Source organism: Fluviicola chungangensis (assembly GCF_007558725.1).
Classification (GTDB): domain Bacteria; phylum Bacteroidota; class Bacteroidia; order Flavobacteriales_D; family Crocinitomicaceae; genus Fluviicola; species Fluviicola chungangensis.
The window spans coordinates 1-446,546 of the sequence record NZ_VLPL01000004.1; the positions used below are offsets into that span (position 1 = coordinate 1).

Below are 446,546 nucleotides of genomic sequence, written 5' to 3' on the forward strand. Positions count from 1 at the left end.
CTTACCGGCTTCGTATTCCTTTAAAATACTTACAATCTGAGCCTCTGTAAATCTCGATTTTTTCATAATTCTGACAATTTAAATCTATATTTTTAAACTGTCTGATTTTTAGGGAAGTTTACAGGTCGATCATTTTTGAAATGATGAACTTGGGGGATCGGAAAGATGTAGATGAAATCTTTGAGAAATACGTGGAATTATCAAAGCCAATATTAAAGCTATCCGCAAGCCAATCGAACCGAAAAATTGACGTGCTTGCTTCTAAGATTTATGATTATTTGGAGGTATATAGTCGAAAATAAAAAATCAGCTTTGAATTTTTCAAACGAAATTTTCTCCTTATTCCCATACTATAACAATAGAATCATAATAAGAAGCACTATCGGTATTGATAAAAAGGGATAAATTAAATGGAACAAGAATATATTCCTTCCTTTTTTATAGTAACTTGTCTCTTTCCAATTATCTATACTTAACAGCTCTTCGACTTTACTTTTTACGTACTTCAAATTTGTTATATATCCAATTATTGGCACAATAGCAAGTGTTCCAATCAGAATAAAAACCCATCTATTTTCTCGAAGAAAATTGTTTTTTTCATCTGAAAAGATGATAACAATCGGTACAATAACGTAAAACATTAAATATAGAAGGATAGGGGCAATAACCAAATTGCCAGCTATCTCTTTTGCCCCATTAAACTTTTTTCTTTGAAAATATTTTAATGTCCATACGTAGTACAAACACCAATGATTTAATATTTTTTTCATACGCTAAAATTCACCACCAATCTAAGCCGGATACTAAGCCCCACACGATTGCTATAATAACCCCAACCACAACTCCAACAACTAGTCCAACTGGGCCTCCCCATGCTCCTGCTGCTGCACCTGTTGCTGCTGCTGATGCAATTGAAGATCCAATCGTAACGGCAACACCTACTGCAGCTTTTGTACCAGATTCCCAAGCCTCCTTAGTATTTCCTTCTTGAGCATAAATATAGGCATCAATTAGGTTTGTTCCAGCATCAAATACAGTTGTAAGAACTCCTCCAATCTTTGCTGCTTTTGCTACTTTCAATATACTGGCTGCACTATTAGGAACTTTTGCAGCATATTTTGGAACTGTAGCAGCAGCATCCTTAGCCACATACTCGACTACCTGCAGAGCCGGGTCAGCAGTATTGGTATAAACACTTGTTGCTGAATTGTAGATAGCCTTTGACTCTTTTGGTTGCTCCTTCTTTGCAGGACTATTATCTGTTTTCTGTGGATTTGTTGATGTAGGGTTTCCGTTACTCATCGTTACACCAGAGGATGCAGTTCCTCCACCAGTTGTATTTGATTGTCCACCAACTCCCCCCGAACCTTTAATGGGTGATGTTTTATTAGGAATCTTCATTAAAGCAAATATTCCTGCAGTACCTTTAGCTGCTGTTGGGTTACCTGCCAATTTATCTGTCACAACAGGGGTTTGCTCTCCTTTATGAAAAACGCTTTTTCTCCAATTCCCATTACCTAAATACGTATATGTGAATGCAGTGATTCCTGGATTTTTCCCACTTTTAGGATCAATCATAAAATGGAATGTATCCCCTTTAACTAAACCATCTACTGGAAGTACGTTTTGAAATTCAGTTTCACTCAAATAATCAGTATTGTAAGTATATTTGGTGGCACCGCCACCTCCCTGTTGACTACTGGGTGTATTATTGGTCTGCATTCCATCAATATCATAATCGTTGATCGGGTTATTATCGGAATAATTATACGGACTCAATTGCGCATATTTCGCAGAAAGTGGATCACAGCTAATAAATCTTGCTATCCAGGCAGAATAATAACGGGCACCATAATAATATAACCCGCTTTCTTCATCTCTTTCCTTACCAATATATTGATAACGTTTTTTTGCATAACTACCAAATGAAGTTTCTCCAAACGGATAGTATTCTTGGGCATTTACAAGAGTTCCCACATCATCTAATACAATCGTAGAAGAATAAATGTTATTCTCAATATTATACTTGACTGCCGGAGTGGTATCTCCCAAATCATCACCAATACGAATCGTTGCAATTCGGCTTTGACCATTCATTATATGAACTGTGTTTTGCTCATTCGTTTCATCCGTAAAGTACTCAAAAACATTACCTATGTAAGTTGTCACCTCATAGTCTCCCCCTTGTTTTCTAACAATTTTCTTTATCCGATTTCCAGCGTTATCATATAAATATTGAGCTATTACACTTGGCTCAATTGAACCTGCCTGGATTTTAAATAACAATAATCTATTTGCAGCATCCCATTCAAAATAGCGTTCGGTATTTTCTGTTAATTGATTACCTGCATTATCATATGAATAATTATAATCATTAGAACCTACTTCAATAGTCTGTAGTTTATTTTTATCCAAAACATAGCTGAAATCACGAGTAAAACCACTTGTTCCCAGTTGTTTTATTTGTTGAACATTTCCAACTTTATCATAAGCATACTTTCTGGTATATGCTTGTGTAGTATTCGAATCAGAACTTCGAACCAAATCACTCCACCCGGGAAATGGATAACCACCACCTTGAACATTTTCTCGTCCTGTAGCACTTAATAATCTATACATAGGATCATATTCGAATTCACGATCCAAGCTGCCTGTTCCACCAACACCACAACCTGTTGAACTCAATTGAATATTTAAAATATTCCCAATCAAGTCATAAATATATTTGTCATCCTGTTTATTCGTTCCACTTTGTGGTGTATAAGTAATAGTATTCCCAACTTGTGTCTTGGAATATTTTTCACTTCGTTGACGTAACAATCGAAAAGTAAGACTATCGTATGAATAACGAGTCATGACACCATTCCCTAAAGCAATAAACAAACGCTGTCCCTTGGAATTGTAAGCAATATTTTCAACGTATTCGATACTATCATAAAACACTTTTTCCAATGATCCGGATCGACTATAAATCGGAACTATAGATTTCCGATCATTGTTGACAGCTTCTGGAAGCATAATTTGTATAATACGATTCAAAGCATCATATTCATTAGTAATTTCAAAAACCTTGGCATCCAGTATACTTGGCAAACCCGTCCAGTCCACTAGATAGGATTGATAACTATCTAATGCTGTTTTTATCACGACATCACTAATTACCTGTTGTTTTTTAGTCAATAAATTCCCTTTAAAATCATAGCTCGAACTTTCAGTTCTTCCGCTCTCATCATATTGTTGCCACAAACGCCCTAGTAGATTATTCGTTGAAGGATTAATTACTCCTTCTCCATAAATCGTATAACTTTTTAATCGCACATTATCATCTCCATTGTTCTGGGCCCAGCCAAATACTGGACGTTGTAAGGTATCGTATGCAATTAATGAAAGTGCATCTTTAGAATCTTTTGCTTCAATTGTCTTACCCATTACATCCAGTAAGACTGTAGTTATACCGCAGTCAATATGTTTGGTACTAAGAGCTTGTAAGGAATTATCTTTTTCAACAACTCTAAGGTCATGGATGTATTCAAAAACTTTCCTGCCGTAAGAATCCTTAACTTCCAATAAATTGTTCCGAATGTCGTATCCATACCACATATCGACATTATCATAATCAGTTGTGATTTCATTATAATGTGCTTTATGCTCTATTGTCTGGATTATTCTTCCAAACGAATCAATCAATGAACTCTTTGGTGTAAACCAATGACTTTCCGGAACAGGATTATTAATCGGATTCGTTAAAGAAGCTAAGTCATTCGCATCGTACGTATAACTTTCCCATGGGGTAGGTGTAAAATTATCAGGTGTATCCAATTCAGCAGGAATCCCTATTACCGTTAATTGCTCACTATTATCAGGGTTTACTGTTAATATCACTCGCTCCAGGGTATCATAATACATTTTTATTTTCACTCCCAGTTGAGGAATCATGATTCCTCCTATACTACTTAATTGGGGGAGGGTATAATCGAACCCTCTGTCAAAAAAAGGTTCGTATAGCTCTACCACCAAGCCTTTATTGTTATAAACACTCCAGCCACTTACAACTACATTGAGAAGATCGTTCTCATCGCGCTCAACACCTATAAGAGGTGCATTTGCTGCATTTTGATCTGCTGATAATCCGGATGTTCCAAAAGTCTGGTTTCCAAAAATCACATCTTCCGCTTGAGCTCTCGTCTGTAACAATCTTCCAAATCCATCTGTATATTCTACTTTTACAATCGTTAGACTATCAGGGTTTTGCTGGTAATGCTCTTCTCGTGTAATTGTTTTTACCCAGGTTGGGTCCCCATCATTCTTAAAAGCAAAGAAATCGTATTCCATTTGTATTGAAGGTACATAACGGTCATAAAAATCTCCTGATCCGCTTTTATAATCTCCTTCCGTTCCTTTACCAATCAATGCAGTAGCTTTCAATAATCCAAGTGGTGAAAAATCAAAAACAGAAATATTATCATTCATATCCGTTATTTTGGTCACCTGTAAAAAACGGTAATCATATTCCCCTCTTATTCCAAGGTAATCTGTAGCATTGAACCATTGTTTGGTGTTAACAGGAAGGAATTGATACGCATCATAATCAATCGTCGAACGATTTTCAAAGACATCTTTGGTTTCCTGTACTAACCCAACAGGGTTTGTTATCAGGTCATCTTGCCAATCGTATTTAGCTCTTGCCCCCTCAGCATACCAACCTTCTTCGTGGTGTGGAAACCCCGATCTACGATCTTTATATCCCAAGCGTTCATCTCCATTTTGCAATAATCCTTCAAATGCGGCCGGATAACCATTTGAACTGCTCCAATCCGGAATGTCTTTAAAACATTCAGGAGTATTTACTCCGTATGCGGCATCTATAATTTCATCTGTTAATACCAAGGTTTCACTTCTCACCGGTAAGCCATAATTCCCAATTTGTCCGTAAGGCAAACCCTCAAAAGCTTCACCATCGTAAAAATTCAGGGAACAGCCTATTACAGGCAATGTGTCACTATTGAAAACAAGGTCTTTGTACCCAAAAATATTCAGGTTTGTTGCGGATTTAGTAGCATCGTATGAAGTCGATTTTTTTACCCGGTCCGCCATGTATTGTCCGTTCGGAATGTCTTTGTAAATAAATTCGCTGATGCCGTAAGTGCCCAGATAGTCTCCATTTCCACCTCCAAGTGGAGTTGCTCCGCGTGGAAGTCCCGCACTTAACTGCCCTCCCGGATTTCCATACTCATCATAACTTTGCGTGAATGAAAAATGATGCATCGGATCATTTCCTCGTTCATACTGACTAGTTCTTGCCGCAAGATTAAATGAAAAAAATACGTACGTCTCGCCTGATAATGAAGAAGCCGCAATTGGATCAAATTCCGTACGAATTCCCTTTAAACTTTCAGAAATAGTGTACGGAATATTTTCCAATACTGATCCATCACGACCATAGAGTTCCGAACGAAGTACAGTACCTCTCAGCGTTCGAATAGCATCTCGTCTGGCTCTTCTTGGTAAAGAACTCAATAGATTTTTAGTTTCAGGGGTGCGTTGAAATACATTAGTATCTCCCTGCCAGTATTGATCTGAAAAATCCAGTTCCTCCCAACGCTTATAATCCGGGCCTACCGGCCCCAAATGGAACCAGCTTTTGGTTTCTACTGGTGGAGAGTAATACTCTGCTGTCAGGTTTCCGGGACTATTTAAGTTATTCTCAGTTCCATCCGACGATGCTGCTGTGAAACGTTCGAATGATTCTGTATCCCTGGAATCGACCTGGGCAAATCCCCTGAATTCTCGTTCTGCTCCATCCCAATAACCGTTGTGATAGGAATATTCTGTTACCAGTTTTCCTCCTGAAAGAAAATCATGTACTTCCGTACGATTCACCACCTGGACCGGAAAAGGTAATTGTGTTTTCCAACGTGAAATTGGATTTTGGTCATCCCGCAAGAAATGTTCAATAGAAGAACCGTAAGTTACCCGCGTAACACTTCCCATATTATTGTTCATTTCTTCCAGTAAATAAGGCTTATTTCCACCCGTGAAATCCAGGAAGAACATGCGCCCTTTTGTTCCGCTTGTTACGATCTGACTCCACACAATTCCAGCCTGACCGGTTCCCATAATGTCTGCGATTCGTAGACTTTCCACCTGGTGCACAGCCGGAGTTCCCATAATCGTTACTCCATCCGAAAAAGAGTTTCCGCTTTGATTCACATAGAGTGTAACACGGTTATTTTCTACGAAAGCAATATCTGCCTGTCCGTCACCATCCAAATCTCCCAGCAGAATTTGTTTTGGATTAAATTGCTCCGGAAAGCGTGGCGCATTGATCATATTTACCAGTTGACCGAATCGTCCGTAGCCCAAGTTCGGCCAGTATTGTACTCTTCCGGAAGAAATCAGCACAATATCCTGCAATCCGTCGCCAGTCATGTCTGCAAAACGGATTCGCGGATCAGCAAAACTAAAATTGGCAAAGGTTTTGTCTGCAATCCGAATTTGATCAAATCCCTTTTCAGGATCATTCAAAAAGCACTCAAATTTGGCTCCGTTTCGCAATACGTCTGTAATACCATCTCCATCGAGATCCATGAATTGCACTTCCGGATCTACTAAACTGAAAGAAGGTTTTTTGGAATAAGATCGATAGTTCTTTTTGTCCCAAACATCATTAAAACTCCCTGAAAAATAACCGGCCTGAGTATCATTAACGACCAATAGATCACTGCGCCCATCCCCGTTGGCATCTATTAGCTGCACACCAATACTTCCCAATTGAATAGAAGGAGAGACGGGGATCGTTTTAGGAGAGGCAAAAACACCTTTTCCTTTGTTGGGCCAATAACGCGATCCTGTTCCGTCCATCTGTAACAGATCCGGAAGCCCGTTTCCGGTTACATCCACCAATTCATAGCCTGATTGGGCTAATGAAAGGGAAGCAATAGGACCTTTTATTTCATCTAATCCACGAATGGAAGGTTTGAAGGTAGAATAACCAAATTCCAATGGTGGCATCCATTCACTTTCTTCTCCTTTGTGACCTTCTACACTTACGTCCTTCAATAGAGAAGCTCCATTCAAAGGAAGCTCTTCAAGGTAATTGAAATGATAGGTCTTCACCTTTCGGGTTTCATCTGCATGTGTGTAGGTTGAAACGGATTTACAGCGCTTGGAAGTGCGTATTTCAAATCCCTGGCGGTACACGGAAAAAGCATCCGGGCGTTCTTCGTATTCAAAACGAACTTCACACAGGTGTTTTTTTACATCTTCGTCATAGTACTGATTGTATTTGATGGAAGAAAGGTAGAGCTGGTCTGAATTATGAGGTTGAGCTTTACTGTCCGAAAGAATCAATTCTCGCTCATATTCGTAAATGACTTCATTCCCAAATGGATCGACCGTTTTGCTTAAAGTCCATCCAAAAATGGCATTCCGGTTTTCAGGATTAGCAATTACAAAGGAAGCTTCGTTGAATGGAAGATCCGGGCTGCCATAATAGCTGACTAAGCCGTCTTTGCTTCTGACTTCCCAGTAATTCCTGCCATTACTTTTTTTGTGGTGAACAATACGGGCAAACAAGCCTTCAGTACGCGGACGATAGTATGTGCGCTCCCAATTGACTGAAGTTCCTTCTTCCTCAATGGTTTCTTTTTCATGTTTTACAGGAACCAGATCCTCAGATCCCGACAGGATAAAAACATCCTTGCTGTCATCATAAACAGGGATTCCCTTGCTAGTTTTACGAGTAATTCCGGGAATTCCCAATGCCCATCCCATTCCAAAGACACCATTCCCGTTTCCGGTACTGTATCCTAAAGATAAGTTGGGTTGCATTCCATTTCTGCCTGAAGGAACTGCAATTGGAACACTGAAATTTCCGGTTCCTGTGAATAGATCCGGAGAAAATTTTTCTCCCAAACCACTTTGAGCTCCCCCGCCCGAGGGAGCTACGATTGCGGATGTGCCTTTGGTGTTAGACATGGTGTAATATATTTAGTGGTTATTTTAATGTTCTTTTATTTTTCTTTAGTAAGAACAAAAATTGTTAGAAGTAGTCCTGCAGAAGTAGTATTTGAAACACCTTCCAAGTCAAATCCTTGATTTTTCCAGTGATTTATTTCCGACTGTAAAACAACATCATTGTTACCAACTCCAATAGAATAATTTTTATGATCGATATTTTTCAATTCTATAGTTTTAGTAGTTCCCTCAGGGGAGGTAACATACATTTGAGACACAACTCCTCCTCCCCCAAAAAACTCGAATGTTCTGATTATTACAGTTTGAGATGTCTTTTCCTGTGCAGACAACTTATTAATTCCCAAAAACAACATGGTCATAACCAATGTAATCATCTTTAAATTTTTCATATTATTTCTTTTTTGATCTTTAATTTAAACTTTTACAATGGATAAACAGGTAGATCCGCTTTACAACTCACCAATAACAAAATATCCGTAACATTTTCCTGGCTAAATAATTCCCTGTTTATCGGAGTATTGGCAAATGCCAAACGCAATTTCACAAATGGAGCAGCCGGACTTTGAGTATTCAACACATTGGATAACGCATTGGCACTAAATGTTCCGTTAACTGTTACACCGTCCATTGGTTGAGTATTACTTCCTGCTGTGATCAGGCTGAAGTCTGCAATGGAAACTTCATCAGTAAATCCGTCTTTACGTGCAAAATGAAGCAGGACATTTGAACCATCTAAGCGTATGTTTTCTACTCCTTGAGGGAACATTTCCCGTTTCAATTCAAAATCCACATAAAAAGAAGGACTTCCTTCCTGTGCCTGAGCAAGTTCGTACCATTGATCCGGGAAGTCATTCTTGAATGAGAATCCTTTGCTGAATCCAAGTGTATTATCGATATCCTGCAATACCTGGAAGCGGTATTGGAAGCTATCCAATGCGGTATACTCTACTTCAATCACCACATCTGCGATATTGGTAAAATCCATTCGGTTAGAGAATTTCGGCATTTTAAATTCCCAGTGTGATTCCACTCCCATTCCTTCAAATGGATTGAGAAACTCATTTTGCATAGGTTGCAATTCAAATAAGCCAGTTGCACGGGAAGCACCGGTTAGCGCTACCTGGTCCGTTTCCATTCGTCTGATTGGAATACGCTGGAAGGTGTTATTTGCTTCTATCACCGTATAGGAAGTTGTGCCAGCTGTTAAGGTTGCTTTGATATTGTCATAAACGGGTACCAAACCAATCACTGAAACTTTCATTCCGTTGATTAATCGCAGGTAATGCCCCGGGAAGTCATAATCAAACAATCGATTCGTCAGATCAAAATTCAAAACACCTGTTTCGCGGAATGTCTGGAACGCATCTGGGAAATTTTGTCCCAATGAAATGATCTTGGTCATTTGAAGCTTTCGTTTGGTCGTTTCAAATGCATATTGATCCAAACGTGTCAAATCTTGCAATAAACGAGCACTTCCTGTTAAACCTCTACGATCAACTCCGCCACCCGTCAGTGCTAAAGCTCCAGTTTGTGGTACTTCCCAATAGTCATTCAAAATGAATGGTCCCGCTTGTTCCTGCTGCTCGAAATAATATTGCTGCTCAGCGGTTCTGGCAACGGCAGTTGCAATACTTAACATATAGCTATATGTTCGTTCCAACACATTCCCCATCCAGCGATACAATTCCGCATTCGTAAACTTCGTTTTTAAAAATTCCAAAGTATCTGTTGCGTGATCCATATTCATCGAAGCAATTTCTCGTTCCTGGGAAACAATACGAGTGTTTTGTTCTGCGATTTTGATCTGTTGGTTCGCAATACTGATATCATAACCTGTCAAGTCACTTTGGAATTGCCATTCTTGTTGGCGACGTGCATAGGAAGCAAGTTGAGAATTTAGACCAGATAAAGAAGATAATGAACCGGAAAAGATATTTAATCCAGTGACTACATTTTGTAGTATAGCTGCAGCATTTGCACGAGGATCCGTTGAAGTTGCAATTGTAGCCGCAGCAGTCATTATCGCAAGTCCCTGTGAGACTGCTATTGATGTTGTCAATAGCGCAATACTGGCAGTTTCATACCCATTCAATCCTGCGTTAATCCAATTGTTATAATTATCCTGAATAAACTGCACTTTATCCAATTGCAAATCAGCCACTGTTTCTTCATTCAAAGCCTGTTTCACACGCATATCCTGCAGTTTCACGGTTGCTTTTGCTGTTTGCAGATCTTGTCTTGCTCGCAACTGGCTATAATTTTCTGCATCTTCTTTTTCCAGTGTGGATAAGAACTGGCTTTCCAATTGCTGTGCCTGTGACACCAATTGTTTTGCTCGTTCAATCAATACTCGGAAACGGTATTGAGAAGGTGCTAAGTTTGCTACTCCCGGAAGTACTAAATTTCCACCCGCTCCGATCACAGGAACACCGCTTACACTATCTGTCGGTGCTGCAAAAATGTCGAGTGATCGTTCCATGCCGGCAATGTTTCGGCAATTATGGATCTTGAATAATTCCAGGTTCGCTTTCAATTCCAAAGCCTGGTAAACAGGGTTTGTTGGCAAACAGAAAGCGTAATCTACAAAAGGAACATAATCTTCGGTGTAGAGGAATGGCTGATACAACACAGATGCATTTCCAAATACCAGGTTACCCTGTAAAGCAGCTGATGTAGGTTGGAACGGATTGTAAGCAAAATCCGGATTTTTCAAAAGCTGTGCACCGGTATCATCTGCAAAATGAAATACAAGTGACTGTGCGTTATCCGGAACCGGGTCCAGCAACCAGCTAATTTGCGTGCTATTTTCCGGAAGCCCAATCTGATCGGGAGTTGTAGCAGCAAGTGTTGCCAGCGTATTTGTAAAATGACTTCCCACCACATTGTTGAATGCTTGAGTATCTATATCTGCAAATAAATATCGATAGGCATCATTCATTCGGTTACTGATTCCATCCATTAACCCCGTTACCGAATCTGCTGCCGGAGCCGGGTGCGTATTCTTGAAGTCTTTGAGGTAATCGAAGGCATTTGTGAATTTTGCATCGGTCTCCAGTTCTCCGTTGAATATACCAACCAAATGTTCTGAAGCCTCTTCAATCAATGCAACGTCATTCAAACTCTCCAATTCCGATTGGACTTCTGCAAACATATTCGCCCAATAAAAATCAACAGGAGTTTCAACGGCCGTTTGGAAACAAGCATGAGAACTCGTGTAACATTGAGAAGGTTTGACATTCAATTCACTGACTTTCAATAAATCCAGTACTTCCGTATAAAGCTTTCGGGCATTCGGAACAGTTTCTATTGTATCAATGGTAAATTCCCTATCTCCGTAAGCGGTCATACATTGAATAATATTCATCAAGGTATACTTCGTATAAGCATTGGTGCGGGTCTGAGCAATTAAATGCGGATTTAACGGATCCAATAACCAATCTGCCGGGCGGTCAAATACATTTACAATAGATTCTTCCAATACCAGTCCGTAGAAAATTTTGCGCTTATGCGCCATGTTATTGGTGTAATCGTATACTGATTGGTACCAGGATAACGCTGTCGGATAATCACCCCGTTGCTGTTGGTCCAGTGCAATGAGCATAGGAACAAAATAGTAGGCTTCGTAGAGTACTTCTTTGATAGTACTTGTTCGGTACAGCGAACCGATCGGACTTCCCTGCGGTGCATTTAAATTAGCACGCATGTGTAGTTTGATGTTGGAAGTTCGCAAATCGAAATTATCAACGCAATCTCCTGATTCTATTTGAACGGTAACACTTTTTTCAGGAGCAAGGGCAAATATCATGGCATTTCCGAGTACACCGCTAATATCGTTTCTGAATGTAACTCCGGTCAGCAAATTGTTGTTATAGACTGTTATAGCATTAGCAGATTCCCAAATCGAACTGTTGAAACGCGGTGCAATTGAAAGTACATTCTGAGCAAATGGTACTGTAGAAAGTATCTGCTCATGCATATCTATGCTGTAAGGAAGAATTGAATAGGTGAAATAGACCTCCTGGTAGGTTGTGAGTCCGGAACTGTTCCGGTTCGCTATAATAAAGTGGTCCTCCGACAGATCTTTTTTATAAGCACCAACTATTCCCTGGATATACCTGCTTACAGGAAGCATAGGAGTGAAGCCAGTTAATCCACCATAAATACCTGTTTGAATTTCATTGTCAAAAACAAGGGTAATTCCCGTTTGAGGGTCCAGGTTTGCAATACTGCTCGCTACACTGTGTTTTACAGCTGTAATCGGATAGGAACTTTCTGTATCAAAAAAGATAATGCTACCTAAAGATTTATCAAAATAATCATCTTTGGACCAGTATCTTACTTGAACATGACGCAAACTGCCGTCTGCTCGTGTATAAGAGAAGACAAAATAAATAAAATCCCAGTCCGCAGAATTCTGACAAATGGTCACTTTATTCAACACGTCAGAAGCATTTGTAATACGAGAAGCATCTATAAACACAGATGATGAAGAAATGTCTGTTATGTAAGAAACATCCGTAAGATCAGGTAATTCGATCGTTTCTTCTTCTGCCCATTCGCTTCCAGCAGTCATCAAATCCTTTTTGAGATAGGCCAGCTTGAACTCTCCGTCTTCTTTGAAGGTATAGAATAACCACAAAGCAGCATCTGTTGCTTTTCCGTTGTCATCGAACTCTGAACTGATTGGTAAACAACCCAAAATTGTAGCTTTTTCCCTGATCGGTATTTCTATCCAGAAATCGTGTTCATTCGGATCAGTTGCATAGAATGCTTTGGTTGAATAATACACTTTATTTGTCAGCGTACTTTGCCCGAAATAGAAAGTCATGTATTCGCGCATGCTGTTGTTCGTATCCCCACAGCAATCGAGCGGATCTTTCCGGAAGATATATGCATCCGTATTTGCAGTGCAGACCAGTTTTAGGTTTTGAATATCTTCAAAATACGTCTGGTACTTTTTCGCGGCTTTGCAGGCATCGATCGGTGTGAAACGGTTTGCGTTCTGGATCGTATCTGCCAATTCGATGAATGCCGGACTTTGCTTACGCTTCAAGGTTGGATACAGCAGGTTTTCCGGATAAATATACGTGAATACAGCCGATCTCCAGGTTGCATAGGAACCCAGCCATTGCCACTCTTTGTCAAAATTTGGTGCGGTAAGCGAGAAACCAGTGAGGTAATTGTCATATACACCACTTTCTAATGCGAAGATTAACCCCTGAATCGTTTCAATAGCATGTGATACCCGGCTGTGTTTTACGCAACAATTGTCTTTCGTTTCAATGAACAATGTTTTAGCAATACGCTCGGCTGCATCGTCGAGTGACTCACAGTTATTTCGAAGTGCCTGGATCAATGCATCCCGCATTACCGGCAAGGTGATGTCTTCTGTTTCTTCAATCACCGTGTTCCATTCTTCCGCGACTTTCTCCTTGCGTTCTATGCGTGTATTCAAAGTATCTTTCCAGGCCTTTTTATCTGCATTCGGAGAACGCCACTGCTCAGTTTCCTGCACCAATTTTATCGGAAAGTCAATAATTGCAGGAGTGTAATTCTGGAAGTCATCTCCTGCTAATACGATGTTATTAATATACTCTTGCTCAACAAGCGTGAAATACTGTGAATTGGAAGTCTGAATCCGGATAAAGATATTGATTAAGCTGTCAAACTCTGAAGGAAGTAAATTGGATTGAGAAGTCGGACTGGTTTCCGCGCCGTTTTTAAGTACCGTGTAAATTTCTCTCAATACCCGGTATTCAGATATTCGGACATTGAGTTGATTTAAATACGGTCGAATATCTTCTCCGGCATCTTCTTTTTCAAACAGCGCTGTAAAGTAAGGATAATAAGTGGTTGAAGGTGTTCCATATTTACGTCTAACGATATCGCTCAGTAAAATATCCCGGTAATTATTGAACAGGTCACCGAAAGTATGCGTAGCAGAAAACAAAGTGGTCAGTTCTGTATATGTATAATCTAATACGTTTTTACGATCTATCCATAAATCATGAATAACTTCTCCGCTAACGAATTCTTTAATGTTTTCGGGCGGAACTATATCCGGAAAAACAGTCGGAACGCGGTTCCATCTGGCAAGTGTTTGCTGCCACGACGAACGATTCTGGGAGCTTCCTCTGATGGGGTCCATTTGAAGTTGAAGGACATTGTAGTATTTAATTGGTCCACCTGCCCAATCAACTTCTTCTTCAATCCATGCGCTTTCAAGATTATCCGTAAAATAAAATTGTTTCCGTTTACAAGCAGTAACCAGTAAGTCTGTAACGGATCGTAATTCGGCTATAGTCGGTTGATTGGAAGGGTCAGAATCTTCATACGCCTGCATCACTGGAATAATTAATGAAAATTCATCCGGGGTAAGTGCAAATGCTTCTGAAAGTACCTCTACCGCTTTCTGCTTTACAAAGGCATCATTACTTTGAAAAGCAGCGATTAACTGAGTCATGCCCGTATATGGTGGATCAATATCATAAGGAGTTGACTGGCTTCCGGTATTGATCTCATTGAAAATAAGCTTAAAACCATCTGCATCAAAAGAGCTCAATAAAGAGAAATATTCATTGCGTTTATCATCCAGCTGCCTTTTTCGGTCATCATATAAATCGACATAAGGCTTCGCATCCGGAGAAATAAGTAGCTGATTTCTTGAGACCAATTCGGGATCAATGATCGGAACATCCATGGAAGAAATCGGGACTACCGTAATCGGAATTGTTTGCAAAGAAGGGTCCCAGGAACCTGAAGATGGCTCGTTTAATGATTTCCAAAAAAAGCGGCCATCCAGCATCAATTTTTCAGGGTACGTGCCACCCGTTCGTATGTATTTGATTTCTTCTTTCACCCAAAGAGCATCTAATTTCGTTCTTGCACAATTTCGCAGAATAGAGGCTGTTTGATAAAGCTTCGACAACTCCGGTTTTTCAACAGAATACATGGAATTCAGGAACTGTTCGCATGCCAGCAAATTCTCCATTAACTGGTTAAATCCGAAGGTATTGGTATGAAGGTTCTCAGTTACCAGTTGCATATAGATCGGATCAGGATCTCCCGAACGGATAATTTCATACAATTTTTTCAGTTTCGTATAATAGGTCGGTTCAGAATCAATTGAAGCTGGCCAGGTTGTTGGAGCGTTCCAGACTCTATAATTAAACGGAGACGCTATAGCAGGATCCAAATAGGTATAGCTTGATTCTGTATCGAAAAGTGTATCACAGGTCTTTTCCGGATCCGGAATAGTAGTTGTATCCAGTGCAACTTCCACTTCATAAATGAAACTAATGTTTCCAGCTATAAATTCGGATGACAAATCAGCAGAAAGAACCAATTGCACCTCTGTTCTTTCAGAATTTACTGTAATTGAAGTAATATTGTAAGTTCCAAGCCCATCGTTACTATATGTATCCGCACTGCCACTACTGATTAACTTTACAATTCCACCGGATAAATAATTTTGAATAACAGGTTCGCTCCAGGTCAATGTTACTAACGATACTTCAGAAAGATTATTAATTACTGAAAGAACACTATCATACCTCATGACAGGTGTATTACCATGAGGTTGGAATAAAACTGACTGAGTAACATCCGGAGTAGATTTTTTCAATACTATATCTGTGCTAGCCTCATTTAATGATGTATTATAAATATTAAATTCTTTAAATAACAAATCAGCCGGGTCCTTGATTCGAATCTTATTATCCAAGAAAATGACTCCGGATAAATTAATACCCGGTACTCGCAATATTCTTCCTGAAATATCTGCTGAAGTTCTAATGAGGATACCTGCATCTGTAACAAAACGATTTAAGAAAGTATCGGTATCCTCTTTTCGATGTCTCCAAAGAGCAAGTGCAAAATCGGAAGATTCATAAGTCATATCACCTCTTCCGATCATGTCCGGATCAATAATCGGTTTCCAATTGGCTTTGAATGTAAGATCGTCTTCCGGTTTAACGCCTTCGCGGCTGTATTCAGAGAAGAAGTAATCTGCACTTTTCCAAAGTTCCCGGAGATATGCATTTTTCCAGGTTAACATCAAAGCTTCTGCAGGATTCGTCAATACGTTGCGTTCTGTATTTCTAAACCCGTAGATAATTTCCAGGTTTTCTGCAGTCAATTCTTGTTCAGGAATTCCATTATCAAATGTCAGCCACATGCGGTCAGCTGTATATTGCGTAGTACTCAGTGGTGTATACAACAGAATTCCCAGCTTATCAGCGAAACGTTGAGCCGCAGATTTCTTCTCATCAACATCCTGAATCGCTATTATACTTCGCAATTCTTCATAAGATGTTCCCGCTTGGGTAAGGATCGTTTTATAAGTTAATAACAAGAAGTTCTTGCGGTCATTCTCTAATCGCTCCAACACCTCTGTCGGAAGTGTTTTCGTGGCAACGTATTGCTCTAAAATCTCAGTTACCAGGCGTAAACGGCAATACTCTTTGTGCAAGGTATCACAATCCACCGAAAAAGAACCGAATGGCTGGAAGAAATAACCTTCCAATAAGGTCAGAAACGCGTCGTAATTCACAGGGGTGTACGATGGTGTTCCCGATTTGGAAATATGTTTCGCTCCGTATTTTAATAAATCAACCAGGTAAGAGAATGGACTAACTGCTGAAGTACAGTCTTCACATTCACAACGATTAATGAATTTGGAAAATGCCGTTGAAGCAAAATTGGAGTTCAGAAGATCCGGAATGGATGGTGTTTTCAATGCATAATCTCCCATTTTTGCAGAAAGCAGATTGGACAATAACTTTTGATTTTGCACCACCGTATTATGCAATTTTGCAGCACTGTATATTGTAAGGCCGGCACTTTCAGCATCTGGAATAAAAGTCTCCTTTGAAGTTTCAGCAATCTTAGACAAGTTATCATAACCTTTATCGATTAAGTCCTGATTTTGAGTAGCGTTTGTATTTACAGTATACAAATCAATATGTGCCTGAAGTAAAGTCAATTCTGATTCCGTAGCAGTTGGCAATCCATCAATATACCGGATTGGTCCTGCTTTCTTCAAGCTATCAAGAGTATCAAGCCCTTCATCCCCGAGGAAATCGACCAAATCGACAGAAAAAGTAACACCACTTATTGTTTCAATCTCTTCAATTGATGGAGAATAAGGTATCGCTTCTTTAAAAGGTAGCGTTGCTATCGGAACAAAATTCTTGCTGCCTGGTAATAAGCCTTCAATGATTTTAGAGAATAATACATTATCATTTGTTGGATCTGAAACAATAACATCCACATCAATTGGAAAGACTCCGGGATTCTCAACAGAAATGGAAAAGGGAGCGAATGTACCGTCTCCTCCTAAATGACCAGATGTGATTGTCCCTGCAGGATCCCCCGCTTCGTACATGCCGTCTTCAAACAAAGTCAGGTTCTCCGGGTATTGAAATTGGTAGAAAGTCAAAGCTGGGTATGTAGTCCACTGATCGAGAACTTCATCATACATAAAAAGCGTACCATCCGGATCAATCCCAATTCTGGTAACATTATCAATTCCGATAGGAGTAAGTGCCGTTGGATAATAATCTCCATTTCCGCAAACACATAATCTACCGTCACGAATAGTCAAATTGCTATTCATCGTATAAAGCACTTTACTCAAATCAGGAGTTGCGACTTTCCAATAAACATTTTCAGAGAGACTTGACGGAGCACCGTTTATCTTAGTTTTTACAATAAACTCGTCGCCTGTTTTGGTACTTACAGGAAATTCCGGAACAACTAATTCCACATAACCTTCTTTTATTGTCTGTTGAGTTGAAGTAAACAAGTTTTTAGCAGGAGACGATCCAATTGATCCGGTAAAGGAGCAGTCATATCCAACAGGTAGGAGACGTCTTTCCCCTTCGGCTTCTTTTATTTCAAATAAGATACTGTTTCGGGATGTTGTTTCTTTTTTTGCAACCTCGATAGCACTGGTATTTACCGGAAACTCAAAAGCAGTAATCGGAATGGAGTAAGAACCCACATGAGTGTATCCCTCTTTCAGTACAATATCTTTAATGGGGCGTAATGTGGTATCATCATCGATATAGGGATTCTCGCCCGAAACCAGAGTTCCCTGATAATAAACTTTCGCAAAAACGTTTTCGATCCGGCCTTCGATAAGGTATTTCGGTTCGTCATTTACCGTAAAGGTGATTTGAAAATCTCCTTCATCATTGGTAGATCCTCTCCCAAGAAAGAAAATATCCATCGGACTCTTTTGCCAGAGTTCTACTTCAAGGTTTGAGACTTTTTCAAGGGATTCTGTTGATTCAGGGGTAAAAGAGGCGTCTATTCGCCCGGCTACAGTAAACTTCCTGCTGTTTAGGATGGTGCTTGACATGTGATTAGAATTAAGTGTTACAATAAGTTGTGATTTGCAATCTAGTTACAAAAGAATAAAAACGCAATTCCAACCATAATTATTTCTTTTTGAAGTTGTTAAAATATGTTATAGAGGAAAAATGAATCTTCAGAAGCTTGTTAACTGATTTTTGGCAAAGATGCAGGGGGAAGACCGTAAACTATTTACGATGTGACTAAAATAGTTGTATGTTATGTATATCCTCAGCCAACTCTTTGTTCGATGGAGGTCAGTCATCCGCTACAGTTTTTCTTAGACTAAGTATAAACCCGTTGTAAAAAGCTCGAAAACCTTAGAATCAGATTAATTAGAATTGGCTGTAATTACGTGAAACTGATCCAAAAGAAAAAAAATATTTTTTGCGAAAGTTAATAAGTGATTATGTTAATAGAACACCTCACCTTATTTAAATTAAACGGAGAAGCTAAAAACTGGACCTACTTCCATTAACCAAACAGTAAGTTAAGACCAAAGTTGGCGCAGAGAGATTGATGTCAATCCCCAGGAAACTTTCGGTGGCAATGGCACTAAGCAGCTTAGTGAGGAGCAAAAATGCGTCTTAATGACGATAGGGACAAGAAAATGAAACTTAATGAAATGAAAAACTACATTTCAGAAAATTCTTACCGAAATTCTTACCGAATGCAAATAAAACAGCCGTAGAACATTGATTCTACGGCTGTTTACCTTTTGAAGTGTGATCCCATTTGGATTCGAACCAAAGACCTACTGCTTAGAAGGCAGTTGCTCTATCCAGCTGAGCTATGGGACCGTTGAAAGTATACTTTCAACTGACGATACAAACGTTAGTTTGTATGCACTGTAAAAGCAAACTTATTATTTTCAATTTCAAACCTAATTAAAACAAAAAAGGGGATGATTGCTCATCCCCTTTTCTTGTGTCGGGGCGGCAGGATTCGAACCTGCGACCTCCTGGTCCCAAACCAGGCGCGATGACCGGACTACGCTACGCCCCGAACTAGGCTTTTATTTCAAGTTACTTCAATCGTTTTTGAAGTAGTTATTTCTCTGTTTTGAGGGTGCAAAGATAGTTACTTATTTCACTTGTGCAAGCCCCTTGAGAAAATTTTTGCGGAGAGAGCGGGATTCGAACCCGCGGTACAGTTACCCGTACGTCAGTTTAGCAAACTGGTGGTTTCAGCCTCTCACCCATCCCTCCAATATTCTTACAAAGAACGTGTCTATGGTCTCCCTAAGACAGGCGCAAAATTAATAAATGCATTGTTCTATCAAAGGATTTTGACTAAAAAAAAGTAAAAAAAATCATTTCCGTATGCTTTACACTTCCTTAATCTGCGCTTAATCTCTAAAAATCAAGTCTTTCAACTGTTCACGCTGCGCCCTTAAATTCTGAAGAATAGCACTTCGTCTGCGTGCAAAACGACCGAATCGCTGCTTGGAATTCAAATGATGCATGTAGCGCATGTAATAATGTGCAAAGGTGCCGAATAAAGGCAATACCGCCCAATAAAGCAAGGTTTCCAGCCAGGTTAAATCCAACCAAAAATGGGCAAGCAAACCAAATCCCAGGTAATTCAACGGATACAAAACCAACCCCAGCAAAATCGATAAAGGTGCGTGATACTCCACTTCCTTCGTCATTTTCGGGACCAGCCAGCCAATTAGCCAATACGGAAGTACGTGATGAATAAATCCGATCAGGAAAACAGGAACCGTCAGGATGACAAACAACCAGCTTTGGATGAATTGCCTCAAAAATAACAGCGGTCTGTATGGCCGGTCCAGGAAATCGGGTTTGATTCCCAAAAATTGGAGCGATGCAAATACATTGCTTGTTTCCGTTTGGATCTCATTCAACTTCCAGGGACTAGTCAGGCTGTACCCTTCCAAACGGGCGTGAACAGATTTCATAAAATTCATTTCCCCCGAAACGTCGGTTTGATTGGTATATTTAGTGACAAACAGGTCCGCCAGCTGTTCTATCAGGTCTTCGCGTGCGGAATCCTCCATATTGACAAAGACACGCGATAACTCCACACGGAATCGTTCGGTAAGCAATTTTGCCGCATGGCCCTGGTTGGATTCGTATTCTTTCCACAAGTCCTCCAGGGTGATTGGCCTGCCGACCTGTACCAACACTTTTCCTCTGTAAGAATCAGCTGAGACGTAATTCAACCCGATAGGAACGACTTTTAATCCCAATTTTCCCTGGTTTCTTCGTTCTACTTCCAAAGCAATACGGGCTGTTCCGGTTTTAATCTCTCGGAGTTTCCGTTCCAAAAAACTGGTCCCTTCCGGGAAAACAACCAGGATCTCCCCTTTTTCCAGCAGTTGATAACAGGCCTCGAAAGAATCTTTGTTGTTGACACCTGAAACGGCTCCGTCGGATTTCCGGTTGATCGGGATCATTCCCAATGCACCTAATAATTTGCGTTTGAAAGGGGAATTGAAAAAAGTGGCCTTTGCCATGAAATGGACGCGTCTCCTGTTGACAAATCCCACCATCCAGGCATCCATTAACGTATTCGGGTGGTTCGCAATAAGGATCAATGGACCGTTCTCCCTATCCAGCAATTCCTTATTGACCACCTTGATTTCACGGTAGTAATGCCTGATCCCAAATGAAATGATCGCTTTTAAAATTCGGTATAACATGAGTGGGTTTTGAACGAAATTACATAATTCCTAATTATCAGTTGTGACACAACGGATTACAAATTTCAATAATCCATACATTTCTTCACTTATCGTGCCAACTTGATCACCTGGCCCCCTAAAACCAATCTGAACCTGCTCACTTATGTAACCCTGCTTTCGAACAAATTACTCCTGATAATTAGCTACGGCAAATTAAAGAATAGGTCAAGTACGGGTCAAGTATGGGTCAAGTATGGATAGAGTATTAAAATGTTATATATTTAACACCTGATTCTAGCTGCTTTTTAGCTTTTTCAATCCAAAATCCGGTTCTTCCGGCAAATCAAAAACACCTCTGAAAACTTCATCCCATTACTCACAATTGTGAAAAACAGGTTTTGTCCTCCGTCATAATCCTCCAATACACAATTCGTAATTAGGAATTAGGAATTACCTTTGTGAAATGGTCGAGCGCGCACTCTTCAGGTACAAAGAAAACTCCTTCCTGGTTGGAATCGGATGCGAGTCCGAGTTTCTGCTCCATTCCGATCTGAACTGGAACGCATTGGACACCTTCCTGGAAAAACACGAAGGCCGCACCTTATTCACGGTCATCAATTATCAATTGGGACTCGACATTCTCTCCGTTCCACATGCCCCGAACCAATTGCCCCTGCTAAGAGTTTGGGTTCCTGAAAGCACGTATCTGTATGAAAGCACTACCGCTTATTTACTGGAAGGAAAGCACGATGAGATGCATCAAAAGTTGGCAGAAGCAGTATTTGAAACCCGGGAAAACGCCCCCACCGTCCAATGGAAGGCAAAAATAGATCAAACGACCTATTTGGAACGCATTCAACAATTGAAAGAACACATCCAGCTGGGAGACATCTATGAATTGAATTTCTGTCAGCTGATTGAATCACAACCCATCACCTTGCATTCGATCCAACCGTTCTTCAATCGGATGTGGGAACTCAACCCAACCCCCTTTGCAGGAATGGTGGAAACGGAACGCTGGATGCTTGCGTCTGCAAGTCCGGAACGCTTTATTCAAAAGAAAGGATCCAAATTGATTTCACAGCCGATCAAAGGAACGGCACCAAGAGGAAAAACCGAACCGGAAGACATGCAATTCCGGAATAACCTGCAGGCGAGTCCGAAAGAGCGTGCCGAAAACGTAATGATTGTCGATCTGGTCCGGAATGATCTATCTCGGGTCGCCACAAAAGGAAGCGTACACGTAGAAGAGCTGTGCGGGATTTATTCTTTCCCCACGGTCCACCAAATGATCTCAACCATTTCCTGCGAATTGAAAGAAAAAATGTCCCTTTCAGAAATTCTGAAAGCAGCTTTTCCGATGGGTTCCATGACAGGAGCCCCAAAAAAATCAGCCGTTGAGCTGGCCGAGAAATACGAGGGTTTTTCCCGTGAATTCTATTCCGGATCCTTTGGCGTCATCTACCCGAATATGGATTTTGACCTGAATGTCCTGATCCGCACATTGGTTTACGACCACCAAACGAAAAAACTATCCTGCGGAGTTGGCGGAGCCATTACCATGCTTTCGGATCCCCAGGCCGAATACGAAGAATGCAGGTTCAAAGTCGACAAAATCCTCTCACTTTTCGGAACATGTCAGTGGTAAAAGAAGCTGTTTCGCAGTTAGGACTTCAATCGTTCAACTTGTGTGTTGCCTGTTCGGGCGGACTCGACTCAACCGTCCTGTTAACTGCTTTGGTCCAATTAGGATTAAAACCCTCCGTTCTGCACATCAATTATCAGCTGCGTGGGGAAGAAAGCGAAAAAGACGAAGCATTTGTTCGTGCATTGGCCTGGAAACACGGGTTAACAATAGAAGTTGTTCGTTGTCCCATAGAATACACGAAAGGAAAGGGCATTAACCTGCAGGCAGCCGCAAGGGAATTCCGGCATGATTTGTTCCGTCGCTTTCTTCGTGAATCACCGGTTAACCGCGTTTTACTGGCCCATCATTCAGACGACCAGGTAGAAACGTTCTTTTTACAGCTTTTGCGTGGTTCCGGAATTTTCGGACTTGGAGGAATGCACCCGGAACGAAACGGAATGATCCGGCCATTCCTCGAACTGTCCAAAGCAGAATTAAAAGCCTTTGCACTCGAAAACAAGATCCGGTGGCGTGAAGATGCCAGCAACGAAGAAAATAATTATAAGAGAAACCAATTCCGGAACCTGATCATTCCAAAACTGATGGAATCCAATCCGGAATTAAATCACTCCATCCTGTTGATGCAATCCGTTTTCCGTGATACCCAGGAGGAAATTCGGAAAAATATCAAACCACAGCTGCAACAATGGGAAAAGCAGTACCGGATTTCTTTTAGCGAGTGGACGCGGCTGACAATGGACAAGCAGATTCTGTGCTGCTTTTATTTCGGATGGCCTGTCCGCACCATCAAACGCATTCAAGCTTTAGAAGCTTCCGAACTGAGTGCGCGAATTGATAAAACCCCAATATTCAGAACGAAGGATGGGTTTTCCTGGAATGCCAATTTTGCAGAGATTATGCATTGGGAATTCAAGATTGAAGAAGTTGAATTCTTACCCGATACATTCAACAAATGGGAAGTGTACCTGGATTCGGAGAAATGTACCTCGCCCATTACCTGCGGATTCGCGACTGCTTTGGATAAAATGAGTCCCATCGGGGTAAACGGAACGAGCAGTATTTTCAAACTCCTGAAGGATTCCGGAATTCCCGAACAATGGAGAAGTTCCTATCCGGTATTCAGAATCGGAGAAGAAATTACCTGGATTCCGGGAATTTCCGTTTCAAAAAAATACCTCGCAACCTCATCTACATCTCTGATAATCAAGCTTTATAAAGCACCTTCAGAACTGTAATACTTTTTTTTCACGAAATGTGATTTTGAAATTATTTTTTTATTAAATTTCGGATTGTACACTCTTAAAACCCCGCAAAATGGAACCCGTTACAGTTGAAAAAGAGATGGTAAAAGATTTGACTTTTAAACATCAGGTTGAATTCGAACAACAATCAGATATTCGCTCCAAATTAGAAGAAGCAACCCGATTGGGTAACGGATACCATCACAAAGTCGGCATTATTTTTCACGACGACGAAGGACTAAAAAGAGTCAACACAACCATTTGGGCCACCGGGCAAAAATACATCTGCCTGAAAGGCGGCATGTGGATTCCTATAGATCACATCGTAGAATTGAAGTTTTAGCTTTTCAAGAAAAGTACTTAAACTCCTATTGTCAAGCAGTTTTCGTTTTGTAGCTTTGAAATTATAAACTTGAAGCCCCATGCGCAAACTGCTTTTTTTATGCTCCTTTTTATTGATCGGAACAGTCATTTTCGCCCAGGATAGGGTAAAATGGGATTTTTCCTACAATCCGGGCACAAAAGAAATTGAATTTAAAGCCGTTATTTCTGAAGGCTGGCACCTATACAGTCAGCACATAAATAACACCATCGGACCGGTTCCGACCAGCTTTACCTTTACAGAAAACCCAACGATCAAATTCGAAGGAGAGGTCATTGAACCCAAAGCCATTCACGAATACGATGAAAATTTTGAGGCAGCACTCGATTTCTTTAAATCGGAAGTTACATTCACACGTAAAGTTGCCAAAGCAAAATCCGGAGACGTAATCAAAGGATATGTCACCTTCATGGTTTGTAATGAAGTGATGTGCCTTCCTCCTGTTGATATCGATTTTTCCATAACAATTCCTTAACATCTCAAAATCTTTATGAAATACTTAGTTAAAAGTTTAATCCTTTTAGTTGGTTTAACTCTTTTCAATAAAGCAAATGCCCAAATAGAACTTGCGCAAGACATGGCCAAGTGGAAATTTTCCGTGGAATATGGAAAAGACTGCGAAGCAACCATTGTAGCAGAAGTAAATATTGCTTCTCATTGGCATATCAATGCATTGATACTTCCGAAAGGAGCTTTTGGTATCGCTACTGAATTTCGTTTGGATAAATCTCCGAATTATCAAATTGTAGGAGCAGTAAAAGAGCCCAAGCCAATTCAAAAACACGATGACATAGCCGATGAAGATTTGAGCTATCATGAGGGTAAAATCATCTTGAAACAAAAAATTAAAATTCTTTCGGGAAAAGACTTTACCCTGAATGGCGCATACCTCTTTCAGCCGTGTGATGCAGACCATTGTTTACCTCCTTATGATTCAAAATTCACCGTTAAAGTAAAAAGTTGTGCGGATGCTGCACAAATCGAGGAAACACCTGCTAATAGTGATATCGCGCAAACACCGGCGGTTGCACCAACTGACAACGTAAAAAAAGACGATAAGCCTGGAAGTACGGCAAAGCAAACGGCTACCGAAAAAGCACCTGCCGTCGGTAAAGAAAAAACAAAAAAATCCTTGTGGGGTGTGTTCTTTGCTGCATTTTTCAGCGGGTTCATCGCATTGATCATGCCGTGTGTATTCCCGATGATCCCGATGACCGTTAGTTTCTTTACCAAAAGAAGTAAAACGAGAGCGCTGGGAATTCGCAACGCATTTATCTATGGCGGATCGATTATATTGATCCACGTCTTATTGGCGGGAGTCGTTATTGCAACACGCTTATCCAGTCTTTTAAATGAATTATCGACAAACCTGTACTTCAACTTGTTCTTCTTTGGGATGCTAATCGTATTCGGGCTTTCCTTCTTGGGCGCATTCGAGATCCAATTGCCATCCAAATGGGTCAATAAAGCAGATGAGAAAGCAGATAAAGGTGGTGTTGTGGGAATCTTCTTCATGGCATTGGTACTTTCACTGGCTTCATTCTCCTGTACAGGACCTATTTTGGGAGACTTATTGGTAAGTATTTCCACTTCTGGCGGCGACCTGGCACTTCTGATCGGCATGTTTGCATTCGGATTGGCATTGGCATTGCCTTTTATGCTTTTCGCCATTTTCCCTTCCTGGTTAAATTCTATGCCGAATTCAGGAGGATGGCTGAATGTGGTAAAAGTATTCTTAGGCTTCCTGGAAATTGCGTTTGCATTCAAATTCCTGGGAGCAGCAGATACTACCATGCAATGGCATTTATTGCACCGCGAGGTCTTTGTCGCAATCTGGGTCGGGATTTTCGCCATGTTATCTTTATACCTGCTCGGAAAAGTACGCCTGCCACACGACAGTCCGGTAGAGAAACTATCCGTTGGACGGACTATGATGGCAACAGCGAGTATTGCATTTACCATGTACCTGATCCCGGGATTATGGGGAGCACCTTTGAATCTGGTAAATGCCTACCTTCCTCCTGATTTCTATGCAGAAGTTCCGGGCGGAATCAGCGGCGGCGGAAACACCATTTCTGTTTCAGAATCCGGTTCCGGTGAGCAAATTGAGATCGTGGAAGGAATGCACAAAGGACCGCAAGGACTAATGGCATTCAAGGATTACGACAAAGCTTTGGCTTATGCTAAAAAAGTAAACAAACCGCTTTTCATCGATTTCACAGGCTGGGGATGCGTGAATTGCCGTAAAATGGAAAATTCCGTTTGGGGTCAGCCCGGAGTGATCGAACACTTGCGTGATGACGTGGTAATCGTTTCCCTTTATGTAGATGAGCGCACGGAATTGCCGAAAAAAGAACAGAAAACGATCAAAGTAAACGGACAGGACTTCTCGGTAACTACTATCGGTAACAAATGGACGGCGAAACAAATCGAAGAATATCAAACTGCTTCACAGCCCTATTATGTACTTCAAACTCCGGATGGAAAAGATATTCCCGTAGGAGGAGCTACTTACCAGGATCACGGAAGCGCACCGGTATTTCAAAAATGGTTGGAAAAAGGGTTAAAAGCCAACAAAAAATAGCTCAACTTTACCGTTTATCAATAAAAACTCGGTATTAAGATAATTTTAACTAAAAAATGGTTACCTAATCACAAAATAGATTTAACTTTGTAATGATTTAGGTGGTTAGGTTAGGTTGATTAGTGAATGGAGTTCGGACGCCTGTCTGAACTCCATTTATCATTTATAGGGTCTGCATTCAGCACTTAAATTTAATACTCCATGAGATTTTTCACTTAATCCCGATAGTCGTCAGAAACCTGAAGTCTGTATATCTTAAATCTTGATGTCTTAAAATCCTGATGTCTTAGCATCTTAAAGTCCAAATAGCTAAATTCGCTTCATGAATCAATGGTTGCAAACTCACATCGAATTCCTCAAGGGAGTTGGTCCGCAAAGAGCCAAATTATTGAGGGACGAATTGGGAATAGCAACTTTCCACGACCTGCTCTATCATTTCCCCTTCCGTTACATTGATCGATCTCAATTTCATTTGATCAAGGACATTCCCCAAATTGACGGGTATGTGCAATTGAAGGGACAAATTATTTCTGTTTCCGAAACCGGAACCGGAAGACAAAAACGCTTAAATGTCAAGTTCCAGGACAATACCGGGATCATCGATCTGCTTTGGTTCCAGGGTTACAAGTATATATTGCCTAATCTGAAATTAAATACAACTTACATTGTTTTCGGTAAAGCAAAACCGTATGTAAACACGTGGAATATTTCTCATCCGGAAATCAACCCGGCAACAGGAAATGAAGCCAGTATGGGTTGGCAGCCTGTTTATTCGTCTACTGAAAAACTAACTGCTTCAGGCCTGCATTCCAAAGGGATCCAAAAATTGATTGAAGGATTGCTGGACCTTGCTTCCAAGGTATATTTTGAGGAAACAATTCCGCCCAAATTAATCCGGGAACTGAAACTCCCTGCTTTCGGTGCCGCCATCCGCGCAATCCATATGCCTGCAGATGTTGGGTTGGCACAAAAAGCACGCACACGTTTCAAGTTTGAAGAACTCCTGAACCTTCAAATCGAATTGTTGCTCCGGAAGTCCATCAACCTGCAAAAGAACAGCGGGCAAGTTGTGGCTGAAGTAGGACAGATCTTTCACGATTTTTATGAAAACAACTTGCCCTTTCCTTTGACGAATGCACAAAAGAAAGTCCTGCGGGAAATCCGGAGGGATATCGGTTCGGGTTTTCAAATGAACCGCCTACTGCAAGGCGACGTGGGAAGTGGGAAAACAGTTGTTGCCTTACTGACGATTTTAATGGGAATCGGTTCCGGCCTACAGGGTGCATTGATGGCTCCAACAGAAATCCTTGCGAACCAACATTTCGTTGGATTGAGCGAATTATTGGAAGGAACACCGGTGAACATCGCTTTGCTTACCGGTTCTACAAAGAAATCTGTACGAAAAGAAATTCACGCGAAATTACTCAGCGGAGAAATCCATATTTTAGTCGGAACACATGCTTTGCTGGAAGACATCGTCCAATTCAAAAACCTCGGATTGGTCGTCATTGACGAACAACATCGGTTCGGCGTCGAACAGCGCTCCCGGCTGTGGAAGAAAAACACCTCACCTCCACACATTTTAGTCATGACCGCAACACCCATCCCGCGAACTTTAGCCATGACATATTATGGCGATTTGGATGTCTCGGTGATCGACGAACTTCCTCCGGGAAGGAAACCCATTACGACCAAACATCATTTTGAAAAGGACCGCTCACTGGTTTTCGGGTTCATCCGCAGGGAAATTGCTCTTGGAAGACAGATCTACATCGTTTATCCACTCATCCAGGAATCCGAAACACTGGATTACAATAACCTCATGGATGGTTACGAAGCAATCAGCCGCGCTTTCCCATTACCGGATTACCGGGTAAGTATTGTACACGGAAAAATGAAACCGGAAGTAAAAGATTACGAAATGCAGCAGTTTGTGGAAGGAAAAACACAGATTATGATTGCAACAACCGTCATCGAAGTGGGTGTAAATGTACCGAATGCATCCGTAATGGTCATTGAAAGCTCGGAACGTTTCGGGTTGTCACAATTGCACCAGTTGCGCGGTCGTGTTGGTCGCGGTGCCGAACAATCTTACTGCTTGCTGATGACCGGGAACAAATTATCCGCCGATACAAAAAAACGCATCCATACCATGGTCCGGACCAATGACGGATTTGAAATTTCGGAGGTCGATTTGGAATTGAGAGGCCCCGGAGATATTATGGGAACCCAGCAAAGCGGCAACCTGGATTTGAAAATTGCCGATTTGGCAAAAGATGGCCCGCTTGTTGCATTGGCACGTGAAAAAGCAAGAGAGCTTTTAACAGATGACCCGCGTTTGGAAAAACCAGAACATGTTTTCTTGCGATTGGAAGCAATAAAAAGACTCCAGGACAAACCGAATTGGGCAGAAATTTCGTAAACTTGAACAATGAAAAAACTTATTCTACTTATCCTTGCGTTTTCAAGCTATTCTCAAGCTGACTCTCAAATACTTACAGGAACATTGGTCGATTCGGGCCGTAAATTACTGACAACACAAGAGACTTTTGCAATTGAAGGAACTGTTGACGGCACCGTCGTGGTAGAACTTGCTGTCAATCGGGAAGGAATTGTAACCGGAACAAAAATTATCGGCGAGCAATCCACAGTTAAATCTACTCCTTCGCGCATGAAAGCTGAGAATGCAGCCAAAAAGCTGAAATTTACTGCAGGAACCCGATATGCCCCATTTGAGCATGTGCGTGTAAAATATACTTATAAGAAAGGGGTAAATTAAGTCCCTCAAGTTGCAAATTTGCGATATAGCGAACAGCCCCTCATTTATAAGGATTCGTGGCAATCAAACAACCGGGTTGGAGAACATAAACACTTCCGAATTTTCTTCCAGGTATGAAAGTGTATCCAATATCTCCTGCAAATCAAAAGAAGTAACCAACTTGGTGCGATATTCCTTGAAATGAGCAATTCCTTTGAAGTAATTTGTGTAATGGCGCTTCATTTCAACCACTCCCAAACGTTCTCCTTTCCACTTCACACTCATCATCAAGTGATCGCGGGCGGCTTCCACCCTGTCCTTAATTCCCGGAACTGCCAAATGCTCGCCCGTTGCCATAAAATGCTTCACTTCGTTAAAGATCCACGGATAACCGATACTTGCGCGCCCGATCATGATTCCATCCACTCCGTAGCGGTTTTTATATTCCAATGCTTTTTCCGGTGTATCAATATCTCCATTCCCGAAAATCGGGATTTTGATGCGGGGATTATTTTTCACTTCGGCAATGTGGCTCCAGTCTGCTTCACCTTTATACATCTGCGCACGCGTACGCCCGTGAATGGATAAGGCCTCTACTCCAATATCCTGTAAACGTTCCGCTACTTCCATAATATTGATCATGGAATGGTCCCATCCCAAGCGGGTTTTAACCGTTACAGGTAACTTAGTCGAATTGATACAGGCTTTTGTTAAACGTACCATTAAGTCTACATCTTTTAAAACACCCGCTCCTGCTCCTTTGGAAACCACTTTCTTTACCGGACAACCAAAATTGATATCCAGGATATCCGGATTGGTTGCATCCACAATTTTTGCTGACATCGCCATAGCTTCCTCGTCACCACCAAAAATCTGGATCCCGATCGGTTTTTCATAATCGAAAATATCGAGTTTTTGACGACTCTTAATCGCATCACGAATCAACCCTTCGGAAGAAATAAATTCCGTGTACATCAAGTCAGCACCGTGCTTTTTGCATAACGCCCTGAACGGTGGATCACTCACATCTTCCATAGGAGCCAACAGAAGCGGAAATTCACCCAATTCAATATCCCGGATTTTTACCATGGTGCAAAGGTACGGAATTTAGATTTTAGAATATTAAGATCTCAGGACTTTAAGACTTAAACTCTTTCATGTGCTAATATCCCGATGTCTTAGCATCTTAATGTCCAAATAACTAAATTCGCGATTCAATATTACTTGATGAAAAGGTACTTATTTATTTGTTTAACTGGTTTATTCTCCGGGTTTGCTCACTCGCAGATCTTCAAAAAAGACACAACTGATTTAACATTTACAGGTACACGTATAAACCCGTATAACCAGGAGTACGATACAACCGGAAAAGTGAAGGTTTCCGGGTACATTGACACCTATTACAGTTATTATACAGATACACTCGGAGCCGGCGGATATGCCAAGTTCCCAACCTCATCTCCAAAAAACAACCAGTTCGGGATCAATATTTTACAAATTTCAGCCAAGTACGAAAGCAGTCGCATGCGCGGGATTGCCACTCTTTTTTACGGAGATATTCCCCTGAGTGCCTGGTCTCAAAACCTGAACCTCATCCAGGAAGCCAATGTCGGTTTCCGTATTTATAAGAAATTGTGGCTTGATGCAGGTTATTTCCGCACACATATCGGGTTGGAATCCATTCAGCCAAGAGAAAACGTCACGACGAGCATCGCTACCACCACATACTTCGAACCCTATTTCCTGAGCGGGGCCAAATTAACCTGGCAACAATCCGCCAAATGGACTTACCAGGTCAATGTTTTCAATGGATTCAGTACGTTTATCGAAACGAATAAAAATAAGGCAATCGGTTTTTCGATCGCTTATTCCGGGAACAAATGGACGCATACTCTAAGCTCGATTGTTTGCGATGAATATCCGAGTAACGTTTCTCAAAATCACTTTCGCCATTATACCAATTACATCGGGATTTTCAAAACCAAACACGTCATTCTCGGATTGGAAGGGAATTTCGGGTATCAGCAAAACAGCCGCCTGAATAATCCCAATCAAACGGCCTATATCTTTTCAGGAATCGCCGCATTTAAATACCGCTTCACACATTTCATTGCCGCTTATGCACGTGCCGAATTATTCAGTGATCCGGATGAAATCCTGACAGGTCCTATAGAAAATGAAAATCACAACCTCACCGGGCTTGATATCCTGGGGGGAACGATCGGATTTGAATACAAACCCATACCGAACGCTTTTTTCCGCATCGAATCACGTGTGCTGAAAACCAAAGCCAGTGAACGCATTTTCTATTATAACAATCATTCCAACAATATCCGCTGGGAAGGAATTGCAAGTATCGGTCTGTGGTTCTGATTATCCGCCCTGGTCCTCATTCTCATTTTGCACTGCTTCCTGTTTGGATAAAGTCTGGTAGAAATATGCACCTACCAACAGCAGACCTCCAATTGCAATAAAAACAACTGTTTTATAGATCGTACTCAATCTGCTCAGATCGTAAAAGAACATTTTCAGGATCGTGATGCCTAAAATGACCATGGCCGTAATTCGCATAATCGCTTGTTTTCGTTTGATCCCGATAACAATCATCACGACCGCAAACGAAACCCACAATACGGATAACCAGATTTTGTATCCCGCACCGAATCCGGAAACAAAAGACCATTGGACTAATTCCAACGAAAGGATCCACAAGATCAATATCAGGGAAAACGCTTTTGTCCAGCCTTCCTGTTTTTCATATGAACGAACAGTTAGAATGGTCCCGAGAACTCCTGCAAACAAGGCATAATGCGCCATATTGAAAGCACTCCAATAGGTTTGTCCTTCATACACTGAAGTAATGTTGGAAATGCTTCCGGTGAATCCCAGTAAAGACAATCCCAAAAGAATGGTCCCTACGATTGCCAATCCACCGGAATAGTTTTCCTTCCGGCCTAAAACCCATCTTCTGAAAACTCCAATGAAACCGATCGAAATGGAAATCCAGGCGTATTGCCAAAGGATAATCGCATCTTTGAACTGACTGAACTGCTCATCCTGCGCAAGACGCAGTTGGACATCTTTCACATCCAGCTGTCTGACGATTGCATAGCGATACCCGAGATGAGCGCTCAATCCGTAGACTCCTGTGAAAAGTAAAAAGAATAAACCAAAAATTCCCGCTGTTTTCCAGGCAGCCGATTGATGGTAGGTTGGCTGGAACCGGGATAAAAGCACAAAAGTGATTCCCATTGCAAGAACAGCCAATCCGACAGTAATCAACAATTCATTCTCGTAGTACGGAACTTCTTTATGAAAAGAACGGATGAATACTTCTATGAGGATACATAAGGTAGTCAATCCCAATAAAATAATTCCGATCACTTCCTCCAGGTTCCGTTTGATCTCTTTGGATAACCAGAACAACAATAAAACTCCTGTAACCATGACATAGATATAGGAATAATCTCCGCAAAAAGAAGTCAGTAAGTTGGACAATCCGAACAGTGACAATGCCAGGAAAATGCGTTTGAACTCCAACCTGTTTTCCCGTTCAAACAGCATTTTATTCAAATAATACACCCCAACACCGATCACGTTGTACACAATGGTTTCCCAAAAAGGTGCTTTATCCAGTACAAAACCGATCGCTCCGAAGTAACAAATCCCGACCAAAACCAGTTGAACCAGCTGATGCCCGACCAACTCGTCTTTTTTCCAATGGTTTCTTCCCACAATTCCGAATACGAACAATGCAAAAAACGCCAATAAATAAACTGCCGCAATGGTCGAATCGACGCGGAAATTGAAATCCGTATTAAACCAAAAAAGGAAAATAATACTTGTCCAGACAATCACCGGATATTGAATCGTCGGCCATTTCCGAATAATTGAAATAACCAGCATTCCGATATTGATGATCAACATGTAAAGCAGGTAATACGAAATGTGCTTCGACCCGTCTGATACCAACGGAGGAAGAATATAAGCCCCGATCAGGCCTAAATGCGCAATGATCGCCATATTGTAATACATCGCCAGGAAAACAGCGATCAGCACCAATACCAATAAACCACCGAAAGCAACCGAAGACGGGATCAACTGATAAAAACTGTAAGCAGCGTAGGTCATGAAATAAGCCACACCGATGGAACCGCTTGCCAAAACTGCACTGAACGACTGGTATTTTGTGCGGAATACAAAAGCAAATCCCCCCAGAACCAAAGCAACTGCAAACCCGGCCAGAACGCGTCCGCTTTCTCCTATCAGGTTGTGATCAATCGCATACTTCGCTCCGATTCCTACTCCGATCAGAACGATCACAATCCCGATCTTGCTCAGCAATTGCTCTCCAATAAATTGTTCCCAGGAAGTTTTTTCTTTTTTAGGGGTACCGCTTGGTTTACCCGGCCCCTGAACAGGAACAATTGGTTGCTGGTTTACCTCAGGCTGAATAACAGTCGCTTCCGAAACCGGTGCAATCGGGAATTTTTCAACTCCGAATTGCTCGCGCAATACCTTGAATTCAGCATAATTTTCCTTGATTCGAATCTTTAGTTCTTCCTGTTCTGCCCATAGTTTCCTGTAGGCTTCTTCCAGGCGAATAATCTTGTCCTTGTCAGACTCCATAGTTTTCAGTTTCGATTGGTTTTCAGGGTGAATGTATAAATAAGATTTATCGGCGATTGTTAAATAAAGAAAAAAGTAGGGATGGAAAATTTTTTACACCTGCTTTTTTAATCTCTCCTCTGAACAAAATGTCCTTTCTTCAGAACATACGTCATTTTCCCGATATGCATTGTCGAGCCGTCTTCGAACCGATGAAAATCGGTATAATCATTCCCATTGAAACTTAATGAGCCTTTTGTCTTATATGCCAAATCCAGATAGTCTTCATTCAGTATCGTTCCTCCGCAAACAACCACATGCACCGGTATACCGATATTACCAATCAATGACATATCCCGGGGAGAAGCAAAGTTATCTGCGATCAATACCAATTTTTCTGTTCCCGGATAACTTTTTAATGCGTGGATGAGTGCTTCCACATTATTCTCCGGTAAATCGCCTCCAGACCCCTTTGACATCACGTAGATCATAAATTCTGAAATGGAATCCAGGTTGTTGGAAGCATAATTATAAACTCCACCGGTCTGACCTGTTTTTTTTGTCTTGTCCTTCCGGTTGTCTCCATCGTTGAAAAACACAAACTGCTTAGGTCCCTGCGACTTGTTTTTCAACTGTCCGGCAATAAATTCCACTACTTGCGCATTATATGGAGCCATACTCCCGGTGACATCACATACCAAAGTGGTTTTGGGCCAATCTATCTTTGTAAGCGATTTACTGACCTGGTTGGATGAAGGCTGAGGTTTAATTGCGTTGTAATCGGTTGCCGGTAATTTTGCCTTTAATTTCGGAGGCACTTCCGTTGCAAACACTTCCAACGGTGAAGGCACCACGCTACCGCGACTCATGAAGTCTACCGAGAACTGTACCATGCATTCGGTTGGTTTTCCATTCAGCGTCCCCGGAGTCCAGTCGGGCATGCTTTTAATAAATTCACTGACCTCCTCTTTATAGGGAGACGGACCGGCCATATTTGGAAATACGATCTTTGTAATCTTTCCTTCTTTACTGATAATGAATTGAACATCTACCTTTTTTGGCCCGGACGCTTCAGGCGGAAAGTTCAGGTAGTTTGAAAAATAATTGATGCGCGCCTGCTCACTGTGCGGGAATTTGGGAAGTACGATTACCGGATCGACGTCCGCCAGTGAATCCTGTTCGAGTTTTGCGGTTTCCTTTTTCAGATACGTATCGTAAGCATACGATTTAATCTTTCCGGCTGCCACTTCGCGAATAAAATTACTTTCAACTTTGGTTGATACCGCATCAGGCAAATCCCGGTAAGTAATGGCAAAACCGTGGAAGAAATTCGCTCCGTCTTCAGCGGATTTACAACCTGTTTGAGCCACCAACACCCATTCTATGCCGGATTGGTTCAAACTATTCGGAGCTGCCAGGAATAAATTTTCCAGCCGTTTTCTGCTTAATCCATGCTGATCAAAGGTTTCCGATTTACGGTATGTGGTATAGATCAATTCAATTTTTAAAATGACTTTATTCTTCACCGACTGCAACACTTTCTGATCGGTAAAAACAGCATTATTGAAGGCTGTTTCGAGAAATAACACCTCTTTCTTTGCAGGTTTTATGTATTTTTCAACCGTTCGGGGAGTTGTTTTCAAAACAAAATCGATCTGTTCCCGGGCCGTTTGAGCCTTCAAAGACAAGGGTAATAAGCACAAAAAGAGTAAACGGTATTGCATATTCAGTTGGTTCTTCATTCCATAATGCGTTCGAAAAGAAATGTTACAGGTTTCCCAATATCGCTTCTTTTCCAAAATACAGTGCGGAACACCAGGAACTGACGATAACAAATCCTGCCAAACCGGCCATGGATTTGTGCATCGGGTTTTCGGCCTTACTCAGAAAGAGTGACATCAGCCACATCCAGGTGGGAACAATCAACCATTCGAACAAATTCATCATCAAACAAGCCATCATGGCCAGTGCGTTCGCAATTTGCAGCCAACGATACATGGTATCGTCTTCAAAAGCAAGCAACATTTGCCAGAAGAAAAAGAATAGAACAAATCCTAAGAAAAACCAGGAAGAAAAAGAAACCATGGTATTCATTTCACGCTCAAAATCGCGCTCTGCAAAGATCAGTTGCATGACAAATTTGGAGGAGACCGCCAAAAAGGCCGTCCAAAGTATCAGGGTCACTTCTTTTAACCCGATTCTTTTCCGGTTTGCAATCAATAAAACGATAGCAACCAGAAACAAGCCCGCTTTATACAATCCGAAAGGAAAAATAAATGCTCCATCCTTCATCAAGGTGGATAATCCATACATTCCGGCAGTCAGAACAGCAAGTAAAACGATCCGTTCACTAATCATTTTTCTTAGCCAGGGCTTCTTCGATATACTCGAAAGTGGAAAGAATGACCGGTTTTCCGTCAACTACGGCAATGTCGTGTTCGAAATGTGCACTCGGCTGACCATCAGCGGTTACAATGGTCCAGTTATCTTCCAATTGAATGACCTTTTCAGTTCCCATATTGATCATCGGTTCAATGGCAATTGTCAAACCATTCATGATCTTTTTACCACGCCCTCTTTTTCCGTAATTGGGAACTTGCGGATCTTCATGCAATGTTTTGCCTAATCCGTGTCCGACCAGTTCACGAACAACTCCGTAACCATGCTTTTCGGCATGCGTTTGAATCGCCCAACCGATATCTTCTATGCGATTAGAGGTAGTTGCCTGTTCGATTCCTAAATACAGACATTCTAACGTTACATCCAGCAATTTTTGCTTTGCTTCGGAAATTTTTCCAATCGCAAAGGTATAAGCGTGATCTCCATAATATCCTTTGTAAATAGCTCCGCAATCCACAGAGACAATATCTCCTTCCTGGATGGTTCGCTCGGTTGGCAAGCCATGAACAACCTGCTCATTCACCGAAATCAACAAAGTACTCGGACAACCGTATAATCCCAGGAATCCCGGAATCGCATCCTGTGAACGAATATAAGCCTCAGCCATTTTATCTAATTCAAGCAAGGTAATCCCCGGGCGAATGATTTCCGCCACCTTCCCCAACGTTCTGCTAACGACCAGGGCCGCCTGACGCATAATTTCGATTTCTTCGGCTGTCTTATATTTAATCATACTCTTATTCAAGAAATTCATTGGATGCAAAGATAAGAAAAAGCGAAGCTTTTGAAGACTAAATTATGACAAACGTTAGTGCGGAAATAATTTAGGAGAAGCGAAGCTTTTGAAGACTAAATTATGACAAACGTTAGTGCGGAAATAATTTAGGAGAAGCGAAGCTTTTGAAGACTAAATTATGACAAACGTTAGTGCGGAAATAATTTGGGAGATGCGAAGCTTTTGAAGACTAAATTATGACAAACGTTAGTGCGGAAATAATTTGGGGCGCAGTTGCAACGACCATTGGTGCGACAGCAACGAAGGAAAACTCAGGATTAAACTTCGTGAGTTCAACTTCTCTCTGTGGTTGACTTAGCAGAGTCGGCAACCGGTTTATTTCGCAAAGCGTTTTAGCTGGAACTTTTCAAACGTATATTCCGCCGTATAGATCTTCAGTTGCTCGTCCAGGTCGTACCACGGTGAAATTTTGCTGTTCATTGGGTTCATCAACACCTGAATTTCCTGGGCCGGCATATAGCTTTGTGCTAAAAGCACCCGTTTTTCCCCATCTACCTTTTCAACCATATCCACCACGATAACAGCATGTCCAGGTGACCCGCCACGAATCAATACATCCCCGATTTCCACGTCCTTCAATTCCACGGAACGCAATTCCTTTTCCAGGGAAAGTGTGCTTGCATAATTGAAAACCGTTTCCATGTATTTTAAAAACGACGAATAACTCTTATCGGGAGCAGCCGATTTTTGCCAAAAAACGGAATTCCCGTTCAGCACTACCCGGTTTCCTTCCTGCCATTTTGAATACGCGCAATTGAAGCCACTCACAAATCGAAAATGAATGTCTGAATATCGTTTGTTTTGGAATAAATATTCCCCCCGCAAACGCATCACCGCATCGGCACATTGCTGCAAATCCCTTTTACCTACAGACATGTCGATAACCGCCACATGTGCACCTTGGTTTCCTTTTAAATTACCGTTGTATAAATGAACAGCGGAACCATGCTTTTTAAGCGGGAGATTGCGCAAATAAAATCCGAAACTGCTGCTGTCCTGCGCTGTCCGCACATATCCTTCGGGAGGAAGAAAGCGTGTTGCGATTGTTGATCCGGAGGTATCGATTACCTGTTCCTCCGCATACACTCCATGGATGGTTTTTGACGGATCGAAGTTACAGGAAGTCATTCCTGTTAAGGCAATTAAAAATACGGCAAATGTTCGTTTATTCATGGATATGACGGCTTCAAGTTCGATGCAAGATAAGGAATCCCCTAAACACCAACCCACCTTTCAAAAAAAAACCGACTCACGGATGAATCGGTTCTTGTTATGTGTTATCACGCACTCACAAGGGATTTGTGTATCCTTACTTCCCTTTCGGAACGTGCGTATCTGTGAACTTTTCTGCTGTCGCATTCCAGCTGTCAATTAACGCAGAACGTTTCTTATTCAGGTTTTGAGTGGTTGCATTGAATGTATTCACTCCGGCATTCATCTCGTTTACAGCTTTATTGTATCCATCTACATCAGCCTGCGTTCTTTTCTTTTCCGGAATTTCATCAAATGCCTTCTTCACTTTATTGAAGTTTTCTGTTTTCATGAAATAATCTGCCATTTTGGGGGTTTCGTTTTTCCCTTCTTCAATGTAGAAATTCAATAGTTTTCTGGTGGCTTCAACCATGCTTTTATCATTCTTATAAGGTTTTACGGCATCCAATTTTTTCAATCCTTCTTCCGCTGCAGCAACCAACGCATTTCTGTTTTGCTCAATGGCATTGATGTCCTGACGGCCAATCGCATCCATCAGGTAAACTTCCTGTTTAAAGCTTTTAAAGAAAATCAAATAAATCTCATTATATGTATCGTACACTTCTCCGGCTACAGCCATTTTTTTATCCAATGGATCATCGGATGTAATCAGATTGATATTATTTGATCCTGCAAATGATTTTTGTTCCCTGCTGATCATTTCCGAAGCTTCTATCAATTTATCATTCGCACGTTCTCTCGCCAGCATGTAAGCTTCCATGGCATCATACGATTCTTCGGAAACAGCTTCCATATCCACGATTTTTGCATAATCTTCTTTCAACACAAGATTTGCAATCCGGAAATACTCAATCACCGAATCACGGAATTGTGTCGACCCGTTAAATCCTTTCGCAGATTTCGCCTTGCTTAACGCCGCATTGGAGGTTTGAATTAACTCCACTCTCCGCTTTTCTACTTTGCGGGCACTTTTACCGTGTGAAACAGAACTGGTATAATCCCACATATCCTGTTGGATCTTGCCGTATTCCGCTGTAAATACATTCATATACTCTACTGCGGTTTGTGCGTAGGTATTCGCCGTTCCGAAAAAGGCGATCATTAAGGTGATTTTTAGTAATCGATTCTTCATTTGTTGTTTATTTAATTGATTAATTGCAGCCATTCGTTCATTATTCCAAGTGCTTCAAACAGCTCAATGTCTCCTTTTAAGTGCGTTGTAAAATCTTCAAAGTATTTTTTCAGGATCGGGTTCTTATCGTAAACAGTCTGATCAAATGAATTCGAACGCACCTGGTAGTTCCAATTCGTCGTATTTCTCCAGGTTTTGAATCGTTCCATTACAGCAGCTGCTTTTAAAGACTCATTCCAGTATGCGGTCATGTCTAAAGAACGGATTTGATTTTCAGTGTAATCCTTCCCGATTGAATCCAGCATGTGATAGTAATTCAAATAAATTTCTTCGGTGCGCTGCCTGATAGAAAACGTTTTTAATTGATCCACCGGTAAATCAACTGATGATGGTGTATATACCATTTTTTTGTCAATCGCTCCCGGAACCAACGCATTCTTATAGACCCGTTCACGTTCTTCGATCGTATCAAAAGAAGTTTTTCCCAATTCAATGTCAGGTATTACACCAATTCCCTGGTTGGACTTTCCATTCACCCGGTACAAAAACCCGCCGGTAATATTGGCGTATCCATAATCCGGATTTTCCTGCAACGCTGAAAAATCACCTACCAGCGGATCCAGGGGATAAACTACCTGGCTGGTTGCTTTACCAAAACTGGGAACACCAACGATGATCGCTTTCTTATAATCCTGTAAAACCGCTGCAACGATTTCAGAAGCTGATGCGCTTCCAGCATCGATCAAAACCATCAATGGTCCGTCATAAATAAATCCACGGTTAATGTCTTTCAGAACTGTCACTTCTCCGGTGTTATCGCTGGTAGCCAAAATTGGTCCGTAATCAATAAAAATCCCTGAAAGCGCGATTGCTTCATACAACGAACCGCCGCCATTTCCGCGTAAATCCAAAATCAATCCTTCAATGCCGTCTTTCTTCAATTTCAGGATGCATTTTGCCATATCATTTGCACAACCTTGCTCGGTAAAACTGGCTGTATGATTGGTGTAAAAATCAGGAAGGCTGATGTAACCAATCTTATTCTGACCCGTCATCAATGCATTTTTGATGTTATCATTATCATTGTAGACAAGTGTTTTCTGAAGATCAACCTGTTCTTCTTTCCCGTCCTGATCTTTTATGCGCAAGGTAATCTCTCTTCCCTGGAAATTCTTGAATGCCTCCGACAGCTCCTTCAGTCCGCTGATTCCGGATTTCACTTCCAGCCAAGTAGTCGAGTTCCAGTTGAAACGGACTCCCAGAATCTGATCTCCGGTGACAAGCTCATTACTTAACCAGGCGGAACTCCCCGGAAGAATTTCGGTAAGTATAACCCGGTTTTGTTCGTCCAGTCCATAAGAGATCCCGAATTTTTCTTTTTGGGTCGACAATTCTTCTACAAACCCCGCCTTTTGACTTGGGCTGAAATACAAACTGTGCGGGTCGAAACTCATAGCAATGGCATTCAGGTACATTTCCTGCATTCCCTTTTTGCCCTGAACCATTTCAAAAAAATTGGAATAGCGGGTTTCAATCTTTATCCGTGCCTTTTTTTCAAATTGAGTCAGCGAATCTTTCAATAACACCTTTGCATCTTTCGGATGCATGGCAACAATCTCTGAAAAGACAGCCAGGCACAAATTGTTCTCCCAAAAAACCTTGTAATTTTCCGAAGTCAACTGATCCCGCATCTTCGGGTCATATTTTTTTGTGCTGTTCAACACAACCGGTTTACTTAAATACCCTTTCTGAATCGCCTGGATCTGTTTGGATCTTTCGGTAAAGATCCGGTAAAACTCTGAGAAATAATCTTGTTTTCCGTTATCAATATCCTCATTCAATTTCGAGCTCAACTTCTTCAGGTATGCCAAATCATCGGATAATAGGATTTCCTTTTTCGAATCCATAAAAGAATAAAAGTAATCGTGGACCTGGTTTCCGAATTCCGCATCGATTGGTCTCGGTTTTACATGTTTGTTTTGGATTTTTTTGACCAATAGCCGAACACTGACAGATAATGAGTCCGGTTCTCCAGCAACTGATTGAAATGCAAGAAGCAAGCTTAGTAAGGTGATTGTAAGTAAAGATCTTAAACGCAAAGTAAGGATTTTTCAGAGACAAAAGTACTACGAATTTTGATATGGAAAAAATCTCAAAGAAATTGATTAAAAAAACAATTACGGTTCTTTAAACAATCCGAAAATCTCTATATTATCAATTTGTAATTCAGATTTCACAAACGAATTCCATTTAATAAGCTGCCTTCTGTTTCTTCCGTGATCTACGTCTTCAAAGTACATCTTTTTTATCAAATCACACATTCTGATGAATTCATCATACCTTTCATTCAGCTCTTCCCGAGTGAGGACCTTGTTTTTCAAAGTCTTTTCAAGTTTTCTTCGCTCTATTTCAACCAAATCAAAGTAGATATTTATAAAACAATGAGTTACCGTATCAATTGGAAGCAAATAATAACTTTCATACGGATCAAAAATCGTACAGGTCAGTATATTCGTTGAATCCTGATAGGAATTCATATCCAAAAAAACCTTTACGGAAAGGTTGTAATTTCGATCGGTAAGGCCAACTTTAGAGTGGTCAAGTAATGAATCGGGAATGCTTTCTTTAAAGATAATCCGGTTGGTCGACCATCGAATATAAGGTTCCTGGAAAAAACCCTTTTTCAACGGAGAATCCGTTTTGACAGAATAGTTTGCATTTGTCATCGAAGCCGGGTCGGAAAAGAAAGCAAGGTTACTGTTCTGATGATCATTCATCCGGTATTCATCGTTGTATTTCCAAAAGAAATCATTTGAAGGGATAGAGAATATCTTTCTGTAATCAGATGCTTTTTTATCAAACTCAAACTTTGGAATGAAAAAAGTTTCGTCATAGTCATAAGCATATAATAGCGCACTCGTCTTGATTCGGTAATTTTTCTCACCTGATTGACCAAATCTACTTTTATAAGCAATTTCATAGTTAAAGTCTACATGATTAAACAATTGTTTTCCATTCTTGGGTCCAAATGTCTTTGTGATTTGAAGATTAACCTTCAAAATACTATCGGATTCAAAAAGTGGTAGAAAAGGATGGATTTTACAATCCTCACACTCCATTGTTTGCTTCACCAATCTGTTTTGAGTGGTATTTAACCAGATTTTTCCTTTGAAATAATTACCTGATCTTATTTTGGGCAAGTAGTTGATTACCGTAATCGAATCTTGATTGTCGTCCAGGTATTTACGATCCAGATTCAGGTAAAAACCACGTCGCATTTTTTTTAAGTTCATCGAAAGCGGACTCAAGGGAAAGTAATCCGTTTCATTCATTACTTTGGATAATATAATCGCTTTGGAACTTTCAGTCGAAACAAACATGCGCATTTGTTCATCGTAGGTTTGCATGGCAATTCGCCCGGCTTTCAACTCCTGACTTGAAAGTTCGTATCCCGAAAGCCCGACATTGAAAAAACCTTCTACCAATTCCACTTGTTTATCATCGATAAACGTTTTCAACTCATAGTAGGATTTCGCCTGCTGTTTGATTTTATTCGGATTGGTTCTACAGGCTTCCAGAAGATGAAACAATTGAATATTCTCATTAAGCGTCACCATCACTTCTCCCAATTCGGTAATGCTTTCCTGCATTTTCACCACATAAAACCCTGTTCTTTGATCCAGTGTAAGTCTTTGAGATTTGAATCCGACACTATGAATCCAGATGGTATCTGTCCATTTTTCAAATGAAATCTTGAAAAATCCATCTGCATTGCTAATGGTTCCTTTCCTTAGCGAGCGATTCTGAATATTTGCAAAAGGGATTGCTTCATTAGTTGATTCATCCATAATTTTCCCTTCGATTTCTCTTAGCTGACCAGTCAGTCGATTGGAGAGTATGAAAATCAGTATGAAGAGCAAGTATTTCATCAGTAGTATAAATTGTCGGGATTAAATTATCGAATTATTCTGTAAAACAATAAAACTATTGACTTAAGTGCCTCAACAAAAATGTCCCCGATAATCAGGGACATTTTAACGGTTCATCCGTTTTCTCATTTCAAAGCTATTTTCTTCTCGATCCGCTTTTTCATCTCTTCCAAATCGGACATAAACGAACCGGTTTGAGCCAAAAGCATGGCTTCTTTGATTACTTTTTGTGCTTTTTTAAACTTCAATTGTTTTTCCAGAAGCAGGGCTTCATAATAGAAGAGTAATCCCCTGTCTATCCCTTTTCGTTTTCGTGCAAAAGCCAACAGTTTCACCATCTCTTCAAATTCTTCCTGGATTAGTAAACAATCCAAAAAGTACGTGTAGGTTTCCAGGTAGTCGACACTGGCAGCAAGCGCTTCCCTGAAATAGCTGTTTGCGAGCGGATAATCCTTAAAAATCTCCAGGTTCACTCTTCCCATCAGGCAAAGTGCAATCGGATTATTCTCTTCGTATGCCATTGCATAATTCAACGATTCCAAAGCTTCTTCCAGGTTGTACGGATAGTAATCCAGGGCTTTTACCAGGTAAATATTTGCTGTCATAAATTTTCCATTTTTGTAACGATAGGGCAGGTATCAGTCGCGACTGATACCTACCCATTCAATTCTTTTTTTAATTCCTGTTTCAATTTATTGCGTTGTTTCTTAAAAGTCTTCTCCGCCTTTTTGGGTTTAAAATCCATCCCGGTAAAGGTTCTCACCGGGTTTCCGCGTTCCAGTTCCTGGTGCTGCGACCAGGTTTGATTAATAACCGAAACCAGCTTTTCACTTTGGACCTTTTCCAGCTTTTCACGGATGCGTTCACGAGCAATTTTCTTGTTCTGAAGCTGCGAACGGCTTTCCTGTACAAAAACCATGGTTCCGCTCGGCTTGTGAATTGCCCGAACCGCAGAACTGACTTTATTCACATGCTGTCCGCCTGCCCCGCTGCTTCGAACAGATTGATAACTAATCTCATTTTCGTCCCAGCCGGTAATTTCCACCGGGTTTACCTCAAAAATGCCCACAAACCAATTTTTTCGTCCATGATTGGGACGATACGGACTTTGCTGAATCCATTGTATCGTCCCTAACCAGGATTGAATTGCTGTCTGAATCGCAATTCCGTTGATTTGGATGGTGGCGGATAAAATCGTTCCGTTTTCTTGCCCGGCAGTGCGATCAATCACTTCTGCCTGTACCCCTTTCTGCCGTAACTCTGCAAGCAAAGCGGCCAAGATTTTCCCGGCGGCCAACTGGCACTCCAGAGGACCTTTTGCTGTTGTGATATGTACTAATTTTGTTTCCATTTTGTTGCTTCTTAATGTCTTCACTAATGCTTGACTTGAATCACTAAGCTGTGCTTTTCCTCGGCTTTTCCATCTTGTGAGATGAAGCCTCAGTCTTCACTAAGCTGTGCTTTCCCTCGGCTTTTCCATCTTGTGAGATGGAGCCTCAGTCTTCACTAAGCTGCGCTTTCCCTCGGCTTTTCCATCTTGTGAGATGGAGCCTCAGTCTTCACTAAGCTGCGCTTTCCCTCGGCTTTTCCATCTTGTGAGATGGAGCCTCAGTCTTCACTAAGCTGCGCTTAGTTCTTGTCCATTCTCACAATACGTGGAACAAATGTCCCGATCGTTTCTACCAATTCCTGCTGATTTCCCATGACCTGATGAATGTTCTTATAAGCCATCGGAGCTTCATCTACTGCGCCTCCGATCAAACTGACACCGGCATTATTCAAGGTTTTCATCATCTCGCTTTTCGTGAACCTGCTTTTACATTCCGAGCGTGAGAACACGCGTCCGGCACCATGAGATGCTGAATTCAAACTGGAAGCATTTCCCAATCCACGGACAATAAACCCGGGTGCTGTCATACTTCCGGGAATGATTCCCCATTCACCTAAACCGGCTGGTGTTGCACCTTTTCGATGCACAATACATGCTTTGTCATTAACGGTTTCTTTCCATGCAAAATTGTGGTGGTTCTCTATCGTCATCAACATGCGGAGCCCCAACTTTTTGGTCAATCGTGCGTGAATATCATCGTGACAAGCTTTTGCATATTCACCGGCAAGGTTCATGGCATTCCAGTACTCTTGTCCGTCGTGTGTGTCCAGGTTCAACCAGGCCAAATGCTGCACTTGTCTCGGCAACGGGCATTGTTTCACAGCCAATTGCGTGTATTGTTTAGCAATTGCTGCTCCCAAACCCCGTGAGCCGCTGTGACTCAACAAAGCAAAGTACTCTCCCGCAGGTATTCCTGCATCCGAAGCAGTAATCGTTACTGTTCCGAATTCCACAAAATGGTTTCCTCCGCCGGAAGTTCCCAACTGCTGGTATGCCTTGGTTTTCAACTTTCTCAAAAGTGGAATTTCGCGAAACAGCTTGCTTTCCATAATCGGATGATCGTGTTTGATCTTGTGTGTTTCATACATTCCGAACTTGGTATGTTCCGAAAGTAAATTCTCCAATTGATGTGTTTTTCCATTGAAAAACGACGCCGGTGCATCGAAAATGCTCAGTGACATCCGGCAACCGATATCTACTCCGACCCCATAAGGAATCACCGCATTATCCGTTGCCAAAACGCCTCCGATCGGTAAGCCGTAACCGTAATGTGCATCAGGCATTAAAGCTCCCTGAACTGAAACAGGTAATTTCAAAGCCTGGTAGAATTGATGTTTTGTTTTGTCATCAATTTCATTTTCGCCGTAGATCAAAAACGGTGATCGTTCGATCTTCAATTCGTTGAATTTCACCTCAACCGGTGCAATGAGTCCTTCTGCCACCTTGCCCCAAATTCCATCTCCGATGTATTCATCCGGAGCGTAAAGCAATTCGGACAATTCTTTCAGAACGCGGTCTTTTGTTTCTCTTTTTTTATACCTGCTGATCAGCCCTAAGGCGATGTTTACAGAGTTGTCGTTGGGGAAGCCTATTTTCAACAGATCTTTCCCCTTAATCTTATTTCCCATTTTTCTTTCTTTGGGATCGAATCCTTTTTTACCACTGATGCACAGATAAAACATGGCACTTACCAGTCGCCATTTGAACTCCAAAAGCGAGTCCGGTAAGCGAGTCCGGTAAGCGAGCATAAAATCTGCGCATTTGTGGAAAAGTAATCATCGACTTGTCGATGCATCCAACAAAGGATTAATCCTGTTTTTGATTGCAGTCATTTCTGACCTTGATTAAAAGAGATTCCGGGAAATTTTGGTGGTACCTAAAACAAAAAAATCCGAAACCTCTAGGAGCTTCGGATTTTCATATACAGATGATTTTATAAATCGCTATTGAAAAACCCAAAGCCCGAGCACACAAGCATCTTTGCCTGTAGGAGCTCCTAATGTCGTACTGAAATTGATCATTGCTTCGGTTTTTAAAATTGTTAATACTTGTTTTTGTCGACATCTTTTCGACAGCACAAATGTAACGCAAAAAAAATGATACGGTTGTGTGCGAATTGAAAAAAAAATTGGGGAGCGACTGGTTATTACGTAGTAATAAGATTTTTTTGAGAAGCTCTTTTCTGTCTGCTTCTCGATACTTTTGCTGTCGTTTTTTTGAAAATTTGGGTTTAACCAGAACCGCAAAAACTCGAAGTGACAGAACCTTTAAAATTTAATTTTCACCTGGTAGATCTTACTCAACCCGTTCGCTCCCTGGTTCACATATTCCTGGAATTCAGCTAGGTTTTTAAATGCTTTCGTCCCGATCTCGACACGTTTGCTGGTGAAGTACAAAGTCTCTGTTTTTTCATCATAAAAGGGGCAATATTCCATGTGTTTGCTGTTGATAATCGCTCCCAGATTTTCTGCTTTTTGCCACGTTCCTGTTGCATCTTTTTTGGCGATATATAAATCACCGCTTCCATTGCCATCCGGAGTATTGTATTTGGTGTAAAGCAAGAAGCGCTCATCACTGGAAATGAAGGCATTGAATTCATATCCGGAGCTATTGATATTATCGTTCAACAAAACTGGTGAAGCATACTTTTTTCCGTTCCAGGTACAGAAATAAATATCGTCTTTTCCCTTCCCGGTTGTGGCATCCATCGTGAAATACAGGTTGTTGTTTTTGCTCAGTGTCGGGTAGAATTCATTGTTCTCCGAGTTCACTGATTTTCCGAGGTTAATCGGTTCGGACCAGGGATCCGGATTGGATTTTCGTTCAACGTACCAGATATCAAAATTTTTCTCAGTGACCTTCGTTCCTTTTTCAGGTCGGTCAGAAGCAAAATAAAGACGCAATCCGTCATCTGAGAGAAATGCTTCCATGTAGCTGTTTTCGTCGCAAAACGGGAGCAATTCGGGTTCGGTCCATTCGTTTTTTGTTTTTCGGATTCGCGCAAGTTGTGAAATAGTGCCGTCCGGACTTTGAACGGTGAAAAATGCTTCTGTTCCGTCTTTGGAAATGCAAAAATCACGCACATTCAGGAATTGGTTGAGGCTTTTATCGAACAGAGAGACGGAAAGGGAATCCTGTGCAAAAGAAAAGCAGGAAATGAATAGGATACAACTTAGTTTGAATCGCAGCATGGCTATGAATGTTTAATCGGTGAAAGTACGTAATTTGTGGTCGCAAAAGTTGTCAGAAAATGCAGGATTTTTGATCATCCGGTTGCTAATTTGCGATATAGCGAACAGGGTAGTTACAGCACGGTTTCAGAAAGTTGCAAACCGGTTTATGGGAAACAAAAAGCCCCGACATTTACCGTCAGGGCTTCTATTTTATTCGTTGTTTTGACTTACGCCAATACTTCTTTCACTTTATCTGCTGCTTCCTGCAACAACACTGCCGAATGCACATTCAATCCGGATTCATCAATGATTTTCTTCGCTTCAACAGCATTGGTCCCCTGCAAACGAACAATGATCGGAACCGGAATGTTCCCGATACTCTTGTAAGCATCAACAACCCCTTGAGCCACACGGTCACAACGAACGATACCACCGAAGATATTGATCAAAATTGCTTTTACGTTCGGGTCCTTCAAAATAATGTGGAATGCTTTTTCAACACGTTCAGCATCTGCCGTTCCTCCTACATCCAGGAAGTTCGCAGGATTACCACCTGAATACTTGATGATATCCATTGTTGCCATTGCCAATCCGGCCCCGTTTACCATACAAGCCACGTTTCCGTCCAGTTTCACGAAATTCAATCCTGCTGCATCAGCTTCTACATCCAATGGATCTTCTTCTGAAGTATCACGCATAGCTGCATAGTCCGGGTGACGGTACAATCCGTTTCCATCCAATGTCACTTTCGCGTCTACTGCAATGATCTTGTTATCCGAAGTTTTCAATACCGGGTTGATCTCGAACATTGCCGCATCACACCCTTCGTAAGCATTGTACAAATTCACAACGAATTTCGTCATTTGCTTGAATGCTTCTCCTGACAATCCCAGGTTGAACGCGATCTTACGCGCCTGGAATGCCTGAATTCCCACACGTGGATCGATTTCTTCTTTGAAAATCAAGTGTGGTGTATCGTGAGCTACTGTTTCAATATCCATTCCTCCTTCAGTGGAGTACATGATCGTATTGCGGCCTTTTTCACGGTCCAGCAAAACCGACATGTAAAACTCTTCTACTTCAGCTTCTCCCGGATAATACACATCTTCAGCCAACAAAATTTTGTTAACCAATTTTCCTTTTCCGTTTGTTTGAGCTGTTTCAAGGTGTCCCCCAAGGATTCCTTTTACTTTTTCTTCTACCTGGTCAATACCTTTTGCCAAAACTACACCATGGGAACCTGTTTCCTGAACGATCCCTTTACCGCGACCTCCAGCGTGGATCTGTGCTTTTACCACATACCAGCCTGTTCCTGTTTCTTCTGTCAATTTTTTAGCTGCAGCGACTGCATCTTCTACTTTTTCTACAACAATTCCGCGCTGGATTGCCACGCCGTATTTTTGTAAAATTGATTTTCCTTGATATTCGTGTAAGTTCATGACAACTTTTTAAATTTTTGGTGCGCTAAAGGTAAACATTAAATTCTTTTGCGCGTCATAGAAATGAGTGAATTATCTATATCTTTTTCATGAATTAATTTCAGGAAATAATCTAGTTTGAATAACTCGATAATTTATTTCATTTTTTCGAATAAACCTTATTACTGTTATTTACAAAACATTTTACTTACATTTGCCTCATGAACAAACAAATGCACATCAGCACTTATTATTATCAGTTTCTGAATCCAGGAACCGAATAAGTCGTTGTGCAAACTTTATAGCTGTGAAGCCCGGTTCTTTTTGAGCCGGGCTTTTTTTATTCACTCATTTTTTCATTTGAAATGAAACAACAATTTGAAAAGTACACCCTGGAAGACCTTGCGGTTTGGTCGCTATTATTTGAGCGGCAGGTAGACAATCTGAAACAGAAAGCATGCTCCGATTACCTGCAATCATTGGAACAAATGCAAGAAGTATTGAATGCGGATGAATTGCCGGATTTTGAGCGGATCAATCACTGGTTCAAAAAAAATACCGGGTGGGAAATCTATTGTGTTCCGGGATTGATCGACGTGGAAGATTTCTTCGATCTGCTGGCTGAAAAGAAATTCCCCTCATCTACCTGGCTGCGCTCAAAAGATAAGCTGGATTACTTGGAAGAACCGGATATGTTTCACGATATATTCGGACATGTTCCCCTGCTCTCCAATCCGACTTATTCCGATTTTGTTCATGAATTCGGGAAACTGGGAAAACAACACAAAGGAAATACACAACTGGTTACGGAATTGCAGCGCTTATATTGGTTTACCATTGAGTTCGGACTTATTTCAGAACAGGAGCAACTGCGCATTTTCGGAGCCGGGATCATTTCTTCTTTTCATGAATCGGTTTCCAGTATTTCAGGTAACGGAACAATCCACCTGGACTTTGACCTGAAAACCATTCTTGGAACAGCTTTCTGCACCAGTGAGATCCAGCAGAAATACTTTGTCATCAACAATATGGAACAGTTAAAAAACGCAATTGAAATACTTACAAATACATATTCCCATGAATTGGAGCATCATAATTAATAGCTACCGAACCGTCATCCATTTCTCCAATCAGACAGAGCTTGCCTTCTTTCTTGTTGAAGTGGCTCGATTAGCGGACCAAATGGACCATCATCCGGATATGACCATCAGGCATTGCAATGAATTAAGTATTGCTGTGTATTCTCACGACCAGCAACGGATTACCCAACGGGATGAGCGACTGGTGCATGGAATCAATGCCATCTATGACAAATGGAACACAAAAAAAGCGGATGAATAATCCGCTTTTTTTGTGTTCCATATGCTTTATTCGCAATCAATGTGCATGTAATTTCCAGGTAGAACTAATGTTTCTCGAAGCCGCATTTTTATTTGCTTTTTCTGTCAGGTCCTTCCATATCTGCCAGATTCCTGCTTCCAATGCGTGTTTCTCATCGGTGAACATGTCCCACATCACAGTTGAATCCTGGAAATAATGTTTTACAAAATTCGTATCGAAATCTCCAGACCGGAATGCCGGGTGCATCATCACAAACTTTCCGAAATCCAGGGTTGTTTTCAATCCGGAAATTTCGTAATTATTAATTGCTGTGATCATTTTTTCCATGGCTTCCTCACGCGTGTCTCCCCGAACAACCAACTTTGCAATCATCGGATCATAATAGATCGGAACCTCCATTCCTTCCTCAAAGGCATCATCTACACGCGCCAAGTCTTTGCGCGGTCTGCGGTACCTGTTCAATGTCCCGATATCCGGAATAAATCCATTCAACGTATCTTCTGCGTAAACCCGAACTTCGATGGAATGTCCGTGAATCTGTAATTCATCCTGCAATTTCGGCAAACGCTCGCCGCGTGCTACGCGTACCTGCCATTCTACCAAATCTGTCCCGGTAATTTCTTCCGTAACCGGATGCTCTACCTGCAAACGCGTATTCATTTCCAGGAAATAGAAATTTAAGTCCGCGTCCAATAAGAACTCCACCGTTCCGGCGCCTTCATAATTACAAGCCTTGCAAACTGCAACCGCAGCTTCTCCCATTCGTTTGCGCAATTCAGGAGTTAAGACTGCAGAAGGAGCTTCCTCAATCACTTTTTGATGGCGACGCTGAATAGAACATTCGCGTTCAAACAAATAAACGGTATTTCCCAACTGATCAGCAAAAACCTGGATTTCGATGTGACGTGGTTTTGTAACGAATTTCTCAATAAAAACCGCATCGTCCCCAAAGGAAGAGCGTGCCTCGCTTTGGGCCATTTTCATCTGTTCTTCAAATTCAGCTACATTTTCAACCAGGCGCATTCCTTTTCCGCCACCTCCGGCAGATGCTTTGATCAAAATTGGAAAACCAACTTCCGCTGCGATTTTTTTAGCTGCTTCCACGTCGGTGATTGCTTCATCCACTCCGGGAACCAAGGGAACGTTGTAGTTCTTTACCGCTTGTTTCGCAGAAAGCTTATCGCCCATAATCTCCATTGCTTCCGGAGAAGGTCCGATAAATTTGATCCCCGCTTCTTTCACTTTTCGCGCAAAGCCGGCATTTTCAGACAAGAAACCATATCCCGGGTGAATTCCTTCAACGCCCAATTCCTTACAATATTTTAAGATCAGGTCCTGCTGCAAATAAGATTCCGAAGAAGGTGATTTTCCAACATACACTGCTTCGTCAGCTTCATGAACATGCGGGGCATTGGCATCTGCGTCCGAATAAATCGCAACGGTTGCAATGTTCATTTTCTTTAATGTGCGAATAACTCTTCGAGCTATTTCTCCTCTATTTGCAATTAAAACTTTTTTCATAGATCATTTCAATGGCGGTAAAAATACTGAAAGTGCAATTAATGACCTATACAAGACCGGAATACTTTCCCAACAAAATGCAAGATTAGATGTCGCCAAGCATTTTAGTAATGGCACAAACTACGGATTCGGAGATGGAATCGGCTTTGGCTCCGTAGCCGGAATGTTGTTTTCCTCCTCCTTTTTCTCTGTTTGGATGGCAGGAGACTGTCCCGGGATATAATCTACAGGCACCCGGTTTTTGCGTTTCGAGTTGCTGACCTTGTTCTTTTTTCTAAACAGATTGGCAAAAAATTCGATGATCCGGGATTCGGAAATATTGTTGAAGGATTCCTCGTAGTGCAAACCGACACCCTGGGTAAATTCACCTTTGTCTTTGTTACTCAGAATTCCCTTATCGTTCGATTCGTTGAAGATTGACACCCGGAAAGTACCGTCGTCATTAATCAGGTATTCCAGGTTAAAGGAACCGATCAGGGAATTTTGTGCCGTCCCGGTCGTGGTATTATTCGATACTCCCAAAGACGTTTTTAAGACAATATTTTGTTTGGCACCGTAAGCCCGCTGTAATCCCAACTGGAAGTTTTTATCCCCGGTCACCGAATTGTCATTATATCCGACATTGATCTTTGTCTCTTTGGATAATTGATCAAAAGCCTCATTCATTTTTTGGGTGATTAATTCAGCCACTCCTCCATAACTTCCGTTTGTGTTGTTCCCGGTTCCCTGGAAACGATTGAATGCCAACAACGAAAAGAATTGTTTTTGAAGCTCATCTTTATCTGATCTGATCTTACTCAAAACGGCTTTTCCGGATTCGCTGATATTCGGTACTTCCAGATCCAGGGTAATTGAAGGATTGGATAGTGTTTGCCGGATATACAGCACACAATGAACCTCGGATTTTGTTTCTGCAGACCCGCCGATCTGGTCGCGGTTCAATTCATCCAAACTTGCATTTACTTTGTAATATGCCTTGATATCCAGGTTCGCTTCTTCCGGGGTTCCCGTCCAGGTAATACTGCTTCCCTGATCGATCTGGAACAATTTTTTGAGTGGGTTCAAAACAAAAAGGTACTGACCGTTATTGATCACGTACTGCCCGGACATCGTAATGTGGTCCTGGTTATCTATTGCCAGCTGAATATGTCCCCTACCTGTTGCCTCAATTTTTTCGTCCGTTTGCTCATTCAGGATCAATTTGATTTTTGCATCCGGAGTAGCTTCGATATCCAGGTTCAAATCAACTCCCGTTAAATCGATCTTCTTTTCAGCAGCAATCGAATCGGTATTGAAATCAATGAAATCAAATTCGCTGATCTCTTTTGCTCCGTACATCGGCAGGTTTATCTCGGTATCTTTTTGTGTTTTTGCACTCACATTGATCTCGGTATTTCCTTTTTCGATCAAAATACTGGCAGTTCCTGTTGCATACGCTTTTCCATAATAAACCGTTCCTTCTTTGTACCCGGTATTCAAAACCATGAATCTTCTTGTCGGACTCAAAGGACGTCTACTGATCGGATCCCTGAAACCTCCTACGGATTCATCAAACGCAACATCAAAACTCATGGAGAAATCCTTAAAATTGTTGTGGAAGATCGTCGCAAGTGCATAAGCTGTATTTCCATCATCATCCTGAACAGGAAAAGCTCCGTAAATACCATCATTCTCGCCATCGAATTTAAGTGGTCCGCTCAAGCTGTAATGCGTTCCCAAAATCCCTACTTTTAACCCACCTTTTTTCAATTGCAAATCTCCGGTGATTTCCGGTTCTTCGATACTCCCGGTAGCGTGAATAACTCCCTTCAATGTTCCTGTAATGTCCGAAATAACTTCCGGGTCCATGAATGCATTTGCAAAAGACATATTCATATCCTTGAATTCAAGGTCAAAGTTGATATTGTCTTCTTTTTTCATCGGCAAAACATATCCGTTGAAATCAAATGTTTGAAGGTCCTTGTATTTTAAATCCCCGCTCAGAATGATTTTTTGTTCCAGGTCGATCCAAATCCCATTCAAATGAACATCTCCGATTTCCTGCCCTTCCAGGAACAAATCGTTCAGAACAAAATCCCCGTCCACTTTGATATCGGTAAACGGTGTTGCCAAACGGGCAGTACCGTCCAAACTTCCTTCCATTTTGATCTCTGCTCCTACTAGTGAGGAAAATTCTTCCACATGCAATTCATGAGCATTGACCGTCAAATAATCTTCCGGATTCTCCGATAAAATTCCATTGACAGCTAAGTATTGGTTGTCGCGTTCGAACATCAGGTGATTGATCTCCAAGTGCTTTTCCTTATAGATCATCTGACCGGTATTCATGATCTCCCACTTATTATTCTTCACGGAGAAATAAGAAGGTTTTACCTGGATATCAAACTCCCCTTCCTCACGCACGTCAACGATAAAATCAAAGTCGGATGTGTTCGGTACATCTTTATTCCAGATCAGGTCTGTTTTATAAACGTTTTTAGTTCCATCCATTGTAAGCTGGATATTCTCCACATCCAGTGAATCACGCAATTGGGTTTTCCCCGCATTTAAAGTCAGGGTTCCGTTGCCACGGGTAAATTCCTGGTGTAAGACGACATCAGTCAGATAGGCATCACTCTTATCGTTCATGAGCTTTTCATAGCTAATTTTCGACGAGTTAATATCCAGCATTTGGTGATGAACTCTCGAATCAAGCTCCAATTTGACAACAGTTCCGTAAGCAATTTCGAGTTTCGGCACGAAAATATTGAGGAAATCTTGTGAATTCTTAATCGTAGCATTCATATCAAAATGATCGCTCGACTCCAATCCTTTGGGGAAGGGCTGTGGAGAGAAATACGACGGAAATGCGTCGGAAAGCCCGTTATTGACAGCTATCGGGATGGTCTTGAAATTAATTTTCCCGTTAATATCCGCATCTACAATATCACTTCTCAATTCAAAGCGGTCGCTTGCCGGATTCCGTTCGATATAGAGACTCAGGTCCGACAAGGTCATTTCTTTACCCTGCTCAACGAACTCAACCCTGTTCGCATTGACCAATCCCTCATACGTTTCCAGGGAGTTTCCTTTCAAATCCACATCCAGGTTCCCAATGAAGGAAGATTCCGGATCTTTCACAAAATTCAGTAATCCCAGATTTGCTTTTTCAATCCTTACCTTGAAATCATAATGCTGTATTTTGGATACGTCGATCAAACCGTTAAAAGCCAATTGCAAATTAGGATCATCCACTTTTAAATCTGCATCCAGGATATTCTTGATAAATGAACCGTCCGTTACTGAAATATTCGAATAGATATAATCGTTGAATGTGAATTTTGAAACCTCTCCTTCCAGTGTTTCCAAACGAATAATATCTTCCTGACCGACAACTCCGCTCAAATATACCTGTCCCGTTACATTTCCGAACACGGGGTTATCGAGGAATTTCGCCAGGTTAAAACTGTCCACGATGATATCGTAACGTTCTCCCATGGTTCGTTCAAAAGCATATCCGCCCTCCTTCAGTTTTGTAAACGTAATTTCGTTATCCAGCTGCACTGTCCCTAATACGCATTGCAGTTTATCACTTTTCAGCAAAAACTGATCTACCGAACCTCTCATGGTCGTATTGCGAACTTCCGCATACTCAAGCCGGTCGATCTTTTCGTCAAAGTTCATGCGGTTTCTCCCCGCGCCCTTTGGCAATTTAATCTGTTCTACATCCGAAAAATCAATTAATGCGTAATCAATCCGTTCGCTAAAATTGGATCCCGAAAGCTTCCTGAAATCCGGGAGGGAATAATTTCCTCGGATAATACTTCTGGTACCGAACCGCAAATCCAGGTTATCAATTTTCAGGTCCTTTACTTTTTTGGTAACCGTGGCGCTTAAAGACACCAGTTCGTTCATCCCTTCCAATGCTGTCCCGAATTGAGAAATATCCCAAAAACTAACCCTGGAAGAATCAATTACTGCATCAAACGCTACGCTGTCCACAAAGTCATTCACTCCTTTCAGCGTGCTCATCAGCATGTTCAATTTCGATGCATAAATGGTTGAACGTGAGGTGTTGATTTCCACATGGTTTAATAAAATCCCTTTGTGTGGATCGATCACAGCGTTTGCGAATAAGCGTTTCAGCCAAAACCCGCATTTTTCCTGAGTTTGTAAATGTTTCACCTGAAAAGCCAGGATTCCTTTTTCTTCCTTGAAATCTACTATGTGAAGGATCACATCTTTAAACCTCAAATGGTCATAATCCATTCCGTAGGTATTCCTGCCTTTCCGGTTGTCATCGTAAGAAATAGTCACCCACTCCACATCCACGTTTTCAATGGTTACCTTCGGAGGGTCCGATTTCTTTTTTTTGGATTTTTTACCGGAAAAATAATCTGCAATGAATTCATAATTGTAATCCCCGGTGATCGAATCCCTTTCAATTCCCACTCTTCCTTTCGACAAACCAACGCTTTTCAGGTTGATGTAATCACCCCCCAAATCGAAATTTTTCACCCGCACCATGATCTGGTTCAGTGAAGCCAGTGTATCTCCATGCAGATCACGTACAAAAACATCTTTTAAGTAAACTTTGTCGAAGAAAACAATATCAATTTTTCCAATGCGTAACTCTGTATCCAATTCTTTGGATAAAAAGTTAGTTGCAAGTGATCCCAAATAGGTCTGAAATTGGCTCGTACGAATGGCAAACGCAAAAAGTATGAGTACCAAAAGCACCCATTCAAAAGAAATCCCTACTATTCTACCTAGTATTTTGAGTACTTTTGCCATGTATTATATACAAATTTAACAAAGTTGAGCCAACAATCGTTCGTAATTCTAGGAATTGAATCATCTTGTGATGATACTTCTGCTGCTATTCTCAAAGATGATACCATATTATCAAACGTTACGGCTAGTCAGGCTATTCATGAACAATACGGTGGTGTAGTTCCTGAATTAGCCTCGCGTGCACATCAACAAAATATCATCCCTGTAGTGGATGCAGCTTTAAAAAAGGCAGCCATTACTCTTAAAGATATTGATTTAATTGCATTTACACAAGGTCCCGGATTGATGGGCTCCCTGGTTGTAGGAACGGCTTTTGCCAAATCCTTAAGCCTGGCATTGAACAAACCGATGGTTGCCGTGCATCACATGCATGCACATATCCTGGCCCATTTTATCAATGAAGGAGTTCCGGTTCCGGGTTTTCCGTTTATTTGCATGACTGTTTCAGGCGGACATACCCAATTGGTCCGGGTAGATTCTCCCACTGAACTGATCGTCCTGGGAAGTACCATTGACGATGCCGCCGGGGAAGCTTTTGATAAAACTGCAAAAATTCTTGGTTTCCCATATCCGGGTGGACCTTTGATTGATAAATACGCGAAGGAAGGAAACCCGAACGCCTTTTCCTTTGCAAAACCTCAGGTTGACGGATACAATTTCAGCTTTAGCGGTTTAAAAACTTCCGTGCTTTACTTTATCCAGAAGGAAGTTGCCAAAAATCCTAACTTTATTGAAGAAAATAAGGCCGATCTCTGTGCATCCATTCAGGCAACTATCCTGGAAATCCTGTTCAAAAAATTGCGAAAAGTTGCTGCTGATACCGGTATTAAGGACATTGCCATTGCCGGCGGCGTTTCGGCTAATTCCGGATTACGGGCAAAACTGGCTGAAGAAGGAGAGAAATCAGGTTGGAATGTATTTATTCCCAAATTTGAGTATTGCACGGACAATGCGGCAATGATTGCAATAGCAGGAAAATTCCTGGCAGAAAAGAAGCAATTTGCACATCAGGATGTCAGTGCCAATGCACGATTACCATTTGTGAAACCATGAAAAAAGTCGATCTTCCGAAAGCATTCGTTGAACGTGTAAGCCGTGATTCCTTTTTAGGAACTTCCCTGCTCAAGGCTTTGAATGAAGAACAACCGATCGCCATTCGGATGAATTCATCCAAAGGAGCTTCTGTGTTTACTAATTTGGAAGAAATTCCCTGGTCCGAAAATGGTTTTTATCTTCCCGAACGACCAATTTTTACCCTGGATCCGCATTTTCATGGCGGAAGGTATTATCCGCAGGAAGCAGGCTCCCAGTTTATTGATACGATCTTAAGACAATTGGAACTTCCCGAGGAACCGGTCGTACTGGACCTGTGCGCTGCTCCGGGTGGGAAAAGTACCTTAATTGCAGATTTTCTGGGAGGAAAAGGGTTGCTCTTAGCCAATGAAGTGATCCAAAACAGATCGAAAATATTAAAAGAAAACCTCACCAAGTGGGGAGCAAAAAATACATTGGTCAGTAATAATGATCCATCGGATTTCGGAGAATTGAAAAGCCTCTTCGATTGTATTTTGATTGACGCACCTTGTTCCGGGGAAGGAATGTTTCGCAAAGATCCGGATGCCAGGAATGAATGGTCGCCGGAATCAGTAAACCTGTGTGCAGCCCGGCAAAAACGCATCGTGATGGATGTTTGGGATTCACTAAAACCGAATGGTTTTTTGATCTATTCAACCTGTACCTTTAATGCGCAGGAAAACGAAGAAAATGTGCGTTGGATCCTGGAACAGACTGATTCCCGCATTTATCCCTTGCATTTGCCATTTGCCAAAGAGGGACGCGACGGTCTGGGGTATTATGCGCTTCCTTCCGAATTGAAAACAGAGGGTTTTTATGTCGTGGCACTCCAAAAACAGGGAGAAGCGCGCTCCCCAAAAAACAAATCCCGGAAAAAAAGTACGCTTACCCGATTGAAGCCGGAGACCTGGTTCAAAGATTGGATCGGTGATTCGCCATCTGAATTGGTACAATGGAACAATTACCTGTTTGCCATTCCAGAAGGCATGTTTGAACTGGCAGAAACCCTGCATAGCTATCTACGGATCATCAAACTTGGAACGGAGTTGGGCGAAATTTCCCGGAAAGGATTAATTCCAAACGAAGCATTGGCATTGGACCAAGCCACTTTATCGGACCGCGTTCCGGATATTCCTTTAACACGTGAACAGGCATTGCATTACCTGAAAGGAGACACCTTTAACCTGGAAGGAAAACACGGATTCCATACCGTTTCATTTGAAGGAACAAAATTGGGTTGGATCAAGCATTTGGGAAACCGATTCAACAACCTTTTCCCCAAAGAGTGGCGCATCCGCATGCGTATCGATTAGCGTTTCGGACGGAAAAATTCTATCTTGCCCTTCTTCAGATCTCCGATGAAAATACTGGATTCACCTAGTTTTTTGCCAAACCGGCCAGTATTCTGATGCCACAATACCAATTCGCCGTTTGCTTTGACTTCCTTTACCACTGCAAAGTGCTTCTCCATCTCTTCGAAATACTTTTGTCCGTTTTGCACTCCCCCGAATTTCACTCCCTTAAACGCAATGATATCACCGGGAGAAATACATTCTTTTTTATAATCATATGTAGTCCCGAAAACATCATACCCGTTCCATTCCGCATGTGTTTCATTTAAAGCCAAACTTAAAACATCCCAACATTCACCTCGTAGAATTTTCTGTCCCATGTACGGTTTTAAAATGTTCAATATCTCTGAATTCAAGGCCGGAACAGAATCACAACGTTGAATTTTTTGTGTCTTTCCATGGAACGAAAACACGAAAGCAAATACCAGGATGCTTAAATAGTTCATGTTGTTTGTGTTATTGATCGTATAACGTATAAATATAAAAAAGTTAAAATGCAATTTGATACTGTACTACCAACATATTTTTCCTGGCTGTTTGAATGGCCTTTCCTGATGCATTGTAATCAAAAACAGGTCTGTTTTGTAAACCCAATGACAACTTCGCTCCATGAGTCCCATGAATGAACCAGTTGAGCCCCGCTTCACACATAACCGAAGGATCTTTTAAAGCCTGAAAATGTGCATATTGAATTTCTGTATAAGGCATCAGAGTACCATTATCTGTGGCAAACAAATCGTCCTTTAATTTATACCCGATTTGTGCAAACAGGATGTTCCCCGTTCCGATCATCGGGTAGTTTACTCCGGCACCATTCAATGTTCCCTCGGAATTGACACCATTTGCCGGATTCATTCCGTTTAACATCCGTACATAATTTTTACCGTAGTCAAAATGATTATAAGCAACATAGACATTCAAAGCTGCTCCTTTTGTGCCTGTAGGAAGATCCAGAAACACGTCTGCACCAAGTAAAAGCAAAGCTGTCCGGATTGTATCACCGGAATCAGTTGTATGCCACATGGCTTTATTTTGGTGGACCCAGCCGACTCCCAGGTTCAAGAGCTTCTTTTTTCCTAAATAAGTTCCGACCATATACGGATTCGGCGTGCTCTCCTTATCAAAAAACTGCCAGAATACATACCCCGAAGTTTGTGCACGAGGAGCTTCAGTATTAAAATTTGAATTCGAATTAATGGATGGAATGGCAACAGTACTGTTTTTCACAGACATTGGTCGCGACAACGCAACCCGGTAATTCAAACGCGCAATTTCACCTTTAAAGTAAACCGATAGTTTTCGGCCGAACTGCTCGTTGACTCCGTTTGTGGCTTGTTGGTAGATTGGTGCATCCACCCCCATTAAGTTTGCCACTGACGGTGAAGAAAACCTGGAAACACCTCCCCAGGCTGTCAATCCTGCACCAATTTGTAATTGTTTTAGGGCTCTGAACTCTGTTATTGCATCGTGCAAAAAAGCACCGGTGTGCCTTGGTTGCAGAAAACTGAAATTATTTTGTCCGAACTGGGTATAGAAATAGATCCGATTCGTTAGCTGACCAAAAAACTGGATGCGCCACCTTCTGATCCCAATATCACAATAAGTTGATTTAGGAGTTCCATCAACAGTTGTTCCCGGGTTAAACTCGGAATACCTCGCCCAGGTTTGAGCTAAAAAAGTTCCCTTGATATAATTAGATCCCGATTTGTTGAAGTTCAATTTCAATTCGGGAATGGTGATCCTGCTTGAATCTTTTGTCTGAGCAGTTGCTAATGTTGAAACTGTCCAGAAACAGCATACAGCCAGTAAACTTTTCATAATTATCTTCTTTGATTGCTCCATTGATCTTCCCGAAGAAAGATCGTTAACGGAAGCAAACAAAAATAAGCATGAGAACAATGTTTTCGGCCCGAAAGCATCGATTTTATTTAAACAGCAGAACCCCGGCAATACCTGTCGGGGTTCCTGTTATATAATTAAAGTAGTCGGTAATACTTATTTCAAAATATTGATTGCTCCACTGAACGTTTTCTTGGCATCTGAATAAATGTCTTTCACACGAGCGATCCAGGAATAAGCTCCGGCCTGGACAACCTTACCGTTGTAGGTCCCGTCCCAAGCTGCATTCGGATCGTGTGTTTCCCAAATAACTTCTCCCCAACGATCAAAGATCATCAACTCAAAATTATACTCATCAATTCCCGAAACATAGAATTTCCATGTCTGATTGAATTCATCCCCGTCAGGCGTAAATGCATTCGGAGCGTAGAAAATGATGTCACTGTTCACCGACAATACTCGTTCTATAGTATCAACACATCCTTCCGCTGTTTCAACAATAAGCTGGATGGTATACGTTGCTACAACACCTTCCGGATAATGGAATGTCGGACTTTCATAGGTGCTGCTATTTGGATTTGATCCCACGGCACTCCATGTCCAGCTCACCACTCCCGGACTTGATTTATCCTGCATTTTCACCACCGTTTCAAAGATCGTAGTCGGATTTGCCGACATGGTGAAGTCTGCTGTAGGATTCGCAATTACATTGGCAATTCCAGGGAACGTATTGGTTGTAACACATCCCTGAACAGAGGTTGTAATGACACTGATCGTATAAACTCCCGGTGCCATATAAGTATACGTTAAATCTGAATTACCATAAAATATCCGTGTATCCCCATTCCCGAAGTCTGCCACCACAGAATCAATTTCAGCACTGTTATTTGACTGGTTGATGAAAATAAACTCACCCGGTAAACAAGAGTATGGAAGATTTGAAACGTAATTCGGAATAATCTTCGTAGGGAAATTAATCGTCATACAAGAATCGGTGCTCGGCGAACCGCACGTTTCTGTCAGTTCGACACAGTATTGCGTATTCGTTGTTTCCGGATCAACCGTTATGGAAGCCCCGGTGCCAATAATTGTCCCGTTTTCCTTCCATGTAAATGTGTAATATTGACTTCCATTACCACCCGTTCCCTGAACATTTAAAACAATGGATGATTCAGGACAAATAATGGTATCCGGAGTGAGACTTGTAATCTTTAAGGCCGACGGTTCACCTATCGTGGCAGTAGTCGTAATGACACAGTTATTTGCATCTGTAATTGTTACGGTATGTGTTCCAGCATACAGGTCATTTGCCAGAGGTCCCGTAGAAGCTGAGTTATCCCAGGAATAGGTATACGGAGCCGTTCCGTCAACAACACTGATTTCTATAATTCCATCGTTGGCGCTGTTACAAGTTACATTCTGCTGATTGATAATCGTTGACACCATACCAGGTATTTCCGAAACAACAACTTCAACGGTATCGGTACAACCGGAAGATTGAGATGTGGTAACCACACAATGATATGTCCCTGCTGTCAGACCTGTTGCAGTCTGGGTTGTCTGTCCGCCTGCATCATACCAGTTATAAGAAACGACACCAAGCGGTGGAGTCATCGTTGCTGTTGCCGTGCCATCGCTTCCTCCGGGACAACTTACCAATGTTGAAGATCCGCTGAAGGTTGCATTGGTATTCGGAACATTCACGTTGACATTTGCTCCGCATCCCATTGCATCCGTGATGTGAACCGTATAAGGACCTGAAACCAGGTTAGTCGCTGTTTGAGTCGTTTGTCCTCCCGGAGACCATGTGTAAGTAAAAGGAGCTAGCCCCTGTGTCGGATTAACAGTTGCAGAACCAACTCCTCCGAAACAATAATCGGTTACAGCTGTTGCAGTTCCTGCAACAACCTGTCTGGTAATAAATGTCGTATCACTGACACCACCTACAGCAGCATTACAAGCTGTAGCTGTCAGATAATAACCCGTTGTTCCGGGCAGAACAGTTGTAATATTCAGCACTCCGTTATTATACGGATACAAGCCTCCGGCCGTACTTGCCCATTGGATACTATTATTGGATGTGGAAGTTACAGTATAATACTGAACGGTAGCTACAGAGTAATTCGAAGTATTATTTGGAGCAACCGGAGTGAATCGTTTTCCATCCTGGTTTGCAGTCCAAACGCTGTTATTTCTTCCGGGTGTGATCGTAGCCACAGTTCCCGCAGCATTTTCAAGACCCTGGATCGCCAAACCACCGTTCCAGCTTGAACAGTTCGGTTTTTGACCGATCATCATATCGATCATATTACTGGTCTCATAAAAGATAATTGCTCCGTAATAACAGGTATTCGGACACTGGAAGGCATTTACACTTTCATACAAAACAACGAATTTTCTGTTGGGCGCGGTTCCAATAGTTTGATACTTAATCGGTCCGATTGGCGGTTGGGAAGGATTAATATCAGAATAAAAGAGCATCGCAGAATTCCGTGCTGTTGTTAAGGTTGTATTAGGAAGTGTTCCCATACCAACGAGACTCCATGTACACCCGCTGTTTGCGTTACTTGCATTGAAGCTTATCAGACCGTTCGATCCGATCACGCAACTGGTATAGTTTGTTCCGTAAAAACTGAAACTGAATCCCATTGGAATAAGTGCCGAAAACATATCATCCGACAATTGAGGGAGCGTAGTTGCATTATCTAAAGTAATTCCTGAACCCAATACCGGTCCCCCACCTGAACAATTTGTGATCTGAACCGTTTGACCGGCACAAACGGTTGCATCCTGCCCCAAACACAAAGTCACCTGGGCATTTAACACACTGTTTGAGACAAACAACAACGTACATATTAAAAAAATCTTCTTCATGATTACCTTATTGTGTTGCTTTTAAAACGAAATTTTTAATCCTTGGTTGCTTGAAATTTGCATAAAAACAAAAAATCAACGAATAAATGCATTAGGAAACAAAAATACCACACAATTATTTCACATTCAAATCATTGAACCTTTATTCTTCCTTTATCGAAGAAAATTTCAGATACAAAAAAGAGTCCCGACTCACCTAAATGAATCGGGACTCCCTGATCTATATTAAAGCAGTTAGTATTTACTTGATAATATTGATTGTTCCGTTGAAGACTTTTTTATTATCCCAATAAAGGTCTTTCACGCTGGCAACCCATGTATATGCGCCTTCTTTAATCGGATTACCGTTATAAGTTCCGTCCCAGGATGAATTCACATCATGCGTTTCCCAAACGACTTCTCCCCAACGATTGAAGATCATCAATTCGAAATCGAATTCATCGATTCCTGCTACATAAAATTTCCATGTCTGGTTGAATTCATCTCCGTCAGGTGTAAATGCATTCGGAGCATAGAAAATAATATCGCTGTTCACTGTCAAAATCCGCTCGACCGTATCGATACATCCTTCCGGAGTTTCAACGATTAACTGGATCGGGTAAGTTGCAACAATTCCTTCCGGGAAATGGAATGTAGGATTTTGATACGTACTGTTATTCGGATCAGAACCAGGAGAAGACCAAGTCCACTTAATTACACTCGGGCTCGATTTGTCCTGCATTTTCACCACTGTTTCAAAGAAAGTCGTCGGATTTGCAGACATTGTAAAATCAGCTACCGGATTTGCAATTACGTTTGCAATTCCAGGGAACGAAGCAGTTGTCACACATCCGAGTTCCGAAGTAACAACCACATCAATGGTATAAATCCCAGCTGCAGTATAGACATAATGGATACTATCATTCCCATAAACCACTTTCTCGTCTCCATTTCCTAATGTAACGAATACGGAATCAATCGGGTCGTCGTTATCAAGGTTCGTTGTATCCAAATAGAATACGAGGTCACCAGGTAAACAAGAGTAAAGTTTGTTTGGATAATAAACCGGTACAATCGATGTAGGGAAATTGATCATCATACAAGAATCCGTACTCGGAGAACCGCATACTTCTGTTAACTCCACACAATATTGTGTATTTGTCGCAGCCGGATCAACCGTGATAGAAGTACCTGTTCCGATAACTGTTCCGTTCTCTTTCCAGGTGAACGTATAATTTGAATTTGCCGGCCCGTTACCACCTGTACCATTCACACTGATTGTAGTTGAAGCCTCCGGGCAAATAATCTGGTCCGGTGTAACATAGGTAATTTGCAAAGCCGGTGGTTGCGTTAAACTATCGGTAGCTGTAATAATACAACCATTCGCATCCGTAACTGTTACTGTAGAAGTTCCAACAAACAAGTCGTTCGCAATATACGATGAAGAAGCAGAGTGATCCCATGAATAAGAATAAGGAGGTGTTCCCTGGTTCACTGCAACAGCTAATACTCCATCATTTGCAGCATGACAGCTTACAGGAACGTTTTGTGAGAAGTAAGAAGTCATTCCCGGAATCTCAGTCACAGTTACGTTTACAGTTCCTGTACAACCGATATTCGAAGTAATGACGCATGAATAAGAACCTGCTGCTAAACCTGCAGCAGTTTGCGTTGTTTGAGCTGCAGGATCATCCCATGCATAAGACAAAGTTCCTACTACAGGTGCCATGTTTGCAGTTGCCGTACCATCGGAACCACCAGGACAAGAAACCACTGTAGACGTGGCGGAATAGGCAACCGGGTTTGCTGCTACCGTTTTAGTTACAGTTCCGGTACATCCATTTGACAAAGTAATCGTACACACATACGTTCCGGGTAAAAGCCCCGTAGCAGTTTGTGTTGTTTGGGCAGCCGGATCATTCCACTGGTAAGTAGCAGTTACACCGGCACTTGTAGGATTACCTGGAATGCTATAATTCGCAGTGGCCGTACCATTGTGTCCCATTGGACAAGAAGCATTGGTCGTTGTTCCGCTATAAGTTGCATTGATATTTGAAACTGTAACCGTTGCTGTTGTTGGAGGAACCGCCAATCCGTTTGCCGGGTTGGGTCCAGAAGTAACCGTTACCGTGTAAGTTCCGGGAGCCACATTGTTTACCGTTTGAGTGGTCGGGTTTCCGGGGATATTCCAGGAATAACCATAAGGAGGAAATCCTCCGTTCGGAGTTACCGTTACAGAACCTGTAGCCTGGTTACAGGTTGCAGGTGTTGATGTTGCGGTAGCATTGAAACTGATTGCATTGCAGTTAACAGTTCCGGTAGAAGGTGTTCCTGCATTCGGTTGTAAACTGATTGTTCCCGGAGAACCGTTGAAATTTGTTACCAATAAGATATAAACCTGTCCGGCAACCGCATTAGAAATATCAACATATTCCGTAGATGAAGCGGAATAAGAACAATCAACTGTAGGAGTTCCCGGACCAATAGGACAACCGGCAGCAACAGAAGTATAAGGTCCGTACAATGCGAAATCCACATCAATCCCCGACCCGCTGGAGGTTGTTTGCGTTAATGTCAAGTGAATGCTTCCGTTTGTTCCGATTGAAAATGCTAACCAGTTCGCGTTCGGAGTTGAACCAAGGCATTGGTAGCTTCCCATACTTGCAACACCTGTGTTGCTTGAATAAGAACCCGAGGTTGAGCAACCTGCCTGACTGCATGAAGCTCCGGGAGCAAGCTGCGCAAGGGCATTCAAATTCAGAAGAATCCCTAAAGAAAAAAGGGCTTTTTTAATTGTTTTCATATATTAAAATCTCTTTGGTAAATGGGTTAGATTGAATATTCTACGGCGTAGCCGGTAATGGTACCATTCAACGATTGAAGCAGGGTTTGGAATTCTTCTTTCGTTAATACTGCCTGTGATTCCAAAACCAAAGAGGTTCCATCTTCACTTAACACATAAGAAATAACTCTGGAATCATTGGTTAATAATGCTTCCAAAGCAGATTTTTGAGAAATACCTATACCTGTAAGTCCGATCACATGGTGTGCTCTTACGCCGGTCAGGATATCAACCCCAGAGATTTTGTTTTGATTCATGTGATTTTGAACTTCAGAGCTCGATAAGTCATAGATTTTCTCATAGACTTGACCAAAGGATTTGAAGGTCAAAAAAACGGTGCTGAATGCAATTAGTAGTAAATATTTCTTCATTTTGGATTATTGTAATACATACAAAAGACGGAAATTATTAAACTTAGGTTGTCTGAGATTTTCTAAAATATTATCAATTCGGTCATTTGAACAATCAAAACAGGGTTCACATCGATTAATTTCCGATTCAATTATAATGTTCTATAAAATTTCCACTTCGTTTTTAAAATTAATTACATTTGCCCCACGTAAAACAAAAGCATTAAATAATATGTCAAGTAAATACCAAGCACAGATTGACGCTTTTATGGAAAAAGTAAAAGCTACCAACGGTCATGAAGCAGAATTTTTGCAAGCTGTTCATGAAGTTGCTGAAGCAGTTATTCCGTTTATGGAAGAAAATCCAAAATATAAGGCTGCAAAAATTTTGGACCGCATTGTTGAACCGGAAAGAACCATCATTTTCCGCGTTCCGTGGTTGGATGACAAAGGTGAAATTCAAGTAAACAGAGGTTACCGCGTAGAATTCAACTCTGCGATCGGTCCATACAAAGGAGGTCTTCGCTTTCACCCTTCTGTGAACCTTTCTATTTTGAAATTCTTAGGATTTGAGCAAATCTTCAAAAACTCATTGACTACCCTTCCTATGGGAGGTGGTAAAGGTGGTTCTGACTTTGACCCGAAAGGAAAATCAGACAATGAAGTCATGAAATTCTGTCAATCATTCATGACTGAGCTTTCCCGTCATATCGGTGCTGATACGGATGTGCCTGCAGGTGATATCGGTGTTGGTGGTCGTGAGATCGGTTACATGTTCGGTCAATACAAGCGTATCCGCAACGAATTTACAGGGGTATTAACAGGAAAAGCGCGTAATTGGGGAGGATCTTTGATCCGTCCGGAAGCAACAGGTTATGGAACCGTATATTTCGCAAAGGAAATGCTGGCTACGAAAGACGATTCTTTCTTAGGAAAGACTGTTGTTATTTCGGGTTCAGGAAACGTAGCTCAATATGCTTGTGAAAAGGCAACTCAATTGGGAGGTAAAGTAGTTACTCTTTCTGATTCATCCGGATATATTTATGATGCCGAAGGTATCGACGCTGCAAAACTTGCTTTTGTTATGGAGTTGAAAAACGTGAAGCGTGGTCGTATCGAGGAGTACGCAAAAGAATATTCTTCCGCGAAATTCATTGCCGGAAAACGTCCTTGGGAAGTGAAAGCTGACATCGCGCTGCCATGTGCTACTCAAAACGAATTGAACGGTGATGAAGCAAATACTTTGATTGCAAACGGAGTAATCTGTGTTGCAGAAGGAGCAAACATGCCTACCACACCGGAAGGGATTGCTGCATTCCAGGCGGCTAATGTATTATTCTCTCCTGGGAAAGCGTCTAATGCAGGCGGTGTTGCAACTTCCGGATTGGAAATGTCACAAAACTCACTTCGTTTAAGCTGGACTGCTGATGAAGTTGACGCAAAATTACACGGTATCATGGTTTCTATCCACGAAGCTTGTGTGAAATACGGTAAAGATGCCAAAGGAAATGTTGACTATGTGAAAGGTGCAAATATTGCAGGTTTCGTAAAAGTTGCAGATTCTATGATTGACCAGGGATTGGTATAATCACAACCAATATTTCAAAACCGCTTTCGTTCAATCGGAAGCGGTTTTTTTTTATGTTAAAACAGTAGGGATGGAAAATTTTTCACCTCTACTGTTTTTTTTCAATTCGGCATTGGTAATTCAGCATTCGTAATTCGCAATTGAGTACATTTGTGTGCGAGATTCACTATGGAAAAAGAAAAAACAAAACGATTGATCGATTTCGATCGGACAGGTTTCGAAAATGAAGAACTTGTCACTATTTATAAAGCAATTGCAAAACCGCGGTTGATTGAGGAAAAAATGTTGATTCTCCTTCGCCAGGGGAAAATTTCCAAGTGGTTCTCAGGCTGGGGCCAGGAGGGAATTTCCGTTGGATCCGCCTACGCAATGAAGGAAGAAGAATTTATTCTTCCGATGCACCGGAATCTGGGTGTTTTTACAACGCGTGGAATTCCTTTAAACCGTCTTTTTGCTCAATTCCAGGGAAAAATGTCGGGTTTCACAAAAGGCCGCGACCGTTCTTTCCACTTTGGAGCCAAGGATTATAACATTGTCGGTATGATCTCGCATTTAGGTCCACAATTGGGAATTGCAGATGGAATTGCACTGGCAAATAAATTAAAGGGAACCAACAACGCTACGATTGTATTTACAGGAGATGGAGGTGCTTCGGAAGGTGATTTTCATGAATCACTAAACGTTGCAGCTGTTTGGGACCTTCCGGTAATTTTTGCGATTGAAAATAATTGCTGGGGATTATCCACTCCGAGTAACGAACAATTCCGCTGTAAACAATTTATCGATAAAGGGATCGGTTACGGAATGGATGCTTTCCAGGTTGACGGAAACAATGTACTGGATGTTATTCGAACCGTGCGAAAAATTGCTGATTCGATCCGTCAAAAACCAAGACCTTTCTTATTGGAGTGTATGACATTCAGAATGCGCGGTCACGAAGAAGCTTCCGGAACAAAATATTACCCGGAAGGAATCCAGGACGAATGGGCAAAAAAAGATCCGGTGACCAATTATGAACTTTACTTGCTGGAACAAGGCGTTTTGACTGAAGAAACAGTTGCTCAGATCCAGCAGGAAATTAAAGATGAAATCCAAAACGGACTTGAAATCGCATTTGCAGAAAGCCCGATAGAAGCAGATCTTCAACGAGAACTGGATGACATTTACGCTCCTTACACCCAAACGGTTATTGAACCTGCCAGTAATGCGAAATCGGAAAAACGCCTGATCGATGCGGTTTCCGATTCATTGAGACAAAGCATGGTCCGTTACCCGGAACTGGTGATCATGGGCCAGGATGTTGCCGAATATGGTGGTGTATTTAAAGTTACAGAAGGGTTTGTGGAACAATTCGGAAAGGGACGTGTTCGCAACACGCCGATCTGTGAATCCGCTATTGTCGGAGCAGGATTGGGTTTATCCATTGCAGGAATGAAAGCAGTTGTAGAAATGCAGTTTGCTGATTTCGTGACTTGCGGATTCAACCAGATTGTCAATAATTTAGCAAAAATTCATTGGAGATGGGGGCAAAATGCAGACGTTGTTGTGCGCATGCCTACCGGGGCAAACACAGCTGCCGGACCCTTCCACAGTCAAAGTAACGAAGCGTGGTTCTTCCACACTCCGGGATTGAAAGTCGTTTACCCTGCTTTTCCCGGCGATGCGAAAGGATTATTGAACGCTGCGATTGAAGATCCGAACCCGGTATTATTCTTTGAGCATAAATTCCTATACCGAAGTATTCGTGAAGACATCCACGACGATTATTACACGACTGAGATCGGTAAAGCGGGCTACGTGCGCAAGGGAGATGATTTAACAATCATTACTTACGGATTGGGAGTTCACTGGGCCATGGAAGCTTTGGATGCACATCCGGAAATTTCTGCAAACCTGGTCGACTTGAAAACATTGCTTCCTTTGGATACGGAAACGATCTATGATGCCGTGCGTCAAACAGGAAAGGTAATTGTACTGCATGAAGATTGCATGACCGGGGGAATCGGTGGAGAATTAGTTGCTTTGATCAATGAAAACTGTTTTGATGCCCTGGACGCTCCTGTGAAGCGTGTTGCATCTCTGGATACTCCTGTTCCGTTTGCTGTTGCATTGGAAAAACAATTCCTGCCGGCAGAACGGTTCAAGCAGGCACTGGTTGAATTGTATGAATTTTAATTGAATCAACTAATTAAGGCATGTGTGGTTAGGCGATTAATTGCGTAACCACAATTCCAAAAAGCAAAAACGGTCGTTCGATAAATCGAACGACCGTTTTTTATGATCCATTTTTTTATTAATCTTTTACCACCGTATATCCCGGGTATTTGGATTTATCGAATACAAACTTGCTGTCTTCGATAGCCGGATTGGAAGTGAATTTTGTCATGGTGAAGGTAGAAACCGTTCCATCGTTTGATTTCAAAATCGCTTTCTTCAATTCGTTGTCGTCTTTGGAAACATATACAATGATCGTATGATAATTTGCCTTTTTCGGAGTTTTGGGATACAAATAAATCACATGCACTTTTTCACCGCTTAATGTCTCTTCCTTTTCGTATTTGCTTTTGAATCCTGTTTCCCAAATAGTCATCAATTTTTTCGGGTTAATGGATTCTTCATCATCGCCTGAGGCATCTGTTTCATACACTGTTTTCTCTTCTTTTACGATGCTCCAGGTTTTAGTCCCGTTTGAGATTAACGTGGTTTCACCGTAAGTAGCACTAAATTTATCACCTTTCACCCATCCTTTCCCAGACATGTTTGTGTTTGTTCCGTTCGTGCTGTTCTTGATCGTTGCGCTAAATTCTACATAGAAGGTTTTCAGTCCTTTTATTTTAGCAGAAACTTTATCAAGGATTGCGTCTGCTTTTGCATCCTGACTATACGCCAATGTGCTCCCTAATAAAGTCAAGCAAATAAATAAGTATTTCATGTTTCATTAATTTTCTCTGCAAATATCAGAAATTGTGCCAAGAATCCTGTTATATAATTAATAATTTAAAATGGACAGTCGAGAAGTTTAAAGTAGTTGTATTTCGGAAGTCTTGAGTCTTGGCTTAATTAGTCCTTCATCCTTTTCGATTTTTCCAATATCAATTTTCAATTGATGCCTTTCGCACGCAGGAACTCTTCCAGGCTTTCGATATCACTAAAAAGTACTTCCCTTGCTTTACTTCCCTGGAAAGGGCCTATAATTCCGTATCCTTCCAGTTGGTCCACGATTCGTCCGGCTCTGTTGTAACCCAACTTCAATTTACGCTGCAGCAAGGAAGCCGATCCCTGGTTATTGATCACAACAATCCGTGCAGCATCGGCAAACATCGAATCGATTTCATCCAGATCGATATCACGGTCCTCACCTCCGTCTGCCCCAACGTATTCCGGAAGAATCAACGCTTCCGGGTAAGCTCTCTGCTCGCCGATAAATTTACAGATATCTTCTACTTCAGGTGTGTCCGCGAAACCGCATTGTACACGAATCAGGTCCTGACCAAGTGAAATCAGCATATCTCCGCGACCGATCAGCTGATCCGCACCGGAAGAATCCAAGATGGTGCGTGAATCGATCTTGGAAAGTACACGGAATGCAATCCGGGCCGGGAAGTTAGCCTTAATCATACCGGTAATTACATTGACGGAAGGCCGTTGAGTTGCCACAATCAGGTGAATTCCGATTGCGCGGGCGAGCTGTGCCAAACGTGCAATTGGGTGTTCCACTTCTTTTCCGGCAGTCATGATCAAATCTGCAAACTCATCAATCAATACTACGATATACGGCAAATAGCGATGTCCCTTTTCCGGGTTCAATTTGCGTGCAATGAACTTGGCATTGTATTCCTTAATGGTACGAACCTGTGCTTCTTTGAGTAACTCGTAACGGTTGTCCATTTCGATACACAAAGAATTCAGGGTATTGACCACCTTCGAAGTATCTGTGATGATCGCATCTTCTTCACCGGGAAGTTTCGCCAGGAAATGACGTTCAATGCGGTTATAAAGCGTTAATTCCACTTTTTTCGGATCGACCAGTACGAACTTCACCTGTGCCGGGTGTTTTTTGTAAAGGATCGAAACCAGGATCGCATTCAAACCAACCGATTTACCTTGTCCGGTAGCTCCCGCTACCAATAAGTGAGGGGCTTTTGTCAGATCGAAAGTATAGGTCTCATTCGTGATTGTTTTCCCCATTACGATCGGCAATTCGAAATCGGAATTCTGGAATCGCTCAGAAGCGATCAACGATTTCATGGAAACCATATCGGGCTTACTGTTTGGAACTTCAATACCAATGGTTCCTTTTCCGGGGATCGGAGCAATGATCCTGATTCCCAAAGCAGATAAACTCAAGGCAATATCGTCTTCGAGGTTCTTGATTTTTGAAATGCGGACTCCCGGAGCCGGTACAATTTCGTATAAGGTGACCGTCGGGCCAACAGTTGCCTTGATCTTCGCAATATCGATCTTATAATGAGAAAGTGTCTCAACGATTTTGTTTTTGTTGTCCTCTAATTCCTGCTTGTTGATGGAGACTTGTCCGTTCCCGTAATCTTTCAGCAAATCGATGGGAGGAAGTAAATACCCGGAAAGTTCCAGTGTCGGATCGTAATCTCCGTATTCCTGTCTGATGGAGTTGAATTCATCATCGGAAAGCATGGCATCCGTTTTGGCAATGCTCACTTTGAAATCGCCTTCTTCTTCATCGTCTTCTTCTATCAGTTCTTCGGGTTCCAATTCGGGTTCTGTTTTTTCAGCACCGGATTGAATGACGATAAAACTTTCTTCTTCTCCGTCGCCGTAAGATTCGTCTTCCTCCTCTTCTTCGTCAAAATTTACTTCTGCGGCTTCTTGTTCTGCACGGATCTGGTCTTCCCGGATGGTATTTACCACATGAATATCCGTCATATTTGTATGAAGAGGCTGATCGTCTTCAAAAAAAGATTCTTTGGCTCCTTTGGCCCGATTCCACCAAGACATGATGTCAGCATTAAAGAGCACTACCAGCACTATCCATAAAAGCGCTACAATGGCAACGAAACTTCCGAAACTTCCAATGGTCAGTTTCAGCCACTGATTGATTGCAAAACCGAAAGTTCCACCCAGGTAATCGATGTGTTCTACAAAATAGCCCAGGAAAATGGAACTCCAAACCATAAACAGCACAGCAACGGCAATGGAGCGTCTGATCGGAAGGAGCAGAATATTTAAGGTCCACTTGAAACCGATCAGGAAAATAATGAAGGAAATTGCAAAGGAAGACACTCCGAACCAACGGTACATGAATAAGTGAGCCATCCACGCTCCGAACTTACCCAGCCAGTTTTCGACCGGTTCGGGATTGCTGTCAAAAAGAAACCCGAAAAGCGAAACATCCAGTACACGGTCCTGATCGGAAGTCCATGTAAAAAAATAGGAAAAGCAGGATAGGAAAGTAAAAAAGGAGAATAAGATCATGGCAATTCCCAAGATCGTTTTGACTCTTTTTTTATCGAAGCGATTTGACAGACGGTCCAATAAGGCATTATTAGAAGGCTTGCGTTCTTTCGCAGGCTTTCCTTTCGGGTCTTTTTTAGTCTTTTCTTCCGCTGTTTGCTCGCTTTTTTGCCTGTATTCGTTTTCCAATGCCATTCTTCACGAAGTATCCTACGAAGATAACGACATCCACCGGCTTTGGTTAAAGAGATCCGATTTAACTATAAACAAACTACTGTTCATTATTCGAATAAAAGACATGCATGAACTCTTCGAAGCTGATCCGTTTATAATCAGAAGGTATCCCAAATAAATCGCGATTGACCTGCTCGTCCTTTTTCTCTACCAGCTCATAATGGATCAAACCGTCCTGGGAAGGAATGTAATAATCCAAAGCCAATCCTTTCACTTCCGGATACACCTGAAGGTATTTGTTACTGAGATTTTTGGCGAAATAACAATAAAAACCTTCCGTATTTTCATCTTGCACCAAGTATTTCTTCGCCTTTAGTCCGGCTATCTTTTTGGAGCCCGTTTTCCGGGTTACCGTGTATGTTTTTTGAATGGAGTCCTTTTTTTTCGACAAATCCGTCTGGATCGCATATTTATTTCCATCCAGCTCCAGCAGAAGGTAAGCTTTATTCAACTCCATATTCCGGATATACACCTGAACCCCAAACTGCTGTGTTTCAGTTTCTACCCGAACAACGGTATCATTCGTGTAAAGCGTTACATTCCAAGACTTCCAAATCACATTTGAGTCCGGAGCCATCACGGTTGCTTTGTACTTCAGGATACCTGAAAACGGTTTTTGGGTAAATCCTGAAACCGTGGTCAATAAAACCATACTGATAACACAAATAAATTTCATCTCTCAATTTTTTGGTGAAGGTACTTTTAAATTCCTAGTGACGCGAAAGGTTAATACTTGTTCGATTAAAGTCTCCAAAACCGGGCCAATCCGATCTGCGAATTTTTATCGAAAGCAAAGCTTTCTCTTATTCAAATGTCGCAAACAAACTATTCATTTTTTGATTATACTCGTCGTAACTGATCGAAGTACCTTTGGCGGGCAAAGTAAACAACTGTTTCCTGGATTCGTCTGCATTCGGAATAAATTTAACGGCTTTATAATCTATTCGTATGCCGAAACGATCCACAGAATAAGCCAACAAAACCCCAGGAACTTCGTTGAATGTATTATACCAGTTGGGATTTTTCAATTCAATTTCCTCTGTATACCACAGAATAATCACGTCCTTTTTGTCTTTTTTGTTTACAGCAATGGCCTTCTTCACATTCAATCCGGCAAGTGTATCCGTTTCATCCGTAAAGCGGATGTCGTATTTGGTCTGATCATTTGCCATTTTCTGAATCTCTTCCGGAGTTAGTTTTGTTTTGAATGCTTCTTCCCCATATTGAAAATAAATGTCCATCCGCTTTTTGTTACAGTCAAACAGTAAAATATTCTGAAAATTTCCCCGACTGATATCATTTCGTACCATTCCGTTCTTAAAACTGATTTGAATTTCTTTCGGCAGGATGTTATACAGGAACGCATTCTTTTTGTGCTTGGGATAGTCGGCCGAATAAATGATCGTCCCTTCACTGATAACTTCTTTTTTGGAAGTACATGAACACAACATAAAAATGCAAATTCCCAGGAAAAAGGATGATTGCTTTACCAACATATAAGATCTTTAATACGAACTTAATACGGCAAATTGTTGAAAAGGTTTCGGGGACTTGAATAAGAGAAAAACCCGCTTTCTATTTAAATCCGCCACAGCTGATTAATCTGGCTTTTTGAAAAACCAAGTAGTATTCCAAAGAGATCCAATTTTAGAATTGATAATAAGTTTCTGCTATAATTGTTAATACCCCTAAACCAAATATGTATTTTTGCGCTATTAACAATTTGTTATGCATCGGAAAATTGAAATCATTGTAAACAACTCAGAACTCGCAGCCGGTACCAGGGGTGCTTCGCTAGGACCAGGAGCTATCATGACTGCAGCCAGGAAAGTACATAATCCTTATTTCGGAATTTACCCGCTTCACCCTTTGCCTGATTACAATCGATTTTTAGACCAAGAAAACGAAACGGAGTTTGCCAAAAATCTGAAGGGTTTTAAATTGGTATTCGAATCTGTTGCTGAAACAACAAAAGCATTGTTAGAGAAAGGATCTTTCCCGCTTGTTCTCGCAGGTGACCACGGTTCTGCAGCAGGAACCATTGCAGGAATTAAGGCCGCTTTCCCTGAAAAACGGTTGGGAGTTGTCTGGATTGACGCACATGGGGATTTACATTCTCCCTATACCACGCCATCCGGAAATATTCATGGAATGCCTTTAAGTCTTTCGCTTGGAAATGACAACCTGAAGTACCAACGAAACAAGCCTTCGGAACAAACCGTAAGCATTTGGAATGAACTCAAATACAAATACACCGATTCAATCAAAGTGAGCCCTTCTGATTTGGTGTTTGTCGGTGTGAGAGATACGGAGCTTGAGGAAAATCAATTGATCGCGGAAAACAATATTACGAATTATACGGTCGAGCAGGTACGCAAAGAGGGAGCACAGACGATTGTTCAACAAGTTTTGGAACAGCTCGAGCCATGTGATATCATTTACGTTTCTTTTGATGTAGATTCAATGGATCCTGAAATCACTTCCTTCGGCACCGGAACACCGGTTGGAAACGGTATTTTCCCGGAAGAAGCAGAAGAAATATTAACTTTGTTGGCTCAAAATCCAAAAACGGTATGTATCGAATTTGTCGAAGTAAACCCGTGCCTGGACAATAAAGAAAATACGATGGCAGAAACTGCGTTCTCATTGCTGGAATCAGTGACTGCTGCGCTCAACAGTTCAAAGAGTTCCAAAAGTGTAACGGGTTCAATTTGAACATTTGAAATAAATAAAAACAAACAATCCTAATGGAAGATTTAATCAAGTCGGCAATTATTGAAAAATCAAATCAATTAGTTGGTTTCGAATGTTCCGACTCGCTGATTCAGTTTCAAAAAACAAAAAAAGAATTCGAAGGTGATACGACTTTGGTATTATTCCCTTTGATGAAACTTGCTGGAAAATCCCCGCAAGAAATTGGAAAAGTACTTGGTGATTTTTTAAGGGACGAAGTGCGCTGTGTGAGCGATTATTCAATTATCGGAGGGTTCTTAAACTTAAGTTTCCCGAATGATTATTGGACACAACAATTGAGTGAAATTGATTCAAATGCAACTTTCGGATTGGCTGAAAAGAATTCCAAACCGGAAATCATGGTAGAGTATTCCTCTCCGAACACTAACAAACCGTTGCACCTGGGTCATTTACGCAACAACTTTTTAGGATATTCCGTTGCGCAGATCCTGGATGCTTACGGTCATCGCGTAATCAAAACACAGATTATCAACGATCGTGGAATTCACATCTGTAAAAGCATGCTCGCCTGGCAGAAGTTTTCCCCTCTGAATGAAAAAGGAGAGCGTGAAAATCCTGATAATACGGGAATGAAGGGAGACAAACTGGTTGGAAAATACTACGTAGAATTTGACAAGCGATTCAATGCAGAGGCCAAAGAGATTATTGCACAATGGGATGCCGGAAATTTTGAAGGATATCCTGAAACGACCGTTGCAAAATACCGTGAATTTACCGAAGCCAAAACAGGTAAGGACGAGAAAGCCGTTGCAGGATTAGATGATAAAATCAAGGATCTGGCGAAAAACGAAACTGCTATTTTGCGCGAAGCCAAAGACCTGCTTGTTCGATGGGAAGGAAGAGATCCGGAAGTGTACTTACTATGGACCACGATGAACGGATGGGTGTATGACGGGTTCAATCAAACCTATGAAAAGATGGGAGTTGATTTTGATCGGTTGTACTACGAGTCTGACACCTTTATTCTTGGAAAAGACCTGGTAAATGAAGGGCTGAATAAAGGGGTTTTCTATCAAAAAGAAGACGGTTCGGTTTGGATCGATCTGACAGGAGACGGATTGGACCACAAATTACTGCTGCGTTCGGACGGAACTTCGGTATATATGACCCAGGATTTGGGAACTGCTGTTGACCGTTTCAACGATTACCCGAATTTAACCGGCATCATTTATACCGTAGGCAACGAACAGGATTACCATTTCAAAGTTTTGTTCCTGATCCTGGAGAAACTAGGGTATTCCTGGGCAAAATCCTGCTTTCATTTATCCTACGGAATGGTAGACTTGCCATCCGGAAAGATGAAATCCCGTGAGGGAACAGTTGTCGATGCAGATGATCTGATGGATGAAGTAATCGAAAGCGCTAAAGAAATGACAGCTGAACGCGGACATTTGGAAGGAATGAGTGACGCTGATCGCGAAACACTTTACAAAACCATCGGAATGGGCGGGTTGAAATATTATTTACTAAAAGTTGATCCGAAGAAACGCATGCTGTTTAATCCGGCGGAATCGATTGAATTGAACGGGCATACCGGTCCGTTTATTCAATATGCACACGCACGGATTCAGTCGCTTCTGGGAAAAGCAAGCAGTTTTAAACTGGATACCAATACAGAAATTGGTGCTTCCGAAAAGGAAATTATCAAACAATTGGTATTGTACCCTTCCATTATTGAGGAAGCTGCAACAACATACGCTCCGTCTGTTGTTGCGAACTATACTTACGAATTGGTGAAATTGTTTAATCAATTTTACCAAAACGTGATGATCTTGAGTGAGACCGATGAAAAACAAAAAGCCTTGCGTCTAACTGTCAGTCAGAACGTGGCTAAAGTGATTAGGAGTTCGATGCATTTGCTGGGAATTACAGTTCCCAACCGGATGTGATAGAAATTTCAACAGTATTCCGTACAGGAACTTAATACGAAACGGGAGGCAATACATTGTCTCCCGTTCTTATTAAACCCAAATCATCCGCTTTAACGGACAGATTTGCCCTTGGTAGACGAATCAACTCCGCCTCCACAGATCTTTATACTTTACCACCTGTAACCAGACGGGCTATTACAATAATGACAACTGCTCCTACGGTGGAAGTCAACAAAACTCCCCAAATGTTATCAGCAGGAAAGATATGCAGTAAACCGAACAGCCATACCCCTACGATTCCTCCCAAAATTCCCAAAACGATATTGAATAAAAGTCCTCCCCTGGAACTGTCCATGATTGCTCCGGCCAACCAACCGGCAACACCTCCAATAATCAATGCCCATAACCAACTCATAACCTCAATTTTAGATGTGAATTTGTAAGTAATATAACTAAAAGAGACGAGCTAAAAAAGGATTTAGCATCTGTTAACAGAGACTCCCTGCCTTTTCCTAAAACAAAAAAAGCAGGCAAAGTGCCTGCTGTCCTTATTACAAAATCAATAAACAGAGGATTGATTAGTTCGTACCTCCCAAAAATGCGTACATCAAGATATTTGCTCCCATTTGAAGTGCCTGTTTCCGTTTTTCCTCCGGATCGTTGTGAACCGCCTGATCCTCCCAACCATCGCTGAGATCTGTTTCGTAAGTATACAAACAAACCAGCCTTCCTTCAATGATGATCCCGAATGCCTGCGGTCTTTTCCCATCGTGTTCGTGAATCTTCGGCAAGCCATTGAAATCGTATTTTTGATGAAAGACCGGATGGGAAAAAGGAAGTTCGACCAGGGAATTATTCGGAAAAACCTTCTTTAATTCTTCGCGAATAAATTTATCCATTCCATAGTTGTCGTCAATATGAAGAAAACCTCCTCCCAACAAGTAATTCCGAAGGTTCTCAGCTTCTGTTAGCGAGAATACCACATTTCCATGACCTGTCATGTGGACAAAAGGATACAAACTCAATTCCGGGCTTCCGACATCTACATATGGCGCCTCTTTCGAGATGGTGGTCCCGAGATTCGCATTACAAAACTGCGCCAGGTTCGGCAGAGCAGTTGGGTTTGCATAATAATCTCCTCCTCCGCTGTATTTTAAAAATGCAATCTGATAACTTCCCTGAGCGAATCCAGGTGCACTCAAAAAAAGGAAGGTGATTATAAATATTCTTTTCATCCTGTTTAACTATTAAGGGCTAAAACACACGCCACTATTCCGGCGGTCTCCGTTCGCAAACGCGATTCTCCCAAATGTACGGCTTCATATCCATGTTTCAAAGCCCATTTTAACTCGGATTCGCTAAAATCTCCCTCCGGACCGATTAAAATCCGGAATGGATAGTTTAATTCATTAACCGATTTTTTCGCTCCTTCCATGCAATGTGCCAGGCCGCCATTCGGGTTATCAGCTACAAAATCTGAAAAGTTTTGAAGCTCTTCCATTTCCAATAAAAAATCGTGCTGTGCCTGTTTCATGGCAGAAATGGCAACGCGTTGCAGCCGATCCAATTTCAATTGAACACGTTCCGATCGTTCACAGTTCAGGAAAGTCAGTTTACTTGCTCCTATTTCCACAATTTTTTCGACCATCCATTCCATCCGGTCCAAATTCTTGGTAGGAGCAATTGCCAAATGAAACCCATTCCCCGATCTGTTTTTGACTTCTCTCGAAATCACTTTTACCTGGCATTTCTTCGGGTGCGCATCGACAATCTCCGCTGTTACGATTAACCCCAATCCATTCAACAGCAAAAAACGGTCTCCGTTCTCATGACGCAATACCCGTACGATGTGTTTGGATTCTTCTTCCGGCAGTTGAAACACTTCCGAATCAGGAATTTGTAAGAGAAAAAAGCGTCTCATCAATTGAGTATTTGAACCAACATTTCTTTTAATAGCTGTCCGTCCGAGGTGGAGCTGTTCCCTACTCCTTTTGCCTTCAGATCGTACTGATGTAAAATTTCGACATTCCGGGCCAGGATCTTAGGCGGATAATTCGGACAGTTCCGGATCAGTTCCTTCGCAACAAAGGGGTGTAATCCGACTGAAGAAGCAATAGCATCCGGAGATTTATTCGAAGCAAAATGAACACGCATCATATTGGTGAACAATTTAAAAACAGATGGGATCACCACAATAATCGAATGGTCTTTCGGATTTTTCTCAAAGTAATCCGCTATCTGGAAGGCTTTTAATGTATCCCGAATGGCAATCGCATTTACCAATTCAAACACATTATAATCCTTTGATATCCCAATATTTTCTTCAATATGCACATCGGAAATCTTCGTTCCTTTTTCCAGTACAATTGCCAATTTATCCAGTTCATTCACAATCCTGGAAAGGTCATTACCCAAAAATTCGCCCAATAACGAAGCTGCTTTCGAGGTAATTTCATATCCTTCGGAGCGAACGTAGCTTGCGATCCATTCCGTCAGGTTGTAATCTTTTACTTTTTCTGATTTGAAATTCACCCCCACATTCGCGATCTCTTTGGTGAGTTTGCGTTTTCCGTCGAGAGCTTTGTACTTATGGCACAACACCAAAATGTTGCTTTCCACCAGATTCGGAAGTAATTTTTCCAGTTCATAAATATCCTTCATGTCCTGTGCTTCGCGAACAATGACCACTTTGCGCGTTCCCATAAACGGAAAACTGCGGGCTTCGCTCATGAGTGTCAATGCATCTATATCGCGTCCGTAATAAACTGCCAGGTTAAAATCTTTTTCGGATTCATCTACAGCGTTTTCGCTGATCGCGTCGGATATCAGGTCTATGAAGTACGGTTCTTCACCATGCAACACATATAAAGGCTTAAAATCACCGTTTTTAATGTCTTTGAGAAGCGCTTTGTAATCCATCATTCAAAATTACGAATTACGAATTATGAATGCCTAATTGTTCATTATTTTCTTGGCAGAAATATCGACCACGCTGAAAATTTTCCGCCACCACGATTCAAATTCGCAATTCTGAACTCGGAATTCGTAATTTTGCGACATGTATCCCTCGTTGAATTTACCTTCTGCGCAATTAAAGCTTTCGAAAGAGCAAGGGGAATTTTTCGTTTGGTGTATTGTTCGCCGGAAGAAATTACTGCTCACACCGGAAGAGTGGGTCCGTCAGCATGTAATCCATTACCTCATCCACCACAAAAAAACTCCGATCGAACGGATCAACAGCGAACATTTGTTGAGAATCAATGGTCAAAACCGGCGCTGTGATATTGTGGTTGTTGATTCTTTCGGGAATCCGAAACTGATCGTGGAATGCAAAGCTTCGGAAATTAAGCTGGATGAGAAGGTTTTCCTTCAAACCAGTAATTATATTCAAAAAAGTAAAGCGGCCTATTTCTGGATGACAAACGGACTGAACCACGTGATCGTGGAATGTGCTAATCCGGAGGTATTTTTGGAGGATTTACCCGAATTATAATCACAAAAACGTAGGGACGGAAAATTTTCGTTCCCTACATTTTCAATTAATTCACGTATTTCGCTTCCAATTTGAATTCGCTGGTTGTATGGAATGTTAAATCCGGGTAGTCTTTTTCTGCCATTTGAAGCAGGAAAGCCGTTTCAGCCAAGAATACGAGGTTATCATCTTTGTCTTTTGCCAGATACTGTGATTTTGCACGCATGAAATCTTTTAACTGATCTTCATTATCTGTAGTAATCCAGCAGGCTTTGTGGTAATTTTTCGGAACAAAACGACATTTTGCACCGTATTCGTGTTCCAGGCGGTAAGCAATGACTTCAAATTGGAGTTGTCCTACCGTTCCGATAATTTTCCTGTTTCCGGGTTGTTGAATAAACAATTGAGCGACTCCTTCGTCCATTAATTGGGAGACCCCTTTTTCCAATTGCTTGGATTTCATCGGATCCAGGTTTTCCAATTCCTGGAACAATTCCGGAGAGAAGCTAGGGATTCCTTTAAACATAAAGCTTTCTCCTTCATTCAAGGTATCCCCGATTTTGAAATTCCCGGTATCGTACAAACCAATCACATCGCCCGGAAATGCTTCATCAATGACACTTTTGTCCTGGGCCATGAAAGAAGTCGGATTCGGGAATTTGAATTTCTTGTCCAATCGAACGTGATTATAAAATGTGTTTCGCTCGAACTTTCCGGAAACAATGCGCAGGAAAGCAATTCGATCACGGTGTTTCGGATCCAGATTCGCATGAATTTTGAACACGAAGCCTGAGAATTTTTTATCTGACGGTTCAACCCGTTTTGTATCGGTATCTCTTCCTCTGGGAGAAGGTGAAATGCGAACAAATGTATCCAGCAATTCCTTTACACCGAAGTTATTTACCGCAGATCCGAAGAAAACCGGTGCAACGTCACCTGAAAGATAAGTATCCCGGTCAAACGCATCATACACTCCTTCGATCATTTCCAGTTCTTCTCTTAATTCAGCGGCTGGTTTCTCTCCTACCAATTCATCCAATTCGCTTGAATTGATATCTGAAAGCGATACGATATCTGTAGCGATTTTGGTTTTATTGGCTGCAAAAAGATTGATGTTCTTATCGTAAATATTGTACACTCCTTTGAAACGGTCTCCCATTCCGATTGGCCAGGCCAAAGGACGCACTTTAATGTCCAGTGAAGATTCCAATTCATCGAGCAATTCGAACGGATCTTTTCCCTCGCGGTCCATTTTATTGATAAAGATAATCACCGGCGTTTTACGCATCCGGCAAACTTCCATCAAACGCTTTGTTTGTTCCTCTACCCCGTTGGCACAGTCAATTACCAGGATCACACTATCAACAGCAGTTAGTGTTCTGTAAGTATCTTCCGCGAAATCCTTGTGACCCGGAGTATCCAAAATATTGATTTGTTTCCCGGAGTATTGAAAGGCCATTACGGAAGTTGCAACGGAGATCCCACGTTGCTTCTCAATTTCCATGAAATCTGACGTAGCCGTTTTCTTGATCTTGTTGTTCTTCACGGCACCGGCAGATTGAATCGCACCACCAAAAAGCAATAACTTTTCAGTCAATGTTGTTTTACCCGCATCGGGATGCGAAATAATTCCAAAGGTTCTGCGCTTTTCAATTTCTACGTCGTTGCTCATGATTATTCTTTAACTGAGTGCAAAAGTAGTTCAAAAAGCGGGAATTGAAAATTGAAAATGGAGAATTGACAAGCCAAAAGTCCGGAAATCCTATTTCAACTGGTAAGAAAGGATGATTTCGTGGGTGGCATTATTTTGAATGGCGCTACTCAAGTTTGTATTGATTCCAAACTCATAGGTATAGCCAATGCGGAATTTTCCAACAATATCGTAACCGATCATTGGCCCCAATTCAAAACCTCTGCCAGTATGCAGATTTGCAGCCGTCGCTCCGAACCATAAATTTTTCCAGAAAGCGGTCAAAGCAACCATGGAATAGGTTGCCTTCAGATCAGTTCCTACTTGAGTCCGCGGTGTTAACTTCCAACTTCCTCCAAATTGAAAAGTATAATCTCCGAATAACCAATAATGGGCAGCTAAATCATACGGTCCGGAACTTCTTGTAAAATACCCATTCAATTTGGTACAGCTCAATCCGACGTTCCATTTTTCTCCATGAAGCGCAATCCCCAAATCTCCACGGAAAAAAGTTTGATTACTGCTAGGAATCACCGGATCATACGGATCATTGATGACAAAACCTTGCTGATTGAATGACACGTTTACAATTCCGGCTGAAATTCCTAATGACAGGAACATTTTTTTGATTGGAATGTGATAAGCATAGGAAGCCAATGCTGTGTGCTGTTTATTCAAGCCAATTATGTCATATTCGTAACTTACTCCAATTCCACTATTAATCGAATCCAGTTTCATGGCATAATTCAGCCACAAAGTTGTCGGTGCTCCATTGACCTTTGTCCATTGGTTCCGCCATTGTGCATTTGCATGATGCCTATAGATTGCTCCTGTCATCGCAGGATTGGTGTGCATATAGTTATTCCAGAAAAACGAACTCCTTGGATCTTGTTGTGCGTTAGAAAAAATGGAAACAACCAGGAAAATAACTAATTGGATGATTCGGCTTGGTAAGTTCATTCGTTTCAATTTGAACGCGAACATAGTAAAAACAGATTAATTATCTTCGCTGCATGAAAGTTTCGATACATCCGTCCTGGGAAAAAGTACTTCAACCCGCATTTGAAGCTCCTTATTTTGAGCACCTGGTTCATTTTGTGAAACAGGAATATGCCCGGTTTCCAAATCAGATTTTTCCTGAAGGGAAATACATTTTCAGAGCTTTCAACAGTTGTCATTTTGATCAGATCAAAGTAGTCATTTTGGGACAAGATCCTTACCCAACCAGAGGACATGCACATGGATTGTGTTTCAGTTGCGATTCACATGTACGTCCGCTTCCAAAAAGTCTACAGAATATTTTCAAGGAACTGGAAGACGATTTGGGTATTCCGGCACCGCCAAACGGAGATTTGAGTCATTGGGCGGGACAGGGAGTATTATTATTAAACTCAATCTTGACGGTTCGTGAGGGGCAGCCACTTTCTCACGCCAATCAAGGTTGGGAAAAATTCACAGATGATGTGATCCAGACAATTAACGATCAGTTGGAAGGTGTAATCTTTGTTTTGTGGGGATCTCCGGCTCAGGCAAAAGCTGCAAGGGTAGATCCTAATAAACATTTTATTCTGAAAGCACCACATCCATCACCTTTATCTGCTTACCGCGGATTCTTCGGGAGCAAGCCATTTTCAAAAATCAATGAGATTTTGAGAGTACGCGGGAAAGAAGAAATCAGGTGGGCTTAAAAGATGGAGTTTGGGTTGCCTCGCGCGCTTACATGAATATACTCCAAAAAAAATTAACCACCCTTCTAGGGTTGTAAACCCTAGAACAATTTTGATCAGTTAAAATGCGTGCTTTTTTGTTGTTTTTCCCAATCCTTCCTTTTAACTTCATTCTAAAACCACATGCATGGAAGCTACATTTACATACTACATTCACAATTCTTCTGTCCAACCGGAACTACTGTTCAGACAAACTGATGATTATAACTTGTTCCAAACTAAAATTGAAAAGTACCTGGAACCAATTGGTCAGTTACACGCATTGAAGCTGACACCTACCGAATTTCACCTGATAATCGAATTCAATGATGTCCGTACTTTAAAACCTCAGTCATCCCATACTTTTCAATCCAATAAGTTTTTAAGCCGTAAACTAGCGGATCTCTTCAATAGCTATGCTCAGTCGTACAATAAAAAACACCGGCGAAAAGGAGCTCTTTTTCAAAAAAACTTCAAGCGTTCCGAGATAACTGACCAGAAACAACTGGAGGAAATTTTGGAAGAGTTTGCCTGTGAATAAACTTTCCCTTCCGTAGCCCCGTCTTTTTCCATAAAACCTTATTTTTGCACCAATGAAATTGCAAAATGATTTGATCTTACGCGCTGCGAAGGGCGAAGATATTGAACGTTATCCGGTTTGGTTAATGCGTCAGGCAGGGAGAATCCTACCTGAATACCGTGCGGTGCGAGAAAGTGTCAACGGATTTAAGGAATTGGTGGAAAATCCGGCGTTGGCAGCCGAAGTGACGATTCAACCGGTGGACATACTGGATGTGGATGCGGCCATCATCTTTTCCGATATCCTGGTCATTCCGGAAGCGATGAATATTCCGTACCAGATGATCGAAAAACGCGGCCCCTGGTTCGAGCATACGATTCGTTCGGAAGAAGAAGCAAAGAGATTGGAATTCGATTTTGATATCGAAGACCGTTTGGGATATGTTCTGGAAGCAATTCGTCTGACGGTTAAACAACTCAACGGACGCGTTCCCTTAATTGGGTTTGCCGGTGCTCCATGGACCATTCTCTGTTATATGGTAGAAGGACATGGATCAAAAACTTTCAGCGAAGCAAAAAAATTATTATATACCAATCCAACTTTGGCACATCTATTGTTACAACACGTCACAGATGTTACAATCGCTTATTTGAAAGCACAAGTTAAAGCCGGAGCAAGTATGATACAAGTTTTCGATTCATGGGCAGGAATTTTAGGAACAGAGCAGTACGCGACTTTTTCTCTTCCCTATCTGTCTCAAATCGCATCCGCAATTGAGGATGTTCCTGTCACTTTATTTTCGAAAGGAGCTATCACATCCATTCCTGCATTGGCGAAATTAGATTGTAATACCATTGGGCTCGATTGGAACATGGACATTCCTGTGATGCGCTCTTTAGTTGGTGATTCCAAAACGCTTCAGGGAAATTTAGACCCTTGTGCATTATATGGTTCTCACCAAAGTATTGAGGCTGAAACAATAAAAATGTTAGATTCGTTCAACAATAATAAAAGACATATTGTTAACTTAGGCCACGGTGTTTATCCGGATGTCGACCCAGAAAAGGTTAAAACATTCATTAAAACTGTAAAATCTTATGAAACCAAATAGTATGAAACTAAGACAGCTTGTTGCATTAAGTGCTTTAATCGGACTTCCATTAATCGCTTCTGCACAAAAAGGAGATAACCTTGTAGACAACGGAGGATTCGAATCCAATGCAGGGAAACCAAAAAAATTAGGTCAAATCGATTTGGCAACCGGATGGAAATCACCAACCGGAGCAAGAGCAGATTATTTTTTAGGTGATTCAAAGATCCCCGATATAGGAGCTCCTGAAAATGCTTATGGAAAGGAAACTCCGAAGGAAGGTGAAAATTATGCCGGAATCTATGCTTTTTCATATGGAAATAAGCTTCCGAGAACATACATTATGACCAAATTAAAAACACCTTTGAAAAAAGATGTGACTTATTGTATCTCTTTCTATGTTTCCATGTCCGAAGCTTCTAAATATGCCTGTAACCAAATCGGTGCGAATATTTCAAAAAAGGAATTCGGAACTGACCAGAAAGTGCATTTGATCGATCAGACACAAATCCTGCACCCGGATAACAAAGTCTTCAATGCTTCCTATAACTGGGAAAAAGTATGCGGATCATATAAAGCTGAAGGTGGAGAAAAATTCCTGACAATCGGTAATTTCACTTCTGATCAGGATACGAAATACGAAACAAACAAAAAACCGAAAGATTCAAAAATCAACCAGGTGATCGCTGCATACTATTACATTGATGACGTAGTTGTAACGATGCTGGATAAAGACGAAGATTGCAAGTGTTATGACGCTGACAAAGACAAAAATGAATTGTCTCCGACTGTCTATATGAAGCAAGTTGCCGACAATGATAAAATGTCAACAAAAGATCGTATTGAAAAGCAGGAAATTTATTTCGGATTCGGTAAAACGTACCTGACTCCACAAGCTAAAGCGGCCCTTGACATCGTTGCAAAAGTATTGACTGAAAACCCCAACATGACAATCACCGTAATCGGACATAACAACGAAGAAGAAGATAAATTAGCAGAAAAGAAAGATTTCTATGCGGATATGGATACGAAACGCAACCAGGTAGTGAAAGAATACCTTCAATCGAAAGGAATTGCTGCCAGCAGATTGAAATCTGAGAGTAAAGGAAGTGATGTCCCAAGCCCCGAGATCAAGGAAGGTGATGATGATGACCTGAAACTGGCAAAAGGCAGACGCGTTGTTTTCAGAGTTAACTAGTCAAAATCGAATATATTTATGAGGGGTGGAAAATTTTCCACCCCTTTCTTTTTAGAATACCTTGAACATGGAAAACAATTATCCTATATACCGAAAACTGGACGGATTTGCCCGATTTTACAAAATTGAAAGCGCCGACCTATTCATTGAAGCCACTGTTGTGCAAAATACTGTTCACCATCAAACAATCCAAGCTGTTCAGTTCCCGGAGAAATTGCGTATCCAGGATATGATTTCGTGTTCATTTAATTATATTCCGATGAGTGAAGAAGAAATTTTTCGTTTTTTTCAATAAAAAAATTAATTTTAGTAACAGACAAAACAAAGATCCGTGCTAAAATTTTCAACTATTCTATTGGTCCTGCTTCTGGCATTTTCCTGTACCCTTTCTGCTGAACAGGAGAATAAATTAAACAAGCAACTGTCAAAATACATCAAATCATATAACGAAAACAACACACTTGAATATGCAGGTTTAAGTCATCCTGCTGTTGTCCGCTACTATTCCTCGCTTGGAGATTCAAAGTTTATTGCACATTTTAGCGGCAATACCGGAGAAAATACGAGTAATTTAGACAATCCATTATTCAGGGAAATGAAAAGTCAAGGCAATTGGATTGAACGCAAATACACGGTTCAAAAAGATTCCAGGAAAGAATCCGACAAAGCGTATGAACTCTATGCTATTTCATCCGATGCCGGAAACAATTGGTTTTTCCTCACAGAAGAAGATTATTTTCTTCAAAAGATCCCGCTCAAACACCGCTTGTTCTCAAAATAACACATGATAAGACTTTTACTACTACTATTATTCACACATGCTTTCCTTTTCTCTTTCGGACAAGGATGGAATCCTGTTGGTTCAAGGGCGGTCTCACTTGCAAATACCAGTGTATGTCTCGATGATGTTTGGGCTTATCACCACAATCCGGGAGCTACAGCTTCCATCAGGACCATTTCGATAGGGGCTTATTACGAAACGCGTTTTTTAACCAAAGAACTCCAAACACAAGCCTTGGCTGTTGCAATTCCTTTAAAAGTCGGGGTAATCTCTGCCGGGGGACAGTTTTTCGGATACCAGCAATACCGCAATACACGTGCAGGATTGGGTTACAGTATGAAGTTCACCGACTTCCTGCAGGTTGGGATACAAGGAAATATCCAGGCCCTGCGTCTGGGGGGAAATTACGGTTCCACAATCAGCGGAACAGTTGAAGCAGGTATCCTCGCTAAAATATCGGAAAAATGGAGCGTTGGTGTCTCCGTGATGAATATTGGAAGACAGCATGTTAACCCGACCACTGACCGATTTGCAACCGTTATGCGCGGAGGATTCCAATACCGGCCATCGAAGAAAGTATCCATTTTTGCAGAAGTGGAGAAACAAGTCATTACTAAAATTTCCTTTAAAGGAGCTGTGGAATACCAACCGGTACAGGCGCTTTACATTCGTTTCGGAGCCCAAAGCGCACCAATGGAATTTGCCCTGGGATTTGGCTACAGAGTCTCCGGCTTTTCGATCGACCTCGGATCAAAATACCATCAGACACTCGGATGGTCCCCCAATTTTGGTCTAAACTACCAATTCAAAGAACATGAGAAAAAGTAGTCTTTTCCTTCTTTTTTTCATCAGTACCTGTTCTTTCTTATTCGGACAGGAACGAAACGAAATTATCCAGCAGCGAGTTGAATTTATTGCAGAACAGTCCGAATCGGAAGAGCTCGATCTGACCAATATTTTCGACCAGCTGAATTATTTCTACGACAACCCCATCAATTTGAACAATACCAGTCCGGATGAGCTGCGTTCCTTAGGTTTACTGACAGAAGTTCAAATCACCGATGTACTTCTGCATGTCGAGCGATTCGGGAAATTCATCAGCATCTATGAATTGCAGTCATTGAAATATTGGGATTTAAGCACGATTTCTTTAGTCCTTCCCTTCGTGAAGGTAGATGATCGCCTGGAAAATATGCACATTACATTCAGGGATGCTGTTAAAAACGGAAAGATCGAATGGTATACACGTTACCAGCGAACTCCCGAACGAAAAAAGGGATATACACCGGTTTCCGATTCCATCTTAAACAATTCCAATGGATACTATCATGGAAATGCAGATAAGTACTACACACGCTTTAGGTATACTTACCGAACCAATATCAGCCTGGGATTTACCGCTGAAAAGGATCCGGGTGAAGAGTTTTTCAAGGGATCTCAGAAAAATGGTTTCGATTATTATTCCTTTCATGCCTTTTATAAAGGGGGAAAATACGTGCGCGCGGTTGCGGCAGGTGATTATCAAATTCAAATTGGGCAGGGATTGAATACCTGGAGTGGGTATGCTTTTGGTAAAAGTGCAGATATCTTTTCCTCCAAAAAAGCCGCAAATTTGCTCAGACCTTATACTTCTGTAGACGAAAACCGTTTCTTTCGCGGAGGAGCTGCAATCATCGGGTATAAAAAATGGAACCTGCTCACTTTTTACAGCAACAAGAAAATAGACGGTTCGGGGATCAATGATTCTTTAACGGACGATCTGGAATTTGTGACCACCATAGATCTTTCTGGCCTGCATCGCACCAACAGTGAAATCGCCAAAAAAAACAAGCTCAGCGAGCAGGTTATCGGGAATTACCTGAGTTACAATTCCACCCGTTTCAATGCCGGAATTGCGGTCGTAAACCAACAATACAACCAACCGCTTCAAAAAGATACCATTCCCTATAATCTCTATGCATTTAGAGGCAAAAACACCACAGCCATCAGCGGCGATTACAACTTCGTTCTTCGGAACTTCAACTTTTTCGGAGAAGTTTCTTACAGTACACATTCCAAATCATTTGCCCAGCTTCATGGTTTGATGGCTATTTTAGACCCGAGCGTTTCCGTTTCGGTCATTTACAGGAATTATTCCAAAGGATATTATTCGTTCTACAATAACGGATTTTCGGAAGGGAGCAACACACAGAATGAAAGCGGACTATTCTCCGGTATAAAGGTAAAATTGGCATCGGCCTGGTCCGTCAGTTCCTATATTGATTTCTTCAAATTTCCCTGGCTGAAATACGGGGTTGACGCGCCTTCCAAAGGATATGAGTTTTTAGTTCAACCGACCTATAAACCAAATAAAGTCTTTGAATTGTATGCCCGTTTCAGGCAACAGGTCAGACAAAAGAACTCAAGAGATACGGACGGAAGCATTACTGGGATTGAAGACGTCGTTCAGAACAATTACCGCTTAAACATGTCTTATAAGGTACTTGAAAGTTTCACTCTAAAAAGCAGAATTGAATACGTAACAATCCATCGAAAAAGCAATTCAGCCGAGGATGGCTGGATCTTTACCCAGGATTTGTTATTCAAACCGAAGAAATTACCAATTGATCTAACGCTGCGTTATGCCCTGTTCGACACAGACAGTTACGACACACGCATTTACACGTTTGAAAATAATGCATTGTATGTATTCTCTATTCCTGCTTATTACTACCAGGGATCACGCGCCTATGCCTTGATCCGGTTCTCCTTTTTACGGCATTGCGATTTGTGGCTCCGTTATGGAACATATTTATACTCAAATAAAAAAGTGATCAGCTCCGGAGCAGAAGAAATTAAGGGCTCGAAGAAATCAGATATTACGGTGCAGCTGAGAGTGAGTTTTTAAAAACAACAGATTTAACATCCTTTACCACACTTTAACAGCAAGCAATTTGTATGTTGACCGCATGCTCGTAACTTATAGGAACAATATTAAAAAAGAGCATTATGAACAAAAGAATTGCCATTTTGGCTACAGACGGATTTGAGGAAAGCGAGTTGCAATCGCCGAAAGAGGCCATTGAAAAGCAAGGCTGGCAGGCAGAAATTGTAAGTTTGAAAAGCGGTACGATCAAAGCCTGGTCTAAAAGTGACTGGGGAAAGGAATATCCGGTTGACAATATTATAGACGATGTGAAAGCTTCAGAATATGACGGATTAGTAATTCCCGGGGGCGTCATCAACCCGGATAAACTGAGAAGAGAAAACAAGGTCTTGAATTTTGTGAAAACTTTTTTTGATGAAAAAAAACCGGTCGCTGCCATTTGTCACGGTCCACAGGTATTAATTAGCGCGGGGGTGGTTTCAGGACGTGAAATGACTTCTTTCGAATCGGTAAAAATTGATCTGCAAAATGCCGGGGCAACCTGGTTGGATGAAGAAGTAGTAGTCGATAATGGATTGGTTACAAGCCGTTCACCGCAGGATTTACCGGCATTCAACCGAAAGATGGTTGAAGAATTCAGGGAAGGGATTCATGAATGAGAAGCAAGCTATGTAAATGGAATGAGTGTTGAATAAAAACAAAAAGAGTGTGTCCGCTCTCGCTTTTCACACTCTTTTCTGTTTTGAGGGAGGAAGACGGGGTTCGAACCCGCGACCTCCGGAACCACAATCCGGCGCTCTAACCAGCTGAGCTACAACCTCCATTAAGTGGGCGCAAAAATAAGCATTTCTATTAAAATTCCTATACGGAAATTGATTTTTTTTTCGCAATCCCAGTATTCGTCAGAGAATGAATCGATTCCGGAGTTATTTTCTCAACTAAACATGCGTTGTTGATAACACAAATCCATCCTCCCGGATTCGTTTTGGCGAATCCTTACATTTGTGACATGGGTGAGCAGAAACTTAAGATCGGTGTTTTTGGAGCAGGGCATTTAGGCAGAATTCATATCCGCTTGCTTCTTGAACTGTCCGATCTGTTCGAATTAATTGGTTTTTATGATCCATCGGATGAATCCGCCGAAAAAACAACGGCCGAATATCATATTAAGCGATGGGATGATATGCAGGCGCTGATTGATGCAGCCGATTGTGTTGACGTGGTTGCTCCCACCCTGCACCATTATGATATTGCTTACAAAGCATTGCGTTCAAGCAAACATGTTTTTATCGAAAAACCGGTTGCAGAAACCACTGAACAGGCCAAGATCTTACTGGATCTTTCCAGGGAAGCCGGTGTCATCGCACAAGTCGGACATGTGGAACGCTTCAATCCTGCTTTCCGGGCCGCAGAACCCCTAATTGTCAAACCGATGTTTTTTGAGATCCACCGGTTGGCACAGTACAATCCGCGCGGAACAGATGTTTCGGTTATTTTGGATTTAATGATCCACGATCTGGATATCGTTTTAAGTTGTGTAAACTCATCTATCCGGAGAATTTCCGCAAGCGGTGTAAGTGTAGTGAGCCGGACACCGGACATTACTTCCGTTCGCATTGAGTTTGATAACGGATGTGTCGCCAACCTGACGGCTTCCCGGATGTCCCTGAACAATATGCGAAAAACACGTATTTTTCAAAAAACCGGCTACCTCGTCATCGATTTCTTGAACCAATCCGTTGATCAGATCATGATCACTCCGAAAGATGAAGAAACTCCCGGCTTTTTCAGCTTCCAGCTCAATGATGACGTCAATTTTTCCGCATTGAAACCAGAGATTAAAAAGACCAATGCCATCCAGGAAGAATTACGCTCTTTTTACAATTCCATTGTTCATAATCAGCCGGTTGTCGTTTCAATCGATGATGCCTGCCGGGCACTGGATGTAGCTTATCAGATTATTGACAAATTGAAATCCGCACATCTCTCGGTTTTCGACAATAATTAACGTAAATTTGCGTTAGCTTCACATAGGCTTATCTATGAAATATTTATACTTTTTTGTTCTGCTTTCCTTTGGGTTGTCAAGTTGCGTTAAGAATAACCCTTTGCCGGTTTGGCTTGAAATCAATACCTGGACTCTTAATTCCAATCCGAATTCCAATCCTTCTCCTGGCGTGTTAACTCATAACTTCAGTGATGTGTGGGTATACATCGATGGAAAAGTTATCGGTGTATTCGAGGTTCCCTGCAAAATTCCGGTACTTACTTCGGGCACTTGCAAAATCACCTTGTATCCTGCAATGAAGAACAACGGACTTGCTTCCACAAAAAAGATTTATCCCTTTGCAGAACCCTTTGAAACAACACTTCAGCTTACAGAGGGTGAAACCTATAGTTTTGATCCGACTACCCGATACTTTTCAAACACCAAATTCACCATTGAAGACTTTGAAAGCAGTTCGATATCTATCGTCAAAGACCAAACGTATTCCAGTCCTAATTTAAACCTCGAAGTTGAAAGCAACAGTGCTGTCGGCCCGTGGGGAAACTATGGACACCTTTCATTAAACACAACAGATTCCCTGTGGATCGGTGTAATGGATCAGCTCACATTACCTAAAAGCGGTGCGGAAGTTTACCTGGAATTCGATTATAAAAACACCAATACGATCATGACGGGAATGATCGAAATGCAGGTTGGCGGTGGAACAGCTGATCATGGCGGATTTACTGTTTCAAGACAGACATCGGATGTCAAATGGAAAAAGATTTATATTGACCTGAAAGATGTCGTATCCAATACCCCAAATGGTTACGCATACAAACAATATCTGAAAGTACTTTTGAATACCGGGTTAAACTCCAGTGAAGTCTTTATTGATAATATTAAAGTGGTACACTTCTAGAATCATTAGTTGGAATGCAAAAATTGTTTAGAGGTTTATTTATTGCAAGTGATTTTTTAGCGGCTGCTTTATCGTGGGCTTTGTTTTATTACTACCGAAAAACAAACATCGAACACGAGGCTTTTTCCTTCAATGAAACGTTCTATTACGGGATCGTTATTATTCCTGCACTTTGGCTCTTATTCTACACCCTTCAGGGAACTTACCAGGATGTCAGACGATTGTATCGCTTAAAAATTCTTTCCTATACTGCATTTGCAACAATTTTCGGGTCAATTGTGCTCTTTTTCGCCTTGCTAATCGACGACGATGTAAACTCCTACTTCAATTACTACCGTTCGCTTTTAACCCTGGCCCTGCTTCATTTCGGGTTTACATTCTTTTCCAGGCTGGTCATTACCAGTATTCTCGTGAGAAGGATTCATCTGCGAAAAGACGGTTTTAAAACATTGCTGATCGGAGGTTCTGAAAAGGCAGTTGCGATCTACCAGGAAATCGAAGGAATCGAAAAAGGAGGTGGAAACCAATTCGTCGGATTTGTGAACCTGAATGGAATTGACAAACTGTTGGAAAATAAAATGCCCTACTTAGGTCACGTGGACCAACTGGAACAAATCATTGCGGACAATCACATCGAGGAAATCATCATTGCACTGGAAAGTACCGAACACGAGCGTTTGAAAAATATCATTTCGCGCATTAACGGGGAAAACATTGTGATCAAAGTACTCCCGGATATGTACGATATCTTATCGGGTTCGGTAAAATTAAACAATATTTTCGGTGCGCTTTTGATGGAGGTTAATGCCGAGGTCATGCCCTACTGGCAGCGTGTGGCAAAACGCCTGTTCGATATTTTCTTTTCCATTATTGCAATTGTCCTGCTGATCCCGGTTTATATTTTTCTTACCATTGCTGTAAAAATTTCCTCGCCGGGCCCCATTCTTTTTTTCCAGGAGCGAATCGGTTTAAACGGAAAACCTTTTAAGATCATCAAATTCCGCACTATGTACGTTGACGCCGAAAAAGCAGGACCGCAACTTTCCAGTACGGATGATCCGCGTATTACACCTATTGGGAAATTCATGCGCAAAGCGCGCCTGGATGAATTCCCTCAGTTCTTCAATGTCCTTAAAGGTGATATGTCTTTGGTTGGTCCACGCCCGGAAAGACAATTTTTTATTGATCAGATCAAAGTAAGAGAACCTCAATTTCTCGAATTAACAAAGGTAAGACCGGGAATCACTTCCTGGGGACAAGTCAAATACGGCTATGCGGAAAACGTAGACCAAATGATTCAGCGCATGAAGTTTGACCTGCTTTATCTCAGAAACAGGTCCATTGCTCTTGATCTGAAAATTTTGATGCATACCGTGCTGATCATTGTAAAAGCAAAAGGGAAATAATGAAGGTCGCAATTACCGGTGGAAACGGCCATATCGGAAATGCCATCATTGAAGAACTGATTCGCCGCAACTACTCAATCAAAGCATTGGCTCATTCTAAAAGCGATTTTCTGGAAAGCCGCAACATCGCTATTGTAAAAGGGTCAATTGAGGATGAAAATTCCTTAAGAGAATTGATGAAAGACTGTGATTACCTGATTCATTGTGCAGCGATTATTTCTATTACCGGAGATCCCCACGGACAAGTGCAGAATATCAATGTCAACGGAGTGGAAAATATATTGAAGACAGCAAAAGAAAGCAAGCTGAAACGCATTGTCCATCTCTCTTCCGTACACGCATACAATCATCTTCCGATAGATGAACCCATGAATGAGACACGCCCTTTCGTTCCCGATTCGGCCTATTCTTATGACAAAAGCAAGCGCGACGGACAATTAATCGCCCGAAAGTATTTTGAATCCGGTTTACCGGTCATTATCGTAAATCCAACATGCGTGTTTGGTCCTCCGAACTACGCCAGATGTAAACAAAACAGTGCCTTCATTTCCATGGCAAAAAGGCGTATCCCTTTTGTATTCAAAGGCGGTTACGACTGGGTCGATGTTCGCGATATTGCAAACTCCATCTGCAACGCATTAACACAAGGGCAACTGGGAGAATCGTATATCCTCGGCGGAAGGTATTACACCTTAAAAGATTTATCACGTGTCGTTGCTAAAGTTTCCGGTAAACGCATTCCGTGTTTTGAAATCCCAATCGGGCTGGTGAAATCATTTCTGCCTTTCATAAAAGTCTATTACAGGCTCATGAAACAAGACCCTTCGGTTACCAGGGAAAGTATTGAGATTCTGGAATTCGGTAATAAGCACATTGATTCCGAAAAGGCAAAAAAAGATTTGGGACATAATCCACGTCCGGTTGATGAAACGATGAAAGATTTATTATCTTGGCATCGCGAGAATCACTGATATGACACAAGAAACATTTTACTACTTCTGCTATGCCTGGATCGGTGTGGGAATTATTGCCTTTTTGGGACTCCAATTCAAAGACGCTCCGTACGGGAAATTTACCAATTCCAACTGGGGCCCGCTGATGTCGAACCGCTGGGGCTGGGTAATCATGGAAAGTTTTGTCCTGGTCGTATTGTATTTTTTCATTCTTTCGGGCCCAAAACAACTGTCCGCAGTCGACTGGACAATCGTCGGACTGTTTACCGCACACTATGTAAACAGAAGTTTTATTTATCCGTTCAGAACGCGAACCAAAGGCAAACAAATTCCGGTGAGCATTGTCGGAATGGCCATGCTTCACAACCTGGCAAACGGATTCCTGATCGGCTATTACCTGTCTCACTTCTCCTCTTATACGATGGATTGGTTTACTTCCTGGCAATTCATTGTCGGAGGAGCCCTGTTTGTATTCGGAATGTTTACCAATATCTATTCAGACACCATTTTGATCGGCTTGAGAAAACATCCGGGCGACGGATATAAAATTCCGCACGGCGGACCTTTTAAATACATTTCGGCTCCGAATTTAGGTGGTGAACTTGTTGAATGGATCGGTTTTGCAATCCTGTGCTGGAACCTTCCCGCATGTTGCTTTGCATTCTTTACCTTCTGCAATTTATTTCCCCGGGCACTTGCCAACCACAAGTGGTATAAACACACCTTTCCGGATTATCCGAAAGACCGGAAAGCGGTAATTCCGTTTATATGCTAACCTTTTCAGTGTAAACTTGCAATCCGCCACCTCATCGATCGCTTCACAGCAGGTTGTATCGACCGGAAGATTATTTTCAAAAGATGTAAACTAAACAGATTATCCACCTCTTTTTATCATTATCTTGACACTATTCAAATTCACCTATGGGAAACGGAATGTTCACTATTAAAGGATTAAGTACCGACGAAGTTATTCAGGCCAGAGCCCGATTCGGTTCCAATCAACTGAAGGCTCAAAAAGAAAATGATCTACTCGCCAACATCCTTCGAATAGCAAAAGAGCCGATGATTATTTTGCTCTTTGTTGCGGCTTCTATTTATTTCATTAGCGGGAAAATCGGAGATGGAATTTTCCTTTCCTCTGCCATTTTGTTCCAGGCATTTATTTCTATTTACCAGTATTCCCGGAGTAAAAATGCATTAGACAAACTCAAAGATTTTTCTCAGCCTACGTGCACCGTCATTCGAAACGGAAAAACACAAAAAATTAAAAGTGAAGAAGTTGTTGTTGGAGACAGTCTGATAGTAGAAGAAGGAAACTTGATTGTAGCAGATGGAAAGATTGTCCAATCAAATGATTTCTCTGTGAATGAATCAATTCTAACCGGAGAATCACTTGCTGTCTTCAAGGATGAAAAATCGCAGGATTCCTTCATTTACAGCGGTACCATTGTGACGACAGGATTAGCTATCGTCACCATCACTGCCATTGGCAATGAAACCAGGTTAGGTAAAATTGGAAAAAGCATCGAAGATATTAGCGAAGAAAAAACACCCTTAGAAATTCAGATTACCAATTTTGTAAAGAAAATGGCCATCGCCGGAGGGCTTGTCTTTCTGATCGTTTGGACAATCAATTTCATCGGTTCACATGATCTGTTAACGAGTTTATTGCAATCACTGACTTTGGCAATGAGTATTTTGCCCGAGGAAATCCCAGTTGCCTTCACAACGTTTATGGCACTTGGAGCATGGCGTTTGATGAAAATGGGGATCGTTGTAAAACAAATGAAAACAGTTGAAACACTGGGTAGCGCAACTGTTATTTGCACCGATAAAACCGGAACGATTACGGAGAATAAAATGAGCCTGGCCAAGTTATATGTATTCTCTACGAAGACTCTTTCTACGTTGGACGAGGTTTCAACATCAGAAGAAAAAGACCTGGTTGCAATTGGAATGTGGGCAAGTGAACCCATTCCGTTTGACCCGATGGAAATTGCCCTGCATCAAGCTTATGAAAATCAGGTAGTGAAAGATCAAAGACCTCATTTCAAACTGGTCCATGAATATCCCTTAGGAGGAAAACCTCCCATGATGACGCACGTTTTCGAAGACGATCAGGGAAACCGAATTGTGGCCGCCAAAGGAGCGGTAGAAACCCTGATGAAGGTCTCTTCACTTACCCAGGCGGAACAAAGGGAAGTCATTGAAGTAGCACAGACTATTGCAAAGGATGGCTACCGCATACTGGGAGTTGGTCTCTCCGATTTTTCAGGAACAGATTTTCCTTCAAACCAGGAAGAATTCGTTTTTAAGTTTAAGGGACTTGTTGCGTTTTATGATCCACCGAAGAAGAACATAGAACAAGTTCTGAAATCTTTCTACGACGCAGGAATCCAGGTAAAAATCATCACCGGAGACAATGCAGAAACGACTGCTGCCATTGCCAGGCAAATTCATTTCCTGGGATATGAGAAAACCATGAACGGTAATCAGCTCATGGAATTAAGCGACGAAGAATTGAATGATTGCGTTATGGAGACAGCCATTTTTACCCGGATGTTTCCCGACGCGAAATTAAAAATCATTCATGCATTAAAAACAAAACAACAAATAGTGGCAATGACAGGAGATGGTGTGAATGACGGACCTGCACTCAAAGCCGCGCATATCGGGATCGCAATGGGTAAAAAAGGAACTGAAATTGCCAAAGATGCTGCGTCCCTGGTTCTATTGGAAGATGATTTATCCAAAATGGTTGATGCCATTGCTATGGGACGAAAAATTTATGCCAATTTAAAAAAGGCCATTCAATACATTATTTCCATCCATATCCCAATTATTTTAATCGTATTCATTCCATTGGCCTTAGGCTGGATTTATCCGAATATTTTTTCACCGATCCATGTCATTTTTTTGGAACTAATTATGGGCCCCACGTGTTCCATCATTTATGAGAATGAACCCCTGGAAAAGAATTTAATGTTTCAAAAGCCAAAAGCGCTCTCTACTACTTTCTTTAACTGGAGTGAACTCCTGGTAAGCATTATCCAGGGACTGGTTATTACATCAGGCATTCTTTTTATCTATCAATATGCTGTTTATAATCACTATGATGAGGAATTAACCCGGACGATGGTATTTACGGATTTAGTGATTGCCAATATCTTCCTGACGCTGATTAATCGTTCCTTCTATTATTCGATTTGGACCACGCTGAAATACCGGAACCGGTTGGTGGGATATATCATCGGGGTAACGGTGCTGTTGATGGGCTTACTGCTTTTTGTCCAGCCATTAAACCACTTCTTCGAATTCGAAGTCCCGAATGTTGGCCAACTATTCATCTCTGCTGGCACCGGATTCGTTTCCGTGATTTGGTTTGAAGCTGTGAAATGGATCAAGAGAAGAAGGCCTGCGAAAGCATTCCATGCGTAATACATTCGGGCAGTTTCAATAACCGGTTACCGGTTCAACTTCTCATAAACAGCGATCGCCTCAATGTGACTGGTATGCGGGAATTGGTCCACTAAAGACAATTTTGTCAGTTTGTAGCCGCCTTGCTCCAAAGTTTCCGTATCACGTGCCTGAGTGGAAGGATTACAGGAAATGTATACCAGGTGAGAAGCTCCCAGAGCCATTACTTTTTGCAGGGTTTTAGGTGCGATTCCCGCTCTTGGCGGATCCAATACGATCGTATCGATGCGATTCAAATATTCCGGATGGAGCGAAAGGAATTTCCCCACATCAGCGGCGAAAAAATGTAAGTGTTCCAACTTGTTGCGTTTGGCATTGCGTTTGGCATCTTCAATGGCTTCTTCCACGATATCCACACCGATGATTTCTCCCGCATTTACACGTTGCGCCACCAACTGACCGATCGTTCCGGTTCCGCAAAATAAATCCATGATTACGCCTCCGTCTTTTGCATGGTCACAGACATAATCAATGGCTTTGGTATATAAACGCTCTGCGCTCTTCGGGTTGGTCTGGAAGAAACTTTCCATACTGATCTCAAAGGACAGTCCGAGCATCTTTTCAACGACTACAGATTCTCCGAACAACAAGGTACTCGTCCCATTTTCAATTTTTGCACGATCTGCTACATTGTCGTTGATCGTATGCCAGATCCCTGCTAATCGATTTCCCAGTTTCTCTTTCAGGAATTCCACTACTTTTTTCGTGTCAAACTTTTTAATCCCGACAGAGCTCGTAACGATATGCAACAGCAATTGGTCCTGATCGAAAGATTTACGGACTACAATGTGACGGAAAAAACCTTCCTTTCTCGGAGGATGCCATGCAGAAAGTCCGAATGACTTCAATAAATCCCTGAATTCGGGAAGAATGGTTTCCCACTGTTCATCAAATAATCCACTTGGTTTATTCAGATTTTCTACTTTCCACCAGGTTCCTCTTCTTTTAAAGCCCAGCGCAAACGCATCATCAATTTCTTCTCCCGTCTCCGGCACATGTTCAATGGAAGAGAAACTGTATTCCATTTTATTGCGGTAGAAGAACACTTCCGGGGAGGAGATAAATTGATCGAACAAAGCTCCCGGATCGGGAATCCGACCGATTTTACGGTACACATCCAGGGTAGATTTCTTTTTGTATTCCTGTTGAATTTCAATCGGTACAAACAAGTAAGGCGCACCTGAAATTTCCTGGTAAGGCAATGCTTTTTCCAAAGGTGAGCGTTCCAGGACTTCCAACAACTTACATTCAGCATGACGCTTTCTTTTCTTGTCAACCCGCGCTCTTACAAATTGCCCGGGAAAGGTATTTTCCACGAAGAGAATAAAATCACCCTCTTCCGATTTCATGCGCGCAAGACCCTGACCGCCAAATGCAAAATCATCGATCTTCACTTCAATAACTTGATTTCTATGTACCACTTTGATTGTTTGTTCTATCCAGTCGCAGTTGACCGGTGTTACAATTCCTGATTGACAATATCCTGAATTGATTTGTTTTCTAAAATACGCAGTGTTTCGTTTCTGACATCGATAAACACTTTATTCAATCCGCACGTTTTTTCATCCGTACATTCGTCACAGCGCTGGTAGTAATTCAAACTAACGCAAGGCAAGAGTGCAATCGGTCCATTGAAAAGACGAATGATCGTGGATATTTGAATCTCGGAAGGTGTTTGTCTTAAGAAGTAACCTCCTCCCTTTCCCATTTTCGAGTTTAAAATCCCCTGCTTTTTCAAGTCAAGCAAAATAGATTCTAAAAACTTTCGCGGAATACGGCTGTTTTCTGCAATTTCCAGGATCAAAGTTGGCTCATTGGCATTCTTCTTGGCCAAATAGGTCAAGGCGTGTAATGCGTATTTTGTCTTCTTTGATAACATCAAACACTGTATTGGGCTAATTTACAATTAAATTCGAAAAAAGTGCAAACCGTTTGTCAAGGTTATATCAACCCTTTAATCACCCCTTTGTCCGACGCTTCAATAAATGATAAAATCTCTCTTCTGATCGGAGAATCCGGAATGGATTCTTTCACAATATCCAATGATTTCGTCACATGATTGTTTTGAACAAAAATAATGCGGTAAATGTCTTCTATTTCACGCACCTGTTCGTCTGTATATCCGCGTCGTCTGAGTCCAACGGAATTGATTCCTGCATACGTCAGCGGTTCGCGAGCGCATTTGACATACGGCGGAACATTTTTACGAATCAACGATCCACCGGCAATAAACGAATGTGCACCTACATGAATGAATTGCTGAGATCCGCATCGTCCTTCCAAAATGGCATAATCACCTACCACGCAATGTCCTGACAAACCGGAATAGCTCGCCATAATCACATTATTTCCTATCTGACAATCGTGAGCAATATGCACATAAGTCATCAACAAACAATCCTTTCCAACGGTTGTTTTCCACATGTCTTTTGTGCCGCGATGAATCGTCACACATTCTCTGATTACGGTTCTGTCACCAATCTCTACAGTGGTGTATTCTCCGTCAAATTTTAAATCCTGAGGAATTACCGCAATGACAGCACCGGGATAAATTTCGCAATTCTCCCCGATTCTAGCGCCCGGATAAATGGTTACATTCGGATGGATTTTCGTTCCTGCCCCAATGACAACATCATCGTAAATCGTACTGAATGCTTCTATTGTTACCCCTTCTCCTAATGTTGCTTTCGGAGAAACCTGTGCTAGTGGACTAATCATACTTCTGCTTTATCTTTAATGACTTGTGCAAGCATTTCAGCTTCCATAACGTGCTTCCCGTTTACATAGGCATTTCCCTGCATATGAACCAATCCACGTCTGATAGGTGAAATTAAGGTTAATTCAAATACTAAGGTGTCCCCCGGGATAACTTTTTGTTTGAATTTCACATTATCTATCTTCATGAAGTAGGTGGAATACAAATGCGGATCTTCTACTTTACTTAATGCAAAAATACCTCCGCACTGTGCAGTTGCTTCAATTTGAAGCACTCCCGGGAAAATCGGATTTCCGGGGAAATGTCCCTGGAACATCGGTTCGTTCATCGTTACATTTTTCACACCAATAATTTTATCTTCCGTAATCTCCATGATCTTGTCGACCAATAAAAACGGATAGCGGTGAGGCAACATGCGTTCAATATCGTTGATGTTGTATAGCGGTTCACGCTCCAGGTCAAAGCTTTTACCTCCTTTTTCCTGTTTTTTAATCTCTTCTTTCAAGACTTTAGCAAAACGTGTGTTTCCGGAATGTCCCGGACGTGCCGCCAAAATATGTCCTTTAATAAAACGGCCGACTAGAGCCAAATCACCAACAATATCCAATAATTTATGACGTGCCGGTTCATTTTCGAACTGCAATTTCAAGCTGTTCAAAACACCGATCCCGTCGTAATTCACTTTCAACTTATCCTTTCCGAGTAATTTCGCCAGGCGGTCCAATTCCTCTTCTTTCACATCGTTTCTTTCAACCAAGACAATGGCATTGTCCAGGCTTCCACCTTTGATCAGGTTATTCTTAGCCAGGAATTCCAACTCTCCCAGGAAACAGAATGTTCTGCACGCTGCAATATCTTTTTCAAATTCACCCAAATGGTACATGTGGGCATGTTGCGTTCCCAGAGCAGGAGAATTATAATCGACCATCACCGTCAAGCGGTAATTTTTATCCGGAACAGCCAAAAACTCAATTCCTTTTTCAGCGTCTTCCCACTTGATATTTTCTGTCAGTTCGAAATACAAACGCTCGGCATTTTGCTCCGTTCTTCCAACCCGCTGAATTTCTCTCACAAAAGGAAGAGACGACCCGTCCATGATCGGAATTTCCGGCCCGGTCAGTGTAATCAGGGCATTATCCACTTCCATTCCATACAATGCTGCCAACACATGTTCCGTTGTGTAAACTTTGGCACCGTTTGACTCCAGCGTTGTTCCGCGCTCGGTAGAAACCACTAAATCTGCGTCTGCTTTAATAATCGGTTGACCATCTACATCCAACCGTTGAAATTTATATCCGTGATTTTCAGCAGCAGGGTGAATTTCCATCACAACTGCTTCTCCGGTATGTAAACCAACACCATTGAACGTGATTTTTTCTTTAAGGGTAAATTGTTTGTCCGACATAATTATTCTGCAGATTTTGAAAGGGTTTTAATTTTATCTTCTAATTCCGATAATTTCTTGATAATGATTGGAAGTCTTCTGAATCCGACAAATGATTTCTTGTAATCATCCATCGGAATGGCGGGCGAACCCATTAAAACTTCCGCTTTTTTGATTGTATTCGGGATTCCTGATTGTGCTACAATTTTGGTTCCGTCAGCCACATGAAGGTGTCCGCTGATTCCGGCCTGACCACCAATCATGACGTGTTTTCCGATTTTTGCAGAACCGGCAACACCAACCTGTGCGGCAAGCGCCGAATGGTGACCAATTTCCACATTGTGGGCCAGGTGAACCAGGTTATCAATTTTCACTCCCTGACGAAGAATGGTAGATCCCATCGTCGCACAGTCAATCGTAGTATTTGAACCAATTTCCACATCGTCTTCCAGGATGACATTCCCGATTTGAGGCACCTTGGAGAAAACTCCTTTTTCATCCGGGGCAAAACCGAAACCATCACTCCCTATAACAACACCGGCATGCAGTATGCAACGATTTCCAATTCGTGTATCTGCATATACTTTTACGCCGGCATGGATTGTACAATCATCACCGATCACAACGCCATCTCCGATATATGCCTGCGGGTAAATTTTTACGTTATTCCCGATCACGACATTTTCACCGATATAAGCGAAGGCTCCCAGGTACAATCCTTCTCCAACTTTCGCTGATTCTGAAATAAATGAAGGTGTTTCGATCTTCGGCTGTTTCTGGCGCATCTGGTTGTAAACTTCCAACAGTTTTGCGAAACATGCATATGCATCATCTACTTTTATCAGGGTCAATGTTTCCGGAAGTTCCTTTGAAGGAGTAAACGACTTATTTACAATGCAAATACTTGATTGCGTTGTATAGATATATTCTTCATACTTCGGGTTCGACAGGAATGAAAGTGTCCCTTCGGTCCCTTCTTCAATTTTAGCTAGGCCAGCAACTGTAACGTCCGAGTTACCAACAACTTCACCGTTCAGTATCGTAGCTATTTGCAGCGCTGAAAATTCCATTGGACAAAATTAGTAAAAACCTTTAGGTTACGTAAGTGTTAACCCATATTTATTAACATGTCATTGTGTTCAAATGACAGGAATCCGGCGCTAATTGCGCTCCAATTCATAAAACTCGATATGTTCCTTAAACCAGGTTGTTCTGGCACTCAGTGTATCACCCTTTTCACGCGGCAATACGACAAACTGTTCGGGAACCGGTTCCGCAGTCAATTTTGATTTTGAGAAATCGATCAACCCGGACTTCTTCATCAGGAACTGAATCGTTTCTTCACCCTTTATTCCAAACTCAGCCATTTGCTTTTTCAATTCATCGTTCTCTTTCAGATAAACAAAGCTTTTGACATTTGGAAAGTGAATCATCCGACCGAAACCTTCTGTGGTACTTTTAAATTTCTGAATCGATCCCTTCGGCCAGACTACTTCAGCAATGAATGCATCTTCCGGCATGGAAAACCACAGCTCGGTATTTTTTCCGTTTACTTCTTTTTCGATTTTGTATACTTTTAGTTTTCCCTGTTTTTTACTGGAACCGAACGCTATGGACCCATCGTCCAAGAAAGAGACAATCAGTGAATCACTCAGGTGGTGTTCGTCAAATATGCGCTGATTGGTTTCAGAGATTACGAGTACTTTCCCTAGGAACGTATTTTTAACCCGGTTTTCGGGCAGCCAGGCACAACCCCGGTTCCGGAAAAAGAAAAAAACCATTATCAGCCCGATCCCAAAGCCAAATCCATATAAGCGTAAGCGTCTCCAAAAATTTTTCATGTATTATGCTTGTTGAATTTCAAAAAAAAAGTCCGATCTCCCGACGTGAAATCAGGGACGGACTTTTTATAATTGAATTCTAAATTAAATCAATGCATCCAACTTAGCAGTCAACTGTCCTTTCGGAACAGCACCTACTGATTTGTCAGCAATTTCTCCTCCTTTTACGAAAATGATCGTAGGAATATTACGAATTCCAAACTGAGCAGAAACTCCCGGGTTCAAGTCAACGTTTACTTTACCTATGATTGCTTTACCATCGTATTCATTTGCCATTTCTTCAACGATTGGACCTATTAATCGACATGGACCACACCATTCTGCCCAAAAGTCTACCATTACCGGTTTGTCTGATTTCAATACAAGCTCTTCAAAGTTTGCATCTGTGATTTCTAATGCCATAATTGTTTCAATTTTATGCGACTTCTTTCGTCGGCCTAAAGTTACTATTTGTTTTTGTTTGTCAAAAGCTTTGCCAAGACAATTTACACTGCCAGATTGTCATGCTGAACAAGCATTTTCTTCATTGTTTTCTGATTGTTTGTTTCCAGGCAGTAGAAGTAAGTTCCACTGTTCAACTCCTTGGCATCAAAGCGCACAATATGCCCTCCGGAGGAAAATTCTTTATCCAGGACTACTTTGATTGTTTCCATTTTATCATTCAAAATTGAAAACACAACTTTTTTATTCTGTTCAATGGTAAAATAAAATTCTATTTCTCCGTTTTGAGCCTTATTTTCCAAATCAAACAACAAAGCATATTCTTCTTTCTTCAAAACGCCTTTGGAGAATCGCCTGATCACAGACTTATACGCAATATACAACATGGCAATCGCTGCCAGGCCGATCATTATTGCCAAAACCTTGCTTTCCCATGAACGGACTCCTTTTACGAAGTTCACACGGAATAGGATCAGCAGGGTGATCAGGAGGCTCAAACCGACAAGGGTCAACAGGGTTCTTTTTTTCATATCTTCTACAAGGAAATTATTCCCGGGATTACCTGAGCTTTTTCATAAACGGCAATGATGGAATCTACGTTGAGCATCATTTCTTTGACGCTTACACTAACAAATTTGCCATTACTTGACTCATGAAACTGGATATGTGCCGTTTCATCAAATAAAGCGGTTGTTTGAGCCAGCAAATGAGGTGTGTTGGGCACAATAAATTTAAAGAAGTAGACATTGGGCCACTCTTCCAAACTCAACTGTTCTCTTAATTTATCAAACGCTCCTTCACTCATTGTTTTAAGATTTAAGACTTCGAAACAAAAGATTCACTCATATATTCCTTTGTACGTTTTTTTGTCTTTCATTATTCATTTCTTGTAAGTTCTTCACTCACTATAAATATTTCGGCAACAAAGATAATCGCTTTAACGCAAGCAAGAAGTCTTTTTCCAGCTCACTTTTATTCTTTTCCAAATCAGCAAAAGTCAACCAAGCCTTTTGAGCTGCCTGCTTCAATCCGTTTTGGACCAGCATCGGATCGGGTTCCACCCCGAAAACAGGCTCTTCTTCTATCCAATCGGAAGGTATAAACTGTTCTGCAAATGCGCGTTCCATTTTTAACCCTTCTTCCAACAAAACCATTAAAGTTGCAGGGGATTGTGCTTGAGTAAAAGCCATTTTCCACCGGCTTTTGGCTTTCATATAACTTTCCCATAAAGGCAGTACCTCATCTGTCTGCTCCAGCTCATAACGGAAGCCGGTTGCTTCGGGAACAGAAAACAATTGCTGATCAATCGCAATCTTATTCAGCAAATCCAAACGGGACCATTTTGATTTCAGGGTCAGCCTTAACAAAGGTTTCCCCAAAACAGACTTCCTGATCCCGAAGAGTTCCAATTCCAAGGCTTCTTCCACCTCGTCCGGGCTTTCAATACGAAGAACGGTAAGAATTTCTTCCTCTGTCACAATTCAGGCTCCTTATTATTTTTGCGCATACGGATATTGAGAAACTCAACCAGCAACGCGTAAACCATGGCGAAATAAATGTATCCTTTCGGGATATGCTGCCCAAAAGCCTCTGCTATCAACAATACTCCGATCGTTACCAAAAAGCCCAATGCGATCATTTTAATCGTTGGACGCGCATTGATGAAATTGGCAATCGGCCTGGAGAAAATCAACATGATGATCATAGAGATAATTACCGCCAAAACAATAATGACAAACGGATTTCCATGTGTTTCATGACGGATATCATTGGTCATACCGATAGCTGAAATAACCGAATCGAAGCTAAAAATGAAGTCAATTGCAACAATTTGAAGGACTACTGCGCCCAAACGCACTTTCCTCTTCTTTTTTGTTTCTGTGTGTGCTCCTTTTATACTGGAATGCATTTCTCCCACTGATTTATATATCAGGAAAAGCCCTCCGATCAACAACACCAAGCTGTGACCGGTAATTTTCTCATCCGTATACGGGAAATAATGAAGCCATTCCACTCCTTTGAACAGAAAGTTTTGATCCAGCTGCATAATCCATGAGACCACACTAAGCAGCAACAAGCGAATAACCAGCGCTAAACTCAAACCCAAAATCCGTGCTTTACTTTGGTCTTGTTTTACCAACGAATTCGTAATGATCGAAATAAAGATGATGTTGTCAATTCCTAAAACAATTTCCAACAAAGTCAATACTACGAGGTAAAAAATTCCAATGCCTGTAGTCAATATATCAAAATCCACTTTTCTGTTTTTGGGACAAATTTAATCTCATTTAAACTATAAAAAATGGATTTGTGATTTTTTTCATTTTTAACAGAATTTTTAGATTTTAAATTTTGTTTTAAATAACTGATTTACTTACATTAGCATTATTGAACCTTGCCCTATTAAGAGGCATTCAAACCAATCAGGGAGTCCAGCTGTCTTTTTCGTAGTAGTTTTTAGCAGTTTGGATTCCCTTTGTTTTTCTTCAGTTGATCATTAAAACCGGACAATTGAACAGAAAAAATTCTTCAGAAAAATCAAAATCCAATCGGAAATTACAAATTGTCAACCCTTTTCAATTATTCTACTCTTTTCTTAAATGCTTTGAAATAATTTTCCAGGATGGTGCTGTTCGGTTCGTTCATGGTATTTATCTCCAGCAATTTTGGCTTTCCGTTTGTGCTTTCTGAAAAAAATTGTTCCAGTTGGCGATCCAGATCACTTTGAGAAGCGGCATTGAAATATTCCAGCTCATAAGTCCGTGCAACATCTTCTGCAGACAAGGTTTGTTCCGCTACAAAAATCTTTTTCCATTGATTCGTAGATTTTGGTCCGGGAATGATATTGAAAATATCTCCTCCGCCGTTATTCACCAGGATAATTCTCAAATTAGACGGCAGATACTTACTCCACCAGGCATTCGAATCGTAGAAGAAAGAAAGATCTCCCGTAACCAGTACGTGTGCCTCGTTAGGGGAAACAATGGCTGAACCAACTGCCGTTGAACTGCTTCCATCAATTCCGCTTGTTCCGCGATTGCACCAGTAATTCACCGTTTTAATCGGATCAAACAACAAAGCATAACGGATTAACGAGCTGTTTGAAATGTGCAGATTGACATAATCCGGAATCACATCCATAATGAATTCCATCGCTTTCAAATCACTCCACGGCTGGGTTGCGCAAATCTGTTTTTGATCATCCGAACCGAATTGATCTATTTTTTTCCAGGCAAAACCAAAACGGGATTTGTGCGGATTCTTTTGAACCAATTCCAGGATAAACTTCAGCCCCTCAAGTGCCGAAACAGGAACTGTAAAACGTAAATTCTGATACGTATCCATGAAGGGGAAATCTATGCCGAAACGAATAACCGGGGCTTTGGATTGCCGCAGGAATACTTTAATTTTCTTCGATACAATTGCGCCACCAACGGTTACAATACAATCCGGATGAAAAGATGTGAGCTCTGATTCGGGAATGATATTCAGTGTCCTGTCTATGTTCGAAACAAAATAAGGACTGCGCACATTGGAAGTATGCTCTACCAAAACAGCGGTCGATCCATCTAAGGCCAATTTCTCCAGTACTTCCTGCAAATCCGGATCTTGTGGATGTTGTCCGACAATGACCAGGCGTTTCATCGATTCATTCCATAATGTTTCCAGTCTGCTTTTGCTTTGCTTCGTCAGGATGGTTTCCGTTTCAGCGAGTTCCACCCAATTTTTCAGTATGTGAATATCGGAGGTCGTTTCATAAAGAGGTTCTGAGAACGGAATATTCACATGAACAGGTCCCCTCCTCTTTCCTACTGCCGATTGCAGTACTTCGGACAATTTGCGCTCGAAGTGCCAGCGCTGATTATCCGAATGAATTTCGTTCAGCTGAACACTTTTCAGTACCATCTGATCAAACACCCGTTCCTGGCGAATGGTTTGTCCATCACCTTGGTCGACCCACTCAACCGGCCTGTCGGCAGAAATAACAATTAAAGGAGTTTCCTGGTAAAATGCTTCAGCAATAGCCGGATAATAATTCAAAGGCGCGGAACCTGAAGTACAAGTAACAACGACCGGTTGCTTTAATTTTTGGGCCATTCCGTGCGCATAAAACGCAGCGACACGTTCATCCGGAACCACAAAAATCTGGAAGTGAGGATCTTCGTCAAAAGCGATACTTAAAGGAGCATTGCGGGAACCCGGGGAAATAACTACATGCGTTACGCCTACTTTCTTACAACCGTCAACAAGCAGCTGCACTTCCAATTTTGCACTTGAAATCATGGTGTAAATTTAGCTTCTTTGAAGGTTCAACACGTTCAAATGGTTCAAAAAAGTTCAAAGAGTCTCCATGATTTGAACTTTTGAACGTTATCCCATGAACCGGTTAAAGAATTTTTTTCATCACCCGCATCAGGGTTTCTGCCTTGTGCTCTGTTTCTTCCCATTCCAGGTCCGGAATCGAATCAATGGTAAATCCTCCGCCGACATATAAAAAGGCTTTGTCCCGGAACAGCTGTGCACAGCGCAAATTGACAAACAGGTTGGTGTTTCCTTCTTCAAACAGACCGATGAAGCCGGTATACAATTCACGATCGTGCATTTCCCTGCTTGCTATGGCTTCAATGGCATTTCTCCTGGGAGTTCCGCAAACAGCCGGGGTCGGGTGTAAATCCAAAGCAATCGACCAGGCATTGGGCTTTGTCAAGAGCGCTTTGAAATCCGTTTTCAAATGCTGAACCGGTCCTGCCTGTACCACATACGGTCCATCGGATTCAATCTCAACGCATTCATTTCGATCCAATGTTTCTTTAATCGCATCCACCACAAACGCATGTTCCTCTAATTCTTTCGGGGTCCATTCGTGTTCTTCATTTTCACCGTGAGTTCCGGCCAAAGCAACAGTTTTACATACCATTCCTTCCTGGTTCATCAGCAATTCCGGGGTTGCTCCGATCCAGGTACCGAATTCAGCCGAAGAAATCAAATAGCAAAATGCATGAGGATACGTATTTTCCAATAAATGGAACAGATCAAAGGCGCGGTCACCCCGAAAAGGAGTTTGTTTAATCCGGGAGAAAACACCTTTTTCAACCCCAAGCAGGGGAAATGAGTTCAAAAAAGCCTGAGCTTCTATCTGGTAATCCCTCCTGGAAATTACTGTCGGAATTTCCCTGCCGTAATGAAAGTCAAATCCCGGATCAAATTCAGCACTTTCCCTGAAATGAAACGCCCGCTCATGCAGAAAATCGGAAACCACAAACCCCGAAGGTTTCTCTCCTTCCTTCAATATTGAAAACGTACCGTGCTTGATGACTGGCGCAGTTTCTTTAGGCAATCTGTAAATCAGCAAGTCTTTCACGATCTGGGAACTATCATTACAGTTAAACGTCCGGTACAGATCAGACGACCATTGGCTTCGTCAAAAATATCCACCTGCCAGATATGTGTGCGTGATCCTGCATGAACAATCTTACCGATTGCTTTGACCGAACCGTCTGTTACCCCACCGATATGGTTGGCATTGATCTCTATTCCAACCGGAACTTCTTTGGATAGGTCAATCAGTAATGTTGATCCCATCGAACCGATTGATTCAATCAGGGCAGCACTTGCTCCACCGTGCAACAGCCCCATTGGCTGATGCGTGCGATGATCTACAGGCATGGTAGCTACCAGGTAATCTTCCCCTAATTCAACACATTTCATATCCAGATGCTCCATCATGGTATTTTTCCCCATGAGGTTAATCTGTTCCAGCGGTACTTGCTTCAACTTTTTCATCTGCTGATCACTCTAACTTTTTACGCTAAAATTACTACATAAATAGGTGGACAAAGTAATAGTCGGAGGATTTTCTTGTTTTGCGGGTATTGACGATTCAATGCATTTTATGGATTTACTTATCAGTTAGCAAGTTTACTAACTTGTTAACAATAAAAACATGAAAGGCCAATGATTTTTACGCCTGAAATTTTTAATAAGCATGTAAGTAAACTTACTTACAAAGCGGTTCAATTTCCCTACGGTGACTTCTATTTATACATCCGACAAAACCTCAAAATAAAACAAACATACACTTCACATTTTTTTGAAACGGACGAATCGATTAATTCCTACTTTCATTTCATCAAACTACAGTTATGAACAAACCGATCATGTCATTGCCTTGTAATCAGTCGCATACACAGATGGAAAAACGTGAGGACGGTTATTATTGTTCGAGCTGTGAGAAAACATTGACGGATTTTCGTCAGAAAACACCTGTTGAAATCAAACACATCATTACGTCAAACCCGGGAAAGGTTTGCGGAATTTTTCATAATCATCAAATCAGTTCTAAAGTTTCACATGTTGCATTGTCCAATGCTTCCTATCGGGTAGGATTATCGTTGCTGGGTATACTTGGTTTTTTGGGTCCGATAACTTCTTCCTGCGAGTCGGCACCGGATGATGCAGCACTTGTGAAACACAAAGCGTTCAACAAACTGAAGTTCCCGATGAAAATCAGCGGGCAACTGAAAGATGAGAAAACCGGGAAGCCTTTGGCCAAATCACCGGTAGAAATTCAACAGGATGGAAAAACGATCCTGAAAGGTTATACGGATGAGGCAGGAAAATTCGAATTGACAGTCAACAAAGAAGATCTAAAGAAAGAATCATTCGACCTGATCTATCGTTCCAAAAATCACCTTGCAGATACGCTTCACCAACAGAAGCCGGAATCCTTTGTAAAAGGAAAGAAACTGGTATTGACCTTAAAAGCTGAGGCGGTAAAATGTACCTTGAAAACAGGTGAAATTCCTGCTCCTATTAATGGAGACGTGATCGAAGGAGAAGTACCACCGGATTATTATGACGTACCAACACCCGGAATTCCGGAAATGGAAGAACCTGTAAAAACTGAACCCTGATAATTAACAAACAATTTTCTACCTACACCTAAATCAAATAAGGGGACTCGCGAAAGCAGTCTCCTTATTTTTTTCATAGTAAAGTTCGTACACCCGCTCGATGAAACCAAAGCCCAAACGCGGAAGGTTGGCATCTGTACAAATAATAAACACGACTTTATTTTCTTCGAGTTTTTTATTCAAATCCTGGTCTTTCGCCCAGGTTTCCTTTGTATAGGAATTCGGATAGATCTGTTCGTTATAATACCAAAACTCCCCGTCATTAAACAACCAATGAGATACATTGGAATTAAACAATCCCCAATAAAAACTGTCTGAAACAACCATTACTTTCGGATCACCCATCCTGGATTCTCTGTTCGGATGAAATTTCGGATAAGCCAATTTCAAATCGCGGATATCGAACATCAGGTTCATTCCATTTTTGATGTCTCCGTCATCCAGCAGCGCGACATCGGAAAGCTCCATTTTCTCCAAAACAAAATGAGGTATTTGACGGTTACAGCTTTTTGACACATAGTTTGCTAAAGAATCCGCCACCAGGAACTGGCCATAAGCTGTCCAGTGAATTCCGGTTTTGGAAAACAGCGGATACCTGGTCGTTTTTTTCATCGATTCAAACCACGTATGCATATCGATGTGAGAAACAGACTGTTTCTTAAATTCAGACAGGTAACTTTCAATGTTTGTTTTTCCTTTTTTGGAAGAGCGGTATTTATCCGGAATATACTCCGGTAAATAGCTTGCTTTCCCGGGAGCGAGAACAACTACTAAATCGATGCCTTTTTTTCTCAAAGTATCCTGTACCAATTTGAGTTTCCTGCTTATTTCAATAATTTTTTCATCACCCACAAAATCAGATCCATAATAAGCAAGGATGTAATTCTCTTCAAACAGGTAATGTTCTTTACCTGCAATGACTCCGTTGGCCTTCACGACATCAAACAAACTGTAATTCCACTGATTGTATAATCGCACCCAGGAAGGATAAAATCCGGTATGTTCTGCAAGGTACTTGTCCTGTTTCTCCTGATACTCGCCTTTAAACCAACTTGTTTTGGTCCATACCGGTTTTGCAGAAAGTTCAAACGAGCCGTTCAAGGGTTTTTCTTCCAAAAACCGGAACTTATGCTGAACCATAGGAAGAAACAGCATGGTGATTATTCCTGCGAAAACCACTTGTTTCAAACGCTTATATGTCGGTTGCTGACTCATCTTAAAAACGGAAATAGATGAATGGATTAAACCCGGATGAAATAACGGAACTTGCACTCATCATAAAAAGCAAAATCGTTGCCAACAGGAAAAACCCGTTTGTTGATAGCGAATAAGTGTTTCTAGTGTAGACGAAATCCTGTATTTTCTTTCCAACAGGTAATGCCGGAAGAAATGAAAAAAATAAGGCAACGCACAACAAAGGCCAAAAATTAGGAAATATACTACTGTTGGTCTCTCCATTAAAGTCGAACAAACGTTCAAAATAAAGTCCCACCTGACTCATATCGTTTTCAATCTTAAAAATGACCCATCCCATCATGACAATCAAGAAGGTGATCGCAATGGAAAGTACGGTACCCAGCCGGTTCAGGAATTTCACCAGGAAAATGCGGTCGAGGATCAAAAAAGTACCATGAAATGCTCCCCAAACCACGTAATTCCACGAAGCTCCATGCCAAAACCCGGAAAGGATAAAGACCAATGCCAAGTTGAAATACAAACGAGCTTTGGATGAAACCCGGTTTCCACCCAATGGGATATACAAATAATCGCGCATGAAATTTCCCAGGGTCATGTGCCACCTGCGCCAAAATTCTGTAATGCTTCTGGAACTGTAAGGACTGTTGAAGTTTTCCGGGAAATGAAATCCCATGATCTTACCCAAACCGATTGCCATATCGGAATACCCGGAGAAATCGAAATAAATCTGCATGGTATAAGCTAAAATCCCAATCCATGCCGATGAAGTGCTTAAATGATGGAAATCACTTTCGAAAATCACTTTCGCCTGTTCAGCCATGACGTTTGCAATCAGTACTTTCTTGGCTAATCCGATTGAGAAACGGTAAAAACCAATGAGTTTTTCGTCAATGCTTTCTTTGCGCTCGATTACCTCATCGGCAATTTCCTGGAAACGCACAATGGGACCGGCAATTAATTTAGGAAAAGCCAGAAGGTAGAGCAAATAATCCTTCAGACTTTTCAGCGGGGCGTGTTTTCCCCGGTAAACGTCTACGGTATATGTGATCGATTCGAAGGTAAAAAAGGAAATCCCTATCGGCATAATTACTTTCGTCCATGCAACTTCTTTTAACCCGAAACTTTCGAGCAAAGCATTCGCGTTTCCAATAAAAAAATTGGAGTACTTAAAATAGGCCAACAGACCTAAATTGATAGTCAACGAGATAACCAGGAGTATTTTCTTCTTTTTGGCTTCGGACGAACGGTGGATTTCTCGAACCAGTAAAAAGTCCGTAAAGGAAGTCCCCAAGAGGATGAAAACGAAGACCGGGGCTCCCCAGGTATAAAACAGAATACTGAAAAAGAAAATAACCCAATTTTTCAGCAGCTTGGGAACTACATGATAAACAAGCAGAAATAAAGGCAGAAAGTAAAAAAGAAAGAGTGTACTGCTAAAAACCACTTGTTTGAATTTCGGATTCCGAAGATAATAAAAGTAAGTTAGTTCTTCGTTTTTGTTCCCGCTGATTACGCAGATTTTGCAGATTTATTGTCCGAAAGCCTGACAAAAAGCAGTATAGAAAGGATACAAAAAAACAGTAGGCACGTTGGTGCGTGCCTACTGTTTATATTTTTTTATTTGTTTTTTTCTCCAATGCCAGGTCGATGACCTCCTTCATCTTTTTGACGTAATGGAATTTCAATCCTTTGACATAATCTGCGGTGATCTCTTCCACATCTTTGCGGTTGCGTTCACACAAAATGATCTCTTTGATGTTTGCACGTTTCGCCGCAAGGATCTTTTCTTTAATACCGCCAACAGGAAGCACTTCCCCACGCAAGGTAATCTCACCCGTCATCGCTAAATTCTTCTTCACCTTTCTTCCGGAGAATGAACTTGCAAGCGAAGTAAGCATCGTAATCCCGGCACTAGGACCATCTTTCGGTGTTGCTCCTTCCGGAACGTGAATGTGAACGTTCTTCTCATCGAATACGTCTTGTTCCAAATCCAGCCAGTCACTGTGTGCTTTTAGGAACTCCAATGCAATCACAGCCGATTCTTTCATCACCTCTCCTAAATTCCCGGTCAGGGTTAATTTCCCTTTTCCTTTGGTCAAAGAAGATTCGATAAATAAGATATCTCCACCAACACTTGTCCAGGCCAAACCTGTCACAACTCCCGGAACATCGTTGTTATCGTATTTCGTCTTTTCACGTCCAGCGCCTAATATATCGGTCAATTCATCCAATTCGATCTTTTCAGAGAATTTTTCTTCCAGGGCCACTTGTTTTGCCCGGTGACGAGCCAGTTTCGCCAGTTTTTTGTCCAACCCGCGCACTCCCGATTCATTGGTATAATTTTCGATGATGCGTTCCAGGGTTTTACGGTCCACAATCAGATCTTTCTTTGTGATTCCATGGGCTTCCAATTGTTTCGGCAGCAAATGTTTCTTCGCAATCTCAATTTTTTCTTCAATCGTATATCCGTTTACCTCGATGATTTCCATTCTGTCCAGCAAAGGTCCCTGAACGGTTGATAAGCTGTTTGCCGTTGCAATGAACATGACTTTTGAAAGGTCGAATTCTGTTTCTACATAGTTGTCATAGAATGCTGCATTTTGTTCCGGATCCAGTACTTCGAGCAAAGCCGAAGACGGATCTCCGTGATTGCTTCTTCCCAGTTTATCAATCTCATCCAATACAAAGACCGGGTTTGCAGAACCTGCCTTTTTCAAATGCTGCATCACACGTCCGGGCATTGCCCCGATGTAGGTTTTGCGGTGACCGCGAATTTCAGCCTCATCGTGCACACCACCAAGCGACATGCGCACATATTTGCGCCCCAATGCTTCTGCAACCGATTTTCCTAAAGATGTTTTACCAACTCCCGGAGGGCCGTAAAAACAAAGAATCGGTGATTTCATATCGCCTTTCAGTTTCAGAACTGCCAGGTATTCCAAAATGCGCTCTTTCACTTTTTCCAGTCCGAAATGATCACGTTCCAGGATTTTTGCAGCGTGCTTCAGGTCCAGGTTATCCGTTGAATATTCATTCCATGGCAAATCCAGCAAGGTATCCAGGTAATTCAGCTGAACCGTATATTCTGCTCCCTGGGGATTCATTCGCTGCAATTTTGCCAGTTCCTTGTAAAACAATTTGGAAACTTCCTTGGACCACAATTTTTTGGATGCGCGATCTTCCAGGTCTTTCACATCCTGTTCCTGCGGATTATCACCCAACTCATCCTGGATGGTCCGAATTTGCTGGTGCAGGAAATACTCTCGTTGCTGGCGATCCATATCCATGCGCACTTTCGACTGAATCTCATTACGCATTTCCAGTAATTGCGACTCGAGAGTTAAATGCTCCACAACCATGCGTGCGCGTTTGCGGAAGTCCAACTCCTCTAAAAGCTCTTGTTTTTTCTTCACATCCGCATTCATATTGGATGAGATGAAATTTACCATGAATGTCGGAGATTCGATGTTTCCAATTGCAAATGCTGCTTCGGAAGGGATATTCGGGCTGTCTTTAATAATTTGCAATGCCAGTTCCTTCACATTCCTGAATAACAATTCCATTTCCTGATCGTCTTTTTCGGGCAGGATCTCTTTCAGGAAATTCACCTTCGCGCGCATATATGGCTCCGTTTGATAAGGTTCCGTAATCTCGAAACGTCTTTTTCCCTGTATAATAACCGTAGAAGATCCATCCGGCATCTTCAGCAAACGAACGATTTGAGCGACCGTTCCGATATGGTGCAGGTCATTGAACTCAGGACTTTCTTCTTCCTGGTCAATTTGAGCAACCACCCCGATAATACGCTTCCCGCTATTGGCATCCTGAAGCAATTTCAGTGATTTATCCCGTCCGATCGTAATCGGGATCATGACTCCGGGGAAAAGCACATTATTTCGCAAAGGCAAAATAGGTAAATCTTCCGGAAAAATTTCTTTGTTCATATTGTCCTCGTCATCCTGTGACATCAAAGGCAAAAATTCTGCATCCTCTTCCGATGAGACTATGATTGTATGGTCGAATGTATCTTTCATGTATGTGAATATTAACGTCAAAATGTCATTGTTTTTGCTAATGATTGCAGTCAACTATACAAAAACTGTAGACGATAGGGATTGTCAAGCGCTGTGCCAATAAAATAAAACTGACGAATTGACATAGTGTTCGTATTTATTATCCACCAAATCTGCATTCAGAAAGGAAACCAGAAATTACACGTTACACTTGAAACCCTACTTTAAAATATGTTTATCAAAACAATTGTTTTTACTGAATTTCATTCATTTTAATCATATAATTTCAATCATTAAAACTAACGAACTAGTCTAAAGATTTCCGATAAATCACTCAAGGCAATTTTTTATACCTATCTTGTGCATCTAACATAATTGAATGAGCGAAATAGGTTCAGTGAAATGGAAGAAGAGAGACCTTGAACACTTCTTTCCAACACTCAAAAAACGCGTAGACGGGTACTTCAGCGGAAACAAGATCAAAAAACAAGGAAACTCGATTTTATACGTCAAAGCGTTCACCTTATTGACAATTTATGTCGCTCCATTTATTCTCCTCCTGACCCTTCAACTTCCTGTGATTGCACAATTATTACTTTGGTCCCTGATGGGATTTGCGCTGGCAGGAATCGGGATGAGCGTCATGCATGACGCAAACCACGGTGCTTTTTCGAAAAACAAGATCCTGAATTATTTCATGGGACATACACTCAATTTATTGGGCGGTTCCGTCTGCAACTGGAAAATGCAACACAATGTATTGCACCATACCTATACGAATGTTGCCAATATGGATGAGGATATCGACGACAAATTGCTGATGCGGTTTTGTCCGCATTCCGAACGCAAAGGATATCATCGTTTTCAATTCATTTATGTCGTCTTTTTTTATTCGATCTTGACGTTGTATTGGGTTACGCTAAAAGATTTTGTTCAGTTCATTCAATACCGCAAGCACCAACCATTTTGCGAGGAAAAGAAAAGTAACTGGAAGAAGATCATCCAAATTGTCTCTATGAAAGCGATCTATTTTTTCACGACGCTTTATCTGCCAATCGCAATAATCGGTTTGCCTTTTGGCATAACGATTATCGGTTTTTTACTGATGCATGCCATTGCCGGATTTATCCTTGCACTCGTTTTTCAGTTGGCTCATACCGTTGAAGGAACGAGTCATCCGCTTCCGAATGCAGCAGGAGTTATTGAGAATGATTGGGCGATCCATCAGATGGAGACGACTTCCAATTTTGCCCGCAAGTCTAAGTGGATTTCCTGGTATGTAGGCGGATTGAATTTCCAGGTAGAGCATCATTTGTTCCCTTACATTTCGCATATACATTATCCGGAAATTGCCAAAATTGTAAAAGAAACAGCGGAAGAATTCGGGGTTACCTATTTGGAGAATAAAACCCTTATGGGAGCTGTGAATTCACATTTTTCGTTTCTCTACCAATTGGGGAAACCGGAATATTAATTCCGAATTAAATTCCGATGATTGTGAGTTCTGTTCTGCGGTTTTTCTGATGCATCATTTCATACATTCTTTTGTCTGTATTTTTGTATTTGTTGATCTCTTCTTCGGAGATGATTAACCGGGTTTCACCATAACCTTTGGCTTTTATCCTGGATTCCGGAACTCCCCGTTGCACCATATACTTCCTTGCCTCCTCTGCACGCCATTCAGTAAGTTTTAAATTCATTGAATCTGACCCTCTGGAATCTGTATGAACCCCTACTTCAATTACGATATTCTCATGCTTTTCCATCCATTCAATGAGGCTGTCAAGTTGCGGAATATTCAGGCTATCGACCAAGATGGTATGAGATCCACAGATCGCATAATGAAAACTTTTGAATTGATGTATTTGTCCCACAGCAAAGGTCGAGTCAGAAAAACCGAAGAATTTCTGCGATTTACCTGCAAAAGAAACCAGGGAAACAAGAAGGATCAAAGTTAACTTCCTCATATCGGTACATGTTCCCTTTTCCGAAAAGTAAACACTATTTCCCGTTATTTTTCAAAAAAAGTGTTGTGAGTGTACGTGCCCAATAGCGCGGAACAGCATGCATTTCCTGTAAGAAAGCCACTACCTCGTTAGACTTCTTATCTGCTGCATGGAACTCCTTTAAGGTTTCCATCCAAAAAGCAATCGGCTTCCCGGTTTTCTCAATGACTTGTTCGTCGGTTACGTCCCAGTATTCTTTTTTCATCGGATTGAATTATTGCTTCAGCGAAAATAGCTCTTTTGAGATTAGGATGAAACAACTGCTACAAACCGAAATTCAGATCGATTATTCATACTACCGACTGATCGGGTGATCAGAGAGCTAAAAAACCATCCGTCGAATGACGGATGGTTTTTAAAATATAACGGTCGGTTCGAGTAAGTATCGGTAGCACCTTCTTAATACTTCACTACTCTTTTTTGCGCTGTTTTTGATTCATTGCTGATTTGAAGTATGAACAGGTTTCCTTTCAATTCACTCAAATCAAGCACCTGCATTGCCTGGTAGCCAGAAACTGTTTGAAGCAATTTCCCATTCATATCAAATACACGGATTATTCCTCCTGCTTCCGAGATCCCGTTGATACGAACAGATCCGGCAGTTGGGTTCGGATATACCGTAAACGAATCTCCTTCAACAGTACTTTCTTCCAACCCCAGATTTTCCGGAACCGGGTCAAAGTTGATTCCGCAAGGTCCGTCATTATCCAAAAATGCATTGCGAACAGCATCGGCTTTCACGAACAGGTCTGTTACAGGTTCAAATATGGATGTTGTTTGCACAGACTGGCGTTTAATTAAGTAAGCATAATCCAATTCAAACATTCCGCTATTGCTTAGGGATGTTTTTCCAAAAGAATAAATACCCCGTCTGTCACCTGCCGGATTGGAAGCTGATCCTAAACCGCATGGTCCAAATTCCGACCAGGAGAATCCAGGGTCAATACCTGCTGTCGCCCAATTCAAGGTGTCTGAATCTCCGGGGTACATGTAATTTGTTTCGATATTGGTAACACATGGAGCACCAGGAAATCCTGTTCCTCCGTAGGATAGCTGATCACCAAATTGCCACAATCCGTTCAGGTAATTATACCATTGCATTGCAGATACCGGATCTGTTTGTCCCATTGGAGCGTTTGTACCTGTAAATACAGGAGACGCAAACAAACCTGCATATTCATTGTCAATTATTCCATCATTGAAACCATAACCATTTACCGATTGTCCCGGAAGAATTCCAATTCCATTATCTAATCCGTCATTTACCTCCTTAAATCCTTTCAACACCATGATTCCCTGGGCTGCAAGTGTGTCCTGGTAACCGACTCTTCCTGAATTGTTTTCATCCATTAAATCTCCATTGTAGTTATAGATTAATCCCAGCCCAACATTGGTCCCAATGTAATCGTCATTGTAATTACCCAAATCACCGTCAAAAAGCCCCCCGAAGAACATGGAATCAATCGCTGCACCGCGCGAATAAACCTGAACCTTTCGCATTAGCACATCATTAAACGCTTCTGAAGTATCACAAGCCTGCGTATAAACGTAACTGTGTATTTCAAATGCTTTGCCGGTATCTCCATTCGAGCGGTAATGGGTGATGCTGAACACACAATCGTTTCCATAAATACTCGGATAATCTCCCTGAAGCGGTTCATACGTTCCATTTGAATTGACATCTACAAACGGAGCCAAATCGGCAACCTGTCCCAAAGCAGTATTTCCATGTGCCGGCCAATTTCTGATTGCCCAAACCGGAACATAAGCAGACGAACCAAACGCAACGGAGTCCACGTGATCTTCGATCATTTGAAAACTTACATGATAGGGACGGTTGTATTTTGATTCAAGGACCTCATCGTATAGACTACTCGTCGTATTTGGTCCGGGAAGTTCACTGAATTGATCATTAAAAGAAGATTGATCATTTGCAACCATATCCGTTGCCCCGATAAATCCAACGAAGAATTCACTTAAATTGTAACACCCTGAAAGACCGTCGTATGTGGCCCCCGGTAAACCATTGGGGCTGGTAATTACTTTTGTTCCCAAACCGATGGAAGCAGTTACGTGTTGCCCGGCTTTGATCAGAGTTGCATATTCATCGTGATTTAAAACGGGAACTGTCTTATAAAACTCGCAATACGCCACTCTTCCTACTTCCGGATTATTATCCAAATCCAGGGACAATCCTTTTGTTATATCAGATCCATCCAATAGAAAACCATTCGCATTTTTATGAATATGGTAAATCGTTTTATTGGTAGGTACCGAATCCACTACCTGGAAATTCTGATCAACTAAATAAAAAATTCCCTGATTTGTATTTGCATACTTATAATAAATATGATAGCGATTATTGGCATATTCCACCTGACTTGCTATTGAATTCGAAGGTCCGTTTAAAGTACCGCTGAGAAGCATTGTACCTGTTGCATCATACAATTCCAAACTGATTCCATTTGTGATTAAGACGGTCATCGGATTAACCAAAAAGGAACTGACGGAACGCTGTGTAGTAATTCCAGTATTGGCACTAGTATAGGTATTGGTAGCTGTTCGAGTAATGATCACCGAAGAAGAAATTCCTGCCCCGATGATTACTTTTTCCAATCCATTCACCACAAACAAATTGCCATTTTTAAACCCGGACATTACGGTATTTGAAAAAGAAGCCGTATTTGTGATGGAAGCATCGGCCGTTTCCTCTGTCGGCGCAGTAAATGTTCCCGTATTTAATGCAACACGCGTCAACCCACCGTTACTTTTAACCATGTAAGTCACCAGTTCACTTCCAATCAATTTCGGTTCAAAATAAACCAATTTGTAATCATTTGCACTGGTAACCGTACTGATTAATGCGCCGGTATTTTTATCCACTTTCAGCCAAATCAATTTGGCTGTGGAGGCAGAACCGATTTCCAACACGTAAAGCAATTCATTTCCCTGCTCTATAGCAGTAAGCAATAAATTATTCTGAGTCGACGAAGGCAGCGTCACATTATAAACGTGCTTATCAAATGATTCTACATCACCGATATCAGAAACTTGTTGCCTTACAAGTGTAACCTGACCGGATCCGCTTCCGGTCAAACTCACCAGGTTGACTTTGTTCTGGGCATCGGTGTAACTGTAATTCGTAAAAGTTGCCGTCGCGCTGGAAGCAACGGAATGCATAAAAGTTCTATTAAACTGGGAAAAAGCAAATCCACTCAGGAATAGAACGAGACAGGTAGAAATTATTTTCATGTGACATCATTTAGGTGTTAAACATCTTTTCACTTATTAAGCGAAACGGGCGTTTTCCGGAAAGGGTTGGAGTAGTACAACTAAACTTACACAGGGTTGCAGATTGCGGATTCATGTGTCAGTCTGATTGATTTAAATGTCTGAACTAATTTGCGGGCCACTAATTATCCACCGTGCTTCGACAGATAATCCAGCATGTAATGATCTCCTTCCGAAAGTTCTAAACCGCGTCTGCTCATCATGGCGTTGGCTGCTTCTTTTGCTTTTTTCAGATCAAACAATTCGGTACCGTTCACTGCGCCCCAGGAAAAAGAAGGAATGAATTTTTTAGGGAATTCCCCTCCGAAGATGTTACAGGAAACTCCTACAACGGTTGCCGTATTGAACATGGTATTGATCGCACATTTACTGTGGTCTCCCATACAAACGCCCATAAACTGCAAACCGGTTTCCACTTCTGTTCCCGTTTCATAAGACCAGGAACGGATCATGGAATAATTATTTTTCAAATTGGACGTATTGGTATCCGCTCCAAAATTACACCATTCGCCCACCAGTGAATTTCCAAGAAACCCATCGTGCCCTTTATTGGAATATGCCTGGAAAACACAATTGGTGATTTCCCCACCAACTTTACAGAATGGACCGATGGTCGTTGCCCCGTAAATTTTAGCACCCATTTTCACCACGGCATGTTCTCCAAGGGAAAACGGCCCGCGAATCATCGATCCTTCCATAATTTCGGCATTCTTCGCAATGTAAATCGGCCCGGAAGTGGTATTTAAAAACGATCCTTCGACGGATGCCCCAGTTTCCAGGAAGATCAGAGAAGGATCACCGATAATGGTATTCGAATTCGGAATATATTGGGATTCTCTTCCCCCGGTAAGCAAAAAATAATCGGCTACCAAAATTTCATCGTTTTTTTGGAACAAATCCCAACGCTGGGTGAGTTCCAACGGATGCTGCTCCTTCCATTGAATCTTTTGTGTTGCGTCTCCCCGCCTTGCAATCCAGGTATCTCCCGAAAGAAGGACCTGGTTGTCTTCCAAATGAACAACTGCTGCTGCAATCGCCTCCGTCGGAATAATTGCTGCATTTACTTCGATATCTGCCTTGCCGGAAATACGCGGAAACTTTTTGGAAATATACTTTTCAGTCTCAAACGATACGGTTGCCTCCGGAATCCACTTTTCCCAACGTTCTTTATTGGTCAAAATGCCCACTCTTAAATCTCCCACGGGCCGTGTAAGTGTTAAGGGAGCAAAGCGGAGATGTAATTCGTTATCGTGAAGAATGATGTTCATGAAATTGCTATTTGTTTAAGTGAAGATACAAAAATTGAGAATGGAAAAGGCAAAAGTAGATTCCATCATTCTCAATTTTTCAATTCATTAAAACAATTCGGCGAGACGCGGATCGGTGTAATCAGAAATGAAGAACAACACATTCGGATAGTTTGCGAACTCTTCTTCCATATGGGTTGTGGTAACAATAATCGCACTCATACCGGCATTCAAAGCCGCTTCCGCCCCTTTCGGTACATCTTCAAAAACCACGCAAGATTCGGGCTCAACTCCCAAAAGTCCGGCACCTTTTAAAAACACCTCCGGATCGGGTTTGCTTTCGATGACGTCTTCAGCACCCACAATGGCATTGAAGTAAGACCGGATATCCAGGTTATCCAATACGAAGTCGATGTTAAAATTCGTCGCCGCCGAACCGATTGCCATCAAAACACCGGATTGGTCTGCCTGTCGGAGAAATCCTCCAAGCCCTTGAATTAAAGCCAGATGCGGACGATACAATTCCCGATACAGCTCTTCCTTTCTTTGCGAAAGTAAGAATTTTAAATGAAACCCTTATAAACACTGGATTCAATCGAAATATTTTTACATTGGGTCAGAATATGGTTGTTAATTGAAATCTCAACGATTCTTTTGAGTTCAAATAAATCCATATTTTAACAAAGAAGTTCTTTTGTATTATCAATTATCGCAATCAAATGTAAGTATTCCATTGAATATCGAAATTGTAGATTATCATTAATAGATTGAGAAAAACCAAAAATAAGAGTACTATGTTATTTGTTCTCTATAATCCGTATAATTTTGTCATTCTTAATAACAAACGTTATCCTTCTGTATTCCAAAATCTTATTAAGATCATTTTCAGTTGAACTTGAATAGTATTTTAATCCAATTTCAATAATTGGAAGTTGAATGTTCCATGAAGACCTAATCTTGAAGTATTTTCCAAGTAATTCTTGGTTTTGGGATAAAAAATACTCCTTTACTTTTTCAAGACCTTCAATACTTTCTTTTGCTTCATAGTGAATCCTTTTTTCAAAAATTACATTTTCATCCAGATTTTTCCAAATTCCTTCAAAATCGGATTTGTTACAGGAATCTATGAAATTTCGAACGATCTTTCTTGGAATTTTATGCAATTTAGTTAGCTCTTTCTTCTGAAAACTAATAAACTTTTCGAAATCTTGGTTTACTATATCTTGCATTTTATAATAACCAAATTTGAAAGCATCTATGGGCGATCTGTAAAACCTATCCTTAATTGCGTTTTCAAAGGAATCATTTTCAGATTTAAAATCGCTTAAAAGTAAAAAGCCTAATTCCCCTGTTTGTTTTCTAATCCCACCAACTACATTGATATAATAATTTCGTTCTTCGGCATGAAACAAAACTTTTACTCTTGGACTAAATCTTTCAGGTTTCGAGGTCGATTTTTTAATTAAATATTTTGTTTCATTCAAAGGGTTTTCAATAGGTCTACCCCAACCATCCGTAGATAATTCTGATTGGTATCTCGATATTTGGAGCCTTATTTCTTTTCTCCCCTTTTCGAGATCAGTAATAAATTCATATTCCGAGAAGCTTTCAAGAATTATCGTGTCTAAATCCCATTCTTCACAATCACTTTCTAAACGGATTTGATAGTGAAATTCATATTCCATAAAGTAAACGGGGAATTGGATTTTTGAATCAACAATGTTTTTCTTAATTAAATCAATGTCATTTTTTCGATTTACTATTATTTCGATTTCAGTTCTAATCATGGAAGAATGCTTGTAGGGTATTTATCAGCGTTGAATATGTGAATTTTGGCGTTAATTTCTGTCTTTAGTCAGAGGTATCTTCTTGATTTCCTCATGTCTTAACATACATTCGGTATATTCAACCAATTCCCATATCAATGAAATTGTGTCTTTCGTAGAAACTGTAGTTTTTTCATTTTCCCTAAACTGAATTTCAGAGTGTGAATTTTTGTAATATACTTCTTTTGGTTGCTTGTATTGAGGTCGATAATAGCCGTTATTGTGAATAGTATTTCTTAAAGCATCAACACAGGTAATAAATCATTTGGAAAACAGCGCACTATTTCATTTACCCTGTCAAGTGGCTTTCCTTTACTTTCGGTTAAGTTTAACTTGTCAACGATAATACGAATAGACGTTTCAAGTTGATGATAAAAAGAATGAAAAATATAAAACCTAATCGATTGATCGATATCTTTAAAATGACCAAGATAATTAGATTCTTTTAGTAATTCAAATGTGTAATTTTGAATAAAGTCCTGATCCCAATCCATTTGATACACATAATCAATGGTTCGATCAAATTGAAATCTTACCGATAAAGAGGCAGATATAAACCTTCCCAAAGTTCCAGGTCTAAAATCTCTTTGTTCAATCAATTCTGGTTCGTTTTCTAAGTACCAATTTAAGCCTTTGTTAAGCCCTTTTTCCAAGTTCAAAAGTAGCTTAGAAAATAATGGATAGTTATGTAGGACTTCGGCTTCTATTTCTTCTTTATTCATATTTTTTCAACTATCAAAAAACACAATATAAAAAATTAAAACGCTGATTTCTTATTGGGAACTGCTAGGATACGAAATTTATTTAATCCGTTTAAGATTTCAGCAGAAAGTTCTAGAAGTGCCTTAGTGTTATTCACAGTATCAATTGTAAAAACTCTTTCAGCCTGTTTGAAATACCATTCTTCGATTTCATTTATTAAATCAGTCTTTTCAAATCCAATTAACTTAAAAATGTCTTGATTCAGTTGTAAGCTCAATAGTGAGGTGTCAACACCGCTAAGAGACAAAAAATGTAAATGCCTATGAATCTTTAAATCACGAGCAATTAAATTAATAGTCAATTCAAAATAATCCTTAATTCCAATATGCTGTATATTAGATTCGCTCATAGTGGTAATAAAATTTTTGACTTTTTAAATACGGGAAAATTCCCCTATTCAAAGAGATTGACAATTAAAAACAACACACCCTGAAATTTCCAAGGTGTGTTGTTAACTTTCAAAAAACTATTTGCGTTTAAATGTCCATTTACCGGTTAATACAGAATTGGTTAAAGGTTCGCCGTAGACATCACGCCAAATTAATTCAAAATGACCATCATTTACTGTGTAAGCTCTTCCTTTTTGGGTGTAAGCTCCATCCAAATAAAGATCTCCGTGTTTTCCGTCAGCTATTAGATCACCTGAACAAATAAATTTACCGTTTACTTTCAGAAAAAAATAATCGTTGAATACAGTTGTATAAATAGCGTTGCCATTATAATAGTTTTTCACTTTTGATTCTTTTTCTGTTACAGTTCCGATATCGGTTAAAATATCACCGTTATCAAATAGAAGTTGTATTTCGTATTCACGTTTCCCATTTTCTTTATGGCATCCTGAAATAAACAAACAGAATGCTATAAATGGGATAATTCCAAATTTGAACATAGGTTATTCTTTTCGTGTTAGGGTAAGACTACCCGATAATGTGTCACCGGCAGCAAATTGTACGAATAAATGATCCGCATCATGGTTCTCATAAGTAATAGTTGAACCCGTATTTACCTGTGCTTTAAAAGTGTTGTCGATAATCTTTTTATAAGTTCCGACTGAGAAAGCTTTCAACGATTTATCCATTGATAACTCCTGTCTAACTTCAAAAGTATAATATGAGGATTTTACATAGGGTCCTGATAATTCGCCACTAACAGTATCTTGATTTGAACTTGTGTTCAATACATAAACAAAATCAAATCTTCCTGGAGGAAAGTCATCAAGGACACCTTTTTGTTTTTTGCAGGACAGAACACTTAGTAGAATCAAACTACCACTTAACCACTTTAATATGTTGTGACTCATTATCATTGAATGTTAGAATAATGGTATATACTCCGGATGCCAGTTCACGAATATCGTACAAATTATTCGAAGGGACAAATTGTTTAACTGTTGCTCCATTCTGATCTAAAACAAGGATCTGTTTAAGAGGTCTTGTTGTTGAGATTTGTAAAAAATCAGTTGTAGGATTTGGGAATATAGATACTCCGTTTTCGTTTGTGGAATTCAAACTTGCTGTTTGATTTAAAATAGCCCGTTGTTCGAATTCGGATGCGGTAGGCATTTTCATCGGCAAACTTAAATCTTTTCCACTTGCAGAAGGGGCAACAAAACTTCCTATTTGATTTTCTAAACCGCATGTTTGACATGAATTATTAACTGCAATAGAGTAAGGGGTGTTTTGCGAAGTGAAATCATTCCCACAAGTGATTTTCCCCACCTCAATAGTAATACCTTCAGGCATGTTATTTGGATCGTAAATTCCTTCGTCTAATTGGACATAATCCAGCGCCTTTAGGGTAACAGGAGTATTTCCATAGATGTTTGCATTGACCGTTAAGTTTTCAAATGCACCAATCATTAAGCCTTGACCGGAATAAACCATCATGTCGGTATAATCATCCGTGTTGATATCATAATCCACCAGTCGATTAATCAAATCATGGTATAAAGGTTTATCCCCATCATTATTAGCATACATTACATTGTAAAGAAGCATATAGTCTACCCCGGAATACCACCCTTCATCTATTTTATGTCCAACAACTGTTGGAGGTCCATAGTCCGTGTTAACAATGTCAGTCATTCCATCATCCCAAACGTCGTGATTATTGTCAAAAACAAAAGGAACATTCCAGTAAATTGGTATTCCGTCTGGATCTTGGACAGCAGAAAAAGCTGTGTCAACATGACCGGTGGACGAATTTACATGACTTGTATAACCAAAGTTATGCGGGCCTACGCAGGGAGCTTGATCCAACATTAAATTGGCGTAGTTGTAGGCATGGTCTTTTCGTTCCTGGTCGTTTTCATTATCGTCCGTGTCCCATCCCCAGAAGTATTCATATAGAGGCACATACAAACCGTCAATGTCATTATCAGCACTTTTATTAGCTACAAATCGCGGAACTGGAAGGAAACCGGAACCACTATTTGAAATGACGTTCAGGATCAAAGCCATCTTTGCATTTACAAAATCATTATAACCATTGATTCCCGAGTTCCATAACGCTTGCGCAACTGGATTATAACTCATGATAGTTGCGTAACTTGAAGAGCCTAAACCAATATCATTACCTGTTGTAAATAAGGGTTCGGAAACCATTTGCATTGGAATCATATACTGAAAGGGTGACGAACCGATTTGAACTTCCCTTAAACGTGGATTTATTATTGTCCAATAGGGAGCACCGGGGATTCCCAATGAGGGATAAAGAACTGGCAAATTTTGATTTGGGGGTATGCCCATAGTCCCGCTAAATTGTCCAGCCATCCGCCCAATGATATTCGTACTGTGTCGTTTGGCTTCTTCGTGAAAATTCATGATCACATCATCGACTCCATCCTTGTTTTTATCAATTCCAACTGGCATATCCGGAATACTCTTTACAATAGTGAAGAATCCCAACAACAACCGGATGACCTGATCCTGGCTTTCTTCACCATAACCATAATTTCCGTCATCAAATCCTTTTTTGTAATTTACAATCGGGTGTTCTGGGAAATCAAAGTCTGGTGGAGCTGTCGATGATCCGTTACCGTTTGGCCCTAACCCCCATAATCCTGAATAATCACTTAGATTGTAGGTCAACAATCCGTAATCAATACCTGTCTTGTTATTTGTCAGTGAATGGAAATTAGGAGTAAATACATTATTGTTATCAATATCTGGATCCAAGTTTAAAAAATCCGGTGGTACATCATCACGGAAAAAGTAGCCGTTAACATCTTCGGGTAAAGTTGGGTCACCAACTCTGTATGCCTCACTAAAACCTGGATCAGAAGAATAAAATGTTTCTGCAACCCTATCTAAACGTTCAAAGGCTTTAATAGCATAATATAACTCACGTTCATTGTTTTTCAAATCTGCCCATCTTCCTTTGTCCTGCAAAATTTTGTGTTCAATGGCAAGCATTGTCAAGTAGTACCCGTGCATAATAGTTGCATCGCCCCATATCATGAATTGTCCACGCCACTTATTTCGTGTATCCGCAATCAAACTTTGTCCAGGTTCTTCACCCATTACCATGAAGTCATTTCGTAGGCGCCAACGATAATACCAATATTTAGCAAGTTGTCCAGGCATGTTTGGTGTTTGACCGAAACTAAATACGGGAGTAACAAGTGTAAGGACAATTACTCCAAATAAGGTAAATAGTAGTTTTCTCATGGTTTCTGCTGTTTTAATGTTTCCAATTCCGCTTTTACTTTTTCCAATTCCTTATTTTGCTCAATTAAATAAAGAGTCAATTCTTCAATTTTCTCCATCATCTTTACATTCATTTCGGCAATGTCAATCCCTTCTTCTTTCATCACTTTTTCAGAAGGAATTGAGGGAAGGTGCTTATGCTCTTTCAAGAAACTTTCTACCTCGCTTAAAGGCATCAATTTATAAGTCGGTTCAAATACATAATCTGCCCAAACATCTGCATCTACTTTGATCTTGCGTGCTCTGGTTAATCCGCTAGCTTCAACAACAAAAGTTTTTTGAGTATTGTTACTTACTGAAAACATCCCATTTGTTCCAAAATGGAATATATTAGCAACCCCATTATAAAGGTCCATTTGTCCGTCAGCTCTTAGTTCCATGGCTGTTTGATTAGTTGCAGTATTATGTACTTCCATAATTTTCGTGTCGGGATTGTCATATTCGAAATACATCAAGCGTTGGTAAGGTAATGTATTGCCAGATGTTTTTACCTGAATCGCTGCTGTCCTATTTGAGTTGACTATATTTAGTTTAGAGAAAGTCCCCATTTGTGCACCTACTGAAAGAGATTGGTTTACCCATAAGTGCCCTGTGGTTTTGGCATCTCCGCGAACATCGAGCGTAAATTCGGGATTCGCCGTTCCAATTCCAACACGTACACCCGGGCATTCGGTATATATTTTGCCCGGTCCATTGTTCCAAAATGGATTTACACCTGCCAGATCGCAACTTAATGAATAAATAGTTCCCGCCATTCCTTGAATCGAAATTGCCTGTGTTAAGCCGAAAGGATCTTTAACCAAAATGGATTCATCTGCAAGGTGAGTTAGTGTTGGGATATTTGGGATATACAAGTTTCCTTCAACTTTTAAATCTTCTCCGACCCGAGCACTTGATGCCATTACCACCGAATCGTTAACTGTTAATGTTGAATCAATCCGTGTAGTTCCAGCAACTGTTAAACGTGCCGTTGGAGCAGTAGATCCTGTTCCGATCCCAACATTTCCATTTTCGGAAATGGTGTTTTCCTGAGCAAATAGCTGACTTGAAATAAATAAAGCTGATATGGACAGCAAATAAGTGATTTTTTTCATAAGTTTTTGTTTTTTAGAATGCCGATATTAGTATAATGCAAAGACATTTTCGGCTTGAATGCCAATGCATGGATTAAGTTTTTAAAGAAATGGGTAAGAAGATTCTAAGTGCTGTTCAATGTTGAATTTTGAAGCATATCAGTGAATAATTTTGTTTTGTGGATATTAAATGATTTATTTCAGATTCGTTACAAAAATAGTCTGCACGGTAGTAATCTATTTACGTTCTGTTCGTAAGCGAAAAAATAATGTCAATTCATAGGTATTTTAAATAGTGTTAAGCATTCATTCTTTAAATTTTTTGCGAATTCGGAATTTTTTGTTTGATAACCGGACAATACTAAATAATCAATTCTCAAATTGCAAATTTTACGAGGTTGTATTTTACAATCTGCATTTTTCAAAAAAAATACTATGAACGATGAAATTGTTGTTTCTCATGCCAAGAAACTAAGATATTTAAGGAAAAAAAGTGATCGTACTCAGGTAGAAGTCGCTTCGCATTTAGGGCTTAGTCAACAGGCTTATAGTAAACTTGAACAGGGTGAAACCACCTTTTCGGATGAGACTATTGAAAAAATAGCTGAATTTTTCAAGATTACCCCTGCCGAATTTGAAAATACAGATGGCACTATTACTGTATCAAGTAATAATTCAAATAATACACATTCCAACAATTCTATTGATGATAAATTATTGGAGACATTTGTGAAAATATACGAGCAAAACTCAATTCTAATCGAACGTAACAAAGAAATCGTTAATGATCTGATGATTGAAAAAGACAAGCGCATTCAATTATTGGAGGAATTGCTTAAAACTAAAAAAGAATATTGATATATTTAAACAATCGGCGTTGTAGGTTCTACGACTAAAAAGGGTGTTGAAACTTCGGTTTTGACACCTTTTTGATTTATAATTAATTTGCTTAATCCTAGGAATAATAAGGGATTCGAAAGACTTAATTCAAAAAAAAATAACTGCCCGCCTCAAGTGGGCAGTTATTTTTTTTTGTTTTTGGAAAAGCTGTCGTAACTTACTTTTCCATCGCATAGAGTTAATAAATAGCAGAAAGGGGTTGTGAAATTTATTTCCGACCCCTTTTTGTTTTCAGGGGTCAGATAACCATTTTGGTTGCCTGTTTCAATGAATACTACCTTGCAGGCTACCTGACCACACCTGAATGGTCTATTTTACTAGATGTCAGAATACCTCGGAGGTATCCATTCAGGTTACCACATGGTATCCATTCAGGCTACCTGACACCTAAAACAGGTTACCAAAAAGGACACCTATAACCACCCTGATTTGAAACAGGTAAAAACCTAAAATCCGGTTTAACAATTTTTCTTCTTTGCAAAGTAACAATATGTTCCTTTTTCCGTTAAGGATTATATATGCTTTGTATTGGACGAAGCAAGCTAAGGCTGTAACCTTTTCCGATTAAATCCATGTGTTCGGAGAGGAACCACACTAAATAAATCAGTTTTTAATATTCTAATTTTTTAAGCCATGAACAACGGTAAATCAAGTTCATTGGAACAACTCCTGTTATTTGATAATTTTCAAATATTAGGTACTCCATTCAAGTTTGCGGAAGTCATTCATAAACGTGAAGGGGGTAAATGGAATGAGGCACAACGTAAAGCATCTGAACTCATTAAGGCAAACGCAGCATGGAACTATTTAGAAGACCTGCGTGAGCGAATGAGTACAGAAGAACAAAGCCAAACGACACTTGTTATTGAGCCAGCCCAAACGGAAGTTCCAAACATACCCGCAGAACAACCTGCACAATTCAATCAAGAAGACAAAGAACAAAAACAAAATGAAAATATGTTCGAAGAAAATTACATCCTCTTAACCCGGTTCGCGCCCGAACTCGAAGAGGAATTACAGACACTTACAGAAAAAAGCATTTTATCCGGAAAGTCAGTAACCAATCAACATGGTTCAACTTCGATAAAATCGGTCGAAAAAGACAAATACGGTTATTACCTGCTTTTGGAAATTCATGAATCAGCACAGCCACAACAACAGCTCTTACTTTTTGTTAGCACAGCAAAAAAATCTGTTCAGGTCTTATATTCCGAAAACAGCAGTGGGAAATTTGAAGTTTACAGCGACATCTATACCCGGGAAATGGTAAACCCGCATCAGTTGGAAATACAAAACAATCATTTAACAAAACAGCTTGAAAGGCTCATTGGTTATAAATTATCTATTCCGACTATCGACGTTGTTCCAGTACAGGAAGAGACACCGCAAAAAGAAACCACACCAGACGAAGCTTTTGAAAAGGCTCTTATTCCATACATCAAATACGATGATGAATTCAAAAGACACTCGAATGAGCGTTATCTGGATGAACTCATTGAAAAGAATGAGGAACTAGAGAAAGAAAATCAAGAGCTAAAAGATGAAGTAGAGGAAACAGACGAGTTTCTGAAAAAATCAGTTTTCCCAACTTTGTATTCTCATAACTTCAAACTGCTTAAAGTGCTGATTTCAAACTTCACAAATGAAATCTTGTTAAAATCCTTTACAGCGAATTTAGTACCTGAAAATGAACATTATCCAACGTTCAAAATAAATTTTGATAACGTAACAGATAACATTATCTGTGATATTTATGAGGTGAACGCTACCGAAAATGTAGAAACCCATCATTGTTCATTCGTTATTAAAGCTAGCAGTCAAGCTCTTTTTATTGGTTGTAGTGATCAATTTCTCACCTTGAAAGAAGATATGCACCTCTGGGATGATTTTGAGGTTTCCGAGAATGGGTTACGCGGGAATTCCGCTTTGCACAATTTTTTTCTTACTCTGCTTGCCAATGGATACCGCTCAAAGATTTCAAACCGGGTTTACCCGATTCAAATAGTTAAAAATGCTCCGAAAAAAACAGATGAAATTGAAACGGTAGAAGCAGTTGAAGAGGTTCGGGAATCTGAATCGGACGGAACGGGGGCGGTAGTAGCAGTGCTAGCAACGATAGGGTTAGGAATTTTGGGATTCAAATTCTTAAAGTGATTCAACCCTAGATAAAGTCGGTTAATAATAACACTTCGAAAATGGATGCAATGATAAAACTTGCTTTCGAGCGTATGACACAGCAATTAACTGAAATGGCTGATCGCATTCAAATGCTTGAATACAGATGCTTGCAACTGGAAAAACAAAAACAGCCATTAACGATTGATAAAGCTGTTTCGGTAAGTGATGAATTAGTAAGCGTTAAAATCGCTAAAACGATCCTCGATGTCAGCAGGAATACATTCCTGTCAATGGTAGCTAAAGGAATATTTACTCCCATTCGAATGAACCTTAGAACAATTCGTTATTCACGAACAGAAATACAAAAGTACATCGATCAAAAACTAGAACTAAAAAAAGCAGTATAAACAAAAAAGCCCCGTTTCGCGGGCTTTTTTGTTTTCTGTAATGTTATACCAATCTTAGGGTGAAATGATCTTTATCTGTTTCCTGTAACCGCATTAATTCCCGAATAAATAGAACTGCATTATCCAATAATGAAATCTTATTGTAGCTGAATATAATACTGTTATCCCTTAATTCGTGTGAGGTGATTTTTGTAAGAATGGTAACAGGAATCAAATTAATCAAATTCGTTACAAATGATCTTCGTCCAGTATGTGAGGAAACGAATTTAAAGAATTCCTTTGTTTCGAATTTAACTGCACCATAAGAATCAGTATATGAAAGCGTGTGTTCTTCCTTAATCCCGCTAAGTTCTATTATTTTCTTTACATCAATATTAAACTGTGTTTCGTGAACTCTATATGCTGTTTTCCCACTATTCGCTTTTATCGCATCTGCAAGCGGTTTTAAAATCGGGATAATAACTTCTTTATTGTTTTTCTGTGTTACAAAGCGCGCGTAACTGAATTCTATCCCATTTTTTGAATAGTGGTATTCGGGTTTAACTTTGAATACATCTGAATAACGTGTTCCGGTAAAGAACAGCGTCAAGAATATCAATTTTGCATTTCGGTAGCGTTCGTTTTCTGGTTCGTAATCTATGAGTTTTTGAATTTGTTCGTATGTAAGATAAACTTTATCCACTTTTCTAATTTCACTCACTTTCTTACTTTGTGGTAATTCGAGGGTTAGATCAAATACTTTCACTTTGTACTTTAAAGCAATTTTCCGAAGTACTGCACGTAGAGATTTGTAAGCGTTTCTTACACTGTGTAATCGATTGTTTTGCACTCGAATTTGTTCAATGAACGTATTGTAATACTGTTCATTAAATTCATGGGTATAAACAGATTTACCCATTTTTTCTTCCAACTTTATCAGTTGCTTTCGAAGCGTGTTATAGTTTTCGCGAGTTCCTTTTCTTACTTCTGTTTTATCGATTATTTCATTTTGGATAAAATCTATTATTCGGATGCGCTTTACGGATTCGCTTTCAATCCCCTTTATTTTTGAATCTAATGCACTTTTCAAGTTCGTTGGGGTAATCTCCCCGTTAATGTTCAAAGCGTTGAATACATCGTTTATTTGCTTTTCAATGTTGATTAACTCCGATTGTTGTGATTTTAGGGTTGGTTGCTTTAATTGTGCGTTCCAATTAGATTTTGTTACTTTTACCCCTGTGTAATATTTCAGGGGTTTGTAAATGTGTTTTTGTTTGGCTACATCGAATTCTTTGTAACCATAATTCAGGATAGCTAAAATGGGAATTTCACCAGTAACTCCGGTTTTAAGTGCGAAATTGATTTTTAATTTCATGATCTTTGATTTTGATGGTTCTAAAGTATGGGGTTGAAACCATACCAAGGGTGCTAAAAAGGGTTAGAAAATTGGGGTTTTACAATGAAATCCAAACTAATCCAACCGAGTTCATCTAATTTACAAAATCTCCTGAAATAAAGCAATAGCAAGGGAAATTTGGTTTTCTTTGGTTTTAAATAAATTAACTCTTACAACCTTTGTGAATAAATGCTGATCGTCTCTTCGTTCAACGTTCCTTTTCCAAAAACCCGGTCAAGCAACTCGTGGTTCTTACCATACATTTGCTGTTTTACTTCTTCCAAAGTCAATCCGGCTCCCAGATCTTCATTCAAAATTTTATTCCATACCTTCAAATGAAACCCCATGTCATTGATCATGGTCCCGTTCAGGTCAAATAACAATGCTTTTGGTTTTAATAACATACCTTCAATTGTTCAAATAGTTAAAAGGATTCAAAGACTAAACGGTCTGAACGTTTTGAACAGTTTCTCCTCCCGGTTTTGAGATGAACCAAAGCCCGATGAATGTCAGCAAACCATTCAATATCAACAGTTCATTCCCGAATATATAACCACCCAGGTATTTTCCATCAGGTTGTAAAACCCCACCCGTAAAGGCTTGTGAATTTTTGCTGATCACAAAACAAACAACCGGAACCAGGATACAAATTACCGGAACAAGCCATTCATTCAGCTTACGTTTCAGAACAATCCCGAAGGTAAATAATCCCAATAAAGGCCCATATGTATATCCGGCAATCGTTAAAATTAATCCAATAAGATCTGTTTTCGGGTGAGCATCCACATAATTTTTAGTAGCAAGAATAATGAGCAGGAATAGGATTGAAAACCCGATATGTACAACTAACTTGGTTTGTTGTTTTTGTGCCTCTGTTTTACGGTCGAAATGCAGGAAATCAATACAAAATCCGGTTGTTAAAGCTGCCAGGGCACTATCCGCAGAGGCATAAGACGAAGCTGTAATTCCCAGCAGGAAGAAGATCCCTGCAATTTTTCCGAAATTATTTAATGCCAATGTTGGAAAAGTATGGTCTGTTTTTATTGGCAGATCTATTTGGAAGTGGTTTGCATAAACGTAAAGTGCTCCTCCCAAAAGCAGGAACAAAAAGTTAGTGATTACCAAAACTGCGGTAAATGAATACATGTTTTTCTGTGCATCTTTAATATTTCTGCAGGATAAATTCTTTTGCATCAAATCTTGGTCCAAACCGGTCATCGCAATCGCTAAGAACATCCCTCCGAAAAACTGTTTGTAGAAATACAAGGGTGAATTCGGATCATCAAAGAAAAAGATGCGCGACATGGAATAATTACCGGCTGTTTTTGCAGTTGTGATCTTGTGGTACAAACCACTCCAGTTCACTCCTAAAGCATTTGAAATGATAACGGTACAAATAACAACTGCACTGACTAAAAAAACTGTTTGAAAAGTATCGGTATATACGATTGTTTTGATTCCCCCTTTAAAAGTATACACCCAAATTAATGCAACAGTTGTTAGCGCTGTAACCCAATATGCAACGTTCAAATCTTTAAACAAAAACAAATGGAGAACCTCTGTAGCCAGGTACAAACGCGTTGCGGATCCTAAGGTACGGGACAAAATAAAAAAACTTGCTCCCGTCTTATAACTAACTAGTCCGAAACGGGTTTGCAAATACTGGTAAATGGAAGTGACATTCAAGCGGTAATATAGCGGCATCAATACGCGGGCAATCACTATATAACCAATCACATAACCCAAAACAATCTGGAAATAAGCCATTCCTTCACTGGCAACCTTACCCGGTACAGAAATAAATGTAACTCCGGAAAGCGAAGCTCCGATCATCCCAAAAGCTACCAAATACCACGGACTTTGTTTATTTCCTGTGAAAAACGAATCCGAATCGGCCTTCCTGGAAGTGAGATAAGCAATGAGAATCAATAATGCAAAATATGCGATCAGTACTGTTGTGATTAATCCGGGAGTTAATGTGTTATTCATGGGATTTCAATTCGAGCAGACTAAGTTAATGAATTCCTATTACGACATTGATATTATCGCGAGACAATGGAGAATTCTCCAAAAGTTCAACTATACCCCGTTTTCTATTTGGGATTTATACAAAAAAGGGCAGAAAAATTTCCTGCCCTCTTTTGTGATTCAATCTGTTTATTTGGATGCCAATTCAACAAACTCGTCGTAAGAAATTTCTTTCGAGTTCAATTTCACGGTATCCTTGAAATATTGTGTCAATTTTGTTTCTGCCAGCATGTCGTAAATACGATTTGCTTCGTCGCGGTTTTGTAAGGCTCCGGCAGCTTGTTTTGTCAATTCCGCATCTTCCGGTGCAGGAATTCCGTACTGAGCAAACTGGTTCGCAATCAATCCTTTCGTGAATTCGATCACTTCCGCATTATCCAATTTGATATCATTCGCTTTGAAGATATGTCCCTGGATTAGCTGCCACTTCAAATCTTTTGCATAACTATCGTAATCTGCCTCGATTTGCTCAATCGTAATTGGCTTCTCATTGGACAACTGGATCCAACGTTTCAAAAACGTATCCGGAAGGTTTACCGGCGTGTTTTCAACCAAGTCACGGTAAACTTCACGTGTCAACAAACGGTCCGAATCATTTGCGAACATGTTTTTCAAGTCAGCTCCGATACGCTCACGCAGTTCCTTTTCCGAAGAAATTGCTCCTTCACCAAACAGTTTATCAAACAACTCCTGGTTCAATTCCGCCAACTCCATGCGTTTGATGTCGTTGATGGTCATTTGATAAGAATCCGAGTGATTTGCCAATTCTTCCGGCTTAATTCCAAGCATGGCTGCTTTGTCACTGTCACCACGCGTGATTGCAGAAGCGGAAACCGTTACCTTATCTCCAACTTTCTTACCAACCAGGGATTTTTTCACTTTTTTATCTTCGATAAACTCCATGGAAGTTGTTGACGAGTGCATGATGCCTCCTTCTTTGATCGATCCGTCTTCATTCAACTCAACGAACTGAGCCAAAATCATATCTGTCTCGTTTACCTCATCTGTAGAAGTCATTTTTCCGTAACGGCGACGCAAATCATCGATTTGCTGATCAATCAATTTATCATCGATCTTTACCTGAACGTAATCGTATTTGCTCTTGTTAGTCAATTTCAAATCGATCGTCGGAGCATATCCGATCTCGTAAACGAATTCAAAATCTCCCGGGTTATCGAAATCACCTTTGACTTCTGATCCTTCTTTCGGGATCGGGTTTCCGAGGATCTCCAATTTATTTTCCTGAACGTAGGCGTATAAAGCATCTGAAACCAATTTATTCATTTCTTCTGCTAAAACACCTTTTCCATATTGTTTCTGAATCAAGCCCATAGGAACTTTCCCCGGACGGAATCCTGGTATTTTCGCCTGCTTGCGATATTTATCTAAAGAAGCAGCTACTTTACTTTGGTAGTCTGCCGGTGAAACCTGCACCGTTAATAATGCCGTTTCTGCATTAACTTCTTGACGTGTTACGTTCATTCCGTTTTTTTTTAATTCTTAACCTGTATAAACAAAAAATGGTCTTCATTGCAAACAACGAGACCATCTGAAGTGCGGATGGAGGGACTCGAACCCGCACACCTCTCGGCACTAGATCCTAAGTCTAGCGTGTCTACCAATTTCACCACATCCGCATATTTAATTCCCCAAACAGGGAGTAAATTCTATTTCAATTTCGAAAGTTTCGTTCAACTCTCCTACCTTTTGAGGTGTACAAAATTAGTGATTATTTCAATTCCTGCAAGCAGATGATCAGATTTTTCATTAAAAAGTGTAAAAAAGGGTGCTTCTTTTAAATAGAAATGAATGATTGAATATCAAACCAAAAACAGCAACATGTTGTAAGCAAGTTTACTAACATGCCTATTGACGGGAATAAACCAACGAAAAATCAACCAGATAAATGTGTAAGCGATTTTACCTGATCCCTTATTTCTTTCGGAACAACTCCAACATGGGTTTACCTACTGCCGTATTGGGTCTTTGGACATCCAGAATATGCACCAAGGTAGCTGTTATATCCACAATTTCGTAGGGAGTAAATACCTCTTGCGGAAGAATGTCCTTTCCGTAAAATAAAACCGGAACATGGGTGTCGTAATTAAAGGCTGAGCCGTGGCTTGTACCCTGATGAGATCCCGGTGTGTCCGCAGTTTTAGGCAAATACCCCGGCTGGAGAATAAAGATCAGTTCACCGCTTCGCTCTTTATCATAACCGGAAGCTACCATTTGCTGCCAGTTTTCATCTGTTTTTGAGAGCAGTTCTTCTTTCGTGTAAACACGCTTCACTTCCGTCCACTTGGCAATTTCTGTTTTGAAGAACGCAATTACCTGCGATTCCATTTCTGTGCCCAAAACGTCTGGTGTCAGGTACACGTTATCGTTTTCAATAGTCTTTAAATAGTCTTTTCCGAATTTTTCAATACCCGTCCTTCTCAGGTTCTCCACCTTGCTTTGAAGAAATAAATATCCGCCGGGCAAGTGATGGTCTTTCAAAAATTGCGGAACCGGAACCACTGCATGATCTGCAGTTAAGAACACAACATATTCCCCCTTGCCTATTTCTTTGTCCAGTGATCGAAATAAACGCGCCAATTCCTGGTCCAGGCGGAAGTACATGTCTTCCATTTCCAGGGAATACGGGCCAAAACTATGTCCCGCAATATCCGGAGTGGAATAACTGATCGTTAAAAAGTCCGTTGTTACATGTTTCCCCAGCTGTTCTTTTGAAAGCGCCTCAATGGCAAAATCGGTCAGGAAGGTATTGGCAGCAGGCAGAATTGTAAACAGAGTGAATTGATCCGCTGCAGTTGCTTTACTGAAGTCGTAAGGAAAAACGGGACTGGCCTTCCCGCCAACCAAACCTTCATAAGGAGAATTGTCTTGGTTAATGTATGTATAACAAGCAGAATCTTTCAGCAAGTTCCAAGGTTGGTTCACATAGTTTGAAACCAGTTTTTGATCGTTGAACCGGCTCACCCAATCCGGCAGCTCTTTTTTATAAAAGGTCGATGTAATGAAATTTCCCGTCGCATAATCGTACCAGTAGGAGCCGTCTGATAAGTGGCCCGCAGGCAGAATTGCGCTTCGGTCCTTGATTGAAATTCCGATGACTTTCGAGCCCGGGTAAGTCAATTTTAATTGGTCCGTAATGGTATTGGAACGCAAAAAATAAGGCGAGCATTTTCCATAGGTACTGCCTGAACCTACCGTAGAAACTGTCGTATCTTCCACACAGTTTACTTCTCTGCCAAAAGGTCTGTAGTACCATTCGTTCGCAACGATGCCGTGATTACTTGGAGTACTTCCCGTGTAAATGGAAGCATGACCCGGACCGGTGAACGTCGGAACATAATTGTAAGTCACGTTTCTGAAATGGGCTCCTTTGTCCATTAACCTTTTGAAACCATCTTTTCCGAATTGGGGATAGAAACGGTACAAATAGTCGTAACACATTTGATCTACCACAATTCCAACCACTACTTTCGGTGTATTCTTTTGGGAAAAGGCCGGATTGGAAATAAACCCTAAACAAAGCAACAACAATACGGATAGGAATCTCATAATTCAAACTTATTCCAACAAAACTAGGATTTGAATTCAAGAAATCGCGAAATTTGCGGTAAAATTTCAATTATGTTAGGTTTAAAATTGCCAACCGACCCACGCTGGGTGAACATTGTAGAGAAAAATATTGCTGAAATCCTGACGGATCATGCTTTCTGCGAACAAAAAGCGGCAAGCAACGCTATTTCCATTATTGTTCAATATCCGCAATACCCGGATATGGTAAAAGCCATGATTGAAATTTGCCAGGAAGAAATGGAACATTTCGGAATGGTGCACGACAAAATCCTGGAAAGAGGATATGAACTTGGATTTGAGCGCAAAGATCCTTATGTGCACGATCTTCTCGACTTCTTAAAACATGCACATTCCGGGAATCCGAAAAAATCGCACCTGGTCAATCAATTGCTCTTCGCAGCGATGATTGAAGCCAGAAGTTGTGAGCGGTTCAAGATTTTATCCGAAGAAATCAACGACGAAGATTTGCGCGGATTCTACCGCAGTTTAATGGAAAGTGAAGCGCGTCATTACACTGTTTTTCTAAACTTTGCCCGCCAATACGGTGAAGGAATTGATGTGGATGCACGCTGGAAATCATTCCTGGAATTTGAAGCGTCTTTGATGGAAAAATACGGAAAAGCCGAGACCATGCACGGGTAATTTCAGTTAAACGGATCTATTGTGATTGAAGTATCCGGAGATTTTCACCATAAATATTTGCGCTCTCTTCGTCTCTTATGGATATACAAAAATCGTAAGCTTGCCGGATAAATAGCTCTGCACTCTTTTTATTGCCCATTCTAAAATGGCACATTCCAATTAATCCAAGAACACGGGGTTGATAAAAATCTACTCCGGGTCCTTTGAGTGTGGAAAGTGTTGCCAATATTTCATTCAATAGCGTAACAGCCTCATCATGATTCCCCTGATCACTTAAGTTATTTGCCTGTTCACACGATTTACCGATACGGTCCAGGGGATTCTCCGAATTATCTCCTTGCAAATGTTCCAGACAGTCTGAATCTCCCAATTCATTCATGCAGACAGCCAGATTGATCAAACCATTTGCATACCAATTCCTTTCCTCCGCATTATTTCGATACTCCACAGGGATGACACTCCAAATTCCGAATTGGGATTTTATTTCTTCCCAATGTTTTTATACAAAGCCGGAAGCTCCTTGTTACTGCTATTCAACAATTGTGTCAGTAAAACTTTAGGAAGTTTTTCCTGTTTTTTAAATCGATCAAAGAACCCCATGTATTTTTGTAATTGATTGAAAATGGATGTCATGCCAATTCATCAATTTTAGTCAATTTTTCGTTAAATCCAAACTACCTGCCGTGTTATTAGTTAGCTTTACTAACTATCTTAAACGGCATGGATACACAAGAATGGCCTTTAGGCCTGTTTTTCAGCTTTCTAACGAAACAATACATCGGTAAATTAGCTCTTTGTATGAAACACACTCCCGTGGAGCGCTATTACTTCCCCTTGTATCTGATTGGAAAAAAAAACGGATTGATCAGTCAGCAGGAATTGGCAGATCAACTTTTAATGGACAAGGTTTCAATGGTCCGGATTCTGGACGCATTGCAAAAAGACGGTTTTATTGAGCGAAAAACCAACCCGAATGACCGCAGAGAACGTCAGTTGCACATCACTCCGAAAGCAAAACCCTGGATTAGTGAAATTGAAAAAGGAATTAAAGAAACCAATGAATACTTTTTTAGTTTGCTTGACCCAAGTTTACATGCTAATTTTAAGGTAATCTTAACGGAACTGATTACGAAAACGCAAGATATTCCAGCAGACCAATTCGAATTTTTTTACCCGAAGAAATAAAACCCATCATGATTAGGACCGTATTCATCTTATCACTTTTATTTTTCGTAAGCGCTTGCGGAGAAAAAAAAGAAGATTTAAAGACTCAAAAGGCACCCATAGTTACAGTCGATGTTGTAGTGCTCAAACCTGGAGAGGTCGTTCGTTCCATTGCTATTCCCGGTTCCATCATACCCAATGAACAGGTGGACATTTATTCGGAAGTACCGGGAAGAATTCAGCATATTTCTTTCAAAGAAGGACAATCCGTTGCGAAAGGAACCATACTTGTCCAGGTCGACTCAGATATTTTGAAAGCACAAAAAGCACAATTAATAGTTGAAAAGGACCTTGCAGAAAAAGACGAAACCCGAAAAAAAAGCCTCTACCAGGCAAAAGGAATCAGTTTACAGGAATATGAGGTTTCTCAATCGGCACTGGCTGATGCGAAAGCAAGATTGGACCTGTTAAACGTTCAGATATCAAAAGCAACTATCCGTGCACCCTTTTCGGGAAAAATCGGTTTAAGGCATGTGAGTGAAGGCGCATTTATTTCTTCCAGTACCCTGATTACTTCCATCGTCCAGGAAAACCCGGTCAAGATCGAATTTTCCGTTCCTGAGAAATATGCACGGAATGTGCGGGTAGGACAAGTGATCGAATTCAAAACAGCTGATGATTCCAAGTCGTACTCCGGGAAAGTATATGCTTTTGAACCACGCATCGACGAAGGAACACGGATGATGACTGTTCGTGCTTCCCTTCCGAATCCGGGAGGATTAATTGCCGGTTCCTTTGTATCCATCAACTACGATATGGGCAAAGAAGAAAATGCATTTATGGTTCCGGCAGAAAGTGTTGTTCCGGTTTTAAAAGGTCAGAAAATATTGGTCGTCCGCAACGATTTAGTGGAAGAAATCCCTGTTGAGATCGGTATCAGAACGCCGGACAAGGTGCAGGTAATCGGAAACCTGAAGGAAGGTGACCAGGTATTGATCTCCGGATTATTGGCTGTTAAAGCCGGAATGCCTGTAAAAACTAAAATTGCAGGAAAATGAATATTGCATCCTTAAGTATTAACAGACCGGTACTTACGTCCGTTCTGTCCATTATCATAGTCCTTTTCGGGATTATCGGTTTTATGTACCTGGGAGTTCGCGAATTCCCTTCTGTCGATCCTCCGATTATTACAGTTACTACAAACTATACCGGAGCAAACCCGGATGTGATCGAATCCCAAATTACTGAGCCACTTGAAGAGTCTATCAACGGTATTTCCGGGATCCGTACCATTACTTCCACCAGTGCAGACGGCAGAAGTACGATTGTGGTGGAATTCGATTTGAGTGTGGACCTGGATAACGCAGCAAATGATGTGCGCGACAAAGTATCTGCTGCCATTCGAAACCTTCCGCCCGATGCCGATCCTCCAATTGTAGTAAAATCAGATGCAAACGCCGAAACTATCTTCTCATTAACCGTTCAATCGGATAAAAAGACCCTGCTTCAATTGACTGACCTTGGTAACAATGTCTTCAAAGAACGTTTGCAAACCATCAAAGGTGTTAGTGAAATCCGTATATGGGGAGAAAAGAAATTTTCCATGAAATTCAACCTGGACCCCGAAAAGATGGCTGGACTGGGTTTAACAGCCTTGGAAGTAAAAAATGCCCTCCTGGACCAAAACGTGGAATTACCATCAGGAAGAATTGAAGGAAACACGGTTGAATTGACTATCCGTACTTTCGGACGTTTAACAACGGAAGAAGAATTTAACAACCTGATAGTTGCAAAAAAAGGAACTCAGATCGTCCGGTTGAAAGACGTGGGAAATGCAACACTTGCACCGGAAAACGAACGCACGCTGCTTCGCGGAAATCATGGTACTCCAATGATCGGTATCGCTGTAAACCCGCAACCGGGAGCAAATTACATTGAGATTGTTGATGAGATTTACAAAAAAGTAGAGCAGATCAAAAAAGAACTTCCGAAAGATGTTCACCTGGGCGTTGCCCTGGATTCCACCCAAAATATCCGTAAATCCATCTCAGAAGTAGAAGAAACGATCCTGATCGCTTTCGGTTTGGTACTCATCATCATTTTCCTGTTCCTCAGAGACTGGAGAACAACCCTGATTCCGATTATTGCTATCCCGATCTCATTAATAGGCACGTTCTTCATCATGTACATTTCAGATTTCTCCATCAATCTCCTCACCTTGCTCGGAATTGTGCTTGCTACCGGACTGGTCGTTGATGATGCGATCGTTGTAATGGAAAACATTTACGCACGGGTCGAACGCGGTGAAAATCCGAAAGAAGCTGCTCACAAAGGTTCAAAGGAAATTCTGTTCGCTATTATTTCAACAACGATAACACTGACCACTGTTTTTCTTCCGGTAATTTTCTTGCAGGGACTCACCGGCCGCTTGTTTCGTGAATTCGGAATTGTCGTTGCAGGATCCGTTATCATTTCGGCTTTCATATCACTGACCTTAACTCCCATGATGAGTTCGCGCTTGCTGCGAAAAAAAGAGCGTCATTCCCGTTTTTACAAAATGACGGAAGTATGGCTCAATAAATTGATGTCAGGTTATCGGAATTCCCTCACGAGATTTATGAAAAGACCATGGATTGCGTTTATTCTTATGGTTATTTCACTGGCTATTATTTATTTCAACGGAAGAACACTACAGTCCGAATTAGCTCCCATGGAAGACAAAAGCCGCTTCATGATCATGTCAAATGCTCCAGAAGGAACGTCATTCGAACGGATGGACCTACATCAGCAGCAAATCATCGACCTGGTAGACACCTTGCCGGAGAAATCCAATATTATTGCCGTAACCTCCCCCAGTTTTAATGCATCCGGAGGAGTTAATAAAGGTTTTGTCCGATTGAACCTGCTTCCCACAAAAGACCGGACACGTTCACAGGAAGAAATCGTCCAGGTACTTAATCAAAAATTGGGTGAATTCAATTTTGCCCGCACATTCATTATCCAGGAGCAAACCATTGGCGGAGGACGGTCATCAGGATTGCCGGTACAATATGTACTTCAGGCCCCGACTTTTGAAGCCATGAAAGAAGTACTGCCGAAATTCCTGGAACAGGCAACGGCAGACCCGACATTTAAAATTGTGGATGTTGATCTGAAATTCAACAAACCGGAATTGCAGATCGATATTGACCGCGATAAAGCAGAGAGTGTTGGGGTAAGTGTGAACGATATTGCATCCACCCTGCAATTGTACTTTTCAGGCCAACGCTATGGATATTTTATTATGAACGGGAAACAATACCAGGTGATCGGTCAGGCAATGAAAGAAAAACGGGATGATCCTTCCGACTTAAAAGCAATCCAGGTAAAAAGTGAATCGGGAGAATTAATCCCGCTGGACAACCTCATCAAGGTCCGAAATGAATCAAGTCCACCCCAACTCTTTCGTTACAACAGGTATGTTTCTGCAACGGTTTCTGCACAGCCTAACGATGGTTTCACTATTGGCGATGGGATCGATGCAATGGATAACATTGCAGAAAAAGTGTTGCCAGAGAGTTTCTCCCACAGCCTGGCAGGAACATCCAAAGAATTCGCAGAAAGCGGAAGCAGTTTGATTTTTGCGTTCCTGTTAGCTCTTGTATTGGTTTACCTGGTACTTTCAGCACAATTTGAAAGCTTCAGTGATCCGATAATCGTGATGGTTACCGTACTTCTGGCTCTTGCCGGAGCCGTTCTTTCACTTTGGATTACAGACCAAACACTGAATATTTTCTCTGAGATCGGAATCATTGTATTGATTGGATTGGTTACAAAAAACGGAATCCTGATTGTGGAATTTGCCAATCAGCGCCGCGAGGAAGGTTTAAGTATTAAAGAAGCAATTATCGATGCCTCCTCTCAGCGTTTCAGACCCATTTTAATGACCACACTCGCAACCATTCTCGGAGCACTTCCAATTGCACTTGCTTTGGGAGATGCAGCTACCAGCCGCATTTCTATGGGAATCACCATTGTTGGCGGTTTGGCCTTTTCCCTCGTTCTTACCCTGTTTGTTCTTCCCGGATTATATATCTATCTGACGTCTAAAAAATCGAAAGCAAAAGCATGAAAAATTTAATTCTTCTCTTCCTACTCTTTTCAACCGGTTCTGCTTTTTCACAACAGATTCTAAGTCTCGAAGAAGTGATCAAACGCACTCTTGAAAAAAATTTCGATGTATTGATCCAACGGAATAATGTAACAATAGCCGATAATTCCAACGATACAGGTGCGGCCGGATATCTGCCCACAATCGGTGTGAATGCAGACCAAAACTGGACGATCACCAATACACGCCAGGAGTTCTATTCGGGGCAGGTGAATGAAAAAAACGGTGCAAATAATAATTCATTGACGGCTTCCGTGCGTTTGAACTGGACCTTCTTTGACGGTTTTGCCATGTTTGCCAGGGACAAGCGTCTTCAACTACAGGAAGACCTGGCAACCATCAACCTAACTGCACAGATGGAAATGTCGATCTACCAGGCTTCAATTTTGTATTACAGTTTGCAGTATTACAAACGCATGCAAGTGGTTTATGAAGAAGCCATTCAATTGTCGAAAGAACGCTACGACCTCATTTCCCTTCGATCAAAAAACGGAGCGGCAAGTGACCTGGAATTACTCCAGGCAAAATTAGACTTGAATACAGACAGTTCGAATTACCTGAAGCACCTGAATCTCATCAGCAAAATAAAAGTAGACCTGGCAATGATAATGGGGCAAGCCGGAGAGGTTTCGTTTGATGTAGATGATACTGTTCCAGTACTTCCGGTACTCAACCAGGCTGTTATCCTGGAAAACGCCCTTTCACAAAACACCAGTTTATTGGTACAGAAAAGCCAGATTGCCATTCTTGATATGCAGCGTAAAGAATTACAGAGCCGGTATTATCCGCAGGTGTCATTTTACGCGCAGTATGCCGCTACCGTTTCTAAAAGTGAAGTGGGATTGCTTTCCTCGAATCGCAGTTTGGGACCCGGCTTCGGTTTTACACTAAGCTGGACGATCCTGGACGGGTTATCCAATGTGACCGCTGTGAAAAACAACAAACTTCAAAAAAAGAATGCGGAACTCACGGTGGAAAAACAGGAACAAGCCATCCGCACAGAAGTCGATAAGGCCTGGCAGGATTACACCTTTTCGGAACGCATGTACCGTCTGGAAAACAGCTCTATCATCAATACGACGGAAATGTTTGAGATCGCACAAAAATCCTTTGAAAATGGTTCATTGACCCAATTCGAATTACGCGAAATCCAATTTTCGATCATCCAGGCGAAAAACCGTCAATTAAGCGCTGAATTCAATTTGAGAACGGCCGTATTGAATCTGTCCCTGTTCACTGGAGATTACAAGAAATTGATTCCGTAAACCAAGGTTTTATTATAAAAAGTGTATTTGAAGCTCACGGATAACATCTTCTTTCTTCTGACGTGAGATCGGGATTTTCAATCCGTTTTTCATTTTAATGTAACCACCTTCTTCTTTGAGGTATTCATCCACAAATTTCATATTGACAATGAAGGATTTGTGTGGGCGTATAAAGTTGACATTCGCTCTTAATTTATCATCGAAGAATTTCAGGGGTTTGGAAACCAGGATTTCCTTTCCATCGTCCAAAAATATTTTACAATACGAGCTGTCGGCTTCGAAAGAAACAATGGAGTCCAGGCGAACAAAACACATTCCATCCGCTGTTGGAATGGAAATTTTACGTTCTCCGTTCCCGTAGGAGATCAGTATCTGGTCTTCACTCATCGAACGTCTTTCACGAACCTTATCCAATGCCTGGTTTACAGCTTCAACAAACAATTCCGAATCGATCGGTTTCATCAGGTAATCCAGTGCCTGGTATCTGAATGCTTTTACAGCGTATTGGTCAAAAGCTGTAGTGAAAATGATTTGAGCCGCAAAAGCATCACTTTCATCCAGGACGTCAAAACCGGTTCCGTCCCCCAAATTGATATCAATGAATATCAAATCAGCTTCCGTTTCATTGATTAATTGCACAGCAGATTTGAACGAATCCGCCTCACCCAATACCTGGAAATTCGGAAAATAACGTTCCAGGTATTTAGATATTACACGCCTTGCATCAACTTCGTCATCAATTATCAATACTCTTTTAGTTTTCATAGTCGTCGAAATAAATAGTTGTAATCTTCTTCTGAAGCAAAATTTACAGTAGTAACGCAGCGTTTATTTGAAATGATCGTTTTGCACCGAACATGTTTTGATTCGTTGTATCTTAATAAAAAAACAGGTTCCTTTTCTCCTTTTGGATCCAGGAATCTTACGCGATGAATTAAAAATTTAATCCCGAAAAAGCTTATCATAAGCAGAAGTCTCTCAGTTTAGAATTCTAAAATTAAGAAACGTTACAAAATGGAGTTTATTTTAAATCATCAATCTTTGACAGTGGTTGTATTCCATTTAAAAAAGTAACTTTAAGACTTCAAAATGAAACATGGCTAAATTGTTACTTTCGGTGGTCATCACAGTTGGAGTACTACTTACTTCCTCTTTCGATTTCAATACACTGCCTGAAGATCAGACTGTAAAATACGCTACGGAATACATCGTTGTCCTGGTTATTGATGGGCCGCGCTATACGGAAACATTTGGGGACACAACTTATCAGTATATTCCTCACCTGGGAAATGAGTTAAAAAAAGAAGGGGTACTTCTGAGCAACTTTTGGAATAATGGTCCTACTTATACGATATCGGGCCATTCAGCGATTACTACCGGAAGGTATCAACGCCTTTCAAACGCCGGGAAACAATTGCCGAAATATCCGTCGATGTTTCAATATTACCTCAAGGAGAAAGGAGTCCCAAAGTCCGATGCCTGGATAATTTCCAGCAAAGGAAAACTGGAAGTCCTTGGAAACACACACTACAAAAAGTGGTGGAATGTATACAAACCTGCTACTTATTGCGGACTTCACGGAAATGGTGCGGACTATACTTCGGACCAGGAAACGTTTGACAAAGTAACGGAAGTGCTTTCCGGAAATCATCCACCTCACCTGATGCTGGTTAACTTGTTGGCTGCAGATTCCTATGCACATTCGAAACAATGGGATATGTACCTGAAATCTATCCAAAAATGTGATGATTATGCATTTCAATTGTGGAACATGATTCAATCCAATGAAAAAATGAAGGACAAGACCGCACTGATCATTACCAATGATCACGGTCGTCATTTGGACGGACACAAAGATGGGTACATCAGTCACGGAGACAATTGTGAAGGATGCAGGCACATCAGTTTACTGGCAATTGGTCCGGATTTCAAAAAGAATGTAGAGTCCACGAACTGTGCAGAACAATTGGATATCAGCAAAACCATTTCAGAAATGCTGCATTTCCCGATGCCAAGCGGAAAAGGCCGCGTTTTACAGGAATTGTTTAACTAGTTTTGCTTTCGTACCGGACTAAATACGCTTCACACCGATGTAACCCGAAATCGTTTCGATCCAGTAAATCCGCCAAACTAAAAAGAGAAGATGGAATCGGTCTGTTTCATTCTACATCGATTTGGAATGAATTGATATCGGAATGCTCAGAATGACACACGTTCCCGGAAAACGGGAATCGGAGTCATCTGCATTACTAATTGTAACTGAATACGAATTTTTACCTTTTCCTTGCAGGGATTTTAAACGTTCTTCAGTAATTTTTGTCCCATAGGATTTATGCCCGGTATCCCGTTTATTTTTTTTGGATTCTGCGTATCCGATTCCGTTGTCCTGGATTATAACTTTTAACATTCCCTCTTCCATATAGAATTTCACCAATAATTCAGCTCCCACCGTTCGTTTGGTCAATCCATGGATGATTGCGTTCTCTACATACGGTTGGATCAGCATAGGAGGAATACACGGATAATAGGGCAATTGACTGAAATTGCATTCGATTTGGAAGCTGAATTTATTTTTAAAACGCATGCATTCCAGTAGGATGTAATTCTTTAACGCATCGTATTCATCCTGGACAGTAATGTAGGTTACTCTTGAATTTGTCAGCGTTTGCCGGATCAGTTTAGCGAAACGCAGCAAATACTTTTCGGCATTCTCATTTTCTTCATACAATAAAAAACTATGAATTGAATTCAGTGAGTTAAAAATAAAATGAGGGTTCATCTGGGCTGAAAGGGCCATTTGTTCCAACTCCATCATCCGGTTCAGCATGTAATTCTTTTTGTTAACCGATTGAATCGAAAGCTTCAAAACAAGGTAAAACAACAAGAGCAAAAGAATGATATACAGCAAAATGAAATACCAACGCAAAAAAATGATTTTTTCTACGGAAAACCTACCAATAATTCTGGATTTAGACCATTGATCAAATGTATTCAGACAGGAGATTTCCAGGTTAAATTCTCCGTCTGAAGGATTATTCAGGATAATTTCTCCCTTGTTGGATCTGATCCAGGTTTCATCTTTTCCAAAACGATACCTGTATTCGACGTGTTTATCCAGGTCTTTACTGGAAAGGGTAATTTTGATCAGGTCCGTTTTAGCCGGATACACTTTATTCGCTGGAATTTCTTCATTCTTTGCAAATGCCCGGATAGAAAACAATTCAAGCGGAAAATGCTTTCTTTCTTTTTTCACTTTCGCAATCTCCACCTTCTGAACACCAAACTTGGTAGCTACATAAAGGACATCATTGTATGCATACAAATCCGTAATCTCTGCACTTGAAAGTAATTTTTTATTCAGAAAAAAATCGACGGTTATTTTCCCATTTTTCTTAACTAACAAAAATACCCCCTTATCTCCTGTTACCCAAAGCCGGTTCTTTTCATCGAAGAAAATGCTCGAAACTTGTTTACCCAAATGGAGATGCGGTGCAAACTTCGAAGGAGTTTCATCGTCCATATTAATTTGATAAAGCCCCGCTAAGCTGGAATATGCAAGTAATCCCCACGTCTCATTGTATTCCATCTGATTGATTCGCTTTCTTAAAACCGGTCTGTAATTTTCCTTCAATTCTGAATTTTCAATATCAAAGACAAATACTCCTTCATCAAATAAAATGAACATCTTTTTATTCTGAAACAGATAAAACCAGTAATAGGCCCCTATCAGTTTAGAGCGATCAATGTGGTTTATGTCATATCCCACATAAGAGGTCCCTTTCATTTCAACAATTTCGTATGTCAATCTGGAGAATCCCACAACAGAATTCCGGGTTTCATAAACCGGATTTCCAAAATAAGTTGCGTCTACATCTTTCCAGTCGCTCCAGTCAATAACTCCCCGTTCAAATGCGAATCCTTCTTTTACAGGTAATAAATTGTATTTGTGGACTATTTTCCCAACATCTTTACAACGAAACGGAGGATACAATTGCTGCCATTTACCCACATAATAATTGATGATTATTTTATTCTTATTCCCACTGATAAAGCGAATTTCCTCGGTTAATTTTTTCTCATTAACGGCAAGTTGTTTAAAGGCCTCGTCATAGACCGCAAAAAGACCTTTTTCCAATGTAGTAATCCATAAAGTCCCTTTCGAATCCGTATATGCAGAAGTAACCGAGTAATTCGGTAAATAGTGCTGAACAAGCACAAGCTCTTTGGTTTTCGGATCAAAGGTGTATTTTTTCAAGCCATTCTTGTACAATCCAACATATAAAAAACGTTCATCGGAATCCAATCCGATGACTTCATGCTGCGGATAATCAATCATTCGTTTGAATTTCTGATCGTCAAAGAAGTACAACTTGTAATTGGAAGTCACAAACCGTTGTCCTTTATACTTTTTTGCCCTGGTAGTGCCAGTTAATAGAATGTTTCCGGAAAAAATCCACTTATTATCCTTAATCAAAAACGCATTGACATTAGTAAGATTTTTTTTCTGGAGACACAATATGTCGTTTCCAAACTCAATAAAATAGGCATTATTCTTCCATTTAGCCGATAAGTCCCTGACTTTACCCTTTGAACTTACTTCAATCATTTTCTTTCTGAAAACACTGTAAACGATTGAATTATCCTTTTTAACATGAAGAGATATAATCGTGTTCCGGCCCACGGGAATAGTCTTTTCAAGCAAATGATTGTATTGGTAGGCTTGCATTTTCCCGTTTTTAAAAACGCTTAACAAGCCATTGAAACCTATGAACCAAACCCCTCCGTTTTCATCCTCCGTCACTCGAAAATTGACATTGTCAGACAACCCGTTTTCAACGGTATATTTATGAAATTCAAATCCATCGTACCGAACAACTCCACGATCTGTCAAAATCCACAGCAGGCCCGACTTGTCCTGATAAACCTGGTAAGTTTCGGAACTTGGCATTCCGTTCTCAATACCATAATGGGCATAATTATATTCCCATGAAATACGGTTTTTTTGAGTAAATGCAAATCCTGCAAATCCAATAAAAAAGAGTCCTGATAAAATGTACTTGATCAAATTGAATAAGCAATAGATATACGAAACAAATTTAAGAGAATCTATTTGTTTTCATTGAATTTTGATTGAATCAAAAAAATGAGCACAATCATTCAGCCTTTCAACTGATGGTCGTTTCAAATCAATCTACCGCTTGAAAGACCTAAAAGTTTGGCTCAATTAGTTCCCATCCATGAAGTACCAGCGACCGTCAACCTTCTCAAAACGTGAATCTTCAACATGTCTTGTCAACTGACCGTTTTCATCTAAATACGTTGCTACGAATTTGACCCTTCTTTCAGCTGAGGAAAGAATCTCGAGACTAATCCAGGTACTGTTTTCAGCCCATTCGAGGAGTGATTTCGGGTTGTAATACTTCCGGAATTTCGGGGATGTGGTTTCAATAATATAGGGAATGTTTATCGTTACATAGGCCGAATAACGAGAGCGCATCAATTCTTCCGCAGTTGCGGGAAAACAGGTTCCCGACAGGAATGGCCCGCAACACGTTTCAATTGATTTTTGACTGCCGCAATAACATAGCTGCATTGATCCGGAACTCATGGTTTGTTTTTTTTCCGAATCGCTTCATCCATCCGCTCAATCGCTACTTTCGGGCGGATGAAATTTTCCTTCGTGTCAATGAGTGGTTCATACGGGTAATTCCCGAATAGCGTAGACAGGCGATTGATTCCAAAGACCTTTTTGGTATAATGGTTCGAAATAATAACCATACAGATGGTGTCTTTTCTCAACGAAGCATAACACCCGGTATTTCCGTGCCACCATCCCGTATGGAAGAACAAGGTCGATTTTCCTCCATCCTCTCGCATGCGGTAACCCAATCCGTAATTGCTTTTTCCTTTATGTTCATAACTGTATCCGCGAAACATTTCCTTCTTGATCGAATCACTCAAAAAAACATTGGAGTAAGTGGCTTTATCCAATTTCAATAAATCCCTTGCTGTTGTATACAGATTCTTATCCCCATAAACTCCGTCCAGGTTGGTAAATGGTTCCAGTCTGTTGCGGGAATCATACGACCGGGCAATCGAATCCGAATTTTGCGATCCGTCATTGATGAACGAATCCGTCATTTTCAATGGTTCGAAAACCAGTTCTTTTGCAAGTGCCGGAAATTTCTTGCGGGTAATCCGTTCCGCAATTAAAGCCAAAAGCACGTAATTGGTATTGCAGTACGAAAATTGGGTATTCGGAGGAAAATACAAAGGCATCTTATACGTATTCAGGAGTTGCACGATCTTTTGGTTCGTCAAAGTCTTGGTAGCCGGCCAGATCGAATAGGGAAAATAACCGTAATAAGGAATTCCGCTCCGGTGATTCAGGAGCATTCTGACCGTAATTCCGCTATACATAATCTCCGGCAGATACGAGCGAATATCTTTATCCAGGATCACCAGGTTCGAATCTGCCAATTTGCAGATTACAATCGCAGTGACCACTTTGGAAATTGAAGCAACATGGAGCGGCGTGTGTTTATCGATGCGTTGTTTGAATTGATGATTCGCCAGTCCCTTGTAGCGTTCGTAAACGATTTCCCCATTTTTAGCTACCAGGAACATCCCATTAAAGTCCTGAGCAATCCGTTCGCGGTAGAAATTACTGATACTGTCGTAATAATGTGGAACAAACGATTTGGGTACCGGGTTGAATTTCGGGAAATGAAAGGCATCCGACACCGTTTCAGCTGTTATTTTTTTTGTGAGTTTGCCCTCCGTTTGACAGCCAAAAAGCAAAAAAAAGCATACAAAAAGAGTCGTAAATCGAGTAAATCCGGGAATCATGAAACAAAGTTAACAAAACTTCAACGAATCCTTTCTTTCCTTAAAATCAATTTAATAATCGAAATCCTAACGGTTCATATTCGTTTAACCGACTCAAAACACACACGTTCAACCAATTTTCAGTGATTAGCCGGAAGCCTGTTTTGAACCATTAACTTTGCTAATAAATAAACGCCGCCGTTCTTTTGCGGATCAATCCGTCTTTTCCTTTTGCCTGGACCACAACATTAAATGTTACGGGATTTCCTTTGTTTGCAGCCTTTGCTTTAGTCAATGCATCGATAACTTCCGGGGTAATTTTCGATCCGGCAATCGAAGGAAGCGGGTTTGCAATGGAAACGGAATTGACTTCATAACTGATCACATCAAAGCCTGCACTCTGAAGCACTGCATTTTCCTCGTACCCAACGCGTACAACAGCCTGATCCAGCGTAACAACCGTTGTTCCTTCCAAAGCGCTACCCACATAAACCGAAGGAGTTGGTAAAGTCAGTACACGGTATTCATATGTTTTCAGCACTTTATTTTCCTTCAGGTTTTTCACGGTCAGGGTAATGGTTTTTTCAGGACCTGTCGGTCTGACGTAAAAACAGGAATCTCCTCTAAAAACTTCGGCTTGTGCACTTTCCAACACCACAAAACGGGTATCGGCTCCGGCACCGATCTCAAACTTATTGTCATAACCACGATAAACTACATTGTATTCAGGCATTCCCAAAGCTACTTGTCCGAAACCAAAAGAACTGAACAAACAAGCGATTAAACCGATCATTATTTTCATACAGCAGATGTTAAATTTATTACTAAATATACGGATTTATAATTAACTTGTGGTATGAAACATTACAAAACCCCGGCAGCCATTCTTTTTACGACTCTTCTTTTTTCATGTGGTGATAACCAGGAAGAAAGGAAGATTCCTGAATCTCCAGTTGAATCCCACCCATCACACGAAGCCCCCAAACCTGAAGTCGGGACGAAAGAGCTGAAGAAACCCACGGAAGATACGCATGTTCAAAACACACGCACCGAGGACAAGCTGATCGTCAAAGTGTGGAACCTGTCCGAAGTAAAAGCACTATCGGATAAAGTAGAACGCGAATCGAAAGGGAAACGCCATTTGGTTGGCCGCATCTCCTCTTTCCCATCAGACGATCAGGAATACTACGGGATTTCTATTTCTGAGGACAACGGAGAAGCTTTGGCTACCTATTTCGAATTCCGGATTTACCCTGATAACTCAATCTATTATTACGACGTAGTAGAAGACCGGGAATTGACTTTAAAAGAATGGCGGACTCAGAAAAACTAGTTCCGGCCCGCCAATTATCTATTCTGGTGTGGTTTTCTATTTAAACAGCTGCACAAACCCCTGCCCTTCAAGCAATTCATCTTGTGCACCTTTGGCCGTATACTTATAAAAGTAAACTCCTTCGTCCATCATATTGCCAGCAGCATCTTTCCCGTCCCAGCTAAATGGAACCGCACTGGAAGTATACACCGGATTTCCCCAGCGATTAACTATTGTTACATCTAAAGACTTAATATTCAACAGTTCGAATGTAAAGAAATCGTTCACATGATCTCCATTCGGGGTGAAAATGTTCGGTGTTTTCAAATCCACGGGAACAATCGGAGGAATTACAGGCGGAACATACGGAGGAATCACTGTTACCGCAATTGTAGCCGTATCTGTACATGTTCCATTGATTGCAACCAAGGTTACCAGGTAAGTTCCTACGGAATCGTATACCTGATTTTGAGAAGATAAGTCGTTTGCAGTTGTACTGTTCCCATTTCCAAAGTACCAGTCAAAACTATTGGCATTGGTACTCCCATTGGTAAATGTCACCGATAGAGGCCCGTATCCCGAAGTCGGATTCGCAGATACATTCGCAACCGGTGGATTTAATGGGGTTACCAGTACGGAATCATTCCTGTGACAACCGTTGTTTTCCACATCAATGTAATACCATCCCGGAGACAGGTTTTGCCACACGGAAGCATTGATCTGATTCGGATTGTTTGCTCCGGGACCATTCCAGGTGTATAACGGCTGCCCGATAAAGTTTCCGGTCATTAAAACATAAACTGCCCCATTATTTGTTCCGCAATCGGAAGGAATTGCAGCTACTGTATCAAAATCCCACGGCATTGCTTTGATGGTTACAGCGACCGTGTCTTTCAAATTACAACCATTCGGAGAAAGTGCCTGAACGATATAATTCCCGGAAGCTGTCGGAGCAATGGTTGCTCCCGTTTGCCCCGAAACCCAAGTGAAATTAGGATTTGCAAAATTGGCTGTTGCAGTAATTGTTTCCGGTTCATTCTCACAAAAAGTCACATTCGGTCCCGCACTGATCTGAGCAGGATCATACGAAATCACAATAGTGTCTGACTGCGGACAAACCGTATTAAAGGTAATGTTGTCGATTGCAAAGTCGTTGTTACCACTTGAGACTTGTGCAATGATACTGATGGTTGCAGATGTATTGGCTCCCGAGTTCCAGAATTGGGAAAATTGTTGCCAATTACATGAAAGCAATGTTGGACTGAAAACCGGTCCGATCTGTACCCCATTGATAAAGAATTGCAATACTGCAACATTCGGTTGTGTAATGTTCTCCACACTGGTCACCCAAGCCGAAAAAGAATAATCAACATTCGGGTCGACAGTAATCACCTGGGACCAAACAGTAGTATTCGGTACATTTGATCCGTTTACAACCAACATATTCCCGGGTCCGGTGGTTCCAAGATCGCTACAAGCTCCAAAATTGTTATGGACTAAATTCGGACTGGTTGTAATTGCATAAGTCGATGGATTTGTCAATAAGCCAAACGCGCCACCGGTTCCAGGCCCGTATCCTGTGGTGAATCCGGTATTTCCCGATTCAAAGTCTCCATTCTGAACCAAATTAGCGGTATAATTAACCACATTCAGCACCACTGAAGCCGGAGCTGTGATGGTAACATCCGGTTGGTTTCCTGGTAAAATATTCCATGCATAACTATCGTAGCCAATTGGTGCCACCAAATTCAATGACTGCCCTTGACATAACAAGGTGTCATTCCCCAAATTCAGTTGAGGAAACTGGCTGCAAGGAGATGATGTACAACATTCAAAAATCATGGAGTCTATAATCAGTCCACAACCTGGGCCAGGACGATTGTAATTAAACGAGATACTGGTGATTGGTCCGTTCCATTCCACCCATCCACTTGCATTATCCACATTCGCATTCACCTGTGAGGAGTTTCCCGGGTTAGAAAAATCACCTATCACATCCGTCAAACTACTATAAGCAGGAGAAATCGCATTCAAATACTCATTCTGTCCACCATCCAAATCTGCAAATCGAATACGCACATTACATATTGACTGCGAGAAGGTAATTGTTATAGGAATAGTTAGTGAGGGGTCGAAAATAGCTGCCGGCGTTACCATTCCGGTAGTATAATTAGGATCTCCAGCTGCAGAAATATTCCGGAATCCGAGGCTGGAAGTAATGGTGTAGCTAACAGGGCCACTACAGGTATTAAAAGATGGACTCGTTGCAGAAGTAACTGAATTTGTGGAAACCCAACTTAGATTATCCGAAGCAATCTGAGCGATGGAAACGTGGGTAAAACTCACTAATGCGATAATTAAGGCGAAAGTTTTCATACAACCGAATCTAGATGTATCATTCATTGATCTAAAAATATAAGGAAAAGTCAGGCAATGTTTTGCCTCCTCAGTTTTTTTCTTCATAACGCAAATCTATGAAGACTAAACGGATATAGTAACTATTTAGTTGCTTGAAGACTCTTTTTTTTTAGTTTTTAACATTTTATTATGAAATGATCTAATCCGCAAAAGCGCAGTTGCTTCAATAAGATTCGTTAACTTTGCCTTTATGAAATTCAATGAATTAGGATTAAATGATTTGGTCCTTGAAGCCATCCACCATATGGGCTTCGAAAACGCAACTCCAATCCAACAATTTTCCATTCCAGAAATATTAGCCAATCACGATTTATTGGCTTGCGCACAAACAGGAACAGGTAAAACTGCTGCTTTTATACTTCCGATCTTACATAAATTGACCGGAAAAGAAGATGCTTCCATCAATACATTAATATTGGTTCCAACACGTGAACTTGCCATCCAGATAGAACAGGAAATACAAGGTTTATCCTATTTTGTTTCCGTAGGATCTACTGCTATTTACGGGGGTGGTGACGGAGCGCGTTGGGAAGAACAAAAAAGTGCCCTCGTTGAGGGAACCGATATCATCGTTGCGACTCCCGGAAAATTATTGTCTCACATCATGCAGGGTTATGTTGATTTTTCTCAACTGGAACACCTGATCCTGGATGAAGCGGACAAAATGTTGGACATGGGTTTTTCAGAGGATATTGAACGGATTATTTCTCATCTTCCCAAAAAGAGACAGACTTTGCTTTTCAGTGCTACCATGCCGTCGAAAATTAAGAACCTGGCATCCAAGATCCTGATCCATCCGAAGGAAATCGCGCTCTCTATTTCGAAACCGGCAGCGGGAGTTACCCAAAATGTGATTCTTTGTTTCGACGATCAAAAAAATGCCGCACTTGACTTTATTTTGAAGGAACGTACCAATTACGACAGCATCATCATATTTACCTCCGCAAAAAGTAAAGTTCACGAAATTGTTTATGCCCTTAGAAAAAAAGGGTATAAAAATACACAGGGTGTTTCTTCCAACCTGGAACAAGAAGAGCGTGAAGAAGTATTAAGGGGGTTCCGTTCCAAACGGACGCGCATTTTGGTTGCTACGGACGTTATGAGTCGTGGAATCGATATCAAAGAAATCAATCTGGTCATCAATTACGATGCTCCAAGAGATGCCGAAGATTATGTGCACCGGATTGGAAGAACAGCACGTGCAAATACCAAAGGAGAAGCATACACCCTGATTAATCAAAAGGATATGCCAAAGCTTTCGCGGATAGAACGTCTGATTGAAATGGAAATTCAACGGGTAGCACTTCCTGAAGAATTCGGTCCAACGCCGGAATGGAAAACTTCGGGTTCACCTTCTCCCAACGGAAAGAATAAGAATCGGAACAAGAAGAAGTTTTTCGAAAAAAAGAAACCGGTTAATTAAAGAATAATCCTGTTTCGTGCTTCTTCACCCGGAACGGGTGGATATTTTTCAGGTGGACTTCTATACCGACTTCCTGTGGGGTCTGAAATATTTTTTAACCGAATGTTACCACATTCCCTTTTTCTGCTTTTCGGACACATTCCGAAAATCCTTTAAAAAAGTAAGGAATGTTGTCTTCATCTCCATTGACAATTCGATTTTTGACCTTTTCAAAAGTCAGAATAGATATTTCAAAATCGGGAAGTCCTGTTTTCAGCATCGGCTGCTTCATTTTATCTTCCCAAAAATAAACTCCTCCATAATTCCTTCTGGCAACTTCCAGAATGTACGATCCGGCTTGTGCACAAAAATCGTCAATGATCTCTTCATCCGAAAAATCCGCAAAGTCTGAAAAGTCTTCAATTAAACTATCCAATACATTTAAACTTCGGATGGAATAATCAAAAGCTCCATCGTATTTGGTGTTAAAAGCACGAACGATTTTTTCAGCATTGCTGATTGCTTTACTGATAAACTCCTGCTGGATCTTATCAAAGATATCATTGTCTGAATTCAAGGATATCAAGGATTCCTCTTCTTTCATTTGAGCTTTTTTGTACTTGAAAAAATCAAACAATTTCATGTAACTTTTTGATTAGATGTGTAGCGTAGTTCTGATGTGACGAAAGTACAACTTTTTTAATTATTTATATTGTCAAAACTTATTTGTATTGGACTATTTTTTTAGCTTACAAATATAACACAATTGTATTAGAATCAAGTAATGTACCGAACATCTTCCCGGTAGGGAACTTTTTCCATCTCTTCCACTTCGATCGTAAAATGTCCGAACTCTTCGGTAACCTTTCCATAAACAGTATAGATTCCTCTTCCACGGAACGGATATTTTAAGGCGGCATCCTGAAAATGAACCGTATCCAATTGTTCACCTTCCCGGTCAAACAGCGTCCCAAAATGCACAATTTGATTTTTAGAACTTACTATTTTTTTTACAGCAATCAAATATCCGCAGACACCAATTTTCCGGTTTATATAGTTGGAAAGGCTTTTTGCAAGCACACAATCCGTTGGCTGTTCTTCCAGCAAATCAAAAGGATTACACAATGGAAAATCCAACAGTTCGAGGTGTTCAAAAGCTTCTTCAAAAGCTGTTTCACTCAACTCCGGAAATACAAACTGGCGTTGTTCCGTCAAGAATAACTGCGGCTGATCGTCTGATTTTACCAACACTTTATGAAAATTCAAATGTGCATTCCACATCAATTCCTTTTTGGGAACACCAAATGACCGCAACGCCCCCACACGAATCAATAACAAAAGCTGTTCCAGCGGAAGCACAATCCGTTGCAGCAAATCATTAAATCCGGTAAATTCACCGCTCAATTCCCGTTCCCGGACCAAGCGTTCCAAGTGTTTTAATTCAATGCCGGCAATGTGTTGAAATCCCAGATAAATAATCGTTCCCTGAATAATGGTTTCTGCCCGGCTGCGGTTGATACAGGGTGCTTCGATTGTGCCACCCAGTTTTTTTGCTTCCAACACATAGACTTCCGTCCGGTAAAACCCTCCAAAATTGTTGATTGTCGCCACCATGTATTCCAATGGATAATAAGCCTTCAAGTACAAACACTGGTAACTTTCTACCGCATACGAAGCCGAATGGCCTTTGGAAAAAGCATACCCGGCAAAACTTTCGATCTGACGCCAAATTTCCCGGATATCTTTTTCGGAGTGACCTCTTTTTCTTGAGTTCTCAAAGAATTTATCCCGAACGAGTAAAAACTCATCCCGGGACCGGAATTTTCCTGACATTCCCCTTCTCAGAACATCTGATTCCGCCAAATCCAAGCCCCCGAATTGATTCGCTACTTTGATTACATCTTCCTGGTAAACCATGACTCCATACGTATCGGGCATAATATCCAGCAAAACCGGGTGAGCTTCTTTGATCCGCTCCGGATCCCGGTGTCTTAAAATGTATTCCCGCATCATTCCTGAAGAAGCCACTCCAGGTCTGATAATCGAACTTGCAGCAACCAATTCCAGGTAAGTATTGGTTCGCAATTTGATCATCAACATGCGCATACCGGGAGATTCGACATAAAAACAGCCGATTGCCCTTGCTTCACGCAATAATTTATTGATCTTGTCATCTATAATGAACTTGCGCACATCATGAATATCATGAGGAGGACGAGCAGGTTGATTGTAAGCGATCACATCCAGTGTGTCGCGAATTTTTCCTAATCCTCTTTGAGAAAGGATATCGAATTTGTACAAACCCACATCTTCCGATTCAATCATGGAGAACTGGGTTGTCTTGTATCCTTTTGAAGTCAGAAAGGTAGCTGTAAAATAATTGATCGGTTTTTCACTGATGATCATTCCTCCTGCATGAACACTCAGGTGAGAAGGAAGTCCGGCAATCAATTTACTGTATTTCAGTACCAATTCCTGGATCGGATCTGCTTTGTGTCCCAAATTCTTATCACCAGAAAGCATATCAATATCTGTTTTGGGTAAACCAAATACTTTCCCCAATTCACGCACCGTAGCTTTATACTGAAAGGTATTATAAGTACAGATTAATGCCGTATGCTCGAAGCGATCAAACATGTATTGAATGACATCATCCCGGTCACGCCATGAAAAATCAATATCAAAATCAGGTGGGTTCTGCCGGTACAGATTGATGAACCGTTCGAAATACAGATCCAATTCCAGGGGATCAACGTCTGTAATTCCCAACAAATAAGCAACCAGGCTATTGGCTCCACTTCCTCTCCCGACGTAATAATATCCTTTGGATTTGGCATAAGTGATGATGTCCCAGGCGATCAAAAAATAGGTCACGTAGTTTTTCTCGTCAATCACGTTGATTTCCTTTTCTATCCGCTCTTGAATTTCAGGCGTACTGACATCGTACCGATGTTTCAACCCTTTTTCACAGAGCGAGCGGATCAATGTCAGATCATTTTCTCTCGAATCCGTGTAAAGCGCCAGGTTTTGGGAAACAGCCTGCGGAGCGAATTCAAATTCGATGGAACACGTTTTCAGGATTTCCTCCGATCGGAGAACCAACTCTCCGAACTCTTCATACCTGTTTATCAAGTTTTCTCTATCCAAAAAGACTGCATCTTCCCGGCTTTGTTCTTCGGGAGATAGTTTTGAGAGTAATACATTTTGATCTATGGCACGCAGCAGGCGATGAGTGTTAAAATCGCGCTTGGACCGAAAAGTCATACTTGAAAGTGCGAGGTATTTATCCGAACCTTTTTCCCTGTTCATTCGAAAGCGATTCAACTGATGTGCCGCTATACCTATAAATTCGTATGTTTCAAGCTTCTCAGGTTCCTTTCCCCAAGGATAGATCACCACACAATTTGTGAGTCGGGGAGCTTTCACAGGAAAAGAAGTTTCTTCATGTGTATGCTTGCTCAGAAAGCGGTTTATTTCGAGAAAACCTTCATTGTTCCTGGCCAAAATGATATAACAGCATGAAATTCCATTTCGAAAATCAACTCCAACGACAGGAGTTCGCCCGTTTTCACGACTATAACGCACAAAATTCAATACACCTGAGGTATTGTTGATATCGGTTAATGCAATGCGCTCATAGCCGGAATTTACTCCCCACAAAACGAGTTCTTCCGGATCTACCATTCCGTATTTTAAACTGTAACATGAATGAATATTTACCATACATTTTCCTCATAAAAAGACTCCAACTTGCTTTAAAACAAAGGGCTGATCGCAATATCGCAAGCATGCAATCAAACCAACCAAATTCCTGATGTCACGGTACTTATACCTTCTCTCTGCGCCTATGTTGAAGCTTCAGCGCAAGCATTGATCCGGCAGTAGCGTGACATCCAGGAACCCGGTTCCGATCGTTTCCTTCTGTTCGTTGTGGTTAGTTTAGATTGGGCGGTGGTTGGTCGTTATTAGTGAACAGAGGGCAGCGAGCGGTTTATTTGGTGGTTGGTTTTACATTAGTTCATTTTAATTTCTTTGATTCAATTTAAATGTTCGTTTAGCGTTGTAAGTAAGTTTACTAACTTGCTCACTTTCGATCTGTTTTCCATGTAGTTCAAACCCTGTTTGCTTCGGATATTCGATAATTCCTTTTCCATTTTTTATTCTTAAAATGTCAGACAATCCGGTTTGCAACTATCATAGGGGTTTCTCCCCGAAAAGGGTTAAAATGTCCGATGCGTTTTACCTGCATCCCTATTGCGCGCTGGATCGCCCGTTCTCCAAAACGTTCCCGGATATCATCCATCGAATGGTACAAAGTGGCGAGCCTTGATCCCTCATCGAACAAGCGCATTTGGTAATTTCCATGGACCAACTCGCTCATACGCACTCCAACCAAGCGCACCAGGAGCCTTCGGTTATGTAATTTCTCAAAGAGATTCATCACCATCGGAATAATTTCATGATCGGCCGCCGAATAAGGAATACGTTGCTGTAAGGTCTTTGTCTGAAAATCCGAATAGCGAATTTTTACCGTCACACAGGCACAAACCTTTTTTTCCTTACGCAGTTGAAAAACGAGGTTCTCAGCCAGTGCAAAGACAATTGCTTTTAACCTCACCACATCAATCGTATCTTTCTCAAACGTGCGTTCACTGGAGATTGATTTCCGTTCATTGTACTGGATCACCGGACTATTATCGATTCCCTGCGCTTTTTTCCAAATAGCAATTCCATTTTGCCCAAGTACACTTTCCATCATCTCCAACGGCATTTGCTGAATCGTTCCGATGCGTTTCACTCCCAAATTACAGAGTGTTTGATAAGTCTTAAGTCCAACCATGGGGATTTTCTGCACCGATAAGGGATTTAAAAACAACTTCTCAGCCCCGTCGATGATATTCATCTGATTATTGGGCTTGGCCTCCCCGGTTGCGATTTTGGAAACTGTTTTATTCACAGACATCCCGAAAGAAATAGGCAATCCGGTTTCTTTCATGATCTTCCGGCGCAGTTCACCTGCATATTTGTAACATCCAAAAAAACGATCCATTCCCGACAGGTCCATATAGAATTCGTCGATTGACGATTTTTCCACTACGGGAACTGCATCTTGTATGATGTCGGTCACCATCCGTGAGTACTTGGTGTAATTTGCCGAATTCCCACTGATTACAATTGCCTCCGGACAGCGTTCTTTTGCCATTTTCATGGGCATGGCGGAGTGGATACCAAATTTTCTGGCTTCGTAACTGCAACTGGCTACTACTCCACGGTCGGATGCTCCACCAATTAAGATCGGCAGGCCATTCAGGCGACTATCTTCCAAACGTTCACAGGAGACAAAAAACGTGTCTAAATCCATGTGAACGATGCTGCGTTGTTGTTCGTTCATGTCTCGTGTTTTTACAAATTACGGCTGCATACCATTTTCCGAACGGGAAATAATCCGTAGATTTATTCCTGTTCAAAAGTATTCAATTTGATTATTTTACAATCTAAAAATGATTAATAATTAATCAACAAAGCAAAAATAGTTATTAACTACGTAAAGGATTTACGAACATCTTTTGATTTCGAAAATTTGCCAGTTTGCCAGTTTGCCAAATAGCAAACAGAAACATTTTTTCACTATCTTACAAAGAAACTAAGGCATTATGAAACAGCTTCTTTTTTTGATTATTCTCCTGGCTGGAAAACTTTCCTACGCCGACGGACTGGACGAAATGCGGATTTATGTCAACCAAAAATTGGTAGCGACCAGCTACGAAGGCGCTTCAAAGGTAGTGGAACTCGAAGTTTCTGTCGGAGATACTTTAAAATTTGAGATCTGGACTGATTGGGGAGGAATGGAAAATTCTTCTATCAGTGTTTTCGATTATCAAAGCAGTGAAAAGGTAGCTGAATTAGCACGAGTTCCCAATCGGAAATACGAAGCCAATTTTTTCCAGGTTATACATCCGGGGATGATAAACAGTGAATTGCAATATGTCTATAATTTTAGTCCGGCAGTGAACCGTACCTGGAAGTTTGCACGGATTGTTTTGAAACCTAAAACGGAATAATAACTCAATGCTCATTATTTAAATATTCAATATTCATGCCCCGCCTACTTTTCTTTTGTATATCTTTACTTTTGACAGCTTCTTGCAAGAATAAGCAAACAGAAATAGAAGATCCAATCATTGAATTACGGGTCAAATTGGTTTCCGATCCGGATCCGGCATTTATTTTAAAGTACAAACTGAAGACTAATGAGTACCTGAAGAAATGCAAGATGCCGGTTATCATTTTCCACGGAGATAAAGACCACGGAATTTATCCGGGTTCTTCTCTTAAATTGAAAAAGGAATTTAAAGCCCAGGATACTCTGATCCTATTAAAAGACGTGAATCATAACGGAATTATTAAGAGTGATAAATACCAGCTGTTAATTCCCGAGTTACTGGATCGATGAATCCATTTTACCTCTTTCGGGGATAAGTGCAAGATTATCCACCATCTACCCTGGTAACTAAAAACTCGACTATTAAGTTATGGTAATAAACCCATTTTCTCCATGTCAACTAAAACTATTCTCTTCTCACCCATGCAGGAGAAAGCTCCAAACAAAAAAGGCGATCCTTCCGAACCGCCTTTCTTATTGATAAAGTGTATTTTCGATTTTTATTTTTTCACAGAGTCAACTACAGCTTTGAACGCCTCTGGGTGGTTCATTGCCAAGTCAGCTAAAACTTTACGGTTCAATTCGATACCGCTTTTGTTTACAGCTCCCATGAATTGAGAATAGCTCATTCCGTGTAAACGTGCACCAGCGTTGATACGCGTGATCCACAATGAGCGGAAGTTTCTTTTCTTTTGCTTACGACCTTCGTAAGCATAGTTCAATCCTTTTTCAATAGCATTTTTTGCTACTGTCCAAACATTTTTTCTACGGCCGTAGTATCCTTTGGCCAACTTCATAAAGTTCTTTCTGCGAGCTCTTGAAGCAACGTGATTTACCGATCTTGGCATAACTTTTTCGTTTTTAATAAGGAGTGCAGCATTATTTCAGCTAACTTTGGTACTCAATACTTGGTTAACAATACCGAAGTTTAAATCCTGGCGCGACGCCCGGATTACTTCATATTCAACATTAATTTAACGTTCGACAAATCAGCTTGGTGAACCAAACCTGCGTGAGTCAAATTACGTTTTTGCTTCTTGGTTTTTTTCGTAAGAATGTGGCTTTTGAAAGCGTGTTTTCTCTTGATTTTACCAGATCCAGTTACAGTGAATCTCTTCTTTGCACTGGATGTTGTTTTCATTTTTGGCATTTTTCTCTTTTTTAAAAAATGAACACTTTATCAATTATCTAATTCAGAATGTAGAATTCAATGATGAGAAGATCCTCTCTGCATTCTTCATTCAGCATTCTTCATTTATTTCTTTTTAGGGTTGATCATCACGATCATTCTTTTCCCCTCCAACTTAGGCATTTGTTCCAATGTCCCCAAATCAGCTAATTCCTGAACGAATTTCAATAACAGGATTTCACCCCTGTCTTTGAAGACAATTGTTCTACCGCGGAAAAACACGTATGCCTTTACTTTTGAACCTTCTTCCAAGAACTTACGCGCATGTGTCAATTTAAATTGAAAATCATGATCATCTGTATTCGGACCAAAACGAATCTCCTTCAAGACTACTTTACTTTGTTTCGCTTTCAGTTCTTTTTGTTTTCTCTTTTGGTTGTATAAGAATTTACGGTAATCCATGATCTTACAAACCGGAGGAACGGCATTCGGAGAGATCTCCACCAAGTCCAACTCCTGCTCTTCTGCTAATTGCAACGCAGCACTCAAACTCATCACTTGCGGCTCTTCTCCTTCTACAACTAAACGGATCTCACGTGCTGTGATCTTCCCGTTTATTTTGTGTTGGTCGTTGTCTTCTTTTCTTACTGGTTTTCTACTGTCTTTTCTCATTCAGTTAATTAAACATTTGTCGACAATTCTTTTTCTATCGCTTGGTTTACCAAAGTTGCGAAAGCATCTACAGCCATCGAACCCTTATCTCCTTCTCCACGCTGTCTTACAGATACTTGCTTTTCTTCCGCCTCTTTCTCTCCAACTACCAGCATAAACGGGATTTTTTTCAGTTCCGCCTCACGTATTTTCTTGCCTATCTTTTCGTTACGGTCATCAACGAATCCGCGAATATCGGAATTATTTAGCAATTCTAAAACATCTTTCGCATAATCGTTGTATTTATCGCTGATTGGAAGAACAGCAACCTGTTCGGTAGTCAACCAAAGCGGAAAGTCTCCCGCACAGTGTTCAAGCAATACAGCCACGAAACGCTCCATAGATCCGAACGGTGCACGGTGAATCATTACCGGACGGTGCTTTTGGTTATCGGCTCCCGTGTATTCCAATTCAAAACGCTCCGGCAAATTGTAATCTACCTGAATAGTTCCTAGCTGCCATTCCCTTCCCAAAGCATCCTGAACCATAAAATCCAGTTTCGGTCCATAAAATGCTGCTTCCCCTAATTCCACTACTGTCGGAAGATTTTTCTCTGCAGCAGCCTCAATAATTGCGTTTTCGGCCTTTGCCCAATTTTCATCCGTACCAATGTACTTCGTTGGATTTTCAGGATCACGTAACGAAATTTGTGCTTTGAAGTTCTGGAAATCCAGGGTCTTGAAAATATATAACACCAGGTCAATTACTTTCTTGAATTCTTCTTTCACCTGGTCCTGCGTACAGAAGATATGCGCATCATCCTGCGTAAATCCGCGAACACGGGTCAAACCATGCAACTCTCCGCTTTGCTCATAACGGTAAACCGTACCGAACTCTGCAAAACGAGCAGGTAAATCTTTGTACGAGCGCGGTTTGCTCTTAAAGATCTCACAGTGATGCGGACAGTTCATCGGCTTTAACAGGAATTCTTCATCCGGATCCGGAGTTTTGATTGCCTGGAAGGAATCCGCTCCGTATTTCTCGTAGTGACCGGAAGTCACATACAATTCTTTGTTCCCTATATGCGGTGTAATTACCTGTTCGTAACCTGCTTTTCGCTGTGCTTTTTTCAGGAAATTCTCCAAACGCTCACGCAATGCAGCTCCTTTCGGCAACCACAACGGCAATCCTTGCCCCACTTTCTGAGAGAAGGTAAACAATTCCAATTCTTTCCCCAGTTTCCGGTGATCGCGGCGTTTCGCCTCTTCCACTTTTTCCAGGTATTCAGCCAGCTCGGCTTGTTTCGGGAAAGTAATTCCGTAAACACGCGTCAATTGCTTGTTTTTTTCGTCTCCGCGCCAGTATGCTCCGGCAATAGATGTCAGTTTTACCGCTTTAATGAATCCTGTATCCGGAATATGTGGCCCACGGCACAAATCCGTAAAATTCCCCTGCGTGTAAAATGTGATGGAGCCATCCGGCAAATCCTGGATCAACTCCAGCTTATATGGATCAGATTTTTCCGTGAAATAGGCCAATGCATCTGCTTTCGAAACTTCTTTACGCACGTAAGGATTCTTTAGCTTCGCGAGCTCTTTCATCTTTTGTTCGATTTTATCCAAGTCTTCTTCTTTAAAAGAATAATTCATAAAATCTACATCGTAATAATACCCGTTCGCAATCGGAGGACCGATAGCCAATTTAATTCCCGGATAATAGAACTCCAATGCTTCCGCCATTAAGTGAGCTGAAGAGTGCCACATGGTCGATTTTCCTTCTGCATCGTTCCAGGTCAGCAACTGCAATGCACAGTCACCGGTCAACGGACGGGTTGCGTCGATCACCACATTATCCACTTTGGCTGCCAATACGTTACGAGCCAATCCTTCAGAAATGCTAAGAGCAACATCCAATGCTGTTGCTCCTGCTTCGTATTGTCTAACTGATCCGTCAGGAAGAGTTACATTAATCATCACTTATAAAATTTAGTACAAAAATAGGCTTTATCTATGAATTAAGCCTCATTTCAGCAATTTATGGTTCAATACCATAAACTAAAACGATCCCTTCTTTTGTTCCTTTTCCGGATCCAATGGAATATTCGATATGAATATTTCTCAAACGATCTGCATCCGGGATTTTAGCTACGTATGAATCATTTAATTCCGTTGTGCTGAATTTCAGGTTCTTACCCTGAGCTTTTTTAAACTCTTTGATTAAAACCCGGTTCTTATCATCAGCAGGAGCATCGTAAATTTTTATCGTCAAAGGAACGCTGCATTTTTTGGTACTGATCGCAAACTTATATTCGTCAAGCAGGAAAGTATACACTTCGATATTCTTAACCTGTTTGGAAGGTCCCGCAGTAAAATAGGTGATTTTAGACCCTTCATAGCGAGTTCCTTTGATCATTTCTTTGCATTCCTGTTTTAATGTGCTCATTTGAGCTTCAAGTGCATTATCATTTCCTCCGGACACCAATCCGATCCACAATAAACAAACAACAAGAGGAAGAGCGAATTTGAATAGCTTCATCATAAAAAATTATTTCCCTGGTTTAACAATATTTGAACGTACCATTTTCACTTCTTTTGCCAAAGCCTGGTATTCAGCTTCCGTCAATTCCGGTGTTTCACGGTTGATGTTTTTGGACACTTTCTTCACAGAAGCCATCCCCTCATAGGTATTCAAAATACCTTCATACATTTTGATCACTGCTTTCAACCGTGCATCTTCCTGAGCCGGGTGACTTTTGAATCCTTTGATGATATTTTTCAGCAGGCTCATTTGTTCAACTAACAACTTTCCGATCTCAGACTTGTCTTTTTTGTTGTCAATTCCCAAATACATCCCTTCAATCCATGAACCGGAAAACTGGATGGCTCCCAGGTACTTCAGGTCATTGTTCTCCATATATTCGTCCGATTTGTCCTGAATTTCATAAATGAGATCTTGCAGTGCTTCCACGTCCCCCAATCCTTTATCGAATTTTGCAATCAGTTCCTTATCGGAAAAAACACTTTCCAATCCTACTTTCGATCCCATCTTTTGGATAACAACCAAATACTCGCGTGCTTCCTGTGTTTTCGCGTTGATCGCACAATATGCCATATCGGTTGAGTAAACTCCGAGATTCATCAACTGATCAATTTTTACAGAATACTTATCCGCATCCGCAACCGGATTGGTAAGACCTGCAACATAAGGCAAACCTGCATCTTTAAACGCGTTCGCAATACTTATAGGTGGGGGCAATACATAATCATTGTCGGATGATTCTTCTGATCCATCGGTGGTTTCTATGGTAGCGACTTCTTTCTTTTCAGTCTCGCCTCCTCCACATGATGCCAGGCTTAGGGTTAGGGCAAAAGCAGGTACAAAATAATTCAGTTTCAACATAATTTGGTTTGTAAAGTTTTGATTGTAAAGAAACAAAGAAAAATTAATTTGGGATGTTATCTATCTAACAATTTATTAGATTAGTGCTGTTTTAATGCAAACCACTGGACACGTATGCCACTATTACCAATTTCACTGGGGCTCATTCTGGGTATTTTTTTGTCGTTCATTTCAGGCGGAAATGCAACGGCTGCGGGATTAACGATCACATCGTTATTGGCCTTCGTCATTCTTTTACTAATCTTTCATCAGTTATTTAAGATCAACTCATTCCCGAAAATCATTCCCGTCATTGCGTTCAGCTTAAGCTTCGTTCTGATCGGTTTTTGCAACCTGGAATTGCAGAAAGAATCCCTATCTGACCCAAATGAATTAACCGGTTGTGTGAATTTTGGAACGGTTTTTAAAACCAAAATTTCCGAATCAGGTTATCAAACCATTCACCTTTCATTGGAAAAATCCATAAACAGAAGCATCCAAGTTGCCGCCCGCGGAAATATGATCCTGACGCTTGATACACTGAATGGAATCTACCGGACAGGTGATTTTATTGCGTTTAAAACGCGGATTGATCCGTTTCAAAATGAAACCAACCCGGGAAGTTTTGATGCGGAATATTATTACGGCACACATCGATACATCGGAAGGGCTTTTATCACCTCAAATTGCATCATGAAGACCGGCTCCCGGGAAAATTTAACCATCTTTCTTTCCAAATGGCAGGATGAGATCGGACAAAAAATGAAATCCTGGCTGCCCGAATCGGTTGCAGGAATCGGCGTTGCACTATTGCTTGGAAACAAAGCAGATATCGACCCTGAAATAATGGATTCTTTCTCGAATACCGGTGCCATGCATGTACTGGCGGTTTCAGGCTTGCATGTCGGGATTATTTTACTCGTCTTCCAATACATCTTCGGTTTCTTCAGTCGTTGGATATCAAAGAAACAAGCTGTTGTTTTTTCTGTCATTCTCATTTGGGGATTCGGATTGCTGAGTGGTGCTTCTCCATCGGTGATCCGGGCAGTTGTGATGTTTAGCATTCTCGCCCTCGGACAAATCCTAAGCAGAAAAAATAACGGAATGAATAACCTGATCCTTTCTGCCATCCTGTTATTGATGTACGATCCGTACTATTTGTTTGATGTCGGTTTTCAGCTATCGTATGTCGCTTTGACAGGAATCCTGCTATTTCAACGTCCTATTTACAAGTTAATCCATATCAAATACAAGTGGCTGGATTGGCTGTGGAAAGGGAGTGCCGTGGGAATTGCCGCCACCATTGCGACCACTCCATTTATGCTGTATTGGTTCCATCAATTTCCGAATTATTTCCTCCTCTCAAATATTGTTGTGATGCTTTTTGGATTTATTGTTCTGCTTCTTTTAATTGTCCTCGTTTTCACCGCCTGGATCCCCTACTTCAATGCATTGATCATTTTCCTGACTGCCTTTTCATTAGAGGCTTTAATAACGGGAATTCAAGCAGTAGATAAAATCCCGGGTGGGGTTTCCGGTGGATTTGAGCTCAATTTCTTCCAGTTCCTGCTCATCGGAACATTGATCGGCTATTGCTTTCACAAGCTCCTAATCAAACAGACCTTGCCCAAAGTTGCACTCACTGCAATGGCCGTTTGCCTGATGTTCATTTCATGGAAGCGGGAAGCGAAATTTGAAAAGAATGAATTCCAGGTTTTTTCCGCCAAAACTTTTTGCGGAATGATCCAGTATAACGGGAAACTGATCACATTCACCGAAGACTCCTCCGGGAACAGGCAAGTACTTCAAATATTCAAAAATGCCGTTCGCAATGCGGGTTTGAACCCGGAGAAGTCCATCATTTTGAAATCCAGGAACAAGTTGCTATTGAATGGAAAACAGATCTGTTTTCTAAAAGAAAACAACGGCTGGAAATTCAAAATCGGTGAACAGGAATTCAATTACCTGTCAAAAGGAACTCCTGGAAAAGACCATCCCAAAGAACTCTTATCCCAAAGGCTTCAGTATTATTTGTACAGAGAAGAGAAAATCAAACCTTTCCGCATCGCTATTTAAAAAAATAGCTACAAATCTCCTTTGGAAAATAAGGTTTTTCAATTTTTGATTTTACATTCTCAATTAATCCAGCGGCATATAAAACATATCATACCTCCTGGTGATCAACACATTTTTGTCTGCATTTGAAACAGCTTCCACAACATATATGGTTTCTTTAGTAACCGGGTCTACATCCTTTTTAAAGGAAAATGCGTAATCGGTACTTTTGAAGTTGGGAATTTCCATTTTCATTTGACGTGCAGCCAGTTTCAGTACGATTCCCTGTGCAGCTGTACTTTGATTTTCACTGACAAAATGCATGACCAGGAATACATTGTTTAAAAACCGGTTCTTCTCTTCTCCCTGCAGGTTAAACTCTTTGTTTTTCATCAGGGAATAGAACGCCAGGTCATCGTTGGGCGTAAATCCCAAATCCCGGGTCAACCAATCTTCTTTCATGTATTTCTCCGCCCATAATTGGTTCGATTTCCCGGTTTGGAACTCATCGATAAAATCCATTTTGCGCAGTACATTCCGGTTGTTTAAAAAACATTGAGCAATGATAAACTCGCACGTTGTATCCTGAACCAACTCAAACCAATGCGTTTCCATATAAAGCACTTCCGTGGTATCCGAGAGTAATACCATCTTTTGATTTTCGATCAGCGGGTCAATTTCCTTGGTAGGCAACCCGTTCTTGCTCATTCGGTATTTGACCTCAAAAAGCGAATCCAATCGTTGATAAGACAGTGGTTTGATCACAACCGTTTCTCCATAAGTCAACCCGATATACTTCTTGTTTACTGCCGCAAAATCGTGTGCCAATTGTTGTTCCAGGATCTCTTTCCTGTTTCGTGCCAAGTCTTCCAGGCTGGGCCCCGGAACATATTTCAAACCACAGGATGCAATAAAAAGAGCAAGCGGTAAAAAAGAGGCGAAACGACTTAGAGAGTTTATTCCTGACATATGTATGACTTTATATTCTCAAAAATAACGAATTTTGTCGGGTGAAATTGAGCTATTATGTACTTCTAACGTTTATTCTGATTTCATCTTCTCTCCTCTCCCAAAAAACGGTTTCGGGGAAGCAGACAAATCACGCGATCACACTGGATGGCATGCTGTTGGAAGTTGCCTGGGATGAAGCTGAGACCGCTACAGATTTCGTCAACAACTATCCGAACCCGGGTGCAGAAAGCAGATTTAAAAGCGAGGTAAAATTCCTGTATGACGACCAATACATTTATATCGGAGCGGAATTAACAGACAGTCAGCCGGATTCCATCATTGCCTTTCTGTCGGAACGGGATGATTACGGGAATGCAGATTGGTTCGGTGTTTTGATTGATCCGTATGGGGCCGGACAAAATGCTTTTGGATTTTATGTAACAGCAGCCGGAACGGAACTGGATGCAATTATCAATCAAACAACCGAAGATTATTCCTGGAATGCCGTTTGGAGAAGCAAAGTCAAACGCATCGCGGAAGGATGGAGCCTGGAAATACGGATCCCGTTGACACAATTGCGGTTTCCTAAAGAAACAATCCAGAACTGGCGGATCAATTATATCCGGAACATACGCAGAAACCGGGAAACTTCGTATTGGTCTTTTGTAGATCCGCAGCAATACGGTGAGATTGCTCAAAGCGGGTACATCAAGGGGATTGAAAACCTGGGAACTCCGCTGAGACTTTCTTTTTCTCCTTATTCGACCATGTATCTTGAAGACAGTTTCGACGAAAACACGCAATCTCAAAACTGGGGATTCAGGCCGCGATTCGGAATGGACATGAAAGTCGGGCTAAGCGAATCGTTTACCTTGGATGCAACGCTGATCCCTGACTTCGGACAAACAGTTTCGGACCGGCTGGTTTTGAACCTTTCTCCTTTCGAAGTACGTTACCCCGAAAACAGGCCGTTCTTTCTCGAAGGAATGGATCTGTTCGGGATCGGGGATTTATTCTATTCACGAAGGATAGGTGCAGAAAGTTATCTGAAAGAACAAGCGCTTGATTCCGTGTCACAGGATCCGAACAACTCAGTCAGGACCATTCCCGACAGGGCACAACTCATCAACGCACTCAAAATTTCCGGACGTACAAAAGGCGGTTTGGGAATCGGCGTCTTTAACGCTATTGAAAACAGGTCTTTTCTCCATTACGAAGATTCGCTGGGAAACGATCACAAGGTCCTTGCACATCCCGTGTCGAATTACAACGTATTTGTACTTTCTCAAAATCTGAAGAATAACGCCAATATTTCCTTTTTGAATACCAATGTTATCCGGCCGGAAATCCAAGTTCTTTCCAACGTGAGTACCTTGCAGGGCTTGGTTTTTAATAAATCAAGAGTCTATGCTATTTCAACCAGCACGCAGGTTTCAGTTAATTCTTCCGGAAATAATGTACGTGTCGGGCGATCATCTTCGATCAGTTTTCAAAAAGTAAAAGGAACCAATCAGTTCAATATTGACTATTACGATTCTGACAACCATTACAATCCCACCGAACTCGGTTTCCTGGCCCGCAACAACTTTTTCGGGTTTTATAGCCGCTACCGCTGGACAGGATATGAAGCCACCCAACGTCTTTTGCGCAGAAATTTCACGGTAGAAAACACAGTTGAATATTTATACAAACCAACGAAGTTCGGATACTGGTCGGTCAATGCGGAATACATCGTTACCACCAAAAAATTCCTTACTACCGGAATTTCTTTGAATATTTATCCCTTGGGAGAACGTGACTTTTTTGAATCGCGCGTGTTCGGGATCCCGGTCAATTTTCCCGCTTCTTTCCAGTACGGAGGCTTCTATTCCAGCAATTATTCCAAGCGCTTTGCTTTGGATTTCTATGCCTATCACCGTGTCTTCGATCGAAAAGGGATGTCAAACCTGGACCTGAATATCAGTCCGCGCATTCGGATTGCACCCAAAATATTTACCGTTTTGAGCTCCACCGTAAACCGCTATTTCCACAATTTCGGGTATGTACACGTGACGGACACAACTTACACCGACCAAATTACCCTTGGAAATCGCGAACGCTGGATCGTTACCAACTCCATTGCCCTGGATTACACCTTTACAAAAACATTCCGTCTCAAACTGCGGTTCAATCATTACTGGCAGGAAGTTTCCTACCACTCGTTCATGGAATTACTGGACGACGGAAGCTACCGTTCCTCTTCCTATTCCGGACTGGACTCATTAGGTCAAAGTTACCACAATACGAGCTTCAATGCATTCACAGTGGATTTTGATTTGCGTTGGGTTATTTATCCGGGAAGTGAGATCCGTTTCGTCTGGAAGTACAACATTTACGCATCGAAAAAAGGGTTGGACTATGGCTACTTCAACACATTCCGCAACCTGTTTGACAATCCGTACCTGAATTCATTCTCCGTGAAAGGACTGTTCTACATCGATGCAGGGAAATGGTTCCGAAAGAAAACGGTGTGATTCAAACCAATTAAGAATTGACCATTAACTTTTAACTTCCTTCTGTTTCGAATTCACCAAATAAACCCCACCGACAATCACCACCATTCCCAAGAACTGGGAAACATGAAACCGTTCGTGATTCCAAAAAACTCCGAGAATTACCGCAACAATCGGGATCATATAAGTTACCGAACTGGCAAACATCGGCGATTTCAATGCAATGATCCGGTTGAAAAGTAACAAGGCCAAACACGTCCCAAAAACACTCAGGATACTGATATAACCCAGTGCTTCAAAAGCATGCTTGTTGGTTTGAAGCACATTCCCCGTATCCAAGCTCAACATCACAATCCAGGCAGGAACGGAAAGGAATGAAAAAGACAGAGAAGCAATTTCCAGGGATTTAAATCCGCTAAGTTTGTATTTGATGGTGTTCAAACTTGTAGCATACATAACCGTAGCCAATAAGATTGCACCGACATGCAGCAGGGAAATCTTAACCGGTTCGTTATTCAGGATTCCTACCAGGATGCAAATCCCGGTGAAAGCAACAAATAATCCGACCACCTGTTTCAACCGGATCTTCTGTTTAAAGAACAAAAATCCCAGGATCAGGGTGAAGAACGGAGTGAAGCTATTGAGCATTCCTGCTAATCCGGAAGAAAGGTTGGTTTCCGCGAAGGTGAATAAAAATGCGGGAAGAAAATTTCCACAGGTGCCCACAATGAGTAAAAAAAGGACCTGTTTTCCATTTTTGATCTTGCGCAGGTTCATCAATCCGAACGGCAGCATGACCAACCCGGCAATTGCCATGCGAAGTGCTCCTACCTGTGAATCGGAAAAAATGTGACCTCCGGTTTCGTCGTACATTCCACGCTTCATCAAAATAAACGAAGCTCCCCAAATAAGTGCCAGAACAAAAAGAATCAGCCAGCTTCGTAAATCTTTACTCATTTGGACGAGTTTTCGATTTCTTGTTTCTTTGCCGAAGCTTCTGCGTAAGCTTTTCGTGCGTTACTCATTTTGAAACGAATTGCGATCAAAGCAGGCAAACCGACATGAATTAAAACTAAAAGTACATAACCGATCGGTTTCAACTCAAATCGGGTCGGGAGAATTCCATTGGCCCTGGTTCGTTCCAGGCCTATACCAAAATAATAACTCAGCGCAATATTGGATTCCGTTTGAATGTGCACCAGTTCATGGTCGTAATGCAAAATTCCATCATACATCGGGATTGGAATAAAAGCACAAAGGATCAGAAACAATATTCCAATAACAATCCCGAGTAAAACAGGTTTTTTCAGCAATCCTCCCATCATTTCAATGCTTTAAATCCTTCGGAGAAAAACACCCGGTCGCGGTTCACACGTTCTTCCAAAGCCGTTCTGAACTCACCGTATTTCCCTTCCGGAATGCAATTCACGGGAAAGAACAACTGAAGGTCCTCAATATATTCGAAATAAAGGGTTTGCTGGTGAGTTTCTATTCGTCTCAAGCCGGAAAAGAACAACAAACGCACTTCCCGGTCGGCAACAACCACCGCTTTGTGTGTAATTCCCACCCGGAACCAACGTTGTGCAATTGCCAGGAAAATGAACTGATCCAGTACCATTATGCCATAAACAACCGCAATCGGCCAGGCTTCAATGGTTAAAAGCAACACCGTAATCATGGAAAAGAGCGCAATCATGGCTTCCATCACCAGGAACAGACTGACCTGCTTTTTTCGTTCTGCAGAGACAGGTGTGCTCCACAAAAAGCGTTCGGGTTTCCGGGTCATGGCAACCCCCACCCAGCGACTCACCGACCTGCGGATAATCAACAAAAGCAATAAGGTGGCAACTCCAATGAAAATATGGAATTTGAACGGAAGTTCAGCTATCGGGATGTTTAAAAAATGAATGTCAAACGCAACACAAATAATAAATGCAAATGCCGGGAAGGAAAAAAATACCAGTAAGATGTTTATAGAACGGTTCATCGATTATTGCATCATTTTAATCTTTGCCTTCAACTCTTCAATCTTCCGTTGAGCCGCTGCAATTTTACCTTCCACTTCTTTTTTCAAGATGTCCGCGCCTTTCGATTTCGCGAAGAAACCAAGGTTGTTCTCAAATTGTAAAATATCCGATTTCAGTTTGTTTATTTTATCGTGCAAGTCATACTTTTCTCTTGCCAGGGCACGGTCCGCGTTCGGATCAGCCTTCATCGTATCCAAGCGAGCCTGGAACAACATTTTTTCCTGTTCGGCACCCTCAAGTTTCAATTTCTTATAATGAGCATCCAAAGCTTCTTTGTACGCATTGAACACCCGGTCTTTCTCTTTCATCGGAACATGGCCGATACTGTTGAATTCGGTTGCAAAGTTCTTCAGCAAAGCCATAGCCTCCTTTTTATCTTCCGGAATAGCAGCCGTTTTGATTCGTTCGATCAACTCCATCTTCAGGGCCAAGTTTCCTTCAAACTCTTTGTCTTTCGAACTGAAATGTGCTTGTTTTGCTTCAAAGAAATGATCACACGCAGCACGGAATTCCTTCCACAATTTCTGTTCAAATCGCTGACCTGCACTTCCCAGCTCCTTCCAGTCTTTCTGAATTGCCAAAATCTGGTCAGTTGTCTTTTTCCATTCGGTCGAATGTTTCAGTTCTTCCAGTTTTTCGACCAGTTGCTGTTTTTTGGCAGCTACTTCATCAAATTTTCCCCGGATAGAATCAAAGAACGCTTTCTTTTTCGCGAAAAACTCATCACAGGATGCACGGAATTCTTTCCAGACCTCTTCGTTTTCTTTGCGCGGACCAAACCCGATTTTCTTCCATTCTTCCTGCAAAGCCAATAAGGAAGCCGTTGCTGTTTCCCACTCTTTTGTATTGGTGGAGGCAAAATCTTTTACCAATTCCGCAGCTTTTCGTGCGATATCCTTTTTCAATTCCAAATTGGCAGCCAACTCGGTGCGCTTTTCATCGTAGAATGCCTGGATACGGGCATAAACCGCACGAACCGCATCCCAATAAGAGTTTTTCAGGCTTTCCCACGCATCATTTCCAACAGGACCGGTTTCGTCCCATTCGTTTTGAAGTGTTTTAATCGCCTGTTCCACATCTTTCACGTGTTCCATTTGAGACAATTCCTGGATCCTGCGAATGACATCCAGTTTCAATTGATGGTTCCGGTGCAAATCGTGCTCACGCAGTTCCCGGTAAATCTTAATGTGGTAAAAGAAGGTTTCCAGTAAACGAGAATATTCGGATTGAATATCCTGACGCTTTTCACGCGGAATATCTCCAACTTCTTTCCATGCGTCATGAATTTCTTTGTATGCAGTCATGGCCGCACCAATGTTCTCTTCTTTCTCAACAACCTCTTTAAGTCGATCCAAAAGCGCTTTCTTACGACGTAAGTTAGATTCTTCGGCCTCTTTCTTTGCTTTTTGCAATCCTCCCTTACGTTCACGGAACTCATTATACAAGCCATAAAACTCTTCTCGTACGGGATCAGCGGTACGCTCTTCGACGGGCTCACCTTTTTCTTGGGCGTCCAATTGCTTTATTTGGAACTGGCGATCCTCTTCCAAAACCACATCCTCGAATTGATTCCGTAATTCACTCACTTCACGCGCTACAGCCAGCGCGTCTTCTTGCTGCACGAGATTTTTTAATGACTCTAATAAACTTGCCTTTTCCATGATAAAGCTCTTTAGCGGTTCCTCAATTTACAAAATATTTAACCAACTACAGTTGACATTTCAAAATTTGTCAGAGAGATAAAGCGTGCTATTCTGGCTTCGATCTCATCGTGTGTAATTTCCAATAAACGTTGTGTTCCGAATTTTTCAACACAGAAAGATGCCAATGCAGAACCTGCAATAATCGCACGTTTCATGTTTTCGAAAGAAGCATCATCCGTTGATGCAATGTAACCGATAAACCCACCGGCAAAAGTATCTCCTGCCCCAGTCGGATCAAATACATCTTCCAATGGTAAAGCCGGCGCGAAAAACACCTGCTCGTCCTGGAACAACAATGCTCCGTGCTCCCCTTTTTTAATGATCAGCGTCTTCGGTCCCATTGCACGGATCACACGACTCGCCTTTAATAAGGAATATTCTCCGGACAATTGGCGCGCTTCTTCGTCGTTAATGATCAACACATCAATTAACTTCAGTGTTTCTTTCAAATCTTCCAATGCGATATCCATCCAGAAATTCATCGTATCCATTGCAATCAGCTTCGGTCTCTTGGTCAACCGCTCAATCACCTGGCGTTGTACCTGCGGACTTAAATTTCCAAGCATCAAATATTCTGCTCCCTGGTATGAATCAGGAATGATGGGATCAAAATCACCCAATACGTTCAATTCGGTTACCAGGGTGTCTCTTGAATTCATATCGTTGTGGTAACGACCTGACCAAAAGAAGGTTTTTTCACCTTGTTTGATTTGAAGTCCTTCCAATGCAACACCTTTCGAACGAAGCATGTCCAATGTTTCCTGTGGGAAATCATCACCAACTACCGAAACGATACGTTGATCCTTTATAAAGTTTGAAGCAGACAATGCAATAAAGGTTCCGGCACCACCTACAATCTTATCTGTTTTTCCGAATGGTGTTTCAATTGCATCAAATGCCACACTACCAACTGTCAATAGACTCATTTTCTTAATTTATTTGGGCAAATGTACGCAATTATTTAGGTATAAACAGCTTGGAATTCATTAACTATTTACATGTATTCCATGCGTCAGGCAGTTACCTGTTTTAAATTTCATAACTATGAGATTTAATTTCGTTTTTATTTTAACACTTTTTTATCTCGACCCTTTTCGGTACGTTTATTGTTTAGTTGTTCTCGAATTAAACCAACTGTTATGAAAAAACATGTTACATTCTTTGGATTATTCGCTCTATTGACTCTTGGAACAGCAAGTGCTCAGGAAAAAGCAACCTTCGGAACAGATTTCCAACCAATCAGAAAGGATTTGGTTGCTTGGGATGCCGTTCGCGGTGAGTGGCTAGCTCAGTCGATGGAAGCCATGGCGAATAAAAGACCTACTCCGGATCGCAATTTTCCGGAAGAATACACCCCCGCAGAAATGTTTAGTGCGATGCCAAGCACAACTCAAGACAAAGTCCGGTCGCATATCCGGCGATCGAGTACCACAAGCGACAGCTTATCCCGTGCACAGTGGTCACGGCTGAACAGTTTCACCAACAGAACACCCGACTGTAAACCTGTAATGGGAAGAACCTATGGTGATCCGCATTTGAAATCATTTGACGGCGCCACCTATTCCTTCCAGACAGTGGGCGAATTTACCCTGGTAAAATCCGGCAGCGGAAATGTCAACGTCCAGGTTCGCCAGCGCAATCAATCCGATGATTTTTCATTGAATACAGCCGTAGCGATGAATGTGGGAGGAGACCGCGTTTGTTTTTATGCCAATGAAAAACCAGACGGAAACACCTCAACACCGCTTCGCATTGACGGAGAGCCTGTCTACATCGAAGGACAGAATTATTACCTGGAGCATGGCGGAACCATTTCTCCATCGGGAAGAAACAATTATACCATTACCTGGCCGACAGGAGAAAAAGTAAAATTGGACGGTTCACAGACCGGCGGAATGGGATTCTATAACATTGCCGTGGAAATTTATCCGTGTACCGATACTTATGACGGAATCCTTGGAAATGCAAATGGCAGAACTTCAGACGATTTCGATGTACGCAACAGCATGGGAGGAATCGCTTCTTCCAACTGGAACATGGGAGTTTTCGGTTCAACCAACCAGCGAGACCAACTATTGGAAAAGGAATATCTTGCATTCCTGGCAAAAGATTTCGCAAGACAGTACCGCATCACTCCTCAAGAATCCTTATTTGATTACGGATTTAACCAAAGTACCTTTGCGTTTACAGACGAATCGTTCCCGCGGGTACACAGAACACTGGGTGACCTAAATGATTCCGATTTCAGAAGAGCCCAAAGAGAATGCGAACGAAGAGGATTTACAGGAAGCGATTTGAGCGCTTGTATTTACGACAATGGTTTCCTGCGCATTGAGCCGACACCAAAACCAAACATTCCGGACCGAACGGTCGGAAGACAGTTGGATCCGGTAAGAACTCCTACCCCCAATGTAAATCCGGGACAAAAACCTTACCGAGAGCGTTATCCGGAACCAAGAGTAGAAGGAACTCCCGGAGGGAACAACGGAACAGCAGTTCCACGTACAGGAAACACATCCACAGGAACGCCTGTCAGTTCTTCAGACAAACCGGTGATCACGGAACGTGAAAAACCGGCTCCGCAAAACCCGGAAAATGTCGGCAACAGCAGTACAAGAACCGTATCCAAGGAAACACCGGCCAGCAAGCCTGTCGAAACAAGCACTCCACGTGTTTATTCGAGCTCCGGGACCTCAAGCGAACCGGTGAAACCTGTTAAAACTCCGGAACCGGAAGTAGTACGACCGGTTTACAACAAACCGGTTTACACAGAACCTGTAAGAACAGAGCCTGTGAGAACACAGCCAATCAAAACAGAACCTGTGAGAACGGAACCAAAATATACACCTCCACCAAGCAGCAACCCAGTGTCAACACCGGTACAGCGTCCGGCGAGTACCCCGGTTTCGACACCGAGTTCACGACCATCAACACCAATCACCTCCCCTGGAAGAAGAGGAGGATAATAAGAACGAGGAGTCCGGCGCAGCGGGCTCCTTTTTTTGTTCTAACAGTTAGCATGTTAGCTAACTTACTTACAAGTAAAAGTCAGATACCCAATCATGAGCAAGTTAGTAAACTTGCTAACACCCCTTTATTTCATCAACTGAATACTCGTTTAATAAACAAAACCGGCATCTCGCGATCATCTTATTACTCTATTTTCCCAAAAAACTGAAACAAATTAAAAATCAAACGTTAATTACTATTTGAACACCAACCGTTTTGACCGTTGGTTTCGACGTAAATTTGATTTATGAAGTGGAAGAAGTGGCTGGTGAAATCTGTGAAGTGGTTCTTTGGGATCCTTATCTCCCTTATTCTGCTCATTAGTTTGCTGCTTTATGTCTTCAAAGATGATATTATTGACTATGCCATTTCTGAAATCAACAAAACACTCAAAACTGAGGTGCATGTAGATGAGATTGATGTGACTTTCTGGGCAACTTTCCCCAACCTAAGCCTCGACTTCAATCATGTCTTCATCCAGGACGCCTTTTCTTACGCTACGAAAAAAGACACCTTGCTGTACACCGAACAAGTCCGGTTGAAATTCAGCCCGATGGATATCTGGAACGAAAAATACAACGTGAAGAAAATCGATATCAAACCCGGAACCCTGAAATTGAAAGTCGATAAAAAAGGTGCTGTAAATTACGATATTTTCAGAGAATCCGCTTCGGAGGAAAGAACAAATTTTCAGCTCACGTTAGAGTCTATACATGCAACCGGAATCCAATTCTCTTATTCGAACAGGATCAACGAGAATAGCTATAAAACGCGTGTTCAGGATATTCATCTGGTTGGGAATTTCACCCAGGACCAATTCGATATCGCAACAAAAGCTGATTTTTACATTCAGCGGATCCAAAACGGGTTAGTTCCTTTCATCATCAATCAGCAGGCTTCTACGGATGTTTTCATTCACATCGATCAAATTTCCGAAACCTTCGCAATCAACCGGGGGAAATTATTGCTTTCGGGAATTCCGTTTGATTTCGACGTAAAAGCAGATACTAACGAAGTCAAACTAAAAATCGATGCCGATAAAATCCCACTTGCGGAATTGGCAAATAAACTGGCTGTAAAAGAAGTGAAAACCGTAACGGAACTAAAAGGTTCCGGAACAGGGACTTTTCACCTTGAGTTCCAAAATAAATTGGCAAAAGACTCCTACCCGAAAGTCAATTGTACATTTTCCATAGACAACGGGAGACTGACCGAGCCAACGAAAGGCCTTACCCTTCGTAATATTGACTTGAAAGGATATTACTCCACATTAAAAGGAAAAGACAAAGAAGAACTTACAATCAAAAACGTCTCCTTCCAAACGATCAGCGGTCCGTTTTCAGGAAACCTGGCTATTCACAGATTCTCCAAACCCAATTACCGTGGCTCTGCCAAAGGTTCTTTAGACCTCGAGGTCATCCATGCCTTGTTCAAAATCCCGAAGATCGAAGAACTTTCGGGCAGGGTAAAAGTCAATACGAATTTCTACCTGGAAACCGTAATCGAAAATGAACAGCCATTTATTGAAATTGTAGATGGGAACGGAACTGCGCTCATGGATGATGTCGATTTCAGTCTTCAAAACGATTCGCGAAAATTCTACGACATGTTCGGAAACCTGATCCTGAACCGCAGTGATGCTATTTTGGAGGGACTGAAGGTGCGTCTGGGAGAATCCGATATGGAATTGAACGGAAGTTTTAATTACATAGACCTGTTCCTTCAGGATAAACACACCCTGGATGTTGCGGTAATTGCCGAGAGTAAAAAAATCAACCTGAAGGATTTCACCAATACCATTGCGGGAGATCCCAAAACAACTTCAACGAACCGCGAATGGATGCTACCGACCATGATCAATGGAAATGTACTATTGAATGTCGACGCGATTCACATGGATCATCATACTTTTTCCCAGGTTAACGGAGAAATGACTGTTGGAAACAGGAGCATTTCCATTCAAAAACTCCATGGAATCACGGCAAATGCAACTGTACGCGGGACGCTTGCCGTGGTGGAATCATCCCCCGAATACTTCCAGTTGGCGACCAGTTTAAGTTCAAAGGACATTTATTTTAAACCGATCTTCCGGGAATGGAACAATTTTGACCAGGAAGTCATTAAGGAAGACAATATCAGCGGTCGTGCAGAAGCTATCCTGGACCTGAAAGCACCGTTCGACTTAAGTTACGGCATCCTGAAGGATGAACTGGAAGCACAGATCCAACTAAAAATCATTGGTGGACAATTGAAAAACGTCAGTACATTTTCCGCACTCACGAAAGACCTGAAAACAACCAAAACGAAAATGATCCTGAAAGCCAGGGAAATCGATGCGCTTGGAGATAAGTTGAATAACATTCAGTTCGAAACACTCGAAAACACTCTTTTCATTAAGAAGAGTATGATCATTATTCCAAAAATGGAAATCAAATCCAATGCGCTGAATATCACTGTTGACGGGAAACACAAATTCAACAACGACATTGACTACAAATTCGCATTCCGTTTCCGCGAATTGAAGGAGAAAAAAGACGAATCCGAATTCGGAATTGTTGAAGACGACGGGACCGGGATCAAAATCTTCGTCCGTATGTATGGAAACCTGGGAAATCCGATTATCGAATGGGATAAATCCTCGCGGAAGGAAGAAGCTAAACAAAACCGGGAAGAGGCAAAACAGGAGGCCATTTCTATCCTGAAAACAGAACTGGGTTTATTCAAAAAGGACACCACCATCAAAAAATACCAACCTCCGAAAAAAGAATATGAAGTCTTGAAAATCGAATTCGGTAAGGAAGAAGAAGTGGATCCTTACGAGGAAAAGAAGAAGATTGAAAAAGAGAAAAAAGGGCTCAAAAAATTCGGTGAAAAGCTGAAAGAAAAAGGAAAACAGGAAGAAAAAGAAGAGTTTACGGTGGAATAATCCATTATTTATTCCTTTCTGTTTGCCCTGTCTCTGCCATTGTAAAGCCACTTCAGCACGCAATTCATAATTGTTTTTATGGATTTTTGAACCCAAACGCATCTTAGGTGTAACTAGTAATAATTCTAAACTGCATGTTATGAGATTCGTTACCATTCTTTGCATCCTTTTACTTGGAACCGGCGCTGCTTTTTCCCAATCCATTTCCGGGAATATGAATTCAGAAGCACACAGTGAAGCGCTCCGATACGGAAATGTAGATATCTATAAAGGTGATAAATTAGTCGCTTCCGTTTTGACCGACAAACTGGGAAATTTTGCTGTCGCACTCGACACCGGAACCTACGTTTGTGTGATGAACTATGCCGGCTACAGCCCAATCAGGAAAGAAATCAAAGTCACAGGAGACGAGGTGGCCAATTTCAAAATGAAAGAAGATCCAAGTGCACCAAAACGCATTGTGCGGGCTGAAGCGGGTGATGTCGATCTGCGTGATGAAATGCGCAGCATCGAAGAAGTTGCAATTGTAAGCTCCAAAAGCGAAAGGAAGTCTTTATCTTATAAAGCCGCAAAATGTGATGCCTACAGCAGTTCTCCCATAAGAACCCGGACAGAAGGCACTGTAATGGCTTTACCGCCCGGAGGAAAAACCGGGGAACTTTACAACGGAACAGCCGGTTCAAAACAATTAACAGCCGGAGAAATCAACGACTTCTCCAAATGGAAGCTGTGGCAAGACCTCTCCAAAGGAGAATTGGCAAGCTACCAAAAAACCTGGGAAATTGCTCCTTCAGGAAGATATACCGTCATGCTGCAATCTGAAAGCGGGATCCCGGTCGTAGATGCGATCGTACAGTTGCTCCTGAACCGCGATGTGGTCTTTACCACACGTACAGACAATACCGGGAAAGCGGAATGCTGGCTGACCATCAAAAATGAAACCCCTTCCATAAACGGAAAATTGTCTATTCAAATCTCTTATAACGGAAAGGTAACAACAATCCATAAAGTCAGTGCTTTTGAGAACGGATTAAATCACCAGAAACTAAATATTTCGTGCCAGGAAACAGAAAATGTAGACGTGGCCTTCGTGGTCGATGCAACAGGATCTATGGGCGATGAAATCAGCTTCCTTCAGGCAGAAATGAGTGATATCATTTTCCAATCAAAACAAATTAGTAACACATTGAATTTCCGGTTTGCGAATGTCTATTACCGGGATGCCGGAGATTCATATGTTACCAAAACCATGAATTTTAATCGCATTTTGTCCGAATCGGATGCGTTTATCAACGAGCAGTCAGCCGGAGGAGGAGGCGATTTTCCAGAAGCCATGGACATTGGATTGGATTCCGCCATCAATAACCTGAGCTGGAGTGAAAGCGCACGTGCACGCATCTTGTTCCTGATCCTCGACGCACCGCCTCACCAGGGTGCTGCGGTAAACCAGCGATTGCAGCGATTAATGCTTCAGGCAGCTGAAAAAGGAATCCGCATTGTTCCTATCGGGGCGAGCGGAATTGACAAAAGCACCGAATACCTGATGCGCGCTTTGGCTTTGGGAACCAACGGAACGTATACTTTCCTGACCGATCACAGCGGAATCGGGAACAGCCACATCAAACCTTCGACAGACAGTTATGAAGTAGAAACCCTGAATGCGATCCTGGTCCGCATCCTGAAAAGCTATACGTATATGCCCGATTGCCAGCAAAACATCCCAGACCTGTCTCTGAACATTCCGGATTCCATTGTTTCGACCATTCAGCCGGCTGACTCAACCGACACCAACGCCGTGAAACCCGATCCAAAAGCTCTGAATATTACCTGGAGTTATTATCCGAATCCCACCAACGGCATCGTTCATATCCTTCCGAATACCGATATCAAGGAATTATACGTGGCAGACTTAAGCGGAAAAGTACTCCAGGTGCTGCCGAAATTGAAAAAAGACGAACGCATCCAGGTAGATCTTTCCGGGTATGCAACCGGTATCTACCTCATCCGTTACCTGGATGAAAACAACCGGTGGCTGAGCGGGAAGGTGGTGTTGCAACGAACCAGTTAATACAATTGATAATGGAAACTGTTAAAATTGAATAGATTTTACGATTCTTTTAGGGAAGGTAAAATATTCTCTTTCAGAAGACAATTCAAATCTTTTCAATTATCCATTGTCAATTCAAGATATATCCGTTACCAAAAGGTTCAAAGAATTCCAGCCACCGGAATATCTTTGAACCTTTTGAGTTTTTGCACGAACTTTTCAATTTTACCTTTTCAATTTTCAATTCCAATGTAACTTTTTTCATTTTTGTCAAACATACCCTTGTACCCAATATGTGATCAACAGGAATGAAAGACAAACAAGACGCATTTCTTAAACTCTATGAACCGGTTCATGAACGGTTTGAACGCTTCTGCAGAGCGCGGGTTTACAATGAAATGGATTATAGGGATTTGATGAATGACAGCCTGTTGGTTGCCTATGAAAAATTCGATTCCCTGAGATCAAACGAAGCCTTTCTTTCCTTTTTGTTCAGTATCTGTGTACGTGTTTTAGGGAATTATCACCAAAAGAAGCGGGAAAACCGAATTCCGGAAGGAAGTATGCACCTCGAAATTCGCGACAGGAATGCCAATCCGCAAACCCGGGCAGATATTCATTATTTGTATAAAGCATTGGCTCAATTGTCGGAAGACCAGCGGGAAAGTATCATCCTTTTTGAAATTTCGGGATTCAGTATCCGGGAGATTACCGTCATTCAAAATGCCTCCGAATCAGCTGTGAAACAGCGCCTGAAACGGGGACGTGAAAAATTGATGGAAATACTCACTTATGAGGCTTCTTTAAAAACAGTATCAAGTCATGGATAAGCAACAACAATTGGATCAGCTCTTCGCATCGGCGAAACACGATCCCGTGATACAGTCATTTGAACAAACCAGGGACCGGTTTCTTTCTTCCGTGAATCATACTAAGGTGAATAAATCCAAAACACCTCAAGTAATCACCAAAAAATGGATTCTCATGTTAACAACCGTAAGTATTATCAGCCTTTCTCTTTTTTTGTTCTTGCATAAGGGAGAACTCAATAAAGCGCCCCAACCAACAAAAAAAACAAGGGTGGATCGTACGATCACTCAAAAAAAAACCATTCCTGATCAACCAACCTCCAAAACCAAAACTCAGCAGCCAACTCATCAAGTGCCCACAATTTTCCTGGCAACCATGCAGGAAACAGCTACGGAAATTCCATTTACTCCCGAAAAAAATACTATCCAGGGAAGAAACGGGGATCCGAATAACCTCCGGACAACTTCCGTCAGACCCATGGACGAAATTCCATATCAGTTCCCCAAGCTGACGGAAGAAGAGATTGCGATCACCAAAAAGAAGAAAAAAGCCATGCTGAAAGCTTTGGTGAAGCACGATAAAGATTCCTACGTCTACATTCCAAGCGGTACCTTTGATTACAATGGAAAACAGGTTTCCGTTCAGGCATTCTATATTGGGATTGGTGAAGTGACCAATTTCGAGTACCGCACCTTCCTGTTTGATTTATTGATTCAAGACCGGAAAGACGAATTCCTGAAAGCAAAGCCAGATCAATCAGCATGGAGCAAAGAATTCAAGAACGGCAGCAATACCTACATGGAATATTACTTCTCACACAAAGCTTACAACGACTTCCCGGTTGTGAACGTTTCTCGCGAAGGGGCTGAATTGTACTGCAAGTGGCTTTCTCAGGAAGTGAGAAAGTATGTTGGAGATGAAAAAGAAGCCCAATACAACGACATACGTCTGCCTTTGCGTGTGGAATGGGTCAAGGCGGCCAGCAATGAAGGAAAACAGCTTCCTTATCCTTGGAACGGCCAATACCGAAGAAATTCAGATGGAATGTATCAGGCAAACTTCACGCATGACATTGTGAAAGATCAAGTTGATACGACGGGATTCTCAAAAATCAATTACGACAACTCTGATTTAACAGCCCCTTCCAAATCATTCTGGCCGAATGCATTGGGCTTGTATAACATGGCGGGGAATGTTGCTGAAATGGTTTACGAAGATCAGAATAAAACTGAATCTGGTACAGCCGGAGGTTCCTGGAGAAGCGATGGTGATGAAATCAAGATCTATGCTCCCGATCCGTACAAAGGTGTTACCGAAGGAAAACCAACCATTGGTTTCCGGGTAGTGAGCACTTATTTGGCAGTTCCAAAATAATAGCTCAAACTAATTCCTCCCCAGCGATGATTTGCTGCACCTTCAAATAACTTCGATTGAAAATGCATGTAAGCCGCACAGGAAAAGTGCTTATACAGCACCTTCAACCCAAGCTCCTGTTCAGAAACCAGGCGAGTGATCTCTTTGCTTGCAATGCGTGCCTCGTCCGGTTTTGTAAAAAGCCCCCCTTGCAATGTTCCGTCGTAAGCAACTGCACGAGCCTCCTGATTGTAATACAGCAAAAATTGCTTTTGACCGGTAATGTAGCCCAGTTTTAAGCTTCCCGATACACGGGTTTCATTGGTTAAACTACCGAGCGTTATAACGCTTCCGATCTCTGCTCTCACCCATTTTGTCTTTGCAAACCACGTTTTCATTATCCCAAAACCGAGGTTGAAGATCAATCCGTTGTGGAGCTGATGCTGCCAGCCAAGCGGTTTCGTGTTGTGTGTCCAGCGATGGATGGCTGTTTGGGTTTCTTTTCCAAAAGCGGGTTTTCCAAGCCACCCGGTGTTCAGACTCCAGCTCAACGTATAATTCTTCGATCTGCTCTGCGAACTGAATCTAGCAGTATATCCATACGTCGCTGCATACGGCCGATCTCCCGGCAATAACGAATCAGAAGTAATGCTCGACGGAGTGTAGACTTTTTGTGCAACTCCGGTCTGCAGGCCTCGCTGAATATCCGGAACCCGGAAAAAGAAACGGTTCAGCCAGTTCAGATCGATATCCGAATGATCGTATTGCAGGAAAATTCCTTGTGAATAGTAGCGATCAGTTCCTGTAAAGAGATCATTTTCATAGCGGACTGTATAAGCCTCCTTGTACAGCAAACTGTCCTGGCCCAGCGTTCCAAAATGCAAAATCCCGATCAACCCAATCAACAGTATGCGCATGATACCAAATACGTCACTTTCCCGGTATTGGATTTATTTATTGAGATTATCCCACAGCATGTAACCTACCGTAATCCCTCCCCACATGTGGTTTAAAGCATATTTAAACAATCTGGACTGGTAATGGAAATGGGCAGTGGCGTAAAACGGTTTATATCTCAGGTAAATTCCGACCTGCTGTTCCCCAACCAGGCGTTCAATGGATTTTGCGGAAACAGCCGCCATACTAGGTTTAACAAATAAGGCTCCCTGCAGTGTCCCATCGTAGCCAACAACCCGTAATTCCGGGGTGTAATAGAGGTAAAACTGCCTGCGGTTGCCAATGTATCCCCATTTCAGTCTGCCGAAGACCTGCATGTCAATCGTTAAATTCCTGATTGTTACCAAGTCGCCAAGCTCTATCCGGAGCCACCTGCTTCGCGTGAAGAACAACTTTGTGTAACCTGCATTCAAATCTAATATGAATCCGGTATTTAACTGGTATTCCCAACCTTTTGGTTTCGGGCTGTTAATCCATTTGTGGACCGTCTTTTGCGTATATTCTCCGAAAGCAGGTTTCCCGATGAATCCCACAAAAACACCCCAGTTCAGTATGTAATTTTTGCTGAGGCTCCGGGAGAAAAACTGGTTACCGTAAGTAATCGTTGCTGCATACGGACGATCGCCTTTCAAAAAGGTGTCGGATTGGATCGTAGAAGGTGTATACCCTTTTTGCTCAATGCCCGATTTCAGTGTGCGTTCTATATCCGGAACACGCAGAAAAAAAGGATTAAGCCACTTCATATTTAAGTTGTGGTGTTCGTATTGTAAAAAAATTCCCTGCGAATAATACCTGTCCCTTGCTGTAAAAATATCATTCTCCCAGGTCAGATGAAAGGATTGATACGCATATAACGAATCCGCTTTTTGCGAGAAACAACAAAAAGGAAACAATAAGATCAAAACACCTATTCGTACTTCCATATAAATAGCAGTTAATACTATTTGAAGCAGTTTTTCCTTCTATGATGCAAATCCGAGTACGATTAAAGATACAGACTTAAGCTGTGCGGAGCAATCTGTTATGGATTTTTAAGAAATGACATTCTCTCGACTGGTTCGTGTTTATTATGGACTTTTAAACAAAGTAAAATTGAACGTTTAAACAAAATGTCCCTTCAGCTTTCTTCGGAACTTTGTGCTATCAAATGATACAAAATGATACATTCAGAAAACACAAACAAACTGGTATTGGTTACGGGCGGAAGCGGATTCGTTGGATCACATTGCATTTTACAATTATTGGAAAAAGGATATTCGGTTCGAACGACTGTTCGCTCATTGAGTAAAAAAAATCAGGTAATCAAACTCCTGGAAAATGGCGGAATTACCTCTTTCGAAAACCTGCAGTTTGTAGAAGCGGATCTAACTTCGGACACCAACTGGGATCACGCGGTCAAAGATTGTGAATACGTACTTCACGTCGCATCCCCTATATTCCTGGCACTCCCCAAAGATGAGAACGAGATGATCCGTCCGGCGATTGAGGGAACCCTGCGGGTATTGCGTGCTGCGCGAAATGCCGGTGTAAAGCGCGTAGTAATGACCTCCAATTTTGGAGCAGTCGGTTACAGTCACACAGATCCGCACATACCGATCACGGAAGAAAGCTGGACAAATCCGAATCAAAAGGGATTGTCTTCTTATAACAAGTCGAAAGTACTGGCTGAACGTGCAGCCTGGAATTTCATGAAAACCGAAGGCCGGGACATGGAGTTAAGTGTCATCAATCCAACAGCTATTTTCGGCCCTTCCCTGGGCCCCGATATTTCCAGCGGATTCGAATTGCTCAAAGCCTTACTTGATGGTTCCATGAAATCGGTACCCAACTTAACCTTCAATATCATTGACGTTCGTGACGTAGCCGATCTGCACCTCCGCGCAATGATCAATCCGAATGCAAAAGGACAACGTTTTTTAGCGCTGGCAGGTGGAAAAATGTCCATGCCTGAAATCGCTGCATTCCTTCGGAAAGAACTACCTGCCGTATCCCAAAAAGTTTCTGTGAAAACACTTCCCGACTGGAAACTGCGTTTGGCAGCCCTCTTCAGTCCCAGAGCAAAAGCCATTGCCTCCATGCTAAGTGCAAGCCGTAACGTCAGCAATGCAAAAGCAAAAGAAGTATTCGAATGGAAACCACGTTCAACCAATGAAGAAGCAATTTTGGCAGCCGTGGAAAGCATGATCCGATATAAATCTATTTAAGCAAATCACATGTGGACAACTAAAAACATCCCCGACCAAAGAGGAAAAACAATGATCGTAACCGGTGCCAATAGCGGGATTGGTTTTGAAACAGCACGCGAACTTTCCCTATCGGGAGCCTATGTCATTCTGGCCTGCAGAAACTTTAAAAATGCACAGGACGCATTGGAACGGATCCGGCAAATCAGTGAAAAAGCAACTGTAGAAGCAAGTGTCCTGGATTTATCGGACCTGTATTCGGTGAAACAATTTGCAAAAACCGTTCTTCAAACACATTCCCGTTTGGATGTTTTGATCAACAATGCCGGTGTGGCAACTCCGCCCGAAACAAAAACAGCTCAGGGCTACGAACTTCAATTCGGAGTCAATTTCCTCGGGCATTTCGCATTAACGGGATATTTGTACCCCTTACTAAGAAAAACCAAAGGCTCAAGGATCGTGACGCTTAGCAGTAACGGATATCAACATGCTTCCATTGACTTCCAGAATTTGAGATCTGAAATCAGTTATGACCCGATGAGAGAATACCGACAAAGCAAGCTGGCAAACCTGATCTTTTCCGTAGAGCTGAATCGCAGGATCGGAATCAAAGGCGACGAAGTGCTCTCCATTGCTACGCAACCCGGAGCCAACAAAACCGAATTAACCCGACATTTAAGCCCGGAAGAGATAGCTGCCGGAGTAGAACGTCTGGGTACATTTATGGAACCGTGGCAAGGTGCTTTATCAACACTATTCGCAGCAGTTTCGGAAGAAGCTGTAAGTGGAAAACTCATCCAGCCACACGAAGACGGATATCGTGGTTATCCTTCACTGGTAAGCATCAAAGAAAATGCACTGGACACTGCAACAGGAAAAAAATTATGGGAACTGGCAGAGGAAATCACCGGAATTCATTTTCCCTGAAAAAGATCGAAAATTAAACAAGTATGCATACATTAGGTAAATCAAACAAGTGAAGGCAACAGACATCAAATCGTGTTATATCGGGCCGGAGATCTCTCCCGAGCAGTTCGTTCCCGAACATTTCTTCCTCTATATCGGAAAAGGATTGATCCATGGTTATGACGGCCACAGGAACTATACCTTACAGTCTGGAGAATATTGCATTGTTCGTCGCAACAAACTGGCACGTTACAACAAAGAACGTGAAAACGGGGAATTTGAAAAGGTTGTTATTGTTTTTGACAAAATCTTTCTCCGGTCTTTCTTTGAAAAACATCCTGTTACTCTTCCGGAATTTACTTCACCCGAAGCATTTGTACTTTTACCCAAGGATCAGCTAATTGATCATTTTATCCAGTCATTGATGCCCTATTACAGCGGCTTCGGGAAAATTGATCCGCAATTTGCCGATCTGAAGCGCGAAGAACTCCTGCTCATCCTGCTGAAGCAAAATCCTCAACTGGCAGCTGCATTATTCAATGACCGGGATGTTCCTGATAAGATCAACCTTGAAGCTTTTATGAACCGGAATTTCAAATTCAACGTCAGCATTGAACGCTTTGCATTTCTCACAGGCCGCAGCATTTCAAGCTTCAAGCGAGATTTTGAAAAAACATTCCACAATACTCCCGGCAAATGGCTCACTCAAAAACGGCTCGAAGAGGCCCATTTCCTGCTCTCGAAGAAAAGTCAAAAGCCGATCGATATTTACCTCGATCTGGGTTTCGAAGATTTGTCACATTTCTCCTACGCCTTCAAAAGGCAATTTGGGATTAACCCTACGGAATTAGTCCAAAAATAATCGAATAGCGAGCCCGTTCGAGCAATCGATTCAAGGTAATTTTTCCTAAAAACCACTCAAAAACGCGATTATTCCGTACCTTCAAACCAGGTAATTTTACGTCCCGTCATTAGGGATTTATCCTCCCGCTGATTCAGCTGATCGCGCAGAAAAAATACAGTCAGAAAAGCAAAAAACTCTGCGACATTCGTGCCATCTGCGGGAAACAAACAACAATTTATTCAAATTCAAACACCATGGAATACCGCATTGAAAAAGATACGATGGGCGAAGTAAAAGTCCCGGCACAAGCTTACTGGGGAGCTCAAACCGAACGGAGCATCGAAAACTTCCGGATTGCCCGGGACATTGATAAAATGCCCAAAGAAATCATTCGTGCATTCGCATACCTCAAGAAAGCTGCTGCTTTAACCAACCTGGATGCAGGAGTTCTTTCCAAAGAAAAATCCGACCTGATCGGTCAGGTAGCAGACGAAATCCTGGACGGAAAACTGGCAGATCAGTTCCCGTTGGTCGTTTGGCAAACCGGAAGTGGTACGCAAAGCAATATGAACGTCAATGAAGTCATTGCTTATCGTGCACATGTTATCAACGGCGGAGCTTTGACAGACAAAGAAAAAGTACTCCATCCGAATGACGATGTAAACAAATCACAATCGTCCAATGACACCTTTCCCACAGCCATGCATATTGCCGCGTATCAAATCCTGGCGGAAACAACGATCCCGGGCATTGAAAAACTGCGTGACACACTCGCCCGGAAAAGCAAGGATTACATGCATGTGGTGAAGATCGGCCGGACACATTTCATGGATGCAACGCCATTAACTCTCGGACAAGAGATCAGCGGATATGTGAGCCAGCTCAACCACGGACTGAAAGCCATCAAAAACACCCTGGCGCACTTAAGTGAATTGGCTTTGGGCGGAACGGCAGTTGGTACCGGGATCAACACTCCACCCGGATATTCCGAAAACGTAGCCAAACACATTGCAAACCTGACCGGTTTACCATTTGTCACGGCAGAAAACAAATTTGAAGCACTGGCAGCACATGACGCAATCGTAGAGGCCCACGGCGCATTGAAAACCGTGGCCGTGAGCCTGATGAAAATCGCCAATGACATTCGCATGTTATCTTCGGGTCCGCGCAGCGGGATCGGCGAAATCCACATTCCGGATAACGAGCCGGGATCATCCATCATGCCGGGAAAAGTAAATCCGACGCAATGTGAAGCCCTGACTATGATCGCAGCACAAGTGATGGGAAACGATGTCACCATCGGCATCGGCGGGTCAAACGGACATTTTGAGCTCAATGTATTCAAACCCGTTATGATTGCCAACTTTCTGCATTCCGCACGACTGATCGGTGAGGGTTGTGTTTCCTTTAACGACAAATGCGCCGTGGGAATCGAACCGATTACGGCAAACATCAAAAAACATGTCGATAACAGCTTGATGCTCGTAACGGCCCTGAATACCAAAATCGGGTATTATAAAGCAGCCGAGATTGCTCAAAAAGCCCATGCCGAAGGAACAACTCTGAAAGAAATGGCGGTGAAACTGGGGTATTTGACGGCTGAAGAGTTTGATCAATGGGTAGTGCCGGAGAATATGGTATAATGAATTCTTAATTGCGAATGCCGAATTACAAATTAGGCAGATTGTCAGGCACGCGATTAATCGCGTGCCTGACAGGTAATATCAACTATTCATTCAAAAATACGGATAGACATCTGTCTATTTGCCCAACGAGGGAAAAGGATTTGTGGTCATTACCAAATCAAAACTCCAACCGATAGCTCAATATCGGGATCAAAGGTGTTTGGTACCAATATTTCACTTCCCCCGTCTTGGCCTCGAAATATTGACCCCCAACATTTTTCCGGTTCGTTGTATTCTGAATATCAAGCGCTACAGTACCGGTAACCCGTTTGTAGTTCCGTTTGAAACTGATGCGAACATCCAATCGGTAATAATCCGGCATTCTCTTGGTAAAGGTTTGAGACGTTGCGAATTTTGTATCACCCGCCGCTATGGATGCATTCAAATCGATAGGCGTATAACGAAACCCTCCCACGTAAATGGATTTAATATTGCATCCGATGGTCCTGCTTTTCGCTTTGTTTTTCAGGTTCCATTCTTTACCGATTGTCAGTGAAGTGGCGAAATTGGTATTGAACCGTGTATCATACCAGGCACCGTCTGCTGCTCTGTATTTGGATTCATATACAGACGCAGAAAGCAAATAATAGAGGTTTTTGAACAGGAAGCGCTCATATGTCAGTTCCACCCCATAGTTTTTTCCAAGTCCGGAATTAATCAAAGATTCGGAAGGGAAACCATCGGTCGCATTCAAGATCGAATATGTGCTGGTCGGATCTTTACTGATCGGAATACCAAACAAATGCTGGTAGTATATTTCCGTTTTGATGTGTTCGTGTTCGTTCAGAACGAAATCATATCCGAACACCAGGTGATGCGCCTTACTCAATTTTAAATTCCGGTTCGGAAGGGTGGTTTCTCCGTTCTCTTTTTTCTCCACAAAATAAACACCGATCGGCTGTAACTGGCTGTGCAAACCGTATCCCAGGGTCAGGTGATGTTTCGGATGAAAATCATACCGGACGGATGCCCGTGGTTCAACCGAGTTGCTGTTGTTCAGGAACAGTTGAAAGTAATGAAGCCCAACATTTGTGGTCAGCTTTTCGGTGATGTGGGCATTCCACTGGAAAAATACCTGTACGGTTTCCGTACCGCCCTTTTCATTGATCTGTTCCAGTAAAACAGTTGTGTCGCCCATATCGCTCTGTTTCAAACGATACCCCAGGTGATTTAAAATAAATCCGGTCCGAAGATTGTTCTTTGCGTTGATCTTTTGCGTATAGGTACTTGAGAGCGTCAGCTTGTTCTGCACAAACCGCTGCTCGTAATCGCGTGTGAGAGAAGAATAATCAAACCCAAGCCGGTCCTGTTTGTACCCGTTTTCAGTACCGGAAAACACCAGCGCTGTTTTTAAGTAGGATTTATTGCGGAACAATTTGGTGTGGGTCGTACCAACTGCTCCGGTATTGCTGTAGAAGTTGGTATTTAACCGGAGAAAGTCGTCCTCCTGCCACCGAAGAGAGTCTTTTTCAGCCGTGGTCGTTTGGTAACTCAATCCCCCGAACCCAAAGAGAGTAAACTTACCCAGCTTCCCTGCCGGAAGGTACACGTTGAATGACAGATCCTGGAAGTTGGTATTCGCATCCCCGATCGGAACTCCGATTTTCCCCAATACGTTCAATGTGGAATAGCGGTAATTGATCAGGTAAGATCCTTCGTATCCTTTTTTGAACGGACCTTCGGTAGCCACATCCATTCCCAGGACACCGAGCTGGAAGGTATACTCCCGTTTTTCATTGTTCCCCTTTCTCAGGCGCAAATCGAAAACACCGGAAAGTGCATTTCCATATTCTGCAGCAAAAGCCCCGGTCGAAAAATCGGAATTACTCAACAACTGCGCACTCAAAATAGAGATCCCGCCACCGGCTGTGCCGACATTCGAGAAATGGTTCGGGTTCGGGATTTCCACTCCTTCCATACGCCATAACAACCCGTTGGGTGAATTTCCGCGAATTGAAATGTGATTGTTCCCGTCTCCTGCAACGACCACTCCTGCAAAAGAAGTTGCCATACGGGCCGGATCGTTGACGGCAGCCGCGAACTTTTGTGTTTCTTCCACCGAAAAGGTTCTCGTGCTTACCGTGGATAGTTCATTCAAGGGTTTGTTCTTATCCGTTTTGGCAGTGATGACCACCTCGTTTATTTTTTTCAGGTCTTCTTCCATTTGAATGGTCAGTACCAATTCCTTCCCGGCGTTGACCGTGACATTCTGCATCACCACCGGTTTGTAGTCGGTTGCTGTGATTTCGATGGTCCGGCTACCTACGGGAACCTGTAACAAGGTAAACTTGCCCTCTTCGTCTGTTACTGCATGGATAACCGAATCCAGTCCGGTGATTTTGATGATCGCACCGGGGATTGATGATTGGGAAATATTGTCGACAACTGTGCCGCGAACCGTTTGTGTTTGGGAGAAACAGGTAGTGACAATAAAGCACAGCAATCCCGATACGAATATTTTCGTTAACGTTTTTTGAAACATCGTTTTGATTTATTGAATCCCGGAGGGCGCGATGCTTCGCGTCCTTCGGGATTGTTGGATGAGTTAAATGTGTATCAGAGATCCTGACCCGCTGATAGAGGTATTGATAACAGGATTTCCTTTATACCGGATATCTCCGCTGCCTGAAATGCTCGCTTTCAGTTGATTTACAGCCCAAAGAGAAATGTTCCCGGAACCACTGATCTTCGCGTCCGAATCAGTTGCTTTAAGATCGTCCATTGTAATATTGCCGGAGCCACTGATGGTTGCCTTTTGGCCGGTTACTGTTCCACCTGAAACAGCGATATTCCCTGAGCCGCTGATGTTAACTTCCAGTTCATCCGTATGAACGGCAGCCAAGGTGATATTTCCCGACCCGCTTACATTTAGTTCCAATCCTGTGGTTACAATATCGAAGAAAGATGCTATGTTCCCGCTTCCGCTCAGGTCCATCGCCCGAAGATCCGGTGAGTGGACGAGGATTGTTATTCCATTGTGTTTGCGGATCCATCTGCGAGAGTCGATTTTCAATTCCCCCGCACTGACTTGAGTTGTAATGACATCCAGCACATTTTGCTGTGCCGAGATCTCAACGAAATAAACCGTGTCCTGCACGTAGTTTACATCACCGTCAATAGACAGGGAAATTTTATTGAACCCGCTCAGGTTCCGGGTTTCAGTAACTGTCTCCCCTTTTCCTTTGATCGAATTAAAGAGATTCTTTTTGCACGATGTGAATGACATTGCCAAGAGCAAAATCGCAGGAAGCATACATTTTAAACTTTTCATACAGACTTTTGTTTTGTTAGTTGCATGTATGACAACTAAGGAGGGGTTTACCCCTATGTGAATGGTGTTTTTTTGAAAATAGTTTCGGTACGCTCTATTGCACTACCTACCGGACAGCGTTTGCGCAGGTGTCACGTCGGGTGGACCGCATGCATATGCGAATCCTTTTACACTAATGGATAAGCGGGACGTATCGAGACGGATACACAAGATTGCGGTTTTTGAATTGATCCTGTCCGGTCTAGCAGACCTTACGTGAAGAAGTTCAAGCAAAGGAATGAAGTGACTAAAAGGAGGAAATAAGAATAAATCCGGCGTGTTCCCTGTTCTTTTTAAGGACAAAAAGAACCAAAAGTCCTTTGTCTCATTCCAAGCCGATCGCTAAAAAGCCCTTTAACCTCGTTTTAGTTCAAAAAGAACGGATTGCGCTACGCTCCATCCAAATGACAAGCACTTTTTGCTAAAACTTACGGCACCTCCTTCACATTACGTCCATAATGGACTATGTTCAGTCTTCGAAAGCCATGCTTTCTCTTTTTCACGCGCTCTTCCGGGAATGAGACCCCTGGATTCTCCTTCGGTTGAAACGGTTTTTTCTTCGGAGCCGGAAATAATCCGGTTTAGTGAATGCTCAAAGTGGGCTCGCGTTCTGCGGATGATTCCTTTTACCCAAACTATTTCGCGTTAAAGTGCCATTCTGGAAGCGAGTAAAGAAAAACAGCATTTCCGTTTTGTTTTTTCAAAAGCCCGCAGGGGTTTCAGATCCTGATCTGGCACTTTTGATTAAAAACAAAGGAAAAACTGTTTTTCGCGAGCGGCTTTGAATGGCACTTGACAAAAGGATGTTTTGCATACTTTTTCAGCCTTGGTAAAAAGTATGAACGAGAGCTGGTATAGTTTTGTCAGGTTGTTCTGATAGTTATCGGAATTTCACTAGGAATGATTCCCTGTTCTTTTTAAGGACAAAAAGAACCAAAAGTCCTTTGTCTCATTCCAAGCCGATCGCTAAAAAGCCCTTTAACCTGGTTTTAGTTCAAAAAGAACGGATTGCGCTACGCTCCATCCAAATGACAAGCACTTTTTGCTAAAACTTACGGCACCTCCTTCACATTACGTCCATAATGGACTATGTTCAGTCTTCGAAAGCCATGCTTTCTCTTTTTTACGCGCTCTTCCGGGAATGAGACCCCTGGATTCTCCTTCGGTTGAAACGGTTTTTTCTTCGGAGCCGGAAATAATCCGGTTTAGCGAATGTTCAAAAGTGGGCTCGCGTTCTGCGGATGATTCCTTTTACCCAAACTATTTCAGCCTTGGTAAAAAGTATGAACGAGAGCTGGTATAGTTTTGTCAGGTCGTTCTGATAGTTATCGGAATTTCGCTAGGAATGATTCCCTGTTCTTTTTAAGGACAAAAAGAACCAAAAGTCCTTTGTCCGATAAATAGATAAGCGGGACGTATCGAGATGGATACACGGCTCCTAGAAAAACCGCAAGGCCAGTTTTGCTCCGATCCACAGCTGGTTGGAGTAATTACCATTCACTGAATGAGACAGGGTTCGCCGGCTGATCTTACTCCAGACCGGGTCCGTTTCCGGCTTGCTTTCACTGCTGTACCAGTTCAAAGTCGGGCCGGCAGCAATACTGAAATTCTTTCCAACACGGTATTCGATCCCCACAAATCCTTTCGTCAGCATGTTGTAGGTATAGTCACTGTTGTTTACATACAGGCTTTGCGTCGTAAGGTCCAGGTCCAAATAGAGTTTTCTTCCCAGGCGGATGGCCGACCCTACACCGTAACCAAGCGTCCACAAAGCCGGCCCCTTATCCAATTGCACACCACCAATGAGGATGTTGTGAAAGGCATCCACCCCCGTCCGGAAACTGAGGGTCGTCAGCAGGTTTTCATCTGCGGCCAACTCCACTTTGTGATAACCGCTTTTTACGATACTTAAAAATCCGACCGGTACTCCTGTAATGGAATCCGCTACATTGATGAATCCAAGTTGGGAACCGGTTACGTGTCCGGCTTTATTGAGCAGACCCGAAAGCTGGAACCCGTCGATCACGTTCCCCACATTCACCAAGCCCGAAAGCTGGATCCCCGAGAGGGTATCACAGGCATTCGCAATTCCGGCAAGCTGGATTCCGGACACCTTTTTCCCTTGGTTATAAATCCCCGCAAGCTGAACTCCGTTGGTGCAGGAACGGTTCAGGTTCGCAATTCCACCAACCTGGATTCCTGTCACTGTATCTCTCACCACATTCGCAATCCCGGCTACCTGGACGTAGTCTACCTTTCCACCGGCGAGGTTAACCAGTCCGGCAACCTGAACGCCATGCACATCTTTGGCAACAGAATTGACCAATCCGGCAAGCTGCACTCCGGATGAAGTTCCTGAAACCAGGTTCATCAGGCCACCGATCTGTGCATATTTTACATTCCCGTAATCTACATTGACCAGACCGCCCAGTTCAAAGACGTCTATTCCTTTGGATGAACCCACCAGCAGGTTGAACGAAAACTTGTTCACCGTATTGACTGACAGCAAGCGATTGGTACTCAGCGGCGGAAACAGGGAAAACGAAACATTTGTGAACAAGGTATCCGAAATGTTTCTCAGGTTTGCCCGGTGTTGCCTGAACCGTTTCCAAAACGGACTGACGAAGGGTGTAGTATCCTGCACCCGGGCTTCATCGGGTTTGACGGAATCGACGGAAAGAGTAAGAGTAACACGCACGGAATCGTCCGTGAGCAAGCTTACCGGTGCCGATTTCGGCTGCAGGTATATGACCAGTGTAGTGTGCTTCCGGGAGAAGATCACTACCGTGGTATCTCTGAAGTTTTCTTTTGCCACGGAAATGGAAAGCACATCGGCAGTTTTGGGGAAGGAGAGATTGAAATAGCCGTATTCGTTGGTCAGGGCGGATTGTTTGCTTTGCCGTAGATAAACACTCGATTCAACGACTTCGGAAGAGTCTTCCGCATTCAGGATGTAGCCGTTGACCACCGCATCGGGCTTGTTTACCTCAGCCTGCTCGGGCTGGGGTTTCGATGCCGGTTTACAATTCAAAATGACGTACTTCCCTTTCAGCTTCCAGCTGCAATTTCCCTGATCAAACAGCGTATTCAGCACTACCCGGAGCGGCTGTTTGTCAAACTTCACACTTATGTGCAGGTTGTCATCGAAACCGGTATACGAGAAAACGACTCCCGTTTGATTGGAAATCTGTTTGAAGAGTTCTTCGTATGTGTAGGTTCCCGAACGGATCGTCACGGTTTTTTCCATATAGGGCGTCTGTGCATTCAGCGAAGAAAACGCCATGCAGCAAAGAATACCAGTGAATAGAAAACGAATTATTGTATGCATGCCAGTCCCTTGATCAGATAACTATTCGCCTTTTCCCTGAGAATGGTCACTTCCAGTGTCTGGGAAATCACCATCAGCACCGTATCCAGGTCTTCGTTCAAAAACTCGGTGGTAATCCGGCAATTCTTCAGGGCAGGATTGTCAATCCGAATCGTCACTTTATAGGTTTTGTTGAGCAGTTCAACGACGTCTTCCAATCGCTGGTTGTCGAGGATGATTGTTTTATACTGTGTTTTCAGGTTTTCTGCCAGAACGTCCAGTTTCAGTTCCCCGGTTGAAATCACGTAGTGTGCACTTTCATTTGCCTGCAGGGTAAGCTTCATTCCTTTGTTGTCGTAGATCACCACCACTCCTTCATCCACGCGCACGTAAATGGTATCGTCTGTGGTGTTTACATCGAACTTTGTTCCCAGGTCCTTGATGTGAATTGGTCCTGCATCGATAATGAACGGCAGTTGTTTACTGTGCTTTACTGAAAAATAACCGGAACCTTTCAATGTCAGGGTGCGGTTCTTTTTTCCATAACCGGCAGACAGCTCCACACTCGAATGTGCTGCCAGGCGAATATCCGTTCCGTCGTTCAGTTCAAGGTTCTTTTCCGCTTTCCCGGCAGTGAAAACAGTTGGCTGTTCGTGGGTATTCAGCACATACAGGAGGGCACCGAAAGAAATAACCAGGACCGCCGCAATTGCCGAAATCCATCCAATGGAACGTATCCGTGCAGGAGCCTGTTTCAGTTTTCCGTGAACGTTCGTCCAGGCATCGTCGGTTGAAATGGCTTTCTCCACCACCCCGAATGCTTTGGCGCTTTGATCGAAATAGGTTCTGTTCCCCGGTGATTCATCCATCCAGTCTTCCAGGAACATTGCTTCTTCCGGGCTCGCTTCGCCAGTGAGGAATTTGCCGATCAGCGCATCCATGTCATGTCGTGTTTTCATAAAGTTTGACTAAAAAAAAGGATGAGTAATGGCAAATAGTCTTTCAACTCTTCGCGAACAATTTTGAGGGCCTTCCCCATTTGATTTTCTACCGTTTTCACCGATAAGCCTAATTGATCTGCTATTTCCTGGTAACGCAGCTGTTCGAAACGGCTCATTTTAAAAATGCGTCCGCACTGTTCGGGCATGCTTTCCAGGGCCTGTTGAATCCGCTCATTGAGTTCGTTCACCTGTACCGGGTCCGAAACTTCTCCGGGAATGGTTGCTGCTTTCAGATCTTCGGCATAGGCATGGCGCACTTTGAGGTGTTTGAGCTTATTGAGGCAGGCATTCTGAACTGCTTTATACAAAACCGCCCGGATGGAAGTATGCACTTCCCATTCTGTTCGTTTTTCCCAGAGGGAAACAAATACCTGCTGAACAACGTCTTCCGCTTCATCCGAATCTTTCAGAAAGGTGTTGCCATAGCGCACCAGCGGTTTATAATAATCGCGAAATACCATTTCAAATGTGCTTAAATCTCCTGTCACAACCTGTGTTATCACTTGTTTCTCTTCCACCTTCGTGTATTTCACTCCGGCAAAGTTACCATCTTTTGGTATTCAGACAACTGAACAGGAGTTTCCCCCTATCCGGGGTGCAATTTTTTTTGAACTTCGGTTTTTTAACACTTGGTCCCGATATGCTCCATTGCATTCCACTATCCGACCGGACAACGTTATTTGAGTCTTTGTGACTAAAAGGAGGAAATAAGAATAAATCCGGCGTGTTCCCTGTTCTTTTTAAGGACAAAAAGAACCAAAAGTCCTTTGTCTCATTCCAAGCCGATCGCTAAAAAGTCCTTTAACCTTGTTTTAGCACAAAAAGAACGGATTGCGCTGCGCTCCATCCAAATGACAAGCACTTTTTGCTAAAACTTACGGCACAGGCCTTTTTTACGCGCTCTTCCGGGAATGAGAGCCAGATCCTCCTTCGGTTGAAGCGGTTTTTTCTTCGGAGCCGGAAATAATCCGGTTTAGTGAATGCTCAAAGTGGGCTCGCGGTCTGCTGATGATTCCTTTTACCCAAACTTTTTCAGCCTTGGTAAAAAGTATGAACGGGAGCTGGTATAGTTTTGTCCGCTCGTTCTGATAGTTATCGGAATTTCGCTAGGAATGATTGATTCCCTGTTCTTTTTTAGGACAAAAAGAACCAAAAGTCCTTTGTCTCATTCCAAGCCGATCGCTAAAAAGTCCTTTAACCTTGTTTTAGCACAAAAAGAACGGATTGCGCTGCGCTCCATCCAAATGACAAGCACTTTTTGCTAAAACTTACGGCACCTCCTTCACATTACGTCCATAATGGACTATGTTCAGTCTTCGAAAGCCATGCTTTCTCTTTTCACGCGCTCTTCCGGGAATGAGACCCTTGGATTCTCCTTCGGTTGAAACGGTTTTTTCTTCGGAGCCGGAAATAATCCGGTTTAGTGAATGCTCAAAGTGGGCTCGCGTTCTGCGGATGATTCCTTTTACCCAAACTTTTTCAGCCTTGGTAAAAAGTATGAACGGGAGCTGGTATAGTTTTGTCCGCTCGTCCTGATAGTTATCGGAATTTCGCTAGGAATGATTGATTCCCTGTTCTTTTTAAGGACAAAAAGAACCAAAAGTCCTTTGTCTCATTCCAAGCCGATCGCTAAAAAGCCCTTTAACCTCGTTTTAGTTCAAAAAGAACGGATTGCGCTGCGCTCCATCCAAATGACAAGCACTTTTTGCTAAAACTACGGCACAGGCCTTTTTTACGCGCTCTTCCGGGAATGAGAGCCAGATCCTCCTTCGGTTGAAGCGGTTTTTTCTTCGGAGCCGGAAATAATCCGGTTTAGTGAATGCTCAAAGTGGACTCGCGGTCTGCTGATGATTCCTTTTACCCAAACTTTTTCAGCCTTGGTAAAAAGTATGAACGGGAGCTGGCCTAGTTTTGTCCGCTCGTCCTGATAGTTATCGGAATTTCGCTAGGAATGATTGATTCCCTGTTCTTTTTAAGGACAAAAAGAACCAAAAGTCCTTTGTCTCATTCCAAAGCCGATCGCTAAAAAGTCCTTTAACCTTGTTTTAGCACAAAAAGAACAGATTGCGCTGCGCTCCATCCAAATGACAAGCACTTTTTGCTAAAACTTCCGGCACCTCCTTCACATTACGTCCATAATGGACTATGTTCAGTCTTCGAAAGCCATGCTTTCTCTTTTCCACGCGCTCTTCCGGGAATGAGACCCAGATCCTCCTTCGTCCGATAAATTGATAAGCGGGACGTATCAAGGCGAACACACACGGATTGATCCCGATATGCTCCATTGCATTCCACTACCCGACCGGATTTTTAATGTGGTGGCGGGCCTCCATCTTCGTGCGAATGGGTTTCTTTCGGGTCCGGGGTTTTGGTTCCGAAGTTGCGCAGGGTATAGGTCGCGGTGAACATGTAATAGCGGTTCAACACATTCGACTTGACGTCTTCAATGTACGATTCCGTGACGTTGCGCGAAATGCTGTTGTTGTTGTTCAGGATGTCGAATACGGAAACGCGCAATTCCAGCTGTTTCTTCTTTAAGAGTTTGTATCCGATGCCGCCGTTCCACAACATGATGGTTTGGTTGTACCCGGAACCCAAACCGGCATAGGCGTTGACCGAATAAGTGCTGTTGATCACCAGACGTTCTTTGATAATCCAGTTGAACCGTGCATTGACGTTGTGTACGAAGTATTCGTTGGCCGACACGTTCTGACGGGTATTTATCACGTTGTTGTAGTTCAGCGTATAGCCTACTGTGAAATCCAGGTTCTCGCTGATATTGCTCGAAATGGTCAGCCCCCCGTTCGCGTTGGAGGTTTTCGCCTGGTTGATGACATTGTTGATCAATCCCGGTGCGACGGAATAGGCCCCGCCCAGGTAGAAATTCAGGTTCAGTTTCAGCTTTGTCACGGAAAAACCATAGGAAATCGAGGTGCGTGCATTGTAACTTCCCGGCAGGTTCACCGGCTGACGGAACTGCGCCCCACGCTGCAATAAAATATTCCCGTTCACCACCGTGTCACTCGTCGCAATGATTGTTCCGTTCGAAATGTAATTCCGGTTCACTTCGCCGCCGAAGAAGATATTGAAGTTTGTTGCTTTCCGAATGTTTGTGTTGTTGAAGCGAGCGAATACGCGGTGATTGTATTGCTGCTTCAATTCCGGGTTCCCCGAAGACAAAGACAGCGGATTCGAGTTATCGATCGCATTCTGCAACTGGTCTATCGTAGGATTTCGTGTTCCCGCCCGGTAAACCAACATCAAACCTGTCGACTTGGAAAATTCGTACTTGAAACGCATGAACGGCAGGATGGAATTAAATGACAGGTTTACATCGCGATCCGTTGGAAACTCTTGTGTGTTCATCAGCAAAGAATTCTGGTAACCGACCCCCAATTGCAATCCCACTTTGTTTTTCTGGAAGCGGAAATTCGTTCCTCCTTCGTTCACCAGCGTTTGGTTCTCAAACACATTTGACAAGGTCGTATCCATGTAATAGTAGGAGTTCGCGATCGAATCAAAATCGTAGGTGCGTTTATCCGCATTGTTGGCCGAATAGGCCGGTGCATAGTACAACTCGCCGGACCAGGACTTGCTGATCGGTTCCGTGAAGGAAAAACGCCCGTTTACTCCGTACCCGCTGGTATTGTTATCCGTATGCTGATTGATGTCTGCCAAAGAATCCTGGCCCGTTTCATCGTAGTAACGCGACGAAGAAAGCTGTCCGTTGTTTCCTTCTTTCACATTGTAGGTCCCGGTCAGGTTCGCCGAAAAAGTCCTTCTCGGTTTGGCAAAGCGGTGACGCCACAAGATGCTTGTACTGGCGTTCAGTCCCTTTGTCTCTGTATACGTCCGGTTATTGACCTGGTTGATCAGCGCATTCGTTCCATCCACCGTTGTTCCGTCTGTGGTTTGTTCCCTGGTATTCCCCTGGTAACTCACTTTGGGAGTGATCACCAGCGAGTTCATGGAATCCAGTGCCAGGTCGAATTTGAAATTCAACCGGTGGTTCGCGTTTTTGATTGTCGATAAAAAGTCTTCGCTGTAAATTTGTCCGGCCGTGGTAGAAAGCACGTAAGTCCGGTTGGTCTGCTGGGCGTTTTTCGTATCCGATTGGTTGAAGAAATAGCTTCCGGTCACTTTCGTGTTCTTTTTCTTTCCCCATTTATCCGAAAGATTCAGTCCCAGACCGTGCGTCATGCTCACCCCGTTTTGCTGGGAAACCAGGTAATTCTCATTGTCGTTTCCGCCATACCTTCCGCCTCTGCCCGTATTTCCGGTTGAGCCCGTAACCCCCAGGATGTCATCCGTTGAAAAGTTCTGCTGGTTCACGTTATTCGACATCCCGACAACGGAAAACCGGCGCGTTCCTTTGAAGAAGTTCACATTCGCACCCGCTACATACAAGTTGTTCGGAGTTCCGTAACCGCCATAGATCTTCCCAAACTGTCCGTTGTTCTTCCCGGCCTTGGTCACAATGTTCAGGGCCTTCGCTTCGTTCCCGTCCGAGATTCCCGTAAACTTTGCCTGATCGCTTGCCTGGTCGTAGACCTGGATTTTGGAAACGATCTCAGCCGGCAGGTTTTTCATGGCTGCCGCGGCATCGTCCCCAAAGAATTCCTGCCCATCAATCAGTACTTTGGTGATCTGTTCGCCCTGTGCTTTCACTACGCCGTTCTCCAGCGTAATGCCGGGCATCTTGGTGATGAGGTCCTGCACCGTCGCATCGGGATTCGTCTTATACGCATCCGCATTGTACTGCGTGGTATCGCCTTTCTGCTCCACGCGCACCGCATTTGCTTCGATGGTCACCTCATCCAGCTTCGTATCGGTTTTCATTGCAATGTCTGTAATGGCTTTCCCTTCCGGCAAGGAGATGTTCTTAAACTGGTCGACGTATTCGAACAGGGATACTTTCAGGATGTAGTTCCCGGGGGTGAGGCCGGCCAGCAGGTACATCCCGTTCTCATCGGTATTCGCAGCCTTTACGACGGAAGAATCCACGGGAGAAAGGAGTGCCACGCGGGCATCCATCAATTTTTCGGAAGTTTTGAGATCGGAGATCTTACCTGAAAGTTCGGTTTGTGAGTAGCTGATAAATGAGCAAAGGAGTGTGAGAAGTGTGCCGAGTATGAAGCGCATTTGCATAAAATGGGTTTGTTTACTTACTTGGATTGCTCCGGAGGCGAAAGGTTTAGTTAAGCCGGGGGAGAAAATCGTATGCCTTCGCTAAAGCTTCAGCACACACGGGATTAGCAAAAATCGTGCCTGGGAGGGAAGTTAAAAAGTTCAAAGGGTTCAAAAGTTTAAACATTCAAATTGCGGGAAACCACATTTTTCTTCTCCCAAAGTTAAAATCCAGAGCAAACGAACTGTAATTTTAGTAAAATAAGCATATTTGCAATTGACTGACCAAAAACTGGAATGGAAGAAGGAATGCATAACACATTAAAAACAATTGGAAACATCCAGTTTAATAGTTTAGCAATTCATAACTTATTCCTTAAACCTACACTACAAATATGAAATTCAACGAAAACTCACGCGTAAAAATTCCAGCCATTTTGCAGTTAATGCGATTGGGGTATGAATACATTCCGCAAACGGATCGACATTATCGTGAGAATACTAATATCTTTCCGGAGATTTTCGTTAACAGCCTATACCGTATTAATCCGGAAGCAAATAAAGAAGAAATTTTAAGGGTATTAGACGAAATCGCTCTAGAATTGGACTATGAAGATCTGGGACAAAAATTCTATGAACGGCTGACCTCTAAATCCGGAATCAAACTGATCGATTTTCAAAACTTCGAAAACAATAGTTTTCACGTTACTACAGAACTAACCTGTAAAAATGGGGATGAAGAATTTCGTCCGGATATAACTGTCTTGATCAATGGAATGCCATTGGCTTTTGTGGAAGTGAAAAAACCTCACAACAAAGAAGGAGTTCTTGCAGAGCGTAGCCGAATCAATTCAAGATTCAAAAATAAACGCTTCCGTCGTTTTGCAAACATCACACAACTTATGGTGTTTTCTAACAACATGGAATACGAAGATGGTATTGTAGAACCGGTATTCGGTGCATTCTATGCGACATCAGCTTACTCTGATTTACATTTTAATTATTTCAGAGAAGATGAAGATTATCCGGTTCAGCAAAAATTGTTGGTGCTAACAGAACAACAAGAAAATGCTATTCTGAAAGACAACAATCTGCTAGTCATCAAACAAAGTCCGGAATTTAATACTAACAAGAACCCAAATTCTCCTACCAATCGGATTCTGACATCTTTATTTTCGAGAGAACGATTCGCTTTCATTTTAAGATATGCTTTTGCCTATGTGGAAGAAGAAACCGGTTTACAAAAACACATCATGCGTTATCCTCAAATTTTTGCTACCAAGGCAATTGCGGCAAAATTGGATGAAGGGAAACGAAAAGGAATCATCTGGCATACACAGGGTTCTGGTAAAACAGCTCTCACTTATTACAATGTCAAACACCTGACAGATTATTATCAGAAACAAAACATCATTCCAAAATTCTACTTCATTGTAGATCGCTTGGATTTATTGATTCAATCTGCAACCGAGTTTACAAATCGTGGATTGAAAGTGAAAACTATTCAGTCCAGACAAGAATTTGTACAGGAACTACAAGTAGCCGGTGCCATTCATAATGATAGCGGACAAGCTGAAATAACAGTAGTTAATATTCAGAAGTTCAGCGAAGACTCTACGGTGGGTAAATTACCGGATTACGACATCCATACGCAACGTGTGTACATTATGGATGAGGCGCACAGGAGTTACAATCCAAAAGGAAACTACCTGGCAAACCTGATCAATTCAGATAAAAATGCGGTGATGATTGCCTTAACCGGAACGCCATTGCTCCGGGAAGTTGCCAAGGAATACGATTCCAAATTGCTGTTTGGGAATTACTTTCATAAGTACTATTACAACCGTTCCATTGCGGATGGTTATACCTTGCGTTTAATCCGTGAGGAAATCCAGGGAAGTTTCAAGCTGGAAATGAAAGAAATCATGGAACAGCTGAAAATCAAACAAGGTGACATCAAAGCTTCGGATGTATATGCAGATAGTCGATTTGCTGAAGGACTGTTCAATTATATTACAAAAGACCTCATTGAATTCAGAAATCGCTATCAGGACGAAACACTCGGAGGAATGGTAGTTTGTGATACTTCCAAACAGGCCAAAATGCTTTTCAAGTTATTTGAAGACCGTTACGGAATCCAGGAAGTGGATGCGGAGAAATTACCTATGGTTGCTGAGCCTGCTATTCCTTACGGAAAGCGCAAAAAAGAAAAATTAACAGCCGCACTTATCCTTCACGATGAAAACGATAAAAGCATTCGCAAAGAATTGATCAAAGCATACAAAGCAGGAAAAATTGATCTTCTTTTTGTGTACAACATGTTGCTTACCGGGTTCGATGCCAAGCGTTTAAAGAAATTGTATTTGGCACGTGTAATCCAGGACCACAACTTATTGCAAACATTGACCCGTGTAAACCGCCCGTATAAGCATTACCAGTACGGATACGTAGTAGACTTTGCAGACATTTCCCGTGCGTTCGACCGAACCAATCAGCTGTATTTCCAGGAATTGCAGAATGAATTGGGAGACGACCTGGAATTCTATAATTACCTTTTTAAATCGGAACAAGAAATCCGGGATGAATTGGCTGAAATTGCCGAAACGCTGTTCTACTACGATACGGAAAACAAAGAACGCTTCTCACAGCAAATTGCTGAACTCACTGATAAAAAGCAATTGATGCAATTGGTCAAGGCCCTTCGCAATGCGAAAGAACTCAAGAACATTATTGCTGTGAACGGTTATGAAGGTTTGGGAGAACTTGCCGACTTTGATAACTTAAACCGTTTGCTGATTGAAGCACAACACCGGTTAGACAACCTGAATTTACTGGAGAGTATCGGCAACGAAGAAAGCTCTCAGAACTTGCTGAATGCAGCTTTGGAAGACATTGTCTTCGAGTTTATCAAAGTGGGTGAAGAAGAATTGAAATTGGCCGATGAATACAAGGACATTCTTCGCAAAACACGGGAGGCACTCCAAAACAATATCGATCACCACGACCCGAAGTTCATTACATTACGCGAAGAACTGGAACGTATTTTCAAAAAGAAAAACCTATCGGAAATCACCCAGGAGGATTTGTTGGAAAGCATGCCTTTACTGAAAAAAATCTACGAACAGGCCAAAGAATTGAACCGCATGAACGGCCTGATCAATGAACGGTACCAAAACGATGACAAGTTTGCCCGCATTCACAAACGCATTGCCGAACGAAAAGAACTGAATATCAAAGAATCACAATTGCACCGGGCACTGATGCAGGTAAAGCTGGAAGTAGATGACAAACTGGAAAGTCAAATCGACATCCTGCAAAATGAAGCGTTCTTCAACCGGTTCCTGATGCAGCTGGTTATCCAGGAATTCCGGACCAAAGAACAAATCCCATTGGACTTTGCAACCACCGAAACCATTAACCAACTAATCGCACGGGAATATTTACAATTATTGAGCAGAGCATAAAGACATGACACAAGACATCAGTTTCATCACCAAGACCAAACAGCTCATCGACAACCTGAAAAGCGTGTGTGCGAATTACGGCTTGGGCAATGACGGAAACGAATTCAAAATTATTTCGCAGGTTTTCCTGTATAAATTCCTCAACGACAAGTTTCGTTACGAGGTAAAACAAGTACAACACGCTCTTGCAAAAGCAGAAAATTTCACCGAAGCGTTACAACAACTGAGCGACGACGATTACAAATTCCTGATCAATTCCCTCAACCCGAATGTACCGCATTTGAAAGTACATCAATTGATTGAATATTTATACAATCATCAAAACGCCGGTGATTTCGCCAAAACCTTTGACGATACCTTGCGCCAGATCGGTAGTGAAAATGCGGATGTATTTTCCGTAAAAGCTTTTTCCGGGGCCAAAGATTTGTTATTCGATGAATTGAGCCAGTTTATTTCCGATTCTTCGCAGCGGGATGCGTTTTGCAAAGCACTGGTGAACAAATTATTCGAATTCTCCTTCGAGGAAATGTTCGAACAGAAATACGATTTCTTTGCAACGATTTTCGAATACCTGATCAAAGACTACAACTCTGATTCCGGAGGGAAATACGCCGAATATTATACTCCACATGCCGTTGCACGCATCATGGCGAGTATCCTGGTCCCCGAACCGGTCAAGAAAGTGAAGTGTTACGATCCCAGTGCGGGGTCCGGAACGCTCTTGATGAGCATTGCACACCAGATCGGTGAAAACAACTGTACCATTTACTCGGAAGACATTTCTCAAAAGTCGAGCAATATGCTGCGTCTGAATTTGGTATTGAACAACCTCACGCACAGTATTCCGCACATCATCAAGACGAATACGATGGCGCAGCCCTACTACCTGGAAACAAAGTTTGATTACATTGTGTCGAATCCGCCGTTCAAGCTGGATTTCTCCGATTTCCGGAATGATTTGGAAGCCGACCGTTTCAAAGAACGCTTTTTTGCAGGTATCCCCAATGTACCGAAAGCCAAGAAAGATTCCATGGCGATCTACCTGCTGTTCATTCAGCACATCATGCACAGTTTGAGCGATACCGGAAAAGCTGCTATTGTCGTTCCAACAGGGTTTATCACCGCACAAAGCGGAATAGAGAAAAAGATCCGGGAACGTTTGATAGATAAAGGCTGGCTGCGTGGAGTGGTTAGTATGCCGAGTAACATTTTTGCATCTACGGGAACAAACGTTTCCGTGCTGTTCCTGGATAAACAAGCCGACAGCGAACACATCCTACTGATGGATGCTTCCAAGTTGGGACAAACCGTTAAAGAAGATAAGAATCAACGTACGGTGTTAACTGCGGAAGAAGAAAAACACATCATTGCTACCTTCAACAACAAAGAAGCCATTGAAGATTTATCGGTCGTAGTCAGCAAAGAACAGGTCAAAGAAAAGAATTACTCTTTTTCTGCCGGGCAATATTTTGAGGTGAAGATTGAGTATGTGGATATTACACCCGAAGAGTTTCAGGCTAAGATGAGTGGCTTTGAAAGCCGGTTGGGAGAATTGTTTGCGGAAGGAAACCGATTGGATCAAGAAATTCAAAAACAGTTGAAAGGGTTGAAGTATGAATAAGACAAAAACTTATAAATTCAATCAACTTTACGAAATGAATTCAGGTATTTCTTCAAAACCTGAACAAGCAGGACACGGAACACCGTTTTTATCATTTAGTACTGTATTCAAAAATCATTTTCTTCCTGAAGAACTTCCTGATTTGATGGATATTTCAGAAAATGAAAAGATTATCTATTCAATAAAAGAAGGTGATATTTTTCTCACAAGGACAAGTGAAACATTAGATGAGCTAGGAATGAGCAGTGTAGCGGTAAAAGATTATTCTGAAGCATCTTATAGCGGTTTTTTAAAACGACTTAGACCTTTGCAAAATGATGTGACGTATCACAAATTCATGGCATTTTATTTAAGAAGTAAACTCTTTAGGAAAACCATGAACAACAATGCAATCATGACCTTAAGAGCAAGTTTGAATGAGCAAATTTTTTCTTATTTGGATTTAGTCCTTCCTTCGTTTAACGAACAGAAAAAGATTGGTGACTTTCTGTTTTTATTGAATCAAAAAATCGAACTCAACAATAAGATCAACACTGAGTTAGAAGCTATGGCTAAACTCATTTATGACTATTGGTTTGTGCAGTTTGATTTCCCCATCTCCAAAGAACAGGCTTTAGCTATGGGCAAACCTGAATTGGAAGGTAAACCGTATAAAACTTCCGGAGGAAAGATGGTTTGGAATGAGGTGTTGAAGCGGGAGATTCCGGAGGGGTGGCAAGTGAAATCATTAGGAAATTATGCTTTCATTAAAAAGGGAACTTTAATCACCGAAAAAACTTCAAATACAAATGGAAATATTAAAGTCGTTTCAGCCGGATTAGATTTTTCATATTATCATGATACTTCTAATTACCCTGAGAATACTATTACCATTAGTGCGTCGGGTGCGAGTGCCGGATTTATTAATTTCTGGAGAGAACCAATATTTGCATGTGATTGCACAACCGTAAGAGGTAGAACTGATGCTGACACTATACATATTTTAGGATTTTTAAAATTACATCAAGAGTTTATCTTCAAACAAGCAAGAGGATCTGCTCAACCACATGTTTACCCTAAAGATATTGAAGAGCTGTGTTTTCCTGTTCCTCCAGAAACACTAATTGAAAAATTTGGTCATTTCGTAATTCCCGGAAATTCAAAAATTTCGAACAATCTAAAACAAAACCAAGAACTCGCTGCACTTCGTGATTGGCTATTACCGATGTTAATGAACGGACAGGTGACAATAGCGGATGCTGAATCTAAAGAAAAAGAACAAACAGCCAAACCAAAAAACAACAGTTATGCCAAAATCCAAATGCTGTACACCACCATTTGGGCCAATCAGGAAATTGAGGTGAAGCAAGGAGAAATGGCAACTGCCAAGGATGTTTATTTACTGGACCGGATTTACGGTGTTGAAACCGGTTTCCAGTTCAAGCAGCACAACTGGGGTTCCTTTGATCCGGAAGAGAAGAAACTGTTGAATACCAAACAGTACTTCCACAAAGTCAACTTTCCAAACAGCAAAGCTGTTTATGTGGATTTGAAAGATGAGGGGAAATTATTGGATAAAATTCCAACGCACTTAAAAGAAACTGTCTCCAACGCTATCAGCGAAATGAACGCCAAAGTTTTCAGCCGTTATTTCGGAACTCAGAAAGCGGAAAAGAAAGAGTTGTTCGCAACAGTACTGAAGTGCATAGAAGACCGGCAATTGCTTGAACCTGTCGTTATAAGGAATGAAATGGCAAACTGGAAGATCAAACAGGGCGGAAAAGAAAGTAGCAAGGCGGATAAGTTTACAGAAGCGGAGACACGGGAGGCGTTGGAGATGATAATAAAAGAAAATTGGCATCGGAATGTGATGAGATAAAAATAAATAACCACACAAAACACTATTCATGAAAAATAACCAAGACGAAATTGGACAAAAGGGGTTTAAACTAATTGCCATTAGGCCACTGGAAAATTGTGATGACCATTTTACAAAAGTCCTGACAAAAGGTATTGTATACAAATTAAATAATGACTATCATTTTAGTGATGTTAATCGAAACCCGGTTTCTGGAGTAGTAGAAGTAGACAGTATTGAATATTTACCGACTAATAAAACAGACATTTTTGATCTTGTAGATGCAAAAGGAATTACAAAATGTAACATTAATGTTTCTGCGATTGTAGGAAAAAACGGAAGTGGAAAAAGTAGCTTAATCGAATTATTATTACTTGCGAAATATCAATTAGGATGCACTTTTGAGCTACTGGTAAAGGAAGAATACAATACACCAAAAGAACAATGTATTACTTGTGGACAATCGCTTCCACGTTCTCGGGAAGATATCACAAATCGATTTTATGAATTTTCAGACCTGAAACATAACTTTTCGGCAGAATTCTATTTCACCAGAGATAATATACTTTATATCCTGAAATTTGATCAAGGGGAAACATATTTTGATCAGTATAATTTCATTAGAAACGGTATTTCAGAGCTGAATGGACGTCCTTTAACAGAATTAACTAAGGAAAACCGTTCTTTACTCTCAGAAATTTTTTATTCCATTGTTCTCAATTACTCTATTTACGGATTGAACGCTTCTCATATTGGAAAATGGATTAATCCGTTGTTCCATAAAAATGACGGGTACAGGACGCCAATTGTTTTAAATCCAATGCGAAATAATGGTAAGTTTGATGTTAACCGGGAAGAATACCTGAACAAACAAAGACTTTTATCCAATCTGATTTTTAAAAATGCAAAAGACGCTTCAGACTGCTCATTGACAGATGAATTGTATATACAAAAACTCGAATTCAGTTTTGATAAGACATCATTTGATGAACGGAGTGCTGACCGTGATGGTTTTCTGAATTATTATTCCATAAATGGCGATCAATATACTTTTATCTCCGAAACGTTTAAATCATTCTTAGGCTCTCATCATCCGGACATACCGAAACAATTTGAAGGTTATCTCATCACTTATCTTATTGATAAAGCGATCAAGATCGCTTACAAATACCCTGAATTCCAGTTATTTAATCTTTTACAATCAAAATCAGATCAATCATGGACTGATTTTTTTAATGTGCTCATTAGCAATAACAGTCACACTACTTTCAAATTTCGACAAGCATATAACTTTATCAAAAATGGAATTCTTAATAAACAAACCGATAAAAACAAGAATGTAATTAGAGATTGGAAACTTCAAGAAGATGAAACAAAACCGAATACAGAAGTATATATCTATGAAATTTCCCTTGAAGATCTAACACAATTGGTTTTAAATGCAGCCGGTAAAAACTATCAGGAAATTATTTATTTTTTGCCACCAGCTATATTTAACTCAGAGATATCGATTTACAAAAAAGGAGAGAACAAGAAGGCCTTCAAACTATCTTCTTTAAGTTCAGGTGAAAGCCAACTTATTTCAGCTTTGCAAACATGTTATTACCATTTATTGAACCTGGAATCCATTCAGTGGACCAACTCAAAAATTGTTTCAACAAAAAAAGGTTTTCAAAACGAACCCGTGCCGTACAAATCTGTAAACATTGTATTCGACGAAATAGAACTCTACTTTCATCCCGAATATCAACGGAAATTTATTTCGAATCTGATTAAAGGAATTGATTTACTTCCACTCAATAAAATCAATCAGTTAAACGTTGTTTTTTCAACACATTCCCCTTTCATATTATCTGATATCCCTGCTCAAAACATTCTTAGATTGGATTTGAATGAAGAGGGAAAATCAGAACCAAAACAAATGGCAAAGCAAACTTTTGGAGCCAATATCCATGATTTACTGGCAAATGATTTCTTTTTAAAGAAAGGATTCATGGGCGAATTTGCGAAAGAAATCATTTCAGATTTAGCCTTATTTCTTACTGATGATGAAAATCGCAGTGAACATTCAAAAAGAAAATGGCAGCAAAACGAAGTACTGGAAATTATACCACTGATTGGAGAACCAATACTGCGTGAGAGGTTGTATTCACTGTACAATCGAAAGTATAAGTCGGATGAAAGACAAAAACTGGAACTGGAATTAAAACGGATACAGAGTAAGTTAGATAAATTGAACGACCAAAATAATTCTGAAAATGCATACAATTAAAATCACTAAGGAACTCAAACAAAAGGCGCAAGAATTTAGCACTGATTTATTTAAAAACAGATCTGCACATTTTGTTACACCTCTGGAACGCTTGGAAAAATTGAAGTCCAGTATTCCTCCGCGAAAATATAAGGCCCATAAGAAATATGTAGAACAGATAATTGAGGATTACGATGATCTTCTAAAGGCGGACCCTTCAGAATTAGTTGGCTTTGTCAAAAAATTTGATGCTTTACCCGGATCTAAATTACTGAATACGAAAGTTCCCAACAAGAACTTCTTTTTCCATGAATCCATCGTCCATGCCATGAGATATGATGATCTGCGTTCAGATGAGATATTACAATTTATGGATATTTCGGCCATTAAATGTTGTGTGTATTGCCATGCCCAATTAACGATAGTTACTCAAATGAAGTACTATAATAAAAAGAAGAAAAAAGGCGAAATTCACGTTTCAGGAAAACTAGAATTAGATCATTACTATCCGAAATCCAAATATCCGTTTTTATCAACTTCATTTTTCAATCTCTATCCGGTATGCGGAAATTGTAATCGCTCCAAATTGGATAAATCATTAAAATTCCAGCTTTATTCTTATTCAGATGATCAACCTTATCAGTTCGCTCTTGATGATCAAACAATTTTGGATTTCCACCTACATAATGACACGTCAAATATAAAATATTGGTTCACTCATACTGATGGTAAATTTAATGAGAGAAACGAATTCGATCAGATGTTTGATATACAAGGCATTTATAACACTCAAAAGGATTTAGTTGAGGAACTTCTTCATAAATCTAAGTTGTATACTCAATCTTATAAGGATGGCTTAATTAGAAGTTTTACAAGCATCATTCCTGATGACGATTTCTTAGAACGTATTCTTATTGGAAATTATACGCGAGTTGAAGACGTACACAAACGTCCTCTGGCAAAATTCACTCAAGATATTGCAAGACAGCTAAAATTGATCTAAACATGCAAACCCAACTCTACTCCGTCAACCAACACCTCATCGAAACCCTATTAGTTTGGGTAAAAAGCGGTGAAATAGCCATTCCTGAAATCCAGCGCCCCTTTGTATGGGATGCCTCCAAAGTTCGTGATTTGATGGACAGCCTGTATCGGGGCTATCCCGTAGGATATGTCATCACCTGGCGCAACCCGAATGTGCGACTGAAAGACGGTTCTACCGCAGAAGGCAAAAAAGTATTGATTGACGGTCAACAACGTGTGACTGCTCTCACAGCAGCAATACTCGGAGATTATGTGGTCAACAAAGAATACAAGCGCATACGTATACGTATCGCTTTTAATCCTTTGGAAGAAAAATTTGAAGTGCAAACTCCAGTTATATTGAAAGATAAACTCTGGATTCCGGATATTTCCGAAGTTCTGAATGGGACACTCAATTCTTTTGCATTCATCACCCAATATTTACAACAGAATCCGGAAGTAGACCAAGAAAAAGTGATTCAATCCATCAATAGTTTATTTGGTTTAGCCAAAAAACAAATTGGGATGATTGAACTGGCAGGAGAACTGGATATTGAAACCGTTACAGAAATTTTTATTCGAATCAATTCCCAGGGTGTTGTACTCAGTCAGGCCGATTTCGCTATGAGTAAAATTGCAGCCAATGAAAGTTACGGCGGACAAACACTACGCAAAGCAATCGACTATTTCAGTCACTTAGCTATTGCCCCGGAATTTTATCAATTCATTAGTGATAATGATTCGGAATTTTCCAAAACCGATTATTTCCGGGCCATGACCTGGTTACGCTCTGAAAATGAGGATTTGTATGACCCAAGTTACACAGATGTGTTACGTGTAGCATTTACTACCCAATTTAATCGCGGAAAACTGTCCGATCTTGTCAGTCTTCTATCCGGAAGAAACTTTGAAACACGCTCGTTCGAGGAAAGTATTGCAGAAACATCTTTCAAAAAACTGGGAGATGGTGTAATGGCATTCATGAACGAAACGAACTTCAAACGTTTCCTGATGATTATCAAATCGGCAGGTTTCATTTCTCCGAAAATGATCCGTTCGCAAAACGCATTGAACTTTGCATACATCGTATACTTGAAGCTCAAAGAACAAAAAGTTCCGGCATCAGAAATTGAAACATACGTGCGCAAGTGGTACGTTTACTCGATCTTAACAGGACGTTATTCAGGATCACCTGAATCTACCTTTGATTATGACATCAAGCAAATCGACAACCGGTCATTGCAGGAATTCCTGGCTGAAAAAGAAGCTGCTGAACTGTCTGATGCCTTTTGGGACGTTGCTCTGGTTCAGCAATTAGATACTTCTGTCTCCAGCAGTCCGTATTTCAATGTGTTTCTTGCTTCCCAAGTCAAAGCCAATGACAAAGGATTTCTATCAAAAGATCTTACTGTGCGTAATCTCCTGGAACATCGTGGAGATATTCATCATGTTTTCCCCAGCCATTTCCTGAAGCATAATGGACTGCCAAGAGGGCGCTACAATCAAATTGCTAATTATGTCTATACCCAACAGGAAATTAATATTCAAATCGGAAACAAGGCCCCGGGCGTTTACATGACAGACGTTCAAAAACAATGTAACACGAGCAAATTGGTTTATGGTGGAATTCAGAATATTGATGAGTTGAATCAGAATTTAACTGCTCATTGTTTACCTCATAATCTTAACGAACTATCGATTGCTGATTACGACTCCTTCCTGGAATGGAGGAGAAAGGAAATGGCAAAGAAAATCAAAGCATACTATTTTAGTTTGTAAACTTATTTCAGCTATCTCCGATTTTTTCCATTGTCCAGATTTCTTGCTATTAAGTTTGAAGAAATTTAATGTGTTACAAGTATGAAAAAAGAAGACAAATGTTATCATTACACACAGGAAGATTTAGACAATCATTCCAACCAGCTCAATCCAAACAATGAGGAATATTACAGAAGTCGGGGAAATTGAAAATTGAGCTTTATGTCAAATTCAAAGAACAAAACCATTGAATCTTTGATCAGAAAACAAGGAAAGCTCTTAAAAAACAAGAGCTTTCCTGAAATTCTGCTATTTATTTGTGACATGATAAATGAAGTTAGTGATCCAAAAAGTCCTGAACGGCCCTACACAAAAGAGTATTTTGCCACCTATTACCAGGTTGATCTTGATACCCTTCACAAATGGATTCAGGTTTTCTGTCCAGAACTTTGGAATAATCGATATTCGAAAAGACGGAAATTTACCTTTGAAGAAGCTTCATACATTTACAGCAAACTCGGCATGTATACCTTCCGGGAAACACTACCAAGGAACCACAGGGAGTTAAGTGATTTCATTTATTCCGATCTAAACTGGAAAAGCAGTAGAAAATATCAGGAACTAAAGCTTGAACTGGAAAACAGGTTTCCAAACTACCAAATTCAACTCAATATACTTCCTCCAAAATTAGTTTCTGAAATATTGTCTGAATATATTGATAATTATACACGGAATATTGATCAAAATGATGCTTCCTTCTATGAACAACGAGTTAATAAAATGCACCACTTATTAACCAAACACGGAACAATGACAGAACGTCAGAAAGAAATTAAAATCCGGTGGCTGAAAATATGGTTTGCTAAAACTTAAAACACCCGCTCCGGCATTTCCCTCCGCATCTTTCGCTTTAAATGGCGCGGAAAATCCAGCGTTTCTTTCTTCCTTCCCGGGAAATACGCCCTTAACTCCTTTTTGAATGAACCCATGCCATCAAAGGACACGAAATAAGCAGCTGTGCGATCTTTCCGGAAATAAAAGGAATAGCCGCCTTTGTAGGAATGACTGTACACTTCACTCCAATCATCGGGAAGGATCGTCATGCGGCGCGTTCGTTTGCGGAATAAAAGTCCGTATTTCCCCAGGGGACGTTCGAAAATCAGGACACCGTCCTGGAAGGTGATACGGATATAGGCCAGCATAAACAACTCATACAACAGCCAAAACAATACAAGTCCCACCGGTAATGCATATATCAGGCGTGGATTATTGATAAATGCTACGATTAAACCAACAGGAATAATTGAAAAACACAAACAATAGTATATGGATATGAACAAGTTATTCCATACACGTTCATTGGTTCTCGTATCGTTCGAATGTTCCATCTGCTAAAAATAATTCTCCCCAACAGAAAAAACAAACTCCCCAACCCCATCTCTCTCCTTCCAATCTCAATCTCCCCGCATCCGATACGCGCGTCACACCTTCCTGAACGCGCAGTCAACCCCTTGGTAACGAATCTCCGTCTTTCCCGAACGAAAAAAAGAGTCTCCCGAACGAGCAATCAACCAGGTGGAAGTCCATCTCAGTGTCTCCCGAACGCATATTCGACCATCTTGCACTGCATCTTCGTGCTTCCCGAACGAAGAAAATAGCTACCGGAACCCGTAGACGAGGACACCGAACCCAAAAAACGGCATGCAGAATGACCAAAAATCGAAATCATTCCTTCATTCATGGATACAGTTTGAAAAAAGACTGCTGCACTTCACTCAGCAAAACCCCTGATTTAACGACCGTTAACAATTGGTCCTCAACACTTTGGCACAATATTCCCAAGTGGTACTACGATACTATAAAAAAATAGAAATCATGAAAAAGTCAACATTACACCACATGGCCATGTACCAGAATGTACTCGCGGTGGTAAAAGATCATCAAAGCAGCTGGAACACGAATCCGGCAATTACATCCGTAATAAGCCAATTTGAAAGCTTATTAAACAACCTGAACAACAGGCTCAATGCACAAAATACACTTACACTGGGAATCCGTCTATCCAAAGAAACATTCATCTCTCAGCTCATTGACCGGATGTGTATCCTGAAAAAAGGACTCTTCCTGCATGCGGTCCAAATAAACGACCTTACTTTGCGTGCACGCCACAAAGAGTCTAAAAGTAAGCTGGAGAGTTTCGCAGATGACCGCTTACAGGTGGTGTGCAGTTCTCTCCTGGAAGATGTGGACCAATACGAAACCGAGTTGGTAGCCCTTGGAGTTGACCCGGCACTTATCCAGGCATTCCGCGACCAGACAGCGGAGTATGAAGAACGCAAAAACAGCGTCCGCCAGGCCATCATTGAGCGCTCGCTGGAGACCAAATCCATCAAAGAACTCGAAAAGCAGCTCAACAAACTGCTCATTGAACAGCTCGACCGCTTCATCAGTTTGTTCCAGAGTTCCAACAATCCCTTCTTCGTAACCTACAAAGCCGCACGAAGGATCATTGGGAAAAGCGGCCCGGGCAGCAGCAAAAACGACCTGAAGAGCGCCTAATGAACCATGAAGCACACGAGGTGCACGAAGTTTATTTTTTATTCTGTTTAAAGGGATTATCCATAGAAGGGGTGATCCCTTTTTATTTTCACCACCAGGCGCACCAGGCACACGAAGAGAATAGTTTGATACGGTCTCCCCCTGCGGCAGAGCTTTTTTAAACAAACCGCAACGCTTACGCTGTAGCTACAGCGAAGGCGCGAAGACACAAAGAGCGCAAAGAATGAATAAACATTTAGACTGCGAAGCCAGAAGCAAGACAACTTAGGGGAATTCCACCACCCGTAACGGAATAATAAAATACACGCTGAACTGGTGCGAATTGATCCGGTTCCCGAAGTAGTTGTACCCACATCGGATCGCGTATTCATACGAAAAATTGACCCATGGAATTCCGGGGTTGATCCCGATGCGGGGTTTGAGGCAAACCAGGCCGTGCGTGAAATCAGTGTAATAGACTGCACTGAGTCCCAGATTGCCTAAGCGACCATTCATCTGGAAACCGATTTTGGGACCTAGGATGAAATCGTTCTTGCGCCAACCGAAATTAAATTCTGCACCGTAAACCGGCCCACGGATAAGACCGGGTTCGTAAGTGATGCGGCTTCTGAACAAACTTCCTCTTCTCACCGGGACATCGCTATAACGGGCATTACTGAAACTCACTTCTCCGTACGGGCGGTTTCCCTGGTAGAAATTCGCATAGATATACCAGGATTTCCAATCTGTCATGAAGGTGTGAAAACCATCCCGACGTTGCTCCTTTCGGTGAACCTTTTCCCTGTCGCGGATATGTGCATCAATTGCCGCTTCATCCGGTAACTCCGGAATGGGATAAAAAACGGAATCGGCAGTTATTTGAATGCGAATACTGTGGTGCAGGTATTCTCCGGGCCCCCATCGGTCCTTTACAATGAACTGTAGGTCCACCAAGGTGTCTTCTACTTCACAGATAATGAGTTGTCCCGGCTGATCAATAGCAGAAAACATACAGCCAACACGCGTACTGCTCTTATTCACATAGTTTGTGAGAAGCCGGTACTGGTACTTTTTCGTATTGATCCCGGATGGCATTTTGAGATACAGGTATGCCGGATTTTCAGCACCAAAGACCTGTGCAGACAGTAGCAAAAGACAGATGATAAAAAGCAGCCGGTTTTTCACTTTTCTAAAATACGATTTCCACGGTTTGAAACCGCAAGGAAGACTAAGAACATATGAATTAACCGCAAAGAGAATAAGAGCGCAAAGAGAATTAGTCTAAAACTTTGCGTACTCCTTTCTTTGCGGTGAATAAAAAACCTTTCCTCGTGTGCTTCGTGTTCCTCGTGGTTCCCCCTTACAAATTCGCGAAGAAATCATTCCCCTTATCGTCCGTGATGATAAACGCCGGGAAATCCTTGATGGTGATCTTGCGCACCGCTTCCATTCCCATGTCTTCGAAATCGACCAACTCCACGGAAAGGATGTTCTCTTTTGCCAGGATCGCAGCCGGACCACCCACCGATCCCAAATAGAATCCGCCGTGCTTTTTACACGCTTCCGTTACTTCTTTCGAACGGTTTCCTTTTGCCAGCATGATCATGCTTCCGCCCATGCTTTGGAACAAGTCCACGTAGGAATCCATCCGACCGGCTGTCGTTGGTCCGAAACTTCCCGAAGGCATTCCTTCCGGTGTTTTCGCCGGACCGGCATAATACACCGGGTGATTCTTAAAGTATTCCGGCATCGGCTGACCTGCATCCAGCAATTCCTTGATGCGTGCATGAGCAGCATCGCGTGCTACGATCAGTGTTCCGTTCAGTTTCAAACGGGTTTTGATCGGATATTTCGACAATTCAGCCAATACCTCCGGCATCGGTCTGTCGAGATCAATGGTTACCGGCGGCTCCAAATGCGGAGGGACTTCCGGTAACAAACGACGCGGATTTTTCTCCAATTGCTCTACGAACAAGCCGTCTTTGGTGATCTTTGCTTTGATATTGCGATCGGCAGAGCAGGAAACACCCAATCCGACCGGACAAGAAGCCGCGTGACGAGGCAAACGGATCACCCGTACGTCGTGCGTGAAGTATTTCCCGCCGAACTGTGCCCCGATCGTACTTTCCTGGCAAATTTTCTGGATGCGTTTTTCCCACTCCAAATCCCGGAAAGCCTGTCCGCCCATGTTTCCTTCCGTCGGTAAATGATCGTAATAACCGGCAGAAGCTTTTTTCACCGCTGCCAGGTTCGCTTCAGCGGAAGTCCCTCCTACTACGAACGCCAAATGGTATGGCGGACATGCAGAAGTTCCCAAATCCTTGATCTTTTCCTTGATGAACTCTTCCAACGAAGCATCGTTCAGCAAGGACTTCGTTTTTTGGTATAAGAACGTTTTGTTTGCAGAACCTCCACCCTTCGCTAAGAACAGGAATTCGTATTTCGGTCCCTGCGCTGCGTAAATATCAATTTGTGCCGGAAGATTGGAACCGGAGTTCTTCTCTTCGAACATGTCCAAAGCTACAATCTGCGAATAACGCAGGTTGCGCTCCTGGTAGGTATTGTAAATTCCTTTGGAAAGGTATTCGGCATCGTTAACGCCCGTGTACACATCTTCGCCTTTTTTACCGACCACAATCGCCGTTCCGGTATCCTGGCAGGAAGGCAGTTGTCCTTCCGCGGCAATCGTTGCATTCTGCAATAAATTGTAAGCCACAAACCGGTCGTTATCCGTTGCCTCCGGATCATCGAGGATTGCACGCAATTTCTCCAAATGGGAAGTTCGCAGGTAGAAGGAAACATCTGCCAATGCCTCCTGCGCCAAAAACTCCAATCCTTTCGGGTCGATGTTCAGCACTTCCCGGTTCCCGATTTTCTCTACGGTTACGAAATCAGAAGAAACTTTGCGGTATTCGGTCGGATCCTTTTGGATCGGGTACGGTTCCTGGTAAAAAAAGTCAGCCATTTTAATTCTAGTTGTTCACGCGCAAAATTAATGAAAATTTCTAGTCCTCCTCCCTTGAGGGAGGATCGAGGAAGGTGGCGTATTACCTTAAAGGACGTCCACTCTTAGCCACCTCCCTTAATCCCTCCTCAAGGAGGGAGACTAAATCAGCCTTAGGACTAAGTATTGGTAAAAACGAATTGAAAACAATTTACCTCACAAAACTCCGTTTTTAACTACATTCGTAACAGATGAATTTATACTCCAACAAACAGAAATGGAAAATCGTGCTGCTGGTACTCGCCCTGATTACGGTAGCCGCGTCTTTGTGGGTATCGAATTCAACGGTACAAAAAGTATCGGACCGGGAACGCCTGCGTGCCAAGCAGTGGGCCGATGCAATCAAGAAAAAAGCGGAGCTGGTCGAATTTACCAACCGGGCTTTCCGACAGCTGCGCGGATATGAACGCCGGAAAATCAAACTGTACCTGGATGCTACGAAAGAAATCTCCAAAGAACCCGCAGATATGAACTGCTTCCCGGATTACCGTTTTCCCATCAGCATCATCAATGAGAACAAAGACATCCCGGTCATCCTGGTGGACAACCAAAATCAAATCTCCAGCTATACGAATATCGACTTCGACACAGCTGATCTGCGCGAAATGTATCCCGCATTATCCCGGAAGCAACTGGTTGAAAAATACGAAGACAGTTTATTGGCGCTGACTCACATTTGGGAGAAAAAACATGCACCGTTCCGGATTGAAGTGGTGAAGGGGTTGACCATGACATCCTTTTACACCGATACCAAACGCACCATTCAGCTGGAAAAAGAACGCGATTCCCTGATCACAGCGTTCAACAACGAGCTGATCAATGACTCCAAACTGATCCCGGTAGTCCTGATGGATATGCACCGGGATTCTCTTATTTCAAGCAATCTCCCTAAAGCAAAAACGTCTCCGGAGAACCTCAAGAAAACGCTGCATTCCCTGGAATTGGTCAATGAACCGATTACGATCTCTTTCGGAGGTGATGAGGTAACGTTGCTGTATTTTGACAATTCGGATGAATTGAAACAGCTGCAATTTTTCCCTTACATCCAGTTCCTGATCATCGGGTTATTCATCTTCATCGGGTACCTGCTCTTCAGCACCTTCCGGAAAGCAGAACAAAACCAGGTTTGGGCAGGAATGGCCAAGGAAACGGCACACCAATTGGGAACGCCGCTTTCCTCATTAATGGCCTGGATCCAATTACTCGAAACACAGGATGTGGACCAGAACATCATTGCGGAAATGCAAAAAGACATCGAACGGCTGGATACGGTCTCACAACGTTTCTCCAAAATCGGGTCGGAAACACACCTGACTCAAAGCGATATCCGCATCACGATCCAGGGTGTGATGGATTATTTACGTCCGCGGATTTCCCAGAAAGTGGAAATGACAACCCATTTCCCGGACGAACCGGCACTGGTGAACCACAACAAATCACTCATGGAATGGGTGATGGAAAACATTATCCGGAATGCGGTGGATGCGATGGAGTCCAAAGGAAAACTGGATGTCACGATCAAAATCGTTCCCGAACGCGTGTATATTGAAATTACCGATACCGGAAAAGGATTGCTGCCCAAACAGTTCAAATCGATCTTCGAGCCGGGTTATACCACCAAGAAACGTGGCTGGGGATTGGGACTGTCCCTGGTAAAACGGATTGTGAAAGAATACCACAAAGGAAAGGTGTATGTGGTGCATTCGGAGATCGGGAAAGGAACCACTATCCGGGTGAGTTTGCCATTAAAGTAACCACGAAGAGCGCGAGGCACACGAGACTCTTTTTTTCAAACCAACTTTATGAATGAAGCCCGAGAAGCTGGTATATCATTTTGTTCGATTTGCTTTTTTTTAAGACCTCGTGGATTTTAATTATCACTACACACAAGTGTAAAGAGGAAAGCTATACGAACATCTTAAATTATATCCTTGTGCTCTTCGTGTGCTTAGTGGTTAAACACTCACGTCGATTCGTCCGCATTTGAAATGTCCTTCCGGGCAGATCTTTCCGCCATGCAATCCGCAGGGTCTGCAGATCAATGCTTCTTTTGTTTCGCGGATCTCGCTGTCATCGGAGAGCGGTCCGAAACCGAAACGCGGAACTGTTGCACAGAAAAATGCCGTAACCGGGGCATTCACCGCCGTAGCCATATGCAACGGCCCTGAATCGTTCACAAAACAGCGCGTTGCCTTTTCAAACAAAGCACAGGATTCCAGCAGGTTTAATTTCCCTGCCAGGTTATTTTCGGGAGGTAATCCCACCGCTTCCAGGATGCGCCGGCACAATTCAAAATCAGCCGGACCACCTACCAGGTAAACCGTCCCTTTCTTCTTCAGGTTAGTTGCCAGTTCGATCCACTTCTTCTCAGGAAGCTGTTTCGTGAACCAAACGGAAGCCGGAGCCAGTGTATAAAATGGTCCGTGAGTATAAGGGGCCACTTTCGCACGATCCTCATCCGAAGGAAAGACGGCCGGTCGGACCAGGGACTTTGCACCGTGATGTGCAATGCATTCCAGGTTGCGCTCCACTTCGTGCTTCCCCTTTCCTATCTCGTGTTTGATCTTAACATCGTAACAAAAAGAGAAAGGGTTTTTGTCGAAACCAACCTTCTTTTTTGCCCCCGAAAGAAAGGTGATGATCCCGGAACTTCCGAAGCGTTGCAGGTTAATCAGTTCGTCGTATTTTTTCGAACGAAACAAACGGATCAAGCGCATCATTTCTTTCCATTTCCCCTGTTTTTTATTGAAAGTGAATACTTCGTGAATGTCAGGATGGTTTGCCAGGATGGCTTCGTTTCCTTTCCGGACCAGCACATCGATTTCCACTTCCGGGTGCAGACGCTTCAGCTCACTGATTACCGGGGTAGCCAGGATGACATCTCCCAAAAAAGCTGTTTGAATGACTAAAAAGCGCTGCATGGAGTAAAGGTAACTATTAAAACAGTAGGGGCGAAAAATTTAAACAATTCATGTCCGGCCCGATACGTCCTGCGTGTGCGTTCCCGATACGCTGCGCACCCGAACTGGCACGCGGCATCTTTCGAGAACACTCGCGGGATGTGATCTGATTAAAAGCAATGTGCAGAAAGAAAGTTTCAAATACTCTATGTAAAACAACAAACTCTAATCGCTAACTTTATGTTCTTATTTCAACTAATGAAAATTCAAATACTCCTGCTAACCCTCTTTTCGGGATTCATGAATATGCAATCCTTTGCACAATCTTACTGGCAGCAAAAAGTAGATTATACGATCACCGTTAGGCTGGATGATGTCAGACACACCCTGAGCGGATACGAGCGTTTTGTCTATCACAACCAATCTCCCCAAACGCTGGATTTCATTTACATTCACTTATGGCCGAACGCATATAACAATGGAAAGACGGCATTGGGCAAACAGTTATACGAAAGTGGTGACGGAATTCTGCGGTTCGGAAAAGACTCCATCCGGGGCGGAATTGATTCCCTTCATTTCCAGGTCAACGGACAAGATGCTCCCCTGACTTTCGATCCGCTGAACCCGGATATTGCAAAACTGACTTTGTACCAACCTTTGAAACCCGAGGATTCCATTACAGTCACGACCCCTTTTCGCGTCACAATTCCATCCGGGGAAGTTTCCCGCCTGGGGCACATCGGGCAATCATACCAGATTACGCAGTGGTATCCAAAACCGGCAGTTTATGACAAAAATGGCTGGAACCAGATGCCTTATTTGACCCAGGGTGAATTTTATTCCGAATACGGAACATTTGACGTCTCGATCACCCTTCCGCAAAACTACGTCGTCGGGGCAACAGGAGATCTCCAAACCCCGTCGGAAATAGCATTCATGGATGAAAAAGCAGAGTATGCCAAAAACAACTTCTCTTCCTTCATCCGGAAGAAATACCCCAAAGACGATTTCCCTGCTTCCGATCCGGAATGGAAAACGATCCGCTTTACTCAAAAAGATGTGCACGATTTTGCCTGGTTTGCCGATAAGCGGTTTGCTGTGTTAAAAGGCGAAGTGGAATTGCCTTATTCCAAACGGAAAGTGACTACCTGGGCATTGTTTACTCCCCGAAACGCCGCTTTATGGCAACGTGCACCGGAATACATCCACGACGGCACCTACTATTATTCGCTCTGGAACGGAGATTATCCTTACAACCAGGTTACGGCTGTCGACGGAACCATCTCTGCCGGTGGCGGGATGGAATATCCGAACGTCACCGTGATCGGGAACGCCAAAAGCCCTGTAGAACTTGAAATCGTGATCGTCCATGAAGTAGGTCACAATTGGTTTTACGGGATACTCGGAAGTAATGAGCGCGTTCACGGATGGATGGACGAAGGAATGAATACCTTGAATGAAATGCGCTACATGTACACCAAATATCCGAAGAACACGTATTTGTCGGACCAGATTTTGGATGGTAAATTCCATTTCGATCATCTGAGCCAATACGATAGCAATGACCTGACGTTCCGGATCATTGCCGGAACAGGGGAAGATCAACCGATAGAAACCCATTCGGCAAAATTCACGGAGACCAACTACTCGGGGATTATGTACCAAAAGACCGGCCTGGTTTTCAGTTACCTGAAAGCATACCTGGGCGATACCTTGTTTGATCAGGCGATGCAGACATACTATAACGAATGGAAATTCAAACATCCGCAGCCAGAAGATATGCGCGCGGTACTGGAACGGGTTTCGGGTAAAGACCTTTCCTGGTTATTTGCAGACCTGATCCAAACGACCAATCACATCGACTACAAAATCGCCCGGGTGAAATCCTACGGAGGAAAAACGACCGTTACGGTAAAAAATGCCGGGCAAGTCGACGGGCCGATTGAAGTAAGCGGCTTCGTCGAAGGGCAAAAGGTCCAAACACTGTGGGTTGAAAACGGAGCAAAAAAACAAGAAGTAACCTTTGATTCCGAAATGGATGCCGTACAGATCAATGCCAGCGGAAAAGCTCCTGAAATCGTTCAATCCAATAACTACTGGTATCGGAAAAGTCCTTTCGGAAAGATTGAACCGCTGCGCCTGCAATTTCTCATCGGGAAGAATGAACCTACCCGGAGCAACCTGTTCTGGAGCCCGATCCTGGGTGGAAATGCCTACGATAAATTCATGCTTGGATTGGCCCTGCACAATTACAGCATTCCTTCCAATCGCTTTCAGTTTCTCTTGGCGCCCCTGTATTCTTTCGGAGGAAAACGAATTTCGGGAATTGCTGAAGCCAGCATCACCTGTTTACCGAAAAAGAACCTGAAACTCTCCCGGTTCGGCGTTTCGCTGCGCTCATTCAAGAACGATACTTTGGGAACCAACGACGGTTACTATGCAGCGGTCCTTCCCTACTGGACGGCAAAAATCGGGAATCGCACAGGCAGACCGATCAGCCAAAACATTCGCATACAGTCCATGTACCGCTTAGATGTATTCAGACCGAAACAGCGCGAACTGATCGGTGGCTACCTGCAATACGATTTCAACTATTCACGGGAAGACCACCAAGTGAATTTACAGGTACGGTCGGATTACGCTGCAAATCTGCTCAATAGTGACAATTTCTCGCGTTCGTCAGTTGCTACTTCTTACAAATACCGCTACCTAAAGAACAAACGGGACCGCTGGATCGAACTCCGTTTATTTGCGGGGAATTACTGGAATTTCCGCATGTACAACTCCGGCAATGCCGTGAACTATGCCTATGCACTCAGTGGTGCCAGCGGAAGCCAGGATGTATTTGTGGAAGACTACTTCTTCGGCCGTTCGGCACAAAGCGGGATTTGGTCGCAGCAACGACTGGACAATATGGGAGGTTTCCGCTCCACTGCCGGAAACGGACAATCGGGATATTTCGGAACGACAACTACCTGGATGACAGCTGCGAATTTCTACCTGGAAACACCGATCGGCCCGAAGATCTTCGGGATCTATGCCGATTTCGGGATCTTTGATGAAGCTTTCAAAAGCAAACCGACACAGGCTTATGACCTGGGATTGGCCATGCGCCTGGGAACTGTTTTCGGGATTTACTTCCCGGTGCTGCAATCTGAGAATATGGAAAAAGCATACCTCACACAGAATTATGCGGAGCGCATCCGGTTTACCCTGAAGTTCAATGTAACAAATAAGCCTTTAGACATTATGAAGTTACTCCCTTAAAAACCGGAAAAACAAAAAAGAAGTTGATTTTCACAACTTTTCTTGTTTTATTGAAGGACTGAAATCAATCGTTAATGCCAATACTATAACCCTTTAATGATTCAAATAATGATCAAGAGCATATCTCTAATTTTGGCAGTATAATGAACCCGTAATTATTGCCCGGATCACTGAAGTAAATTCCCGGTCCCTTTTGAAATTTGCTCCCGGATGCAATTTAGCAAAAATCACGTGTCGGGTATCTTGTCTTTACAAAGGATAAAATGCGTTTAAAAGCAATAGAACCAATGCAAATGCCAACCCGAGTGAACAAAAGAATACCATGAGCCAGGTGAATCCTTTGGCTTTGTATTTTTCCGGGTTTCGTTTGACGCGTATAGCTGAACCAATGGCGTTGATAAAGGCGATCAGTAACAACAATACAAAAACGACCAGGATCAATGTGAAACCCGAAAACCAGGCTGCAGGAAGTAAGGCAACGACTGTTGCTGCCAACAAGAATCCAAATGCCACCCAGGTTAAGGTTTCCACTTTTCTTGCGGGTTCCGGTTTTGTTATATCGACAGAATACACCTCTGCAGTTTCTTCCCGGATGATCTCTGCATCGGTAATTACTTCGTCTTGAGAGCTTGTATAGCTTTGGTGCGTTGATTCGGAATTTGCCGGTCCAGACACCGTTTCGGATTCGCTTCCGGATGTTGTCTCCGACACAGTCACTTTCTCCTTCTTTTTAGAATATCCGGGTCCTGCTTCATCCGATTTCGAAACCGGTGCAGCCAGTGCGTACACCGTATCTGATTCCATTGTTCCTTTTTTAGCAACAGACTCTTCTTCTGTGTTCCATTTCTTTTTCCATTCCACATGATACCCCCCTCCGAAATGGCGCTTGGTGATTGTACAGGAATTAAAAACAATAAGGATGGTGGTAAAACAAAATAAGTTAGCAATGATCTTCATTCGGAGGTCCCTTTAATTTCGGTCAAATATAATTAGGAATTAATCAAAAAATCTGACGGGTCATTGAAATTTTAACCTTGATTCTCCATTATTCTAAAATTTTGCAAATCGATCTATTCCACAATATTCTCCATGACTCGTTTCCGGTAAGCTTCCAGTAACCGGTGTTTGGAATAAAAGCCCAATACCTGGTCGTTATCAATTACAGGCAGGTAATTCAATTTGGACTGTTCGAAGAGTTCCATCACTTGTTCCATCGTATTGCGCGGATTCAACGAATAACGCATCGGTTCCATGACCAGTTCGAGCCGTGTATTCGGCTCGGAAGAATATACAGGTAAAATCGTCGGAAGGTCATCGAGGTAAATCATTCCCAGGAGAATTCCGGCATCCGAAACAATTGGAATCAAGGCTTGCTGGGAATGCTGAACAGTCTGAAACAAGGTCGAAACGGTATCGTTCGGTTTCAGAACAACCAGTGTTTCCTCCAGGATGTCCTCACTTTCAATGGACGACAAGATATGCAGATCCTTATCAGCCCGGACCACATGTCCTTCTTCCGCCAATTTTACAATATCCATTGAATGGGTGGAATAACGTTTGGAAATGGCAAAACTAATGGACGAAACGATCATCAGCGGAATCATCAGTCCGTAACCTCCTGTAATTTCAGCAATTAAGAAAATGGATGTCAATGGCGCATGGAACAATCCGCTGAGTAATCCGGCCATACCGACCATCGTAAAATTGGTAATCGGAAGCGCAAAACCGAGCCCGGTTAAATTCCACCCGTAAGCAAAGGCAAAACCGGTATAACTTCCTACAAACAGGGAAGGAGCGAAATTCCCCCCGTTCCCGCCCGAACCCAGTGTCAATCCGGTTGCAATGGCTTTCAGGAATACCACAGCACCGATGAACAACAAGGGAAACCAGGATTGTTCGAACGATTCGAACAAGGTCCCGTCCATGAGATTGAATACTTTTTCCGTAGAAAGTGAACGAATGCTTTCATACCCTTCACCGAATAACGAAGGAAAAATAAAAATGAGTGCAGAAAGTAACAAAGCTCCCAGGATTCCCTTTTGATACGGTCCCATTTTCCAGTGTTCTATCCAGGTTTCCACCCGGTTGAAAACACGGGAATGATAGACTGCAATGAAACCGGTCAACACACCCAAAATAATGTAGAAGGGTACGTTGTGTATTTCAAATGACTCCATATTTTTGAACGATAACAAGATGCTTTCATTCAAAATAGCCCCGGAAAGCAGGGCCCCGGAAGCGGAAGCAAGCATTAAGGGGATAAATGCGGTAATCCCGACATCCGCCAAAAGCACTTCCATGGTAAACAATACTCCGGCAATCGGTGCGTTGAAAGCTGCTGCGATTCCAGCTGCCACACCACATGCCAGCAATAAGGTCCGTTCTTTGGTCGAAAGTTTGTAGACCCGCGCGTAATTTGAACCGAAAGCAGCACCGGTAATGGTTACCGGGGATTCCAAACCGGCCGAACCACCGAAACCAACGGTCACGGAAGAAGTGATTACCTGTGCATACATCTGTCTGCGCGGAAGGATACTTGACTTTTTATTGATGGCATAAATGATCCGCCACGTTCCTTTTTCCAGTTTCCCGTTCAAGATCCTGCGCGTAATCCAAATAGTCAGAACAATCCCTAAAACAGGTAAAATAAAATCAACGTACTTGAAATGAAGCTGCTCATTGAGCTCTTTGGCAAAAACCAGTACGGCATGGGCGAAGGATTTCAGTGCTACTACGGCCAGACCGCAAGACACTCCAACGATTACACTTGAAATTAATATGAATTGCCGGGGAGTTAAACTATTTCTGAGAAAGAAAATTCCACCGTTTAGTTTCCGCAAAAATTGTGATAACATGGCTTAAAGATAATACTAATAATGCCGAATCACGAATACCTGCGCCGAATTATTGGATTCCTCTTTTCATTTGCCGGTCCGGGGCAGTCGCTTGCCATTCCGGATAATCTGCCGGTCCGGACCGATGAAACCCGACTGACACAGCGGAATGCATTGAATCGGGCAGAAGGGAAACCACCTTTCATTTCCCGGAATAACGGAGTATTAAAAAACTTTTCAATTAATGAATAACGGACACATTTCCCCGGAAGAAATACTCCTGGTTATTGCCATCGATGACCTTCAGCACATACCCATAGAGATTCGGAGCGACCAGTTTCCCGCTCTGCTGATGATGACCGTCCCAGCCAACTGTGGGATCATTCGTTTGGAAGACTACCTGTCCCCAGCGATCCACAATCGAAAATTCATACTTGGAAACGTCCTGGAACGAAACTACCGGGATAAAAATCGGGTTCAATCCTCCCGGTGTGAAAGCATTCGGTACATAAACCAAGGGTTCAATGACCGCACAAACATCATTGGAAAAACTCAATTCCTGGAATCCGTATTGATTTATGGCTTCTTCAGCAATCACAAAATAACACACTTTCCCGCTATGCTCGAATCCAAGCTCGTCCACGAGGTCTTCGAAATACCGTTGATCGGGTGGTACTATCGCCGTTGGACTGGGAGGAAAAATCCCGTCAATTCCACGGTAAATTTGATATTGTAACACCCCTCCATCGTAATCTCCGTAAGGAGACCAGTTCAAATAGGTTGATAAGCGGGTTTGATCGGCAGTAACTTTCAGTAAAATGGTCCGCGCCTTGTTGGAAACCGCCCCCGGATTTCCACAGCTGTCAATGACAACGGCCCGATAAGTGTAGCTGAAGTTATCCACATCTACATCCGTATCCGTCAGGGAAAGTGTTGATGCGGAAGCCGGCACTTCACCCAAAAGATCAAACTGACCTGTAGTCATATTGAATTTCTCGAATCGCACTGCCTGTACATTCGTTCCGGTGGAAATTTCATGGCGCAATACAATCGTGCTTTGGTCGACCGTTGCAACACGCAGGTAATTAACCGCCGGTGCCGAGGGGGCATAAATCACAAAGGATTCCATATTCGAAAAAGCTTCCGAGCCATTGGCATTGTTGGCCCGCACCATGACCGTGTAATTCTGCAACGGAGTACAATCCAGGTTATAGTAGGCATCTGTCGTTGTCGTAACCTGTATCCATGGACCTGTTCCCTGTTTTACAAAAACCGTATAACCTGTGAGATTTGCTCCCCAGCCGATGTAAGGAGTCCAGGTCAATGCTGCCTGGGATGTACAACTGTTCGTCGTGAAGGTCAAGTAGGTGCTGGTATTCGGTTCGGCTTTGGCCGAAGTCTGATAAGTTGGCGGTACCGCGGGGGTAAAGCACGAATCAAAGGCCGCTATGGAATAAGTTTGCGGACCGTTGACAGGTATCGGGTGATTGTATGTGGTATTCCCGATTCCCCAAACAGTATCAATTTCAACAATAAATCCATTCGCATCTTTGTGATAAATGATGTAACCGTAAGTATCCGGCTCATAATTCTGGTTCCAGGTTATCACCACATTTCCTGTCAGGGTATCAACCGAAACGCTTGAAATTACAGGAATTTGCGGAGTGATGTCGTCCTGCAGGTTATCTCCTACGATATTGGAAGACCACTGACAAGTTGGTGTGGAATAGACAACCTGGTAATTCAGGAAAGCAGAACAAATATCGATGGTATCAATAAAGTGAATCGTATTGTAAGGAAGTACGGCAATGGATGTCCAGGTGCCGGTCGGGTATTCTCTGTAGATTGTACAGAAATTGTCCATTCCCGGAAGCGGGTTCGGGGAAGGAAGGTTCCAATCCAAAACAGCAGTCCCGTTTGCCGGATTAAACAGGTCCAGGTGAACATTCTTTACAGTATCGCTGGACTTTGTGACATTGCATCCGGATTTGACCAACACATAATAATCGTTATCTACTCCCGGATCGGGAACACTGGCACTTGTCACACCGATCGGATAATTTCCGATCAAGCCATTTTGAATGGAATACAATTCAAAATCGACAAAGGTATTATTGGGATTCGAAACAGGATCCCAGCTAATTGTCAAATTCCCATTCGCCTGCGTTGAAATACAATTGATGCTTGTTGCCGGAATAATCCCCGGGTTCTTCACGTGAATGGTAATCGTTTTAAAAGTTGTTTTCGGAATCTGGCAGAAATTATCCTGCACCCGGAACACAAAGGTGTATGTTTTCTCATCGTCTGTGTTTCCATATGCATCAATCAAATGCGCGCAATCAGTCTGCCAGGAGAAATCGGCAGACACTCCCTGAACTCCGGTAATAACCGGTGTTTGGTTCAGCGTTGCGCAAGGCGCAACGTCACAGCCCGAGGTGCTCGTAAAATTGGTCCCGAATTGAGAACCGCTCGCACTCAGGTAATTGCTTTGGGGAGTTCCGTCCTGCAGGAATTCAACATCCGTTGCCGTCAGGGTAAAATTCACCGGCGTTCCTGCATTGACGGTTGTTTCAAATAAACCTGCAAAGGGGCCGTTGATCACCGGGGCATTGTTTGCAACCGGACAATTGGTCACGATCAATTGCATTTCGCGTTCTACTTCAGCAATCAATACACCGTTCCGGTAAGATTGAGCAATGACTTTTACCACAAAACCACCGATCGTAAATGACCGGAAGCTCAGGTGCCCGTTTTGGGAATCCAGGGTCAGTGGAACATTTCCTGCATTGAAACTGGCATCCGGTGTTGGATTGGTGGCGCTGAAACCCGGTTCATACTGGATAAAATCCGGATCAACCGGCGGATTGTAGCTCGTTCCTTCAATACGGTCCATCGGCGCGGCCAGCATCGTTACCACGGAATCCAGGTCCTCATCGACCGGATGCATATTGTATTCGTAGTTTTCTCCGGCACAAAGTACCAGGTAAGGATCCTGTAAAAAACGCGGCGAGTTATCGGTGCAAACCCCTGCAGATGCTCCGGGAATGGCATACATGGTCGCCCGGATTGTTACCCCGTAACTGGTTGGATTTGAAAGATTGGTGATATTTCCGTTCCTGGAAAAGTTACTGTAGGTGATGATCCATCCCTGTCCCGGGGGAACGCCCGACAGGACTACCGGATTGGATTCGTAAATAATTTTTTCGACTGCTCCTACTCCGTTTCCTCCATTTGCTCCCGATCCGCATGAGAGTGGGTTCGGTGAACCTGCAACCTGGGTGCAACCGGGTGAAATATCGGTTCTGCTGACAAACAATACCGGGATTGTAGACAAGGAAGGATGATTCCAGACTTTTAAATTCTCCGAAACCGGATTCACATCCACTCCGTTGCAATCACGGTAAAAAACCAATTGAAAGACGTAGCCGTTTCCGGAACATTTCCAGGTAATCTCACCACCCATTACATGGGTAGCAGTTGCTTTAAAACAAAAAGCAGTTACGATCGCCAGGAGAAATACTCGAATCATATTGTTTATAACGTAAAAAACGTTGTTTTAGTTTATTCTGTTCATTTGGAAGAAATCACTGTCTCCTGTTGATCACGCGGGTATTTTTTTAAATCACAATCGGCGCAACCTGGAAGAAGCAATCACTCTTCATTTATCCGGATGCATTTAAAACGCAGAAAGTTGGAATGCGTTGTCTTTTAACCCGCTGTAATGATTAAAAAATCTTCCACGTTCAAATACTGTTTTGCCAGCTCCCGGATCCGTTCCGGAGTAATGTGCTTTATTTTCTGAATGGCCTCGTCGTAAAACGCCAGGGTGAGGCCATACATATCCACACTGTTATACATATCGAGCATGGCGTAAGGTCCGTCTGCACTTTTCAGCAACTGTCCGAGCATGTAATTCTTCACCAGATCCAGTTCATCCCCGGCAACCAATTCATTTTGCAAACGTTCCATTTCGAGTTTAATCTCGTTCAGTGTCAGATCCAGCACTTCTTTTCCAACTTCCGTAACTATGACAAAATAGCCTGTTTGGTTCAGGTCCATTACACCGGAACCGATTCCGTAGGTATATCCTTTGTCTTCGCGAATATTGGACATTAACCGGGAGCCGAAGTAATCCCCAAAAATGGTGTTGAGCACCTGGAAATCGATGTAATCCGGATGGGATTTCGGGAAGAGGAAACGCCCCATTCTGATCGCACATTGAACGGCATCATTTTTTGGAAAGTTAATCCGTTCTGCCTGAAACTTAAATCCTCCGGCATGGTGTACTTTTCCGTCAACCGCCCATTTACCGAACAGATCGATCAATGCATCCACCTCATCCACTTCCAGATCGCCTACCAGGGTAATACGGGTTAATCCTTCCAGGTAATGCTGTCTCCAGTATTTTTTGTACGCCAGTACATTTCCTTCATCGTAGTCGGATTCTTCCGAAATGGTCGAATAATCCGGGTTGGATGCAAATAAATGCTTTCTGAATTGCTGCTGGGCAACGTATTTTACTTTTTGCTGGTTTACAGCGAATTGTTGTCTCATCGAACGCAATACATCTTCTACTTCCGTTTCCCTGAAGGCCAGGTTTTGAATAGCATTGGCTACGATATTGGAAATGGGACGAATGTGCTCGCGCAGGCAGTAGATACTTACAACAGCTGTTTCAAATGAAATATCGGTATCGAGAAAACCGCCCAGCGCATCGATTTGTTCGTGAATTTCTACCGAGGAAAGTTCGTTTGTACCGGAAAGCAACAAGCTGTGCACGATGGCCGGAATACTTTTGTTTCCGCGTGTAATTCCTGCGTCAAAGAATAAATCCAACCGCACCGTATCATTGGGAACTTCTTTCATCCAGAGGAGTTTCACATCCGGAGTCACGTCGAAAACCTGGGGTTTCACGAACGAAATATGATCTACCTGTTTCGTTTCAGGCTGCTTGGTTCTTACACTCATTCTTTGATCGATTTAACGCGTAACAGCGAGGTATTTTCTTTTGTAAACAATTGGTTTGCGACGGTTTTTATGTGATCCGCAGTAATGCTTTGATAGAGGTTGTTTTCTTCGTTCACCCCGTTCGCATCCCCCAATAATTCGTACAAACACAGATTCATCGCACGATTCAACAGGCCTTGTTCCTGGAATTCTTTCACGGTCCGGATCTTGTTCAGCAATTTGGAAGTCTCTGCTTCTGACATCCGTTCTTTTTTGATGTCTTCCAACAAAGGCCACAATGCCTCATCCAATTCTTCGAATGAAACACCGTTGCTCAATTTTCCATCGATTATCAGCAAGCCTTCATCCAGAGACCCGGTAATGTAGGCATTAATCGAAGTGACCAGCTTCAGTTCCTTCTTCAATTTGGAGTACAAACGGGAAGACTTTTCCCTTCCAAGAGCATCGGAAATAATATCGGTTACATAGTATTCAAAACTTTTCCTTTCAGGCATTTTGAAGCTGTAATAAAACGCATCGTTGGGTACTTTCCGTTCGATTGTCAACTCCCTGTATTCTGTCTGAGCAGGTTCTTTGGGCAGGATGCGTTCCGGTTTTAAAGACGCCGGAATATCTCCGTACCACTTCTCTACCAATCGTTTGGTTTCTTCCAGTGAAATATTCCCGGCGACGCATAAAATGGCATTTGCCGGGTGATAATGCGCCTTGAAAAATGCTTTGACATCGTCCATGGTTGCTTCTTCAATGTGCTGAATGTTCTTCCCGATGGTAGCCCATTTGTACGGATGTTTTTTGTATGCCAGCGGCCTCAGTTCCAGCCAAACATCTCCGTAAGGCTGATTCAGGTAACGCTGCTTGAATTCTTCGATCACCACATTGCGCTGCACTTCCAGGCTTTTAGGGGTAAAAGCCAATGAAAGCATGCGATCGCTTTCCAGCCACAAAGCCGTTTCAATGTTTTGTACCGGAAGCACATCGTAGTAATTCGTAATGTCGTTTGACGTGAAGGCATTGCTTTCTCCACCTGCACGCTGCAAGGGTGCATCGAAATCGGGAATATTTACGGAACCGCCAAACATCAAATGCTCGAACAAATGGGCAAAGCCTGTTTTTTCTTCCGATTCATCCCTTGCTCCCACATCGTAAAGCGTATTGACTACGGCCATGGGGGTAGTGGGATCAAAATGGTGCAGGACCGTTAGTCCGTTCTCTAATTTAAATCGATTAAATGCGATCATTCAAATGCATATTTGGCGTCACTCCGTTCATTCAAAGCAACCTTAAATTCGTTTATTATTTCGCTGACAATTTCTGCTGCGGGTTTCATTTCTTTAATCAGTCCTGAGATTTGTCCTACTTCCAATTCCCCTTCCACCAGATCGCCTTCGAACATGCCTCTTTTGGCTCTTCCTCTGCCCAGCAATTCCTGTAACTCTTCATCCGTAGCACAGCGTTCGTAGGCTTCTGTTACTTTTTCAAAGAATGGATTTTTCATCAGACGCACCGGGGTCAATTCTTTTAAGGTCAGCATGGTATCGCCTTCCTGAGCTTTCAGCACTTCGTTTTTGAAATTCTGATGTGCCGAAGATTCGGGGGAAGCAATAAAACGCGAACCGATTTGCACGGCATCCGCTCCCAGGGTCATCGCTGCAAGCATTCCCCTTCCTGTTCCGATTCCACCGGCTGCGATCAATGGAATGGAAACAACCGATTTCACTAAAGGAATCAAACACATGGTGGTCGTTTCGTCCCTTCCGTTATGTCCGCCGGCTTCAAATCCTTCCGCAACCACAGCATCTACACCGGCTTCCTGTGCTTTTAACGCAAATTTGGCAGAAGAAACCACGTGAACGACTGTAATCCCTGCTTCTTTTAATCGCGCCGTGTATGTTTTCGGGTTTCCCGCAGAAGTGAAGACAATCGGTACCTGGTGTTTGATAATTGTTTGAATGTGATCTTCAATATTCGGATACAGCATCGGAAGATTGACTGCAAACGGTTTTTGGGTTGCTTCCTTGCATTTGCGGATGTGTTCGTCCAAAATTTCCGGATACATGGACCCGGAACCTATGATTCCCAATCCTCCGGCATTGGAAACAGCGCTTGCCAGTTCCCAGCCCGAGCACCAGATCATTCCCGCCTGGATCAAGGGATATTTTATCTGAAAAAGTTCAGTGATTTTATTTTTCATGAAGGATTGCTGCGTTCAATTTTATCAGTAACGAAAATACGAAGAAAATTACGAATGCCGAATTGAAAGCTGATTTATGGGGTTTTCAAAACGATTATTCCGGCTCATTAAAAATGCGTACAAACAACGCTATAAAACAGTTAGGGGGCATGATTAAATCGCGCCCCCTACCGTTCCTATTCTCGAAATGAGCTTATTCTTCTCTCAATTTCTTGATTGATTCATCAATTTCTTTTGCCATGGAAGGCAATTGCTTTTTCAGGTTTTCCATAGACTTGATCGTCTCTTCTTTAAACTCCCCATAACCACTGCACTCTTTCATTTCTTTGCGCAATTTTTCCTGGCTGGCTTTGTCTGTTTTCCCCTCGTAAATCTTCTTACACTTTTCTTCCTCTGCTTTATGTTCTTCCACATATTTCTTTTGGAAAGTTCCGTCGAAATTGTGCTCGCGATCGCCTTTCATCATTTCAGTAGCCATGTCAGTACATTCACACAATTCACTTTGTTTTGAACAAGATTGAATGGTCATGAATCCCAATCCAAGTACAGCAATTAGTTTTAATTTTTTCATTCATTTGAATTTAAGTTGTCCAAATATAATTCTAATTACGAATGCCGGATACGAATTGCGAATTAATTGAATCCCCTTTGACCTAACTGCTGTGGCCATCCGGTAATTATTTCCAGCCTCCTCCAAGAGCTCTGTATAGATTTACAACAGATTGCAGCTGGTCCAATTTATCGTTGATCTCGTTCATTTGAGCTGCAATTAAATTTTGTTCGGAACTCAACACGTCCGTGTAATTGATTTCATTTCGGTTACTCAACAACTCCTGTGTATTTTCCACCGCAATTCCCAGTGATTCAATCTGCTGCTTGCGAATACGCTCCCTCTCCACAGCATTTTGATAGGCATAAAGCGCGTTTGAGACTTCCATCCCACTTCGCAAAATCACATCTTGAAAATGATAGAATGCAATCTGCTGTTCCGCCTTCGCTGTTCTCAAACGCGCTTTGTTCTGGCCCCTGTTAAAAATCGGCTGGGTTAAACCACCAATGATGTTATAGAAAATGGACTGACTGAACAGGTCCTGGATTTTGAAACTTGCAAAACCTCCATTTGCAGTTAATGTCAGGGAAGGATAGAAATAGGTCTTTGCCACATTCGTGTTTTCAAAAGCAGCGATGAAGGCATATTCCGCTTCCTGAACATCCGGACGGTTCTTCAACAATTGGGATGAAACACCCAAACGCAAGTCGGTATAAATCACCTGTTCATCCAGGGTTCCGCGCGTAATCTTTTCCGGTCCGCGTGCCAGGAGGTAATTCAACATATTTTCCGCCTGCCAGACCTGATTCTGCAATTCCGGGACCATGACTTCCGCCGCATATTGATTGGCCTGGCTCTGCAAAACCTCTGCACTGGTTACTTTGCCGGATTCCTGTAAAGCTGTGAGGGTTTCCACTTCTTTTTTACGCAATTCGATCGTCTCCTGCGTAATTTTCAGCTGCTTGTCGAGTGCCAGCAAATTGTAATAGGTATTGGCAATGTCTACGATCAGTTGTGTTTGTATTGCCCGTTTGGAAGCATCACTTTGCAGCATTCCTGCAATCGCCCCTCTCTTCGCACTTCGCAATTTCCCCCAAATATCCGCTTCCCAGGAAGTTCCCAACTGGATGCGGTTGGTGTGCGTAGTCAGTTTGATAAATCCTTTCGGAGCATTGATCGCACGGCCGGATTGCTTTGCATCCGTGGAAGTAATATCCAATTGCAGGCTTGGCAAAAAGGCCATTTTACTTTGTTTCAGGTAAGCCTGACTGATCGCGATGCGTTCGACCGCCTGTTTCAGGTTTAAATTTCCTGCCAGGCCTTTTTCGATTAAGTCTTGTAAAACGGGATCGGAAAAGAGCTTTTTCCATTCCAGGTCAGCCATGGAAGTGGTGTCTTCCGAAGTATTGTCCCGGTACAAATTCGACGTATTCATCTCCGGCCGTTCATAACGTGTCGTCACACAACTTGTAACAAGGAGTATCCCTGCAAATAAAAGAGTATGTATTTTCCATGTCATCTTCACACCGACGTTTATCTGCGGTGACTTTGTAAGTGTCATGACATGGTCTTCAAAAGCTTTGCTTTTTCTTTTCATGGATTGATTCATTTTAATGGGTGATTTCTTCGGGTTCCACTTCCGCCTGTATTGGTCGGACACGTTCCTGCAAACGCTGGAAAACAATGAATAATACCGGAATAACCAGGACCCCGAAAATGGTCCCGACAAACATTCCTCCGACAGCTCCTGTCCCGATGGAGGTATTTCCCGCTGCTCCTACTCCTGTTGAAAGCATCAGGGGCAATAACCCGAAAATAAAAGCAAACGAGGTCATTAAGATCGGCCGGAGACGGGCAGTCGCTCCACTTACGGCAGCATCCACAATGCTCATTCCGTTTTTTCTCCTGTCCAATGCATATTCAACGATCAGGATGGCATTTTTAGCAAGCAAACCAACGAGCATGACAATGGTGATCTGTGTGTAAATGTTGTTGTCGACTTCAAAAATTTTATCGAAAATAAACACCCCGGATAAACCAATCGGAAGGGAAATCAAGACCGCAAGCGGCAAAATGTAACTTTCGTACTGTGCGCACAATAAGAAGTAAACGAAAACGACAACCAGCAAGAAAATAAACAGGGTTTGGTTTCCCCCCGCGCTTTCTTCCCGCGTCAACCCCGAATATTCATACGAATATCCTGCAGGCAAGCTCGTTTGTGCCACTTCTTCGATCGCTTTCATGGCATCTCCGGAACTGTATCCTTTATTCGGAACACCTGTTACAGCAATGGCCGTAAATAAATTGAAGCGGGAAATCACCTGCGGGCCGTACACTTGTTTCATGGTGATGAATTCAGAGACCGGTGCCATTTCGCCGTCAGTATTTCGTACGTAAATCGAATTCAAGCTCTGGATATTCTTCCTGCTTCCCGGTTCTGCCTGATAAATGACGCGGTATTGCTTTCCGAACTTATTGAAGTTGGAAGCGTAAACACCTCCGTAATATCCCTGCAACACGCTCATTACATCATTCATCGTCATTCCTGCCTGTTTGATCTTTGCCACATTGACATCAATCTGGTATTGCGGGAAATTGGGATTGAACGAAGTAGCTGCATACTGGATTTCAGGGCGCTGAGCCAAGGATCCCAGGAAATTCTGTGCCACAGTGTTGAATTTATTGATATCTCCACCCGATTTATCCTGCAACTGGAATTCAAATCCGGCGGTATTACCAAATCCCTGGATAGTCGGCGGAGAGAAGAAAATAATCTTCGCATCCCTGATGTGTGCTGTCTTGGCGAACAATTCTTCGATAACGGTTTTTACATCACGCTCCCGTTCATTCCACAACTTCATTCGCGCAAGTACCATTCCGTAAGAACTTCCCGAACCCGAAATAATGGACCGACCGACGACACGTAAGGTAAATTTCGTTTCGGGAACCGAACGCACAATGTTGTCGATTTCCGTTAATACTTCTTCGGTACGTTCCTGGGAAGTTCCTGGTGCCAGGGTGATATCCGAGAAAATCGTTCCCATGTCTTCCGCCGGAACAAATCCTTTCGGTGTAGTTTTCATTCCCCAAACCAAAAGCCCCGTGAAGATGAGCAAAATGACGGCAACCACCCATTTCTTTCTGCTGAAAAAGGAAACGATCCGTTTATACCGATTGGTCATTTTCCCGAAGGAAGTATTGAAAGCGGTGTTGAAACGCATTCTGAATGTCTGTTTCTGCCCATGCGTATCCTTATGCGGCTTCAATAATAAGGCACAAAGCGCCGGACTCAAGGTCAGGGCATTGACTGCCGAAAGAATAATGGCTATGGCAAGTGTCAACCCGAATTGTTTGTAGAAAACGCCTGTAGATCCCTGAATAAAGCTTACCGGGATAAACACTGCTGCCATAACCAATGTGATGGAAACAATTGCACCTGTGATCTCATCCATGGCATCAATGGTTGCTTTTTTGGAAGATGTATATCCTTCATCCAGTTTCGCGTGAACCGCTTCCACGACTACGATTGCATCGTCAACTACAATACCGATTGCCAGTACCAATGCAAACAAGGTCAGTAAATTGATACTGAAGCCGAACAGGTTCAGGAAAAAGAACGTACCGATAATTGCAACCGGCACACTGATCGCCGGGATCAATGTGGAACGGAAATCCTGCAAAAAGAGGAATACAACCAGGAAAACCAGGATGAATGCTTCGATCAGAGTATGAAATACTTTCTCAATCGATGCATCGAGGAAATCGTTTACGTTTACAATGGTGGTATATTTCATCCCTTTCGGGAAGGAAGCCTGGGCATCATCGAGCACTTTCAATGTTCCGTTGATTACTTCCTGGGCATTGGAACCAGCTGTTTGGTTCACAGCAACTCCCAAACCGAATTTTCCATTCACCCGAACCGAGCTGGCATAACTTTGGGATCCCAATTCAATACGGGCAATGTCTTTCAAACGCAGTACTTCGCCACCTTCTCCCACACGGATTACCATGTCGCCGAATTCCGTTTCTTCTTTCAAGCGCCCTTTGTACTTAATCGTGTATTGGTAACTCTGATCTCCCTGTTCGCCGAACTGTCCCGGCGCAGCTTCAATGTTTTGTTCCGCCAGAGCTTTATTTACATCGTCCGGAACGAGGCCATAACTTGCCATTACATCCGGTTTCAGCCAGATCCGCATCGAATAGTCCATCAAACCAAATGCGGTCGCATCTCCAACCCCTTTGATACGCTTGATCTGCTGGATCAGATTGATGTTGGCATAATTCTGCAAAAAGGTTTGATCATAAGTGGAGTCTTCACTGTACAAGTTAAAGATCAGCAGGTTACTCGCCTGACGTTTTGTAGTCACCACTCCGGCCCTGTTCACTTCAGCGGGAAGCAAACTCGTAGCCCGTGAGACGCGGTTTTGAACATTTACTGCGGCCAGATCGGGATTTGTTCCCAATTTAAAATAAACCGTAATGGTTGCTGTTCCGTCGTTCCCGGCGGTGGAAGTCATGTAAGTCATATCTTCCACTCCGTTGATTTGTTCTTCGAGCGGAATGACCACATTGTTGAGCACCACGTCTGCATTTGCTCCCTGGTAAGAAGCTGAAACCTGGACGGTCGGCGGTGCAATATCCGGATATTGGGAAACCGGGATGGCAACCAGGCCCAAAATCCCCAGAATCACGATCAATATCGAGATTACCGTAGATAATACGGGTTTTTCTATGAATTTCTTAAACATAATTCGTACTTAAAAATTGGATGACTGAATGACGAATCTTATTGGTTCAATTCTGCGTAAATTGCTTTCGGATCAGCCTTTACCGGTTTGATCTTCATTCCATCTTTGAGGAACTGAATTCCTTCCAGGACAATGGAATCGTTCAATTTAATTCCCTTTGTCACGATGTAGAAATGTCCGCTGGTAGCCTCCATCACTTCCACATTCACCATGCTGATGGTTCCGCTTTTCCCCACCGTGTACACAAATTTCTTTCCCTGGATATCCGTAACAGCACGCTGAGGCACGAGGAATCCATTGGAAATTTCCTGCGGGATCCGAACTTGTGCACTTCCACCGCTTCGCAATAAATTCAGTTTATTGGAAAAAGCAGCTCGAATTCTGGCTGATCCTGTTTGCTGGTCGATCAGTCCATTGATGGAGCCGATCCTTCCTTTTTCCGGGTAAAGAGATCCGTCGGAAAGGACCAGTGAAACTTGGGGTGTATTGGCAATTTTCGCTTTCAGATCCGCACCTTTTGTGTTGCGGATAAATTCCAGTAATTGCTTCTCGTTCATCGAGAAATACGCATAGATTTTTGAAATATTCGAAACAGTAGTCAGTGGCTTGGTCATATTACCTGACACCAAACTTCCGGGTTTGAAGGTCAGGCTTCCGATTACACCATCCACCGGACTGGAGATGCGCGTATAACCTAAATTCACGTTCGCATTGACCAGGTTCGCTTCAGCCTGGGCTAATTCCGCCAGGCGTGTCTGCAAAGCCAAATCTGCTTCCTGCGACTCGTATTTGTTGACGATGTTTTTATCTACCAGTGATTTGGTTTTCTGAACCTGCAGACGGGCAACGCTCACTCCGGCTTCGGCGCTTTTCACTGCAGCTTTAGCTGTCCGTACCAGTTGTTCGTATTGTGGTGCAGAAATGGTGAACAATAATTGTCCTTTTTTCACGAACTGACCTTCGTCCACGGCAATTTTTTCTACAAATCCGTCAATTTTAGGGCGAATATCAACGTTTTCAATTCCTTCTAAAATTGCGGGATAAGTTGTCTCAATGGTGGTGTTTTGCTGTTCGATCGTCAAAATCTGGTGCGGTTTAATTCCACCGACCGATGCGGGGGCCTCTTCGGAACCACAGGAAGCCAGGAGTACCAGCGACACTGCCGCCAATAAGTGGTTTGTTTTCTTTGTAATCATAAATTTTTGTCTTTTTCGAAACTTTGACGATGGGTGAAAGAAGTCAAAGTTTAATCTTTGTTACTGGTTTAACTACTTGGTCAAATACTGGCGCAAAGATCTTTCAAAGTCCGCTCAAAAACTTATTCAATTCATGCAATTAATTATCAAAATCAAACAATTTACATTTTTTAACTAACCTCCCGGAAAGATTTGGGAGTTAATTGTGTTTGCTTTTTGAAAAAGTTATTGAAATTGGAGGGATGTTCGAACCCTAAGGTATAAGCTATTTCAGCGACCGAGCTATCGGTATGGCGCAATAAGGCTTTTGCTTCATTGGCAAGACGCGAAGAAATGATCTCCGTGGTACTTCTTCCTGTTACCTCCTTTATCAAACGATTCAAATGATTGACATGAATGGACAGCTTCTCCGCAAAATCACTTGGTTTCTTCAATGCCAGTGACTGATCGGATGAATCGATGGGGAACTGTCTTTCCAACATTTCCATGAACAACGCCGTCAATACAACCGAAGCCTGAGGCTTCTTATCTTCACGGATATTTTGAGTACACAATTTATTGGTGTGGTGCAGCAATAAATGCAGGTAATGGACTATTACTTCGTATTTCTTTACATAATCGCCCTCCACTTCTTCCTGGATCTGTTCAAAAATAAATTCGAAAATGGTTGCCTGCTCATCTGTTAAGGGATAAACAGGATTCATCGCCATATTCATCAGCGGAGTATCTCTGAAAAGGGTGTCCAATAAATAGTTTTCGATAAAATGGTTATTAAACAGGCAAAAAGCTCCCAGTTGATCTTCCGAAACCGGTTCCCACACATGTGGAACATTGCGGTGATAAAAAACCAGTGTTTTCCCGGAAACAGGCACTTTACGATCTTCAAAATGGATGATCCCGTCACCGACCACAAGTGAAATCTTGTGAAAATCCGTTCGATGTAATTCGGTAATGCGTGCACATTGGATCTGCCCTCTTTTGAACACATTGAAATGACTCATTTTAGACAAATGGGAAAACTGTTCCATCGTCCCCTTGTTCAAAATACTTGCATAAAACTCCTGTAAAGTCAATAACCCATTCATGCTATAGAATTATGTTTTTCAAATATACAGCTTTTCAAACAATCAATTATGAATGATTTAATTATCAAGGACAATTCCATCCTTGATCACCTTATTCATTCTTCAAAAGCATACAGGTTGAAACTGCGTGGGCGTATTTTTTACCCGATTTGTCTGTTAATGACGCCTCCACCAATGCTGTTGAATTTCCCAGGTGAATCATTTTTCCAGTTGCTGTGAGTACTCCTGATTTGAAATGCACCATTTTCAAGAAATTGACTTTCAATTCCAAGGTGGTATAAACGGTGCCTTTCGGCAACAACGAATGAAGTGTGCATCCCATGGCAGAATCAAGAATAGCAGTAATCACTCCGCCGTGCACACATCCGTTTGGATTGTAATGAAATTCCTGCGGTTCGAAACAAAAGCCAGCCTTTCCCTCTTCCAATTCAACCAATGAAAAATCAAGCGTATTGATCAAAGGAGAAGCCGGAGCTTCCCCTCTTTTGATTGCCATTAAATACTCGAAACCCGAAAGGTCTTTGGAAAGTTCAACTCCTTCCAGCGGATTTCCCCAGGAATATGCGCGTTCGCGCTGTTTGATGATTTCCATAATAATTGATAAAAAGTGATATCCTCCCCCTTTACCCCCTCCGAAGGGGGAAGTCCGGTCAACCTTTCAAAGGAGAATCCAATCATTTTTGCATTTTGAATTTTACATTTTGAATTCATTTCACAAATTCCTTTGACATCCCAACCGGAACCAGCCATTGGTTTTTCTCTAAAGCCATCAGCAATTCATCTGCTACTTCTTTTGGCGGAATTCCATTTTCCCCACCGATTTCTTTCGAAAAATCCGTATTTACCAAAGGCGGAATCAATTCAAAGACATTCAACCGGTTTTCAAAAGTTTGACGCAAAACATCTGTGTACGCTTTCAGGGCCGCTTTGCTTGCCGTGTAAGTCGGAAGTGTTTTCTGCGGATAATAAGCTACAATGGATGTCACATTCACTACGGAAGCGTTTTCGTTCTGCAGAAGGGTCGGCAGCAATTTTTCCGTCAATCCGACAATCGATAAATAATTCGTTTCCATTTCCTTTCCTGCTTTTGAAAAAGCATTTGCATGCACATCCAATTGGTAGACATCCACATACCCTGCATTGTTGATGACCATATTCAGCTCGGGATGCTGATCCTTGATTTGAGCAACCAATTGGTCCATGCTTTCAGAATCTGTTACGTCTCCCGCGATCGAGACAACATTTTCCAATTGACTTGTTGCCTGCTTCAATTTTTCTTCATTCCGACCTGTAATCAACACCTTGTTTCCCAATTGAGCAAATCGTTTTGCCAATTCGAAGCCGATTCCAGCTGACCCTCCAGTGATTAAGATTGTGTTTCCGTTTGTTTTCATGTGTTCTATTTATTTGTTTGTTTGTTTATTTGTTTGATTGAGACAAAAAGATCAGAGACGCAAGACTAAAGACAGAATCTGTCTAAAGTCTGCTGTCCCAATTCTTTATTTTCTTGTTTGTACATTTTCAATGAGCATTGCTGTGGCCCCGCCGCCGCCGTTACAAATAGCAGCCATGCCATATTTTGCTTTTTGCTGTTGTAAAATATGTGTCAGCGTCACCAGGATTCTTGCTCCGGAAGCTCCAAGCGGATGTCCGAGTGCAACTGCACCGCCTTTAATGTTTACTTTCTCCAAGTCCACACCTGTGAGTCGCGCATTGATAATCGGTACATTGGCATAGGCTTCATTCATTTCGAAGTAATCGATCTCTCCGATCCCGACTCCTGCTTTCCGAAGTGTTTTTTCAATCGCTATTGAGGGCGAAGTAGTAAACCATTCCGGAGCCTGTGCCGCATCTGAAAAAGCTACAATCTTTGCTAAAGGTTTTAAGTTGTTTTCTTGCAGGAATTTTTCGGAAACAATGATCAGGATAGCTGCACCGTCATTTAGATTGGAAGCATTCGCCGCCGTGATTGATCCGTCCGGTTCGAAGATCGGTTTCAACAGGCTCACTTTCTCAGGATTCAATTTCTCGATATCCTCATCGGTACCGTAAACCAAATCACCTGTTTTCGTCTTCACAGTAATCGGCGTAATTTCATCCTTAAAACTGCCGGAATCGTGAGCTTTTTTCGCTTTTGAGAAAGACTTCAATGTATAATCGTCCTGTTCTTCGCGCGAAATTCCATACTTCGTATTTGCCAGTTCGGCAGCACTACCCATGTGGAAATTGTGGTACGGGTCCCACAAACCATCTTTCAACATTCCGTCGATGATCTGCTGATGACCTGTTTTGTGTCCTTCCCGATGGTTTTCGATGTAATACGGCGCATTCGACATACTTTCCATTCCACCGGCTATAACCACATCACTGTCTCCCAACAGAATGGACTGAACCGCATATGAAACCGATTTGATGCCCGAAGAACAAATCTTGTTAATGGTGGTTGCATCCACCTCATCGGGGATTCCTGCTGCGCGCGCCGCTTGCCGGGCCGGAGCCTGACCGATATTTGCGGAAAGGACATTTCCCAAAATCACTTCATCGACATCGTTTGCTTTGATTCCCGCTTTCAGAAGGGCATCTTTGATTACTTCCGCAGCCAGTTGTGGTGCAGAAAAAGAGGATAAAGTTCCCATGAAACCACCGGTTCCGGTTCTTGTTGCTGCTAAGATGTATGCGTTATTTTTCATATTGTTTTTTTATTATTTCGTTATATCACGAATTCATGATATCCTGGTTTAAAATATACCAATCGGTATATTGTTAAGTAAAAAAATTTTACCCGGTCATTTCACTAATCATTCTCCGGATCAGTTCCAGGTTTGAATTCAAGTATTTTTTATTCCTAAAGGTTTTCGAAAGAAGCATTCCTCCTTCTATCAGGGAAACAAAATGATTGGCAAAAGCTTCTGCATCGGTTTCCGGACGGAATATCTCTTTTTTGATCCCATACATTACCACACTTTGAACATGGTCATACCAATCACGCATGGCTTTCTGCACACGTCCAAACAGTTCAGGGTTCGAATCATCCGTATCAACAGCTGTATTCAACAACGGACATCCACCCGCCACATAAACCTTTTCGAAAACTTCGGAGTAAAAATTTACGTAAACCAGCAATTGTTCAACCGGATCCTTCAAACCTAACGAACGGTTTACAATTTCATTTTTGATGATGTTGTGATTGTAATCAAAAGCTTCAGCAGCCAATTCGTCCTTATCCCGGAAATTCCCGTAAACACTTCCCTTGGTAAGTCCGGTAGCCGTTGTAATGTCCGAAATAGAAGTTCCTTCGTATCCTTTCTTGTTGAAGATCGGAGCCGTTGTTTCTATAATGAACTGCCGTGTACGCGCTGCTTTTGTCATGAATGGTATTCAATTACGAAGCAAATATAATTGAAATATTTATTAATATACCAATCGGTATATTATTTTATCTTTTTTTTTTTTTTACAAATGAGTCTTTAATCCATTTTAAAAACAGACAGAATTTAGACCAGATCTAATAGGTAATAAGCATAGAGATCAAACCTAAAAATTCATTGTAAGATCCTCGACATGTCTGAAAGGAAACACCAACAACAAATTGATTATCATCAATGTAATAAAGACAATGGTTGCATTTCGATTCCTGATCACAAGAAATAAAAACGTAAGAATCGGAATACCGTAAAAACAACTGGTCTTAATCAATTCCAATTGCTGCCGATCCGTCAAATCAGACCAGAACAATACTCCTTTAGCGACCGATATCCAATTTTCAGACTGCAAGGTCATGGCAAACCAACTCATTGCTATGAACAAGATCACAACAGGAATTTTCCAATACGTATACGTTGTTTTGATTGGGGTGCTTTTAATTCACAAATAAGGATGGATACTGTTCTTTTTGATTGATAAAAAACTCAATTTCTGCAGGCAGGTTCGTGCGGCCGAATAAACGGGAAACGGGATCTCCGGTACCTTCACTGAAATAGTCTTCCAGGTTTCTGTATTGAACGATCTCAACACTTTTGATAATATCTTTCCCTAACCAGTAAATGTTTTTGATTTTACCGTAGGAAAAAACTTTCAATCCGATTCCCTGAAGATCGGGAATGGTGTCAGAGAATTCGATTAAATCTTTGACAAGTCTAACAGGTATAGCCATAACACAACAATTTTATTTCCAGCTAATTATAGGCAAATTTCAATCTGCTGTTTTTGATTACACCGGAAAGTTACGATTTTTTATGTTGGGCTTGAGAAAGAACTTTTTAACAGTTTCGAAACTTAACATTATGTTCACATTGGATGCTCCTGATTCCATCGGTAAAATGTACTTTTCGAATGTTAAAAACCACTTATTTTTACCTAATTTTAATCCATGGAATTCGGAAAAATTGATCGCAGTTTATTGGATAAGGTGAATTTTCGCCTGCCGGAGGACGGTGCTTTCACCAAAGCATTAAAACCAGCAGTTAAACAGCCTCAATTATTCCTGGGCGGCGCCAAGTGGGGCCGGAAAGAATGGGTCGGCCTGATCTACCCCGCAAAAACCAAAGAGGCGGAATTCCTGGACTACTACATTCAAAACTTCAACGGAATTGAACTCAATACTACTCATTATCAAATCTATCCGGCTGCAACCATCCAAAAATGGGCGGAAAAAGCAAAGGGCACGGGTTTTAAGTTCTGCCCCAAATTTCCACAATCCATCAGTCATTACAGCGACCTTTCCAGTGCCAAAGCACACGCAGATACAGACCGCTTCCTGGATTCAGTCATCAACTTCGGAGAACATTTGGGTCCGCTTTTCTTACAGCTAAGTGAGAAGTTCGGTCCGCAGCGCCGGGATGTGCTTTTCTCCTACTTACAAAAACTTCCGAGAGACATTTCTGTCACGCTGGAAGTCCGCCACCCGGATTGGTTCGGGAAAACTGAAATTCGTAAGGAGCTTTTCCAAACCCTGCATGAATTATCAATCGGTTCGGTCATTACGGATGTTTCGGGGAAAAGGGATTGTGCTCACATGGAAGTAACCGCTCCGGTTACCTTTATCCGTTTTGTGGGAAACGGGTTGCATCCGACGGACTATGAGCGTATCGACGATTGGGTAAAACGGATCAAATCATGGCTGCAGAGAGACATCCGGGAAATTCACTTTTACATGCATCAGCCGGACGAATTGTACACACCACAATTAACCGATTATTTAATCCGGGCACTGAATAAAACTTGCAAATTATCCCTTCAAGCGCCTAAACTGATCGGAACAACTGGAGACCTTTTTGGGTAATTATCAATTATTAATGGGTTAATTATCAAGTTTGCAAATTCTTGATAATTGATAATTCTGCCATTGATCATTAATAAGTGGTAACCCGGGTATTTCAAGCGAAAAAATTAAGTCAAACAGAATAGAATCAATATTAATTAATTGATAATCAAATAATTGTAAATTGATAATTTTTTAGTTGTTCTGTTAGAAATTCGTGTTTTTTTTTCAAAAAACACGGTTCGTATCAAACTATTACTACCTTTATCGCTCATTGTTCACTCGATAATTCCAATGGAAAAGACCAGTTTACCACATTTCACAACTCTTGCGTACCCGGTGATCTCTGGAAAAATTCCCTGTTTATATCCTATGGAATTACACTATTCATTACAACATGCCTCAAAACAAATTTGCCATCGCCCGTTATTCGGTTATCGATGAACTTCTCAAGAAGAATACCTACGTAAAAACCTCCACCATTGCTGAAACCTGTAAAAGAAATCTCGGATATGAGGTCTCACAGCGTACTATTCAGCTGGATCTGAACTCCATGAAGGACGATACCTTTCTTGGATTCTTTGCCCCTATTGAGTACTGTTCCAAACGGAAAGCTTATTTCTACAGGGATTCGGATTACCAACTCGGTTATCAGCAATTAAACCTTTCGGAACTGGACCTGCTGGAAGATGTCTGCAATATTGCCTCCAGGCATTTGAAACCCGATCAACGCGCCATCCTGGGAGATCTGTTGTTTAAAATCAAGAAAAGATACATCGCGAAATAAAACTTCGCCATTCGAATGTATTCTTGTAAGCTTGATTTATTATTTGTTATCTATTCGCTGAGTTATGATTTTCGAAGCACTGCAACTGCTTTCCAGACAATTGAATGACTACTTGAAAATCCGTTTCAGGTTGACGGAAGACATTGTGTTCATTTCTCCTGTGAAAGATCCTTCCAAATCATTTCCAAACCGCGTGGCTATTTCGCTGATCGGTGTAGAACGGGAAACAGTGATCAGCACATACACTCCGATCCGGTCAGTATCCGATGCCACGTTCGGATCCATAAATCCGCCGATATGGATTAACCTGCACGTACTGGTGTCGGTGATCTTCCAGGAAAAACAATACGAAGAATCCATCCGCTTACTCTCCGGAGTCATGTCCTTTATCCAGCGCAATCAAATCATTCTGACAGGTGATGAAGGCAAAAAGCTCACCCTGGAAATCATGAATTTGAATATGCACGAATTGTCCAATTTATGGAGCATTTCAGGTGAAAATTACTATCCTTCCGTCGTTTGTAAAATTCGTGGAACAGAGATTACAGGCAATGAGATCACCGATATTTCTTACGCTATTTCCCAACCGAGCAGCAATACCAAACTTCAATGAGCTGGCAGACGACATACCGGATCTGGCTGAAACTGGTCGTGCTTCATGAGTATTTTGATACAGAGCAATGTGGCTTAAAGCTTGAACCGGACACTGCAACCAGCACGCACCTTCAAAAAGCAGGACTGATCTTTAAGCAACAAGATGCGAAGACCTGGCTCCTGGTCGGGGAAGATTCCATTCTTTTGGAAGAAGAAACTCTTCTGAACTTTTATTTCAAAACCTCGCAAAGTGAGTTCTACTATTATACCGATCAAACAGCCGCTTCCGGGGCCGACTGGTCCTTACTCGATTATAACAAAAACGGGATTTGGAAAATCCTCACTATTCCGGTAAACACATCCCGCCTGCATGCTTCAGAAACCGAAACGATCGAAATCCGGTTGAAAAGTCAGTTGAAACATGTCGAATTCCTTGTATTTCCTTCCCAAAACTATTCCATGGGACCATTGGAAATCCGGGAGCAACGTGAAAAAGTGCTCTTTAAGGAAGCGGAAGAACTGAAACTTCCCGGAACAGAACGAATCCTTTACCGCTTTGTTTCTTCCGAAACACTGCCTTTGAAACAAAAAAGCGAGTACCAGTTCCATTTGTGGGAATTGCGGAAAAGCGGTGAAAACCTGTTGAGCAGGCTCCCCGACTTCCCCCGGGTAAACGTGCTTTCTCCCTTCAGTCCGAAGGACACTATAACAAGTTATATCTATTTATAAATCAATACAATAAATCCAAGTATGAGTACAATGAAAACACCTGGGGTATACATCGTCGAAAAGAACGCGTTCCCAAATTCCGTTGTCGAAGCTGCAACTGCTGTACCCGCATTCATAGGTTACACCGAGTTCGCCAAAGACGGAAACAAATCTTTAGTAAACAAGCCATGGAAAATCAGCTCACTGGCTGAATTCATGCAGTATTTCGGGGGAGCTCCGACTCCAAAATTCAGCGCCACTCCAGCCAAAGAAGGTGAAGATGGTGATGAACAGCTTGGAGTTGCTACACTGGCACTTAACGGTGTGAAACATACGGTTCAGCGCGAAGGTGACAAATACAACTTCTATTACCAGATGCGTTTTTTCTTCGCAAACGGTGGTGGACCATGCTACATTGTTTCAGTCGGTGAAGGATATGAGGGTGGTTTGGACGAAGAAAAATTAAAAAATGGAATCGACACCCTTTTGAAAGAAGAAGAGCCAACCATGGTTTTGGTGCCTGAAGCAGTGTATTTAGCAAATGTAGACAGCTGTGCCAATGTGCAGGTTAAAACATTGTCTCACTGTGGAGGAGAAATGAGGAACCGGGTAGCTATTTTCGATGTATTCGACGGGTTCAAAGATACCAGAAGCGAGAATGTCAAAAACTTCCGCGAAAAAATCGGTACTGAATTCCTGGATTACGGAGCAGTATATTATCCATGGCTGAATACATCCATCGTTTCAGACAACGACATCAGTTTCCTGAATTTCAGTGACCCGGATGCGATTGCTGCACTTCTTACTGCAGAAGACAAGGCTGGAAAATTGACGGAATTTATCGAAAAAGTAAGCAAAGCCAATGTGGACAAGTACTTTGAATTAGTTGATGACACTGATAAAACAGACGAATTCACAAAACTGGATCTTGATATCAAGACTGCACACAAAGTATTGGCGCGCCACTCTTCGATCTATAGTGAATTGATGCGTGAAATGCTGCTGATTATCAACTTGTTGCCGCCAGCTACTGCAATGGCAGGAATTTACACCTTGGTTGACGGAACAAAAGAAGTCTGGAAAGCACCGGCAAACATTTCAGTTGCCAATGTGATCAGTCCGACAGTAAGCATTTCTTTCAATGACCAGGAAGATCTGAACGTTCCGATGAATGGTAAAGCAGTAAACGCAATCCGCTATTTCGTAGGAGACGGGATCAAAGTTTGGGGAGCACGTACCCTGGATGGAAACTCCCTTGATTGGAGATACATCAACGTACGCAGAACCATGATCATGCTGGAAGAATCCATCAAAAACGCTGCAAAAGCATATGTATTCGAACCGAACGTTGCAAATACCTGGGTAAGCGTAAAAAGTATGATCAGCAATTTCCTGAACGGAATCTGGAAACGCGGAGGACTGGCAGGAGCCGTTCCTGAAGACGCATTCAGTGTGCATATCGGGCTTGGCGATACCATGACACCGGAAGATATCCTGGAAGGGATTATGCGCATCACCATCCTCGTTGCAATTTCAAGACCGGCTGAGTTTATCGAGATTACGTTCCAGCAGCAAATGCAGAAAAGCTAACTAAAACAATTCAAAATTGAGAATTGAAAATTGAAAAGAGAATACTCTTTCAACTGCAACGGGATAACATGCTGAAAGGCGTAATCCTCCTTTTCAATTCTCCATTTTACATTTTCAATTAAATAAAAAGAAATCATGGCAGGAGAAAAACAAGATAATGTATGGCCTCTACCGAAGTTTTACTTCCAGGTAAAATTAGGAGATAAAGAAGTTCCGTTCCAGGAAGTATCCGGATTGGACATTGAAGCTCAAATCATTGAGTACAGACATGGAAACAGCAAAGAGTTTTCAACGATTAAAATGCCGGGAATCAAAAAGACCGGAAACGTAACACTGAAAAAAGGTGTATTCGTGAAAGACAATGGATTCTGGGACTGGTTTAACAAGATCAAAATGAACACGATCGAACGTCAGACAGTCGTAATCAGTTTATTGGACGAAGCAGGAAAACCAACCATGGTTTGGACGTTGAACAATGCCTGGCCGACGAAAATCACCGGAACGGACATGAAATCGGACGGGAATGAAGTAGCTGTGGAAACGGTTGAGATCGCTCACGAAGGATTAACGATTGCCAACAGCTAATAAGCAGATTCTATGGCTAAGTCAAAATGGGAACTTCCGGTAGCTTTTTATTTCCAGGTGAAAATCGGGAATGAAGAGTTTGCATTCAAAGAAGTAACCGGATTATCTGCTGAAATAGAAACAGAAAGCGTAAAAGAAGGAGGTGTGAATGAATTTACATACCTCCTTCCCAAGCAAGTGAAACATGGTAATCTGAGTTTAAAAAGGGCACTGAACCCGGTTAACCGGAACGATGTGGTTTGGATCAAAAAAATCCTGGAGGGTGACTTTTCACAACCCATTGTTCCAAGAGATATCGTGGTGAATTTGTTGGGACAGGATGGTGCGCCCATTTATACCTGGACTTGCTCGAAGGCCTATCCGGTGAAATGGGAAATCGGGAACCTCGATTCACAATCCAACACCATTTTAATTGAAACGATCGAATTTGCATATACAACCCTGAAACGTTCTTAGATCTTATGTCAATTATTATTAAAGAAATCAGTATTCGAACGACTATTGAGCGAAAAGCTGGCTCAACGGGTGATCTTGATTTGAAAGTAGCCAAACTCAAAAAAGATATTTTGAGAGAGGTACAGGACACCTTACGCAAACAACGCATGAAGAAAGGAGATCGGTAATGGGTGAATTGGTCAAGTTAAAAATCATTGGGTACGAAAATCAGAGTTATTCCGAATCGAAGAAAAGCAGTGACTTCACAACACAAGTGAATCCTGCCACAATGAAATTGGGAAAACGCCTGAATTACTCTCAAAATGGAGAGGCACAAGGCGTGGCAAATCTCCGAAAATTCCGTTCCCAGGCACTTGACAGTCTTTCCTTCGAAGTTTTGATGGACGATACGGGAATCATTCCAAGTAAAACGGGAAAAATCAAAGACCGGATCAATCAACTCGAAAAAGCAATTTACCGCATCAACTCAGAAAGTCACGAACCCAGCTACACGAAAGTAATCTGGGGAACGTTCATCTTCCGCGGAAGGGTTGAGAGCATCAATTATGACTACAGTTTGTTCTCTCCGGACGGAACTCCTTTAAGGGTAAAGGTCTCTTTTTCATTTGCGGGTTATTTCGACAAAGACACCACGCAGATGAACTCACCGGATCTTTCCCGGGTCATTACATTCCGTGCGGGAGATACCATTGCACGTTATTGCGATGAAATTTATGGCGATGCATCGTTTTGCCATGAAATAGCAGCTTATAATAACCTGAGTGAATTCAGAAACATTGAACCGGGAACAAAAATCCAGTTCCCACCATTAGCAAGAAAATGAGCGTATCACCGGAAAAAAATAGTGAAGGACTCGTAACTTTTTCCATCTACAGTGAAGGGGAAAAGATCAGCGACAGCTTCGAAGCGGTTTCGATCTGGGTCCGTCGGGAAGTCAATCGCATTGGCCGTGCAAAACTGGTATTTGAAGCGGGAAATATGCCCATGAAAGAAATCCCGGAAAGTGATGACGATACTTTTGCTCCCGGTACTACCATCCGTATTGAAGCGGGTTACCAAAGCAATGAACACATCCTGTTCGAAGGAGTCGTTATTACCCATAACGTGGATATTCCGGAAGACGATACCGCCACACTGGAAATTGAATGTGCCGATTTTATGTTTCCGACTACACTGATCCGGAAGAACAATTACTTCGAACAACAAAAGGACAGCGATATCATTTCGACCATTCTCGGCACTTATTCCGGCCTTACAGCAACTGTAGATGCAACAACGGTTTCACACCCGGAAATGGTACAATACTACTGTTCCGACTGGGATTTCATTTGTTCCCGAGCCGACGCAAATGGGTTGATTATTATTACAGACCAAAAGAAAGTCAATGTTATCAAGCCCAACGTCTCTGCCTCGCCGGTACTCAAAGTCACTTACGGAGAAGACCTCATTTCTTTCCGCGGAGAACTGCAGACTGCAGATCAAACACCGGGTGTAGATGCCTACGCTTGGGATATTGCTACACAAGCAATGATTAAAGCGGCTTCTGCTACTCCGACACTGAATGAACAGGGAGACCAAACTCCTTCCGACCTGTCGGAAGCTGTCGGCGGAGATCGCTGGGAAATTCAAACAGAAAGTTACGGAGATTCTTCCCAGCTGCAAACCTGGGCAGATGCGCAATCGCTTAAAGCCGGGTTATCCCGCATCCGGGGCGAGATCCGCTTCCAGGGAAGTTCACTGGCCGTGCCGGGCTGTTTGATCACCCTCGACGGATTGGGAAAACGGTTCAACGGAGATGCTTTTATCGGAGCTGTAGAACATTCTATTGAAGACGGTGAATGGATCACCACCGCCGGAATGGGAATTGACCCGGAAATGGCCACACAAAACACCGATGTGGTGACTCCTCCGGCTTCCGGACTTCTTCCGGGAATTGAAGGACTGCATATCGGGGTGATTAAGAAACTGGATGGAGATCCGGCCAAGGAATTCCGGGTACAGGTAGAAATCCCTTTATTGAACACCGATAAAAACCTGGTATGGGCACGTTTAAGCAATTTCTGGAGCAGTAACAGTTTCGGCGCTTTTTTTATTCCGAATGTGGGTGATGAAGTGGTATTGGGTTTTTTGAACAACGATCCCACATATCCGGTTATCCTCGGAAGTTTATACAGTTCGGCAAATCCGGCACCACTGCAAATCGACAAAAAGAACCCGATCCAGCTCATGCAAACCAAAAACGGGATCAAGCTGGAAATGGACGATGAAAATAAAGTAGTAACGGTAACAACACCCGGTACCAATAAACTGGTATTGAGTGATAAAGACAAAACGGTTACCCTTGCTGACCAGAACGGAAATAAAATTGTGCTTTCAGACAGTGGAATTCTCATTCAGGCGGCAAAAGAAATTACACTCAAGGCCGGAACAGAAGTGAAAGTCGATGCCGGAACAAACGCCAGCGTAAAAGCCGGCGTGAATGCAACTGTAAAAGGAACAAACGTAGAACTGACCGCAGATGCCAGTTTCACGGCAAAAGGAAATGCCTCTGCGGAATTATCGGCAGCCGGACAAACAGCTGTAAAAGGTGCCATAGTAATGATTAATTAAAAAGAATATGAGTTTAGCAGCCAGACTAACAGATATGCACACGTGTCCGATGGTGACGCCGGGAGTTCCTCCCGTACCACATGTCGGAGGACCAATCAGCGGTCCGGGAGTTCCTACGGTACTAATCGGCGGATTACCTGCTGCCGTCATGGGAGATATGTGCGTTTGCGTGGGGCCGCCCGACAGTATTGTAAAAGGCTCCGCAACCGTAATGATCGGTAACAAACCGGCTGCCCGGATGGGAGACACCTGTGCTCATGGCGGAGCAATTGTATTGGGATGTCCAACTGTATTAATCGGAGGATAAGATGAACGACAAAACCTATTTGGGAACCGGCTGGGCCTTCCCCGTGCGATTTAATCAGCTCGGAGTCCACCTGGTTTCAGACGAAGAAGACATTTGTGAAAGCCTGCGAATCTTATTTTCCACGATTCCCGGCGAACGCGTTTTTCGCTACAACTACGGCTGTCCGATTGATAAATGGGTCTTTTCGAAAATTGATCTTTCGGAACGCACCATGATCATCGATATTATCGAACAGGCTATCCGCGACGGAGAACCACGCATCATCACAGATGCTGTAGAAGTTGAAATACGCGATGCAATGGAAGGAATCCTGTGGATTAAAGTAGATTTTACGATTCGTCAGACGAACAGCAGAAGCAGTATGGTTTATCCGTTCTACTTCCTGGAAGGAACACAACTTTAATAATTACGAATTACGAATGCCTAATTACGAATTAATTGAAAATAGAGAATTGAAAAGTTTAAAGAAGGAATGGAATTTTAAATGTGTTCAATTTTATTTTGAACCCTTTAAACTTTTGAACATAGTATAAATGGAATCAAGAGACGGACATAGCAGAAAAGATCGGTTAGATCGCTTGCGCGTTCCCGGCAATTTTAAAATGCTGGACAACGACAAAGCTGTCCTGCTCGAAAAATTGATCCAGGTTGCTAAGTGGATCTATTTTTACAATGAACAAAATGTTGCCCAAGACTACTTTGACAGTTTCCTCGGTGAATTAAAAGCCTTACTGAGAAGTATTCACATGAAGCATTCACACGAGGCCATAGGAAAGATGGAACCTTCCCAGGCATTGCTTCTAGCTTTTGTAGAAAACCTGCAAAAGGTCATGGAAAAATACAATTTCCGCTGGAATGATTTTGCCAACTGGTACCTGACCGAATACCTGAAAGTCAGTCCGCTTTCCGTGAAAGGCGATCGTGTCTGGCTGGCTTTTGATAAGGCAACTACGGGAACCATTACCATCGAAAAGAATACCGGATTCAACCGGAAGAATGCAGACCAGCATGTGCTGACTTACCGGTTGGAGAATGAACTGACCGTACAGGACATCGAAATAACCGGTGCATATACCGTTTGTTTTGAACGAAATCCTTACCACTACCCTGCTGCGAACCTGAATTTCGTTACCGCTATTAAAACACGGAATTTACTGCACGACCAGCCAATTCAGGATCGCAAACTGACCTTCGACAACGAATTCTCGCGTGAAACACGTGCCATTGGAATTCGCATTGCGGCACCTTCTCTTGTTTTACGGGAAGGAAAACGTGTCGTAAACATTTATTTTGAAGCAGAAAACAGGGAATGGCTCAAAACCCTTCAAACAGTTGAACCCAAACTGGTGAAACTGGAATTGCTCAAGCTGAAAACGGAAAAACTCAAAGTTGAGAAACAACAGTTAGAAAAACTGGACATCCGGGATTCGAAGGTCAAAGACCGCCTTAAATGGGTTAAACGCGAGCTGTCCAAGCTTAAACTGAGTCATTTGAAAGGAGACAAACTGCAGTTTACCCGCGAGGAATTGCTTAAAATGAAACTCGATAAGCAGGAAATGAACCGCATCCGAAGAGTTCGTCAGACCATCCGTTCAAACATTTTCAATAACCTGTTCTATATTACGATCAGTACGCCAACCGGCTGGACCAATGTGACGGTTTTCGAAGTCAAGAAAGACGTGCCTCGCAACCGGTTAATCCTGAAATTGCTGCTTCCGGAAGATTTCCCGTCTACATCGGGCTGTTCGGAAGAAGTACATCGGTTTGTTTCCGAATTTCCGGCAATACAGATCCGCTTGAATTTTGACGCCTGGCTATATCCTTTCTCCTGGATCCATAAATTGTCTGTTCAGCGAATCCTTATCCGCACCAAAGTGGAAGGAATTAATGATTTACAGGTTTACAATGAATTGGGTAAAATCGACAATACAAAGTCATTCCCGCCTTTCGGGATCAATACATCCGTTGGGACTTGGATGGTTATCGGAAATTACGAAATGGCCATTAAAAACACCAGCAATATCGACGTGTGTATCAAGTGGAACCAGCTTCCCCTGCATCCGAAAGGAATGAAAGGACACTACGCTGCTTACCCCGGAAACATTGATAACGACAGTTTCAAAATACGAACCCGCTATTTAAGTGATAACAGTTGGTTCCCAACTACAGGAAAAAACAAATTCAGTTTGTTTAGAGATGCGGAAACAGAAGATCCGACTGCTGCTAAAATGGATAAACCGGTCTCGGATGAAAGCGATTTCAAAAAAATATCCGTAAAAAAAATGGTCCCGTTCGAACTTTCGGAAGATGGGTATAAATACACGATCAAAACGCGAACCGGTTTCGTCAGGTTAACACTCGAAAACCCGGAAATGGGATTCGGGAACCAGGAATACCGCGACCTTTTTACAGAACGCATGATGATGAAGAAATGGAGAAAAAAACGGCTCCCTGTTTTACTCCCGCCTATTTTTCCGCATGTGGAGAATATGACTCTGAATTATAAGTCGGAAGACATCATTGATCTCCGTAAAAACACGCGCAACAGTCAGGTCATCGTCGACCAGCTTCACCCCTTCGGAGTAGTTTCTTCATTGGATTCCAGCACTAATACCGGAATTCCCTTCGTTTTTTCGCAAGAAACGGATGCAAGTATTCTCATGGGTTTCAAAAACGTAAAAGGCGGGGAAGTGTTTTCTACCTTTATGGTATTTGAAGCGATCAGCAATGAAATGACCATCGATGATATTCCGAAAATTGTCCTGTATTGGGGAGACGGATATTATTGGGAAGAAATTCCACGCGGATTCATTCTAAAAGACGACACCAAACAAATGACTGTGAGCGGAAACCTGGTGTACCACTTCCCATTACATATTCCACCGAATTTGTATGATAAGGAGGGAATTTTATGGATTCGCACCGGGTTTGTGAAAAATCATGAATTTGTTCCGGAAATCCGCTCCGTTTACACTAATGCAGGTTTGGTGGTACTTGAAACGGAAGATGCTTCGGCAGAAAAAATGCAATCGTTCAAAAATTCGAACGGAGTACTCGAACCGGAGAAAAAATTGCCGGGAATTACAAGCATTGAGCAAATCACCTCTTATTACTCCGGACAGGAGCTGGAGGATCTGAAAAGCATGCAGGCACGTGTTTCAGAATATGTAACGCACCGTGGAAGAGCTGTAACTGCACGCGATTTCGAATTGCTGACACTACAGGAATTTTCAGATATAGGAAAAGTCCTTTGCCTTCCGAATACCAATATTAAGAACGGCAAACAGGGAGTTGTGACCGTCGTTGTGATTCCGCAAAACAAGCTCAAGACCATGGATAATTCGAAACCAATGGTTCCTTCCGGGTTGCTTTCACGCATTGAAGACTATTTAAGTGCCCGTGCTTCGAAAAATGTACTCGTGGATGTCATTAATCCGGTTTACGAAGAACTGCAGGTTAAATGTGTCATCAGACTCGTTGACCGGAACCAGGTTGTTTCTTTGGAAGCGATCCAGGAGATTTGTGATAACTTCATTGCTCCGTGGCAGGCGAAAAATGTGCTTCCGAAATTCGGAGAACCCATTCATGTATCCCGGATTTACCATGCGATTAAAGAGATCGATTTTGTGGCTGAGATCGATTATTTTGCAGTCATCCGCGTATCCCAGGACAGAACCGAAACCGGTAAACGGAATTACTATCATTTATACAAACTGGAGGATGAAGAACAGATCTTAATCCCCGACAAGCCTTACAAACTATTCGTTCCTGCAGAAACGCACATCATACAAGTTGAGGAAAAAGGAGATACTGCTGATCCATACGGCTTAGGCGACATGGAAATCGGGAAAACATTCATCCTTTAAAAAAACAGCATCATGGCTATCAGAAACAGAAATACATTAATTGAGGGTTTTAGTAAAGGACAACGTCCCACTGCTGATGATTTTAAGAATTTAATCGATTCAACCGTTAATATCCTGGATGATGGTTTTTCGAAAGATGCTCAATCCGGAATAAAACTCGCCCCTATTTCCGAGCAGGAAGGTACTGTGATGACCTTTCTTCAAAATATGACCGATGACGTCGGCGGAAAATGGGAATTTGCCATATTGAATAACGATATGAAAATCAGTCATGTCAATGATACGGGAAAAGGACAATCGATCCTTTTGAAGCAAAACGGGGAAATCGAGATCGGGAAAGAAGGCAGTGACGTAACCATCAAGGGAACTTTACATGCAGAACAGCGCTCGGGCAGAACGGTTACCAAAAAAATAACCGCAAATGGCAAATGGCAGGACCTGACCGACTACCTGGAAGGAATTCATGCGCTGGAAGTGATTTGTGTTATGGGAAAACGCCACACCGGGAAACATGCCGTTTTAATAGCACATGCCACACATTGTTTCGGGGCAAAACCACGCATCCGAAAAGTCAGGTCTCACTTTGGGATTTTTGGAAACAAACTGCTGATCCGCTGGGTGAAATCGAAGAATGACCGCGCTTGCAAGTTGCAGGTAAGAACACGCTTTATGCTTGGAAACGAAATCAGCATCAGAGGATCAATTACTTCCCTTTGGGACAACCCCTTACTGGAAAATTTATAAGCTATGTTTATCCGAAAACGCGAACGTAAGGACAATTTTTACCAGGAACTCCAGGAAAAGACCCTGGAACGCCTGCAGGAATTAAGCGGCGATGTATGGACAGATTTCAACATCCACGATCCCGGCGTGACCATTTCAGACAACATGAACTATGCGCTGTTCGAGCTTCAGTACAAACTGGAACTTCCTTTCCGTTCATTCCTGGGCCCGAACACCGATGATTACGCAAGCAAAGGAATTTTACCAGCCGATTTCATTTTCTCTCCATCCATCGTTACAACGGAGGATTATGAAAAACTGTTCCTGGATGGTGTACTCCTGACGACCGATGTTCCGGAGAACAACAAACTGGTTTCGAAAGAAGTACACGTGCTTGAAAGCTGCCTGGTCGAATTTTCAGATGGATTCTACACGGTGAATGCTTCCGTATCACTCAGCAAAACTGCTATCACGAATGCAGAAGAGATCAAAGAAGAAATCTTCAAACTCTACCATGCAAACCGGAATCTCTGCGAGGACTTACGCTGGGAAGACATTCATGTCCTGACAAAAGCCATGGGTAAACGAAAAAAAGAAACGGAAGAGAAATCCATTCAGATTGAAACTACTTATGGTATGGATACTTCTGAAAAACCGATCAAAATACACGATTATCATTCCTTCCAGCTGGATTTCCCGGATGCTTACGGAATCGGTCACCGTGGACTTCCCCTGGAAGCCAACAAGCGGAATATCGCCCACGTGCGGCAATTAAAAGGTTATTTGCTGATGATGGATTTCCTGATGGCTGATGCTACCGAACAAATCCAGAATACCCCGCAATTAATCAGTTTTACAGAAGCCCCACCGTCCGGAACCGTCTCGTTGATTTCCATTCCGGACGTTGAGATGGTCGTGGATTCCGTTAAGTTTAAAAAAGGGAACCAATTGCAAACAGCGGCATCCATCCAGAAGAAAAAATCCGGTTTTATGGATATCCTGGATACCTTATACGGAGAAGATACCGCCCAATTGTTCCAGGATTTTCAACCTTCGAAATCGAGACTCAATTACCGCGCGTCACTGACCCAAGAGCTTCCGGAACTCAATAGGAACCGATTCCGTTCTTTCAACAAATTAAAACCGACCGAAAGCAACATCGTATTTAAAGAATTGTTCTCCCTGCTGCATGGCAGTAAAATCGAATCCGAAATCCCGGTGCGCGATCTGCTTAAAAAGCACGAATTGGACTTACTTCCAGATTCCATTTTCTTTGATCAATACGAAGTCTATTTAAATATTGCCCCGATTTCAGGAGTGTTCTACGATCCGATCTTTAACGAAACACCGCAACATATTCCTGCCCATGAAATGGACTGGAAAGAAGAATATTTTGCCTCCCTGCAAACGGAGATCAGTTTGATCCGGAGAAATGCCCTGTTTGAGAGTTTCCTGGAAGTCGGTGCTCATGCCGCAAATTACCGCATGATCCAATTGAGTGAGAACAACCGTTGGATTTTAGTCTTCCGTTATCCCGGAAAAGAAGAATGGATGATCCTCGGCACTTATAAAACACGGGACCATTTAATCCGTTCTGCCAATCGGTTCTGGGCCTTCGTCCGTTTTCTGAATCCGGAAAGACACTTATTTTACCTGGTTGAACACCGCCTGCTTCAGTTTGCCTATCCGCGTAAACACAGGGAAGAAGGAAATACTTTATCCATTATCGCTTCCAACCGGTTTGAGAACAAAGAAATGTACGATCACCTCGAGCAGTTGCTGCGTGAACGTCTTCCCGCCCATTTGAGTATTCAATTATACCGCGTCCAGCCGGACCATATTTATGATTTCGAACAAATTTATTATAAATGGCGGGAAGCATTGGCTAATCGCGACACCAAAAAACTGATCCATTTTTCAGAATCGATCAATGCCTTTTTCAGGGTAAGTAAAGACTTCTTAACGGATATTCAATGAACGGGATTTCATCCATATCGATCCATGTAACTGCCGGTGACGAATTGTTCGTTCAAAACTGGTACCGCAATTTTGAACTGTTCGCTGAAAAGTATATTACAGCTGTTGCAGACCGGGTATTGATGCGCTGTGATCAATACGGTTTCGAAATTGAGATCTCCAGGCTGGACATTGATCTGGGAACGATTCCGGAGGATGATTTTGAAAAATCTTTTGAGCACATCCTGGAAGAGAAACTGGAGGAAAGCCTGTTAAAGGAAATCCTGTATCCGACCAAAAAAGAAGATAGACGACTGGAAGAAGCAGATTATCAATTGGAAGCTTTGAAACAGTTCCTGCTGCATGGAACATTCAACTGGAACCTGGCAAACCGCTATCCGAACATGACCGAATTATTCCAACAGGTTTTGAAGAACCGCGGGAAGGAATTCGCCTCATTCCTGAAATCTTACGGCCATTTCACCTCCATGCAACACCGGTTGATTTACCAGTTTGAAGATTCGGCCTTGCTCGACACGGTTAAAATCACCGCGCCGGCAGAATTTTCATTTATCCGGTCATACATCACGTTTTTACGTATCAAATATGCAGAAGTACCTCATGTTCCGATCCGGGAAGAAGAACGGCGGACCGTTATCTGGAAAGTGGTATTTGCTTATATCCTGAGCAATCAAAGTGCTGCTTTCAACAAAAAACTTTTTGTACGGGAAACCATTGGGAACCTGGCTTCTCACATCAACCTGAGCTACAGGGAATTATTGGAAACCTTGACTTTCTTCCTGGGAGAAGGCTTCGGAAGTGCGATCCCTACCGGGCTGCAAATTATCCTGAAGGAACTGAAATTGGAAGAAACCACCTCGTTTAGAATACTTCGGATACAGAAACCCGAGGAATGGCCGTACATTCTCCGGGAAATAAAAACTTCAAAAAAAACAGTCAAACTGCATGAGAATGAGTTGGACCAATTGCGTTTTTTACTCGAAAACGAAAAAAATGTACTCCGGATCATCAAACCGCTCCGGGAAGCGGAGATTTTCGACCTGGTCCGTTTACTCGTTCCTGCCGATGCGCCGTTTGTGATTGAATATGCACAGCATTTGAACAAACAAAACCAAAGCGGCAGCCTCCAGGGACAAGCCAGTGGTCAATTTTTACTTTTCAAATGGCAGGTCATCCTTCCTTTACTTGCACTCTCAAAAAGTTCGGCTGTCAACCGGGAATATTTGGTGTGGCAGGTTTTTAAACGACTTTCTGCCCGTTACAACATAGAGATCTGGCAAATCATTTCCTTTGCTTACAATGAGACCGGTAACTGGAATGTTCACTCGGGGCTTCGTGAAATCATACAGCAGTTTTACCGGGAACTGGTTCAGGGAAAACCCAAATCGGAACAAACCAAAACCTTCGATTCAATCAACTTTCAATTGGAGCTATTGGAAAAAAGAACGAAACTGAACAAGGACCAGCTCCGGGAATTAAAAATGAAATTGAGCTCTTCCATGTTCCGTGAATTGCTTCTGGACCGATTGGGTGAATCGGCTCGTCACCGCTTACTGGCCATTATCCTGCCTTCCAAAGCCATGGAGTTGTCTGCCTTTATGTATGTGCTGCATCATTCGGGGAAAGACGCAAAAATAGAAGGTCATGTAATCGGGTCCATTCAACGCTTAAAGTGGAGTTTTTTGTTTGACGTACTGGAAGAGGTCAAGAACCAGGTCTTTAATCAGGAGCATATCGTTCAACGCATTTTGGAAAAAACGGGAGCACGTTACAATCTGACCTTGAAACAGCTGATCGATTATTTCTATTTGGATTTTAAACACTCCCATTTTTCGCTGCCTTTTAACTTGTTCAAGATCCTGTCGTCCATCAGGTTGAAGATCGAATCGGGTGAGCCGGCAGGAAAAACGAAGGACACATTGTATTCGAAAAAACAGGCAGAAAACAGGAAGTTACTGGTACAGTATTTCACTGAAAATGCACAGAATATGCCGATGATCAATGCCATTTCGCAAGACCTGGCGTGGATGAATTTTCTCTCCCCTATCCTGGATACAACCAGGCAGCTGGTCGAATTTATTCAGCGCAAATGGAACATCCGGATCAACAGTCAGCTTCTTCTGCAAACCATTTTCCGCTTTTCAAAGAGTGCTACACACCGCAGTCAGAAAGAATTGATGTACGAACTGTGGAATTTGATCCAAAAGAGTTTAAGCCGATCACAAAAAGTCCGGTTAATTAAAGAATTCATCCATCCGAACGAGCAGGGAATGTTATTGAAACAATTGAATACCCTGCTTGAAAAAGACCCCGACCTGGTGTCTGCCGAAACCGATGAAGAGAATGCAGAGGAAGAAGAACTCCCGGAAGAAGTAATCGAAGAGGAAAACACCCGGAAAGTGCAGTTTATTGACAATGCAGGCCTGGTACTCATCTCCCCTTTCCTTCCGCGGCTTTTTACGATGATGGAATTGACCGAAAACGGAAAATTCAAGAACCGGGGAGCGCAAATCAAAGCGATTTTCCTGACACAATATGCGGTATTCGGGAACGGAGAGTTTCCGGAACACACCCTGCAATTGAATAAGCTTCTGACCAATTTCAAAACAGGAATCCCCATTCCAAGAAAGTCTGTTTTAACTGATGAGGACAAGCAAACAGTGGATGGAATGCTGGAAGGTGTTTTGAACAATTGGGGACGTTTGGCCAATACAAGCATTGCCGGTTTACAGGAAGGTTTTTTGCGCCGGGAAGGAAACCTGGAAGAACAGGAAGAAACGCATGTATTAACGGTAGAATCCAAAGCATACGACATGTTATTGGACCATGTACCATGGAATTTCAGGACCATTAAGTTCAGTTGGATGCAAAAAGCCATCCAGGTGAAATGGAGATAGAAACAAGTTCTATTTGAACAAGTAAATAAATTTTTAAATCGAAGCGTATGAAAACAAGTAAAACGAATCAGGCCGGGGCGAAACAAAGCAGTCCCGTTCAGTCGAAAGCAAAAAACCAGGGCAATGCGGGTTCTATACTTCAAGCGTACAAAAAAGGGACCGCTCAGCTTGCTACTGATGAAGAAGAACCCGTTATGGGAAAATTTGATACCGCTCAACTCGCAACTGAAGAAGAGGAACTGCCTGTTTGACAGGAACTGTTTATTTCCGGAAGATTTTAACCAATGGAAACAACTTAATGCTCATGAAAACACGTGCACAATCACAAAACCGGTCCGCTGATGCTTCTGTCCGGGCAAAAGCAAAGAATCAGGCAACTAATCGCGTGATCCTCCAGGCATATAAACAGGGAACCTCTCAATTGGCAGCTGTTGAATCCGAAAGTGTCCAACGAAAAGAAAATAAAACCGGATTACCTGACAATTTGAAATCAGGCGTTGAAAACATTTCAGGTTATAGCCTCGACGATGTAAAAGTACATTACAATTCTTCCGAACCCGCTTCCTTGCAGGCACAAGCTTATGCGCAAGGAACCGATATTCACGTGGCTCCCGGACAGGAAAAGCACCTGCCGCATGAAGCCTGGCATGTGGTTCAGCAAAAGCAAGGCCGGGTAAAACCGACCAAACAGTTGAAAGACTCAACCAACATCAATGACGATGCAGGACTGGAAAAAGAAGCAGATACAATGGGATTAAAAGCACTTCAAATGAAAAGTTCGAATGAAACCTGTTGTCCGAAAAACGGTGAAACGCCAAAATCCACATACCAATTGGCGAAAGGAACAAAGGTCACTCAATTGGAAACAAAGATCGGTTATGGAAACTTACAGGATTTTGAGTTTAAAGGAAAGAAAGGGAAAGTAGGCTCTTACATGAAAGCAGAATTGGATCCGAACGATGCAAAAACCGGAAGCGATACAGGTGGTTCAAATGCATATAGCGGACTTTTCAACCATTTACAATCCAAGACAGCATCAACCTGGGTACGCGGACATTTACTGAACCACGACCTGGGAGGCGTTGCCCATTACAATAATCTTTTCCCGATCACTACTGCGGCGAATAATGAACACAAGTATGAAGTAGAATACCCTGTAAAACATTGGCTGGAAAACGATTGTGAAATTACTTATGAAGTCACCGCTGAAAAAACAGGCAATGACCAGGACGGTGACGGTGTATTCAAATGCGATGCCTATGTAACGAAAGGAGCAACAAAATATCAAAATCAGCGGGTCCAAAAAAATATCTATTCAAAAACGACAAAGGTCTCCAGTGACAAAGAATACCGCAAAAAAGGAAAGGTCAAACGAAATGGTTTCGTAGAAGTAACAATCGGCTCAAACAACACCATTTTGCGGGATGATTACAAAACACATGGCGTACGAAATGGCTGGCAACATACGGGAGGGAATACCGGCAATAATCATTTCTTTCATTCCACAACAGAAGGATTTGGAAAATACTCCGGAGACGAATTAAACAACCTTCAGGACATTGATGACATCGATCAGGAAGTTCAACTTGAATGGCTGGAATTCCTTAATGATTATAAAGTCATTGGAGGAAAAGTGGATGGTGACCTGGTCAATGACATTTATGAAGAGGCTGTTTCAGAAGCCGAAAGCCTGGAGGATTTTACCCGGATCATTATAGAAGAACTAAAGGACGCAGGGTACACTGTGCAAAAAAAATAATGCCATGAAGACAGTTATTCCAAATACCGCTGTGTCTTCTGAGACAAAAACCAAAACAGAAAATCAGGCTCCTGCTGAATCGATCCTTCAAGCCTACAAACAAGGAATTACGCAATTACAGGACCCGAATGATGAACATCCGATCCCGCAAACGGAAAATAAGACCGGTTTACCTGACAACCTGAAATCCGGAGTAGAGAGCCTTTCCGGACACAGCCTGGACGATGTAAAGGTGCATTACAACTCTTCACAACCAGCATCTTTGCAGGCTCATGCTTATGCGCAGGGAACAGATATCCATGTAGCACCAGGACAGGAAAAATACCTTCCGCATGAAGCCTGGCATGTCGTACAGCAAAAACAAGGACGTGTAAAACCGACCAAACAGTTGAAAGGTACAACCAACATCAATGACGATGCAGGTTTGGAAAAAGAAGCAGATGTGATGGGTGCGAAAGCAATGCAACTAAAAGTTGCTCATAACAACAGTTCCAGCCTGAAAACCCAGACTGCGAATCATTCGTTATATCAATTACAAACTTCCGTTAACTGGACTTCCCAGGAGTTTAGGTATATGGACAGTGATGGTGATGTAAGCACCAAGGAAGTGGGTGGAACTATGGAAGCGATCATTGATCCGAAGGATCCTATCGAAGGAGCTGATGCACAATCGACTTTTCAAAAGGACATGTATGACGATCTTAAAGCATATTGGAATCCCGGAGCTAAACATTGGGTCAGAGGACATTTATTAAATGCGAACCTGGGAGGACCGAATGTTGCTCCCAATTTATTCCCGATTACCGGACATGCCAATGGTGACCATTTGAATTATGTTGAAAACCATGTTAAGCATTGGGTAATCAGCGGAAATAAAGTAAAATATACCGTCGCTGCAACCCAAGAAGGAGGAACGGTGCAAGTTGGAGATGAAAACGTACCGAATGCGGCAGGATCATTCGACTGCAAAGCGGAAATTATTGGTGGTGATAAAAAGATTGATCGTTTGATCAAATCAGAACCCGTAAAAAGAGAGGAGAAAGATGGTGCAATTGCAGCCGGTCATACTTCCAGCTGGACCAGGCAAGAAGACGGAGATAACCAAAACTTTGACAAACTGATCCTGAAGTGGAATTCCGATCAGTTAAATTTTGCAATTGCTTTGATTGAAAACAATTTCAATACCAAACAAACGATCATGCAGGTTCCGATTACCCTGGATGATCTTAGTGAAATTTACGACGTATTAACGGCACTTAAAGAATCCGGAAATTCAGACAGTGATGAAAATGACGGAGAATCTCCTGATACTGAAAAAGATAAAGTGGGGAGCCGGGTAATGAATACCGGGTTGAAAAAATGGATCCGCAAAAGCTTGAACAATACCGAAGCAAACGAATGGTTGACAGAGCACCGGGATGCCGAAAATGCTAAGAAATATGCTGTAACGGGTTCCGCACTGGAAGATGATGAAGAAGATGACTTATAAACGAGCCTAATGAAAATACAAGCGACACAGCAAACCAATTCCGGTTCTGAAAAATCCACCCGAAGCAATCAAGCTTCCCAACAAACGATTTTACAAGCTTTCAAAGCCGGGACCATGCAACTTAAAACGGATGAAGAGCGAGCAGCAAAACACCAACGCATTGCCTTGGCAAAAACTGAAATAGCCGGAAAATCGATTGACAGTAATCTTGAAAAACACTTATTTGAAGGTCATCCGACTGTTGGAGATTTTGATGTTCATAGCCCAACAGGTCTTCACGCTTATACCGATGGACGCTTTCCTACTAAAAATTACAAAGTAAAGAGGGGTCGCGTAGAAACAAATGAAACAACAAACGTGGTATCTACGGTCTCGGGAAATCCCAATAAAATACATACCATAGACTGGAAATGGGATAAATCCGGAGATGATATTGATCTGAAATCCAGCACCATGTTCCCGCAAAACATGCCCAAACAACATGTCATTGCACTCGTTGCGGGAGGACTAACATCCAAAACAGATGAATACATTAAACACGGGATGACATTTGGTATTGAAAAAAAGGGAGGAACTGCTTATCCCGTTACTGAATAAAAAATACGCATGAAAAACACCATCCAATACTTCCAAACATTGTTGCACACCGCTTTTGCACTCTATTTCGGACAGGAAAGCGAATATAAATCGTTGGAAGAAATTTCCCTTCCGAAAAAAGACGAGCTTTCCGCCTGGACAGGAAAAGAACTGACCTGGGAAGAGAAAGTAGCCTTGCTTTTGGCATTGATGCCGCATATCAGTCCGCAAAGCCTGGATTTATTTTTCATCCTGAATAAAAACCTGGATCGTCCGTATACCGAATTCGGGGGCTGGAAAGGAACTTCCCACAACGGTTTTTTGCCCACCGGTGAAACCCTTGCCTTTTTACTGGCACTGAATTCGGAAGAGAAACGCAAGGTAGTTGTGAACCTCTTCGACCAGGAACACTGGTTTTATAAGGAAAATGTGATCCGGCTGGAAGGTCAGGGACCCGGAGAACCTTATTTAAGTGGAAAATTATGCGTATCCGATGAGTTTTTGGCAAAGGTTTATCGAGATGGAAACTACCGACCGGATTACAGCAGTGACTTTCCTGCAAGACGCATGGAAACCCGTCTGAACTGGGAAGACCTGGTTATTCCCTACAATTTAAAAGAGGAATTGGAACAGATCACCCAATGGCTGGAAAACGGCAAAACAATCCGTGAAAAATGGAACCTGGACAAATTCCTGAAAAATGGTTACCGTTGCCTGTTTCACGGCCCTCCGGGAACAGGAAAAACACTGACCGCCTCCCTGTTGGGCAAGCAACACGGAATGGACGTTTACCGCATTGACCTGTCGATGGTTGTTTCCAAATACATCGGTGAAACGGAAAAGAACCTGGCTAAAATCTTTGATCGAGCAGAACATCAAAACTGGATCCTATTCTTTGACGAAGCGGATGCCTTATTCGGGAAACGGACTGAAACATCCGATTCCAATGACCGGCATGCGAACCAGGAAGTTGCCTATTTGCTCCAACGTATTGAAGATTTTCCGGGAATGGTCATTCTTGCGACCAACATTAAGGACAACCTGGATGAAGCATTTTTCCGCAGGTTCCAATCGATCCTGTACTTCCCAGTTCCCAACCAGCAGCTACGCTACGATTTGTGGCAACGCATGATCCCGGCAGAATGGCTGGACGATCAGTCGGAAGAAATCCTGCGCGAAGCTGCAATTATCAAACTTTCGGGAGGAAGTATGCTCAATGTGGTACAGTCGTGTGCGCTGCAATTGTTTCATCCCAATTCTCCCGCTAAACTGAATTTGGAAATGTTAAAGAATACCATTAAAAAAGAACTGGAAAAAGAGGGAAAACTCGTTAATTAAGACTCAATTATGAAACACATCACAGCATTGCTCATACTATTTGTGGTTGTTTTTCAAGCAGCCGGACAAGGACAACGCGGGCAAACGTACGTTGCTCCCTGGGATATTCCCGCCCTGGAGGATCCTTATTTTTTCGAACCTTATTTCGACACGATCTATATCCACGATACCGTGTATGTTTCCAATGCCGACGCCTTTTTAAAAAAGTATTACAAGGGAAAGGTCAACCTGAACGAACTGGTTAAAAATCAACAGATCCTGGACAGCATTTTAAAAAACTTAAGCAGCGTCTCCGGGAAGGAATTATTTTACAATTACTTCGGGAACCACCGTTTCCCCCGGGCCTTATCGAACAGTATTTCCATCAGGGAATTTGCACTGGGGGAGAACTTGCAGTTCAAGCGACTTCAATTCAATGCAGGAGTTCCCCCTACCGGGTCGTTGAGTAACGAATTACTGTTCCGTTTTACGGGTGTTTACCGCACCAATCGGTTTCTGCGGAATGAAGATGCACAGCTCCGGGCAATTTCATACATTTTCGAAACACTTCAATCGGATACAACGACCATTAAATCCATCAACCTGTACTTTCCCGATTTCAACTTCAAAGAGAAAAGAGCAATGGCCCAATTCGTGAAATCCATACGAATGGTCCTGGATGCCGCGAAGGAATACGACATTTCCACGATGAAACTCAAGGTGTTCTTCCACAATCAAAAAAATCCGGAGATTATCGGGGAAGATTTTCTCTACAGCTTGATGATCAAAGCCAGTGAAGTGGTCCTGCTTGATCCCACCAACGTCATCGACGATTATTACGTGGAAGGAGATCCTTTTTCCAAAGACGACATAGAGAATGTGGGATTATTTACACGGATGAACAGTCATTTTTACCTCGCCCGTTTTACCAAGGGAAACCCGGAAATCCGCGACAGTATCACTGATTTTTCTGTCGGTGCCATCCGTGACATTGCATTGGGAGACATTCCTGAAAACAACTGGGAATCCTACCTGTGGTTCCTGATCGGATTACTGCTCCTGGTAATCAGTATTGCTTTGTTGTATTTCTTCTACCCTCCTTTTTCCTACATTCTGAACCAGAATATGGGAATTGTCCTGGCATCTGCCGTTGTATTTACCATTGAGTTCTTTATGCTTGCGGGGGTCGTTTTCCAGAACATGTGCACCGAAGACGAAAGTACATCACTGAATGAAAATCCGACACTTTTGTTCTGTATGCCGATCTTAATGGTCGTCGTTTTGCCTTTGATGCGGCAATTTTCGCGGAATAAGAAGTTGCCGTAATTCAGTGGGAGAAAGAGAACCAGAATGAAGAGGAATTTCCTTGGCTTCTTCACTTCTTTGTTCTTTCAAGAAGATCGATTTTGAATGTTGTTATTTCATTTTCTCGATGCATAAAGTGAGAGCAACCGGGATCACAATCGCCGCAGCAATTATGATCCGTGCTTTCTTCGGAAGCATATGCAATGACGGAGTTTTGTTCAACCTATTTTGCTGATTCGTCATTTCAACACCACACAAGATTACTTATTTTCTTACATAATCAAGCAGTACGATTCCATCCTGTTCAAATACCCGGCTGGAGACCAATTTCAGTTCCAATTTGTTCCGAAGTCCTTCGAAAATGGAACTCCCTTTTCCTAATGCAAACGGATCAAGCATGATGGTATACTGATCGATCAGCCCTGCATCCGACAGTTGTGTCAAGAGGCTTCCGCTTCCCAATACCGTGATCTTTTTACCGGAGTTTTGTTTCCATTGTTTCAACTGTTCGATCGCGTCTCCTTTCAGAATAGTTGTATTTTGCCAATCAGCTTTCTCCAAGGTATTTGAACAGACTAATTTCTGAGAGTTGTTCATGTTTTCAGCCACGACCGGGAATAATTCTGCCGCCATGGGCCCGGGCCAAAAATTCGCCATCATTTCGTAAGTTTTTCTTCCGAAAAGCAGGATGTTATCGGCACCCGAAGCTTCATTGGCAAATTTTGCAGCTTCGCCACCATGCGGATGCCAGCTCGTATCTTCGTTTTCACCTTTAAAAAATCCATTTAGGGTAATGAATGTGAATGATGTCAGTTTGCTCATAGTTCTTTTTTCAGCAAAGGAAGCCCTCCCGAACAAAAAAAACATTGACCTGGATCAAAAAATCACCTGGATTTCAATCGGCTTAAAGTTTCCTGTTTAATATCCAGGTAAGAAGCCAGAATTTTATTGGAGACACGCTGCACCACTTTCGGATTTTCCCTGATCAGCTGCTCGTACCGTTCTTTAGCAGACAAGGTTACCAAACTCTCGATTTTCCTGTTTTGAAATGAATACGCCATTTCCATGATTTTCAAATAGAAATTCTTCCACGCCGGAATTTCATCTGCCAGGCGGTAAAAATCGGTGCGACTGATTGCCAAAACTTCCGATTCTTCCAATGCATCGATGAATTCAAATGACGGTCTTTGAGAAATAAAGCTCGTCAAAGCGGTACCGATGGAAGGTTCCATCATGATATATCTTGTTTTTTCGTGACCTTCTTTGGTAATGAAATAAGTCCGTAGACACCCGCGATTAATAAAGTAAAACGTTTTGCACACCTCATCAGAAGCCAATAAAACAGTGTTCTTCTTAAAGATTCGCGTTTTAAAACAATTTTCAATCCGATCAAGTTCGTTCTCCTCAAAAGTGGAGAACATCTGGATTAATTGCCTCAAATTGTCTTTTGCCTCCATACAGTTACAGTTCTGTCAACAGATCTTCCCGGCGGATTATTTCAGTTTCTTCATCCCGATGTAATTGTAATTCTGGTTTTCAGAATCAACCACTGAGATTTCCAAAATGGTAAAATGCAGGATATTAATGCCGGGATTATCTGCCGTTACCAGGACAGTTGGATCTTTGGTTACAGCAGTACAAATCGCTTTGATCTGTCCGAAGGTTTTACGGTTCCCGTTGTAATCCGGTGTATTCACATTAATGAAGAAATCGGCATTTTCCTTTACTGACTTAATGGTAGTAAAATTCTTATAGTTGTCAAACAGGATCTTGGTATCACTTGCGTATTTCAATGCTTTGGAACCATATGCGTCGGGGTTATCAAAGATCTGGAATTCGCCTTTATCAAAAGCGTATTTATTCAGATAGACCGGTACACGAATGATGAAGGTGTCTTTTATACGCACTTCTTTCCTGGCAAGGTCCAGTTTTTTTACCCATTCTGTTTTTTCCTTTTCAAAACCTTCCGGGTTGAACTCAAATGCTTTTCCTTTGACCGGGTCAACGAATTTGCAATACTTCAGGGCATTGTCAGCAGAAGTTCCCTTACTGTAATCCAGGTTCAGTAAAAAGATGGTCCGATCATCCAGGAAATCCAATCCATTTGTTTGAAAGGGGCTTCTAAAAACAATCAGTTCTTTTGCCTGCAATGCTTTTTCAATGGGCACGTACAAGCTTAGGTTATTCGGTCCTTGTAATTCAAACACAACAGCATTTTTAAATTCAAAAGTGCAGTGTTCCCGAAAAGATAAGATATTTTTAATGATGCATTTTGATCCCGAGATCACGGAATCTAATTCGGTATATCCGCAAACGTTTTTCTTGTCCTTCACAAAGATCCCGATGTATTTCTTTTTGGTACTGAATACATTCTTTCCGGTTTCGCCAACAATGACCGTATCTCCTTTGGAATAGGTCTGTTTGGAAACGGTTGACTGGTATTTTTTCAATTTCTCCGCTTCCTGGGAAAAGAGTGTCTGGACTGAACCTACCAAAAGAAATATGAGTAGAAATGTATTGTGCATAATTTCAGGTTTTGTTTTACCGGACCTTTAAAACTGTATCAAAAATAAGGTATTAATTGAAATTAAAAAGCCAGACCATTTTGCCTTGTGTCTTTTGCCTTTGTTCATTCCACCGTTTCCACCAGTATCTCCAAGGAACCATCCGGCCAGGTATGCATGTTGGTGGTACTCCAACTTCGAACCGATTGGGGGAAATAAGGCTGAAGTTCTTCATTAAAGTCTTTTGTATTGACTTCTTTATACCGGTCATCATCCACCCAAAGCACATTGTTCACAATGGCCGGTCCGGTTACATCCAACAGCACTTCTCCCCTGCAGCCTTTGTTCTTATAAACAATGATCCGCGTACGGGCAGGAACGGCAATCCCGTCAAGTGTATGGTAGGTTGCTTTTCGGAGAATATGCCTGAGTTCATCATACTTCCCGGGTTTCAGGAAATTGGAAAAAGCATCCGTTGTATCCAGGGCTTCACTGGTTCCTTCTTGTGATGAAAACGCATCTGAGATCAAAGCACCTGTAAAATGCACCAAATGTTTACCATAGGTATTGGAAGATGCGAATTCTGCTGTTGCACGAAGAATTTCATCCTGTTTACGCCGTGCTTCTTCTTTTTGCTGCCTCGCACGGAGCGCTTCTGCTTCCAGTATGCGGTCTTTTGAATGACGGTCGTCCCGGTCTTTCAGAATTTCCTGGTACAGCATGATAGCGTTGTCGTATTTTCGCTGCAACATAAATTCATCTGCCCGGCTAATCAGGGTTTGAAAATCAGCTTCCGTTAAGACTTGTCTTTGTGCCGATCTGCTATTGGTTACTTCCTTCCGAATCGTTTGGATGACTTTTACAGCTTCGGACGTGCTGCTTTCACGTGTATCACGGATAATTACCGGATCATTCCGAAACATATCTTCTGTATCTGCGGGAGATCTCTGGGCGAATACAGTTGTTGAAAAACAAAGCATTCCCAAGATGGTCATTCTTTTTTTCATCCTTGATCTATTTTAAAGTGTTGTTATTTCCATAGAGCCTTTTATCCATGAATTCATATTCGTAACACTCCAGGTCCTCACAGACTGGGGGAATTTCTGCTGAAGCGGTAGAACGAACTCATGTGTTTGAACTTCTTCCGAAGCCGGAGCATTCTTTTTACTTGAATTATTGATAATTGCCGGACCCGTTACATCCACCAAAACAGTTCCCTTGAAATTCGGTTCGCTGTAAACAACCAAATGCATATTTGCCGGAACAGCAATTCCATCCAGTGTTTGATAATTGGAATATACCAGGTAATTATCAATCACAGGGTATTTACCGGGTTTTATAAAGTCGGAATACGGATCGTTGAAATAAGCCCGGGAAGACAAATCATCCACCCGCGTATCCGAAATCAGCAGACCGCTGAAGTGTACTTTTTGCCAACGTTCCTGGTCGGCCTTCACCTGTTCGATCTGGTCTTTCGGGTATTGCTGGTTGCTTTTGCCCAAAGCAGCCGTATAAGTTTCAATCGCCTCGGAGTAGTTTAATTGTGCATACAAACTGTCTGCTTTATCGACCAATAATTGGTATTCCTGTCTTTCTGCCCGTGCAATTTCTGCGTTGCACCGGGCAATCTGGTCACGAACATATTGTTCGGATTTTAATCGCAGCGCCGCATTATAGCGTTCACTTGCTTCACTATATTGACCCGCGGCAAACAGCTGATCGGCATGTGCTACGATACCCAAGTATTCTTCTTCGCGTCGCTCCAGTTCGTCTTTTTCTTTCTTGTACTCTATGGCTCGTACAACTTCTCTTCCCACGGTGGTTACCGCCCCAAAAATCTGTTGTGCACCGTATACTCCGATCTGGCCATAAGCTGTTGAAAAACCGAATAAAATGAACAAAAGTACCGTGTGTTTCATCGATTTAAAAAGAAAACGCATACACAAAATTGATGCCAAAATGACTACGGAATTAATCCCTAACTTAAAAAACTGATGAGGCCGGCTGGTTAGAAAATTATTTTAACTTTATCTCCCTCTAAAACCAAGATCATTAACACCGAATACCTTCTATATCTTACCGTATTACTGTCTGGAGTTGTATCCGCAGCAATCCTGTTATGGTGGTTGCGGAAGTTAGCGGCAAGGTTTCCACAAAAATGGAAGTCTTCGCCGGATCTAACGGATTTTAGCATGGGGGTTACTCTGCTCCTCATTTATCTTTCCATTGTATTTGCAGGTGAATTAATTGCAATCTTATTGGGGACAAAAGGTATTTACAACAGCTATATCATGAGCCTGAACTCTTCTTTATACACCCCATTTCTATACGGTTTTTTATTTCTTTATACACACACCACCTGGAAACGCTATTTTTACGTCTTTCTTTATTTTATTCTCTTAGGCTACTTCATTTCCGGGGGCTATTATCATCCGAGGTCGGTGTTGGGAGGCACTGCCATTCTGGTAATATACATTCCATTTTTTCTCGCCGCACTTGTTCATTTGACAGATTTGCTGCTTGACCCCAAAAACACTTGGTTTAAGTTTCGGTTAAGATTGAGCTTAAGCATGTTGTTTTTTTCAGTCGTTGCATTGATAATCCAATCTTTCGAATGGTATTATGAAGATAAGTATAGCTCAAGGCCAATGATTGTTTTTTACATCGCTTTGTCGAACAATATTTTATATTACTTTGCTTTGACAATCAACTTTCTAATGGAATGCATCAAACTTTACCGGAAACAACGACTCATGTAAACCATTGAACAACCATGCCTCTTCAATATTACATTTATTTTGCAGGACTGATACTGAGTGTGATTCTGGCGGCACTTTTGCTGTGGGAAAGTAACAGATCTGCCTCTAAACTTCCAGAAACGTGGAGAAAAACCCGGTCTTTCAAAAAGTTCCGTTTAAGCGTTTGCTTTTTGATGATCTACTTATTCCTGAACCTCGTTAGCGAGCTTGTCGCAACTTACCTGGCTTTCCATCAGATCTATAACAGTTTTGTATACAGTATCAGCCACACGTTGTACTTCCCATTCTTTTTGCTCTTTTTACAATGCTTTACATACACACGCTGGAAAAATTATGCTTATTTCATTTTATATGCAGTTGTTATTGTATACTATACTTTTGGAGGCTATTATCACCCCCGCTGTGTATTATCTTCTGAATCTTCCTTACTAACTAACGGCACTCATTTTCTTTCTATCATTTTTCTTTTGACTGATTTATTGGTGAGTCCCAAACGCGACTATTTCACATTCCAATTAAGAATCTGCCTCACCTTTATGATTTTCAGCATCTTTGCCGCTATATTAACATCTGCTCAATGGACAAATACTACTGACCACAAAATGTTTTCGGATCTTATTTTTTATTTGCATTATTTCAACTCAGTGGTTCTATATTATGTAATCTCAATGATTCTTTTGTTAGAAATCATAAAATTGAGCAGGAAGGAAGCAAAAAATGCTTAGAACTAAGCATATCCATTCTATCCGTTCCCGATACCTTTGACCTGAATAAAAACATTCACCGATTTACTTCATTTACCACCTTACCGAAATCAAGGACCGCAGGATAATCAGATTTTTCCTGCGGTTGTTTTGAGTCGTTCCACGCAGGCCGGAACCTCATCCAATTAAATATAAAAACCTATTTTAGATACATGGATCGTGTTATTTTAATCATCTTAACTGTCGTCATCCTGCTTCTGATTACATTCGGAATAGGGATTTACATTGTAATTACACGTCTTTACAAGCAACTTAGAAAAAGAGAAGCAGAAGCCATTGAATCCATTATTACGGCACAAGAGCGCGAACGGGCGACTATTTCAAGGGAAGTTCATGACAATTTAGGTCCCATGCTTTCGATCACCCAAATGCAGATCGGTTATTTGCAGGAACAAACAGAATTGAGTCCTCAAAAAGAATTATTAACCAAAATACAAAACCAGGTACGGGAAGCTATCCGTCAATGCCGGAATATTTCCCATATGATTTCTTCCGAAGTCAATTCAGCTAAATCTTTTCAAACTGTGCTCCGGGAACAAGTAGCATTCATTAATGAATATGGAAATATCTCTATCCAATTATCTATTCCTGAAAATTTTCCATCTATTGATCCCGACAAGGGAACTTCATTGATCCGGATATTCCAGGAACTGCTGGTCAACACGATACGCCACGCAGAAGCAACGGAAGTCTCCATACAAATGGAAACCAATCCCGAATATTTATTTTTCAGTTACCGGGATAATGGCAAAGGATTTCAACTGAAATCCATAACTACCGGGCTAGGAATCCAGAATATTACCAAACGCATTGAAATCATCGATGGAAAACAGCTTTGGAATGAGAAAAGTGGTGGGTCCGGTATGAATTTGCAAGTCATGATCCCCGTCAAAAAAATTGTTTTATGAAAATATTGATTGTTGATGATCATTTTGTTTTCCGGGAAGGAATTCACCTGCTTCTAAAACAATTTAATCCTGTTTTTGAGATCGTGGAAGCTTCCAATGGAAGGGAAGCACTTTCACTTATCCGAAGCAACCCGCCAGATGTTATTTTAATGGATTCGGAAATGCCGGAAATGAATGGCACCGAGTGCCTGAAGGAATTAAAACAAGGTGATTTTTCGTTTATTCCGGTTATCATGTTAACAATGCACGATCAATTGAATCACATGATACTGATGCACGATCTGGGTGCAAATGGCTACCTGACAAAGGATTCTTCCATCAAAGAGGTGGTACTTGCTATTGAAACTGTGACCCAGGGCGAAGAATATTATGCCGCCGTCATCCGAACTCCGTTCCTGAAAGAACTTAGTAAAAGAGAACATACTTTTTTCGATAAAACCAATAAGCTGACCGCCCGGGAGGTTGAGGTATTGCAAATGATTTGCCAGGAATTCTCCACGGAAGAAATTGCTGCTAACCTCTTTGTTTCACCACTTACGATCAACAATCACCGCAGAAGCCTGATCGCCAAGACAGGGGCAAAAAATGTAGCCGGACTGGTAATGTATGCGATTAAGAACGGATTGTTTGTGATCGAATAAGCAATGCACACCGATCAGTTTTTTTAAGTTGACCAAATTATCTTACTTTAGCGTAAATGCTTGAACCATGTATTTAAATCTCCGCTCTTCAAAAAAGCTGATCACACCGGTCATTTTCCTTATGCTGATCGTTCTTTCAGCTTGTAAAAAGAATAACCCGGACCCTGCGGATGAAACGATTTATGAAACAACCCAGGAATACAATCTGCAGAATGTTCCTTACGGAACAGACAGTCAGCAAAAAATGGATATCTACCTGCCTGCAAACCGGAATTCACAAACGAAAGTGTTTGTCCTGATCCATGGCGGCGGATGGAGTGGTGGTGACAAAGCGGATTTCACGTATTTGATGAACTCACTGAAAACGTATTATCCGGACCATGCAGTAATCAATATCAATTACCGCCTGGCAACACAATCAAGCCCGGCGTTCCCAAAACAGCTTGACGATATCCAGGCCGCACTGACGGAAATAAGTCTTCCCAAATACTCTGTTTCATCCAATTACTTTTTGTTCGGAGCTTCTGCCGGTGGGCACCTTTCACTGCTTTACTCCTACGGATATGACCCAAATCATTGTGTGAAAGGGATTTGCAATACTGTTGGTCCAAGTGATCTGACAGATCCAAATTACCTGGACAATCCGCTTTACAGTTCTATTTATCCGGTATTAATTAACGGAGGAGCTCAAAATCAGGCCGGAGTTGAAATGGTGAGCCCGGCACTTCGTGTGACATCTGATTCTCCCCCAACGATTTCTTTTTATGGAGATTCTGATCCATTGGTTCCTGCTACCCAAATGGCTCTTTTACACAACGCATTGAACGCAAAAGGAGTCTATAACCAGGCAACGATGTATCAGGGAGCAGGACACGGGAATTGGAACCAAACACAATCCAATGATTGTATCGCAAAGATTCTGGTATTTGTCAACACTTACTTCCCTTAAGAAACAACTCTTTTCTACTTCAAATCAGGAACTTAATCCTGTTTTGCTTGTCGTTCCCTTTTATATTCTTTACAGAAATAATTAAATTGTGCCGTGTTTAAGTTTTTTGTTATAAATCAATCAGTCCTTGCTTTAGCTATCCTTTCGGCAATAATATTAATATATCATTTCAAAAAGTCGGTGAAGGATTTACCCCGAGACTGGAAAGAAGCAGCCTTTATAAGAAGTTTCAAGTTGAGTGTTTTATTTTTGACACTTTACCTCACCATTATTTTTATTGGGGAAGAAATTGCAGTTCCCATGGCGCATAGGGGGATTTATAATTGTTATGTAATCATCAGCAACTATTCTTTGCACATTCCTTTATTATTTGCATTCTTATTTATTAACACCTCAAATATCTGGAAAAAATATTCTTACGTCTTATTGTATTTGATTCTCGTTACCCATTTCCTTTGGATGGATTACTTTGACCCAAATTCAGTTTTAAGTATCAATACTTCCAGGATGATAGACATCGTTATTTTCATAGCAACCCTCCTGCACCTAACAGACATCCTTATCAATCCGAAATCAGATAATATAAAGTTTCAGCTAAAAATAGACTTAAGCATATTGGCTTATTTTCTTCTATCCAATATTACCAACGCCTTTAATATCCATGGGGCAGATCCTAATGAGCTGCTCTATCTGATGAATTGTCTGATAACCATACTTTACTATTCTTTTTTTTGCTTGATATTCACTACTGAGATCATTAAACTGAGGCGGGGATAATAACTACTAAACACAATCAGTTTATAACCGTACACAAAGTTTATAGCATACTTCTATTAGCCATAACTTCAGTAGAGATAGTTTTAACATTTGAAAAGAAGCGCAAAACTTTATCGCACCTGTATGAAATACCAATTTAAAATTGCCCGTACGGTGGAACCCGAAATAGATTCATCAGAAAGAGGTGGGAAAAATGAATAAGCTCCCGGAGACATTTTTTCACTTTGCAATACCGCAATCTTTGGATGAATGAATTCATCATTAATCTGATTTATGTGGTATAAGATCAAGGTTGATTTATCTTCCGAACCAATGGATAAAAAATCAGCCTCGCTTTCCTTTTTCACAAACCAATAATAGGTTTCCCCTTCAAAAACAATTTTCCGCTTTCCTTTTTTGTTGATCATTAATTATCAAAAAAAACGTCCCGGTTGGCCGGGACGAGTATCATCAATTAAAATTCACCGGTTTATCATTTGGTTTCGGGTCCCAGCAACCTTCGTATTTGAAGGTTAGTTTTCCGTAATAATCGGAAGAGTAGAAAGCCACCCGGTCCAAAGTCGCATCGACTTCGCTTTTGTCCAGGTTATCCGCTTCACGCAGGCAAAGCACATACGTCCAATCAGCCTTGATGCTGATCCAAGATCCATACAAGGTATGATTAATCTCCAGGCAATTCTTAAAGAAAGCTTCCTGGTTCCTGTCAGGGATGCGCAACAAAGGGCTCATGACCTGGAAATAATACTTATCGGGATTTTGTGGAAAGTTAAATACATCAATCCACACGGTTGAACCTTTATAGGTCAAATTCCATTGTCCGGGTTTTTCGCCTCGGCATAATCCCGGATCCACTCCCAATTCAGCAAGACTCTGCTCAATCAGGAAACATACTGAGTCAAAATTCATGCTGGAAAAATAGTAAAAAAAGTGTTTTGAGTCAAATGGATTTTAGGATGTTCGGATATGGATCTTTAAAGGGCCAAGGAGGGACATCGAGAGTCGAAAATCTTGGCTGGATTATCTTTTTTTTGGATCTGAATCTTTGATATTTTCCATATTTCAGCTCATTTATCCGTATGTTTAGGTTTCAAAACCCTGAAAGACAATGAATCCGAAAAAAGCTCCGTGGTATTTTTTATTGCTGCTTATTTTAGCCGGCGAATCGGTGTTTATCCTTCCTTTTGTTTTGTCGCGGGTTTTCAGACCGATCGTCCTGGAAGCCTTTGATCTGAATAATCTGCAACTCGGCATCTGTTTTTCGATTTACGGGATCGTTGCATTAGGATCCTATCTCCTGGGAGGTCCGCTGGCAGATCGATTTGCTCCCCGGAAGCTGATTGCGGTTGCTCTTTGGATGACTGCACTGGGTGGATTTGTCTATGCAACATTTCCCGGCTTCACGATCCTAAAATTCCTCTATGGTTATTGGGGCTTCACTACGATCTTTTTATTTTGGGCACCCATGATCAAGGCAACCCGGGTTTGGGGAGGAAAAACTTCGCAAGGAAAAGCCTTTGGTTTCCTGGATGGAGGACGCGGTTTAGTTGGAGCATTGTTCGGCACCATAGGTCTACTTGTTTTTTCACTTTTCCTGCATTCGAAACTTTCCGAGGCAACGGTTCCCGAAAGTAAAATGGCTTTCAGACAGGTTATCCTGATTTCTTCGTTTATGATTATTTTGGTTGGGATCCTCGTCTGGTTTTTTATGAAACTGGCCCCACAAACAGAGGAAGAACTCAAGGTGCATAAGATTACCTTCCCGCAGATCAAGCGTGTATTGCGCCTTCCGGCAGTTTGGCTGTTGATGGTCATTATTTTGTGTGCTTACGTGGGGTATAAAATCACCGACGTATTTTCATTGTATGCCCGGGATGTGATGCATCACAACCGAGTCGAATCCGCACAAATCGGTACTTTTTTATTATTTGTGCGTCCCCTGATCGGGATTGTAATCGGAATACTGGCGGATCGCTGGCAAACCACGGCCTTATTGTTTGTGAGTTTTATTGTTTCGTTTTCGGGTGCTTTGTTATTTGCTATGGGATTTGTTTCCGGCTCCTCCACCCTTTTATTCCTGGTTTCCATCCTGATAGTAGTAACGGGTGTGTATGCTGCTCGCTGCCTGTATTTTGCAGTGATGGAAAAAGGCAGTATCCCGCTTGAACTTACGGGAACTGCTGTCGGGGTAATTTCATTGATCGGGTTTACACCGGATATTTTTGCCGGTCCGGCAATGGGAATATTATTGGATGATTCCAAAGGAATTTCAGGACATCAGCAGGTGTTTTGGATGCTGGCGGTTTTTTCGCTGATCGGAGGGATGGCGGCTTGGTGGTATTTTAAATTGGATCGTTCTTCCAGATAGCAATCGGGATTAGCCCCGTAATCAAAGAGTTGAAAATCCGTTCTTTTTCACCGCCTGTACCCAACGTGCAAACATCCTAGCTGTTTTCAATGATCAAAAGCCTATGACTTTTTCTTCTTTTTCGGGACTTTTGCTCCCTCTTCACGCGCTTCGGAAAGCCCGATAGCAATGGCCTGTTTTTTACTGGTTACTTTCTTTCCCGAACCACTTTTCAACTTTCCTTCTTTCATTTCATGCATGGCTTTTTCCACCTTTTCGCCTGCTTTTTTACTGTATTTTGCCATTTTCCCAGGTATTAAGATTACACAATACTATCAGAATATCAAGACTTTGACTCAGTGTTAGAATAAGAAACCACAAAGGAATAAAAGGAGTCCCAAAATGATCATGCTAACAGCAAGTAACAGGGTCCATTTCAGGAAAGAAATGACCAATTCAAAGTTGTGTTCCTCCTCCCCTTCCGTGAGTTCTTTTAACACTTTCCTGAAGCGAAAAATAAACCGGATAATGGGAAAACTCTTTTTTTCATATCCTTTCTTTTCCTGTTGTTCGTGAATGACCGCCACGATCTTATAATACGAAAAAATAAAGATGGCAGTATTCAAAACCAGACCAGTCACCATCAAACAAATTCCAATCCACTGTACCGCATTTATTTCAAACTCCATACTCTTAAAGTTAGGGGGGATTTCTGCCAAAAACAAAAAACCAAAACATTTGTAAAATCGGGGAAAATGGATGTAAATGGTGGTGTCTCATTGATGAACATGAGAAATACAATGGAGCTTTGTACCGCAAAGCGCGACGTAATATTGCGTTATTACGTCAGAAAAGAAAAACAGGTGATTTTCGCACTGTAAAAACACCGAATCCTTCCACCGGGCCCGGTTCGGTACAATCAAGTACCCATCCGCCAATTTATCCTAAATGATCATAAAAGACTTTTTCCCCGGAACAGAATGCCTTAACTTTAAAGATGTCCCGATCCGCTTAAGTCTATTTTGAAGATTGGTAATCAATAAATAAAGGAAAGATGGAAACAGATAACAGCATGCACGAATTCAAGGACAGACCCGATAAAGGCGAAGGAAGCGATCACGATTCTATGAAAACACTGTCCTCCACTACACGTAAACTCTCGCATGAAGGGTATGTGACCCAATTTAAGGCCTTGAAAAACGGAATAAAATCATTGGAAACCCATGAGGTCTATTCACCCGAAGAAGTCAAGATCATCAATTTTTACCGCTTTGAAGGAGAATCTGATCCTTCAGACAATGCGATCTTATATGTAGTGGAAACGAGCCGGGGTGAAAAAGGAACACTGACGGACGCCTATGGGGTTTATACGGATCAGAAAGTTTCGGAATTCGTGCAGCAGGTAGAAGAAATTACCAAGGCAAATACCAATCCTCCCATTGACGGAAGACCCGAAGACCAGGAAGCCGGTTGAGAGGAAAAGAACGAATGCAACTGATAAGAGAGGGACTTAAATAAAGTTCCTTTTTTTTGTTTTTTACATCTTGCTTTTGTAACTTACTACAGATTCACTATCATTTTATCTCATAGCTCACACGCTTAGGCTGTACCTGATATTTCTTTATTAAGGTTCATCATAAAAATCCGAGTTATGAAAAAAAAACTATTTCTTTTAATCATCATTGCTGTTAGTGGCATTACCCAATTGACAGCACAGGTTAAGATCGGGGACAATCCCAACACGATCAATGCAAATTCCATGCTTGAACTGGAAAGTACCAATAAGGGTTTCTTACCTCCCAGGGTACAGCTGAACAGTTTGACGGCCACAGCACCAATGACTGCAACTGTCGCTGAGGGGACTTTGGTTTACAGCGATGGCGGCACACTTCCGGATGGATATTACTATTGGAATTCTTCGCGCTGGGTCATGATCCGCGTTGCCCGGGACAATTACGTACTGGTGAAATCCGCAGCAGATTTACCTGCCCCGGTAGCAGGTGTGATTACACTGGTAGCCGGAACCGAATACGAAATTAACGGAACCATTTCCCTTGCAAGTTCCATTAACCTGAATGGTTGTACTGTTAAAGGTGATGATTCCGGTAACGACAAACTCATTTATACCGGAACAGGTTCCTTATTTACCGGTGACAAAACCGGGAACATCCGTTACCTGACATTGAACGCGGCTTCCGGAAGTGTATTTGGAATCAATGCTTTGGGCGCAACCGTCAATTTGCTTGTACAGAACTGTTTTTTCCTCGGAAGCAGCAGTGTGGGTACGATCTCAGGCGTAGGCGGAACGGTTTTCTTTTCCACGGTTGCTTATTTTTCCAATACAAACGGGATTACCTTTCAAAATGACAACAATGTGGTACTCAACAATACGCTTTGGGATGCTTCCAATTCCAACACCTATGAACGGTTTATAGGTACGTTTAATGTGATCCAGTTACTGGGAGGTGACCGCTTAACCACTTCCGCAAACTCAGCCAAGGCTCTTGACATCAGCGGGATTACCGGTATCACTGTGGGATCCGCCAAGGTAATCATGTTTGTGGGTACGGGAACGTATGTAGTAGGAACCTTTTCCAATGCATGGGAAGTGGAGGCTTCCGGCTTGAATACACAGAAGGACGAAGTTGCGGGTGGGAACATCTACATCACCACACCTGTTGCAACCACGTTCTCAGCTAGCAATACCCCTGTAAAAGTACTGGGAACGACTACTTCGGCAGGTCTTTTCCGCGTTACGAATCCGGCAAACAACCGGCTTACTTATAACGGAAGTAAAACTCGTGCGTTTTTTGTATCGGGTGCGTTGAGTATTACACAACCCAACAGCAACCGGTTTTTCTCCTTCTACATTGCAAAAAACGGCGTGATTATTCCTGAATCCCGCCAGGACATTAAGGTGGTAAACAGTACCGACCAGGTCTCTTTACCGCTCTCCTGCCGGGTAACACTGGCGCCGGGCGATTATATTGAAGTGTGGGTGGCAAACCAGACGGCAACGACTGATATCACTGTCCAGACATTGAATCTATCCATACAATAAACCATGGTTATGAGACAGTTTATTATCATCGGTATCCTCTTTCTTGCCTGGACCCCGGAAATTCGGGCACAGGTTACGAATTCAGGAAATCTCCGAACGTTTACAGGTGCCACCATGACTATATACGGCGATGTGACCAACAATGGAACCGTTTCTGATTCCGGCGCACTGATCACCCTGGCAGGATCTAACCTGCAAACCATTGGAGGCAGTGTTGTGATGACCCTGAACAACCTGACGCTGAACAACACAAGCGCAAGTGGAATTAACCTGACACAGGCATTGAATGTACGGGGAACCATGACCTTTACAGACGGTTACTTGAATACAACAGCTGGCAATATCCTGACGATGACCAGTACTTCTGCTGTCAGCGGAGTGAGTAACAACAGCTTCGTTTCGGGTCCGGTGGTTAAAACCGGAAATACAGCTTTTGTTTTCCCTGTCGGAAAAAACGTAGTCTATGCACCGATAGCTATTGCTGCTCCGGCCGTTGTCACGGATCAGTTCACTGCCGAATATTTCCAGGTATCGCCGAATGCACTTTACAGCACCTCGAGCCTTGAACCGGCCCTTCATCACGTTTCGGAGTGTGAATATTGGATGCTCAATCGCACAACCGGTACTTCCGACGTGGCGGTTACGTTGAGTTGGGATACCCGAAGCTGTGGTGTCACTGTCCCAACGGATTTGCGTGTAGCGCGCTGGGACGGAGCGCAATGGACCGATAAGGGAAACGGAGGAACAACAGGTACAAGCGCTACCGGAACAGTGATTTCATCAGCGGCCGTTACGGGTTTCGGACCGTTCACGCTCGCTTCTTCTACAGCATCCAATCCATTACCGGTAGCACTCAGTTGGTTTGCAGCACAATGTGAAAACAAACAGGCTATTCTGCGCTGGAATACGGAAAGTGAACTTCAAAACGACTTTTTCACCATTGAAAGCAGTTGGAATGCACTCGACTGGCACTATGCCGCAACGATTGACGGTGCAGGCACCAGCACTGCTCCAACGACCTATTCCTGGACAGATACTTCGGGATCAGACAGAAGTAAGTATTATCGTTTATCACAAACGGATCTGAACGGTGAAAAAACGATTCACGGTATCATCTACCTGAAAAGTTGTCTTTCTGCACCGGAAAATACACTCAGTATTTATCCCAACCCGGCACGAAGCAGTGTATACCTTCTTACGGAAGAAACTATCACGGATGTGATTGTTATGGATGCGGAAGGAAAAGTCCTTGAAAATGCCGGTGTCGATCTGGAAAATAAACAGGTGGATTTCAGTGCATTTCCGAATGGGGTTTATTACTTAAAAATCGTAACTAAAACCAAGCACTTCAATGAAAAAGTGGTCCTTGTAAGGGACTGATCCATGAAGTGTGACTAACAATAGCGCAGGCTGTTTTTCATTAACGTGGAAGCAGCCTGTTTTTTAGTTGAAAACAGCAATTTTGTCAGTTATCCTGAAAAAATATCAGTTCAAACACACTGGCATTTTATTTGCGGAAAAACTCATTATAAGGCATTTAGCCTTTCGTGTTCTTTAATTATTTTGTTTAACTTAAAAAAGTAAGGTTATGAATCCAGTAAAAAGGAACGGGAACAGATTCCCGGTATTTCCCTCGATGTTCGACGATTTTTTTAGTCGTGAACTGTTGAACTGGGGGAACAACAATTATTCTTCAACAAGTACAACTATGCCGTCGGTAAATATCCGCGAGACAAGCAACAATTATGAAGTCGAAGTTGCGGCACCGGGTATGGACAAAAAGGATTTTAAGATCACACTTGACGGTAACCTGCTAACGATTTCTTCCTCTAAGCAACAAAGCAGTGAAGAGGTGGAAGACCGTTATACACGCAGGGAGTTCAGCTACCAGTCTTTCCAGCGAAGTTTTGAGCTTCCAAGGGATGTTGTCGACCAGGAGAACATCAATGCCCGTTATGAAAATGGACTTTTGCACCTGTCTATTCCCAAAAAAGAGGAAGCAAAAAAGAAAGCTCCAAAGCAGATCGAAATCTCATGATCATCGCTTGAAATTTTTCCCGAATGGCTGTCTTTTCAGACAGCCATTTTTGTGCGCCGGTCAGGAAAGCTCCGGCTCTTTTTCTTTACAAGATTTTGCAACGTTTCACCGACCAAAAGCATTACTCCAGGGATTAAGTCCGGAATTATTCATGGAGCGCCAGTAAGGGAACATTCGTTTGGAACGCCAGCTTTTTCGTATTCGGTTCGTGAAAAAGAGAATAGAAAAACGAGTGTTTCCTTGGAATAATGACAGCCATATTGATTGCCTTGTCCTCCACAAATTGGCTGACTGCAGATGCAACATCGTCATGAGCAAGTGTATGCTCCGTGTAAGGAATATCTTCCAGCGCACGCATCACCTGAAGACCCGTTACGATTCCTTCTTCAAGTTTCACCACCGGTTCGACCACGTAGAGTACATACAAATGTGCCTGGAAGATGGCAATCAGATCCTTCAGCGGTTTGAGTATCTTCTTATAATCTGCATCCTGATGATCGGTCGCCAAAACAATCCGGTCCAGTCCATGGAATTTCACTTCTTTACCAATGCCCATTACCGGGCAAACAGATTCCCGCATCAATGAAGTAGCAGTGCTTCCTATTATTTTTTCGGAAACAAAACCACCGCCCTGCATTCCCATAATGATTAAATCCACGTGGTGTTTTTCAGCGAATGCATTCACGGTATCAATCACCGTCCCTGGTTGACAATGACATGTCACCTTCAATTCCTTACCAAACTGCTGATGAATTTTTTCACGCATGATTTCCAGCCGTTTCAGATTTTCTTCAACCAGTTCGTCACTCGACGGAACCCAAATGTACGGATCCGTTGATACAAATGCATAGTCATAGACGTTAAGTAAGTGGATGTGAAGTTTCGCTTTTTGAGCAAACTTCAACGCATAATCCAGTGCATTATCACATGCCTGCGAAAAATCGACCGGTACCAACATTGTTTTCATAAGCTATTACAATAAGAGATTAATATAAATGTCCCAACAAATGCACGGAAGTTTCTTCATTTCTACAGTAAGGCTGAAGACGGGCCTCCGATACGTTTACTTAGACAAAAGTAGTTCTCTATCCCTTCCCGTTTTTTGACATCCATCATATAACCTTATGATCTTCATTCATTTAGTTCCATTGACATGTATCAGTATATTCTTTGACAAACATCATTTTTATCCATTCATCCAATCCCTTTATTTGCATCATCATTACAATTTCAATAACCAACCCAAAAGGGTTCCCGGGGATTCCTGAGAACCCTTTTAATTGAATGCATTGTCCTAAAGTTTAGGTGATTTTTTTTTTTAGAGCACGCAGATTATATGGACTCCGACATGGTCGGAGCGCAGATTTTGATTATATATTATCTGCGTAATCCGCGACATCTGCGTGAAAAATTGTTTATCACCTATATTCTGGGACACTACTTAATTGAAAAACACCCCGAATCAAGGCCAGATAAAACGAAGCTGATGTTTAATGGGTGATCTACATCATTTTTTAAGTGTTTCCCTCCTGATAATTTTGCAAAAAAAAGCCATGACAGATACCGGTCTGATTGCAAAATATAATATTCCAGGACCACGATACACGTCTTATCCTACTGTTCCGTATTGGAATGTGCCACAATGGGAAGCCGACCAATGGTGCGAACTGATCCGGGTTTCACAACACGATGACCGATCCAAACGATTGGCTTTATACATTCACCTGCCCTACTGTGATTCCCTGTGTACTTTTTGCGGATGCCATAAACACATCACCACCAACCATGCGGTAGAGAAAAGATACATCGACGCGGTACTCAGAGAATGGGAACTTCTATCCGCTTCACTCGACAAAGGTTCGCTTATTCACGAGTTGCACCTGGGTGGCGGAACTCCGACATTCTTTGCCCCCGAAGAACTAAATCGCCTGATTGATGGAATACGGAACCTATTCCCTTTCACACCGGAAGCTGAGTTGAGTTTCGAAGCGCACCCCAATTCTACCAGCTTTGAACATTTACAAGCACTGCACCGACAGGGATTCCGGAGAGTCAGTTTCGGGATCCAGGATTACGACCAGGTAGTTCAGAAGGCTATTCACCGGGTTCAGTCATTCGAACTCGTTACGGCTTGTCACCAAATGGCAAAAAACGTAGGTTTCAATGCTATTTCCCACGACCTGGTTTACGGATTACCCAAACAAACACTTGCCGGATTTCAAGATACCGTTCAGCGAACCCTGGAATTAAAACCAGAACGGATCTCCTTGTATTCTTATGCGCATGTGCCCTGGATAAAGGGAACGGGGCAACGCGGATACAGCGAATCGGATCTTCCGGAACCAAATCTGAAACGGGAAATTTACGAACTATCCAAACAACTGCTTGTTGCAAACGGGTACCTTGAAATCGGGATGGACCATTTCGCTCTGCCAGATGATTCGTTGGCAAAAGCAACCAGGGAAAAAAAATTGCACCGGAATTTCATGGGATATACCCCGAACGCTTCCAATTTGCTGATCGGGCTGGGAATGTCGGCTATTTCAGAATGTACATTTGGTTTTGCCCAGAATGAAAAAACAACCGAACGCTACCTGCAACTAATTGAAAGCGACCGGCTGCCGATTACACGCGGACATCATATGAGTGCCATGGACGTGGAAATTCGCCGACATATCCTGAACCTGATGTGCCATTTTGAAACAGAACTTCCAAAAGACACGCTGTTGAGCCGCCTGGAACTGGAATTGCAATTGTCCGAACTGGTTTCGGACGGATTGGTTGCATGGGACGGGGATACCATTCGCGTTCTTCCCAAAGGAATTCCGTTTGTCCGCAATTGTTGCATGGCCTTCGATGCTTATTTAAAAGATCAGCACGCAGTGAAACGATTCAGCATGACCATTTAGAACAGTATTAGAAAAAGACCGATTATGCAAAACCAGACCGAGGAAAAGACATGCTACCATTGTCATGATGTCTTGCCGAACACCGTATTCTATGCGGATGAACATGCCTTTTGCTGCAACGGCTGTAAACAGGTTTACCAATTGCTTTCAGCTCATTCACTGGGTTCTTACTACGAACAGGATGCCCGTGCCGGTATCCGTCCGAATGCTGTTTTGCAAGAAAATTTTGCCGTTTTGGACGACGAAGAACTGCGCAAAAAATACATTGATTTCCAGGAAGGATCGATCGTTAAGATCACTTTGCACCTGCCCCAGATCCATTGTGCAAGCTGTATTTTTCTCCTCGAACATTTACACCGCTTAAACGAAGGGATTTTGCGATCTACGATCCACTTCCCCAAGAAAACTGCTACCATTACCATTAACCTGGAACAAATCAAACTTTCCGAACTCGCTGTTTTGCTGACAAAGATCGGGTACGAACCCGATTTCAAGGTCATCGACAAATCGACCGGTACTTTTAATAAACGGTTGTTATTCCAGTTGGGAATTGCCGGTTTTGCCTTCGGAAGTATCATGCTTTGGAGTTTCCCCGAATACCTTGGAATTGACCACACGTACTCCGGGATCCGGAACCTGAGCTCCTATCTTTCTTTTGCCGTGTCCATACCGGTATTGCTTTTTTCAGCACAGGATTATTTTAAATCGGCCATGGCAGGAATCCGTTTGCGTAGCCTGAATCTCGACATTCCGATTGCGATCGGGATCCTTGCGCTGTACATCCGGAGTTGCGTTGCCATTTTCAACCAGGAAGGTCCGGGTTACATGGATTCCTTTGCAGCCTTCATCTTTTTCCTGTTGATCGGAAAATGGTTCCAAGGGAAAACTTACCAATGGTTATCTTTTGAACGCGATTTCAGATCGTACTTCCCGGTGGCGGTAATTAAAAAAATGGGGGATCATACGGTGCTTTGCTCCATCGACGAGTTACAGGTCGGGGATGAAATTCTCATCCGCAACGAAGAAATTATTCCCTGTGATTGTATCCTGCTTTCCGACAAAGCCACGCTTGATTACAGCTTTGTAAGCGGTGAAGCAGACTGGATTGAAAAGAAAAAAGGAGATTTGCTGTATGCAGGTGGAAAAAGCATGGGTGAAACCGTCCGGCTGGTTGTTTCCAAAACAACAGAGCGAAGTATTTTAACCCAACTCTGGAACGATGGACATTCAAAGAAAACAGAACTGTTCTTTCAAACCCGGCAGGACCGCATTTCAAAATACTTTATCGCTGCCGTGATCGGATTGGCACTTGCCGCTTCCATTGCCTGGATCTGGATTGATCCGGTTCAAATTCCTGAAATTGTTACCGCAATCCTGATCGTAGCCTGTCCCTGCGCGTTGGCTTTGTCTGTCCCTTTTGTCTATGGAAACATGTTACGGATACTGGGAAAAAAAGGATTTTACCTTCGGAATACAGCAATCATCGAACGCATTCAGCAATGCAATTACCTGGTTTTTGATAAAACGGGAACCTTGACCGAGCAAGATCACAAACAAATCCATTACAACGGAAAGGCACTTACCAAATCGGATAAAGAAACCCTTTTCCAAATGACCAAACATGCAGTCCATCCATATGCGAAAGCCATTCATGTTCTGCTCTCGGAAAGTATGACCGATTTTGAATCGGATCAGCAGGCGATTGAAATCACCGGAAAGGGAATTTCCATGAACGGATTCCAATTAGGCTCTGCCGCTTTCGTCGGATTGAAAGAGCAAAACACGGATGAATCGGCTGTTTATTTTGCCCGTGAAGGAGAATTAGTGGGAACATTCCTCTTTCAGTCGAAATTGCGTCATCAATTAAAAGAACTGATTCGTAACCTGGGACCAACCTATTCATTAGCCGTTGTTTCAGGCGATAAACCGAAAGACCTGGATTTACTTCGGACCATCTTTCCTTCCGGGACCGAATTTCGTTTCGAACAGCAACCACTGCAAAAAAAGGAGTTTATTCAAGGGTTGCAGGCAAAGGGCAATTACACCCTAATGATCGGTGACGGGCTGAATGATGCCGGAGCGTTGAACGAAGCCTTTGTCGGGATTGCTCTTTCCGAAGACCTGGTGCGTTTCACACCTGCTTCTGACGCCATCTTAAAAGCAGAGAACCTGAAATACCTGGATTCCTACCTGCACTATATCCGAAACGGGAAACGGTTCTTACGCATTTGTTTTGCCTTTTCATTGTGTTACAACCTGACAGGAATCGGTTTTGCCGTAAGCGGCCAACTCACTCCTTTTGTGGCAACCATTCTAATGCCCCTGAGTTCCATTACCGTAGTCAGCCTGGCGACTTTTCTTACCCTTCGCAGGGAACTACCTCCACACAAGACCGGTTCAGCATCAGAATAACCCCAGCCAGGCAGGTTCGGACAGCTTTTCAATCCCGATTTTCAAAACATGATATAAATCAGCTTCTCGGGTTACTTGTGTCATATTTTATCCAGTGTTTCCTTGTGTTCTTTGCATTATGGGAATGATCTACATAATGCTCATTGTAAGTCTGTGCTTAGCAGTGTTTTTCTTAGTCATTTTTCTTTGGGCTGCCAGAACCGGGCAGTACGACGATGACTATTCCCCAAGCGTCCGCATTCTTTACGAGGACGACCAAACTACCAATGAAACAAATCAAAACAACGATGGAAATACAAACAGTAAAGTACGACAATAGGATTGTCAAAAACTTCGCATTCGCAACCATTCTCTGGGGAGTTATCGGAATGCTCGTAGGATTAATTGCTGCCCTGCAATTGGCCTTTCCTGAATTTTTCAACGATTATTTGGGATTCCGGTATATCTCGTTCGGAAGAATCAGACCCTTGCACACCAATGCCGTGATTTTCGCCTTCGTGGGGAACGGAATTTTTATGGGGGTCTATTACTCCCTTCAGCGCTTGCTGAAAACACGCATGTGGAGTGATAAGCTCAGTTACCTGAACTTTTGGGGTTGGCAGTTTATCATTGTATGCGCTGTATTAACTTTACCATTTGGGATCTCGTCCAGCAAAGAATATGCGGAATTGGAATGGTGGATCGATATTTTGATTGCCATTATTTGGGTGGTTTTCGGATGGAACCTGTTTGCAACTATTCTCAATCGACGCGAGAAACACTTATACGTAGCGATTTGGTTCTACATTGCCACCTTCGTAACCGTTGCTATGCTGCATATCTTCAATTCATTCGAGTTGCCGATCTCTTTCTTAAAAAGTTATTCCTGGTATGCAGGTGTACAGGATGCGTTGGTGCAATGGTGGTATGGCCACAATGCAGTGGCATTCTTCCTGACCACCCCTTACCTTGGTTTGATGTACTACTTTGTACCGAAAGCAGCTAATCGCCCGGTGTATTCTTACCGGTTGTCCATCATTCACTTTTGGGCTTTGATTTTCATTTATATCTGGGCCGGACCTCATCATCTACTTTACTCTTCCCTTCCTGACTGGGCACAAAGTCTGGGTGTCGTATTTTCCGTTATGCTGATCGCTCCTTCCTGGGGAGGAATGCTGAACGGATTATTGACACTTCGCGGAGCGTGGGACCGGGTGCGTGACGACGTGATGCTGAAATTCATGGTGGTTGCTTTAACCTGTTACGGTATGGCCACATTTGAAGGACCACTGCTTTCCCTGAAATCCGTGAATATGCTTTCTCACTTTACCGACTGGACCATTGCTCACGTGCATGTTGGCGGACTTGGCTGGAACGGAATGATGACTTTCGGATTGATTTACTGGTTAATCCCAAAAATGTTCAAAACAGAACTTTACTCCAGGAAACTTGCAAACCAGCATTTCTGGATTGCGACACTGGGTATTATCCTGTATGCGGTCCCAATGTATATTGCAGGATTCATGCAAGGATTGAGCTGGCAGTATTTCAACCCGGACGGAACCCTGGTACATAAAGACTTCCTGGAGATCGTGATCGACATGAAACCGTATTACATTCTAAGATCCATCGGAGGATTCTTATACATCATCGGGGCATTGATGCTTGTTTACAACGTTGTTAAAACCGTGAAAAAAGGTTCTTTTGCAGCAGACGAAACCGTGGAAGTTAGCGTAGAAAGAGCGCATATAACGAAAGGCAAAGAATACTGGCACCGCAAGATTGAAGGAAAACCGGTTCGGTTTATGCTGGTAAGCATCGTAGTTGTTGCAATCGGAGGTTTGGCAGAGATTATCCCGACGATAGCCGTTAAATCCAACGTTCCTACCATCAGCAGTGTCAAACCGTATTCTCCGCTGGAACTGGAAGGCCGCGATATTTATATCCGGGAAGGCTGTAATAACTGTCACTCTCAAATGATCCGTCCTTTGCGCTTTGAGACAGCCCGTTATGCTCCGACTCCCGAAAGCGGCGGATACACCAAAGCCGGGGAACATGTGTACGACCACCCGTTCTTATGGGGTTCCAAACGAACCGGTCCGGATCTGGCACGTGAAGGAGGATTACGCGGAAACCTGTGGCATTACAAACACATGATTGATCCGAAAGGCTTATCTCCCGGTTCCGTTATGCCTGCATACCCGTGGTTAAAAGAAGACGATTTGGATACCGGTTTGCTGCCTAAGAAAATTGAAGCGATGCAAACACTCGGAGTTCCTTATCCAAAAGGATATGCCCAAAAAGCACATGCCGACCTGGAGAAACAAGCTGCCGTAATTGCTGCGGACATCGTGGAAAACACCCCGAAAATAGCATTGAACGGCCAGGATAAAAATGCAAAGATCAACGAACTGAAACGAAAAGAGATCGTTGCCCTCATTGCATACCTGCAGCGAATGGGAACCGATATCAAAGTGAAACAAACCAAAAAATAAGCTCATGTTACGATTTATCAAACACCATTTAGCAAGCGAATCGGGAGTAGAATTTTACGGAATTTTTTCCCTGATGATTTTTGTTCTCTTCTTCCTGGTGGTACTTATCCGAATCTGGAAAATGAACAAGTCTGCTGTTGAAGAATTAAGTAACATTCCGCTTAGTTCCGACAATTTAACTTCTCAAAATGAAAAGCTATGAAAATGCATCAACTACTTATTCTAGCCGCAATGTTGCTCCAAACAACGGGTTACAGTCAGGGTGAAGCCTTATTTAAATCCAAATGCAATACCTGTCATGCCGTAGACAAAAACTCTACCGGTCCCTGGCTCAAAGGAGTAAAAGCAAAATGGAACGATGCCGGTGAAGGAACGTTATTATACGAGTGGGTCCGGAATTCCAAAAGCTTGATTGCAGGAGGTAACAGTAAAATGGCCTTGGCCATTAAAGATTTTTCAGGATCTGAAATGCCTCCGCAACAAGCCAGTAATGAGGAAATCGATCAGATCATGGATTACATTGATAACTATACGCCACCCCTAAAAACAGATCCGACAGCCCCGAAAGAAGTTAAACTTATCCCGGATTACAAAGGAAATTTAACCATCTTCTATGCATTGGGAACCTTGATGATTGTTTTATTGCTTGCCATTATTTTGATGAGCAGTTCCATCCTTTCCTTTGTGAAATCAGATGTTTTCAAACAAAAACTGAGAGACCAGGAGAAACTGAGCAAGTTGCTGATTCTCCTGATTGGTCTTGGAGCAGCATTCTTCCCGGGTTATTCTTACGGGATGAGTACTCCCGACCCAACCAATCCGGCGGAAGCTCAATACCCGTGGTTGCTGGTTGAAAAATTCGATTTGTATGTAGTCATCGGAATTGACCTGATTCTGCTGACCGTGGTACTTTACCTGCGCGGATTATTCAATGATTTTTATTACATGGTGTATCCCCGTAAAGTAAAGGCGGCAAAACAATCGCAAAAAAGAGCGGTAAAAATCCTGGTGGATTCTGTTCCGATTGAAGAAGAAAGCAGCATTTTGATGGACCATGAATACGACGGAATCCGGGAATTAGACAATAATTTACCACCGTGGTGGGTTTGGGGATTCTATGCAAGTATCATTTTTGCATTCATCTATATTTTCAATTACCACCTGTTCAATACAGGCGATTTGCAAACGGAGGAGTACAACAAATCCATGAAGCAGGCACAAAAGGAAATCGATGCCTATTTAAAAGAAGCCGCAATGAATGTAGATGAAAACAACGTGACACTGCTTTCCGACCAACCGGCACTGGCAAGCGGAAAACAAGTATTCGAAATCAATTGTACAGCTTGCCATAAAGATGGTAGCGGGGATATCGGTCCGAACCTGACAGATAACTTCTGGTTATACGGGAACGACATCAAAACGGTATTCGGGACCATCAAAAACGGGACCAGCAATGGAATGCCCGAACATGCTTCCAAGCTAAACCCGATCCAGCTGCAACAGGTGGCATCCTATGTCTTAAGCCTGAAATATAAACCCGGGAAAGAGCCACAGGGAAAAGAATTTCCAAAAAAATAAATGAAGGACTCCTATTTCGGGGTATTTCGAAAGCAATGAGCCATGGAAGAAGAATTTAGAGATCATATTGCAACAGTTAACCAGGAAGGAAAGCGTGTTTGGGTCTATCCGAAAAAACCGAAAGGTAAGTTCACCAATCGCCGAAAATTAATCAGCTATGCTCTTTTACTTTTCTTATTAAGCGCACCATTCATAACCGTCAATGGGGATCAACTTATTGAATTGAATATCCTGGAACGGAGATTTTCCCTATTCGGGGCGACGTTCTGGCCACAAGACCTTTACTTGTTCGCTGTGATGCTAATAATCGGAATTGTTTTCGTAATTCTGTTTACGATTATTTACGGGCGGCTGTTTTGTGGCTGGTTCTGTCCCCAGACTATTTTTATGGAGTTTGTTTTTCGGCGCATAGAGTACTGGATCGATGGCGACTGGACACAACAAAAGGCACTGGACAAACAAGCCTGGAATGCGCAAAAAATAGGAAAACGAATCCTGAAACACAGTCTTTTCTGGCTGATATCCTTTGTAATCGCGAATATTTTCCTGGCTTACATCATCGGAAGTCGCGCCCTGCTTAAAATTATTACGGAACCTGTTCATCTGCATATCGGCGGATTGATTTCTATCGGGATATTCACCACCCTGTTTTACTTCGTTTTTTCGTGGTTGCGTGAACAGGTGTGTACCACGATCTGTCCTTACGGACGGTTACAGGGAGTGCTCCTGGACCAAAACTCCATGGTGGTCGCATACGACTATGTACGCGGGGAAACACGTGCTAAATTCAGAAAAGGAGAAGACAGGCCGAGTGCAAAAAAAGGCGATTGTATTGATTGTGCCCAATGCGTTCATGTTTGTCCGACCGGAATTGATATCCGGAACGGAACACAGTTGGAATGCGTAAACTGTACAGCATGTATCGATGCCTGTGACTCCATGATGGAAGGAGTCGGGCTGGAAAAAGGATTAATCCGGTTCGTTTCGGAAAACGGGATCAAAAACCGCACGCGTTTCCAGTGGACCCGGAGAGTTATTTCCTACACGGTCTTGTTAATTATACTGATCGGAGTTTGGATCACCATGCTGGTCATGCGGGAAGATTTCTCTACGACCATTTTACGCCAGCGCGGATCCACCTACCAGATCACACAGGAAAAAGACATCAGCAATATTTTTGAGATTGATCTGACGAACAAAACAAAGGAACTTTTCCATGTGAAACTGGTTTCCGCTGATCCTTCCGTAAAACTGGAACTGGCAAATGATTCACTGGAACTTCCGGGACAGAAACATATCCGCGAACGTTTCCTGGCGCGTTTCCCTTACGGATTCATTGAAAAAGGAACCCGTAAAATTGACATCATCATCTTAGGGAACGGAAAAGAAATTGATCGCGTTAAAGTCAAGGTGATCGGACCAAGTTTTTAGACACATAAACCATAGAAAAAATGAATTGGGGAAAACGAATAATTATAGGAATGGTTCTGTTCATGGCCTTTATCCTTACGCTGGTAACCATCATGATGCGCCAAAAAATTGATTTGGTGGAAGAAGATTACTACACCCGCGAATTGAATTATGACGATCAGCTAAATGCACAAAAAAACTATGCTTCAGCGAATGAAAAAATCAGCCTGGAAAGCAAAGCAGACAGCATTCTGATCCATTTTCCGAAGTATTTTCAATCGGATGAAGTGACCATTCATTTTCAACGTCCGAACGACAAGAGCAAGGATGTTACCTTCACTATGAAACCCATCGAACGGGTGTTTATTCCAACAACCAAACTTCCTAAAGGGGTGTTTAACTGCACTATACAAGGTTCAATTCAGGATAAACACTACGAAATGTCTCAGCAAGTTACCATTCAGTAATGATTTTCCTGATTAGTTCATTCTTTTTGGGGCTTGCGGGGTCGTTTCACTGCATCGGAATGTGCGGGCCAATCGCGCTCGCACTTCCGTTAAGCAGGAAATCACCGGTACATACACTGATCGGGATCTTAACCGCAAATATCGGCCGGATAACTACGTATACGCTTTTGGGATTCCTGATCGGAAGCATTGGATTTTCGCTCCATGTATTCCGTTTATTCCAAATCCTGAGTATTCTTTTCGGTATCGGATTGATCGCTGTTGCCTGGCGAAAGCACTGGCTGAAGCATGTGGAACTCCATACGCCCCGTTTCCAAAGATGGGTTTCCCGGATGATGTCCCAATTGCTTCGTCAAAACGGATCGCTGAAATTGTTCGGAATCGGGTTGTTAAACGGGCTGCTTCCCTGCGGGATGATTTTCCTGGCTTTGACCAACGCTCTTTTGGCCGAGAACCCAATCGGAAGTGCCAGCGCAATGGCTGCATTTGGTGCCGGAACTCTTCCGGCGCTGGTTGGGGTGGGCTTTTTTGCTCAACGCATCAATCAAACTTTTCGCTTGAAACTAACCACCGCTTTTCCTTACCTTTTATCTCTTATCGGGGTGTTGGTAATCTTGCGGGGGGCCAATCTAGGTATCCCGGTTTTAAGCCCCAAAATGGAACAGCAAACTCAAGTGGGACATCCCAAGACGCTGGTGATTGAATGTCACAAACCCAAAAACTGATCTGATCAAATACAATTATTCCCTATCTTCGGTTTATGGATACCAGCATATTTACAGATAAGACCGTTATTCCTCAAGCCGGTGATTTACCAGGCGCACTGAAAGAAACTTATCCCTTATGGAATGCCATTCGTGATCATGTCCATGAATTATTCCCGGATGCCCTGGATGAATGGCATTATTCCGGAGCCAAATACGGCTGGAGCTTCAGGATAAAAGACAAAAAACGCGTCATCGTTTACCTGCTCCCAAGGGAAGGATATTTCAAAGCTGCTTTCGTTTTCGGTCAGAAAGCAACGGACACCATTCTGGAAAGCACACTGGCACCGGTTATTAGGGAATTGTTGAAATCAGCCAAAGTGTATGCTGAAGGAAGAGGTATCCGGATAGATATCCGGGACGAATCGCTTATAAGTGATGTGAAGCAACTCATCGCAATCAAATTAAGCCATTAGATTAGTCCAGGCTTTTCTGTAAGCTCATTTCTCCGAGCAATTTTTCCGGAATCGGTCTGCAGGCGCAATTCTTCTGATGTTCGATATGCCATTTAACCCGCTGCTCAAACGTTGCATTTTTCGGCATTTTGTTTTTCTTATGCCATTCCTTGTTTATTTTCATCGGTATTGTTTTTAATGTTTACAAACCGCTGACTACCGAAAGGCCCATTAGTCTCAGGACCTGATTTCTTCAAACGCTTTCCCGAAATTGTTCAGTACATCCGTAATCAGCATGCTTTCCATACTCTGTTCGTTCAAGGTGATGTCTGCTGCCAGGCCATGAAGGTATACTCCTGTTTTTGCCGCAACATCCGGTGCGTATCCCTGTGCAATGAAAGAAGTAATTATCCCGGTTAATGCATCTCCCGATCCGCCTTTCGCCAATCCGGCATTTCCGGTAGTATTATAATACACTTCTTCGGCTGTGATGATCGCTGTTTCGGGTCCTTTCAGTACAATGACAATGTGGTATTCACGGGCTTTATCCCTGGCTGTATTGATCCGTTCTTCCCGGTCCTTGTGCATACCGAAAAGCCGGTCGAACTCACACGAATGCGGCGTAATGATACTTTGTTCCGGAATACAGCTGAAGAGTTTTTTATTCTGGGAAATAATCGTCAGAGCATCTGCATCCAGTACCAGCGGAATCCGGGACTGAACCAGGACGGAAACCAGCATTTCTTCGGAAACCTCATCCGTTCCGATCCCCGGACCGATCCCAATCCCGGAAAACCGATCCAGCGGATAATGGTCTTCTTCCCGCATAAACAACATTGCTTCCGGAACAGCAGTTTGCAAAATGAACCGTTCTTCGGCCGGAACACCAACGGTCAGTAAACCAACACCTGTCCGGGCCGCCGCCTTTGCTGCAATAACAGCAGCTCCCATCATTCCTCTCCTTCCGGCCAGGATGAATGCGTGACCATAATCACTTTTATTGGACGTGGCCTCCCTGATTTTCAAACCTGCCTTTATGTAACTGTTCGTGAGTTTACCCATCGTGAATAAATAAGATTACAGTTTAATTTAGAGATTAAAATGTTTTTTTACAAATGCATTTTTCTCATTTTCAGTCATTTTATCTGTTGACTGAAGAGCCATTTTCACCTGCTTAAAACGTTCTTCGTTTTTCAGGTAATGATGAAATTCCGATTTTGCATCCGTTGGACCGAAAAGCAACACTTGTTCGTAACCGGCAGCCTGATCGGCAATGGCTTTAAAATAAACCTCCTGTAACTGCTGTTCTTTGTGGTGCATATGCTTTTCGCCTTTCTTTAGCGCTTCTTCTTTTACGACCGGTGAAAATTCCGATTCAATGGTCCGGGCTTTCTTATGTCCCGGATCGATCAGATCTGCAGAGGAATAATCCATCCAGATCCCAAGGTGTTTCTTTGATTTCATTTTTCTGAATTTTAGTGAACCAAAAAAGGCGGAAAACAGCTTTTCCACCTTTTACATCAATCAGTCAATCACGGCATATTCGTAATCCACTTCCAATTCGTTGTCTACATGCCAGATTCCGGGTGTTTTCCAGGCAATGCGTCCCGCTTCTTCTTTTTGGTAGAGGGAAGCGACCGTACCGGTAAGTTTCACTGTTCGACCCTGTACATGCACCCGGATGTCCTTATCATTTACAGCCCAACTGCGGTGAAGTGCGGCTTCGATTGCCCTTTGCTCAATGTCGTCATTCAGTTCGGATCTGATCTTTAAATGATTGAATACTCCGCGTACTCCCGTGATATGTTCAATGGAACGTTTAGCAGCTTCCCGTTGAAAATCCCAATGAACTTCACCATCCAATGTAACCCAACCGTTCTCTACCTTTGCCTGAATCTTTTCATCCGGGACCAGCAGGTCCGTTCTTAAAGAAAAAAGAACGTCTTCGGCAATATCCCCATCATCCTTTTTTTGAGAATTGGCAAACTTCACCTCCAATTCTTCCACAAGGGCCTTTACTCCGATAACGCTTTTGGCAGCTTTCTCTGCCTGCAGTTTTTTGGCATAATTATCTACCGTACCTGTCAGCGTCACAATCCCATCCTTCACAATAACCCCGATTTCCGCAGCCTTTAATAAAGGTTCCCACTTAATGGTGTCCTGAACATCCTTTTGTAATTGTTCATTTGTTTTCATGATTCTTTCAATTAAGATTACATGACAAAGAAACCCAATCAGCCGGCCGGAAGAAATGAGCTCACTCACAAACACTTATGACATTTCACAGGATCGTTTTGACCTCCGTCACCATCAGTTTTTCATTCCCACCAGCTTATTGTAATCCAGGATGGTAATCGTGCTTCCTGAAATCTCGATGTATCTGTCTTCCTTAAAATCACTGAGGGTACGGATCACTGTTTCTTTGGCGGTCCCGACCAGGTTGGCCAGGTCTTCCCGGGAAACATTCATACTGAATCGCTGATCCACATCGTTCTTATAGGTATCCGACAATTTTACCAAAGCTTCGGCCACCCGTTTTCTTACGGAATTGTAAGCCAGGCGCATCAGCTGTTGTTCGTTTTCGAGCAGGTTATCAGAAAGCAGTTCAATGAATTTCCGCGCGACTTCCGCATTCTTGTAGATGAGTGAAAAGAAATCGTCTTTGGGAATCATATAGATCTCGGAATCTTCGAGTGCAGCTGCGGAGTGAATATACTGTTCGTCTTTGAGAAGCGATAAAAAACCAAAGAAATCGCCTGCTTTGTGCAAACTGCTGATCAGTTCTTTCCCCTGGTCATTCTTCTGGTATATTTTTACTTTTCCCTTATGAATAAAATAGATTCCCCTGGGATAACCACCCTCGAGAAAAACAGTATCCTTTTTTTTGTAATGTCTCAGTTCCCGCGATTCGGACAATTCTTTCAGTGCTTCAAAACTTTTGACTTCTTCCAAAAAATGGTTGACTCCTTCCATGTTCCTGGTAAATTGTTTTTTCAGGATATCTGTTTTATTCAGCCGTGTTTCGATGGCACTAAGCAATTCCTGGTCGGTGAACGGCTTGGTCAGGTAATCATCGGCGCCCATCGACATTCCTTTCCGCACATCTCCCCGATCCGCTTTAGCTGTCAGGAAAATGAACGGAATTCCGGCTGTCGTCTCATTTTTAGACAACAGGTGGAGCACTCCGTACCCGTCCAGGACGGGCATCATGATATCACAAATGATCAGGTCGGGAAGTTCTTTGAGAGCCAGTTGCACTCCTTCTTTTCCATTTTCAGCGGTCAATACCTGGTATTGCGCCAGATCCAGGATTTCTGCCGTATTTTCACGGATATCCGGATTATCTTCAATGAGCAGTATCTTTTTCATAGGTATGTATTTAACGTGGAATGACCAACTTTACGGTCGTTCCTTTATTTTGGGTACTTTCAATCGTGACATTCCCGTCCATAAGCTCTGCATACCGCGCAACGATATTCAGTCCCAAGCCGGTTCCCTGTATGTGAGTTGCGTTTCCGCCGCGGAAGAATCGCTCGAAAAGGTGTTGCTGATCCTCTTCGCTGATACCGATCCCATGATCTTTGACCCAAATGGCAATAGCCTGTTCGCTGACTAGTGCATGTAATTCGATCGCAGATTCTTCGGGAGAAAATTTAATGGCATTCGAAATTAAATTGAACAGGATGTTCCGGAGTAATTTGGCATCCAGCAGCACTTCCTCTTCACCTGAATAATACTGATCGATGTGTTGTTTCTCTCCTAACATGCCCTGCATTTCAGAGTCGATATCCCGCAGGAACTGCCGAAGGTTTATTTCTTCCGGCATATTGTGGACCTTGCCTTCTTCCAGTTTGGAAACAGAAAGAAAATCGTTCAGAATGTCCGTGAGGTTCACAATGGATTTTTCGATTTTACGAATGTGTTTTGCATGATTTTCCGGATCATTCCGTTCGTTGTACCTGCTTACCAGCGAAAGGGATGACATCATAGTCGTAAGCGGAGTACGGAATTCATGAGAAGCCATCGAAACGAAGCGCGATTTCATTTCATTCAGCTCCTTCTCTTTCGCCAAAGAAGCATCGAGTTCTTTTTGGGTCCGCTCCAGTTCTTTGATTGCTTCCTCCAGCACAAGCGTCCTGTTTTTCACCTGTCTTTCAAGGTCTTCCGAATAATTGCGAAGATTTCTTTCTGCTTCTTTCCGAAGGGTGATATCTACTATAAAGGCGATCACGAAGGTTCCTTCGACCGTCTTGTAAGGACTTAGGCTGATTTCAACCGGAAATTCGGAACCGTCTTTTTTCAGTCCGAATAATTCCATCCCCAACCCCATGGCTCTTGCATGCGGATGGTGAACATAATTCGCCCTGTTATTCTCATGTTTATGGGTAAATCTGGAGGGCACAAGTGCTTCAATTTTTACCCCGTTCAATTCGCCCGGACTGTAGCCAAATAGTTTTTCAGCACTTGGGTTAATTCGTGTAATCAGTCCTTCTGCATTCGTCACCAGGATTCCTTCGGTCGCGTGTAAAAACAACGCGTCGATTCCTTCTTTGCTTTCCATTCTTTTACGTTGGTATTCCATAACGAATATACACTTTTTGACCGGGTATCAAAAGTAAAAGTTGTGTCAGGCGAATTAGATGACTTTCGTCATCTTTGTTGCTGACAGTGGTCATACAGGCACGCAAAGAAGCACCCTCCTAAGAAGGGTGCTCCCTGTAACTCAAAACCTGGTCTTACAATTCTCTGCCCAGTTCCGCATATGAGGGAATTCTCACCTCAATGTTATTTTCCACAGCAGCAACTCCCGGCGCCTTCCAAACTACCTGTTCCGCTTCCCTTTTTTCAGAGTACGAACGCACTTTTCCAGTCAAAATTACCTTGTCCCCCACATTTTCTATGTGGATTCCATTTGCATCAATCGATGCACTTCGTTCAAAAGCCGCAACGATTTTCTTTTTGACATCGGCAGGATTCAACTTCGGAGTTACTTTCACCAGGTTACTGATTCCTTTTACTCCGGTAATGGACGCAAGGACATCCCGAACCGCATGTTGTTCGTAGGCCCAATCTACCATTCCTTCTGCTGTGACCCATCCATTCTCAACCTTTACTTTGTTTTTATCCGAAGGAACGAGCACATTCCATTTCAGGGCATTTACTGCCGCATCTGCCAATTCGGTGTCTGTTCTCTGATCGTGGTAGCTCAGCTTAATCACAATATCTTCTGCAATTCCTTTGACTCCGGCCACTTTCAGGGCAGCTTTTTCAGCTATTTTCTTTTCCTGGTAGGTATCTACCGTTCCTGAAAGAGTAACCACCCCGTTTTTCACAGCAACACCGATCTCCGATGAATGGATCGCAGGTTCCCAGTTCAACTCTTCCATGACATGTTTTTGTATTTCAGCATCTGTTTTCATACTCAGCGAATTAAAAGTTTATACCACAAAGATCCCATTTGAAAAGGCAATGGAGAATGACGGTGGTCACTGCGCAACCTGAAAAAACTCATTGATATACATCATCCCGGATCATGACGCGCCTCATTTCCATTCGCTCCGATCCGCCCTAATTTTGTCAGAAATACAAATCCATATGGAACTGATCGAACAATATCATACTGTCTCAGCAATCACGATCGCACGTGTATTCCTGGGCTTTCTTTTTCTTTTCCAGGGATACGATGCAATTGTCAATATCGGGATGAAAACCGTTATCAATACGTACCAGGAGCGATTCGTAAATAAAGGAATCCCCCGGTTACTGACATCCGTGGCTGCGGTATTTACTTCCTACACCGAATTGGTCTGCGGAACACTGCTGATCTTCGGACTTTTTGAATTCCCGGCACTTTACCTGCTCGGTGTAAACCTGATTATAGCTGGGATCGGTTTCGGAATGAATGAGCCGCTTTGGGATACACGCAATGTATTCCTACGTTTGGCGCTGCTTCTTTTTCTTGTAATGACTCCCCCGGAATGGCATGGTTTCTCATTGGATCACTTGTTCTTCCGATCATAAAACTATTCGACATGAAAAAAATACTCGTCCCCACAGATTTCTCAAAGTCGTCTCACAACGCCTTAAATTATGCGGTTGAACTGGCAAGGGAAACCGGAGCAGAACTCTATCTGCTGCATGTTTACTCCATTCCGGTCTTTGCAGAGGATTCCGTACTTATAACAACGGAAGAATTTTTGAAAGAAGATGCCCTGTCGAACCTGGAAGATTTGAAGCAGCCGATTGACCAATCGAATCCGGAACTAACAATTACTTACACGACTTTACCCGGAACAGCTGTCGAAATCATTCAGGAGTATGCCAAAAAGCAACACATCGATCTGATCGTGATGGGCAGCCAGGGAGTTGGATACTTACAGGAGCGGATACTAGGCAGTACGACTTCAACACTTATTCGCAAAACCAGCATCCCGGTAATGGTCATCGACAAAAAGGTCAAATTCCGGAAACCGAAAAATATTGTTCTTGCTGTTGATTTTTCAGAAACGGATAACGAAACCATTCTGAAGCCCTTGAAACAACTGACGAAAACGTTTCAATCGCACATTTGTGTCCTGAACGTATTCACCGAGGCAGAGATCATCCCGACATTCAGCGAAATTGCGGAAAGCTTCCGCATCGAAAAGGCATTGAAGCACACTTACCATACTTTTTTTGAGGTGGAGCATCCCGATGTGGTTACCGGAATTAATGACTTTGTCAAAAAACATCACATAGACCTGGTAACGGTTATTTCCCGGGATCATTCCCTGATCGGACGCATCTTCCGGGAACCGGTTTCCAAAGCAATGTCTTTCCACAGCCTCACTCCATTATTAATTCTCCACGAGTAAAACTAATTCCGAGTCAAATGAAAATAACTATCAACGACCAGCAAAGCATTTCACAAATCCGTGATTCGTTTAATCAGGCATTTCCTTTTCTGAAACTGGAATTTTTTTCGAAGAGACATGAATCAGGACAGGCCTCTCCGCTTCAGTTTTTGATCCGGAAAGATGTAACACTGAAAGAATGCCGCACCGTCCACCATTCGGGTGAAATATCCATTACTCCCGAGATGAAGGTCAGTGAACTGGAACAGCTTCTTTGGACCGGTTTCGGATTGGGTGTACAGGTATTCCGAAAATCCGGGAATGTTTGGCTGGAAACCATTTTAACCGATACCTGGACCCTGGCGGAACAAAATGCGGAGGGGGAGTTCCTGAGTAAAGGAATCGAACCCGACGAGCCTGAATATTACCAGGACCGCAATTGATACAGCATGTATGTTTAACCTTAAATAATGAGTTATGAAACCAGAAAAAACATCCAAAAATGAAGAGCTGACAGCTCCAAACTGGTCTGATTTCTTTACAGACCGCATCTTTTCGAACCGATGGCCATTTCATGGAATGAGTTTGTTCCCGGCAGTAAACATCAAAGAAAGTGATGAAGCATTTCATACCGAAATGGCAGTTCCCGGATTTTCCAAAAAGGATTTTAAGATTGATGTAGAAGGATCCAATCTCACCATCAGTGCCGATAAGGAACATGAAACGGAGGAATCGAACGAACATTACACCAAGAAGGAATTTGAACGGAAATCGTTCTCCCGGACCTTTAACCTTCCAGAGAACGTCAACGAAGACAAAATTGAAGCCGTTTACAAGGAAGGAATGCTTCAGCTGACGATCCCCAAAAAGGAAAAAACAAAACCAACCCTTAAGAAAAAGATAACCATTTCCTAGATTGATTCACTGCCCGGTAACTCCGGGCAGTTTTCGTATAAAACCACTCTGTCGCAGTTATCCCGGTAGTCATTACCGGAGCAATAAACCCCAGCAAACAATTTAAAGCACATCCGAATAGTGATAAAAGTCACCCGTTGGAGAGATGGCAGTCATTCGTTTGGAACAGGTGATGCCCTAGTTTTGCTCCAACAACACTAAAACAACTGTTATGAAACAGGTTAAGATCGTTCGAAGACTTTCATGGCTTATTGCGGCATTGATTTGCCTGACAAGCTGGCAAGGCCTGGTTTCACCCGAAACTTACATCAAAGAAACCGAACTGTGGGCCGCCCAGGCAAGAGGACAAGACCTGATCAACCTGTACATCATCCCATTCTATCTCCTGAGTGTTTTATTGATTGACCGGAAGGAAAAGTACTTCGCGTTAATCTGGACCGGGATCAGTTGCTACTTTATCTATACGTTCCTCATTTACTGTTTTGACATCCAGTTTAACCGCCTGTTCCTTTTGTATGTATTCATACTCGGACTAAGCTGTTACTCCCTGTTCTTTCTGTTGTATTCGAACAGGAACACGATCCGGGTTTCCGGGGAAAACTCCTTTCTGCATCAGCTTACCGGGGGATATTTTATCTTTACGGCCGTTTTGTTCTATGGCGCTTGGCTTGCTGCTATCATACCGGCAAACCTGCTCAACAACATGCCACCCGACCTGGAAATGCTTCCCACCAACCCGGTTCATGTATTGGATCTTTCCATCGTTCTTCCTGGGATTTTTATCGGCGGGGTCCTGCTGATCCGAAACAAAAAGCCGGGTTATTTTCTGGCTCCCGTCATCCTTACTTTTTCATTATTGATGCAGCTGACCATCGGCGTGCTGATGCTCTTTTTAACGGATCATGGACAAAACACTCCGGTTGCGCTCATCTGGTTTATTTTTTCCCTCTCACTGATCAGCCTCATCCTTCTTCTTTCCCTGCTCAAAACGAATCACGCAGACTATGAATAATGAATTTACAATAACGAAAGCCTCCGGGGAAAAAAGTCCCTTTTCAGAGGAAAAAGTGCGTGCTTCGCTGCGCAGATCGGGAGCAGACAATGAACAGATCGAATTCATTCTCCAGGAAATCCGGAACCAGCTTTACGACGGGATGACCACCCGCAATATCTATAAGATCGCCTTCGCACTGCTCAAATCGGGTTCAAGGCATCAGGCTGCCCGGTACCATTTGAAATATGCCATCATGGAGCTCGGCCCTTCCGGTTTTCCTTTTGAAAAATACGTAGCAGAACTTTTAAAGAAAGAAGGATACCGGACAAAAACCGGCCAGATCCTGCAAGGAAAATGTGTGACTCATGAGATCGATATCCTGGCGGAAAAAGATTCCGAACAACTGTTGATCGAATGCAAATACCACAACCAGCCCGGGATTTCCTGTAATGTAAAAATCCCGCTCTATATTCACGCCCGGTTTAATGACATCGAGGCACACTTACTCAAAAAAGGTGTACACCCGGCAAAGCAACGAAAAGGCTTGATCGTCACAAACACCCGTTTTACCGAGGACGCGATCCAATATGCCGGCTGCTCGGGACTCCGGTTGATGGGATGGGCACATCCGTTCGGAAAAGGATTGAAAGACAAAATCGATCACTACGGACTGTATCCCATAACGTGTCTGACTTCACTGACCGTTGCCGAAAAACAAAAATTACTGGGCATGGAAATCGTCTTGTGCAGCGAACTGCTAAACAAAACGGAATTACTGAAGTCCATCGGGATAAAAACGATCCGTGCGGCAACAGTGCTGAACGAAGTAAACAACCTTTGCGGACATCCGCCCTATCACCCGATTCATCAAACGCATTAAACGACCCGTTAACTATGAAAACAAACATATCGATTCATTTCTTGGGAGCGGCTTCAACCGTTACCGGATCCAAATACCTGATTGAACTCGCAGGAAAAAAAATACTCATCGACTGCGGCCTGTTCCAGGGGTTGAAAGAATTGCGGCTGCTCAATTGGCAACCTTTGCCTTTTGATGCCTCGACCCTCGACGCGGTCATCCTGACACACGGGCACCTGGACCACGTGGGGTATCTTCCTTTATTGGTCAAACAAGGATTCAAAGGAAAAATCCATGCTACAGGACCAACGATTGAAATTGCCCGGCTGATCCTCCTCGATAGTGCCAAAATACAGGAAGAAGACGCCGAACGCGCCAACCGCTTCGGGTATAGTAAACACCATCCCGCTAAACCGCTCTACACTGCGAAAGAAGCCGAAGCTGTTTTTCACCTGTTCCAAGTGCAAACGATCGACAACTGGATCAAACTATCCGACCTGTTCACTTTCCGTTTCCGCTACAACGGACACATTGTGGGAGCAACATTCATCGAATTGAAAGCAGCCGATAAACTGTTGGTATTTTCCGGCGATATCGGCCGGCAGGAAGACCCCCTATTGTTTGCTCCTCAAAAGCCCGAAAAAGCAGATGTAGTATTCATCGAATCTACTTACGGTGGGAGAATCCACCCCGCAAATCCGGAAACCCGTTTGGCAGAAGTTATTCAACAGGCTGCCACCAGGAACGGTACGATCATCATCCCGGTTTTTGCAGTGGAGCGTGCTCAATTGCTGATGTTTTACATCTGGAAACTGAAGAACGAAGGCCTGATCCCGGATTTACCCGTTTACATGGACAGCCCTATGGGGAAAGAAGTATTGCAAATCTTCGGTAAGCACCAGTCGTGGCACAAACTATCTCCTTCGGAAGCCAAACAGATCCGCAGAGAGATCCGTGTGGTCGGTAAACCGGAAGAAACACAAAAACTGGCAGTCAGCAATCAACCCAAAATCATCCTTGCTGCTTCCGGAATGGCAACCGGTGGAAGAGTGCTCACTTATTTCGAACACTACCTCGGTCAAAAATCAGCAACCATTTTGATGGTAGGCTACCAAGGCGAGGGAACCCGAGGCCGCGCCCTGCTCGACGGTGCGAAGGAAGTGAAAATGCACGGAAAATTCTGGGATGTACACGCAACCTGTACGCTGGTGGAAGGATTATCCGCACATGCCGACCAGGAAGAACTGATCGATTGGCTTAGCGGATTGACGAAAAACCCTGAAAAACTGTTTATCGTTCACGGCGAACGGGAAAGTTCCGAGGCCTTAAAAACCAAACTGGAACAGGTTTACGGATACCACTGCATTATTCCGGAATTAACTGATTGCTACACCCTTTCTGTGACAATTCCGGACGATGAAAAAGCTGTTCAGGCCTGAAAACTGGCTGTTCATTCCCATGATTGGGATCGGGCTGTTCCTTGCATCTTATTTCCTTGCTGCCTATAACTATCCCGGGGGATCGAATGCCAATCGCCTGGGGATGGGTTTCGACTGGATCAATAATTACTGGTGCGATTTACTGGCTAAAACAGCAAAAAACGGCTCCCGGAATACCGGAAGAGTCTTTTCGCTAACCGGAACGATCATCTTATTCACTTCACTGGCCATTTTCTGGTACCATTTACCTGCTTTTTTCCATGAGCGCAAACGAAATATCCTCCTTATCCGCTACACGGGAAGCCTGTCCATGTTCATCCTCATTTTCATCTTTACCCAATTTCACGACAGTGTGATCGGTATCGGGAGCACGATCAGTGCCGTTCCCATGGCCGCTACATTGAGCGAATTAAAGAAGAACCGCTTGAAAATCCTGTATGTATTCGGCTGGATCTGCATCCTCCTCATCCTGCTGAACTTCATCATTTACATGACCAACTGGCTGATTTCCTGGTTGCCGCTGATCCAGAAAATCACCCTCGTGCTTTTTTTGTCGTGGATTTTCCTGATTGCCCTGAAATGTTTGGCGATAAGCCGGAGGAAGAGTTGGTTGAGAAGCTGAAAAGAAAAAAACAGCAATCTCTGTATCAATGACCGGTATATTCACAGCAAAGCGGGCCTTTCTTTCCGGAGGAGGCAAAACAAAACGCTCTGAAACAATACATTCCGGAGAACTCTCAAAAGGAATTCCGCAACAAAAATTCAACGATAAACAGCTAAAACGTTATTAATAATAATTCGTGCAACTCCGGAAATGGATGGCCGTCTTATATCGTAATACGTATTATTCATCACATAAATCACATTAATGAAAAAACTATGAATCAAAAAAAAATCATTGTTGCAGCAATACTCCTTATTGCCAGCTCAGGTGGACTTCATGCACAGGAAGCGGTTCCGGCCGCGGGTAATGAAGCCAGTGGTGCAGGAGGAACATGCAGTTACACTATCGGACAAATTGCTTACACTTCCAACTCCGGGGCAAACGGAGAAGTAAACCAGGGGGTTCAGCAACCTTATGAAATTCTTACCACAGCCGGGATAGAAGATCATACGATCACCTTAGAACTGGCTGCTTTTCCAAATCCAACCAATGGATTAATAACCATTTCGGTGAGTGAATACTCCCAGGAAAAGTTATCGTATCAACTTTTTGATACCCGGGGAAAGCTCCTTGAGGAAAAAGAAATCACCCAACCTGAAACCGGTATTTCTATGGACCGGTTAACCCCCGCTGCTTATTTATTGAAAATAACTGATAACGGTCAGTTAGTAAAAGAATTCCAAATCATTAAAAACTAAACACCATGAACAAACGAATAGTAAATACCGTAATCCTGCTTCTGCTTGCTTTCAACCTATTTTCACAGGCACCGCAAAAAATGAGCTACCAGGCTGTCATTCGCAATGCATCCAATACCTTGGTAACCAACCAAAACGTAGGAATGCGTATCAGTATCTTACAGGGAGGCCCCACCGGAGGAGTGGTTTATCAGGAAACGCAATTACCGACATCAAACATCAATGGTTTGGTTAGCGTGGAGATTGGCGCAGGAACGGTTGTCTCCGGAACTTTTGCCTCCATTGACTGGTCAGCAGGGCCTTACTTTGTACAAACCGAAACAGATCCGGCGGGCGGAACAAATTACACGATCAGTGGAACTACACAGTTATTAAGTGTCCCTTATGCCTTACATGCAAACAGTGCAAATGAAAACGATCCGGTTTTCGATGCATCCCTGGCATCCGGAATTACCGCTTCCGACACGGCAAACTGGAACCATCACACCGACTCTACAGACATTGCCGGTATGGGATATGTTGCCGGATTGGTGAAATATGAAGTAGGCGATTTCGCACAAGGCGGAGTGGTGTTTTACGTGGATGAAACCGGACAACACGGATTGGCAGTGGCGAAAAATGATTTACCTACCGTGAGATGGTTTGCGGGTACGTATGGTAAAACACGTGCGGACGGAAATGGTATTTATGCCGGTGCTGCTAACACGACCATTATTATCCCGGCACAAATCTCGTTAGGTGATGACGGCAATTCGTACGCTGCAGCAACCTGCAATGAACTGCAAATTACAGAAGGAACAATCACGTATTCCGATTGGTACCTTCCAACAACTGCAGAACTGGAACTTCTGGGGGCTAACTATACGATCGTTGACGCAACTGCAACAGCGAACGGCGGTACGAATTTATTAACATCTCCTTACTGGAGTTCGACAGAAGCAAACAATACGGATGCCAATGCAGTGGTGATCACTCCCGGAGGAACTTCCATTCTACCCATTAACAAAGCTGCAACCTTTGAAATAAGAGCGGTACGCCGGTTTTAATTTAGAATAATCTTAGAAGCAAGGGTCATGGAATATGTTTTCATGGCCTTTGATGTATCATTCAATGACCCCAAGACTGTTTCTTTTTTCTTGTTCCAATTCTTCTCCTCAATATACAATCCGGTTGGTTTCTTAATCGTTTTTCCCTCGAAGCGAACCATGTAATTCAACGTGTACTTTCCTTCTGCGTTTAGCGGTTTATCATCCCGAAGCTTCACCCGGATTTTTGGCAATTCGTTTTCAATGTTCTTTTTCATTCCATTCGTTTATAAAACGAATATCTATGGCATATTCTGAAGGACAATGAAAAAATCTAATTAAAAGTCAAACGGCAAATCATCATCATCCTCTTCAGCAATGATTGTTAGACTTTCAGTGTACTTCTCAAAGATTGATTGAATAGTTTCCACTACGGTTTTTAACTTACCATTATTTTGGTCAAATTCAGAAACTGTTAGATTGATCACTTCAGATGTATCAATGAAACTGGTTAAATGAGACACTAATTCCGTAAAATCTACATCAGCACCGTATTCTATTTCAATTGATGCTTCTATAAGACCTGTTATTTCAATCTTTTGATTAACTGAATCAAATTCTAAATTTGCTGTTTTACTCATTTTCGTTGTCTTTTAGTAGTTTTTGAATATTATATTTTTTTGATCTCATTTCAAATATGTATTCTCCTCCATCTAGGATGCTACATATTTCTTTTTGTGCAGATGGATCTTCGATTACATGTTGTTCATAAGAAATCCTGCTACCATCATTGTGAGCAATTATAACATTTTCAGCATCACCATAAACTACAATTGATGGATTGTGTGTAACCAAAAAGACTTGTTTTTTGAATTTCACTTCTCTAAGTATCTCGACTAGTGTTTGTGCAATAAACTTATTTCCTAAATTATCTTCAGGCTGATCCACAAATACAAATTTGGAAGTTGGATTATGTAAGATTATTTGCAGGTACTTTTCAGAATTGAACCCGGGACTGTTTCTTTCCGAAGTTGAACCATCTTCATACTTTAGATAATCCTGTGGGTTATCTAAGGTCTTGTATACCTCCTTTAATAAAGCTTTCGATTTTCTTCGAAGTGTCTCTACCGTAATATCATTATAACTCTTAATTGTTTTGTTACCTGAAAGCACTCCAAGTAAATTAGTATAGATACTTTCACTTGTATTTCCTCCACGGATTCCATCGAGAAAGATCTCATTTAACGAAAGGTCACTTTTGATTTCGACTACTAAGCGAATATTTTCAGCTATCAACATTTCCTTTTGCAATGAGTAATCAAAATCTTGAAACTGATTAGTGGTCTTTTTCAATTGAGCCAAACGGGAAAATCTTTGACCTATATCCCGTTTAAACTGCGACATTGAATCCAGGGCGTCTGCTTTTCTTCTAGCAGATAAACTCAATAGTTTATTTTGTTCAATAACAAGTTTTTTTGTTTCATCCAAAAAAGCTTTCTTTTTTGTTTGCTTGAGATCCTTTTCTTGTACAAGTGATTTTTTCAAGCTTAATAGATTTTCAAAATCTTGAATGATTTTTAATTCCTCATCCGAAAATTCTAAAAATGAATTTTGCTTAAATATGGTACTATTTACAGCCAGATTTTCTAAATTCTCAAAAGAATCTTCAATCAATTTCTGTTTATCATGCTCTTTAAAGATTTGTTCATTTTCAAGCTTAAAAACATACTCACCACTTAATAAACTCTCAATGGTTGTTCCATGTAAAACAAAGTTTTTATTAAACTCACTATGTCCTCCGACTTGATTATACTTATCTAAAACCCCTTCCAAAAGGTTGTTCAAATCATCTTTATGCTGGGTGAATTGTTGTTTTTGAAAATGATATTCGTCTTCTTTTCCTGCAGCCTTAGCTAAAACAAGTAAATTCTTCTTCTCGAAATAACTTACAATTTCATTTTGATTGATATACGTTATTTCTTCTTTTGGAATTGATGTAACAGTTTGATAGGAAGCATCTCTAAAGCTTTTTATATTGGCATTTTTAAAATCAACATCATAAATATTTTGGTGTGAATCAACCCCGTCGATTTTTTCCCCCAACATACTCATCATCAAACTTTTCCCACTAGATCTTCCTCCAATTAAAACATTCAAATGAGGGCTGAAGGTTATCTCGGTATCTTCAAGAACTGGATCTCCCGAAATCCGCAAACTCTCAATGTAGTTAGTTTGCCCCTCTAAACTTGAATATTGTTCCTCGGACATTATTCTTGATTTAGGGTCAATAAATGCCAATCTAAGGGTTTCGAAACTTTTACTACCTTTCAAGTAATAAAACTCATGATTTGACCCTTCTTTACCAGTACACGGATAGTTTGCTGCATTATGGTTATCTGAAAACTGTACATAAGCTTTATCCTCTTTTTTTCTGAAAGATTCAACAAGATGCTTATCAAACCCTTCGTTATAACGGGAAACATTTTTTTCAGGAACTTTCTCAAAAGCACTTTGCATGAGAAGAACCATTTTTTGAGCTGTATTTAAGTCATCCTTATAGCTAGTAAGAATACTTTTTGTGTTACCCGCATGAGGAATGAAAAAAAAGTCTTCATTAGGGAAAAGAACTACTATTTCTTCAATAGATAAAACTCGATCATAATCACCAATTCCTTTCTCAGTATATTTCGCTTCGAGGGCATCATACAGTCTTTTTGCATTTATTTTATCCGAATGATTAAAGATTAACAAAGAATGATATGATTCAGGTCTTCCTCCTGTAACAACGATATCCAATTCAACGCCAACTAGCAAAAGTGGGTCTTCAACCGGATTGTAAGCATCGTAATACTCATTATAAGCTTCATAATTGATAATATTATGATCTGTCATGGAAAAGATTTGGACATCATTTTCCTTTAACTTGGTCTTGAGAGTATCAACCGAAAAGTTCCCCTTATAGTCGTTCTGTTTTGTCTTTTTACTCCAGTCTGTATGAATATGAAGGTCAACCCTCATCCAATTAGAGAACTTATTCAGTGTCATAGAATTGTGGTTTCTTTAGATGCCAAATCTCATCATTTAAGTGAATAATAGCAAGAAGAATTAAAAAAATAAACGACTTAATCTCAAATCGTAGATCGTAATTTGTTTACGGTCTTCAGGTAGTATTATTGTATTATGAAATATACAGGACACATATCAAAGTTGATTCAAAACAATAGTGCATTGAATCTGTCAAATCAAGCATTGGGAACCTTGATGAATATTATTTATCTTGAAGGAGCAATTTCATCGCTCGAGAACGTACGAGCAAAAAATAAATATGCTGGAACCAAGAATAAATATGATGTTTGGATAAAAAACTATTCGGATAAGCTTGACAAAATCACTCAGAAACAAACTCCAGATAGACTTATCAATATGATAGCTAAAATTGGTAGTTAAACCATCCAAACCCTTTAAATCCCTACTCTTACCTTATCGATTCACCAATCACACGAAGTAGTCTCTCCTTATCTGAAAAAGGCAATCCAATTAATGAAGTTAATATTGGAATTCTTAGCTCATTACTGATTATAAACCACATTGGATGTCCAAAAGTCTTAGGATAGCCTGCATCAGTGTCATTATCACCATTCCAACGCATAGCCAGAACACGATCTCTACTTTCCCAAATCCCAAAAGCAATAGAGAATTCTTGATTATCATAAACAACTTCAATTACTTGAAAGTTTCCTGGATTTACATTTTCTGGTCTCATAATGATTTAGGTATTAATTGTTCAATCCTCAAACAAGAAAACTCTCCTGTAATTCGTTTACCCGTATTCAAATCCTTAACCCTTATTGGGATTTCATATTTACGAGAAGAATATTTCATGTCGTGTTTACCTTCTTTTTGTACATTTTGAATGTAATTCTCTATAACGGATTTTGACTGATCAGGATCATCTAAAAAGAATTGCTCTACAATTAAAGTATTATCTGAATCAAGTGCTAGTTGATCCATCTCTTCATACTTTAAATTCCTTAGCTGTTCATTATTATCAAGATTTTCAATTTGTGCTACAAATGAATCCTCCCATTTCATTCGATGAAATCCTGCCAATAATTCCTCTTGAAATAAAAGAGCTTCATCATAGTCAGATGCGTTAATTGTGGTCAAGAAATGAATTCTTATTCCTAGTTGGTTATTTACAAATCTAGCGTCAATTGAGTATTCCATAATTTCAATAAATAGTGATGACTCAAATTTAGCATTTTAGTTGATTATAGGTATAAGAACAAAGCAAGAAATCAGATGATTTAGTTCCAACGAATAAAAGTTAGAAGGACGTAAATAAATTACGTCCACACATGTTTATCTTTATAAAATCACTGAATTCAAATGAACTAAAATAAAGTAAATAAATGGCTGCACCAAAAGCGAAATCCCTACAACAAAAGCTTGGTTTTTTCGATGAGGATTTGAAAAACCCAACACATGATGAAATTCTAAAATGGGTAGATTTGAATATTGAGAAAGTTATAAATGATGTTTACAATTTACACGACTGGAATTCGGAGGTAGTAAAAGCCTTAGAAAATCACACGGAAAAAATTGTTAGAAAAGAATGTGGTTTATACAAAAACAAGAAAGAGAAACTCCTTGCAGATATAGTAACCAAGTATGATCCGACGTCAGAAAAAGAACAGTTAGCAATTGTAGAAAAAAGACTTAACATATTGAATTCTTTTAACGGCTTGTCAAATGAACTCCCTGTTCGAAGTAAATTTAAAGTGTCGAAAAAACAATGGGAGTTCACTGTATGTAATCAAACTACTAATCACCGAACTGGCTATCAATCTTCTAAGAATATTATAGGATTTGTAGATATGAGAGTGGAAATTGAATGCACCAAACTGACTGTAAATGGCATCGATTTTGAAAATGAAGAGGTCTATGATAATATAGAATGGATTCAAACTGAAAAGGATGAGTATAGACAACCTCTTAAGTACGATATTTACATTGAAGTTAAAACGAAAATCCCTTCTTTGGGGGAATTGTTCAGACAATTAAATACATACAAAGAATTTGTCAAAGGCTCATTCCTTGTTATTTGTCCTGATGATTCCGAAAAAGAGGTTATCGTAAGCCAAGGGTTTAATTTCTATAAATATGAGAAATGATTTTATGAGCCACTTTTATTATTTATCTGATTTAGGTGAGGTTGCCTTGCCAAGCGAAAAAGAAATTCAAGAATTAGAAGAGAAGGAAAGCAGTGAACTGCTAATAATCTTGGATAGCTGTGTTTGTTTAGATATAATAACTTTTGTCAAGCACAAGAAATCAGCGAAAGTAGATAAGACGAAAATATTTAATCTGGTACGGTATGTACAAAAGCACAAGGTAAACTATACTTCAATTTTTGCGTTGACTGAGCTTTGTTATGATCGTTCAACCCTTGAAATAATTGAAGATAAGCTATGGGATTTTAAACATAAGGTTGACTTCGTATTTGGTTATCCAATAAAGTTATTAGAACGTTACGAATTCGATTTTGAGTTAAATTACGATATTCGCCCTCGAACATCATCTATGAAAGGTTCAATTCAGCCATTTTCAGCAAATCTTAACCTATACTATGCAGGATTATTAAAGATTCGTGAACTTGCAAATGATGGGTTGAAAAAGGAATATTCTGAAAAAAACATCAATCTATTTATCGAATGGATGAAAAATGAGTTAAACGTGATGTTAGGATTGGAATTCACTCTTGCCTTAGAAATATTTGGTGGAAATACTAAATTACTTTCAATGATTTCTATTGGTGCAAAACCGGAGCAAGTCAAAAAGAGATTGTGGGGTACAGCTTGGGATTTATTTCACGCTCGGATGAGTTGTAATCGAACTCAAATATCGAAAATGACGGGAATAAGAACACATCCCATTTTTATCACAAAGGATTATGCTCTTTACAAGGTTATGGCGCCTTCCGTTTTACACAATGTTCACTTCAATTCCTTAAATTTCAAGATTACCCATGAAAACAATTACCCTCTTCACTATTCAGATTTATTCATGCAAAATTTAAACGAAAGGTTACTTGAATTATCAGTTGAAAGAGTTTCAGAAGAACCAATTCTTGATGAATCTAGGGTGATTTCAATTATCGAAAACCTCGAAGCAAATCTATAATAAATCAAGTAAAGCTTGCCAATTATTTAGAAATCTATCTTTATCTCCATAACCACCCGATTTGCTTTTTCTAATTCGAATCTTAATAGATTTATTTTCTCCTTTTAGTTCAGATTTAGGAAGAATAAAAAATGAATTGTAATCATACCATAAACAGATTAGAATATCGAAATTCTCATATTCATTTTTAGTTACTTCAAACTCACGTGAACCCTCCGTCTTAGTACTAGTTGCTGTCGTATAAAGACTTTGGCGAGTTTTGACCTCTACTTTAATCGTTTTATTCGTTTCAAGATTAACAAGAACAATATCACAGCCGGAATCATCTAGGTTTTTAAATGCTTTCCAAGGCGTATCATGGATTCTTACATAAATTTGGAAGAGTACAGAATTTTCTCCTATATCTTTAAGCAATTCCTTTAAATTTTGGGGCAGCTTCTTTGTCGGCTTTGAGATTTTCACGTGAATATGGTTACTTATAAGAAACCAAATATAAGTGAAATCCCTTAAATCCTTTATCTCCCTCTTCTATTCGTTTTTCGAATATTCTCAACATATATTTGATATGCTTTGAGATCTCTCCTTAAAGCAATACCCTCTTTTGTTTTCTCCAATATTTTCTTTGGAGCATCGATGTAATTATTGAACACATCAATTCCGGTAATATTTTGAAAACCCTCGTATTTTGTTTTTCGACGGCTCAATTTAAATCCACTATCCATTACAATTTCAAGTAATGTTTGTAAATGCTCCTTAAAGCATTGCTGAGATGAAAATGTTAGATCGTCCACATACCTTGTATAGGTGATTCCCTGTCTATTACAAAATTCGATTAGCCTAAAATCTGTTTCTAAAAAAACGATATTCGATACATGCGTGCTGGTCGGAGTTCCTTGAGGCAGTTCATATTTCCAAGTAGTAAATTTGGTTAACCAATGGCTATAATGATTCGAAAATTTCAATTTAAGGAACGTATCATAAACCCTATCATATTTGATGCTAGGATAGAAATCCTGTAAATCGGTCGTAAATTGAAACTTCTTACCTTGATGGGGTTTAGCATTAGTAATATTGCTCCTCTTCTTTACACCTCCATGAATATTAGATGGCATAGAAATAGGAACTAATATTCTTTCTTTAATTGCTCGTTGGATAACTTTAAGTTCTTTCAAAGAAGGTCGAATGATTCGTTTTTTCACCGTACCATCTTTGTACTTCTTACTTTCACCCGTAACCTTATCTTTCTTAATTTCTTCCCATTCCTTATAATAAGAATCAAGGTTTGAAGAAACCTCAGAAACCAACTCCTTTTTAATACCAATGTTATGACAGAACTTTTTGAATTCTGACTTTTCAAACTCCGAAGAAATCACTTATTAATGCTTTTACTTTTGGACCAATATTTTCAAACTGTTCTTTTTTCTCCACAGGTACATCTTCCGAATCAATTGACATAAAAAAAAGAACTGGCAATGGGATTTCCAATTCGTCACTGATCACTTTCAACGTAGATAAATTAGGTTCTTTCTTATTCCCCTCTATTTGAGAAAGGTAAGTTTGAGTTATACCACAAGCTCTGGCAAACTCTTCTTGAGTCTGCCCCTTTTGCTTTCTATTATTTTTAATTACAGTTCCTAAATCCATGAGTTGAAAAATTTAAGGAGCGCTCGGGTTAATGACGTACATTGATTTTCGAATCCATGGTTTAAGAAAAATAGCGAGTAAATAACTCTACGACTTTCATAACCTCTTTACGAAGTTCTTTATTCGTTTTACCTTTCTTGTTCCTTAGAATTTGAAGTTTTTGCAATACTTCATTCAAGATTAATAAATCTTGATCCGAGAGAGAACACTGGGTGTCCTTAGCGATAATTTGAATGCAAGCAATCAAACTATCGATGTTTCGAGTTTGTTTAATTCTACTCATTTTACTAAAAATTTATTTTAATAGGCGACATTGCCCTGCATTACTGCAAGCCACCATGGTAGAATCAAATTCACATTCCTAAATGCGTAGACAATGTTCTCATACACTCACTTAAAATTCCTGCATTAAAAGACTTTAAAAGGATAAAGCATTAACGCTAAGCGCAATTATATTCATCTAGTCCAGTATCGCTATAGACTTTCGCCGTGTTAGGGGGAAGAAGATAGGAAGGACATCTTATGAATCTTTTCTTTCCGCTAAAAACCCACAAGGGTTGCCAATTGGCTATAAGTTGAACTTCATCTAGAAATTTGACCTCAAAACATTTTCAAAGAACGATAAAACAAAGATATATAAATATTACTCACAGTTAATAAGCTATTTCGCCGAACTTACCAACATTTTGAGTCGGTTATCAACAAAATTACCCCCGTACTTCCAACAGGGGTTCTTTTCGGGGTGATAAAACGTCGGATTTAAAGGATTTAGAGGATTTCCCGGAGGAACTAGATACAAAGCAAAAACCCTAGAGCATTTGATACACTCTAGGGTCTTCTAAGCTTACAGCCATATAAGCTATTTTCTTTTAACGTTGTTTGCGGTCTGGACGGGACTCGAACCCGCGACCCCATGCGTGACAGGCATGTATTCTAACCAACTGAACTACCAAACCAATTTTCTTGCTCTTTCGAACTCAGGCTACAGCCTGATTCAGAAATTGTGTAATGCTTTACGTTAAAAGCGTTGCATCGCCTGCGCCATAGCTTCAACGACGGTGCAAAGATACACCCAATTTTCATTTCCGCAAGGAAAAATTTAAAAAAAAGTCGTTTTTATTTTACTGAGACACCATTTTTATTAGAAATCAATCAATTAATGTTGCAACTTTTTAAGGGTATGGAGTGTGAAAATCTTGTGTTTCCGCAAAATACCTGTTAAACGGAATGAATTTATGGATAGACATGTGTCTATTTGCCCTCTTAAATCAATAGAATCTGTCTTTGAAATCACTTTCCTCATTCCTTTTACTCTTGAGTGAATTCTTAAAAAATTAAAAAATAATATCTACCATGGTAATTATTTCAAAAGTTGTTGTATCTTTGCTTCATAAACAATCCAAGAAAGGAAATACAACATGAAAACAATCTTCCACTCAGAAAGCTCCAGAGGCCATGCCAACCACGGTTGGTTGAATGCCAAGCATTCGTTCAGCTTCGCTTCCTGGTACAACCCGGAAAGAGTGCACTTCGGTACGCTACGTGTATTGAATGACGATACCGTTGCACCGGGAATGGGGTTCGGAACACATCCTCATGACAACATGGAGATCATTACGATCCCGTTGGAAGGAGCAATTGCACATAAAGACTCTATGGGAAACAGCGCAACGATCACCGCAGGAGAAATCCAGGTAATGAGCGCAGGAACCGGAGTACAACACTCGGAATTCAATCCGAATGAGGACCAGGACCTGAAATTATTCCAGATCTGGCTCTTCCCCAATAAACGCAACGTAGAACCGCGTTACGATCAGCAAAAGATCGCCGTGGACGAACACTTAAATGAGTTTGTACAGATCCTCTCGCCGAACAAAGACGATGCAGGAGTTTGGATCCACCAGGATGCCTGGTTCCACATGGGAAAATTTACCGAGGACAAAACGCTGACATACGCATTGAAAAATCCGAACAACGGCATGTATGTGATGCAGGTAGAAGGAAGTTCCGTGATCGACGGGCAACAGTTAAATCGTCGGGACGCATTAGGAATAATGGAAACTTCCTCCGTAACTTTGCATATCACGAAAGGCTCTACGCTCCTGCTCATGGAAATTCCGATGGAAGTGAAATTGTAACAAAAGAGAGATGAAAAATGCGTTAGCATGGCGGTATGCCACACAAAAATACGATCCGGCGAAAAAAATCAGTGACGGGGATCTGCAGGAAATCCTGGAAGCAATTAACAGCGCTCCTACTTCCTACGGGTTGCAACCCTTCAAACTGATCCACGTCAAATCCCCGGAGTTGCGCGCACAATTGAGAGCTGCATCTTTTGATCAGTCGCCTCTTACAGACGCTTCAGACGTGATCGTATTCACTGTGAACCGCAACGTGGAAGATCAGCACATCGACTCTTATATGCAACGCATCGTGGAAGTGCGCGAAGTAGAACGCGAAAAGCTGAACCGCTTCCAGCAAAACATGATCGGGGTATTATCCAACCTGAGCTCCGCGGAACTCATCGCATGGAATACCAAGCAGGCTTATATCGGACTGGGATTCGGTTTGGTGATGGCAGCACACCTTGGAATTGACAGCACCCCAATGGAAGGCTTTCAAAAGGACCGATACGACGAAATTTTAGGTCTGACAGACGATCATGCGGTCCTGGTACTAACTTTCGGTTATCGCTCAGATGAAGATCACACGCAACACCACAAAAAAGTCCGCAAGACTTTGGAACAATTGGTAACGGTAAAATAGATAGTAGGATATTAAGACTTCAGGATGTCAAGACGTTAAAACAGTAACTTCTGAACCTTCAAACAAACAAATAAATAAAAACAATCAAAATTCAATCAAAATGAGTACAACGAAATGGACAATTGACCCTGCTCACAGTGAAGTAGGATTTAGCGTAAAACACATGATGTTTACAAAAGTAACCGGAACCTTCGATGCAGTAGATGCAACCGTTGAAGCTGAAGACGGATTCAAGAATGTAGTAATCGATGCGAAAATCGATACAGCTTCAGTAAACACTCGTAACGAACAACGGGACGGGCACTTGAAGAGCGGCGATTTCTTCGATGTGGAGAATCACCCGCAAATTACTTTCAAAGCGGAACTTCCCGAGCTGAAAACAGGAAAGATCGAAGGTGAATTCCAATTGCACGGAGTAACAAAACGCATTCCCCTGGATATTGAATTCCATGGAGAGGGAAAAGATCCGTGGGGGAATGAAAAAGCAGCTTTCAGCTTTGAATCCTCTATCAATCGCAAAGATTTCGGTTTGACCTGGAACTCCGCTCTTGAAACCGGAGGTGTGCTGGTTGGAGAAGACGTGAAGTTACGCGGTGAAATTCAACTAGTTAAGCAATAAGTTTAGTAAAACAGTTTAGTAAGGACAGGTGATCAGCCTGTCCTTTTTTTTGTTCTTTTAAAATCGGTTTTTACACATCGAATCAGAGGATTGGTTCATTCTTGTAATTGAAATCACAATTCATTTGTAATATTAAGTTCGAACTAATTTATTACTACATGAGGAGCCTACTATTACTATCCTTCAACCTATTCTTTATATCCTGTTTTGCGCAGCCAGCCAATGACAATCCCTGTTCGGCAACACCTTTAACCGTCGGAACATCCTGTTCTTTTGCCACGTACACCAATGCGGCAGCAACAGCAACAGGAGGAGTTCCAGCCCCCGGGTGTGCCAGTTACAGCGGCGGTGACGTTTGGTTTACGGCAGTCGTACCCGCAAACGGAATTTTAACCGTAGACATGAACTCGGGTGTCATTACCGATTCCGGACTCGCTTTTTATTCGGGAACATGCGGGTCACTAACCTTGATCGAATGCGATGATGACGACTCACCCAACGGGGCCATGTCCATGATCAATCGCACCGGATTAACACCCGGCGCAACGATTTTCATCCGTGTTTGGGAATATGGCGGTGATAACAACGGAACGTTTTCCATTTGTGCCAGTTCACCCGTCCCGATGACCAACGACGAACCTTGCACCGCTACTCCGCTAACGGCAAACGCATCGTGTTCCTACACTTCTGCATCCAGTATCGGAGCAACCGGCTCTGTAGGTCCTCCCGCTCCCGGATGTGCTTCTTATTCAGGCGAAGATGTTTGGTTCTCAACAGTGGTCCCTGCAACAGGATCTATTATGATCAATACCAATTCCGGTTCAATGACAGACAGCGGAATGGCACTATACACCGGAACCTGCGGTTCCCTCACTTTAGTGGAATGTGATGACGATGATTCTCCCAACGGAGCCATGTCCATGATCTCAAGAGGTGGATTAACACCGGGAAGCACGGTTTACATCCGGATGTGGGATTATGCCGGCGGTTCGGGAACATTCTCCATCTGTGTAGTTGCCGGTGCACCAACCAATTCATGCGGAAGTGCCGCAACGAATGACAACTGTCCCTCACCTGCTATTCTCACACAAGGTCCCGGGACCTTCAGTGCTTCAACAGACGTTACGTTCACATCCGACCAGCCGGGGAATTTAACCTCCGTATTTTGCGGTTCCATTGAGAACAATTCCTGGTACCAGTTTACAGCGACCAGCACCACGCATTCCTTCCCGATTGCTTCGGTAACAGGATGTGTGAGCGGATGGGGAATCCAGGCACATGTATACAGCGTAACTTATGATGCCTCCGGATGTTGTACCGGGTTCACTTCTATGTCCAATTGCTACAACCCCGGGAACACTACGTTGGGAACAGTTACTGCAACCGGGCTGACTATCGGGAACACTTACCTGCTAATGGTTGACGGGAATTCCGGTGACGGCTGTGAATTTACTATTTCAGGATGGACGGCAACAGGTATTTTACCCGTAGAACTTTCTGAATTCAGCGGAAACCCAACCGGAAGCGGAAACCTGTTAAACTGGCGTACAGAAAGCGAATACAAGAACGATTACTTCGAAGTCATGTATTCCCGCGATGCTGACCATTTTGAGAAAATCGGCGTAATCCAGGGAGTCGGAACAACCTCTGAAGCACAGGAATATCAATTCATTCACCAGGGCGTTCCGATGGGGACCAGTTTCTATAAATTACAGCAAGTTGACCTCAACGGGGAAAGAACGGACTCCAAAATCATCTCAGTTCATTCCAAAGAAGAATCGGACGGCCTTTTCAGCGCCTATCCGAATCCGATGAGGGACCAATTAGTAATCCAGCTTCAAAGCTCCCGCAAACAGGTGATGGAGATCAACCTGACGGACCAAAAAGGAGTTTCCGTATTCAGAGAACAGCTTTCGGTTAATGAAGGAAATACCAACCTATACCGGGATTTGTCTTCATTAAGCGCCGGTGTTTACACCCTGATTATTACAAGCAGCACATCTTCCCGGAAACAGCGAATCATTAAAATTGACTAACATGAAAAAAATATGCTTTTTATTTGTGATCTGTTTTTTCTCACAAGGTGTTTTTTCACAGACATCCGTATTCAAATTAAACCAGGAAAAAGCACGGTACAATCAAACTCAACATACTTCCCAAATTGTTTCGAATACTTTCTATTCTCAAACACCCGTTACCCAGGCTGATCTTGTTCAGATCAGTGCTGTAATGGAAAACAAAGACGGATATGTATCGTGCACTCTGACTCCTCAGAATAAGCTCGTTGTGGAGCATGAGAACTGGGTAGAGACCAAAGACATTGTTGACGTCATCGGGCAATTTGTTCCGGTAAAACTGGAGGCGATCACAGAATATTCAACGAAATAACAACTGGCTAACTCTGGCGAGCCCCGTTTGTCACTTGGATGAACGGGGCATTTTGTTGGCACAAACCTGCACCTTCCCGTTGATCGGGAATTAAAACCCGTATCAAATTTGCTCAATTCAAACAGAAGCAGCCGTATTTTTTATGCCTGCTGTAAAATGCACACCACCCGGAAATCAGGCTGCCATTTGAATCCCCCTGTGCGGATCAGTCCGGAAAAAACCGTCGGATTCAAAACGATAAACCTGTGATGCAAGTAGCTTTGATCCTGACAAAAAAAAGCGGTCACTCTTTCGAGAGACCGCTTTCACTTTTAAAGATAATCGATCAGTTCTTCACAATTCGTTCGATGGAAGTACCTGCATCTGTTTTAATTCTTAGAGTATAAACTCCTCGTTCGTAAGCACTCAAGTCAACCGGATCTCCCGACTTAATCTGAGTTGTTTGAACCAGCTTACCTTGTACATCCATTACTTCAACAACAGCTGAAGCAGCATCCATTGTTATGATAACCACATCGTGTGTTGGATTCGGATGAACGGAAATGATAGAAATCAAGTGTTCTTTGATTCCAACATTCGCAATAGTCACGCAATTGGAGGTATCCGAACATGTTCCGTTTGACACCACTACCGCATAAGTCCCGTTAGCAGCTGGAGCAAATGTTTGTGCCGTTGCACCTGCAATCGGTGTATTTGTTGTACAGTTAATCCACTGGTAAGTTGTACCTGCAGAAGCTGTAATCGTAGCATCCCCGTTATCTGTTGCCGTTGCAACGAATGGAGTAATTGTTAGATCCAAAGTAATGATCGAATCACACCCTATTGCATTCGAAATGGTATCATTATACATTCCCGAGGTGGTATAAGTCATTCCGTTTTGAGCCCAAGTATATGCAGGACTACAAGTTGAAACCGTAAGCATAGAAGATGTTGGCATATTGATCGTCAGGTCTAAAGTGATAACTGAGTCACAACCTACTGAGTTTGAAATAGTATCCGTATACATACCGGAAGCTGTATAAGTCATTCCATTTTGCGCCCACGTATAAGATGAACATTCTGTTACAGAGACAGAAGATGCAGAAGGCTGATTGATGATTAAGTTCAATGTTATAACCGAATCACAACCGAACATATTCGTGATTGTATCTGTGTAAGCACCGGAAGCCGCATAAGTCATTCCATTCTGAGCCCATGTATAAGATGAACATTCCATTACAGAAACAGAAGATGCAGAAGGACCTCCAATTGTCAGGTTCAACGTAATCACCGAATCACAGCCTAATGCATTCGTTAAAACCCCTGTATACACTCCTGAAGTAGTATATGTAGTATTGTTAACCGGCCAGGTATATGTTTGACAAGCCATTTGGTTTACCGTCGCTGACGTCGGATTATTGATCGTTAAGTTCAATGTAATGACCGAATCACAACCTAATGCATTCGAAATGGTAGCTGTATGCGTTCCTGAAGCAGTATATGTTGCGTTGTTGATCGGCCAGGTATAGCTACCACAAGCTGTTTGAGTTACCGTAGCAGCCGTACTGTTATTAATTGTCAGGTTTAATGTGATGGTGGAATCACAACCCACAGCATTCGATACAACAGCTGTGTATGCTCCCGAACTGGTATACGTTGAATTGTTTTGAGCCCAGGTATACGAATCACAAGCTGTTACGGTAACCGACGAACTTGAAGGTTGGTTTACTGTCACTGCAACAGAAGCTGTAGAAGTACAGCCTGCTCCGTTAGTTGCAGTAATTGTATATGTTGTAGAAACAGTTGGAGCTACCCCTGTAGGATTCTGAGAACTTGAAGTGAAACCTGCCGGAGATGAAGTCCAAGCTAAACTTAAACCACTGGTACCAGTAAGGTTTACATCATCAATAATCCAATAATATCCCCAAGCAGAAACATAATTGAATCTGATACGCATATTCGGCTGATTCAAATATGGAGCAGTTAAAGCAATACTTTCGTTAGCTGGTACCTGAGCCAAATCCGTAACCACTCCCTGGCTTCCCAATGGCAAATAATCTTTCAATGTGGACCATGTAGTCCCCCCATCTGTAGAAATTTCCAATCTCACAAGACTATCCCCCGAATTCCACTTACGGTACAAGTTTTGGAACGTTAGTGTTCCCGAAGTCATTCCTGCCGTACTGAATACAGGTGACACCAAAGTAGTTCTGGTCTTGTTACCGGAAGATCCCATATCAGCATTCGACATGGCAAATCCTCCTCCATTCGGAGTTGCAAAATTCGAGAAGTATGTTGTATAGGAATATGGTGCATTCTGAATGCCAAACCCTGTAGTTGCAGGTGCAGTTCCATTATACGTTGTTGTCCATGTACCTAAACCAGAGTTGAAATCCTGGATCAAAGGAGAAACAGTTGTAGGCAAAGATGATGTAAGATTCACCAACTCTCCGTTGCAAATAGAATTATCAGAAACACCTGCAGTATTTGCCGCCGGATTCGCATTCACAGTTACAGAAACTGTATTTGTAGTTACACACCCGCCATCTACAGCTGTTACAGTATAGGTATAAGATCCTACAACTGTTGGAGTAATTGTAACCGGGTTTCCTGCAACCGGAGTTTCAGCACCACTTCCCGCGGTACTTACCCAAGAGTAAGTATAGTTTTGCACTGGAGTTGGATTCGTATTCGCAGCAGTAAGATTTACAGAACCATTCAAACAAATAGCAGCAGCAGAAGTTGAAGCTGAAATAGCATCCGGTGTTGAAACTGTTACTGTAACCGGCACCCGTGCACTTTCACACCCCGTAACAGTATTCAATTCGCTTACATAGAATGTAGCTGTAGCTGAGATTGCCGTTGTATAAGTTGTTGAAGTACCTGATTGAAGAACAGTTCCTGCAACTGCCGCATCATACCACATAAATGTTGGAGTTGGCAAACCACTTGTAGAAGTTACAGAAGCTGTTGGAACCTGTGTACCACACTGTGTAGAGTTTGCTGCAATCGGAGTTGAAGGAAGCGGGTTAACCGTTACCGTCACTGTTGGCGAAGGAGAAACGGAACAACCAGCAGCTGTAATTGTTGCCGTATAAGTAGTTGTTGCAGTCGGAGAAACCGTTAGAGGGTTTGTTGTTCCAACCGTTCCAACTCCGTCTGACCAGGAAACAGATGTTACTGCAGGCGCCTTGTTACCGGCAATCGTAAATGCCGGACGTGTACTTGTCGTTGTATTAGAGCTTGTACCCATACAAGCTTGGCCTGAAGATACAGCTGTAAATAAACAAGAAGCAGATGCATTATCAGCATATATTGCAAGGGATGAAATAAAGGCTACCGATGCATCAGTAGTCACTGTAGAGCTGCTTCCCCCCGTATTAACATTTGAATAATTAAATGAAATGACAATATTAGACACACCATCCCAATTGAATGGAGTGGAGAACACATAATTATTCGTTCCCGTAGTCAATGTTTGAGCCGCATTTGAATAAACCTGAGTAAGCCCACTTACAATTGCTGTATTTGCTACAGCTGCATTTTGCGCAGTATGTCCTACATTGATGGTGAATGAGTTCATTGTTGTTGTACCTAAACTAGTAATATTTAGAGACAATGAAGTAATATTTCCTGCGCTTAATCCCATTGCTGTCAATTCAGACGCACGATAAATATACTGCGTTTTAACCCCTCCATAACCATGATAGAAAGGAGAAATTCCTGATGATGATGAAGTCCCTGAAGCATTACCGGTAACTACAGTTCCGGTTTTAATTAGGGATGCCGTTAAATTCGTTGATGAAGACACACAAATCGACGATGAAGATGCAGTTGCTCCTGCGGTACTTCCGAATAACGGATCATCAAAATAAGTTGTTCCTGTATAACCGCTGTTAATCCCTAGAGAATTTGTTGCAGCAACTCCCCATGCAATTGTTGCATTGGATGGTGTTGGAACAGGAATCGTTCCTTCCCAGGTAGATCCGGAAACGTTCGTCATAACAATATTCGTTTGTGGAACACCATTTACAGAATATCCGATAGTAGCTCCCGTTATTGTTCCTGCAGAAGTTGTAATATTTACAGAAACCAGACGAGCAGTTGCAACACATTGAGTGGTTGTTGGTGGTGTAACCGAATTCAAAGTAATAACCGGTGCCGGCGTGGTCCCTGCAAATTCATAAGCCCCCATATCAGGAGTAGCCGGACGAGTTGTACCTGTAAAGTCTGTTGTAATGGAAGGCGATGCAACTGGACTTGCCCCTCCTTCAACCTGCGTTACGATTCCGGCAACCGGGCGCAAAAAGTCAGAACTTGAACCTGTCAAGCTAATAAAGAAATTTCCTGCAGTTCCGTAACCTGCCCCCGTAAATGCAGCTTCACCTGTAATTGAATTTGCATCTCTAGGAGCAACAGCTGCCTGGTAAGAAAGCAAAGTCTGGTAAGATGTTGTTCCATCATACATAATCAAACGGGTCGCTGATGGCGTTCCTGCATAAAACAAATTACGGTTCGAAGTAGAAGCATAATTATTCAATGCAACCCCGGAACGACGGAAAGCAACTGCAATTCCAGTACCAACAGGAGTTGTTTCATTGACAATGATATTATTTCGCATGTCTAATGCAGCTATTGTCGCAGTTGCATTTACCTGATGGTAGATCCCGGATGTTCCAAAGTTTGCTCCGGAAGAAGTTCCGCTCAGGTAAACCGAATTGTAATAAACACCATAAACAGCACCAGTTGAAGAAGAGTTAATATTAATTCCTCTGATAACATCAGTACCACTTGCAACCGGAGCTGTCAATCCGCTGATAATGTTATTCGATACATTTACGCCTGCACCACTAGTGATACTGACACCAAAAACTGTACCTCCGGCATTTGAGGAAGAAAGCGTGTAAATACGATTAGCATTGACATTGGTCATTGTCCCTCCGGAAATACCTATAGCACTTACCAAGCTCGCTCCGGTTGAAGACAATCCGTGGATATCATTGTTTGAAATGTTAACTACCGGTGAAGTATTTGAAGAAGTAATTCCAACAACAGCTCCCCCAGTCCCGGTCGAAGACAATCCAAAAATCGTATTGGAAGTAACATTCAACGGATTAGCAGTATTTAATGAAGCATTAATACTCATTCCCGTTACGGAACCCTGTCCCGTGACATTGGTAAATGTATTCCCTGAAATTGCTGATATCCCATTGAAATAACTAACATTCAACAACGTAATTGATGAAGTACCTCCTGTCAGGTTATTAATCGTATTTCCGGTAATACTCTTAGTGCTTGTTCCGCTACCAGTACCATCCGTATTATTAAAACCGGTGAAAGTAGTCCCTCCGGTTAAATTAATATTCGAGAAATTATTATTTGCATAGGTAGCCGTTGTCCCATTCTGAGAAGAACCATTTGTAGTCGTTAATGTTACTGTTCCACCCGCACCCGATTTCGTAAACTGAGTTCCAATGGTATTATTGGAAATTGTTGTAGAACCACCAGACGGAATCGTGAAAGAATGAGATACAAAAGTAACACTTCCGGTAGTTGTAACAGTCAGGTTATTAAAACTGTTGTTACTAATTGTTGTGGTTAAGTTTGTACTCACAGTAGAAATGAACGTCAAAGTACCCGTTGGAGAAGCCACGCTGTGTCCAAAACCATTAAATTGGTTATTTGACATATCCAGTGTCGAAGTGGCAGAAGCAGATCCTGAAGGAGAAGTAATCCCCACAACAGATCCTCCTACAGCAGCTGACAATAAATTAAATGTATTATTTGAAAATACTTGTGAAAAGGTTCCTGTTGGAGTATTGGAAAATGCCTGAAGCTGAATTCCATTCAAAGTACCCGCAGTCACCGTTCCATTGCTGGCAAGAGTATTATAGGAACAATTTGTATTTTTTACGTTACGAACTAAAATTCCGTTAACGGTTCCGGAAACACTACTAAAACCAGAAAATGTGCCGGTTAATCCGAAGGTAATTGAGTTCCCATCTCCGGACGCACCCCCGATTGTCAAACCGGATGCATGATCAGCCGCCGCAGTAGGCCCTAAAACTACAATCCCCAAGTTAACTGATGAAATCGTGTTTCTCCTAATAGTCAAATTGTTATTATTACCAGTAGTAGCAGTTGCCCCAGTAGTCATATTAGTTGCATTGTGAGTGGAATTTGCATAAATACCCATCGCATTCTGATACGTTGCACCCAAGCTAATGGTGTTGTCCGTTATAGTAACATTTTGACACCCGTCAGTGGTTGTATTATAAAACAATGCAATCCCAAACTCGGTCATGTTATTTGACGCAGCAGCAGTTGTTGTATTCGCTGCATTCTCTCTCAAATCCAATCCTGAAATGGTTACATAGTCAGACCCGATTAATTTGATAATTCCATCATTCAAGGCACCAGAAGTCAATGCCCCAGATGCAGTAATTACCGGTTTAGGTGCTCCGCCCGTTCCCTGGATAATGATCGGGTCTGCCACTGTTCCTGTAGCAGTAATTGTAAACCCTCCTGCCGGTGCCGTTTCGGTATACCCGGAAGGAACATTTAAAGTAACACCCCCGGAACCAATTCCGTTTGTGTTGATGTCGGTAATGAAGGCTGCAATGGTCGCATAGTCAGTCGGAATCGTTTTGGTTCCCGAGACCTGTCCAAACAAACTTCCCGAACCAAGGATCAAAAGTGCAAAGCACAGAATGAACCCTGAAAAATTCATGGTACTGTTTTTCAACATAATCTATAATTTAAGTAACAGTGCAAAAGTGAGACTATCCTTACTACAAACAAAATTGATATGCTAATTGGCATAGCAATAATTGATTTAATAAACCGTTTTAGTGAATTTAACAAAAACTTAATAAATAGTTAAACACAAGTGAAATCAGGGTGAATCAAGTTAAAACGAGGGTGAAAAAGAATGTGAAAGCATGTTAATTATTTAACGTAATAATTTGAAACGATTCGGACACCCGATAAAAACCAATGCTCCTAAAAGCCTAAAAACGTTAATCATTTAGACATTCTGTTGCTTTTTAGTACTAAAATTTTAAAAAATCGTTTTTTAACATTAGTGTTAAATAATAGTTGACTATATTAACTATATTCTTGAAACTTTAAGTTGGCGGCTTCTCTCTAGAAAATGCGAATAACTTTTTCAAATCCCCCGGAATCAGTCAAATGAAGTACCTGGAACTGGTTTATCCTGGAGATCATTAGCGGATTCTTATTCGACAGTGATTGTTCGGTTAACAATTTTCCATCAATACTGAATGTGCGGATTAAAAATGTACCTCCTGAAGAGGTCAATTCAATGAATTCATCACTTGTTTTTACTTTAATTCCATCAAAAAGATGATCGTGCACTCCAAGGGTCGTCACCTGGATTGAAAAAGTGTCCGTATTGCAGGAAGAGGAAGCAATTAATTGAACATTATAAATTCCGTTTCCCCCGAATGTGTGTTGCGCATCTTCCGTTATTGCACTTTGACCATCCCCAAAATCCCAGGTATAAGTTGTTGCTCTTGAACTGGTATTTGTCAGCTGAATCGTGTCTCCATTTTGGACCAGGGTAAAAGAAGCTTGTGTCGGTTCATCAACAGGATGCAGGTGAAAATGATCCAGTGAATCCAGAATAACTGCCGCAGCTGCATTTTGCAAAACCCATGCTTCTCCCGCACCTATTCCCGGATGATAATCCGATCCGGATGGAGATTCCCTGAAAAGAGATGTGTAAAAAGTACATGCAGCCAGATAGGTACCTTCTAAAGATGGATGCGATTCATCTGCATTGTAGAGATTAATTAACGGATAGTTTGCGCGAACATATGACCAAACCCTTCCAACCGGTGACACCATTGCGCGATCGCTGGAATCCGCCATGCGCATGTATGCATGATACAAGCGCGTATTCATTTTCTCGAATGTATTGATCTCCGACCATTGCGAATCACCGTTCTGTCTTCCCCAGGTCATGTAATACATCACATTACTGCAGGGATTATTCGCCCAAATACTGTCAGATAACTGCATCGCATAAGGCAAAGTCTGCGTATTAACCTGGACATCCGGAAAGCTCGGCTCCTGGCTTTGCCCCTGAATCACTACTACATCCCAGGGTTTGGAATGGATTTTCGAATAGGTTAACGGATCTGTTGTGTGATTTTGAAAAGTATAACCTCCGTTTGTCTTGGAGTCTATGGTTAGTTCTTTTCCAAGATTAGCAGCAAGTGCTCCGAAAGTGCCCGGAAGATCGTTTACATAGGTATAACTGTTTCCAATGAAAAGAACAGAAACAGAATCCTGTGCACAGACATAAGAACCAACAACCGGGAAACAAAAGAGGAAAAGGATCCACCGCAACGGACAGGTAATTTTTTTCATTTTAGTACGTTTTACTCTTAAACACTGTTCCGGTTTTGGAGTTGCCCGAATATTTGCCTTATTTTACCGGTGGTATTGTAATCCTAAACAAATGAAAAATGTCTTCATTGCCCTAATTTCGATCATCGCAAGTTCTCACCCGGTTCTTTCGCAGACTTACCTGGGATTTGAATACAATCCGAACATCCCGGTGAAGAACGGAACCACCACATTGAAAAATCCCTGGGCAGGCGGAATCAATTACGGACAGTTTTCCACGATCGATTATAATTTCGATGGACTGGATGATTTGGTAATCTTTGACCGAAGCGGAGATGAGTTTGTTTTGATGGAACATACCATCAACGCATCTGTTCACGGATACCAATATGTTTACAAAGGATTCCGTTTTTTTCCCGCCGATTGCAGGTACCGGGCTGCCTTCGTGGACTATGATGCAGATGGGAGAAAAGACCTTTTCACGTATGGAATCGGGGGAGTCAAGGTGTACCGGAACATAGGAAACGCATCGGTCGGCCTGCAATGGCAGTTGATTACAGACATTTTGCAAACAGATTATGCCGGAGACATTTCCAACTTGTATGTGAGTGCAGGAGATATTCCGGCCTATACCGATGTCGATTTTGACGGAGATATGGATGTGTTAACCTTCCACATCGGGGGTCAGAATCTCCTTTACCATCAGAACCAAAGCATGGAGCTTTACGGAATTCCGGATTCCCTGATCTTTATCCTGAAAAATCAGTGTTGGGGAAAATTCAGTGAGGACGCAAACAGCAATGATTTATTCCTGAATGAAACCGCTTACCCATGTGAAAACGGGGACATTCCGAATCCACTGCGACCGGAAAACCCCGGGAAAGAGATAGAAAATGAAAGCATTACACGACATTCCGGTTCCACGATCCTTGCAATCGACCTGAATAATAATGGAGTCATGGACCTCATCCTGGGCGATGTCTCTTATCCGGGAATCAGTTTGTTAATGAACGGTGGAACAGCTCCCAATACCAATTCGGCAATGATCAGTCAGACGCACGATTTTCCTTCTGCAGCAAATCCGGGTTACATGCAATTATTCCCTGCCATTTATTGGGAAGATGTGGACTTTGACGGAAAAAAAGACCTCATCGTCGCCCCGAACGCCCGAACAGTTTCCGAAAACCAAAAAAGTGTGCAATTCTTCAAGAATACGGGAACGAATGCCCTCCCCAATTTTGTTTTCCAGGAAAACAATTTCCTGCAAAAGGATATGATTGATCACGGCTTGGGGAGTATTCCTGTATTAGTAGACGAGAATGGTGACGGCTTGAAAGACCTGCTGGTTGCAAACTTCGTACGCTATAAACCGACGCTGAACCTGGAATCCGTATTCCAATTATATCGAAATACAGGAACCGCTTCCAACCCGGAATTCACGCTTGTAAACAATGATTACCTGGGACTTTCTTCCCTTGGATTGGGATTACGGGCCGTTCCGACTTTCGGAGATCTGGACGGTGACGGTGATTCTGATTTGATTATCGGCCAGGAAAATGGTAACCTGGTCCGTTTCACCAACAATGCCGGATCGGGAAATTCACTGAGCTTTGGAGCAGCAACTCCTTTAACAGATCACAACGGAACAACGATCAACGTGGTATCGTATGCTTTCCCGCAACTTTTCGACCTGAACAAGGACGGATTATTGGACCTGGTCATTGGAAGAAAAACTGGAGAAATATCCTATTATCAAAATACAGGCACGGGCAGCAATCCCATTTTTACCCTGATCACACAAAACCTGGGACAAGTGGATATTTCACCCAACCCGGACGGATATGCCGCTCCACATTTTTTCCGGGAAAACGACACCACCCATTTATTCGTCGGGGCCTACAATGGAAAACTGAACTATTACAGGAACATTGACGGTCATTTAACCGATGGAGATACCTTCAGTTTGTATTCGGACAGTTACCTGGACCTGGAAACCGGTCTATACAGCACCGTTTTTGTCAACGACATTGACGGGAACGGCTTCCTGAACCTGTTTGTCGGGCAGGATTTAGGCGGACTATTCCTTTTCGAAGCTGATCCTTTAAGCACTTCCTCCTTAAATGAATGGAAGGCAGAATCAAACCTGGTGTTGTTCCCAAATCCCGGAAATCAATGGGTACAGGTTCTGGCAAAAAACGGATCTTCTTCCGGGTTGGAACTTCATGGAGTATATAACAACCTAGGACAAAAACAGTTCGTGGCACTTTCGGGAACGACAATTGATGTAAGCGATCTGAGCAGCGGTTCCTATTATTTTGTACTTGAGATGAATGGAAGAATTGAGCACTTGAACTTTATAAAAAACTAACCAACTTAAAATCAACAAGTTAAAAACAATCTGTTCGTATCTTTGGGAACACTCTAATTTGGGAACTTGGAAATTTCAAAATTCCTGAAGAAAGAAAACTAAAGTCTCAGATAAGTTTCAAAAGCGACTTGTTGCGACCATTGAATACATTGGATTTCCGATTCAAAAATCCCGTACAGAGTTGATCCGGAACCTGTCATAGCCGCATAGACCGCTCCGTTCTCATACAACTCTTTTTTAACCTGTTCCAATTGTGGGTATTTCAGGAAAACAAATCGTTCAAAATCATTCACTAAATGAGTTTTCCAGGTTTGGACCGGTTGCTGTAACACCTCAATCAATGGAGCACGCGTATTATCCGGGACTACTCCTTCAAATGCTTCTTTAGTAGAAATGTGAATCCCCAGGTTTACCAATACGACCCACTTATTTTTCAGATCACAGGCCAAGGAGCTCAAAATTTCTCCGCGGCCTGTCGCATACTGAATTCCTCCTTCGATAAAAAAAGCACAATCAGAACCTATAGAGGAAGCCATTTCCTTCAAGGTTTCGTTTCCGATCTCAGGCGCATAATGGTCGCGCATTAACTTCAAGGCAAAAGCCGCATCCGAAGAACCGCCTCCCAAGCCGCCTCCCATCGGGATCAGTTTGTGCAGGTGGAAAGATACTGTTGGAATAGCTTTGTATTTTCGAAATTCCTTTTCAGCATCTAAAACCAAATTCCCATAACCGGGGATTTCCAGTCCAGATGAGGTAAATGCCGGTTTCTCACTTTCGACCAATTCGAGGATATCATTAAACGGAAGTTCCAACATCCCAGTTTCAATCTCATGGTAACCATCCTCCCGTCTTTTCAGGATGTGCAAACCCAGGTTTATTTTGCATGTTGGAAAATTAATCATGCCGTAAAATTAATAGATGCGAACTATTTTCGTAAATTTCGCCCCTCAAAATAGCAATTATGTCTACATATTTAGATTTTGAAGAACCTTTAAAGGCTTTAGAAGAACAAATTGAACAAACACGTGAGATCGGCAACAGTACAGGCGTCGATATGTCCGACAAGATCCGTGATCTGGAAGAGGCACTTACCAAAAAAACAAAAGAAATATTCAGCAAGTTGACCCCATGGCAACGCGTTCAACTGTCCCGTCATCCTGACAGACCCTATACATTGGCTTACATCAATGCAATCACCGGTTTTTCTTTCCAGGAATTGCACGGGGACAGAACGGTAAGAGACGACAAAGCCATGATTGGCGGTTTCGGGTTACTTGACGGAAGAACGGTCATGTTTATCGGTCAGCAGAAAGGGATCAATACCAAAATGCGCCAGTACCGTAATTTCGGAATGCCGAATCCGGAAGGATACCGCAAGGCTTTGCGTTTGATGAAATTGGCTGAAAAATTCAACAAACCGATTGTAACGTTTATCGACACTCCTGGAGCATTTCCGGGGTTGGAAGCGGAAGAAAGAGGACAAGGAGAGGCCATTGCCCGCAACATTTATGAAATGATGCAGTTGAAAGTTCCTGTAATTTGCATCATCATCGGTGAAGGTGCATCCGGTGGAGCTTTGGGAATCGGTGTCGGTGATAAAGTCGTTATGATGGAAAATACCTGGTATTCGGTTATTTCTCCGGAATCATGCTCTTCCATTTTATGGAGATCTTGGGAGTTCAAAGAAAAAGCTGCGGAAGCGTTGAAACTAACGAGTTCGGATATGAAACGACTGAAATTGGTTGACGATGTGATTGAAGAACCACTTGCCGGTGCTCACAGAGACCAGGAAGCAAGCTTCCAAAACGTAAAGGATAAAATCATTCAATACCTAAGTGAATTGGATGCAAAAAAACCTGAACAACGAGTGGAAGAACGCATCGAAAAATTCAATTCAATGGGTGTTTGGAACGGATAACACAGAGGAATTTATGATAAATAAGTAGGGACGGAAAATTTTCCATCTCTACTTATTTTTATTCCCAATTAGTTACCGTTTCTTCATTATTCAGATCAATCAACAGGCTTACTTTGACACCTTTTTTCACCGTTACCAGTTTCTCATAAACAGCTTCCACCGAATAATTATTCACAATCGTGTGATCCTGCCAAGTCCCATTCACAAATGATTGGTTCACGATCCGGATCCGGTGCATTCCTTTTGGAATTTTCAAAGCAAAGATTCCGCCCTTACTCTCAACAGATTGATCGGAAATTCCGTATACAACATTATCTACAAAAACCATCATGCGTGAAGGATGATCATACCCTTCTTCCACGTGAATGAACTGCCAGTCAATTTTCATCGGATAGTGTTTCCCCCTGAACCTGGAATCCGGTTGATTTATATCTAATTCTTTTCCATCCTTCCCAAACCGGATAATGGAAACTTCAGCTCCGTTCAGATCAAACTCTATCCGAACCTTCATGACTTGTTTAGCATGGACGTCAAACTCGCAAATAGCATTGATACTGAATTCATTCTCAAAAGTATGCTCCATCCACCTGCCTTCGTAATACGCTTCATTTACAAGCCGGATCCTGTGGATGGATTTTGAAAGAGTTAAGGAATAGGTTCCCCAATCACTTTGGCGAAAGGATGCTGAAACCGGCAGATCCAGTCCGTCAACAGATACTTTACATCTGTTTAAATGATCATATCCAACTTCAATCCCTTTGAATCGCCATTCCAAAACTACCAAATGGTCTTTTGAATGTGCGTTCAAAAAAAGCAATACAAATACGCAAGTCAAGAAGTTGTTCACAGTTTTATCTGTTTCAGTATTACAAAGTTAGTGATTATACCCAACTCTCCAACCTGGTAATGTGTTTTTAGTTGAACTCTTTTTATCCCTCCTTTACTTTTTACTAAAACAGCTTATTTTCAAAAAGCATTCCAACCATCGGATGAATTGTGCATTATAATACGTAGTTATTTTCCGGGGTAAATATTATCTTGGCAAACAAAAAGAAACGAACTAAAATGATTCAAAAGCTATTATTTATAGGAGCAGCGTGTTTCCTCCCACATTTATCTGGTGCTCAGGAAGCGGATTCAACGGAAGCTGCGGAAACGGAAAGCTCGGTTGATACGGATCTGGTGGAACAAACATTTCAATCAACCCGAATCGTGAGCGGTCATTCGGTAGAATGCCTGCGAAAAGGTGTTCTTGAATTCCGGGTTGAACACCGGTTCGGAGATCTTGCAGGTTCAAACGGAGGAGTTCAAAACTGGTTCGGATTGGATAATTCAAGTGACATTCGGTTGGGATTTGAATACGGGATTACCAATAATATCATGATCGGCGTGGGAAGAAGTAAAGGAAACGGAACCCCTTACCGTTCATTACTCGACGGTTTCGGTAAATACCGCATTCTGCAGCAACGCAAGAAGGGAATGCCCATTTCACTTGCAGTAACCGGAAGCATGTTCTATACCTACATGAAAGCACTTCCTGATATTTATGCGGTCGGACATTTTCCTAAACAGGAATACCGCTTTTCTTATTCCGCATCACTGAATATTGCACGCAAGTTCGGAGACCTGGTTAGTTTAGCCCTTATGCCAACAATGGTCCATCGAAACTATGTTGCCGCAGATGATCAAAATACCTTGTTTGCCCTTGGAGGAGCGATGCGTTGGTCTATTACCCAGCGTTTGGGAATCATGGTGGAATATTACCAGGTTTTCCAGGATAAGGGAATACGCAAAGCCAACTTCAACAGTCTCGGATTTGCCGTAGAATGGTTGACTTTCGGACATAATTTCACGATCTACCTGACCAATGCACGAGGTTTCGGAGAAACACAATTCATCACCAACACCTACGACAATTGGTTAAAAGGTCAATTTAGGATTGGTTTTTGTATAGGAAGAAAGTTCGAGTTCGGTCAATAAACAAGTTTAAGAATTCAAAGGAACTAACAAATTAAAAACCAAGGTCTTTGAATATTTTAAATAACCATAAAAACAACTGATTATGAAAAAATTAATTTATCCGGCCTTAGCAGTTTGCCTGTTCGCAAGCTCGGCTTTTGTAACACTTACCGCTTCAAAAGATTACACCTTCAAAGAAGGATTTACCATCGCATTCAAAAGCAGGGATCCTTCCGGGGAGTTTAAAAAAGCAAAAGGAACTATCAAGTTTGATGAAAATGATCTGGCGAATGCCAAATTTGATATTTCAATTGAAGTGAACTCCATCAATACCGGAAACTCGATGCAGAACAAAAAAGCGCAGACTTCCGAGTGGTTTGAAGCAGACAAGTATCCTACAATTAAATTTGTTTCCTCCAAAGTGGAAAAATCCGGGGAGAACTATTCCATCACTGGAAAACTGACAATGAAGGGCGTTACCAAGGAGAAGAAAATTCCGGCAACCGTATCCAAATCGGGAAATGATCTTACGTTTAGCGGCAAGTTTACCGTCAACCGCATAGATTACGGGGTAGGACACAAAAGCGATGCTGTTCCTGATCTCATGAATATCTCCTATTCCATTCCGGTAAGCGAAAAATAAATGCGGATGTTTAAACACTTTTTTTTTCTCGCATTAACTGCGGGCCTGTTTTCATCGCTGATCTCGTGGACCTATTCATCCATTTACAAAAGCATGATTGCAGATTTTACAGAAGTAAGCGGTTATTGGCACCTATTGTGCTTTTCACTGATGATTACACTGGGAATCAGCATACTGAGTACAGGTATTCACGCATTGGTCCGAAATAAATCGTTCGCCGGTTTTATTTGTAATTTCATCCTTTCAGGGTTTTCCGTATCGCTGGTATTCTACATCTTCACCATGAATGATCCCGAATTCAAAAACGAGGATTCCATGGCCATGATCGATTATTTCAAAGGGTATATGATTCCATTCGTATTCATCCCGGCACTTTCCTGTATGACCTTTAAACCTTTATTTATTAAATAAATGAAAAAAATACACGCTCCATTCTATGCATTGAGCGGCATGATTGTTTTAACACTGCTTGCCGCCGGTGCATGTTCAAAAGCAAAAACTCCTCCTCCTCTTCCTGAGGTTTTCTGTAACGGGACTATTTCATTCAGCACACAAATTGCACCAATGATTGAAGAAAACTGTTCCGGATGCCATGGAGCCGGGGCCGGAACATCTCCGGTCCTTTCAAATCATGCGGAAATTTCTCAAAACGCAGATCAAATTATTCATGCATTACGAGGAACTCCGCAACTCATGCCGGAGGGAGGCCCTGCTCTTGCAGATTCATTGATTCAACAGTTTCAATGTTGGCTTCAGCAAGGAACTCTGAATAACTAAAAATCCATTCAAAACAACAATTGAAAATTCCGTTAGAATTCCAATTGACAGCGAGAAAAAAACCTGCTGCTTCGGAAATTCACAACTAATTACGGCAATTTCATAACAGTAAAAAACCGGTACACACATAACTTAGTAAGCACGCAACCCGAATGGACAGGTTATGTGAAACAACAGAAAAACACATTATGAATAAAAACTACATTTATATCGGACTATTGGCTGCATCCGGTTTTTTGCTGAGCTTTTCAGCAAATGAGTCGGTTCAAAAAGTTAAAAACTTCAGCAAGAATTACCATACATTAAACCAGGCCGGAAGTCCGGGAGGAAGAACGGGTGCTCCCGGTGACGGTACTTGTACACAATGCCATGCAGGAACAGTTCAGAGCGGATCCGGATTCAATTCCGTTACCCTTCTTGAAGGAGGAAATGCTGTTACGGAATACCAACCATCAACTACTTATCAGGTTCAGGTCAGTATGGCGACAAACAATGTAAAAAACGGATTTGAAATCGTTGCTTTGAACCCGAACAATACCGTAGCCGGAACCTGGACAATCACAGACGGAACACATACGAAGACAATTACTTCCGGAGGAAAATCACGTGTTACACATAAATTAGCGGGTACGAGCCTAACGAGTTGGTCTTTCAACTGGACATCGCCCGCAACCAATGTGGGAACGGTGACTTTCTACCTGGCAACGAATCAAACAAACAACAACAGCAGCGATAACGGTGATATTATTCGCACATCACAGCATCCGTTCGGATCCCAGGCCGGAATAGCGGAAGTTTCTGCCAAAGTGGAAACACAAATTGCTTACCAGGAAAACACGAATTCACTGAATATCCAACTAAACAGCAAAGTGGACGGTTCGGTGTTCGTGAATGTAGTTGAGCTCAACGGAAGATCAGTTTTCACAGAAAACCTCGGGCACGTCAGTGCCGGTGAGAGCGCGCTTTCAGTTCGATTGGACAATGAATTAAAAAGTGGAATTTACATGGTCAATGTTTCGGTAGATAATAACATGACAATGAAAAGAATCTTTATTTCCAAATAAGAAAGAGCAGTGCTCTTGAAAAACAGCCTGCCACAGTTGGCGAAAAGTCCGTGGCGGAAGATTGACTAAAATGATCCCTTTGCGCTCTTTGATTCTCTGCAGTTATTTTTCACCGCAAAGAGTTGAAGGGCGCAAAGTTTTTATAGCAAATGCCTCTTAATGGATCTCATTCGTAATTAAACTATCCGATTCTTCTCTGAACCAATTCCTCCACCCGTTCGTAAAACTGGGAAGGCGTAACGGTCCTCCATTCAATATCCTCCAAGTCGCCTCCCATTACAAAATAATGGTCCACCCGCGCTTTTTCAAATTCATGAATGACGTGATCATGAAAATTGACCAGGGCAATCCAGCCATCTTCCACTTCGTCAAACCATTCTTCATAATAACAGTCGTCTGAATAGTGAAAATTCAAAACGTTCTCCCCGATGAGGATAAACTTATTAATTCCATGCGGCATCATTTCCTCGATCACATTTCGTTTCAGAGTCATGATATCATTCTCTATCGCATCATTCCACTCCCCGATAAATTCCAGGATCGCGTACCCCTCTTCATAATCCGCAAACAGGATTTTAGCAAAAAGCGTTCTTGAACCGATATTATCCCACTGCGGATGGATCAGGAAATTATAAATCCGGTCAGTAAATTCAAATTCACTGTATTCTCTGTCATAAAATGGCGAAAGTGAATCCTCGGAAGCGATATATAAGTGTCTCCAATTAAAATAAGGTTCAATAAAATGCACGGGATCAGCGTTTTAAATTTGGAATAAAAATTGTAAATAAGAACTTCGAAATTAAAAAGAAAGTCTACATTTGAGTGTCCATTTGAAACAAAAAATTACTCATGAAAAAATACAATAAATCACTGGTATTCAGCTTATTTGCAATTATCGGAATTTTGATATTCAGCGCTTGCTCATCCGACTCTTCGGAACGCGACGCAGCCGATGCTGCTTCAGCGATAATTGAAGGTAATGAAAAAATCGTTGCCTTTGGGCACATCAGCGCCATGAATATCCTCAACCATGCAGATTATAAAAGCATCCCGAAAGTAAACACCATTTTAGGAAGCGTCCTCGGAAACTGGAAAAGAGGTCTGGAAATTGACAAACCGATTTACTATGCGTTGGAAGCTCCGTTCGGCCATGACGGCACACCGGAAACAGTCTATGCCATCATCAACATTAAAAACCAGGACAGTCTGGCATCCATCATTAGTGAAATGGGGTATGCACTAGATAAGGACGGTGACATTTCCTATCACCAGGAAGACGACGTTACATTCGGAATCCGGAACAAATTGCTGATCGTGATCAGTAAACCGGGAGATTATGACGGAAAAACAAAAATGAAAGAGGCATTTGCGTTAACGGAAGGAGATCTTTCCGAAGGCAAAACAGCAGATATTGTCGCACAAACAGGAGATATTGTTTCAGGAATTGACGTTGCACGCCTGTTGCATACATCGAACACAGAATTGGAAATACTTCCTGCTGAAAAGAAAGAACACCTGGATGAATTGGTTGAAGACGCATACATCAAGACAGTAGTGAATTTCACGGATGGAATGGCTACGATTGAATCTGATAACCTGTTTTCGGAAGACTTAAAGGACGAATTATTCTTCAAGGATAACAACGGAAAAATGTTGGTCAGCCAATTGGGCGGCGGCGATCCTTGGATGGGAGTTGCAATGAACCTGGACTTGCGAAAAGGGGAAAGTTTCCTGAATGATTACTTACCAACAGCACAAAAACGGTTAACAGAAGATTTTCCGGGGGAAGTGAAATTTGCATTATTGGCACTCGGGCAAAACCCACTTTCCAAATTATTTTCAGGTCATGCAGGAATGGTCCTGAAGGGGGACCCTCAATCTGCTATGGGAATGGAACTGGAATACAACAGCTACTTGGGCCTTGGTCCGAAAGGAGATCTTTTGCAAAAAATGATGGATGACCAATTCTCAGCTCTTGCAGAAAAGAAAGGAGACACGTATGTAATGGGAGATCTGACAGTTAAATCAACGAAGAATGGAATCTTTGCTTCAAGCGGAAAAAAAACGGGAGGAAAATTAAGCCTGCCCCCTTACGCTAAGCATTTCGGTGAGGATAGTTTTTCCCTGTTCATTGCTTTTGAAAAAATGGATGTAAAAAGCCTGGAGCTGGAAGACGCAGCGAAAGTGATCGAGATCCTTCAATACGTAACTGTCAACGCGAACAGGGATGGTTCAAAAATCGTGATCGCAGCGAAAAAGAAACACGTAAATATTCTGAAACAAGTAACTGATTTTTATGCAAATCAAATCATGGACAAAATGGATGCGATGGGAGTTTAAATCAATTGACTATATCATGTGGAAAGGTTGTTCGTTCGGAGCAACCTTTTTTTGTTTACACAACATTCAAAACACAATGTAAATCAGGCAATTAAATTCAAAAACAATTTTATTTTCAGTTCATATTTCTTATCTCGCACATTCCTTTTTTTTGTACCTTGTAATGCCAAATTAAACTGATGAAAGAAAAGAAAGATTGGAATCCACTGACTCCGGATGAAGAGCGTATCATTGTGCGAAAAGGAACGGAATACCCCTTTACAGGTCAATACAACAAATGGGACGAGCAAGGTGTTTTTGTATGCCGTCGTTGTGAAGCTCCGTTATACAGAAGTTCCGATAAATTTGATTCAGGCTGCGGATGGCCATCATTTGACGATGAAATTCCAGGAAGCGTGAAACGCATTCCCGATCCCGACGGAAGGCGTGTAGAAATTATCTGCGCCAATTGCGAAGGACACCTTGGCCATGTTTTTACCGGTGAACACTTCACTCCCAAAGACACGCGCCATTGCGTTAACTCCTTAAGTATCTTATTTAAGAAAGAATAACTTCGTTATTCAACGATTGTACTGCACGAATATACGGGAACCCCTTTTCGCTGAATAATCTGGTTTAATTGAATGTGCGCAGCCAAAGCCAATTGGGAATAATTCTGAGATGCATTTCCAAAGCTCGCCGCACTGGTTACCCACATTTTCTGAATCAATTCTTCTCCCGAACTAACCGGTCCTATGGCATTTACAACAGCTTTGACATTCAATGCTCCGGCGTGATACACATGCATCGTCAATAAACGGAACCAAATAGATTGTTCGTCCACAACCAATCCCGCACTTTCGGCAATCCCTTTCGCTGAAGGAATACAAATCCGTTTCAACAATTGGGAAGCGGCGTAGGCCGAACGCATAAAATCTTTTCGTTCATCTACCGAACGATTCACTGTTAACCCCATGGAACGGGCAACGGCGGGCATCAATTGGAACGGGCCGTAAGCACCTACCGAAGATTTTTGCATCCTTCCCGGGCTTTCAATCAGCAAAATGGATTGTGCATACCACGGATCGACACCGAACCCCTCAAATGCAGAAACACCTTTCGGAAGACTCTCAAAGACCAGGTCAAACCGATAAAAATCATTTTTTCCGGTAGTCACATTAATCCGCTCGTCTGCTTTCAAACCAAGTAATGTGCGGACACTGTCTTTGAAGATGGTCTTTTGAGCTTCCGTTTGCGTATGCCAGTCTTTATTCGACATTTTTGCAATAATCTGCCGGGTAGAACCCACGTTGATCAAAACGGAATCCGGTGAAAGGATCATAATCTGCTGCCAAAACTTAGGATGCTGAAGCTGATCCCACTGTGCTGCCTGTATTCCTGCTGCACCCATAATAATATGTTCAGAAGTACCTTCCGTAACAGCGATCATTTCTTTTTCCCAATTCGAATTTTGTGAGGAGGCAATAACCGGAATACACGCAAGTATTGCAAGGAGAGTGTTGCGTTTCATTGTTGTTGTGGGTTTTTGGGTGATGCAAAGTAAGAAAAGCAAGTGAAAATTGCAATAAGTCTGTGAAATTTTAACTTCTTAAGTTGTTCTGTTTTCACTTTGGTCATCATCTGCTTTTTCTTCACCGCTAAAGACCCGGAGTCACAAAAAGTGTTCTTCGAAGTTAACCGCCCTTTTCTCCCACTCTTTCAAGCCGCCGGGATATTTTCAAAATCGCTTTAATCCTTCCCCGTTCACATATGCTTTCAAAATAACTTCCATTTCATCAATAGAAACCGGGAACCATTCTTCCTTAGCCACTTTCCGGATAGTCAGACGCTCTTTGACGGAAAATGTACCGTCCACAATCAACCCGAAAATCAGTAATCGCGCAATCGTTTCATTTTCCTGGACATGTTGACCGAACAGCTCATCAATCTTGACTTCCCGGTCATACTTCAGGTCCAAATCGGGAAAAATTGCCAGTACTTCTTTCATAAAGGAATAAAGTGCAAAGTTGTATTGCCTTTTCTGTTGAGCAATAAAATGAAACAATTTGTTTAACTTTTCCTTTACCTGTACCAACCGTTCTTCGGGGAATTCACTCATAAAATCCCTCGTGGCAGCCGTAGCAACAATCCGCATCTGTGCTTCTTTCATCACTTGCCGGCTGCTCCAGGCATTCCAAAAAGCAAAAATCGGAATCCCGATTAAATCAGTAACAATCCGCAAGGCATACCTTCCGAGAAGACGTCTGACCAAAAATTTCATCAGTACATTCGATAGGGTCGCCTTCAATTTAGTCCCGAGCAAAAGTACGTAATACGAAAATCGCGTAAGTCCGATATACGGATCTATTTCCAATAATTTCATGTGCTTCGCGGGCATTTCCAAACCGGCTTCCGTCAACAGGGCAACCTGTTCCCTGTAATCTTCCCGGGAAGCGGAAGGATACCTGTAAATCTCACAAATGCGGCGAACAGCGTATATATTCAGCATATTCAGGAGCCAGATCTCCGGGAAGATCATCACGACAGCGTATAAGGTATAGTATAACTCAAAATCAAATGTATACCCGAACAGTTCGAAGTGCTGTGCATCCAATAAATTGGAAAAATGGAACGGAAAAATGACCAACATCACCGCACAGGCACCGATCAGACCGGCAATCAGGTAAACCTGCACCTGCAGCTTCTTCAGCTGCTTTTTTTGCTCCGCATTGAGTGTATAGCCCCTCCTTTCCTCATTCCGGATAGCTGCTGTTTTTTTACTTAAATACGTATTTCCCAGTCGAAATGCAATGCTCTTGTTTCGCTTCTTTTGAATTTCTTCCATAAGTATTGGCTAAAATTACAAAATAAGTGTTCCATTCTTATGTAACTTTGCATGGAAGAAAGACATGAAATACATCCGACAATTTTTTATTTCCGTTTTGATCATCCCGGTAAAAATCTACCAGTGGATCATCAGTCCTATTCTTCCCAATGCCTGCCGGTACGATCCAACCTGTTCCGCATACATGATAGAAGCGCTAAGAATCCATGGACCAATCAAAGGTCTGTGGCTGGGAACCAGACGAATTAGTCGCTGTCATCCCTGGGGTGGACACGGATATGATCCTGTTCCCGAAAAAAAATGTTCCTGTAAAAAAGACTAAGCGAGCAATTTAAGCAGTTCTACTTTGAACTTTTCAAAAAAAAACTAAAAACATTTCGCCAATTCATTTATTTTATTTTACTTTGAATTACAAAGTTCTTTTATGGAAAATGAAAAATATTTAGCACAGCTTCAGGAGATCCAATCCATGATGCAAAAATCCTCAAAGTTTTTGTCCTTATCAGGTATTTCAGGAATCCTTGCAGGCACCTATGCATTGATCGGAGCAGGGATTGTTTACTCCATGAGGGCGCGTTTCATTTCTCCTCTCCGGTTTAATTCTTCCGAATTCCTGACAGTTACCATTATTGCAGTGGCTGTGATGGTACTATCCTTTGCAACAGGCGTTATTTTTTCGGTCCGGAAAGCAAAAAGAAAGAACGAAGTCATCTGGAACAAAGTATCCAAATTGTTTATCATGAGTTTCATGGTCCCACTAGTTACCGGAGGATTGTTCGCTATTATTTTGGTCACCAAACGGGATTTCGGATTGGTATCCCCCGTCACGTTATTGTTTTATGGAATTGCGCTGGTCAATGCGAGCCGTTATTCTTTCGAAACCTTGCGAAATTTAGGCTTTGTCTTTATTATTCTGGGACTGATAAATAGTCTCTATATTGGTTATGGTTTGTATTTTTGGATGTTCGGTTTCGGAGTTTGTCACATTTTTTATGGTGCATACATGTATCTGAAATACGATTATAAGAAGTAATGACAAGTATTATATCAGATATCAACAAAACGTTTGACCATCGGATCAGGCTGGGAATCATGTCCATCCTGATGGTGAACGATTCTGTGGACTTTAACAGGCTCAAAGAGCTGCTGGAAGTTACAGACGGAAACCTGGCTTCTCATATCAAGGCTTTGGAACAATCGGAATACATTGACATTAAGAAACAATTTATCGGTAAAAAACCCAACACTACATACGAAGCAACCCCACTGGGGAAACAGACATTTGCCAAGCATCTGGCCGCGCTTGAGCAATTAATCAAAACAAGTAAATAGCTATTTTTTTATTCAATTACTTTGAAATTCAAAGTTCTTTTAAATTAAACAGAATGAAAACTCAAACAACGACAGACAAGCAAGAGCCTAACGGTTTTATGAAGTTCCTGAACGCGCCATTCGGGCGTTTTCTCTTGATCGGAACAATCACTATCTTTCTTCTTCCTCCTCTGGCACGGGTCATATTCCTGATCCAGGAACGAAAAGACCGGGCAGAAACCATCAAAGAAGAAATCCGTTCCGAATGGGGAAGTGATTTCATGTATAAAGGATTGGTGCTGCGGATTCCTCTCAAAAACAGCAAACAACACCTGTTCTACTTCCCGGAAAGTGAGAATACCACACTCCATGTAAATGCAAGTACCAAAAAGCGCGGAATTTATCATTTCCCCGTCTTTCAATCCAACAATCATACCTCAGCAGTATTCATCCCGAATCTGAACAATCCAAACCTGGATCTTTCAAAAGTTCAGATCGGTTTGTTAGCCCTGACCAAAACCCGTATCTCGAACATGGGAAAAATAGAAGTCAACGGAAAAGGACTGGATGTCGAACAGGAAACCACGGCAGAAAGCAGTCCGGACAAGTTATTTTATGCAACGGCTCCATTCACTATTGACAAATCAACCACCCAAATCAATGTCAATACCACTTACACTATCAATGGTTCCGGGAAAATCATCTTAAAAGGTTTTGCCAAAAAAAGTGCATATCAAATGACTTCAAACTGGGAAAATCCATCCTTTTCCGGAACTTCTCTTCCAAATCCGGATTCATTTCAAATCAAAAAGGGGTTTAAAAGTGCCTGGAGCATGATGAATATTGCCCAGAATTCCAAAGTGGGCATCAATCAATCAAAACCTTATGGAAATTTATCTGAAGCATCAGTGGATTTCCTAGAATCGGTCGATCAGTATCAATTAAACGAACGAACGGTGAAATATGCCATCTTAGTGATTTTGTTAACCTTCACGGTGTTTTACCTCATCGAACTGATCGGAAAAATGGTGATCCATCCACTTCATTATTTGATGGTGGGTCTTTCTCTCATTTTGTTTTACGTCATTCTGCTTTCTTTCTCCGAGCAATTCGGTTTTGCCCGTTCCTACTTGGCTGCCAGTATCGGAATCCTGTCTTTATTGAGCTGGTATGCTTATTCTGTTCTTCGATCGCTGAAGTTTGCGTTCACCATTCTTGCCGCCATTTCTATTCTTTACGGTTTCCTGTATGTGATTGTGAATTTGGAAACCTATGCTTTAATAGTCGGAAGTTTGGGATTATTCGCGGTTCTTTCCGCCATCATGAGCTTTACCCGGCGATTAAAAATGTGAGTTACAAAAATCCCCGGCACTTTCCGCTGCGGCGGATTCAGCAACCGGGGATTTTCCTCTCTCCATCTCTCCTTGTGATTTATTTGGTGTAGGTGTATTTACGTGATCGGGTGATGTTGATTCCAAGCGAAATTCCGTAGATCGTTCCGTATTTATTCATACTCGCGTAAAAATTCAAAGGAACATTCAGAGCTCCCGGGCGGAAGGTCTTCCCGAATGCGAAGATGAAGTTGGTAGAAAAGTAGGTTGCTCCTCGCGTATCCGGTCGTTTAAAATAATCCATATGCGCGGCATTTGTCACGCCCATATCGTCGTTCAGCTCCTGGAAGGTGTGAAATTTTCCATCATAATCTGTTGTTCCTGAAATCAGGCGTTTCATCGTAAACGACGGCCCCATGGCAATTTCCCAGGCCCCCTTTCCAAAACGTACACCATGCATAATAGCCAATGAAGGTATTGGAGTACCGTGTTCCATTCCTGCAACATTTCCCAAAAACTCAAACAAACCGCTAAACTTTTCACTTCCGGCATATTGCACTTCCAATTGGTAACCGATATTGAACAAGACGGGCAAGGTCCCCACTCCTCCGTCGCGCTCATTCCGGGTGAAAAACTCACCGTTTTCTCCTGTTGCAACTGCAAAACCAATGCGGGGACCTGAATTATTCATCTTTCCCAAGCCGGTACTTGCTGTCGGACCATCTTTAAAAAACAATGCTTTATAAACGGATAGATCTACGTCCATTTTCAACAACTTATAAATCATGATGTCCGTCATCCGGTTCAATTCGCGCGGTTGATTTTCAAATTGTTCAATTTCATTCCGGTCTATTTCACCGGTTTTTACATTGACAATTTTCATCGAAATAAGGATGCGGTCACCAAGGCCTTCATAACTGGCACTCATTGCAAAATCAGAACTCAACTGGTTGCCTACTTTTCCAAGACAATCCTTCCCCATGCATTCTTTCATTTTATTATCCCCCAGCTTTTCAGCAACATCGTATCGATCGTTTACAACGTACTTTTTAGAATTTACCAGGCTTTTGTAGATTACAGAGCGCAAAATATCTTCATTGGAAGCGATGTTCCGAACCTCAATTCCCGCAATGACCATTGAAGGCAGCTGTGATGTTTGAGCAAACGATTCATAAGTATATAATCCCAAACACATTAGAACTAGTTTTTTCATGGTTTTCAATTTTAAGTTTCAGGACAAATTTGCTAGGTATGCATAGGAATAGAAAACGGAATTCTGCACCTTGATTTCTCACTGTTGCGATATTCCGTACAACATTTTTAAATAAAACAGTATTCTATTTTTTTGTTTGAAAACTAACATTCAAATTCGTTTCTTCGTTATATCACGAAAACAGAACATCTTGTTATCATCATATTATGATATAACAAAAAAGGCTGCTACATTACGTAACAGCCCTCTTCAGACTTAATAAGTCAATTATTTACTTCTCTAATACAATTGGAATATGCTGCGTACCAACCTCCGTTAAAACCCGGATCGTGTAAACACCTTTTGCCATATTTTTCAGATCGACATCCTGTTTGGAATCCTGCAGGTTGCTTATCTCGTAAACCACTTGACCTAATGCATTAAATACCTTAATTGAATTTAAGTTCACCACTCCCGAAGAAATAGTAAATGATCCGGTAGACGGATTCGGATAAACCGTAATGAAGTCCAATTCATTTTCAGCAATCGACGCACAACCGTCAACGGTAACTGTTGTCTGGGCAGAACCCGAACAACCATTTCCATTGGTGTAGTTGTAGGTTACCGTAGTAGAACTGATTCCTACTGTTGCTGGATTAAACTGGTTTCCGCTCACACCGCTACCTGAATAAGTTCCTCCTGCCGGGCTTCCCTGTATCAGGGTATAAGGTCCGTCCGTTACACAAAGCATCGGAACTGAGCCGAAGCTGACCGTTGGATTCGGATTCACCGTCACTGAAATACTGTTGGATGCCACAGAAGGACAAGAAGCGACAGTCGTTGTTGCAGTATATGTCCCGGAAGTCGAAACCGTAATAGAAGATCCGCTGGCAGCATTCGACCAAGTGGTAGCTGATCCGGTAGAAGAAGTCAGTGTAACCGATCCTCCCTGGCAGAATGTAGTTGCTCCACCGGAAGTAATTGTTGGCGCCGCTGGTGCTGCATTCACAGTAATATATCCCGTTTGATTGGATGCATTCGATCCGCCGGAATTGGTCGCTGTTAAAGTTACGTTATAGGTTCCGGCTGTCGGGTAAGTCACTACCTGACTCGCAGAAGTCGAACTGGAAGGTGTTCCACCCGGGAACGACCAACTGTAAGAAGTCGGGTTATTCGTCGATGTGCTGGTATAAGTTACCGACTGGCCTGCGCAGATTGATTGACTTGTAGAACTAAACGATGCAACCGGTGCGGTTGGAGTACCGCTTACTCCAGTTAGATTGATATTATCAATATAGATGTTATTTCCGTTTCCTCCGATATTTCGGAAAGAAATCCAAACAATACTATTGCCGACGTACGGGGTCAAATCCACGGTATCGGATCTCCATTGAGACACGCTTGGTGAGAAAGAACCAGTTGTTGCATTTGCTGTTGCCAAAGTAGTATTTGATTTGGAGTAAACGGTGGTAAACGTATTTCCGCAATCTGTAGAAACCAGCACTTCCAATCCATCATAATAGTTCGAATTATAAGGTGCATAAGCCACATCAAATACTAAACGGGCACTCGAATAAGCGGCAATATCTGCTTTTGGCAAACGCATTTCATCACTTCCCGATACAATATTGTAATTGTCAAACTTCAAGGAATTTCCTGCAGTTGGCGCTCGTCCAACGGTGGAAGATCGCGTCCAGGTTCCGGAACCATTCGGATCAACTATCGTCCATCCTGTAGGCGGGAATGTGGTAGAAACAAATCCTTCACTGATAGGTAAGCTCACTGTCGCATTGGAAGTTACGGTAATATAATTGGTCTTCGACTTGGAATAAGTTGCTCCATTCGATGTAGCTGTTACACTCAAGCTCGCATTATAGGTTCCTGCTGTAGGATAAGTAACCGTTGGACTCACAGCCGTTGAAGTCGATGGCGTTCCGCCAGGGAAAGACCAGGAGTAGGTCGCAATTCCGGATGTCTGGCTAGGGGTATATGTAACCGTTGTTCCGGTACACATGGTTGGTTGGTTTGCGTTGAAATCCAATGCGCAAAGCGATGTTCCCGGTCCGCCACCGACAGCATTCAAATTAGCTGTTGTCCAGATATTGCTTCTTCCGCCCACACTGCTGGTCAATGAAGCTCTCATGCGGGTAACCTGCCCCTGTGTAAACATTTTGGAACAGTAGGAATAGTCCATGTAATTCTCAATGTTGTCAATCACGTTCGTTGCCCATGAACTGAAATTATTCGGATCATTCGTGTCGTCACATGTATTAATACTTAGGTTATTACAATTTGTCACCCCAATACACATCGGTGTATCCTGCACATGATCATCAATTGAACAACTTGAAGCAGTTCCCGGATTGTTATTATCACCCCAAACGTGTGAAAGGTTCAGCCAGTGCCCCACTTCATGCGTTAATGCACGGCTATTTGTAACCGATGCCGTACCGATCGAGCCACAGTAATCATCCAAAATAAAAATTCCGTTGTAATACATATTGGTTGCATTCGCAGTGGAATTTCCATTCGGGTTGAATGTATAACCTGCTGCACCACCGATATCTTTACACACATAAATATTCAGGTACTTGTTGTGTGCCCAAACACCTTGGTACACATTATTGCCGGCAACAATCGCATTAACCTGCAACTGACCGTCCGAACCGTCATTCGTGATCGTATTCTGTGTACGGGTAATCCCCGAAAAACAGTTTCCGTTAGGCGCAACTGTAGCAAAAACGAAATTGATCTCGGCGTCCGTAGGCATCCCTTGAAATGGAGCAGCCACATTATCCGCGTCTGCATTTAATCTTCGGTAATCCCGGTTTAAAATGGCCAATGCATCCGCTACCTGGGCGTCCGAGATATTCTCTGTTCCGCCGTTATGGAGAATGTGGAAAACGACAGGAATGGTATAAACTAACCCGGTAGATTTAACCGTCGGAGTAGAATGTCCTTTCGGCTTCGGATCAATGGTTTCTCTGAAAACGGTTGCGTAACGCGCCGGATCGTGTAATTGCATCTCTTGCATGCGGTGATGCTGGCTGCATTTTTCAACTTCTTGGGGAGAGACAAGCTGTTGAGGTTTTGATTGGGTAACTTGCGAAAAGGAAGTAAATCCCCATAGCATAGCTACAGAAAAGAAGAGTTTTCTCATAAGCGTAGTTTAATTTTGAAATATAGTTTTTTAGTTCTGGGAGTGAAATTTAATCAAAAAATCATTTCAAAAACCTCATCCTGATCCCAATAAATGAATTTGTGAATATCTTTTCGGGTAAAAAACAGGTTTATTATTTCACAAAAACATCGTTGATACTATTAAAATACAACTTATTCAAAACAAAAAACCGGATTGAATTAACTTACAACCCGGTAAATTTATTTTTCGGATCGCTTACTTCAGTTTCTCCAGAGCAGCTTTCAGATTCGAAATGACTCCGTCCACATCTTCCAGTTTACAGGTTCCGACAGAAAGACGATACCAATTGGAATCATCTGAAGACCCGAAAGCATAGAACGGAACGATCGCTACTTTTGCTTCATCCAGGATATATTTCGTCACATCCTGCGTGGTTTCAAGCACCTTGCCAGATTCGGTTTTCAAACCGTGTAAGGCAAATTGGACTGTCAGATAGATTGCTGCCTCTGGAGCAATCGCATCGATGCGGTGTCCCGCCGATTTCAACGACTGGATTCCGTTATAAAACCCGACCAAACGCGCATTGATTTCCGATTTGATGTGGTTCAGATACTTATCGTACTGACTTAGTTCATTTAAATAGTTTGCCGTGGCCACCTGCTCTGCTTTTGGCGCCCAAGCTCCCACATGTGTTAAGATCGATTTGATCTTGTTGATGACGAACTTGGGTCCCATAGTCCATCCTACACGAACTCCGGTAGCTGCCAGGGATTTCGAAATTCCGTCTACAAACAAGGTATATTCGCGCATTTCGGGACGCAGGGAAACCGGATTATAGTGTTCAATTGAACCATGTGTTAACGGCCAGTAAATCTGGTCGTACATCACATACAGTGGTTTCATACCGGATAATGTGCGTTTGTTATTTTCAGCCAATACCAAATCACAGATCTGCTCCAGGTCTTCTTTTGAAAAAACCGTTCCTGTAGGGTTTAAAGGCGAACACAGGGCCAATAAACTTGCCTCCGGAAGGAACGGAGCAATTTCTTCTGCACGTGGCATGAAATTATTCTCCGGACTGGTTTCGATCAAAATCGGACGAGCGTTATTCAAATAAGTATAATGATTGTTATTCCACGATGGAACAGGAAAAATAACCGCATCTCCCGGATCGACAATTGCCTTGAAAATAGCATAAATTGCCGGGCGGGCACCACCGGTAATAACGATTTCGTCCGTCGCATATTCCAGGTCTCCGCGTTTACTCAGCAGCTGAGAAACTGCCTGGCGCAATTCCAACATCCCATCTGCAGCCGGATAATTTGTCTGATCATCTTCGTATGCTTCCTGGATGAACTGCTTTAATTCAATCGGTATCGGAAAAACTTTCGGATTAAAATCCCCGATCGTCAGGTTATAAACCTTTTCCCCTTGCTTGATCTTCTCATTAACCTCTGCAGCTAACTTGATGATCTCAGAACCAATAATATGTTCTGCCAATTTAGAAACACGCGGAGTTGAAAGTTCATTTTTTGTATTCATAGCCATGACTACTTAAAATTAGTGTCGCAAAAATATACACAATTGTTAGCATTCATGAAACGAAATTTTAAAATTCGGTCAAAATATTAGAGATGTTAATTAGGATTTCAGGATGTTAGGACTTAAATTCTCATAAAAGAATAAAACCCAGTCCTGATGTCAGAATATCCGAATGTCTTAAAGTCCAAACAAAAAATCCGGACCACAAACTGATCCGGATTCAAAAAACAAGTAACTAATTACTTCCAGCTGGAAACAATCAGCTTAATATCTTCTTTATCTAATTTAGGAACATTCTTAATGTAATGTCTGGTATACGCAATCGACTTATCGTTCAAATTATAAATCGTAATTTCTGAAAATTGACTTGGATTCAGGTACAAAACACAATAGTTATCAGCTTCAGTGGATTCCAATTCAAGAAAACGGTCAAAATTTACAAATTCATATTTAATGCCTGCCTTAGTCAATTCTGCTTCGTTCACCAGGGTTTTCTTTTCAGAAATTATCAGTAACGTTTTCGTTTTCAACACTGTCGCATTCGGAAGGTACAAAGTGTTCATCGTATTGAAATAAGGCAAACCTCTTTTTTCAATTTTATTTGCGTTCATTTTAACCGCCATATCATTCAAAGCATTGATCATGTAGGGCAAAAAATAGAAAATGCTTTTATTGTCGATCACATCTGTAAATCCGCTGATATCAACAACTGCCGTTGTATTATAAAGAGTCATCCCCTTTTTCTTTAGCGTTTTCTCGCTTACAATTGTCAGGTTAAACGGAAAAGGCACACCTTCATTCGCTAAAAGGGTTAATTGAACATCATCCGCATTCAGTACATCTCCCTTTGATTTATCAATGATTTTCACAGGAGAAACTTTCCAATAGTCATTCAAAGCTTTTACAAAAACTTCATCCGATGCTTTATCTCCACTCAGAACATAACTTAACCCATTTTTCATGAGGTTTTGGTAATCTTCATCTCCGATATCCTGGTAATAGGTTTGTCCAAAGGCAGGTAATGAAATCAGGGAGATGAACAGCAACTTGATTTTTTTCATTTGTTAGATTATTTGATTTATACTGCCGTAAAGGTACTGGTTTATTTTCTACAAACTAAAAAAATCCGGACCACAAACTGATCCGGACTTCCTTCATACAACGAACAATTCCTAGTTCTTAATAAACTTATCCTGAAGGATCGTACCTTCCGCACTGATCTCAATCACATAAGTTCCTTGCTTCAAAGAAGAAACATTCAACTCTTTTTTGTTTTTCAGGTTTTCTGACAATACCCGGTGTCCGGACATGTCATAAATCACCACATTGAAATCCGTTGCCTTAGTTTGGATTGTAATGGTTTCTGTTGCAGGATTCGGACCGAAACTGATTGTTGCAGCCGTTTGCTCCCCCAATCCCAAATTCGGATCAACTACCGTTACTTTTCCTGTCATCACTGAGGAATGCACATTGCAACGGTACATGTACACACCCGCAATATTGAAACGTTTTCCAAACGTCCAGTTTGTACCGGTTGTCAGCATGGAAAAGGATTCAGGGTTTTGCGGAAATGTCGCTGTTGTCCCGTTCAGATTGTGCGAACCGTTGTTGTTGTTTATCCATGTTACTGAATCTCCAAGATCAATGGTCACATCATTCGGTGACCAAGACATTGCTTGCGCATCTACGGTGTAATTTGTTTGTCCGAATGCGACCGGGGCCAAACACATCATAACTAATTGAGTAAATCTCTTCATAAGCTCTTTTTTTAATAGAAGTTATATTATTAAATATTATTTAAGAATATAACGCACTTGGTGAAGGAAGGTTGGAAACCGATCGAAAGTTTTTTTCAGTGAAGTGTAAATTCATCCTTTCATTCGTAATCAGGAATTCGGTATTCATAATTAGTTTGGGCCGTCCCACATTTGTCCCGGTCAACTTCTCCAAACTTTCTCTATTTTTAAAATTCTAAATTCACTTTATGAAAAAACTAGTTGCTTGGATCATGATTGGTGCGATGGTAGCCAGCCTTCGAATGCCGAACCCGCCGGAACAAACTTCAAACACACCGCTTTGGATGCGTTACCCGGTCATTTCCCCGGATGGAAAAACAATCGTATTCACTTATAAAGGGGATATCTACCAGGTAGCCGCCACAGGAGGAACTGCTGTTCCAATCACTCTGAGTGAGGCCTATGATTTTATGCCTGTATTTTCCCCGGACGGAAAAACGATTTATTTTGCATCGGATCGTTACGGGAATTTTGATGTGTTCTCTGTTCCCTTAGAAGGCGGAACAACCAAGCGATTGACGCTTCATTCCAGCAACGATTATCCGCAGTGTCTTTCACCGGATGGAAAACGGGTAGTTTTCATCGCTTCACGTGTTGACAATGCAGCCATGTCTCAATTTCCATATGGAGCTTTGGGTGAGATCTATTCCGTTGGAATTGATGGTGGACGTGAAAAACAGGAACTTTCAATCACTGCTGAAAACATCAAATGGAATAAAGCCGGAACCAAAATGATCTTCCACGATAAAAAAGGATACGAAGATCAATGGAGAAAACACCACCGATCGTCTGTTACACGAGATCTATGGATGTATGAAAAAACAGGCGATCATTTCACCAAACTGACAGAATTCGACGGAGAAGACCGCAATCCGGTTTGGAACAACGATGAAAGCAGTATCTTTTATTTAAGCGAAAAAAGTGGTTCGTTTAACGTCTGGAAAATGAATCCGAACTCACCTGCTTCTGCAACCCAGGTTTCCAAATTTGATAAAAACCCGGTTCGTTTCCTTTCCATTTCAGACAACAACATCCTGTGTTATGGGTATGACGGTGAAATCTACACACAGAAAGAAGGTGCAAACCCTGAAAAAATCGCAATCAAAATAAACACCGAAGACCGCAGTGCAGATCTTCAAAACAAAGCAGAAACAGGCGGAGCGGGTGAAATTGCAGCTTCACCGAACGGCAAGGAAGTGGTTTTTACCAATCACGGAGATGTGTTCGCTGTTTCTTTGGAGAATGGAGTAACCAAACAAATCACCAACACGCCGGAAGAAGAGCGAAACGTGAGTTTTTCTCCCGATGGAAAAGCAATCCTGTATGCTTCGGAACGCAACAAGATCTGGGGAGTTTACCAAACCACCATGGTCCGTAAGGAAGATAGCTATTTCTACGCTTCTACGCTGCTGAAAGAAGAAGCATTGGTGGTAACGGAAAATGAATCCTTCCAACCGCAATATTCCCCTGACGGAAAAGAAATCGCGTTCCTGGAAAACCGCACAGCAGTAAGCATCTACAACCTGGCGAGCAAGAAGATCCGCAATGTACTTCCTGCAACCAAAAACTATTCCTACAGCGACGGTGACCAAACATTCAACTGGGCTCCCGACAGCAAGTACATCCTGGTTTCCTTCCTGCAGGACGGAAATTGGCATGAACAAATCGGGTTGATCGATGTAACCGGTTCCAAACCCATGCTGGAACTGACACAAAACGGATTCTCAAACGGAGGACCGAAATTCCAGATGGATGGAAAAGCCGTTCTGTGGTTCTCCAACCGGGATGGAATGAAAAATGTTGCAAGCCACGGTTCGCAGCAGGATGCCTATGCCCTTTTCCTGGACCAGAATGCATACGATCTCTTCAAAATGAAGAAAGCGGATTATGAACTCTGGAAAGAACAGAAAGAGAAAAACGACAAAGAAAAAGAGAAATCGAAAGAAGCTGAACCCAAGAAAGGAAAAGGTGAAAAAGCAGATACCACGAAAAAAACAGAACCTTTGAAAATCGATATGAATGGACTGATGGACCGCCAGGTCCGTCTGACAGAACATTCGTCTTTCCTGCAAGATGCATTCCTGGACCCGAAAGGAGAGAAATTAGTTTACATCACTCCAAATGAAGATGGGAACAATGTATACGTCCGCAATTTCAAGGACCATGAAACAAAAATGCTCATTCCTTTAAAAGCAGGCGGAATCTGGAGCACTTCCATGGACAAGGACGGAAAGAACATCTTTGCTGTAATCGACGGAAAACTAACGCGCTTAGACCTGGAAAAAGGAGAACGAAAAGACATTCCATTCAAAGCGGAACGCACTCATGACAGCTATGCAGAACGCGCATACCTGTTTGAGCACATGTGGAGACAGGTGAAAGCGAAGTTCTATGTTGCAGATCTGCAGGGAACGGATTGGGATTATTACAAAACGACTTATGAGAAGTTCCTTCCGCACATCAACAACAATTACGATTTTGCTGAAATGGCGAGTGAACTGCTGGGTGAATTGAATGCTTCACACACCGGATGCCGTTTCTATTCCCGCAAGGAAAATGGAGATGAAACAGCCCAGCTGGGGGTTATTTTAGACGAAACATTTACTGGAACAGGTTTGAAGATTGCAGAAATCCTGGACAAAGGCCCACTGGTGAGCTCCGAAACAAAGATCAAGGCCGGGGCAATCATTGAGAAAATCGACGGAGTGGAAATCAAGCCGGAAATGAACTACTATTATTTATTAAATCGTAAAACAGGAAAGACACTGTTGCTTTCCATTTTCGATCCTGCAAGCGGAAAACGCTGGGAAGAAACGATCAAACCGATTTCAGCCGGAGCACAAAGCGAATTATTATACCAGCGCTGGGTAAAACGTATGCAGGCAATGACCGAAAAATTATCCGGCGGAAAACTGGGATACATGCACGTTCGCGGTATGAACGACAACAGCTACCGGGAATTCTACAACCAAGTCATGGGAAAATACATCAACAAGGATGCATTGATCGTAGACACGCGTTTCAACGGTGGCGGCTGGCTGCACGACGACCTGGCAACCTTCCTTTCCGGGAAACAATACATTAATTTTGTTCCGAGAGGACAAAAAATCGGGATTGAGCCGGGTTCCAAATGGACCAAACCAAGCTGCGTGATCATGGGCGAAGGAAACTACTCCGATGCGCACATGTTCCCGGTGGTTTACAAAACCCTGAATATCGGAAAACTGGTCGGGATGCCGGTGCCGGGAACCGGAACCGCTGTTTGGTGGGAAACTCTGCAAGACAATTCCCTGGTTTTCGGAATCCCACAAGTTGGAGTGATGACCATGGACGGAAAATACTACGAGAACAACCAATGCGAACCGGACTACAAAGTAGCAAATGATTACAACACCATGCTGAAAGGCGAAGATGCACAATTGAAAAAAGCGGTGGAGGTATTGTTAGGCAAATAACTCCTTATAATCATTGAAAAACGTCATCTGTCAATTAGCAGGTGGCGTTTTTTATTTTGACTTTTCCTGAAATTTCATAAATTGGATGTCTGATAACGGAAAACACTATTTACTTCCAATGGGCATTCACTCAAAAAAAACACCGAAAAAAGATCCTCCGTCGAATGCTTCAAAAAGAAGCAGTAGGGAGTCAACCGCTTCTTTTCCTTATACGCAACCCCATTCCCTTGTCCAAAAAAAGATGCAGGAACTCGCGGATTACAGTCCACAGGCTTCCCAACTAAAGTCTGTTCAGGAAATGGCCGACAAGAACGAAAAAAACCAAACAAAAGAAAATAACACCGGACTTCCTGACAATTTAAAAGCAGGAGCTGAAAACCTTTCGGGGCATTCCCTGGATGACGTAAAAGTGCACTTCAATTCTCCCGAACCGGCCCAATTGCAAGCCCATGCTTATGCGCAGGGGACAGAGATCCATATTGGTCCCGGACAGGAAAAACACCTTCCACATGAAGCATGGCATGTCGTACAGCAAAAACAGGGGCGCGTAAAACCGACGAAACAATTGAAAGAAGAAACGAACATCAATGACGATGCTGGTTTGGAAAAAGAGGCGGATGTCATGGGAGAAAAGGCAAATTCCCTGCTCCAAAAGCAAGCTTTCCCGGATCAACCGGAAACACTCACGATCAATTCTCCGGGAAAGAAAACTCCCATTCAGGCAGTCATGAGTGTAGATGCGTTTAAGCAATCAACCACACTTGGCGAGAACCGGAAAACAATCGCCGCAATAGATCAGGCACTCCAGGCATACCATGATTTCAGTCTGCAACCGGTAGACATCGAAGACCAGGACGCCAATACCCAGGAGCGATTGCGTTTAATTCAGATAGTACTTCAACGAACCAACACGTATATCCACAATAAAGAACAGGAAAATCCCTGGCACAAACGACTCGAACCTGTACGCAGTTTTAAAGAGGATGTAATCCTGGAGATCCAACAGTTGAATGGTACCATCGTACGGGACTCATTGATCCAGCAAAAAATTGAAGACGATCCGAACTCAAACACAACCCGTGATTTACTTATTGCTGTATCACAGGCACCAAGAGCGAAACCGTGGATCCAGGATTATTTGGGTGTTACAAGCAATCCTCAAAAAATAGCCATGATGGAGCGGTTGTATACCGGCGGAGAACTTCCGGGAATCCTGGACCAGGCATTCATCAATGGGGACGGAACGGATGTATTGCTTGCTTTTCCGAAAGGAAGTGCATTAAATGCCACTCAAAAAGCAATCATCTCCTTATTTGTAGACCGGGTTACAGATCTGGACGCACTGAAAAAACTGGTCTCTCAACGTTTTGATATAGCTGTTGCCAATATCAAAGGCCTGGAAGTAGGAAAACCAACCAATGGTGGAGACGGTGAAACCGTTCAGGCAGAAACCGATTGGGACCTGGAAGGATTGAAACGGGCATTCAATGTAATGAAGATCTTGCCGGATGGACATGCTTCCAGCAATGACAGTTTTGAAAAACTCAAACGTTTCACCGGATCCGGTGGCTGGTACGGTGACACCAACACGGTCGCAATAGCTTACGATAATATCGGCGACAAAAAATCGGATGGAAGAACATTTTCAGACAAATGGAATAACCGGGGACAAGATGTTTTTTCCGGGAAAAATTATTTTGACGCCAGCGTAAGACATGAAGTGGGACATGCAGTGGATCACGAGCACGACTTCAGCGGCAATTATTGCAATACAGCTAATGGCGGCGGCTGGACCACTTTTGCCACTTCCATGAACATGGTCCAGGACTACCTGAACCAAAACAATTCAGCCCTGTCAAACCATCAGGCATGCCTGGGTATGGTGAAACTGGAAATAGCAAAACTAATTACCGCCGAAGAAACAGTTGGAAATGTAAAGGCAGAAGTCATCCGGTTAATGGCCCAAACGAGCGGGAATCATGGCATTGCCTTTGACCCGGCTATTGTGCGCAACGATTCTATTTTTGAAGATCTTCAGAAGGCAAATCTGCAAAAACCCTGGAAATCGTCCGGAGGGAAAGACGTGGGCGGAAAAACATTTGTTTATTCCAATGACACCAAATTATTCTCTTATGACACTGCTGCACGCGCCCGACAGGTATCCAATTACCAATTCCGGGCTCCGGCCGAATGGTTTGCTGAAGCGTATGCCGCATATTATCAGCCGGACCAAACACCGCAAGGTTATGGATCCGCGCTTCAGACCCGCGATGTAACTACCTTTAACTACATTCAAACCAATGTCGATATCGCCCTATAAAACTCACTGAATTATGTCCCGATTTCACGAAGAAACTGTTTCTTGTCCGGTTTGCGGAAAAAAAAGTACGGAACTGATTGCAACAAGTCTCCGAATTTCATCCAACACCCCATTTAAAGATCAAATACTAAAGGGTGAATTTCAGCGCTTTACCTGCGAAAGCTGTCGCCATACCTTCCATGCAGAAGACCCGCTCATGTATATGGACTTTGATAAAAAACTGATGATTGCACAATTTCCCAAACCCTGGAATGCAAATTGGAAAGAACACGAAAAAGTCGTAACCCATAATTATGACAATTACCTGGCGGGTAAATATGCTGCTCCCGCTGCCCGCGAACTGTCCAAAGGGTTTCAGTTGCGAACCGTATTCGGGTTGGACGCACTGGCAGAAAAGATTACCTGCCTGGAATACGGACTGGATGATCAATTACTTTCAATCCTAAAATTGCAGCTTATTTTGAATATCGAAGAAATTCCTTTTCATCCCGAATTCATTCCGCTACTCAAGGAAATCAAAGACGGCGATTTGGTGTTCTTGTGCAGGGTTTTAAATACAGATGGAAATGTAGGACAGGCATTTTTTACCTTACCGTTCCCTCTCGCACTAGATGAAGTAAAAAATGCTGCCGATCAATACCAATCATTGTTGGAAACATTTCAGAATGCAACGTACATTGATACCGGGCGTCTATTCTTTTCCGCTGATACAAATTCGGTTTAGAACATTATGCTTAATTTTCAGGAGTTATTGAAACCGTCATCATGGATATACTGATAAAAAACCAGGCTGCTTCTCAAAGCATTACCGAACAGATTCAAATTCGCACAAAGCTTTACATACGGAAAACCCGGAACCTGCTTTTAATCGGTTTTGGCATTGCACTTTTACTAATCGTTTCAGAAATTTTTTCTTTCAACAGCTATTCCATGATTAGAATGGGAAAAAATCAGGTTTACTCTAATTTCCATCTTATGGGAGGACTCGGAATGGGGCTTGCAATTGTATTCGGTTATTTGGCAATCAGGGTTTCAAAACTGAAAAAGCATGTGCTTTCAGAAGGAAAATCCATGGCAGATCAATTTCATTCAAAAAATGAATTCGAAATACATATCAACGAACAGGAAGTTGTCTTTTCAAGTCACATCCTGTTTCAAAAAATAAATTGGAGCTTATTTAAAAGTTATACCCTTTACGAAAACTACCTGTTCCTCAACTTTGAAAACCAACCTTTACATGGAATTTCAATTGACAAGCGACTTTTATCAGACGCAGAGTTTCAAGCAATTCGAAGAATCGCAACGCACAGGCTCAAAAAAGTCTAAAACGCACTAAACTACTTTTGCATATGGACAACCAAAAAGACACAGCCGGAAACAAAAAAAACACCCAAATCATCCTTTTGTTATTATTGGAATAGCAACAGTTACATCAACCGTTTCCCGTTTTATATAAATACGTGAACGAAGAGAGCCCCCGCCTAGTAAAACCCATTCCTTTTGTCAAATTTCAATTTTAAAACTATGAACGATACTCTTTCCTGGGACCAATTTATGCAGGTAGAAATGCGCGTCGGAACAGTGGTTTCAGCAGAGCCCTTTCCGGAAGTACGCAATCCGGCGTATCGGATCACGATTGATTTCGGGGAATTCGGTATGCGGAAAACATCTGCACAGGTCACAGCATTGTACACACCTGAAGAACTAGTCGGAAAACAGGTCGTTGCCGTGATCAACTTTCCTCCGAAACAAATTGCCCATATGATGAGCGAATGTTTGATCCTTGGTGGAATTGGGGAAAACAAAGAAGTAACGCTGCTGCAACCGGAACGAAAGGTGAAAAACGGAACACGGATCGGATAATACAATTGAAAAGCGGATACCGCTATGTAAAATTGAATTGAGAAATTTAGATTAAAACTCTTTTCAATTATCCATTCTCAATTTTCAATTCTCCGGGCCTGTACCATGTGCCTTTGATTGTGATAAATTACAAAACGGAACGTGTCTCCCAGCTTCAATTTGATGAGTTTCGAAATACTGATGGCAGTCCGTGTTTTGTTCAGGCTGATTTTACGGGATTCTTCCAACAATCGCAGGAGCTCTTTCTGTTGATCCAGGAATTCATCAATCACTCGTTTATCCAATTGACTATTCAGTGGATTCATATTTTTAAAGGTCTTCATTTTATTCAGTTTCTCCTTCGGAAGCATACTGTTGGCAAAGTAATTTCCCAACCAGCCACTTTTGAAAACAGGTTCGTGCTTCCCTTTCCCCCCTCGGATGCATTTGTCGATCTCCGGAAGGTAAAAACGACCGTATAAATTCAAGTGTTCCAAACATTCCAGTGCACTCCAGCTTTCAGCATGTGGTTTGCAATTCAGTTGCTCTTCTTTTTTTCCCTTCAGGATTTCTGCTTCCTCTATGAGTTGTTTGGTTCTATTCATCAAATCAACCAGTAATACTTCCGTCTGTATTTTCATCTCTGTTATTTTTGACAAAGGTCATGCATAAACCGTCCAAAAACATTGATTGAAATCAAGACTTTTTTAAACGCGAAAGTGTTTCGGGGGTCATCCGCAAATAATTGGCAATGTGTCGGTTTGAAACTTCCTGAAACAGGATCGGACTTCTTCGCAATACGCGTTCATACCGTTCTTTCGGCGAAGCAATCAACAAATCCTTTTCGCGTTCTATTTGCTGGATAACGAGATCTTCCAGGATTTTTACCCAAAGCTTCAAATTAGCTTCATCCCGGTGGATGAATTCCATGAATCTCTTTTTGGGAATCACCTTGACACGCGTTTTCTTCAAAGCCTGGATCACAAACTCAGAAGGTTTTTCGGTCAAAAAAGAATCGAGTGAAACCAAAATATTCTTTTTATAACCAAAGCGGATGGTCCGTTCTTCGTTCTTATCCATTACATAGACACGCAAACTTCCTTCCTCAACAAAATAGATGTTCGTATCACTGCTTCCTGCTGTTTTGAGAAAGGTATGGCGTTCGAAGATCAATTCCTTCTCGATCAACTGATGGGATTCAATGAGTTCGATCAGATCTGTAGGCTTCATATATAATCAACAATTAAATCTCGAATGGTATATTGTACAGTTTATGGAAGGAAAGTTTATCCCAATATCCGCGCTGAAAAACAATTTTATCATTCTGAATATGGAAAAAATCGCAACCACGCATTTCCTTCAGGTCTTTCCATTCCAGGATTACCCATTCACCGTCCTCAAAAATAGTTTCCGGAATACACACCATATTTGCAGTTTCAAACTCCCGAACGAATAGTTCTTTAATCGCTTGCTTTCCTGCAACAGGCTCATTTGCAACCTGGTGATTGACCGCGTGTTCCGCATACAACTCAGCGAGCTTCTCTCCATCTGCCTGGTTAAACAAACGAATCCATTCCTCTAAAACTTCTTTCGGTGCCATGTTTGTATCTTTTACCGATTAAAAATACAAAAAGGCTCAGATGAGCGATCAAAAACTGTGAATCCTGCAATTTTTAGATCAAATCATGCAATGCCAATTCAACCGGATTTTGCCAAATTATATGGAAACAAAAAAGTATGCCAGAGGGTCCATCTATTGTTATACTAAAAGAAGAAGTTCAAAAGTTTGCGCGAAAAAAAGTTCTTTCAATCAGCGGAAACAGCAAAATTGATCAGGCGCGGATGGCGGATCAAAAAATACTTGAATTCAGAAGTTGGGGAAAACATTTCCTGATTTGTTTCGGAGGCTTCACCCTAAAAATCCATTTCTTGCTATTCGGAAGTTACCGGGTCGATGAAGAAAAACCCGAAACAGCTTCCCGCTTATCATTCTTCTTCGAAAACGGTTCGCTCCATTTTTATTCCTGCTCGGTTAAATTCCTGGAAGGTGATCTGGATGCACATTACGATTGGAGCGTGGATGTCATGAACGATGCATGGAATCCCCAAAAAGCCAACATAAAACTCAAAGAACGTCCCGATATGCTCGTTTGCGACGCATTACTGGAACAGGATATTTTTGCGGGTGTTGGTAACATTATTAAAAATGAAGTCTTGTACCGCATCAAAATTCACCCGGAATCCCTGGTTGGAAAATTGCCCGCTGAAAAACTGGACCAAATGATCGAAGAAGCACGAATCTACAGTTTCCAGTTCCTGGAATGGAAAAAACGCTACGAATTGAAAAAAAACTGGCTGGCGCATACCAAAACCTGGTGTTTGCGTTGTAATTTACCCATTATCAGAAAGGTGACCGGCATCAAAAAAAGACGTAGTTTCATCTGTTCAAACTGCCAGATATTATACCTATAAACTTACGTCTCTTCCAAAATCACTTCTTTCTTACCAAGTTATTTTTGACTCCCAGGCAGTTACTATCGGGTAAATCGTTATTTTGCGTCTTAAAAATCCACAAAATGAAACAAATCCTATTCACTATCCTGTTGGTATTCAGCTTTTATGCTCATTCGGATGACTTCAAAGCACATTTTATCAATGTCGGCCAGGCCGATGCCACGCTCCTCGAGTTCAGCAAGGGAGTTGTGATGATTGACGTCGGGGCTGAAAATGGTTCTCTCGGTGCAAGCCGCAATTCCCTGAACACTTATTTAACTGACTTTTATCAACGAAGAACTGATTTGAACAAAACCATTGACATTCTTATTTTAACACACAATCACTATGACCATTACAAATTGATCCTGGACTTATCGAAGGATTATACCATCAAGCGGATCATTACCACCAAATTCTACCTGGAAAGCGCAAAGGATGTTGTAAAAGCAGCAAAAAAAGAAAAAATAAAACTGGAATTTATGGATTACCGGCTAATGGACAGCCTGATGCCGAAAGGGTATGAACTAAATTTGACAAACCTGGTTCGTCCCGGAAGCACTATTCCAAAACTAAGCTTATACTCGGGAAAGGTTTCTGTTCAAAGCCATCAAACGATCAACAATGAGTCTTTTTCCAAAACTCCGTTCAAAGATCCGAATAATCATTCCATCGTTTCCAAATTGACTTATGGAAAGACATCCATGTTATTTACAGGAGATCTAAAAACGGACGGAATTCGCTATTTAACAGCCAAATACCGCGATAATCTCTCGGTATTCGATGTGGATTTTTACCACGTCGGGCATCACGGAGCTGAAAACGGAACGACACAGGCATTTTTGGATATCCTGACACCTAAAATTGCACTCATCAGTGCCGGCGATACGACCCACCGGAATAGCGGATCAGCCTGGGGACACGGGCATCCCCGAAAATGGACCGTGGAACTGTTGAATAACCAGTCGTCTTTAAACAAGCAGGACCCCATCCAGGTACACGCTTACCCGGATGAAGAAGTGAACCCCGAAACAATCGAAATTAAAAAAGAGATTTATTGTACCTGCTGGACAGGAAATATTGTGATGACAGTTGACAAAGACGGGAAATATACCGTGCAATAACTATTGGGATTAAAAACCTGTGGGCATGCGATTAATCGCATGCCCACCAATAGTCTCATCAAAAATCATGAATAAAAAAATCCCGACATCAGTCAGCTGACTAATCGTCGGGACAATTTCCTGCGGAGAGTGAGGGATTCGAACCCCCGGTACCTCTCGGTACAACGGTTTTCAAGACCGCCGCAATCGACCACTCTGCCAACTCTCCGCGACAAAAGTAGTGTTAATTTCAATTTTGGCAAGTGTTAATCAAAAAAAAAACAAAAGTTATTTACTTGTTACCTGAGAATCAGTACCGTTTAATCAATGAATTTCCTTTTCAGGTCTTTCCTTTTCGGTAAATCCCTCCAAATTCATTAACTTTACCCTACCTATTTTTGAATTATGAAAAAGCCACTTTTGGTGATTTTGACTTTATTGCTTCTCGTTTCAAATGTTTTTGGACAGAAAAATCAGATGAAAGCCTTCATTGATTACAAAAGTTATTATTCGCCTGAACAAGGACCTTATATCGATTTACAATTCCAATTTGTTGCTTATACCATTAAGTTTGCCCCGGTTGACTCCGTACTGCAGGCAAAAATTGCTGTTTCAACAGTGGTTACCAGCCAGCCAAATGGAGATACGGTTTACACCAATGCTTTTGCGCTGGAAAGTCCGAGAATGCGCGATTCGATCGTTGAAGATTTTTTCGATAATATCCGGATTCCTCTGCAGCCGGGAAATTACGTCGCACATGTGAGTTTGAAAGACATCTATGGAAATGACAAAACACTCGATGGACAGATTGAAGTGAACGTACCGGATAAGTTTACGCAGGTTTCCACTTCTGATATTTTAATCGCAGAAGTGGCTTCACCAAGCAGCAACATGGAGTCTCCTTTTCAAAAAAGCGGGTATGAAATCCTTCCGAGAATCTCTAATTTCTACAGCCAGGCCATGATCAACCTTCCATATTACCTGGAAGTGTACAATACCAACCAAATCCAGGACAGCAGTTTCGGTTTGAGACAACAAATTGTTTCTACTCAAACCAATCAGATCATGCCCGGTTTTTCACGCTTTACCAAATTAAAGCCTAGCCCTGTCATACCTATTCTCAGAAATATTGATATTTCAAAACTTCCTTCGGGGTCGTACCACCTGACACTGGAAATTATTGACCGGAACAGCAAAACAATTGGCCAGGCAGCTGATTATTTCTTCGAGCGTATCAACGACATTGAAGTGGCTGAAAATGTAGATGAGATTATTTTAGACCCTGCGTTTCAGACCTCTTTAACGGACGATTCATTGGATTACTACCTGGCAAGTTTAATTCCAATTGCAAGACCGGCCGAAGTAAAGTCGATCATGAAAACCCTGAAAGCAAAGAGCCCGGACCTTTGCCGCAAACACATTCAGCAATTCTGGGTTCAGACTGCCGGATCTAACGCATCCGCTCAATGGCTTACCTACAAGAAAAATGTCCAGCTCGTTCAGAAAAATTACGGAAACAACTTCCAGGATGGTTTTGAGACTGATCGCGGACGGGTATACCTGCAATACGGACCTCCGAATACCATTATTGTTCGTGAAACGTCTCCGTCCGAATATCCTTATGAGATCTGGCATTATTACAAAATAAAAACCTTTAGCAACAAGCGCTTTGTGTTCTACAACCCGGACCTGGTAAACAATGCATACCGTTTATTGCATTCGGATATGGTTGGGGAACAGCAAAATTACAAATGGCAGGAAATGCTTGTGAAACGCAACAACTCAAATACCAATGTTGACACCAACAGCGGTAACAACCAATATGGTACGAATAGCGGCTATTATTACAAACAAGATTAAGAGTATTTGTGCAAAATCCTGACATTGCCGTTGTTATTCTGAATTGGAATGGCTTACGTTTTTTAGAACAGTTTTTACCGGAAGTCGTGGAACACTCGAAGCCATTCCGGGTAGTCCTTGCCGACAATGCATCGACGGACAGTTCCGTTCCCTGGACAAAGGAACACTTCCCCGATATGGAGATCGTGGTCAATGATTCCAATGGAGGTTTCGCCAAGGGTTATAACGACGCATTGAAACAAATTCAGGCAGATTATTATGTCTTGCTTAACAGCGACGTCGAAGTAAGTGAAAACTGGCTGCTTCCATTGATCGAAACAATGAAAAACGAACAGGTTGCAGGATGTCAGCCTAAAATCCATTCGTTTAAACACCGGGATACTTTTGAGCACGCCGGAGCTTCCGGAGGTTTCCTGGATAAATACCATTATCCGTTTTGTCGCGGCCGGATTATGGACCATGTGGAGATAGACGAAGGCCAGTACGATTATCCTTCCAAAATATTCTGGGCTACCGGAGCTTGCTTAATGATCCGCTCGAGTATTTATTGGGAAGCCGGAGGATTGGACGAACGGTTCTTTGCACATATGGAAGAAATCGATCTGTGCTGGCGCATTCAGCGGATGGGATTCCATTTCGAAGTCAATCCGAAAAGCGTGGTATATCACGTTGGTGGCGGAACCTTGAATTACATGAATCCGAAAAAGACTTTTTTAAACTTCCGGAACAGTCTTTTAATGATCCACAAAAATCAACGCGTGGGATTGACCTATGTGCTGTTCAGAAGATTTTGCTTTGATGGACTGGCTGCTTTCATCTTTTTACTAAAAGGACAATTCCCGCATTTCTGGGCGGTTTTCCGGGCGCATATGTCTTTCTACAATCACCTTCCATCTTCCATGAAAGAACGCAAAAAATGGAAAAAACTGGATACTCAAACTCCTATTTCGTTTTACAAAGGAAGCATCCTTTGGGCGCTTTATATTCAAAAAATGACTAAATTCAAAGATTTGAACCAACGAAAATTTGACCTGTAATGAGCTCTTCCCTGGCAATCTTTTTAGGAGGATATCCGCACCCTGTTCGGGAATTATTCCTGGAAACACAGTTCTTACTGGAACGCGAGCTCCCGAACAGTCAGCAGGAATTGGATATCCCGGCCAAAATGCTCGCCTTTAGTTACGGCCCCGGTTATAAAGGAATGGTCTGCGTTTTACTCCCTTCTCAAAAAGGAGTGAAATTATCCTTCAGTAAGGGAGCAGAACTTTCCAACAAACATGGCTTATTGGAAGGGACGGGGAAAAAAACGCGTTATGTGGAAATGAGCAAAAGCTTGCTGAAAAAACCGGAACTCCTGGAAATCATCCGAAATGCAAAGCTGTTTCATGAAATGACTTCCGGGGAATAATTCGTTCATTTGGTTTAAAAGCTTACGATACGACATCTATGAGAAACAGGTTCCTTCCAGCAATTTTCAGTTTGACCGGATTCATTTCTTTTTCCCAAGGTCAAGTTCCTTATAATTTAAAACAAGTGGAACAGCTCATTGTTCTTCCTTCCGAATTGAAAGAAGTTTCCGGGATCACCGTTGTAGACCAGAAAACCTTAGCTTGTGTCCAGGATGAAGAGGGAATTATTTTTATTTACGATCTGAAGCAGGAACGGGTCAAACAACAGATTCGCTTTGCAGGCCCGGGAGATTATGAAGGAATTGCAACGGTCGGAAAGGATATCTACGTGCTCCGGAGCGATGCCGTGTTATTTCACATTCACAACTTTCAATCTGACAACTGGTCCCTGGATACCCTCGCAACGGAAATTCCGAACAAAGACAACGAAGGCTTGTGTTTCGATGCTAAAAATAACCGCTTGCTAATCGGTTCAAAAAGTAAGCCGGCGAAAGGGGGTGAATTCAAAAACTTGCGCACTATTTATGCATTCGATCTGAGTCAAAGCAGGCTGATACCGGAACCTCTGTATATCTATGACATCAACACGATCAGGAATTTTGCCAACAGGAACGGGATCAAATTACCGCTAAGGCCGAGTAAAAAAGTTCCCCATGAAGAAGAACCGGTGTTGAAGTTCCAACTTTCGGCAATTTACATTCACCCGGAAAGCAAACTCCTGTATGTGCTCAGTGCTTCGGATTATTACCTGTTTGTTTTCAATTCCGATGGTGAAATCATTCACCTGGAAGTCTTAGATCCACAAATGTTCAATAAAGCTGAAGGAATTGCCATTATGCAGAACGGCGATCTCTACATTTCGAATGAAGGGCAAGGTGGTGATCCGAAAGTCCTGAAATTTTCAGTTTCCAGGCGTTAGTCTTAACAAAGACAATGAATGGAGCTGCCTTTTAGAAAACATCCGTTGAAGTCATTCCGCAATATTACGTCACGAATCAAAAAAATCATTTAAACCACTGAGTAGAAACTATTTGAATAGTTTCGTTTGCAATTAAAATGTTATTCGGATTTTTTCTTTCTCTCCCAATTCGTTAACTGGAACTGAGCCCCGAAAACGACGTTGTATTGCATAAAGAAAAAGTGCTGTTTTGCTTTATCCTCAGGATTCCTGGTGGTACGGATATCGGGCATGTGAATAAAACCGTATTTTGCTTCTCCCTGAATAAAGAAATACTTGAAAAAACTTAATTTAAGTCCGCCAACCACTCCCAAACCATAACCTGCCAGGTGAAATTCATCGTGTCTCGGATTACCCAAAAGTGTGGTATTTGTTCTTGGCACCAACACCCCCGCACCTGCTCCATAATTCGTGCTCAAATTGAAATATTTTACATTGATTAGCGCATCGGACCTTCTCAATTCCGCATTCAGGTAATTCAATCCGTCTGTATGCTCAAACCTCAAAAAGGAGGTATCCATCACCATGGGTTGATTATTGTAAACCCCGTCATACTGAGTACCTGAATTTTCAATATTTCCATTCATGTTTACTGTCTGAAAAGCCTTCATTACATATTTCATATGATCAGCACCAATGGATATTTCGTATTTGTCTTTGAAATAATATCCCAATCTCAGGTTGTATTGAGGAATGGTCATCGTGGAAGGATTCAAATACAAATTGGCGCGATACAAAGATTGACGGTCATTCGCAATCACATTGTTTAATTTGAAATCGTAGGATTTTCCCCAGAATGTAATATCCGATTTCGTATATGAATCCCTGTTCCATCCCCAGTAAATATAAAAAGACCCTTTCTTGTTGGGTTTCCAAATCTCAGCTTTTTGAGGTTGCCCCATTGCAACAGGCATAGCAAAAGCCATTACCAGAAGAAGAACATGAAATTTCATTTGTCTAAGTTTGGTGCAAATTTAGTAAAGAATCCGGTTGAGGAATTAGCTGAAAAGTTAAAACTGCAGTAAGGACCTTTTTGGCTCAAGTATCGATGAACGAATCAGTATTTCAATTGTAATGACGCATATGAAAAGAATCATACTGCTTATCTTCTTTTTGGCTTTCGGCGAACTCCTGGTTGCACAACAGCAAACAGAATCCTGTTCCATTAAAGTTCCCGCTGAATTGAAAAAAGAAGCATGTGGCGCGCAGCGAATCCACCTGGTATTTGAAAGTTCGTGCAGCATTCAGCATGTTGAAATCACTGTTTATAATCACTGGGGGAATATTCTCTATGTTTCCGATCAATTGGATCACTTCTGGCAGGGAAAAGACAAAACCCCGGGGAATTATTATTACCGGATCACAGGCGTTTTTCTAAACGGGAATAAAATCGATCAAAATGGGTACTTTACCCTCTTATAGAACCAAACTGTTTCAAACAAAAAGGTGATCCGTCAGCTGACGAACCACCCTTTTCTATCACAGGATTATTCCCTGTTATTCCTTTACAAACTTGATCTGCGTAACTTCCTTGTTATCGGAAACGATTTTTACAAAGTAAACTCCTGAACTGATGCCCGAAACATCGATTGCAGCATTGCTTCGCAATTCGGTACTTGAAAGTACTTTACCACTCATGTCCAATACTTCCGCATGCATCACTTCATCCGGGTTGGACGAACTGACAGTAAGCTTATCTTTTGCCGGGTTCGGATAAACCGAATAATCGGATGGATTACTTTCCTCCCCGGAGAAAGCAGCCGAAGTTTTTGCCACGTTCAGAGTGTAACATGCCGTACTATTTGCACCATTGTAACCAAAAACCCGAACAGTATATGTTCCAACAGCCAGATTCGAGATTGATACGTTCTCTGTAGCGGTTGTTCCCGTTCCGGATCCGATCAACGTTCCCCCACTGTTGTATATATAAAGATCATAATCCACACCTGTTGGACCAGCCAGCGCAAACTGATGGGTTCCAACAGAAGTCGTTGTGACTTTGTAATAGTCCTGATCCGTACTTGAAGAAATTGCAGCGGAGATTGTTGCCGACAAAGGTATGGCAACAGCTGCCGATGTCGAATTATTCGGTTCGTAAGCTGTTGAGCAGTTTGTTACTGCTGTTGCAGTAGCCGTGAATGTATAACAGGTGGAACTAACCGCGTTATTGTATCCAAAGACTTTTGCATAATATGTTCCGGCAGCTTGTCCGTTTAACGTTACAGATTCAGTTGCCGTACCACTTGTACTTGAACCGATCTGTGTTCCGCCACTATTGTAAATTACCAGATCAAAATCCACACCCGAAGGACCGGCCAGGCTAAATACATTATTGGTAGTCGTGGAAGTGGTAATCTTAAAGAAATCGATATCGCCCGAGGTGGCAATTGCAGCTGATACTGCTGTTCCACTTGTGAGCGTGGTCGCTGCCGACTGAGTTTCATTCGGCTCATAAGCAGTGGTACATGTTTGTCCGCCACCATCGGTATTGCAGGTCAGTGTTATACAACTGTTCACCCGGCTTCTGATCAGGTTTCCGGGTTGAGGCCCGAAACCAAGCGTAAAGTTTATTCCCACACTGGTTAAATGACAATAACTCATGATTGTCCCTCCATTCGCGGGGATCGGACCGTTGCAGCCTTCGGAATAACCGGCCTGCGGACCACAACCGTCAATGGCGCCTCCTGTCCAGCTGCACGCGTGTGTATGCGGTGATCCCAAATTATGTCCAACTTCATGTGTTGTTACATTTACAGCCCAGCTATAAGTCGGGACGGCATTTACAGTTCCACCGACAGCTCCGCAAAACCCGTGTTTGTAGTATTCATTACTCCCGCACAATTGATCCAGCCAAGCTACACCTCCACCACCGGTATTCGAAAACAAGGTAGCAATGTTTGCCCCGAAATTCGAACGATTGGCTGAAAATGTATTCAGATCATCATTGTAAGTATCTGCCGTCGTCCAAACATAAAGCTGGTTCAACTTCGACCCGATCTGCTCATTTTCATACATCAGCTTGAAGTTGTTGAAAATGTTTGTAATGTGATTGGTAACTGCTTGTGTACTGCCTTTTGCCGTATACAAATTGTACCGCGTTTCCCAGAAATAAGTCACACATTTGTATGTTGCCTTCTCCATTTGTTCCAGGTCCTGCTTTTGAGAGGAAAGCCGCTCAACAGCTTCCCGGTATTGTTCCAATCCTTCGGAACCACAGGAATAAACAGGCATATTTTTCAGATCATCATCCGAATAGATCACGTGGATGCTGTTTCGGTTCTCCGGAAGCCGAATCAATCCCGCTTCAATCGTTGCGTCTTCCGTTGAATTCCTGTTAATCAATACAAAAAATTCATCCCGGAAGAAACTGACTCCCACAACTGCATCTTCACCGCGAACGGTTCCCTGGTAATACAATCCGAAATCCACCCCCTTTTCTAATCCGGGAGTACTTGTTTCCAGTTTAAACTCATCGGTAAAAATATTCACCTGAACTAAATCGAGTGTCAAGACCCGATCTTCGTAAGGCAATTGGACCGAAAGCACTTCCGGCCGGATTCCGAGCAGGTTTGAAATGGAAGCCGTATTTGAATAGCTTACAAATCCGGACTTTTTGAGTGTCAAATCAACAGTCGCTTCGATTTCCCCGGAAACTGACTTCGTACTTGCATCCGTAAAATCAAATGAATAGATCTCCCTCATTCCCTTCCATGCATCGTTGACCCGTTTCTGATTGATCCGTTCAAACGATTTTGTTTCCGAGTAGATTCCCTTTGGAAGAGAAACCTTCTTAAACTCCTGGTTGTAAGCACTCAATGAACACCCCATACACAGCAAAGTCATCACCAAATAGTTCATTTTCTTCATAAATAGCTTTTTTAATGTTAGCAATGAATATTACAACTATTGTTTGAATTAAAACAATTATCAATGTTAAAATTCCAATTTTTAACAAATGCAAAATAAATTAACAGCTTAGTTTTACTTTTATTAGGCTACTGAAAAACAAATAGTTATAAATCATTACTTAATCATGCACTTGAAAAACAAAATTTACTGACTTTCAGGTGCTTATTTTTGAAAAAAAGATCCTAAAAAAGAAATTCCGGAACATGATGTATGTTCAATTTAAAATTCCGACCTTTAATTGAATTCAAAAAACATGGAAACATTTTACAGCTTTTGGCCGAAAATCGCTTATTACATTTCACTGCGTTATCTGTTGATTGCCGGAGGGGCTTACCTGGTTTTTTACGTCCTGTTCCGCAACCAATTCTTCCGGCAAAAGATCCAGCTGATTTTTCCAAAAAACAAACGGGTAATCATGGAAATCCTTTATTCCATTCAAACTACGGTGATCTTCGCAACGATTTTTTTACTGGTAGTGATCGTTTTACGTCCTTATACCAACCTGTATAATGAAATGAATGAATATGGTTTGGCCTACTATATTTTTACCATTCCGGTCATGTTTGTGATCCATGACACGTATTTTTACTGGATGCATCGTGCAATCCATCATCCGAGATTATTTAAACACATTCATTTCGTACACCATCAATCTACTAATCCCACTCCCCTGGCAGCCTACTCCTTCCATTTTTCGGAAAGTATCCTGGAAGGAATGATCATTCCACTTATTGCTTTCACCCTTCCGGTACATACCAGTGCGCTGGTCATCTTTTTACTCGGACAATTCATCATCAATGTATACGGACATTTAGGGTTTGAATTATTTCCGCCGCGCTTTCATAAAACACTTATCGGGAAGTGGATCAATACTTCCGTAGCACACAATCAACACCACAAACACTTCAACGGAAATTACGGGTTATACTTTTTGTTCTGGGACCGCTGGATGGGAACACTGAGAACCGACTACGACGAGCAATTTGATGAAGTCAAAAACAGGAAAGAAATGATTCATGGAAAACTACAAAGAAATCAATAAAGAACAATGGAATCAGCGGGTAGATCCGCATGTAGAGTCCGAATTTTATGACCAACCCGCCTTTTTGGCTGGAAAAAACTCACTCAATGAAACAGAACTTGCCTTACTGGGTAATGTAAAAGGGAAACGCATTTTGCATTTGCAATGTCATTTCGGACAAGATACAATTTCCCTAGCGCGCATGGGGGCAAGCACTGTCGGAGCAGATATTTCCGACAAGGCAATTGACAAAGCGCGTGAAATTGCGGCAATAACCGGCGCCGATGCGACTTTTGTTTGCTGTGACCTCTACGATCTTCCTCAACACCTGGAGGGTGAATTTGATATCGTTTTCACTTCCTATGGAACCATTGGCTGGCTGCCCGACCTGGACAAATGGGCTTCGGTTATCGGTCATTTTTTGAAACCGGGAGGAAAATTTGTTTTTGTAGAATTCCATCCGGTGGTCTGGATGTTTGACGATGATTTCCAAAAAGTGGGTTATCGTTATTTCAAATCAGACCCAATCGTAGAAACAGCGAGCGGAACTTATGCCGACCGGGATGCAGAAATAAAAACCACTTCTGTAAGTTGGAACCACGGAATGAGCGAAGTCATTACGAGTTTATTGAAACAGGGAATTCAATTACAGGATTTGCAGGAATACGATTTTTCAAACTACAATTGTTTTGCACATACAGAAGAATTCGCACCCGGGAAATACCGGATCAAACATTTGGGAAATTTCATCCCGATGATGTACTCAATTGTGGGAATTAAATCATTTTAAACTTTAAAACTATGGAAATCACTATTAAAATTGTAATCGGAATTGTGGCGCTTTTTCACGTGTATGTGATGTGGCTCGAAATGTTTGCCTGGACAACCAAAGGCCCGAAGACCTTCAAGAACTTCGAAAAGGATCTGTTCCCCAAAACGAAAGCATTGGCCGCGAACCAGGGATTGTATAACGGCTTCCTGGCAGCCGGATTGATCTGGACCTTCTTTATCTGCAATCCGGAATGGCGATTCCATATCAGCATGTTCTTTTTGATTTGTGTTTCTGTTGCAGGCATTTATGGTGCTTTGACTGCAGATAAAAAAATCTTCTTCGTTCAGGCATTACCCGCTTTGGTTGGGATTGTACTTCTTGCTTTCTCCCAGGGAATGCATGACGGAACATGCCACTCGAAATGTGACGATCGATGTGGGGACACCTGTGAAGTAAAAAAAGAGAAGGTTGCTTATTATATGCTATCGAATAGTGACCGTTATCCGACTGACACTGTTACTGCAAAAGAACTGCTCATGAAAAATGATAAGGATTCACTGATCGGACTTGGTTTTGTTGATGTAAATGGGAGGAGTGTCGGTGTTTCACTTTTCACAAATGTAAACCATGAATTTGCAATGGATGCAGATGCAAACGAAGGTTATATCGGCGGAATCGGGAAAATTTATAGTCATTCTATCACTTGGCGGAATTTTGGAGTACTCCACACCAACAATGACAGCATTAACCGGATTATAACATTGGGTTTGGGACGACTGATTACGCTGGAAACGGAAAACAAACTCAAAGTATCTCCTCCTGTTGTAACTTCAACTCAAAAAACGGTTCAGTTTCTACCTCCGGTTGTTGAATAGCTTGCTACAAATCATCAGATTACCTCGAACTTATTGACCACAAGGAACACGATGCACACGAAGACTTTTTTAATCATTACTGGAGAACACAAAAGAAGCACACAAGGCTTTTTTCTATTTACAAGTCGATATTTCCTCTCAAAGTGAAACGCTTTACACCGTTTCTTAATAGTTTTTCATTGAAATTGATCAGATACCCCAATTCCTTTTTGGCTAACCTCATATAGGTTAAAATCTGCGCTTGATGAATAGGAGCTAAAAAATCAACAGATTTTAATTCAATGATTATTTCTCTTTCAACAAATAAATCCAATCTTAATCCTGAATCTATAATTTCCCCATCGTAAATTATTGGTAGTGTTTTTTGCCGCTCTACTAGCAACCCTCTTTTGGTAAGCTCTTGAAGTAAACAAGTTTCATAAACTGATTCTAATAAACCAGGGCCTAAAGTTGAATGTACTTTTAAGGCAGATTGATAAATGATTTTCATCCATTCTTCTTGTTTTTCATAGTTTTCTGATTTCATTGAATAGCGTTTTCCATTTAATTTAAGAAAAAAGTTGACTTTCTCCTACTCTTAAATTCAACAAAATCAAAAAAAACTTAGCGAGCTTTGTGGGCTTCGTGGTTTATTATCAATACCCGATTTTCCCTCTCGGATTTCCCTTAAACCACTCCAATGCCAACCGGTAACCATCCATCCCGAATCCCATAATGGAACCTTCGCAAACTGCGGTGATAAATGAATTGTGACGAAATTCTTCACGTTCCGCTAAATTACTGATATGCACTTCTACTACCGGAACCGAAATTCCTGCAATGGCATCACGGATTGCAACACTGGTATGGGTGTAACCTCCGGCATTGAGGATAATCCCGTCGTGTTTGGAATCGTGGAGTGCATTGATCAACTCTCCTTCCACATTGCTTTGGATGTAATCGATCTCACCAGGAAAATCTTTTTTCAATTCCTCCAAAACCTGTAAAAAAGTACGATTTCCATAAATTTCAGGCTCACGTGTTCCTAAAAGATTTAAATTCGGGCCATTGAGAATTAGAATACGCATCATTGAAAAATTGGGAACGCTATATTAAACAATTTGTTCATTACCTGAAGATCGAACGCAGTTTAGCAGAAAACTCTATTTTTGCCTATCAGCAGGATGTCGCTAAGTTACGTGACTTTTGCGAATCTTACACACTTTCTCCGGAGCACATTCAAACGGGGCACTTAAAACAATTCGTTGCTGAACTGTATGACATGGGATTGGGCGCCCGCTCGCAAGCAAGAATCATCAGCGGCTGGAAACAGTTTTTTGATTTTTTACTCCAGGAGGATATCCGTAAAGACGATCCTTCCGAAAGCCTGGAACTGCCGAAGATCGGGAGGAAGTTACCTGAGGTACTTACCATTGAAGAAATTGACGCTATGATCGCTGCCATTGATCTCAGTTCAAACGAAGGTCAGCGCAACAAAGCCATTTTGGAAACCCTTTACAGCTGCGGATTGCGTGTAAGCGAATTGGTTTCCCTGCGATTGGAAGATTGCTTTTTTGAAGAAGGGTTCATTCGGGTAATCGGAAAAGGGAACAAAGAACGGCTGGTTCCAGTGAGTCCGAACGTTATTGAGGAAGTCACTTTTTATACTAAAAATGACCGCGGAAATGTTCCGGTAAAAAAGGGAAGTGAAGCAATCGTATTTCTCAACCGACGCGGAGCACAATTGACCCGCATCATGATTTACACCATTATCACCCGTTTAGCCGAAGCTGCAGGAATCAAGAAAAAGATCAGTCCGCATACTTTCCGGCATTCTTTCGCTACTCACCTGATTGAAGGCGGGGCAAATTTGCGCGCAGTACAGGATATGCTTGGTCATGAAAACATTACGACGACCGAAATTTATACGCATTTGGATCAGCGTTTTTTACGAGATGCGATTTTGACCTATCACCCACGGAATACTATTAATTGATTGGGAATCGGGATTGAATTCAATGGTTATGCCATTAATGTGAATATATTCCATGATTTGGTAAGTAAGTTTACTAACATGCTAACAGCATGACTTAACATACTGTATCACAGAAAATTAAAGTTCCTTGTAAGTAAGTTTACTAACTTGCTTATTTAAAACAAATCGGTTCCCTGAATCCGAATGCGGGCCCTGTCTATAAACAAATTCAAACTATCGAAATAGGCATTGCGTTGCCGTTGGTTTTCTTCGGAAATCTTCACACAACTTTTCAGCATGGATTGGAAAACAGCAAAGGATTTATTGACATAATCCTGGTCGATTGTAAACAAATAATTCAGCATGTTATGTGTAATGTACAACATCCGGTATGCGTTTGTCTCAGAAATGATCGTGTTATCCTGAATATAAGTTTGATGAAGGTACAAATGGAAATTATCGGCCTCGGTGATAACGGGTTGTCCTTTAATAAATTTCCGGCCTATTTCCGCCTGTTTTTTAATGTGTTCAACCAAAGCAGCTACCTCATCAATCAGAAAAAGAGCATCTTCGGCACTCTCAAAATACCCCAATTCATAAAACGAAACTATTTCCCGGATCAACCCTTTTCCGGCATCGTATCCAATCACTTCAGTCGATTTTACCCGGATGTAAAAATTAGCCATTTGCTGAAGCTGTTCATCGGAAATATCTCCTTTCCATCCTTTATGAAATTTAACGTGATCCAATTGTCCCAGTTTCAGGTAACACTTTCCGAAATAAAGCAGTTTAAAGCGCAAAAGTGCCGGGGAATTGAGCAACTGAAAGATGATCAGGTCCAAATTAGACATATACAGTTCCTGGGTTCGCTGGGCAACCATGCGCTTAAATCCATCCATGATCCCATTTAAATAGGCTTCAAACGAAAATTCCGAACGTTGGATCGGATTGTATTGAAATGTCACACTTTTACCGGATACGCCGATGATCTTATCAATTGACAAATCGTACTTTCGACAAAGCAAGTTGATTTCTTCGGGTTTTAAGGCCGTTTCACCACGGGCTCTTCGATATGCGGAATCACGTGACAATTCCAAGTCATCCATCAATAATTTACCCAATGAAGTATCCGGAGGTAATTTTGCCTTTAGCTGTTCAAGTAGTCGGTTCTGAATGTCCATGGCACCAAAATAACAAAAAAATAAAGTCGTCCATTTCCGAACGACTTAATAAACTCAAAAAAAGAAGATCATTTGAACACCCGTTCAGTGGTTCCATCCGAATAACAGTAAATCACGACTCCTTTACAGTTATCACTCACTTCCTGTCCCAGCATATTGTATATGTGTTCTACGTTTTTGGAATCCAGAAGATTATTGACGCTTAATAAATGTGTATCATAAACTGTTCTGGAACCATCCAGATCCGTCAGGTTCAAGCGGTAATAATTGATTTCGCCGAATGGGGGGGTTGAATGAAACGTGTGATAAGTATGACTTTCCTGGGAATGCCCCTGAGCCGGAACATTGGCTATTTCGTTCCAGTTTCCCGAGGCAGGATTTGTCGACCATTCAACCGTGAAATAGTTCGATCTGTCTTCCGTTAGTGTCGTCCAGTTTAAACTATTTCCTTGGGAAGTTTTTGTTACGTTAAAATCGACTAATTCCACAGGTAATGGTACCGGAGTACAACCCAACACAGAAGTTCCTCCGAAAGACAAATTATAAGGTTGGCCCGAATTGGAGAAATTATCCACCAGAAGGATGTAAACCTCATTGGCGTTGGTCGTTAAATTACTGACCCATTTGTCACCTCCCACACCTTCACTATTATCCGCAGGATTATTGGTAGAAGTAATCAACCCGTTACAAGGAAACAATCCCAAAAAACCACAACCGAACGAACTGCTTTGCCCGTTGTAAGGAATCATCAATCCGGTATTGCCGGTTGCAGACGAATAACTGCATCGTACGGGGGCGGATGTCGGTGGGCAATTTGCCCCGGCTGAAGCAGCAGTGAACGGTCCCCAAACAGCAAAATCATAATCATCTCCTCCACTGTTAGGCGAAATCGTCAGTGTTAATGATCCTCCGGTTTGAACGTTTAGGTAATACCACGATGATTGGTGTTCAATGCCTAAACATCCTTGGTTCGCCGCCGATAATTCCTGCGTTGTTCCGGCCCCACCGCTATTTGCTGTCTGTGAGGTATTGGAACACAACAATTCTGCCGCTTCACAATCATTTCCTCCTGCTTTCTCCCGGAAGGTAGTTAGGTGCTTTGCACTGGTAACATTTAAAACCGGAATACCCACCGATTCAAATACAGACCGGACATAGTTTTCCGCATGTTCCTGTTCCAACACCAGTTCAAACCTGGTTTCAGCGATGTATTGACCGACATTGGGGATGTTGTCTGTTGCCAAGGCTAGATAGTCTTTCGTCAGATAACCAGAAGGAACAGAGATCTTGTAATTTATCTGGGCTTGCGCTTCAGAATTGGCTTCGAGTAATAGTAGAGCAATCGCCATTGCTTTAAGTTGTAGTGAATATTTCATGTTGTCAAGTTTCGTGTCAAAGATAATTTTCAACCAACTACACCCTCTTGATAATGAGTATTTTGCAGGTATCAATCTGCAAATTCCGGGTTTCATCGAAGATCCGTTTTGCAAATCCTGACAAAAAAAAGGCCGTTCTAAAATAATTAAAACAGCCTTTTTAATTAATTGATAATCAAATAATTGATAGTGCAATTATTGCTTTTGTATACGGAAGATGAACTGTTGCCCATCGATTAACGCTTTTACAAAATATAATCCGGTGACTTGACCTGAAAAATCGATTTCTGTTGTTGTAGCAGAAGATTTAAAGCATCCGAACGGAACTTCTTTTCCTTGGATATCAATTACGTTGACAATCGAGAAATCAGTCCCGGAAGATACACTTGCAGTAAATTTACCACTCGTCGGATTCGGGTACACTTCCAGTCCGAATGTCTGGCTGTTTTCTGTAAGACCCAAACAATCACTCACACTAATTGTAAATGTTGCCTGACCATCACATCCGTTTGCATCTGTGAACGAATACGTGATCACGTGACTTCCAACTCCGGCTGTAACAGGATTCAACATTCCTCCGCTTACTCCAGCTCCGCTGTATGTTCCTCCTGCAGGTGTACCACCAGAAAGTGTTAATGGCGCATGATTCAAGCACATCGTTGAAACCGGTGATGTGAAGCCAACTGTCGGAGCGGTATTTACCGTAATGGTTGTCATTGCTTCATCTGTACAACCGTTTGCATCCGTGAATGTGTATGTAACCGTTTGCGTTCCCGCCATCGGATCAAAATCAGTTCCTGTTACTCCTGTTCCAGAATACGTTCCGCCAGCAGGACTTCCACCTGTTAAAGCCAATGTCCCCGAGTTGCTGCATACTGCTGAAACGGCACTTTGGGTCACTGTAGGAGCTGCGTTTACCATGATCGTTGTAGAAGCAGTATTCATACAACCATTTGCATCTGTATAAGCATATGTCACAGTTTGCGTTCCGGCTGTCGGGTCGAAATCACTTCCCGAAACCCCTGTTCCGCTATAAGTTCCTCCCGCAGGACTGCCGCCTGTCAAAGCCAATGCTCCTGAATTATCACACACTGCTGAAATAGCACTTTGTGTGACCGTCGGAGCAGTATTTACCGTGATTGTTGTACTTGCACTATTGGTACAACTATTTCCGTCCGTGTAAGTATAAGTAATCATTTGTGTTCCCGATGCAGGATCAAAATCAGTTCCTGTTACTCCAGTTCCACTATAAGTTCCTCCTGCCGGACTTCCACCCGTCAAGGCAACTAATCCTTCGTTGTCACAAACTGCAGAGATTGTACTTTGAGAGACTACCGGAGCCGGATTTACAGTAATGGTATAATTCGAAGAATGTGAACAACCGTAAGCATCTGTCATATCATACGTAATCGTCTGAGATCCCATTGCAGGATTAAAGCTTCCTCCACTGACATTGGTTCCGCTATAAGTTCCGCCTGCTGGTGATCCCTCTATCAGTGTATACGACGAACCATTGTCACACAAAGCCGGGGCCGGTGAGAAAGTAATCGGATTTGCCGGGCAAACGACAGTGATTGAATATGCCTGTGAACCGGAACATCCGCTGTTATCATTAACCGTTGCAGTAAAGTTAAATGTTCCTGTAGCAGTTGGCGTTCCGGAAATGGTTCCGTTGGAAGCCAGAGTCAATCCTGGAGGAAGTGCTCCCGCCGTAATTGCAAAATTTGGTGCTCCCAAAGCTCCGGTTTGAGTCAAAGCCAATGAATATGCGGAACCTGCCGTTCCACCAGTCAATGCCCCACCGGTCGTCATGGTAAATGCAGGACAAGTATATGGCGTATAAACCACGTTGTCAAGTCCGATGAAATCTGAATTTGAGCCCAATGGACCACCATTCGTAACATAATAGCGGAATGCAATTCGTCCGGAAGTTGGTGCTGGAAGCCCCGAAATCGTAATGGTAAATTGTGTCCAAACCTGTGGATAAACTCCTGTTACCAAGGACGGATTCACACTTAGCAACAAAGTAGTAAAATCTCCAACTGCAGCAGATCCCGTTCCCACGTTTGTGCTAGCTCCATTCGTACTTAAACGTACTTCCAAACGATCCGGGTATTCGGTTGGAGCTGGTGTTGGCCTTCTTGTATAAAAAGTAAATACATCACCGTTTCTAAAGGTTCTGTTTGGCGTTACCAACCAGTTACTAATGGTATTCGCACCGGTTGTGCTATTATAATTGGCACAAATATATGCACTCGCAACACCATTATATGAATCAAAAGGACCTGTTGGAGTACTTACACCTTGTATCCAGTTAGGATTTGTTCCGATTGTCGTGCTGTTATTTTGTTGATACCACCCATTACCTGTCAATGTGGAAACATCATCAAAATTCTCAGTAAAAGCCTGTGAATAAGCCTTTGAAGTTAATCCGAAGACCAATAAGCCGCATAAAGCAGCTATTTTAAAAATTCGTGTTTTCATAAGTTTAGTGAATTAGCGGGTTTGTGAATTCGTCACTTCAGAGTAACGTGTGATTTCTTCCTGCAACTGAGTTCTCAATGACACATCTGTTGTTTTCTCTAATTCAGCAGAAAGCATTCCAAGGTATTCTTCTTTCAACACACGGAACTCTTCATTCAGTTTGTTCATTTGTGATCTGGAAGAAGAAACTGCCTGATTGATCTCATACTGTTTTGAATCCAGTTTGGCTCGTTGAGCAGTTAAGATAGGATTTGAAGATACAACCAGCGGAGCCGGCTCTTTTAACGCATGAGTTTGGGATTGTCCAAAGCTGAAATTTGCCAATGAACACACACAAAGCCCAATGAATAGTAACTTTTTTTTCATAGTAACCTGTTTAGTTTGTTCAAAAATAGGAATTGCACTTCGCCCGAAAAGACCGAAATTTTCGAAAGAGAAGAATCAAGGGTTTACCCTTATATTATCGAAAAATCTGCTGTATAAATTGATTTGAAATTTATCTGAACCGATCAAAAAACAATTTCTTTTCGATACTCCAGATCTTACCGGTGAATAGCAATCCGTATTTTCATTAAGTAATAGTATTTGTTTGCCAAAAATACAAACAAATAAAGCACACACAACATTAACCAACTATAAATGAGCGTATTCTATCTATGAGTTATCGAATTCTACCGCTGAAAAAATATTTAACACAAAATTAACAAATGCTAAACTTATAGTACGAATTTTCCGTACAGGTCATAATGATCGGCAGAGGTAATCTCTACCAGTGCAAAATCACCGATACTTACGTACCCTTCTGATTTTTTCACCAGTACTTCATTATCCACTTCCGGGGAATCGAATTCTGTACGACCGATGAAATAATCTCCTTCAATGCGGTCGAATAACACTTTGAACGTTTTACCAATCTTTTCCTGGTTCAATTCATAGCTGATGCCTGACTGCAATTCCATGATCTCATCTGCACGCCGGCGTTTTACATCCTCCGGAACATCGTCTTCCAAAGAATAGGCATGGGTATTTTCTTCGTGGGAATAGGTGAAAATTCCCAAACGGTCGAAACGCATGCGTTCAACAAACTCATACATTTCCTCAAAATCTTCTTCCGTTTCTCCCGGATAACCTGCGATCAACGTAGTGCGAATTGCAACTCCGGGAACTTTCTCCCGAATGGTATTCACCAATGCTTCGGTTTTTTCCCTGGTAATTCCTCTTCTCATGGATTGGAGGATTTTCGTGGACCCGTGTTGTAACGGCATGTCCAAATACAGACATACATTCGAATGCTTCATCATGGCATCCAGCACATCCATCGGGAAACCAGCCGGGAACGCATAGTGTAAACGAATCCATTCGATTCCTTCAACAGCGGCAAGCTGATCCAACAATTCAGCTAAATTGCGCTTCTTGTAAATATCTAATCCGTAATAGGTTAGATCCTGTGCAATCAATAAAATTTCTTTCACTCCCTGGGCGGCCAAACTTTTCGCAGAATTTACCAACTGATCAATCGGTGTTGAAACGTGCTTTCCCCTCATTAGCGGGATGGCACAAAACGAACAAGGACGGTCACAGCCTTCCGCTATTTTGAAATAAGCATAATGAGAAGGCGTTGTCAGTAAACGCTCTCCAACCAACTCATGTTTATAATCTGCTTTTAGTGTTTTGAGTAATCGGGGCAACTCCCTTGTTCCGAAAAAGGCATCTACTTCGGGAATTTCCTGCTCCAGATCGTCTTTGTAACGCTGCGCCAAACAACCGGTCACATAAACCTTGTCGACCAGCCCCTCTTTCTTCGCATCCGCATAGCGCAGAATGGTTTCAATGGATTCCTGTTTCGCATTATCGATAAATCCGCAGGTATTGATAATCACAATTTCAGAGTCATCCTGCTTTGCTTCATGCTCCACTTCGAATTTATTTGCTGCCAATTGTGCCATCATCACTTCCGAGTCAAAGGTATTCTTTGCACAGCCTAGTGTTACGACATTTACTTTATTCTTACGAAGTGTTTTTGTTTTCATGAAATCAACCAAATGGGGTGCAAAGGTACGACTACTAATTCAAAATGAAAAACGCAAAATTACGAAGCCGAAAAAACTGTAGGGGCGCCATTAATCGCGCCCCTACAGTTTTTATTAAATCGCTATTATTTCAAAGGAAGCGGTTTCGCCACAGCTTCGTCAAATTTAGCTTGTTCTTTTTCGGGAACTTTCCGGAACGTTAAGTAGAGCCCGATTAAAATGAAAGGAATACTCAATAATTGACCCGTATTCAACGCCCAGGAATCATCCCGGTCAGTTTGGCCCACTTTTATAAATTCAATCACAAAACGAGCCGTCCAAATCAGGATCATAAACATCCCGAACAATCTTCCCGGAATTGCCTTCGCTGGCGTTTTCCAGAACATTCGGAACAAAACAATAAACGAAAATAAATATGTAATGGATTCGTACAACTGTGCCGGGTGACGTGGAACGACTTTTCCATCTACCAGGTATTCGGGACCGGCATGGAAGAAATTGAATCCCCATGGAAGATTTGTCGGAACTCCGATAATCTCATGGTTTACCAGGTTCCCCAACCGGATAAAACATCCTGCAATGGCAATCGGAGCTACAATTCGATCCAGAATCCATAACATCGGGCGGTGAATTACCTTTTTGGAATAAACATACAACATAATCAAAATCATGAATGCCGCACCATGACTGGCCAATCCGCCTTCCCACACTTTGAAAATTGACATGGGATGGTCAAAATATCCTTCTTCAAACTGGCCTTTCGCATTGAATCCGTCGTGATAAGGACCGTAAAATAACACATGCCCTAAACGCGCCCCGATAATGGTTGCCGGAACAACGTAAAGCAATAACTTATCCAGGTATTTTTCTGAGATGCCCTCGGATTTGAACATTCTTTTGATCACATAATATCCGATGATCATTCCCCCTACAAACAATAAACCGTATAGGTTCGGCGTAGACCACCCGTCAATAAGTTGTGAATCTACTTTCCAATCAATTGCTAATTCCACGTGTTTGATTTTGTTGGTCGAAGATAGCGGTTTTATTGATTCAATTTCTGCAATAAATGCTCCGCCCGTCCTTTTTTGAAGATTTTATTGCTGTTATCCTGTCCTTTTCTCAAAGCTTTCTGCTCTTCCAATGGAAGATGGATGATTTCCTGGCACTCCGGAGTACAGCAGCTCTCATACTTCGTGTTGCATTTTTCACACTGAATAAACAGCAAATGACAAGCTTCGTTCGCACAATTCACATGCACATCTGCAGGCTCACCACATTGATGACAGTGTGAAACAACATCATCCGTAATACGTTCTCCGCGTCGCTCATCAAATACGAAGTTTTTCCCGATAAAGCGATTTTCGAGACCTTTCTCCTTGCATTCGTTCGCATACTTAATGATCCCGCCTTCCAGCTGGTGAACATTCTTGAATCCACGGTGCTTGAACCAGGCCGACGCTTTTTCACAGCGAATTCCACCGGTGCAATACATCACGATGTTCTTATCTTCATTTCCTTTCAGATAAGCATCTTCAATAATCGGCAGGGATTCTCGAAAGGTATCCACATCCGGAAGAATGGCACCTTTAAAATGCCCCACTTCGTGTTCGTAGTGATTTCGGAAGTCAATCAAAATCGTATCCGGATCCTGTGTCAGCGCATTGAACTCTTCCGCTTTCAAGTGCTTCCCGATGTTTGTCACATCAAATGTTTCGTCACTTAAACCGTCTGCCAAAATTTTGTTACGGACTTTTACCTTCAGTTTCAGGAACGGAAAAACGGCTCCTTCTTCCTCTACGGCAATATTCAATCGTACACCATCGAGAAAATCAATGGAATACAAATCTGACCGGAAATCATTCAGGCGATCTGTCGGTACCGAAATTTGCGCATTGATTCCTTCATTGGCAACATAAATCCGGCCAACAATCTGGAGGTTATCCAATAACTGATATAAATAATCTCTGAAAATTTGAGGATTGGCAATTTTTGCATATTTGTAGAAAGAGATCGTCACAAACTCGTGTCCGGCCTCGCGCAATTTTTGCTCTAATTCCTCTTTACTAAATGTGTTCCACAGTTGCATGCTATGTTTGTTTTTGTAAAAAGTTACTACAGCGCCTTTGCCATAGCTTCAGCGCCGGCACAAAGATATTAAGATTTTAAGACTTCAAGATACCAAGACCGGAGACTTTTCACAAAAAAAGAAAACTCCGGTTTATCGAAACAAACCGGAGTTCTCAAACATTAAACCTAACCCCTAAATTTATCCGGCCAAAGTAAGCCGGGCTAAAACACACTATTACAGAATAAACCTGCAAACTATTCACCCTTACTTACGAATGAACAGGTGTTTTGGATTTCGGGGAACTAAAAAAATCAGTAGGGACGCGATTAATCACACTCCTACTACATTGAAATCTATGTTTTTCGCTTCTGTTTCTTCGCTGCCGGAAAGAGGATATTATTCAGAATCAACCGATATCCCGGGGAATTCGGGTGTAAGTTCAAATCGGTCGGCGGATCCCCCACTTTGTGCTGGAAATCTTCCGGATCATGACCTCCATAGAATGTCCAGGTTCCCTGTCCCAATTCCCCATGAATGTAACGGGCTGTATTCAAGGCTTTGTTTTCTCCCATCACCAGCACATTCGATTTGATCAAATCGCGTCTGAAATCGGTTGTTTGCCCCATAAAGCCATCGATCACATCGGTATGACATTGCGTCAGCATCGCGGGAACTACATCCCATTTAGCTGAAAAGTCGAACAGGGTGAATTTATCCTGATTTGCAGGTAAACGGTGTAAATCTGTCCCATCGATATTGGAATATTCATACAACATCGGGTCTTGTACCAAAATGAAATCTTTGAATGCAAAGGTCATAGTGTAATCCAATTTGTTTTGGCAATTCGGATCACGCGGGTCACCGTCAAACATCCGTTCACAGATGTCGGTTTCATGCGCTGCAAGTGCAATGTCAAAACTGTCCGTTCCACTGCACATGGTAAATAAAAATCCGCCGCCGATCACAAAATTCCGTAGGTTGTTTGCAACTGCCAGTTTTAATTGTGATACTTTCGCGAAACCCAAATTTGCTGCATCCCGCTCTGCATCTGCAACCTGGTTGATGTACCAGGCATCCCGATGAAAGGAAGCGTAAAATTTACCGTATTGACCGGTGAAATCTTCGTGGTGCAAATGCAGCCAATCGTATTTCGGGAGGACTCCCATAACAATCGCCGAATCGTAAATTTTATCGTATGGAATCTCGGCATAATCCAATACCATCGTTACGGCATCGTCCCATGGCAATGCGCTGTTCGGCGTGTAAACTGCAATTTTCGGGGCTTTTTCCAGCTGAACGATTTCCATATTCACTTCCGGATTTGCGATTTCGGTTCGAATGGCATTCACTTGACCGTCAGCCACAATTTCGTAACTCACTCCGCGAATGATCAATTCTTCTTCGATGGTCCGCAAGTGAGGAAATAAGAACGAGCCGCCGCGGTAATTCAACAACCATTCCATTACCACGCCATTTTCAAGCACCCAGAAAGAAACTCCGTATGCTTTTAAATGATTGGTTTGTCTGTCATCCATCGGAACGAGGATCGAAGAAGCCGAAGCTGTTTTTACAACGATCAAAAATGCGATTGCCAGGAAAAATCTCATAATATGCTTGTGATAGACCCTAAATTTAATTCAAAAAAGGGATAACGCTTTGTTTACAACAAAAATTGTGAACCGGTTTTAAAATGGTGTTTCATCCGGTCCGTTAAAGTCTTCATCCGGAACATTGTTCATATTACTTCCCAATGTAATTGTTCTGGGGGAATCATCAAATCCACGATTCATGGACATTCCGGCACTCATGGCATTCGGGTTGAAATCTGCACCGGGAGCACTGTTGTACTGGTCTTCCATGTTTTCGAAACGGGCGTATTTTCCTACGAAACGCATACGGACGTTTTCCAATCCACCATTCCGGTGTTTTGCAATGATAATTTCACCTACACCTTCATTGGAAGAACCATCTTCCGCAGTAGTGATTCCATAATATTCCGGTCGATACAAGAATCCTACGATATCGGCATCCTGCTCAATCGCTCCCGATTCACGAAGATCCGAAAGTACCGGTCGTTTATCTCCACCACGTGTTTCCACCGAACGGGAAAGCTGCGAAAGGGCGATAATCGGAACGTTCAATTCTTTGGCAATTTCTTTAATCGAACGGGAAATAGTTGAAATTTCCTGCTCGCGATTCCCTGTACCTTTTCCTCCTCCGGCAGACATGAGCTGCAAGTAATCGATGATAACCATTTGGATGTCATACTGCATTTTCAACCGGCGGCATTTTGCACGCAAATCGAATACGCTTAGACCCGGAGTATCATCAATGTAAATGGGAGCCTCGGCCAATTTTGTAACCCGGCTGTATAGTTGCTGAAATTCGTATTCTTCCAGTTTTCCTTTTCTCAATTTCTCTGCGGAAATCATACTTTCTGCCGAGATCAAACGTTTTACCAGCTGAACGGAGGACATCTCCAGGGAGAAGATTGCAACTCCCATATTGAAATCGACGGCTGTATTTCGCGCCATGGACAATACGAATGCGGTTTTCCCCATAGCAGGACGTGCTGCAATGACGATCATGTCGGAACGCTGCCATCCGGAAGTCAGTTCGTCCAGTTTTCTGAAACCGGTTGGAACCCCGGAAAGCCCGTCGCTGTTTTTCGCTGCCTGTTCAATTTCCTTGATCGCCTCACTCACCACGATATTCATGGTAGAAACCGATTTTTTCATGTTGTTTTCGGCGATTCCGAATAGAGCTCCTTCTGCTTTGGTCAATAGCTCAAAGACATCGGAAGTTTCGTCATAAGCATCTCTCAGGGTTTCGGAGCACATGCGGATAATTTCGCGCTGAATGTGTTTTTGGGAAATGATCCGTGCATGGTATTCGATGTGAGCAACAGAACCTACCCGCTGCGTCAACGAAGACAAATAAACCACCCCGCCGGATGCTTCCAGTTCACCGCGTTGCTTCAATTTTTCGGCAACAGTCAATAAGTCGATCGGATTGGAAGTTCCGAATAATTCGCGGATTGCTCCGTAGATGTATGTGTGCTTCGGATCGTAAAAACTTTCAGCCGATAACATATCAATGGTATCGGTCACGGCATTTTTATCCAACATCATAGCTCCCAGAACGGCTTGTTCTACGTCAATTGCCTGGGGTGGAATTTTCCCCATTTCATTTGCAAGCGGTAAAATAATATTCTTGGTACGAGCTCCTACCCTACGGGAATTGTTTGGTTGTTGTTCTTCCATAAGGCAAAGATACAGAATCAAAAGTTGCCTTTAGAACGAAAGTTCAAGAATTAGTTACCAAAAGTTAATGAACATGTTATGAACAAAAAAAGAGTCCTGAAATTCAACATTTCAAGACTCTTCCCAAACCAATTACAGGCTTCGAGACTAGAATCTATAACCCAATGTTAGCTGAAGCCATTGATTTTTATAGCGTGGAGCGGATGAGGAACCATCGCCATGGTTCGCTAGAAAATCCCATCCGGCTCTCGGAGACACCACAAAGTGGTTTACGTTTACATCGAAGCCGACTACTGCTCCCAATGTATTCCGGCGAATGTTCGTATCGTAATCACGGAATTGTGTTTCGGACATCGTTCCCGAAGTAAAGTTATCTTCCTGGCTCATTAAAAATGAATATTGCGGACCAGCAACGATACTAAACACAGGGAACGGTTTGAACGTAAATAAGATCGGTACGTCTAAGTAGTTGGTTGTACGTTTGAAGGAATAATTTTCTCCCAACATCACTCCGGATCCCTGGAATCCTTTTTGTGCAAACAACACTTCGGGTTGAACCCCTAAAAATTTACCGATTGGAATGTGCAAGAACGCACCTCCCGCAAATCCCGGTTTTCCATTTGCTTCAAAGTCGTTGTCCCGTTCGTCCCAAACGTTGGAGTAATTTGCCCCGGCTTTCAGACCGAATTTCAGGTTTCCCCTGTAATCTTCCTGCGCATTCAAATTCATCCCGAATATTGAAATACATGCTATCAGCATTGTTGTAACCTTTTTCATGTCTCAATTGTTTATCCGTTTGAAACACCAAAGGCCAATTCCATGCCCTCAATAGCCGGACAGGCTCTTAAAAAAACTTAAACATCAGTCAGGACGATCTCTTTAGGGCCATCAGGTGAAAATGGGATTTGTGTCAAAAAGGCACTTTTATTTCATTTTGAAAAAGGAGTGTTCATTTTGGTAATGATGGCCTGTAAAATGCAGTGATGTGATTAAATCACACCACTGCGCATTCTAATTATTCAGATCACAAACTCAATTCCAATCCGACCGGACAATGGTCTGAACCAAAAATTTCGTTGTGGATCGTTGCTGCTTTCAAACTTGGAACAAATGCTTCGGAAACCAAAAAATAATCAATCCGCCAGCCTACGTTCTTCTCTCTCGCTCCACCACGGTAACTCCACCAGGAATATTTAATCTCGTCCCCGTTCAGGATCCGCCAGGAATCAACCAGGCCGCTTCCGATAAACGCATCCATTCCGTCAATTTCTTCCTGCATAAATCCTGCAGATTTATTATAATTAGCTTTTGGACGTGCCAGGTCAATCGCTTTGTGTGCTACATTGAAATCACCACAAACAATGACCGGTTTTTTTTCCTCCAGTTTTTTTAAATATGTCAGAAAATCTGCATCCCAAGCCTGGCGGTATGGCAAACGCAATAATTCACTCCCGGAATTGGGAACGTATACGGTGATCAAATAAAACTGATCGTATTCTGCGCAAATAACCCGGCCTTCTTCATCATGCTGTGCAACTCCCATATCGTAAACAACTGAAATCGGTTCTGTCTTTGAAATAATTGCAGTGCCTGAGTATCCTTTCTTTCCAGCTTCATTTGCATATACAAAGCCATATTCCAGGGGTTTTACTGTTTCCAGTACTTGCTCTACGGTTGCTTTTGTTTCTTGTAAACAAATTACATCCGCCTGCATTTGTCTCATATCATCAAGGAAAGATTTTCCTGCAATTGCCCGAATTCCGTTGACGTTAAAGGATAGAAGTTTCATAGAAAAAATTTGTAGGGTAAAAATAGGAAAATGTTTCGCGCGCGCTCACATTAATATACTCTAAAAAAAATGGATCACCCTTCTAGGGTTGTAAACCCTAGAACAAATTTGAGTCGCAAAAAACTTCAATTTCACCAACATTTTCTTCTCCACTTTGCCAACTTCCAAATTGCCACTATTTTTACATCATGAAAGGATTTGATCAGCAAACACTTCACGATTTAGAATTTAACCAAATCAGGGAATGGTTGGCTGCATTTAGTATCGGTGCAACTGCTCAAAACAGATTGGAAAATTTAGCTCCCAACAATGATTTTGATACCATCGAATTTGAACTGCTCCGATTGAACGAATTCAAACGAATACGAGTGGAAGGGGAATCTTTTCCTGCGCTTGATTTTGAAGAGTTGCTGGCTGAAATCAAATTGCTCCCGATACACAACGCGGTTTTACAACAAGAAGGTTTCGTGCGAATTACACGCGCTTCCGAATTGGTAAATCACATGTTGCATTTTTTCGACAAACGTTCTCAGGATTTTCCAAACCTGTTTGCATTGCTCAACAATGTTTACTTTACCCGTGAGCTGATCGAAGCCATTGAAAAGGTGTTTGACCGAAGAGGACAAATCAAAGACGATGCTTCTGCTGAACTTTACGCGATCCGGCAACAAATTGCAAAACTGCGCAACCAGATCAACCGGAATTTCGATAAGGAAATGCGCCGGTACCTGAAAGAAGGTTTACTTGGCGACACCAAAGAAGCTTTTATCAATGAACGCCGTGTTCTGACCGTTCAATCCAGCCACAAACGAAAAATAGGCGGAATGGTGGTTGGATCTTCCAAAACCGGAAGCCTGACATTTATAGAACCTGCCATTAATATTCCGCTGAATAACGAACTGGAAATGTCTTTGGACGACGAACGAAAAGAAATCTTTCGCATCCTCCGGGAATTGACCAGGGAAATTGCACACCATCTTCCATTAATAGAAGCTTACCAGGAATTACTGACCGAATTTGATTTCATCAATGCCAAAACCAAACTGGCCCTTGATCTGAATGCCAATTTACCGGGAATTGTTCGAAATACCCGAATTGAATTGATTGATGCTTTCCATCCGATTCTTTGGAAAACCAATAAAGCCCTAGGAAAAGTAACCCTTCCACAAAGTCTGGTCCTGGATGCCACAAGCAGAATGCTGGTAATTTCCGGTCCGAATGCGGGTGGAAAATCCATTACACTAAAAACGATCGGATTGCTGCAAATTATGTTGCAGGCCGGTTTGTTGATCCCGGTCCACGAAAACAGTAAGTTTTGCTTCTTCCAGCAAGTACTTACCGATATCGGGGATAATCAATCCATAGAAAATGAATTGAGCACCTATTCCTATCGGTTAAAACGCATGAAGTTCTTCCTGAAGGTTTCCAACAGGAGGACCTTGCTTTTACTGGACGAATTCGGAACGGGCTCTGACCCGGAACTGGGCGGCGCTCTGGCCGAAGTGTTTTTTGAAGAATTGTATAAAAGAAAATCCTACGGAGTAATCACCACCCATTACGCCAATATCAAATTAAAAGCTGACCGGCTCCCGAATGCTGTAAACGGGTGCATGCTTTTCAATACTGAAACCTTGGAACCTTTGTACCGGTTTTCCATGGGACAACCCGGAAGTTCGTTTACATTCGAGGTTGCTCAAATGAATGGAATCCCCTTGGACCTCATCGAACAGGCCAAAGGGAAACTGGATCAAAACCGCGTGAAGATGGACCATCTGCTAAACGAACTGAACCGGGAAAAGATGTATCTTCAGCGTCTGAATAAAGAACACATTGAAGCCCAAGAACTTGCAAATCATGCACGGGAAGAATTCATTGAGAAGAAACAACGCATCGATGAACGCTTACGCAATCAGCAGGAACTGGCCGAAAAGAACAACCTGTTCATTAATTCAGGTAAAAAAATGAAGTCATTTATTGACCGCTACCAAACCAGGACCCGGAAGAAAGATGCAAACAAACCATTGATGGAAGACGTCCGCAAATACCTCATGGTTGAGAAATCAAAAATCGAGGAGGCAAAGCGGAAGGTTGAATTAATGAAGGCAGAGGCAAAACCTCAGAAACCAGTTGCAAAAAAACGCAAAACACAAAAACCGGAGGAAGATACCTATCAACGCGACAAAATAGTCGTTGGGTCAACAGTGAAAATGATCGAAACCAAACAAAACGGAACAGTAGAAGAAATAAAAGGGCACATGCTTACCGTTACATTCGGATTTATGCGCTTAAAAGTAGAACGGGAAAAATTAATGTGGATTAAATAATATTCAAAAGTTGAATCGTGGAAAAGGTTTAAAACCAAAGTCATTTTAAAAAAATTATTTGAACATTTGAACTTAAAAAAACAGAAATAACAATAACAACTTATGTCAGCTAACAAATACTATTACTTGGGTCAATCCAGCCTGTTGAACAGTTTGCTTTTCCTGGAGCGATTTGCATTCTATGGTTTACAAACCTTTACCTACAGTTACCTCATCAGTGAAACAATGAACCTGTATGGAGATGATGCCAACGAGTTATTGCTCACATTTGCTTCCGCTTTATTGTTTGCCCGTGTTTTCGGCGGATTGATCGTTGATTTTCTTCTTGGCCCCAAAATAGCAATCATTGTCAGTGCCGCATTACAAATCCTGGGAATTCTGTTGTTCATGAAAGAAACACTGGGCATGTTCTATTTGGGAATGTTTGTCTTCATCCTGGGACAATGCCTCTTCTCTCCAGCCATACTCAAGTCGATTGGATCTGTGTACTCCGACAGGAGACAGAAAATGGACGGAGCAATGACTTTAAGCATTTTTGCCATCAACCTGGGTGCTTTTCTTGCGCCAAGAGCATTCCGTTATCTTGAATTGGCAGAAACTTTTAAGAGCGGGTTTACTTCTTGCATTATCTGCTTTATTATCATCATAGGACTCTGCTTTCTAATCAAAAAACCAACGGATTCTTCTGAAGACATTCGGGCAAACCAGGATCCAGATGACTATCGGGACGGAAATCGGGTGAACGAAGTCATTTTTCTTTCAATTTTAGGCCTGTTTGTTTATTGGTTGTTCGAACAACTGCTGAATCGAAGCATGGAGAATTTCAACTACAGTGGTTTCAGAAGATCAGACGATTTAGGGCTGCTCGTAGTGATGATCCCGGCACTAATCCCACTGGTCGGTTACCTGATATTCGGAATCATATGGAACCGGGTTAAATTCCCGCCTTTGCTTAAAATCATCATTGGGTTCGCTGCTGCTACCATTTCCATCTTTGCAGCAATTATTACCATGTCGAATAGTCAAACGGATGAGCCGACATTCATGACCGCCTTTCTTTGTTTGAATTTTATCGGTGAAATTTTAATTGTTCCGATATTCCTGAGTTTCATCCTTCAATATTCCCCAAAGAAATTAATGGCTACGTATTCCGGGATTGCGCTCTCCATGTATGGCTTCCTGTCGATGTTTATCGGCAATAAAATCTACGAAGGAATCGGAGATGGAAATTACCGCATAACAACCATTGTTGCAGGAATCGGATTCTTTTTCTGCACGTTGACGGTTTTGATCCTGTTTTTGCTGACTCGTAAAAAAAACGACTCGAGTACCCATTTGGATGAGTTTTGATAAAAAAATAAAACCATGCCTTGAAACAAATCGTGCCCATTCATTTCAAGACATGGCATTTATATACTAAAAGGTTTTGTTAACCTTCAAACATTCGGAATAACATTACGCATTATAACAGCGTACATGTTTTAGTAATCGTTCCATCGGAGGATTCGTATCCGTCGCAGGTTTTTTTTGCGTCATCCAAAGATGAATTTTTAATGGTCTTATGTTCTGTTACGGTTGTTGTACTTCCCGTATTCTGATAGGTACATTCACAATCATAATCCTTCTTACACGATGCCAGGCCCAACAATGCCATTGCTGAAACTCCCAAAACTAACTTCTTCATAATATCTGTTTTTAGTTTCTAATTCCTAATCAAGATAGTTTGAATAAAAAGACCAAAAAATCAACGTTTGTTAAAAAACAATTGAAAACCTGGAGAAAACCGGAAAAGTCTAACCACTGCTATTCCCCTAAACGCAGGTGTATCCCTGCTGACGAACTGAAAACAGTCTTCCTCACATTGGTAGGCGGTGCACTGTCATAATAGATGTTAAATTCGATCCGCATATCCAACCGTTTGGTAATTGCCTGGCTAATGGAGTACTGACCCGAGAAGCGAAAATCGGAAAACCGGTCCCAACGCGGCTGATAATACGTCGTTCCCGAAAAACTGAATCCAGATCCTGTCCGAATAAACCAGCTCAGGTAATTGCTCCAGCGCATATTGTCATGAATGATTCCATCCTCTGTCAATTCCTCGTATTCCCAAAAAGCGGAAGTCCCGGCAAAAAAACGCACATTGTTGGTATCGATAAATTTCCAGCGTGGTCCGGTACCAATCAAATACCTTACCCGTTGATTCAATAACTGATTGTACTGAACCTGGGTATATGCCTCCCATTTCCAGGGACTGTTTTTGATCCGCCTTGCGTAACGAAAATGAGCCATTCCCGAATTCGCATAGGTTGTTTTATTCGACGCCGTATAATTGAGATCTGTGATCAGTAAAAAATGATTTTTCCGCGTTTTGTACTGAACCCTTGGTCTGAAATTTCCGGAATACAAGATATCCGGCGAGTTTTGGGTAACCGCAAAACCTGCATCCAGCGCGCCGCTCCATCCGGAAGTATCTTCATAAATACGCCTGTTTTCGATATTGACAATTTGTGCATGCAACTGCAAAACACCAGAGATCAGGAAACAAAATAAGACAGGAAATTTCATTACTTGGGCGCAACACGATACATGAATATGGCCAGAATGCCAAAAATAAAATTCGGGAGCCAAACAGCGGCAACCGGAGGAAAACCAACAGTTGTTGCTGCTACTGTGGTTACTTTCATTGCAAAAATATAAATGAATACGAACAATAAACCGATTGCAATATTCACACCGATTCCTCCGCGTTTTTTCCTGCTTGAAACACTTACTCCGATCAGGGTCAGGACGTAAGTAGCAAACGGATAACTCGTCCGCTGGTACAGTTCAATCTCGAACATCGGTGTGTTGGCATTTCCTTTTTCTTTTTCCTTCTTAATAAAGGTCCTTAATTCATTAAAGGTCATCGCTTCCGCAATATTGTCCCGGATAGCCATATCTTCAATGCGGTAGGGCAAAACCGTATCCTTTTCATGCTTCTCAAGCAATGTTATTTTCTGATTGACAACCTGATCCTTAAATGCGATTGTATCGTTATAACTGATTATCCGTTCAAAAACATCCACTAAATGCCAGTTTGACGAACCATGAGCCACAGTCGCCGTTCTCGACTTCAGGAAGTGGACCAGGCGGTTGTGATTATCATACTTTTCGATCACAAAATCATTGATAATATTCTCGTGGGAATTATAACTCGCATAATGCACCAGCTCATTCCCGGGAAATTCCGCATGATAGTTTTCCACCAGCAAACGGTCCCTGTAAAAGGACTCCTCGAAATCCAGCCGAACACGATTCGCTCTAGGCAAAACAAAATGGTTTAGGATCAATGACATCAGCATCAAAATCGTTGCAGCAATCATGTAAGGACGAATAATCCGCGTAAAAGGCCTTCCGCTGTTCAACATCGGAATGATCTCCGCATCCTGGGCCATTTTTGCAGTGAACCAAATCACCGAAATAAACACAATCATGGAGGAGAATGTGTTTCCGTAGTATAAGAGAAAATTGAAATAATAATCAAAAACAATGGCCCGAAGCGGTGCCTGGTTATCAATAAATTCAGACAAACGCTCTGCAACATCGAACACCATCGCCAAAAGCATGATGACTCCCAACATAAAAAAGAATGTCGAGAGAAACTTCCGAATGATGTATCGATCTATAATTTTGAGCATCTAAATCCTTCTTCCCAGTTTTTTTACTTGTTCATCTTTCCAGGTTCTGAAAGTTCCGTCCAGAATTCTTCTGCGGGCTTCCTTAACCAACGCCAAATAAAAGGCTAAATTGTGAATGGTTGCAATTTGAATCGCCAAATTTTCCTTTGCCTTAATCAAATGATGCAAATATGCCTTGGTGTACACCTGATCTACATAAGTCGTGCCATTCGGGTCCAAAGGAGAATAATCCATTCGCCATTTATGGTTTTTGATATTGATCGTTCCTTCAGAGGTAAACAGCATTCCGTGCCGTGCATTCCGGGAAGGCATCACACAATCAAACATATCGACTCCCAAAGCGATGGATTCCAAAATATTTACCGGGGTCCCAACTCCCATCAGGTAACGCGGTTTGTCTGTTGGCAAAATCGAGCACACCAAATCGGTCATACTATACATATCTTCATCCGGTTCACCGACAGATAATCCCCCGATTGCATTCCCAACAGCGTGTTGCTCGGCAATAAATTCAGCAGATTCTTTTCTCAGGTCAGGATAAACACTTCCCTGAACAATCGGGAATAAAGCCTGGGAATATCCGTATTTCGGTTCTGTAGAATCCATTTGGGTAATGCAGCGTTTCAGCCAGCGGTGTGTCATATGCATCGAACGCTTGGCGTAATTGTATTCGCAGGGATAAGGAGTACATTCGTCGAATGCCATGATGATATCCGCACCGATTGTTCGTTGAATGTCTATTGCTCTTTCAGGAGAGAAAAAATGGTAACTTCCATCGTGGTGTGATTGGAAACGGACTCCTTCTTCTGTGATTTTCCGGCTGGTAGCCAAAGAATACACCTGGTAACCTCCGCTATCGGTCAAAATCGGCCGTTCCCACCCTATAAACTGGTGCAGACCTCCGGCTCCTTCAATCACATCCAATCCCGGACGTAAATACAGGTGAAAGGTATTTCCCAAAATAATCTGAGCTTCCACATCGTCCCGCAATTCCTGTTGATGAACTCCTTTTACGGTTCCTTGCGTTCCCACAGGCATAAATATCGGAGTTTCAATGGTTCCGTGGTCAGTGTGAATAAGTCCGGCCCTTGCTTTCGAATGCGGGTCGGTATGCTTCAGTTCAAAGTGCATAATTGTGTTGAAAAATAAACGCTGCAAAGATAAGGGGATTTCGGAAAGAGCCCCATCTTTGTACGCGAAGAAGACACTTTAATGAAAATTATCCCCGAATTACAAGAAACAGGCGTATTTTATATCTTTTGGATTTTTGCCGGACTATTGGCTGTACAGTTGATTTACTCCGTTCTTTTCTTTGGGAGATTGGCTTTTTGGAAAGGTAAACCCGCTCAGAGCAGCTTGCCTCCGGTATCGATCGTCATTGCCGCCCGCAATGAATCAGACAATTTATACGAGAACTTACCGAAAATCCTGGAACAGGACTACCCCGCTCCATTTGAAGTGGTTGTTATCAATAACCAGTCGATGGATGACTCCAAATACCTGTTGGACGCATTGAGCCGCCAGTACCCGAACCTGGTTGTAATGGAGGTAGAACGAAGCCGCCATTTGACTCCAAGCAAGAAATTCCCCCTGACTTTAGGAATAAAAAAAGCCCGCTACGAGCACTTGGTCCTTACGGACGCCGATTGCACGCCGGCCAGCAATTTGTGGCTGCGCAAAATGGTAGAATGTTTCAGCGATAAAAAACAAATTGTTCTGGGCTATGGACCTTACACCACAAGAAAAGGATTCCTGAATAAGATCATCCGTTTCGATACCGCGATGATCGCCATTAATTACTTTTCCATGGCAATCAACAAGGTTCCTTACATGGGAGTAGGGCGAAACATGGCTTACACAAAAACCGTTTTTAAATCAACCAACGGATTCAAATCCCACTACTCGCTTATGTCCGGAGACGATGATTTATTTATCCAGGAAGCAGCGAAAAAAAGCAATTATACCATTCAATTGGATCCTGACACCTTCCAATACAGTGAGGCAAAAGAAAACTGGAAATCCTTTGTACTGCAAAAGTCCAGACACTACACCACGTCTCCGCGATACAAGGTTTTCAAGAAAGTAATGTTAGGAATATATCCAACTACCCTGATTTTGATGGGGATATCTTTTGTTCTTTTGATCTTACAAAGTGGATGGTGGATACATGCTCTTGCCGGGTTTGGTTTTGTAACAGTGATAAAATGGTGGCTTTTGGGGCTTTGTTTTAAGAAATTAAAATCGCCTGGTTTCATTGCTTTATTGCCGGTTACAGACTTGGTATATGTTTTGATCCTTCCATTCTTTTATTATTCAGCATTGCAAAAAAATTCTTCGAAATGGAAGTAGTTGGAGATCATTTATCGGACAAAGCGCGCGTAGACCTGGTTTTGGTAGACCAGGCCCGAAACGGGGATCAGGCAGCTTATGCCCAATTAATGGACCGATACCGTGAATCCATTTATTTCATGATGATGAAAATGGTACGGAATTCAGACGATGCAGACGATCTGACCATTGAAGCTTTCGGAAAAGCTTTTAGCCGGTTGGACCAATACTCTCCGAGTTTTGCTTTTTCTACCTGGCTGTTCAAAATTGCATCGAACAATTGCATCGACTTTATCCGCAAGAAACGTATCAAGCTGACCTCCATGGATACCGGGTACACGAATGAAGACGGGGAATCAGTTGGCATTGATGCCAGGTCCGACACACGCGATCCGGAAGAGCACATCATTCACAACCAAAAGGTAAAACACATGCGTCAGCTCGTCAGTAAGTTAAAACCGCGCTATCGTGAACTGATCGAAAAAAGGTATTTCGAAGAATTGAGCTACGAAGAAATTGCAGAGGAATTAAACCTTCCTTTGGGAACCGTAAAAGCCCAGTTATTCAGGGCTCGTGATTTCCTTGCTCAAATGATGGAACAAACAAAAGATGCCATTTAAGGCCATAAATAAACCCCTCAAACTAAGCCTATAAAGAAAAGGGTTCGTTTTTACGAATCCTTTTCTTATTTATTGACATGCAGTTTTTTCAAACAATTGGGAAAACACAAAAATTCTTAATCCCATAATTGTGTAACTCCTGATCAAAAACCAATCGATAAATTGAAGTATGTCCATGGCAGAAATTTTCAATTTGGATGCCTTCCCTGAAATGGCTGATTTGGTTTACGTATCGGTTTCCGATCCGGGAATTTCCCGTGTACGGAAAGGTGAGGATTTTGAATATTATTACAACAATCAGAAACTGGTATCGAAGAAGCAGTTAAAGCGAATTAAAGAATTGGTCATCCCGCCTGCCTGGGAAAATGTTTGGATTTGCAAAGATGCCAACGGGCATATTCAATGCACCGGACTGGATCTCCGCGGAAGAAAACAATACCGGTATCATGCGCTATGGCAGAAATCCAGGAATGAATCGAAATTTGCGCGTTTAATCGATTATGGAAATGCGTTGAAGAAGCTTCGCAAACAAATCTCCCGCGATCTGAGAAAAAAGACATTATGCGAAGAGAAGGTGATCGCTGTTGTGCTGTCCCTAATGGACGAAACGCATATCCGTGTGGGGAATAACCACTATGAAAAAACAAATAACTCTTACGGATTGACTACATTGAAGGATAAGCACGTGGAGATCTCGGGAGAAAAAATGCTCTTCTCTTTTGTCGGGAAAAAAGGAATTCATCACACCATTTCATTGCGAAACAAACGACTGGCGCGTATCGTCAAACAATGCCGCGATATTCCGGGAAAAGCGCTTTTTCAATACTATGATCAGGATGGAAATCGCCATACATTGGATTCAGGAAAAGTAAACGCTTATATTCGAAAATATACGGAAGATTCATTTACCACCAAAGATTTACGAACATGGTCGGCCAGTGTTTGTGCACTGCAGGGATTTTTGAATTCGGATCCAGCGGACAACGAAACGGCTCGCAAGAAAAAAACAGTGGAGGTGCTGGACCTGGTTAGCGAGCAATTGGGCAACACGCGAACAGTTTGTAAAAAATATTATGTACATCCACAAATTTTAGCTCTTTATGAGAGCAATCAATTGAAAAAGCACATTAAAACAATTCCGGCTTCCGACAACTGGCTTGGTTCTGAAGAAAAGCTGTTATTGAGGGTTTTGAAAAAAAACGCCACTCTCAAAGAAACATAGGGCCCCAAACAAAAACATAGGGTGCGATGAATCGGAAATTAATCACAATTGGCACCCATACTTAATTTTTACCGCAAATGCGCAAATTTTAGCTCGGCTACCGCACTCGCTTTTGAATCGTGTAAACACATAGTTTTATGAGTCATTGCAAGACGAAGAGGCGACTGGTAAGCGCCTCCAATATTTGTGCATTTGTGGTAAAATATAACACAGTTTGTATTATAAAATAGTTTGGGTGCAATAATACGTATACCCCGATGAATCGCACCCTATGTTTTATATATATATTACTATTTAAAAATGAATCTACTCGTGGTGCTCGTCCTTGTAAATCTCGTCCACCTGTTTTTTATATTTCTCCAGGATTATTTTCCGTTTGAACTTCAGCGTAGGCGTCAATTCTCCCGTTTCCACTCCGAATTCATTTGGCAGCAATGCAAATTTCTTAATCTTCTCCCAGCTTCCATAACCTTCATTGATGCGATCCACTTCTTTTTGAATTCGTGCAATCACATCCGGATTTTTGGCGACCTCCTCATTGCTTGTACCGATTTGAATATTCTTGCGGTTTGCCCACTCTTTCACAAACGGGAATGCAGGAACAATCAATGCAGAAGGAAATTTCTGTCCCTCACCCAAAACCATGATCTGCTCGATGAAGCGGGATTCTTTGAAGGTGTTTTCCATTGCCTGCGGGATAATGTATTTCCCCCCCGAAGTTTTAAAGATTTCTTTCTTCCGATCAGTAATTTTCAGGAATATTCCATCTTCAAATGTTCCGATGTCTCCAGTGTGAAACCATCCCTGTGAGTCAATTGCTTCAGCCGTTTTATCAGGCAAATTGTAATATCCCATCATCACATTCGGCCCTTTTACCAAAATCTCCCCGTCTTCTGCAATTTTTACCTTCACCCCATCAATCAACGGACCAACAGTTCCGATCTTGATTCCTTTTTTCAGACAATTTACAGAAATCACAGGAGATGTTTCCGTTAAACCATATCCTTCCAATACGGGAATTCCGGCTGCCAAAAAGATTTGTGCCAAACGGGGTTGCAGCGCAGCAGATCCGGAAGCAATCGCTTTCACTTCTCCCCCCAATGCTTCCTGCCATTTCGAGAACACCAGCTTTCTGGCAATTGCCAGTTTTATTCTATACCAAAGCCCCAATTTCCCGGTATGGTATTGTTCTGCTACCGAAATGGCCCAGAAAAATATTTTTCGCTTGAAACCGGTCAGTGATTCACCGGTCAGCATAATGCGATCAAACACTTTTTCCAATAAACGCGGAACGGCGGTAAACACATGAGGCCTCACTTCTTTAATGTTCGGACCGATCGTATCCATGGATTCTGCAAAATAAATGGAAGAACCGCAATACATATATAAGTAGTGGAGCATGCGCTCGTAGACATGACAAACCGGTAAAAATGTCAAGACCCGGGATGTTTCATCTGCCGGAATACTGAATTTACAGGAAAGTACATTGGAAAGCAGGTTGTTGTGAGACAACATGACACCTTTTGGGTTCCCGGTTGTTCCGGACGTATAAATAATGGTTGCCAAATCTTCGTTGCGCACATTTGCCTTCAGTTCGGAAATCTTGTTTTGTGGAATATCCTTACCCATCGTGATCAATTCCTTGTAGTTGGTAAATCCTTCCAATTGATCAAAGGTGAAAATCTTCTCCAGGGAAGCAATCTGGGAAATGACACCTTGTATTTTATTCCCCAATTCCTCTCCGGCTACAAATGCATGACGGATTCCGGCATCATTAAAGATATAGACATAATCATGTTCCGAAATATTCGGATAAACAGGAACTACAATTGCTCCTACCTGTTGGATTGCAATATCCAGGATATTCCACTCCACCCGGTTTGGTGAAACCAATGCCACTCGTTCACCAACTGAAACACCAAGCGCCACAAGTCCCTTGGAAATTTGATTTGTAAGTGCTACAAATTCTTCGGTCGTCATAGGTATCCAAGCGCCATCCACTTTACTCACAAACATGGCAGCGTTTGGAAATGTATTCAATTGATAAGCAGGCACGTCAAATAGTCGTCTTACTTCATTCATATCAGTTGTAATAGCACTCACAATATATGTATTAAAAATTAAGCAATAGCGCAAAAATATTCATCCAAAACCAGTGTTTGTTTTTTCACAGCACCTTGTTAGGAAACAAGTTCTTACATTTACATTGTGGGAATATAGTTTCTAACTTCGATCAAGTGCAATTCATGAACTAGTTGGAAAGTTACAAAGAAATAATGACTTGTGTTTGATCGTTTTTGGTTTTTTGGTTTGTAGGGTTCGTTTGCCGGCGAGCCCTTTTTTATTCTATCGAAAACACCAATTTCCCCTTAATAAAAGTTCTGTTTGAATAATTCGGATTGTATCCTCCCTTTGAAGAAAACGGACTTTCCAGCATCACCAGCGTAGCATCTTTTCCTTTTTCCAAACTTCCTTTTGTTTCTTCCTGGAAACTGGCAAAGGCTGCCCAAATTGTCATTCCTCGCAAACAAGCTTCTTCCGTAAGTGCTTCCCCCATTAAAAACCCATCAATCGGATCTCCTTCTGCATTCTTTCTGTTTACGGCTGCATGTATCGTCAGGAACGGATTCGTACTTTCTACCGGAAAATCTGTTCCGATCGCCAGCATCCCCGCTTTTTGCAGCAAGGTATTGTAAGCGTACGCTCCCTTCAAACGTGCTTTTCCCAAACGCGATTCAGCCCAGCGCTGATCACTTACAGCATGGGTCGGCTGCACCGAAGGAAAAGCTCCTGAATTTTCCAGCAGATCAAAATCCTTCGGATCAATTACTTGTGCATGTTCCAACCTCCAGCGATGATCCGGGTTCTTTTTCGAATAAGTCTCGATTAATTCCAGTACCAACCGGTTTGTGGAATCCCCGATCGCATGAATATTTAACTGGTAGCCGGTCAATTCCGCTAAAGAAGAATAGCGTTTTAAATCGGATAGTGAAGTGGTCAGCAAACCATAATTGTGCGGATCATCCGAATACGGCTGTTTCAGAAGTGCTCCTCTCGACCCCAAAGCTCCGTCACCAATTACTTTAAAGGAGCGAACAAGCAGGTTTTTTTCTTTTAAAAATCCGTGTTTTTTCGCAAAATCCGCATTTTCTTTTACCGGATAAAGCATTCCATAAATCCCAATGGTCAGTTTATTTTCCTTTACCAACCGGCGGATTAATTTAAAATCATGTGGCGTCAAACCCGCCTCGTGCACATCCGTAATTCCATACCCAACCAACTCCTGCTGAATTTCCAACAATGCGGTGGCCAATTCATGATCTGAAAAATCCGGTAACTTGTCACTAATCAATGAGATCGCGTTATCCAGTAGAATCCCGGTCATGCTTCCGTCTTCCTTTTTCAGGATCGCTCCACCTTCGATATGAGCAGATTCCGTCACTTTGAATTTTTTTAAGGCAGCATCATTCACCAACACAGCATGTCCGTCAACACGGTACAGGACTACCGGTTTATTCGGGAATTTTTCGTTCAACAAATCATTTGTCGGCAATTCTTTCGTATTCCAGAGACTTTGGTCCCAACCACCACCGACAATCACCGGGCGCTCCTTTTTCTGAGCGTATTTTTCTACCCGAACAATGAGTTCCTCCATGGAGGCCGTTCCGACCAGGTTCACAGAAAGTTTCTGACGGGCCAAACTCATCAAGTGACCGTGCGCATCCGCAAATCCCGGGAAAATATCCTTTCCTTCCGCATCGATAAATTCGTCCGCACTGTATTTATTCATAATCTGGCGGTCCGGGCCTACTTCAATCACTTTCCCATCGCGAATTGCGATGGCCTGCACAACAGCATTTTTATCATCCATCGTGTGAATTTTGGCATTGTGAATAACCAGATCAACCGCCTGGCCTTTCATGCACGAAACGCCTGTCAATAAAACCAAGAAAAAAAGAAAATAACGCATTAGGAGTGTGTTTTATGAAAAATCGTTGAACTGGCCTGAGCACTTGGCATAATCACTAAATCATTGATGCACACATGTTTTGGCCTGGAACAGGCATAGTAAACTGCATCCGCAATGTCTTCCGCCATCAAGGGGTCATATCCGTCGTAGACATTTTTAGCGGTTTGCTCGTCCCCTTTGAATCGCACCAGTGAAAACTCGGTTTCCGCAGCTCCGGGAGCAATGTTCGTCACTTTTATATTGTCGTGTACCAAATCTATCCGGATCGCCCTTGACAATGCATCTACCGCATGCTTCGTCGCGCAATAAACATTTCCTCCGGCATAAACTTCTTTTCCTGCAATGCTTGCAATGTTTACAATGTGTCCGCCGCCGTTTTTCTTCAGTATGGGAGAAATTGCGCGAGTCACATACAGCAATCCCTTGACATTGGTGTCAATCATGCGATCCCAGTCATCCGTTTCCCCGGAATCTATCGGCCCGCGGCCAACTGCCAAACCGGCGTTGTTGATCAAAATCGACAGATTGTTTTTCACCTCTTCCGAAAGAGATTGAACTGCCTGGTTTACTTCGTTTTCGTTTCGCACATCAAAATTCAGCAATACGATATCAACTCCTTTGGATTGTAATTCTTTCTTCACCGATTCCAACCGGTCCATTCTTCGGCCGGTTAAAACCAAATCCCATCCATTATCAGCAAATATGCGTGCTGTCGCTTCTCCAAAACCGGCAGTTGCCCCGGTAATCAAAACGGTTTTTTTCATAATTTAAATTTGAATGGTCTTGAACCAATAAAAGCCATTAAAAACAGTGCTAAATATGCCGGCATCCGATACCGGACAATTGCTCCCAAAACCGGGGTTGTCCAACCGATGAGTACAAATAAAACAAGTGAAAACGTCATTAAAAAGACCAATAGATTCCGTTCTTCTGCTGTTCTGTACCTCCAATTATACCATAGACCAAAGGCAAGAAGTACGAACAAACCGATTGTTTCTAAAAAACTGACTATTTTCAGTTTCCCTCCCGGATCCCAAAAAGTAGGTCTGAAAGCTGCATTTGAAGCTGCTTCGGGAATGTTTTTAATCAATTGCCCGAAATCATTTCCAATAGGAGTCAATTCCACGTAACTTCCGCAAGCTTCCCCCATAAAAACCACTTTCCACGGACCTTCTCCAGGTTTTAACCGGATATCCTGGAACGGGTAACTCATCCCGAATGTCACTTTTTTGGCAATCACGGTTTTCCTGGCCTGAACTGTTCCATTGTCCCGGAACTCCAAATCAGGATACTGATCGGTCCTGAAATAATAAAAACAGGAATCCGCATAAGCATGCGTGCCACCTCGCCCAACATTGATAAAATCGAATTGCATCCGGGTAAGCCGGTGAGTCACATTATTTCTGAATCCCGGAAAAATCGCAAAAATCAATGTAATTAATGCCAAACCTGTTAACGGAGCTAGCAAAACACGTTTCCTGAACAGGAATTTACCCAGTAAAAAAACCGGAAGGCTCAACAGCAAACACCCCAGAACATATGGTTTGAATCCGAGCATCAATGCAAAGCCCAGGACCATTCGCCATAGACGGGATTTTAATGCTAACTTTCCTAATAATACATTCAAAAGGAAGCCAAACCCCAGGATCATCAGGGGCTCCTTCAAAACAGAACTTGTCCAAAAACTAAGTGTTGGAAAGAGGAATAAAGCGAACCAAAACCAGGATTTTTTGTAGAAAATGCGATCCTTAAAAGCAAGAAAGATTTCCCGTAATCCGATGAAAGAAAAGAAAGAGAAAAACAAAATATGGACATAGACATTTCCTTGGGAAATGAAAACAATCAGGCTGTTTACACGCAGCACATTTCGCGAATCGTTCATCAGATCAAGATCTCCTGCAGACCAGTGATTGGTATGTGAGAGGTATTGCTGAATAGCTGCTTCCGAATTGGTACCTAATAAAAAATGCAGGTAATCGCCCACTGACTGGTAAGCTACGCCATTGAGCGTAACACTGTCCGCCATGTATTCCTCCCAATCAACCGTAACTTCCCCGATTCCATATATTTTAGTATGGATAATCATGAACAAGACTCCAAAGAGCACTTTAATGCCCCAGCCAATCAGTAAATTAGTCCGCGACAAGCCATCTGTTTTGAATTTCCAAACAAACCATGTTAAACCGATCAGGACTAGCGTAAACACCATGAGGGCCCTAAGTTAATTACTTTAATTGCGAATGCCGAATTTTACAATTAGAATTAATTGTGATTTCGCGTGTGCGGTCACTTTCATATAACTACTTTTTTTTGCCCCCCTTCCAGGGTAAAAACCCTGGAACAAATTTTAAAAACACCCCTTCAGAGAACTTTAAATCTGATTCACTGTTTTCCCCGGAATTCCAAAATCCGGTAACGACCATTCAAAATAGAGAATTCCCCCCAAGTCTGTGGAAAAAAACGGAAAGGTTCAACCGCCTATGAACAAAGGAATGATTACTTTTGCATCAAAGTTATAACAAAATGAGTACTTCCATTAAGCAAGAAGCTACACTTGAGCAAGCAGTTGAACTGGGTTTGCGCGCGGATGAATTTGAAATGATCAAAGGAATTTTGGGACGCACACCAAACTTCACCGAAACAGCAGTTTATTCTGTTATGTGGTCTGAACACTGTTCTTACAAAAATTCCATTTACTGGTTAAAACAATTACCGAAAGATGGTCCCCACATGTTAGTAAAAGCCGGTGAAGAAAATGCAGGTTTGGTAGACTTGGGAGATGGAATCGGTTGTGTTTTTAAAATCGAATCTCACAATCATCCTTCAGCACTGGAACCCTATCAGGGAGCTGCCACTGGAGTTGGAGGAATTAACCGGGATATTTTTACAATGGGTGCCCGACCGGTTGCACAGTTAAACTCCCTGCGTTTCGGAGATATTGAAGAAGCTCGTACAAAATGGCTGGTTAAAGGTGTTGTCAAAGGAATCGGTGATTATGGAAATGCGTTCGGGATTCCGATTGTTGGAGGTGAAGTTTTCTTCGACAAATCATACAATCAAAACCCGCTGGTAAACGCTTTTTCGGCCGGAATTATCGATACGAAAAAAGTAATTTCCGCTAAGGCGAAAGGTCCCGGAAACCCGGTTTATATTGTTGGTTCTTCAACCGGTAAAGACGGAATCGCAGGAGCTGCCTTTGCATCAAAAGATATTACGGAAGAATCTGCTCAGGATCTGCCTTCTGTTCAGGTTGGTGATCCGTTCATGGAGAAATTGCTTTTGGAAGCTACAATGGAATTGGCAAATACCGATGCAATTGTTGGAATGCAGGACATGGGAGCTGCCGGAATTACCTGCTCCACCTGTGAAATGAGTGCGGGTGGCGGTGTCGGAATGGAAATCCATTTGGACCTTGTTCCTACTCGCCAGGAAAACATGCTTCCATACGAAATCCTGCTTTCTGAATCCCAGGAACGGATGTTGGTAGTTATCCAAAAAGGAAAAGAAGATATCGTCAAACGCATTTTCGACAAGTGGGATTTGCATGCGGAAGAAATCGGAACAGTAACCGGAGATGGCCGTGTTCGTTATTACATGAACGGAGAATTAGTTGGAGATGTTCCTGCAGAATCACTGGTACTTGGCGGCGGAGCTCCGCAATACCAGCGTGAATATTCCGAGCCTGCTTATTACCAGGAATACAAGAAATTTAATATCGATTCAGTAGAACAGCCGGAAAACCTAAAGGAAATCGGGTTCTTCTTATTGAGTCAGCCTAATATTGCTTCCAAACGTTGGGTTTACGAACAATACGACTCCATGGTGGGAACCAAAACCATGACTACAAACCGTCCGACGGATGCAGGAATTGTGAACCTGAAAGGAACTCAAAAGGCATTGGCGATGACAGTGGATTGCAATTCACGCTATGTCAATGCTGATCCGGAAACAGGAACTGCAATTGCCGTATCTGAAGCTGCACGTAACATCGTGGTATCGGGTGGAATTCCAAGCGCAATTACAAACTGCCTGAATTTTGGAAATCCATACAACCCGGAGTCTTACTGGCAGTTTGTCGGTGCGATCAAAGGAATGTCCAAGGCATGTTTGAAATTTGAAACACCGGTTACCGGCGGAAACGTTTCCTTCTACAATCAAAGCAATATCGGCGGTAAAGAAATCCCTGTTTTCCCTACACCTACTATCGGAATGATTGGTGTGGTGGAAGATAAATCGAAGATCATGTCCCTTGATTTCAAGCAAAAAGGCGATTTGATCTTCATCCTGGGAGATTGTGTAAACGACATTTCATCTTCTGAATACCTGGCAAAATACCACAAAATAGAAGCATCTCCGGCACCTCATTTTGATTTGGAAAAGGAGTATGCATTACAGGAAGCCGTAAAAGGATTAATCAGCCAGGAATTGATCAATGCTGCCCACGATTGTGCTGACGGCGGGCTGTTCGTTTCATTGGTTGAAATGTCAATGCCTCGCGGACTTGGTTTTGATATTGTTACAGACTCAGAAGTTCGTGAAGATGCATTTTTGTTCGGTGAAGCTCAAAGCCGGGTAGTTGTAACTGTTTCTGAAGACGCGGAAGAAGAGTTCATCGAATTCATGATGGGAAGCGGTGTGAATTACACCTTGCTTGGTCATGTTACAAAAGGCAAAATGATGGTTGACGACGAGCATTTCGGATTTATCTCTGAAGCAAAAGAGATTTACGATAATGCTTTAGGGAAACTGATTGAAAATTAATAATTGAGAATTGAAAAGGTGGCTTCGACTCCGTTCAGCCACCTTTCTTTTCCATTTTCTCCATTCAAGATGGAATTAATCCTCAAATACTTTCCAAATCTGACAGCAGTTCAAAAAAAACAATTTGAGCAGCTGGAAGAATTATATTTATTCTGGAATGCGCAGATCAACGTCATTTCAAGAAAAGATACGGATGCTTTTTACGAACGCCACGTCTTGCACTCCCTAGGAATTGCAAAAATCATGGAATTCACGCCCGGATCTGCTGTGCTGGATATCGGGACCGGTGGTGGTTTTCCCGGAATTCCCTTAGCGATCCTGTTTCCGGAAGTACAGTTTCATTTGGTTGATTCCATCGGAAAAAAAATCAAAGTGGTAAAGGAGGTTGCAAACGCCTTAGGATTGAAGAATGTGCGTGCTACACATGCGCGAGCAGAAGAAATCAAAGAACAATTCGATTTCATTGTCAGCCGGGCTGTAACCGCTATGCCGGCATTCTTACCATGGACAAAAAGAAAGTTTTTGAAAGAAAATAAAAATCCCTTGCCAAATGGAATTTTGTATCTCAAAGGTGGTGATCTCAAGGAAGAAATGGCACCTGTAAAACATCCATACAAAATCCATCCACTGCAAACGATCTTTTCCGGTGAGTTTTTTGATACCAAAGCAGTGGTATACGTTGATGTGACGGGGAACTAACCTGTAATCAGCTTTCTTCCAATCAGTTACTATTATCTCTTTATTTAGAATTCACAAAATATTCATTCAAACATAACATTTGATCGATCAAACAGCCTGTTTATTCATCTGAAACAATTGTTATTCTTTTAACCATCTGTTATTTTGTATACTTGTCTTAAATCATCGTGATTATGAAGACGTTATACCTACTACTCTGCTTTTCAGTAAGCTTTGGTCCTATTTATGCTCAAACGGATTACGCCGTGATCGCATCCAACCGGATGATCCAGAAACATCATTTACCCGAAAGAATTCAAAAAATTGCTCAGATTGATCCCCAAAGGCTCCAGGTATTATGGGATTACTTTACAGAAAGTTTTTCATTCAATAGTTCCGAAACCGGCATTTCAGTTAAAGAGCTTTTGAACATCCAGCATTTCGACATATTCGAATTTGAACATTTAAGACAGGAAGATCAAACCGTTCAGTTTGTTTACAGAAACAGTATCGTCATTACGCTAAAATCGAAAGCAGAACTAACCAACCTGCTCCAGGGTTATGATTTAAATTCGCTGGTAAATGAACTTCCGGAAAGACCTTTCCCGGCTTGGACAAGCTATACCTTTTCGGAATCAGACTTCCGGGCATATAAGGAACAAGTGTGGGATTGGGCCAGGGATTATCCGGCTGACTATTTACAAATCACTGCTGATACCGGACGACTTCACATCCGTTTCGAAGAATTCAAAGCAATGGAAGAAACCAGGCGAACACAAATCCTTACCGGATTAAACTACTTAATCATTGACTAATTTGCTGCATATGAAAAGTTTAAACATCCTATTACTTCTTTCACTACTTATTGGTTGGTCGGAAAACAGCCGGGCACAATGTTCAGGCGGAAGTTCTTTTTCATCTGTTGCTGCACCCACAGGGACTACAGCTACTACCATCAGTTCATGTAACTGGGCCGGTGACTACAATACAATCACAAGTGTGGTTGCAGGAAGCTCATACACACTAACAGTTTCACCGTCGGCTTGTATCACAATTCACAGTGGTTCACCAACAGGTCCTGTAGTTGCTTTCGGAACATCATCCGTTCCATTTACTGCTGCTACTTCGGGAACGTACTACATGACTCTGAACACAAACTGTTCCGGTTGCGGAACAGGCACTACCTGTTTAACAACAACAATCACCTGTACTTCCTGTGGAACAGGTCCCTGCGCTTCCATTTCAAATATTCCGGGATGCGGACAAGCCTTCACACTTTCAACAACCGGATCCTCTTCCTTTGTCTCCAACCTGTGCGCAACTGCAACACCCGGACTGGAACAAGTTTATACGTATACAGCAACATCAACCGGAACCTACTCCTTTAATGTCACATCTGTTACGGGCGGAGGTTATGCAATCGGCTGGCAGTCCAGTGGAAGCGGATGCAGTGCATCTGGCTGGAATTGCGCAGGAACAGCAACAACCCCGGGTTCCGTGGGATCTATTGCTCTTACCTCGGGAACAACCTATTACTTTTTGATGGACGCTACTTCCACTGCTGCATCCGGAATAACCTTTTCTTTGACATGTCCATCCGGAGGACCAACTGTTGCCGGAGATTGCAATGTTGCAGCAAACGTATGCTCCAATGCTTCATTTTCTATTGATCCCAACGGATTCGGGTTGGTCGATGAAATATGTGATCCGGGAACATGTGCTGCAAACCCCGACATCAATGTTTCAGGCACCAATTCAGGATGCTTACTATCAGGTGAATTAAACAGTACCTGGATGATCGTGAATGTACTTACAGGTGGAACGCTTACATTCAATCTGGGAACACCGAATTCCGGAACGCTAAATTGTCTGGATTGGTCCATGTGGGCGTACACTCCAACAACCTGTTCAGCCATTTCGGCAGGTACCCAAGCCCCGATTCGTTGTAATTACAATGGCTCCTGCGAAGAATATACAGGCTTGGCAAGTACACTTCCTGCAGGTGCAACTTCCATGACGAATTGGGAAGCACCGTTGAACCCGGGTTCCTATACCCAATACCTGATCTGTTTATCCAATTATTCATCGGCAAATACAACAGTTCCTTTGTCTTTCGGCGGAACTGCAGTGGTCAGCTGCTCCCCACTTGGGACGGAGTCGATGAACTTGACCGGTAAGAATGAATCCGGGTATAATTCCTTGGAATGGGTGAGTTCAAGTGAATTCAATGTGGATAAATACATCATAGAACGCAGTGAAAACGGAAGTCAATTTATCGAAATAGGAACGGTTGATGCGCAAGGAATGAGCCTTGAGGCACTGACTTACCGGTTCGAGGACATACAACCGGTCAACGGGACAACATACTATCGCGTAAAACTGGTTCGAAACAATGGAACGAATATCAAATCAAACACGCTTGCGATTGAAGAAGGATTCAGGAATGATATGGAACTCGTAAAAGCATTTCCAAACCCGGCAGAAAGCAACCTGAACATCATTCTTTCTTCCAAAACGGAATCAACGTATCAATTGACTTTGTCTACGCTGAACGGACAAAAAGTCTTCGACAGCAACCGGGCAGTAAAGCAAGGTTTGACTTACTTGTCAATCGATGTACGCGAATTTGAAAACGGATTTTACTTCTTAAACATCTTACAGGAAGGGAAATCCCTTTCTACACACAAAATTATCATCGAATAACGATCCTTCAGGTTAAAAAATCAGAGCCGATTCCATCCGGGGATCGGTCTTTGTTTTTAAAGCCCTTTACATTTCAAATGGATCCATGCAAAAACCGGAGAAGCCGGTCGGGAATAATGGGGTGATATGCTTTTATCAGAATACACGTTTCAATCTTTTTTGGTATCTTCGGGATAGTGATGAAAACAGAAGGAACAACGCCGGAAGAAGTGATTGCAAATTGTCCGCCGGAGCGGCAGGAAGCAATGAGGAAACTCCGAAAAACAATCCTGGATAATCTTCCCGCAGGCTTCAGTGAGGGGATTGGGTATGGCATGATCGGTTATGCTGTTCCGCATTCGTTGTATCCGGCCGGATACCACTGTAATCCCAAACTTCCCTTACCGTTCATGAGTTTCGCTTCACAGAAGAATTTCATTGCATTTTACCACATGGGAATATATGCTGATCCGGAATTGCTGGACTGGTTTCGTACAGAATATGCCAAAGTAAGTAAGACCAAACTAGACATGGGGAAAAGCTGCGTCCGGTTTAAAAAGCCCGATCAGATTCCTTTCGAACTGATTGGTCAACTGGTTTCAAAAGTAAAACCGGAAGATTGGATCCACACGTATGAAAAAAATTATAATTCCAAATCAAAATAGACTATGAGTGAAGTATTAGATAACATGAATTTTTTCTCCCAAAAGAATGTAGACCTTAGCAGTTTAAACTATCCGCTGAAGTTTAAGTTTAAAATCGGGACATTGGCGAACGACTTTGTCATTTCAGACTCCAATGCTGCAACCTTAGCCTATGTACGTCAGAAAATGTTCAAATTTATTGAAGAAATCCAGGTTTTTACGGATACCAATAAAACAAGTCTGGAATTCACGATCAAGGCAAATAAGTGGATCGATTTCTCTGCTACTTACGTGTTTACAGACAAGCATGGAATTGAAAAAGGCCGTGTGGCACGTAAAGGATGGGCTTCGATCTGGAAAGCACGGTACGATATATTCGACCAGCAGGAACACCTGGCATTCCACATCATGGAAGAAAATGCCTGGACCAAGGTTTTTGACAGCCTGTTCAGTGAAATTCCTGTTTTGGGAATATTTACCGGCTACGTCTTCAATCCGAAATACATCGTAGGAAGACCGGACGGTTCAAAAGTGATGCGCCTGAAGAAAAACCCTTCCCTATTCGGTAGAAGTTTTACTTTGGAAAAGATTGGCCCGACACACAACTCCAGCGAAGACGAATGCATCGTACTTTCATTGATGATGATGATCTTATTGGAAAGAAGACGCGGATAAAAAAGTAGGGGCAAATAATTATTTGCCCCTACTTTTTTATTTTATCGCATGCTCCACAATCTCGTCGACCACAAACGGGTCGAGCAAAGTAGAGGTGTCTCCCAAATTCTTCACATCTCCTTCTGCAATTTTCCGCAAAATGCGGCGCATGATCTTTCCTGAACGCGTCTTAGGCAAGCCTGAAACGAATTGGATTTTCTCCGGGATGGCAATTTTTCCGATTTCCGCCACAACGGATTCCATGATCTCACCTCGTGCCAGATCCTGGTTTTCTTTCGGAATTTCATGTTCACAAACAACAAACGCATAAATGGATTGTCCTTTCACCGGGTGCGGATACCCCACAACAGCCGATTCAATGACCAACTTGTTCATATTGATCGCATTCTCAATTTCAGCCGTTCCGAACCGGTGCCCCGAAACATTAATAACATCATCTACCCGCCCGATAATGCGGTACATTCCTTGCTCATCACGTTTGGCACCGTCGCCGGTGAAATAATATCCGTTGTAATGTGAAAAATAAGTAACCCGGCAACGTTCGTGATCTCCGTAAGTGGTTCTTAAAATAGAGGGCCATGGAAATTTGATACACAAATACCCTTCTTCATCCGCACCTTCGATTTCTTTTCCTTCCTGGTTCAATAGAACCGGTTGAATTCCCGGTAAAGGATATCCGGCAAATGTTGGTTTCTGAGGAGAAATATTCCCGATTCCGGAAATCATAATTCCTCCTGTTTCGGTTTGCCACCAATTATCCACTACCGGACAACGTCCTTTTCCAACATGCACGTGGTACCAGTTCCAGGCTTCTTCGTTGATCGGTTCTCCAACGGTACCAATAATTTTCAGCGAATCCAGGCTGTAAGAAAGCACATGATCTTCCCCGAAAGCCATCAAAGAGCGGATGGCAGTCGGCGCCGTTAAAAATTGATTGACCCCGTATTTATCAATCACCTGCCAAAAGCGACCCGCATCCGGATAGGTTGGAATTCCTTCAAACATCACGGTCGTTGCTCCACAGAGCAAAGGACCATACACAATATAAGAATGCCCGGTAATCCAGCCCACATCAGCCGTACACCAAAACACATCGGCCTCCTCATACTGGTAAACATTTTGAAAAGAATAGGCTGTATAAACCATATATCCGCCACAAGTGTGCACCACTCCTTTCGGTTTTCCGGTTGAACCGGAGGTATACAAAATAAACAGCGGATCTTCGGCATCCATCGGTTCCGGATCGCAGGCAATGGCCTGTCCTTCTACCACGTCTTTCCACCAAATATCTCTTCCGGCCTTCATGGATGGCTTCCAATTCAAACAATCACACACGATCACCTTTTCAACGCACGCAACATGCTCCAATGCCTCATCAACCACCCGTTTTAAGGGAATTTGTTTTGCCCCACGATTCAATCCATCTGCCGTAATGACTAATTTTGCCTGTGCATCTTCGATCCTGTCAGCAAGTGCATTAGCTGAAAAACCAGCAAAAACCACCGAATGGATCGCTCCTATTCGGGCACACGCAATCACCGCAACGGTCAATTCCGGGATCATGGGCATATAAATGCACACCCGATCCCCTTTTTTTATTCCTATTGCTTTCAAAGCATTTGCAAAGACACATACTTTTTCCAGTAATTCCGAATAGGTGTAAGTAAGTGATTTTTCATGCGGATCATTCGGTTCCCAGATCAAAGCCGTTTTATCTCCCCGGATTGCAGCATTCCGGTCCAGCATGTTTTGCGTAATGTTGAGCCTGGCCCCTTTGAACCATTGGATATTAGGTTCCGTAAAGTTCCACTCAAGGACCCGGTCCCATTTTTTCATCCATTGGAACTCGTTTGCGACATTCCCCCAGAACGCTTCCGGATCAGAAACACTTTGCGCATAATTCTCATGGTACTGTTCCAGGCTCCTGATTTGAAGTTTATTCATCGCTTTCAGTTTATACAGATAGTTGCCTGCAATTTACTAATAAGAAACAAAAAACCCTGACGATTTTGCCAGGGTCCCAAATTATTCATCAATCTTATACTTCTTAAAGAATGAGTCCCAATCCCAGAGGAAATTAATCATTACCTGATCCATGCGTTTCAGGAACAATGGATTGGGTGACTGCAGCCGTTTAAAATATTCGTCCTGGAAATCATTCAAATCATATTTTTGGAACACAGCCTTAGACATTGCATACACCATGTTCTTGGAGGGGTGGTTGATCCGTTGCATAAATTTCTGGTATTCCCTCACTTTCGCTTCTGCATCAGCAGCAGAAACCCCCATCAGTGAACCCAGTTGTTCAAAAATGATCTTTTCTATTCTATTTGCCTGAACCGTTTCAAAGGTCGTTTCCAGGGAAGAAATATTTGCTACAACCACAATCATCGTAAATTGCCCGTTGCGCTCAACCGGAATGGACGGGGAAGTCACAAAAGCCAAGTCTTCATTGATTAGATCCACAACCTCAACGAAACCATTGTCGACAATCTCGAAGATTCCGTTCAGGAAAACATTCGCTAACTGTGTGTCTGACAATCTTTTTTTTAATAGTGTCCCTAGCATAGGCCTGCATTATTCGTTACTTACAAATTTAGGTGGGAACTCGCTGTTATTTTTAAATCATGTTATTTAAATGTTAACTAAGTTATTAACATTATTTGTCCAAGTTTTCACATTCTTTCAACGATTTCCTTTTTTGGTTGTACATTTATGAAAAGAACAGTATGAAAGCAGTCCGATTCGTTGTCTTTTTAACCCTCCTATTCCTTCAATTTTCATGTTCAGGTGAAAATGACAGCAATCTCAATGAGACTTCGGATAAAACTATAACGCTTTTCGGGAAACAACAGCGCGACACGGTATTTTTAACCTTCAACATTCCGCGCAAAACAATCCGGGCACAACGAACAGGAAAACTGGAACGCCTCGTTGAAAATCCCGAATTCAAAGGAAACAGTCTCTTGGTCCAGTTTGATGATTATGACGCATTCGTTGAATTAAGCGGTGAAAAAGAGGACTTAAAGGAAGACGTGACAGCGCAACTGGACAATCTTCCCAAATCCCTGCAACCGATTGAAAAGAAATGGCGGGATTTTGCTTCCAAACTGACACCCGACAAGCTGATGCCTGATCTTCCGGCTTTTGAATACAAGGAGGAAGCCGATCTTATGACGCAAGCAGGGATAGAAGAAAAATTCCTGTCCATCCATAAAAAAGAACTGGCAGTTCAAAATTACTTCCAGCTAAGCCCGGAAGACGGCTTCATCATTCAAACATTTGCGCACTCGGACGATTATGTCAAAAAGAATAAAACCTTAATCGTTTATCACCCGAAAAAAATAAAAGTCACCGCAGAAGCCGCATTTCCAATATCCAAAAGCATCGCAAGACAAATTAAAACGGATCTGTCTGTCAGGGTTCCCGTTGACAAAATCCAAAGAATCCGGACAACCCCGACCAAAATCACGTATTCATTGGTTTTGAATCAAAAACTGGATCCCAAAATATGCCCGAAATATGTCATTGTCAACCAGGATCAAAATGTTTTCCGGGTTCCTGCTGATTGTATAGGAAAGGATAAAAAAGTAATTGTTTCCGGGGAGTCTGAGCGCAAACAAGCGTATTATAAGCACGGTGAATACCTGATCTACAGTCCGAAGACTTCGTTAACGATTGAAAAGATCTGATTCCAAACGAACCGCCTTCTTCAAAGGGCTTATTTCCTTTTAATAAAATAATTATCCTGGTACTCGATCGGGTAACTTTGGATCACGATTGTATCACCTCTGTAAAAAAGAGGTTCGTAGTTATTCTTACTTCCGAACAGCACATGATTTTCATCATCCAAAAAAGGCATTTTAGTTTCAACAAAACTCAATTTCCGCTCTTTCTTCTTATTCTTATAAAATAGGATTTGATCTTTTCTGTTGATCGTAACCGTGAAAACACCTTGCGTATCTTTTGCATAAGAAACCGATCTGTCTGCAACCGATTTGTAAAAATCATAGTCTCCTAATAATTCAGGATAAACACGTTCGATAAGACCGTCACTTTTGAATGAACAAATAAGGAAAGCAGATCCAATAATAATAAAAAACGCTTGCTTCATAGCAGCGAAAATACCGATTTTATTTCACCTGTTATTCCTGTTTGACTGAAGTACAGTCATGATTGATTTTATTGTATATTTGATTCAATGAGAAAACTGGGCGATTACCTACTTATCGGACTTTTTGTAACAGCATGTACTTTTCAGTTAGTCGCTCAGGATATCCATTTCTCTCATCTCAACAGGCAACCGATTTACCAGAATCCCGCAAATACGGGGCTTTTTGCCGGTGATATCCGGCTTACGGGAAATTACAAAGACCAGTGGAGAAGTGTAACGGTTCCTTTTCAAACTTTCGCGATGGCTGGAGAACTGAAATGGAAACAAAAAGGGATCAATTTCGGAGCTATTCTTTTCCACGATAATGTAGGTGATGGATTTTACCAAACCCTGGAGTTCCTGGGAAGTGTTGCCAAAAATCTGAAACTGACTTCCGATTCAACTCAAACATTAAGTGCCGGCATCCAGATCGGACTGAACTACCGCAAAGTGAACATGGATAAGTTTTATTTCGACAATCAATTCAACGGACTCATTTTTGACGCCAGTTTACCGACCAATGAAGCTTACCAAAACGACAGCCGTGCAAACCTTACCAGCAGCGCGGGGTTGGTCCACTGTTATTACTACGGAAAGGGAAATTCATTAAAAACAGGAATTAGCGGTCACAATTTAAACCGTCCGAACCAGGGTTTTTACGGGGTAAAAGTTCCGCGGGACATCCGGATCAGCTTCTTTTCGCAACTCGACCACGCCATTAACAAGGAACTGGCAGTAATCCCGGGAATCGGATTCAATCTCCAGGGAAAATACAGGGAATTATTAATCGGATCGCAGGTTCGCTATACCCTGATCAACAAATTGGGAACGTATCGCGCGGTTGACGGCGGATTGTGGTTCCGTTCGAAAGATGCGGTGGTCGTGCGCCTGGGATTGGCCATGCAGAACTGGTCTGTGGCGGCAAGTTACGACACCAATATTTCCAAATTAATCCCGGCAAGTACCGCACGCGGAGGGCTGGAGATTTCAGTGGAATATATCATTACACGTTTTAAACCTAAAAAAGTCATTCACCGCATATGCCCAGATTATATTTAGTCCTTTTTGCCCTGATTTCATTTACCGGACACGGACAAAACCTGTTGGGTAAGTACCTAGATTTTGCAGATGAGCAATATGCAAAAGGAGACTATATTTATGCGCTTCAGTATTACGAAAAAGCCATGGAAATGGATTCCAATACGGTTGGGATCCTGTGGAAATATGCCGAAACACTCAGAGCTTACAAAGATTACCGCAAAGCAAGTTATTACTATCAAAAAGTGTATGAAAAGGAAGAAACGGCCATTTACCCTTCGAGTTTACTGCAATGGGCTTTAATGGAAAAACAAAACGGGCATTATGCTGAAGCCATTGAACTGTTCAAACGGGCAAAAAAGAAATATTCTAAAGACAAACGTACCTATAACTACCTGAAATCAAAACGCGAACTGGAGTCCTGCCTGTGGGCGCAGGCAGCTTTAAAAGACACCTCAGACTTAGAGAGCATCACACTTCCAAAAGGGCTGAACACGGTTAACTCCGAATTCGGACATACCATCTCACAAGGACAGTTCGTACTTTCCTCCATGCGCAGTAAAAAAGAAAATGCAGGCGAGGAAATGCTCGATGATAACTACAAAAACCGGCTGTACTTTACGGCATGGAAAGACAGTTTGAGCGAAGTCAATCCCGGGTTACTGGAAGCATTGAACCAAGCTGAAGTGAATACCGGAAACGGCTGCTTCTCCCCGGATGGAAAGCGCTTCTATTACAGCAATTGCGGAGGTGATGAAAATCAATTCGCCTGCCAGATCTGGGTTTCTTCCTTCCAAAACGGCAAATGGTCCAATCCGAATCCGCTCGGAGAAATCATCAATGAGCCCGGAACGAATAATACCACTCCCACAATTGCCGTCATCGAAAACGAAGAGTGGCTTATTTTTTCTTCGAACCGTGCAGATGGGAAAGGTGGAATGGATTTGTACTACTCCGTGATCAAAAACAACGGAAACCAATTTTCCAAGGTCAGGCCTTTAAATGCAGCAAATTCACCTGACAACGATATCAGCCCTTTTTATAATGCCGAAAAGAAACGGTTGTACTTTTCTTCTTCCTGGTTCGATGGTTTTGGCGGTTACGATGTTTTTTTTGTTGAACTGAAGAACGGAAGATGGGAAACACCCGAAAATCTGGGATTACCGATCAACAGTCCTGCAAATGACATTTATTACTTTGAAGACCGGGACAGCATGTATGTATCCAGCAACCGGATCGGCGTGCAATACGTAAAAAATCCTACTTGCTGCAGCGATATTTTCGGCTACAAACATCCGCGGATTATTGTTCCTGAAACAAAAAAGGAAACACTGGCAGAGTTGAACAAGCGTTTGCCCGTAACCCTTTATTTCCACAATGATATTCCGGACCCGCGTTCGAAAGAAACCACCACAAAAGTCAATTACATCAACAGCTATAACGATTACATTGCCATGCTTCCGGAATACCGCAAAGAATATTCGAAGGGGCTGAGTGGTGAAAAGATTATTGAAGCGGAAGAAGATATCGAAAGTTTTTTCCTCGAATACGTAGAACAGGGAGTGAAGGACCTAGTGTTGTTCCAGGCACTCCTCTTGGAGGAGTTGCAAAAAGGCTTTCAAATTCGCCTGAACATCCGTGGATTTGCTTCACCTTTGGCAAAAACGGAATACAACGTCGCATTAACCCAACGCAGGATTATGTCTTTGGGTAATTACCTGCGTGCTTATGATAACGGTGTTTTTGCTCCTTACCTCGACGGAACTTCTCCAAACGGAGGGAAATTAGAGCTCGTTGGCGTTCCTTATGGAGAGTATACCGCGAACCAGATTACTAGCGATAACCCGAATGACGTCAAGAACTCTGTCTTCTCCAGGGCAGCAGCGCGGGAACGCAAAATAGAAATTCAGAGTGTCAGTTATTTGGAAACCGACTCTATTTTCTTCTTCATTGATTGCGTTCCCAATGTGATCACTCTTGGAAAAATTCAGCAAGGAGAAACCAGTTTCCGGTTTTCTGTTCACAACAATCACGAAAAAAGCCTGAAAATCAGTTCCATTAAAACGGAAGGCGATCTGGTCAATTTCACTTACGGAAGTATAATTCCCGCAAAAGGAAATGCATTGGTACAAGCCATAACAGTCAGCAAACTTCCCGACGGTATTTTCTCCTTCCCCATCCTGATTTATTTTGAAGGTTATTCCACCCCGATTCGCCTGATGGTCCTGGGAGAAACACCGAAATAGATTTTAATTGAATGGAATATTAATAAAATGTATCTTTGCCTGTAAATCCAAACTATGTCATTAGAAAATGGTGAGTTGCCATTAGCGGCTCGTCCACGATTGAAATTTATAGACATGGCTCGTTCGATAGCCATTTTGATGATGCTGGAAGGGCATTTCACGGGTTCAGCTCTTGCAGATAAATACCGGGATGACACCAATTGGCTCTTTAGTTTCTGGCATAACCTGCATGGACTTACATCTCCCCTTTTCTTTGCTGTAACAGGTGTGGTATTTGTTTACCTGTTGAGTAAAAATACAGATGAACCTTACTTCAGTAATGAGCGCGTAAAAAAAGGATTCGGTCGTGTAAGAATGCTCCTGTTTTGGGGGTATTTTATTCAATTCGACTTCATCACATTCATCCGGGACACCGGATACGGTTTTGAAGCATATGGAAAATTGAAACAAGCCAGTTTCTTCGACATGATCGGTTCCTGGTTCCATGATATTTTGGTTCCTTTTTTTCCAACTGCCTATCATGCAAAAGCATGGATTTTTACGTATCATTTCAGCTGGCTCCAGGCATTCCACGTATTACAATCAATCGGTTTCGGGATTTTCTTCCTGTTACTTGTTTTCGGGATTTACAAGATTATCAAAAAAGGACCGCTTTACCTTTATTACCTGACCGCTGCCCTGATCATTTTCGTCATTTATGGATACATGAAAGAACACATTAAATTGTATGGTGTTTCAGAAGGTATCAAAACAGTGAAAGACCCGCAATTCTTCATTCCGCAGGGAGCTCCAAAATTCATTCAAAATATGATGTACGGAGAATTCTCCGACTTCAGTTTCGTCCGCTATTCAGGTTATGTGCTAATGGGAGGAATGATCGGAGCAATAATCCGTCATTACGAGAAGAATGTACGCCTTTGGTGGTTTGGGACGACTTTCATCCTTGTTGGTTTGTTCTTCAATATCGCAGGTCAAAGTCTTTTCCATGAGATCGATCAGTTAACGAACTGGTTGGGGGGATCCGGTTGTTTTGAAAACAATTCCACCGGTTTTGCCCGTATGGGACAAGTTGTCATGCTTTTGGGAACTCTGATGCTCATTGATGCGAACTTTAAGATCAATGCGCCATTATTCCTGAAAATGGGACAAACGACTTTCCCGGTTTACATTGTTCACGTCATTATTTTGTATGCCGGGATTATTGGCATAGGACTTGATCCGGAACCATGGTATCACCGTCAGTTTAATCCATGGATAGCCGTTTCGATTTCCGCATTCTTTATAACCGTCTTCGTCATCATGGTGAAGTATATCGAACCATTAACCGAATTGTATTATAAAGTATTCGGCATATTCTATCCTAAACGAAAAAAAAAGCTTCGTAAATGAATAAATTAGCATTATTCTTTTCCCTGATCACCGGTCTTAGTTTTGGGCAGCTGCCTACCAATGTATTGTTCATTGGGAACAGTTTCACGCACATGAACAACATGCCTAAAATCTTCGAACACCTTGCAAACTCCAAAGGGAAGAATGTATATGCAGATTCAATTGCTGTAAGCGGAAGTACCTTAAAAGCACACAGCGAAAGACCGAGTACCTATCTAAAAATGAAAACCCGTAAATGGGATTATGTACTGATCCAGGGTTTTTCGAGGGAATTTGCCGAAGACAGCTCTGTGATCTTAAAGGAATCGATTCCCTATGCGAAAATATTGATTGACAGCATTCTTAAAACAAGTCCCTGTGCACAAATCTATTTCTATATGACCTGGGGCTATGAAAAAGGATACCCGGAGCAAGAAGCAAATGACACGTACCCGAAAATGCAGCAACGCATTTGGAATGGTTATATGATGATGAGCGACACATTGCATTATCCGGTAATCCCGGTAGGAGCAGTTTGGAAGAATATCCGCGAAATGCATCCCGATATCGATTTGTACTTCACCGATCGGTATCATCCGAATGCCCTGGGAAGTTTTACAGCTGCCTGTACAGCTTTCGCATCCATTTTCAAGGAATCTCCTGTCGGGGGAACAGCTCCCAAACGGGTTGACAGCACCTATTGGAAGGTCATTGAGCAAGCCGCTGCAAATGTGGTCCTGAAAAACCTGAATTTGTACAAATTAAATCAAACCCGTGTGTTTGACATCAAAGAAACTCCTGTCTTGGATTTCAGGGTTCGGGAAACCTGGCTGGCTGCACAATTCACCAATGAAACAAACGACAAAGGCGATTATTATTGGGATTTTGGAGATGGTGTTACTTCTACCAAGAAAAACCCGAAGCATTATTATAAAACTTCCGGAACTTACACGGTGACCCTACATATGAAACAGAACTGCAATAACTTTACATTAAAGAAGCGGGTAACTGTTTCAAACAAAGTGAAAAGAGCGAACCACACGAAGTAATTAAACGCTGGAAATCGCCCTCGCCGTCACTTTCTTCAGTTCAGATCTTTCAGATAAAATTGAAATTCTTTCGTACGGTATTTTTTTCCAACGAATTGCTGAATGCGGTTGTATTCCTCCTGATTTTGGATGCTCAGTTTATCAGCTCCCTGCGGACTTTTGCCATAAATTGCAGAGTACATCGTACAAGCAACCAAGTAGGAACCTTCATAGGTCGGATGTGAATTATCTTTCAGGTATAACTTTGATTCGGGATAGGCAACAACATAACTTCTCCACACCTTTCCAACCGGAATAACCGGAACGTTGTACCGGTTCCGCAAATTATCATATCCCGCCGCAACAGCATTTAGCATGGAATCGGGATCAGAGAATCGTTTTGTTTTCGGATCTCCTTTCCGGTATGGCCAAGTCATATAAAAATACACTTTCGCATCCTCCTGGTTTGTCCGGATCATCTCCAATAATTTATCCAAAGCAGGATACGTACGTTCGTTAAACCGGACCGAATCTCTGAGCATATCCCTGGAAGATCCCTGAAGAACGATGACATCCCAATCCTGGTTGTGCAGTGCACGGTACAGTTTCCGGCGCTTCGAATGAAGATAGAAGGTGTATTTTCCCCGTGTAATGTGAGATACCCGGACCTGTTCTCCTTTGGATTGAGCGATCTTCTCAAAGATTTTGGGCATATTATTCCGGTAAGTATAACTGTTACCCACGAAAAGAATGTGTGTTGTTTTTTTCGATTCCGAACAAGCGAAACACACTAATAAAAGCAGAACAAACCAATAACCGGTTGTTCTGCCTGAATTCATTTTATGCATTTTGAATATCCTGTGCGATCTGAGCCAATTCTTCCTGGCTCAGGGTCAATTTTTCCTGGGCAAAATTCATGTCAGCAATTCCATTGATGGGAATCAGATGAATGTGTGCATGAGGAACTTCCAAACCGATAACAGTAACTCCTATTTTACGGCATGGGAATACTTTCTTGATCTTGTGAGCCACAGATTTCGCAAAGACCATCATAGCAGCCAGTTCCGAATCTTCCATATCAAAGATGTAATCCGTTTCTTTTTTAGGAATCACCAGAGCATGTCCTTTTCTCAAAGGCATAATGTCTAAGAACGCCAAAAAATCATCGTTCTCTGCGATTTTATGACAAGGAATTTCTCCCGAAATTATTTTTGAAAAAATAGTTCCCATTAGCGTGCAATATCCATTACCTCAAACTTCATAATCCCGTTTGGTGTTTGTACATCTGCTATGTCTCCTACTTTCTTCCCCAAAAGTCCTTTTCCGATCGGAGAATCCACAGAGATTTTTTTCTCCTTCAGATCTGCTTCACTTTCAGCAACCAGAGTATACTCCATTTCCATATTGTTCGTTACGTTTTTAATCTTCACGCGTGACAAGATGAAAACCTTGGAATTATCTATCAGTGAATTATCAATGATTCTTGCCTTGGAAACCAATTCTTCCATCTTGGCAATTTTCATTTCCAATAATCCCTGCGCCTCTTTTGCTGCATCATATTCAGCATTTTCAGACAAGTCTCCTTTATCTCTGGCTTCTGCAATTTGTTCTGATATACGTGGTCGCTGCACCGTTTTCATCTCGTGCAATTCATCCTTCAACTTCTTAAGTCCTTCTTCTGTATAATATGCGAAATCTGACATAATTCTTTCTTTGTTATAAGCTATAAATAACAACAAGAGAGCCCAATGGACCCTCCTGTTGCAACAAATATATGTTTTTTTATCTACCGAAACAAACGTGTTTCTCCTATTTCATCCTGTTTTTTAGTATCAATTATGAAATAATTCATGGCTTATCAACTAAATCAATCGCTGAGAATATAGAAACCTTTTTGCTTTTCCCGTTTCAAAAACGAATTAAATTGTTTCCAGATCGACCTGGCGCATTCCTCCGAAGAACTTCACAATACGCTCACCAACTCCCGGAACTTCTACGTGGATCAAATAGACACCACTTGCAATCGGAACCCCAATTGTATTCTTTAAGTCCCAATCGATAGATGTAACCTGGTTGTCTTTCTTGAACTGACGAATCAACTTACCACTCACGTTATAGATCGTCACTGTACACTGATCCGGTAAGTTCACGATCTTTACACGCGTGTCAATTCTGTTACGCTCATACTCCGAGAACGCATAGTATGGATTCGGTACCACATTGATCAGATCCAATGCACTTGCCAATACATCCCGGCTGGCCGTTGTAGTCTGTAAATCATTCATAGACCAGGAATACATCGGGCGACCTCCGTTTTGTCCGGTCGCATTGTAAGCTGCATATTGCTTGCTTACCCGTACTTTCATCCGAACATCCGATTCCAGGAAGTCGTGACCCGGTGCTGTAACCGTGTTGGCAATCCACATCAAGCTTGTAAACACTTTCTTGTATGCTGTCGAAGTACCGAGCTGGTACTGATCGTATACCCAATTATTCACTCCATCGTAGTAAGGACAACCCTCACCGTTGATGTTTACTCCGAATACCCAGATCGGCTGGTTACCTCCGAATACCGGAAGTCCGTTCCCGTCAAATTGTCTGGAGGATGGATTCCAG

At 42.1% G+C, this 446,546-nt stretch carries 362 protein-coding genes and 7 tRNA genes; 172 read left to right on the forward strand and 197 right to left on the reverse strand.

Annotated features, from left to right (window positions below; all coding sequences use genetic code 11):
• Positions 1-350 precede the first annotated feature (350 nt).
• The 8 genes from FO442_RS08990 to FO442_RS09025 all read right to left on the reverse strand — a co-directional run bounded on the left by FO442_RS08990 (position 351) and on the right by FO442_RS09025 (position 20,998).
• A complete protein-coding gene (locus FO442_RS08990; protein WP_144332842.1) occupies positions 351-770 on the reverse strand; it encodes a hypothetical protein in 420 nt (139 codons plus the stop codon).
• Between the two features lie 10 nt (positions 771-780).
• The gene (locus tag FO442_RS08995) at positions 781-7,977 is read right to left on the reverse strand and encodes a SpvB/TcaC N-terminal domain-containing protein (protein WP_144332843.1); all 7,197 of its coding nucleotides are present in this window, start codon (positions 7,975-7,977) and stop codon (positions 781-783) included.
• A gap of 35 nt (positions 7,978-8,012) precedes the next feature.
• Positions 8,013-8,366 (reverse strand): hypothetical protein, encoded by a 354-nt coding sequence (locus FO442_RS09000; protein ID WP_144332844.1) that lies wholly within the window; start codon positions 8,364-8,366, stop codon positions 8,013-8,015.
• Between the two features lie 32 nt (positions 8,367-8,398).
• A complete protein-coding gene (locus tag FO442_RS09005) occupies positions 8,399-18,340 on the reverse strand; it encodes a Tc toxin subunit A-related protein (protein ID WP_144332845.1) in 9,942 nt (3,313 codons plus the stop codon).
• A 719-nt stretch (positions 18,341-19,059) separates the two neighbouring features.
• Positions 19,060-19,133 (reverse strand) — tRNA-Arg (locus FO442_RS09010).
• Positions 19,134-19,263: 130 nt separating this feature from the next.
• Positions 19,264-19,338 (reverse strand) — tRNA-Pro (locus FO442_RS09015).
• A 116-nt stretch (positions 19,339-19,454) separates the two neighbouring features.
• Positions 19,455-19,541: transfer RNA gene (locus tag FO442_RS09020), tRNA-Ser, on the reverse strand.
• Between the two features lie 140 nt (positions 19,542-19,681).
• Positions 19,682-20,998, reverse strand: coding sequence for a lysophospholipid acyltransferase family protein (locus tag FO442_RS09025; protein ID WP_144332846.1), 1,317 nt, complete (start codon positions 20,996-20,998; stop codon positions 19,682-19,684).
• 445 nt (positions 20,999-21,443) lie between these two features.
• Between FO442_RS09025 and FO442_RS09030 the strand changes: the two genes are divergently transcribed.
• From FO442_RS09030 to FO442_RS09060, 7 genes are all read left to right on the forward strand, one after another.
• Positions 21,444-22,628 (forward strand): chorismate-binding protein, encoded by a 1,185-nt coding sequence (locus tag FO442_RS09030; protein ID WP_144332847.1) that lies wholly within the window; start codon positions 21,444-21,446, stop codon positions 22,626-22,628.
• Positions 22,616-23,863 carry a tRNA lysidine(34) synthetase TilS gene (gene tilS, locus FO442_RS09035; RefSeq protein ID WP_186280015.1) on the forward strand — a complete coding sequence of 416 codons (1,248 nt, stop codon included), beginning with the start codon at positions 22,616-22,618 and terminating at the stop codon, positions 23,861-23,863. Before FO442_RS09030 ends, tilS begins: the two co-directional genes overlap by 13 nt.
• A gap of 79 nt (positions 23,864-23,942) precedes the next feature.
• On the forward strand, positions 23,943-24,212 hold the full coding sequence (locus tag FO442_RS09040) for a hypothetical protein (RefSeq protein WP_144332849.1): 270 nt from the start codon (positions 23,943-23,945) through the stop codon (positions 24,210-24,212).
• 79 nt (positions 24,213-24,291) lie between these two features.
• The gene (locus FO442_RS09045; protein ID WP_144332850.1) at positions 24,292-24,726 is read left to right on the forward strand and encodes a protein-disulfide reductase DsbD domain-containing protein; all 435 of its coding nucleotides are present in this window, start codon (positions 24,292-24,294) and stop codon (positions 24,724-24,726) included.
• A gap of 15 nt (positions 24,727-24,741) precedes the next feature.
• Positions 24,742-26,835, forward strand: a complete 2,094-nt coding sequence (locus FO442_RS09050; protein ID WP_144332851.1) for a protein-disulfide reductase DsbD family protein — start codon at positions 24,742-24,744, stop codon at positions 26,833-26,835.
• Between the two features lie 322 nt (positions 26,836-27,157).
• Positions 27,158-29,257 (forward strand): ATP-dependent DNA helicase RecG, encoded by a 2,100-nt coding sequence (recG, locus tag FO442_RS09055; protein WP_144332852.1) that lies wholly within the window; start codon positions 27,158-27,160, stop codon positions 29,255-29,257.
• A 9-nt stretch (positions 29,258-29,266) separates the two neighbouring features.
• A complete protein-coding gene (locus tag FO442_RS09060; RefSeq protein ID WP_144332853.1) occupies positions 29,267-29,614 on the forward strand; it encodes an energy transducer TonB in 348 nt (115 codons plus the stop codon).
• 63 nt (positions 29,615-29,677) lie between these two features.
• Here FO442_RS09060 and dusB read toward each other — a convergent pair whose 3' ends face one another.
• Complete coding sequence (gene dusB / locus FO442_RS09065) at positions 29,678-30,682, reverse strand: tRNA dihydrouridine synthase DusB (RefSeq protein ID WP_144332854.1); 1,005 nt, start codon at positions 30,680-30,682, stop codon at positions 29,678-29,680.
• A gap of 138 nt (positions 30,683-30,820) precedes the next feature.
• Between dusB and FO442_RS09070 the strand changes: the two genes are divergently transcribed.
• Entirely contained in the window at positions 30,821-31,966 is a 1,146-nt protein-coding gene (locus FO442_RS09070) for an outer membrane beta-barrel protein (RefSeq protein ID WP_144332855.1), read from the forward strand.
• Here FO442_RS09070 and FO442_RS09075 read toward each other — a convergent pair whose 3' ends face one another.
• From FO442_RS09075 to sucC, 13 genes are all read right to left on the reverse strand, one after another.
• Entirely contained in the window at positions 31,967-34,222 is a 2,256-nt protein-coding gene (locus FO442_RS09075; protein WP_144332856.1) for a DUF2339 domain-containing protein, read from the reverse strand.
• A gap of 107 nt (positions 34,223-34,329) precedes the next feature.
• The gene (locus FO442_RS09080) at positions 34,330-35,943 is read right to left on the reverse strand and encodes an energy transducer TonB (RefSeq protein WP_144332857.1); all 1,614 of its coding nucleotides are present in this window, start codon (positions 35,941-35,943) and stop codon (positions 34,330-34,332) included.
• Between the two features lie 25 nt (positions 35,944-35,968).
• Positions 35,969-36,559 carry a hypothetical protein gene (locus FO442_RS09085; RefSeq protein ID WP_144332858.1) on the reverse strand — a complete coding sequence of 197 codons (591 nt, stop codon included), beginning with the start codon at positions 36,557-36,559 and terminating at the stop codon, positions 35,969-35,971.
• Positions 36,552-37,334 carry a type I methionyl aminopeptidase gene (gene map / locus FO442_RS09090; protein ID WP_144332859.1) on the reverse strand — a complete coding sequence of 261 codons (783 nt, stop codon included), beginning with the start codon at positions 37,332-37,334 and terminating at the stop codon, positions 36,552-36,554. The genes FO442_RS09085 and map overlap by 8 nt, the downstream gene beginning before the upstream one ends.
• Before the next feature lie 378 nt (positions 37,335-37,712).
• A complete protein-coding gene (locus FO442_RS09095; RefSeq protein WP_144332860.1) occupies positions 37,713-38,570 on the reverse strand; it encodes a DUF4846 domain-containing protein in 858 nt (285 codons plus the stop codon).
• Between the two features lie 136 nt (positions 38,571-38,706).
• The gene (locus FO442_RS09100; RefSeq protein ID WP_144332861.1) at positions 38,707-39,741 is read right to left on the reverse strand and encodes an LIC11966 family surface protein; all 1,035 of its coding nucleotides are present in this window, start codon (positions 39,739-39,741) and stop codon (positions 38,707-38,709) included.
• An 11-nt stretch (positions 39,742-39,752) separates the two neighbouring features.
• Positions 39,753-41,840, reverse strand: a complete 2,088-nt coding sequence (locus FO442_RS09105; RefSeq protein ID WP_144332862.1) for a S41 family peptidase — start codon at positions 41,838-41,840, stop codon at positions 39,753-39,755.
• Positions 41,841-41,918: 78 nt separating this feature from the next.
• Complete coding sequence (locus FO442_RS09110; RefSeq protein WP_144332863.1) at positions 41,919-43,670, reverse strand: carboxypeptidase-like regulatory domain-containing protein; 1,752 nt, start codon at positions 43,668-43,670, stop codon at positions 41,919-41,921.
• A gap of 125 nt (positions 43,671-43,795) precedes the next feature.
• Complete coding sequence (locus FO442_RS09115) at positions 43,796-44,275, reverse strand: hypothetical protein (protein ID WP_144332864.1); 480 nt, start codon at positions 44,273-44,275, stop codon at positions 43,796-43,798.
• A 50-nt stretch (positions 44,276-44,325) separates the two neighbouring features.
• Positions 44,326-45,021 carry a peptide chain release factor H gene (gene prfH, locus FO442_RS09120; RefSeq protein WP_144332865.1) on the reverse strand — a complete coding sequence of 232 codons (696 nt, stop codon included), beginning with the start codon at positions 45,019-45,021 and terminating at the stop codon, positions 44,326-44,328.
• A 278-nt stretch (positions 45,022-45,299) separates the two neighbouring features.
• Positions 45,300-46,688, reverse strand: a complete 1,389-nt coding sequence (locus FO442_RS09125) for an RtcB family protein (protein ID WP_144333197.1) — start codon at positions 46,686-46,688, stop codon at positions 45,300-45,302.
• A 639-nt stretch (positions 46,689-47,327) separates the two neighbouring features.
• The gene (locus FO442_RS09130) at positions 47,328-48,251 is read right to left on the reverse strand and encodes a TolB-like translocation protein (protein WP_144332866.1); all 924 of its coding nucleotides are present in this window, start codon (positions 48,249-48,251) and stop codon (positions 47,328-47,330) included.
• Between the two features lie 209 nt (positions 48,252-48,460).
• Positions 48,461-49,672 carry an ADP-forming succinate--CoA ligase subunit beta gene (gene sucC, locus FO442_RS09135; RefSeq protein ID WP_144332867.1) on the reverse strand — a complete coding sequence of 404 codons (1,212 nt, stop codon included), beginning with the start codon at positions 49,670-49,672 and terminating at the stop codon, positions 48,461-48,463.
• A gap of 344 nt (positions 49,673-50,016) precedes the next feature.
• Here sucC and phhA point away from each other — a divergent pair, with 344 nt between their 5' ends.
• Positions 50,017-50,751 (forward strand): phenylalanine 4-monooxygenase, encoded by a 735-nt coding sequence (gene phhA, locus FO442_RS09140; protein WP_144332868.1) that lies wholly within the window; start codon positions 50,017-50,019, stop codon positions 50,749-50,751.
• On the forward strand, positions 50,729-50,992 hold the full coding sequence (locus FO442_RS09145; RefSeq protein ID WP_144332869.1) for a 4a-hydroxytetrahydrobiopterin dehydratase: 264 nt from the start codon (positions 50,729-50,731) through the stop codon (positions 50,990-50,992). The genes phhA and FO442_RS09145 overlap by 23 nt, the downstream gene beginning before the upstream one ends.
• Positions 50,993-51,028: 36 nt before the next feature.
• Here the strand turns inward: FO442_RS09145 and FO442_RS09150 are convergent, their stop codons facing one another.
• Entirely contained in the window at positions 51,029-52,513 is a 1,485-nt protein-coding gene (locus FO442_RS09150) for an acetyl-CoA carboxylase biotin carboxylase subunit (protein WP_144332870.1), read from the reverse strand.
• Positions 52,514-52,633: 120 nt separating this feature from the next.
• Positions 52,634-57,286: a translocation/assembly module TamB domain-containing protein gene (locus FO442_RS09155; RefSeq protein WP_144332871.1), complete on the reverse strand. Its 4,653-nt coding sequence runs from the start codon at positions 57,284-57,286 to the stop codon at positions 52,634-52,636.
• Positions 57,287-57,310: 24 nt separating this feature from the next.
• On the opposite strand from FO442_RS09155, the gene tsaD reads away from it, so the two are divergent.
• Positions 57,311-58,339 (forward strand): tRNA (adenosine(37)-N6)-threonylcarbamoyltransferase complex transferase subunit TsaD, encoded by a 1,029-nt coding sequence (tsaD, locus tag FO442_RS09160; RefSeq protein WP_144332872.1) that lies wholly within the window; start codon positions 57,311-57,313, stop codon positions 58,337-58,339.
• The gene (locus FO442_RS09165) at positions 58,336-59,673 is read left to right on the forward strand and encodes a methyltransferase RsmF C-terminal domain-like protein (protein ID WP_144332873.1); all 1,338 of its coding nucleotides are present in this window, start codon (positions 58,336-58,338) and stop codon (positions 59,671-59,673) included. Before tsaD ends, FO442_RS09165 begins: the two co-directional genes overlap by 4 nt.
• Here FO442_RS09165 and FO442_RS09170 read toward each other — a convergent pair.
• The 5 genes from FO442_RS09170 to FO442_RS09190 all read right to left on the reverse strand — a co-directional run bounded on the left by FO442_RS09170 (position 59,670) and on the right by FO442_RS09190 (position 67,617).
• Complete coding sequence (locus FO442_RS09170) at positions 59,670-60,158, reverse strand: hypothetical protein (protein WP_144332874.1); 489 nt, start codon at positions 60,156-60,158, stop codon at positions 59,670-59,672. The two genes, FO442_RS09165 and FO442_RS09170, sit on opposite strands and share 4 nt — an antisense overlap.
• Before the next feature lie 43 nt (positions 60,159-60,201).
• Complete coding sequence (locus FO442_RS09175) at positions 60,202-61,530, reverse strand: hypothetical protein (RefSeq protein WP_144332875.1); 1,329 nt, start codon at positions 61,528-61,530, stop codon at positions 60,202-60,204.
• Between the two features lie 177 nt (positions 61,531-61,707).
• A complete protein-coding gene (locus FO442_RS09180) occupies positions 61,708-64,425 on the reverse strand; it encodes a T9SS type B sorting domain-containing protein (protein ID WP_144332876.1) in 2,718 nt (905 codons plus the stop codon).
• A 241-nt stretch (positions 64,426-64,666) separates the two neighbouring features.
• Positions 64,667-67,207, reverse strand: coding sequence for a T9SS type B sorting domain-containing protein (locus FO442_RS09185; protein WP_144332877.1), 2,541 nt, complete (start codon positions 67,205-67,207; stop codon positions 64,667-64,669).
• 26 nt (positions 67,208-67,233) lie between these two features.
• Complete coding sequence (locus FO442_RS09190) at positions 67,234-67,617, reverse strand: hypothetical protein (protein ID WP_144332878.1); 384 nt, start codon at positions 67,615-67,617, stop codon at positions 67,234-67,236.
• 211 nt (positions 67,618-67,828) lie between these two features.
• Between FO442_RS09190 and gdhA the strand changes: the two genes are divergently transcribed.
• Positions 67,829-69,184: an NADP-specific glutamate dehydrogenase gene (gdhA, locus tag FO442_RS09195; RefSeq protein ID WP_144332879.1), complete on the forward strand. Its 1,356-nt coding sequence runs from the start codon at positions 67,829-67,831 to the stop codon at positions 69,182-69,184.
• Positions 69,185-69,352: 168 nt separating this feature from the next.
• Complete coding sequence (locus FO442_RS09200) at positions 69,353-71,359, forward strand: alpha-ketoacid dehydrogenase subunit alpha/beta (RefSeq protein WP_144332880.1); 2,007 nt, start codon at positions 69,353-69,355, stop codon at positions 71,357-71,359.
• Between the two features lie 118 nt (positions 71,360-71,477).
• On the opposite strand, the gene lolA1 is transcribed toward FO442_RS09200, so the two are convergent.
• From lolA1 to FO442_RS09220, 4 genes are all read right to left on the reverse strand, one after another.
• A complete protein-coding gene (lolA1, locus tag FO442_RS09205) occupies positions 71,478-72,116 on the reverse strand; it encodes an outer membrane lipoprotein periplasmic chaperone LolA1 (RefSeq protein WP_144332881.1) in 639 nt (212 codons plus the stop codon).
• Positions 72,117-72,283: 167 nt separating this feature from the next.
• Positions 72,284-74,809: an FtsK/SpoIIIE family DNA translocase gene (locus FO442_RS09210; RefSeq protein WP_144332882.1), complete on the reverse strand. Its 2,526-nt coding sequence runs from the start codon at positions 74,807-74,809 to the stop codon at positions 72,284-72,286.
• A gap of 76 nt (positions 74,810-74,885) precedes the next feature.
• The gene (locus FO442_RS09215) at positions 74,886-75,524 is read right to left on the reverse strand and encodes a hypothetical protein (RefSeq protein ID WP_144332883.1); all 639 of its coding nucleotides are present in this window, start codon (positions 75,522-75,524) and stop codon (positions 74,886-74,888) included.
• Positions 75,525-75,651: 127 nt separating this feature from the next.
• Positions 75,652-76,344, reverse strand: coding sequence for a hypothetical protein (locus FO442_RS09220; RefSeq protein WP_144332884.1), 693 nt, complete (start codon positions 76,342-76,344; stop codon positions 75,652-75,654).
• Between the two features lie 232 nt (positions 76,345-76,576).
• Between FO442_RS09220 and FO442_RS09225 the strand changes: the two genes are divergently transcribed.
• Both FO442_RS09225 and argS read left to right on the forward strand, forming a co-directional pair.
• Positions 76,577-77,563, forward strand: coding sequence for an arginase (locus FO442_RS09225; protein WP_144332885.1), 987 nt, complete (start codon positions 76,577-76,579; stop codon positions 77,561-77,563).
• A gap of 32 nt (positions 77,564-77,595) precedes the next feature.
• Positions 77,596-79,491, forward strand: a complete 1,896-nt coding sequence (gene argS / locus FO442_RS09230; protein WP_144332886.1) for an arginine--tRNA ligase — start codon at positions 77,596-77,598, stop codon at positions 79,489-79,491.
• Positions 79,492-79,636: 145 nt separating this feature from the next.
• Here argS and FO442_RS09235 read toward each other — a convergent pair whose 3' ends face one another.
• From FO442_RS09235 to holA, 4 genes are all read right to left on the reverse strand, one after another.
• On the reverse strand, positions 79,637-79,888 hold the full coding sequence (locus FO442_RS09235; protein WP_144332887.1) for a GlsB/YeaQ/YmgE family stress response membrane protein: 252 nt from the start codon (positions 79,886-79,888) through the stop codon (positions 79,637-79,639).
• Positions 79,889-80,051: 163 nt separating this feature from the next.
• Positions 80,052-80,708 (reverse strand): DUF4159 domain-containing protein, encoded by a 657-nt coding sequence (locus FO442_RS09240; RefSeq protein WP_144332888.1) that lies wholly within the window; start codon positions 80,706-80,708, stop codon positions 80,052-80,054.
• A gap of 5 nt (positions 80,709-80,713) precedes the next feature.
• Positions 80,714-81,394 carry an RsmE family RNA methyltransferase gene (locus FO442_RS09245; protein ID WP_144332889.1) on the reverse strand — a complete coding sequence of 227 codons (681 nt, stop codon included), beginning with the start codon at positions 81,392-81,394 and terminating at the stop codon, positions 80,714-80,716.
• A complete protein-coding gene (gene holA / locus FO442_RS09250; RefSeq protein WP_186280017.1) occupies positions 81,394-82,392 on the reverse strand; it encodes a DNA polymerase III subunit delta in 999 nt (332 codons plus the stop codon). The genes FO442_RS09245 and holA overlap by 1 nt, the downstream gene beginning before the upstream one ends.
• 139 nt (positions 82,393-82,531) lie before the next feature.
• On the opposite strand from holA, the gene FO442_RS09255 reads away from it, so the two are divergent.
• Positions 82,532-82,966 carry a type I restriction enzyme HsdR N-terminal domain-containing protein gene (locus tag FO442_RS09255; protein WP_144332891.1) on the forward strand — a complete coding sequence of 145 codons (435 nt, stop codon included), beginning with the start codon at positions 82,532-82,534 and terminating at the stop codon, positions 82,964-82,966.
• Between the two features lie 46 nt (positions 82,967-83,012).
• Here FO442_RS09255 and FO442_RS09260 read toward each other — a convergent pair whose 3' ends face one another.
• On the reverse strand, positions 83,013-84,617 hold the full coding sequence (locus tag FO442_RS09260; protein WP_144332892.1) for a peptide chain release factor 3: 1,605 nt from the start codon (positions 84,615-84,617) through the stop codon (positions 83,013-83,015).
• A gap of 90 nt (positions 84,618-84,707) precedes the next feature.
• Positions 84,708-85,595, reverse strand: coding sequence for a PorP/SprF family type IX secretion system membrane protein (locus tag FO442_RS09265; RefSeq protein ID WP_186280019.1), 888 nt, complete (start codon positions 85,593-85,595; stop codon positions 84,708-84,710).
• A gap of 53 nt (positions 85,596-85,648) precedes the next feature.
• Here FO442_RS09265 and FO442_RS09270 point away from each other — a divergent pair, with 53 nt between their 5' ends.
• The 9 genes from FO442_RS09270 (at position 85,649) to FO442_RS09310 (ending at position 93,455) form a co-directional block, all read left to right on the forward strand.
• The gene (locus FO442_RS09270) at positions 85,649-86,323 is read left to right on the forward strand and encodes a uracil-DNA glycosylase (protein WP_144332894.1); all 675 of its coding nucleotides are present in this window, start codon (positions 85,649-85,651) and stop codon (positions 86,321-86,323) included.
• 166 nt (positions 86,324-86,489) lie between these two features.
• Positions 86,490-86,882 (forward strand): hypothetical protein, encoded by a 393-nt coding sequence (locus FO442_RS09275; RefSeq protein WP_144332895.1) that lies wholly within the window; start codon positions 86,490-86,492, stop codon positions 86,880-86,882.
• Positions 86,883-86,934: 52 nt separating this feature from the next.
• Positions 86,935-87,972, forward strand: coding sequence for a uroporphyrinogen decarboxylase (hemE, locus tag FO442_RS09280; RefSeq protein ID WP_144332896.1), 1,038 nt, complete (start codon positions 86,935-86,937; stop codon positions 87,970-87,972).
• Position 87,973: 1 nt separating this feature from the next.
• A complete protein-coding gene (locus FO442_RS09285; RefSeq protein WP_186280021.1) occupies positions 87,974-89,149 on the forward strand; it encodes an OmpA family protein in 1,176 nt (391 codons plus the stop codon).
• Positions 89,150-89,216: 67 nt separating this feature from the next.
• Positions 89,217-89,444, forward strand: a complete 228-nt coding sequence (locus FO442_RS09290; RefSeq protein ID WP_144332898.1) for a hypothetical protein — start codon at positions 89,217-89,219, stop codon at positions 89,442-89,444.
• Positions 89,445-89,480: 36 nt separating this feature from the next.
• Entirely contained in the window at positions 89,481-89,930 is a 450-nt protein-coding gene (locus FO442_RS09295) for a hypothetical protein (RefSeq protein ID WP_144332899.1), read from the forward strand.
• A gap of 3 nt (positions 89,931-89,933) precedes the next feature.
• Complete coding sequence (locus FO442_RS09300) at positions 89,934-90,758, forward strand: hypothetical protein (RefSeq protein WP_144332900.1); 825 nt, start codon at positions 89,934-89,936, stop codon at positions 90,756-90,758.
• Positions 90,745-92,817 carry a ComEA family DNA-binding protein gene (locus FO442_RS09305; RefSeq protein WP_144332901.1) on the forward strand — a complete coding sequence of 691 codons (2,073 nt, stop codon included), beginning with the start codon at positions 90,745-90,747 and terminating at the stop codon, positions 92,815-92,817. Before FO442_RS09300 ends, FO442_RS09305 begins: the two co-directional genes overlap by 14 nt.
• Positions 92,818-92,918: 101 nt before the next feature.
• On the forward strand, positions 92,919-93,455 hold the full coding sequence (locus FO442_RS09310) for a type 1 glutamine amidotransferase domain-containing protein (RefSeq protein WP_144332902.1): 537 nt from the start codon (positions 92,919-92,921) through the stop codon (positions 93,453-93,455).
• Positions 93,456-93,542: 87 nt separating this feature from the next.
• Here FO442_RS09310 and FO442_RS09315 read toward each other — a convergent pair.
• Positions 93,543-93,618: transfer RNA gene (locus FO442_RS09315), tRNA-His, on the reverse strand.
• Positions 93,619-93,805: 187 nt separating this feature from the next.
• Between FO442_RS09315 and FO442_RS09320 the strand changes: the two genes are divergently transcribed.
• The 6 genes from FO442_RS09320 to FO442_RS09345 all read left to right on the forward strand — a co-directional run bounded on the left by FO442_RS09320 (position 93,806) and on the right by FO442_RS09345 (position 101,502).
• Entirely contained in the window at positions 93,806-94,804 is a 999-nt protein-coding gene (locus FO442_RS09320) for a Gfo/Idh/MocA family protein (RefSeq protein WP_144333198.1), read from the forward strand.
• A 34-nt stretch (positions 94,805-94,838) separates the two neighbouring features.
• The gene (locus tag FO442_RS09325; protein WP_144332903.1) at positions 94,839-95,705 is read left to right on the forward strand and encodes an ARID/BRIGHT DNA-binding domain-containing protein; all 867 of its coding nucleotides are present in this window, start codon (positions 94,839-94,841) and stop codon (positions 95,703-95,705) included.
• A gap of 14 nt (positions 95,706-95,719) precedes the next feature.
• Positions 95,720-97,111: a sugar transferase gene (locus FO442_RS09330; RefSeq protein WP_144332904.1), complete on the forward strand. Its 1,392-nt coding sequence runs from the start codon at positions 95,720-95,722 to the stop codon at positions 97,109-97,111.
• The gene (locus FO442_RS09335; RefSeq protein ID WP_144332905.1) at positions 97,111-98,082 is read left to right on the forward strand and encodes an NAD-dependent epimerase/dehydratase family protein; all 972 of its coding nucleotides are present in this window, start codon (positions 97,111-97,113) and stop codon (positions 98,080-98,082) included. Before FO442_RS09330 ends, FO442_RS09335 begins: the two co-directional genes overlap by 1 nt.
• A gap of 1 nt (position 98,083) precedes the next feature.
• Positions 98,084-98,839, forward strand: coding sequence for a DUF1295 domain-containing protein (locus FO442_RS09340; protein WP_144332906.1), 756 nt, complete (start codon positions 98,084-98,086; stop codon positions 98,837-98,839).
• Positions 98,840-98,985: 146 nt separating this feature from the next.
• The gene (locus FO442_RS09345; RefSeq protein WP_144332907.1) at positions 98,986-101,502 is read left to right on the forward strand and encodes a cation-translocating P-type ATPase; all 2,517 of its coding nucleotides are present in this window, start codon (positions 98,986-98,988) and stop codon (positions 101,500-101,502) included.
• A 26-nt stretch (positions 101,503-101,528) separates the two neighbouring features.
• Here the strand turns inward: FO442_RS09345 and rlmD are convergent, their stop codons facing one another.
• The 14 genes from rlmD to FO442_RS09415 all read right to left on the reverse strand — a co-directional run bounded on the left by rlmD (position 101,529) and on the right by FO442_RS09415 (position 113,707).
• On the reverse strand, positions 101,529-102,962 hold the full coding sequence (gene rlmD, locus FO442_RS09350) for a 23S rRNA (uracil(1939)-C(5))-methyltransferase RlmD (protein WP_144332908.1): 1,434 nt from the start codon (positions 102,960-102,962) through the stop codon (positions 101,529-101,531).
• Positions 102,963-103,000: 38 nt separating this feature from the next.
• Positions 103,001-103,420, reverse strand: coding sequence for an RrF2 family transcriptional regulator (locus FO442_RS09355; RefSeq protein WP_144332909.1), 420 nt, complete (start codon positions 103,418-103,420; stop codon positions 103,001-103,003).
• A gap of 62 nt (positions 103,421-103,482) precedes the next feature.
• Positions 103,483-104,259 (reverse strand): acyl-ACP--UDP-N-acetylglucosamine O-acyltransferase, encoded by a 777-nt coding sequence (lpxA, locus tag FO442_RS09360; RefSeq protein ID WP_144332910.1) that lies wholly within the window; start codon positions 104,257-104,259, stop codon positions 103,483-103,485.
• Entirely contained in the window at positions 104,256-105,662 is a 1,407-nt protein-coding gene (locus FO442_RS09365) for a bifunctional UDP-3-O-[3-hydroxymyristoyl] N-acetylglucosamine deacetylase/3-hydroxyacyl-ACP dehydratase (protein WP_144332911.1), read from the reverse strand. The genes lpxA and FO442_RS09365 overlap by 4 nt, the downstream gene beginning before the upstream one ends.
• Before the next feature lie 2 nt (positions 105,663-105,664).
• Positions 105,665-106,711 (reverse strand): UDP-3-O-(3-hydroxymyristoyl)glucosamine N-acyltransferase, encoded by a 1,047-nt coding sequence (gene lpxD, locus FO442_RS09370; protein ID WP_144332912.1) that lies wholly within the window; start codon positions 106,709-106,711, stop codon positions 105,665-105,667.
• Positions 106,712-106,801: 90 nt separating this feature from the next.
• A complete protein-coding gene (locus tag FO442_RS09375; RefSeq protein WP_144332913.1) occupies positions 106,802-107,482 on the reverse strand; it encodes a hypothetical protein in 681 nt (226 codons plus the stop codon).
• Positions 107,483-107,566: 84 nt separating this feature from the next.
• A complete protein-coding gene (gene trxA / locus FO442_RS09380; protein ID WP_144332914.1) occupies positions 107,567-107,884 on the reverse strand; it encodes a thioredoxin in 318 nt (105 codons plus the stop codon).
• 83 nt (positions 107,885-107,967) lie between these two features.
• Positions 107,968-108,453, reverse strand: coding sequence for a T9SS type A sorting domain-containing protein (locus FO442_RS09385; protein WP_144332915.1), 486 nt, complete (start codon positions 108,451-108,453; stop codon positions 107,968-107,970).
• A 5-nt stretch (positions 108,454-108,458) separates the two neighbouring features.
• A complete protein-coding gene (locus FO442_RS09390) occupies positions 108,459-108,728 on the reverse strand; it encodes a DUF493 family protein (protein ID WP_144332916.1) in 270 nt (89 codons plus the stop codon).
• 100 nt (positions 108,729-108,828) lie between these two features.
• On the reverse strand, positions 108,829-109,401 hold the full coding sequence (locus FO442_RS09395; protein WP_144332917.1) for a hypothetical protein: 573 nt from the start codon (positions 109,399-109,401) through the stop codon (positions 108,829-108,831).
• Entirely contained in the window at positions 109,398-110,180 is a 783-nt protein-coding gene (locus tag FO442_RS09400; protein WP_144332918.1) for a TerC family protein, read from the reverse strand. The genes FO442_RS09395 and FO442_RS09400 overlap by 4 nt, the downstream gene beginning before the upstream one ends.
• 323 nt (positions 110,181-110,503) lie before the next feature.
• Positions 110,504-112,207: a 2-succinyl-5-enolpyruvyl-6-hydroxy-3-cyclohexene-1-carboxylic-acid synthase gene (gene menD / locus FO442_RS09405; RefSeq protein WP_144332919.1), complete on the reverse strand. Its 1,704-nt coding sequence runs from the start codon at positions 112,205-112,207 to the stop codon at positions 110,504-110,506.
• A 103-nt stretch (positions 112,208-112,310) separates the two neighbouring features.
• A complete protein-coding gene (locus FO442_RS09410; RefSeq protein WP_186280023.1) occupies positions 112,311-113,285 on the reverse strand; it encodes a chorismate-binding protein in 975 nt (324 codons plus the stop codon).
• Positions 113,282-113,707: a hotdog fold thioesterase gene (locus FO442_RS09415; protein WP_144332921.1), complete on the reverse strand. Its 426-nt coding sequence runs from the start codon at positions 113,705-113,707 to the stop codon at positions 113,282-113,284. The genes FO442_RS09410 and FO442_RS09415 overlap by 4 nt, the downstream gene beginning before the upstream one ends.
• Positions 113,708-114,066: 359 nt before the next feature.
• Here FO442_RS09415 and FO442_RS09420 point away from each other — a divergent pair, with 359 nt between their 5' ends.
• The gene (locus FO442_RS09420; RefSeq protein WP_144332922.1) at positions 114,067-114,837 is read left to right on the forward strand and encodes a hypothetical protein; all 771 of its coding nucleotides are present in this window, start codon (positions 114,067-114,069) and stop codon (positions 114,835-114,837) included.
• A gap of 33 nt (positions 114,838-114,870) precedes the next feature.
• Here the strand turns inward: FO442_RS09420 and FO442_RS09425 are convergent, their stop codons facing one another.
• The 3 genes from FO442_RS09425 to lon all read right to left on the reverse strand — a co-directional run bounded on the left by FO442_RS09425 (position 114,871) and on the right by lon (position 120,068).
• A complete protein-coding gene (locus FO442_RS09425) occupies positions 114,871-116,052 on the reverse strand; it encodes an alginate O-acetyltransferase AlgX-related protein (RefSeq protein ID WP_144332923.1) in 1,182 nt (393 codons plus the stop codon).
• 1 nt (position 116,053) lies between these two features.
• Positions 116,054-117,478, reverse strand: a complete 1,425-nt coding sequence (locus FO442_RS09430; protein ID WP_144332924.1) for an MBOAT family O-acyltransferase — start codon at positions 117,476-117,478, stop codon at positions 116,054-116,056.
• Between the two features lie 163 nt (positions 117,479-117,641).
• Entirely contained in the window at positions 117,642-120,068 is a 2,427-nt protein-coding gene (gene lon, locus FO442_RS09435; RefSeq protein ID WP_144332925.1) for an endopeptidase La, read from the reverse strand.
• A gap of 358 nt (positions 120,069-120,426) precedes the next feature.
• On the opposite strand from lon, the gene FO442_RS09440 reads away from it, so the two are divergent.
• Positions 120,427-121,521, forward strand: coding sequence for a fatty acid desaturase family protein (locus tag FO442_RS09440; protein WP_144332926.1), 1,095 nt, complete (start codon positions 120,427-120,429; stop codon positions 121,519-121,521).
• A gap of 7 nt (positions 121,522-121,528) precedes the next feature.
• On the opposite strand, the gene FO442_RS09445 is transcribed toward FO442_RS09440, so the two are convergent.
• From FO442_RS09445 to FO442_RS09500, 12 genes are all read right to left on the reverse strand, one after another.
• Positions 121,529-122,014 carry an OmpA family protein gene (locus tag FO442_RS09445; protein ID WP_144332927.1) on the reverse strand — a complete coding sequence of 162 codons (486 nt, stop codon included), beginning with the start codon at positions 122,012-122,014 and terminating at the stop codon, positions 121,529-121,531.
• A gap of 34 nt (positions 122,015-122,048) precedes the next feature.
• Complete coding sequence (locus FO442_RS09450; protein ID WP_144332928.1) at positions 122,049-122,258, reverse strand: DUF4287 domain-containing protein; 210 nt, start codon at positions 122,256-122,258, stop codon at positions 122,049-122,051.
• A 194-nt stretch (positions 122,259-122,452) separates the two neighbouring features.
• A complete protein-coding gene (locus FO442_RS09455; protein ID WP_144332929.1) occupies positions 122,453-125,305 on the reverse strand; it encodes a T9SS type A sorting domain-containing protein in 2,853 nt (950 codons plus the stop codon).
• A gap of 164 nt (positions 125,306-125,469) precedes the next feature.
• The gene (locus tag FO442_RS09460; protein WP_144332930.1) at positions 125,470-126,612 is read right to left on the reverse strand and encodes a putative sugar nucleotidyl transferase; all 1,143 of its coding nucleotides are present in this window, start codon (positions 126,610-126,612) and stop codon (positions 125,470-125,472) included.
• An 87-nt stretch (positions 126,613-126,699) separates the two neighbouring features.
• The gene (locus tag FO442_RS09465) at positions 126,700-127,125 is read right to left on the reverse strand and encodes an HAD family hydrolase (protein WP_144332931.1); all 426 of its coding nucleotides are present in this window, start codon (positions 127,123-127,125) and stop codon (positions 126,700-126,702) included.
• Between the two features lie 263 nt (positions 127,126-127,388).
• Positions 127,389-128,378 carry a hypothetical protein gene (locus tag FO442_RS09470; RefSeq protein WP_144332932.1) on the reverse strand — a complete coding sequence of 330 codons (990 nt, stop codon included), beginning with the start codon at positions 128,376-128,378 and terminating at the stop codon, positions 127,389-127,391.
• 275 nt (positions 128,379-128,653) lie between these two features.
• The gene (locus FO442_RS09475) at positions 128,654-129,139 is read right to left on the reverse strand and encodes a hypothetical protein (RefSeq protein WP_144332933.1); all 486 of its coding nucleotides are present in this window, start codon (positions 129,137-129,139) and stop codon (positions 128,654-128,656) included.
• Positions 129,140-129,174: 35 nt separating this feature from the next.
• Positions 129,175-129,528: a hypothetical protein gene (locus tag FO442_RS09480; protein ID WP_144332934.1), complete on the reverse strand. Its 354-nt coding sequence runs from the start codon at positions 129,526-129,528 to the stop codon at positions 129,175-129,177.
• Between the two features lie 117 nt (positions 129,529-129,645).
• Entirely contained in the window at positions 129,646-130,068 is a 423-nt protein-coding gene (locus tag FO442_RS09485; protein ID WP_144332935.1) for a hypothetical protein, read from the reverse strand.
• A 3-nt stretch (positions 130,069-130,071) separates the two neighbouring features.
• Entirely contained in the window at positions 130,072-130,479 is a 408-nt protein-coding gene (locus tag FO442_RS09490) for a hypothetical protein (RefSeq protein ID WP_144332936.1), read from the reverse strand.
• Positions 130,445-132,847, reverse strand: coding sequence for a T9SS type A sorting domain-containing protein (locus tag FO442_RS09495; RefSeq protein ID WP_144332937.1), 2,403 nt, complete (start codon positions 132,845-132,847; stop codon positions 130,445-130,447). Before FO442_RS09495 ends, FO442_RS09490 begins: the two co-directional genes overlap by 35 nt.
• Positions 132,844-133,980: a hypothetical protein gene (locus FO442_RS09500; RefSeq protein ID WP_144332938.1), complete on the reverse strand. Its 1,137-nt coding sequence runs from the start codon at positions 133,978-133,980 to the stop codon at positions 132,844-132,846. The genes FO442_RS09495 and FO442_RS09500 overlap by 4 nt, the downstream gene beginning before the upstream one ends.
• Positions 133,981-134,394: 414 nt before the next feature.
• Here FO442_RS09500 and FO442_RS09505 point away from each other — a divergent pair, with 414 nt between their 5' ends.
• The 3 genes from FO442_RS09505 (at position 134,395) to FO442_RS09515 (ending at position 137,384) form a co-directional block, all read left to right on the forward strand.
• Entirely contained in the window at positions 134,395-134,817 is a 423-nt protein-coding gene (locus FO442_RS09505) for a helix-turn-helix domain-containing protein (RefSeq protein WP_144332939.1), read from the forward strand.
• A gap of 675 nt (positions 134,818-135,492) precedes the next feature.
• The gene (locus FO442_RS09510) at positions 135,493-137,013 is read left to right on the forward strand and encodes a hypothetical protein (RefSeq protein WP_144332940.1); all 1,521 of its coding nucleotides are present in this window, start codon (positions 135,493-135,495) and stop codon (positions 137,011-137,013) included.
• A gap of 41 nt (positions 137,014-137,054) precedes the next feature.
• Positions 137,055-137,384 (forward strand): helix-turn-helix transcriptional regulator, encoded by a 330-nt coding sequence (locus tag FO442_RS09515; RefSeq protein ID WP_144332941.1) that lies wholly within the window; start codon positions 137,055-137,057, stop codon positions 137,382-137,384.
• A gap of 43 nt (positions 137,385-137,427) precedes the next feature.
• Here the strand turns inward: FO442_RS09515 and FO442_RS09520 are convergent, their stop codons facing one another.
• From FO442_RS09520 to FO442_RS09545, 6 genes are all read right to left on the reverse strand, one after another.
• The gene (locus FO442_RS09520) at positions 137,428-138,453 is read right to left on the reverse strand and encodes a site-specific integrase (protein ID WP_186280025.1); all 1,026 of its coding nucleotides are present in this window, start codon (positions 138,451-138,453) and stop codon (positions 137,428-137,430) included.
• A 476-nt stretch (positions 138,454-138,929) separates the two neighbouring features.
• Entirely contained in the window at positions 138,930-139,163 is a 234-nt protein-coding gene (locus tag FO442_RS09525) for an HAD family hydrolase (protein WP_222101985.1), read from the reverse strand.
• Between the two features lie 37 nt (positions 139,164-139,200).
• Positions 139,201-140,748: a sodium:solute symporter gene (locus tag FO442_RS09530; RefSeq protein WP_144332943.1), complete on the reverse strand. Its 1,548-nt coding sequence runs from the start codon at positions 140,746-140,748 to the stop codon at positions 139,201-139,203.
• Positions 140,749-140,916: 168 nt separating this feature from the next.
• A complete protein-coding gene (gene tig / locus FO442_RS09535; protein WP_144332944.1) occupies positions 140,917-142,269 on the reverse strand; it encodes a trigger factor in 1,353 nt (450 codons plus the stop codon).
• Positions 142,270-142,342: 73 nt separating this feature from the next.
• Positions 142,343-142,424, reverse strand: a tRNA-Leu gene (locus FO442_RS09540).
• Positions 142,425-142,719: 295 nt separating this feature from the next.
• Entirely contained in the window at positions 142,720-144,354 is a 1,635-nt protein-coding gene (locus FO442_RS09545; RefSeq protein WP_144332945.1) for an alkaline phosphatase family protein, read from the reverse strand.
• 72 nt (positions 144,355-144,426) lie between these two features.
• On the opposite strand from FO442_RS09545, the gene FO442_RS09550 reads away from it, so the two are divergent.
• Complete coding sequence (locus FO442_RS09550; RefSeq protein WP_144332946.1) at positions 144,427-145,017, forward strand: MiaE family protein; 591 nt, start codon at positions 144,427-144,429, stop codon at positions 145,015-145,017.
• A 16-nt stretch (positions 145,018-145,033) separates the two neighbouring features.
• Here the strand turns inward: FO442_RS09550 and FO442_RS09555 are convergent, their stop codons facing one another.
• Complete coding sequence (locus tag FO442_RS09555; protein WP_144332947.1) at positions 145,034-145,465, reverse strand: tetratricopeptide repeat protein; 432 nt, start codon at positions 145,463-145,465, stop codon at positions 145,034-145,036.
• A gap of 272 nt (positions 145,466-145,737) precedes the next feature.
• Here FO442_RS09555 and FO442_RS09560 point away from each other — a divergent pair, with 272 nt between their 5' ends.
• From FO442_RS09560 to FO442_RS09575, 4 genes are read left to right on the forward strand one after another with little or no spacing between them, the layout of a single operon-like run.
• Positions 145,738-146,202, forward strand: a complete 465-nt coding sequence (locus FO442_RS09560; protein ID WP_144332948.1) for a MarR family winged helix-turn-helix transcriptional regulator — start codon at positions 145,738-145,740, stop codon at positions 146,200-146,202.
• Positions 146,203-146,210: 8 nt separating this feature from the next.
• The gene (locus FO442_RS09565) at positions 146,211-147,239 is read left to right on the forward strand and encodes an efflux RND transporter periplasmic adaptor subunit (protein WP_144332949.1); all 1,029 of its coding nucleotides are present in this window, start codon (positions 146,211-146,213) and stop codon (positions 147,237-147,239) included.
• Positions 147,236-150,292 carry an efflux RND transporter permease subunit gene (locus FO442_RS09570; protein WP_144332950.1) on the forward strand — a complete coding sequence of 1,019 codons (3,057 nt, stop codon included), beginning with the start codon at positions 147,236-147,238 and terminating at the stop codon, positions 150,290-150,292. Before FO442_RS09565 ends, FO442_RS09570 begins: the two co-directional genes overlap by 4 nt.
• Entirely contained in the window at positions 150,289-151,596 is a 1,308-nt protein-coding gene (locus tag FO442_RS09575) for a TolC family protein (RefSeq protein WP_144332951.1), read from the forward strand. Before FO442_RS09570 ends, FO442_RS09575 begins: the two co-directional genes overlap by 4 nt.
• 12 nt (positions 151,597-151,608) lie before the next feature.
• On the opposite strand, the gene FO442_RS09580 is transcribed toward FO442_RS09575, so the two are convergent.
• Positions 151,609-152,361: a LytR/AlgR family response regulator transcription factor gene (locus FO442_RS09580; RefSeq protein ID WP_144332952.1), complete on the reverse strand. Its 753-nt coding sequence runs from the start codon at positions 152,359-152,361 to the stop codon at positions 151,609-151,611.
• Positions 152,362-152,692: 331 nt separating this feature from the next.
• Between FO442_RS09580 and FO442_RS09585 the strand changes: the two genes are divergently transcribed.
• A complete protein-coding gene (locus FO442_RS09585) occupies positions 152,693-153,649 on the forward strand; it encodes a sulfatase-like hydrolase/transferase (RefSeq protein ID WP_144332953.1) in 957 nt (318 codons plus the stop codon).
• 111 nt (positions 153,650-153,760) lie between these two features.
• Here the strand turns inward: FO442_RS09585 and FO442_RS09590 are convergent, their stop codons facing one another.
• The 4 genes from FO442_RS09590 to FO442_RS09605 all read right to left on the reverse strand — a co-directional run bounded on the left by FO442_RS09590 (position 153,761) and on the right by FO442_RS09605 (position 159,226).
• Positions 153,761-156,661: a sensor histidine kinase gene (locus FO442_RS09590; protein ID WP_144332954.1), complete on the reverse strand. Its 2,901-nt coding sequence runs from the start codon at positions 156,659-156,661 to the stop codon at positions 153,761-153,763.
• Between the two features lie 159 nt (positions 156,662-156,820).
• Positions 156,821-157,204 carry a YchJ family protein gene (locus tag FO442_RS09595; RefSeq protein ID WP_144332955.1) on the reverse strand — a complete coding sequence of 128 codons (384 nt, stop codon included), beginning with the start codon at positions 157,202-157,204 and terminating at the stop codon, positions 156,821-156,823.
• The gene (locus tag FO442_RS09600) at positions 157,201-158,445 is read right to left on the reverse strand and encodes a serine hydrolase domain-containing protein (RefSeq protein ID WP_144332956.1); all 1,245 of its coding nucleotides are present in this window, start codon (positions 158,443-158,445) and stop codon (positions 157,201-157,203) included. Before FO442_RS09600 ends, FO442_RS09595 begins: the two co-directional genes overlap by 4 nt.
• 160 nt (positions 158,446-158,605) lie before the next feature.
• Positions 158,606-159,226, reverse strand: a complete 621-nt coding sequence (locus tag FO442_RS09605) for a GldM family protein (RefSeq protein ID WP_144332957.1) — start codon at positions 159,224-159,226, stop codon at positions 158,606-158,608.
• 54 nt (positions 159,227-159,280) lie between these two features.
• Here FO442_RS09605 and FO442_RS09610 point away from each other — a divergent pair, with 54 nt between their 5' ends.
• Entirely contained in the window at positions 159,281-159,757 is a 477-nt protein-coding gene (locus tag FO442_RS09610) for a hypothetical protein (RefSeq protein ID WP_144332958.1), read from the forward strand.
• Positions 159,758-159,793: 36 nt separating this feature from the next.
• Here FO442_RS09610 and FO442_RS09615 read toward each other — a convergent pair whose 3' ends face one another.
• On the reverse strand, positions 159,794-162,112 hold the full coding sequence (locus FO442_RS09615) for a T9SS type B sorting domain-containing protein (RefSeq protein WP_186280027.1): 2,319 nt from the start codon (positions 162,110-162,112) through the stop codon (positions 159,794-159,796).
• A gap of 232 nt (positions 162,113-162,344) precedes the next feature.
• Here FO442_RS09615 and FO442_RS09620 point away from each other — a divergent pair, with 232 nt between their 5' ends.
• A complete protein-coding gene (locus FO442_RS09620; protein ID WP_144332960.1) occupies positions 162,345-163,577 on the forward strand; it encodes a DEAD/DEAH box helicase in 1,233 nt (410 codons plus the stop codon).
• A 94-nt stretch (positions 163,578-163,671) separates the two neighbouring features.
• Here FO442_RS09620 and FO442_RS09625 read toward each other — a convergent pair whose 3' ends face one another.
• The 3 genes from FO442_RS09625 to dinB form a co-directional block, all read right to left on the reverse strand.
• Positions 163,672-164,160, reverse strand: a complete 489-nt coding sequence (locus FO442_RS09625) for a hypothetical protein (protein WP_222101986.1) — start codon at positions 164,158-164,160, stop codon at positions 163,672-163,674.
• A 173-nt stretch (positions 164,161-164,333) separates the two neighbouring features.
• On the reverse strand, positions 164,334-167,279 hold the full coding sequence (locus tag FO442_RS09630; RefSeq protein WP_144332961.1) for a DNA polymerase III subunit alpha: 2,946 nt from the start codon (positions 167,277-167,279) through the stop codon (positions 164,334-164,336).
• A gap of 448 nt (positions 167,280-167,727) precedes the next feature.
• On the reverse strand, positions 167,728-168,948 hold the full coding sequence (dinB, locus tag FO442_RS09635) for a DNA polymerase IV (protein WP_144332962.1): 1,221 nt from the start codon (positions 168,946-168,948) through the stop codon (positions 167,728-167,730).
• 262 nt (positions 168,949-169,210) lie between these two features.
• On the opposite strand from dinB, the gene FO442_RS09640 reads away from it, so the two are divergent.
• Positions 169,211-169,618, forward strand: a complete 408-nt coding sequence (locus tag FO442_RS09640) for a hypothetical protein (protein ID WP_144332963.1) — start codon at positions 169,211-169,213, stop codon at positions 169,616-169,618.
• Between the two features lie 71 nt (positions 169,619-169,689).
• Positions 169,690-170,010 carry an alpha/beta fold hydrolase gene (locus FO442_RS09645; RefSeq protein ID WP_144332964.1) on the forward strand — a complete coding sequence of 107 codons (321 nt, stop codon included), beginning with the start codon at positions 169,690-169,692 and terminating at the stop codon, positions 170,008-170,010.
• A gap of 209 nt (positions 170,011-170,219) precedes the next feature.
• On the opposite strand, the gene rplT is transcribed toward FO442_RS09645, so the two are convergent.
• From rplT to FO442_RS09675, 6 genes are all read right to left on the reverse strand, one after another.
• Positions 170,220-170,567 carry a 50S ribosomal protein L20 gene (gene rplT / locus FO442_RS09650; protein WP_144332965.1) on the reverse strand — a complete coding sequence of 116 codons (348 nt, stop codon included), beginning with the start codon at positions 170,565-170,567 and terminating at the stop codon, positions 170,220-170,222.
• Between the two features lie 104 nt (positions 170,568-170,671).
• The gene (rpmI, locus tag FO442_RS09655; protein WP_013685072.1) at positions 170,672-170,869 is read right to left on the reverse strand and encodes a 50S ribosomal protein L35; all 198 of its coding nucleotides are present in this window, start codon (positions 170,867-170,869) and stop codon (positions 170,672-170,674) included.
• A gap of 105 nt (positions 170,870-170,974) precedes the next feature.
• A complete protein-coding gene (gene infC, locus FO442_RS09660) occupies positions 170,975-171,520 on the reverse strand; it encodes a translation initiation factor IF-3 (RefSeq protein WP_144332966.1) in 546 nt (181 codons plus the stop codon).
• A gap of 8 nt (positions 171,521-171,528) precedes the next feature.
• On the reverse strand, positions 171,529-173,472 hold the full coding sequence (gene thrS / locus FO442_RS09665; RefSeq protein WP_144332967.1) for a threonine--tRNA ligase: 1,944 nt from the start codon (positions 173,470-173,472) through the stop codon (positions 171,529-171,531).
• 61 nt (positions 173,473-173,533) lie between these two features.
• A complete protein-coding gene (locus FO442_RS09670) occupies positions 173,534-174,037 on the reverse strand; it encodes a hypothetical protein (protein WP_144332968.1) in 504 nt (167 codons plus the stop codon).
• A gap of 6 nt (positions 174,038-174,043) precedes the next feature.
• The gene (locus tag FO442_RS09675; RefSeq protein ID WP_144332969.1) at positions 174,044-174,898 is read right to left on the reverse strand and encodes a hypothetical protein; all 855 of its coding nucleotides are present in this window, start codon (positions 174,896-174,898) and stop codon (positions 174,044-174,046) included.
• A 114-nt stretch (positions 174,899-175,012) separates the two neighbouring features.
• Between FO442_RS09675 and FO442_RS09680 the strand changes: the two genes are divergently transcribed.
• Positions 175,013-176,953, forward strand: a complete 1,941-nt coding sequence (locus tag FO442_RS09680) for a ComEC/Rec2 family competence protein (protein WP_144332970.1) — start codon at positions 175,013-175,015, stop codon at positions 176,951-176,953.
• A gap of 63 nt (positions 176,954-177,016) precedes the next feature.
• Here FO442_RS09680 and FO442_RS09685 read toward each other — a convergent pair whose 3' ends face one another.
• Entirely contained in the window at positions 177,017-177,901 is an 885-nt protein-coding gene (locus tag FO442_RS09685) for a hypothetical protein (RefSeq protein WP_144332971.1), read from the reverse strand.
• A 41-nt stretch (positions 177,902-177,942) separates the two neighbouring features.
• On the opposite strand from FO442_RS09685, the gene FO442_RS09690 reads away from it, so the two are divergent.
• Positions 177,943-180,396 carry a DUF5916 domain-containing protein gene (locus FO442_RS09690; protein WP_144332972.1) on the forward strand — a complete coding sequence of 818 codons (2,454 nt, stop codon included), beginning with the start codon at positions 177,943-177,945 and terminating at the stop codon, positions 180,394-180,396.
• A 24-nt stretch (positions 180,397-180,420) separates the two neighbouring features.
• Here FO442_RS09690 and FO442_RS09695 read toward each other — a convergent pair whose 3' ends face one another.
• The 5 genes from FO442_RS09695 to FO442_RS09715 are packed head-to-tail and all read right to left on the reverse strand — an operon-like array spanning position 180,421 to position 185,031.
• Positions 180,421-181,332 (reverse strand): DMT family transporter, encoded by a 912-nt coding sequence (locus FO442_RS09695; RefSeq protein WP_144332973.1) that lies wholly within the window; start codon positions 181,330-181,332, stop codon positions 180,421-180,423.
• Positions 181,329-181,700: a hypothetical protein gene (locus tag FO442_RS09700; protein ID WP_144332974.1), complete on the reverse strand. Its 372-nt coding sequence runs from the start codon at positions 181,698-181,700 to the stop codon at positions 181,329-181,331. The genes FO442_RS09695 and FO442_RS09700 overlap by 4 nt, the downstream gene beginning before the upstream one ends.
• Positions 181,697-182,362 carry a hypothetical protein gene (locus FO442_RS09705; protein ID WP_144332975.1) on the reverse strand — a complete coding sequence of 222 codons (666 nt, stop codon included), beginning with the start codon at positions 182,360-182,362 and terminating at the stop codon, positions 181,697-181,699. The genes FO442_RS09700 and FO442_RS09705 overlap by 4 nt, the downstream gene beginning before the upstream one ends.
• 3 nt (positions 182,363-182,365) lie before the next feature.
• Positions 182,366-184,063 carry a DUF349 domain-containing protein gene (locus tag FO442_RS09710; protein ID WP_144332976.1) on the reverse strand — a complete coding sequence of 566 codons (1,698 nt, stop codon included), beginning with the start codon at positions 184,061-184,063 and terminating at the stop codon, positions 182,366-182,368.
• Between the two features lie 38 nt (positions 184,064-184,101).
• Positions 184,102-185,031, reverse strand: coding sequence for a PfkB family carbohydrate kinase (locus FO442_RS09715; RefSeq protein WP_144332977.1), 930 nt, complete (start codon positions 185,029-185,031; stop codon positions 184,102-184,104).
• 213 nt (positions 185,032-185,244) lie between these two features.
• Here FO442_RS09715 and FO442_RS09720 point away from each other — a divergent pair, with 213 nt between their 5' ends.
• The 5 genes from FO442_RS09720 (at position 185,245) to FO442_RS09740 (ending at position 194,271) form a co-directional block, all read left to right on the forward strand.
• Entirely contained in the window at positions 185,245-187,071 is a 1,827-nt protein-coding gene (locus FO442_RS09720) for a VWD domain-containing protein (protein WP_144332978.1), read from the forward strand.
• 290 nt (positions 187,072-187,361) lie between these two features.
• Positions 187,362-190,040 carry an AsmA family protein gene (locus FO442_RS09725; protein WP_144332979.1) on the forward strand — a complete coding sequence of 893 codons (2,679 nt, stop codon included), beginning with the start codon at positions 187,362-187,364 and terminating at the stop codon, positions 190,038-190,040.
• 139 nt (positions 190,041-190,179) lie between these two features.
• Complete coding sequence (locus tag FO442_RS09730; protein ID WP_144332980.1) at positions 190,180-192,108, forward strand: T9SS type A sorting domain-containing protein; 1,929 nt, start codon at positions 190,180-190,182, stop codon at positions 192,106-192,108.
• A gap of 287 nt (positions 192,109-192,395) precedes the next feature.
• Positions 192,396-192,917, forward strand: coding sequence for an RNA polymerase sigma factor (locus FO442_RS09735; protein ID WP_144332981.1), 522 nt, complete (start codon positions 192,396-192,398; stop codon positions 192,915-192,917).
• Positions 192,910-194,271, forward strand: coding sequence for a formylglycine-generating enzyme family protein (locus FO442_RS09740; protein ID WP_144332982.1), 1,362 nt, complete (start codon positions 192,910-192,912; stop codon positions 194,269-194,271). The genes FO442_RS09735 and FO442_RS09740 overlap by 8 nt, the downstream gene beginning before the upstream one ends.
• On the opposite strand, the gene FO442_RS09745 is transcribed toward FO442_RS09740, so the two are convergent.
• Both FO442_RS09745 and FO442_RS09750 read right to left on the reverse strand, forming a co-directional pair.
• Complete coding sequence (locus tag FO442_RS09745) at positions 194,250-195,167, reverse strand: lipid A deacylase LpxR family protein (RefSeq protein WP_144332983.1); 918 nt, start codon at positions 195,165-195,167, stop codon at positions 194,250-194,252. The two genes, FO442_RS09740 and FO442_RS09745, sit on opposite strands and share 22 nt — an antisense overlap.
• Positions 195,168-195,200: 33 nt before the next feature.
• Positions 195,201-196,130 carry a lipid A deacylase LpxR family protein gene (locus tag FO442_RS09750; protein WP_144332984.1) on the reverse strand — a complete coding sequence of 310 codons (930 nt, stop codon included), beginning with the start codon at positions 196,128-196,130 and terminating at the stop codon, positions 195,201-195,203.
• 234 nt (positions 196,131-196,364) lie between these two features.
• Here FO442_RS09750 and FO442_RS09755 point away from each other — a divergent pair, with 234 nt between their 5' ends.
• From FO442_RS09755 to fumC, 4 genes are all read left to right on the forward strand, one after another.
• Positions 196,365-197,411: an SDR family oxidoreductase gene (locus FO442_RS09755; RefSeq protein WP_144332985.1), complete on the forward strand. Its 1,047-nt coding sequence runs from the start codon at positions 196,365-196,367 to the stop codon at positions 197,409-197,411.
• Positions 197,412-197,420: 9 nt separating this feature from the next.
• Positions 197,421-198,317 carry an oxidoreductase gene (locus FO442_RS09760; protein ID WP_144332986.1) on the forward strand — a complete coding sequence of 299 codons (897 nt, stop codon included), beginning with the start codon at positions 197,421-197,423 and terminating at the stop codon, positions 198,315-198,317.
• A 49-nt stretch (positions 198,318-198,366) separates the two neighbouring features.
• Positions 198,367-199,158, forward strand: coding sequence for a helix-turn-helix domain-containing protein (locus tag FO442_RS09765; RefSeq protein ID WP_144332987.1), 792 nt, complete (start codon positions 198,367-198,369; stop codon positions 199,156-199,158).
• A gap of 236 nt (positions 199,159-199,394) precedes the next feature.
• Positions 199,395-200,783 (forward strand): class II fumarate hydratase, encoded by a 1,389-nt coding sequence (fumC, locus tag FO442_RS09770; protein WP_144332988.1) that lies wholly within the window; start codon positions 199,395-199,397, stop codon positions 200,781-200,783.
• Positions 200,784-200,943: 160 nt separating this feature from the next.
• Here fumC and FO442_RS09775 read toward each other — a convergent pair whose 3' ends face one another.
• The 6 genes from FO442_RS09775 to FO442_RS09800 form a co-directional block, all read right to left on the reverse strand.
• A complete protein-coding gene (locus FO442_RS09775) occupies positions 200,944-203,307 on the reverse strand; it encodes a TonB-dependent receptor (RefSeq protein ID WP_144332989.1) in 2,364 nt (787 codons plus the stop codon).
• Between the two features lie 63 nt (positions 203,308-203,370).
• The gene (locus FO442_RS09780) at positions 203,371-204,096 is read right to left on the reverse strand and encodes a head GIN domain-containing protein (protein WP_144332990.1); all 726 of its coding nucleotides are present in this window, start codon (positions 204,094-204,096) and stop codon (positions 203,371-203,373) included.
• Between the two features lie 1,477 nt (positions 204,097-205,573).
• Entirely contained in the window at positions 205,574-207,418 is a 1,845-nt protein-coding gene (locus tag FO442_RS09785; protein WP_186280029.1) for a hypothetical protein, read from the reverse strand.
• A gap of 32 nt (positions 207,419-207,450) precedes the next feature.
• Entirely contained in the window at positions 207,451-208,401 is a 951-nt protein-coding gene (locus FO442_RS09790; protein WP_144332992.1) for a FecR family protein, read from the reverse strand.
• On the reverse strand, positions 208,398-208,976 hold the full coding sequence (locus tag FO442_RS09795) for an RNA polymerase sigma-70 factor (RefSeq protein ID WP_222101987.1): 579 nt from the start codon (positions 208,974-208,976) through the stop codon (positions 208,398-208,400). Before FO442_RS09795 ends, FO442_RS09790 begins: the two co-directional genes overlap by 4 nt.
• Positions 208,977-210,753: 1,777 nt before the next feature.
• Complete coding sequence (locus FO442_RS09800; RefSeq protein ID WP_186280031.1) at positions 210,754-213,585, reverse strand: outer membrane beta-barrel protein; 2,832 nt, start codon at positions 213,583-213,585, stop codon at positions 210,754-210,756.
• 380 nt (positions 213,586-213,965) lie between these two features.
• Here FO442_RS09800 and FO442_RS09805 point away from each other — a divergent pair, with 380 nt between their 5' ends.
• From FO442_RS09805 to FO442_RS09835, 7 genes are all read left to right on the forward strand, one after another.
• Positions 213,966-217,034, forward strand: coding sequence for a type I restriction endonuclease subunit R (locus FO442_RS09805; RefSeq protein ID WP_144332994.1), 3,069 nt, complete (start codon positions 213,966-213,968; stop codon positions 217,032-217,034).
• Between the two features lie 4 nt (positions 217,035-217,038).
• Positions 217,039-218,655 carry an HsdM family class I SAM-dependent methyltransferase gene (locus FO442_RS09810; protein WP_144332995.1) on the forward strand — a complete coding sequence of 539 codons (1,617 nt, stop codon included), beginning with the start codon at positions 217,039-217,041 and terminating at the stop codon, positions 218,653-218,655.
• Complete coding sequence (locus FO442_RS09815) at positions 218,648-220,513, forward strand: restriction endonuclease subunit S (RefSeq protein ID WP_144332996.1); 1,866 nt, start codon at positions 218,648-218,650, stop codon at positions 220,511-220,513. Before FO442_RS09810 ends, FO442_RS09815 begins: the two co-directional genes overlap by 8 nt.
• 28 nt (positions 220,514-220,541) lie before the next feature.
• Positions 220,542-222,764 (forward strand): AAA family ATPase, encoded by a 2,223-nt coding sequence (locus FO442_RS09820; protein ID WP_144332997.1) that lies wholly within the window; start codon positions 220,542-220,544, stop codon positions 222,762-222,764.
• On the forward strand, positions 222,751-223,746 hold the full coding sequence (locus FO442_RS09825; protein ID WP_144332998.1) for an HNH endonuclease: 996 nt from the start codon (positions 222,751-222,753) through the stop codon (positions 223,744-223,746). Before FO442_RS09820 ends, FO442_RS09825 begins: the two co-directional genes overlap by 14 nt.
• Positions 223,747-223,748: 2 nt before the next feature.
• Positions 223,749-225,545, forward strand: a complete 1,797-nt coding sequence (locus FO442_RS09830; protein WP_144332999.1) for a GmrSD restriction endonuclease domain-containing protein — start codon at positions 223,749-223,751, stop codon at positions 225,543-225,545.
• Between the two features lie 201 nt (positions 225,546-225,746).
• Entirely contained in the window at positions 225,747-226,397 is a 651-nt protein-coding gene (locus FO442_RS09835; protein WP_144333000.1) for a hypothetical protein, read from the forward strand.
• On the opposite strand, the gene FO442_RS09840 is transcribed toward FO442_RS09835, so the two are convergent.
• Entirely contained in the window at positions 226,394-226,912 is a 519-nt protein-coding gene (locus FO442_RS09840) for a hypothetical protein (RefSeq protein ID WP_144333001.1), read from the reverse strand. The two genes, FO442_RS09835 and FO442_RS09840, sit on opposite strands and share 4 nt — an antisense overlap.
• A gap of 487 nt (positions 226,913-227,399) precedes the next feature.
• Between FO442_RS09840 and FO442_RS09845 the strand changes: the two genes are divergently transcribed.
• Complete coding sequence (locus FO442_RS09845; protein ID WP_144333002.1) at positions 227,400-228,083, forward strand: hypothetical protein; 684 nt, start codon at positions 227,400-227,402, stop codon at positions 228,081-228,083.
• Positions 228,084-228,347: 264 nt separating this feature from the next.
• Here FO442_RS09845 and FO442_RS09850 read toward each other — a convergent pair whose 3' ends face one another.
• A complete protein-coding gene (locus tag FO442_RS09850; RefSeq protein WP_186280033.1) occupies positions 228,348-229,214 on the reverse strand; it encodes a hypothetical protein in 867 nt (288 codons plus the stop codon).
• Positions 229,215-229,422: 208 nt separating this feature from the next.
• Positions 229,423-231,027: a fumarate hydratase gene (locus FO442_RS09855; RefSeq protein WP_144333004.1), complete on the reverse strand. Its 1,605-nt coding sequence runs from the start codon at positions 231,025-231,027 to the stop codon at positions 229,423-229,425.
• Between the two features lie 230 nt (positions 231,028-231,257).
• Here FO442_RS09855 and FO442_RS09860 point away from each other — a divergent pair, with 230 nt between their 5' ends.
• The gene (locus tag FO442_RS09860; protein WP_144333005.1) at positions 231,258-232,820 is read left to right on the forward strand and encodes a sensor histidine kinase; all 1,563 of its coding nucleotides are present in this window, start codon (positions 231,258-231,260) and stop codon (positions 232,818-232,820) included.
• Positions 232,821-233,021: 201 nt separating this feature from the next.
• Here FO442_RS09860 and FO442_RS09865 read toward each other — a convergent pair whose 3' ends face one another.
• Positions 233,022-233,987: a glycosyltransferase family 9 protein gene (locus FO442_RS09865; protein WP_144333006.1), complete on the reverse strand. Its 966-nt coding sequence runs from the start codon at positions 233,985-233,987 to the stop codon at positions 233,022-233,024.
• 237 nt (positions 233,988-234,224) lie between these two features.
• Here FO442_RS09865 and FO442_RS09870 point away from each other — a divergent pair, with 237 nt between their 5' ends.
• Entirely contained in the window at positions 234,225-237,233 is a 3,009-nt protein-coding gene (locus tag FO442_RS09870) for a M1 family metallopeptidase (RefSeq protein ID WP_144333007.1), read from the forward strand.
• Between the two features lie 249 nt (positions 237,234-237,482).
• Here the strand turns inward: FO442_RS09870 and FO442_RS09875 are convergent, their stop codons facing one another.
• Positions 237,483-238,190, reverse strand: a complete 708-nt coding sequence (locus tag FO442_RS09875) for a hypothetical protein (protein ID WP_144333008.1) — start codon at positions 238,188-238,190, stop codon at positions 237,483-237,485.
• 113 nt (positions 238,191-238,303) lie between these two features.
• A complete protein-coding gene (locus tag FO442_RS09880; protein ID WP_144333009.1) occupies positions 238,304-240,088 on the reverse strand; it encodes a chloride channel protein in 1,785 nt (594 codons plus the stop codon).
• A gap of 21 nt (positions 240,089-240,109) precedes the next feature.
• On the opposite strand from FO442_RS09880, the gene FO442_RS09885 reads away from it, so the two are divergent.
• Entirely contained in the window at positions 240,110-240,319 is a 210-nt protein-coding gene (locus tag FO442_RS09885; RefSeq protein WP_144333010.1) for a hypothetical protein, read from the forward strand.
• Here FO442_RS09885 and FO442_RS09890 read toward each other — a convergent pair.
• The 14 genes from FO442_RS09890 to FO442_RS09955 form a co-directional block, all read right to left on the reverse strand.
• Positions 240,309-243,596, reverse strand: a complete 3,288-nt coding sequence (locus FO442_RS09890; RefSeq protein ID WP_144333011.1) for a T9SS type B sorting domain-containing protein — start codon at positions 243,594-243,596, stop codon at positions 240,309-240,311. The genes FO442_RS09885 and FO442_RS09890 overlap by 11 nt on opposite strands.
• A gap of 179 nt (positions 243,597-243,775) precedes the next feature.
• Entirely contained in the window at positions 243,776-245,035 is a 1,260-nt protein-coding gene (locus FO442_RS09895) for a M16 family metallopeptidase (RefSeq protein ID WP_144333012.1), read from the reverse strand.
• Entirely contained in the window at positions 245,032-246,273 is a 1,242-nt protein-coding gene (locus FO442_RS09900; protein ID WP_144333013.1) for a M16 family metallopeptidase, read from the reverse strand. The genes FO442_RS09895 and FO442_RS09900 overlap by 4 nt, the downstream gene beginning before the upstream one ends.
• On the reverse strand, positions 246,270-247,226 hold the full coding sequence (locus FO442_RS09905; RefSeq protein ID WP_144333014.1) for an NAD(P)H-dependent flavin oxidoreductase: 957 nt from the start codon (positions 247,224-247,226) through the stop codon (positions 246,270-246,272). Before FO442_RS09905 ends, FO442_RS09900 begins: the two co-directional genes overlap by 4 nt.
• Before the next feature lie 193 nt (positions 247,227-247,419).
• Positions 247,420-247,797: a hypothetical protein gene (locus FO442_RS09910; RefSeq protein ID WP_144333016.1), complete on the reverse strand. Its 378-nt coding sequence runs from the start codon at positions 247,795-247,797 to the stop codon at positions 247,420-247,422.
• A 106-nt stretch (positions 247,798-247,903) separates the two neighbouring features.
• Positions 247,904-249,373, reverse strand: coding sequence for an efflux transporter outer membrane subunit (locus FO442_RS09915; protein ID WP_246073837.1), 1,470 nt, complete (start codon positions 249,371-249,373; stop codon positions 247,904-247,906).
• Between the two features lie 13 nt (positions 249,374-249,386).
• A complete protein-coding gene (locus FO442_RS09920) occupies positions 249,387-252,524 on the reverse strand; it encodes an efflux RND transporter permease subunit (protein WP_144333017.1) in 3,138 nt (1,045 codons plus the stop codon).
• Positions 252,525-252,562: 38 nt separating this feature from the next.
• Positions 252,563-253,720 carry an efflux RND transporter periplasmic adaptor subunit gene (locus tag FO442_RS09925; RefSeq protein WP_144333018.1) on the reverse strand — a complete coding sequence of 386 codons (1,158 nt, stop codon included), beginning with the start codon at positions 253,718-253,720 and terminating at the stop codon, positions 252,563-252,565.
• Between the two features lie 170 nt (positions 253,721-253,890).
• A complete protein-coding gene (locus tag FO442_RS09930) occupies positions 253,891-254,805 on the reverse strand; it encodes a helix-turn-helix domain-containing protein (RefSeq protein WP_144333019.1) in 915 nt (304 codons plus the stop codon).
• Between the two features lie 91 nt (positions 254,806-254,896).
• Entirely contained in the window at positions 254,897-255,397 is a 501-nt protein-coding gene (locus FO442_RS09935; RefSeq protein ID WP_144333020.1) for a PaaI family thioesterase, read from the reverse strand.
• 115 nt (positions 255,398-255,512) lie between these two features.
• Positions 255,513-256,199 carry an SDR family oxidoreductase gene (locus FO442_RS09940; RefSeq protein WP_144333021.1) on the reverse strand — a complete coding sequence of 229 codons (687 nt, stop codon included), beginning with the start codon at positions 256,197-256,199 and terminating at the stop codon, positions 255,513-255,515.
• 105 nt (positions 256,200-256,304) lie between these two features.
• A complete protein-coding gene (locus FO442_RS09945) occupies positions 256,305-257,495 on the reverse strand; it encodes an acetyl-CoA C-acyltransferase (protein ID WP_144333022.1) in 1,191 nt (396 codons plus the stop codon).
• A gap of 88 nt (positions 257,496-257,583) precedes the next feature.
• A complete protein-coding gene (locus tag FO442_RS09950) occupies positions 257,584-258,174 on the reverse strand; it encodes a TetR/AcrR family transcriptional regulator (protein WP_144333023.1) in 591 nt (196 codons plus the stop codon).
• 490 nt (positions 258,175-258,664) lie between these two features.
• Positions 258,665-258,958 carry a hypothetical protein gene (locus FO442_RS09955; protein ID WP_144333024.1) on the reverse strand — a complete coding sequence of 98 codons (294 nt, stop codon included), beginning with the start codon at positions 258,956-258,958 and terminating at the stop codon, positions 258,665-258,667.
• Positions 258,959-259,174: 216 nt separating this feature from the next.
• Between FO442_RS09955 and FO442_RS09960 the strand changes: the two genes are divergently transcribed.
• The 22 genes from FO442_RS09960 (at position 259,175) to FO442_RS10060 (ending at position 283,632) form a co-directional block, all read left to right on the forward strand.
• Positions 259,175-260,086 carry a DUF72 domain-containing protein gene (locus FO442_RS09960; protein WP_144333025.1) on the forward strand — a complete coding sequence of 304 codons (912 nt, stop codon included), beginning with the start codon at positions 259,175-259,177 and terminating at the stop codon, positions 260,084-260,086.
• A 376-nt stretch (positions 260,087-260,462) separates the two neighbouring features.
• Positions 260,463-260,852, forward strand: coding sequence for a hypothetical protein (locus FO442_RS09965; protein WP_144333026.1), 390 nt, complete (start codon positions 260,463-260,465; stop codon positions 260,850-260,852).
• A 64-nt stretch (positions 260,853-260,916) separates the two neighbouring features.
• Positions 260,917-261,465 carry a Pvc16 family protein gene (locus FO442_RS09970; protein WP_144333027.1) on the forward strand — a complete coding sequence of 183 codons (549 nt, stop codon included), beginning with the start codon at positions 260,917-260,919 and terminating at the stop codon, positions 261,463-261,465.
• Positions 261,462-262,175: a hypothetical protein gene (locus tag FO442_RS09975; RefSeq protein WP_144333028.1), complete on the forward strand. Its 714-nt coding sequence runs from the start codon at positions 261,462-261,464 to the stop codon at positions 262,173-262,175. The genes FO442_RS09970 and FO442_RS09975 overlap by 4 nt, the downstream gene beginning before the upstream one ends.
• Before the next feature lie 21 nt (positions 262,176-262,196).
• Positions 262,197-263,744: a phage tail sheath family protein gene (locus tag FO442_RS09980; protein WP_144333029.1), complete on the forward strand. Its 1,548-nt coding sequence runs from the start codon at positions 262,197-262,199 to the stop codon at positions 263,742-263,744.
• A 135-nt stretch (positions 263,745-263,879) separates the two neighbouring features.
• Entirely contained in the window at positions 263,880-264,329 is a 450-nt protein-coding gene (locus FO442_RS09985; RefSeq protein ID WP_144333030.1) for a phage tail protein, read from the forward strand.
• A gap of 12 nt (positions 264,330-264,341) precedes the next feature.
• Positions 264,342-264,785, forward strand: a complete 444-nt coding sequence (locus tag FO442_RS09990) for a phage tail protein (RefSeq protein WP_144333031.1) — start codon at positions 264,342-264,344, stop codon at positions 264,783-264,785.
• A gap of 5 nt (positions 264,786-264,790) precedes the next feature.
• Positions 264,791-264,952 carry a hypothetical protein gene (locus FO442_RS18705; RefSeq protein WP_186280035.1) on the forward strand — a complete coding sequence of 54 codons (162 nt, stop codon included), beginning with the start codon at positions 264,791-264,793 and terminating at the stop codon, positions 264,950-264,952.
• The gene (locus FO442_RS09995) at positions 264,952-265,608 is read left to right on the forward strand and encodes a CIS tube protein (RefSeq protein WP_144333032.1); all 657 of its coding nucleotides are present in this window, start codon (positions 264,952-264,954) and stop codon (positions 265,606-265,608) included. The genes FO442_RS18705 and FO442_RS09995 overlap by 1 nt, the downstream gene beginning before the upstream one ends.
• Positions 265,605-267,395, forward strand: a complete 1,791-nt coding sequence (gene vgrG, locus FO442_RS10000; RefSeq protein ID WP_144333033.1) for a type VI secretion system tip protein VgrG — start codon at positions 265,605-265,607, stop codon at positions 267,393-267,395. The genes FO442_RS09995 and vgrG overlap by 4 nt, the downstream gene beginning before the upstream one ends.
• A gap of 7 nt (positions 267,396-267,402) precedes the next feature.
• Positions 267,403-267,702, forward strand: coding sequence for a PAAR domain-containing protein (locus FO442_RS10005; protein WP_144333034.1), 300 nt, complete (start codon positions 267,403-267,405; stop codon positions 267,700-267,702).
• A gap of 1 nt (position 267,703) precedes the next feature.
• Positions 267,704-268,105 carry a GPW/gp25 family protein gene (locus tag FO442_RS10010; protein ID WP_144333035.1) on the forward strand — a complete coding sequence of 134 codons (402 nt, stop codon included), beginning with the start codon at positions 267,704-267,706 and terminating at the stop codon, positions 268,103-268,105.
• Positions 268,106-268,235: 130 nt separating this feature from the next.
• Positions 268,236-271,568 carry a baseplate J/gp47 family protein gene (locus tag FO442_RS10015; RefSeq protein WP_144333036.1) on the forward strand — a complete coding sequence of 1,111 codons (3,333 nt, stop codon included), beginning with the start codon at positions 268,236-268,238 and terminating at the stop codon, positions 271,566-271,568.
• A gap of 12 nt (positions 271,569-271,580) precedes the next feature.
• Positions 271,581-272,312, forward strand: a complete 732-nt coding sequence (locus FO442_RS10020) for a hypothetical protein (protein WP_144333037.1) — start codon at positions 271,581-271,583, stop codon at positions 272,310-272,312.
• 3 nt (positions 272,313-272,315) lie between these two features.
• Positions 272,316-274,268 (forward strand): hypothetical protein, encoded by a 1,953-nt coding sequence (locus FO442_RS10025; RefSeq protein ID WP_144333038.1) that lies wholly within the window; start codon positions 272,316-272,318, stop codon positions 274,266-274,268.
• Positions 274,265-277,165 (forward strand): contractile injection system tape measure protein, encoded by a 2,901-nt coding sequence (locus tag FO442_RS10030; protein ID WP_144333039.1) that lies wholly within the window; start codon positions 274,265-274,267, stop codon positions 277,163-277,165. The genes FO442_RS10025 and FO442_RS10030 overlap by 4 nt, the downstream gene beginning before the upstream one ends.
• A gap of 47 nt (positions 277,166-277,212) precedes the next feature.
• On the forward strand, positions 277,213-277,416 hold the full coding sequence (locus FO442_RS10035; protein ID WP_144333040.1) for a hypothetical protein: 204 nt from the start codon (positions 277,213-277,215) through the stop codon (positions 277,414-277,416).
• Positions 277,417-277,469: 53 nt separating this feature from the next.
• The gene (locus tag FO442_RS10040) at positions 277,470-278,924 is read left to right on the forward strand and encodes an eCIS core domain-containing protein (RefSeq protein WP_186280037.1); all 1,455 of its coding nucleotides are present in this window, start codon (positions 277,470-277,472) and stop codon (positions 278,922-278,924) included.
• Positions 278,925-278,928: 4 nt separating this feature from the next.
• Positions 278,929-280,413, forward strand: coding sequence for an eCIS core domain-containing protein (locus FO442_RS10045; RefSeq protein WP_144333041.1), 1,485 nt, complete (start codon positions 278,929-278,931; stop codon positions 280,411-280,413).
• 9 nt (positions 280,414-280,422) lie between these two features.
• Complete coding sequence (locus FO442_RS10050) at positions 280,423-281,010, forward strand: EndoU domain-containing protein (protein ID WP_144333042.1); 588 nt, start codon at positions 280,423-280,425, stop codon at positions 281,008-281,010.
• 9 nt (positions 281,011-281,019) lie between these two features.
• Positions 281,020-282,327, forward strand: coding sequence for an ATP-binding protein (locus FO442_RS10055; protein WP_144333043.1), 1,308 nt, complete (start codon positions 281,020-281,022; stop codon positions 282,325-282,327).
• A 9-nt stretch (positions 282,328-282,336) separates the two neighbouring features.
• Positions 282,337-283,632, forward strand: coding sequence for a hypothetical protein (locus FO442_RS10060; protein ID WP_144333045.1), 1,296 nt, complete (start codon positions 282,337-282,339; stop codon positions 283,630-283,632).
• A 243-nt stretch (positions 283,633-283,875) separates the two neighbouring features.
• On the opposite strand, the gene FO442_RS10065 is transcribed toward FO442_RS10060, so the two are convergent.
• The 5 genes from FO442_RS10065 to FO442_RS10085 all read right to left on the reverse strand — a co-directional run bounded on the left by FO442_RS10065 (position 283,876) and on the right by FO442_RS10085 (position 288,034).
• Complete coding sequence (locus FO442_RS10065) at positions 283,876-284,433, reverse strand: dihydrofolate reductase family protein (RefSeq protein WP_144333046.1); 558 nt, start codon at positions 284,431-284,433, stop codon at positions 283,876-283,878.
• 62 nt (positions 284,434-284,495) lie between these two features.
• Positions 284,496-285,068 carry a Crp/Fnr family transcriptional regulator gene (locus FO442_RS10070; protein ID WP_144333047.1) on the reverse strand — a complete coding sequence of 191 codons (573 nt, stop codon included), beginning with the start codon at positions 285,066-285,068 and terminating at the stop codon, positions 284,496-284,498.
• A gap of 36 nt (positions 285,069-285,104) precedes the next feature.
• Positions 285,105-286,136 carry a DUF4852 domain-containing protein gene (locus FO442_RS10075; RefSeq protein ID WP_144333048.1) on the reverse strand — a complete coding sequence of 344 codons (1,032 nt, stop codon included), beginning with the start codon at positions 286,134-286,136 and terminating at the stop codon, positions 285,105-285,107.
• Between the two features lie 104 nt (positions 286,137-286,240).
• Positions 286,241-287,122, reverse strand: a complete 882-nt coding sequence (locus FO442_RS10080) for a hypothetical protein (RefSeq protein WP_144333050.1) — start codon at positions 287,120-287,122, stop codon at positions 286,241-286,243.
• Between the two features lie 12 nt (positions 287,123-287,134).
• Positions 287,135-288,034, reverse strand: a complete 900-nt coding sequence (locus FO442_RS10085) for a hypothetical protein (RefSeq protein WP_144333052.1) — start codon at positions 288,032-288,034, stop codon at positions 287,135-287,137.
• Between the two features lie 1,756 nt (positions 288,035-289,790).
• On the opposite strand from FO442_RS10085, the gene FO442_RS10090 reads away from it, so the two are divergent.
• The 3 genes from FO442_RS10090 to FO442_RS10100 all read left to right on the forward strand — a co-directional run bounded on the left by FO442_RS10090 (position 289,791) and on the right by FO442_RS10100 (position 292,136).
• Entirely contained in the window at positions 289,791-290,546 is a 756-nt protein-coding gene (locus FO442_RS10090; protein WP_144333053.1) for a sensor histidine kinase, read from the forward strand.
• Positions 290,543-291,187 (forward strand): response regulator transcription factor, encoded by a 645-nt coding sequence (locus FO442_RS10095; RefSeq protein ID WP_144333055.1) that lies wholly within the window; start codon positions 290,543-290,545, stop codon positions 291,185-291,187. The genes FO442_RS10090 and FO442_RS10095 overlap by 4 nt, the downstream gene beginning before the upstream one ends.
• Before the next feature lie 67 nt (positions 291,188-291,254).
• On the forward strand, positions 291,255-292,136 hold the full coding sequence (locus FO442_RS10100; protein WP_144333057.1) for an alpha/beta hydrolase: 882 nt from the start codon (positions 291,255-291,257) through the stop codon (positions 292,134-292,136).
• A gap of 887 nt (positions 292,137-293,023) precedes the next feature.
• Here the strand turns inward: FO442_RS10100 and FO442_RS10105 are convergent.
• On the reverse strand, positions 293,024-293,320 hold the full coding sequence (locus tag FO442_RS10105) for a hypothetical protein (RefSeq protein WP_144333059.1): 297 nt from the start codon (positions 293,318-293,320) through the stop codon (positions 293,024-293,026).
• 43 nt (positions 293,321-293,363) lie between these two features.
• Positions 293,364-293,819 carry a YbjN domain-containing protein gene (locus FO442_RS10110; RefSeq protein WP_144333061.1) on the reverse strand — a complete coding sequence of 152 codons (456 nt, stop codon included), beginning with the start codon at positions 293,817-293,819 and terminating at the stop codon, positions 293,364-293,366.
• Positions 293,820-294,018: 199 nt separating this feature from the next.
• On the opposite strand from FO442_RS10110, the gene FO442_RS10115 reads away from it, so the two are divergent.
• On the forward strand, positions 294,019-295,278 hold the full coding sequence (locus tag FO442_RS10115; protein WP_144333063.1) for an MFS transporter: 1,260 nt from the start codon (positions 294,019-294,021) through the stop codon (positions 295,276-295,278).
• Positions 295,279-295,379: 101 nt separating this feature from the next.
• Here FO442_RS10115 and FO442_RS10120 read toward each other — a convergent pair whose 3' ends face one another.
• Both FO442_RS10120 and FO442_RS10125 read right to left on the reverse strand, forming a co-directional pair.
• Positions 295,380-295,562, reverse strand: a complete 183-nt coding sequence (locus tag FO442_RS10120; protein WP_144333065.1) for a DUF6496 domain-containing protein — start codon at positions 295,560-295,562, stop codon at positions 295,380-295,382.
• 57 nt (positions 295,563-295,619) lie between these two features.
• On the reverse strand, positions 295,620-295,946 hold the full coding sequence (locus tag FO442_RS10125) for a hypothetical protein (RefSeq protein WP_144333066.1): 327 nt from the start codon (positions 295,944-295,946) through the stop codon (positions 295,620-295,622).
• Positions 295,947-296,311: 365 nt separating this feature from the next.
• Here FO442_RS10125 and FO442_RS10130 point away from each other — a divergent pair, with 365 nt between their 5' ends.
• From FO442_RS10130 to FO442_RS10145, 4 genes are all read left to right on the forward strand, one after another.
• Positions 296,312-296,731, forward strand: coding sequence for a hypothetical protein (locus tag FO442_RS10130; protein WP_246073838.1), 420 nt, complete (start codon positions 296,312-296,314; stop codon positions 296,729-296,731).
• A 177-nt stretch (positions 296,732-296,908) separates the two neighbouring features.
• The gene (locus FO442_RS10135) at positions 296,909-298,318 is read left to right on the forward strand and encodes an autotransporter outer membrane beta-barrel domain-containing protein (protein WP_144333067.1); all 1,410 of its coding nucleotides are present in this window, start codon (positions 296,909-296,911) and stop codon (positions 298,316-298,318) included.
• A 9-nt stretch (positions 298,319-298,327) separates the two neighbouring features.
• Positions 298,328-299,698: a T9SS type A sorting domain-containing protein gene (locus FO442_RS10140; protein ID WP_186280039.1), complete on the forward strand. Its 1,371-nt coding sequence runs from the start codon at positions 298,328-298,330 to the stop codon at positions 299,696-299,698.
• 208 nt (positions 299,699-299,906) lie between these two features.
• Complete coding sequence (locus FO442_RS10145) at positions 299,907-300,356, forward strand: Hsp20/alpha crystallin family protein (protein WP_144333069.1); 450 nt, start codon at positions 299,907-299,909, stop codon at positions 300,354-300,356.
• A gap of 145 nt (positions 300,357-300,501) precedes the next feature.
• On the opposite strand, the gene FO442_RS10150 is transcribed toward FO442_RS10145, so the two are convergent.
• A complete protein-coding gene (locus FO442_RS10150; RefSeq protein WP_144333070.1) occupies positions 300,502-301,323 on the reverse strand; it encodes a universal stress protein in 822 nt (273 codons plus the stop codon).
• 586 nt (positions 301,324-301,909) lie between these two features.
• On the opposite strand from FO442_RS10150, the gene hemN reads away from it, so the two are divergent.
• The 10 genes from hemN to FO442_RS10200 all read left to right on the forward strand — a co-directional run bounded on the left by hemN (position 301,910) and on the right by FO442_RS10200 (position 312,786).
• A complete protein-coding gene (hemN, locus tag FO442_RS10155; RefSeq protein ID WP_144333071.1) occupies positions 301,910-303,265 on the forward strand; it encodes an oxygen-independent coproporphyrinogen III oxidase in 1,356 nt (451 codons plus the stop codon).
• 24 nt (positions 303,266-303,289) lie between these two features.
• On the forward strand, positions 303,290-305,677 hold the full coding sequence (locus tag FO442_RS10160; protein ID WP_144333072.1) for a heavy metal translocating P-type ATPase: 2,388 nt from the start codon (positions 303,290-303,292) through the stop codon (positions 305,675-305,677).
• 124 nt (positions 305,678-305,801) lie between these two features.
• Positions 305,802-305,996, forward strand: a complete 195-nt coding sequence (gene ccoS, locus FO442_RS10165; protein ID WP_281281576.1) for a cbb3-type cytochrome oxidase assembly protein CcoS — start codon at positions 305,802-305,804, stop codon at positions 305,994-305,996.
• A complete protein-coding gene (gene ccoN / locus FO442_RS10170) occupies positions 305,965-308,151 on the forward strand; it encodes a cytochrome-c oxidase, cbb3-type subunit I (RefSeq protein ID WP_144333074.1) in 2,187 nt (728 codons plus the stop codon). The genes ccoS and ccoN overlap by 32 nt, the downstream gene beginning before the upstream one ends.
• A 4-nt stretch (positions 308,152-308,155) precedes the next feature.
• Positions 308,156-308,353 (forward strand): cbb3-type cytochrome c oxidase subunit 3, encoded by a 198-nt coding sequence (locus FO442_RS10175; protein ID WP_144333075.1) that lies wholly within the window; start codon positions 308,156-308,158, stop codon positions 308,351-308,353.
• Positions 308,350-309,729, forward strand: coding sequence for a c-type cytochrome (locus tag FO442_RS10180; protein WP_144333076.1), 1,380 nt, complete (start codon positions 308,350-308,352; stop codon positions 309,727-309,729). The genes FO442_RS10175 and FO442_RS10180 overlap by 4 nt, the downstream gene beginning before the upstream one ends.
• 42 nt (positions 309,730-309,771) lie before the next feature.
• On the forward strand, positions 309,772-311,160 hold the full coding sequence (gene ccoG, locus FO442_RS10185; protein WP_144333077.1) for a cytochrome c oxidase accessory protein CcoG: 1,389 nt from the start codon (positions 309,772-309,774) through the stop codon (positions 311,158-311,160).
• 20 nt (positions 311,161-311,180) lie between these two features.
• Entirely contained in the window at positions 311,181-311,606 is a 426-nt protein-coding gene (locus FO442_RS10190) for a FixH family protein (RefSeq protein WP_144333078.1), read from the forward strand.
• On the forward strand, positions 311,606-312,331 hold the full coding sequence (locus FO442_RS10195; protein ID WP_144333079.1) for a sulfite exporter TauE/SafE family protein: 726 nt from the start codon (positions 311,606-311,608) through the stop codon (positions 312,329-312,331). Before FO442_RS10190 ends, FO442_RS10195 begins: the two co-directional genes overlap by 1 nt.
• Positions 312,332-312,366: 35 nt before the next feature.
• Positions 312,367-312,786: a DUF3788 domain-containing protein gene (locus FO442_RS10200; protein WP_144333080.1), complete on the forward strand. Its 420-nt coding sequence runs from the start codon at positions 312,367-312,369 to the stop codon at positions 312,784-312,786.
• A gap of 1 nt (position 312,787) precedes the next feature.
• Here the strand turns inward: FO442_RS10200 and FO442_RS18710 are convergent, their stop codons facing one another.
• From FO442_RS18710 to FO442_RS10230, 7 genes are all read right to left on the reverse strand, one after another.
• The gene (locus FO442_RS18710) at positions 312,788-312,949 is read right to left on the reverse strand and encodes a hypothetical protein (protein ID WP_186280041.1); all 162 of its coding nucleotides are present in this window, start codon (positions 312,947-312,949) and stop codon (positions 312,788-312,790) included.
• A 53-nt stretch (positions 312,950-313,002) separates the two neighbouring features.
• The gene (locus tag FO442_RS10205) at positions 313,003-313,827 is read right to left on the reverse strand and encodes an NAD(P)H-hydrate dehydratase (protein WP_144333081.1); all 825 of its coding nucleotides are present in this window, start codon (positions 313,825-313,827) and stop codon (positions 313,003-313,005) included.
• 27 nt (positions 313,828-313,854) lie between these two features.
• Positions 313,855-314,229: a hypothetical protein gene (locus FO442_RS10210; protein ID WP_144333082.1), complete on the reverse strand. Its 375-nt coding sequence runs from the start codon at positions 314,227-314,229 to the stop codon at positions 313,855-313,857.
• A 60-nt stretch (positions 314,230-314,289) separates the two neighbouring features.
• Entirely contained in the window at positions 314,290-314,961 is a 672-nt protein-coding gene (locus FO442_RS10215) for a BON domain-containing protein (RefSeq protein WP_144333083.1), read from the reverse strand.
• A 114-nt stretch (positions 314,962-315,075) separates the two neighbouring features.
• The gene (locus tag FO442_RS10220) at positions 315,076-316,134 is read right to left on the reverse strand and encodes a response regulator (RefSeq protein WP_144333084.1); all 1,059 of its coding nucleotides are present in this window, start codon (positions 316,132-316,134) and stop codon (positions 315,076-315,078) included.
• 10 nt (positions 316,135-316,144) lie between these two features.
• A complete protein-coding gene (locus tag FO442_RS10225) occupies positions 316,145-317,347 on the reverse strand; it encodes a PAS domain-containing sensor histidine kinase (RefSeq protein WP_222101988.1) in 1,203 nt (400 codons plus the stop codon).
• Between the two features lie 154 nt (positions 317,348-317,501).
• Positions 317,502-318,185, reverse strand: coding sequence for a BON domain-containing protein (locus tag FO442_RS10230; protein ID WP_144333085.1), 684 nt, complete (start codon positions 318,183-318,185; stop codon positions 317,502-317,504).
• A 175-nt stretch (positions 318,186-318,360) separates the two neighbouring features.
• Here FO442_RS10230 and FO442_RS10235 point away from each other — a divergent pair, with 175 nt between their 5' ends.
• From FO442_RS10235 to FO442_RS10280, 10 genes are all read left to right on the forward strand, one after another.
• Complete coding sequence (locus FO442_RS10235; RefSeq protein WP_144333086.1) at positions 318,361-318,786, forward strand: DoxX family protein; 426 nt, start codon at positions 318,361-318,363, stop codon at positions 318,784-318,786.
• 11 nt (positions 318,787-318,797) lie between these two features.
• Positions 318,798-319,619: a universal stress protein gene (locus FO442_RS10240; RefSeq protein ID WP_186280043.1), complete on the forward strand. Its 822-nt coding sequence runs from the start codon at positions 318,798-318,800 to the stop codon at positions 319,617-319,619.
• 17 nt (positions 319,620-319,636) lie between these two features.
• Positions 319,637-320,041 (forward strand): hypothetical protein, encoded by a 405-nt coding sequence (locus tag FO442_RS10245; RefSeq protein ID WP_144333088.1) that lies wholly within the window; start codon positions 319,637-319,639, stop codon positions 320,039-320,041.
• Positions 320,042-320,075: 34 nt separating this feature from the next.
• On the forward strand, positions 320,076-320,513 hold the full coding sequence (locus FO442_RS10250; protein ID WP_144333089.1) for an Hsp20/alpha crystallin family protein: 438 nt from the start codon (positions 320,076-320,078) through the stop codon (positions 320,511-320,513).
• A 211-nt stretch (positions 320,514-320,724) separates the two neighbouring features.
• Positions 320,725-321,525, forward strand: coding sequence for a hypothetical protein (locus FO442_RS10255; protein ID WP_144333090.1), 801 nt, complete (start codon positions 320,725-320,727; stop codon positions 321,523-321,525).
• Positions 321,518-322,387 carry a restriction endonuclease gene (locus FO442_RS10260; RefSeq protein ID WP_144333091.1) on the forward strand — a complete coding sequence of 290 codons (870 nt, stop codon included), beginning with the start codon at positions 321,518-321,520 and terminating at the stop codon, positions 322,385-322,387. Before FO442_RS10255 ends, FO442_RS10260 begins: the two co-directional genes overlap by 8 nt.
• 14 nt (positions 322,388-322,401) lie before the next feature.
• Entirely contained in the window at positions 322,402-323,805 is a 1,404-nt protein-coding gene (locus tag FO442_RS10265) for an MBL fold metallo-hydrolase RNA specificity domain-containing protein (RefSeq protein WP_144333092.1), read from the forward strand.
• Positions 323,783-324,427, forward strand: coding sequence for a hypothetical protein (locus tag FO442_RS10270; protein WP_144333093.1), 645 nt, complete (start codon positions 323,783-323,785; stop codon positions 324,425-324,427). Before FO442_RS10265 ends, FO442_RS10270 begins: the two co-directional genes overlap by 23 nt.
• A 257-nt stretch (positions 324,428-324,684) precedes the next feature.
• The gene (locus tag FO442_RS10275) at positions 324,685-325,167 is read left to right on the forward strand and encodes a T9SS type A sorting domain-containing protein (protein ID WP_144333094.1); all 483 of its coding nucleotides are present in this window, start codon (positions 324,685-324,687) and stop codon (positions 325,165-325,167) included.
• A 5-nt stretch (positions 325,168-325,172) separates the two neighbouring features.
• The gene (locus tag FO442_RS10280; RefSeq protein ID WP_144333095.1) at positions 325,173-326,213 is read left to right on the forward strand and encodes an Lcl C-terminal domain-containing protein; all 1,041 of its coding nucleotides are present in this window, start codon (positions 325,173-325,175) and stop codon (positions 326,211-326,213) included.
• On the opposite strand, the gene FO442_RS10285 is transcribed toward FO442_RS10280, so the two are convergent.
• The 3 genes from FO442_RS10285 to FO442_RS10295 are packed head-to-tail and all read right to left on the reverse strand — an operon-like array spanning position 326,210 to position 329,084.
• Positions 326,210-326,470 carry a hypothetical protein gene (locus tag FO442_RS10285; RefSeq protein WP_144333096.1) on the reverse strand — a complete coding sequence of 87 codons (261 nt, stop codon included), beginning with the start codon at positions 326,468-326,470 and terminating at the stop codon, positions 326,210-326,212. The genes FO442_RS10280 and FO442_RS10285 overlap by 4 nt on opposite strands.
• 60 nt (positions 326,471-326,530) lie before the next feature.
• The gene (locus tag FO442_RS10290) at positions 326,531-326,833 is read right to left on the reverse strand and encodes a hypothetical protein (RefSeq protein ID WP_144333097.1); all 303 of its coding nucleotides are present in this window, start codon (positions 326,831-326,833) and stop codon (positions 326,531-326,533) included.
• Positions 326,826-329,084: a hypothetical protein gene (locus FO442_RS10295; RefSeq protein ID WP_186280045.1), complete on the reverse strand. Its 2,259-nt coding sequence runs from the start codon at positions 329,082-329,084 to the stop codon at positions 326,826-326,828. Before FO442_RS10295 ends, FO442_RS10290 begins: the two co-directional genes overlap by 8 nt.
• Positions 329,085-329,372: 288 nt before the next feature.
• On the opposite strand from FO442_RS10295, the gene FO442_RS10300 reads away from it, so the two are divergent.
• The gene (locus tag FO442_RS10300) at positions 329,373-329,639 is read left to right on the forward strand and encodes a hypothetical protein (RefSeq protein WP_144333099.1); all 267 of its coding nucleotides are present in this window, start codon (positions 329,373-329,375) and stop codon (positions 329,637-329,639) included.
• A gap of 28 nt (positions 329,640-329,667) precedes the next feature.
• Here the strand turns inward: FO442_RS10300 and FO442_RS10305 are convergent, their stop codons facing one another.
• Positions 329,668-329,955, reverse strand: a complete 288-nt coding sequence (locus FO442_RS10305) for a hypothetical protein (protein WP_144333100.1) — start codon at positions 329,953-329,955, stop codon at positions 329,668-329,670.
• Positions 329,952-330,419, reverse strand: coding sequence for a hypothetical protein (locus FO442_RS10310; RefSeq protein ID WP_144333101.1), 468 nt, complete (start codon positions 330,417-330,419; stop codon positions 329,952-329,954). Before FO442_RS10310 ends, FO442_RS10305 begins: the two co-directional genes overlap by 4 nt.
• A gap of 185 nt (positions 330,420-330,604) precedes the next feature.
• Between FO442_RS10310 and FO442_RS10315 the strand changes: the two genes are divergently transcribed.
• The gene (locus tag FO442_RS10315) at positions 330,605-331,366 is read left to right on the forward strand and encodes a hypothetical protein (RefSeq protein WP_144333102.1); all 762 of its coding nucleotides are present in this window, start codon (positions 330,605-330,607) and stop codon (positions 331,364-331,366) included.
• Entirely contained in the window at positions 331,356-332,375 is a 1,020-nt protein-coding gene (locus FO442_RS10320; RefSeq protein WP_144333103.1) for a hypothetical protein, read from the forward strand. The genes FO442_RS10315 and FO442_RS10320 overlap by 11 nt, the downstream gene beginning before the upstream one ends.
• Here the strand turns inward: FO442_RS10320 and FO442_RS10325 are convergent.
• The 4 genes from FO442_RS10325 to FO442_RS10340 form a co-directional block, all read right to left on the reverse strand.
• Entirely contained in the window at positions 332,370-332,837 is a 468-nt protein-coding gene (locus FO442_RS10325; RefSeq protein WP_144333104.1) for a hypothetical protein, read from the reverse strand. The two genes, FO442_RS10320 and FO442_RS10325, sit on opposite strands and share 6 nt — an antisense overlap.
• A gap of 53 nt (positions 332,838-332,890) precedes the next feature.
• Entirely contained in the window at positions 332,891-333,748 is an 858-nt protein-coding gene (locus FO442_RS10330) for a reverse transcriptase family protein (RefSeq protein ID WP_144333105.1), read from the reverse strand.
• Positions 333,729-334,019 (reverse strand): helix-turn-helix domain-containing protein, encoded by a 291-nt coding sequence (locus FO442_RS10335; RefSeq protein ID WP_144333106.1) that lies wholly within the window; start codon positions 334,017-334,019, stop codon positions 333,729-333,731. The genes FO442_RS10330 and FO442_RS10335 overlap by 20 nt, the downstream gene beginning before the upstream one ends.
• Positions 334,020-334,901: 882 nt before the next feature.
• A tRNA-Asp gene (locus FO442_RS10340) sits at positions 334,902-334,975 on the reverse strand.
• Positions 334,976-335,437: 462 nt separating this feature from the next.
• Between FO442_RS10340 and FO442_RS10345 the strand changes: the two genes are divergently transcribed.
• From FO442_RS10345 to FO442_RS10365, 5 genes are all read left to right on the forward strand, one after another.
• Positions 335,438-336,157 carry a pirin family protein gene (locus FO442_RS10345; protein WP_144333107.1) on the forward strand — a complete coding sequence of 240 codons (720 nt, stop codon included), beginning with the start codon at positions 335,438-335,440 and terminating at the stop codon, positions 336,155-336,157.
• A 10-nt stretch (positions 336,158-336,167) separates the two neighbouring features.
• On the forward strand, positions 336,168-336,785 hold the full coding sequence (locus FO442_RS10350; protein ID WP_144333108.1) for an NAD(P)H-dependent oxidoreductase: 618 nt from the start codon (positions 336,168-336,170) through the stop codon (positions 336,783-336,785).
• A 100-nt stretch (positions 336,786-336,885) separates the two neighbouring features.
• Positions 336,886-337,404: a YceI family protein gene (locus tag FO442_RS10355; protein WP_144333109.1), complete on the forward strand. Its 519-nt coding sequence runs from the start codon at positions 336,886-336,888 to the stop codon at positions 337,402-337,404.
• Between the two features lie 158 nt (positions 337,405-337,562).
• Positions 337,563-339,440, forward strand: a complete 1,878-nt coding sequence (locus tag FO442_RS10360) for a T9SS type A sorting domain-containing protein (RefSeq protein ID WP_144333110.1) — start codon at positions 337,563-337,565, stop codon at positions 339,438-339,440.
• Position 339,441: 1 nt separating this feature from the next.
• Positions 339,442-339,792: a hypothetical protein gene (locus FO442_RS10365; RefSeq protein WP_144333111.1), complete on the forward strand. Its 351-nt coding sequence runs from the start codon at positions 339,442-339,444 to the stop codon at positions 339,790-339,792.
• Positions 339,793-340,117: 325 nt separating this feature from the next.
• Here the strand turns inward: FO442_RS10365 and FO442_RS10370 are convergent, their stop codons facing one another.
• Together FO442_RS10370 and FO442_RS10375 are read right to left on the reverse strand one after the other, a co-directional pair.
• Positions 340,118-346,519, reverse strand: coding sequence for a T9SS type A sorting domain-containing protein (locus FO442_RS10370; protein WP_144333112.1), 6,402 nt, complete (start codon positions 346,517-346,519; stop codon positions 340,118-340,120).
• A gap of 398 nt (positions 346,520-346,917) precedes the next feature.
• Positions 346,918-348,165, reverse strand: a complete 1,248-nt coding sequence (locus tag FO442_RS10375) for a PKD domain-containing protein (RefSeq protein ID WP_144333113.1) — start codon at positions 348,163-348,165, stop codon at positions 346,918-346,920.
• Positions 348,166-348,256: 91 nt separating this feature from the next.
• On the opposite strand from FO442_RS10375, the gene FO442_RS10380 reads away from it, so the two are divergent.
• Positions 348,257-350,512, forward strand: a complete 2,256-nt coding sequence (locus tag FO442_RS10380; RefSeq protein ID WP_144333114.1) for a T9SS type A sorting domain-containing protein — start codon at positions 348,257-348,259, stop codon at positions 350,510-350,512.
• A 98-nt stretch (positions 350,513-350,610) separates the two neighbouring features.
• Here the strand turns inward: FO442_RS10380 and ispE are convergent, their stop codons facing one another.
• Positions 350,611-351,414, reverse strand: coding sequence for a 4-(cytidine 5'-diphospho)-2-C-methyl-D-erythritol kinase (gene ispE / locus FO442_RS10385; protein ID WP_144333115.1), 804 nt, complete (start codon positions 351,412-351,414; stop codon positions 350,611-350,613).
• A gap of 59 nt (positions 351,415-351,473) precedes the next feature.
• Between ispE and FO442_RS10390 the strand changes: the two genes are divergently transcribed.
• The gene (locus FO442_RS10390; RefSeq protein WP_144333116.1) at positions 351,474-352,430 is read left to right on the forward strand and encodes an acetyl-CoA carboxylase carboxyltransferase subunit alpha; all 957 of its coding nucleotides are present in this window, start codon (positions 351,474-351,476) and stop codon (positions 352,428-352,430) included.
• Positions 352,431-352,488: 58 nt separating this feature from the next.
• Here FO442_RS10390 and FO442_RS10395 read toward each other — a convergent pair whose 3' ends face one another.
• Positions 352,489-353,238: a hypothetical protein gene (locus tag FO442_RS10395; RefSeq protein WP_144333117.1), complete on the reverse strand. Its 750-nt coding sequence runs from the start codon at positions 353,236-353,238 to the stop codon at positions 352,489-352,491.
• 257 nt (positions 353,239-353,495) lie between these two features.
• Here FO442_RS10395 and FO442_RS10400 point away from each other — a divergent pair, with 257 nt between their 5' ends.
• The 5 genes from FO442_RS10400 to FO442_RS10420 all read left to right on the forward strand — a co-directional run bounded on the left by FO442_RS10400 (position 353,496) and on the right by FO442_RS10420 (position 356,873).
• The gene (locus FO442_RS10400; RefSeq protein ID WP_144333118.1) at positions 353,496-354,410 is read left to right on the forward strand and encodes a DUF5777 family beta-barrel protein; all 915 of its coding nucleotides are present in this window, start codon (positions 353,496-353,498) and stop codon (positions 354,408-354,410) included.
• 82 nt (positions 354,411-354,492) lie between these two features.
• A complete protein-coding gene (locus tag FO442_RS10405; RefSeq protein ID WP_144333119.1) occupies positions 354,493-355,032 on the forward strand; it encodes a YceI family protein in 540 nt (179 codons plus the stop codon).
• 6 nt (positions 355,033-355,038) lie between these two features.
• A complete protein-coding gene (locus FO442_RS10410; protein WP_144333120.1) occupies positions 355,039-355,443 on the forward strand; it encodes a hypothetical protein in 405 nt (134 codons plus the stop codon).
• On the forward strand, positions 355,444-355,809 hold the full coding sequence (locus FO442_RS10415; protein ID WP_144333121.1) for a c-type cytochrome: 366 nt from the start codon (positions 355,444-355,446) through the stop codon (positions 355,807-355,809). It abuts the gene before it with no gap.
• A 188-nt stretch (positions 355,810-355,997) separates the two neighbouring features.
• Positions 355,998-356,873: a choice-of-anchor V domain-containing protein gene (locus tag FO442_RS10420; RefSeq protein WP_186280047.1), complete on the forward strand. Its 876-nt coding sequence runs from the start codon at positions 355,998-356,000 to the stop codon at positions 356,871-356,873.
• 181 nt (positions 356,874-357,054) lie between these two features.
• On the opposite strand, the gene FO442_RS10425 is transcribed toward FO442_RS10420, so the two are convergent.
• Positions 357,055-357,621 carry a hypothetical protein gene (locus tag FO442_RS10425; protein ID WP_144333123.1) on the reverse strand — a complete coding sequence of 189 codons (567 nt, stop codon included), beginning with the start codon at positions 357,619-357,621 and terminating at the stop codon, positions 357,055-357,057.
• A gap of 101 nt (positions 357,622-357,722) precedes the next feature.
• On the opposite strand from FO442_RS10425, the gene FO442_RS10430 reads away from it, so the two are divergent.
• Together FO442_RS10430 and FO442_RS10435 are read left to right on the forward strand one after the other, a co-directional pair.
• Complete coding sequence (locus FO442_RS10430) at positions 357,723-359,213, forward strand: hypothetical protein (protein ID WP_144333124.1); 1,491 nt, start codon at positions 357,723-357,725, stop codon at positions 359,211-359,213.
• A 179-nt stretch (positions 359,214-359,392) separates the two neighbouring features.
• Entirely contained in the window at positions 359,393-359,764 is a 372-nt protein-coding gene (locus FO442_RS10435; protein WP_144333125.1) for a methionine-R-sulfoxide reductase, read from the forward strand.
• 5 nt (positions 359,765-359,769) lie between these two features.
• On the opposite strand, the gene FO442_RS10440 is transcribed toward FO442_RS10435, so the two are convergent.
• Both FO442_RS10440 and FO442_RS10445 read right to left on the reverse strand, forming a co-directional pair.
• Positions 359,770-360,723, reverse strand: coding sequence for a transglycosylase SLT domain-containing protein (locus tag FO442_RS10440; RefSeq protein ID WP_144333126.1), 954 nt, complete (start codon positions 360,721-360,723; stop codon positions 359,770-359,772).
• A gap of 207 nt (positions 360,724-360,930) precedes the next feature.
• Complete coding sequence (locus tag FO442_RS10445; RefSeq protein ID WP_144333127.1) at positions 360,931-362,037, reverse strand: LBF_2804 family protein; 1,107 nt, start codon at positions 362,035-362,037, stop codon at positions 360,931-360,933.
• A gap of 64 nt (positions 362,038-362,101) precedes the next feature.
• Between FO442_RS10445 and yidD the strand changes: the two genes are divergently transcribed.
• The 4 genes from yidD to creD all read left to right on the forward strand — a co-directional run bounded on the left by yidD (position 362,102) and on the right by creD (position 364,700).
• The gene (yidD, locus tag FO442_RS10450; RefSeq protein WP_144333128.1) at positions 362,102-362,359 is read left to right on the forward strand and encodes a membrane protein insertion efficiency factor YidD; all 258 of its coding nucleotides are present in this window, start codon (positions 362,102-362,104) and stop codon (positions 362,357-362,359) included.
• A gap of 102 nt (positions 362,360-362,461) precedes the next feature.
• On the forward strand, positions 362,462-363,070 hold the full coding sequence (locus FO442_RS10455) for a hypothetical protein (protein WP_144333129.1): 609 nt from the start codon (positions 362,462-362,464) through the stop codon (positions 363,068-363,070).
• Positions 363,070-363,369, forward strand: coding sequence for a winged helix-turn-helix domain-containing protein (locus tag FO442_RS10460; RefSeq protein WP_144333130.1), 300 nt, complete (start codon positions 363,070-363,072; stop codon positions 363,367-363,369). Before FO442_RS10455 ends, FO442_RS10460 begins: the two co-directional genes overlap by 1 nt.
• Before the next feature lie 53 nt (positions 363,370-363,422).
• The gene (creD, locus tag FO442_RS10465; RefSeq protein ID WP_144333131.1) at positions 363,423-364,700 is read left to right on the forward strand and encodes a cell envelope integrity protein CreD; all 1,278 of its coding nucleotides are present in this window, start codon (positions 363,423-363,425) and stop codon (positions 364,698-364,700) included.
• A gap of 79 nt (positions 364,701-364,779) precedes the next feature.
• Here the strand turns inward: creD and FO442_RS10470 are convergent, their stop codons facing one another.
• The 5 genes from FO442_RS10470 to FO442_RS10490 form a co-directional block, all read right to left on the reverse strand.
• Positions 364,780-365,892, reverse strand: a complete 1,113-nt coding sequence (locus FO442_RS10470) for a hypothetical protein (protein ID WP_144333132.1) — start codon at positions 365,890-365,892, stop codon at positions 364,780-364,782.
• Between the two features lie 271 nt (positions 365,893-366,163).
• Positions 366,164-369,031: a M43 family zinc metalloprotease gene (locus tag FO442_RS10475; RefSeq protein ID WP_144333133.1), complete on the reverse strand. Its 2,868-nt coding sequence runs from the start codon at positions 369,029-369,031 to the stop codon at positions 366,164-366,166.
• A 237-nt stretch (positions 369,032-369,268) separates the two neighbouring features.
• Positions 369,269-370,555 (reverse strand): pyridoxal phosphate-dependent aminotransferase, encoded by a 1,287-nt coding sequence (locus tag FO442_RS10480; RefSeq protein WP_144333205.1) that lies wholly within the window; start codon positions 370,553-370,555, stop codon positions 369,269-369,271.
• Between the two features lie 239 nt (positions 370,556-370,794).
• Positions 370,795-371,616, reverse strand: coding sequence for a hypothetical protein (locus tag FO442_RS10485; RefSeq protein ID WP_144333134.1), 822 nt, complete (start codon positions 371,614-371,616; stop codon positions 370,795-370,797).
• A gap of 111 nt (positions 371,617-371,727) precedes the next feature.
• Complete coding sequence (locus FO442_RS10490; protein ID WP_144333135.1) at positions 371,728-372,312, reverse strand: T9SS type A sorting domain-containing protein; 585 nt, start codon at positions 372,310-372,312, stop codon at positions 371,728-371,730.
• A gap of 227 nt (positions 372,313-372,539) precedes the next feature.
• Here FO442_RS10490 and FO442_RS10495 point away from each other — a divergent pair, with 227 nt between their 5' ends.
• From FO442_RS10495 to FO442_RS10515, 5 genes are all read left to right on the forward strand, one after another.
• Positions 372,540-375,806 (forward strand): S41 family peptidase, encoded by a 3,267-nt coding sequence (locus tag FO442_RS10495; RefSeq protein ID WP_144333136.1) that lies wholly within the window; start codon positions 372,540-372,542, stop codon positions 375,804-375,806.
• Between the two features lie 85 nt (positions 375,807-375,891).
• Positions 375,892-378,126, forward strand: a complete 2,235-nt coding sequence (locus FO442_RS10500; RefSeq protein ID WP_222101989.1) for an eCIS core domain-containing protein — start codon at positions 375,892-375,894, stop codon at positions 378,124-378,126.
• A gap of 13 nt (positions 378,127-378,139) precedes the next feature.
• Positions 378,140-378,850, forward strand: coding sequence for a CpXC domain-containing protein (locus FO442_RS10505; RefSeq protein WP_144333137.1), 711 nt, complete (start codon positions 378,140-378,142; stop codon positions 378,848-378,850).
• Between the two features lie 41 nt (positions 378,851-378,891).
• Positions 378,892-379,452, forward strand: a complete 561-nt coding sequence (locus FO442_RS10510; protein ID WP_144333138.1) for a hypothetical protein — start codon at positions 378,892-378,894, stop codon at positions 379,450-379,452.
• Between the two features lie 198 nt (positions 379,453-379,650).
• Positions 379,651-379,989, forward strand: coding sequence for a tRNA-binding protein (locus tag FO442_RS10515; protein WP_144333139.1), 339 nt, complete (start codon positions 379,651-379,653; stop codon positions 379,987-379,989).
• 77 nt (positions 379,990-380,066) lie between these two features.
• Here FO442_RS10515 and FO442_RS10520 read toward each other — a convergent pair whose 3' ends face one another.
• The 3 genes from FO442_RS10520 to FO442_RS10530 are packed head-to-tail and all read right to left on the reverse strand — an operon-like array spanning position 380,067 to position 381,568.
• Positions 380,067-380,609, reverse strand: coding sequence for a DinB family protein (locus tag FO442_RS10520; protein WP_144333140.1), 543 nt, complete (start codon positions 380,607-380,609; stop codon positions 380,067-380,069).
• Between the two features lie 55 nt (positions 380,610-380,664).
• Positions 380,665-381,198 carry a Crp/Fnr family transcriptional regulator gene (locus FO442_RS10525; protein WP_144333141.1) on the reverse strand — a complete coding sequence of 178 codons (534 nt, stop codon included), beginning with the start codon at positions 381,196-381,198 and terminating at the stop codon, positions 380,665-380,667.
• Between the two features lie 13 nt (positions 381,199-381,211).
• Positions 381,212-381,568 (reverse strand): nuclear transport factor 2 family protein, encoded by a 357-nt coding sequence (locus FO442_RS10530; protein WP_144333142.1) that lies wholly within the window; start codon positions 381,566-381,568, stop codon positions 381,212-381,214.
• Positions 381,569-381,705: 137 nt separating this feature from the next.
• Between FO442_RS10530 and FO442_RS10535 the strand changes: the two genes are divergently transcribed.
• Together FO442_RS10535 and FO442_RS10540 are read left to right on the forward strand one after the other, a co-directional pair.
• Entirely contained in the window at positions 381,706-382,440 is a 735-nt protein-coding gene (locus tag FO442_RS10535) for a DNA-formamidopyrimidine glycosylase family protein (protein WP_144333143.1), read from the forward strand.
• Between the two features lie 104 nt (positions 382,441-382,544).
• Complete coding sequence (locus FO442_RS10540; protein WP_144333144.1) at positions 382,545-383,585, forward strand: ComEC/Rec2 family competence protein; 1,041 nt, start codon at positions 382,545-382,547, stop codon at positions 383,583-383,585.
• A 123-nt stretch (positions 383,586-383,708) separates the two neighbouring features.
• Here FO442_RS10540 and FO442_RS10545 read toward each other — a convergent pair.
• A tRNA-Ser gene (locus FO442_RS10545) sits at positions 383,709-383,793 on the reverse strand.
• Between the two features lie 176 nt (positions 383,794-383,969).
• Between FO442_RS10545 and FO442_RS10550 the strand changes: the two genes are divergently transcribed.
• From FO442_RS10550 to FO442_RS10565, 4 genes are read left to right on the forward strand one after another with little or no spacing between them, the layout of a single operon-like run.
• On the forward strand, positions 383,970-385,424 hold the full coding sequence (locus tag FO442_RS10550; protein ID WP_144333145.1) for a GWxTD domain-containing protein: 1,455 nt from the start codon (positions 383,970-383,972) through the stop codon (positions 385,422-385,424).
• 8 nt (positions 385,425-385,432) lie between these two features.
• Positions 385,433-386,461: a glycosyltransferase family 2 protein gene (locus FO442_RS10555; protein WP_144333146.1), complete on the forward strand. Its 1,029-nt coding sequence runs from the start codon at positions 385,433-385,435 to the stop codon at positions 386,459-386,461.
• Positions 386,461-386,832 (forward strand): hypothetical protein, encoded by a 372-nt coding sequence (locus tag FO442_RS10560; protein ID WP_144333147.1) that lies wholly within the window; start codon positions 386,461-386,463, stop codon positions 386,830-386,832. Before FO442_RS10555 ends, FO442_RS10560 begins: the two co-directional genes overlap by 1 nt.
• 38 nt (positions 386,833-386,870) lie before the next feature.
• A complete protein-coding gene (locus FO442_RS10565) occupies positions 386,871-387,752 on the forward strand; it encodes an SdiA-regulated domain-containing protein (RefSeq protein WP_144333148.1) in 882 nt (293 codons plus the stop codon).
• A gap of 140 nt (positions 387,753-387,892) precedes the next feature.
• On the opposite strand, the gene FO442_RS10570 is transcribed toward FO442_RS10565, so the two are convergent.
• The gene (locus tag FO442_RS10570; RefSeq protein ID WP_246073839.1) at positions 387,893-388,744 is read right to left on the reverse strand and encodes a hypothetical protein; all 852 of its coding nucleotides are present in this window, start codon (positions 388,742-388,744) and stop codon (positions 387,893-387,895) included.
• Positions 388,745-388,874: 130 nt separating this feature from the next.
• Here FO442_RS10570 and FO442_RS10575 point away from each other — a divergent pair, with 130 nt between their 5' ends.
• Positions 388,875-389,213 (forward strand): T9SS type B sorting domain-containing protein, encoded by a 339-nt coding sequence (locus FO442_RS10575; RefSeq protein ID WP_186280049.1) that lies wholly within the window; start codon positions 388,875-388,877, stop codon positions 389,211-389,213.
• 75 nt (positions 389,214-389,288) lie between these two features.
• Here the strand turns inward: FO442_RS10575 and FO442_RS10580 are convergent, their stop codons facing one another.
• On the reverse strand, positions 389,289-391,658 hold the full coding sequence (locus tag FO442_RS10580) for a T9SS type A sorting domain-containing protein (RefSeq protein ID WP_144333150.1): 2,370 nt from the start codon (positions 391,656-391,658) through the stop codon (positions 389,289-389,291).
• Positions 391,659-391,953: 295 nt separating this feature from the next.
• Between FO442_RS10580 and FO442_RS10585 the strand changes: the two genes are divergently transcribed.
• From FO442_RS10585 to FO442_RS19060, 3 genes are read left to right on the forward strand one after another with little or no spacing between them, the layout of a single operon-like run.
• Complete coding sequence (locus tag FO442_RS10585; RefSeq protein WP_144333151.1) at positions 391,954-392,742, forward strand: sterol desaturase family protein; 789 nt, start codon at positions 391,954-391,956, stop codon at positions 392,740-392,742.
• On the forward strand, positions 392,717-393,511 hold the full coding sequence (locus FO442_RS10590) for a class I SAM-dependent methyltransferase (RefSeq protein ID WP_144333152.1): 795 nt from the start codon (positions 392,717-392,719) through the stop codon (positions 393,509-393,511). The genes FO442_RS10585 and FO442_RS10590 overlap by 26 nt, the downstream gene beginning before the upstream one ends.
• 11 nt (positions 393,512-393,522) lie before the next feature.
• Positions 393,523-394,368, forward strand: a complete 846-nt coding sequence (locus FO442_RS19060) for a DUF1304 domain-containing protein (protein ID WP_144333153.1) — start codon at positions 393,523-393,525, stop codon at positions 394,366-394,368.
• A gap of 118 nt (positions 394,369-394,486) precedes the next feature.
• Here the strand turns inward: FO442_RS19060 and FO442_RS10600 are convergent, their stop codons facing one another.
• Together FO442_RS10600 and aroQ are read right to left on the reverse strand one after the other, a co-directional pair.
• Positions 394,487-394,894: a GxxExxY protein gene (locus FO442_RS10600; protein ID WP_222101990.1), complete on the reverse strand. Its 408-nt coding sequence runs from the start codon at positions 394,892-394,894 to the stop codon at positions 394,487-394,489.
• Between the two features lie 109 nt (positions 394,895-395,003).
• Positions 395,004-395,435: a type II 3-dehydroquinate dehydratase gene (gene aroQ, locus FO442_RS10605; RefSeq protein WP_144333154.1), complete on the reverse strand. Its 432-nt coding sequence runs from the start codon at positions 395,433-395,435 to the stop codon at positions 395,004-395,006.
• A gap of 2 nt (positions 395,436-395,437) precedes the next feature.
• Between aroQ and xerD the strand changes: the two genes are divergently transcribed.
• Positions 395,438-396,343: a site-specific tyrosine recombinase XerD gene (gene xerD, locus FO442_RS10610; RefSeq protein ID WP_144333155.1), complete on the forward strand. Its 906-nt coding sequence runs from the start codon at positions 395,438-395,440 to the stop codon at positions 396,341-396,343.
• 155 nt (positions 396,344-396,498) lie between these two features.
• On the opposite strand, the gene FO442_RS10615 is transcribed toward xerD, so the two are convergent.
• From FO442_RS10615 to FO442_RS10665, 11 genes are all read right to left on the reverse strand, one after another.
• Positions 396,499-397,503 (reverse strand): hypothetical protein, encoded by a 1,005-nt coding sequence (locus FO442_RS10615; RefSeq protein WP_144333156.1) that lies wholly within the window; start codon positions 397,501-397,503, stop codon positions 396,499-396,501.
• A 68-nt stretch (positions 397,504-397,571) separates the two neighbouring features.
• A complete protein-coding gene (locus FO442_RS10620; RefSeq protein WP_144333157.1) occupies positions 397,572-398,879 on the reverse strand; it encodes a hypothetical protein in 1,308 nt (435 codons plus the stop codon).
• 195 nt (positions 398,880-399,074) lie between these two features.
• A complete protein-coding gene (locus FO442_RS10625) occupies positions 399,075-401,363 on the reverse strand; it encodes a T9SS-dependent choice-of-anchor J family protein (protein ID WP_144333158.1) in 2,289 nt (762 codons plus the stop codon).
• A 12-nt stretch (positions 401,364-401,375) separates the two neighbouring features.
• Entirely contained in the window at positions 401,376-401,729 is a 354-nt protein-coding gene (locus tag FO442_RS10630; RefSeq protein ID WP_144333159.1) for a hypothetical protein, read from the reverse strand.
• A gap of 350 nt (positions 401,730-402,079) precedes the next feature.
• Positions 402,080-403,393 carry a 30S ribosomal protein S12 methylthiotransferase RimO gene (rimO, locus tag FO442_RS10635; RefSeq protein WP_144333160.1) on the reverse strand — a complete coding sequence of 438 codons (1,314 nt, stop codon included), beginning with the start codon at positions 403,391-403,393 and terminating at the stop codon, positions 402,080-402,082.
• A 125-nt stretch (positions 403,394-403,518) separates the two neighbouring features.
• Positions 403,519-404,406, reverse strand: coding sequence for a prolipoprotein diacylglyceryl transferase (gene lgt / locus FO442_RS10640; protein ID WP_144333161.1), 888 nt, complete (start codon positions 404,404-404,406; stop codon positions 403,519-403,521).
• 32 nt (positions 404,407-404,438) lie between these two features.
• Positions 404,439-405,482 carry an oxygen-dependent tRNA uridine(34) hydroxylase TrhO gene (gene trhO, locus FO442_RS10645; RefSeq protein WP_144333162.1) on the reverse strand — a complete coding sequence of 348 codons (1,044 nt, stop codon included), beginning with the start codon at positions 405,480-405,482 and terminating at the stop codon, positions 404,439-404,441.
• A gap of 335 nt (positions 405,483-405,817) precedes the next feature.
• Positions 405,818-407,071, reverse strand: a complete 1,254-nt coding sequence (locus tag FO442_RS10650) for an asparagine synthetase B (protein ID WP_144333163.1) — start codon at positions 407,069-407,071, stop codon at positions 405,818-405,820.
• Positions 407,072-407,149: 78 nt separating this feature from the next.
• Positions 407,150-408,727, reverse strand: coding sequence for a replicative DNA helicase (dnaB, locus tag FO442_RS10655; RefSeq protein ID WP_144333164.1), 1,578 nt, complete (start codon positions 408,725-408,727; stop codon positions 407,150-407,152).
• Positions 408,728-408,874: 147 nt separating this feature from the next.
• Entirely contained in the window at positions 408,875-409,504 is a 630-nt protein-coding gene (locus FO442_RS10660; RefSeq protein ID WP_144333165.1) for a porin family protein, read from the reverse strand.
• A gap of 247 nt (positions 409,505-409,751) precedes the next feature.
• On the reverse strand, positions 409,752-410,516 hold the full coding sequence (locus tag FO442_RS10665) for an exodeoxyribonuclease III (protein WP_144333166.1): 765 nt from the start codon (positions 410,514-410,516) through the stop codon (positions 409,752-409,754).
• 188 nt (positions 410,517-410,704) lie between these two features.
• On the opposite strand from FO442_RS10665, the gene FO442_RS10670 reads away from it, so the two are divergent.
• Together FO442_RS10670 and FO442_RS10675 are read left to right on the forward strand one after the other, a co-directional pair.
• The gene (locus FO442_RS10670; protein WP_144333167.1) at positions 410,705-412,840 is read left to right on the forward strand and encodes an endonuclease MutS2; all 2,136 of its coding nucleotides are present in this window, start codon (positions 410,705-410,707) and stop codon (positions 412,838-412,840) included.
• Positions 412,841-412,942: 102 nt separating this feature from the next.
• Complete coding sequence (locus FO442_RS10675) at positions 412,943-414,190, forward strand: MFS transporter (RefSeq protein ID WP_144333168.1); 1,248 nt, start codon at positions 412,943-412,945, stop codon at positions 414,188-414,190.
• A gap of 112 nt (positions 414,191-414,302) precedes the next feature.
• On the opposite strand, the gene FO442_RS10680 is transcribed toward FO442_RS10675, so the two are convergent.
• From FO442_RS10680 to tgt, 4 genes are all read right to left on the reverse strand, one after another.
• Positions 414,303-414,524, reverse strand: a complete 222-nt coding sequence (locus tag FO442_RS10680; protein WP_144333169.1) for a hypothetical protein — start codon at positions 414,522-414,524, stop codon at positions 414,303-414,305.
• 119 nt (positions 414,525-414,643) lie between these two features.
• On the reverse strand, positions 414,644-415,405 hold the full coding sequence (locus FO442_RS10685; protein ID WP_144333170.1) for a DUF481 domain-containing protein: 762 nt from the start codon (positions 415,403-415,405) through the stop codon (positions 414,644-414,646).
• Positions 415,405-416,517 (reverse strand): LptF/LptG family permease, encoded by a 1,113-nt coding sequence (locus tag FO442_RS10690; protein ID WP_144333171.1) that lies wholly within the window; start codon positions 416,515-416,517, stop codon positions 415,405-415,407. The genes FO442_RS10685 and FO442_RS10690 overlap by 1 nt, the downstream gene beginning before the upstream one ends.
• The gene (tgt, locus tag FO442_RS10695; RefSeq protein WP_144333172.1) at positions 416,518-417,648 is read right to left on the reverse strand and encodes a tRNA guanosine(34) transglycosylase Tgt; all 1,131 of its coding nucleotides are present in this window, start codon (positions 417,646-417,648) and stop codon (positions 416,518-416,520) included.
• A gap of 81 nt (positions 417,649-417,729) precedes the next feature.
• Here tgt and FO442_RS10700 point away from each other — a divergent pair, with 81 nt between their 5' ends.
• From FO442_RS10700 to FO442_RS10710, 3 genes are all read left to right on the forward strand, one after another.
• Positions 417,730-418,866, forward strand: a complete 1,137-nt coding sequence (locus FO442_RS10700; protein ID WP_144333173.1) for a glycosyltransferase — start codon at positions 417,730-417,732, stop codon at positions 418,864-418,866.
• Positions 418,857-419,465 carry an RNA polymerase sigma factor gene (locus FO442_RS10705; RefSeq protein WP_144333174.1) on the forward strand — a complete coding sequence of 203 codons (609 nt, stop codon included), beginning with the start codon at positions 418,857-418,859 and terminating at the stop codon, positions 419,463-419,465. The genes FO442_RS10700 and FO442_RS10705 overlap by 10 nt, the downstream gene beginning before the upstream one ends.
• Positions 419,466-419,640: 175 nt before the next feature.
• On the forward strand, positions 419,641-420,687 hold the full coding sequence (locus FO442_RS10710; RefSeq protein ID WP_186280054.1) for a DNA topoisomerase IB: 1,047 nt from the start codon (positions 419,641-419,643) through the stop codon (positions 420,685-420,687).
• Positions 420,688-420,993: 306 nt separating this feature from the next.
• Here the strand turns inward: FO442_RS10710 and FO442_RS10715 are convergent, their stop codons facing one another.
• The 4 genes from FO442_RS10715 to FO442_RS10730 all read right to left on the reverse strand — a co-directional run bounded on the left by FO442_RS10715 (position 420,994) and on the right by FO442_RS10730 (position 426,866).
• Positions 420,994-422,790 (reverse strand): AMP-dependent synthetase/ligase, encoded by a 1,797-nt coding sequence (locus FO442_RS10715; protein ID WP_144333176.1) that lies wholly within the window; start codon positions 422,788-422,790, stop codon positions 420,994-420,996.
• 238 nt (positions 422,791-423,028) lie between these two features.
• A complete protein-coding gene (locus FO442_RS10720) occupies positions 423,029-424,657 on the reverse strand; it encodes an amidohydrolase (protein WP_144333177.1) in 1,629 nt (542 codons plus the stop codon).
• The gene (locus tag FO442_RS10725; protein ID WP_144333178.1) at positions 424,657-425,421 is read right to left on the reverse strand and encodes an SDR family NAD(P)-dependent oxidoreductase; all 765 of its coding nucleotides are present in this window, start codon (positions 425,419-425,421) and stop codon (positions 424,657-424,659) included. The genes FO442_RS10720 and FO442_RS10725 overlap by 1 nt, the downstream gene beginning before the upstream one ends.
• Complete coding sequence (locus FO442_RS10730; protein WP_144333179.1) at positions 425,418-426,866, reverse strand: hypothetical protein; 1,449 nt, start codon at positions 426,864-426,866, stop codon at positions 425,418-425,420. Before FO442_RS10730 ends, FO442_RS10725 begins: the two co-directional genes overlap by 4 nt.
• A gap of 314 nt (positions 426,867-427,180) precedes the next feature.
• Between FO442_RS10730 and purL the strand changes: the two genes are divergently transcribed.
• From purL to FO442_RS10760, 6 genes are all read left to right on the forward strand, one after another.
• A complete protein-coding gene (gene purL / locus FO442_RS10735; protein ID WP_144333180.1) occupies positions 427,181-429,418 on the forward strand; it encodes a phosphoribosylformylglycinamidine synthase subunit PurL in 2,238 nt (745 codons plus the stop codon).
• Positions 429,419-429,487: 69 nt separating this feature from the next.
• Complete coding sequence (gene rsmG, locus FO442_RS10740; protein WP_144333181.1) at positions 429,488-430,117, forward strand: 16S rRNA (guanine(527)-N(7))-methyltransferase RsmG; 630 nt, start codon at positions 429,488-429,490, stop codon at positions 430,115-430,117.
• Positions 430,118-430,290: 173 nt separating this feature from the next.
• Positions 430,291-430,911 carry a hypothetical protein gene (locus FO442_RS10745; protein ID WP_144333182.1) on the forward strand — a complete coding sequence of 207 codons (621 nt, stop codon included), beginning with the start codon at positions 430,291-430,293 and terminating at the stop codon, positions 430,909-430,911.
• Positions 430,912-430,921: 10 nt separating this feature from the next.
• Entirely contained in the window at positions 430,922-432,799 is a 1,878-nt protein-coding gene (locus FO442_RS10750; RefSeq protein WP_144333183.1) for a T9SS type A sorting domain-containing protein, read from the forward strand.
• Positions 432,800-432,978: 179 nt separating this feature from the next.
• Positions 432,979-433,443 carry a DUF1801 domain-containing protein gene (locus tag FO442_RS10755; RefSeq protein WP_144333209.1) on the forward strand — a complete coding sequence of 155 codons (465 nt, stop codon included), beginning with the start codon at positions 432,979-432,981 and terminating at the stop codon, positions 433,441-433,443.
• A gap of 3 nt (positions 433,444-433,446) precedes the next feature.
• Complete coding sequence (locus tag FO442_RS10760; RefSeq protein WP_144333184.1) at positions 433,447-434,097, forward strand: LURP-one-related family protein; 651 nt, start codon at positions 433,447-433,449, stop codon at positions 434,095-434,097.
• Between the two features lie 36 nt (positions 434,098-434,133).
• Here FO442_RS10760 and acs read toward each other — a convergent pair whose 3' ends face one another.
• Positions 434,134-436,041, reverse strand: a complete 1,908-nt coding sequence (gene acs / locus FO442_RS10765) for an acetate--CoA ligase (RefSeq protein ID WP_144333185.1) — start codon at positions 436,039-436,041, stop codon at positions 434,134-434,136.
• Between the two features lie 81 nt (positions 436,042-436,122).
• On the reverse strand, positions 436,123-436,638 hold the full coding sequence (locus FO442_RS10770; protein ID WP_144333186.1) for a hypothetical protein: 516 nt from the start codon (positions 436,636-436,638) through the stop codon (positions 436,123-436,125).
• A 188-nt stretch (positions 436,639-436,826) separates the two neighbouring features.
• Between FO442_RS10770 and FO442_RS10775 the strand changes: the two genes are divergently transcribed.
• The gene (locus FO442_RS10775) at positions 436,827-437,789 is read left to right on the forward strand and encodes a hypothetical protein (protein ID WP_144333187.1); all 963 of its coding nucleotides are present in this window, start codon (positions 436,827-436,829) and stop codon (positions 437,787-437,789) included.
• A 29-nt stretch (positions 437,790-437,818) separates the two neighbouring features.
• On the opposite strand, the gene FO442_RS10780 is transcribed toward FO442_RS10775, so the two are convergent.
• Positions 437,819-438,211 carry a hypothetical protein gene (locus FO442_RS10780; protein ID WP_144333188.1) on the reverse strand — a complete coding sequence of 131 codons (393 nt, stop codon included), beginning with the start codon at positions 438,209-438,211 and terminating at the stop codon, positions 437,819-437,821.
• An 87-nt stretch (positions 438,212-438,298) separates the two neighbouring features.
• Between FO442_RS10780 and FO442_RS10785 the strand changes: the two genes are divergently transcribed.
• The 4 genes from FO442_RS10785 to FO442_RS10800 are packed head-to-tail and all read left to right on the forward strand — an operon-like array spanning position 438,299 to position 443,951.
• Positions 438,299-439,309 carry a PorP/SprF family type IX secretion system membrane protein gene (locus FO442_RS10785; RefSeq protein ID WP_144333189.1) on the forward strand — a complete coding sequence of 337 codons (1,011 nt, stop codon included), beginning with the start codon at positions 438,299-438,301 and terminating at the stop codon, positions 439,307-439,309.
• Positions 439,291-441,534, forward strand: coding sequence for a tetratricopeptide repeat protein (locus FO442_RS10790; protein ID WP_144333190.1), 2,244 nt, complete (start codon positions 439,291-439,293; stop codon positions 441,532-441,534). The genes FO442_RS10785 and FO442_RS10790 overlap by 19 nt, the downstream gene beginning before the upstream one ends.
• Before the next feature lie 54 nt (positions 441,535-441,588).
• The gene (locus FO442_RS10795) at positions 441,589-442,923 is read left to right on the forward strand and encodes an acyltransferase family protein (protein WP_144333191.1); all 1,335 of its coding nucleotides are present in this window, start codon (positions 441,589-441,591) and stop codon (positions 442,921-442,923) included.
• On the forward strand, positions 442,920-443,951 hold the full coding sequence (locus FO442_RS10800) for a PKD domain-containing protein (RefSeq protein WP_144333192.1): 1,032 nt from the start codon (positions 442,920-442,922) through the stop codon (positions 443,949-443,951). Before FO442_RS10795 ends, FO442_RS10800 begins: the two co-directional genes overlap by 4 nt.
• A 35-nt stretch (positions 443,952-443,986) precedes the next feature.
• Here the strand turns inward: FO442_RS10800 and FO442_RS10805 are convergent, their stop codons facing one another.
• From FO442_RS10805 to FO442_RS10820, 4 genes are all read right to left on the reverse strand, one after another.
• Positions 443,987-444,769, reverse strand: coding sequence for an SGNH/GDSL hydrolase family protein (locus tag FO442_RS10805; RefSeq protein WP_186280056.1), 783 nt, complete (start codon positions 444,767-444,769; stop codon positions 443,987-443,989).
• 1 nt (position 444,770) lies between these two features.
• A complete protein-coding gene (locus FO442_RS10810) occupies positions 444,771-445,160 on the reverse strand; it encodes an HIT family protein (protein WP_144333194.1) in 390 nt (129 codons plus the stop codon).
• The gene (greA, locus tag FO442_RS10815) at positions 445,160-445,633 is read right to left on the reverse strand and encodes a transcription elongation factor GreA (RefSeq protein WP_144333195.1); all 474 of its coding nucleotides are present in this window, start codon (positions 445,631-445,633) and stop codon (positions 445,160-445,162) included. Before greA ends, FO442_RS10810 begins: the two co-directional genes overlap by 1 nt.
• Positions 445,634-445,849: 216 nt before the next feature.
• Positions 445,850-446,546 (reverse strand): T9SS type A sorting domain-containing protein (locus FO442_RS10820; RefSeq protein WP_144333196.1); only part of this gene is annotated, 697 nt, incomplete at its 5' end.

Bases quoted from the DNA above. Each gene is read 5' to 3' on its own strand.
- FO442_RS08990 (WP_144332842.1), bottom strand. From the start codon at position 770: ATGAAAAAAATATTAAATCATTGGTGTTTGTACTACGTATGGACATTA.
- FO442_RS08995 (WP_144332843.1), bottom strand. From the start codon at position 7,977: ATGTCTAACACCAAAGGCACATCCGCAATCGTAGCTCCCTCGGGCGGG.
- FO442_RS09000 (WP_144332844.1), bottom strand. From the start codon at position 8,366: ATGAAAAATTTAAAGATGATTACATTGGTTATGACCATGTTGTTTTTG.
- FO442_RS09005 (WP_144332845.1), bottom strand. From the start codon at position 18,340: ATGTCAAGCACCATCCTAAACAGCAGGAAGTTTACTGTAGCCGGGCGA.
- FO442_RS09025 (WP_144332846.1), bottom strand. From the start codon at position 20,998: ATGTTATACCGAATTTTAAAAGCGATCATTTCATTTGGGATCAGGCAT.
- FO442_RS09030 (WP_144332847.1), top strand. From the start codon at position 21,444: ATGGTCGAGCGCGCACTCTTCAGGTACAAAGAAAACTCCTTCCTGGTT.
- tilS (WP_186280015.1), top strand. From the start codon at position 22,616: ATGTCAGTGGTAAAAGAAGCTGTTTCGCAGTTAGGACTTCAATCGTTC.
- FO442_RS09040 (WP_144332849.1), top strand. From the start codon at position 23,943: ATGGAACCCGTTACAGTTGAAAAAGAGATGGTAAAAGATTTGACTTTT.
- FO442_RS09045 (WP_144332850.1), top strand. From the start codon at position 24,292: ATGCGCAAACTGCTTTTTTTATGCTCCTTTTTATTGATCGGAACAGTC.
- FO442_RS09050 (WP_144332851.1), top strand. From the start codon at position 24,742: ATGAAATACTTAGTTAAAAGTTTAATCCTTTTAGTTGGTTTAACTCTT.
- recG (WP_144332852.1), top strand. From the start codon at position 27,158: ATGAATCAATGGTTGCAAACTCACATCGAATTCCTCAAGGGAGTTGGT.
- FO442_RS09060 (WP_144332853.1), top strand. From the start codon at position 29,267: ATGAAAAAACTTATTCTACTTATCCTTGCGTTTTCAAGCTATTCTCAA.
- dusB (WP_144332854.1), bottom strand. From the start codon at position 30,682: ATGGTAAAAATCCGGGATATTGAATTGGGTGAATTTCCGCTTCTGTTG.
- FO442_RS09070 (WP_144332855.1), top strand. From the start codon at position 30,821: ATGAAAAGGTACTTATTTATTTGTTTAACTGGTTTATTCTCCGGGTTT.
- FO442_RS09075 (WP_144332856.1), bottom strand. From the start codon at position 34,222: ATGGAGTCTGACAAGGACAAGATTATTCGCCTGGAAGAAGCCTACAGG.
- FO442_RS09080 (WP_144332857.1), bottom strand. From the start codon at position 35,943: ATGAAGAACCAACTGAATATGCAATACCGTTTACTCTTTTTGTGCTTA.
- FO442_RS09085 (WP_144332858.1), bottom strand. From the start codon at position 36,559: ATGATTAGTGAACGGATCGTTTTACTTGCTGTTCTGACTGCCGGAATG.
- map (WP_144332859.1), bottom strand. From the start codon at position 37,334: ATGATTAAATATAAGACAGCCGAAGAAATCGAAATTATGCGTCAGGCG.
- FO442_RS09095 (WP_144332860.1), bottom strand. From the start codon at position 38,570: ATGAATAAACGAACATTTGCCGTATTTTTAATTGCCTTAACAGGAATG.
- FO442_RS09100 (WP_144332861.1), bottom strand. From the start codon at position 39,741: ATGAAGAATCGATTACTAAAAATCACCTTAATGATCGCCTTTTTCGGA.
- FO442_RS09110 (WP_144332863.1), bottom strand. From the start codon at position 43,670: ATGAAATACTTGCTCTTCATACTGATTTTCATACTCTCCAATCGACTG.
- FO442_RS09115 (WP_144332864.1), bottom strand. From the start codon at position 44,275: ATGACAGCAAATATTTACCTGGTAAAAGCCCTGGATTACTATCCGTAC.
- prfH (WP_144332865.1), bottom strand. From the start codon at position 45,021: ATGGAAACAAAATTAGTACATATCACAACAGCAAAAGGTCCTCTGGAG.
- FO442_RS09125 (WP_144333197.1), bottom strand. From the start codon at position 46,688: ATGGGAAATAAGATTAAGGGGAAAGATCTGTTGAAAATAGGCTTCCCC.
- FO442_RS09130 (WP_144332866.1), bottom strand. From the start codon at position 48,251: ATGCTGCGATTCAAACTAAGTTGTATCCTATTCATTTCCTGCTTTTCT.
- sucC (WP_144332867.1), bottom strand. From the start codon at position 49,672: ATGAACTTACACGAATATCAAGGAAAATCAATTTTACAAAAATACGGC.
- phhA (WP_144332868.1), top strand. From the start codon at position 50,017: ATGAAACAACAATTTGAAAAGTACACCCTGGAAGACCTTGCGGTTTGG.
- FO442_RS09145 (WP_144332869.1), top strand. From the start codon at position 50,729: ATGAATTGGAGCATCATAATTAATAGCTACCGAACCGTCATCCATTTC.
- FO442_RS09150 (WP_144332870.1), bottom strand. From the start codon at position 52,513: ATGAAAAAAGTTTTAATTGCAAATAGAGGAGAAATAGCTCGAAGAGTT.
- FO442_RS09155 (WP_144332871.1), bottom strand. From the start codon at position 57,286: ATGGCAAAAGTACTCAAAATACTAGGTAGAATAGTAGGGATTTCTTTT.
- FO442_RS09165 (WP_144332873.1), top strand. From the start codon at position 58,336: ATGAAAAAAGTCGATCTTCCGAAAGCATTCGTTGAACGTGTAAGCCGT.
- FO442_RS09170 (WP_144332874.1), bottom strand. From the start codon at position 60,158: ATGAACTATTTAAGCATCCTGGTATTTGCTTTCGTGTTTTCGTTCCAT.
- FO442_RS09175 (WP_144332875.1), bottom strand. From the start codon at position 61,530: ATGAAAAGTTTACTGGCTGTATGCTGTTTCTGGACAGTTTCAACATTA.
- FO442_RS09180 (WP_144332876.1), bottom strand. From the start codon at position 64,425: ATGAAGAAGATTTTTTTAATATGTACGTTGTTGTTTGTCTCAAACAGT.
- FO442_RS09185 (WP_144332877.1), bottom strand. From the start codon at position 67,207: ATGAAAACAATTAAAAAAGCCCTTTTTTCTTTAGGGATTCTTCTGAAT.
- FO442_RS09190 (WP_144332878.1), bottom strand. From the start codon at position 67,617: ATGAAGAAATATTTACTACTAATTGCATTCAGCACCGTTTTTTTGACC.
- gdhA (WP_144332879.1), top strand. From the start codon at position 67,829: ATGTCAAGTAAATACCAAGCACAGATTGACGCTTTTATGGAAAAAGTA.
- FO442_RS09200 (WP_144332880.1), top strand. From the start codon at position 69,353: ATGGAAAAAGAAAAAACAAAACGATTGATCGATTTCGATCGGACAGGT.
- lolA1 (WP_144332881.1), bottom strand. From the start codon at position 72,116: ATGAAATACTTATTTATTTGCTTGACTTTATTAGGGAGCACATTGGCG.
- FO442_RS09210 (WP_144332882.1), bottom strand. From the start codon at position 74,809: ATGGCATTGGAAAACGAATACAGGCAAAAAAGCGAGCAAACAGCGGAA.
- FO442_RS09215 (WP_144332883.1), bottom strand. From the start codon at position 75,524: ATGAAATTTATTTGTGTTATCAGTATGGTTTTATTGACCACGGTTTCA.
- FO442_RS09220 (WP_144332884.1), bottom strand. From the start codon at position 76,344: ATGTTGGTAAAGCAATCATCCTTTTTCCTGGGAATTTGCATTTTTATG.
- FO442_RS09225 (WP_144332885.1), top strand. From the start codon at position 76,577: ATGCATCGGAAAATTGAAATCATTGTAAACAACTCAGAACTCGCAGCC.
- argS (WP_144332886.1), top strand. From the start codon at position 77,596: ATGGAAGATTTAATCAAGTCGGCAATTATTGAAAAATCAAATCAATTA.
- FO442_RS09235 (WP_144332887.1), bottom strand. From the start codon at position 79,888: ATGAGTTGGTTATGGGCATTGATTATTGGAGGTGTTGCCGGTTGGTTG.
- FO442_RS09240 (WP_144332888.1), bottom strand. From the start codon at position 80,708: ATGAAAAGAATATTTATAATCACCTTCCTTTTTTTGAGTGCACCTGGA.
- FO442_RS09245 (WP_144332889.1), bottom strand. From the start codon at position 81,394: ATGAGACGCTTTTTTCTCTTACAAATTCCTGATTCGGAAGTGTTTCAA.
- holA (WP_186280017.1), bottom strand. From the start codon at position 82,392: ATGGATTACAAAGCGCTTCTCAAAGACATTAAAAACGGTGATTTTAAG.
- FO442_RS09255 (WP_144332891.1), top strand. From the start codon at position 82,532: ATGTATCCCTCGTTGAATTTACCTTCTGCGCAATTAAAGCTTTCGAAA.
- FO442_RS09260 (WP_144332892.1), bottom strand. From the start codon at position 84,617: ATGAGCAACGACGTAGAAATTGAAAAGCGCAGAACCTTTGGAATTATT.
- FO442_RS09265 (WP_186280019.1), bottom strand. From the start codon at position 85,595: ATGAACTTACCAAGCCGAATCATCCAATTAGTTATTTTCCTGGTTGTT.
- FO442_RS09270 (WP_144332894.1), top strand. From the start codon at position 85,649: ATGAAAGTTTCGATACATCCGTCCTGGGAAAAAGTACTTCAACCCGCA.
- FO442_RS09275 (WP_144332895.1), top strand. From the start codon at position 86,490: ATGGAAGCTACATTTACATACTACATTCACAATTCTTCTGTCCAACCG.
- hemE (WP_144332896.1), top strand. From the start codon at position 86,935: ATGAAATTGCAAAATGATTTGATCTTACGCGCTGCGAAGGGCGAAGAT.
- FO442_RS09285 (WP_186280021.1), top strand. From the start codon at position 87,974: ATGAAACTAAGACAGCTTGTTGCATTAAGTGCTTTAATCGGACTTCCA.
- FO442_RS09290 (WP_144332898.1), top strand. From the start codon at position 89,217: ATGGAAAACAATTATCCTATATACCGAAAACTGGACGGATTTGCCCGA.
- FO442_RS09300 (WP_144332900.1), top strand. From the start codon at position 89,934: ATGATAAGACTTTTACTACTACTATTATTCACACATGCTTTCCTTTTC.
- FO442_RS09305 (WP_144332901.1), top strand. From the start codon at position 90,745: ATGAGAAAAAGTAGTCTTTTCCTTCTTTTTTTCATCAGTACCTGTTCT.
- FO442_RS09310 (WP_144332902.1), top strand. From the start codon at position 92,919: ATGAACAAAAGAATTGCCATTTTGGCTACAGACGGATTTGAGGAAAGC.
- FO442_RS09320 (WP_144333198.1), top strand. From the start codon at position 93,806: ATGGGTGAGCAGAAACTTAAGATCGGTGTTTTTGGAGCAGGGCATTTA.
- FO442_RS09325 (WP_144332903.1), top strand. From the start codon at position 94,839: ATGAAATATTTATACTTTTTTGTTCTGCTTTCCTTTGGGTTGTCAAGT.
- FO442_RS09330 (WP_144332904.1), top strand. From the start codon at position 95,720: ATGCAAAAATTGTTTAGAGGTTTATTTATTGCAAGTGATTTTTTAGCG.
- FO442_RS09335 (WP_144332905.1), top strand. From the start codon at position 97,111: ATGAAGGTCGCAATTACCGGTGGAAACGGCCATATCGGAAATGCCATC.
- FO442_RS09340 (WP_144332906.1), top strand. From the start codon at position 98,084: ATGACACAAGAAACATTTTACTACTTCTGCTATGCCTGGATCGGTGTG.
- FO442_RS09345 (WP_144332907.1), top strand. From the start codon at position 98,986: ATGGGAAACGGAATGTTCACTATTAAAGGATTAAGTACCGACGAAGTT.
- FO442_RS09355 (WP_144332909.1), bottom strand. From the start codon at position 103,420: ATGTTATCAAAGAAGACAAAATACGCATTACACGCCTTGACCTATTTG.
- lpxA (WP_144332910.1), bottom strand. From the start codon at position 104,259: ATGATTAGTCCACTAGCACAGGTTTCTCCGAAAGCAACATTAGGAGAA.
- FO442_RS09365 (WP_144332911.1), bottom strand. From the start codon at position 105,662: ATGTCGGACAAACAATTTACCCTTAAAGAAAAAATCACGTTCAATGGT.
- lpxD (WP_144332912.1), bottom strand. From the start codon at position 106,711: ATGGAATTTTCAGCGCTGCAAATAGCTACGATACTGAACGGTGAAGTT.
- FO442_RS09375 (WP_144332913.1), bottom strand. From the start codon at position 107,482: ATGAAAAATTTTTGGAGACGCTTACGCTTATATGGATTTGGCTTTGGG.
- trxA (WP_144332914.1), bottom strand. From the start codon at position 107,884: ATGGCATTAGAAATCACAGATGCAAACTTTGAAGAGCTTGTATTGAAA.
- FO442_RS09385 (WP_144332915.1), bottom strand. From the start codon at position 108,453: ATGAAAAAAAGAACCCTGTTGACCCTTGTCGGTTTGAGCCTCCTGATC.
- FO442_RS09390 (WP_144332916.1), bottom strand. From the start codon at position 108,728: ATGAGTGAAGGAGCGTTTGATAAATTAAGAGAACAGTTGAGTTTGGAA.
- menD (WP_144332919.1), bottom strand. From the start codon at position 112,207: ATGATTTCAAGTGCAAAATTGGAAGTGCAGCTGCTTGTTGACGGTTGT.
- FO442_RS09415 (WP_144332921.1), bottom strand. From the start codon at position 113,707: ATGAAAAAGTTGAAGCAAGTACCGCTGGAACAGATTAACCTCATGGGG.
- FO442_RS09420 (WP_144332922.1), top strand. From the start codon at position 114,067: ATGAACAAACCGATCATGTCATTGCCTTGTAATCAGTCGCATACACAG.
- FO442_RS09425 (WP_144332923.1), bottom strand. From the start codon at position 116,052: ATGAGTCAGCAACCGACATATAAGCGTTTGAAACAAGTGGTTTTCGCA.
- lon (WP_144332925.1), bottom strand. From the start codon at position 120,068: ATGAAAGATACATTCGACCATACAATCATAGTCTCATCGGAAGAGGAT.
- FO442_RS09440 (WP_144332926.1), top strand. From the start codon at position 120,427: ATGAGCGAAATAGGTTCAGTGAAATGGAAGAAGAGAGACCTTGAACAC.
- FO442_RS09445 (WP_144332927.1), bottom strand. From the start codon at position 122,014: ATGAGGAAGTTAACTTTGATCCTTCTTGTTTCCCTGGTTTCTTTTGCA.
- FO442_RS09450 (WP_144332928.1), bottom strand. From the start codon at position 122,258: ATGAAAAAAGAATACTGGGACGTAACCGACGAACAAGTCATTGAGAAA.
- FO442_RS09455 (WP_144332929.1), bottom strand. From the start codon at position 125,305: ATGAAAATAATTTCTACCTGTCTCGTTCTATTCCTGAGTGGATTTGCT.
- FO442_RS09460 (WP_144332930.1), bottom strand. From the start codon at position 126,612: ATGAACATCATTCTTCACGATAACGAATTACATCTCCGCTTTGCTCCC.
- FO442_RS09470 (WP_144332932.1), bottom strand. From the start codon at position 128,378: ATGATTAGAACTGAAATCGAAATAATAGTAAATCGAAAAAATGACATT.
- FO442_RS09475 (WP_144332933.1), bottom strand. From the start codon at position 129,139: ATGAATAAAGAAGAAATAGAAGCCGAAGTCCTACATAACTATCCATTA.
- FO442_RS09480 (WP_144332934.1), bottom strand. From the start codon at position 129,528: ATGAGCGAATCTAATATACAGCATATTGGAATTAAGGATTATTTTGAA.
- FO442_RS09485 (WP_144332935.1), bottom strand. From the start codon at position 130,068: ATGTTCAAATTTGGAATTATCCCATTTATAGCATTCTGTTTGTTTATT.
- FO442_RS09490 (WP_144332936.1), bottom strand. From the start codon at position 130,479: ATGAGTCACAACATATTAAAGTGGTTAAGTGGTAGTTTGATTCTACTA.
- FO442_RS09495 (WP_144332937.1), bottom strand. From the start codon at position 132,847: ATGAGAAAACTACTATTTACCTTATTTGGAGTAATTGTCCTTACACTT.
- FO442_RS09500 (WP_144332938.1), bottom strand. From the start codon at position 133,980: ATGAAAAAAATCACTTATTTGCTGTCCATATCAGCTTTATTTATTTCA.
- FO442_RS09505 (WP_144332939.1), top strand. From the start codon at position 134,395: ATGAACGATGAAATTGTTGTTTCTCATGCCAAGAAACTAAGATATTTA.
- FO442_RS09510 (WP_144332940.1), top strand. From the start codon at position 135,493: ATGAACAACGGTAAATCAAGTTCATTGGAACAACTCCTGTTATTTGAT.
- FO442_RS09515 (WP_144332941.1), top strand. From the start codon at position 137,055: ATGGATGCAATGATAAAACTTGCTTTCGAGCGTATGACACAGCAATTA.
- FO442_RS09525 (WP_222101985.1), bottom strand. From the start codon at position 139,163: ATGTTATTAAAACCAAAAGCATTGTTATTTGACCTGAACGGGACCATG.
- FO442_RS09530 (WP_144332943.1), bottom strand. From the start codon at position 140,748: ATGAATAACACATTAACTCCCGGATTAATCACAACAGTACTGATCGCA.
- tig (WP_144332944.1), bottom strand. From the start codon at position 142,269: ATGAACGTAACACGTCAAGAAGTTAATGCAGAAACGGCATTATTAACG.
- FO442_RS09545 (WP_144332945.1), bottom strand. From the start codon at position 144,354: ATGAGATTCCTATCCGTATTGTTGTTGCTTTGTTTAGGGTTTATTTCC.
- FO442_RS09550 (WP_144332946.1), top strand. From the start codon at position 144,427: ATGTTAGGTTTAAAATTGCCAACCGACCCACGCTGGGTGAACATTGTA.
- FO442_RS09560 (WP_144332948.1), top strand. From the start codon at position 145,738: ATGGATACACAAGAATGGCCTTTAGGCCTGTTTTTCAGCTTTCTAACG.
- FO442_RS09565 (WP_144332949.1), top strand. From the start codon at position 146,211: ATGATTAGGACCGTATTCATCTTATCACTTTTATTTTTCGTAAGCGCT.
- FO442_RS09570 (WP_144332950.1), top strand. From the start codon at position 147,236: ATGAATATTGCATCCTTAAGTATTAACAGACCGGTACTTACGTCCGTT.
- FO442_RS09575 (WP_144332951.1), top strand. From the start codon at position 150,289: ATGAAAAATTTAATTCTTCTCTTCCTACTCTTTTCAACCGGTTCTGCT.
- FO442_RS09580 (WP_144332952.1), bottom strand. From the start codon at position 152,361: ATGAAAACTAAAAGAGTATTGATAATTGATGACGAAGTTGATGCAAGG.
- FO442_RS09585 (WP_144332953.1), top strand. From the start codon at position 152,693: ATGGCTAAATTGTTACTTTCGGTGGTCATCACAGTTGGAGTACTACTT.
- FO442_RS09595 (WP_144332955.1), bottom strand. From the start codon at position 157,204: ATGAGTTCCGGATCAATGCAGCTATGTTATTGCGGCAGTCAAAAATCA.
- FO442_RS09600 (WP_144332956.1), bottom strand. From the start codon at position 158,445: ATGATTCCCGGATTTACTCGATTTACGACTCTTTTTGTATGCTTTTTT.
- FO442_RS09605 (WP_144332957.1), bottom strand. From the start codon at position 159,226: ATGAAAATAATGATCGGTTTAATCGCTTGTTTGTTCAGTTCTTTTGGT.
- FO442_RS09610 (WP_144332958.1), top strand. From the start codon at position 159,281: ATGAAACATTACAAAACCCCGGCAGCCATTCTTTTTACGACTCTTCTT.
- FO442_RS09615 (WP_186280027.1), bottom strand. From the start codon at position 162,112: ATGAAAACTTTCGCCTTAATTATCGCATTAGTGAGTTTTACCCACGTT.
- FO442_RS09620 (WP_144332960.1), top strand. From the start codon at position 162,345: ATGAAATTCAATGAATTAGGATTAAATGATTTGGTCCTTGAAGCCATC.
- FO442_RS09625 (WP_222101986.1), bottom strand. From the start codon at position 164,160: ATGAAAGAAGAGGAATCCTTGATATCCTTGAATTCAGACAATGATATC.
- FO442_RS09630 (WP_144332961.1), bottom strand. From the start codon at position 167,279: ATGGTAAATATTCATTCATGTTACAGTTTAAAATACGGAATGGTAGAT.
- dinB (WP_144332962.1), bottom strand. From the start codon at position 168,948: ATGAACGAACAACAACGCAGCATCGTTCACATGGATTTAGACACGTTT.
- FO442_RS09640 (WP_144332963.1), top strand. From the start codon at position 169,211: ATGAAACAGCTTCTTTTTTTGATTATTCTCCTGGCTGGAAAACTTTCC.
- rplT (WP_144332965.1), bottom strand. From the start codon at position 170,567: ATGCCAAGATCGGTAAATCACGTTGCTTCAAGAGCTCGCAGAAAGAAC.
- rpmI (WP_013685072.1), bottom strand. From the start codon at position 170,869: ATGCCAAAAATGAAAACAACATCCAGTGCAAAGAAGAGATTCACTGTA.
- infC (WP_144332966.1), bottom strand. From the start codon at position 171,520: ATGAGAAAAGACAGTAGAAAACCAGTAAGAAAAGAAGACAACGACCAA.
- thrS (WP_144332967.1), bottom strand. From the start codon at position 173,472: ATGATTAATGTAACTCTTCCTGACGGATCAGTTAGACAATACGAAGCA.
- FO442_RS09670 (WP_144332968.1), bottom strand. From the start codon at position 174,037: ATGATGAAGCTATTCAAATTCGCTCTTCCTCTTGTTGTTTGTTTATTG.
- FO442_RS09675 (WP_144332969.1), bottom strand. From the start codon at position 174,898: ATGTTGAAACTGAATTATTTTGTACCTGCTTTTGCCCTAACCCTAAGC.
- FO442_RS09680 (WP_144332970.1), top strand. From the start codon at position 175,013: ATGCCACTATTACCAATTTCACTGGGGCTCATTCTGGGTATTTTTTTG.
- FO442_RS09685 (WP_144332971.1), bottom strand. From the start codon at position 177,901: ATGTCAGGAATAAACTCTCTAAGTCGTTTCGCCTCTTTTTTACCGCTT.
- FO442_RS09695 (WP_144332973.1), bottom strand. From the start codon at position 181,332: ATGAGTAAAGATTTACGAAGCTGGCTGATTCTTTTTGTTCTGGCACTT.
- FO442_RS09700 (WP_144332974.1), bottom strand. From the start codon at position 181,700: ATGATGGGAGGATTGCTGAAAAAACCTGTTTTACTCGGGATTGTTATT.
- FO442_RS09705 (WP_144332975.1), bottom strand. From the start codon at position 182,362: ATGAACCGTTCTATAAACATCTTACTGGTATTTTTTTCCTTCCCGGCA.
- FO442_RS09710 (WP_144332976.1), bottom strand. From the start codon at position 184,063: ATGGAAAAGGCAAGTTTATTAGAGTCATTAAAAAATCTCGTGCAGCAA.
- FO442_RS09715 (WP_144332977.1), bottom strand. From the start codon at position 185,031: ATGAGTCTATTGACAGTTGGTAGTGTGGCATTTGATGCAATTGAAACA.
- FO442_RS09720 (WP_144332978.1), top strand. From the start codon at position 185,245: ATGAAAAAACATGTTACATTCTTTGGATTATTCGCTCTATTGACTCTT.
- FO442_RS09725 (WP_144332979.1), top strand. From the start codon at position 187,362: ATGAAGTGGAAGAAGTGGCTGGTGAAATCTGTGAAGTGGTTCTTTGGG.
- FO442_RS09730 (WP_144332980.1), top strand. From the start codon at position 190,180: ATGAGATTCGTTACCATTCTTTGCATCCTTTTACTTGGAACCGGCGCT.
- FO442_RS09735 (WP_144332981.1), top strand. From the start codon at position 192,396: ATGAAAGACAAACAAGACGCATTTCTTAAACTCTATGAACCGGTTCAT.
- FO442_RS09740 (WP_144332982.1), top strand. From the start codon at position 192,910: ATGGATAAGCAACAACAATTGGATCAGCTCTTCGCATCGGCGAAACAC.
- FO442_RS09745 (WP_144332983.1), bottom strand. From the start codon at position 195,167: ATGCGCATACTGTTGATTGGGTTGATCGGGATTTTGCATTTTGGAACG.
- FO442_RS09750 (WP_144332984.1), bottom strand. From the start codon at position 196,130: ATGGAAGTACGAATAGGTGTTTTGATCTTATTGTTTCCTTTTTGTTGT.
- FO442_RS09755 (WP_144332985.1), top strand. From the start codon at position 196,365: ATGATACATTCAGAAAACACAAACAAACTGGTATTGGTTACGGGCGGA.
- FO442_RS09760 (WP_144332986.1), top strand. From the start codon at position 197,421: ATGTGGACAACTAAAAACATCCCCGACCAAAGAGGAAAAACAATGATC.
- fumC (WP_144332988.1), top strand. From the start codon at position 199,395: ATGGAATACCGCATTGAAAAAGATACGATGGGCGAAGTAAAAGTCCCG.
- FO442_RS09775 (WP_144332989.1), bottom strand. From the start codon at position 203,307: ATGTTTCAAAAAACGTTAACGAAAATATTCGTATCGGGATTGCTGTGC.
- FO442_RS09780 (WP_144332990.1), bottom strand. From the start codon at position 204,096: ATGAAAAGTTTAAAATGTATGCTTCCTGCGATTTTGCTCTTGGCAATG.
- FO442_RS09785 (WP_186280029.1), bottom strand. From the start codon at position 207,418: ATGGCGTTTTCTTCGCTGAATGCACAGACGCCCTATATGGAAAAAACC.
- FO442_RS09790 (WP_144332992.1), bottom strand. From the start codon at position 208,401: ATGAAAACACGACATGACATGGATGCGCTGATCGGCAAATTCCTCACT.
- FO442_RS09800 (WP_186280031.1), bottom strand. From the start codon at position 213,585: ATGCGCTTCATACTCGGCACACTTCTCACACTCCTTTGCTCATTTATC.
- FO442_RS09805 (WP_144332994.1), top strand. From the start codon at position 213,966: ATGAAATTCAACGAAAACTCACGCGTAAAAATTCCAGCCATTTTGCAG.
- FO442_RS09810 (WP_144332995.1), top strand. From the start codon at position 217,039: ATGACACAAGACATCAGTTTCATCACCAAGACCAAACAGCTCATCGAC.
- FO442_RS09815 (WP_144332996.1), top strand. From the start codon at position 218,648: ATGAATAAGACAAAAACTTATAAATTCAATCAACTTTACGAAATGAAT.
- FO442_RS09820 (WP_144332997.1), top strand. From the start codon at position 220,542: ATGAAAAATAACCAAGACGAAATTGGACAAAAGGGGTTTAAACTAATT.
- FO442_RS09825 (WP_144332998.1), top strand. From the start codon at position 222,751: ATGCATACAATTAAAATCACTAAGGAACTCAAACAAAAGGCGCAAGAA.
- FO442_RS09830 (WP_144332999.1), top strand. From the start codon at position 223,749: ATGCAAACCCAACTCTACTCCGTCAACCAACACCTCATCGAAACCCTA.
- FO442_RS09835 (WP_144333000.1), top strand. From the start codon at position 225,747: ATGTCAAATTCAAAGAACAAAACCATTGAATCTTTGATCAGAAAACAA.
- FO442_RS09840 (WP_144333001.1), bottom strand. From the start codon at position 226,912: ATGGAACATTCGAACGATACGAGAACCAATGAACGTGTATGGAATAAC.
- FO442_RS09845 (WP_144333002.1), top strand. From the start codon at position 227,400: ATGAAAAAGTCAACATTACACCACATGGCCATGTACCAGAATGTACTC.
- FO442_RS09855 (WP_144333004.1), bottom strand. From the start codon at position 231,027: ATGGCTGACTTTTTTTACCAGGAACCGTACCCGATCCAAAAGGATCCG.
- FO442_RS09860 (WP_144333005.1), top strand. From the start codon at position 231,258: ATGAATTTATACTCCAACAAACAGAAATGGAAAATCGTGCTGCTGGTA.
- FO442_RS09865 (WP_144333006.1), bottom strand. From the start codon at position 233,987: ATGCAGCGCTTTTTAGTCATTCAAACAGCTTTTTTGGGAGATGTCATC.
- FO442_RS09870 (WP_144333007.1), top strand. From the start codon at position 234,225: ATGAAAATTCAAATACTCCTGCTAACCCTCTTTTCGGGATTCATGAAT.
- FO442_RS09875 (WP_144333008.1), bottom strand. From the start codon at position 238,190: ATGAAGATCATTGCTAACTTATTTTGTTTTACCACCATCCTTATTGTT.
- FO442_RS09880 (WP_144333009.1), bottom strand. From the start codon at position 240,088: ATGTTATCACAATTTTTGCGGAAACTAAACGGTGGAATTTTCTTTCTC.
- FO442_RS09885 (WP_144333010.1), top strand. From the start codon at position 240,110: ATGCCGAATCACGAATACCTGCGCCGAATTATTGGATTCCTCTTTTCA.
- FO442_RS09890 (WP_144333011.1), bottom strand. From the start codon at position 243,596: ATGATTCGAGTATTTCTCCTGGCGATCGTAACTGCTTTTTGTTTTAAA.
- FO442_RS09895 (WP_144333012.1), bottom strand. From the start codon at position 245,035: ATGAGTGTAAGAACCAAGCAGCCTGAAACGAAACAGGTAGATCATATT.
- FO442_RS09900 (WP_144333013.1), bottom strand. From the start codon at position 246,273: ATGATCGCATTTAATCGATTTAAATTAGAGAACGGACTAACGGTCCTG.
- FO442_RS09905 (WP_144333014.1), bottom strand. From the start codon at position 247,226: ATGAAAAATAAAATCACTGAACTTTTTCAGATAAAATATCCCTTGATC.
- FO442_RS09910 (WP_144333016.1), bottom strand. From the start codon at position 247,797: ATGAAAAAATTAAAACTAATTGCTGTACTTGGATTGGGATTCATGACC.
- FO442_RS09915 (WP_246073837.1), bottom strand. From the start codon at position 249,373: ATGAAAAGAAAAAGCAAAGCTTTTGAAGACCATGTCATGACACTTACA.
- FO442_RS09920 (WP_144333017.1), bottom strand. From the start codon at position 252,524: ATGTTTAAGAAATTCATAGAAAAACCCGTATTATCTACGGTAATCTCG.
- FO442_RS09925 (WP_144333018.1), bottom strand. From the start codon at position 253,720: ATGATTACAAAGAAAACAAACCACTTATTGGCGGCAGTGTCGCTGGTA.
- FO442_RS09930 (WP_144333019.1), bottom strand. From the start codon at position 254,805: ATGAATGGGTTATTGACTTTACAGGAGTTTTATGCAAGTATTTTGAAC.
- FO442_RS09935 (WP_144333020.1), bottom strand. From the start codon at position 255,397: ATGGAAATCATCAAACAGCGCGAACGCGCATATTCCTGGGGAAATCCG.
- FO442_RS09940 (WP_144333021.1), bottom strand. From the start codon at position 256,199: ATGAAAACAAACGGAAACACAATCTTAATCACTGGAGGGTCAGCTGGA.
- FO442_RS09945 (WP_144333022.1), bottom strand. From the start codon at position 257,495: ATGAAAAATAACGCATACATCTTAGCAGCAACAAGAACCGGAACCGGT.
- FO442_RS09950 (WP_144333023.1), bottom strand. From the start codon at position 258,174: ATGACAAAAGCAGCGCGTACACGGCAGTTCATTATAGAAACAACGGCT.
- FO442_RS09955 (WP_144333024.1), bottom strand. From the start codon at position 258,958: ATGGCTATACCTGTTAGACTTGTCAAAGATTTAATCGAATTCTCTGAC.
- FO442_RS09960 (WP_144333025.1), top strand. From the start codon at position 259,175: ATGGAATTCGGAAAAATTGATCGCAGTTTATTGGATAAGGTGAATTTT.
- FO442_RS09965 (WP_144333026.1), top strand. From the start codon at position 260,463: ATGCCTCAAAACAAATTTGCCATCGCCCGTTATTCGGTTATCGATGAA.
- FO442_RS09970 (WP_144333027.1), top strand. From the start codon at position 260,917: ATGATTTTCGAAGCACTGCAACTGCTTTCCAGACAATTGAATGACTAC.
- FO442_RS09975 (WP_144333028.1), top strand. From the start codon at position 261,462: ATGAGCTGGCAGACGACATACCGGATCTGGCTGAAACTGGTCGTGCTT.
- FO442_RS09980 (WP_144333029.1), top strand. From the start codon at position 262,197: ATGAGTACAATGAAAACACCTGGGGTATACATCGTCGAAAAGAACGCG.
- FO442_RS09985 (WP_144333030.1), top strand. From the start codon at position 263,880: ATGGCAGGAGAAAAACAAGATAATGTATGGCCTCTACCGAAGTTTTAC.
- FO442_RS09990 (WP_144333031.1), top strand. From the start codon at position 264,342: ATGGCTAAGTCAAAATGGGAACTTCCGGTAGCTTTTTATTTCCAGGTG.
- FO442_RS18705 (WP_186280035.1), top strand. From the start codon at position 264,791: ATGTCAATTATTATTAAAGAAATCAGTATTCGAACGACTATTGAGCGA.
- FO442_RS09995 (WP_144333032.1), top strand. From the start codon at position 264,952: ATGGGTGAATTGGTCAAGTTAAAAATCATTGGGTACGAAAATCAGAGT.
- vgrG (WP_144333033.1), top strand. From the start codon at position 265,605: ATGAGCGTATCACCGGAAAAAAATAGTGAAGGACTCGTAACTTTTTCC.
- FO442_RS10005 (WP_144333034.1), top strand. From the start codon at position 267,403: ATGAGTTTAGCAGCCAGACTAACAGATATGCACACGTGTCCGATGGTG.
- FO442_RS10010 (WP_144333035.1), top strand. From the start codon at position 267,704: ATGAACGACAAAACCTATTTGGGAACCGGCTGGGCCTTCCCCGTGCGA.
- FO442_RS10015 (WP_144333036.1), top strand. From the start codon at position 268,236: ATGGAATCAAGAGACGGACATAGCAGAAAAGATCGGTTAGATCGCTTG.
- FO442_RS10020 (WP_144333037.1), top strand. From the start codon at position 271,581: ATGGCTATCAGAAACAGAAATACATTAATTGAGGGTTTTAGTAAAGGA.
- FO442_RS10025 (WP_144333038.1), top strand. From the start codon at position 272,316: ATGTTTATCCGAAAACGCGAACGTAAGGACAATTTTTACCAGGAACTC.
- FO442_RS10030 (WP_144333039.1), top strand. From the start codon at position 274,265: ATGAACGGGATTTCATCCATATCGATCCATGTAACTGCCGGTGACGAA.
- FO442_RS10035 (WP_144333040.1), top strand. From the start codon at position 277,213: ATGAAAACAAGTAAAACGAATCAGGCCGGGGCGAAACAAAGCAGTCCC.
- FO442_RS10040 (WP_186280037.1), top strand. From the start codon at position 277,470: ATGAAAACACGTGCACAATCACAAAACCGGTCCGCTGATGCTTCTGTC.
- FO442_RS10045 (WP_144333041.1), top strand. From the start codon at position 278,929: ATGAAGACAGTTATTCCAAATACCGCTGTGTCTTCTGAGACAAAAACC.
- FO442_RS10050 (WP_144333042.1), top strand. From the start codon at position 280,423: ATGAAAATACAAGCGACACAGCAAACCAATTCCGGTTCTGAAAAATCC.
- FO442_RS10055 (WP_144333043.1), top strand. From the start codon at position 281,020: ATGAAAAACACCATCCAATACTTCCAAACATTGTTGCACACCGCTTTT.
- FO442_RS10060 (WP_144333045.1), top strand. From the start codon at position 282,337: ATGAAACACATCACAGCATTGCTCATACTATTTGTGGTTGTTTTTCAA.
- FO442_RS10065 (WP_144333046.1), bottom strand. From the start codon at position 284,433: ATGAGCAAACTGACATCATTCACATTCATTACCCTAAATGGATTTTTT.
- FO442_RS10070 (WP_144333047.1), bottom strand. From the start codon at position 285,068: ATGGAGGCAAAAGACAATTTGAGGCAATTAATCCAGATGTTCTCCACT.
- FO442_RS10075 (WP_144333048.1), bottom strand. From the start codon at position 286,136: ATGCACAATACATTTCTACTCATATTTCTTTTGGTAGGTTCAGTCCAG.
- FO442_RS10080 (WP_144333050.1), bottom strand. From the start codon at position 287,122: ATGAAAAAAAGAATGACCATCTTGGGAATGCTTTGTTTTTCAACAACT.
- FO442_RS10085 (WP_144333052.1), bottom strand. From the start codon at position 288,034: ATGAAACACACGGTACTTTTGTTCATTTTATTCGGTTTTTCAACAGCT.
- FO442_RS10090 (WP_144333053.1), top strand. From the start codon at position 289,791: ATGGATCGTGTTATTTTAATCATCTTAACTGTCGTCATCCTGCTTCTG.
- FO442_RS10095 (WP_144333055.1), top strand. From the start codon at position 290,543: ATGAAAATATTGATTGTTGATGATCATTTTGTTTTCCGGGAAGGAATT.
- FO442_RS10100 (WP_144333057.1), top strand. From the start codon at position 291,255: ATGTATTTAAATCTCCGCTCTTCAAAAAAGCTGATCACACCGGTCATT.
- FO442_RS10105 (WP_144333059.1), bottom strand. From the start codon at position 293,320: ATGATCAACAAAAAAGGAAAGCGGAAAATTGTTTTTGAAGGGGAAACC.
- FO442_RS10110 (WP_144333061.1), bottom strand. From the start codon at position 293,819: ATGAATTTTGACTCAGTATGTTTCCTGATTGAGCAGAGTCTTGCTGAA.
- FO442_RS10115 (WP_144333063.1), top strand. From the start codon at position 294,019: ATGAATCCGAAAAAAGCTCCGTGGTATTTTTTATTGCTGCTTATTTTA.
- FO442_RS10120 (WP_144333065.1), bottom strand. From the start codon at position 295,562: ATGGCAAAATACAGTAAAAAAGCAGGCGAAAAGGTGGAAAAAGCCATG.
- FO442_RS10125 (WP_144333066.1), bottom strand. From the start codon at position 295,946: ATGGAGTTTGAAATAAATGCGGTACAGTGGATTGGAATTTGTTTGATG.
- FO442_RS10130 (WP_246073838.1), top strand. From the start codon at position 296,312: ATGGAAACAGATAACAGCATGCACGAATTCAAGGACAGACCCGATAAA.
- FO442_RS10135 (WP_144333067.1), top strand. From the start codon at position 296,909: ATGAAAAAAAAACTATTTCTTTTAATCATCATTGCTGTTAGTGGCATT.
- FO442_RS10140 (WP_186280039.1), top strand. From the start codon at position 298,328: ATGAGACAGTTTATTATCATCGGTATCCTCTTTCTTGCCTGGACCCCG.
- FO442_RS10145 (WP_144333069.1), top strand. From the start codon at position 299,907: ATGAATCCAGTAAAAAGGAACGGGAACAGATTCCCGGTATTTCCCTCG.
- FO442_RS10150 (WP_144333070.1), bottom strand. From the start codon at position 301,323: ATGAAAACAATGTTGGTACCGGTCGATTTTTCGCAGGCATGTGATAAT.
- hemN (WP_144333071.1), top strand. From the start codon at position 301,910: ATGACAGATACCGGTCTGATTGCAAAATATAATATTCCAGGACCACGA.
- FO442_RS10160 (WP_144333072.1), top strand. From the start codon at position 303,290: ATGCAAAACCAGACCGAGGAAAAGACATGCTACCATTGTCATGATGTC.
- ccoS (WP_281281576.1), top strand. From the start codon at position 305,802: ATGATCTACATAATGCTCATTGTAAGTCTGTGCTTAGCAGTGTTTTTC.
- ccoN (WP_144333074.1), top strand. From the start codon at position 305,965: ATGGAAATACAAACAGTAAAGTACGACAATAGGATTGTCAAAAACTTC.
- FO442_RS10175 (WP_144333075.1), top strand. From the start codon at position 308,156: ATGTTACGATTTATCAAACACCATTTAGCAAGCGAATCGGGAGTAGAA.
- FO442_RS10180 (WP_144333076.1), top strand. From the start codon at position 308,350: ATGAAAATGCATCAACTACTTATTCTAGCCGCAATGTTGCTCCAAACA.
- ccoG (WP_144333077.1), top strand. From the start codon at position 309,772: ATGGAAGAAGAATTTAGAGATCATATTGCAACAGTTAACCAGGAAGGA.
- FO442_RS10190 (WP_144333078.1), top strand. From the start codon at position 311,181: ATGAATTGGGGAAAACGAATAATTATAGGAATGGTTCTGTTCATGGCC.
- FO442_RS10195 (WP_144333079.1), top strand. From the start codon at position 311,606: ATGATTTTCCTGATTAGTTCATTCTTTTTGGGGCTTGCGGGGTCGTTT.
- FO442_RS10200 (WP_144333080.1), top strand. From the start codon at position 312,367: ATGGATACCAGCATATTTACAGATAAGACCGTTATTCCTCAAGCCGGT.
- FO442_RS18710 (WP_186280041.1), bottom strand. From the start codon at position 312,949: ATGAAAATAAACAAGGAATGGCATAAGAAAAACAAAATGCCGAAAAAT.
- FO442_RS10205 (WP_144333081.1), bottom strand. From the start codon at position 313,827: ATGGGTAAACTCACGAACAGTTACATAAAGGCAGGTTTGAAAATCAGG.
- FO442_RS10210 (WP_144333082.1), bottom strand. From the start codon at position 314,229: ATGAAATCAAAGAAACACCTTGGGATCTGGATGGATTATTCCTCTGCA.
- FO442_RS10215 (WP_144333083.1), bottom strand. From the start codon at position 314,961: ATGAAAACAAATGAACAATTACAAAAGGATGTTCAGGACACCATTAAG.
- FO442_RS10220 (WP_144333084.1), bottom strand. From the start codon at position 316,134: ATGAAAAAGATACTGCTCATTGAAGATAATCCGGATATCCGTGAAAAT.
- FO442_RS10225 (WP_222101988.1), bottom strand. From the start codon at position 317,347: ATGGAATACCAACGTAAAAGAATGGAAAGCAAAGAAGGAATCGACGCG.
- FO442_RS10230 (WP_144333085.1), bottom strand. From the start codon at position 318,185: ATGAAAACAGATGCTGAAATACAAAAACATGTCATGGAAGAGTTGAAC.
- FO442_RS10235 (WP_144333086.1), top strand. From the start codon at position 318,361: ATGGAACTGATCGAACAATATCATACTGTCTCAGCAATCACGATCGCA.
- FO442_RS10240 (WP_186280043.1), top strand. From the start codon at position 318,798: ATGAAAAAAATACTCGTCCCCACAGATTTCTCAAAGTCGTCTCACAAC.
- FO442_RS10245 (WP_144333088.1), top strand. From the start codon at position 319,637: ATGAAAATAACTATCAACGACCAGCAAAGCATTTCACAAATCCGTGAT.
- FO442_RS10250 (WP_144333089.1), top strand. From the start codon at position 320,076: ATGAAACCAGAAAAAACATCCAAAAATGAAGAGCTGACAGCTCCAAAC.
- FO442_RS10255 (WP_144333090.1), top strand. From the start codon at position 320,725: ATGAAACAGGTTAAGATCGTTCGAAGACTTTCATGGCTTATTGCGGCA.
- FO442_RS10260 (WP_144333091.1), top strand. From the start codon at position 321,518: ATGAATAATGAATTTACAATAACGAAAGCCTCCGGGGAAAAAAGTCCC.
- FO442_RS10265 (WP_144333092.1), top strand. From the start codon at position 322,402: ATGAAAACAAACATATCGATTCATTTCTTGGGAGCGGCTTCAACCGTT.
- FO442_RS10270 (WP_144333093.1), top strand. From the start codon at position 323,783: ATGAAAAAGCTGTTCAGGCCTGAAAACTGGCTGTTCATTCCCATGATT.
- FO442_RS10275 (WP_144333094.1), top strand. From the start codon at position 324,685: ATGAATCAAAAAAAAATCATTGTTGCAGCAATACTCCTTATTGCCAGC.
- FO442_RS10280 (WP_144333095.1), top strand. From the start codon at position 325,173: ATGAACAAACGAATAGTAAATACCGTAATCCTGCTTCTGCTTGCTTTC.
- FO442_RS10285 (WP_144333096.1), bottom strand. From the start codon at position 326,470: ATGAAAAAGAACATTGAAAACGAATTGCCAAAAATCCGGGTGAAGCTT.
- FO442_RS10290 (WP_144333097.1), bottom strand. From the start codon at position 326,833: ATGAGTAAAACAGCAAATTTAGAATTTGATTCAGTTAATCAAAAGATT.
- FO442_RS10295 (WP_186280045.1), bottom strand. From the start codon at position 329,084: ATGACAGATCATAATATTATCAATTATGAAGCTTATAATGAGTATTAC.
- FO442_RS10300 (WP_144333099.1), top strand. From the start codon at position 329,373: ATGAAATATACAGGACACATATCAAAGTTGATTCAAAACAATAGTGCA.
- FO442_RS10305 (WP_144333100.1), bottom strand. From the start codon at position 329,955: ATGAGACCAGAAAATGTAAATCCAGGAAACTTTCAAGTAATTGAAGTT.
- FO442_RS10310 (WP_144333101.1), bottom strand. From the start codon at position 330,419: ATGGAATACTCAATTGACGCTAGATTTGTAAATAACCAACTAGGAATA.
- FO442_RS10315 (WP_144333102.1), top strand. From the start codon at position 330,605: ATGGCTGCACCAAAAGCGAAATCCCTACAACAAAAGCTTGGTTTTTTC.
- FO442_RS10320 (WP_144333103.1), top strand. From the start codon at position 331,356: ATGAGAAATGATTTTATGAGCCACTTTTATTATTTATCTGATTTAGGT.
- FO442_RS10335 (WP_144333106.1), bottom strand. From the start codon at position 334,019: ATGGATTTAGGAACTGTAATTAAAAATAATAGAAAGCAAAAGGGGCAG.
- FO442_RS10345 (WP_144333107.1), top strand. From the start codon at position 335,438: ATGAAAACAATCTTCCACTCAGAAAGCTCCAGAGGCCATGCCAACCAC.
- FO442_RS10350 (WP_144333108.1), top strand. From the start codon at position 336,168: ATGAAAAATGCGTTAGCATGGCGGTATGCCACACAAAAATACGATCCG.
- FO442_RS10355 (WP_144333109.1), top strand. From the start codon at position 336,886: ATGAGTACAACGAAATGGACAATTGACCCTGCTCACAGTGAAGTAGGA.
- FO442_RS10360 (WP_144333110.1), top strand. From the start codon at position 337,563: ATGAGGAGCCTACTATTACTATCCTTCAACCTATTCTTTATATCCTGT.
- FO442_RS10365 (WP_144333111.1), top strand. From the start codon at position 339,442: ATGAAAAAAATATGCTTTTTATTTGTGATCTGTTTTTTCTCACAAGGT.
- FO442_RS10370 (WP_144333112.1), bottom strand. From the start codon at position 346,519: ATGTTGAAAAACAGTACCATGAATTTTTCAGGGTTCATTCTGTGCTTT.
- FO442_RS10375 (WP_144333113.1), bottom strand. From the start codon at position 348,165: ATGAAAAAAATTACCTGTCCGTTGCGGTGGATCCTTTTCCTCTTTTGT.
- FO442_RS10380 (WP_144333114.1), top strand. From the start codon at position 348,257: ATGAAAAATGTCTTCATTGCCCTAATTTCGATCATCGCAAGTTCTCAC.
- ispE (WP_144333115.1), bottom strand. From the start codon at position 351,414: ATGATTAATTTTCCAACATGCAAAATAAACCTGGGTTTGCACATCCTG.
- FO442_RS10390 (WP_144333116.1), top strand. From the start codon at position 351,474: ATGTCTACATATTTAGATTTTGAAGAACCTTTAAAGGCTTTAGAAGAA.
- FO442_RS10400 (WP_144333118.1), top strand. From the start codon at position 353,496: ATGATTCAAAAGCTATTATTTATAGGAGCAGCGTGTTTCCTCCCACAT.
- FO442_RS10405 (WP_144333119.1), top strand. From the start codon at position 354,493: ATGAAAAAATTAATTTATCCGGCCTTAGCAGTTTGCCTGTTCGCAAGC.
- FO442_RS10410 (WP_144333120.1), top strand. From the start codon at position 355,039: ATGTTTAAACACTTTTTTTTTCTCGCATTAACTGCGGGCCTGTTTTCA.
- FO442_RS10415 (WP_144333121.1), top strand. From the start codon at position 355,444: ATGAAAAAAATACACGCTCCATTCTATGCATTGAGCGGCATGATTGTT.
- FO442_RS10420 (WP_186280047.1), top strand. From the start codon at position 355,998: ATGAATAAAAACTACATTTATATCGGACTATTGGCTGCATCCGGTTTT.
- FO442_RS10430 (WP_144333124.1), top strand. From the start codon at position 357,723: ATGAAAAAATACAATAAATCACTGGTATTCAGCTTATTTGCAATTATC.
- FO442_RS10435 (WP_144333125.1), top strand. From the start codon at position 359,393: ATGAAAGAAAAGAAAGATTGGAATCCACTGACTCCGGATGAAGAGCGT.
- FO442_RS10440 (WP_144333126.1), bottom strand. From the start codon at position 360,723: ATGAAACGCAACACTCTCCTTGCAATACTTGCGTGTATTCCGGTTATT.
- FO442_RS10445 (WP_144333127.1), bottom strand. From the start codon at position 362,037: ATGGAAGAAATTCAAAAGAAGCGAAACAAGAGCATTGCATTTCGACTG.
- yidD (WP_144333128.1), top strand. From the start codon at position 362,102: ATGAAATACATCCGACAATTTTTTATTTCCGTTTTGATCATCCCGGTA.
- FO442_RS10455 (WP_144333129.1), top strand. From the start codon at position 362,462: ATGGAAAATGAAAAATATTTAGCACAGCTTCAGGAGATCCAATCCATG.
- FO442_RS10460 (WP_144333130.1), top strand. From the start codon at position 363,070: ATGACAAGTATTATATCAGATATCAACAAAACGTTTGACCATCGGATC.
- creD (WP_144333131.1), top strand. From the start codon at position 363,423: ATGAAAACTCAAACAACGACAGACAAGCAAGAGCCTAACGGTTTTATG.
- FO442_RS10470 (WP_144333132.1), bottom strand. From the start codon at position 365,892: ATGAAAAAACTAGTTCTAATGTGTTTGGGATTATATACTTATGAATCG.
- FO442_RS10475 (WP_144333133.1), bottom strand. From the start codon at position 369,031: ATGAGAAAACTCTTCTTTTCTGTAGCTATGCTATGGGGATTTACTTCC.
- FO442_RS10480 (WP_144333205.1), bottom strand. From the start codon at position 370,555: ATGAATACAAAAAATGAACTTTCAACTCCGCGTGTTTCTAAATTGGCA.
- FO442_RS10485 (WP_144333134.1), bottom strand. From the start codon at position 371,616: ATGAAAAAAATCAAGTTGCTGTTCATCTCCCTGATTTCATTACCTGCC.
- FO442_RS10490 (WP_144333135.1), bottom strand. From the start codon at position 372,312: ATGAAGAGATTTACTCAATTAGTTATGATGTGTTTGGCCCCGGTCGCA.
- FO442_RS10495 (WP_144333136.1), top strand. From the start codon at position 372,540: ATGAAAAAACTAGTTGCTTGGATCATGATTGGTGCGATGGTAGCCAGC.
- FO442_RS10500 (WP_222101989.1), top strand. From the start codon at position 375,892: ATGTCTGATAACGGAAAACACTATTTACTTCCAATGGGCATTCACTCA.
- FO442_RS10505 (WP_144333137.1), top strand. From the start codon at position 378,140: ATGTCCCGATTTCACGAAGAAACTGTTTCTTGTCCGGTTTGCGGAAAA.
- FO442_RS10510 (WP_144333138.1), top strand. From the start codon at position 378,892: ATGGATATACTGATAAAAAACCAGGCTGCTTCTCAAAGCATTACCGAA.
- FO442_RS10515 (WP_144333139.1), top strand. From the start codon at position 379,651: ATGAACGATACTCTTTCCTGGGACCAATTTATGCAGGTAGAAATGCGC.
- FO442_RS10520 (WP_144333140.1), bottom strand. From the start codon at position 380,609: ATGAAAATACAGACGGAAGTATTACTGGTTGATTTGATGAATAGAACC.
- FO442_RS10525 (WP_144333141.1), bottom strand. From the start codon at position 381,198: ATGAAGCCTACAGATCTGATCGAACTCATTGAATCCCATCAGTTGATC.
- FO442_RS10530 (WP_144333142.1), bottom strand. From the start codon at position 381,568: ATGGCACCGAAAGAAGTTTTAGAGGAATGGATTCGTTTGTTTAACCAG.
- FO442_RS10535 (WP_144333143.1), top strand. From the start codon at position 381,706: ATGCCAGAGGGTCCATCTATTGTTATACTAAAAGAAGAAGTTCAAAAG.
- FO442_RS10540 (WP_144333144.1), top strand. From the start codon at position 382,545: ATGAAACAAATCCTATTCACTATCCTGTTGGTATTCAGCTTTTATGCT.
- FO442_RS10550 (WP_144333145.1), top strand. From the start codon at position 383,970: ATGAAAAAGCCACTTTTGGTGATTTTGACTTTATTGCTTCTCGTTTCA.
- FO442_RS10560 (WP_144333147.1), top strand. From the start codon at position 386,461: ATGAGCTCTTCCCTGGCAATCTTTTTAGGAGGATATCCGCACCCTGTT.
- FO442_RS10565 (WP_144333148.1), top strand. From the start codon at position 386,871: ATGAGAAACAGGTTCCTTCCAGCAATTTTCAGTTTGACCGGATTCATT.
- FO442_RS10570 (WP_246073839.1), bottom strand. From the start codon at position 388,744: ATGAAATTTCATGTTCTTCTTCTGGTAATGGCTTTTGCTATGCCTGTT.
- FO442_RS10575 (WP_186280049.1), top strand. From the start codon at position 388,875: ATGAAAAGAATCATACTGCTTATCTTCTTTTTGGCTTTCGGCGAACTC.
- FO442_RS10580 (WP_144333150.1), bottom strand. From the start codon at position 391,658: ATGAAGAAAATGAACTATTTGGTGATGACTTTGCTGTGTATGGGGTGT.
- FO442_RS10585 (WP_144333151.1), top strand. From the start codon at position 391,954: ATGGAAACATTTTACAGCTTTTGGCCGAAAATCGCTTATTACATTTCA.
- FO442_RS10590 (WP_144333152.1), top strand. From the start codon at position 392,717: ATGGAAAACTACAAAGAAATCAATAAAGAACAATGGAATCAGCGGGTA.
- FO442_RS19060 (WP_144333153.1), top strand. From the start codon at position 393,523: ATGGAAATCACTATTAAAATTGTAATCGGAATTGTGGCGCTTTTTCAC.
- FO442_RS10600 (WP_222101990.1), bottom strand. From the start codon at position 394,894: ATGAAATCAGAAAACTATGAAAAACAAGAAGAATGGATGAAAATCATT.
- aroQ (WP_144333154.1), bottom strand. From the start codon at position 395,435: ATGCGTATTCTAATTCTCAATGGCCCGAATTTAAATCTTTTAGGAACA.
- FO442_RS10615 (WP_144333156.1), bottom strand. From the start codon at position 397,503: ATGGACATTCAGAACCGACTACTTGAACAGCTAAAGGCAAAATTACCT.
- FO442_RS10620 (WP_144333157.1), bottom strand. From the start codon at position 398,879: ATGAAATATTCACTACAACTTAAAGCAATGGCGATTGCTCTACTATTA.
- FO442_RS10625 (WP_144333158.1), bottom strand. From the start codon at position 401,363: ATGAAAACACGAATTTTTAAAATAGCTGCTTTATGCGGCTTATTGGTC.
- FO442_RS10630 (WP_144333159.1), bottom strand. From the start codon at position 401,729: ATGAAAAAAAAGTTACTATTCATTGGGCTTTGTGTGTGTTCATTGGCA.
- rimO (WP_144333160.1), bottom strand. From the start codon at position 403,393: ATGAAAACAAAAACACTTCGTAAGAATAAAGTAAATGTCGTAACACTA.
- trhO (WP_144333162.1), bottom strand. From the start codon at position 405,482: ATGCAACTGTGGAACACATTTAGTAAAGAGGAATTAGAGCAAAAATTG.
- FO442_RS10650 (WP_144333163.1), bottom strand. From the start codon at position 407,071: ATGAGATTTTTCCTGGCAATCGCATTTTTGATCGTTGTAAAAACAGCT.
- dnaB (WP_144333164.1), bottom strand. From the start codon at position 408,727: ATGGAAGAACAACAACCAAACAATTCCCGTAGGGTAGGAGCTCGTACC.
- FO442_RS10660 (WP_144333165.1), bottom strand. From the start codon at position 409,504: ATGAAAAAGGTTACAACAATGCTGATAGCATGTATTTCAATATTCGGG.
- FO442_RS10665 (WP_144333166.1), bottom strand. From the start codon at position 410,516: ATGAAACTTCTATCCTTTAACGTCAACGGAATTCGGGCAATTGCAGGA.
- FO442_RS10670 (WP_144333167.1), top strand. From the start codon at position 410,705: ATGAAAGGATTTGATCAGCAAACACTTCACGATTTAGAATTTAACCAA.
- FO442_RS10675 (WP_144333168.1), top strand. From the start codon at position 412,943: ATGTCAGCTAACAAATACTATTACTTGGGTCAATCCAGCCTGTTGAAC.
- FO442_RS10680 (WP_144333169.1), bottom strand. From the start codon at position 414,524: ATGAAGAAGTTAGTTTTGGGAGTTTCAGCAATGGCATTGTTGGGCCTG.
- FO442_RS10685 (WP_144333170.1), bottom strand. From the start codon at position 415,405: ATGAAATTTCCTGTCTTATTTTGTTTCCTGATCTCTGGTGTTTTGCAG.
- FO442_RS10690 (WP_144333171.1), bottom strand. From the start codon at position 416,517: ATGCTCAAAATTATAGATCGATACATCATTCGGAAGTTTCTCTCGACA.
- tgt (WP_144333172.1), bottom strand. From the start codon at position 417,648: ATGCACTTTGAACTGAAGCATACCGACCCGCATTCGAAAGCAAGGGCC.
- FO442_RS10700 (WP_144333173.1), top strand. From the start codon at position 417,730: ATGAAAATTATCCCCGAATTACAAGAAACAGGCGTATTTTATATCTTT.
- FO442_RS10705 (WP_144333174.1), top strand. From the start codon at position 418,857: ATGGAAGTAGTTGGAGATCATTTATCGGACAAAGCGCGCGTAGACCTG.
- FO442_RS10710 (WP_186280054.1), top strand. From the start codon at position 419,641: ATGGCAGAAATTTTCAATTTGGATGCCTTCCCTGAAATGGCTGATTTG.
- FO442_RS10720 (WP_144333177.1), bottom strand. From the start codon at position 424,657: ATGCGTTATTTTCTTTTTTTCTTGGTTTTATTGACAGGCGTTTCGTGC.
- FO442_RS10725 (WP_144333178.1), bottom strand. From the start codon at position 425,421: ATGAAAAAAACCGTTTTGATTACCGGGGCAACTGCCGGTTTTGGAGAA.
- FO442_RS10730 (WP_144333179.1), bottom strand. From the start codon at position 426,866: ATGGTGTTTACGCTAGTCCTGATCGGTTTAACATGGTTTGTTTGGAAA.
- purL (WP_144333180.1), top strand. From the start codon at position 427,181: ATGAGTACTTCCATTAAGCAAGAAGCTACACTTGAGCAAGCAGTTGAA.
- rsmG (WP_144333181.1), top strand. From the start codon at position 429,488: ATGGAATTAATCCTCAAATACTTTCCAAATCTGACAGCAGTTCAAAAA.
- FO442_RS10745 (WP_144333182.1), top strand. From the start codon at position 430,291: ATGAAGACGTTATACCTACTACTCTGCTTTTCAGTAAGCTTTGGTCCT.
- FO442_RS10750 (WP_144333183.1), top strand. From the start codon at position 430,922: ATGAAAAGTTTAAACATCCTATTACTTCTTTCACTACTTATTGGTTGG.
- FO442_RS10755 (WP_144333209.1), top strand. From the start codon at position 432,979: ATGAAAACAGAAGGAACAACGCCGGAAGAAGTGATTGCAAATTGTCCG.
- FO442_RS10760 (WP_144333184.1), top strand. From the start codon at position 433,447: ATGAGTGAAGTATTAGATAACATGAATTTTTTCTCCCAAAAGAATGTA.
- acs (WP_144333185.1), bottom strand. From the start codon at position 436,041: ATGAATAAACTTCAAATCAGGAGCCTGGAACAGTACCATGAGAATTAT.
- FO442_RS10775 (WP_144333187.1), top strand. From the start codon at position 436,827: ATGAAAGCAGTCCGATTCGTTGTCTTTTTAACCCTCCTATTCCTTCAA.
- FO442_RS10780 (WP_144333188.1), bottom strand. From the start codon at position 438,211: ATGAAGCAAGCGTTTTTTATTATTATTGGATCTGCTTTCCTTATTTGT.
- FO442_RS10785 (WP_144333189.1), top strand. From the start codon at position 438,299: ATGAGAAAACTGGGCGATTACCTACTTATCGGACTTTTTGTAACAGCA.
- FO442_RS10790 (WP_144333190.1), top strand. From the start codon at position 439,291: ATGCCCAGATTATATTTAGTCCTTTTTGCCCTGATTTCATTTACCGGA.
- FO442_RS10795 (WP_144333191.1), top strand. From the start codon at position 441,589: ATGTCATTAGAAAATGGTGAGTTGCCATTAGCGGCTCGTCCACGATTG.
- FO442_RS10800 (WP_144333192.1), top strand. From the start codon at position 442,920: ATGAATAAATTAGCATTATTCTTTTCCCTGATCACCGGTCTTAGTTTT.
- FO442_RS10805 (WP_186280056.1), bottom strand. From the start codon at position 444,769: ATGAATTCAGGCAGAACAACCGGTTATTGGTTTGTTCTGCTTTTATTA.
- FO442_RS10810 (WP_144333194.1), bottom strand. From the start codon at position 445,160: ATGGGAACTATTTTTTCAAAAATAATTTCGGGAGAAATTCCTTGTCAT.
- greA (WP_144333195.1), bottom strand. From the start codon at position 445,633: ATGTCAGATTTCGCATATTATACAGAAGAAGGACTTAAGAAGTTGAAG.